This is a genomic window from Acidisoma sp. (assembly GCF_965199065.1).
GTDB lineage: Bacteria > Pseudomonadota > Alphaproteobacteria > Acetobacterales > Acetobacteraceae > Acidisoma.
In genome coordinates this window covers 1,143,088-1,594,923 of record NZ_CBDAQN010000003.1, presented here as the reverse complement: position 1 = coordinate 1,594,923, position 451,836 = coordinate 1,143,088, and the positions used below count along the sequence as shown (strand labels likewise).

General features: G+C 66.4%; 425 protein-coding genes, 2 tRNA genes, 1 other RNA gene, 2 pseudogenes and 1 other annotated feature (2 of these 431 cut by a window edge). Of the genes and pseudogenes, 206 read left to right on the top strand and 224 right to left on the bottom strand.

The genetic code is table 11. The features are described from left to right. The 7 genes from ACOEQ1_RS15565 to ACOEQ1_RS15535 form a co-directional block, all read right to left on the bottom strand. Positions 1–180: the 5' portion of a type II toxin-antitoxin system HigB family toxin gene (locus ACOEQ1_RS15565; protein ID WP_419760151.1), read on the bottom strand. The gene continues 114 nt to the left of window position 1, outside the view; the window shows 180 of its 294 coding nt (coding positions 1–180); its start codon is at positions 178–180; the stop codon falls past the left edge of the window. A gap of 119 nt (positions 181–299) precedes the next feature. Then, positions 300–1,193: a sugar phosphate isomerase/epimerase family protein gene (locus tag ACOEQ1_RS15560; RefSeq protein ID WP_419760150.1), complete on the bottom strand. Its 894-nt coding sequence runs from the start codon at positions 1,191–1,193 to the stop codon at positions 300–302. Positions 1,194–1,210: 17 nt separating this feature from the next. Further along, positions 1,211–1,945 (bottom strand): ATP-binding cassette domain-containing protein, encoded by a 735-nt coding sequence (locus tag ACOEQ1_RS15555; protein ID WP_419760149.1) that lies wholly within the window; start codon positions 1,943–1,945, stop codon positions 1,211–1,213. After that, on the bottom strand, positions 1,942–2,922 hold the full coding sequence (locus ACOEQ1_RS15550) for an ABC transporter permease (RefSeq protein ID WP_419760148.1): 981 nt from the start codon (positions 2,920–2,922) through the stop codon (positions 1,942–1,944). The genes ACOEQ1_RS15555 and ACOEQ1_RS15550 overlap by 4 nt, the downstream gene beginning before the upstream one ends. A gap of 40 nt (positions 2,923–2,962) precedes the next feature. After that, complete coding sequence (locus tag ACOEQ1_RS15545; protein ID WP_419760147.1) at positions 2,963–3,937, bottom strand: substrate-binding domain-containing protein; 975 nt, start codon at positions 3,935–3,937, stop codon at positions 2,963–2,965. A gap of 25 nt (positions 3,938–3,962) precedes the next feature. Beyond that, positions 3,963–5,018 carry a LacI family DNA-binding transcriptional regulator gene (locus ACOEQ1_RS15540; RefSeq protein WP_419760146.1) on the bottom strand — a complete coding sequence of 352 codons (1,056 nt, stop codon included), beginning with the start codon at positions 5,016–5,018 and terminating at the stop codon, positions 3,963–3,965. Positions 5,019–5,041: 23 nt separating this feature from the next. Continuing rightward, the gene (locus tag ACOEQ1_RS15535) at positions 5,042–6,070 is read right to left on the bottom strand and encodes an NAD(P)-dependent oxidoreductase (protein ID WP_419760145.1); all 1,029 of its coding nucleotides are present in this window, start codon (positions 6,068–6,070) and stop codon (positions 5,042–5,044) included. 143 nt (positions 6,071–6,213) lie between these two features. Here ACOEQ1_RS15535 and ACOEQ1_RS15530 point away from each other — a divergent pair, with 143 nt between their 5' ends. From ACOEQ1_RS15530 to ACOEQ1_RS15515, 4 genes are read left to right on the top strand one after another with little or no spacing between them, the layout of a single operon-like run. Further along, entirely contained in the window at positions 6,214–6,501 is a 288-nt protein-coding gene (locus ACOEQ1_RS15530; protein WP_419760144.1) for a hypothetical protein, read from the top strand. Positions 6,502–6,539: 38 nt separating this feature from the next. After that, complete coding sequence (locus ACOEQ1_RS15525) at positions 6,540–6,920, top strand: CidA/LrgA family protein (protein ID WP_419760143.1); 381 nt, start codon at positions 6,540–6,542, stop codon at positions 6,918–6,920. Further along, on the top strand, positions 6,917–7,645 hold the full coding sequence (locus ACOEQ1_RS15520; RefSeq protein ID WP_419760142.1) for an LrgB family protein: 729 nt from the start codon (positions 6,917–6,919) through the stop codon (positions 7,643–7,645). Before ACOEQ1_RS15525 ends, ACOEQ1_RS15520 begins: the two co-directional genes overlap by 4 nt. A gap of 46 nt (positions 7,646–7,691) precedes the next feature. After that, positions 7,692–9,257 (top strand): ArnT family glycosyltransferase, encoded by a 1,566-nt coding sequence (locus ACOEQ1_RS15515; protein WP_419760141.1) that lies wholly within the window; start codon positions 7,692–7,694, stop codon positions 9,255–9,257. Here ACOEQ1_RS15515 and ACOEQ1_RS15510 read toward each other — a convergent pair. The 6 genes from ACOEQ1_RS15510 to ACOEQ1_RS15485 all read right to left on the bottom strand — a co-directional run bounded on the left by ACOEQ1_RS15510 (position 9,239) and on the right by ACOEQ1_RS15485 (position 16,833). Beyond that, positions 9,239–9,790, bottom strand: a complete 552-nt coding sequence (locus ACOEQ1_RS15510) for a DUF1003 domain-containing protein (RefSeq protein WP_419760140.1) — start codon at positions 9,788–9,790, stop codon at positions 9,239–9,241. The two genes, ACOEQ1_RS15515 and ACOEQ1_RS15510, sit on opposite strands and share 19 nt — an antisense overlap. A gap of 62 nt (positions 9,791–9,852) precedes the next feature. Next, positions 9,853–12,015 carry a glucans biosynthesis glucosyltransferase MdoH gene (gene mdoH / locus ACOEQ1_RS15505; RefSeq protein ID WP_419760139.1) on the bottom strand — a complete coding sequence of 721 codons (2,163 nt, stop codon included), beginning with the start codon at positions 12,013–12,015 and terminating at the stop codon, positions 9,853–9,855. Further along, positions 12,003–13,598 (bottom strand): glucan biosynthesis protein, encoded by a 1,596-nt coding sequence (locus tag ACOEQ1_RS15500; RefSeq protein WP_419760713.1) that lies wholly within the window; start codon positions 13,596–13,598, stop codon positions 12,003–12,005. Before ACOEQ1_RS15500 ends, mdoH begins: the two co-directional genes overlap by 13 nt. A gap of 70 nt (positions 13,599–13,668) precedes the next feature. Continuing rightward, entirely contained in the window at positions 13,669–15,249 is a 1,581-nt protein-coding gene (locus tag ACOEQ1_RS15495) for an amidase (RefSeq protein ID WP_419760138.1), read from the bottom strand. Next, positions 15,246–16,331, bottom strand: coding sequence for a pyrimidine utilization protein A (rutA, locus tag ACOEQ1_RS15490; RefSeq protein WP_419760137.1), 1,086 nt, complete (start codon positions 16,329–16,331; stop codon positions 15,246–15,248). Before rutA ends, ACOEQ1_RS15495 begins: the two co-directional genes overlap by 4 nt. Before the next feature lie 82 nt (positions 16,332–16,413). After that, positions 16,414–16,833 (bottom strand): MerR family transcriptional regulator, encoded by a 420-nt coding sequence (locus tag ACOEQ1_RS15485; protein WP_419760712.1) that lies wholly within the window; start codon positions 16,831–16,833, stop codon positions 16,414–16,416. 290 nt (positions 16,834–17,123) lie between these two features. On the opposite strand from ACOEQ1_RS15485, the gene ACOEQ1_RS15480 reads away from it, so the two are divergent. Next, complete coding sequence (locus ACOEQ1_RS15480) at positions 17,124–17,975, top strand: sulfotransferase (protein WP_419760136.1); 852 nt, start codon at positions 17,124–17,126, stop codon at positions 17,973–17,975. A 234-nt stretch (positions 17,976–18,209) separates the two neighbouring features. On the opposite strand, the gene ACOEQ1_RS15475 is transcribed toward ACOEQ1_RS15480, so the two are convergent. Continuing rightward, complete coding sequence (locus ACOEQ1_RS15475) at positions 18,210–18,557, bottom strand: hypothetical protein (protein ID WP_419760135.1); 348 nt, start codon at positions 18,555–18,557, stop codon at positions 18,210–18,212. 382 nt (positions 18,558–18,939) lie between these two features. Between ACOEQ1_RS15475 and ACOEQ1_RS15470 the strand changes: the two genes are divergently transcribed. The 5 genes from ACOEQ1_RS15470 (at position 18,940) to prpB (ending at position 24,308) form a co-directional block, all read left to right on the top strand. Then, positions 18,940–19,698 carry a 2-keto-4-pentenoate hydratase gene (locus tag ACOEQ1_RS15470; protein ID WP_419760134.1) on the top strand — a complete coding sequence of 253 codons (759 nt, stop codon included), beginning with the start codon at positions 18,940–18,942 and terminating at the stop codon, positions 19,696–19,698. 70 nt (positions 19,699–19,768) lie between these two features. Continuing rightward, positions 19,769–20,653, top strand: a complete 885-nt coding sequence (locus tag ACOEQ1_RS15465; RefSeq protein ID WP_419760133.1) for an aldo/keto reductase — start codon at positions 19,769–19,771, stop codon at positions 20,651–20,653. A 43-nt stretch (positions 20,654–20,696) separates the two neighbouring features. Beyond that, positions 20,697–22,214 carry an MmgE/PrpD family protein gene (locus ACOEQ1_RS15460; RefSeq protein ID WP_419760132.1) on the top strand — a complete coding sequence of 506 codons (1,518 nt, stop codon included), beginning with the start codon at positions 20,697–20,699 and terminating at the stop codon, positions 22,212–22,214. A gap of 13 nt (positions 22,215–22,227) precedes the next feature. Beyond that, positions 22,228–23,388: a bifunctional 2-methylcitrate synthase/citrate synthase gene (gene prpC, locus ACOEQ1_RS15455; protein ID WP_419760131.1), complete on the top strand. Its 1,161-nt coding sequence runs from the start codon at positions 22,228–22,230 to the stop codon at positions 23,386–23,388. After that, positions 23,385–24,308: a methylisocitrate lyase gene (gene prpB / locus ACOEQ1_RS15450; RefSeq protein ID WP_419760130.1), complete on the top strand. Its 924-nt coding sequence runs from the start codon at positions 23,385–23,387 to the stop codon at positions 24,306–24,308. Before prpC ends, prpB begins: the two co-directional genes overlap by 4 nt. A gap of 179 nt (positions 24,309–24,487) precedes the next feature. On the opposite strand, the gene ACOEQ1_RS15445 is transcribed toward prpB, so the two are convergent. The 4 genes from ACOEQ1_RS15445 to ltnD all read right to left on the bottom strand — a co-directional run bounded on the left by ACOEQ1_RS15445 (position 24,488) and on the right by ltnD (position 28,915). Next, positions 24,488–25,525, bottom strand: coding sequence for an aldo/keto reductase (locus ACOEQ1_RS15445; protein ID WP_419760129.1), 1,038 nt, complete (start codon positions 25,523–25,525; stop codon positions 24,488–24,490). An 87-nt stretch (positions 25,526–25,612) separates the two neighbouring features. Then, a complete protein-coding gene (locus ACOEQ1_RS15440) occupies positions 25,613–26,686 on the bottom strand; it encodes a tartrate dehydrogenase (RefSeq protein WP_419760128.1) in 1,074 nt (357 codons plus the stop codon). A gap of 31 nt (positions 26,687–26,717) precedes the next feature. Next, complete coding sequence (gene otnK / locus ACOEQ1_RS15435; protein WP_419760127.1) at positions 26,718–27,983, bottom strand: 3-oxo-tetronate kinase; 1,266 nt, start codon at positions 27,981–27,983, stop codon at positions 26,718–26,720. Next, complete coding sequence (ltnD, locus tag ACOEQ1_RS15430) at positions 27,980–28,915, bottom strand: L-threonate dehydrogenase (RefSeq protein ID WP_419760126.1); 936 nt, start codon at positions 28,913–28,915, stop codon at positions 27,980–27,982. The genes otnK and ltnD overlap by 4 nt, the downstream gene beginning before the upstream one ends. Positions 28,916–29,007: 92 nt before the next feature. Between ltnD and ACOEQ1_RS15425 the strand changes: the two genes are divergently transcribed. After that, entirely contained in the window at positions 29,008–29,688 is a 681-nt protein-coding gene (locus ACOEQ1_RS15425; RefSeq protein ID WP_419760125.1) for an aldolase, read from the top strand. Positions 29,689–29,754: 66 nt separating this feature from the next. Here ACOEQ1_RS15425 and ACOEQ1_RS15420 read toward each other — a convergent pair whose 3' ends face one another. From ACOEQ1_RS15420 to ACOEQ1_RS15400, 5 genes are read right to left on the bottom strand one after another with little or no spacing between them, the layout of a single operon-like run. After that, on the bottom strand, positions 29,755–30,651 hold the full coding sequence (locus ACOEQ1_RS15420) for an NAD-dependent epimerase/dehydratase family protein (RefSeq protein ID WP_419760124.1): 897 nt from the start codon (positions 30,649–30,651) through the stop codon (positions 29,755–29,757). 56 nt (positions 30,652–30,707) lie between these two features. Further along, positions 30,708–31,700 (bottom strand): substrate-binding domain-containing protein, encoded by a 993-nt coding sequence (locus tag ACOEQ1_RS15415; RefSeq protein ID WP_419760123.1) that lies wholly within the window; start codon positions 31,698–31,700, stop codon positions 30,708–30,710. Positions 31,701–31,752: 52 nt separating this feature from the next. Next, complete coding sequence (locus tag ACOEQ1_RS15410; protein ID WP_419760122.1) at positions 31,753–32,805, bottom strand: ABC transporter permease; 1,053 nt, start codon at positions 32,803–32,805, stop codon at positions 31,753–31,755. Beyond that, complete coding sequence (locus ACOEQ1_RS15405; protein ID WP_419760121.1) at positions 32,802–33,827, bottom strand: ABC transporter permease; 1,026 nt, start codon at positions 33,825–33,827, stop codon at positions 32,802–32,804. Before ACOEQ1_RS15405 ends, ACOEQ1_RS15410 begins: the two co-directional genes overlap by 4 nt. An 8-nt stretch (positions 33,828–33,835) precedes the next feature. After that, a complete protein-coding gene (locus ACOEQ1_RS15400) occupies positions 33,836–35,386 on the bottom strand; it encodes a sugar ABC transporter ATP-binding protein (RefSeq protein WP_419760120.1) in 1,551 nt (516 codons plus the stop codon). 135 nt (positions 35,387–35,521) lie between these two features. Between ACOEQ1_RS15400 and ACOEQ1_RS15395 the strand changes: the two genes are divergently transcribed. Together ACOEQ1_RS15395 and ACOEQ1_RS15390 are read left to right on the top strand one after the other, a co-directional pair. After that, positions 35,522–36,562 (top strand): LacI family DNA-binding transcriptional regulator, encoded by a 1,041-nt coding sequence (locus tag ACOEQ1_RS15395; protein ID WP_419760119.1) that lies wholly within the window; start codon positions 35,522–35,524, stop codon positions 36,560–36,562. A gap of 26 nt (positions 36,563–36,588) precedes the next feature. Further along, positions 36,589–37,104, top strand: a complete 516-nt coding sequence (locus ACOEQ1_RS15390) for a 2'-5' RNA ligase family protein (RefSeq protein ID WP_419760118.1) — start codon at positions 36,589–36,591, stop codon at positions 37,102–37,104. Between the two features lie 7 nt (positions 37,105–37,111). Here ACOEQ1_RS15390 and clpS read toward each other — a convergent pair whose 3' ends face one another. The 17 genes and pseudogenes from clpS to ACOEQ1_RS15305 all read right to left on the bottom strand — a co-directional run. Next, a complete protein-coding gene (gene clpS / locus ACOEQ1_RS15385) occupies positions 37,112–37,417 on the bottom strand; it encodes an ATP-dependent Clp protease adapter ClpS (RefSeq protein ID WP_419760117.1) in 306 nt (101 codons plus the stop codon). A 137-nt stretch (positions 37,418–37,554) separates the two neighbouring features. Beyond that, positions 37,555–37,923 carry a DUF4440 domain-containing protein gene (locus ACOEQ1_RS15380; RefSeq protein ID WP_419760116.1) on the bottom strand — a complete coding sequence of 123 codons (369 nt, stop codon included), beginning with the start codon at positions 37,921–37,923 and terminating at the stop codon, positions 37,555–37,557. A 92-nt stretch (positions 37,924–38,015) separates the two neighbouring features. Further along, a complete protein-coding gene (locus ACOEQ1_RS15375) occupies positions 38,016–39,209 on the bottom strand; it encodes an amidase (RefSeq protein ID WP_419760115.1) in 1,194 nt (397 codons plus the stop codon). Between the two features lie 7 nt (positions 39,210–39,216). Beyond that, positions 39,217–40,830, bottom strand: coding sequence for an ABC transporter substrate-binding protein (locus tag ACOEQ1_RS15370; protein ID WP_419760114.1), 1,614 nt, complete (start codon positions 40,828–40,830; stop codon positions 39,217–39,219). A 22-nt stretch (positions 40,831–40,852) separates the two neighbouring features. Further along, a complete protein-coding gene (locus tag ACOEQ1_RS15365; RefSeq protein ID WP_419760113.1) occupies positions 40,853–42,262 on the bottom strand; it encodes an allophanate hydrolase in 1,410 nt (469 codons plus the stop codon). Next, complete coding sequence (locus ACOEQ1_RS15360) at positions 42,259–43,722, bottom strand: amidase (protein WP_419760112.1); 1,464 nt, start codon at positions 43,720–43,722, stop codon at positions 42,259–42,261. The genes ACOEQ1_RS15365 and ACOEQ1_RS15360 overlap by 4 nt, the downstream gene beginning before the upstream one ends. Next, the gene (locus tag ACOEQ1_RS15355) at positions 43,719–44,684 is read right to left on the bottom strand and encodes an oligopeptide/dipeptide ABC transporter ATP-binding protein (protein ID WP_419760111.1); all 966 of its coding nucleotides are present in this window, start codon (positions 44,682–44,684) and stop codon (positions 43,719–43,721) included. The genes ACOEQ1_RS15360 and ACOEQ1_RS15355 overlap by 4 nt, the downstream gene beginning before the upstream one ends. Next, on the bottom strand, positions 44,681–45,673 hold the full coding sequence (locus tag ACOEQ1_RS15350) for an ABC transporter ATP-binding protein (protein WP_419760110.1): 993 nt from the start codon (positions 45,671–45,673) through the stop codon (positions 44,681–44,683). The genes ACOEQ1_RS15355 and ACOEQ1_RS15350 overlap by 4 nt, the downstream gene beginning before the upstream one ends. Next, a complete protein-coding gene (locus ACOEQ1_RS15345) occupies positions 45,670–46,521 on the bottom strand; it encodes an ABC transporter permease (RefSeq protein ID WP_419760109.1) in 852 nt (283 codons plus the stop codon). The genes ACOEQ1_RS15350 and ACOEQ1_RS15345 overlap by 4 nt, the downstream gene beginning before the upstream one ends. A 3-nt stretch (positions 46,522–46,524) precedes the next feature. Then, entirely contained in the window at positions 46,525–47,565 is a 1,041-nt protein-coding gene (locus ACOEQ1_RS15340; RefSeq protein ID WP_419760108.1) for an ABC transporter permease, read from the bottom strand. Between the two features lie 317 nt (positions 47,566–47,882). Beyond that, positions 47,883–48,464 (bottom strand): nitrile hydratase subunit alpha, encoded by a 582-nt coding sequence (locus ACOEQ1_RS15335; RefSeq protein WP_419760107.1) that lies wholly within the window; start codon positions 48,462–48,464, stop codon positions 47,883–47,885. Continuing rightward, entirely contained in the window at positions 48,461–48,742 is a 282-nt protein-coding gene (locus tag ACOEQ1_RS15330) for an SH3-like domain-containing protein (protein WP_419760106.1), read from the bottom strand. The genes ACOEQ1_RS15335 and ACOEQ1_RS15330 overlap by 4 nt, the downstream gene beginning before the upstream one ends. After that, positions 48,739–49,080 (bottom strand): nitrile hydratase, encoded by a 342-nt coding sequence (locus tag ACOEQ1_RS15325; RefSeq protein WP_419760105.1) that lies wholly within the window; start codon positions 49,078–49,080, stop codon positions 48,739–48,741. The genes ACOEQ1_RS15330 and ACOEQ1_RS15325 overlap by 4 nt, the downstream gene beginning before the upstream one ends. After that, on the bottom strand, positions 49,077–50,135 hold the full coding sequence (locus ACOEQ1_RS15320; protein ID WP_419760104.1) for an alanine racemase: 1,059 nt from the start codon (positions 50,133–50,135) through the stop codon (positions 49,077–49,079). The genes ACOEQ1_RS15325 and ACOEQ1_RS15320 overlap by 4 nt, the downstream gene beginning before the upstream one ends. Then, positions 50,128–50,505, bottom strand: coding sequence for a RidA family protein (locus ACOEQ1_RS15315; protein ID WP_419760103.1), 378 nt, complete (start codon positions 50,503–50,505; stop codon positions 50,128–50,130). Before ACOEQ1_RS15315 ends, ACOEQ1_RS15320 begins: the two co-directional genes overlap by 8 nt. Positions 50,506–50,517: 12 nt before the next feature. Then, positions 50,518–50,880, bottom strand: coding sequence for an amidohydrolase family protein (locus tag ACOEQ1_RS15310; RefSeq protein WP_419760102.1), 363 nt, complete (start codon positions 50,878–50,880; stop codon positions 50,518–50,520). Between the two features lie 629 nt (positions 50,881–51,509). Beyond that, positions 51,510–52,115, bottom strand: a pseudogene (locus ACOEQ1_RS15305) (amidohydrolase family protein); the annotation flags it as partial. A gap of 96 nt (positions 52,116–52,211) precedes the next feature. On the opposite strand from ACOEQ1_RS15305, the gene ACOEQ1_RS15300 reads away from it, so the two are divergent. The 6 genes from ACOEQ1_RS15300 (at position 52,212) to ACOEQ1_RS15275 (ending at position 57,818) form a co-directional block, all read left to right on the top strand. After that, positions 52,212–52,997, top strand: a complete 786-nt coding sequence (locus ACOEQ1_RS15300) for an SDR family oxidoreductase (RefSeq protein WP_419760101.1) — start codon at positions 52,212–52,214, stop codon at positions 52,995–52,997. Positions 52,998–53,134: 137 nt separating this feature from the next. Further along, positions 53,135–54,379 (top strand): extracellular solute-binding protein, encoded by a 1,245-nt coding sequence (locus tag ACOEQ1_RS15295; protein ID WP_419760100.1) that lies wholly within the window; start codon positions 53,135–53,137, stop codon positions 54,377–54,379. Positions 54,380–54,385: 6 nt separating this feature from the next. Beyond that, positions 54,386–55,324 carry a carbohydrate ABC transporter permease gene (locus ACOEQ1_RS15290; protein WP_419760099.1) on the top strand — a complete coding sequence of 313 codons (939 nt, stop codon included), beginning with the start codon at positions 54,386–54,388 and terminating at the stop codon, positions 55,322–55,324. After that, a complete protein-coding gene (locus ACOEQ1_RS15285; protein ID WP_419760098.1) occupies positions 55,325–56,173 on the top strand; it encodes a carbohydrate ABC transporter permease in 849 nt (282 codons plus the stop codon). Then, the gene (locus ACOEQ1_RS15280) at positions 56,170–56,880 is read left to right on the top strand and encodes a copper homeostasis protein CutC (RefSeq protein WP_419760097.1); all 711 of its coding nucleotides are present in this window, start codon (positions 56,170–56,172) and stop codon (positions 56,878–56,880) included. Before ACOEQ1_RS15285 ends, ACOEQ1_RS15280 begins: the two co-directional genes overlap by 4 nt. Continuing rightward, the gene (locus ACOEQ1_RS15275) at positions 56,877–57,818 is read left to right on the top strand and encodes an ROK family protein (RefSeq protein ID WP_419760096.1); all 942 of its coding nucleotides are present in this window, start codon (positions 56,877–56,879) and stop codon (positions 57,816–57,818) included. Before ACOEQ1_RS15280 ends, ACOEQ1_RS15275 begins: the two co-directional genes overlap by 4 nt. A gap of 13 nt (positions 57,819–57,831) precedes the next feature. Here the strand turns inward: ACOEQ1_RS15275 and ACOEQ1_RS15270 are convergent, their stop codons facing one another. From ACOEQ1_RS15270 to ACOEQ1_RS15245, 6 genes are all read right to left on the bottom strand, one after another. After that, complete coding sequence (locus ACOEQ1_RS15270) at positions 57,832–58,152, bottom strand: MmcQ/YjbR family DNA-binding protein (protein WP_419760095.1); 321 nt, start codon at positions 58,150–58,152, stop codon at positions 57,832–57,834. A gap of 16 nt (positions 58,153–58,168) precedes the next feature. Continuing rightward, positions 58,169–59,485, bottom strand: coding sequence for an MFS transporter (locus ACOEQ1_RS15265; protein ID WP_419760094.1), 1,317 nt, complete (start codon positions 59,483–59,485; stop codon positions 58,169–58,171). 106 nt (positions 59,486–59,591) lie between these two features. Continuing rightward, a complete protein-coding gene (locus ACOEQ1_RS15260; protein ID WP_419760093.1) occupies positions 59,592–61,070 on the bottom strand; it encodes an NAD-dependent succinate-semialdehyde dehydrogenase in 1,479 nt (492 codons plus the stop codon). A gap of 42 nt (positions 61,071–61,112) precedes the next feature. Then, entirely contained in the window at positions 61,113–61,742 is a 630-nt protein-coding gene (locus tag ACOEQ1_RS15255) for a hypothetical protein (protein ID WP_419760092.1), read from the bottom strand. Between the two features lies 1 nt (position 61,743). Continuing rightward, the gene (locus ACOEQ1_RS15250; protein WP_419760091.1) at positions 61,744–63,024 is read right to left on the bottom strand and encodes a hypothetical protein; all 1,281 of its coding nucleotides are present in this window, start codon (positions 63,022–63,024) and stop codon (positions 61,744–61,746) included. A gap of 83 nt (positions 63,025–63,107) precedes the next feature. Continuing rightward, positions 63,108–64,553, bottom strand: coding sequence for a DHA2 family efflux MFS transporter permease subunit (locus ACOEQ1_RS15245; protein WP_419760090.1), 1,446 nt, complete (start codon positions 64,551–64,553; stop codon positions 63,108–63,110). 502 nt (positions 64,554–65,055) lie between these two features. Here ACOEQ1_RS15245 and lptC point away from each other — a divergent pair. From lptC to ACOEQ1_RS15215, 6 genes are all read left to right on the top strand, one after another. Further along, entirely contained in the window at positions 65,056–65,748 is a 693-nt protein-coding gene (gene lptC / locus ACOEQ1_RS15240) for an LPS export ABC transporter periplasmic protein LptC (RefSeq protein ID WP_419760089.1), read from the top strand. Next, complete coding sequence (locus tag ACOEQ1_RS15235; protein WP_419760088.1) at positions 65,745–66,827, top strand: LptA/OstA family protein; 1,083 nt, start codon at positions 65,745–65,747, stop codon at positions 66,825–66,827. Before lptC ends, ACOEQ1_RS15235 begins: the two co-directional genes overlap by 4 nt. Before the next feature lie 23 nt (positions 66,828–66,850). Then, a complete protein-coding gene (gene lptB, locus ACOEQ1_RS15230) occupies positions 66,851–67,609 on the top strand; it encodes an LPS export ABC transporter ATP-binding protein (protein ID WP_419760087.1) in 759 nt (252 codons plus the stop codon). Positions 67,610–67,661: 52 nt separating this feature from the next. After that, positions 67,662–69,176: an RNA polymerase factor sigma-54 gene (gene rpoN, locus ACOEQ1_RS15225; protein ID WP_419760086.1), complete on the top strand. Its 1,515-nt coding sequence runs from the start codon at positions 67,662–67,664 to the stop codon at positions 69,174–69,176. 148 nt (positions 69,177–69,324) lie between these two features. Then, complete coding sequence (hpf, locus tag ACOEQ1_RS15220; RefSeq protein WP_419760085.1) at positions 69,325–69,933, top strand: ribosome hibernation-promoting factor, HPF/YfiA family; 609 nt, start codon at positions 69,325–69,327, stop codon at positions 69,931–69,933. A 214-nt stretch (positions 69,934–70,147) separates the two neighbouring features. Next, on the top strand, positions 70,148–70,882 hold the full coding sequence (locus tag ACOEQ1_RS15215; RefSeq protein WP_419760084.1) for a phosphoadenylyl-sulfate reductase: 735 nt from the start codon (positions 70,148–70,150) through the stop codon (positions 70,880–70,882). A gap of 145 nt (positions 70,883–71,027) precedes the next feature. On the opposite strand, the gene ACOEQ1_RS15210 is transcribed toward ACOEQ1_RS15215, so the two are convergent. Both ACOEQ1_RS15210 and ACOEQ1_RS15205 read right to left on the bottom strand, forming a co-directional pair. Then, on the bottom strand, positions 71,028–72,260 hold the full coding sequence (locus ACOEQ1_RS15210; protein ID WP_419760083.1) for a hypothetical protein: 1,233 nt from the start codon (positions 72,258–72,260) through the stop codon (positions 71,028–71,030). 316 nt (positions 72,261–72,576) lie between these two features. Then, positions 72,577–73,812 carry a porin gene (locus tag ACOEQ1_RS15205; RefSeq protein ID WP_419760082.1) on the bottom strand — a complete coding sequence of 412 codons (1,236 nt, stop codon included), beginning with the start codon at positions 73,810–73,812 and terminating at the stop codon, positions 72,577–72,579. A 337-nt stretch (positions 73,813–74,149) separates the two neighbouring features. On the opposite strand from ACOEQ1_RS15205, the gene ACOEQ1_RS15200 reads away from it, so the two are divergent. The 9 genes from ACOEQ1_RS15200 (at position 74,150) to ACOEQ1_RS15160 (ending at position 81,451) form a co-directional block, all read left to right on the top strand. After that, on the top strand, positions 74,150–74,881 hold the full coding sequence (locus tag ACOEQ1_RS15200; RefSeq protein ID WP_419760081.1) for a YggS family pyridoxal phosphate-dependent enzyme: 732 nt from the start codon (positions 74,150–74,152) through the stop codon (positions 74,879–74,881). Next, the gene (locus ACOEQ1_RS15195; protein WP_419760080.1) at positions 74,859–75,479 is read left to right on the top strand and encodes a Smr/MutS family protein; all 621 of its coding nucleotides are present in this window, start codon (positions 74,859–74,861) and stop codon (positions 75,477–75,479) included. Before ACOEQ1_RS15200 ends, ACOEQ1_RS15195 begins: the two co-directional genes overlap by 23 nt. After that, positions 75,476–75,877, top strand: coding sequence for a helix-turn-helix domain-containing protein (locus tag ACOEQ1_RS15190; protein WP_419760079.1), 402 nt, complete (start codon positions 75,476–75,478; stop codon positions 75,875–75,877). The genes ACOEQ1_RS15195 and ACOEQ1_RS15190 overlap by 4 nt, the downstream gene beginning before the upstream one ends. Before the next feature lie 153 nt (positions 75,878–76,030). Continuing rightward, entirely contained in the window at positions 76,031–76,801 is a 771-nt protein-coding gene (gene rfbF / locus ACOEQ1_RS15185; protein WP_419760078.1) for a glucose-1-phosphate cytidylyltransferase, read from the top strand. A 91-nt stretch (positions 76,802–76,892) separates the two neighbouring features. Further along, the gene (locus ACOEQ1_RS15180) at positions 76,893–77,960 is read left to right on the top strand and encodes an NAD-dependent epimerase/dehydratase family protein (protein WP_419760077.1); all 1,068 of its coding nucleotides are present in this window, start codon (positions 76,893–76,895) and stop codon (positions 77,958–77,960) included. Then, on the top strand, positions 77,957–78,523 hold the full coding sequence (gene rfbC / locus ACOEQ1_RS15175; RefSeq protein ID WP_419760076.1) for a dTDP-4-dehydrorhamnose 3,5-epimerase: 567 nt from the start codon (positions 77,957–77,959) through the stop codon (positions 78,521–78,523). Before ACOEQ1_RS15180 ends, rfbC begins: the two co-directional genes overlap by 4 nt. Beyond that, positions 78,520–79,458: an NAD-dependent epimerase/dehydratase family protein gene (locus ACOEQ1_RS15170; protein WP_419760075.1), complete on the top strand. Its 939-nt coding sequence runs from the start codon at positions 78,520–78,522 to the stop codon at positions 79,456–79,458. Before rfbC ends, ACOEQ1_RS15170 begins: the two co-directional genes overlap by 4 nt. Beyond that, positions 79,458–80,738: a protoporphyrinogen/coproporphyrinogen oxidase gene (locus ACOEQ1_RS15165; protein ID WP_419760074.1), complete on the top strand. Its 1,281-nt coding sequence runs from the start codon at positions 79,458–79,460 to the stop codon at positions 80,736–80,738. The genes ACOEQ1_RS15170 and ACOEQ1_RS15165 overlap by 1 nt, the downstream gene beginning before the upstream one ends. Before the next feature lie 50 nt (positions 80,739–80,788). After that, entirely contained in the window at positions 80,789–81,451 is a 663-nt protein-coding gene (locus ACOEQ1_RS15160; RefSeq protein WP_419760073.1) for an RraA family protein, read from the top strand. On the opposite strand, the gene yghU is transcribed toward ACOEQ1_RS15160, so the two are convergent. Further along, entirely contained in the window at positions 81,448–82,338 is an 891-nt protein-coding gene (gene yghU / locus ACOEQ1_RS15155; RefSeq protein ID WP_419760072.1) for a glutathione-dependent disulfide-bond oxidoreductase, read from the bottom strand. The two genes, ACOEQ1_RS15160 and yghU, sit on opposite strands and share 4 nt — an antisense overlap. A 137-nt stretch (positions 82,339–82,475) precedes the next feature. On the opposite strand from yghU, the gene ACOEQ1_RS15150 reads away from it, so the two are divergent. From ACOEQ1_RS15150 to ACOEQ1_RS15140, 3 genes are read left to right on the top strand one after another with little or no spacing between them, the layout of a single operon-like run. After that, entirely contained in the window at positions 82,476–83,207 is a 732-nt protein-coding gene (locus tag ACOEQ1_RS15150; RefSeq protein WP_419760071.1) for a glucosamine-6-phosphate deaminase, read from the top strand. A gap of 37 nt (positions 83,208–83,244) precedes the next feature. Beyond that, positions 83,245–83,823 (top strand): hypothetical protein, encoded by a 579-nt coding sequence (locus ACOEQ1_RS15145; RefSeq protein ID WP_419760070.1) that lies wholly within the window; start codon positions 83,245–83,247, stop codon positions 83,821–83,823. Next, complete coding sequence (locus ACOEQ1_RS15140; protein ID WP_419760069.1) at positions 83,816–84,601, top strand: segregation and condensation protein A; 786 nt, start codon at positions 83,816–83,818, stop codon at positions 84,599–84,601. The genes ACOEQ1_RS15145 and ACOEQ1_RS15140 overlap by 8 nt, the downstream gene beginning before the upstream one ends. 21 nt (positions 84,602–84,622) lie before the next feature. Here the strand turns inward: ACOEQ1_RS15140 and ACOEQ1_RS15135 are convergent, their stop codons facing one another. From ACOEQ1_RS15135 to cysK, 6 genes are all read right to left on the bottom strand, one after another. Then, positions 84,623–85,906 (bottom strand): leucine-rich repeat-containing protein kinase family protein, encoded by a 1,284-nt coding sequence (locus ACOEQ1_RS15135; RefSeq protein ID WP_419760068.1) that lies wholly within the window; start codon positions 85,904–85,906, stop codon positions 84,623–84,625. Positions 85,907–85,913: 7 nt separating this feature from the next. Then, a complete protein-coding gene (gene cysQ / locus ACOEQ1_RS15130; protein WP_419760067.1) occupies positions 85,914–86,699 on the bottom strand; it encodes a 3'(2'),5'-bisphosphate nucleotidase CysQ in 786 nt (261 codons plus the stop codon). Next, positions 86,696–88,618 carry a sulfate adenylyltransferase subunit CysN gene (cysN, locus tag ACOEQ1_RS15125; RefSeq protein ID WP_419760066.1) on the bottom strand — a complete coding sequence of 641 codons (1,923 nt, stop codon included), beginning with the start codon at positions 88,616–88,618 and terminating at the stop codon, positions 86,696–86,698. The genes cysQ and cysN overlap by 4 nt, the downstream gene beginning before the upstream one ends. Further along, entirely contained in the window at positions 88,618–89,544 is a 927-nt protein-coding gene (cysD, locus tag ACOEQ1_RS15120) for a sulfate adenylyltransferase subunit CysD (protein WP_419760065.1), read from the bottom strand. Before cysD ends, cysN begins: the two co-directional genes overlap by 1 nt. A gap of 316 nt (positions 89,545–89,860) precedes the next feature. Next, entirely contained in the window at positions 89,861–90,079 is a 219-nt protein-coding gene (locus ACOEQ1_RS15115; RefSeq protein WP_419760064.1) for a hypothetical protein, read from the bottom strand. A 146-nt stretch (positions 90,080–90,225) separates the two neighbouring features. Then, positions 90,226–91,176 carry a cysteine synthase A gene (gene cysK, locus ACOEQ1_RS15110; RefSeq protein WP_419760063.1) on the bottom strand — a complete coding sequence of 317 codons (951 nt, stop codon included), beginning with the start codon at positions 91,174–91,176 and terminating at the stop codon, positions 90,226–90,228. A gap of 170 nt (positions 91,177–91,346) precedes the next feature. On the opposite strand from cysK, the gene ACOEQ1_RS15105 reads away from it, so the two are divergent. The 4 genes from ACOEQ1_RS15105 (at position 91,347) to ACOEQ1_RS15090 (ending at position 92,539) form a co-directional block, all read left to right on the top strand. Next, a complete protein-coding gene (locus tag ACOEQ1_RS15105) occupies positions 91,347–91,796 on the top strand; it encodes an RrF2 family transcriptional regulator (protein WP_419760062.1) in 450 nt (149 codons plus the stop codon). Positions 91,797–91,868: 72 nt separating this feature from the next. Continuing rightward, the gene (locus ACOEQ1_RS15100) at positions 91,869–92,102 is read left to right on the top strand and encodes a hypothetical protein (protein WP_419760061.1); all 234 of its coding nucleotides are present in this window, start codon (positions 91,869–91,871) and stop codon (positions 92,100–92,102) included. Next, complete coding sequence (locus ACOEQ1_RS15095) at positions 92,099–92,254, top strand: hypothetical protein (RefSeq protein WP_419760060.1); 156 nt, start codon at positions 92,099–92,101, stop codon at positions 92,252–92,254. Before ACOEQ1_RS15100 ends, ACOEQ1_RS15095 begins: the two co-directional genes overlap by 4 nt. Positions 92,255–92,260: 6 nt before the next feature. Further along, a complete protein-coding gene (locus ACOEQ1_RS15090; RefSeq protein WP_419760059.1) occupies positions 92,261–92,539 on the top strand; it encodes a hypothetical protein in 279 nt (92 codons plus the stop codon). Here ACOEQ1_RS15090 and ACOEQ1_RS15085 read toward each other — a convergent pair. The 11 genes from ACOEQ1_RS15085 to ACOEQ1_RS15035 form a co-directional block, all read right to left on the bottom strand. Then, complete coding sequence (locus ACOEQ1_RS15085; protein ID WP_419760058.1) at positions 92,536–94,080, bottom strand: UxaA family hydrolase; 1,545 nt, start codon at positions 94,078–94,080, stop codon at positions 92,536–92,538. The two genes, ACOEQ1_RS15090 and ACOEQ1_RS15085, sit on opposite strands and share 4 nt — an antisense overlap. Positions 94,081–94,233: 153 nt before the next feature. Next, entirely contained in the window at positions 94,234–94,716 is a 483-nt protein-coding gene (locus ACOEQ1_RS15080; protein ID WP_419760057.1) for a BLUF domain-containing protein, read from the bottom strand. 101 nt (positions 94,717–94,817) lie between these two features. Then, positions 94,818–95,588, bottom strand: coding sequence for an SDR family oxidoreductase (locus ACOEQ1_RS15075; protein ID WP_419760056.1), 771 nt, complete (start codon positions 95,586–95,588; stop codon positions 94,818–94,820). 12 nt (positions 95,589–95,600) lie between these two features. Further along, positions 95,601–96,092, bottom strand: coding sequence for a hypothetical protein (locus ACOEQ1_RS15070; RefSeq protein WP_419760055.1), 492 nt, complete (start codon positions 96,090–96,092; stop codon positions 95,601–95,603). 153 nt (positions 96,093–96,245) lie between these two features. After that, positions 96,246–97,589, bottom strand: a complete 1,344-nt coding sequence (accC, locus tag ACOEQ1_RS15065) for an acetyl-CoA carboxylase biotin carboxylase subunit (RefSeq protein WP_419760054.1) — start codon at positions 97,587–97,589, stop codon at positions 96,246–96,248. Positions 97,590–97,597: 8 nt separating this feature from the next. Further along, a complete protein-coding gene (gene accB / locus ACOEQ1_RS15060) occupies positions 97,598–98,080 on the bottom strand; it encodes an acetyl-CoA carboxylase biotin carboxyl carrier protein (protein ID WP_419760053.1) in 483 nt (160 codons plus the stop codon). Then, on the bottom strand, positions 98,077–98,526 hold the full coding sequence (aroQ, locus tag ACOEQ1_RS15055; RefSeq protein WP_419760052.1) for a type II 3-dehydroquinate dehydratase: 450 nt from the start codon (positions 98,524–98,526) through the stop codon (positions 98,077–98,079). Before aroQ ends, accB begins: the two co-directional genes overlap by 4 nt. 78 nt (positions 98,527–98,604) lie before the next feature. Further along, positions 98,605–99,180: a malonic semialdehyde reductase gene (locus tag ACOEQ1_RS15050; RefSeq protein WP_419760711.1), complete on the bottom strand. Its 576-nt coding sequence runs from the start codon at positions 99,178–99,180 to the stop codon at positions 98,605–98,607. 341 nt (positions 99,181–99,521) lie between these two features. After that, the gene (smc, locus tag ACOEQ1_RS15045) at positions 99,522–102,992 is read right to left on the bottom strand and encodes a chromosome segregation protein SMC (RefSeq protein ID WP_419760051.1); all 3,471 of its coding nucleotides are present in this window, start codon (positions 102,990–102,992) and stop codon (positions 99,522–99,524) included. Then, a complete protein-coding gene (locus ACOEQ1_RS15040; protein ID WP_419760050.1) occupies positions 102,992–103,609 on the bottom strand; it encodes a DsbA family protein in 618 nt (205 codons plus the stop codon). The genes smc and ACOEQ1_RS15040 overlap by 1 nt, the downstream gene beginning before the upstream one ends. 82 nt (positions 103,610–103,691) lie before the next feature. Continuing rightward, a complete protein-coding gene (locus ACOEQ1_RS15035; protein ID WP_419760049.1) occupies positions 103,692–104,174 on the bottom strand; it encodes a DciA family protein in 483 nt (160 codons plus the stop codon). 37 nt (positions 104,175–104,211) lie between these two features. On the opposite strand from ACOEQ1_RS15035, the gene ACOEQ1_RS15030 reads away from it, so the two are divergent. Continuing rightward, complete coding sequence (locus ACOEQ1_RS15030) at positions 104,212–105,312, top strand: A/G-specific adenine glycosylase (RefSeq protein ID WP_419760710.1); 1,101 nt, start codon at positions 104,212–104,214, stop codon at positions 105,310–105,312. A gap of 11 nt (positions 105,313–105,323) precedes the next feature. After that, complete coding sequence (locus tag ACOEQ1_RS15025; RefSeq protein WP_419760048.1) at positions 105,324–106,433, top strand: S-(hydroxymethyl)glutathione dehydrogenase/class III alcohol dehydrogenase; 1,110 nt, start codon at positions 105,324–105,326, stop codon at positions 106,431–106,433. Here ACOEQ1_RS15025 and ACOEQ1_RS15020 read toward each other — a convergent pair. Then, entirely contained in the window at positions 106,430–107,551 is a 1,122-nt protein-coding gene (locus tag ACOEQ1_RS15020) for an AI-2E family transporter (RefSeq protein WP_419760047.1), read from the bottom strand. The genes ACOEQ1_RS15025 and ACOEQ1_RS15020 overlap by 4 nt on opposite strands. 145 nt (positions 107,552–107,696) lie before the next feature. Here ACOEQ1_RS15020 and sseA point away from each other — a divergent pair, with 145 nt between their 5' ends. Genes sseA through ACOEQ1_RS15000 form a run of 4 tightly spaced genes read left to right on the top strand, consistent with a single transcriptional unit; the run spans position 107,697 to position 111,095 of the window. Then, positions 107,697–108,536, top strand: coding sequence for a 3-mercaptopyruvate sulfurtransferase (gene sseA, locus ACOEQ1_RS15015; RefSeq protein ID WP_419760046.1), 840 nt, complete (start codon positions 107,697–107,699; stop codon positions 108,534–108,536). 2 nt (positions 108,537–108,538) lie between these two features. Continuing rightward, a complete protein-coding gene (gene metC, locus ACOEQ1_RS15010) occupies positions 108,539–109,747 on the top strand; it encodes a cystathionine beta-lyase (protein WP_419760045.1) in 1,209 nt (402 codons plus the stop codon). After that, entirely contained in the window at positions 109,740–110,138 is a 399-nt protein-coding gene (hisI, locus tag ACOEQ1_RS15005) for a phosphoribosyl-AMP cyclohydrolase (RefSeq protein ID WP_419760044.1), read from the top strand. The genes metC and hisI overlap by 8 nt, the downstream gene beginning before the upstream one ends. Positions 110,139–110,171: 33 nt before the next feature. Next, positions 110,172–111,095, top strand: coding sequence for a DMT family transporter (locus ACOEQ1_RS15000; protein ID WP_419760043.1), 924 nt, complete (start codon positions 110,172–110,174; stop codon positions 111,093–111,095). Positions 111,096–111,104: 9 nt separating this feature from the next. Here ACOEQ1_RS15000 and ACOEQ1_RS14995 read toward each other — a convergent pair whose 3' ends face one another. From ACOEQ1_RS14995 to ACOEQ1_RS14980, 4 genes are all read right to left on the bottom strand, one after another. After that, positions 111,105–112,739 carry an ABC-F family ATP-binding cassette domain-containing protein gene (locus tag ACOEQ1_RS14995; RefSeq protein ID WP_419760042.1) on the bottom strand — a complete coding sequence of 545 codons (1,635 nt, stop codon included), beginning with the start codon at positions 112,737–112,739 and terminating at the stop codon, positions 111,105–111,107. 84 nt (positions 112,740–112,823) lie between these two features. Beyond that, positions 112,824–113,465 carry a LolA family protein gene (locus ACOEQ1_RS14990; protein WP_419760041.1) on the bottom strand — a complete coding sequence of 214 codons (642 nt, stop codon included), beginning with the start codon at positions 113,463–113,465 and terminating at the stop codon, positions 112,824–112,826. Between the two features lie 78 nt (positions 113,466–113,543). After that, positions 113,544–114,527 carry a UDP-3-O-acyl-N-acetylglucosamine deacetylase gene (gene lpxC, locus ACOEQ1_RS14985; protein WP_419760709.1) on the bottom strand — a complete coding sequence of 328 codons (984 nt, stop codon included), beginning with the start codon at positions 114,525–114,527 and terminating at the stop codon, positions 113,544–113,546. Between the two features lie 152 nt (positions 114,528–114,679). Next, positions 114,680–115,534, bottom strand: coding sequence for a DUF4743 domain-containing protein (locus tag ACOEQ1_RS14980; RefSeq protein ID WP_419760040.1), 855 nt, complete (start codon positions 115,532–115,534; stop codon positions 114,680–114,682). Positions 115,535–115,666: 132 nt separating this feature from the next. Between ACOEQ1_RS14980 and ACOEQ1_RS14975 the strand changes: the two genes are divergently transcribed. The 3 genes from ACOEQ1_RS14975 (at position 115,667) to rpmB (ending at position 118,214) form a co-directional block, all read left to right on the top strand. Continuing rightward, on the top strand, positions 115,667–117,478 hold the full coding sequence (locus ACOEQ1_RS14975) for an ABCB family ABC transporter ATP-binding protein/permease (RefSeq protein WP_419760708.1): 1,812 nt from the start codon (positions 115,667–115,669) through the stop codon (positions 117,476–117,478). Positions 117,479–117,500: 22 nt separating this feature from the next. Beyond that, positions 117,501–117,779 (top strand): hypothetical protein, encoded by a 279-nt coding sequence (locus ACOEQ1_RS14970; RefSeq protein WP_419760039.1) that lies wholly within the window; start codon positions 117,501–117,503, stop codon positions 117,777–117,779. Between the two features lie 129 nt (positions 117,780–117,908). Further along, positions 117,909–118,214, top strand: a complete 306-nt coding sequence (gene rpmB / locus ACOEQ1_RS14965) for a 50S ribosomal protein L28 (RefSeq protein WP_419760038.1) — start codon at positions 117,909–117,911, stop codon at positions 118,212–118,214. Positions 118,215–118,255: 41 nt separating this feature from the next. Here rpmB and moaA read toward each other — a convergent pair whose 3' ends face one another. Both moaA and ACOEQ1_RS14955 read right to left on the bottom strand, forming a co-directional pair. Then, the gene (gene moaA, locus ACOEQ1_RS14960; protein WP_419760037.1) at positions 118,256–119,281 is read right to left on the bottom strand and encodes a GTP 3',8-cyclase MoaA; all 1,026 of its coding nucleotides are present in this window, start codon (positions 119,279–119,281) and stop codon (positions 118,256–118,258) included. Next, entirely contained in the window at positions 119,281–119,463 is a 183-nt protein-coding gene (locus ACOEQ1_RS14955; protein WP_419760036.1) for a DUF3553 domain-containing protein, read from the bottom strand. The genes moaA and ACOEQ1_RS14955 overlap by 1 nt, the downstream gene beginning before the upstream one ends. A 235-nt stretch (positions 119,464–119,698) precedes the next feature. Here ACOEQ1_RS14955 and ACOEQ1_RS14950 point away from each other — a divergent pair, with 235 nt between their 5' ends. Further along, positions 119,699–120,601: a UDP-2,3-diacylglucosamine diphosphatase gene (locus ACOEQ1_RS14950; RefSeq protein WP_419760035.1), complete on the top strand. Its 903-nt coding sequence runs from the start codon at positions 119,699–119,701 to the stop codon at positions 120,599–120,601. Further along, positions 120,598–121,698, top strand: a complete 1,101-nt coding sequence (locus tag ACOEQ1_RS14945; RefSeq protein WP_419760034.1) for a glycosyltransferase family 4 protein — start codon at positions 120,598–120,600, stop codon at positions 121,696–121,698. The genes ACOEQ1_RS14950 and ACOEQ1_RS14945 overlap by 4 nt, the downstream gene beginning before the upstream one ends. 16 nt (positions 121,699–121,714) lie before the next feature. On the opposite strand, the gene zapE is transcribed toward ACOEQ1_RS14945, so the two are convergent. Then, positions 121,715–122,887: a cell division protein ZapE gene (zapE, locus tag ACOEQ1_RS14940; protein WP_419760033.1), complete on the bottom strand. Its 1,173-nt coding sequence runs from the start codon at positions 122,885–122,887 to the stop codon at positions 121,715–121,717. A gap of 172 nt (positions 122,888–123,059) precedes the next feature. On the opposite strand from zapE, the gene ACOEQ1_RS14935 reads away from it, so the two are divergent. From ACOEQ1_RS14935 to ACOEQ1_RS14915, 5 genes are all read left to right on the top strand, one after another. Then, positions 123,060–123,644: a cob(I)yrinic acid a,c-diamide adenosyltransferase gene (locus tag ACOEQ1_RS14935; RefSeq protein WP_419760032.1), complete on the top strand. Its 585-nt coding sequence runs from the start codon at positions 123,060–123,062 to the stop codon at positions 123,642–123,644. A gap of 54 nt (positions 123,645–123,698) precedes the next feature. Then, on the top strand, positions 123,699–124,628 hold the full coding sequence (locus ACOEQ1_RS14930; protein ID WP_419760031.1) for an outer membrane protein assembly factor BamD: 930 nt from the start codon (positions 123,699–123,701) through the stop codon (positions 124,626–124,628). A 28-nt stretch (positions 124,629–124,656) separates the two neighbouring features. Next, positions 124,657–126,357 (top strand): DNA repair protein RecN, encoded by a 1,701-nt coding sequence (gene recN, locus ACOEQ1_RS14925; protein WP_419760030.1) that lies wholly within the window; start codon positions 124,657–124,659, stop codon positions 126,355–126,357. Continuing rightward, positions 126,354–128,441: an NAD-dependent DNA ligase LigA gene (gene ligA, locus ACOEQ1_RS14920; protein ID WP_419760029.1), complete on the top strand. Its 2,088-nt coding sequence runs from the start codon at positions 126,354–126,356 to the stop codon at positions 128,439–128,441. The genes recN and ligA overlap by 4 nt, the downstream gene beginning before the upstream one ends. Before the next feature lie 159 nt (positions 128,442–128,600). Beyond that, positions 128,601–129,569 carry a 2-hydroxyacid dehydrogenase gene (locus ACOEQ1_RS14915; RefSeq protein ID WP_419760028.1) on the top strand — a complete coding sequence of 323 codons (969 nt, stop codon included), beginning with the start codon at positions 128,601–128,603 and terminating at the stop codon, positions 129,567–129,569. A gap of 1 nt (position 129,570) precedes the next feature. Here ACOEQ1_RS14915 and ACOEQ1_RS14910 read toward each other — a convergent pair whose 3' ends face one another. The 3 genes from ACOEQ1_RS14910 to ACOEQ1_RS14900 are packed head-to-tail and all read right to left on the bottom strand — an operon-like array spanning position 129,571 to position 132,481. After that, complete coding sequence (locus tag ACOEQ1_RS14910) at positions 129,571–130,365, bottom strand: methyltransferase domain-containing protein (RefSeq protein WP_419760707.1); 795 nt, start codon at positions 130,363–130,365, stop codon at positions 129,571–129,573. Next, positions 130,362–131,723, bottom strand: a complete 1,362-nt coding sequence (locus tag ACOEQ1_RS14905) for a glutamate--cysteine ligase (protein ID WP_419760027.1) — start codon at positions 131,721–131,723, stop codon at positions 130,362–130,364. The genes ACOEQ1_RS14910 and ACOEQ1_RS14905 overlap by 4 nt, the downstream gene beginning before the upstream one ends. A 26-nt stretch (positions 131,724–131,749) precedes the next feature. Next, positions 131,750–132,481 carry a 16S rRNA (uracil(1498)-N(3))-methyltransferase gene (locus tag ACOEQ1_RS14900; protein WP_419760026.1) on the bottom strand — a complete coding sequence of 244 codons (732 nt, stop codon included), beginning with the start codon at positions 132,479–132,481 and terminating at the stop codon, positions 131,750–131,752. Here ACOEQ1_RS14900 and ubiA point away from each other — a divergent pair. Together ubiA and ACOEQ1_RS14890 are read left to right on the top strand one after the other, a co-directional pair. Next, a complete protein-coding gene (gene ubiA, locus ACOEQ1_RS14895) occupies positions 132,480–133,379 on the top strand; it encodes a 4-hydroxybenzoate octaprenyltransferase (RefSeq protein ID WP_419760025.1) in 900 nt (299 codons plus the stop codon). The two genes, ACOEQ1_RS14900 and ubiA, sit on opposite strands and share 2 nt — an antisense overlap. Next, complete coding sequence (locus ACOEQ1_RS14890) at positions 133,376–134,014, top strand: class I SAM-dependent methyltransferase (RefSeq protein WP_419760024.1); 639 nt, start codon at positions 133,376–133,378, stop codon at positions 134,012–134,014. The genes ubiA and ACOEQ1_RS14890 overlap by 4 nt, the downstream gene beginning before the upstream one ends. A 54-nt stretch (positions 134,015–134,068) precedes the next feature. Here the strand turns inward: ACOEQ1_RS14890 and ACOEQ1_RS14885 are convergent, their stop codons facing one another. Then, a complete protein-coding gene (locus ACOEQ1_RS14885) occupies positions 134,069–134,932 on the bottom strand; it encodes a universal stress protein (protein WP_419760023.1) in 864 nt (287 codons plus the stop codon). Positions 134,933–134,993: 61 nt separating this feature from the next. Beyond that, complete coding sequence (gene pdxH / locus ACOEQ1_RS14880; RefSeq protein ID WP_419760022.1) at positions 134,994–135,596, bottom strand: pyridoxamine 5'-phosphate oxidase; 603 nt, start codon at positions 135,594–135,596, stop codon at positions 134,994–134,996. A 229-nt stretch (positions 135,597–135,825) separates the two neighbouring features. Here pdxH and fabI point away from each other — a divergent pair, with 229 nt between their 5' ends. From fabI to ACOEQ1_RS14860, 4 genes are all read left to right on the top strand, one after another. Continuing rightward, entirely contained in the window at positions 135,826–136,680 is an 855-nt protein-coding gene (gene fabI / locus ACOEQ1_RS14875) for an enoyl-ACP reductase FabI (protein ID WP_419760021.1), read from the top strand. 20 nt (positions 136,681–136,700) lie between these two features. After that, positions 136,701–137,783 carry a chorismate synthase gene (gene aroC / locus ACOEQ1_RS14870; protein WP_419760020.1) on the top strand — a complete coding sequence of 361 codons (1,083 nt, stop codon included), beginning with the start codon at positions 136,701–136,703 and terminating at the stop codon, positions 137,781–137,783. Positions 137,784–137,867: 84 nt separating this feature from the next. Next, entirely contained in the window at positions 137,868–139,106 is a 1,239-nt protein-coding gene (locus ACOEQ1_RS14865) for a hypothetical protein (RefSeq protein WP_419760019.1), read from the top strand. 103 nt (positions 139,107–139,209) lie between these two features. Next, positions 139,210–139,386, top strand: coding sequence for a hypothetical protein (locus ACOEQ1_RS14860; protein WP_419760018.1), 177 nt, complete (start codon positions 139,210–139,212; stop codon positions 139,384–139,386). A gap of 4 nt (positions 139,387–139,390) precedes the next feature. On the opposite strand, the gene ACOEQ1_RS14855 is transcribed toward ACOEQ1_RS14860, so the two are convergent. The 3 genes from ACOEQ1_RS14855 to ACOEQ1_RS14845 all read right to left on the bottom strand — a co-directional run bounded on the left by ACOEQ1_RS14855 (position 139,391) and on the right by ACOEQ1_RS14845 (position 141,875). Further along, complete coding sequence (locus ACOEQ1_RS14855) at positions 139,391–140,146, bottom strand: TlyA family RNA methyltransferase (RefSeq protein ID WP_419760017.1); 756 nt, start codon at positions 140,144–140,146, stop codon at positions 139,391–139,393. Between the two features lie 29 nt (positions 140,147–140,175). Then, positions 140,176–141,225, bottom strand: coding sequence for a D-alanine--D-alanine ligase (locus ACOEQ1_RS14850; protein WP_419760706.1), 1,050 nt, complete (start codon positions 141,223–141,225; stop codon positions 140,176–140,178). Between the two features lie 71 nt (positions 141,226–141,296). Then, entirely contained in the window at positions 141,297–141,875 is a 579-nt protein-coding gene (locus ACOEQ1_RS14845; RefSeq protein WP_419760016.1) for a DedA family protein, read from the bottom strand. Between the two features lie 151 nt (positions 141,876–142,026). On the opposite strand from ACOEQ1_RS14845, the gene ACOEQ1_RS14840 reads away from it, so the two are divergent. The 4 genes from ACOEQ1_RS14840 to ACOEQ1_RS14825 all read left to right on the top strand — a co-directional run bounded on the left by ACOEQ1_RS14840 (position 142,027) and on the right by ACOEQ1_RS14825 (position 145,164). After that, complete coding sequence (locus ACOEQ1_RS14840) at positions 142,027–142,518, top strand: disulfide bond formation protein B (protein WP_419760015.1); 492 nt, start codon at positions 142,027–142,029, stop codon at positions 142,516–142,518. 7 nt (positions 142,519–142,525) lie between these two features. Next, a complete protein-coding gene (locus ACOEQ1_RS14835) occupies positions 142,526–143,101 on the top strand; it encodes a demethoxyubiquinone hydroxylase family protein (protein ID WP_419760014.1) in 576 nt (191 codons plus the stop codon). A gap of 84 nt (positions 143,102–143,185) precedes the next feature. Further along, the gene (locus ACOEQ1_RS14830; protein WP_419760013.1) at positions 143,186–144,196 is read left to right on the top strand and encodes a YncE family protein; all 1,011 of its coding nucleotides are present in this window, start codon (positions 143,186–143,188) and stop codon (positions 144,194–144,196) included. Next, entirely contained in the window at positions 144,193–145,164 is a 972-nt protein-coding gene (locus tag ACOEQ1_RS14825) for a sterol desaturase family protein (protein WP_419760012.1), read from the top strand. Before ACOEQ1_RS14830 ends, ACOEQ1_RS14825 begins: the two co-directional genes overlap by 4 nt. A gap of 19 nt (positions 145,165–145,183) precedes the next feature. Here the strand turns inward: ACOEQ1_RS14825 and ACOEQ1_RS14820 are convergent, their stop codons facing one another. Both ACOEQ1_RS14820 and ACOEQ1_RS14815 read right to left on the bottom strand, forming a co-directional pair. After that, entirely contained in the window at positions 145,184–145,930 is a 747-nt protein-coding gene (locus tag ACOEQ1_RS14820; RefSeq protein ID WP_419760011.1) for an EAL domain-containing protein, read from the bottom strand. Between the two features lie 146 nt (positions 145,931–146,076). After that, entirely contained in the window at positions 146,077–147,474 is a 1,398-nt protein-coding gene (locus tag ACOEQ1_RS14815) for a helix-turn-helix domain-containing protein (RefSeq protein ID WP_419760010.1), read from the bottom strand. A gap of 136 nt (positions 147,475–147,610) precedes the next feature. Between ACOEQ1_RS14815 and aceA the strand changes: the two genes are divergently transcribed. The 5 genes from aceA (at position 147,611) to ACOEQ1_RS14790 (ending at position 152,847) form a co-directional block, all read left to right on the top strand. Beyond that, on the top strand, positions 147,611–148,999 hold the full coding sequence (gene aceA, locus ACOEQ1_RS14810; protein ID WP_419760009.1) for an isocitrate lyase: 1,389 nt from the start codon (positions 147,611–147,613) through the stop codon (positions 148,997–148,999). A gap of 165 nt (positions 149,000–149,164) precedes the next feature. Next, positions 149,165–149,491, top strand: coding sequence for a DUF3253 domain-containing protein (locus ACOEQ1_RS14805; protein ID WP_419760008.1), 327 nt, complete (start codon positions 149,165–149,167; stop codon positions 149,489–149,491). Positions 149,492–149,546: 55 nt separating this feature from the next. Next, positions 149,547–151,319 carry an ABC transporter ATP-binding protein/permease gene (locus tag ACOEQ1_RS14800; RefSeq protein ID WP_419760007.1) on the top strand — a complete coding sequence of 591 codons (1,773 nt, stop codon included), beginning with the start codon at positions 149,547–149,549 and terminating at the stop codon, positions 151,317–151,319. A 13-nt stretch (positions 151,320–151,332) separates the two neighbouring features. After that, complete coding sequence (locus tag ACOEQ1_RS14795) at positions 151,333–151,974, top strand: glutathione S-transferase N-terminal domain-containing protein (protein ID WP_419760006.1); 642 nt, start codon at positions 151,333–151,335, stop codon at positions 151,972–151,974. A 63-nt stretch (positions 151,975–152,037) separates the two neighbouring features. After that, positions 152,038–152,847, top strand: coding sequence for an SDR family oxidoreductase (locus ACOEQ1_RS14790; RefSeq protein WP_419760005.1), 810 nt, complete (start codon positions 152,038–152,040; stop codon positions 152,845–152,847). On the opposite strand, the gene ACOEQ1_RS14785 is transcribed toward ACOEQ1_RS14790, so the two are convergent. Both ACOEQ1_RS14785 and ACOEQ1_RS14780 read right to left on the bottom strand, forming a co-directional pair. Beyond that, the gene (locus ACOEQ1_RS14785) at positions 152,811–154,031 is read right to left on the bottom strand and encodes an alpha-hydroxy acid oxidase (protein WP_419760004.1); all 1,221 of its coding nucleotides are present in this window, start codon (positions 154,029–154,031) and stop codon (positions 152,811–152,813) included. The genes ACOEQ1_RS14790 and ACOEQ1_RS14785 overlap by 37 nt on opposite strands. 17 nt (positions 154,032–154,048) lie before the next feature. Then, positions 154,049–154,819 (bottom strand): SDR family NAD(P)-dependent oxidoreductase, encoded by a 771-nt coding sequence (locus ACOEQ1_RS14780; protein ID WP_419760003.1) that lies wholly within the window; start codon positions 154,817–154,819, stop codon positions 154,049–154,051. Between the two features lie 144 nt (positions 154,820–154,963). Between ACOEQ1_RS14780 and ACOEQ1_RS14775 the strand changes: the two genes are divergently transcribed. Together ACOEQ1_RS14775 and ACOEQ1_RS14770 are read left to right on the top strand one after the other, a co-directional pair. Continuing rightward, positions 154,964–155,662, top strand: coding sequence for a gamma-glutamylcyclotransferase (locus tag ACOEQ1_RS14775; RefSeq protein ID WP_419760002.1), 699 nt, complete (start codon positions 154,964–154,966; stop codon positions 155,660–155,662). Continuing rightward, positions 155,662–157,299 carry a GMC family oxidoreductase gene (locus tag ACOEQ1_RS14770; protein ID WP_419760001.1) on the top strand — a complete coding sequence of 546 codons (1,638 nt, stop codon included), beginning with the start codon at positions 155,662–155,664 and terminating at the stop codon, positions 157,297–157,299. Before ACOEQ1_RS14775 ends, ACOEQ1_RS14770 begins: the two co-directional genes overlap by 1 nt. 13 nt (positions 157,300–157,312) lie before the next feature. Here the strand turns inward: ACOEQ1_RS14770 and ACOEQ1_RS14765 are convergent, their stop codons facing one another. Next, positions 157,313–158,299 carry an aldo/keto reductase gene (locus ACOEQ1_RS14765; protein ID WP_419760000.1) on the bottom strand — a complete coding sequence of 329 codons (987 nt, stop codon included), beginning with the start codon at positions 158,297–158,299 and terminating at the stop codon, positions 157,313–157,315. Positions 158,300–158,419: 120 nt separating this feature from the next. Here ACOEQ1_RS14765 and ACOEQ1_RS14760 point away from each other — a divergent pair, with 120 nt between their 5' ends. Beyond that, on the top strand, positions 158,420–159,160 hold the full coding sequence (locus ACOEQ1_RS14760; protein WP_419759999.1) for an acid phosphatase: 741 nt from the start codon (positions 158,420–158,422) through the stop codon (positions 159,158–159,160). An 8-nt stretch (positions 159,161–159,168) separates the two neighbouring features. Here the strand turns inward: ACOEQ1_RS14760 and ACOEQ1_RS14755 are convergent, their stop codons facing one another. Further along, positions 159,169–159,744, bottom strand: a complete 576-nt coding sequence (locus ACOEQ1_RS14755; RefSeq protein WP_419759998.1) for a DUF1349 domain-containing protein — start codon at positions 159,742–159,744, stop codon at positions 159,169–159,171. Positions 159,745–159,981: 237 nt separating this feature from the next. On the opposite strand from ACOEQ1_RS14755, the gene ACOEQ1_RS14750 reads away from it, so the two are divergent. Beyond that, a complete protein-coding gene (locus ACOEQ1_RS14750) occupies positions 159,982–160,758 on the top strand; it encodes a glutamine amidotransferase (RefSeq protein ID WP_419759997.1) in 777 nt (258 codons plus the stop codon). Positions 160,759–160,787: 29 nt separating this feature from the next. On the opposite strand, the gene ACOEQ1_RS14745 is transcribed toward ACOEQ1_RS14750, so the two are convergent. The 6 genes from ACOEQ1_RS14745 to ACOEQ1_RS14720 form a co-directional block, all read right to left on the bottom strand. Further along, positions 160,788–161,543: an SDR family NAD(P)-dependent oxidoreductase gene (locus ACOEQ1_RS14745; protein WP_419759996.1), complete on the bottom strand. Its 756-nt coding sequence runs from the start codon at positions 161,541–161,543 to the stop codon at positions 160,788–160,790. 2 nt (positions 161,544–161,545) lie between these two features. Then, positions 161,546–162,790, bottom strand: coding sequence for a glycerate kinase type-2 family protein (locus tag ACOEQ1_RS14740; RefSeq protein WP_419760705.1), 1,245 nt, complete (start codon positions 162,788–162,790; stop codon positions 161,546–161,548). Positions 162,791–162,809: 19 nt separating this feature from the next. Beyond that, entirely contained in the window at positions 162,810–163,217 is a 408-nt protein-coding gene (locus ACOEQ1_RS14735) for a response regulator (RefSeq protein WP_419759995.1), read from the bottom strand. Beyond that, positions 163,214–166,372: a CheR family methyltransferase gene (locus ACOEQ1_RS14730; RefSeq protein WP_419759994.1), complete on the bottom strand. Its 3,159-nt coding sequence runs from the start codon at positions 166,370–166,372 to the stop codon at positions 163,214–163,216. The genes ACOEQ1_RS14735 and ACOEQ1_RS14730 overlap by 4 nt, the downstream gene beginning before the upstream one ends. Before the next feature lie 604 nt (positions 166,373–166,976). After that, the gene (fumC, locus tag ACOEQ1_RS14725; protein ID WP_419759993.1) at positions 166,977–168,398 is read right to left on the bottom strand and encodes a class II fumarate hydratase; all 1,422 of its coding nucleotides are present in this window, start codon (positions 168,396–168,398) and stop codon (positions 166,977–166,979) included. Between the two features lie 30 nt (positions 168,399–168,428). Then, positions 168,429–169,337 carry an N-acetylmuramic acid 6-phosphate etherase gene (locus ACOEQ1_RS14720; RefSeq protein WP_419759992.1) on the bottom strand — a complete coding sequence of 303 codons (909 nt, stop codon included), beginning with the start codon at positions 169,335–169,337 and terminating at the stop codon, positions 168,429–168,431. A gap of 131 nt (positions 169,338–169,468) precedes the next feature. Here ACOEQ1_RS14720 and zwf point away from each other — a divergent pair, with 131 nt between their 5' ends. Further along, a complete protein-coding gene (gene zwf / locus ACOEQ1_RS14715; protein WP_419759991.1) occupies positions 169,469–170,941 on the top strand; it encodes a glucose-6-phosphate dehydrogenase in 1,473 nt (490 codons plus the stop codon). Positions 170,942–171,281: 340 nt separating this feature from the next. Further along, positions 171,282–171,887: a hypothetical protein gene (locus ACOEQ1_RS14710; protein WP_419759990.1), complete on the top strand. Its 606-nt coding sequence runs from the start codon at positions 171,282–171,284 to the stop codon at positions 171,885–171,887. Between the two features lie 63 nt (positions 171,888–171,950). On the opposite strand, the gene ACOEQ1_RS14705 is transcribed toward ACOEQ1_RS14710, so the two are convergent. From ACOEQ1_RS14705 to ACOEQ1_RS14695, 3 genes are all read right to left on the bottom strand, one after another. After that, the gene (locus ACOEQ1_RS14705; protein ID WP_419759989.1) at positions 171,951–173,321 is read right to left on the bottom strand and encodes a metallophosphoesterase family protein; all 1,371 of its coding nucleotides are present in this window, start codon (positions 173,319–173,321) and stop codon (positions 171,951–171,953) included. An 80-nt stretch (positions 173,322–173,401) separates the two neighbouring features. Further along, positions 173,402–173,686 (bottom strand): hypothetical protein, encoded by a 285-nt coding sequence (locus ACOEQ1_RS14700; protein WP_419759988.1) that lies wholly within the window; start codon positions 173,684–173,686, stop codon positions 173,402–173,404. A 70-nt stretch (positions 173,687–173,756) separates the two neighbouring features. After that, the gene (locus ACOEQ1_RS14695; protein WP_419759987.1) at positions 173,757–174,977 is read right to left on the bottom strand and encodes an NADP-dependent isocitrate dehydrogenase; all 1,221 of its coding nucleotides are present in this window, start codon (positions 174,975–174,977) and stop codon (positions 173,757–173,759) included. A 176-nt stretch (positions 174,978–175,153) separates the two neighbouring features. On the opposite strand from ACOEQ1_RS14695, the gene fdhA reads away from it, so the two are divergent. Continuing rightward, entirely contained in the window at positions 175,154–176,344 is a 1,191-nt protein-coding gene (gene fdhA, locus ACOEQ1_RS14690; protein WP_419759986.1) for a formaldehyde dehydrogenase, glutathione-independent, read from the top strand. Here the strand turns inward: fdhA and ACOEQ1_RS14685 are convergent. The 10 genes from ACOEQ1_RS14685 to ACOEQ1_RS14640 form a co-directional block, all read right to left on the bottom strand. Continuing rightward, on the bottom strand, positions 176,341–177,240 hold the full coding sequence (locus tag ACOEQ1_RS14685; RefSeq protein WP_419759985.1) for an ROK family protein: 900 nt from the start codon (positions 177,238–177,240) through the stop codon (positions 176,341–176,343). The genes fdhA and ACOEQ1_RS14685 overlap by 4 nt on opposite strands. Then, entirely contained in the window at positions 177,237–177,938 is a 702-nt protein-coding gene (locus ACOEQ1_RS14680; protein ID WP_419759984.1) for a ribulose-phosphate 3-epimerase, read from the bottom strand. The genes ACOEQ1_RS14685 and ACOEQ1_RS14680 overlap by 4 nt, the downstream gene beginning before the upstream one ends. 34 nt (positions 177,939–177,972) lie before the next feature. After that, positions 177,973–178,740 carry an alpha/beta fold hydrolase gene (locus ACOEQ1_RS14675; RefSeq protein ID WP_419759983.1) on the bottom strand — a complete coding sequence of 256 codons (768 nt, stop codon included), beginning with the start codon at positions 178,738–178,740 and terminating at the stop codon, positions 177,973–177,975. Further along, entirely contained in the window at positions 178,737–179,561 is an 825-nt protein-coding gene (locus tag ACOEQ1_RS14670; protein ID WP_419759982.1) for a sugar phosphate isomerase/epimerase family protein, read from the bottom strand. Before ACOEQ1_RS14670 ends, ACOEQ1_RS14675 begins: the two co-directional genes overlap by 4 nt. Further along, entirely contained in the window at positions 179,558–180,634 is a 1,077-nt protein-coding gene (locus ACOEQ1_RS14665; RefSeq protein ID WP_419759981.1) for a Gfo/Idh/MocA family protein, read from the bottom strand. Before ACOEQ1_RS14665 ends, ACOEQ1_RS14670 begins: the two co-directional genes overlap by 4 nt. A gap of 4 nt (positions 180,635–180,638) precedes the next feature. Next, positions 180,639–181,409, bottom strand: a complete 771-nt coding sequence (locus ACOEQ1_RS14660; protein WP_419759980.1) for an ATP-binding cassette domain-containing protein — start codon at positions 181,407–181,409, stop codon at positions 180,639–180,641. Next, positions 181,402–182,439, bottom strand: coding sequence for an ABC transporter permease subunit (locus ACOEQ1_RS14655; protein ID WP_419759979.1), 1,038 nt, complete (start codon positions 182,437–182,439; stop codon positions 181,402–181,404). The genes ACOEQ1_RS14660 and ACOEQ1_RS14655 overlap by 8 nt, the downstream gene beginning before the upstream one ends. Beyond that, positions 182,436–183,428, bottom strand: coding sequence for an ABC transporter substrate-binding protein (locus ACOEQ1_RS14650; protein ID WP_419759978.1), 993 nt, complete (start codon positions 183,426–183,428; stop codon positions 182,436–182,438). The genes ACOEQ1_RS14655 and ACOEQ1_RS14650 overlap by 4 nt, the downstream gene beginning before the upstream one ends. Positions 183,429–183,596: 168 nt before the next feature. Further along, on the bottom strand, positions 183,597–184,853 hold the full coding sequence (locus ACOEQ1_RS14645; RefSeq protein WP_419759977.1) for an NRAMP family divalent metal transporter: 1,257 nt from the start codon (positions 184,851–184,853) through the stop codon (positions 183,597–183,599). A gap of 65 nt (positions 184,854–184,918) precedes the next feature. Beyond that, positions 184,919–185,878, bottom strand: a complete 960-nt coding sequence (locus tag ACOEQ1_RS14640; RefSeq protein WP_419759976.1) for an SDR family oxidoreductase — start codon at positions 185,876–185,878, stop codon at positions 184,919–184,921. Between the two features lie 84 nt (positions 185,879–185,962). On the opposite strand from ACOEQ1_RS14640, the gene ACOEQ1_RS14635 reads away from it, so the two are divergent. Then, positions 185,963–187,990, top strand: coding sequence for a M3 family metallopeptidase (locus ACOEQ1_RS14635; protein ID WP_419759975.1), 2,028 nt, complete (start codon positions 185,963–185,965; stop codon positions 187,988–187,990). On the opposite strand, the gene ACOEQ1_RS14630 is transcribed toward ACOEQ1_RS14635, so the two are convergent. Continuing rightward, the gene (locus tag ACOEQ1_RS14630) at positions 187,987–189,039 is read right to left on the bottom strand and encodes a sugar phosphate isomerase/epimerase family protein (protein WP_419759974.1); all 1,053 of its coding nucleotides are present in this window, start codon (positions 189,037–189,039) and stop codon (positions 187,987–187,989) included. The genes ACOEQ1_RS14635 and ACOEQ1_RS14630 overlap by 4 nt on opposite strands. A 208-nt stretch (positions 189,040–189,247) precedes the next feature. Between ACOEQ1_RS14630 and ACOEQ1_RS14625 the strand changes: the two genes are divergently transcribed. Next, on the top strand, positions 189,248–190,663 hold the full coding sequence (locus ACOEQ1_RS14625) for a porin (RefSeq protein WP_419759973.1): 1,416 nt from the start codon (positions 189,248–189,250) through the stop codon (positions 190,661–190,663). Positions 190,664–190,834: 171 nt separating this feature from the next. Here the strand turns inward: ACOEQ1_RS14625 and ACOEQ1_RS14620 are convergent, their stop codons facing one another. Further along, positions 190,835–191,149, bottom strand: coding sequence for a metal-sensitive transcriptional regulator (locus ACOEQ1_RS14620; RefSeq protein ID WP_419759972.1), 315 nt, complete (start codon positions 191,147–191,149; stop codon positions 190,835–190,837). Positions 191,150–191,292: 143 nt separating this feature from the next. Between ACOEQ1_RS14620 and ACOEQ1_RS14615 the strand changes: the two genes are divergently transcribed. Further along, complete coding sequence (locus ACOEQ1_RS14615; RefSeq protein ID WP_419759971.1) at positions 191,293–192,165, top strand: manganese catalase family protein; 873 nt, start codon at positions 191,293–191,295, stop codon at positions 192,163–192,165. Positions 192,166–192,179: 14 nt separating this feature from the next. Here the strand turns inward: ACOEQ1_RS14615 and ACOEQ1_RS14610 are convergent, their stop codons facing one another. The 4 genes from ACOEQ1_RS14610 to ACOEQ1_RS14595 all read right to left on the bottom strand — a co-directional run bounded on the left by ACOEQ1_RS14610 (position 192,180) and on the right by ACOEQ1_RS14595 (position 195,655). Then, on the bottom strand, positions 192,180–192,386 hold the full coding sequence (locus ACOEQ1_RS14610; RefSeq protein ID WP_419759970.1) for a TOBE domain-containing protein: 207 nt from the start codon (positions 192,384–192,386) through the stop codon (positions 192,180–192,182). A 30-nt stretch (positions 192,387–192,416) separates the two neighbouring features. Further along, complete coding sequence (locus ACOEQ1_RS14605; RefSeq protein ID WP_419759969.1) at positions 192,417–194,294, bottom strand: ATP-binding cassette domain-containing protein; 1,878 nt, start codon at positions 194,292–194,294, stop codon at positions 192,417–192,419. A 7-nt stretch (positions 194,295–194,301) separates the two neighbouring features. Next, complete coding sequence (locus tag ACOEQ1_RS14600; RefSeq protein WP_419759968.1) at positions 194,302–195,183, bottom strand: extracellular solute-binding protein; 882 nt, start codon at positions 195,181–195,183, stop codon at positions 194,302–194,304. Positions 195,184–195,262: 79 nt separating this feature from the next. Next, the gene (locus ACOEQ1_RS14595) at positions 195,263–195,655 is read right to left on the bottom strand and encodes a winged helix-turn-helix domain-containing protein (protein WP_419759967.1); all 393 of its coding nucleotides are present in this window, start codon (positions 195,653–195,655) and stop codon (positions 195,263–195,265) included. Between the two features lie 118 nt (positions 195,656–195,773). On the opposite strand from ACOEQ1_RS14595, the gene ACOEQ1_RS14590 reads away from it, so the two are divergent. The 4 genes from ACOEQ1_RS14590 (at position 195,774) to ACOEQ1_RS14575 (ending at position 201,411) form a co-directional block, all read left to right on the top strand. After that, entirely contained in the window at positions 195,774–197,015 is a 1,242-nt protein-coding gene (locus ACOEQ1_RS14590) for an MFS transporter (protein WP_419759966.1), read from the top strand. Between the two features lie 75 nt (positions 197,016–197,090). Next, the gene (locus tag ACOEQ1_RS14585; protein WP_419759965.1) at positions 197,091–198,818 is read left to right on the top strand and encodes an IlvD/Edd family dehydratase; all 1,728 of its coding nucleotides are present in this window, start codon (positions 197,091–197,093) and stop codon (positions 198,816–198,818) included. 60 nt (positions 198,819–198,878) lie between these two features. Next, positions 198,879–199,805, top strand: coding sequence for a dihydrodipicolinate synthase family protein (locus ACOEQ1_RS14580; RefSeq protein WP_419759964.1), 927 nt, complete (start codon positions 198,879–198,881; stop codon positions 199,803–199,805). Positions 199,806–199,830: 25 nt separating this feature from the next. Next, on the top strand, positions 199,831–201,411 hold the full coding sequence (locus ACOEQ1_RS14575; protein ID WP_419759963.1) for an aldehyde dehydrogenase (NADP(+)): 1,581 nt from the start codon (positions 199,831–199,833) through the stop codon (positions 201,409–201,411). Positions 201,412–201,962: 551 nt separating this feature from the next. Here ACOEQ1_RS14575 and ACOEQ1_RS14570 read toward each other — a convergent pair. Beyond that, positions 201,963–202,328 carry a hypothetical protein gene (locus ACOEQ1_RS14570; RefSeq protein WP_419759962.1) on the bottom strand — a complete coding sequence of 122 codons (366 nt, stop codon included), beginning with the start codon at positions 202,326–202,328 and terminating at the stop codon, positions 201,963–201,965. Between the two features lie 57 nt (positions 202,329–202,385). On the opposite strand from ACOEQ1_RS14570, the gene ACOEQ1_RS14565 reads away from it, so the two are divergent. The 7 genes from ACOEQ1_RS14565 to ACOEQ1_RS14535 all read left to right on the top strand — a co-directional run bounded on the left by ACOEQ1_RS14565 (position 202,386) and on the right by ACOEQ1_RS14535 (position 207,874). Beyond that, the gene (locus tag ACOEQ1_RS14565; RefSeq protein ID WP_419759961.1) at positions 202,386–202,709 is read left to right on the top strand and encodes a hypothetical protein; all 324 of its coding nucleotides are present in this window, start codon (positions 202,386–202,388) and stop codon (positions 202,707–202,709) included. 325 nt (positions 202,710–203,034) lie between these two features. Next, the gene (locus tag ACOEQ1_RS14560; RefSeq protein ID WP_419759960.1) at positions 203,035–203,772 is read left to right on the top strand and encodes an XRE family transcriptional regulator; all 738 of its coding nucleotides are present in this window, start codon (positions 203,035–203,037) and stop codon (positions 203,770–203,772) included. A gap of 46 nt (positions 203,773–203,818) precedes the next feature. Beyond that, positions 203,819–204,739: an isocitrate lyase/PEP mutase family protein gene (locus ACOEQ1_RS14555; protein ID WP_419759959.1), complete on the top strand. Its 921-nt coding sequence runs from the start codon at positions 203,819–203,821 to the stop codon at positions 204,737–204,739. Positions 204,740–204,930: 191 nt separating this feature from the next. Next, complete coding sequence (locus tag ACOEQ1_RS14550; RefSeq protein WP_419760704.1) at positions 204,931–205,710, top strand: amino acid ABC transporter ATP-binding protein; 780 nt, start codon at positions 204,931–204,933, stop codon at positions 205,708–205,710. Further along, on the top strand, positions 205,707–206,351 hold the full coding sequence (locus ACOEQ1_RS14545; RefSeq protein ID WP_419759958.1) for an amino acid ABC transporter permease: 645 nt from the start codon (positions 205,707–205,709) through the stop codon (positions 206,349–206,351). Before ACOEQ1_RS14550 ends, ACOEQ1_RS14545 begins: the two co-directional genes overlap by 4 nt. Next, positions 206,348–207,007, top strand: a complete 660-nt coding sequence (locus tag ACOEQ1_RS14540) for an amino acid ABC transporter permease (protein ID WP_419759957.1) — start codon at positions 206,348–206,350, stop codon at positions 207,005–207,007. Before ACOEQ1_RS14545 ends, ACOEQ1_RS14540 begins: the two co-directional genes overlap by 4 nt. A 36-nt stretch (positions 207,008–207,043) precedes the next feature. Beyond that, positions 207,044–207,874, top strand: coding sequence for a substrate-binding periplasmic protein (locus ACOEQ1_RS14535; RefSeq protein WP_419759956.1), 831 nt, complete (start codon positions 207,044–207,046; stop codon positions 207,872–207,874). Positions 207,875–207,892: 18 nt separating this feature from the next. Here the strand turns inward: ACOEQ1_RS14535 and ACOEQ1_RS14530 are convergent, their stop codons facing one another. Then, positions 207,893–208,669 carry an SDR family NAD(P)-dependent oxidoreductase gene (locus ACOEQ1_RS14530; RefSeq protein WP_419759955.1) on the bottom strand — a complete coding sequence of 259 codons (777 nt, stop codon included), beginning with the start codon at positions 208,667–208,669 and terminating at the stop codon, positions 207,893–207,895. 101 nt (positions 208,670–208,770) lie between these two features. Here ACOEQ1_RS14530 and ACOEQ1_RS14525 point away from each other — a divergent pair, with 101 nt between their 5' ends. From ACOEQ1_RS14525 to solA, 7 genes are all read left to right on the top strand, one after another. Next, a complete protein-coding gene (locus tag ACOEQ1_RS14525) occupies positions 208,771–210,021 on the top strand; it encodes a hydantoinase/carbamoylase family amidase (RefSeq protein WP_419759954.1) in 1,251 nt (416 codons plus the stop codon). A 21-nt stretch (positions 210,022–210,042) separates the two neighbouring features. Then, entirely contained in the window at positions 210,043–210,963 is a 921-nt protein-coding gene (locus ACOEQ1_RS14520) for a polysaccharide deacetylase family protein (RefSeq protein WP_419759953.1), read from the top strand. A 161-nt stretch (positions 210,964–211,124) separates the two neighbouring features. Continuing rightward, positions 211,125–212,387 (top strand): aromatic ring-hydroxylating oxygenase subunit alpha, encoded by a 1,263-nt coding sequence (locus tag ACOEQ1_RS14515; protein ID WP_419759952.1) that lies wholly within the window; start codon positions 211,125–211,127, stop codon positions 212,385–212,387. Continuing rightward, entirely contained in the window at positions 212,324–213,415 is a 1,092-nt protein-coding gene (locus ACOEQ1_RS14510; RefSeq protein WP_419759951.1) for a GlxA family transcriptional regulator, read from the top strand. The genes ACOEQ1_RS14515 and ACOEQ1_RS14510 overlap by 64 nt, the downstream gene beginning before the upstream one ends. Beyond that, on the top strand, positions 213,399–215,015 hold the full coding sequence (locus tag ACOEQ1_RS14505) for an NAD(P)/FAD-dependent oxidoreductase (RefSeq protein WP_419759950.1): 1,617 nt from the start codon (positions 213,399–213,401) through the stop codon (positions 215,013–215,015). Before ACOEQ1_RS14510 ends, ACOEQ1_RS14505 begins: the two co-directional genes overlap by 17 nt. Next, positions 215,012–216,169, top strand: a complete 1,158-nt coding sequence (locus tag ACOEQ1_RS14500; RefSeq protein WP_419759949.1) for an NAD(P)/FAD-dependent oxidoreductase — start codon at positions 215,012–215,014, stop codon at positions 216,167–216,169. The genes ACOEQ1_RS14505 and ACOEQ1_RS14500 overlap by 4 nt, the downstream gene beginning before the upstream one ends. Next, positions 216,166–217,356 (top strand): N-methyl-L-tryptophan oxidase, encoded by a 1,191-nt coding sequence (gene solA, locus ACOEQ1_RS14495; protein WP_419759948.1) that lies wholly within the window; start codon positions 216,166–216,168, stop codon positions 217,354–217,356. Before ACOEQ1_RS14500 ends, solA begins: the two co-directional genes overlap by 4 nt. Positions 217,357–217,498: 142 nt before the next feature. Here solA and ACOEQ1_RS14490 read toward each other — a convergent pair whose 3' ends face one another. Further along, complete coding sequence (locus ACOEQ1_RS14490) at positions 217,499–219,160, bottom strand: asparaginase domain-containing protein (protein WP_419759947.1); 1,662 nt, start codon at positions 219,158–219,160, stop codon at positions 217,499–217,501. A gap of 434 nt (positions 219,161–219,594) precedes the next feature. Between ACOEQ1_RS14490 and ACOEQ1_RS14485 the strand changes: the two genes are divergently transcribed. After that, entirely contained in the window at positions 219,595–220,602 is a 1,008-nt protein-coding gene (locus ACOEQ1_RS14485) for a crotonase/enoyl-CoA hydratase family protein (RefSeq protein WP_419759946.1), read from the top strand. A 64-nt stretch (positions 220,603–220,666) separates the two neighbouring features. Here ACOEQ1_RS14485 and ACOEQ1_RS14480 read toward each other — a convergent pair whose 3' ends face one another. The 10 genes from ACOEQ1_RS14480 to ACOEQ1_RS14435 form a co-directional block, all read right to left on the bottom strand. Next, positions 220,667–223,219, bottom strand: a complete 2,553-nt coding sequence (locus ACOEQ1_RS14480) for an ATP-binding protein (protein WP_419759945.1) — start codon at positions 223,217–223,219, stop codon at positions 220,667–220,669. A gap of 597 nt (positions 223,220–223,816) precedes the next feature. Next, positions 223,817–225,412 (bottom strand): gamma-glutamyltransferase family protein, encoded by a 1,596-nt coding sequence (locus tag ACOEQ1_RS14475; RefSeq protein ID WP_419759944.1) that lies wholly within the window; start codon positions 225,410–225,412, stop codon positions 223,817–223,819. Positions 225,413–225,495: 83 nt separating this feature from the next. Continuing rightward, positions 225,496–226,176, bottom strand: a complete 681-nt coding sequence (locus ACOEQ1_RS14470; protein ID WP_419759943.1) for an esterase family protein — start codon at positions 226,174–226,176, stop codon at positions 225,496–225,498. A gap of 44 nt (positions 226,177–226,220) precedes the next feature. Further along, positions 226,221–227,186, bottom strand: coding sequence for an acetylxylan esterase (locus tag ACOEQ1_RS14465; RefSeq protein WP_419759942.1), 966 nt, complete (start codon positions 227,184–227,186; stop codon positions 226,221–226,223). Between the two features lie 164 nt (positions 227,187–227,350). Then, the gene (locus tag ACOEQ1_RS14460; protein ID WP_419759941.1) at positions 227,351–229,564 is read right to left on the bottom strand and encodes a N,N-dimethylformamidase beta subunit family domain-containing protein; all 2,214 of its coding nucleotides are present in this window, start codon (positions 229,562–229,564) and stop codon (positions 227,351–227,353) included. Continuing rightward, positions 229,564–229,890 carry a hypothetical protein gene (locus tag ACOEQ1_RS14455; protein ID WP_419759940.1) on the bottom strand — a complete coding sequence of 109 codons (327 nt, stop codon included), beginning with the start codon at positions 229,888–229,890 and terminating at the stop codon, positions 229,564–229,566. The genes ACOEQ1_RS14460 and ACOEQ1_RS14455 overlap by 1 nt, the downstream gene beginning before the upstream one ends. Continuing rightward, on the bottom strand, positions 229,887–230,915 hold the full coding sequence (locus tag ACOEQ1_RS14450; RefSeq protein ID WP_419759939.1) for a Gfo/Idh/MocA family protein: 1,029 nt from the start codon (positions 230,913–230,915) through the stop codon (positions 229,887–229,889). Before ACOEQ1_RS14450 ends, ACOEQ1_RS14455 begins: the two co-directional genes overlap by 4 nt. A gap of 12 nt (positions 230,916–230,927) precedes the next feature. Next, positions 230,928–231,740, bottom strand: coding sequence for a carbohydrate ABC transporter permease (locus tag ACOEQ1_RS14445; RefSeq protein ID WP_419759938.1), 813 nt, complete (start codon positions 231,738–231,740; stop codon positions 230,928–230,930). After that, positions 231,740–232,600 (bottom strand): carbohydrate ABC transporter permease, encoded by an 861-nt coding sequence (locus ACOEQ1_RS14440; protein ID WP_419759937.1) that lies wholly within the window; start codon positions 232,598–232,600, stop codon positions 231,740–231,742. Before ACOEQ1_RS14440 ends, ACOEQ1_RS14445 begins: the two co-directional genes overlap by 1 nt. A gap of 50 nt (positions 232,601–232,650) precedes the next feature. Then, positions 232,651–234,090, bottom strand: coding sequence for an extracellular solute-binding protein (locus ACOEQ1_RS14435; RefSeq protein WP_419759936.1), 1,440 nt, complete (start codon positions 234,088–234,090; stop codon positions 232,651–232,653). A gap of 141 nt (positions 234,091–234,231) precedes the next feature. On the opposite strand from ACOEQ1_RS14435, the gene ACOEQ1_RS14430 reads away from it, so the two are divergent. Together ACOEQ1_RS14430 and ACOEQ1_RS14425 are read left to right on the top strand one after the other, a co-directional pair. Continuing rightward, positions 234,232–235,041, top strand: a complete 810-nt coding sequence (locus ACOEQ1_RS14430) for a MurR/RpiR family transcriptional regulator (RefSeq protein WP_419759935.1) — start codon at positions 234,232–234,234, stop codon at positions 235,039–235,041. Between the two features lie 79 nt (positions 235,042–235,120). Further along, on the top strand, positions 235,121–237,580 hold the full coding sequence (locus ACOEQ1_RS14425) for a putative bifunctional diguanylate cyclase/phosphodiesterase (protein WP_419759934.1): 2,460 nt from the start codon (positions 235,121–235,123) through the stop codon (positions 237,578–237,580). A gap of 16 nt (positions 237,581–237,596) precedes the next feature. Here the strand turns inward: ACOEQ1_RS14425 and ACOEQ1_RS14420 are convergent, their stop codons facing one another. The 7 genes from ACOEQ1_RS14420 to ACOEQ1_RS14390 all read right to left on the bottom strand — a co-directional run bounded on the left by ACOEQ1_RS14420 (position 237,597) and on the right by ACOEQ1_RS14390 (position 248,836). Next, complete coding sequence (locus ACOEQ1_RS14420; protein ID WP_419759933.1) at positions 237,597–241,049, bottom strand: AAA family ATPase; 3,453 nt, start codon at positions 241,047–241,049, stop codon at positions 237,597–237,599. After that, a complete protein-coding gene (locus tag ACOEQ1_RS14415; protein ID WP_419759932.1) occupies positions 241,049–242,296 on the bottom strand; it encodes a metallophosphoesterase family protein in 1,248 nt (415 codons plus the stop codon). Before ACOEQ1_RS14415 ends, ACOEQ1_RS14420 begins: the two co-directional genes overlap by 1 nt. 37 nt (positions 242,297–242,333) lie before the next feature. Further along, the gene (locus ACOEQ1_RS14410; RefSeq protein ID WP_419759931.1) at positions 242,334–243,470 is read right to left on the bottom strand and encodes a helix-turn-helix transcriptional regulator; all 1,137 of its coding nucleotides are present in this window, start codon (positions 243,468–243,470) and stop codon (positions 242,334–242,336) included. 242 nt (positions 243,471–243,712) lie between these two features. After that, positions 243,713–245,059 carry a UDP-glucose dehydrogenase family protein gene (locus ACOEQ1_RS14405; protein WP_419759930.1) on the bottom strand — a complete coding sequence of 449 codons (1,347 nt, stop codon included), beginning with the start codon at positions 245,057–245,059 and terminating at the stop codon, positions 243,713–243,715. Positions 245,060–245,171: 112 nt separating this feature from the next. Next, complete coding sequence (gene rfaD, locus ACOEQ1_RS14400) at positions 245,172–246,155, bottom strand: ADP-glyceromanno-heptose 6-epimerase (protein WP_419759929.1); 984 nt, start codon at positions 246,153–246,155, stop codon at positions 245,172–245,174. Continuing rightward, positions 246,152–247,345: an AGE family epimerase/isomerase gene (locus tag ACOEQ1_RS14395; RefSeq protein WP_419759928.1), complete on the bottom strand. Its 1,194-nt coding sequence runs from the start codon at positions 247,343–247,345 to the stop codon at positions 246,152–246,154. The genes rfaD and ACOEQ1_RS14395 overlap by 4 nt, the downstream gene beginning before the upstream one ends. Before the next feature lie 9 nt (positions 247,346–247,354). Further along, positions 247,355–248,836, bottom strand: a complete 1,482-nt coding sequence (locus ACOEQ1_RS14390; protein WP_419759927.1) for a PfkB family carbohydrate kinase — start codon at positions 248,834–248,836, stop codon at positions 247,355–247,357. Between the two features lie 202 nt (positions 248,837–249,038). Between ACOEQ1_RS14390 and ACOEQ1_RS14385 the strand changes: the two genes are divergently transcribed. The 4 genes from ACOEQ1_RS14385 (at position 249,039) to ACOEQ1_RS14370 (ending at position 252,032) form a co-directional block, all read left to right on the top strand. Next, positions 249,039–249,707 (top strand): methyltransferase domain-containing protein, encoded by a 669-nt coding sequence (locus ACOEQ1_RS14385; RefSeq protein ID WP_419759926.1) that lies wholly within the window; start codon positions 249,039–249,041, stop codon positions 249,705–249,707. 2 nt (positions 249,708–249,709) lie between these two features. Continuing rightward, positions 249,710–251,287, top strand: coding sequence for a flavin monoamine oxidase family protein (locus ACOEQ1_RS14380; RefSeq protein WP_419759925.1), 1,578 nt, complete (start codon positions 249,710–249,712; stop codon positions 251,285–251,287). 62 nt (positions 251,288–251,349) lie between these two features. Beyond that, a complete protein-coding gene (locus ACOEQ1_RS14375; RefSeq protein ID WP_419759924.1) occupies positions 251,350–251,685 on the top strand; it encodes a c-type cytochrome in 336 nt (111 codons plus the stop codon). A 74-nt stretch (positions 251,686–251,759) separates the two neighbouring features. Beyond that, positions 251,760–252,032: a hypothetical protein gene (locus ACOEQ1_RS14370; RefSeq protein ID WP_419759923.1), complete on the top strand. Its 273-nt coding sequence runs from the start codon at positions 251,760–251,762 to the stop codon at positions 252,030–252,032. Between the two features lie 43 nt (positions 252,033–252,075). Here ACOEQ1_RS14370 and ACOEQ1_RS14365 read toward each other — a convergent pair whose 3' ends face one another. The 4 genes from ACOEQ1_RS14365 to ACOEQ1_RS14350 all read right to left on the bottom strand — a co-directional run bounded on the left by ACOEQ1_RS14365 (position 252,076) and on the right by ACOEQ1_RS14350 (position 254,943). Then, positions 252,076–252,294 carry a hypothetical protein gene (locus tag ACOEQ1_RS14365; RefSeq protein WP_419759922.1) on the bottom strand — a complete coding sequence of 73 codons (219 nt, stop codon included), beginning with the start codon at positions 252,292–252,294 and terminating at the stop codon, positions 252,076–252,078. 160 nt (positions 252,295–252,454) lie between these two features. Then, the gene (locus tag ACOEQ1_RS14360; protein WP_419759921.1) at positions 252,455–252,679 is read right to left on the bottom strand and encodes an ABC transporter substrate-binding protein; all 225 of its coding nucleotides are present in this window, start codon (positions 252,677–252,679) and stop codon (positions 252,455–252,457) included. 313 nt (positions 252,680–252,992) lie between these two features. Next, complete coding sequence (locus tag ACOEQ1_RS14355; RefSeq protein WP_419759920.1) at positions 252,993–254,321, bottom strand: NAD(P)/FAD-dependent oxidoreductase; 1,329 nt, start codon at positions 254,319–254,321, stop codon at positions 252,993–252,995. A gap of 1 nt (position 254,322) precedes the next feature. Then, positions 254,323–254,943, bottom strand: coding sequence for an SDR family NAD(P)-dependent oxidoreductase (locus tag ACOEQ1_RS14350; RefSeq protein WP_419759919.1), 621 nt, complete (start codon positions 254,941–254,943; stop codon positions 254,323–254,325). A 243-nt stretch (positions 254,944–255,186) separates the two neighbouring features. On the opposite strand from ACOEQ1_RS14350, the gene ACOEQ1_RS14345 reads away from it, so the two are divergent. Next, positions 255,187–255,609: a MarR family winged helix-turn-helix transcriptional regulator gene (locus ACOEQ1_RS14345; protein WP_419759918.1), complete on the top strand. Its 423-nt coding sequence runs from the start codon at positions 255,187–255,189 to the stop codon at positions 255,607–255,609. Positions 255,610–255,738: 129 nt separating this feature from the next. Here the strand turns inward: ACOEQ1_RS14345 and ACOEQ1_RS14340 are convergent, their stop codons facing one another. The 5 genes from ACOEQ1_RS14340 to ACOEQ1_RS14320 all read right to left on the bottom strand — a co-directional run bounded on the left by ACOEQ1_RS14340 (position 255,739) and on the right by ACOEQ1_RS14320 (position 260,965). Further along, on the bottom strand, positions 255,739–256,719 hold the full coding sequence (locus tag ACOEQ1_RS14340; protein ID WP_419759917.1) for an ABC transporter permease: 981 nt from the start codon (positions 256,717–256,719) through the stop codon (positions 255,739–255,741). Continuing rightward, the gene (locus ACOEQ1_RS14335) at positions 256,716–258,305 is read right to left on the bottom strand and encodes a sugar ABC transporter ATP-binding protein (protein ID WP_419759916.1); all 1,590 of its coding nucleotides are present in this window, start codon (positions 258,303–258,305) and stop codon (positions 256,716–256,718) included. Before ACOEQ1_RS14335 ends, ACOEQ1_RS14340 begins: the two co-directional genes overlap by 4 nt. Before the next feature lie 61 nt (positions 258,306–258,366). Further along, a complete protein-coding gene (locus ACOEQ1_RS14330) occupies positions 258,367–259,323 on the bottom strand; it encodes a sugar-binding protein (RefSeq protein ID WP_419759915.1) in 957 nt (318 codons plus the stop codon). A 337-nt stretch (positions 259,324–259,660) separates the two neighbouring features. After that, on the bottom strand, positions 259,661–260,503 hold the full coding sequence (locus ACOEQ1_RS14325; RefSeq protein ID WP_419759914.1) for a slipin family protein: 843 nt from the start codon (positions 260,501–260,503) through the stop codon (positions 259,661–259,663). Positions 260,504–260,599: 96 nt separating this feature from the next. Beyond that, entirely contained in the window at positions 260,600–260,965 is a 366-nt protein-coding gene (locus tag ACOEQ1_RS14320; RefSeq protein ID WP_419759913.1) for a response regulator, read from the bottom strand. A 263-nt stretch (positions 260,966–261,228) separates the two neighbouring features. Between ACOEQ1_RS14320 and ACOEQ1_RS14315 the strand changes: the two genes are divergently transcribed. The 4 genes from ACOEQ1_RS14315 (at position 261,229) to ACOEQ1_RS14300 (ending at position 270,201) form a co-directional block, all read left to right on the top strand. Next, the gene (locus ACOEQ1_RS14315) at positions 261,229–265,701 is read left to right on the top strand and encodes a chemotaxis protein CheB (RefSeq protein WP_419759912.1); all 4,473 of its coding nucleotides are present in this window, start codon (positions 261,229–261,231) and stop codon (positions 265,699–265,701) included. A gap of 152 nt (positions 265,702–265,853) precedes the next feature. Next, complete coding sequence (locus tag ACOEQ1_RS14310; RefSeq protein WP_419759911.1) at positions 265,854–268,100, top strand: methyl-accepting chemotaxis protein; 2,247 nt, start codon at positions 265,854–265,856, stop codon at positions 268,098–268,100. Between the two features lie 10 nt (positions 268,101–268,110). Beyond that, positions 268,111–268,761 (top strand): tetratricopeptide repeat protein, encoded by a 651-nt coding sequence (locus ACOEQ1_RS14305; protein WP_419759910.1) that lies wholly within the window; start codon positions 268,111–268,113, stop codon positions 268,759–268,761. 48 nt (positions 268,762–268,809) lie between these two features. Further along, the gene (locus ACOEQ1_RS14300; protein ID WP_419759909.1) at positions 268,810–270,201 is read left to right on the top strand and encodes a cytochrome-c peroxidase; all 1,392 of its coding nucleotides are present in this window, start codon (positions 268,810–268,812) and stop codon (positions 270,199–270,201) included. A gap of 1 nt (position 270,202) precedes the next feature. Here ACOEQ1_RS14300 and ACOEQ1_RS14295 read toward each other — a convergent pair whose 3' ends face one another. Then, entirely contained in the window at positions 270,203–271,399 is a 1,197-nt protein-coding gene (locus ACOEQ1_RS14295; protein WP_419759908.1) for a trypsin-like serine peptidase, read from the bottom strand. 169 nt (positions 271,400–271,568) lie between these two features. Between ACOEQ1_RS14295 and ACOEQ1_RS14290 the strand changes: the two genes are divergently transcribed. After that, complete coding sequence (locus tag ACOEQ1_RS14290) at positions 271,569–272,741, top strand: zinc-dependent alcohol dehydrogenase (protein ID WP_419759907.1); 1,173 nt, start codon at positions 271,569–271,571, stop codon at positions 272,739–272,741. An 18-nt stretch (positions 272,742–272,759) separates the two neighbouring features. Here ACOEQ1_RS14290 and ACOEQ1_RS14285 read toward each other — a convergent pair whose 3' ends face one another. Then, positions 272,760–273,821, bottom strand: a complete 1,062-nt coding sequence (locus ACOEQ1_RS14285) for an AI-2E family transporter (protein WP_419759906.1) — start codon at positions 273,819–273,821, stop codon at positions 272,760–272,762. A 99-nt stretch (positions 273,822–273,920) separates the two neighbouring features. Between ACOEQ1_RS14285 and hemW the strand changes: the two genes are divergently transcribed. Next, positions 273,921–275,069 (top strand): radical SAM family heme chaperone HemW, encoded by a 1,149-nt coding sequence (hemW, locus tag ACOEQ1_RS14280; RefSeq protein WP_419760703.1) that lies wholly within the window; start codon positions 273,921–273,923, stop codon positions 275,067–275,069. Positions 275,070–275,074: 5 nt separating this feature from the next. On the opposite strand, the gene ACOEQ1_RS14275 is transcribed toward hemW, so the two are convergent. The 3 genes from ACOEQ1_RS14275 to ACOEQ1_RS14265 all read right to left on the bottom strand — a co-directional run bounded on the left by ACOEQ1_RS14275 (position 275,075) and on the right by ACOEQ1_RS14265 (position 277,878). Then, complete coding sequence (locus ACOEQ1_RS14275) at positions 275,075–276,142, bottom strand: calcium:proton antiporter (protein ID WP_419759905.1); 1,068 nt, start codon at positions 276,140–276,142, stop codon at positions 275,075–275,077. A gap of 82 nt (positions 276,143–276,224) precedes the next feature. After that, positions 276,225–276,860 carry a TetR/AcrR family transcriptional regulator gene (locus ACOEQ1_RS14270; RefSeq protein WP_419759904.1) on the bottom strand — a complete coding sequence of 212 codons (636 nt, stop codon included), beginning with the start codon at positions 276,858–276,860 and terminating at the stop codon, positions 276,225–276,227. Between the two features lie 82 nt (positions 276,861–276,942). Continuing rightward, positions 276,943–277,878 carry a DMT family transporter gene (locus ACOEQ1_RS14265; protein WP_419759903.1) on the bottom strand — a complete coding sequence of 312 codons (936 nt, stop codon included), beginning with the start codon at positions 277,876–277,878 and terminating at the stop codon, positions 276,943–276,945. A gap of 162 nt (positions 277,879–278,040) precedes the next feature. Between ACOEQ1_RS14265 and hrcA the strand changes: the two genes are divergently transcribed. Continuing rightward, the gene (gene hrcA / locus ACOEQ1_RS14260) at positions 278,041–279,120 is read left to right on the top strand and encodes a heat-inducible transcriptional repressor HrcA (protein ID WP_419759902.1); all 1,080 of its coding nucleotides are present in this window, start codon (positions 278,041–278,043) and stop codon (positions 279,118–279,120) included. Between the two features lie 84 nt (positions 279,121–279,204). Here hrcA and ACOEQ1_RS14255 read toward each other — a convergent pair whose 3' ends face one another. Then, on the bottom strand, positions 279,205–279,861 hold the full coding sequence (locus ACOEQ1_RS14255; RefSeq protein WP_419759901.1) for a glutathione S-transferase family protein: 657 nt from the start codon (positions 279,859–279,861) through the stop codon (positions 279,205–279,207). A 127-nt stretch (positions 279,862–279,988) separates the two neighbouring features. On the opposite strand from ACOEQ1_RS14255, the gene ACOEQ1_RS14250 reads away from it, so the two are divergent. Next, positions 279,989–281,254, top strand: a complete 1,266-nt coding sequence (locus tag ACOEQ1_RS14250) for a polyhydroxyalkanoate depolymerase (protein ID WP_419759900.1) — start codon at positions 279,989–279,991, stop codon at positions 281,252–281,254. A gap of 7 nt (positions 281,255–281,261) precedes the next feature. Here the strand turns inward: ACOEQ1_RS14250 and rsmI are convergent, their stop codons facing one another. Next, the gene (gene rsmI, locus ACOEQ1_RS14245; RefSeq protein ID WP_419759899.1) at positions 281,262–282,257 is read right to left on the bottom strand and encodes a 16S rRNA (cytidine(1402)-2'-O)-methyltransferase; all 996 of its coding nucleotides are present in this window, start codon (positions 282,255–282,257) and stop codon (positions 281,262–281,264) included. Between rsmI and ACOEQ1_RS14240 the strand changes: the two genes are divergently transcribed. The 5 genes from ACOEQ1_RS14240 (at position 282,224) to dnaJ (ending at position 288,965) form a co-directional block, all read left to right on the top strand. Continuing rightward, positions 282,224–283,495 carry a penicillin-binding protein activator gene (locus ACOEQ1_RS14240; RefSeq protein WP_419759898.1) on the top strand — a complete coding sequence of 424 codons (1,272 nt, stop codon included), beginning with the start codon at positions 282,224–282,226 and terminating at the stop codon, positions 283,493–283,495. The two genes, rsmI and ACOEQ1_RS14240, sit on opposite strands and share 34 nt — an antisense overlap. Beyond that, complete coding sequence (locus ACOEQ1_RS14235) at positions 283,440–284,870, top strand: sensor histidine kinase (RefSeq protein WP_419759897.1); 1,431 nt, start codon at positions 283,440–283,442, stop codon at positions 284,868–284,870. The genes ACOEQ1_RS14240 and ACOEQ1_RS14235 overlap by 56 nt, the downstream gene beginning before the upstream one ends. Before the next feature lie 113 nt (positions 284,871–284,983). Next, positions 284,984–285,571, top strand: coding sequence for a nucleotide exchange factor GrpE (locus ACOEQ1_RS14230; protein ID WP_419759896.1), 588 nt, complete (start codon positions 284,984–284,986; stop codon positions 285,569–285,571). 164 nt (positions 285,572–285,735) lie between these two features. Continuing rightward, positions 285,736–287,661: a molecular chaperone DnaK gene (gene dnaK / locus ACOEQ1_RS14225; protein WP_419759895.1), complete on the top strand. Its 1,926-nt coding sequence runs from the start codon at positions 285,736–285,738 to the stop codon at positions 287,659–287,661. A gap of 152 nt (positions 287,662–287,813) precedes the next feature. Next, entirely contained in the window at positions 287,814–288,965 is a 1,152-nt protein-coding gene (gene dnaJ / locus ACOEQ1_RS14220; RefSeq protein ID WP_419759894.1) for a molecular chaperone DnaJ, read from the top strand. Between the two features lie 8 nt (positions 288,966–288,973). On the opposite strand, the gene ACOEQ1_RS14215 is transcribed toward dnaJ, so the two are convergent. Continuing rightward, on the bottom strand, positions 288,974–289,351 hold the full coding sequence (locus tag ACOEQ1_RS14215; RefSeq protein ID WP_419759893.1) for a cupin domain-containing protein: 378 nt from the start codon (positions 289,349–289,351) through the stop codon (positions 288,974–288,976). An 11-nt stretch (positions 289,352–289,362) separates the two neighbouring features. Continuing rightward, positions 289,363–290,793 (bottom strand): aldehyde dehydrogenase family protein, encoded by a 1,431-nt coding sequence (locus ACOEQ1_RS14210; RefSeq protein ID WP_419759892.1) that lies wholly within the window; start codon positions 290,791–290,793, stop codon positions 289,363–289,365. A gap of 159 nt (positions 290,794–290,952) precedes the next feature. Here ACOEQ1_RS14210 and ACOEQ1_RS14205 point away from each other — a divergent pair, with 159 nt between their 5' ends. After that, entirely contained in the window at positions 290,953–292,287 is a 1,335-nt protein-coding gene (locus ACOEQ1_RS14205; RefSeq protein ID WP_419760702.1) for an FAD-binding oxidoreductase, read from the top strand. A gap of 39 nt (positions 292,288–292,326) precedes the next feature. Here the strand turns inward: ACOEQ1_RS14205 and ACOEQ1_RS14200 are convergent, their stop codons facing one another. The 7 genes from ACOEQ1_RS14200 to ACOEQ1_RS14170 form a co-directional block, all read right to left on the bottom strand. Further along, on the bottom strand, positions 292,327–292,797 hold the full coding sequence (locus ACOEQ1_RS14200) for a cupin domain-containing protein (protein WP_419759891.1): 471 nt from the start codon (positions 292,795–292,797) through the stop codon (positions 292,327–292,329). Between the two features lie 45 nt (positions 292,798–292,842). Next, positions 292,843–293,457, bottom strand: coding sequence for a phosphoribosyltransferase family protein (locus ACOEQ1_RS14195; protein WP_419759890.1), 615 nt, complete (start codon positions 293,455–293,457; stop codon positions 292,843–292,845). Continuing rightward, on the bottom strand, positions 293,454–294,389 hold the full coding sequence (locus ACOEQ1_RS14190; RefSeq protein WP_419759889.1) for a sugar kinase: 936 nt from the start codon (positions 294,387–294,389) through the stop codon (positions 293,454–293,456). Before ACOEQ1_RS14190 ends, ACOEQ1_RS14195 begins: the two co-directional genes overlap by 4 nt. Positions 294,390–294,409: 20 nt before the next feature. Continuing rightward, entirely contained in the window at positions 294,410–295,033 is a 624-nt protein-coding gene (locus tag ACOEQ1_RS14185) for a bifunctional 4-hydroxy-2-oxoglutarate aldolase/2-dehydro-3-deoxy-phosphogluconate aldolase (RefSeq protein WP_419759888.1), read from the bottom strand. Between the two features lie 34 nt (positions 295,034–295,067). Continuing rightward, the gene (locus ACOEQ1_RS14180) at positions 295,068–296,447 is read right to left on the bottom strand and encodes a pyridoxal phosphate-dependent decarboxylase family protein (RefSeq protein WP_419760701.1); all 1,380 of its coding nucleotides are present in this window, start codon (positions 296,445–296,447) and stop codon (positions 295,068–295,070) included. A 170-nt stretch (positions 296,448–296,617) separates the two neighbouring features. Next, the gene (locus ACOEQ1_RS14175; protein ID WP_419759887.1) at positions 296,618–296,854 is read right to left on the bottom strand and encodes a hypothetical protein; all 237 of its coding nucleotides are present in this window, start codon (positions 296,852–296,854) and stop codon (positions 296,618–296,620) included. Between the two features lie 143 nt (positions 296,855–296,997). Further along, a complete protein-coding gene (locus ACOEQ1_RS14170; RefSeq protein ID WP_419759886.1) occupies positions 296,998–297,510 on the bottom strand; it encodes a DUF3429 domain-containing protein in 513 nt (170 codons plus the stop codon). Between the two features lie 148 nt (positions 297,511–297,658). On the opposite strand from ACOEQ1_RS14170, the gene ACOEQ1_RS14165 reads away from it, so the two are divergent. The 3 genes from ACOEQ1_RS14165 to ACOEQ1_RS14155 all read left to right on the top strand — a co-directional run bounded on the left by ACOEQ1_RS14165 (position 297,659) and on the right by ACOEQ1_RS14155 (position 300,544). Beyond that, complete coding sequence (locus ACOEQ1_RS14165; RefSeq protein WP_419759885.1) at positions 297,659–298,972, top strand: hemolysin family protein; 1,314 nt, start codon at positions 297,659–297,661, stop codon at positions 298,970–298,972. Positions 298,973–298,977: 5 nt separating this feature from the next. Beyond that, positions 298,978–299,745, top strand: a complete 768-nt coding sequence (locus tag ACOEQ1_RS14160; RefSeq protein WP_419760700.1) for an alpha/beta hydrolase — start codon at positions 298,978–298,980, stop codon at positions 299,743–299,745. Positions 299,746–299,836: 91 nt separating this feature from the next. Further along, complete coding sequence (locus ACOEQ1_RS14155) at positions 299,837–300,544, top strand: acid phosphatase (protein ID WP_419759884.1); 708 nt, start codon at positions 299,837–299,839, stop codon at positions 300,542–300,544. Here ACOEQ1_RS14155 and ACOEQ1_RS14150 read toward each other — a convergent pair. Together ACOEQ1_RS14150 and ACOEQ1_RS14145 are read right to left on the bottom strand one after the other, a co-directional pair. Next, a complete protein-coding gene (locus ACOEQ1_RS14150) occupies positions 300,541–300,882 on the bottom strand; it encodes a hypothetical protein (RefSeq protein ID WP_419759883.1) in 342 nt (113 codons plus the stop codon). The genes ACOEQ1_RS14155 and ACOEQ1_RS14150 overlap by 4 nt on opposite strands. A 132-nt stretch (positions 300,883–301,014) precedes the next feature. Continuing rightward, the gene (locus ACOEQ1_RS14145) at positions 301,015–301,281 is read right to left on the bottom strand and encodes a hypothetical protein (RefSeq protein ID WP_419759882.1); all 267 of its coding nucleotides are present in this window, start codon (positions 301,279–301,281) and stop codon (positions 301,015–301,017) included. A 216-nt stretch (positions 301,282–301,497) separates the two neighbouring features. Between ACOEQ1_RS14145 and ACOEQ1_RS14140 the strand changes: the two genes are divergently transcribed. Beyond that, positions 301,498–303,450 (top strand): AI-2E family transporter, encoded by a 1,953-nt coding sequence (locus ACOEQ1_RS14140; protein ID WP_419759881.1) that lies wholly within the window; start codon positions 301,498–301,500, stop codon positions 303,448–303,450. Here the strand turns inward: ACOEQ1_RS14140 and ACOEQ1_RS14135 are convergent. Continuing rightward, positions 303,447–303,812, bottom strand: coding sequence for a DUF423 domain-containing protein (locus ACOEQ1_RS14135; protein ID WP_419759880.1), 366 nt, complete (start codon positions 303,810–303,812; stop codon positions 303,447–303,449). The genes ACOEQ1_RS14140 and ACOEQ1_RS14135 overlap by 4 nt on opposite strands. Positions 303,813–303,908: 96 nt before the next feature. Between ACOEQ1_RS14135 and ACOEQ1_RS14130 the strand changes: the two genes are divergently transcribed. Next, positions 303,909–303,985: transfer RNA gene (locus tag ACOEQ1_RS14130), tRNA-Pro, on the top strand. An 83-nt stretch (positions 303,986–304,068) separates the two neighbouring features. Then, on the top strand, positions 304,069–305,889 hold the full coding sequence (gene edd, locus ACOEQ1_RS14125) for a phosphogluconate dehydratase (RefSeq protein ID WP_419759879.1): 1,821 nt from the start codon (positions 304,069–304,071) through the stop codon (positions 305,887–305,889). Positions 305,890–305,891: 2 nt separating this feature from the next. Here the strand turns inward: edd and ACOEQ1_RS14120 are convergent, their stop codons facing one another. The 6 genes from ACOEQ1_RS14120 to ACOEQ1_RS14095 all read right to left on the bottom strand — a co-directional run bounded on the left by ACOEQ1_RS14120 (position 305,892) and on the right by ACOEQ1_RS14095 (position 310,203). Then, entirely contained in the window at positions 305,892–306,980 is a 1,089-nt protein-coding gene (locus ACOEQ1_RS14120) for a hypothetical protein (protein WP_419759878.1), read from the bottom strand. Between the two features lie 55 nt (positions 306,981–307,035). Next, positions 307,036–307,830 carry an alpha/beta fold hydrolase gene (locus ACOEQ1_RS14115; RefSeq protein WP_419759877.1) on the bottom strand — a complete coding sequence of 265 codons (795 nt, stop codon included), beginning with the start codon at positions 307,828–307,830 and terminating at the stop codon, positions 307,036–307,038. Then, a complete protein-coding gene (locus ACOEQ1_RS14110) occupies positions 307,817–308,080 on the bottom strand; it encodes a biotin/lipoyl-containing protein (protein ID WP_419759876.1) in 264 nt (87 codons plus the stop codon). The genes ACOEQ1_RS14115 and ACOEQ1_RS14110 overlap by 14 nt, the downstream gene beginning before the upstream one ends. Positions 308,081–308,164: 84 nt before the next feature. Continuing rightward, positions 308,165–308,755, bottom strand: coding sequence for an NADPH-dependent FMN reductase (locus ACOEQ1_RS14105; RefSeq protein ID WP_419759875.1), 591 nt, complete (start codon positions 308,753–308,755; stop codon positions 308,165–308,167). Positions 308,756–308,773: 18 nt separating this feature from the next. Beyond that, positions 308,774–309,343: a DNA-3-methyladenine glycosylase I gene (locus tag ACOEQ1_RS14100; protein WP_419759874.1), complete on the bottom strand. Its 570-nt coding sequence runs from the start codon at positions 309,341–309,343 to the stop codon at positions 308,774–308,776. A 47-nt stretch (positions 309,344–309,390) separates the two neighbouring features. Continuing rightward, on the bottom strand, positions 309,391–310,203 hold the full coding sequence (locus tag ACOEQ1_RS14095) for an ABC transporter ATP-binding protein (protein WP_419760699.1): 813 nt from the start codon (positions 310,201–310,203) through the stop codon (positions 309,391–309,393). 152 nt (positions 310,204–310,355) lie between these two features. On the opposite strand from ACOEQ1_RS14095, the gene ACOEQ1_RS14090 reads away from it, so the two are divergent. From ACOEQ1_RS14090 to hisM, 3 genes are all read left to right on the top strand, one after another. Next, positions 310,356–311,162, top strand: a complete 807-nt coding sequence (locus tag ACOEQ1_RS14090; protein ID WP_419759873.1) for a transporter substrate-binding domain-containing protein — start codon at positions 310,356–310,358, stop codon at positions 311,160–311,162. Positions 311,163–311,244: 82 nt separating this feature from the next. Next, a complete protein-coding gene (locus tag ACOEQ1_RS14085) occupies positions 311,245–311,937 on the top strand; it encodes an ABC transporter permease (protein WP_419759872.1) in 693 nt (230 codons plus the stop codon). Beyond that, the gene (gene hisM, locus ACOEQ1_RS14080) at positions 311,934–312,638 is read left to right on the top strand and encodes a histidine ABC transporter permease HisM (protein ID WP_419759871.1); all 705 of its coding nucleotides are present in this window, start codon (positions 311,934–311,936) and stop codon (positions 312,636–312,638) included. The genes ACOEQ1_RS14085 and hisM overlap by 4 nt, the downstream gene beginning before the upstream one ends. A gap of 4 nt (positions 312,639–312,642) precedes the next feature. Here hisM and ACOEQ1_RS14075 read toward each other — a convergent pair whose 3' ends face one another. Then, the gene (locus tag ACOEQ1_RS14075) at positions 312,643–313,818 is read right to left on the bottom strand and encodes a M20 aminoacylase family protein (RefSeq protein ID WP_419759870.1); all 1,176 of its coding nucleotides are present in this window, start codon (positions 313,816–313,818) and stop codon (positions 312,643–312,645) included. A 219-nt stretch (positions 313,819–314,037) separates the two neighbouring features. Between ACOEQ1_RS14075 and bla the strand changes: the two genes are divergently transcribed. The 8 genes from bla to ACOEQ1_RS14035 all read left to right on the top strand — a co-directional run bounded on the left by bla (position 314,038) and on the right by ACOEQ1_RS14035 (position 327,016). Next, positions 314,038–314,955, top strand: coding sequence for a class A beta-lactamase (gene bla, locus ACOEQ1_RS14070; protein ID WP_419760698.1), 918 nt, complete (start codon positions 314,038–314,040; stop codon positions 314,953–314,955). Positions 314,956–315,060: 105 nt separating this feature from the next. After that, a complete protein-coding gene (locus ACOEQ1_RS14065) occupies positions 315,061–318,318 on the top strand; it encodes a maltotransferase domain-containing protein (protein ID WP_419759869.1) in 3,258 nt (1,085 codons plus the stop codon). An 8-nt stretch (positions 318,319–318,326) separates the two neighbouring features. Continuing rightward, positions 318,327–321,629: a maltose alpha-D-glucosyltransferase gene (gene treS, locus ACOEQ1_RS14060; RefSeq protein ID WP_419759868.1), complete on the top strand. Its 3,303-nt coding sequence runs from the start codon at positions 318,327–318,329 to the stop codon at positions 321,627–321,629. Further along, a complete protein-coding gene (gene glgB, locus ACOEQ1_RS14055; protein WP_419759867.1) occupies positions 321,626–323,824 on the top strand; it encodes a 1,4-alpha-glucan branching protein GlgB in 2,199 nt (732 codons plus the stop codon). The genes treS and glgB overlap by 4 nt, the downstream gene beginning before the upstream one ends. A 1-nt stretch (position 323,825) precedes the next feature. After that, on the top strand, positions 323,826–324,314 hold the full coding sequence (locus ACOEQ1_RS14050) for a nucleoside deaminase (protein ID WP_419759866.1): 489 nt from the start codon (positions 323,826–323,828) through the stop codon (positions 324,312–324,314). A 2-nt stretch (positions 324,315–324,316) separates the two neighbouring features. Continuing rightward, positions 324,317–324,739 carry a VOC family protein gene (locus ACOEQ1_RS14045; RefSeq protein ID WP_419759865.1) on the top strand — a complete coding sequence of 141 codons (423 nt, stop codon included), beginning with the start codon at positions 324,317–324,319 and terminating at the stop codon, positions 324,737–324,739. 444 nt (positions 324,740–325,183) lie between these two features. Beyond that, positions 325,184–325,453 (top strand): HU family DNA-binding protein, encoded by a 270-nt coding sequence (locus ACOEQ1_RS14040; RefSeq protein WP_419759864.1) that lies wholly within the window; start codon positions 325,184–325,186, stop codon positions 325,451–325,453. A 126-nt stretch (positions 325,454–325,579) separates the two neighbouring features. Continuing rightward, a complete protein-coding gene (locus tag ACOEQ1_RS14035) occupies positions 325,580–327,016 on the top strand; it encodes an FAD-binding oxidoreductase (RefSeq protein WP_419759863.1) in 1,437 nt (478 codons plus the stop codon). A gap of 5 nt (positions 327,017–327,021) precedes the next feature. Here ACOEQ1_RS14035 and ACOEQ1_RS14030 read toward each other — a convergent pair whose 3' ends face one another. Beyond that, a complete protein-coding gene (locus ACOEQ1_RS14030) occupies positions 327,022–327,672 on the bottom strand; it encodes a DsbA family oxidoreductase (protein ID WP_419759862.1) in 651 nt (216 codons plus the stop codon). Positions 327,673–327,855: 183 nt separating this feature from the next. On the opposite strand from ACOEQ1_RS14030, the gene ACOEQ1_RS14025 reads away from it, so the two are divergent. The 12 genes from ACOEQ1_RS14025 (at position 327,856) to ACOEQ1_RS13970 (ending at position 338,986) form a co-directional block, all read left to right on the top strand. Then, positions 327,856–328,590, top strand: coding sequence for a hypothetical protein (locus ACOEQ1_RS14025; protein WP_419759861.1), 735 nt, complete (start codon positions 327,856–327,858; stop codon positions 328,588–328,590). 101 nt (positions 328,591–328,691) lie between these two features. Beyond that, positions 328,692–329,387, top strand: coding sequence for an NADPH-dependent F420 reductase (locus tag ACOEQ1_RS14020; RefSeq protein ID WP_419759860.1), 696 nt, complete (start codon positions 328,692–328,694; stop codon positions 329,385–329,387). A 41-nt stretch (positions 329,388–329,428) separates the two neighbouring features. After that, a complete protein-coding gene (locus tag ACOEQ1_RS14015) occupies positions 329,429–330,655 on the top strand; it encodes a potassium channel family protein (RefSeq protein WP_419759859.1) in 1,227 nt (408 codons plus the stop codon). 310 nt (positions 330,656–330,965) lie between these two features. Next, complete coding sequence (gene oiaX / locus ACOEQ1_RS14010) at positions 330,966–332,228, top strand: 3-oxo-isoapionate-4-phosphate decarboxylase OiaX (RefSeq protein ID WP_419759858.1); 1,263 nt, start codon at positions 330,966–330,968, stop codon at positions 332,226–332,228. Beyond that, positions 332,225–333,604 (top strand): four-carbon acid sugar kinase family protein, encoded by a 1,380-nt coding sequence (locus ACOEQ1_RS14005; protein WP_419759857.1) that lies wholly within the window; start codon positions 332,225–332,227, stop codon positions 333,602–333,604. Before oiaX ends, ACOEQ1_RS14005 begins: the two co-directional genes overlap by 4 nt. A 15-nt stretch (positions 333,605–333,619) precedes the next feature. Further along, a complete protein-coding gene (locus tag ACOEQ1_RS14000; protein ID WP_419759856.1) occupies positions 333,620–334,459 on the top strand; it encodes a phosphogluconate dehydrogenase C-terminal domain-containing protein in 840 nt (279 codons plus the stop codon). Positions 334,460–334,492: 33 nt separating this feature from the next. Next, on the top strand, positions 334,493–335,527 hold the full coding sequence (locus ACOEQ1_RS13995) for a Gfo/Idh/MocA family protein (protein ID WP_419759855.1): 1,035 nt from the start codon (positions 334,493–334,495) through the stop codon (positions 335,525–335,527). Beyond that, positions 335,527–336,303: a transcriptional regulator NanR gene (nanR, locus tag ACOEQ1_RS13990; protein WP_419759854.1), complete on the top strand. Its 777-nt coding sequence runs from the start codon at positions 335,527–335,529 to the stop codon at positions 336,301–336,303. Before ACOEQ1_RS13995 ends, nanR begins: the two co-directional genes overlap by 1 nt. Positions 336,304–336,414: 111 nt before the next feature. Continuing rightward, complete coding sequence (locus ACOEQ1_RS13985; protein ID WP_419759853.1) at positions 336,415–336,564, top strand: hypothetical protein; 150 nt, start codon at positions 336,415–336,417, stop codon at positions 336,562–336,564. Then, on the top strand, positions 336,557–337,501 hold the full coding sequence (locus ACOEQ1_RS13980; RefSeq protein WP_419759852.1) for a 3-hydroxyacyl-CoA dehydrogenase: 945 nt from the start codon (positions 336,557–336,559) through the stop codon (positions 337,499–337,501). Before ACOEQ1_RS13985 ends, ACOEQ1_RS13980 begins: the two co-directional genes overlap by 8 nt. A 13-nt stretch (positions 337,502–337,514) precedes the next feature. Then, positions 337,515–338,447: a 3-keto-5-aminohexanoate cleavage protein gene (locus tag ACOEQ1_RS13975; protein ID WP_419759851.1), complete on the top strand. Its 933-nt coding sequence runs from the start codon at positions 337,515–337,517 to the stop codon at positions 338,445–338,447. A gap of 5 nt (positions 338,448–338,452) precedes the next feature. Further along, positions 338,453–338,986, top strand: coding sequence for a gamma carbonic anhydrase family protein (locus tag ACOEQ1_RS13970; RefSeq protein WP_419759850.1), 534 nt, complete (start codon positions 338,453–338,455; stop codon positions 338,984–338,986). Here ACOEQ1_RS13970 and ACOEQ1_RS13965 read toward each other — a convergent pair. Both ACOEQ1_RS13965 and ACOEQ1_RS13960 read right to left on the bottom strand, forming a co-directional pair. Beyond that, positions 338,983–340,629: an amylo-alpha-1,6-glucosidase gene (locus ACOEQ1_RS13965; RefSeq protein ID WP_419759849.1), complete on the bottom strand. Its 1,647-nt coding sequence runs from the start codon at positions 340,627–340,629 to the stop codon at positions 338,983–338,985. The genes ACOEQ1_RS13970 and ACOEQ1_RS13965 overlap by 4 nt on opposite strands. Then, entirely contained in the window at positions 340,622–342,130 is a 1,509-nt protein-coding gene (locus ACOEQ1_RS13960; RefSeq protein WP_419759848.1) for a glycoside hydrolase family 28 protein, read from the bottom strand. Before ACOEQ1_RS13960 ends, ACOEQ1_RS13965 begins: the two co-directional genes overlap by 8 nt. 123 nt (positions 342,131–342,253) lie before the next feature. On the opposite strand from ACOEQ1_RS13960, the gene ACOEQ1_RS13955 reads away from it, so the two are divergent. Continuing rightward, on the top strand, positions 342,254–343,489 hold the full coding sequence (locus ACOEQ1_RS13955; RefSeq protein ID WP_419759847.1) for an MFS transporter: 1,236 nt from the start codon (positions 342,254–342,256) through the stop codon (positions 343,487–343,489). 26 nt (positions 343,490–343,515) lie between these two features. Here ACOEQ1_RS13955 and ACOEQ1_RS13950 read toward each other — a convergent pair whose 3' ends face one another. From ACOEQ1_RS13950 to ACOEQ1_RS13925, 6 genes are read right to left on the bottom strand one after another with little or no spacing between them, the layout of a single operon-like run. Continuing rightward, positions 343,516–344,634 (bottom strand): NAD(P)/FAD-dependent oxidoreductase, encoded by a 1,119-nt coding sequence (locus ACOEQ1_RS13950; RefSeq protein WP_419759846.1) that lies wholly within the window; start codon positions 344,632–344,634, stop codon positions 343,516–343,518. Then, a complete protein-coding gene (locus tag ACOEQ1_RS13945) occupies positions 344,631–345,614 on the bottom strand; it encodes an ABC transporter ATP-binding protein (RefSeq protein WP_419759845.1) in 984 nt (327 codons plus the stop codon). The genes ACOEQ1_RS13950 and ACOEQ1_RS13945 overlap by 4 nt, the downstream gene beginning before the upstream one ends. Then, positions 345,607–346,599 carry an ABC transporter ATP-binding protein gene (locus tag ACOEQ1_RS13940; RefSeq protein WP_419759844.1) on the bottom strand — a complete coding sequence of 331 codons (993 nt, stop codon included), beginning with the start codon at positions 346,597–346,599 and terminating at the stop codon, positions 345,607–345,609. The genes ACOEQ1_RS13945 and ACOEQ1_RS13940 overlap by 8 nt, the downstream gene beginning before the upstream one ends. Further along, complete coding sequence (locus ACOEQ1_RS13935; RefSeq protein ID WP_419759843.1) at positions 346,596–347,513, bottom strand: ABC transporter permease; 918 nt, start codon at positions 347,511–347,513, stop codon at positions 346,596–346,598. Before ACOEQ1_RS13935 ends, ACOEQ1_RS13940 begins: the two co-directional genes overlap by 4 nt. A gap of 2 nt (positions 347,514–347,515) precedes the next feature. Then, on the bottom strand, positions 347,516–348,469 hold the full coding sequence (locus tag ACOEQ1_RS13930) for an ABC transporter permease (protein WP_419759842.1): 954 nt from the start codon (positions 348,467–348,469) through the stop codon (positions 347,516–347,518). Positions 348,470–348,471: 2 nt separating this feature from the next. Continuing rightward, the gene (locus ACOEQ1_RS13925; RefSeq protein WP_419759841.1) at positions 348,472–350,058 is read right to left on the bottom strand and encodes an ABC transporter substrate-binding protein; all 1,587 of its coding nucleotides are present in this window, start codon (positions 350,056–350,058) and stop codon (positions 348,472–348,474) included. Between the two features lie 288 nt (positions 350,059–350,346). Between ACOEQ1_RS13925 and ACOEQ1_RS13920 the strand changes: the two genes are divergently transcribed. After that, complete coding sequence (locus tag ACOEQ1_RS13920) at positions 350,347–352,038, top strand: hypothetical protein (protein ID WP_419759840.1); 1,692 nt, start codon at positions 350,347–350,349, stop codon at positions 352,036–352,038. Here ACOEQ1_RS13920 and ACOEQ1_RS13915 read toward each other — a convergent pair. Both ACOEQ1_RS13915 and ACOEQ1_RS13910 read right to left on the bottom strand, forming a co-directional pair. Continuing rightward, complete coding sequence (locus ACOEQ1_RS13915; protein ID WP_419759839.1) at positions 352,031–353,140, bottom strand: M24 family metallopeptidase; 1,110 nt, start codon at positions 353,138–353,140, stop codon at positions 352,031–352,033. The genes ACOEQ1_RS13920 and ACOEQ1_RS13915 overlap by 8 nt on opposite strands. Before the next feature lie 16 nt (positions 353,141–353,156). Next, positions 353,157–354,371, bottom strand: coding sequence for an NAD(P)/FAD-dependent oxidoreductase (locus ACOEQ1_RS13910; RefSeq protein ID WP_419759838.1), 1,215 nt, complete (start codon positions 354,369–354,371; stop codon positions 353,157–353,159). An 86-nt stretch (positions 354,372–354,457) separates the two neighbouring features. Between ACOEQ1_RS13910 and ACOEQ1_RS13905 the strand changes: the two genes are divergently transcribed. From ACOEQ1_RS13905 to ACOEQ1_RS13885, 5 genes are read left to right on the top strand one after another with little or no spacing between them, the layout of a single operon-like run. Then, positions 354,458–355,255: an SDR family NAD(P)-dependent oxidoreductase gene (locus ACOEQ1_RS13905; RefSeq protein WP_419759837.1), complete on the top strand. Its 798-nt coding sequence runs from the start codon at positions 354,458–354,460 to the stop codon at positions 355,253–355,255. Beyond that, positions 355,242–356,045, top strand: coding sequence for a FadR/GntR family transcriptional regulator (locus tag ACOEQ1_RS13900; RefSeq protein WP_419759836.1), 804 nt, complete (start codon positions 355,242–355,244; stop codon positions 356,043–356,045). The genes ACOEQ1_RS13905 and ACOEQ1_RS13900 overlap by 14 nt, the downstream gene beginning before the upstream one ends. Before the next feature lie 10 nt (positions 356,046–356,055). Further along, positions 356,056–357,441 (top strand): ABC transporter substrate-binding protein, encoded by a 1,386-nt coding sequence (locus ACOEQ1_RS13895; protein ID WP_419759835.1) that lies wholly within the window; start codon positions 356,056–356,058, stop codon positions 357,439–357,441. Continuing rightward, positions 357,434–358,384 carry a carbohydrate ABC transporter permease gene (locus tag ACOEQ1_RS13890; RefSeq protein WP_419759834.1) on the top strand — a complete coding sequence of 317 codons (951 nt, stop codon included), beginning with the start codon at positions 357,434–357,436 and terminating at the stop codon, positions 358,382–358,384. Before ACOEQ1_RS13895 ends, ACOEQ1_RS13890 begins: the two co-directional genes overlap by 8 nt. Beyond that, on the top strand, positions 358,381–359,202 hold the full coding sequence (locus tag ACOEQ1_RS13885; RefSeq protein WP_419759833.1) for a carbohydrate ABC transporter permease: 822 nt from the start codon (positions 358,381–358,383) through the stop codon (positions 359,200–359,202). Before ACOEQ1_RS13890 ends, ACOEQ1_RS13885 begins: the two co-directional genes overlap by 4 nt. Before the next feature lie 3 nt (positions 359,203–359,205). Here the strand turns inward: ACOEQ1_RS13885 and ACOEQ1_RS13880 are convergent, their stop codons facing one another. From ACOEQ1_RS13880 to ACOEQ1_RS13855, 6 genes are read right to left on the bottom strand one after another with little or no spacing between them, the layout of a single operon-like run. Then, positions 359,206–359,889: an XdhC family protein gene (locus ACOEQ1_RS13880; RefSeq protein ID WP_419759832.1), complete on the bottom strand. Its 684-nt coding sequence runs from the start codon at positions 359,887–359,889 to the stop codon at positions 359,206–359,208. Further along, entirely contained in the window at positions 359,886–360,218 is a 333-nt protein-coding gene (locus tag ACOEQ1_RS13875; RefSeq protein ID WP_419759831.1) for an XdhC family protein, read from the bottom strand. Before ACOEQ1_RS13875 ends, ACOEQ1_RS13880 begins: the two co-directional genes overlap by 4 nt. Beyond that, positions 360,211–360,675, bottom strand: a complete 465-nt coding sequence (gene sufU, locus ACOEQ1_RS13870) for a Fe-S cluster assembly sulfur transfer protein SufU (protein ID WP_419759830.1) — start codon at positions 360,673–360,675, stop codon at positions 360,211–360,213. The genes ACOEQ1_RS13875 and sufU overlap by 8 nt, the downstream gene beginning before the upstream one ends. Further along, positions 360,672–360,794 (bottom strand): hypothetical protein, encoded by a 123-nt coding sequence (locus tag ACOEQ1_RS13865; protein ID WP_419759829.1) that lies wholly within the window; start codon positions 360,792–360,794, stop codon positions 360,672–360,674. The genes sufU and ACOEQ1_RS13865 overlap by 4 nt, the downstream gene beginning before the upstream one ends. Beyond that, entirely contained in the window at positions 360,791–361,402 is a 612-nt protein-coding gene (locus ACOEQ1_RS13860) for a nucleotidyltransferase family protein (RefSeq protein ID WP_419759828.1), read from the bottom strand. The genes ACOEQ1_RS13865 and ACOEQ1_RS13860 overlap by 4 nt, the downstream gene beginning before the upstream one ends. Then, complete coding sequence (locus ACOEQ1_RS13855; RefSeq protein WP_419759827.1) at positions 361,399–362,844, bottom strand: mannitol dehydrogenase family protein; 1,446 nt, start codon at positions 362,842–362,844, stop codon at positions 361,399–361,401. Before ACOEQ1_RS13855 ends, ACOEQ1_RS13860 begins: the two co-directional genes overlap by 4 nt. 105 nt (positions 362,845–362,949) lie before the next feature. Here ACOEQ1_RS13855 and ACOEQ1_RS13850 point away from each other — a divergent pair, with 105 nt between their 5' ends. After that, positions 362,950–363,279 (top strand): antibiotic biosynthesis monooxygenase family protein, encoded by a 330-nt coding sequence (locus ACOEQ1_RS13850; RefSeq protein WP_419760697.1) that lies wholly within the window; start codon positions 362,950–362,952, stop codon positions 363,277–363,279. Between the two features lie 22 nt (positions 363,280–363,301). On the opposite strand, the gene ACOEQ1_RS13845 is transcribed toward ACOEQ1_RS13850, so the two are convergent. Further along, entirely contained in the window at positions 363,302–363,970 is a 669-nt protein-coding gene (locus ACOEQ1_RS13845) for a TMEM175 family protein (RefSeq protein ID WP_419759826.1), read from the bottom strand. A gap of 138 nt (positions 363,971–364,108) precedes the next feature. On the opposite strand from ACOEQ1_RS13845, the gene ACOEQ1_RS13840 reads away from it, so the two are divergent. Further along, entirely contained in the window at positions 364,109–364,960 is an 852-nt protein-coding gene (locus ACOEQ1_RS13840; RefSeq protein ID WP_419759825.1) for an MBL fold metallo-hydrolase, read from the top strand. A 14-nt stretch (positions 364,961–364,974) separates the two neighbouring features. On the opposite strand, the gene ACOEQ1_RS13835 is transcribed toward ACOEQ1_RS13840, so the two are convergent. The 3 genes from ACOEQ1_RS13835 to ACOEQ1_RS13825 all read right to left on the bottom strand — a co-directional run bounded on the left by ACOEQ1_RS13835 (position 364,975) and on the right by ACOEQ1_RS13825 (position 366,838). Then, positions 364,975–365,271, bottom strand: coding sequence for a hypothetical protein (locus tag ACOEQ1_RS13835; protein ID WP_419759824.1), 297 nt, complete (start codon positions 365,269–365,271; stop codon positions 364,975–364,977). Between the two features lie 117 nt (positions 365,272–365,388). Next, entirely contained in the window at positions 365,389–365,892 is a 504-nt protein-coding gene (locus ACOEQ1_RS13830) for an N-acetyltransferase family protein (protein ID WP_419759823.1), read from the bottom strand. Then, on the bottom strand, positions 365,834–366,838 hold the full coding sequence (locus tag ACOEQ1_RS13825) for a LysR family transcriptional regulator (protein WP_419759822.1): 1,005 nt from the start codon (positions 366,836–366,838) through the stop codon (positions 365,834–365,836). Before ACOEQ1_RS13825 ends, ACOEQ1_RS13830 begins: the two co-directional genes overlap by 59 nt. A gap of 107 nt (positions 366,839–366,945) precedes the next feature. Between ACOEQ1_RS13825 and ACOEQ1_RS13820 the strand changes: the two genes are divergently transcribed. From ACOEQ1_RS13820 to ACOEQ1_RS13800, 5 genes are all read left to right on the top strand, one after another. After that, positions 366,946–367,557 carry an FMN-dependent NADH-azoreductase gene (locus tag ACOEQ1_RS13820; RefSeq protein ID WP_419759821.1) on the top strand — a complete coding sequence of 204 codons (612 nt, stop codon included), beginning with the start codon at positions 366,946–366,948 and terminating at the stop codon, positions 367,555–367,557. A gap of 43 nt (positions 367,558–367,600) precedes the next feature. Then, a complete protein-coding gene (locus ACOEQ1_RS13815) occupies positions 367,601–368,221 on the top strand; it encodes a YceI family protein (protein WP_419759820.1) in 621 nt (206 codons plus the stop codon). Between the two features lie 28 nt (positions 368,222–368,249). Then, positions 368,250–368,840, top strand: coding sequence for a cytochrome b (locus tag ACOEQ1_RS13810; protein ID WP_419759819.1), 591 nt, complete (start codon positions 368,250–368,252; stop codon positions 368,838–368,840). Between the two features lie 77 nt (positions 368,841–368,917). After that, positions 368,918–369,484, top strand: a complete 567-nt coding sequence (locus tag ACOEQ1_RS13805; protein WP_419759818.1) for a YceI family protein — start codon at positions 368,918–368,920, stop codon at positions 369,482–369,484. Further along, a complete protein-coding gene (locus ACOEQ1_RS13800) occupies positions 369,481–370,290 on the top strand; it encodes a DODA-type extradiol aromatic ring-opening family dioxygenase (RefSeq protein WP_419759817.1) in 810 nt (269 codons plus the stop codon). The genes ACOEQ1_RS13805 and ACOEQ1_RS13800 overlap by 4 nt, the downstream gene beginning before the upstream one ends. Here the strand turns inward: ACOEQ1_RS13800 and ACOEQ1_RS13795 are convergent. From ACOEQ1_RS13795 to mutL, 11 genes are all read right to left on the bottom strand, one after another. After that, entirely contained in the window at positions 370,287–372,266 is a 1,980-nt protein-coding gene (locus ACOEQ1_RS13795; RefSeq protein WP_419759816.1) for a transglycosylase domain-containing protein, read from the bottom strand. The genes ACOEQ1_RS13800 and ACOEQ1_RS13795 overlap by 4 nt on opposite strands. Next, a complete protein-coding gene (locus tag ACOEQ1_RS13790; RefSeq protein ID WP_419759815.1) occupies positions 372,263–377,422 on the bottom strand; it encodes an alpha-2-macroglobulin family protein in 5,160 nt (1,719 codons plus the stop codon). The genes ACOEQ1_RS13795 and ACOEQ1_RS13790 overlap by 4 nt, the downstream gene beginning before the upstream one ends. Positions 377,423–377,434: 12 nt before the next feature. Then, entirely contained in the window at positions 377,435–378,001 is a 567-nt protein-coding gene (locus ACOEQ1_RS13785; RefSeq protein ID WP_419759814.1) for a nucleoside 2-deoxyribosyltransferase, read from the bottom strand. 35 nt (positions 378,002–378,036) lie between these two features. Next, positions 378,037–379,974: an acetate--CoA ligase gene (gene acs / locus ACOEQ1_RS13780; RefSeq protein WP_419759813.1), complete on the bottom strand. Its 1,938-nt coding sequence runs from the start codon at positions 379,972–379,974 to the stop codon at positions 378,037–378,039. A 238-nt stretch (positions 379,975–380,212) separates the two neighbouring features. Next, on the bottom strand, positions 380,213–381,154 hold the full coding sequence (locus tag ACOEQ1_RS13775; RefSeq protein WP_419759812.1) for an alpha/beta hydrolase: 942 nt from the start codon (positions 381,152–381,154) through the stop codon (positions 380,213–380,215). 43 nt (positions 381,155–381,197) lie between these two features. Further along, positions 381,198–381,464, bottom strand: a complete 267-nt coding sequence (locus ACOEQ1_RS13770) for a hypothetical protein (RefSeq protein ID WP_419759811.1) — start codon at positions 381,462–381,464, stop codon at positions 381,198–381,200. Continuing rightward, positions 381,461–381,688 (bottom strand): hypothetical protein, encoded by a 228-nt coding sequence (locus ACOEQ1_RS13765; protein WP_419759810.1) that lies wholly within the window; start codon positions 381,686–381,688, stop codon positions 381,461–381,463. Before ACOEQ1_RS13765 ends, ACOEQ1_RS13770 begins: the two co-directional genes overlap by 4 nt. A 71-nt stretch (positions 381,689–381,759) precedes the next feature. After that, a complete protein-coding gene (locus ACOEQ1_RS13760; protein WP_419759809.1) occupies positions 381,760–382,212 on the bottom strand; it encodes a SufE family protein in 453 nt (150 codons plus the stop codon). A gap of 13 nt (positions 382,213–382,225) precedes the next feature. Further along, on the bottom strand, positions 382,226–383,533 hold the full coding sequence (gene hslU, locus ACOEQ1_RS13755) for an ATP-dependent protease ATPase subunit HslU (protein WP_419759808.1): 1,308 nt from the start codon (positions 383,531–383,533) through the stop codon (positions 382,226–382,228). Between the two features lie 98 nt (positions 383,534–383,631). Next, positions 383,632–384,195 carry an ATP-dependent protease subunit HslV gene (hslV, locus tag ACOEQ1_RS13750; protein WP_419760696.1) on the bottom strand — a complete coding sequence of 188 codons (564 nt, stop codon included), beginning with the start codon at positions 384,193–384,195 and terminating at the stop codon, positions 383,632–383,634. Between the two features lie 89 nt (positions 384,196–384,284). After that, on the bottom strand, positions 384,285–386,153 hold the full coding sequence (mutL, locus tag ACOEQ1_RS13745) for a DNA mismatch repair endonuclease MutL (RefSeq protein WP_419760695.1): 1,869 nt from the start codon (positions 386,151–386,153) through the stop codon (positions 384,285–384,287). A 342-nt stretch (positions 386,154–386,495) separates the two neighbouring features. Between mutL and ACOEQ1_RS13740 the strand changes: the two genes are divergently transcribed. After that, entirely contained in the window at positions 386,496–387,725 is a 1,230-nt protein-coding gene (locus tag ACOEQ1_RS13740) for an EAL and HDOD domain-containing protein (protein ID WP_419759807.1), read from the top strand. A 53-nt stretch (positions 387,726–387,778) separates the two neighbouring features. Here the strand turns inward: ACOEQ1_RS13740 and ACOEQ1_RS13735 are convergent, their stop codons facing one another. The 5 genes from ACOEQ1_RS13735 to ACOEQ1_RS13715 form a co-directional block, all read right to left on the bottom strand. After that, complete coding sequence (locus tag ACOEQ1_RS13735; protein WP_419759806.1) at positions 387,779–388,429, bottom strand: NAD(P)-dependent oxidoreductase; 651 nt, start codon at positions 388,427–388,429, stop codon at positions 387,779–387,781. 62 nt (positions 388,430–388,491) lie between these two features. Beyond that, positions 388,492–390,171 (bottom strand): glucose-6-phosphate isomerase, encoded by a 1,680-nt coding sequence (gene pgi / locus ACOEQ1_RS13730; RefSeq protein WP_419759805.1) that lies wholly within the window; start codon positions 390,169–390,171, stop codon positions 388,492–388,494. Between the two features lie 20 nt (positions 390,172–390,191). Continuing rightward, complete coding sequence (locus ACOEQ1_RS13725; RefSeq protein ID WP_419759804.1) at positions 390,192–391,133, bottom strand: histone deacetylase family protein; 942 nt, start codon at positions 391,131–391,133, stop codon at positions 390,192–390,194. Between the two features lie 3 nt (positions 391,134–391,136). Further along, positions 391,137–391,928: an SDR family NAD(P)-dependent oxidoreductase gene (locus tag ACOEQ1_RS13720; protein WP_419759803.1), complete on the bottom strand. Its 792-nt coding sequence runs from the start codon at positions 391,926–391,928 to the stop codon at positions 391,137–391,139. 36 nt (positions 391,929–391,964) lie between these two features. Beyond that, the gene (locus ACOEQ1_RS13715; protein ID WP_419759802.1) at positions 391,965–392,198 is read right to left on the bottom strand and encodes a sulfurtransferase TusA family protein; all 234 of its coding nucleotides are present in this window, start codon (positions 392,196–392,198) and stop codon (positions 391,965–391,967) included. A 137-nt stretch (positions 392,199–392,335) separates the two neighbouring features. Between ACOEQ1_RS13715 and ACOEQ1_RS13710 the strand changes: the two genes are divergently transcribed. Further along, positions 392,336–392,596, top strand: coding sequence for a DUF3126 family protein (locus ACOEQ1_RS13710; RefSeq protein WP_419759801.1), 261 nt, complete (start codon positions 392,336–392,338; stop codon positions 392,594–392,596). Between the two features lie 21 nt (positions 392,597–392,617). Here the strand turns inward: ACOEQ1_RS13710 and cax are convergent, their stop codons facing one another. After that, positions 392,618–393,682, bottom strand: coding sequence for a calcium/proton exchanger (gene cax / locus ACOEQ1_RS13705; RefSeq protein ID WP_419759800.1), 1,065 nt, complete (start codon positions 393,680–393,682; stop codon positions 392,618–392,620). Between the two features lie 186 nt (positions 393,683–393,868). Here cax and ACOEQ1_RS13700 point away from each other — a divergent pair, with 186 nt between their 5' ends. The 5 genes from ACOEQ1_RS13700 to ACOEQ1_RS13680 all read left to right on the top strand — a co-directional run bounded on the left by ACOEQ1_RS13700 (position 393,869) and on the right by ACOEQ1_RS13680 (position 399,319). Then, positions 393,869–395,188, top strand: coding sequence for a DUF2254 domain-containing protein (locus ACOEQ1_RS13700; protein ID WP_419759799.1), 1,320 nt, complete (start codon positions 393,869–393,871; stop codon positions 395,186–395,188). Positions 395,189–395,272: 84 nt separating this feature from the next. Beyond that, positions 395,273–396,214, top strand: coding sequence for a hypothetical protein (locus ACOEQ1_RS13695; RefSeq protein ID WP_419759798.1), 942 nt, complete (start codon positions 395,273–395,275; stop codon positions 396,212–396,214). Between the two features lie 27 nt (positions 396,215–396,241). After that, complete coding sequence (locus ACOEQ1_RS13690) at positions 396,242–398,257, top strand: phospholipase C (protein WP_419759797.1); 2,016 nt, start codon at positions 396,242–396,244, stop codon at positions 398,255–398,257. Between the two features lies 1 nt (position 398,258). Next, a complete protein-coding gene (locus ACOEQ1_RS13685) occupies positions 398,259–398,924 on the top strand; it encodes a chloramphenicol acetyltransferase (RefSeq protein ID WP_419759796.1) in 666 nt (221 codons plus the stop codon). A gap of 68 nt (positions 398,925–398,992) precedes the next feature. Further along, entirely contained in the window at positions 398,993–399,319 is a 327-nt protein-coding gene (locus tag ACOEQ1_RS13680) for an MFS transporter (protein ID WP_419759795.1), read from the top strand. Positions 399,320–399,506: 187 nt separating this feature from the next. Here ACOEQ1_RS13680 and ACOEQ1_RS13675 read toward each other — a convergent pair whose 3' ends face one another. Beyond that, positions 399,507–401,006 carry a mannosyltransferase gene (locus tag ACOEQ1_RS13675; protein WP_419759794.1) on the bottom strand — a complete coding sequence of 500 codons (1,500 nt, stop codon included), beginning with the start codon at positions 401,004–401,006 and terminating at the stop codon, positions 399,507–399,509. After that, positions 400,999–402,024, bottom strand: coding sequence for a LacI family DNA-binding transcriptional regulator (locus ACOEQ1_RS13670; RefSeq protein ID WP_419759793.1), 1,026 nt, complete (start codon positions 402,022–402,024; stop codon positions 400,999–401,001). Before ACOEQ1_RS13670 ends, ACOEQ1_RS13675 begins: the two co-directional genes overlap by 8 nt. A gap of 130 nt (positions 402,025–402,154) precedes the next feature. Between ACOEQ1_RS13670 and ACOEQ1_RS13665 the strand changes: the two genes are divergently transcribed. The 6 genes from ACOEQ1_RS13665 (at position 402,155) to ACOEQ1_RS13640 (ending at position 408,429) form a co-directional block, all read left to right on the top strand. Continuing rightward, positions 402,155–403,237: a fatty acid desaturase gene (locus tag ACOEQ1_RS13665; RefSeq protein WP_419759792.1), complete on the top strand. Its 1,083-nt coding sequence runs from the start codon at positions 402,155–402,157 to the stop codon at positions 403,235–403,237. Positions 403,238–403,573: 336 nt separating this feature from the next. Beyond that, on the top strand, positions 403,574–404,536 hold the full coding sequence (locus ACOEQ1_RS13660; protein WP_419759791.1) for a substrate-binding domain-containing protein: 963 nt from the start codon (positions 403,574–403,576) through the stop codon (positions 404,534–404,536). Positions 404,537–404,625: 89 nt separating this feature from the next. Then, the gene (locus tag ACOEQ1_RS13655) at positions 404,626–405,645 is read left to right on the top strand and encodes an ABC transporter permease (protein WP_419759790.1); all 1,020 of its coding nucleotides are present in this window, start codon (positions 404,626–404,628) and stop codon (positions 405,643–405,645) included. Positions 405,646–405,652: 7 nt separating this feature from the next. Continuing rightward, the gene (locus ACOEQ1_RS13650; protein WP_419759789.1) at positions 405,653–406,450 is read left to right on the top strand and encodes an ATP-binding cassette domain-containing protein; all 798 of its coding nucleotides are present in this window, start codon (positions 405,653–405,655) and stop codon (positions 406,448–406,450) included. A 12-nt stretch (positions 406,451–406,462) separates the two neighbouring features. Beyond that, positions 406,463–407,470 (top strand): inositol 2-dehydrogenase, encoded by a 1,008-nt coding sequence (gene iolG, locus ACOEQ1_RS13645; protein WP_419759788.1) that lies wholly within the window; start codon positions 406,463–406,465, stop codon positions 407,468–407,470. Continuing rightward, complete coding sequence (locus tag ACOEQ1_RS13640; protein WP_419759787.1) at positions 407,467–408,429, top strand: sugar phosphate isomerase/epimerase family protein; 963 nt, start codon at positions 407,467–407,469, stop codon at positions 408,427–408,429. Before iolG ends, ACOEQ1_RS13640 begins: the two co-directional genes overlap by 4 nt. Before the next feature lie 2 nt (positions 408,430–408,431). Here the strand turns inward: ACOEQ1_RS13640 and ACOEQ1_RS13635 are convergent, their stop codons facing one another. After that, on the bottom strand, positions 408,432–409,733 hold the full coding sequence (locus tag ACOEQ1_RS13635) for a Gfo/Idh/MocA family protein (RefSeq protein WP_419759786.1): 1,302 nt from the start codon (positions 409,731–409,733) through the stop codon (positions 408,432–408,434). 105 nt (positions 409,734–409,838) lie between these two features. Beyond that, on the bottom strand, positions 409,839–410,774 hold the full coding sequence (locus tag ACOEQ1_RS13630; protein WP_419759785.1) for an acetamidase/formamidase family protein: 936 nt from the start codon (positions 410,772–410,774) through the stop codon (positions 409,839–409,841). 142 nt (positions 410,775–410,916) lie between these two features. Here ACOEQ1_RS13630 and ACOEQ1_RS13625 point away from each other — a divergent pair, with 142 nt between their 5' ends. The 3 genes from ACOEQ1_RS13625 to ACOEQ1_RS13615 all read left to right on the top strand — a co-directional run bounded on the left by ACOEQ1_RS13625 (position 410,917) and on the right by ACOEQ1_RS13615 (position 413,925). Then, entirely contained in the window at positions 410,917–412,038 is a 1,122-nt protein-coding gene (locus tag ACOEQ1_RS13625) for a hypothetical protein (protein WP_419759784.1), read from the top strand. Then, positions 412,035–413,330 (top strand): Dyp-type peroxidase, encoded by a 1,296-nt coding sequence (locus ACOEQ1_RS13620; protein ID WP_419759783.1) that lies wholly within the window; start codon positions 412,035–412,037, stop codon positions 413,328–413,330. Before ACOEQ1_RS13625 ends, ACOEQ1_RS13620 begins: the two co-directional genes overlap by 4 nt. A 163-nt stretch (positions 413,331–413,493) precedes the next feature. Continuing rightward, a complete protein-coding gene (locus ACOEQ1_RS13615) occupies positions 413,494–413,925 on the top strand; it encodes a CBS domain-containing protein (protein ID WP_419759782.1) in 432 nt (143 codons plus the stop codon). A gap of 177 nt (positions 413,926–414,102) precedes the next feature. Here the strand turns inward: ACOEQ1_RS13615 and ACOEQ1_RS13610 are convergent, their stop codons facing one another. Then, positions 414,103–415,314 (bottom strand): acyl-CoA dehydrogenase, encoded by a 1,212-nt coding sequence (locus ACOEQ1_RS13610; protein WP_419759781.1) that lies wholly within the window; start codon positions 415,312–415,314, stop codon positions 414,103–414,105. 124 nt (positions 415,315–415,438) lie between these two features. Between ACOEQ1_RS13610 and sthA the strand changes: the two genes are divergently transcribed. The 6 genes from sthA (at position 415,439) to ACOEQ1_RS13580 (ending at position 422,124) form a co-directional block, all read left to right on the top strand. Next, a complete protein-coding gene (gene sthA / locus ACOEQ1_RS13605) occupies positions 415,439–416,878 on the top strand; it encodes a Si-specific NAD(P)(+) transhydrogenase (protein ID WP_419759780.1) in 1,440 nt (479 codons plus the stop codon). An 88-nt stretch (positions 416,879–416,966) separates the two neighbouring features. Next, positions 416,967–418,268: a LarC family nickel insertion protein gene (locus tag ACOEQ1_RS13600; RefSeq protein ID WP_419759779.1), complete on the top strand. Its 1,302-nt coding sequence runs from the start codon at positions 416,967–416,969 to the stop codon at positions 418,266–418,268. Then, positions 418,258–419,115: a hypothetical protein gene (locus tag ACOEQ1_RS13595; protein ID WP_419759778.1), complete on the top strand. Its 858-nt coding sequence runs from the start codon at positions 418,258–418,260 to the stop codon at positions 419,113–419,115. Before ACOEQ1_RS13600 ends, ACOEQ1_RS13595 begins: the two co-directional genes overlap by 11 nt. After that, the gene (gene larB / locus ACOEQ1_RS13590) at positions 419,112–419,798 is read left to right on the top strand and encodes a nickel pincer cofactor biosynthesis protein LarB (RefSeq protein ID WP_419759777.1); all 687 of its coding nucleotides are present in this window, start codon (positions 419,112–419,114) and stop codon (positions 419,796–419,798) included. The genes ACOEQ1_RS13595 and larB overlap by 4 nt, the downstream gene beginning before the upstream one ends. Then, complete coding sequence (locus ACOEQ1_RS13585; protein WP_419759776.1) at positions 419,785–420,846, top strand: aldo/keto reductase; 1,062 nt, start codon at positions 419,785–419,787, stop codon at positions 420,844–420,846. The genes larB and ACOEQ1_RS13585 overlap by 14 nt, the downstream gene beginning before the upstream one ends. A 21-nt stretch (positions 420,847–420,867) precedes the next feature. Next, positions 420,868–422,124, top strand: coding sequence for an MFS transporter (locus ACOEQ1_RS13580; protein ID WP_419759775.1), 1,257 nt, complete (start codon positions 420,868–420,870; stop codon positions 422,122–422,124). 3 nt (positions 422,125–422,127) lie between these two features. On the opposite strand, the gene ACOEQ1_RS13575 is transcribed toward ACOEQ1_RS13580, so the two are convergent. The 7 genes from ACOEQ1_RS13575 to ACOEQ1_RS13545 all read right to left on the bottom strand — a co-directional run bounded on the left by ACOEQ1_RS13575 (position 422,128) and on the right by ACOEQ1_RS13545 (position 427,184). After that, complete coding sequence (locus tag ACOEQ1_RS13575) at positions 422,128–423,606, bottom strand: SulP family inorganic anion transporter (protein WP_419759774.1); 1,479 nt, start codon at positions 423,604–423,606, stop codon at positions 422,128–422,130. A gap of 65 nt (positions 423,607–423,671) precedes the next feature. After that, positions 423,672–423,727: a sequence feature (sul1 is cis-regulatory element that is thought to sense ions involved in sulfur or methionine metabolism; They are found in Alphaproteobacteria), on the bottom strand. Positions 423,728–423,797: 70 nt separating this feature from the next. Beyond that, positions 423,798–424,976 carry an aminotransferase class I/II-fold pyridoxal phosphate-dependent enzyme gene (locus tag ACOEQ1_RS13570; protein ID WP_419759773.1) on the bottom strand — a complete coding sequence of 393 codons (1,179 nt, stop codon included), beginning with the start codon at positions 424,974–424,976 and terminating at the stop codon, positions 423,798–423,800. Positions 424,977–425,006: 30 nt separating this feature from the next. Beyond that, on the bottom strand, positions 425,007–425,837 hold the full coding sequence (locus ACOEQ1_RS13565) for a TIGR00282 family metallophosphoesterase (RefSeq protein WP_419759772.1): 831 nt from the start codon (positions 425,835–425,837) through the stop codon (positions 425,007–425,009). A 10-nt stretch (positions 425,838–425,847) separates the two neighbouring features. Beyond that, a complete protein-coding gene (locus tag ACOEQ1_RS13560) occupies positions 425,848–426,420 on the bottom strand; it encodes a 5-formyltetrahydrofolate cyclo-ligase (RefSeq protein ID WP_419759771.1) in 573 nt (190 codons plus the stop codon). Then, a non-coding RNA gene (gene ssrS / locus ACOEQ1_RS13555) (6S RNA) lies at positions 426,407–426,564 on the bottom strand. The genes ACOEQ1_RS13560 and ssrS overlap by 14 nt, the downstream gene beginning before the upstream one ends. An 8-nt stretch (positions 426,565–426,572) precedes the next feature. Beyond that, positions 426,573–426,884 (bottom strand): cell division protein ZapA, encoded by a 312-nt coding sequence (gene zapA, locus ACOEQ1_RS13550; protein ID WP_419759770.1) that lies wholly within the window; start codon positions 426,882–426,884, stop codon positions 426,573–426,575. Between the two features lie 69 nt (positions 426,885–426,953). Then, positions 426,954–427,184 (bottom strand): hypothetical protein, encoded by a 231-nt coding sequence (locus ACOEQ1_RS13545; RefSeq protein WP_419759769.1) that lies wholly within the window; start codon positions 427,182–427,184, stop codon positions 426,954–426,956. Between the two features lie 77 nt (positions 427,185–427,261). Here ACOEQ1_RS13545 and ACOEQ1_RS13540 point away from each other — a divergent pair, with 77 nt between their 5' ends. From ACOEQ1_RS13540 to ACOEQ1_RS13500, 9 genes are all read left to right on the top strand, one after another. Next, complete coding sequence (locus ACOEQ1_RS13540) at positions 427,262–427,681, top strand: hypothetical protein (RefSeq protein ID WP_419759768.1); 420 nt, start codon at positions 427,262–427,264, stop codon at positions 427,679–427,681. A gap of 12 nt (positions 427,682–427,693) precedes the next feature. Beyond that, on the top strand, positions 427,694–428,332 hold the full coding sequence (gene thiE, locus ACOEQ1_RS13535; RefSeq protein ID WP_419759767.1) for a thiamine phosphate synthase: 639 nt from the start codon (positions 427,694–427,696) through the stop codon (positions 428,330–428,332). A gap of 27 nt (positions 428,333–428,359) precedes the next feature. Continuing rightward, positions 428,360–429,421, top strand: coding sequence for a quinone-dependent dihydroorotate dehydrogenase (locus ACOEQ1_RS13530; RefSeq protein WP_419759766.1), 1,062 nt, complete (start codon positions 428,360–428,362; stop codon positions 429,419–429,421). Between the two features lie 2 nt (positions 429,422–429,423). Further along, a complete protein-coding gene (locus ACOEQ1_RS13525) occupies positions 429,424–430,269 on the top strand; it encodes a TIGR01459 family HAD-type hydrolase (protein ID WP_419759765.1) in 846 nt (281 codons plus the stop codon). Beyond that, complete coding sequence (treF, locus tag ACOEQ1_RS13520; protein ID WP_419759764.1) at positions 430,269–431,870, top strand: alpha,alpha-trehalase TreF; 1,602 nt, start codon at positions 430,269–430,271, stop codon at positions 431,868–431,870. The genes ACOEQ1_RS13525 and treF overlap by 1 nt, the downstream gene beginning before the upstream one ends. A gap of 23 nt (positions 431,871–431,893) precedes the next feature. Beyond that, positions 431,894–432,751 carry an EamA family transporter gene (locus ACOEQ1_RS13515; protein WP_419759763.1) on the top strand — a complete coding sequence of 286 codons (858 nt, stop codon included), beginning with the start codon at positions 431,894–431,896 and terminating at the stop codon, positions 432,749–432,751. Between the two features lie 31 nt (positions 432,752–432,782). After that, positions 432,783–433,163 (top strand): HIT domain-containing protein, encoded by a 381-nt coding sequence (locus ACOEQ1_RS13510; RefSeq protein ID WP_419759762.1) that lies wholly within the window; start codon positions 432,783–432,785, stop codon positions 433,161–433,163. Positions 433,164–433,304: 141 nt separating this feature from the next. Beyond that, complete coding sequence (locus tag ACOEQ1_RS13505; RefSeq protein ID WP_419759761.1) at positions 433,305–435,044, top strand: PAS domain-containing methyl-accepting chemotaxis protein; 1,740 nt, start codon at positions 433,305–433,307, stop codon at positions 435,042–435,044. 78 nt (positions 435,045–435,122) lie between these two features. Further along, positions 435,123–435,635, top strand: a complete 513-nt coding sequence (locus ACOEQ1_RS13500; protein ID WP_419759760.1) for a GAF domain-containing protein — start codon at positions 435,123–435,125, stop codon at positions 435,633–435,635. On the opposite strand, the gene ACOEQ1_RS13495 is transcribed toward ACOEQ1_RS13500, so the two are convergent. Next, positions 435,632–436,636, bottom strand: coding sequence for a Gfo/Idh/MocA family protein (locus tag ACOEQ1_RS13495; protein ID WP_419759759.1), 1,005 nt, complete (start codon positions 436,634–436,636; stop codon positions 435,632–435,634). The two genes, ACOEQ1_RS13500 and ACOEQ1_RS13495, sit on opposite strands and share 4 nt — an antisense overlap. Before the next feature lie 312 nt (positions 436,637–436,948). Here ACOEQ1_RS13495 and ACOEQ1_RS13490 point away from each other — a divergent pair, with 312 nt between their 5' ends. The 7 genes and pseudogenes from ACOEQ1_RS13490 (at position 436,949) to ACOEQ1_RS13460 (ending at position 443,784) form a co-directional block, all read left to right on the top strand. Next, positions 436,949–437,788, top strand: a complete 840-nt coding sequence (locus tag ACOEQ1_RS13490) for a MetQ/NlpA family ABC transporter substrate-binding protein (RefSeq protein ID WP_419759758.1) — start codon at positions 436,949–436,951, stop codon at positions 437,786–437,788. A gap of 31 nt (positions 437,789–437,819) precedes the next feature. Next, positions 437,820–438,554, top strand: a pseudogene (locus tag ACOEQ1_RS13485) (methionine ABC transporter ATP-binding protein); the annotation flags it as partial. A 77-nt stretch (positions 438,555–438,631) separates the two neighbouring features. Continuing rightward, a complete protein-coding gene (locus tag ACOEQ1_RS13480; protein ID WP_419759757.1) occupies positions 438,632–439,282 on the top strand; it encodes a methionine ABC transporter permease in 651 nt (216 codons plus the stop codon). Between the two features lie 12 nt (positions 439,283–439,294). Beyond that, entirely contained in the window at positions 439,295–440,524 is a 1,230-nt protein-coding gene (locus tag ACOEQ1_RS13475) for an SfnB family sulfur acquisition oxidoreductase (protein WP_419759756.1), read from the top strand. A 12-nt stretch (positions 440,525–440,536) separates the two neighbouring features. Then, positions 440,537–441,910 carry an LLM class flavin-dependent oxidoreductase gene (locus ACOEQ1_RS13470; RefSeq protein ID WP_419759755.1) on the top strand — a complete coding sequence of 458 codons (1,374 nt, stop codon included), beginning with the start codon at positions 440,537–440,539 and terminating at the stop codon, positions 441,908–441,910. Positions 441,911–442,052: 142 nt separating this feature from the next. After that, positions 442,053–442,802, top strand: a complete 750-nt coding sequence (locus ACOEQ1_RS13465; RefSeq protein ID WP_419759754.1) for an electron transfer flavoprotein subunit beta/FixA family protein — start codon at positions 442,053–442,055, stop codon at positions 442,800–442,802. Positions 442,803–442,854: 52 nt separating this feature from the next. After that, on the top strand, positions 442,855–443,784 hold the full coding sequence (locus tag ACOEQ1_RS13460; protein WP_419759753.1) for an electron transfer flavoprotein subunit alpha/FixB family protein: 930 nt from the start codon (positions 442,855–442,857) through the stop codon (positions 443,782–443,784). Positions 443,785–443,792: 8 nt separating this feature from the next. On the opposite strand, the gene bluB is transcribed toward ACOEQ1_RS13460, so the two are convergent. Further along, positions 443,793–444,455, bottom strand: a complete 663-nt coding sequence (bluB, locus tag ACOEQ1_RS13455; RefSeq protein WP_419759752.1) for a 5,6-dimethylbenzimidazole synthase — start codon at positions 444,453–444,455, stop codon at positions 443,793–443,795. A 196-nt stretch (positions 444,456–444,651) separates the two neighbouring features. Between bluB and ACOEQ1_RS13450 the strand changes: the two genes are divergently transcribed. Continuing rightward, positions 444,652–447,411 (top strand): EAL and GGDEF domain-containing protein, encoded by a 2,760-nt coding sequence (locus ACOEQ1_RS13450; RefSeq protein WP_419759751.1) that lies wholly within the window; start codon positions 444,652–444,654, stop codon positions 447,409–447,411. A 36-nt stretch (positions 447,412–447,447) separates the two neighbouring features. On the opposite strand, the gene otnI is transcribed toward ACOEQ1_RS13450, so the two are convergent. From otnI to ACOEQ1_RS13430, 4 genes are all read right to left on the bottom strand, one after another. Continuing rightward, positions 447,448–448,224 (bottom strand): 2-oxo-tetronate isomerase, encoded by a 777-nt coding sequence (otnI, locus tag ACOEQ1_RS13445; RefSeq protein ID WP_419759750.1) that lies wholly within the window; start codon positions 448,222–448,224, stop codon positions 447,448–447,450. Positions 448,225–448,251: 27 nt separating this feature from the next. After that, entirely contained in the window at positions 448,252–448,782 is a 531-nt protein-coding gene (gene nusG, locus ACOEQ1_RS13440; protein ID WP_419759749.1) for a transcription termination/antitermination protein NusG, read from the bottom strand. 12 nt (positions 448,783–448,794) lie between these two features. Next, positions 448,795–448,989: a preprotein translocase subunit SecE gene (gene secE / locus ACOEQ1_RS13435; RefSeq protein ID WP_419759748.1), complete on the bottom strand. Its 195-nt coding sequence runs from the start codon at positions 448,987–448,989 to the stop codon at positions 448,795–448,797. A gap of 101 nt (positions 448,990–449,090) precedes the next feature. Beyond that, positions 449,091–449,167: transfer RNA gene (locus ACOEQ1_RS13430), tRNA-Trp, on the bottom strand. A 277-nt stretch (positions 449,168–449,444) separates the two neighbouring features. On the opposite strand from ACOEQ1_RS13430, the gene ACOEQ1_RS13425 reads away from it, so the two are divergent. Both ACOEQ1_RS13425 and ACOEQ1_RS13420 read left to right on the top strand, forming a co-directional pair. Continuing rightward, complete coding sequence (locus ACOEQ1_RS13425; protein WP_419759747.1) at positions 449,445–451,043, top strand: Do family serine endopeptidase; 1,599 nt, start codon at positions 449,445–449,447, stop codon at positions 451,041–451,043. A 116-nt stretch (positions 451,044–451,159) separates the two neighbouring features. After that, positions 451,160–451,836 carry the 5' portion of an NAD(P)-dependent alcohol dehydrogenase gene (locus ACOEQ1_RS13420; RefSeq protein ID WP_419759746.1) on the top strand. Its footprint extends 355 nt past the window's final position, so the window shows 677 of its 1,032 coding nt (coding positions 1–677); the start codon lies at positions 451,160–451,162; its stop codon lies off the right edge, out of view.

Here is a 451,836-nt window from a genome sequence, read left to right as displayed (position 1 = left end):
GATGTTGAAGATCACGCGGTTGTCCTCAACAAAATCGGCGGTTCGGAACATGGCTTTGATGTCAGCCGGGCCCGCCCATGCCGCGCCACCAACCAGAGCATACCAGGCGCGGAGTGGGCTCTCTGCCTGAGGATGAGCCTCCCAGAAGAGCTTGAGCGTCCGCTTGGCGATGATCTGCACAAGCGGACCTTCTACACTGTTCCCAATACGGGAACAAGGCCTGATTTCGAGGGTCGGGAACTTACCGCTCCCGCTTCAGCGGACGAGCGTGCGGCTTCTCCTATGAGGAGAAGCGCGTTCTAAAGCAGCTTGCTGCGCTCCGCCTGCTTCTGAGCCTCCTGCGCCGACTTCAGCTGCGCCTTTGTGTACATCAAAGCGTGCGTTGCGAGGTCCACACTGTCCTCCCACAGGTTGCGCCAGATGCCGAGAATGCCCTCCAACGGCTGACCCACCACGCGAGACGAGAAAGACTCGAAGGTGATCGGCCCCTGATAGCCAGACTTCACCACCGCGCGGAACGCACCCGCGAGATCGATCGAGCCCGAACCCATGTAGCCGCGATGCGAATCACCGGTGTGGAAGTAACCGAGATACTCGCCGGTATCGACGATGGCCTGCGCCATGTCAGACTCCTCGATGTTCATGTGATAGACATCGAGATGCGCCCGCACGTTGGACAGCCCGATCCGCTTGCACATCTCGACCGCCTGCGAGGCAGTGTTGAGCACGTTGGACTCGTAGCGATTGACGACCTCCAACCCGAGGATGATGTTGCTGCGAGCCGCGATCTCACCGACGTGGTGCAGCGTCTCAACCGCGCGCGCGACGCCGTCCTTGGTTGTTGGAACAGCATATTTCTGAAACGCCGAGTGCAGGATGCCGCACAGATGCGTGGCGCCGATGTCCCGGCAGAGATAGATGAAATCTTCTAGCCGCTGCTGGCCGCGCTGCGTCTTCCCGGAGTCGTTGCTCGAAATATCCGTCGAGTCATCCAGACCGAACGACATGGTCGCGCCAAGCTTATGCTGCTCCAACTGCTTGCGCGTGAAATCGATGTCGACGAGCTTCGGGTCGAGCACCGAAATCTCGATCAGGTCATAACCGACCTCCGCCGTGCGCGAGATGGCGCGAGTACATTCCTCATGGCTCCAGCCCTTCTCCCAGACGAAGGCATGCACACCAAGCTTGTTCATTGGACCTCTCCTTTATCTCAGGCCGCGCCGACGATATGGGCGACAACCTCGTTCATGCTTGTTTCGGCAATCGCCTCGTCGGCGACCACCTGACCCTGCCGCAAAGCGACGACTCGGTCGCACACCGCAAACACATCCGTCAGCCTATGGCTAATGAGGATGACGGCAATCCCCTGGCGCTTCAACTCCCGCACCAGCTCGAGCACATGCTCCACCTCCCGCACCGCGAGCGCCGCCGTCGGCTCGTCCATGATGACGAGCTTGGGCGAAAACGTCAGCGCGCGGGCGATGGCGACCGACTGCTGCTGCCCGCCCGAGAGGTTGCCGACGAGATACCGCACCGACGGCACCCGCGCGCCGAGACGCTTGATCATCGCCTCGGCCTCACGCTCGATACGCGGCTTGTCGATGACCGGAAAGCCGAACACGCGCCGCATTGGCTCGCGGCCCAGGAAGATGTTCGAGGCGACGTTCTGCTGCTTCGCGAGCGCCAGATCCTGATAGATCATCTCGATCCCTCGCGACCTGATCTCGCCCGGATCCTGGCCCGATAGATCTTCGCCGGCGAAGCGGATGGTGCCGCTGGTCAGCCGGTGAATGCCGGTGATGGTCTTCATGAGCGTCGACTTGCCCGCGCCGTTGTCGCCGAGAAGCGCCACGGCCTCGCCGGCATTGACGGAGAAGGTGACGCCGCGCAGCGCCTCCACCGGGCCGAAGCTCTTGCGGACGTCGACAAGATCGAGAAGGCTCATGACCGCCCCCTGCCGCGATTGATCTGGTCGAGCCAGACGGCGAGCACGAGAACCGCGCCGATCGCCATCTGCTGATAGAACGACGAGACCGCAAGCAGGTTCAGGCCGTTCTGCAGCACGCCCATGATGAGCGCGCCGATGAGCGTGCCGATGACGCTGGCGCGCCCGCCGAAAAGATTGGTGCCGCCGAGGATCGCGGCGGTGATGGCGGTGAGCTCGTAGCTGGTGCCCGCGGTCGGGTCGCCCGAGTTCACCCGCGCGGCGAACAGCAGGCCGGCGAGCCCCGCCAATGTGCCCGACAGCGTATAGAGCATGATCCGCTGGCGATCGACGCGGATGCCGGTGGCGCGCGCCGCCGCCTCGTTGTCGCCGATGACGAGGGCGTATTTGCCGAACCGCGTGCTCGACAGCACGTAATGCGTCACCGCGGCGACGGCGAGGAAGATGATCGCCGGCACCGGCACGCCGAGCGGCCGTCCCTGACCGAGCCAGACGATCGGCGCGGGCAGGCCATAAACTGGCTGACCGTTGGTCAGCACCAGCGCGGCACCTCGGGCGACGCCGAGCATGCCGAGCGTCACGATGAAGGCGGGGATGCGCGCGCGGGCCACGAGCAACCCGTTGATGACGCCGCAGAGCCCGCCCGCGAGCAGGGCGAAGACGATGGCGAAGGGCCACGGGAGCCCGATGGCGTTGACCGACAGCGCCGAGACGACGGCGGCGAAGCCGAGCACCGAGCCGATCGAGAGGTCGATGCCGGCGGCCGCGATCACGAAGGTGGAGGCGAAGCCGAGGATGCCGATGACCGACGTCGCCAGCAGGATGTTGAAGGCGTTCGACAGGCTGAGGAAATAGGGCGAGGCGATCGACAGCCCGACGATCAGCACGATCAGCACGATCAGGCTTTCCAGCCGGATCGCGCCGCCGAGGCCGCGCAGTGTGAGGGGGCGGCGGATCGCCGCTACGCTGGTGTCCATGTCCGTCTCCAGGGCGGAGGGCGGCGAACCGCCCGCCCGCTCACTTCATGTATTGGAGGTTCGGGTCGGTGCCGGCCGTCAGCACCGCCTCGGTCACCACCAGCGTCGGCACGTGGATGACCGAAGGCACAGTCTGGCCCGCCAGCACCTTCTTCACGTTGGCGACGGCCTCGATGCCCTCGAGATAGGGCAGCTGCGCCACCGTCGCCGTCAGCCGTCCGGCCTTGATCGACTTCACGCCATCGACGGTGCCGTCCACGCCGACGACGGTGATCTTGCCGCCTTTGCCATCCGCGAAAACGGATTCCACCGCGCCCAAAGCCATGGTGTCGTTGCAGGCGAAAATCCCGACGAGGTTGGGGTTCCGCTGGAGGGTGTCGTTGGTGACGTTGGCCGCCTTGTTGGCGTCCCAGTCGCCGGGCAGCGAAGCGACGACCTTGAGGCCGGGCGCGACCTTCGCCAGTTCATCCTTGAAGCCGCTGGCGCGCATCTCGCCGGTCACGTTGCCGGGCAGGCCCTCGATCACGAGAACGGGGCCGGTAGCGGACTTGCCGAGATGCTCGGCGAAGAAGTCGGCGGCCTGAGCCCCGGCATGCGTGTTGTCCGAGCCAATGCGGAACGCGATCTTCACCCCGGCCTTGGCAGTGATGGCGGGGTCGAGGTTGGCGTCGAGATCGACCACCGGGATGTTCGACTGGTTGGCGCTGCTCATGCACGGCAGCAGGTTCGACGAGTTGATGGCGGCGGCGATCAGCGCCTTGGGGTTGCGCTCCAGCATCGTGTTGCAGAGGTTGAGCTGGGTCTCGGCGTCCTGGTCGGATTGCGCCGCCTGCTGGAAGATTGTCACACCCGATTGCTTGCCGCCCTCGGCAATACCCTTGGACATCGCGCCCCAGAACGGGTTCGCGAGGGTCTTGAGCAAGACGCCGTAGGTGGGCTCATCGGCGCGCGCGCCGGCGCTCATCCCCAACACGAGCGCAAGGGCTGTGGTGATGGCCAGATTTTTGTTTCTCATTTTGGACTTCCCTCCGTTTGTTATTTTAAGACGAGAGACCGATCGGGACCTTCGCCCGATCATGGACGGCCACGCGGGCGCGCTGCGTGGACTCGCGCACGGCGAGCGCGCAGGGCAGGCGCAGGTGCCGGCGAACGCCCTTCGGGTCCGCCAGCCGCTCGCGCAGCAGCGACCAGACCGCGTCCGCCATCGCAGCCACTGGCTGGGCAACGACGCTGAGGTACGGCCGCAGCACCGTCATCCAGTCGGTATCGTCGAAACCGAGCAAGGACACCTCCGCCGGGAAATCGAGGTCGAGCGCCCGGATCGCCTTCACCGCCCCCAGCGTCGCCACGTAGTTGGCGGCGAAGATCGCCGACGGTGGCTCGGCGCGCAGCAGTTCCTGCTCGATGACGCCACGACAGCCCTCGATCGTGAATCCGCCAGCCAGGATGCGGGCGCGACCGGCCAATCCTGCCTCTGCGAGGGCCGCGCCGTAGCCGGCAATCCGCTCGCGCATGTTGTCGAGGTCGGGCGAGGTGACGACGAAGGCGATGTCGCGATGGCCGAGGCCGATGAGGTGGGCCGAGCCTCGGACGGCGGCGTCGAGGTTGTCGGCGGTGACGGTATCGAAATCGGCGTGGCCGAAGCCGCGATCCATGAGCACGGTCGGCGGTAGGCGGGACCGGTTGGCGACGAGCGCCGCCGTCTCGTCGCGCGCCGGGGCCATGATGAGCCCGTCGATCTGGCGGGAGAGCAGGGTCTGGAGCCGGTCGCTCTCACGGGCTTCGTCCTCGTTCGAGCCAACGAGCAGGATCTGGTAGCCGCCCTCGGCTGCGAGATCCTCCAGACGGTGGACGAGAGCGGCGAAGAAGGGATTGGTGAGATCCGGCACGACGATGCCCACGGTGTCGGTGCGCATCCGGCGGAGGCTGGAGGCGAGTTGGTTCGGCCGGTAGCCAGTGGCGGCAATGGCGGCGGTGACGCGGTCCCGTAATTCCGGCCGTACCTGCCGCCGCCCGCTGAGCACGTTGGAGACGGTGGCGGGGGCGACGCCGGCACGCCTCGCCACGTCCCGCATCGTCGGCACTCCAGCCGGCAAAAAACGATTTTCCTCGCCGATCGTCATGTGATGGCGATGGGTTTGGATCGCAGCCGTTCGGCGACGCCGGGGTCGGCGCGGCGGCAAAGCTGCGGCGGCAGGCCGCGCAGGATGAGTTCGGCATCGGCCACCGTCATCCGTCCGATGGCATGAAGGGCGTCGACCGTGCCGCCCGTGCGATGCGCCGAGAGCAGCAGACCCGGGATGCGGCGCACCGGATCATCGGCGGGCACCGGTTCCTCGGGGAAGACGTCGGTCGCCGCCCGGATATGGCCGCTCTCCACGGCGGCCAGAAACGCGGGGAAGTCGACGACGCCGGCGCGGCTCATCAGCAGCACGGCCGAGCCCGGCTGGATGAGCGCGAACTCCCGCGCGCCGAGAAAACCCTGGTTGTCGCTGGTGACGGTCGCAAAGATGAGGATGACGCGGGCGCGGCGCAGCAGATCATCGAGGCCCACCGGCTCTGCGTGGTGGCGGCGGATGAGGTCGTCCGGCAGCCATGGGTCGTGGACGAGCACCTCGTTGTCGAACGGCATGATGAGGCGCCGAAACTCGCGGCCGAGGTCGCCGAAGCCGATGAGGCCGACGGTGCTGCCGGCGAAGCGGAAGGTGCCGGTGTTGCCGGCGAGGCCGTAGGATTCGGAGCCGTCCCGCATCGCGCGGTCGGCCTGGGTGATGCCGCGGGCGAGGTCGATCGCCATGGCGAGGGCAGCCTCGGCGACCGGCGCCGCAAAGGCCGAGGCTGGCGTCAGCACCCAGATGCCGCGCGCCTGACAGGCAGCGTAATCGATGTTGGGCAGGAGATTGGTCTCGACGTTGAAGATCGCGCGGAGGTTGGGGGCGCGATCGAGCCGTGCCTTCGGCATCGCGGTCTGGCCGATAACGAGCACCGTGTCGGGCAGCAGGCGGTCGATCGTCTCGTCCGGCATCGGCCGGTCCTCGGAGATGACGAGTTCGCCCAGCCGTTCGAAACGGGCGCGTGTCGGCGCATCCATGATGAGGTCCAGGGTCCGCGGCAGCGGGTCCACGAGCACGACGTTGCCCAAAGCCAAGCCCTCCCCGGGGCGCGTTCTTTTTTGTTGAGCAATCATGACAATAAATCGATTTTCGGACAAGCCGGATTTAGCGGCAACCGCCAAAGGCTTGGATCTTTTCGGGTTCCATCTTAGCTAGGCTCGAAACCGGAAGGCGTGGAATGACCCCTGCGATCAATTTCGTCCTCACCCTGATCCTGCGCCTTGTCACGGCGGTGATGGCCGTGATCGGCGTCATCGAGGCGGGACTGCGCCGCTTGCTCGTCCAGGCGGGCGTCAACGGCGAGCTTCAGTCGGCGGTCCTCATCGTGGTGGCGATCCTGCTCATTATCGCGGCGATCCGCCTGTTGGGCGGCGTCTTCGGGTTGCTCATCACGGTTCTGCTGATACTTCTGATCGTGAACCTGCTCATGCCCGGTTTCCACATCCCGACGACCGCGCACGTCTGAGGCGCCACGTCCTCGGGCGACAACGCTGCGAGGACATCATGCTGCAAGGCTTCTTTATTCTGCTCGCCTGCCAACTGGTGGGCGAAAGCATGGCGCGTGGCCTGCATGTGCCGATCCCGGGGCCGGTGCTGGGCATCATGCTGTTGCTGATACTTCTCGCGGTCAGAGGCTGGCAGACCGGCGACGATCCCGCCCGGCCGGATACGGCGCTGGGCTTCGCCTCCGACGGGCTGTTGCGCAACCTCGGGCTGCTCTTCGTGCCCGCGGGCGTCGGTATCGTGCAGAGCTTTCACCTCGTGCTCGCGAACGGCGTGGCGGTGATCCTGGCCCTCCTCGGCTCGAGCCTCATCACGATGGTCGTCACCGTCTCCGTGTTTCGGCTCGTCTCCCGCGCGGTTGCCGGGAGGGCGGGGGCGTGACCGCGCCCGCCGATCTCTTCCACCTCTGGGTCTACCTCGCGGCGAGCCCGCTGCTGTGGCTGACGGTCACGATCGGCGTCTATCTGATGGCACAGCAGGCCTCGGCGCTGAGCGGCAACAACCCGCTGGTCAACCCGGTTCTGATCTCGATCGTCATCATCGTGCTGCTGCTCATCGTGACCAAAACCGACTACCGCGTCTATTTCGCAGGCGCGCAGTTCGTGCATTTCACACTCGGCCCGGCGACGGTGGCGCTCGGCGTGCCGCTCTACCGCAACCGCGCGCTGGTGCGGGGCGCGGCGTTGCCAATTATCGCCGCCCTTCTGGTGGGCGCGCCGACCGCCATGCTCTCCGCCGTCTGGATCGCGAGCGCTTTGGGCGCGCCGATGTCGCTGAAGCTGGCGCTCATCCCGAAATCGGTGACCGCCGGCATCGCGATGGGCATCGCCCGGCAGATCGGCGGCGACCCGACGCTGACGGCGGTGTTCGTCATCGCGACCGGGATCATCGGCGCCATCATGGTCACGCCGCTGATGAACCTGCTGGGCATCCGCGACTACGCGGCGCGTGGTTTCGCGGCGGGGCTCGCGGCGCATGGCATCGGCACCGCCCGCGCCTTTCAGGTGGATGACGTGGCGGGCGCCTTCGCGGGGCTCGCCATGGCGCTGAACGGGCTGATGACGGCGGTAGGCGCGCCCCTCATTCTCGCCCTGATCCGCCCGTAAACGATCCGCGAGACAGTAGCGGGGGCAGGGACGCATGAGTGGAGTGGTGGCGAGGCCGCTAGCCGTCGCGTCCCGGCCTGTCCGGTGGCTGCCCTGGACGATCGGGGGCGGGCTGGTTCTGCTGGCCGCGCTGACGCGGCTGCCGGCTTTCGCGCTGAGCGTCGTCGACTGGGACGAGAGCCTCTACTTCATCATGGCCGAGCAATGGCGGGCTGGGCATCTGCCGTACACCACCGTCTGGGACAACAAGCCGATCGGCATCTACGCGGTGTTCGCGGCCTTCCAGGCGTTGCTGGGTGATACGCCCGTCGCCATGCGGGTGGCGGGCGTGCTGGCGATCGGGGCGACGGCCGTGCTGGTCTATCGCCTCACCAGCCACCTGTTGAGGGAGGCGCCCGCGCTGACGGCGGAACTGTCGGGCGCTCTGGCGGGCGCGTTGTACATCGTCACCACGATTCCGGATGGCGGCGTCGCCTCCAACACCGAGATCTTCATGGAGGCGTTCACCTGCCTCGGCATGCTGCTGGCGCTGGCGCCTGTCGGCCCGTTGCGATGGGGGAGGGTTCTGGCGACCGGGCTGAGCCTGGGCGTCGCCTTCATGCTGAAATACGTGGCTGTCTTCGACATGTTCGCGGTGTTCCTGGCCATGACCATGCTGCCGGGGCGGACGCAGGCGCGCCTGATCCGACTGTGGGACGTGGTGAGGCTGGGGCTGGTGTTCAGCCTCGGCGCAGTGGTGCCCTTCGTTGCGGCGGTGCTGCTCTACGCGGCTCATGGCAGGCTCGGTGTCTTCCTGCAGGCGAGCCTGCTCTCCAACCTGCGGCGCGTTGCGATCCCGCTTTCGGGTCACAGTTTTCTCGGCAATTTCCACGGCCAGATGGTGCTGTACCCCACACTCTACGCGGCAGCGCTCTGGGTCGTCCTGCGGCTGTTCATGAGCCGAGGCGAGGGACGCATCGAGATGCTGGTGCTGCTGTTCTGGGCGGTGACGTCCAGTGTCGGCGTCGCTTCGGGCGGGCTCTACTTCAGCCACTACTTCCTGCAGCTTCTGCCGGTGCTGTGCATCGCGGCCGGGCTGATGGCCGGGCAGGCGGCTACATGGCGGCGACCGGTTCCCAAGGCGGTCCTCTTCGTGCTGCTGGCGGCGGGGCTGGTCCCGTCCATCCGTGAAGCCGCTGTCGATATCGGACGCATGGTCCCGATCCTGATGCGTCCGCCTGTCGGCTTCGGCCCGTTGCGGGATACGCCGGCCGAAGCGGCGAGCGCACTCCAGCCGGAACTGGCGAAGGCTCCGGGGCAGACGATCTATGTGTTCGACAGCGAGCCGGTGCTCTACAGCCTGCTCCACGCGAGGCTGCCGACGAAGTACGTGTTTCCGTCGTTCCTGCTCACCCGGCTGTTGTCGTACACCGTGAACATCGACCCGGTGGCGCAGTTGAACGCCATCATGGCGCAGCGGCCTCTATTCGTGATCCGCCGCCGCGTCTCGCAATACACGTCGCCGCAGGTCCGCAACGCGGCAGTCTACGCCACGATGGCCGCGGATCTCGCGGCCGACTACAGCGTCTGGCGCGCGTATGACACCATGATCGTCTACCGGCGAAGATCCTGATCCTCGTTGGATGCTTCGATGGCGTCCAGCACGGCCTCCGGGGCCACATCCCGGCTGATCTCGTCGATCTCGCGCCCCGGCACGGCATGCACCCCGAGCTTCTCCGAGATCGCGGCCACCATCTCGGTGAGCTTGGTCAACTCGTGCTCGGCCAGGAGATTGATGTGGAGGTCGAGATCGGCGCGCTTGTCGGCCGTCGCCGCCATGCGGTTCTGGCTGATGAGGACGAAGGTCGAGAGGAAGATGGCTTCGACCGAAGCCTCCATGGCCAGGATCACGAAGGACGGGTCGAAGCGCCGGACGCCAGGGACCCAGCCCAAGTTGATGACGATCCAGAGCGTGTAGATGACCAGATGCAGGCAGACGAACAGCATGCTGCCGGTGAAGCCAGTGATCCTGTCGGCCACCCGCTCCTGGAGGGATGACGCCGCCAAGTCGCGTTTCCGGCGCTCGGCAAGTTGCTCGATGTTCCGCTTGAGGGCACTGTGCAGGCTGTCGGCCGAGGGTGGCGGCACGGTCGGCGTCGTCGGCATGGTTCGATCCCGGGAAGTGTCTCTGCCCGCCATGTCGGGTGCCGGCGCCGGTTAAGCGAGGGCTACGGCGAAATTCCCGCATGAAGGGCACGCAGACGCGACAACCCCTCGGCTGAGCCCAGCACCGCCGCAGTTTCAGGCTTCGTGAGCGCGGAGAGGGCACCTTGCAGCGTCTCGGCCTCGGCGAGCTTGGTGAGGCCGACCAGCAACGGCACGTCGATCGGGTCGCGCCCGGGCCTGCGAGCCGGCGGCAGCATGGCCTCATGGGCGCTCAACAGAATGGGGTCATGTAGCAGGCGGCCGACAGCGCCATCGGTCTCGCCCGCGAAGCCCGCGTGCCACGCGGCAGCGCGAACCATGACACCCGAGGCCGCACGCTCCTCGGTGATGCTGAGGAGCCCCAGCCGCTTAAGCCCGAGGCCGAGGCCCTGGCTGCCGGTCAGCATCACGAGCGGCACCGCGAGCACGAGCCCCGCCAGCACCGGCGTCATCCACAGGAACAGTGCCGGCGAGACGGCATAGGCGGCGAGAGCAAGCACCACGCCGAAGACCATGAAGCGCCAGTACTGCCGCCAGATGATCCTCAGCGGCACCGCCGCCCCATCGCGCTGCTGAGCGTTCCAGCCGGAATCCCGGCCGCCGAGGATCTGCATCACCCCCTCGGTCTGGATCAGCATCGCGACCGGGGCAATGAGCCCGCCGAGCAGCGTCTCCAGCAGCAGGCTGAGCAGCGCACGGACGGCGCCGCCGCAGCCGCGTCGCAACGGGCCGTCGAACAATAGCAGGATATAGGCCAGCAGCTTCGGCGCCAGCAGGACCGCCATGGTGGCGATGAACACCCACTTCGCGAGGATGGGATCGACGTGCGGCCAGCGCGGGAACAGAGATTTGGAGGTTCCGAAATACTGCGGCAGCACGAAGCGCGATTGGAGCGAGATGAGAACACCCGCCAGCAGGAAGCACAGCCACAGCGGCGAGGTCACGTAGCTGCCGATGCCCATCAGCAGATGCAGCCGGCTGATCCAGTTCAGACCTCGCGCCGGCAACACGCCGATGTGCTGGAGGTTGCCCTGGCACCAGCGCCGATCGCGGATCGCGACATCGGTCAGCGACGGCGGGCTTTCCTCGAAGCTGCCGGCAAGGCCGGGCACCATATGAATCGCCCAGCCGCCCCGGCGCATCAAGGCTGCCTCGACGAAATCATGGCTGAGGATGGCGCCCCCGAAGGGCTTGCGGCCCGGCAGATGCGGCAGCCCGGCCTGCTCGGCGAAGGCCTGCGTGCGGATGATGGCGTTGTGACCCCAGTAGTTGCCTTCGGAGCCGTGCCACCAGGTTATCCCCTGGGCGATCAGCGGCCCGTAGACCCGCCCGGCGAACTGCTGCATCCGGGCAAAGAGCGTGGTGCCGTTGACGATCACCGGCAGCGTCTGGATCAGGCCGACGCCAGGGTGCCGCTCCATGGCCGCCGCCATCCGCACGATGGTGGCGCCCTCCATCAGGCTGTCGGCGTCGAGTGTCAGCATCTGCGGATAGGCGCCGCCGAAGCGCCGCACCCACTCCGCCAGATTGCCCGATTTGCGCTCGGTATTCTTGGGCCGGCGGCGATAGAAGATCTGCCGCGCCCCAGCGCCGGCGCGAGCCCGCAGCGCCAGGAATGCGGCTTCCTCGGCGATCCATACATCCGGGTCGGTCGTGTCGCTGAGGATGAAGATGTCGAACATGGCGCCGAGGCCGGTCGCGGCCAACGATTCATGAATCGCGAGAACGGCGGCCATGACACGGCCGGGGCTCTCGTTATAGGTCGGCATCAGCAGCGCCGTACGGCTGGCGAGTTCGGGCAGCGGACCGTCCCGCGTGATGCCGAGGCCCAGACCGCCGCCGGAGATCGCCGCGATGAACCCGCCGACGGCACTCATGAAGGCCAGCGCCACCCAGGCGAACAAGGCCAGGAACAGCACGAGCACGACGATCCCGAGGATGCTCGGCCCGTTGCCGTTGAGCACGCGATACATCTGCCAGCCGCCAGCCGCGGTCATCGCCACCGCGCCGCCGATGACGAACAGCCGTCGGAGTGCGATGCCGCGCGGGCTGGTCACCGGGCGCCGTGCATGTGGCGGGGAGACGCCGAGCGACTGCACCGGCATCGCCAGCGGCACCTCCGGCGGCAGCGCCGTGAAGCCGCCGGCGGCGGCCGGCAGGTCCAGCGCCTCGCTCACGGTGTCCATCGATAGAGCCAGGTTTCCGAAACCGGCGTCTGGCCGTTCATGAGCACGCCGTTGAGTTCGACGAGCGGCGCGCTGCCCGGCGTCAGCGTGAACAAGACGCGCCAGCCGCCGAGGGCCGGGTTGGGCTCCACCACCACGCCGGTGATCTTGCCCGTGTTGGCGCCGAGTTGGGCATGCAGCGACGCATCGGCGGGTAGCGCCTTCAGATCGTCACCGACGAAATCGAGCGCGAACTCCAGCCCGGGGTGATCGTCCGAGTTGCCGATCCGTGTGTCGACGACGCGGCCGAGCTTCGTCGGCCACGGGCAGTCCCAGCCCCAATGCATGCGGTAGGTGAAAGTGTATTCGCCCTTCGCCGCGAGCTTGTCCTTCGGGCGCCAGAAGGCAACGATGTTGTCGTTGACCTCGTTGGGCGAAGGGATCTCGACAAGGTCGACAGCACCCTGCCCCCAGTCGCCGATCGGCTCGATCCAGAGGCTTGGGCGCTTCTCGTATTGCAGCGCGATGTCCTGATAGTCGGAGAAGCTGCGCTTGCGCTGCATGAGCCCGAAACCGTGCGGATTGGTGTCGCCGAAAGCGCTGAATTGCAGCGTGACGGGGTCGTTGAGCGGCCGCCAGATCTGGGCGCCGCCACCCGACCATATCGAAAGACCCTCGGAGTCATGGGCCGCGGGTCGCCAGTCATTCACCTTGTTGCGGTTGTTGGCATCGAAATAAAACATGCCGGTCAGCGTCCCGAGGCCGGGCTCGGTGATGTCGACGCGCGGATAGAGCGCGCTTTCCACGTCGAAAAGCGTCTCCGAACCGGGCGTGATGGTGAAGGTGAAGGCGCCCGTCACGCTCTGGCTGTCGAGCAACGCATGCAGAACGATCGAGGTCTGCCCGGGCAGTGGCCGCTCCAGCCAGAAGGCGCTGAAGCGGGCGAACTCCTCACCCTTCGGGTTGCCTGTCCCGATCGCGAGGCCGCGCGCGGAGAGGCCGTAGATCTGGCCCTTCGCCACCGCGCGGAAGTAGCTGGCGCCGAGGAAGACGCAGAATTCCTCGAATACATCCGGGTTGTTGAGAGGGTTGAGGATGCGCAGGCCCGAGAAACCGATGTCGCCCGGCACCTTCAGCTTGGGATCGGCGAAGTCGAACAGGTCGGAGCTGTAGGGCACGGCAGTCGCCTGACCGTCGGCGACCTCGAACATGTCCACCCGCGCCTCATACAGGAAACCGCGCGGGAAGAACTGCACCTGGAACCGAAGCTTCTGGTTGTGCCACAGCGCCTGTTCGGGCCGATAGACGATGCCCCGGTAGTCGTCATAGGTGAGATGTGCGAGCGGGCCGGGGAGGCGGGTGTCAGGTCCGCGATATGGCTGCACCGCCATCTGCTGCGCGAGGCGCCGCACCGTCGACTGGTCGAACGGTCCCGGCGCCGGGCCCACGGGTGACGCGGTCGCGGCGCGAGCAGGAGAGAGGCCGGAGGTGGAGAATGCAGCCAGGGCAGAGAAGCCGATGCCGCCGTGAATGAAATCGCGTCGCTGCAAAGACAGTCCTTCCGTCCGGATTAGTCGCTGTTGCAATCCGCAAGGTGGTCCCATGTTGTGGCTTAACAACGGCAGCCAATCCGGTTCTTTTCTGAGAAAAGAACCGGAAAACTTTCATCGTTAGTTACGCTTCCAACGGTGACTGGAGATGGAAATCGGTCGCGCGCTGGAAGGCGCTGCCAAGGCTGAGACAGAGCGCATCGTCATACGGCTTGCCGACAACCTGAATGGCCACCGGCAGACCGGACACACCTTGCCCCGCCGGCAGCATCAGGGCGGGCAAGCCGGTGTAGTCGAAGATCATCGTGTTGTGCGGCAATACCAGTTGGAGCGGATGCCGGGCGCCGTTCACCATGACGGTCATGTCCGCGAGCGACGCGGCCTCGCTCCCGATGCCCGGCGTCACGAGCACATCGACAGAGGCCATCTCGCGCGCAACCCGCTCCATCACCAGAGGCCGGCGGCGGAGCGCCCGCAGGTAGTCCGTTGCCGAGAAGCGCAGCCCTTGCTCGATGCGGGCGCGGGTGCCGGGATCGTATGCGTCGATCCGATCGAGATCCGGCTCCTGCAAACTCGCCAGTTCGCACATCATGATGCAGTAGCCGTCGGTATGCGCGGGCCCGAGGTCGCCCAGGTCGACCGGAACCAGCTCGGCCCCGAGGCCCTCAAAAACCGCCAGCGCCGACCGCCATGCCGCCAGCACCGCCTCGTCCTGCAGCTCCAGGAACCAGCCGCCGGGCACGCCGATGCGGAGCCCCCGGAGATCCGTGCGCCAGCGGTCGCCCGCGTAGCGGCCGGCGGCCATCGGGTCCTGCCCGTCCGGCCCGGCGATGACCGGCATGACCAAGGCGAGGTCGTCGGCAGAGCGCGCCATCGGCCCCACGTGGTCGAGCGTCCAGGAGAGCGGCGCCACGCCTGTGCGGGGCACCAGCCCGCGCGTCGGCTTGAGGCCGGTGATGCCGCACCAGGCCGCCGGAATGCGGATCGACCCGCCGGTATCGGAGCCGAGCGCCAGCGGCAGCATCCGGGCAGCGAGCGTCGCGCCCGAGCCGGTGGAGGAACCGCCCGTCCAGCGCGTCCGGTCCCAGGGGTTGCGAACCGCGCCGTAGCGGGGGTTATGCGCCGAGCCGCAGGCGAACTCCGTCGTTGCCAGCATCGCCACCGGGATCGCGCCCGCCTCCCGCAAACGGGCGACGATGGTGGCGTCCGTGGCCGCCACGCGGTCGCCGGTCTGGAAAGACCCGCAGGTGACGGGCTGACCAGCGGCGTCGATGATGTCCTTCACGCCGAAGGGCACGCCCTCCAGCGGCCGCGCTTGGCCCGTCCGGATCCGTGCGGCGCTGTTGGCCGCCATTGCCTCTGCCTCCGCGATCTGGGCGAGCACGGCGTCGCGTCCCGTCGGGTGCGTTGCCATCCGCGACCGGAGTGCGGCGAGAACGGCCACGGGATCGGTCCGGCCGGCCGCATAGGCCGCGAGCAGATCGCCGACGCCCAGATGGTGAAGCGGAGCATCAGCAGCAGCAGCGGCGGCAGGCGAGGCCGGTGCGGTGCTGGCGGTCGGTGCGACGGCGCGAAGATCACGTTCCGCCCAGCCGGGTTCCGGCGTGCCGAACGCCGCCGGGGGCAGGTCGCTGGCCGAGGGCGCCGCCACCGTGCCCGCCAGGATCGTCGTGCGCAGAACCTCTGGCGAGACCACGGCGCTCACGCCGCGAGCCGCCCGGCGATGTCCGCGCGGGACGCCATGAGCGGCTGGATGCGCTGGCCGAAGGCGTCGATGCCGGCGATGAAGTCGTCGAACACCAGCATGATCCCCTTCATGCCCGGGACGGTCGCCGCCTCATCCAGCATCGCCGCGACCGAGGCGTAGGAGCCGACGATGGTGCCCATGTTGAAGTTGACCGCGCCCTCCGGCAGGTTGATGTAGCTGGCGGTGCCGTGCGCGTCGGCGGTCTTGTCCTGGCCGCCCTGGTCGGCCATCCAGGACAGCGCCCCCATATCGGCGCCCGCGCGGTAGCTCTGCCACTTCGCCATCGCGCCCGCGTCCGTCTCGTCGGCGATGACCATGAACAGGATGTAGGCGCCGACATCGCGCCCGGTCTTTGCGGCAGCCTCCATCAGCTTCCGCGACGTGCCGGCGCAGGCCTTCGGCGTGTTGACCCCGGCGCCCATGACGAAGCTGAAGTCGGCATATTCGGCGGCGAATTCCATGCCGCGCCCGCTCTGCCCCGCGGCGACGATCTTGATGTCGGAGGAGGGCGTCGGCTTCATTTGGCAGTCCTCCATGCGGAAGAACTCGCCCTTGTGGCTCGATGAGCCGGTCGCCCACAGCTCCTTCATGATCTTTATGTACTCGCTCGAGTATTCATAGCGCTTTGCGAAGTATTCGTCGCCGGGCCACAAGCCCATCTGCTCGTATTCGGCCTTCTGCCAACCGGATACGATGTTCACCCCGAACCGTCCGGGCGCGATCGACTCTATCGTCGTGGCCATGCGGGCGACGAGCGCCGGCGGCAGGGTAAGGACGGCGGTGGAGGCGTAGAGGCGAATACGCTCCGTCACCGCCGCCAGCCCGGCCATGAGGGTGAACGACTCCAGATTGTAGTCCCAGAATTCGGTCTTGCCGCCGAACCCGTGAAGCTTGATCATGGAGAGCGCAAACTCGAAGCCGTAATCTTCGGCTTTCTGAACGATCGTCTTATTCAGGGCAAAGCTCGGCTTGTACTGCGGCGAGGCTTCCGAGATCAGCCACCCGTTGTTCCCGATGGGAATAAAAACGCCCATATCCATCTTGCTCTCCTGCCCATAGACGCGTGGATCGTCGGGCGAAGATGTGCAAGTCCGGTGCCAGAAGTCCGGTTCGTGGCCGGCTCTAGGGCTGTAGCGGCCCGAGTACCGGATGTGGAATATCCGCAAGCTCGTCGATGATGATGCAGCCGGGTTCATCGTTGATTTGGCAACGACGAGCGAGATCCCTTAGCGCCGTTGTAATTTCGTTGATTTCGCGCGCCTTCGCCTCGAGTGCTTCCGCGTGCGACAGCGCGAGTTCCATGACCTCGGCCTTCGAACGCCCTTCGTCTCGCCACAGCGCCAGCAGGTCCCGCATCTGTTCGACCGAAAATCCCAGTCCGCGAGCGCGTTTGAGAAAGCGAAGCGTTCGGATGTCAGACTCGTCATAGCGGCGATAGCCGGCAGCCGTCCGTCCGGCAGGGCGTATCAGTGACACGCTCTCGTAGTAGCGGATCATCTTCGCAGAAACGCCGGACGCCGCAGACGCCTGGCCAATATTCATTACATGAGATGCCATCAACATGTCCGTGTGTACGTCGTAACCGCGCTATCGGATGCAGCCGCTCGGCACGAACCTGAATCACTAATCCGATGCTGGAATAATGCACCTTTGGCCAGACAGTCAACTTCATCATGAAATATGTGCCAGAAAGGCGTATCAGCACATTGAGGGATGCGACGTTAATGTCCGGCGAAAATGGATAGGGGCGCTACTGTTCTGCCTCTACACTGGGCGCCCGAGGCCGATACAGGATCTTGATATTGACGAGTTGGGACGAGGTTGACAGACGGTTGCGCAAGGTCTGCGACGAGCAGCTCTTTTTTATCGGCGGCGCGCCGCGATCCGGCACCACCTGGCTGCAACAGATCCTCGATTGCCACCCGAATGCGTCCTGCAAAGGCGAAGGACTGTTCGCCAAGGATCTTTACCCGCCGTTAGAGACGGCTTTGGCTCAGCGACGCCAGGCTCTGCAGACGAAGAACCAGGGTTTGTTTCAGCACACAGGCGGCTATCCGCTACCGACCCCGGAGGACACCGAGCATCTGGCCGGAACCGCCATGCTGCTCGCGTTCAGCCAGCAGGCCGGGGACAAAGACTGCCGGGCGTTCGGCGAAAAGACGCCCGAGAACGTGTTCTTCTTCGAGCGTTTCAGGGTGATGTTTCCGCGTGCGAGGTTCATCGCCATCGCGCGTGACCCCAGGGACGTGCTGACCTCAGCCTGGCATTTCTTTCGGAAGCCTGCGCCCGGCGAGGATGACCGGGCGGCGAAGCTCGCCTTCATCCGCGGCGCCCTCCCGTCTTTGGCCGAAGGCGCGCGTGCGATGCTGGCGTTCGGCGAACGCCACCCAAACTCCTATCGGATGGTGACCTACGAAAGGTTGCGGGCAGAGCCGGAGCCGGCCGTGGCTGAGCTACTCCGCTTCCTCGGCCTCTCCGACAGCGCCGGGACGGTGCGCGCCTGCCTGGACCGGACATCCTTCACGGTCGCAACAGGGGGCCGCCCGGCCGGAGTTGCCCAGAACGGTGCGTTCCTGAGAAAGGGAATAGTGGGGGATTGGCGATCCACCCTGACGCCTGAGATGAACGATGTGGTCTTGCGCGAACTGGGCTGGATGTTTCCCTATTTCGGCTGGACGCCCTGAAGCCAAGGACCCGAAACAAAAGAAGGCCCCGGCCGGAGCCGGAGCCTTCTTCATTGCTGACGGCCGAACGGGCCGAAGCGACGTCTCAGCCCCGCCGAGTATCTCCGGCAGTGGTCATCCAGGTCGCGACAGCCTTCGGCATCACACAATGAGACACTGGATCACCTCCTTTCTGTTGTTTCGAGAAGGTCAGTCTGGCACTGCCAGCGGCATCCCTGCAAGCAGAAACGGTTCTCAGAACACGAGCGACATCCCGAGCAGTAGGTTGTTGCCGCTCACCGGGCCGTTCAGGCTGTAGCCGACGCCTTGGTCGGAGGCGCTGGCGAAGACCTGCAGGTGCTTCAGCCGCAGCAGCCGGTAGCGCACGGTCACATCGAGGTTGTAGTCGCCCGTTCGGCTCGTGGGCGGCGGTTGCAGCGCCGGATCCTGAAGCACCACGACGGGCAGCCCGCCGGTATTCGTGGGACAGCCTATCAGGCCGTGCTCCACCGTCATCTGTGGCCCCGCCATCATGGGCACGCTCAGCCCCAGCCCGGCGCGCACGCAGAGCCGCGCTTCGGAGGCGTCGGCGTCGTCAGTCACAGAGACCACTTCCGGCTTGGGTGCCGGCACATAGGGAATACCGGCCTCGGCTGATACCTCCGCCAGAAGACTGGCGGTAGGCGCCGCAGTTCGCGCCGGCGCAGAAGTTCGTGTGGCAAAGCTAACTTCAAAGTGAGCCGAAGTCTGTGCCCACGCGCCCGCGCTGCATGCCAGCATCAGGCTCGCGACCGTTGCCGGAAGAACGAATTGGGGCCAAAACATGATGTCTCCTGACATGATTTCGCCTTAATCCGGTCGTTGTGGCGATAATTGTTAGGGAACGCAATTCCAAAATTACGTCAGTTGTTGTCTTGTTACGCATCATCTCATAAGCCATTGGAAACCTTAAGTTAATGATTATGAACTTTTGTTGCATCGCACAATGACCGAGTTACTTAAGCCGGATGGTCTGACGGAAAGGCTGCTGCACGCCCGGCGCAACGGCCTGGCGATTTCGGTGACACCGGAGGATGTGCCGGCGACCGAGCAGGAGGCCTACGCTGTGCAGCGTGCGGTGGCAGAGACGCTGGGGCCGGTCGGCGGCTGGAAAGTCGGAGCGGGCGGCCCAGGAGCCGCACCGAGTGCGGCGCCTCTGCCGGCCTCGGTGATAATGACAGCGCCCGCCACGTTGCCGCCTCAGTATTCTAACCGGCTGATCGAAGCCGAAATCGCCTTCCGCATCGCGCGTGATCTGCCGCCGCGAGATGCCGCGTACACACGTGACGAGGTTCTGGAGGCCATTGGCAGCTGCCACCCCGTGATTGAAGTGGTGCAGTGGCGCATCCGCGATCATCGGGCGGCTCCCCCGAACCTGAAGCTCGCCGACCACTCGGGCCATGGCGCCCTGGTGGTGGGTGAGCCGGTGCCTGGCTGGCGGGCGATCGACTTCGCGGGCCTCCGGGTTACTCAGGAGATCGCAGGTCAGGCGACGAAACACGGCATCGGCAATCCGGCGGGCGACATGATCCGGCTCATCGCCTGGCTCGCCGACGAGGGTGCGGTATGGGCTGGTGGCCTTAAAGCCGGGCAGATCGTGACCTGCGGCTCGTGGACGGGTATGACCGAGGCGGCGGCGGATGCGCCGGTGGTGGTCAGCTTCGCCGGGTTCACTCCGTTGACGCTGAGCTTCCAGTCCTCTTAGGTCCAGCGCCCTTCAAGCGGTGGCCGGCGTCACCACCTGCTGTAGGTTTTCAGGACAGGAGAGAGCGGCAATGGCGACGGTTAACGCTGCGGCTTCAGGCGACTTCATGATCGGCGGCGACCTTCGGGTCACCCGCCTTGGTTTCGGCGCCATGCGGATCACAGGCAAAGGCATCTGGAACCAGCCGGCCGATCCGGCAGAGGCCAAGCGGACCCTGGCGGCGCTGCCGGACCTCGGGATCGACCTCATCGACACCGCCGACAGCTACGGCCCCTACGTCAGTGAGGATCTCATCGCCGAGGTGCTGTCGCCATACAAGAACATAACGATTGCCACCAAAGGCGGCCTGACACGCCAGGGGCCCGACATCTGGAAGCCGGTCGGCCGCCCCGAATATCTTCGCCAATGCGTGATGATGAGCCTGCGGCGCCTGAAGCTGGAGCGCATCGATCTCTGGCAGCTTCACCGGATCGACGCGAAGGTGCCGGCCGAGGAGCAGTTCGGCGAAATCGCGGCAATGCAGAAAGAGGGCCTCATCCGCCATGTCGGGCTCAGCGAGGTTTCCGTCGCCGAGATCGAGGCGGCGAGCAAGCACTTCCCGGTGACGACGGTGCAGAACCGTTACAACCTCGTCGACCGCAAAAGCGAGGACGTTCTCGACTACTGCGAGAAGCACGGCATCGGGTTTATCCCATGGGCCCCCTTGTCGGGTGGGTCACTGGCGCGGACGGGCTCGGCGCTGACCGAGATCGCGGGCAAGCTCAACACCGGGCCGAGCCAGGTGGCGCTCGCCTGGGTGCTGAAGCGCTCGCCGGTGATGATCCCCATCCCGGGCACGGGCAGCGCCGATCACCTGCGTGAGAATGTGGCCGGCGCGTCGATCGAGCTCACCGATCGGGAATTCGGCGCGTTGGACGCGCAGGGGCGGGAGGCTTGGCGCGCCCAGGCTCACTGACGGGCAAACTCAACATCAACGGCCATAAGCGGGAGGAACAACCGTGATCGACCATGAGGTTCGGGTTCATCCCGAGGCGGATCGGCTGGAGCGGAAAAACCAGCTGGCCTGGAAGATCGCGGAGGTCGCCACCGACCCTGTCGAGGTGGAGACTGCCGTTGCCGAGATGATCGTCAACCGGGTGATCGACAACGCATCGGTGGCGATCGCGGCGATCCACCGCCATCCGGTGACGACGGCGCGGGATCAGGCATTGGCCCATCCTCGCCCGGGTGGTGCGACTGTTTTCGGTCTCGGGCCGGATGTGCGGGTGCATGCGGAATGGGCCGCCTGGGCCAACGGCACAGCGGTGCGTGAACTCGACTACCACGACACCTTCCTCGCGGCCGAATACAGCCATCCGGGCGACAACATCCCGCCGATCCTCGCGGTCGCTCAGCAGTGCGGCGCCGACGGCGCGGCGCTCGTGCGGGGGCTCGCCACCGGCTACGAGATCCAGGTGGATCTCGTCCGCGCCATCTGCCTCCACAAGCACAAGATCGACCACGTGGCGCATCTGGGGCCGTCGGCGGCAGCGGGCATCGGCACGCTGCTCGGTCTCCCTACCGGCATCATCTACCAGTCCGTGCAGCAGGCGCTGCATGTGACGACTGCGACCCGCCAGAGCCGCAAGGGCGAGATCAGCTCATGGAAGGCGTTTGCGCCGAGCCATGCCGGGAAGCTCGCGGTCGAGGCCGTCGACCGGGCCATGCGTGGCGAAGGTGCGCCAAGCCCGATTTACGAAGGCGAGGACAGTGTCGTCTCCTGGATGCTCGACGGCCCTAACGCCCGCTACGTCGTGCCGTTGCCGGCGCCGGGCGAGCCCAAGCGCGCTATCCTCGATACATACACCAAGGAGCATTCGGCGGAATACCAGAGCCAGGCGCTGATCGACCTCGCCTTCCGCATGGGGCGCCGGATCGCCGCTTGGGAGGATGTGGCGAGCATCCTCATCCGCACCAGCCATCACACGCACTACGTCATCGGCACCGGATCGAACGACCCGCAGAAGTTCGACCCCACAGCGAGCCGGGAGACGCTCGACCACTCCATCATGTATATCGTGGCGGTCGCGTTGCAGGACGGCGCCTGGCACCATGTCCGATCCTACGCCCCCGAGCGCGCGCAGCGGCCGGACACGATCGCGTTGTGGCGCAAGATCACCACCGTCGAGGACCCCGATTGGACGCGCCGCTACCACGCCGACGATCCGGCGGTGAAAGCATTTGGCGGCCGGATCGAGATTACGATGACGGATGGGCGCGTCATCGCCGACGAGATGGCGGTCGCCAATGCGCATAGCCTCGGCGCGACGCCCTGGGCGAGGCCTGATTATGTCCGGAAGTTCCGCACGCTGACCGAAGGCGTTCTGGATGCAGCCGAGGCCGCCCGCTTCCTGCAGGTGGCCGAGAGCCTCCCACGGCTCCGTGCGCATGAACTTGCCGAACTGACGATTGCGCTGCCAGCGGACGCTCTGGCGCACGGCGGGATGGCCGGAATTTTCGGTTTCAAAGCCACCTAGCGGGAGAAGAAGAATGAGCGAAACGCTCGCGGCGCCGCCCAAGGCGAAAAAGTCGGTGGCGCTGTCGGGCGTCGTCGCCGGGAACACGGCCCTCTGCACGGTCGGGCGGACCGGCAACGATCTGACCTACCGCGGCTACGATATCCTCGACATCGCGCCGCGCTGCGAGTTCGAGGAGATCGCGCATCTGCTCATCCACGGCGCCCTGCCGAACGAGGCCGAGCTGCGCGGCTACAAGGCAAAGCTCCGTATGATGCGCGGCATTCCGGCGGCGGTGCGGACTGTGCTCGAGGCCATTCCTGCCGCCGCGCACCCGATGGACGTGATGCGAACCGGCGTCTCCATGCTCGGCTGCGTGCTGCCTGAACCACCCGGCCATGAGGCGGAGGGCGCCCGCACGATCGCCGACCGGCTCATCGCGTCGCTGGGTTCGATGCTGCTCTACTGGCACCACTTCGCGCTGCACGGGCGGCGGATCGATGTCGAGACCGACGACGACGGCATCGGCGGCCACTTCCTCCACCTTCTGCATGGGCATCCGCCGCGCGAAAGCTGGGTGCGGGCCATGGACACCTCGCTCAACCTCTATGCCGAGCATGAATTCAACGCCTCCACCTTTACCGCGCGCATGGTGGCGGGCACCGGCTCCGACCTCTACAGCGCGGTCGCGGCGGCTATCGGCGCGCTGCGCGGTCCCAAGCATGGCGGCGCCAATGAATTCGCGTTCGAGGTCCAGAAACGCTACGCCGACCCCGATCAGGCGGAGGCCGACATCCGCAGGCGAGTGGCCGCGCGCGAAGTCATCATCGGCTTCGGCCATCCGGTGTACACGATCGCCGATCCGCGCAACGTCGTCATCAAGGCGCTGGCGAAGGAACTCACCGGGGAGGTGCACTCAACCAAGATGTACGACATCGCCGAGCGCATCGAGACGGTGATGATGGATGCCAAGCGCATGTTCCCCAACCTCGATTGGTATAGCGCGGTGAGTTATCACCTCATGGGCGTGCCGACGGCGATGTTCACGCCCCTGTTCGTGATCGCCCGCAGCGCCGGGTGGTCCGCGCATGTGATCGAGCAACGCGAGGATGGCCGCATCATCCGGCCCTCGGCCAACTATACGGGGCCCGAGGACGTGCCATTCGTGCCACTGGCCGAGCGGGGTGCCGCATGACCTACCTCGTTGGCGCCGATCTGCCGGTCGAGCCCGCCGGGACCCGGTTCCGTACGCTGCTGGCGCGCACAGGCATATTGCAGCTTCCCGGCGCCCATAACGGAATGGCCGCGCTGCAGGCGAAAGCCGCGGGCTTCGAGGCGCTCTACCTCTCGGGCGCCGCCATGACCGCCTCGATGGGGCTGCCGGATCTCGGCATGATCACCGTCGACGAGGTTGCCTTCTTCGTGCGCCAGATTGTGCGGGCAAGCGACCTGCCGCTGCTGGTGGACGGCGATACCGGCTATGGCGAAGCGCTCAACGTCATGCACATGGTGCGCGTGTTCGAGGAGGCAGGCGCTGCCGCCGTGCATCTCGAAGACCAGCTGCTGCCGAAGAAATGCGGGCATCTGAACGACAAACGGCTGGCCGATCCGCAGGACATGGCGGCGAAAGTCGCGGCGGCGGCGCGGGCGCGACGGCATCTGTTCGTGATCGCGCGGACGGATGCGGCGGCAAGCGAGGGCATGGACGGCGCTGTGGCGCGGGCGAAGCTGTATGTCGAGGCGGGTGCGGACGCGATCTTTCCCGAGGCGCTGACGACTCGCGCGATGTTCGAGGAGTTCGCGGCGCGGATGGCAGGCGTGCCTCTGCTTGCCAACATGACGGAGTTCGGGCGGACGCCGTTCTTCACGGCGGAGGAGTTCGCGGCCATGGGCTACCGGATGGTGATCTGGCCTGTGAGCAGTCTCCGCGTGGCCAACAAGGCACAGGCGGAGCTGTATGCCGCAATCGCACGCGACGGCGGCACACACCGGATGATCGATCGCATGCAGACACGAGCCGAACTTTATGAAACGATCGGGCTGCACCGGTACGAGGCGCTGGACGCCGCCATTGTGCAGACGATCATTCCGGCGGGCATGCCACAGCGCAACTGACCGCGTGGCCGGCCAATTTCTCGTATGTCCGCATGCGCCAGAAGGCTTCCAGCGGCCCGTTCAAGCCCTTTGTCCAATTTCCAGCACAGCAGGTGTTCTGGTCGAAACCGCCGCCAGCGGCTTCGTCGACCTCCAGCACCCCGATGCGCTGGAGGAAGACGCCGCCGGCAGGTGACGATCTACTCCATGATCGGCGCGAGTTCCTGCGCGCTCTCGACATCCTCGCCGAGCCACTCAGCGTTCTTGGCGGTGCCGTCGAAGATGGAACTGGTCTTGAACAGCTCGAACTTGCCCTCCACCGCATAGGGCTTGCTGCGCTCCAACAATTCCGTGAGCGTTGTCTTGTCCATTGGCTTGAAGTCGCGCACTGCTTCGAACGCCTGGTCCAGATCGCGCTGGCTCTCGATGCCGGTGATGACGGTCGCGGTCGGCAAGCTCAACGAGTAGCGCAGGTATTCCAGCGGCTGGATCGGCGCCTTGCTCTTGAACAGGACGCTGTCGGCGAAGGTCTTCATTCCGAGCGGCGCGATGCCTTGTTCCACCAGATACGGCAGCACCAGATGGGCGAAGCTGCGGAAATGGGCGTCCATCACGTTCAGCGGCATCTGCACGGCGTCGATATGGAAGCCGCGCTCGGCAGCGACGGCCAGCATCTGCAGGTGGATGCGCGGGTCCTTGTGGCCGGTAAAGCCGATGTAGCGCAGCTTTCCGGCCTGCTTCGCCTCGACGAAGGCCTCCATGGCGCCGCCCTCGGCGAAGATCCGGTCCGGGTCGTCGAAGCGCAGGATCTCGTGATGCTGGATCAGGTCGATCCGGTCGGTGCGGAGCCGCTTGAGCGATGTGTCGATCTGGTCGGCCGCCTCCTTCTTGGAGCGGCCGTCCATCTTCGTCATCAGGAACACCCGGTCGCGGTAGCCGCCCTGGTCCAGCGCCTCGCCCATCCGCAACTCGGAGCGGCCTTTGTTGTAGTCCCAGCAATTGTCCATGAAGGTGATGCCGCGATCGATCGCCTCGTGCATCAGCCTGGTTGCCTCCGCATCGCTAAGCGCGCTCTTGCCGAGATGAAACCCGCCCATGCCGATGGCGGAGATCTTTTCGCCCGACTTGCCGAATGGGCGGTAGAGCATCTCGCCCCGCCGCTCGCCCGCCTCGCTCGCGAGGGGGACACTGGCCGGGTCGGCTATGCGGGTCACTGGGAGGTGCGAGGTGGCGTTCATGCGAAGCTCCTTGGGGGTTGAAGATTATCTGGGGCCTGGCTCCGAGAGCCACCAGGGCGCTGTCATCCGCAGTCCCGGATTAATCGCCTAATCGTTCCGGCCTGAAATCGCACGGCAGACCGCCGCCGTCACCTCGGAAGTCGTCGCCGTGCCGCCGAGGTCGCGGGTCAGCACGCCCGACGCCGTGACCGTCTCGATCGCGCTCATGAGCCGGGTGGCGGCGGCGGTTTCGCCCAGGTGATCGAGCATCTGCACCGCCGTCCAGAAGGTGCCCACCGGGTTCGCGATGCCCTTGCCGACAATATCGAAGGCGGAGCCGTGGATCGGCTCGAACATCGAGGGGAAGCGCCGCTCCGGGTTGATGTTCGCCGTCGGCGCGATGCCGATCGAACCCGCCAGTGCCGCCGCGAGATCGGACAGAATGTCGGCATGCAGATTTGTCGCGACAATCGTGTCGAGACTTGCGGGCGACAGCACCATCCGCACCGTCATGGCGTCCACCAGCATCTTGTCCCAGCGCACTTCGGGGAAATCACGCGAGACCGACGCCGCGACCTCGTCCCACAGCACCATCCCGTGCCGCTGCGCGTTCGACTTCGTCACCACCGTGAGCAGCTTGCGCGGCCGGCTGGCCGCAAGCGCAAAGGCGTAGCGCATGATCCGCTCGACGCCGGCGCGGGTGAAGATGGAAACCTCGGTTGCGACCTCCTCAGGGTGACCGCGATGAGAGCGGCCACCTTGGCCCGCGTATTCGCCCTCGCTGTTTTCCCGCACGATCACCCAGTCGAGCGCGGCGGGTTCGCAGTCCCGCAGCGGCGAATGCAGGCCGGACAGCACGCGCGTGGGCCGCACGTTGGCGTATTGGTCGAAGCCCTGGCAGATCGCGAGGCGCAAGCCCCACAGCGTGATGTGGTCCGGCACTGCCGGATCGCCTACCGCGCCGAAGAAGATCGCATCCACATCCCGGATCTGGTCGAGCCCATCCGCCGGCATCATCAGCCCGGTGCGGCGGTAGTAGTCCGAACCCCAATCCAGGGTCGTGACATCGAGGCGGAAGCTGCCTTCCCGTTGCTCGAGCGCCTGCAGCACTTTGAGGCCTGCGCCGATGACCTCGGGGCCGATGCCGTCGCCGGGTATGGCCGCGATACGGTACGTGTTCATCGGTTTTTTCTCCTGGGGGAGAGGTGGCGCTTCAGCCGAGCATGTCGAGGGCGCGCGCGAAGAAGTCCGGACCGCCGAAGTTGCCCGATTTCAGCGCGATACCCAGGCCTGCATGCGCGCGGCCGATGACGCGCAGCGCCGGCACGCCCGGCGCAATTTCAGCGCCGATCCGGAAGCCCTGCAGTCCGAGGCGGTTCACCACCGCGCCTGATGTCTCGCCACCCGCCACCACCATCCGCCCGACGCCCGCATCGACGAGGCCCGCAGCGATCTCGGCAAGCGCCGCCTCGATCTGTTCGCCGACAGCAGCGCCGCCGTGCCTCTTCTGAAGAGCCGCGACCTCGGCGGGCGTGCCGCTGCTCGCAATGAGCACCGGACCGTCCTCGAGCTTGTCGCGCGCCCAGGATAGTGCGGCCTGGGCCTCTTCACCGCCGGCCAGCAGCTTCTCCACATCCAGCCGCAGAACCGGCATTTGCTGCTCGGCCACGCCGATCTGCTCGAGCGTCGCCTTGGAGCAACTCCCCGCGAGGATCGCCGAGAAACGGCCGGCCGGCGTGTCGTTGGTGTCCGCCACGTGCTCGGTCACGATGTCCAGCCGCCGGAGCGCGCGAGCGAGACCGATGCCGAGGCCCGAGGCGCCGGTGGAGACAGGGCGATCCAGCGCCACCTGGCCAAGAACCTCGAAGTGCTGGTCGTTGACGGCGTCGACGATGGCCGCTCCTCCGGGGAGCTTGGCGAGGGCGGCGCGCACCGCATCGGCCCCCTGTTCCACCACCTGCAACGGCACCAGTCCGACCGGCGAGCGGCTCTGGCGGGTGAGGACGCGCACGAGGTTCGCGTCATGCATCGGGTTTAGCGGATGATCCTTCAGCGGGCTCTCGTTCAGGGGCTGGTCGTGGACGAAGAGGTGCCCCTGGAACACCCGCCGCCCGGCGCCGGGAAAGCCCGGATTGACCAGCGTGATCCCGCCGCTCGCCGCGTCGCGGAGTGCATCGCTGACCGGCCCGATATTGCCGGCATCGGTGGAATCGAATGTCGAGCAGATTTTGAACAGCACATGCGCGGCGCCTCGCGCCCGCAGCCACCGGTCGGCCTCCAGCGACTGGCGTACGGCCTCGGCCGCCGCAATCGAGCGGCTTTTAAGCGCCACGACCACAGCATCGACATCGGGCAAAGCGAGGCTTTCGGGCGGCACGCCGATCGTCTGCACAACACGGAGCCCGTTCGTCGCGAGCGCATTCGCAAGGTCCGAGGCGCCGGTATAGTCGTCGGCGATTACGCCAAGAGCGAGCGTCACACGACATCTCCTGGAAGTTTGAGCCGAGCGAGTTGCGCGTAAACCCGCGCCACAGAGCTGTCATCATCACCCGCCATGCCGGCGGCGGCGGTCATCAGAAACATCTGGAGCGCGCTGCTGGCAAGGGGCACCGGGAAGTTGGCGCTGCGCGCCATGTCGAGCACGATCCCGAGATCCTTGGTGAAGATGCTGACAGAACTCTTCGGGCTGTAGTCGCCCGCCAGCACATGCGGCATCCGGTTCTCGAACATCCAGGAATTGCCGGCGGAAGCCGTGATGACGTCGTAAACCTTCTGCAGATCGAGATTCTGCCGCGCGGCGAAGGCCATCGCCTCGGAGGCCGCCGCGATATGCACCCCGGCGAGCAGCTGGTTCACCATCTTGAACGCCGCGCCTTGCCCGGGCTCGTCGCCCAGTTCGTAGAGCGTCGCCGTCATCGCTGCGAGGGCAGGACGCGCGGCCTCGAAGGCCGCGGCGGAGCCAGAGGCGAGCATGGTCAGCTTGCCTTCCTCGGCGCGAGCGGCCCCGCCACTCATTGGCGCGTCGAGGTAGTGCGGGCCCATCGCCTCCAGCCGCGCGGCGAGCCGTCGTGCCACATCCGGCGCCATCGTCGCGGAGGAGACGAAGACCGACCCCGGCTGCATGGTGGCTGCACACCCATTCTCGCCAAACAGCACGGCTTCCGTCTGCGCCGCGTTGACAACAACCGCGATGACGGTGCCGGCGCCCTCGGCGGCGTCCGCAGGCGTTGTCGCCGCGCGTCCGCCGCTGGCCACGAAACGTGCAACGGCATCGGCGGAGACATCGACACCCGCCACGGAGAAGCCCGCGCGCAGCAGCGAGCGCGCCATGCCAAAACCCATCGACCCCAAGCCGATGACAGCGGCCTTCATCGCCGGGCTCGCGTCCGAATTGCTATTGTCCGCAGTCATGCGATCCCACTCCTGAACGAGACGGTATTTGGCACTCGACAATCGGCCTGCGAAATGGCAGCGCTACCGACAGTACAACCGGAGAGACGATCATGAGCGATGCCAAACTCCGTGAGCAAATTTGCACCTTCTCGCGCTCGCTGTTCGAGCGCGGTCTGACGCCCGGTTCCTCGGGCAATGTCAGTGTGCGTCTTGAAGACGGTGGCTATCTGATGACGCCGACCGATAGCTCGCTCGGCTTTCTCGATCCGGCACGGCTGTCGCGCCTCGATCGTGACGGCAGGCTCATATCCGGTGACAAGCCGACGAAAGAAGTCCCGCTGCATACAGCCCTGTACGACACGCGGGATGGATCGGGGGCCGTGGTTCATCTTCATTCGATCCATTCCGTTGCCATCTCGATGTTGCCGGAAATCGACCCGGCCTCCGTGCTGCCGCCGATGACCGCGTACTACGTCATGAAACTCGGCCATACCGCGTTGGTGCCCTACTACCGGCCGGGCGACGAAGCGGTCGCGGGCGCCATTCGTGGGCTCGCCGGTCGCTATTCCTCCGTGCTGCTCGCCAACCACGGGCCTGTGGTTGCAGGCACAACGCTCAGTGCCGCCGTCTACGCCATGGAGGAGCTGGAGGAAACCGCGCGGCTGTACCTCATGCTGCGCGGCCTCAACCCCCGTATGCTCACACAGGCGCAGGTCGATGATCTTGTGCGGCACTTCGATCTTCAGATGCCCGATGATGCGGAAGGTCACGATCACAACAGTCTCGTTTGAGGCATGGTGAACATTCCTCACGAAAAGCGGTCCTTTTTTGGAAAAGGACCCAAAAAACCGTTTTCCTCAGCGGGCCGCTGGGACGTATTTGCGCCAGTTGTGCGCCTCGCTGAAGCCGAGCATCGCCTTCGTCTTCTTGTTGGATAGAAGGCCTTCGAATTCGGCCAGTTCACCCTTCACGGGCACGTTCGGGTAGTAGCGGCGCAGCAGCTCCGCCGTCGGCAGATCGGACGACGTATCATCGTTGACGGCGTTGAAGACCTGGAAGCCGAGACCGTCCTTCTCGATGCCGAGCTTCACGATCTGCCCGAGGTCGCGCGCATCGATGTAGCTCCAGGCGATCCGGCGGCGAAACTCGGGCTTCGCGAACCAGCTGGGGAACAGCTCGTATTCATGCGGCTCGATGACGTTGCCGATGCGGATGGCGTAGATGTCCGTGCCCGAACGGCGCGCGAAGGCCTGCGCCGTCTTCTCGTTCACGATCTTGGAGAGCGCGTAGCTATCCATCGGATCGACCGGATATTCCTCGTCGAGCGGGAAGTATTCTGGATCGCGGTGGCCATTGGCAAAGACGATGCCGTAGGTCGTTTCGGACGATGCAATGATGACCTTCGGGATGCCGAGCTTCACCGCCGCTTCGATGACGTTGTACGTGCCCATCACGTTGATGCGGTAGACCTCGTTGTCGGGCGTGATCATGATCCGCGGGATGGCCGCGAAATGAACGACGGCGTCGATCTTCTCGGGCCGCAGGTCGGGGTCGAACTCGTGCAGACCCGTGTAGCTCGACAGCGCGTTGAACACCTGGCCGGAGTCGGTGATGTCGGTGATGAGCGTGCGGACGGCGGGGTTGTTCAGCGGCTTGGTGTCGAGGTTCAGAACGCGATAGCCGGCATCGACCAGATATTGCACCACATGACGTCCGGCCTTGCCGCTGCCGCCGGTAAAGATGACACGCTTCATGCTCATTCCTTTTGGATTGGCCCCGTCCTGCGAGCAGGACGGGGATGGAGGGGTTGTTAGAAGTGATACTTGTCGATGTTCGACGCGTTGAAGATCAACGGCGTGCTGAAGATGATGACGCCATCCTTGGCGGTGAACGTGCCAAGATCGCCAGCGGTGAAGGTGCTGTTCTTCTGGATGGCGTTGTTATAGGCGAGACGTGCGACATACATCACCAACTCGCCTTCCTTCACCTCATCCCACAGCGGACTCTCCTTGATCACGCCCGCCTTGACGTATTGGCGGATGGAATCCGGGTCGGAGCAGCCGCCGACGATCACCTTGCCGGTGAGGCCGAGCTTCTGCACAGCGGCGGCGGCACCCACTTCGGCCGCGCCGTCTGGTGCGATGATGCCGGTGACGCCCGGGTTCGCCTGCAGGATGTTCAGCCCCGCCGTCAGCGACTGAGACGGGCTCGACTGCCCATACTGCGTCGTGACGATGGTCATCTTCGGATAGGTCGCGGCCATGTAGGTCTTCAGCGCGTCGATCCAGGCGTTCTGGATGGTGGCGTCGGGCGTCGAGGACAGGATGGCGATCTTCGCGTCGGGCTTGATGTACTTAGCCACGCTGTCGACCAGCGCCTTGCCGAACGCCGGATAGGCGGTGTTCTGGATGAAGAAGTCACGCGCGTCGGGCGCCACGTCGCTGTCATAGGATACAACCTTGATGCCCATCTTCATCGCGCGCCGCAGGGCGGGAGCGAGTTCGGTCGGGTTGTTGGAGGTGGTCGTGATGACGTTGAAGCGGCGGGCGATGAGGCTGTTGAAGACATCGACCTGACCTTGCGCCGAGGCCGTGACCGGACCCGTGTAGAGGAAGTTGATGTTGAGCTTCTTGGCGGCCTCGATGGCGCCCTTCTCGTTGGCCTTGAAGACCGAAAGCCCGATCAGCTTCGGCACCATGGCAACATGGATGCGCTTCGAGGTGTCGATATCTGCGGCATGCGCGCCGACCGAGAAGCCGAGCATCGCGGCAACCAGAAGAGCGGCCTTTTTGGAGTTTCTCATCGATTTCCCTTGGATCTTGTTTTTCGACATGTGCGGTCGTCCGGTCGCCGTCTTATTCGGCGGCCTTGGGCACTTTGCCGCCGCCAAGCCTGCGGAGGCGAAGGAGGAGAAGGGCGACGCCGGTGCCGCGTCCCGACAGCAGGTTGCGGATGGCGATGGCGGCCAGCAGGATCGCGCCGGTGACCATGGTCGTCACCATGTCGGAGAAGCCCGCGATCAGCATGCCCTGGCGGAGAACGCCGAGCAGGAGCACGGCCATGACCACGCCGGTGATGGTGCCCTCGCCGCCGAAGATGCTGACGCCGCCGAGCACGACCATGGTGATGGTGGTGAGCAGCAGGATGTCGCCCATGTCGGGCCGGACGGCGCTGTAGTAGGAGGCGAGCACGATGCCGGCGAGAGCGGCCGTGGCACCGCTGATGACATAGGCGCTGCACACCACGCGAGCGACGCGCATGCCGGAATAGCGCGCGGCCTCCACGTTGTAACCCACCATGACGATCTTGCGGCCATAGGCGCTGCGCGACATGAGCAGGCTGAAGAAAATCGCCAGAATCACGAACAGGATGAGCTGGTAGGGCAGGAGGCCCGCCACCTCGCCCTGGCCCAGTGCGTTGAAGCTGTTGGGGAAGCCTGAGGGCGGATTCTCTCCCGCCAGGGCCGTGCCGACACTGCCGTAGATGAAGCTCGTCGCCAGCGTGGCGATCAACGGCTCGGTGCGGAGGCGGGTGATGATCATGCCGTTGATCCAGCCGAGGATCGCGCCGCTGCCGACGCCAATCGCGGCCGAGAGCCAGATCGACAGGTGCAGGCCCTGCCAGAGCTCGGCCATGACCATCGCGCCGAGGCCCGCTACGGAGCCGACCGAGAGGTCGATGCCGCCGGTGAGGATGACGACACTCAGCCCCAGTGCCACGAGGCCAAAGGGCAGGAAATTCTGGGTAAGGCCGAGGAGCGAGCCGATGCCGTCGTAGAAACCGGGAATGCCGATGCAGAAGCCGATGATCTCGATCAGCAGCAGCGCGAGCAGGGACCTCTCCCATCCGTCGAGCGGGAAGCGCGAACCGGTGCGGCGGGCGGTGACGGCGTTGTCGACCGTTTTCATGCGGAGCCTCTCCCGGCGCCGCTTTGGCGCATGCCGAGCGTCACAGTGAGCAGGATCATGGCGCCCTCTCCGGCCGAGTACCAGATTGGCGGGACGTGCAGAAAGACGAGCGCGGTGAGGATGACGCTGAGGAAGAGGCCGCCGAGAACGGTGCCGATCATGTTGCCGCGTCCGCCGACGATGGCGGTGCCGCCGATCAAGGCGACCGCGATGGATTGCAGCTCGACATGGTCCCCGGTGCCGGTCGTCACCGTGGCGGAGCCCGTGTAGCAGACGAAGACGAGGCCCGCGAGCGCTGCCAGGACGCCCGAGATCATGTAGACGCGGATCTGCGTCGAGATGACCGAGACGCCGGCATTGTAGGCTGCAACGGCATTGTTGCCGATCGCCAGCACGGCGCGGCCGAACAAGGTATGACCGAGCGTGAACCAGCAGAGGAACAACACGGCCGCGAGCACCAGCACTGGAATGGGGATCGGTAGCCAGTTGGCGATGATGCCGTTGCCGAAGGTGGCGTAGCCGGGCGGCACCTGGTCCACCTGCGTGCCGTTCGAGTAGATGAAGATGAGGCCGCTATAGATGCTGTAGGTGCCAAGCGTCACGATGATCGGCGGGATGGTGAGCCGGGCCACCAGCAGCCCGTTGACGGTGCCGAGCACCAGGCCGATGACGAGCGCGATGCCGGCGGCGCCGATCAAAGGCAAACCATTGCTCTGCGCCAAAAGGCCGGTGACGACGGCGGTGAGGCCCATGATGGGGGCGACCGACAGGTCGATGCCCTTGGTCGCGATCACCCAGGTCTGCCCGAGCGCCAGGAGCGACAGCACCACCGAGTTCAGCACCATGAAACGGATGTTCTCGAGCGAGATGAACCGATGGTTGATTGCGCCCACTGCCAGCAACACGACCATCGCTGCGACGATCAGAGTGATCTCGCGCGTTTCCCCGCGGATCCGGCGCCGTGGCTGCGCGGTCTCCGCGCTGGAAGCGGCGGTCTGGAACGGCGGGGAGGCTTCGGTCATGCTCGCCTTCATCGGCCGGATGCCTCGGCGCTGGTAAGGTATGAGGAGGACACGCGATCCGGCGTGATCGCGTCGCCGCTGATCTCGGCGACGATCCGACCCTCATAGACCGAGAGGATGCGGTCGCAAAGACGCACGAGTTCCTCGAGTTCCGAGGAGATGACGAGGATCCCCATGCCCTCCTGGGCGAGGCCGTCGATGAGTTCGTAGATCTCGTCTTTGGCGCCGACATCGACGCCGCGTGTCGGTTCGTCGAGGATGGCGACCTCGGGTCCGATGCCCATCCATTTGCCGAAGACGACCTTCTGCTGATTGCCGCCCGAGAGTTGCCGCATCTTCTGGTTGGTGCCGGCGCAGCGCACGCGATAGCGCGCCACGGTCTCGGCGCCGATGCGGTCCTCGTCGTTCTGGCTGAGCAGGCCCATGCGGGTCTTCACGCGTTCCAGAAGACCGGAGGTGAGGTTTTCGGTGATCGTCATCGGCAGGATGGCGCCGTGCTTCGCCCGATCCTCCGGCGCGTACACAAGCCCTTTGCGGATGATGTCATGGCTGCTGGACGTCGAGATGTCCGCGTCGCCCAGATGAACCGTGCCGGCGTCACGCCGCCGCAGGCCGAAGATCGTCTCGGCGATCTCTGTGCGCCCGGCGCCGACGAGCCCGGCCAAGCCGAGAATTTCACCTTTATGGAGGGTGAAGCTCACATCGCGGAAGCGCGGCTCATGCGCGAGACCTTGCACGCGCAGAATGGGCGTGCCGGTGGAGTGGCTGATCTGCCGGCGTGGGATGACGCGCATCTCGCGGCCTACCATTTTCGACAGAAGCCGAACGCGATCAAAATCCTCGCGCTCGACGTTGTCGACCAGCGCGCCATCGCGCAGCACGCTGATGTCGTCGGAGATGTCGAGCACCTCGTCCATGCGGTGGCTGATGAAGCCGAGCGTGTAGCCCTCTCGGCGCAACCGGCGCATGGTGGTGAACAACCGCTCCACCTCATGGGTCGTGAGCGGCGATGTGGGTTCATCGAACAGAATGACGCGGCAGCCGCGCAACAATGCCTTGGCGCATTCCAACTGCTGCTGCTGGGCAATGCTGAGATGCCCCGCCCGCTGATCCGGGTCGATATCGAGTTTAAGCGTGGCGAGCGCCTGAACGGCACGGCTGCGCGCGACTTTCCAATCGACGCGGCGCGGAAAAACGCCTCTCGTCGGCAGCTGCCCGACGAACATCGTTTCGGTGACCGTCAGCTCCCGCATGAGCGCAGGTTCCTGAGGCACCAGATAGATGCCCGCATGGTGCGCTGCAGCAGGAGAGGCGAGCGACAGCGGCTGGTGGTCGAGATGGAGCGTGCCGCTTGTCGGCCTTACAAGACCCGAGAGAATCTTGAATGCCGTCGATTTTCCGGCGCCGTTTTCGCCCATAATGGTGTGGACGCGGCCGGGGCGCATAGTCAGGCTGACGCCGCGCAGCACAGCGACATTGCCGTATTGCTTGGTGAGATTTACTGCCTCGTAGACCCCGGTATCCGGATCGCGCGGGGTATCAAGAGCTGCCGACGCCACTCCGTTTCCTCCAATGACGGTTTCTGTCCCCTTCGGGTGACCGTTCGTGGCAGCTGCTCTACTCCCTCAATCATGGTAGCGCAACCAAAAAATCTTCACATGGCGGAGATGGGAACGAAGAGTTAATCTGGGCGCATGAGCGAGACCACCGTCCAGCCCACCCGGAAAATGACCCGCCCGGCGACAGTCACGTTGAAACATGTGGCCGAGCGCGCGGGCGTCTCGCCGATCACGGTGTCCCGCGTCATCAACACACCCGATGCGGTATCGGAGCCGCTGCGGCTCAAGGTGGGCCGTGCAGTCGAGGAACTCGGATATTTGCCAAACCGGGTTGCGGGCGCGCTCGCCTCGGCTGAAAGCCGGGTGGTTCCGGTCATCGTGCCTTCGCTGTCGAACGCCGTGTTCATCGAGGTCATCCAGGGCGTGCAGGACGTGCTGGAGGTTGAAGGCTATCAGCTGCTGCTCGGCAATACGCAGTATGATCTGCAGCGGGAGCAGGACTTGGCGGCGACCCTGCTCGGTTGGTCGCCAGCCGGCGTGATCATCGCCGGGCTGCGTCACTCCGAGCGCACGCGCGCGATGCTGGAGGCGTGGCGGCGGCCAGTGGTCGAGATCATGGAGTACGGCGGCCATCCGATCGATATGAACGTCGGCCTGTCCCACTACAAAGCCGGGGACAGCATGGCCCAGCATCTCATTGCCAGGGGCTACCGAGAGATAGGTTTCATCGGCGGCGGACTGACGACAGATTACCGGGCAATGCAACGCTTCAAGGGGCTGGACCGCTCCCTGGCCCGCCACGGTTTGCCGAGGCGGCCGCCCTTCACGCATGAGGGACCATCGAGCGCACAGGTAGGAGGCGACGCTTTCGTGCGCGCGCTCGAAACCGACCCAGAGCTCGACGCGATTTTCTTCGCCAACGATGACCTGGCGGTCGGAGCCTTGTTGCGGGCGCAGCGCGAGGGAATAGCGGTGCCGGAACGTGTGGCGATTGCTGGTTTCAATGGCTTCGGCATCGGGGAGCTCATGCAGCCGCCGTTGACGACGATCGTGTCTCCGCGGAAGCAGATTGGGCAACTTGCCGCGACAAAGCTGATTGCGCGCGTTCAGGGGCGGGACGACGGAACTGCGTGCGTGGATGTGGGATTTTCACTGCGGATAGGCGGAAGCACGTAGCGTGCTCGATCAAGCGCCGGGTTGGCATGAGCTTGCATGAGGCGCCGCTTATCCTGACGCTTGTGCTGGACGACACGTCACAAGCGTTTTTCGATCGCGCCCGGGAACTGTGGTTCCCGCCTCGGCTCAACTTCATTCGCGCCCATGTCACGATGTTTCATCACCTGCCTGGCGCGCAGCTGGCGTCCATCAGGAATGATCTGGCGTCGGTTTGCGCGGGACAATTTCCCGTCAAGGTGGCTGTCACCGGGTTGCGGTCGCTAGGGCGCGGGGTCGCCTACACTCTACGCACGCCGGAGATCGAGGGGCTGCGGTCGCGGCTTGCGGGGCAGTGGCGGGATGATCTGACGGCGCAGGACCGTCAAGGCTGGCGGCCGCATGTGACGGTGCAGAACAAGGTGTCGCCGACGGAAGCAAAAGCGACGCTGGAGCGGCTGTCTGGCGAATTCGTCCCCTTCATGGCGACGGCGACGGGGGTGGCGCTGTGGCGCTACCTCGGCGGTCCTTGGGAAGAGGTAGCCGTCCTGGCGTTCGCGGGGTGAGGCCGGGCTACTCCTCCGGCTCGGTCGTGAAGAGCAGGGGGTAGCCCTGCTTGCGCGCCGCGTCGATCGCATTCGCCGTCTTGGCTTCCGCGATCTCCTTCGTGAAGACGGCGACGACGCAGACACCGCGACGGTGGGCGGTGATCATGACTTTGCGGGCCTGCTCCTCCGTCAGCCGGAACTCGGACCGGAGCACGGTGACAACGAAGTCGCGCGGCGTGTAGTCGTCGTTGACCAGCACGACCTTGAACAATTTGGGCCGCTCGACCTTGAGGTCCGTCTGGGGCCGCTTAACGATGATTGTCTCGGCCATTCCGGCTTTTTCCTCCTGTCCCCAAGCGGTCGATGACCGGAGCCATAGCACGGCTCAGGGACCGCTGCATCCCGGTCCTGTTACCGTGAGGCTTGCTCCAACGTCATCGTGTTACCCCTCTTGCGAGCGGACCACGGTTATTCCCGGTTGAGCGGGGCCAGGGCAGGCGTCTGCTGATGCTGGACGACGTGCCACTTGTCGTGTTCAAGGCGGCGATAGACCGTTGTGCAGTGCGCCTCGTAGGCCTGTTCGCCCTCCCGCTCCGCCCGTGCGGCGTAGGCGATGACGATAAGACCCTCCTGCGGCCGCGCGACCTGCCGCTCCGTCAGTGTCACGGAGGTCCAGCGAGGCGTGTTCGCAACCGCCTCCGCCGCCTGCCGTCCGGTCACGATGAAGGGCTTTGCCGGCAACACCATGAGGCATTCCTCATCGATGGTCGCGCGATAGTTCTCTGCCCCACCGGTCCACAGACCTTCCTCCGAGCCCCAGATCCGTTGGTCGTCCATTCGCGCCTCCATCTCTCGCCCGAGCCCTATCAGACCCCGCGATCAGCCGCCAATCACCACCTGGTGCGAAGGCGCTGAGCTATCGGCGAGGTTCAGACAGCGCCAAGACGCGCCGCGAGCCGCAGCAGAGCCGCGTCGCCCGATCGCCAGCCGATGAGAGAGAGCCCCACCGGGATGCCGTCCGGCGTCTCGCCCAGGGGCAGGTTTACCTGCGGCAGGCCAGTGAGACCGGCGATGCAGGTCAACGTGACGATCCGGCTCCCCGCCTCCGCCATCGCCGAGAGCGAGATGTCCCTTCGCGGCGGCAGGATCGGCACGGTCGGCAGGCAGAGCACGAAACGATCGTCCAGAAGGGTGTCGATGCGCTGCCGCACCTCCTCGCGGAAGACGCGATCACCCACGACATCGGCCTCGGCGAGCAGGGACGCCAAAGCAAGGGACCGCCCGACCTCGAAGGAAAAGCGAGGATTAACGCGGTCGATCCAGTCACGGAACGTCGAGGCATATTCGAACTGCTGGAGGCGGCGCTGATGATCTTTCCAAACCGGCAGCCCCTCGGACGCAAGCACGATGTCCTCGCTCGCCGAGAAGGCACCGCGCAGTCGCGCGATGGCGGGGCCGAGCGTCTTCGCCACCGCGGGATTGGCGGTTGCCAACGCATCGATCGCGATGAGCAGCTTCTCCGGCATCACCGGGTCGTCGTGCTCCGCGAGCAGCACGCGCCCCACAGCCTCGAAAACATCGGCCGAACGCGCGAAGAACCCGATAGTGTCGAAGCTCGGAGATTGGGTCATCAACCCCTCAACCGGAATGCGCCCGTGGGTCGGCCGTAACCCGTAGAGCCCGGTGAAGCTCGCCGGCACGCGCACCGAGCCGCCGCTATCCGTGCCGAGTGCCAAGGTGACGACACTACCGGCCACTGCCGCCGCCGAACCGCTGGACGAACCGCCTGGCAGCCGGTCTGGCGCGCGGGGGTTGACCGGCGTGCCCTGGAACTGGTTGTGCCCCAGCAGCCCGAGCGAGATCTCGTCGGTGATCGTCCGGCCGCGCAGCGAAGCGCCCGCATCGAGCAGGCGTTGAACCGCCCAGGCGTTGCGCGTTGCAGGCTCATGAGTACGAGCCCAGTCGGGATTGCCGCAGCCCGTCACCAGACCCGCGACATCGAACAGGTCCTTGGCGGCGAACGTCATTCCCGTCAGCGGCCCCGACGCGCTGCCGTCGCAGGTCACCGGATCGCCCGGCACAAATGCTCCAAACGAATTCTTGAATTCGGGCGACGGCGTCATCCTGCGATCAGACCTTGTACATCGTGCGATAATCGAGGTGGGTGTGGAACCAATAGACGTAGCCTTTGACGTTTTTCTGCATCGCCACGTCGAAGAACAGCCTGGCCAGCGGAATGCGCGGCATGTCGGTCATGACGATGTCGTTCATCGCGACGAGGTCCTGATCGTATTTGGCCGGGTCCGTCTCGAAGCGCGCAGCCTCGATGAGCGCATCGAGTTTCGGGTTCTGATAGTTGGCCGTGTTGAAGACGGCGTCGTTCTTGCCGTAGAAGTTCCAGTAGAAAAAGTACTCCTCCGGCACCAGCCAGCCGTAGAACTCGGTGATGACGAACGGCATCGTCTTGGACGCCATCTGCGCGAACCAGTTGGCGCCCGGCACCTTGTTCAGCGTTACCTGCACCCCGATCTTCGCGAGCGATTCCTGCATGAACAGCGCAATCGGCTCACGCGTCGTCGCCTCGCTAAGATCGTAGGAGAGCGTGGTCTGGAAGCCGTTCGGGTAGCCCGCCTCGGTCAGCAGCTGCTTCGCCTTTTCGAGGTCGGTTTTGTAGGGAGAAACCACGGGCCAAGCCGGCGGGTAGGGCTTTGACGGGTCACCGCCCCACATCGGGACATCGCGGTTGTAGAGGGCGGAATCCATGATCGACTGATAGGGAACGGCCCAGGCCATGGCCTGCCGCACCTTGAGATTGTCGAACGGCTTCATCTTCACGTTCATGTCGACGAACAGCAGATCGTTCTGCACCGGCGTGCCGATGACCTGCAGCTTGCCGGCCGCCGCCAACTCGGCGTAGTCGCGCGGCGGGAGACCGACGGATATGTCGACGTCACCGCGTTCGAGCAGCGCGCGCCGGGTTCCGGGCGACGCGATCTGCCGGTAGATTACGCGCCTCAACTTGGGCTTGGGCCCCGACGTCCAGCCGTCGAAGCGAGTGAAGACGATCTCCGTGCCGGGCTGCCAGCTCGCGACCTTGAAGGCGCCGCCGCCGGCATCGTTGTGCTGCACCCAGTCGAGCGCCCAGGGATCGGCGGCCGTCGCATGCTGCTTCGCGAGCTTGGAGTTCACGATGACCGGGATCGGCACGACGAGATCCGGCATCGTCAGCTTGTTGTGCTCGTCGAACGTCATCTTGAAGGTGTGCGCGTCGACGACCGAGAACTGGCCGGGATGCACCATTGATCCCGCACCCATCTGGACGGTAGCAAAGCCGCCTACCGATACCGCGCGATCGAATGACCATTTCACGTCGTCCGCGGTCACCGGGCTGCCGTCGTGGAAGGTGGCGTCCTTGCGGAGGTGGAAGACGTAGGTCTTGCCGTCGGCGCTGATGTCCCAGCTTTCGGCGAGTTCAGGCACCATCACCGTCACGTCGTAGCCGGTCGCGCCATTCGCCATCGTCTTTGTGCCGTGGCTGACGAGACGGTCATAGACGTTCCAGGCGACGAGCCGGCTGTAGTCGTTGGCGACAGGCACCATCGTATCGAGCGAGTTGGGACCCTGCTCGCCGACCACCACCAGCACCTCCTTGGGGGTTGCGGCCTCGGCGATGCCATCGAGAGCCAAGGCAACCGGTGCGAGGATAGAGCCCGCGAGAAGTGTTCGGCGGTTGACGGACGTCATGAGCGAATTTCCTTTTCGAGGGTCACGGAGGAAGTGGCTGGCCGGTTGCGCCGAGCGTCAGGCCGCGCTGGCGCTCCCAGGCCGCGGCGAAGCTCGTTATGCGCGCGTCCTGCATCGGCAGCCCGACGAAGCTGATGCCTTGCGGCTTGCCGTCGGGCCGCATCCCGTTCGGAACAGCGATCGCGCATAGATCGAGCAGGTTGACGAAGTTCGTGTAGGTGCCGAGCTCCGCGTTGCGGGCGATGTTGTCGTCGTTCATCGCGGCGACGGTGAAGGTCGTCGGGGTCGTAGGCGTTACCAGCACATCGACATCCGCCAGCATGCCGAAGATCATCCGCCGGTAACGCGCCAGACGATGCTGTGCCGCGAACACATCCGCGCCCGAATAGCCTCGGCCCCAGCCAACGATCGTGCGTGTCGCCGGATGCAGCGCCGCTTCGTGCTCGTCGTAGAAGCTCTGCAGATTGGCGTAGCGGCGGGCGATGAAGGCGTCCTCGTACAGCATCTTCGCGACGGCATGAAACGGGCTGTAGTCGAGAGGCACCGCCGCACCACCCATAGCCTCGAGTTGCGGAATCGCGGCATCGAACAGCCGCTCGGCCTCGATGTCGCCGAAGAACATCCGGGTCGCGGTCGATGGCACGGCGAAGCGGAAGGCGCGCGGCAGCGGCTCCGCCTCCAGGGCGAAGGCATCCGCCTCGGGGCGCGACTGCGGATCCTCGGGGTCGTAGCCAATCAGGATGCGCGTCGCGGCAATTGCATCCGCAACCGTCAGCGTCAGCACGGTGTGGCTGGCGCTCATCCCCGCGCGGGAGCGGCCGCCAAGCGAGACCAGCCCCGGCGTCGGCTTCAACCCGACGATGTTGTTGAGCGCCGCGGGCACCCGGCCGGAGCCCGCAGCGTCCCCGCCGAGCGCGAGGCTGACCAGACCCGCCGCAACCGTCACGCCGCCGCCCGAGGTCGATCCGCCGGAGATGTAGTCATGGTCGAACACGCAACGCGGGATGCCGTAGTCGGTCCGGGTGCCGTTAATGCCGACGCCGAACTGGTCCATGTTCGTCTTGCCGATGACGATGGCGCCGGCATCCAGCAGCTTTGTCACCGTCGGGTCGGTGCTGTCGGCGCGATGGGCGAAGGCGCGGCAGCCCTCGGTCGTCATCATGCCCGCGATGTCGAAGCTGTCCTTCACCGACAGCGGCAAACCGAACAGCGGCAGGCGGTCGCGGTCTGCGTGGCTTTCCAGCGAGCGTGCCGCAGCCACAGCCTCCGTGCGGGGCACGAGACTGATCCAGGCCGGGTCGTCGCCGCGCGCCGCGATCCGGTCGTAGACGGCATCGACCACCCGGCTCGGCGTCAGGCCACCACTCGCATACGCCCGGTGCAGGGTAATGAAGTCGAGGCTGCCGGTGCCGGGCGACCAGGGTTCCGTCACAAGCCCAGCTCATCCAGCAACGCCGGCCAGCGGTTCGCCCAGGGCCGTGCCGCCTCGAACGCCGCGGCGGCGGATAGCACCGAGGCGTCGGCGAGGTGGCGGCCGATGATCTGCAGGCCGACGGGCAGGCCGTCCTTCGTGAAACCTGCGGGGACGGAGGCCGCCGGTTGTCCGGTCATGTTCAGCGGAAAGGTGAAGCAGAGCCACTGGGTCGAGCCGACCATGCGGCCTTCGATGACTTCCGGCCCCTGCATGTGGACGGGGAAGGGCGGCACCGCGAGCGTCGGTGTCAGCAGCAGGTCGTAGCGTTCCATAAATCGCCACATGCGGTTGCAGACGGATTTGCGGACGACGTTGGCGTCTGTGAATTCAGTCGCCTTCCAGTCGCGCTCGAGGAAGGCCAGCAGATGCGGAGACATCGACGCGCCATGCTTCTCGGCCATGCGGCGCATCCCCGTCAGGTCGCTCTCCTGCGCGACCAGCGCCCAGAAGGCGCCGTAGGGATCTTCCCAGCCCGGATGTGCCTCCTCAACGATGCAGCCGAGATCGCGCTCGAACACCCGGACCGCTTCACCGACCACGCGGCGCACCTCGGGGTCGACGGCGGCGTAGCCCCAGTCTGCACTGTAGGCGATGCGCTTGCCCCGGAGATCGCTCGCGCGCGCCGCACCGATCCAGTCGACGTCGCCCGCCGGAATGGAGAGCCGGTCGCGCGGGTCGGGGCCGGTGATGACGCTGAGCATGAGCGCCGCGTCGGCGACCGTTCGGCTCATCGGGCCGATATGCTCCAGGCTCTCCCAGGAGGAGACGCCCGGATAGCGTTCATCGCGGCAGCCGGGATAGAGCGCGACCCGGCCCATGGACGCCTTCACGCCGACGAGGCCGGAATGTGCCGCGGGAATGCGGACGGAACCGCCGCCATCGCTGCCGATGGCGAACGGCGCGACACCGGCGGCCACCGAAGCGCCCGAGCCGGCGCTCGACCCGCCGGGGGTGAGGGCGAGGTTCCAGGGGTTGCGCGTGGTCGGGAAGATCGGGTTGTGGCCGACGCCGCTGTAGCCGAATTCCGGCACGTTGGTCTTGCCGATGATGACGGCGCCCGCCGCCCGCAGACGCTCGACGCTGATGTCGTCCTCGTCGGGGATGAAGTCCCGATAAGCGGGCGAGCCCATCGCCGTGAGAATGCCGCGGGTTGCGACGAGGTCCTTGATGCCGATGGGCACCCCGGCCAGCGGCCCCACGGTCTCGCCCGCGCTTATCCGCCGGTCGATCGCCGCTGCCGCCTCCCGCGCCAGTTCCGGCGTCGGCGTGCAGAAGGCATGAATATGCGGTTCCAGCACCTCCATGCGCCGCAGGACAGCCTCCGTCACTTCTACGGCGGAGAGCGAGCGGTCCCGGATGCGCGCCGCGAGCGTCACCGCATCGGTCCGGCAGATTGCGTTGTCATCTTGTGTCGTCATTGGACGGTCTCCTCCGCGAAATGGCAGGCGGCCCGGTGGTCGTGGCCGAGCGCGCGCAGCAGCGGCATCTCCCGCGCACACCGGTCCTCCTGGCGCGGGCAGCGGCCATAGAAACGGCAGGCGTTCGGATCGGGATCGATCGGGCTGCCTGCGGAACCCTCCAATCGCGGCGGGCGTTGTCCGCGCCGTGCCGGATCGGGGATCGAGGCGAGCAGCGCCCGCGTGTAGGGGTGGCGCGGCTCGCGGAACAATTCCTTTGCGGGCGCCTGTTCGACGACGCGGCCCAGATACATCACGACGATCCGGTCGCAGAGCAGGCGCACGACGTTGAGGTCGTGCGACACGAACAGGTAGCTCATGCCGAGTTTGGCGCGCAGATCGGCGAGCAGGCGCAGGATCACCGCCTGCACGGAGACGTCGAGCGCCGATGTGGGCTCATCCAGGATCAGCAGAGGCGGGCGCAACACGATGGCGCGGGCAATCCCGACGCGCGCCTTCTGGCCGCCGGACAGCTGGTGCGGGTAGCGCCCCTCCATCTCCGGCGGCAGCCCGACGAGGCCGATCGCCTCACGCGTGAGGCGCGCCAATTCCGCCGCGCTCTCGGGAGGCCGCAGCCGGCGCAGCGGGTCGGCGACGGCATCGAAGACCGTGAGCGTCGGGTTAAGGCTCTCGGTCGGGTCCTGGAAGACGACCTGGATGCGCCCTCGCGCCGGGTCATGCACGAAGCGCCGCAGTGGAATCGGCGCGATGTCGTGGCCGTCGAAAACGATGGCCCCCTCGGTCGGGTCGATGAGGCGCGCGAGCAGCCGCACCATCGTCGATTTGCCGCAGCCGGATTCGCCGACGAGGCCGACGCTCTCGCCGCGGCGGATGGTGAGGTCGACGCCGTCGACTGCATGCAGCAGACCATGCGACGTCGGGTAGCGCTTGGAGAGCGCAACCGCTTCCACGAGCGCCGTCACAGCGGGTTCCAGCAGCGGAGGCTGTGGCCGGGCCGGATTTCGGTCAGCGGCAAAGGCTGCGTACGGCAGCGCACATCGCTCCGGTCGCATCGATGCAGGAACCGGCACGGCGGTAGATCGCCGCGCAGATCCGGCAATGTGCCGGGAATGGCCGCGAGATCTGCGATCTCGGTTTCGGCGCCGGGCGTCGCGCCGATCAGCCGCGCGGTATAGGGATGCGCGGGATGCCGCAGCAACTCCGCGATCGGCGCCGCCTCGACGATGTGCCCGGCATGCATCACCAGCACGCGGTCGCAGTATTCGCCCGCCAGTGCGAGATCATGTGTGATGAGGATCACCGAGGTGCCTGCATCCCGCACCTGATCGCGGATGAGGTCCATCACCACGGCTTGCGTCGTCACGTCCAGGCCGGTCGTCGGCTCATCGGCGATGAGCAGCTTGGGCGTACAGGCCAGCGCCATCGCGATCATCACGCGCTGGCAGAGGCCGCCGGAAAGCTCGAATGGGTAGGCATGGTAGCGCCGCTCCGGATCCGGAATACGGGTACGGCGCAAGGCCTCCACCGCGCGGTGCTTCATCTCGCGAGCGGGCAGGCGCGCATGCCGTCGCAGCACGTCCTCGATCTGCAGACCGACCTTCCGGATCGGGTTGAGCGCGGTGCGCGGACTCTGGAAGATCATGGAGATGTCGCGGCCGCGCGTGTCGGCAAGCGCCGCGTCACTTTGGTCCAGCATGTCGCGGCCGATGAAGTGCAGCGCCCCTCCGCGCACGTTGGCAGCGGGGTCCATGAGGCCCATGATCGCATAGGCGAGCACGGACTTGCCGGAGCCGCTTTCGCCGACGATGCCGATGATCTCGCCGGGCTCGACGGAGAAGGAAACCTGATCGAGCGCCTGCACGCGCCCTGTGCGGGTGCGGAAATCCAGCGTCAGGCCCGCAACCTCCAGCAGAGGCTGCGGCTTGGGCTCGAGTTTGATCGCGGCGCTCATGTGCGCTTGCGGGGGTCGGCCATGTCGCGCAGCCCGTCGCCCAGCATGTTGAAGCAGAAGACGGCGATCACCAGCGCGGCGCCGGGAAAGACGAAGGTCCACCACTCACCTGAAATCATGTAGCTGGCGCCTTCCGACACCATGATCCCCCATTCCGGCGTCGGCGGCCGGACGCCGAGTCCGATGAACGAGAGTCCAGCCGCATTGAGGATGGCCCAGCCCATGTTCAGGGAAGCTTGCACCATCATCGTCGGCAGGATGTTGCGAAGGATGTGGCCCCAGATGATCCGGAAACCGCCGTTGCCCCCCATGCGCGCCGCCTCGACGAAGGCGAGGTCCCGGCGCACGTTCACCTCCGACCGCGCGAAGCGGCCATAGAACGGCAGATTGATGACCGCCGTCGCAATTATGATGTTGACGACGCTGTTGCCGAGCGCGGCGACGATGCCCATCGCGAGGACAAACAGGGGAAACGCCATGATCGTGTCCATGATCCGGCCGAAGATGGCGTCGAACCAGCCGCCCCAATAGCCTGCGATCGCGCCGCATGCCGTGCCGATGACGAAGGACACCACCACCGCCGAAACCGCCATGCCGAGATCGAGCCTTGTCGCGACGACGACGCGGCTGAAGATATCGCGCCCGAGCGCATCCGTGCCGAACCAGTGCGCGCCGCTCGGCGGTTGCAGATGCCTCGCGCTGTCCGTCGCCAGCGGGCTGTATGGCACGACGTCCGGTCCGATGACCGCGCAGACGAGCATGACGACGAAGATGCCGACGGCTACGAGCGTAAGGCGGTTCTCCGAGAGAATATAGCCGGTGTTGCGCAGCATCGTCGTGGCGGACATTTCTCAGCCCTCGAAGCGCACGCGGGGGTCGATCGCCATGCTGGCGAGATCGACCGCGAGGTTGAGCAGGATGTAGAGCGTGGCCATCATCAGGATGAAGCCCTGCACGGCGGCATAGTCGGACTGGATCACCGCCTTGACGGCATAGGCGCCGACGCCGGGCCATCCGTAGACGTCCTCGATCAGCACGTTGGACCCCAGCACGAACGAGAACACCATGCCGAGCACATTGACGACCGGGAGCAGCGCGTTCCTGAAGGCGTAGGTGATCAGGATCTTGGCCGGCGACAGGCCACAGGCCCGCGCGGTGCGGACGAAATCGCTGCCGAGGGATGCGAGCATCGCCGCCCGGGTGATGCGCGCGATCGGTGCGAGCGCGAAGAGGCCGAGCGAGATCGCCGGCAGGATGATCTGCGCCAAGGCACCGCCGAAGGTTGCCCAGTCGCCCGCGATGACGGAGTCGATCAGGTAGAAGCCTGTGATCGTCGGTGGCGTGTCGTAGTAGACGTCGTTGAGCCGTCCGAGCGGTTCAGGCGCGAGATGCAGCAGGAAGTAAAAGACGTAGACCAGCAGCAGGGCGACGAAGAACGTCGGGAAGGCGGCGGCGATCGTGACCGTGCCCCGGCAGAGGTGGTCGATCCACGAGTTGGGGCGCGTGGCCGCCAGCATGCCGAGTGGCACCGCGACGGCGATAGCGAAGATCAACGCGGCCAAAGTGAGTTCGAGCGATGCCGGCAGCCGCTGCACGAGGTCGGTGAGCACGGGCTGACCGGTGCTCAGGGATTGTCCGAGGTTGCCGTGCGCCAGTGCATCGACATAGCTCAGAAACTGAACCGGCAGGCTGCGGTCGAGCCCCAGATGTGCCCGAACCTGGGCGACCGAGGCCGCATCCGCCGCAGGCCCAGCAAACAGCACTGCGGGATCGCCGGGAAGTGCGTGCGACAGCAGGAAAGTCACGACGATAACGCCGATCAGGCTCGGGACTGCACCGGCAATCCGGCGCAGCACAATCCGCAGCGTGGACGCAAGCGTTCCAGTCGCCATCAGGCGCTTCCACCACCTGGGCAGCAGGCGGCTTGCCGATGAAGGCGTCTGTGGGCTGGCAGATGTCGATGTCAATAATCACGGTCCATGCCGGAGGCGCCAGAAGATCGTCGCCGGGTATCTTTCAAGACTTGTGCCAGGGCCGTGGAGGCGGGTTTCGCCCGAACAGCCGCGCCGCCCGATCAATGCAGGCTTAGTCGTGCCTAATTTCTAGGCACAAGGCAGGCATCATTCCGCGGTTCGATCATGTTCCGGTGCGTCTGCCGAAAAAGCTGGCAACGACCAATGGCAGATATCAAGGCAAGATCGATGACTTGTCAACCAACTGGCGGCACCGTCACCCCGATCATGTCGCCCTCACGCACGAGGCTGGCGAGCCTGTCCTCGGGCCAGCCTTCGGTGCCTTCGGGGCGCATCGGCAGCACCATCCAGCGATAATCGGCGGTGCTGTCCACTACGCGCAGCGTCACCGTCTCGGGCAGCGTGAGGCCGAACTCGGCAAGCACACCGCGCGGGTCCCGCACGGCACGCGCGCGGAAGCTCGTCGATTTGAACCAGAAGGGCGGATAGCCCAGCACCGCCCGCGGATAGCAGCTGCACAGCGTGCAGACGACCAGATGATGCAGATCGGGCGTGTTCTCCAGCACACCGAGCGGCGGCATGCCTCGCATCGGAATGCCGAGGCTTTCGGCGGCTCTCGCCCCATCGGCCAGCATCAACGACCGGAACTCCGCATCCACCCAGGCCTTCGCGACCATGGCCGCACCCTGCGCCGGGGTCGCTGCGTCCGTCAACGCGATGCGTTCCGCGATCTCCTCGGGCGCGGCGATGCCCTTGGCCGCCAGCAAGGCGCGCAGCGCACCCAGCAGCCGGCCGCTTTCAGTGTCGGCGAGGTTCATGGCGCCGTCTCCAGCCAGGGCTCGAAGATCTCGACGAGGATGTCCTCGTTCGTGCGGCGTTCGGGCCAGAGCGCCGACATGTCGAAGCGCACGTGGTAGAGTGGCAGCGTCTTCCCCGGACGCCCGAAGGCCAAGTCCTCGGGGTTTGGGAAATCGCCCAGATGACGCGTGACGACGCCTGCCTCCCCGCGCAGGTAATGGGGCGTGCGGATATGGCAGGGGCCGCGCGTCTCCGGCCAGTCGTCCCGCACCCGGACCCGCGTGCCCGGTGCGATCATGGCGCAGACGCCACGGCGGCCTGCAATTCAGCCTCGCCGATGACGCCTTTCAGCAGCAGCGTCGCAGTCATCGCGCGCAACCACCGCTCGTAGTAGGAGAGGCGAAGATACTCGGCTTCGGGTAGCGCCTCGATGCCGCGACGCAGTTCATCGACCGACATGACCTCCTTCATCCCGAGGATCTGGCGGATCGCATCCACCTCCCGGTCGAAATCCGTCAGCGCGTGCGGTTCGGTATCGATCGCTTCGCACATGTAGCGGGAGACGCCGCCCAGATCGTGCATCGCGCGCGGCACGTCTTTGCCGGGGAGGCCAGGGCGATCGGCGAGGTCCGTCACCGCGTCATTCCCCGCGCCGCCACCGGCCAGATGCCCTCGACGATGCCGTTGCGACTCACCACCACCTCGTCGTGCAGGTTCGTCACGACGCATACGTGATTGGGAAGAATCCGAACCCGCTCGCCCAGAGCGGGCTTCGCCCCGCTGCGGCTGAGATCGACCATGCCATGCTCTTCGCTGAGCCTGTCGATCACCGCATCCGGGTAGTCGACGAGCAGGCCGTAGCCGGCCGATGCGCCGCGCGGGATGAGGTCGCTCGATAGCGTCTTGGAGCCGCAGTCGAGGATCGCGCGATCCCCGGCCGGGCGGCTGATGACCGTTGCATGCACAAGCAGCGCGCAATCCTCGAGCGTCGCCGCGCCCACTTCCACCAGCGTGCGGTCGTTATAGATATAGGTGCCGACACGCATTTCAGTCACGCCACCGATTTCGTGTGCATGCGCCGCACGCGGCGTGCCGCCCCCCGAAACGATCGGCAGATCGACGCCGGCGTCCTTTATTGCGCGAACGAATTCGACGGTGGCCGCACTGCTCGGATAGGTCATCAGTCCGTCGAAGCGCAGCCCGTCCGCCGCGCGCACCTGAGCGATGAGCGTGAGAGCTTCGTCGACGGAACCGACACCGGTACGGTGCATTCCGCTGTCGAACTCCACCAGCACGCCGATCTGGCGGCCGGCTTCCTGGCCCGCCAGCGCCACCGTCTCAAGCGCCAGGGGGTTGTCGATCGCCGCCCGCATCGTCACCCGCCGGGCAAGCGCCGCCAGCCGCCGTGCCTTGTGCGGGCCGATCAGCGGATAGGAGATGAGGATGTCGTCGAGCCCGGCATCGGCCATGACCTCGGCCTCGCCGAGTTTCTGGCAGGTGATGCCGACGGCCCCCAGCGCCACCTGTGCCTGCGCGAAGCGCGGCAGCTTGTGCGTCTTGATGTGCGGGCGAAGGGCGAGGCCATGGGCGTCGGCATAGCCCTGCATCCGGGACAGGTTGCGCTCGACCACATCGAGGTCGACGACCGGAACCGGCGTCTCTAGTCCAGTGACGGCCAGCGTATCACTCATCGGCGAGAACCGCGATGCAGTCGACTTCGACCAGGATACCGTTGAGCTGGCAACCAACAGTGGTGCGTGCCGGGGGGCTGACGGGGAAGAACTCGGCGTAGATCGTGTTCCATTCCTGGAAGCGCGTCACGTCGCTGAGGTAGCAGTTGATCTTGACCACATCGTCGAGGCTGCTGCCGGAGCCTTCGAGAATCGTCTTGAGGTTGGTCAGTGTCTGCCGCACCTGGCCCTCGAAGCTGTCGGGCGTCTGGCCGGTATCGGGCTCCTTGGGTCCTTGGCCGGAGACGAAGACGAAGCCGTTCGCCACCACCGCGTGCGAATACTGGCCGCCGGGCTTGGCCGCGCCCTCGATCATCAAAGCCTGCCGCATCGTTCGGTCTCCTTACGCTTTCGCGAGCACTTTACCGGGCCGAGCGCCCGTCGACTTGCCCTGCGCCACCACGGGCTGACCCGCAACCCATACGTCGGTAATGCCGGTGGGCGTCTGGGCAGGCTCCTCGAATGTTGCGCGATCCGTGACTGTATCCTCGAACAGGACGAGGTCCGCGACCATGCCGGGCCGGATCAGCCCACGGGTGGCGAGGCCGAAACGCTGGGCGGACACGGATGTCATGCGCCGCACGGCATCTTCCAGGGTGAACCAGTGGCGGTCCCGCCGCAGCGGGCCGAGGATGCGGGGGAAGCTGCCGAAGGCGCGGGGATGCGGGCGCGTGCCGGGACGCGGGAGCCCGTCCGACCCGACCATGTGCAGCCGGTGGCAGCAGGCGGCCTGCAGGTCGCCGTCGTCCAGCTGGAACATGACGATGGCGGTCTGGCCGTCATCCTCCGCGACCAGTTTTGCGAGCAGGTCGAAGGGCTCGATCCCGAGGCCCGCCGCCGCCGCATCCATCCGCTGGCCCTCAAGCGGCTTGAGCGCCGGGTGCCGACGCCCGAGATCAGCACATTGCCCCAGCCGATGAGCGCGATCTTCGACTGCGCATGGCCGTCGGTGCTGCCTTGCTCCACCCAGCGCCGCAGATCGGCGCGCGCTGCCGGGTCGGCAAGGCGGGCGCGCAACGCGCCGAGGCCGCCTTCCTGTGCCGCGGGCGGCAGGAGTTGGAGCACGTAGCTACTGCCGGCGGGGTAGGGGTACATGTCGAAGCTGATGTCGATCCCGGCGGCGCGCGCCGCTTCAAGCCGCGCGAGGGCCGCTGGAATGGCGCCCCAGTTGGGCCGGCCGGCAGATTGCAGATGCGACAGCAAGCCGGGAACCTTCGCGGCCGTCAGGATGTCGATGAACTCCTCGATCGACGACAGCAGTCCGCCCTCGTAGCTCCGCACATGGGCCGCGAGCAGTCCGCCCTCCGCGCGCACCGTCTCGGCCAGCGCCACCAGCTCGGCACGTTCGGCGAAGGCGCTTGGGGGATAAACGAGGCCGAGCGACAGGCCCACCGCGCCGGCCTTCAACTGCGCGGCCAGAAGCGCCTGCATGGCCGCAATCTCGGCCTCCGTCGCGGGACGCCGCTCATAGCCCATGACGGCGAGCCGCAGCGCCGCGTGACCGACGAGGGAGACGAGGTTGAGCGCGATTCCCGGCGCTTCCAGGGCCGCGCGGTACCCTGAGAAATCGGCGAACACCTCGGATTGCGCGGTCTCTCCCAGCAGGCCGCCGAAGTGGCCGCGCAACAGGTCGGTGGCATGGGGCGGCGCGGGATAGAGCGAGAAGCTGCAGTTGCCGACGACGATGGAGGTGACGCCCTGCAGCGCCTTCTCGGGCCGGTCCGGCTCGCGCAGGAAGGCGAGGTCGTCATGGCAATGGGCGTCGATAAAGCCGGGGGCGAGGTAGCGGTCCTCTGCCTCGACGACCGCCGCATCCGCCGCCGATAGGTCGGGTCCGATGCCGGTGATGAAGCCTCCCGACAGCCGGACATCGGCGCGGAACCAGGGGGCGCCGGTACCATCCAGCACGCGGGCGCCCTTGATCAGAGTGTCTCTAGTCATGCCCCCAGCCTATACGCCGCGCGCGGCTTCCGCCATGCTCTGCCCACTCGATCGCCCCGCCTCTACTCGCCCCGCCTTGACCACTGGAGACCGCCGATGTCCGCTCATCAACCGACCCGCTGGGCCTTTGTAACCGGGGCGGGCGGCGATATCGGCGGTGCCATTGCGGACCTTCTGGCGGCGCGCGGCTGGGGCGTCGTTTGCGCCGACATCGATCTTGCGCGAGCCGAGGCGCGGGCCGAGGCGGTGCGTGCCGCCGGGGGCCGCGCCGCCGCGCTCCATGTCGACGTAACCGACGAGGCGTCGGTCAATGCGGCAGCGGAGGCCGCGCTGGCGCTCGGCGATGTCCGGGCTTTGGTGAACAACGCCGGGCGGGCTTTCGCGCCCAGCATGCGGACCACGGATTACGCGAGTTGGCGACGCGACATGTCGGTCAACCTCGACGGCGCATTTCTATGCATCCATGCCTTTCAGGATCATCTGCTGGCCGGCGGCGGCTCGATCGTGAACATGGGATCGGTCAACGGCATCGGCATGTACGGCAATCCCGCCTACAGCGCCGCCAAGGCGGGGCTCATGCACCTGACGCGGTGCCTGGCGGTGGAGTTTGGGGGTGCGGGCCTTCGCGTAAACGCGGTCGCGCCCGGCACGGTTCGCACGCGGGCGTGGGTCGAGCGGCTGGCGGTGAACCCTCAGGTGTTCGATGAGTTGAACGCGTATTATCCGTTGGGGAAAGTGGCCGTACCCGCCGACGTGGCCGCCGCGGTTGCATTCCTCGTGTCGGATGACGCGTCGCACATCACGGGTGTCGTTCTGGCGGTCGATGGCGGGATCAGTGCGGGCATTCCGCAACTCGCCGCGGCCGTCACGCAGGATCGCTGAGAGACAAAAGCTTGCTTCTTTCCCCGCATAGAAGCGCCTTCCATGCTGCTCGTCATCGTGATCATGGCAGCTATACAAGCTTGCGTTACCGCGCTTAGAGTTCGGCCCGCTGCACCACACGGAAGAAAAGGCCCCTCATGCGCATCGCTCCCCGTCCTCTTGCCCTCGCCGGGGCCTCCGCGGCTCTCGCGCTCACGTTAGCGGTTTTCGGGGCGGCGCCTGCGCGCGCGGCGACCGTGCTCAATCTCGTGGCTGCGGACTACGGCACGGGTCCGGCCGACACCAGCCAGACCTACTGGCAGACGATCGCAGACGCGTTCCATGCCGCCAATCCGACGATCACGGTGAAGGTGCAGACCATCAACTGGAACGATTTCGACACCAAGGTCCAGACGATGGTGCAGAACCGGCAGTATCCGGACATCACCGAGGGTGACTACTTCTCGAACTACGCCCAGGAAGGCCTGCTGTACAAGGCCAGCGATGTGATGACCGATCCGTCCAACCTGATGCCCGCCTTCAAGACGCTCGGCAGCTATGGCGGCGCCCAGTACGGCATGCCCTTCACCACCAGTTCCCGCACCCTGTTCTACAACAAGAAGCTGTTCTCGCAGGCAGGCATTGCCGCTCCGCCGAAGACCTGGGACGAGCTTTACGCCGACGCCGGCAAGATCGAGGCGCTCGGCAAGATCGGCTACGGCATGCCGCTCGGGCCGGAGGAGGCTCAGGCCGAGACCCTGCTGTGGTTCCTCGGCAATGGCGGCGGCTATCAGGATGCCGGCGGCAAATGGGTCATCAATAGCCCGCAGAACGTCGAGACCCTCGAGTACATGACCAAGCTGGTGAAGGCCGGCTATACCGAGCCGAACCCCGGCACCAAGAACCGCGCCGCGATCCTGGAGCAGTTCGCGCAGGGGCAGATCGGCCTCATCAACGGCATCACGACGCTGCTGCCGATCATTAAGCAAGCGGGCGTCCTCACCGACAGCGACTGGGGCACCTCGGCCATCACCGGCAAGACCGGTCCGCTGGATAGCACTCTCGGCGTCTGCGACTTCATGGCCGCCTTCAAGACGAACGGCAGCAAGCAGGCGGCGATCAAGAAGTTCATCGATTTCGCGCTGCAGGACCAGTACCAGATCGCCTTCTCGAAGGAATATAACCTGTTGCCGGGCACCACCTCCGGTGCGGCGGCCTTCTCGAAGATCGATCCGCAGCTGGCGCCCTTCATGGCGGCGCTGCCCAAGGCCGTTCAGTATCCGAGCGACACGGTCTGGGCTCAGGTGAAGGTGCAGATCCAGCAGACTATCGGCACAGCCATCGGCCCCGATCCGAAGCCGGTTCTGGATGCCATCCAGGAAACCGCACTCAAGGGCAGCTGACGCCGCATGAGCATTTCGGCTGCGGGCGACCGGGTGGCGGCGCGCCCGCGTCGCCTTCCCCTGAAGCTCGCCGCCAAGCTGGCGCCGCTGGTCTGGGTCGGCCCGGCGATGGCCCTCATCGTCGTCGTCGTGCTGTGGCCGGTGGTCATCATGATCGAGACCGCCTTCCAGCACATCAGCCCGGACGGCTTCATCCTCGGCTGGGCCGGCTGGCGGAACTTCGTCTACCTGCGTGAGGAGCCGGATCTCGTCGACATCCTGGTCCGCACCGGCATCTGGGTCGGCACGGTGGTGGTCGGCACCATGCTCATCTCGCTGGCGCTCTGCCAACTCTTCAACCAGAAGTTTCCCGGCCGGCGCATCGCGCGCTGGGCGCTCATCGCACCCTGGGCCGCCTCCGTCGTGATGACGGCGATCGTCTTTCGGTGGGGCCTCGACGCCAACAACGGCATCATCAACGTCCTCCTCTACGATCTGGGCCTGCTGCACCGCTTCAACAGCGACGCCGCCGACTGGCTCGGCACGCCGGGCTCCGCTCTCGTCTGGATGATCGTCGTCGCGATCTACGTCTCGGTGCCGTTCTCGACGTACGCGCTGCTGGCGGGCCTGCAGGCGATCCCGTCGGATGTCTACGAGGCCGCGCGCGTCGACGGCGCCGGCGTCTGGCGCACCTATTTCACCATCACGCTGCCCCTGCTGCGCCCGGCCTTCATCGTGGCGCTGCTCATCAACGTCATGAACGTGTTCAACTCGTTCCCGATCATCTGGGAGATGACACGCGGTGGCCCGGGCCATCAGACCAGCACGACCACGACCTTCATGTATCAGCTCAAGGAGAGCTACATCGGCGAGTCCGCCGCCATGTCGGTGGTGAACTTCGGCCTCGTCGTGGTGATCGTGGCGATCTACCTGCGCGTCACCGTCTGGAAAAGGGAGCCCGCGTAGATGTCGGCGGTCAGTTCCGCGCCGCCGAGGCGTGCCCGGTGGCCGCTGCATAGCCTCATCTATGCCGGCATCGCCTACATCGTCGCCACCATCTTCCTGCTGCCCTACATCGAGATGATGATCTCGGCGGTGCGGCCCGCCGACCAGATGCTCGACCGCGACTTTCTGCCGACGCGCTTCGATGTCCGGAGTTTCTTCGACATCTGGAGCACCGGTTTCGGCAACAACCTGCGCATCAGCCTGGAGGTCGCGGGCGGCTCCACGGTCCTCGTGCTGCTGGTGGCGATCCCTGCCGCCTACTACACCGCCCGCCAGCGCTTCCGCGGCCGCGGCCTCTTCATGCTGCTGGTGCTGGTGACGCAGATGTTCCAGCCGACGGCCATGCTGGTCGGCATCTACCGCGAGTTCCTGAGCTTCGGCATGATCGACACGGTCTCGTCGCTCATCCTCGTCAACGCCGGCTTCAACATGGCCTTCGCCGTCTGGATTCTGAACGCGTATGTCTCCGCCATCCCGCAGGAGCTGGAGGAGGCTGCCTTCATCGATGGCTCGACGCGCCTGGGCGCGCTGTTCCGCGTGACGTTGCCGCTCGCCTTGCCGGGCATCGTCACCGCCCTCATCTTCACCTTCATCGCCGCCTGGAACGAGTTCATCGTGGCGCTGACGCTGACGACCTCCTCGACGACGGAACCGCTGACGGTGACGTTGAACAGCTACATCGGCCAGTATTCTGTGGATTGGCGCCATCTCTTTGCGGGTTCGGTGATCGCGACCATCCCGGTCATCATCCTCTTCGCCCTGATCGAGGGGAAAGTCGTCGGCGGTCTCACCGCCGGCTCTATTAAATGACGCCGCCGCTGGTCGAGATCTGCGTCGACGACGTGGCGGGCGCTTTGGCCGCCGAGGCCGAGGGCGCCGACCGGATCGAGCTTTGCAGTGCGCTGTCCGAGGGCGGGCTGACGCCGAGCATCGGGCTGGTGCAGGCGGTTCTCGGACGTGTTCGACGACTCGGTGTGAGGATCATGATCCGGCCGCGTGGCGGCAACTATGTCTTCTCCTCGGAGGAGGTGGACGTCATGCTGGCCGACATCGCCGCCTTCCGCGCCCTGCCAAAGGCTCCGGGCGTCGTTGTTGGTTTCGTCTGCGGGGCACTGACAACCTCCGGCGTCATCGACGCGCGGGCGATCGCACGGCTGAAGGTCGCGTGCGGCGGCCTGCCGATGACCTTCCACAAGGCGTTTGACGTGACGCGCGACCTCGGTGCCGCACTCGACACGCTGCTCGGCCTCGGCATCCGGTCGGTGCTGACCTCCGGCGGCAGCCCAACCGCGGAGGGCGGCGTCGAGACCCTGAGGATTTTGGTCGAGCGGTCTGCCGGGCGGGTGACGATCATCGCCGGCGGCGGAGTGCGGGCCGGGAACGTGCGCGCGCTGCTCGAGCGGACGCATGTGCCCGAGGTGCATCTCCGGGCGATGCGTCCCGACGCCTTCGGCCGGCAGGTGACCTCGACCGAGGAGATCGCGGCTTTCATCCAGGCGGCACGGCACGCGGCATGACGCCGCCCGTGGTGCTGGCGGTCGATGTCGGTGGCACGAGTTTCAAGGCGGCGCTGATCGATGCCGAGGGGCGCCGCCTCTTGACCGATGCCACGTCGACCCTCGGTGCATTGGGCGAGGCGGCATTTGCGCGGCTCGACGCCTTCGTCGGTCGTTGCATTGAGGCCGCCGCCGCGTCGGGAGTGACGCCGGTTGCAATCGGGCTCATCGCGCCGGGGATGGATGAGAGCACAGGCCACGTCCTGTTCGCCGCCAATCTCGGCTGGCGCGACTTCCCGCTGGGGCCGCGTCTCGCGGAACGGCATGCGCTCCCGGTCGCGAGCGGCCATGACGTGCGGACGGCCGGCCTTGCCGAGGCGCTTCTCGGCGCCGCGCGTGGGTTCCCGGACTCGGTCATGGTTATGATCGGCACGGGGATCGCTGCGTCCGTGGTAACCCACGGGCAGGCGGTCGCAGGTGCAAAGGGCATGGCGGGCGAGTTGGGGCATGCGCCGGTCTTTCCGGGTGGCGAGCTGTGCGCCTGTGGGCAGATCGGCTGCCTCGAGACCTACGCCTCTGCTGCCGCCATCGCCCGCCGCTACCGTGCTTTGGGCGGCGAGGGCAGCCTTGTCGCCGGCGACATCGCAGACCGCCTAGGGTCTGACCCGATCGCTGCTCGCGCCTGGGACGACGCGGTGCAAGCCTTGTCGATCGCACTGACGACAGTGACGATGCTGCTCGACCCGGCGGTGATTGTCATCGGCGGTGGCCTCGCGGAGGCCGGTGAGATTTTGCTGGACCCGTTGCGGCTGGCGTTGTCCCAGCGCCTCGCCTGGCGTCCGCCGCCGCCGATCCTGCGCTCGACGCTGGGTGGGGGCGGCGCTTTACTGGGCGCTGCCATTCTGGCGTTCAGGCGGCTCGGATTGAGCGATCTTGCCCCCGGTTGGAACGCCGCGTGAAGACCAGCACAGGCTATCGTCGGCGCTTCGACACCAGCTCATAGGAACGCCGCACATAGTCGCGCAGTTCGTCGTCGGCCAGCGCGTCATGCCGCAGCAGTTCGACCCACCGCGCGCGGCCTAGATAGGGCATCGGCCGCGCGATGCCCTGTTCGATGAGCGGCTCGAAGGCGACGCCGGCCTTGAAGCCGTAGAGCGGGGCTTCTTGCCCTACCAACCCGGCGCGCGCGAACATATGGCCGCCAACGCAGAACGTCCGCTTGTTTCCGAACTTCACCTCGAGCGAGGCGCCGGGCAGGCTACCGACGACCTCGCGGAACGCGTCGAACAGCATGACGGGCGATGACGCCCTACTCCGCCGCGCGAGGCAGGTTCGGTGAGCCGGTCGTCACCCTGTCGTGCGGCCTCTCCCGCAGCCGGATCGTCATCATCAGGATGCCAGCGAGCGCCAGCGATCCCGCGAACAGCATGGCCGTCGCGAAGAAGCTGCCCGTCCGGTCCTGCAGGTACCCTCCGAGAAACGGCCCGAAATAGCCGCCGAGATTGCCGAGCGCGTTGATCAGGCCCATCGCGCCGCCGGCCATCGCCACCGGCAGCACGCGGGAGGACGCCGCCCAGAACGGCCCGTCATAGGCGAGCGCCCCGCCGATCGCGAGACAGATGAAGACGACGGAGAGCGCGATGCTCGTCGAGGCGACGTAGACGGACAGCACCAGGGCGATCGCCCCCATCACCGTCGCCAGGCAGACATGGAACGCGTAGCGCCGGGTCTTGTCCGCCAGCCAGCCGTTGCCGAACAGCAGGACGATGGCGGTGAGATACGGCAGGGCCGCGATCAGCCCGACGGTGCCGAACCCCTGCTTGGTGAGCGTCTTCAGCAGCGTCGGCAGCCACATGTTGAGGCCGTAGAAGCCGACCTGGATGAGGAAGTATACGCCCACCAGCCGCCAGATGGTGCTGTTGGTGAAGATGTCGCGGAACGGTCCGGGCGTCGGCTCATGCGCGCGATCCTGGGCGATCGACCGCTCGATGTACTCCCGTTCGGAGGCCGACACCCAGGTAGCCTCGCTCGGCCGGTCCTTCACGAAAAGCAGCCACAGCGGCAGCGCGATGATGAACGGCAGCGCGCCCTCGACGAAGAACAGCGTGCGCCAGTCGGAGTGCGAGATGATCCAGCCCGACAGAGGCTGCGTGATGATGGAGGAGATCGCGAGGTTCGCCATCCAGAAGGCATAGGCGCGGGCCCGTTCCTGCACGGGAAACCAGTGGCTGAGCAGCACGAGGATAGCGGGCCAGATGCCGCCCTCAGCTACGCCGAGAAAGAACCGGGCGATGACCAGTTCGGTAAAGCTATGGACGAGGCCGCAGGCCAGAGCCGCAAGGCCCCAGAAGACGATCATCACGGCAACGAACTTCCGGGCCGACCAGTGCTCCGCCAGCCAGCCGCCGGGGATTTGGAGCATGATGTAGCCGACGAAGAAAATGCCGCCCGCCGCACCCTGTGCCGCCTTGTTCACATGGAACTCGTGCCCGATGCCCGCGAAGGCGTAGGAGATGTTCGTCCGGTCCATGAAGGAGATGACGTAGACGATCATGGCGATCGGGATCAGCCGGAGCCATCGCCGGTTGCCTACGTCCTCTGGTTTTATGGTCGCGTTCGCAGACATGACGTGTTCTCCCCAGCCCCATCTTCGACGGGTTCGCCGGAAGGTTAGCTCCTACCTGAGGAGAAGCGAAAGTCGTCGGCCGGTCACCGCTTCGTCAGTACACGGCTCAACTTCCGAGGCCGCCTAACGCGACGTATTTGATCTCGAGGTAATCTTCGATCCCGTACTTGCTGCCCTCGCGCCCGAGACCGGATGACTTGACACCGCCGAAGGGCGCGACCTCGGTGCTGATCATCCCCTCGTTCACCCCGACCATGCCGTATTCGAGCGCCGACGAGACGCGGAAGATGCGGCCCACGTCGCGCGCGTAGAAATACGAGGCGAGGCCGAACTCGGTGTCGTTGGCGAGCTGGATCGCCTCCTCCTCGGTTTTGAAGCGGAACAGCGGCGCCACCGGACCGAAGGTTTCCTCGGAAAAGATCTTCGCGCCGCGCGGCACATCGGCCAGCACGGTCGGCTCGTAGAAGTTGCCGCCAAGCTTGTGCGGCTTGCCGCCGGTGACGATGCGCGCGCCGTGGCTCACCGCATCCTCGATATGCTCGCGCACCTTCTCGACGGCGGCCTTGTTGATGAGCGGCCCCTGGGTCGCCCCCGCCTCCATGCCGTCCGACACCTGCAAAGCCTCGACAGCCGTGCGCAGCTTCTCGGCAAACGCGTCGAAGACGCCGTCCTGCACCAGGATGCGGTTGGCGCAGACGCAGGTCTGGCCGGTGTTGCGGAACTTCGAGATCATCGCGCCCTGGACCGCGGCATCGAGATCGGCGTCGTCGAAGACAATGAAGGGCGCGTTGCCGCCAAGCTCCATGCTCGTCTTCTTGATGGTCGGCGCACATTGCGCGAGCAACATCGCACCCACCTCGGTGCTGCCGGTGAAGGAGAGCTTGCGCACGAGCGGGTTCGCGGTGAGTTCGGCGCCCATCACGCGGCCGGGGCCGGTCAGCACGTTGCAGACGCCGGGCGGCATGCCAGCCCGCTCCGCCAGTACGCCGAGGGCCAGCGCCGAGAACGGCGTCTCGGTCGCCGGGCGGATCACGCCGGTGCAGCCGGCGGCCCAGCCGGGACCCGCCTTGCGCGTGATCATGGCGGCTGGAAAGTTCCAGGGCGTGATGGCGGCGAACACGCCGATCGGCTCCTTCGTCACGAGAATGCGCCGGCCGTGCAGGTTCTCGGGGATCACGTCTCCGTAGATGCGTTTGGCCTCCTCGGCGAACCACTCGATGAAGCTCGCGGCATACGTGATCTCGCCGCGGCTCTCCGCCAGAGGCTTGCCCTGCTCGGCCGTCATGATGATGGCGAGGTCTTCCTGGTTCTCCATCATGAGGTTGAAGAGCCGGCGCAGGATGGCGCTGCGCTCCTTGGCGAGCAGCCCCCGCCACGCCGGCTGGGCGCGATGGGCGGCCTCGATCGCGCGGCGGGTTTCGGCCGTGCCCATGGACGGCACCGTGCCGATGACGGCGCCGTTGGCGGGGTTCGTGACGGGCACCGTGTCGCCGCTGTCGGCACCGATCCAGCGGCCGTCCAGCAGGTTCGCCTGCCGGAGCAGCGAACTGTCCTTCAGAGGCAGATCGGTCACCGTATCGAGCATTGGCGTCACTCCCATATCCGCCGAGTTTACGCCGCGGAGGCGCTAGCGCCTATCGATCCGCCGCAACACGACCCCGAGATACTGTGGGTCGTCGCTGTCGTTGAGCGCCTGGAGCCAGTGCGGCTGAGGAATGACCAGCGTGACGCGGACGATGCGGGCCATCGGGGCCGGAGGCAGGCCGATCCTCAACTCAATCGTCTGCCCGACCATGAGCGACGCCGGCATCTGCGGCGTGCCATCGACGATGGGCCTGATCTCGATCTCGGTTCCCGCGGCGCGGCGGGCGATGCGGGGTGGCGCGTAGCCCTCCACGATCAGCGTGGCGCTGGTTTGTCCCGGCCGGACCGGCAGCATGATCTCGACGTGCTCTCTCTGGCTGAAGACGCCGCCGTCGGCGGTGCGATGTGGCGCGGGGGGCCAATCCGGCAGCAGCATGCAGAGGGTGCGGTGGTCGAGACGCGCGACATCCGCCTCGTCGGGCAGCCCGGCGAGGTAAGGGTCCGCCGCCGCCTCCGCCTGCTCGGCCGGCGACAGCCAGCACAGTTGCCGGTGCGCGAGATAGACCGCGCGATACTGCTGCGAGACGGCCGGCCTCAGCAGACTGATGACGATGGTCGATGCCTCGAAGCCCAACAGGCCGAGGCCAAGCAGAAGGGCCCCGATCCGCAGCATCCTAGGAGAGAACCGGTGCGCCGACGCACCAGGCGAGAACGAGCAGCAGCTGCGCCAGCCCTAGCGCCAGCGCGATCAGGGTAAGGCGGAGTGGGCTCGCCCCCGTCGCACCCAGGCGGAACAGGGCCAGAATGACGATCGGGTTCGTCAGCACGAAGCGCGGCATCGACTGCAGTCCCGAACTGCTCGCGACCAGGATGCTGGCGCCGATCAGCCAGGCTTCCGCGAAGCGCCGCCGGAGCAGCTGGTGCAGCGCGAGCGCCAGCCCCGCGATCCCGAAGCTCGCCTCCACGGACAGGCTTTCCCGGGCCGGATGGGCAAGAACTCTGCTCCAGTCGTTGGCCGTCAGCCCGTCCCACAGGAAGAGCCAGGGCGGCAGATCGTGCCGGTTCCAGGTCGCCTGCACGTGGATGAAGGCGAGGCCGTCACCCATATGCCAGCGCAGATACGCCATGAAAGCGAAGAGCCCGAGCGGCGCCAGCGCCACAGGCAGCAGGACGTGGCTCAGGGCGGTGACGGGCATCTTTCGCAGCGTGCCCGCGCGGTGATGCTGCCACAGATAGCGCAGCCGGTCGGCGACGATCACGGGCACCATCATCACCCCGGGCGGGCGGGTCGCCGTCAGGGCCGCGCTTGCGAGCGCCGACCGCAGAACTCGCCGCTGGGTCAGGGCCAGCAGCGACGCCATCATCAGCAGGGCATAGAGTGCCTCGGAATACGGGAAGGCGAAGTAGAGATCGCCCGGCCATAGGCTGACGAGGCCGAGCCATGCCATTGGCATGGGGACCCGCCACGTCGTGTGCCCGGCGCCGCTCCCCTGGAGGTACAGCCCGCCTAAAGTTCCGAAGCCCGCGAAGCAGACCGTCGACAGCAGGATGCCGGCCCAGCTCATGCCGACCGATGCGGGCATGATCGCAGTCACCGTCGCGAGGAGCAGCGGGTAAAGCGGGAAAAATGCCCAGTTCGCCGTGTTGGAGTAGATGTCGCCATGAGGGGCGAGATCGTATCCCGCCCGCGCCGTCATCTCATACCAGGCGCAATCGTAGTTGCAGAGCACATGGGTGGCTCCGCCGAAGCTGCGCGCGATCACGCAATAGACCAGCAGGCGGAACCCGGAGAGGGCCATGAGGATGAGGAAGGTGCTCGTCGCCGGATGGACGCGCCACATACGGGCCCCAGAACCGCGTTTGGTTTCCCACAGCGCGGGCGGCACTCCTACACGCTCCGTTTCGACCGTGGGCACGGCGACACTGGACAGGTGCGGGAGCGGCTGCTGCGGCACGTTCGCTCCTTGAGCGTCAACACCTGGACGGACCGAACGCTACTACAGCCGCCACGCAGGGCAGCATAGAGCATTCGTGGGCGCTAACCCTTTGTCGGTGCTGCGGTCGGGGCCCGGCCGCCATGGCCGCTCATCTCTGCGCCGGCCGCGGCGGGAAGTTGAGCGCAAAGCGGGCCGCAGAGCAGCGAGGCGACGCTGACCACGAGGAATGCGATGCGGAAATCGCCGAGTTCCGGGTTCGGGTGGCCGGCGATCGCGGAGGAGATGGCGAGCGCCCCGGCTGCGACACAGATGCCCATCGACAGCATGAGCTGCTGGAAGACGGTGTAGAAGCTGGTGGCCGCGCTCATCCGGTCCGGCCGCAACTCGGCATAGGCGATGGTGTTGTAGGCCGTGAACTGCAGCGACTGGAAGAAGCCGCCGGCGAGCAGGATCGCGAAGATCGCCGGCGTCGGCCAGCCTCGGGTGAAGGTGGCGCAGGCGGCGATGCAAAGCGTCGCCAGCAGCTGGTTCCAGATGAGCACGCGGCGAAAGCCGAAACGCCTGAGCAGGGGGGCTGCGAACGCCTTCATCAGCATCGCCCCGGCGGCGCTCATGAAGGTGACGGCGCCACTGCCCGCGGCGCTCATGCCGAAGCCGAGCTGCATCATCATCGGCAGCAGAAACGGCACCGCGCCCCAGGTGATGCGCGAGAGCGACCCGGCGATGGTCGAGACGCGGAAGGTCTGCACCCGCATCAACCGCAGGTCGAGAATCGCGTTCGGGCGGCGCCGCGCATAGATCACGTAGGCGGCGCCGCTGACGACGCCGACCGCGAGCAGCAGAATGGCGTCCACCGCTTCCGAGCCGCGGCTCGCCAGGGTGAACCCGAAGGTCAGGCAGGCGAGGGCGATGCCCGAGAGCACGAACCCCGGCGCGTCGAAGGGCGTGCGGTGCGTCTCGCGGATGTCGGGGATGAGCAGGGTCGCCAGCGTGCCGCCGAGCACGCCGATCGGGATATTGATAAAGAATATCCATCGCCAGTTGAGGTACGTGGTGATGAAACCGCCGAGGGGCGGACCCAGCACGGGACCGACGAGAGCGGGCACGAGAAACCAGGCCATGGCCGAAACCAGCTCGGACTTCGGCACGCTGCGGAGCAGGATGATCCGTCCGACCGGCACCATCATCGCGCCCCCCATGCCCTGAACGAGGCGCGCCGCCACCAGGAGGGGCAAACTGCTCGCTTCGGAGCATAGGATGGAGCCGATGGTGAACAGGATGATGGCGCCGTTGAACACGCGGCGGGTGCCGAACCGGTCGGCGATCGTGCCGCTGGCGGGGATGAACACCGCCAGGCTGAGCAGATACGAGGTGAGCGCGATGCTCATATTGAGCGGCTGAACGCCGAAGCTGCGGGCCATGCTTGGCAGCGCGGTCGAGAGCACCGTGGCGTCGAGTTGCTCCATGAACAGCGCGGTCGCGACGATCAGAGCGATCGTCCGGAGCCGGCTGCGGGAGGCGTCAGCTGCTTCAGGCACGTCTGTCATCGACCTTCGATCGTCATGGCCGGAGGAGGATCGGGAACTCCATGACCTGACCATGCTCTGGCTCTCCCACCTAGGCTAGTGTCGTATTTTGAATGCTGCTCCCGCAGCGGAGCCGAGCAAGACCATGGTTCCCGGCCATAGATGAGCCCCTGACGCGACAACCTCCCGCAGGATCACGAAGTCGTGTCGGCCATCACGTTGATGCATTGCAGCAATTACCGTTGCCTCTAAACGCGTAAGTCGACGTAGAGTATTGGAAGCGAGCCGCCGCCGGCGATTGCGGCAGCCACCCGCTGATGCGCGGGTTACGTTTTGCCATGTGACTGCCGCTTTTCCCTGTTTATAAGTCTCGCGAAGTGAAACACACTGCCACCAAACGTGATGAGGCTCCGGTAGCGACGCGACATCTTCGTTCGCGAGCCATCCGCTTGCGACTCGGCCTAGGAGCTTGCGGTGTGAGGCGGACTGCCGCGTTGGACGGTGTGCCGGCTATGGGGGTTGAATGAGCGCTGTTCCGGACCGTCTGCATCTGCTGCGTCAGGGCCAGATCGAGGATCAACTCGGCTCGGCGCGTCCATCCTGGCGTGGCCGCAAGATGCCCTCGGCTTCCGCACTGTCGCGGCGGAGGTTCTATGTCGCCTGTGTGAAGCGTCTGCTCCCGCTGGGCGCGCTGATGCTGCTCAGCCTCGTCATCCTGTGGCCCGAGATCAGCCGCCACAACCCCGCTCGTGTCACGTACCACGTCGCGACCGGCAGCATGGGCGGCACGGATCAGGGCAGCATGACGAAGGCGCATTACGAGGGCGTGGACCAGTCCGGGCTGCCCTACACCATGACCGCCGACCAGGCGGTGCAGACGGACGCGGACACGGTGCAGCTCACCGGCCCCGCTGGCGACATGACGATGAAGAGCGGCTCCTGGCTGATGGTGCAGTCGCGCAACGGCATCTACCACGCTCACGCCCAGCATCTCGATCTCAGCAACCATGTCGTCCTCTATCGTGACGACGGCACCACCGTTCGCACGTCGAAGGCTAATATCGACCTGAAGGCGGGCACGGCCTCCGGCCATGAGGTAGTGAATGCAGATGGTCCGTTTGGAACGCTCGATGCACATGGCTTCACCATCATCGACCGTGGCGCCCGGCTGCATTTCACCGGTCCGGCAAAGCTCGTGTTAGACGGGAGTCCATGACCGCACCCACCGCTGATCGCGCCCGAGCCCGGATTTACGCCGCCTACGGGGGTTTAGCCCGGGCACTGACTTTGGGCGTTCTGGCACTGGCGGTGACGGCCTCTCTGCGGCCAGCGTTCTCCCAGGCAATCGACATGACGAAGGGCGGCCCAATCACCGTCACGTCCCAAGGTGGCATCGAGTGGCGGCAGCAGAGCCAGGAAGTGATCGCGGATCAGGACGCGAAAGCCGTTAGAGGCACCGTCACCGTGACCGCGAACCAGTTGATCGCCCACTACCGAAAGAAGGCAGCGACGCCGGGCCAGCCCGCGGCCCCCGCCGCCGCGTCCAACGCCACGGATACTGGCTCATCCGAGGGGCTCCAGGGCGACAACGAGATCTACCTGCTCGAGGCCCAGGGCAACGTCAACATCTTCACGCCCACTGACCGGGCAACCGGCGATCACGGCGCTTACGACATGGACCAGGGTGTCCTCGTGCTGACCGGCCACGACCTGAAGCTGACGACCCCGACCTATGTCGTGACCGCCACCAATTCCCTCGAATACTGGTCGAACCAGCACATGGCGGTCGCCCGTGGCAACGCCGTTCTGGTCACGAATACCGGCCGGAGGATCGCCGCGGATGTGCTCGTGGCCTACACGTCGCCCACGTCCGGGCCGGCGACCACTGGCGCGGCGGCCGCCAAGACGACGGTCGTCGCCAAAACCGGCCAGACCGCCGCGCAACCCGACGCCACCGACCCTACCGACCCCTCCGGCAGCCTCAAGCTCGTCGACGGCATCGGCCATGTCGTCATCATGACCGCGACCGACATCGTGCAGGGCGACCGCGCCGTCTACGATCCGACCTTGGGCATCGCCCGTATCGCCGGGCACGTCCACATCACCCGCGGGCAGAACGAGCTTGTGGGGTCAGAGGCTCTGGTCAACATGAAGACCGGCATCTCCCGCTTGCTGTCGCACAGCCGGGATCAGGTGAAGGGCCTCATCATGCCCAATCAGGCTGGCGAGACGGCTCAAACCGGGCAGATCCACCAGGCGCCGGGAGCGCGGGCGCCCGCGGCGTTGGCCCCCTGAGCACGACTGAGGAACCTCCCAAGATGGCGGAAGCGGCGCGTGGCTATGCAGCACGGCCCGGCGCTGGGCTCGTGGCCAGAGGTCTTGGCAAGAGCTTCAAGCAACGCCCCGTGGTGCGTGGGGTGTCGATCACGGTCAAGCGCGGGGAGGCGGTCGGCCTGCTCGGTCCCAACGGGGCGGGAAAGACCACCACCTTCTACATGATCATGGGCCTTGTTCGCCCGGACAGCGGCGAGATCACGCTCGACGGCAACCCCATCACCTCGCTGCCCATGTATCGCCGCGCGCGGCTCGGCATCGGCTACCTGCCCCAGGAAGCCAGCGTTTTCCGCGGGCTCAACGTCGAGCAGAACATCAAGGCCGTCATCGAGATCAGCGAGACCGATCCCGACCGCCAGCGGATCATGCTGGACGGGCTGCTGCAGGAGTTCGGCATCGCCCATCTGCGCCGCACTCCGGCGCTGGCGCTTTCGGGCGGGGAGCGCCGCCGCGTCGAGATCGCGCGGGCGCTGGCCAGCAGGCCCGGCTACATCCTGCTCGACGAGCCGCTCGCTGGCATCGACCCCATAGCGGTGGGCGAAATCCGCGATCTCGTCTCCCACCTCAAGCATCGCGGCATCGGCGTGCTCATCACCGACCACAACGTGCGGGAAACGCTCGAGATCATTGACCGGGCCTACATCCTGCACGACGGCCAGGTGTTGATGGAGGGTCGGCCCTCGGAAGTGGTGAGCCACGAGGGCGTCAGGCGGGTTTACCTGGGCGACCGATTCAGCATGTAGCTGGCCAGTTAGACACTTCTGCGGCGGCCGTATGCTGCTATAGCTTGGGCCGATGTCCATCGGAGCAAAAATCGGGCCAAGGCTGGTGATGCGCCAGTCTCAGTCCTTGGTGATGACCCCCCAGCTGCGGCAGGCGATCAAACTGCTGCACTACTCCAACCTCGAACTCGCCGGTTTTGTCCAGGACGAGCTCGACCGGAACCCATTGCTCGAACGTGACGAGCGGCCGGAGTTGCCGGTCGCAGAGGCTTCGGCGCCCGACCAAGCGGTGGCGCCTGTCGCCGGTAGCGACAGCCTCTCCTTCGCTACTTCGGAGACCATCCCGAGTGCCGCGAGCGCTCCGCTGGACGGCGACTTTTCCAATGCATATGACGCCGGGGGCGTCGCCGACGGCGCCGGGCTGAACGGCACGCTCTATTCCGGCATCGGGCGCGGTGGCAGCCATTCGTTCGACGCCGATGGGCGCGGGATCGATGATCTTGCGGAGAGCCCCGGCACCTTGCGCGACCATTTGGCGCAGCAGCTGCGCCTCGGCTTTCCTGATCCCTCAGACCGGCTGATCGGCGCCCATCTCATCGCGTTGCTGGACGGCGCCGGCCGTATCACCGCGAGCCCGGCCGACATCGCCGCCGGTCTCGGAACGGCGCTCGAGCGGGTCGAGGCGGTGCGCGCGCGCATGATGCGCTTCGATCCGCCCGGGGTGTTCGCATGCGACCTGCGGGAGTGCCTCGCCGCCCAGCTCGCCGAGCAGAACCGCCTCGATCCGGCGATGGCAACGCTGCTCGACAACCTCGACCTCCTGGCGAAGCGTGACCTGCGCCGGCTCATGACGCTCTGCGGCGTCGATGCCGAGGATATGACGGACATGGTGGCCGAACTGCGCCGTCTCGATCCGAAGCCCGGCGCCAGCTTTGACAGCACGCCGCTGCGGCCTCTGGTGCCTGATGTCCTGTTGCGGCGAGCCGCTGACGGGGGCTGGCATCTCGAACTCAACACCGAGACCCTCCCGCGGCTGCTCGTTAACCAGAGTTTTCATGCGCGGATCGTGTCGCAGGCAGGCAAGGAGGATCGCGTTTTCCTTTCCGAGCAGCTGCAGACAGCGAACTGGCTGGTGAAGTCGCTGCGGCAGCGGGCGCAGACGATCCTCAAGGTGACGACCGAGGTGGTTCGCCAGCAGGACGGCTTCCTGCGTCATGGCGTCGCGCATCTGCGGCCGCTCACGCTGCGGGATGTAGCGGACGCTGTCGAAATGCATGAGAGCACGATCAGCCGGGTTACCGCCAACAAATCGATCGCGACCCCGCGCGGCGTGTTTGAACTTAAGTTTTTCTTTACGACGGCGATTGCCGGAACGACCGGCGAAACCTTCAGCGCCGAAGCGATCCGCCATCGCATCCGGGCGCTGATCGGCGCGGAGCAGCCGAGCGACATTCTGTCAGACGATGCGATTGTAGCCGCCCTGCGTAAGGAGGGCGTGGACATCGCCCGCAGAACCGTGGCCAAATACCGCGAGACGTTGCACATCCCAAGTTCCATGCAACGCAAGAAGGAGAAGACCGCGGCCTGAACAGTCGGGCTTGAAAGTCGGGCGGGAATTAGCCGGACGTTGAATGCCGCCGTGCAGGCCCAAAGTCCTAAAGGGTCACCCCGCACCCGGGGCGATGCCCAATGACAGTTGCCCGGGCGTTAACCCCGGGTGAACATCTGGAGGTAGGATGCACATTACGGTTTCCGGCAAGCAGCTCGATCTTTCGGACGCGCTGCGTCATCGGGTGTCGACCATGCTCGATACCATTTCCCGCAAGTATTTCGGCGATGCCCTTGAGGCACACGTAACGTTCAGCCGGGCACGGAGTTTCTTCACTTGCGACATCAACATGCACGCTGGCCGCGGACTGACGCTGCGCGGGGAGGGCGAGGCGGCCGACGCTAACGCCGCTTTCGACGACGCTGCCGAACATATCGCCAAGCGTCTCCGGCGTTATCGTCGCCGGGTTAATGAACATGCGCGCGATCTTGCGAACCGTCAGGACACCGAACCATCCGAGCCCGCTCAGCACTATATCCTTCGTCAGCAGGATGAGGCTGACACGGACGCCGCCGACAGTGCTGCGGATCATCCCGCGCCGCCAAGTCATTTCGCCACCGTTGTCGCCGAAAATCCGGCCGTGATCTTGCGGTTGACCGTCAGCGAGGCGGTCATGCGGATGGACCTCGCCGATCAGCCGGTGGTTATGTTCCGAAACTCGGTCACGGGGCAGTTCAACGTCGTCTATCGGCGTCAAGACGGTCACGTGGGCTGGATCGACCCTGCCGCTGACTGAGTGAGGGTCCTCTTCGTCTGCCATCGCCGGGCGGTTCCCTGCCCGGCTGATCGCTTGTCCCGAACTCCCAAGCTTCCTTCCGCCTGCAATCGGCTGGTAGAACCAAGTTTATAAGAAAATTCTTCTTTTCTTGCCCACGCGTCTTGCAAACCGGAGAAAAATCGTCTTCTAGAGTTCCAACACGGCCCGAGTTGTACCTGAGATGATTTCCGCCTTGGCCTCACTCTCTCACTCTGCGGACCAGTATCAGGCGAACCTCTGCGACGCCTTGGAACGCCGGATCGCGGACAAGCGGGATGCCTTGGCGGTGCTGCGTTTAGCCATTGCAGGCGAGTTGCCGGGGCCGGTGGCGCTGGTCTCCTCCTTCGGAACCGAGTCCGCCCTGCTGCTGAGCCTGGCCGCGCAGATCGATCCTGCAGTTCCGGTCATTTTTCTGGATACGGGCAAGCTGTTCCCCGAGACGCTGGAATATCGGGGAACTGTGGTTGCCCGGCTCGGCCTTACCGATGTTCGTCTGGTCAGGCCGGAGGCGCGGGTCGTTGCCGCCGAGGATCCCGATGGGAGCCTTTGGCGTCGGCACGCCGATCGTTGCTGCACCATGCGTAAGACGGAGCCTCTGCAGGCCGCCTTGCAAGGCTTCAACGCCTGGATCACAGGACGAAAGCGCTTCCAGTCGGCAACCAGGCGCGACGTCGGCCTGTTCGAAGCCGACTATGGCGGGCGGATCAAGGTCAACCCGTTGGCCTACTGGTCGGCGACGGAGATTTCGGCTGAGTTCGAGCGGCGCGATCTGCCGCGTCATCCGCTCGAGGCGTTTGGATTTCTCTCGGTCGGTTGCACGACGTGCACCGTACCCGTGACCGAAGGCGAGGATCGCAGAGCCGGTCGCTGGCCCGGGCAAGCGAAGACCGAATGCGGCATCCATGTTCCGGCGCCCGCGTTCGCCTGAGGTTTCATCCGCCGGTTGCGTATGCGGCGGCATGGCGCGCGTGGACATCCCACACATCATAAAAAACCCCTGGCCTTGGCCAGGGGTTCGATAGTCCGGCGGCGGGATGACCCGCCGCCCTCAAGCACGATACGAGTAGGCTAGCTTACCACTGGATCTGGGTGCCGACGCCGAACAGCTGCGACTGAACGTAGTTGTTTTCGGTGCCTGCCGTGTCGGACGCGAAGTCCAACCCACCCTGCTTGCGCCAGCCGTAGTCGTAGTCGACGAAGAGGCTCACGCCAGGCACGAGGGTGTAGGTGCCACCAACGGCGACGCCGTTGTTGACCTGCTGGCCCGAAGTCAGCTGGTAACCGCCAACGCCGTTCGAAACCAGATCACCCGTCGTCTGGAAGCGGAACACGCTGCCGCCGACGACAACCGGTCCGAGTGTGTACTGGGCGCCGAACAGGGTGCCGATGGCCGCATGACCGCCATCGGGCTCAAGCTGGAAGTTGTAGCCGGAAACCTGGTTGAACGCGCCGTAGACGACGTTGCCACCGACGGTCACGCCCGCGATCGTCGCGGTGGCGCCACCGGAGAAGATGTTCAGGTCTTTGTAGCCGACGCTCGACGCTCCGGTGTAATGAACCTGCCCGGCGCTGACGTAGTCGGCGCCAAGCTGCACTCCGATGGGCCCGAAGGTCTGGGTGAACTGGCCGCCCACGTCGATGAGGTTGCGCGGCTGGCCGCCAGAAATCGCATTCGGGGTCGACGTGACGGCGTCCGTGTAGTTTTCGGCGGTATGGTTCGGCTCGAAGCCGACGGCAAACTGGAAGCCGGCAATGGTCGGCGACAGGTAGACGATCTTGTTCGTCTCCTGGCTGAAACCACCGTTATCCACGAACGGATAAACGGGCTCAGCGTTCCCCGGGACAATGGCGGGAAGATCGCCCCACCAGCCGCCGTCGTTGAAGCCTTCGAAGGTGCCGGTTTCAAACAGGACGACAGGGCCGTTTTCCTGGCCAAAGCTGATCTGGCCAAGCTTGGGCAGGCCGAAATAGCCGTAGGCCTGGTGGACGAACAGCGTCTCGGCGCCGGCGCTCTGGCCGCCGTTGATGCGAATTTCGGCCGCGGCACCGTAGTGCAGGCCGTTCGCGGCCACACCGTCGAAACCGGGAAAGAGGCGGAGATAGCCTAGGAAGTTGTCGGTGGAGGTCTTCACGCCGGTGCTGGAGTTGTTGTCCAGCGAGGAGCCTTCGATGCCGGCGTACCAGTTGACACGGCCGTTCAGGCGAACAGTGACAGAGCCGGGGGCGGCAGTTTGAGCTTGGGCGGCGGCCATCAGACCCATGGACGCGCCAACAGTGGCGACGGTCGCCAGTAGGAGCTTACGCATTAATTCCTCCTCGTTCGTGCCGGAAGTCCGGCGCATCATCAAAACGTCGCCCCTACCTTCATCCGTTGCTCACGCCTGACGGCGAAGATCGGCTCGGAAGTAGCGCGCCGGATAATGGGCACCCGGTTAACAAATCCGCAACGGTAGTGCAGGTGCAGCATGACATTTACGGAACACTGTGACCCAAAAGACACGAAATTGGCTTAGCAGACCGGTTAGTTCGTTACGAAAAAAGGGCGACCGGTGCTTTGCACCGATCGCCCCTTGAAGGCGTGTCGAAGGGTGGAGTTGGCGCGCCGTCAGGCCGGCGCGAGGATTACCAGTAGAGCCAGGCGCCCAGCGCGATGACCTGCGCCTGAGTGTTGTTGTAGGCACTGCCTGCGGCTGAAGTGAGGTAGTCGAAGCCGCCTTGATGGCGTGTGCCGTAGAGGTAGGAGACAAAGAGCTTGGCGCCGGGCACGAGGATGTAGGTGGCGCCGGCGGCGACACCGATATTCTGTTCCTGGCCTTCGGTCGCGGGCTTCGAGTAGTTGCCCTGGTCGTCATAGAGGAAGTAGCTGCCGCCGACGCTCAGATGGCCGATGGTGTAGACGCCGCCGGCCAGGAAGCCGACCGCGCTCTTCGCGCCATCGGGAGCCGGCTCATAGACCCCGTTCATGTTGCCGAACTTGGCGTTCCCGCCGACGGTCAGGCCGCCAAAGGTCACGGTTGCAGCGGCGCTGCCGACGCTCACGTCCTGATACTTGTTCGGGCCGCTGGTGTTCGAGACCGGTGCGGCGGTCTGGTAACCGCCGGACAGGTTGATACCGAAGCCGTCGATCTTCGTCTTGTAGCGCGCCCCGATCTCGAGGGTGTTGCGGCGAAGGTCGGCGGCGCCTGGCTCGGCCACGGCCGGGTCGCTGTCGTTGGCGGCGTCCTGGTTCGGCTCGAAGCTCACGCCCGCGCTGAAGCCGCTGAACGTCGGCGTGATGTAGGCGATTTTATCGGTCGTGCGCTCGTTGTTCGACCAGGTGAAGGGGTAGACCGGGCGGGCGCTGGAATTGACGAAGAAGTTCTGGGTGTCACCGTTCCAGCCGCCGTCGTTGAACGCTTCGGTGCCGCTTTCGAAGCGACCGGTATCGAACAGGTAGAGCGCGCCTTCCTGCTGGCCGAAGCGAACGAGGCCTACCTTCGGCAGGCCGAGATAGCCGAACTCACGCAGAACATAGAGCGTCTCGGTGCCGGCGCCGGAGTTGGAGCTCGTCTCCGTGTTCTCGCGGATTTCAGCCTGCGCACCATACTGCAGGCCGTTCGAGGCGACGCCGTCGAAGCCCGGGTAAAGGCGGAGATATCCGCCCATGCTGAAGCCCGCGTCCTTCGTGCCGTTGTAGCTCTGCCCGGTGAAGCCGCTGACGCCGGCGAACCAGGAGATGCGACCGTCGAGGCGGACAACGATCGCACCTGGAGAGATCGTCTTCGTAAAGTCAGGGGATGAAACCTGAGCCTGAGCGGCCCCTGCGAGACCAAGAGCGGCCGTCAGCGTGGCGGCGCCGGCCAGAAGAAGTTGTCGCATCGAGAAGATACCCTTCGGTTGTAACCGCATCCGCGAGATCGGCTGCGAGACGGACACGCAGAAAAAGCCGCCCTGAGACTGTGCGGCAAACAAAATCACCAAACAAGGTCGTGATAATCAGATAGGACGGAGTTTTAACGTATATCTATTAGCGTTCAGTTAACTGCTGCCAGCTCGCCACACTTTCTTGGAAAGTCGTGCAAAATTGTCACAGCCGCATGTGGGTTCGGTACCACAACAGGCGTGTCGCTTAGTGTTAAGCTTCGGAGACAACGTGCAATCATCGATTGTGGTGAAGCCTTGACCCGAAGGGCACGATGAGTGGACTCTGCCCCTTATGATGCCATCCAGCAGCCAGACATCCGGTAGCGCGCACGATGTCGCGGCGGCTCTACGGGCCGTCCGCGCCAGTATCTCGGCGGCGGCGGCCGATGCGGGCCGTGATCCGGCCACGGTCGCGCTGGTTGCGGTTTCGAAGTTCCATCCGGTTGAGGCAGTCGCCGCCGCCATGGGCGAGGGCCAGACGATCTTCGGTGAAAACCGAGTTCAGGAAGCCGCAGGGAAGTTCGGCCCTCTGCGAGCCTCTGCGCCCCCATTCGCCCTGCACATCATCGGCGCGCTCCAGACCAATAAAGCCCGGGATGCGGTACGCATCGCTGATGTCATCGAGACGCTGGACCGCCCACGCCTGGCCGATGCCCTGGCCCTGGCCGCCGAGCAGGAGGGGCGGCTGCCCAGGCTTCTGGTTCAGGTCAACGTAGGCGACGAACCTCAAAAGGGCGGGGTGCCGACGGCGACGGCGGATGCCTTCATCGAGACCATGCAGCGCCGGTTCGGCGGGCAACTCAGCGGACTGATGTGCATACCGCCCGCCGAGGGCGACCCTGTGCCGCATTTCCTGTGGCTGAAGGCTTGCGCCGCGCGCCATGGCCTTGGTCAGCTCTCCATGGGCATGTCCGGAGACTTCTCCGCCGCCATTGCCTGCGGAGCCACTCATGTGCGGATCGGCACCGCGATCTTCGGCCACCGCCCGGCAGGACCCAGCGGTGACGCCCCCTCATCGCCCTAAACCTCCCCATCGGTCCGGACCTCAGCGTCGCCCCGCTCCTCGCCGCCTGTCGGACAACGAGCGCGCGGAGTGGCTAAGCTTCACCCATGCGATGGGGGCGAAGCCGCTGCGCTCGTCCGAGCCTGAGGCCAACCCAGCCCCCGCTCCGGCGCCTGTTTCAGCGCCCGTATCGGCGCGGGTGGCGTCGCCGGACCCTGTGATCGAACCACAACCATTGCCGTCCCTGCCGCGCAAGCCCGGGGCCCGGCCGCAATTCGTGGAGTTGACCGTGGGCGGCGCGGCTGCCGGCCTCGATAGCGCCTCATGGGAGAGGTTGCGCCGAGGACGGATGCGGCCTCAGCGTGTGCTCGATCTGCATGGCCGGACCGTACAGGCTGCTTTCATCGCGTTCGAGCACTTCATCGCGGCGGCCCGCGCCGACGGCATTCGCTGCGTGGAGATCGTGACCGGGCGCGGCGCAGGGGAAGGCGGCGCTTTGCGGCGGGAACTGCCGCTCTGGCTCAACCTGCCGCAGATGCGCGGGTGCATCCTGGCGGCGACGCATCCGCACCGGGCCAACGTCGGCGCCGTCGTGCTGCTGTTGCGCCGCATCCGGTGACGCCCTTCGGTGCGCGGCTGCGGGCGCTCCGCGCCGCGCGGCAGGTGACGCTGGCGCAGCTGGCGGCGCAGATCCAGGTTTCGGCCGCTTATCTTTCGGCCCTGGAGCACGGCAGGCGAGGGCGGCCGAGCGCCGGGCTCGTCCATCAGGTCTGCGAGTTTTTCGGCCTCATCTGGGACGATGCCGAGGAGCTGGCGCGCCTCGCGAAGCTCTCGCACCCGCGTGTGACGGTGAACACGGCCGGCCTGGAGCCGGAACAGACGGCGCTCGCCAACCGGCTGGCGCAGTCGATCCACCGTCTGCCGCCGGAAACGATCGCGGCGATGCACGCGCTCCTCGACGCGACGAAGCCCGTGCCGAAGCCGCGGCTGCGCCGGCGAGCCAACTACCGGACGTAAATAAAGACGGTTGGCTTCCGGTTCGCGCCGCAGCTTCACAACCCGCCGTTAACTGATGATCCCGTAACGTTCATCTGAGGCGACGACGTGACAGGAGCGCGGATTGCCGGCCATGAATGACAGAGCGAAAACGATCCACGGGCGGGGGCACCCATGAAGGTGGTGTTGCTTGCGGGTGGTTTGGGAACCCGTCTCGCCGAGGAAACCGGCAACCGTCCAAAACCGCTGGTCGAGATCGGCGGCATGCCAATCATCTGGCACATCATGAAGATCTACGCAGCCTACGGGCTGAACGAGTTCATCATCTGTGCCGGCTACAAGGGTCATATGATCAAGGAGTATTTCGCGAACTACGCGTTACGGACCTCCAACATCACGGTCAATCTCCGGTCGGGTCATATCGAGCTCGAATGCGTGAAGCCGGAGCCCTGGACGGTGAAGATCATCGACACGGGTGAGAACACGCTGACCGGTGGCCGCATCAAGCGCATCCTCCCCTATCTGGGCGACGATCGCGAGTTTCTCATGACCTACGGAGACGGCGTCGCCAATGTCGACATCAACCAGCTGTTGCAGCATCACCGGAGGGAGGGGCGCGCCGCGACAGTCACGGGCGCGCAGCCTCCGGGGCGGTTCGGTCAGCTGAGCATCAACGGCAACAGCGTGACCGACTTTCTGGAAAAGCCCTATGGCGAGGGTGGGTGGATCAACGCCGGCTTCTTCGTCCTGCCGCGCGATATCGGAGACTATATAGACGGTGACGAAACGACGTTCGAACGCGAGCCGCTCGAGCGACTGAGCCGCGAAGGGCAGCTGTCCCTCTACCGGCACGAGGGTTTCTGGCTGCCGATGGACTCATTGCGTGACAAGACAATGCTGGAAGGCCTCTGGCAGACCGGGAAGGCGTCTTGGATGATCTGGTAACTTTGCCGGTTCATGAAGCGCGCCGGATGACGGTTCGAATGGACCGAAGCCGCCACCAAAACAGATGTCACGGCCAAGCTTGAAAAGAACCATGAAAAAGATCCTTGTGACCGGCAACATGGGGTATGTCGGCTCCGCGGCGGTTGCCGGTCTGCGAGCGGCTAATCCGGATGCGGAGATCATCGGCTATGACTGCGGCTTGTTCGCCGCGAGCCTGACCAGCCGCGCGCCGTTGCCCGAGACAGCCTTATCGTCGCAGCACTTCGGCGATGTCCGCGACTTCCCCGCGAGCCTGCTCGAGGGCGTCGACGCCGTGGTTCATCTCGCGGCTGTGTCGAACGATCCGATCGGTCTCAAGTTCGAAGCGGTGACGGATGCGATCAACCATCGCGCAAGCCTGCGCCTCGCGGCGCTCGCCCACGCCGCCGGCGTCAGGCACTTCGTTTTTGCATCGAGTTGCAGCGTTTACGGGGTCTCTGAAGGCGATGGCGCGCGCAAGGAAGCCGACGCGGTCAATCCCCAGACCGCCTACGCGCGGTCGAAAATCGCCACCGAGGACGGGCTGCGGCAGGAGCGCCTCGACGGGATGACGGTCTCGTGCCTGCGCTTCGCGACGGCGTGCGGAATGTCTCCGCGGTTGCGTCTCGACTTGGTGCTGAACGACTTCGTCGCCTCCGCCATGGCGACAGGCCGGATCGAGGTGCTGAGCGACGGGAGTCCGTGGCGCCCGCTGATCGATGTCCGCGACATGGCGCGCGCGATCAGCTGGGGCATCATGCGGCCGGAGGCGGATGGCGGCGCCTTCCTGGTGGTCAATGTTGGATCGAACGCCTGGAACTACCGCGTCCGCGAACTCGCCGCGGTGGTTGCTGAGCAACTCCCGGGAACGAGTGTCGGCATCAACCGGGATGCGGCGCCTGACCGACGTTCCTACCGGGTGGACTTTTCCCTGTTCCAGTCTCTGGCGCCGGAGCACACGCCATGCGTCGACCTCGCCGATAGCGTGCGCCGGCTGAAGGAAGGCCTCACCACGATAGGATTTGCGGATCCCACATTCCGTTCATCACGTCTGATGCGGCTTCGAATGGTCGAGGACCTCATGACCGAGGGAAGGTTGACGTCCGACCTCCGCTGGACGCGTTTCGGAGCCGCCGCGTGATCTTCGAACCAACGCCTCTGTCAGGCGCCTTCACGATAGGGCTCGAGAGGCGAGGCGATGATCGCGGCTTCTTCGGCCGCGTGTTCTGCACCGAGGAATTCGCAGCGCAGGGCGTCGAGACACGGTTTGTCCAGATCAACAACTCTCTGACGCAGGTGCGGGGGACGGTTCGCGGCATGCACTACCAGTTGCCGCCGGCGGCGGAGGTCAAGGTGGTCCGCTGCATCCGTGGCAGCCTGTACGATGTCATCCTCGACCTAAGACCGGACAGCCCGACGTACCTGCGCTCCTTCGGCGCCGAGCTGACCGCCGAAAACCGCGTGATGATGTATGTGCCGCGTGGCTTCGCTCACGGCTTCATGACCCTCGAAGACGATACCGAGGCGCTCTATCTGGTCAGCCATGCCTATGCGCCGCAGGCCGAGCGCGGTCTACGCTTCGATGATCCGGCGCTCTCCATCTTCTGGCCGCTGCCGGCGACGGAGCTGTCGCCCAAGGATCGAGCTTGGCCGGACTTCGACCCCGCCTTCCACGGCGCCGAACAGTTCGTAGGCCAGTCATGAGGATTCTGTTGACGGGCGCCAGCTCGTTCACCGGCTACTGGTTCGCCCGCGCGCTCCGCAAGGCGGGGCACGAGGTGGTGGCGCCGCTGCTGCGTCGGCGTCGCGACTACGACACCGGCATGCGTTCGCTCCGCGTTCGCCTGCTGGAAGAGCAGGCCACGATTGTCGAGGACTGTTCCTTCGGCAGCGACCGGTTTCTCGATCTGGTGCGCCACGAGGATTTCGCAGTTCTCTGCCACCATGCGGCACAGGTCGGGGATTACCGCGCGAGTGACTACGACGTGGGCGCCGCATTCTCTGCGAACACCCATCGGATGCCCGAGGTGCTGGCGCGTCTGTCGGAGCGTGGTTCGATGGGTGTCGTGCTCACGGGAACATTCTCCGAGCAGGGAGAGGCGGCGGGCACGGAGCCGCGGCTTGCCTTTAACGCCTACAGTCTTGCCAAAGGCGTCACCGCCGCCGCCGTCGCTTTTTGGTGCGAAGCCTCCGGGCTCTCCTACGGCAAGTTCACCCTGCCCAATCCCTTCGGACCGCTCGAGGAGGCTCGCTTCTGCGCCTACCTCGCGGGGTGCTGGAAGGCCGGGCAGGTCGCCGAGGTGCGGACGCCCGCCTATGTCAGAGACAACATGCACGTCGATCTGCTCGCCATGAGCTATGTCGATTTCGTCACCGCTGTCGGGCAGCGGCGGGGCGCCCTCCTGCGCCGCAACCCGAGCGGCTATATCGAGAGCCAGGGAAGTTTCACTCTGCGCGTTGCCGCCGCGATGCGGGAGCGCAGCAATCTGGCTTGCGGCGTCAACCTCGCCGTGCAGACGAGTTTCTCCGAGCCGATGGTACGCGTGAATATGGAACCCGCGGCGCTGTGCTTTCCCGAGTGGGATGAGCGGGTCGCCTGGGATGAGATGGCCGCTTTCTACGGCATCGGTTCGCGATGATGAGCGACGTGTTGATATTGGGGGGCGGCATCGCTGGGCTCGGTGCCGCCCATGCCGCGCGTCGGCACGGTATCACCTCTCTGGTGCTGGAGGCCGGCTCGCGTCCCGGCGGCTTGTTGGACAGCTTCAGCGTCGAGGGGTTCCGTTTCGACAACGCCGTGCATCTGTCGTTCGCGAACGAACCCGAGGTGCGGGAGATATTCGATCGCACACCTTATCTCGAGCACGAGGCAGCGTCGCTCTGCTGGGACGATGGCTATTGGCTGCGCCACCCGGTGCAGAACAACCTGTTCCCGCTTCCGGTCGAGGAGAAGGTGGCGCTCATCGAGGGCCTGGCCCGGCAGGAGCAGGGCGAGATCCGCAACTATCGGGACTGGCTGGTTCAGCAATACGGAACGCCGATCGCTGCCCGCTGGCCTCTCATCTATACTCGGAAGTACTGGACCATTCCGGCTGAGGAGATGGGCACGGGCTGGATCGGGCCGCGGATGCGCCAGGCTGCGCTCAATGAGGTGCTGCTGGGCGCGATGGCCGAGCGCGCACCCAACACCTACTATGTCAGCGTGATGCGTTACCCGAAGAAGGGCGGCTACCGCGCCTTCATCGAACCGCTGATCGAGGCGGCGGAGATCCGGTGCGGCGCGCACGTCGTCTCGGTGGATCAGCTTGGGCGCCGGGTGAGGCTCGCCGACGGCGAGGAACTGCCGTTCCGGCTTCTCGTGAGCACGATGCCGCTGCCCAGCCTCGTCGCAATGATGCGGGACGTGCCGGAGGAGATCCGCGCCGACGCTGCCAGCCTGTTCGCCACCCGCGTCGACCTCATCTCCATTGCACTGCGGCGACCGGAGGTTTCGCCAAGTCTGTGGTTCTATATCTACGATCAGGACGTTCTGGCTGCCCGTGTATACTCTCCAAGCTGGAAGTCGCCGGACAACGCGCCTCCTGGATGCTGTTCCCTGCAGTGGGAGATCTATTCTTCCTGCCGCCGCCCTCTCCAGGCGAGTGTGGCGGAGATGACCGAAAATTGTCTCGCAGCCATGGAGCGTATGGGACTTGCCGCGCGCTCTGACGTCATTTTCACGCATCATAAGCAGCTGCCATTCGGCAATGTGGTGTTCGACCTCGGCATGGAGGAAAGGCGCGATCGTGTTCGCGCTTGGGTTGAGGCGCAGGGCATCGGCGTGGCCGGGCGCTTCGGCGAGTGGGCCTATCTCTGGAGCAACCAGAGTTTCATGTCGGGCTGCGCGGCGGTGGATCGTCTGCACGCTGCAAGCGGATGAGGGTTTACAAACACCGTTGACAGCCGGACCGCCGCCTTCAACGATGACGCATGACCATCCCCAGAACGATTGAGACGATCCGCGGGACGATGTTCACCGCGCTGCTGTCGGATTGCCTGGATGCGGTCGGTCTGCGCCGTCAGGCAATGCCGTCGCGGATGAGGCCGCTCGACGATGCCCGTTTGCTGGTCGGGCGTGCCCGCACGGCGGCCTTCATGGAGGTCTTTCATGTCGAGCCGGGGGTCAATCCTTACGAGCTGGAGATGGACCTGATCGACAGCCTGCTGCCCGACGAGGTGCCTGTCTTCGCTTGCGGCAACCCGTCTCGCGTGGCGCCTTGGGGCGAACTGCTATCGACGGCGGCGCAGATGCGCGGTGCGGCGGGCGCGGTGATGGACGGCTGCGTGCGTGACGTGAGGGCCATCCGCGCCATGGGGTTCCCGGTCTTTCATGGCGGCATCGCGCCGCTCGACACCCGCGGCCGGGCGCGGGTGATGGCGATCGACGTTCCGGTCGAGTGCGCCGGCGTGGCTGTGGTCTCGGGCGACCTCATCTTCGGCGACGCCGACGGGCTTGTGGTTGTGCCCAAGGCGGCCGAGGACGAGGTGCTCCGCCTGGCTGCGGAAAAGCTGGCGGGGGAACGCGACACTCTTGCCGAGCTGCGGCAGGGCAAGAGCCTTCGCGAGGTGTTCGACCGCTTCGGGATCCTCTAAGCCGGGGGCGCGCCTTCGGGTGTCGCCACCTTGTCCTGCGTCTTGGTGTCGAAATCCGCGGCATCGTGGCGTTCATGCAGCTGGCTCGAGAGGTCGCCGGTGACGCGGTTGACCATGCGTCCGCGCTTGGCTGCCGGCCTTTCGCCGATCGCGTCCGCCCAGCGGTTGACGTTCTTGTACGTCTCGACCTCGAGAAACTCGGCCGCTCCATACTGCCAGCCTTTGACCAGCCCGCCGTACCACGGCCAAACGGCGATATCGGCGATCGTGTAGTCCTCGCCCGCCAGGTAGGGCTGCTCGCCCAAGCGGCGGTCGAGCACGTCGAGCTGGCGCTTGGCCTCCATGGCGAAGCGGTCGATGGCGTATTCGATCTTCGTCGGAGCGTAGGCGTAGAAGTGGCCGAATCCGCCACCGAGATAGGGTGCGCTGCCCATTTGCCAGAACAGCCAGGACAGGCATTCGGTGCGGGCGGCATGCTCAGTCGGCAGGAAGGCGCCGAACTTTTCCGCGAGGTAGAGCAGGATCGAGCCGGATTCGAACACGCGGACCGGTGTTGGGCCGCTACGGTCCAACAGCGCCGGTATCTTGGAGTTGGGATTGATGGCGACAAAGCCGCTGCCGAACTGGTCGCCTTCATTAATTTTGATCAGCCAGGCGTCGTATTCCGCGCCGTTGTGGCCGAGCGCCAGCAGTTCCTCCAGCATGACGGTGACTTTAACGCCGTTCGGCGTTCCCAGCGAGTAAAGCTGCAGCGGATGCCGTCCGACCGGCAGCTCCTTCTCATGGGTAGCGCCCGCGATGGGCCGGTTGATGTTCGCGAACCGGCCGCCGGTGCCCTGCCTCCAGGTCCAGACTTTCGGGGGCACGTATTCGGCTTCATCGGTCATCGTCGACACTCCCTATGGCGCATTAGGAATAGGATTGCCTTCAGGGCTCAGCAATGGGCAGGGCGCGGCTTGACAGGAGGTGCAAGCTTCCCGAAGGCCAGCGTCGAGACGGCTATGACGTTCGGGGAGGCACTCATATGCGGATGATACTGGCGGCGGATCAGCACGCGCTGGGGCGGGAGGCCGCCGCCTTGGGCGGCATCGCGATCCGGGAAGCGATTGCCGCGCGCGGGCATGCCGCCATCGTCCTCGCGACCGGCGCCAGCCAGTTCGAGATGCTGGAGGCGCTGTGTCAGCGCACGGACATCGATTGGTCGCGCGTCACCGCTTTTCATCTCGACGAATACATCGATCTGCCGGAGACGCATCCGGCCAGCTTCCGCCGCTATCTGGCGGAGCGCTTTCTCGCGCATGTGCCAAACATCGGTGCGTTTCACCTCATCGACGGCAACGCCGATCTCGCCGGCGAGCTAGCCCGCCTCAACGGTCTGATCGCACCTCTCGCGATGGACGTGGTCTTTGCCGGCATCGGCGAGAACGGCCACCTGGCGTTCAACGATCCTCCGGCCGATTTCGATGCGGAGGATGGGTTCAAGGTCGTGACGCTCGACGAGGCCTGCCGCCGCCAGCAGCTGGGGGAGGGCTGGTTCCCGACGCTCGACGCCGTGCCGCATCAGGCAATCTCGATGACTATTCGCCAGATCATGCGCGGGCAGCTCGTGGTTCTGTCGGTCTCGGGGGAGCGCAAGGCAGCCGCCGTCCGCGATGCGGTCCTGGGAGCGGTCACGCCTCTCTGCCCAGCCTCGATCCTGCAGCAGCACCCGAACTGCCACGTCTTCCTCGATCCGCCCGCGGCGCGGCACCTGTAGATCTCGCGGGTTGTCGGAGCCTGACGCGGACGACCCGATGGCACTGCCGAACACGGACTGGCTGCGGCACAGCCTGACCGTGAGCGGCCCCGCCGAAGATGTCGGTGCGTTGCAGGCGGCGGCGGCGGGTGCCGGGATCATTCCGTGGCAATTCCCTGACCTCGACGCGATCGAGGAGGATCATCGGCTCGCCTTGCTGCGGCCGCCGGATGGATCGCCCGGTCTGCCGCCCGCGGATGCGAAAGTGCTTGCCAGCCAGTTGCGCGAGGCGATGGAGAACCATCAGCTGCGGGTTCTGGCGGTCGCCGCGACCAGCCGCGTTTGCCCGTTCGATCTGCACGCGCTGCTGCCGCTGCCCGCCGACATCCTGCGGCGCGGCCCCGCCGACGCCGTGGGCCTTGCGTGGCTGCGGGCGCATTGGGGCGTTGTCCAGCCGCTCCGCCGAGTGGAGTGCCTGACGGGAAAGACGGATGGTCGCCTGCGCCGGTCGGCCCGGCTCGACTATACGTTCTGGTCCGCCGACTGGACCCCGTGGCCGGCGTTCCGCACGCTGCGGCAAAACTGGCCGCGCCTCATCTTCGGCATCCAGCCGCAGTACGAAGACAGCCGTGGCTGAGCCGGACGATTGGGGGGAGCCGCCGACCGTCTTCGGCAGCCCGACCCTCCATCTATCGGGCTTCGATGGACCGATGGATGTGCTGCTCGATCTCGCCGAGCGGCAGCGTATCGACCTTGGCCGGATGTCGGTGCTGGCGCTGGCGGAGCAGTTCGTGGCCGCCATGGAGCGTCTCGCCGCGCACGTCCCGCTGGAGCGGCGGGCCGACTGGCTGGTGATGGCGACGCGGCTGGTGCTGCTGCGCTCTCGTCTCCTGTTTCCGGCAAGTCCTGAAGCCGCGGCCGAAGCGGCCCGGGATGCGGCGGCCGCTCTTCATCAAATCGAGAGCTTGTCCGAGGCCCGTGCGGCTGCCAGTTGGCTGCAGCGGCGGCCCCAGCTCGGGCTGGAGGTGTTCTCGCACCCGCAGCCTCAGAGACCTCGCGAAAGCGGCTACGTGGCGCTGATGGAGGCGTGTCTCGTGCTCCTGGAGGGTCGCGATGCGCAGCCCTGGGAAGCCCCGCTCTATGAGCCGATGCCGGATCTATGGCGGGCGACGGACGCCCTTGCCCGGATCCGGAGCCTGCTGCTCGTCCACTCCGAGGGCGGAGCGCTGGATCTCTTCCTGCCGGCGTTGTCTCCGGACGACATAGACCGCGAGATGAAGGCGAGGGGTGCCGTCTCCAGCACCTTCCTTGCCGGGTTGGAACTGGCGAAGGAGGGCGAAATCGATCTTCAGCAGGATGAGCCTTGCGGTCGCGTCTTCCTCCGCCCGTTTGACGTGGAAAAGATCGTTTCCTGAGGGTTCTGTGAGTTGGCTGCTTCAACCGGGCAGCCCAGCGCCGACCTCCGCCATCAGTGGTCGCGCCGCGGGGTTCGGCTCCGTGCACTGCCGGTGGAGCGCGCGAAGGACGGATGGCGCTTCGGGACACCGGTCCAGCAGTTCGCCGAGCAGGATCCCCCAGGCGAGAACCTCGATCCGCTGAAGGCCGGCGCCATCTTCGCCGCGCGGAAGGCAGGCAGCCGCGCCGAAGTCGCTCAGCACACCCTCGCCAGCCATCCCGTCCCAGATCGTGTTGTGCGCGTAGAGGTCGCCATGCAGCAGGCCACGCGCGTGAAGATGCGCGGTCGCGCGCGCGATGCCGGCCGCCAGCCGCAACGCCGCCTCGGGCTCGAAGCGCAGGTGCGGGTCGTAAACATCGCGCGTGCAGCTTTCCAGGCTCGGAGGACCGGCCAAGGGGCGCCAGGCGGCGGGCAGCAGCGGCATGACCAGACCCGCCAGGTCCTCCGGGTGGCTCGCCAGGCGGCCCACGGCGTAAGTGAGGTTGGGATGCGCCCCAGCTGCCAGGCAAGCGGACATCTCGCGCTCCGGCAGGCCGTCGCTCGTCATGCGGCCCTTGAACAGCTTCAAGGCGACTGCCTGGGGCGGACCCGCGCCGGCCGGCTGCCAAAGGGCGCGATGAACAAGGCCGGAGGCGCCTTCGCCCAGCACCGCCTCAAGCTGAAGGTGGCGCCAGTCGATGACGGCAGCGGCCGCGGCTTCGGGCGGCGGATCGAAGGCGTTGCCGGCATAGGCAAGCCAGGCGAGCCGCGGCAGGCGCATCAGCCAGGGCGGCAGGCTTGTGAAGGCATTCGCCGAGATCCGCAGCAGCTCCAATCGTTCCGCACCCGCGAGTGTCGCGGGCAGCGTGTTGAGGCGGTTGCCGGACAGCATGAGCTTCTGGAGGGCCGGACGCTCTCCCAGCGCCGCCGGCAATGTCGTCAGCTCGTTATCCGTCACCGTCAGCCAGCGCAGCCGGCGGGGCAGCGCCTCGCCCGGGATCTCGCGCAGGCCGGTCCTGCGAAAGCCGATCTGGCTCAGCGCCGGGCAGTCTCCGAGGGAGGGCGGCAGGCGCTCGAAGCGGTTGCCCGAACAGAAGATCACCCGCAACCGCTTGAAATGCGCCATGTCGCCCGGCAGATCGGTCAGGGCGTTGCCGGCGAGGTCCAGCACCTCGAGCGTGTCGGCGAGGCCGAAAATCTCGGGCGGGAACTCCGTCAGTCCCGCATGGAGATGCAGCGCGCGTGCGCCGGCCAGATCACCCCGGCGCAGCGCTTCGAGCGTCATGCCGGTGCTAGCTCCCGCCACCGGAGGCGATGAAGGGCTCGTTGCGATATCTAGGCTTGCCGTAGAGGAAAGCTCCACCTTCGGCCGTCAAGACTTGGCCGCCCGCGGCCAGGAGGACGGCGTGGCCGGCGGCAACGTCCCACTCCATTGTCGGGCCGAAACGGGGATAGAGATCGGCCTCGCCGCGGGCGATGAGGCAGAGCTTCAGAGAACTGCCGGCGGCTCGGAACGCCGCAACTTTCCGGTGCCCCAGAAATCGTTCCATCGCTTCGGCGTCGCCATGCGACCGCGAACCCACCACCGTCTCCCCCTCTGCGGGGACGGCGCGCACCTGGATCGGCCGCTCGCCGTCGGCATCGGCGATCGTGGCGGTGCCCGGACCATGGCCGCCATAGCTCTGGCCGAGCGCCGGCGCCACGACAACGCCCAGGATCGGCTGCCCATCCTCGATCAGGGCGATGTTGACGGTGAACTCGCCGTTGCCGCTGAGGAACTCGCGGGTGCCGTCCAGCGGGTCCACCAGCCAGAACCGATGACCGACAACGTCCGGCGCCTGGCCCTTGGCCATCGCCTCCTCGGCGATCACGGGGATCTCGGGCGTGAGGTCGGCGAGCGCAGCCAGGATGATGTCCTCAGCGGCCTGATCGGCCGCAGTCACCGGGCTGCCATCTGATTTCAGCTTCGCTTCTGCGGTTCCATAGTAGCGAAGCGCGGCTGCGCCGGCCTCTTCCGCAACCTGACGGATCGCCGCCATCAGATAGGCGAGGTCGAAGTGGGAACCAGCCAGGCTCATGCCTCCGCCGAGCGCAGGATGCCCCGATCCTCGAGCGCCTGCACGACGCGGTCGGCTGCCTCCTCCGACGCCACGAGAGCGGTGTCGATGTGGATCTCGGGGTTCTCGGGCACTTCGTAAGGGCTGGAGATGCCGGTAAAATGCTTGATTTCGCCGCGCCGCGCCTTCTTGTAGAGGCCCTTGGGATCGCGCGCTTCGGCCACGTCCAGGGGCGTGTCGATAAAGACCTCCAGAAACGCGCCCGGCGGCACCAGGGCTCGCGCCATCTGCCGCTCGGACCGGAACGGCGAGATGAAGGACACCAGAACGATCAAACCGGCGTTGGTCATCAGCTTCGCGACCTCGCCGACGCGGCGGATGTTCTCCACCCGGTCCGTATCGGTGAAGCCGAGGTCCCGGTTGAGGCCGTGCCGCACGTTGTCGCCATCCAGCAGCGTGCTGTGCTTGCCGAGCGCGAACAGGCGTTGTTCCACCAGATTGGCGATCGTCGACTTCCCGGAGCCCGAGAGCCCCGTGAACCATAGCACGCAGGCCTGCTGAGACTTCTGGTTCGCCCGCGCCGCCGGCGTGATGTTGACCGCCTGCCAGTGGATGTTCTGCGCGCGACGCAGCGCGAAGTGGATCATGCCCGCCGCCACCGTCTCGTTCGTGAAACGGTCGATCAGGATGAAGCCGCCGAGGTCGCGGCTGTTCGCATAGGCGTCGAAAGCCACCGGTTCGCTAAGGCTGATGTTGCAGAGGCCGATCTCGTTGAGGCTCAGCTGCCGCGCCGCCACCTGCTCCAGCGTATTGACGTTGACCTTGTGCTTCAGCGCAGTGACCGAGGCAGACACGGTCTTCGTGCCGAGCTTGAGGAGGTAGCTGCGCCCCGGCAGCATCGGCGTGTCGTTCATCCATACGACGGTCGTCTCGAACTGGTCGGAAACCTCCGCCGGAGCCTCGACACTGGAGATGACGTCGCCGCGGCTGCAGTCGATTTCATCGGCCAAAGTGAGCGTCACCGACTGGCCCGCCGTCGCATACGGAAGATCACCGTCCAGGATCACGCGGGCGACGTGGCTCTGCCGGCCTGAGGGCATGATGCGGACGGCGTCGCCAGGCTGCACCGTGCCGGCGGCGATGAAGCCGGAGAAGCCGCGAAAGTCCGGGTTGGGGCGATTGACCCACTGCACCGGCATGCGGAAAGGCGCCTCTACCGGCCGGGTGCTGACCTCCACCTGTTCGAGGTAGGAAAGCAGGTCGGGCCCATCGTACCAGGGCATGGCGCTGCTGCGCCGGGTGACGTTCTCGCCCAACAGGGCCGACATCGGGATCGGCTCGATATGCGCGATGTCGAGACCGCCCGCGAACGCCCGGTAGTCGCTGAGGATGCTGTCATAGACATCGCGGCTGTAGTCAACGAGGTCCATCTTGTTGATGGCAAGGATGACGCTGCGGATGCCGATAAGGGAGGCGAGGTAGGAGTGCCGCCGCGTCTGCGTCAGAACCCCGCGGCGCGCATCGATCAGCAGGATCGCGACATCCGCCGTCGACGCGCCGGTCACCATATTACGCGTGTACTGCTCGTGGCCGGGCGTGTCGGCGACGATGAACTTGCGCCGGTCGGTAGAGAAGAACCGGTAGGCGACATCGATGGTGATGCCCTGTTCGCGCTCCGCCGAAAGCCCGTCGACCAGCAAGGAAAAGTCGAGGTCCTTTCCCTGTGTTCCGAGGCGGATCGAGTCTGCCTCCAGCGCCGCCAGCTGGTCTTCGAAGACCATCTTGCTGTCGTAGAGAAGGCGGCCGATCAGCGTCGACTTGCCGTCATCCACTGAACCGCAGGTGATGAAGCGCAGCAGGCTCTTATTCTCGTGCTGCCTCAGATAGGCGCCGATGTCCGTGGCGATGAGGTCGCTCGCGTCGTCGCTCACGCGCCCCATCAGAAATATCCCTCCTGCTTCTTCTTCTCCATGCTGGCCGTGGCGTCCCGGTCGATCGCGCGGCCCTGCCGCTCGCTGGTCTTCGTCAGCAGCATTTCCTGGATGACTTCCGGCAGCGTCGTCGCGTGGCTCTCCACGGCGCCCGTCAGCGGGTAGCAGCCCAGGGTCCGGAAGCGGATCATCCGCAGCTCGGGGGTCTCGCCAGCGGGGATCCGCATGCGCTCGTCATCGACCATCAGGGTGAGGCCGTTGACGCGGATGGTCGGGCGCTCGGCGGCGAAATACAGCGGCACCAGGGCGATCCCCTCGCGGGCGATGTACTGCCAGATGTCGAGTTCGGTCCAGTTGGACAGGGGGAAGACGCGGATGCTCTCGCCCTTGTTCTTCCGCGTGTTGTAGAGGCTCCAGAGTTCCGGGCGCTGCCGTTTCGGGTCCCACCGATGATCGGCCGAGCGAAACGAAAAAATGCGTTCCTTGGCGCGGCTTTTCTCCTCGTCGCGCCGCGCTCCGCCGAAGGCGACATCGAAGCCGTGATGATCGAGCGCCGCCTTCAGCGCCTCGGTCTTCATGATGTCGGTGTAGGCGTCGTGATCGAACGGGTTGATGCCGCGTGCCACGGCTTCATGATTTATCCATTCGATGAGCTCCAGTCCGAGCGCTGCCGTCTGAGCGTCCCGGAACGTGATCATTTCGCGAAATTTCCAGGTGGTATTCACGTGCAGCAGCGGGAATGGGGGCTTGCCCGGGGCGAACGCCTTCATCGCCAAGTGCAGCATGACGGCGCTGTCCTTGCCGATGGAGTAGAGCATCACCGGCTTCTCGGCCTCGGCGGCCACTTCGCGGATGATGTGGATGCTCTCCGCCTCGAGCCTTTGCAGATGCGTAAGAGTGGCCTGCGCGAAACCACTGGAGCCGGCGTCAGGCATGCGTGTCTCCCACTGCTCGGGTCGTGGCTCGGGCCGCCCGAGTCATGTGCGCGTTAGCCCGCGGCTGAGACAAAGCCAGGGTTCTTCGGCAACGGAGAGCTTTAGCGGAGCCAATCTCGCATACGCAATATGGGCCGCGCCGTTCGGCAGCCTGCGGGCCGCCGGCCGGCGCATGGGAGGGGAACATTAGCTGCATCGACCAAACCTTCGTCGCCGGATCATGGCGGACCATGAACGGCCGATGGTTGGTGTCGCGTTAATTAGCGGGGGCGCGACGGCAGATCTTTACCGTCGCTCATGTCGCCTGCGGGGCCGCTCAGCGGCGGTAGTTGCCCGCCGCCACGGCCGGAATATCGAGGCGGCTCAGGCCGAGTTCGCCAAGCTCATCGTCCGAGTAGGTCGAAAGCTCGCGCATGATCTGGTTCCGCTTCCTGGCGGCTTCCCTGGAGGCCTGGAACCGGAGGCTCAGATTGCGGAGGCGGTCGCCGAACGTGCGGCCGGTGGTGCGGGTATTAGAACGAGCGATCGTCGCCATGTCCAGGCTCCTAAGCTTTTGTGCTGAGCGAGAACATAGGTTCGCCTAAGGCTCAGGTCTATTGCGCAGTGCAGCATACTGACATGCAGCAACGTCACGTATTCGCTATAACGTTTCTCCTGACCCGGATGCCGGTTGGGGCCCCGCTACAAACCGTTGAAGAGATTGGTCGAGAGGTAGCGCTCTGCAGAGGATGCGGCGATTGCGACGATACGCTTGCCCTCGTTCGCAGGATCGCGCGCGAGAACGAGCGCCGCATGCAGGGTGGCGCCGGAGGAAATGCCAATGGGAATGCCCTCCAGCCGAGCGCATTGCCGCGCCGTCTGCATCGCGTCTCGCTCCGATACCGGCATCACGCGGTCGATGAGGCTCATGTCGAGGATGGCGGGGCAAAAGCCCGGCCCGATGCCCTGAATTTCGTGCGGCCCGGGGTCATCGCCGGAAAGTACCGCACTTTCCGCTGGTTCAACGGCTATCACCTGCATCGTCGGCCGCCGCGGCTTGAGGGCGCGGGCGATACCGGTGAGCGTGCCACCGGTGCCGGCGCCGGCCACGATCATGTCGATCTCGCCGGCGCAATCGGCCCAGATCTCCTCGGCTGTTGTCGCCTCGTGGATGGCGGGATTGGCCGGGTTGTCGAACTGGCGAGGCATCCAGGCATCGGGAGACTGCTTCAGGATCGCGTCCGCGCGGGCGATCGCGCCCGCCATACCCAGGCGCGCCGGGGTCAGTTCGACCTGTGCGCCCATGATACGCAGCATCTTCTGGCGCTCGATCGAAGCCGAGTCCGGCATGACAACCGTCAGCGGATAGCCCTTGGCGGCGGCGACGAACGCCAGCGCGATTCCGGTATTGCCGGAGGTGGGCTCGACGATGTGGCTGCGGCCGGGCGTGATGAGGCCCGCCTGTTCGGCCGCCTCGACCATGGCCAGCCCGATGCGGTCCTTCACGGAGCCCAGCGGGTTGAGGTACTCCAGCTTCAGCAGCAGGTCCGCGACGAGACTGTCCCGCTCCGTGAAGCGGCTGAGCCGGATCAGAGGGGTGCCCCCGATCGCGTCGATAATGCTGCCGAAGATGCGGCCGCGCGGCTCCGCCATGGGATGATGCCGGGCGACGGCGACTGCCGGCTCCGCCCGTTTTCTTGCCGCAGAAATGTGGGAGCGCGGCGACGAAACCTCTACTTTGGTTGCCCTCATCAGCCTATATAACCCTCAGCAGAAGTGAATATTATTCGGCCTGCGAGTCGGAACGGGGAACGCCCATGCTCATGCGTCGCGAACGTGCCTATACCGCCGTCGCGGTCATGCTGGATATAGGGTGGTACGCGGGCCGGCAGCGCCTGGAAAGTGCCGGGGATATCGCCGATCGTCTTTCGATGGCGCGTCGTGGCATCGAGCCCGTGCTGCAAGGGCTGGCGCGCGCAGGTTTGCTCGATAGCACACGCGGCCCTAAGGGCGGCTACCGCCTCGGTAAAAGCGCGCGTCAGATTACCCTGGCCGAAGTCGTGGAAGCCGTGACAACCGGCGAGACAGCGGACGTTCCGGAGATGGAAGCAGGGGGCGAGCTGCAGACCGCGGCGGTCGAGCCCTTGTGGCTGGAACTCGAGGAGCACGTGCAGAGCCATCTGCGCAGCATCACGTTGGAGGCGTTGATCCAGCGAGCCCAGGCGCAGGGCTTGAAGCGGCCCGCTCATGCGCCGATTGTATTCGCTATATGACGGGCACAACGCGGTAGTAGTTGCGCGTTTGGCTCCAAAATCCGCTATAACGCCCGCTATGGGGATGAGATCATGATAGCGAAGAAAGCCGCTGCGTCGCCCTCCGGCCGCGCGACTTCGGTGACGAAGACGCGGGCCGTGGCAAGAGCGCTGGTTTCGGGTGCGGTGGCGAAGGACAAAGCCGTTCAGCCAGCACCGGAGCAGGCCGACAACTTCTCAGATGTCATGAAGACGTTGGATCAGGTCCGCGTGAAGAACGACGAACTCACCGTCCGCATCAACAGGCTGGTGACCAGCCTGCAATGACGGCGGCTGGCGAGGCGATCAGAGAGGCGGCGAAAGCCATCGCGGATCTTCAGGAGAGAGTGGACGGGCTGACGCTCTCCTTCGAATTACTGAAGAAGAAGGTCGACGCCATCGATGCGCGGATGCCTCCGCCCTCGACGCCACAAGACTGATCCTGCATGGTGGACGATAAGCCGCATCCGATCTCGGTCGACGACCTGGACCGGCTGGGCATCAACAGCCGGCAAGAGCTGTTCTGGGATGGCAAGCGTGTCGAGGTCCGGAGCCGCATCAACCTCACCTGGGCGCAGACCGCAGCCGCTATCCTGGTGGGGGCAGCGGCCATCTGCGGCGGGTTTTCCTCGGCCGCGAACGACGGGACCGAGTTCACCTGCCGGCAGTGGCATCTGTTTTGTGGTCATGAAGCCCCTGTCGGGGTAGCGGCGAAGGCTCCCTAGACCGTGGCGCCCAGTTGCCAGGGTGCGAATTCATCATCGCCGAAGCCCAACGCCTCGCTTTTCGTCTGCTCGCCCGAGGCGACGGCCAGGATCATGTCGAAGATGCGCTGTCCGCACTCCTCGACCGTCTCCACCCCATCGGCGATACCACCGCAGTTGATGTCCATGTCGTCGGGCATCCGCTCGTAAAGCGGCGTGTTGGTCGCGAGCTTCAGCGACGGCGTCGGCTTGCAGCCGAAGACCGAGCCGCGTCCGGTCGTGAAGCACAACACGTTCGCGCCACCCGCGATCTGGCCGGTGGCCGAGACCGGATCGAAGCCTGGCCCGTCCATCACCACGAGGCCCTTCTCGCGCACCTGCTCCGCATAGCCCACGACATCGACCATGTTGGTCGTCCCGGCCTTCACCACCGCGCCGAGCGACTTCTCGACGATGTTGGTCAGGCCGCCGGCCTTGTTGCCGGGCGAGGGGTTGTTGTCGATCTCGCCGCCGTTGCGGCGGGTGTAGTCCTCCCACCAGCTCAGCCGGTCGAGCAGCTTCTGCGCGACCTCGGCGCTCACGGCGCGCCGGGTCAGCAGATGCTCGGCGCCGTAGATTTCCGTGGTTTCGGTCAGCACGACAGTCCCGCCGTGGCGGACGATGAGGTCGGAGGCGTAGCCGAGCGCAGGATTGGCGGTGAGGCCCGAGAAACTGTCCGAGCCGCCGCATTGCAGCGCGACGAGCAGGTTCGACGCCGGCACCGTGACCCGCTCCACGGCGTTGGCGGCTGGCAGCAGTTCCTTTACCCGGGCGATGCCGGCCTCGACGGTCTTGCGGGCGCCGCCGCTCTCCTGGATGACGAGCGAGGAGAGCGTGAGGCCGGGCTGAAGCTTCTGGGTCGCGAGCAGCGGGCCGATCTGATTGGCTTCGCAGCCGAGGCCGATAATGAGCACGGCGGCGAAGTTAACATGCTGGGCATAGCCCGCGATGGTCCGGCGCAGCGTGTCCATGCCGTCGCCGATGATGCCCATGCCGCAGCCGGTCTTGTGGGTCAGCGCCACCACCCCGTCGACGTTCGGGTAGTCGGCGAGGAGCCCGTTATCGCCCGTGATCGGGTTGCGGCGGAACGCCTCGGCGACGTAGCGCGCGGTGCCGGCCGAGCAGTTCACCGTGGTCAGCACGCCGATGTAGTTGCGCGTGGCGACGCGGCCATCCGGGCGGACGATCCCCTGGAACGTCGCCTGCGGCTGGATGTATTCCGTCGGCCGCGCGTCGACGCCGAAGGCATGGTCACGGGCGAAATCGTGGATCTCGCAGTTGTGGACGTGGACATGGTCGCCGGGCGCGATGTCCTCGCTGGCGAAGCCGATGACCTGACCGTAGCGGAGGATGGGGCTGCCCTTCGCGAGAGCGGCGATCGCCATCTTGTGGCCGCGCGGGATGCGCCGGACGGCGGTGACGCCGCGATCCGGCAGCAACGTGCCCTCGGAGATTTCGCTGCGGGCGACGACGACGTTGTCGATCGCGTTGAGATGCATGGTGGAGGAGAGCGTGTTCAGCATTATGTCCGACCCTTCGGTCCGGGACGAGCGGACCGTTCTTCTCTTTCGCCCGCCTCGTTGGCCGAAGCAGGCTGACAAGATCGGATTTTGCGCCTTAAGGCGGCCTAGCGCCACCCCGGATAGCTCCGGGGTTTCCCGCGTCCAGCGAAGGGCTTAGGAGCCGCGGCCGTAGCCGCGGGTGAGGTCGCGCAGCTTGACCAGAACCTCTTCCTGCTCGGGGGTGGACGTTTTCCACGCCCCGCCGTCGACGACGCCGGTGGCGGTCGCGATCAGCGGAACATCAGGCTCGCCGTGCTCGCTCACGTCGGCCATCGACCATCGTCCGAAGACCGGTGCGTCGACCTCGCCTTCCTCGTAGACCACGACGGCATCATGCCGGGGATCAACGCTGATGCGGTCGAAGAGTTCGCGGACCTGCGTCCGCGATCCTTCCAGCACCTGAGCGAACCACCCCTCATACATGAGGAGTGCGCCGGTCACGCCACGGTGGATGTTGTTGGCGCGCGAGGTGCGGAGGATGTTGCCGAGCTCCACCCGGTCGCTGTCGGTCGGTATCCGGCTGTGACTTCGGTAGATCAGCCGGTAGGAGCGTTCCGCCGTCGCAGCCACAGGACGCACGTCCGTTGCTTCACTCATGCGACTTCCCGCCTGTGTTGAAACATCGCTTCTATTGGCGATGATGTCGGCGAAGCTAAGAGTTTTTCATTCCCGAGTTCAACCAAAATCGCGGCGCGGTCTCAGTCTCTGACGCTCAGGACGTATTGCTCCAGGTCGACCAGCGAGCCGGTCATCGGGAAGGACGCATCGCCGAGCAGGAAGAGAGCAAGCCGCGCCACATCCTCGGGCACGAGAAGCCGGCCGATCGGCTGGCTGGCGCTCGCCTCGGCGAGCCAGCCGTCACCTTGCCCGAGTGTGACGCTTTGCATGTGCCGCTCGGCCGGCGTGTCGATCCAGCCCGGGTTGATGCCGTTGATGCGGATGCGGTCGAAGCGGTGGGCGTGGGCGGCGTTGCGCGTCAGCAGCGACAGGGCCGCCTTGCTCGCGGCGTAGATCGCGAGGTCTGGCGTGCCGCCATGGGCGTTTATCGAGAGGATGTTGAGGATGGTGCCCGGCGCCTTCCGCTCCTTCAGGTGGCGTATCACCGCCTGCATGAGGAAGGCCGGCGCACGGGCATTGATGGCGAATACCCGGTCCCACGTCGCGACGGACACGTCGGCCACCCCGGCGCGGTCGGTCACGCCCGCCGCGTTGACGAGGCTGTCGACGCGCCCGAAGCGCCCGATCGCCTCGCCGACCACCCGCGCAGGAGCATCCTGTTCGGCGAGATCGGCGTGGATGAAGCCGCTTTCCGCGCCGAGGCCCTGGACTTCGGCGGCGACGGCCTCGCCCCGGTCCTGCTGGCGGTCGCAGAGGATCAGGGTGGCGGCTCCCGCCTGCGCCAAGTCCAGCGCGATCTGTCTCCCGATGCCCTGGGCGGCCCCGGTGACCAGGATTGCCTTGCCCTGCATGCGTCTCACCTTTCAGGGCGGAGGGCCCAGGATTTCCGCGGTGTATTTCTCGGTAACCTGAGAGATCGGCAAGCCGCCCGGGATCGTGAGCAGCCCCTCGTTGCGGAGCAGATGGTCGGGGATCGTCATCATCCCGCCGGTCGTGGTCGGAGCGCCCGGAACCCAGAGCACTTCGCTGCTCAAGGTCCTGCGCTTGAAGTGCAGGCTCCGCACGGCGAGGCCGAAGGGCATGTCGGTCTCGTCCAGGCGCTGGTTCATCGCGCCAGTCAGCCGGTCGGGGACGTACCAGTTGTCCGCGTCGGAGAGGATGCGGTCGCCGCAGAGAAGCTGCACGCGCCGGTAGCCGACCGCCTCGCCGGGCTTGAGCCTGAGGTTGAGCCGCACGCGCTCCGGCAGCGGCCTGGGCGGACCGAGGACGCGCCGGGCGACGATCTGCGGCTCCGGCACGAGATGATGGGCAGCGCACCAGTGGGCGAGCACAACGGTGGCGCTGGGGTTGCTCATCAACTGCTGCTGCAGCTGCTCGACGCGGGATTTTGCCGCTTCCCTTGCGGCGGACGTATCTGGCCATTCCACAGGACCGGCTGCCATGGCTATCGGTGCACCCAGGATCAGAACCAGAAGCCCAGCCCTCCAGAGTCCGCCTCTCACGGCGATTTAAGCCTCCTGGGCGACGAACCGCTCGAGCCAGTGGATCGTGTAGTCGCCGGCCTGGAATGTCGGGTCGTCGAGGATGCGGCGATGCAGCGGCAGCGTCGTCTTGACGCCGATGATGGCGAACTCCTCGATCGCCCGGCGCATCCTGGCGATCGCCTGCGGGCGGTCCGGCGCATGGACGATGAGTTTGGCGATCATGGAGTCGTAATACGACGGCACGCGGTAGCCGGCGTAGAGCGCGCTATCCACCCGAACACCCAGCCCACCGGGCGGATGGTAGTGGCTGATCAGGCCGGGGTTCGGAATGAAGGTATCCGGGTCCTCGGCGGTCACCCGGATCTCGATGGCATGGCCTTCGAACTTGACCGACGACTGGTCGTAGCCCAGCGGCTCGCCGTAGGCGATGCGGATCTGCTCGCGCACCAGATCGACGTTGCAGACCATCTCCGTCACCGGATGTTCCACCTGCAACCGGGTGTTCATCTCGATGAAGGCGAACTGGCCGTCCTGATAGAGAAACTCGAGCGTCCCTGCGTTGCGGTAGCCGAGGCCGCGGAGCGCCTGCGTGACCGTCTCGCCGAGCGCATCGCGCTGCGCCGCGGAAAGGGCGGGCGAGCCGGCCTCCTCCAGCAGCTTCTGGTGGCGGCGCTGCAGCGAGCAGTCACGCTCCCCGAAATGGACGACATCGCCGTAGCCGTCGGCAAGGACCTGCATCTCGATGTGGCGCGGCCGGTCGAGATACTTCTCCATATAGACGGCGTCATTGCCGAAAGCCGCCTTGGCCTCGGTGCGCGCCACCTGCCAGGCCTCGGCAAGCTCGTCCGCGGTATGGGCGACCTTCATGCCGCGCCCGCCGCCGCCGGCTGCCGCCTTGATCAGCACCGGGTAGCCGATGGTCTCCGCCACTTCCGCCGCCGCGGCGAGGCTCGGCAGGGCGCCCTCGGAACCGGGCACCAGAGGTACGCCGAGGCGCCTCATCGCGTCCTTGGCCGCGATCTTGTCGCCCATCATGGTTATGTGCGCGGGCGACGGCCCGATGAAGGCGATGCCGTGCGCCTCGGTGATTTCGGCGAAGCTCGCATTCTCGCTGAGGAAGCCGTAGCCGGGATGGATGGCGTCGGCGCCGGTGATGTGGGCGGCCGAGAGGATCGCCGGCATGTTGAGGTAGCTGTCCCGCGCCGCCGGCGGCCCGATGCAGACGCTCTCATCCGCCAGACGGACGTGCATCGCATCCGCATCCGCCGTGGAATGAACGGCCACCGAAGCAATGCCCATCTCGCGGCAGGCGCGCTGGACGCGCAGCGCGATCTCGCCACGGTTCGCGATCAGGATTTTGCGGAACATGACCGGGGTCAGTCCAGAATCATCAGGACTTCGCCGAACTCGACCGGGGTGGCGTTGCCGACGATGATGCGGGACACGATGCCGGCACGCGGAGCTTTGATCTGATTGAAGGTCTTCATCGCCTCGATGAGCATCAGCGTCTGCCCGACCTCGACCCGCTGGCCGACGGACACGAAATTCGGGCTCTCGGGGTCCGGCGAAAGATAGGCGACGCCCACCATGGGGCTCGGAACGGCGCCCGGATGAGAGGCGTCGGGCTCGGCGCGCACCGGCGCGATGACGGCAACGGGGGCGGCAGCCGGGCTCGGAGCGGCTGCAAGGGCATGTCCCGCCGCCTCCTGGTATGGCATCGCAAAGCCCACGGGCGCCGGCGAGCGGACGATGCGGATCCGCCGGTCCTTCTCGGCGATCTCGATCTCGCTGAGCCCGGTCTCATCCAGGATGGCCGCGAGTTCGCGAATGTCTTCCGGGTCGAACGACAGCCGGCTCATAGGCCGCCCTCCAGTATCCGCGCCATCGCGATCAAAGCCAGGGCGTAACCATGTGTTCCGAATCCGCACAGCACACCCGTTGCGATTCTCGAGATGTAGGAGTGATGCCGGAATTCCTCCCGGCGGTGAATGTTGGAGATATGAACTTCCACCACCGGAAGCTCGGCGGCCAGCAGGGCGTCCATCAAAGACACGGATGTGTGACTGAGTCCGGCTGGATTGATCACAATGCCGCTGGCGCGCCCGCGGCATTCATGGATCCAGGAGATGAGTTCGCCTTCGCTATTCGTCTGGCGGAAATCGATGGCGAGCGCCAGGCCTTCCGCGGTTTCGGCACAGAGCTGCTCGACGTCGTCCAGCGTCGCCGCCCCATAAACCTCGGGTTGACGGAGACCGAGCATGTTGAGGTTGGGGCCGTTCAGCACGGCGATAAGGGGAAGGCTCATGGTTGGGGGCTAGCATAGGCCGGTGAGCGGGCCAATGGGCGAGCCGCTATGCATCTTAACCCTTGGAGTGGCGTCACCTCAGATGACCTCGCAGATTTCCTCGAAGGCGAGACGCGGATTGCGCGGGGCCTCCACCGGCTCGGCATAGCCGAGGCTGACCAGGAAGTTCGACCGCCATCCCCGCCCATCCAGAAAGACCTGATCGACCCGCGCGTTGTCGAAGCCCGACATGGGCCAGCAGTCGAGCCCGAGCAGGCGCGCGGCCAGGAGAAGATAGCCACCCTGCAGGCTGCTGTTGCGGATCGCGGTCTCCTGCGAGAACTCGTCGTTCCACGCGAACCAGGACCGCGCATCCGCCTGCGGATAGAGGCGCGGCAGATAGTCATAGAAGGACGGGTCGTAGGCGACGATCACGGTTGCCGGCGCCGCCATGATCGGCGCGACGTTGCCGGGGTTCAGCGCCGGGCGCAGGCGGTCCTTTGCCTCCTGGCTGCGGATGAAGACATAGCGCGCCGGGGAGGAATTGGCCGAGGTCGGCCCGAGCTTCACCAGATCGTAGAGGTGGCGGAACGTTTCCTCGTCGACCGGCCGGTCCGTCCAGGCGCGCGGGGTCCGGGCATGGAGGAAGGCGCGCGCGAGTTCGGGACTTTCCAGGTCGTAGGGGAAGACCTTCGGCGGCGGCTCCGCGAGATCGGCGGCGATCAGGGCTTCGCCGACCGTCGGCTCCTCGGTGGCCGGGGCGTGTTCCTCGACCAGGGACTGATGCACCGTCTCGGCGGGCTGGAGGATCACGGCTTCGGGCAGAGGGCCGGGAAGGTGGTGCGTCTCGGCGTTCTGCGTCGCCTCCGCGCCGTGGGTGGCGCCGACGTTGTCCGGGGCGGTGCCGATCGTGTTGGTGTCCGTGGTGTCAGTCATTGGCCCGTTCCCTAAGTCTGGCGGCGGGCACTGATAGCACGGGCCTCCGAGGGATCAACGGGCCGGGCCGCACCATGCGGCTACTCGGCCGCCATGCGCGGCGCATTCTCCGTCATGGCGACCGCACGATGGAGATCGACCGAGAGCAGGCGCGAAACGCCGCGCTCCATCATGGTGACGCCATAGAGCCGGTCCATGCGCGCCATCGTGTGGTGATGGTGGGTGACGACGAGGAAGCGCGTGCCGGTTTCCCGCACCACGTCGTTCAGCAGGGTGCAGAGCCGCTCGACGTTGGCATCGTCCAGCGGCGCGTCGACCTCGTCGAGCACCGCCAGCGGCGCCGGGTTGCAGCGGAACACCGCGAAGATCAGCGAGAGCGCCGTCAGCGCCTGCTCGCCGCCCGACAGGAGCGAGAGCGTCGCGAGCTTCTTACCCGGCGGCTGGGCGTAGATCTCGAGCCCGGCCTCGAGAGGGTCATCCGACCCGACCAGGGCCAGATGCGCCCGGCCGCCACCGAACATCCGCGTGTAAAGCGCCTGGAAATGCTTGTCGATCTCCGTGAAGACGGTCGCCAGCCGCTCCCGGCCCTCGCGGTTGAGGTGGCCGACGGAGCCCCGCAGCTTCGCGATGGCCGCGACCAGATCGCCCTTTTCGCCGTCGATGAGCGCGATCTGGCGTGACAGTTCCTCGGCCTCGATCTCGGCCCGGAGGTTGACCGGCCCCATCTCGTCCCGCTCCTTCGTCAGGCGGTCGAAGCGGCGGCGGGCCTTCTCCTCGGCCTCTACTGTCGGCTCGTCGGCGATCTCCGGAAACTCCGGATTGGCGCCGAGCCGTTCAAGCACCCGTTCGGCGACGGTGCCCCAGGCGTGATCGGCCTGGGCGACGGCGCCCTCGGCGCGGAGCATCGCCTCCCGTGCCAGGACCTGCGCGGTCTCTGCGGCCCGAGAGGCCCTTTCGGCAGCGCGGGCCTCCGTCTCGGCCTGCGAAAGGCGGGCGGCGGCGTTTCTGTGGGCCGTCTCCGCCTCGGCGAGCAGTGCCGCCTGCGCGGCGCGCTCGCCTGCGAGCCGCTCCGGGATGGCGACAACCGCCGCGTGTTCGGCTGCGGCCTCCGTCTGGCGCTGTTCCAGGTCGGCGATGTGAGCGGAAGCCGACTCCGCCCGCTCGGCCCAGCTCTCCCGTTCGCGCGCCAAGGCCTGCCGGCGCTGCGTGCGTGCGGCGATGTCGCGCACCAGCCCGTCATGCCGGGTGCGGCTCTCGCTCTCCTCGCGCCGGGCCAGTCCCAGCGCCGCCCTCGTCGCCTCGACCTCGGCGCGCATGGCGGTGAGGTCGGGCAGAGCGATGGCCTCGGCACGGACCGCTGTGAGCGCCGCCTCCGCCTCCGTCCGCTCCGGTTCGGCCGTGGCTAGCTGCGCGGCGACACCCGATAGTCGCGCCTCGGCCGCGGCGGCACGGGCGGCGAGCGCGGTCGCCGTTTGCCGGAGCCGCTCGGCGGCCTGCTCGGCGTCACGCCGGGCGTTACGGGCGGCCTGTTCCTCGGCAAGGCCGGCGCGATCGGCAGCTTGCGCCGCCTCCTGAACTGCCCGCGCGGCGGCGGCGGCGGCATCGGCTCTGGCGCCCTCGTCCCGCAGCTTTCGCAGGCGGTTGCGCTGGGTGAGCCGCACGGTCGCGGGCGTTGGCGTGCCGGCGCGGATCGTATAGCCGTCCCAGCGCCAGACACCGCCGGCCTCCGAGACGATCGTCTGACCGGGCCGAAGCTGCGCCTGCAGGTCGGGCGCGGCTTCGGCGGGGGCTACGGCGATTTGCGACAGGGTGCGCGCCAGTGCGGGCGGCCCCTGGACGAGGCTGTTCAGCGGCGTGCAGCCCCCGGGAAGTGTGGTCCCACCCTCTAGCGACGGAAGTTCGCGCCAATGCCGCGCCGCATCCGCATCGGTCGAGGCGCTGAGTTCTTCGCCCAGTGCGGCTCCGAGAGCAGCCTCCAGCCCGGCAGGCACGGTCAGCACGTCCACCATTTCCGGGCCGGTCTGGCTGCCGCCGACACTCAGCACCTCGCTGAGGGCACGAATTTCAGCCCGTAGTTTCGTGGCGGACGCCTCGGTCGTGTTGGCACGGTCGCGGGCCGCGGCGAGGGCGGCCTGCGCCGCGACCCGGCCACGCTCCGCCGTCTCCATCCGCGTCGCCGCATCCTGCCGGGCAGCCTCGGCGGCGGCGACGGCCGCGCGGGCCTCCTCCATCTTTTCGGGCGAAACGAGATCGGCGGCCAGACGGTCCCGGTCGGCGATGAGCCGCGTCACCTGCTCGGCGAGCCGCCTGGTGCGCTGTTCGGCCTGCGTGAGGCGCTGGGTGAGCGCCTGGCTCTGCGCGGCAAGGCCGGCGTTGCGCTCCACCGCCTGTTGCGAGGCGGCCTCGGCGGCGCGGGCGGCCTCAGCGGCCTGGTTCATGGCGGCCAAGGCGGCGGTCAGGCGGCCTGCGGATTCTGTTTCCGCCGCTGCGAGAGTGGCGTCTTCCGCGCCCAGCCGCTGCTCGGCCTCGGCCGCGTCCCGCATCATCGCCCGCGCCCGGTCGAGGTCGCGTTTGGCCTGCTCCAGCCGCTGGGTGGCGGCGCCAATGGCGGCGCGGGCACGGGCCTCCTCGCCGGCAAGCTGCTCGGCGGCGACGCGCTGACGCTCCAGCGCCGTGCGGGCATCCGCCTCGGCCGCGCGCAGCGGGGGCACGATCCCGTCGCTGCCGCCATGCGACTGTTCGGCTGCACGCACAGCTTGGGCAGCCTCGGCGACAGCGGACCGCGCGGCTGCCAGCGCCGCATGGGCCCCGGCACGGTTCCGCTCCGTGCGGGCATATTGGATGGCGAGGAATTCGGCCTCGGCGGCACGGATGAGCCCGGAGATGTTCCGGTAGCGTGCCGCCTGCCGCGCCTGCCGCTGCAGGCCCTGAAGCTGGGCCTCCACCTGTCCGCGCAGGTCCTCCGCGCGCTGCAGGTTGGCCTCGGTTGCCCGGAGCTTGAGCTCGGCCTCATGCCGCCGGGCGGAGAGACCGGAAATGCCGGCGGCCTCCTCCAGTATCTGTCGGCGTTCCTCGGGCTTCGCGCCGACGATGGCGGCGACGCGGCCCTGGCCGACCATCGCGCAGCTGCGGGCACCGCTGGCGAGATCGGCGAACAGCGTCTGCACGTCCCGCGCCCGCACCTCGCGGCCATTGACGCGGTAGTTGCTGCCGGCCCCGCGCTCGATCTTGCGGGTGATTTCAAGCTCTGACTGTTCGTGATGGGGCGGCGGCACGATGCCCGCCGCCTCCTCCAGCGTCACCGTCACCTCGGCGATGTTGCGCGAGGGGCGGCCTGTCGTGCCGGCGAAGATGATGTCGTCCATCTCGCCGCCGCGAAGGGAGCGGGCGCTGCCCTCACCCATTGCCCAGCGCAGCGCCTCGACGATGTTGGATTTGCCGCAGCCGTTCGGCCCGATGATGCCGGTGAGGCCCGGCAGGATGTCCAGGCTGGTCGTATCGGCGAAGCTCTTGAAGCCCGCGATGCGGAGCCGGGCGAGCCGGGCCGCCATTATCCAGTCAGACCGATCGCGGAGACGAACGAATTGTAGTCCATGTCGCCCGCCTGGATCTTGCCGTTGATGAGGAAGCTGGGCGTGGCGTCGATATTGTACTTCTTCTCGTCGGCGACCTGCTGCGTCTGGATCCAGGTCTTGAGGCCGTTGTCGGCGATGGCGCGGTCGAAGGTCGGGCGGCTCATGCCGGCAAGTGCGGCCATCTTCCAGAGCTGGTCCGTATAGTTGATGCCGGGCGCGAAGGCCCAGCTGTCCTGGCTGGCGAACAGGGCGCTGCAAAACGGGAAATACTGCGCCGGCGGCAGGTACCGGGCGATCATCGCCGCCTCCAGCGCCACGGCATCCAGCGGGAAGTCGTGGTAGACGATCCGCAGCTTCCCGGTGTTGATGAGCTTCGTCATCACGTCCGGCATCGTCGTGTTCGAGAAATGCGCGCAATGGGTGCAGGTGAGGGAGAAGAACTCCTCTACCGTTGCGGGCGCCGTCGGCGAGCCGATGAAGCGGGGCCCTTCGGTCGCCGGTGGGGCGGCATCGGCGGCGAAGCCGAGGACCGGGACGGTCGCGACACCAAGGGCGGCGGCACCCGTTGTCATAAAGAATCGGCGAGAGATCATCTACGCTACCTTCAATATCTGGTGGTCGTTAGCAGATGGGGCAACTAGCTGTCGATATTTGTATTGCGGCGAGGAGCGCGCGTTACTCTCTGCGGGTCTGAAGAGCCTGGGCGAGACGGATCAAGGCATCCCGGACAGGGCCGGGTTCGAGATCGATCGCGGGTGGTGGTTTTGGAGCCGCGCGAGGCCGTTCCGGCGCGACGGCGGCTTTTGGCAGCGTGTTCTGCTGCACGAATCGGAGGCGCTGGATCGGCGCCTTGTCCCCATGCCCCCCGACATGGCCATTGATGCGAGCGATGAGCTGGGGGGCGAAGTGCTGCAGCTCCATGGCCGCCGGTCCGGCGCAGGCGATGGTGAGGGTGCCCGCGGACAGCTTCTGCGGCACGGTGCGGCCGCCGAGGTCGGGCCCCATGATCTCGATCCAGTCGGTCATGATCTGGCTGGTCGCCGGGGACCGCCGCTTGAAGCCGGGCTTCGTCACCCGCGTGATTAGCCCGCCGATTGCCCGCGGCCCGTAGGCCCGAGGTGCATCCGGTGGGTTGTCGCGGGAGGGCCCCGGCGGCATCCTGGGTGTCGTGCCCTCTCTCATCTCGTCTTCCGCCATGCCGTCCCGGCCCTCCATCGCGCGCCTGCTCGCCTGGTATGCGCGCCATCGCCGCAGCCTGCCGTGGCGGGCCAAGCCGGGCGAGGACGCCGATCCCTACCGGGTGTGGCTCTCCGAAATCATGCTACAGCAGACGACGGTCACTGCCGTCATCCCCTATTATGAACGTTTTCTCAGCCTGTTTCCAACGGTGGCGGCCTTGGCGGCGGCCGAGGACGGGGCTGTCATGGCGGCCTGGGCGGGCCTCGGCTACTACGCCCGCGCTCGCAACCTTCTCGCCTGCGCTCGCGCCGTCGTGGCTCTGGGTGGCTTTCCGTCGAGCGTGGAGGGGCTGCGCGCCCTGCCCGGCATCGGCGACTATACCGCCGCCGCCGTGGGCGCCATCGCCTTCGGCCTGCCGGTAATCCCCGTCGACGGCAATGTCGAGCGTGTCGTCAGCCGGCTTTTCGCGATCGAGACGCCGCTGCCGGCCGCCAAGCCCGCGATCCGCGCCGGCGCGGCGCTGCTCGCCGAGGATGCGTCAGCGCAGGCCGCACCGTCCGACACGGCGCAGGCGCTGTTCGACCTCGGCGCCACGCTCTGCACGCCGACCGCACCCGCCTGTGCGCTCTGCCCGTGGGAGACAGTATGCGCAGCGAAGCGGCTGGGAATCGCCGCGACCCTGCCGCGAAAGGCGCCCAAGCCCGAGCGGCCTCGCCGCCATGGCGCCCACTTCCGGCTGAGCGATGCCGCCGGGCAGGTTCTGCTGCGGCGCCGGCCGCCGCGTGGCCTGCTCGGCGGGATGATCGAAATACCCGGCACCGCATGGCGGGCGGAACCCTGGGCACGGCCGGATGCGCTGGCGGAGGCCCCGGCACAAGCGGAGTGGGTCAAGTGGGGCGTCGTCCGCCACGTCTTCACGCATTTCGAGCTTTGGCTGGATGTCTATGCGGCGCAGCTGCCGGTCATCCCCAGGGAGGCGATGGGCGACGGCTTTCTTTGTCCCACGGAAGATTTGCTGGCTCAGGCCTTGCCGAGCCTCATGGCCAAATGCCTCGCCTTGAGCGAAAACACGGCGAGCCCGGCGCATCCCGTGCCGTCGTCTGACCTTCTCGTTTAGGGAGCATTGCATTGAAAACCCGTGCCGCCGTGGCTCGCGCGAAGGCGCAGCCCCTGAGCCTGGAGACCATCGACCTGGAAGGCCCCCGCGCGGGCGAGGTGTTGGTGGAGATCAAGGCGACCGGCATCTGCCACACCGACGAGTTCACCCTGTCGGGCGCGGACCCCGAGGGGATTTTCCCCTCCATCCTCGGGCATGAGGGCGCGGGCGTCGTGGTCGATGTCGGCGCGGGCGTCACCAGCCTGAAGAAGGGCGACCACGTCATTCCGCTCTACACGCCGGAATGCCGGCAGTGCGAATACTGCCTCAGCCGCAAGACGAACCTCTGCGTCGCGATCCGCTCGACCCAGGGTCAGGGGCTGATGCCGGACGGCACCTCCCGCTTCTCGAGCGGCGGCGAGCCGATCCACCACTACATGGGGACCTCGACCTTCTCGAATTTCACCGTTTTGCCCGAGATCGCGCTGGCGAAAATCCGCGAGGACGCGCCGTTCGACAAGGTCTGCTACATCGGCTGCGGCGTCACCACGGGCATCGGCGCCGTCATCAACACGGCCAAGGTCGAGCCTGGAGCCCGCGTCGTGGTGTTCGGGCTGGGCGGCATCGGGCTGAACGTCGTGCAGGGCGCGCGGCTGGCGGGCGCCGAGATGATCGTGGGGGTCGACCTCAACCCCGGGCGCGTCGAGATGGCGACCAAGTTCGGCATGACCCACTACGTCAATCCGAGCGAGGTCGAGGGCGATCTGGTGCCTTACCTCGTGAGCCTGACCAAGGGCGGCGCCGATTACAGCTTCGAGTGCATCGGCAATGTGAAGGTCATGCGGCAGGCTCTGGAGTGCGCGCATCGCGGCTGGGGCAAGTCGATCATCATCGGCGTGGCGCCCGCGGGCGCCGAGATCAGCACGCGCCCCTTCCAGCTCGTCACCGGGCGGCAGTGGCTCGGCACGGCCTTCGGCGGCGCGAGGGGCCGGACCGACGTGCCGCGTATCGTCGACTGGTACATGGACGGCAAGATCAACATCGACGACCTCATCACCCATGTTCTGCCCTTCGAGCAGATCAACGAGGGTTTCGGCCTGATGAAGCGCGGCGAGTCGATCCGGACGGTGGTAACCTACTAGACTTCCCGGCTGCGGCGGAGAGCGGCGATCGTCTCCGCCGCCTGACGCTGCTCCTCCAGCCGGACCGCATGGATCTCCGCGGCCGGCGCCAGCGGTGCGCCGCGCGAAAACTCCTCGGCCAGGATGAAGCCCACGCCGAGGAGCACCGGGCCGAGGAACACGCCGAGGATGCCGAAGGCCAGCGCGCCGCCCAGCACGCCGAGCAACGTCAGGATGAAGGGCAGGTGCGCGCCGCGGGCGATGAACCAGGGCCGCACGAAGCTGTCGGCGATGGAGATGCCGATGCCGCACCACGCCGCGAGTCCAAGACCGGCGACATCGTCCCCCGAACTCAGCAGCCAGATCGCGGCGGGAACCCAGATCAGCGCGCCGCCGCCCGGCACCAGGGAGAAGAACGTTCCAGCCAAGGCCAGCGCCGCAGCATTGGGAACGCCGCTGAGCCAGAGCCCTAGGCTCAGCATGATCCCCTGCACCAGCGCCGTGCCGAGAATCCCATAGACCGCCCCGCGCACCGTCGCGCCGACGATCTTCAGCAGGCGCTCCGCCTGGCCGCCGATGATGCGATAGAGAAAGCCGCTGATGTGCCGCGCCAACGCCTCTCCGTAGATGAACAGGAAGAAGGCGATGAACAGGGCCAGCCCCATCCGCACCACGCCGTCGGTCACGGCGATGAGGAGCTGCAACCCCTCCTTGGCGACGGTGCCGAGATACGGATGGATGGCCGCGAGCAGACTTTCGAGATCGGCCGACCAATGGTTCCAGAGGTCGCTGATCGTCGAGCCAAAGAGGGGGATGCCGGCGACCCAGGGCGGCGACTGTGGCAGGCCGAAGATGAGCACCTCGTTGATCATGCGGCGAATGTTGGCGGCATTCTGCAGGGCGCTCTCGGCCAGCAGCGTCAGCGGCAGCAGGATCAGCAGCGCCGCGACGAGGATCATCAGCAGCGCGGCGCCGGCACGGGGCAGGCGCAGCCGGACCCTCAGCCAGAGGTAGATCGGCCAGGTGGTGAAGGTCAGGATCGCCGCCCAGGCGATGGCCGCGATGAAGTGCTGCAGCACGGCCAGGCAGCCGGCAATGAGCGTTCCCAATAGCACCCAGATCAGAAAGCGTTCGGTCACGGGTGCGCAATCCTTGTCGTCGCCAATGCTCGCATTGCGCTTCGTTACCGCATCTCCAGGCTCAGGGGCAGACACCCCGCGCCGGCACCTTGTGACAGTCGCCTCCGAAGGCGAGATTAAGGCCAGCAACCGCCGAGGATCGATCATGACGCCCCTGGTCAGCACCGAATGGCTCGCCGCCAATCTCGAGAACCCAGACCTCGTGGTCTGCGACTGCTCTTTCTACCTGCCGACCGACCCTCGAAACGCTCAGGCGCTGTTCGCCGAGGCCCGCATTCCCGGGGCCCGGTTCTTCGACATCGACGCGATCAAGGATACCCGTAGCGACCTGCCGCACATGCTGCCCTCGCCGGACGTCTTCGCCGAGATGGCGGGCGCCCTCGGCATCTCGAACCGCTCCACCGTCGTCTTCTACGACCAACTGGGCCTGTTCTCGGCTGCGCGCGGCTGGTGGATGATGCGCGTCTTCGGCCATGACGAGGCGGCGGTGCTCGATGGCGGGCTGCCTAAGTGGCGGGCCGAGAACCGGCCGCTCGAGACATCGTCGGCGGTTCTGCCGAGCCCGGTCGCCTTCAAGCCGGCGCTTCGGCCCGAACTGGTGCGCGACCTCGGCGCCATGCAGGCTACCGTGGCGGATGAATCGGCGCTGGTCCTGGACGCACGCCCGGCGGGCCGCTTCGCCGGCACGGCGCCCGAGCCGCGGCCGGGCCTGCGCGGCGGGCACATGCCCGGCGCTCACAACATCCCGTTCGGCGAACTGCTGGCGGCGGATGGCACCATGCTGCCGCCGGACGCGCTGCGAGCGCGCTTCGCGGCCGAGGGCGCCGACGGTAGCCGCGCGGTCGTCACCAGCTGCGGCACCGGCGTCACGGCGGCGGTGCTGAGCCTGGGGCTCGCGGTCGCGGGCTTGCCGATGGGCGCTCTTTATGATGGGTCTTGGTCCGAATGGGGCGCTCGCCCCGATACAGCAGTGGAAACCTCCTAGCGATGCCTGATGACCAGAAAGACGCGCCTGCGAAGAGCCAGGGTTTCGGCACGCGGCTGACACAGGTCGGCCGGCCGGGGTCTCGCGCGCACGGCTTCGTCAACGCGCCGCTCGTTCGTGGCTCGACGGTGCTGCACCCGAACCTCGCCCATCAACGGAGCCAGGGCGCGCTTCGGCACGAGCAGGCGCTGGTCTACGGCACCCATGGAACGCCGACGCATTTCGCGCTGGAAAACGCGATCGCCGAGATCGAGGGCGGCACGCGCTGCCAGATCGTCTCTTCGGGGCTGTCCGCCATCACCACGCCGCTGCTGGCGTTCCTCAAGACCGGCCAGCATGTCCTCGTGCCGGACAACGTCTACGGCCCGACGCGGCGTTTCTGCGACGGGATGCTCGCCGGCCTCGGCATCGCCACGACCTACTATGATCCGATGGCCACGGCCGAGGCTCTGGAGGCGTCGATCCGCCCCGAGACCGCCGTGCTGTTCCTGGAAAGCCCCGGCAGCCATACCTTCGAGGTGCAGGATGTGCCGGCGCTTGCGGCGGTGGCCCATTCCCACGGTATCAAGGTCATGATCGACAACACCTGGGGCATCCACTTCTTCCAGCCGTTCCGCCACGGCGTCGACATCTCGATCCAGGCGGCGACCAAGTATATCGGCGGCCACTCCGACATCATCCTCGGCGCGGTCACGGTCGCGACGGACGCGGACTGGGCGCGGCTGCGGGATGCCTCGATGGCGCTTGGGCAATATGCGAGCCCGGACGATTGCTGGCTGGCGTTGCGCGGCATCCGCAGCCTCGGTGTGCGGTTGAAGACGCAGATGCAGAACGGGATGGAGGTCGCCCGGTGGCTCGCCGAGCGCCCCGAGGTGCTGCGCGTCCTGCATCCGGCGCTGCCGGGCTCGCCAGGGCACGAGATCTGGCAGCGCGACTTCACCGGCGCGTCCAGCCTGTTCGGGGTCGTCTTCAAACCCGAATACTCGGTCGAGGCGGTGGCCGCGATGATCGACGGCATGACCCTGATCGGGATCGGGGCGTCCTGGGGCGGCTTCGAAAGCCTCGTCCTGCCGTCGACGGGCTCGATCCACCGCACGGCGGGTTCCGGCCGCTTCGGCGGCGAGATCATGCGGCTGCATGTCGGGCTGGAAGACCCCGCCGATATCATGGACGATCTGGAGCGCGGCTTCGCTTGCCTCGGGCATGTCTGAGCCGCCGGACGAGGTGCTGGCGGCGATCGCCTTCAACGCCGACGGCTTGGTGCCTGCCATTGCCCAGCAGCATGACACCGGTGCGGTCCTGATGATGGCCTGGATGAACCGCGCGGCGGTGGCCGAGACGCTGGAAACCGGCCGCGTCTGCTACTTCAGCCGCAGCCGTGACCGCCTTTGGCGCAAGGGCGAAAGCTCCGGGCAGGTGCAGCGTCTGGTGGAGCTTCGGGTGGATTGCGACGGGGACACGCTGTTGCTGCTCGTCGATCAGACGGGCGTTGCCTGCCATACGGGGCGGCTGAGCTGCTTCTACCGCGCCGCTCGTCCCGAGGGGCTGGTGGAGATCGCGGCGCCGGAGGTTGCGCCCGAGGTGCTTTACGGCGGCGGCTGACCGTCTCCCTACGTAGCTCTAGGTAAAATTGCGATGCAGCCAGCGGCCGTCGACGACACCCGGCGGAGAACGGTTCAGGGCGTTGCCGTCTCGTTCCTGGGCTATGCCGTCTATGCCTTGAGCGATGCTTCGGTGCGGGCGCTCCATGGCGCGGTGCCGCCGTTCGAACTCGTCTTCTTTGGCTCCCTGCTCGGTTTGCTCGCAGTGCCGTTCGTGCGCGGGAAGGACGACCGCTGGCTCGATCTGGTGCGTTGCCGTGACCGCAGGATGTGGACCATTCGCGCCGGAGCGGCCGTCGTCGGGGCGGTCTGCTCCGTCGTCGCCTTCACGCAGCTGCCGATGGCGGAAGCCTTCGCCCTGCTGTTCCTGCTGCCGGGCTTCGTCACCATCCTGTCCGTGATATTTCTTAAGGAGCCGGTCGGCTGGCGGCGCTGGTCGGCCGTCGTGGTAGGTTTCATAGGCGTGCTGGTCGTGCTGCGGCCGGGGTTCGAGACGCTGAAGCTGGGCCACATCGCGGCGCTTTGCGGTGGCTTCGCCGGCGCGGTGACGGTCGTGCTGCTGCGGCACCTAGGCAATTCGGAGAAGCGGACCTCGCTCTACGGCGCCGGTCTCATCGGGCCACTGTTGGCGGGGCTCGTCCTGAGTCTGCCTCATTTCGTGGTGCCGACAGCCCACGACCTCATCTTCATTGTGTCCTACGGGCTGATGGGCGCCGCCGGGAACATCCTCATGATGGTGTGCGGCCGCATGGCCCCGGCAAGCATCGTGGCGCCGACGCAGTACAGCCAGATGCTGTGGGGCATCGGCCTGGGCTACGGGGTGTTCGGCGACGGGTTGGACGGGGTGATGATCCTCGGCGCCATCATCATCATCGGCGCCGGCCTGTTCACCTTTGCGCGGGAGAAGGTGAAGCAGCCGCGCGTCACCGCCCAGCATCCGCCGGTTCACCCTCAGTGACGGCGCGGCTCAGGCAGCCGCCTTCTTTTTCTTCTTCTTGCCCTCGCGCGCGATCTGGGTCGGTGCCGGCGCGCCACCCTTGGCCCGCTCCAGCACGAACTTCGCGTAGTCGTCCATGTCGCCATCGAAGGGCACGACCGTGCCGTCGGCCGCCAGCCACAGCCGGTCCGCCACCAGCTCCATGAGCGAACGGTCATGGGTGATGAGGATGACCGCACCCTCGTAATCGTTCAGCGCGTCGAGCAGCGCGCGCCGGCTGTCGATGTCGAGATGGTTCGTCGGCTCGTCGAGGATCAGCAGATGCGGGGCCGCCTGCGCCACGAGGTTCAGCAGCAGACGCGCGCGCTCGCCGCCGGAAAGGTCGAAGACCGTCGTCTCCTGCTTGCTGAAGCCCAGGCCCCATTGGGCGAGCCTTGACCGCCGGGTGGATTCGCTGATCTCCGGCATCGACCGCCGCACGATCTCCAGGGGGGTGTCGTCGGGGTCCAACGCCTCGATCTGATGCTGGTGGAACCAGCCGACCTTGATCCGCCCCTCGCGCTGCATCCGCCCGGAACGTATTTTCAAAGCGCCCGCCGCCATCTTGGCGAAGGTCGACTTGCCGGCGCCGTTGACGCCGAGCAGCCCGATGCGGTCGTCGATGTCGAGCCGCAGGTCGAGCCCGCGCAGAATAGGAGGATCGTCGCCGTAGCCGACATCCACATTCTCGAGCCGCATCAGCGGCGGGGCCAGAGGCCGCGCGGGCGAGGGCAGCAGGAACGGCGCCACCCGCTCCTCGATCGTCTCGCCGATCGGCTCCAGCTTCGCCAGGCGCTTCATGCGGGACTGCGCCTGCGCCGCCTTGCTGGCGGTCGCCCGGAAGCGGTCGACGAAGCTCTGCAGATGCGCCCGCTCGGCCTCCTGCTTCGCCCGCGAGGCCGATAGCAGCCGCAGCTTCTCGGCCCGCCGCCGCTCGAAGTCGTCATAGCCGCCGGTATAGAGGTCTAGCTTGCCCTCGCTCACATGCAGGATGTGCTGCACCGAGTTGTTCAGCAGCTCGCGGTCGTGGCTGATGATGAGCGCCGAATGCGGATATTTCTGCAGCCGCGCCTCCAGCCACAGCGCGCCCTCGAGATCGAGATAGTTGGTCGGTTCGTCGAGCAGCAGCAGGTCGGGCTCCGCGAACAGCGCCGAGGCAAGCGCCACGCGCATGCGCCAGCCGCCCGAGAACTCAGCCATCGGGCGCTCGAGGTCCTCGGTGGAGAAGCCGAGGCCGCTGAGGATTTCGGCGGCCCGCGCCGGCGCGCGGTCGGCGTCGATCTCGTTCAGCCGCATGTAGATGTCGCCCATCCGCTCGGGTTCTGCCGTCTCCAGCTCGGTGTAGAGGGCGTCGCGCTCAGAGTCGGCGGCGAGGATCGTCTCGATCAGCGAGATGGGCGTCGCCGCGTGTTCCTGGTCGACCGCCGCGATCCGGGCGGCGCGCGGCACGAGGATCTCGCCGCTATCGGGCTGCAGCGATCCGAGGATGAGCTTGAACAGCGTCGACTTGCCGACGCCGTTGCGGCCGACGAGGCCGACCTTCGAGTTGACCGGCAGCGTGACGCTGGCGCGGTCGAAGAAGCGGCGTCCCCAGGCGTTGAAGACGAGGCCGTCGATCTGGATCATGGGAACAGGTGCCGCGGGTCAGTGTAAGCGGGCTTCCCTACAGGCTTTTGCCGCACTGCACCATGACCGCCGTCGGTAATCGAACTAGTGTTCGAACTGCGGCCCTACGAACGTGAACATGCTTTGAGGAAAGGTGCCCCCGAACTTCATGTCATAGAGGCTGATCTGGGTCGAGCGCCCCTGCGCGTCGCGGATGACCCAGCTTCGCAAGGTGAGCGGATCGGTCGCGAAGATCAGGGTGATGGTCCCGCCCGAGGGGTTGCTCGTCCGCACCAGGGTGATCTGGATCTGCCCGGTCGCCCGCGCGATGCCGGTGACGGTCACCGGGCCGGCGAGCTTCAGATTGTCCTGCAGCAGCAGTCCGAGGGGCGTGCTCGACAGGAACAGGTTCGTCGTCTGCCGGACTGCCGGATCGTAATAGACGAGCAGCCCGTGCCCGGCGACGAGCAGCATCCGATCGGGCGGATCGTATTCGAAGCGCATGCGCCCGGGCCGTTGCATCCAGACATTGCCGCCGATGGTGTTGCCGTTGTTGTCGACCTGCAGGAAGCGCGCCTGCATCGTGTGGATGCTGTTGAGGTGTTGCTCGATCGCTGCGATATCGGCCTGATCCTGCGGCGTCCTCGGAGGGGCGGTCGCCAGCTGTGCCTGCGCCCCGGTCATCGGTGCGGCGGCGAGCGGGAGTGCGACCAGAGGGGCCAGCATGAGGAAGGTGCGACGGTTCATAGCGCCGCATTTGGCACTCCCGCGACCGCTTGAGAAGGGCGCCCGCGTGAAGCCGGGATTACCGAATGGTGTGCCGCGTCACGCGGCGGCGGCGGCCAGACCCATCGGCATCTGCCCCGCGCTGATGAAGCCGCGGCTGAGCAGACCGCCCGCCGTCACGTAGCGGAAGGCGCTGGGATCGGAGAGCAGGGCGCGCAGAAGAAGATTGTTGGTCCGGTGGCCAGAGCGGTTGCCCCGGAAGCGCCCGATGATGCATGCGCCGGCCAGCGCCAGGTCGCCGACCGCGTCGAGCACCTTGTGGCGGACGCACTCGTTCCCGAAGCGAAGACCCGCCGGGTTCAGAACCGCATCGCCATCGACGACGACAGCGTTGTCGAGGCTGCCGCCGAGCGCCAGACCGGCGGCGCGCAACCGCTCGACCTCCTGTGCCTCCACGAACGTCCGAGCGCCGGCAACCTCGGCACGGAAACTCGGTTCGGAAACCCGAAGTTCAAAAGATTGCCGGCCGATCGCGGCGGCGGTGAAGTCGATCGCCATCGAGATGTCGAGCCCGACCCAGCTGCCGCCGGCCGGCAGCGGCTCGAAGCTGGCGGAAGCGGCGCCGTCGCTGACGAGCACTGGCCGCATGATCTCGATCATCTCGCGCGCGGCCGGAAGGTCGACCACGCCTGCACAATCGATCAGGAAGACGAAAGGCGCCGCCGAACCATCGAAGATCGGGATTTCAGGCCCATCGACCTCAACCAGCACGTTGTCGACGCCAGCGGCCGCGAGCGCCGCCATGATGTGCTCAACCGTTCCGATGGAGGCCTCGGGATGATCAGGCGATGCCAGCCGCGTGCAGAGCCGCGTATCCGAGACGCAATCGTGCCGCGCCGGGATGTCGATGCCGAGATCGACGCGGCGGAACACGATGCCGTGGCCGGGTCCGGCGGGAATGAGGGCCAGCCGCGTTTCCAGCCCGCTGTGCAGCCCGGTGCCGCGGCAGTCGATCGCGTTGCGCAGGGTTCGCGAAGCCGCCGGGATCGCCGTCTCCGTGTAGTATCCCGGCAGACCATCCATCACCGTGCGCCCCTCCATTACAACCGAGATAAGCGGCCGTTTGCCGCTTGTTAATGCAAGCGGAAGAAAGCATTCCCGGGGTGCGACCGCCAGTCAATGATTGTTGCCCAGTGTTACCGCATAACAAACTGTTTTTATAAGATTTGCATATTTCAATCTGATACATTGTGATCAAGTTCGCGCCGGAGCGCGGCGGCACCGTCGCCGGGACCGATCAGCCCCTGCCGCAGGAACAGGTCGATCAGCACCAGACTGACATTGAATTTGAAGCTGTCGCCGTCGCGGACCGCTTCTACCGCCCTGCCGATCGGCCAGAGCTCGAACGCTTCCACCTCGCCGTCACTGGGTTGAGGGATGAAATCCTCCGGTAGGTCGAGGTCGTAGCAATAGAGCAGGTCGCGGCGCAGGCCCTCCGCCCGCTCCATGTCGTAGCGGATACGGCCCACTGCCCGCGCCTGGCTGATGAGAGCCAGGGGCACGGCGGCCTCCTCCCCGGCTTCCTTGAGCAGCGTGTCGAGCGGACCCATCCCGGCCGAGATGCCGCCGGCCACGATATGGTCGAGCTTGCCGGGGTCGAGCAGCTTGTTCGCCGCCCGCCGGGCGACCCAGAGATGAAGTCCGTCGGCGCGCTCGACGAGGCCGTTGCAGTGGACGCCGCGCGAGGTGATGCCGAAGGAAGGCACGGCGCCTCGGTCGACGATGGTGATCGGTGGCGTGTCCTCGTTCACTCGCACGTCGAAGGCTTCCCCCCGCAGCCGGTATTGCCCTTGCTGGCCCAGATGCTCGGCGATGGCTGGCAGTTCCGCCGCGCGCCCGGCAGGCAGGGTGATGCCGCCGTCGGCATCGTGGGCGAGGCTCGTCTTCCGGCTCAGCTCGCCCGCGAAGGCCGGGCGCAGCCAGCCCACGGCGTCGGCGCCGATGCGGAACGGCAGCCGCTCGCCGGGCAGGACGGCGTTCCGGCACAGGCGTAGATGCCGCATGAACATTCCAGTGGCATCGTCAGCCATGCGAGAGGGACCTTTGCAGAGTGAAGGAGGCCGTGCGACATGCGGAGAATGGCGACAGCCTCCCCAACGAACCCCCTGGATAGCACGGCGGCCGCCGCCACGAAGAAGGATACGGCAGCGCATACCGTGCGGATGCTGTTGCCCTATCTCTGGCCGCCCGGCGACCCGGTGGCGAAGCTGCGCGTCAGTGCCGCTGTCGCCTGTCTGATCCTGGCCAAGGTGGCGACGGTCTACATCCCCATCCTCTACAGCCGCGCGGTGGATCATCTGGCGCCCAAAGGCGCGCATGCTCTCGGCGGCGGCCCAGCCTCGGCCGCCATCACCGTCCCCGTGGCGCTCATCATCGGCTACTGCCTGCTGCGCATCGCCTCGGGGGCCTTCGCGGAGCTGCGGGACGCGGTTTTCGCCGCCGTGCAGCAGCGCGCGGTGCGGCGGATCGCGCTGCAGACCTTCGAGCATCTGCACCGGCTGTCGCTGCGCTTCCACCTCGACCGGCACACCGGCGGCCTCTCCCGTGCCATCGACCGCGGCACCAACGGCATCGAGCAGGTGCTGAGGTTCGCGATCTTCAACATCATCCCGACGCTGTTCGAGTTGGCGATGGTCACCATCATCCTGTGGCGCCTGTTCGACTGGCGCTACGCGGCCACGACCCTGATCGCGGTCGGCCTCTATGTCGGCTTCACCCTCACCTTCACCAACTACCGGGTGCGGTTCCGGCGGCTGATGAACGACAGCGACGCCGACGCGCAGACCAAGGCGGTCGACAGCCTGCTGAACTACGAGACCGTGAAATACTTCGGCAACGAGCGGCACGAGGCGGCGCGGTTCGATACGGCGCTGGCGAAATACGAGCGCGCGGCCGTGCGGTCGCAGGTGACGCTCAACATGCTCAATATCGGGCAGTCGGTCATCATCGCGCTCGGCCTCGCGGCCATCATGATGCTCTCGGCGACCGGGGTCGCCTCCGGCCACATGACGGTCGGGCGCTTCGTGCTGGCCAACACCTACCTCATGCAGCTCTACACGCCGCTGACCTTTCTCGGCTTCGTCTACCGCGAGCTGAAGCAGGGGCTCGTCGACACCGAGCACATGTTCCGCCTCATGCAGGTGGGCGCCGAGGTCACCGACAGCCCCGATGCGCATGAGCTGGCGCCGGGCAGCGCGGCGCCGACGCTCGCCTTCGAGGACATCCATTTCGGCTACGGCCCTGACCGGGCGATCCTGAAGGGCGTGAGCTTCGCGATCCCGCCGGGCGGAAACCTCGCCATCGTCGGGCCGACGGGCGCCGGCAAATCGACGCTCACCCGCCTGCTGTTCCGCTTCTATGACGTGGGCGAGGGCAGCATCCGCATCGGTGGCGAGGACATCCGGGACCTCACTCAGGACAGCCTGCGGGCGGCGATCGGGGTCGTGCCCCAGGATACGGTGCTGTTCAACGACACCATCCGCTACAACATCGCCTATGGCCGCCCAACCGCATCGCCGGAGGAAATCGAGGAAGCGGCGCGGCACGCCCAGCTGCATGATTTCATCCTGACGCTGCCCCTCGGCTACGAGACGAAGGTCGGCGAGCGGGGCCTGAAGCTCTCAGGCGGCGAGAAGCAGCGGGTGGCGATTGCGCGGACGCTGCTCAAGGACCCGCGCATCCTGGTGCTGGATGAGGCGACCAGCGCGCTCGACACCAATACCGAGCAAGAAATCCAGGCGGCGCTCCGGGCGGTCGCGCGGAACAGGACGACGCTGACGATCGCTCATCGCCTCTCCACGGTCGTGGATGCCGACGAAATCCTTGTGCTGGAGGGTGGCCGCGTGGTCGAGCGGGGCAGCCACTGGAATTTGCTTGCCCGAGGCGGCATCTATGCTGGGATGTGGGCGGCTCAATCCGAGCAGGAAGAGGGCGCCCGGGCCGAACGGGCCATTGCCGCGAACGCGGCGGAGTAGCCCCCGACAAAGGATAGCGCGCATGACCCCCGAGGACCCGTCCGACCTTCCCGGCATTGAAAACGCCTCCCCCGATCTGCGGCACGCGGGCGCGGTGGTCGATCAGGCGATCGATTACATGACGAAGCAAAGCCTCGATCCGGTGGCGATCGCTTCGGCGCTGCTAGGCGGGGCAATGGGCATGCTCACGATGCACCTGGGTCCTGACGCCGTCCTCGCGGTGCTCGATCAGGCGCGGGCGAGCGTCGAGTCCGGCGAGATGGCCTCTCTCGCCGAGCCTCCGGCGCAGGGCCACGCCTGACCACACCCCTGCGACCCGGTTGCCGAGCTTGACGCGCGGGGCGGCATTGGCCATAAGCCCGCCTCCGTCGGGACGCCGCACCCCTTTTCTTCGCGCGGCATGACCCGTTTGACGTTTTCGAGGTTTCCTATGTCCCGTCGCTGCGAGATCACCGGCAAGGGCGTGCAGTCTGGCAACAATGTCAGCCACGCCAATAACAAGACCCGCCGCCGCTTCCTGCCGAACATGCAGGACGCCTCGGTGATGTCCGAAATTCTCGGGGCGCCGATCACGCTCCGCGTGACGACGCGCGGTCTCCGCACGATCGAGCACAATGGCGGCATCGACAGCTTTCTGCTGAACACGGCGGCGAGCCAGCTACCGCCCGAGGCGAAGGCCATGAAGCGTCGCATCCTGCGCGCCCAGGCCCGCAAGAGCACCTCAACCTCCGCCTAGCTGCTGGTGCCTCTCCTTGAGGCGCGCCGGACAATCGACCGTCAGCCGCCCGTCATGCTCATGTGACGGGCGATTTTCGTTGTCGGCTGCTCGCGGTCGATGATGAAGTCATGCGCCTTGGGCTTCCGTGCGACGGCCGCCCGGATGATCGCCTCCATCTCCACGTCCGTGGCACCGTCCCGCAGCGGGGTCCGTAGGTCCGCCTGATCGTCCTGGCCCAGGCAGAGGAACAGCGTGCCCGTGCAGGTCAGCCGCACCCGGTTGCAGCTGTCGCAGAAATGCTCCGTTAGCGGCGTGATGAACCCGATCCGCTGACCGGTTTCCGCCACCCGCCAGTAGCGCGCGGGACCGGGGGCGACGCCCTCCAGGCCGGGCGTGTCATCGCGCGCCAGTGTCCAGCGGTGCTGCAACCTTGCCCGCACGAGCGACAGCGGCAGATACTGGTTGACCCGATCCTCGCCGGTTTCGCCTAGCGGCATCGTCTCGATCAGGCAGAGGTCGAAGCCCTGGCGGCCGCACCACGCGATGAGATCGTCGAACTCATCCTCGTTCACGTCCCTCAGCGCCACCGTGTTGATCTTGACGCGCAGGCCCGCGGCGCGGGCGGCCTCCAGCCCGTCCAGCGTCTGCTGGAGCCGCCCGCCGCGCGTCACGGCCCGGAACCTGTCGGCATCCAGCGTGTCGAGGCTCACATTGATCCGGCGCACCCCGGCCGCGGCCAAGCCGGCAGCGTGGCGGGTCAGTTGGCTGCCGTTGGTGGTGAGCGTCAGTTCCGCGAGACCGTTCGCCCCGAGTTCCTGTCCGAGCGTGTCGATCAGCCGCATGACATCGCGGCGCACCAGCGGTTCCCCGCCGGTGATGCGGAGCTTCTTCGTGCCCAGCCGGATGAAGATGCGGCCCAGCCGCTCCAGCTCCTCGAAGGTCAGGAGTTCATCGCGCGGCAGGAAGACCATGTTCTCCTGCATGCAATAGACGCAGCGTAGGTCACAGCGATCGGTGACTGAGACGCGCAGATAGGAGATTGCGCGCCCGAAAGGATCGATCAGCGGTTTGTGTTCGGAAGGCATCAATCGTCCACCAGTTCGAGGGCGACGACGTGGGCATTGATCAGCACCTTGCCCGCATCCTCGAAGTTCACGGTAATGCGGTCGCCGATGACGGACTGCACCTGACCCACGCCCCAGTCGGGAGAGGCGGGGTTGCGGACCCGCGCGCCGGGCTCGATGAACAGGAAAGTCTGGTGCGCCATGAGCGGCGATTATCCTTGAGACCTAGGGCACAGGCGCTATGGTTGGCTACGGCCGACGACCTACCACGTAGGGTGGCTGATGGTGAACGGCCAGAGTGAGAATGCACGGATGCGCTTCCGATGCAGGTCTGGCACGCAACATGACACGCGATTCATCCAAGTGTCACTGGGATGTGCGCCCAGCACGGCATAGTCGGATGCATGATTGTGCTCACCCCTATGCGAGTCGCGCATCATGAACAACATGCCGTACAACCTCGCCGGTTTGGCAGCCGGCCTGGCAGCCGGTCACAGCCCCCAAGGGTTTGAGCCGGCCAGATATCGCGCTGTCTTCATCTCCGACGTGCATCTTGGCACCAAAGGCAGCAAGGCGGAAATGCTTGCGGCCTTCCTCGCGGACGCAAGTTGCGAAACGATGTATCTCGTCGGCGACATCATCGACGGCTGGCGATTGAAACGTTCCTGGTTCTGGGACCGGCATCATGACGCGGTGCTCCGCACCATCCTCCGCCACGCCCGCCACGGCACGGAGGTCATCTATATCCCCGGAAACCACGACGAGATGCTGCGCGACTGGCTACCCATCGGGCTTGAGATCGCGGGTGTCCGCCTGGCCGAGGAGGCCGTCCACGTCACCGCCGACGGCCAGAAGCTGCTGGTCATCCACGGCGACGCCTTTGACAGCGTCGTTCGCTACGCTGCGTTCCTCGCCCATCTCGGCGACCACGCCTATACCGCCGCGCTGGTGCTGAACCGCTGGTTCAACTGGGGGCGCCGGCACCTCGGCTACCCCTACTGGTCGCTCTCGGCCTGGCTGAAGCGCCAGGTCAAGGAGGCGGTGAAGTTCATCGACAGCTTCGAGGTGGCACTCGCCCAGGAAGCGAAGAGCCGCGAGATGGACGGTGTGGTCTGCGGCCATATCCATCATGCCGAGATGCGGATGATCGGGACGACGCGCTATTTCAATACCGGCGACTGGGTGGAGACATGCTCGGCGCTGGTGGAGCATCATGATGGCCGGTTCGAACTCATCGACTGGCCGACGGCGATCCGGGCGCGGGTGCCGGTGGTTCCGCCGGGGCGCGAGGCGGCTCCGGCCGACGCCCCTGTGGCAGACGAGGCGGCGGTTCCCGCATGACCGGCTGGCCCGAACGCGTCGCGATCGTCTCGGATGCCTGGCATCCTCAGATCAACGGAGTTGTCCGCAGCCTCGGCCAGCTGGTCCGGGAAATGCGCGCCCAGGGGATCGAGGTCGAGATTTTCGGCCCCGACCGCTTCAGCACGCTGCCCTGCCCCTTCTACCCCGAGATCCGGCTGGCGCTGTGGCCGAAGCGCGGCCTTCACCGCATGCTGCGGGACTTCAAGCCGGACGCGCTGCATATCGCGACCGAGGGCCCGCTCGGCCTGTCGGCCCGGCGCTGGGCCATGCGGCAGCGGCTGGCCTTCACGACCAGCTTCCATACCCGCTTCCCGGAGTATGTCGCGGCACGGCTGCCTTTCCCGCGCGCCCTGACCGAACGCCTCGTCTACCGCTGGATGCGGTCCTTCCATCGTTCGGCCTCTGCCGTCATGGCGCCGACGCCGAGCCTTATCGGGGAACTCACCGCGCGCGGTTTTGCCAATGTTTGTCTTTGGACGCGGGGCGTCGACACGGCCGGGTTTCACCCGGGCCTGCGGGACGAGCCGAGCGGGCAACCCCGGCCGGTCTTCCTTTATGCGGGCCGGCTCGCGGTCGAGAAGAACATCGAGGCGTTCCTCAACCTCGACTTGCCCGGCTCCAAACTGGTTGTGGGTGATGGCCCCGACCGCGCGCACCTTGAACGCAACTACCCCGATGTCAGCTTCACCGGGATGCTGTCCGGGGAGGCGCTGACGCGCGCCTACGCCTCTGCCGACGTGCTCGTTTTCCCAAGCCGCACCGACACCTTCGGGCTCGTCATGCTGGAGGCCTTGGCGTGCGGCACGCCGGTCGCGGCCTATCCGGTCACGGGTCCGCGCGACGTTCTGGGCGCGGCGTCACCGCCTGTCGGTGGATTGGATGAAGACCTGCGGACGGCGGCCCTGGCGGCGCTGACGGTCGATCGCGCGCTGTGCCGGCGCTTCGCCGAGGGGTTCTCGTGGTCGGCGGCGACCAAGATGTTTTTGGGCAACCTCGTGCCGACGGCGGGGCTGCGTAACCGGGGCGCGGTTCGGAAATACAAGAACGCGCGCGTTTTAACCGGGGTTCAGGCCTGATCCGGAACCTTGCCTTCTACGTCAGATGCGGCAGCTCGAAGTAGCCCTCGGTCCGCATCTCCATGAGGCGTGACGCCGTCCGCTCGAAGGCTTTCGCGCCGTCGCCCTCCGCGTAGAGCTGGTCCGGCATCGCGGCGGCCGAGGCCACCAGCTTCACCCGGTGATCGTACAGGTTGTCGATCAGGTTGATGAACCGGCGGGCTTCATTGTGGTTGTCGGGCGTCAGGCGCGGCACATCGTCCAGCACGACCGCATGGAAGTGCGTGGCGATGGCGAGGTAATCGCCCGCGCCCAGATTTCGGGCGCAAAGATCGTTGAAGCTGAAGCGCGCCACGCCGTGCGACGCCTGCACCACGGGCAGCGTGCGCCCCATGACCTGCAGGGAGACCGGCGCCACCGCCTCGCCTTCAGTCATCTGCGCGAAGGCCTCGTCGAGCGCTGTCCGCGCCTCGGCGCCCAGCGGCACATGCCAGGTATCCTCGGTGTCCGGGCGAGAGCGGCGGTAGTCCTGCGCCGCCTCCAGCACCAGCACGTCCAGGTTCTGCTTGAGGATGGCGATGAAGGGCAGGAAGGCATCACGGCCGGGCTGCCCGCGAAAGAGGTCATCGGGCGCCGTGTTGGAGGTGGCGACAACGATGACACCGCGTTCGAACAGCGCCTCGAACAGCCGCCCGAGGATCATGGCGTCGGCGATGTCGTTGATCTGGAACTCGTCGAAGCAGAGGAGGATGGCTTCCTCGGCGATCTGGTCGGCGAGCGGCGGGATAGGGTCGTGGCCGTCGTGATTCGACTCTCTCCACGCGAATATCCGCCGGTGCGTCTCCTGCATGAAGGCATGGAAGTGGATGCGGCGCCGGCGAGGGACCTCGGCGGTCTCGAAGAACATGTCCATCAGCATGGACTTGCCACGTCCGACCTCGCCGACGAGGTAGAGCCCGTGCAGATGCGAGGCGGGGGCCTCATCCACCGGCTTGCGGCGCAGGAAGCGCCCGACAAGCGTCTTGCGCGCCAGCCGCGCCGGCGGATCGTAATGCCGTAGTTTCTGCCATAGCGATTGCAGGCGCTCGGCGGCGACCGCCTGAGCCGGATCGGAGAGCAGCCGCTGGCTGGCAACGGCATGGCGATAGACGGCCAGCGGCCCAGACCCCTTAGGGGCACCGCTCAGCACCGACTCAACGGGAACTGCCATATCCATGTTGCAGTGCACATAATGCCGAGGGAGTTACCAGGCAATGGACCTTTTGGCTGAACTTGCTTGCATGGATAGAGGGGCGCCGAGGCTCTGCCCGTGACTTCGGGGCAGGTGCGGGCTATCGAAGCCGACGCGCGCCAGAACCGGCGCAAGTGCAGGGTGAGAGATCATGACAGTGCGGATCGACCGGGTGGTGACGCGCGGCGGCGATGGCGGCATGACCTCGCTCGGCACCGGCGAGCGGGTGCGCAAGGACGCCCTGCGGGTGGAAACTTTCGGCACGGTCGACGAGGCCAACGCGGTCATCGGCATGCTGCGGCTGCACACGCGCGATCGGCCGGTTGAGGATGCGATGCTCGCCCGCATCCAGAACGATCTGTTCGACCTCGGAGCCGACCTGTGCGCTCCACCTGCCCCGGAGGAGGACGAGCCGGGCGCCCGGCCCCGCCTGCGGGTCGGGGAGGCCGCTATAGTGCGGCTCGACGCCGAGATCGTGCTGATGAACGAGAGCCTGCCGCCGTTGACGAGCTTCATCCTGCCGGGCGGCACGCCGGGCGCGGCCTATGCTCACCTGGCGCGCACGATCGTTCGCAGAGCCGAACGGCTTGCGGTGGCCCTGGCGGCCTCGGAGGCGGTCAATCCGCGCGCTCTGCTCCTGCTCAACCGCCTTTCGGACCATCTTTTCGTCCTCAGCCGCGTGTTGAACGTCGGCTCGGGTCAGGAGGTGTTGTGGGTTCCCGGCGGTTCACGGTAACAGCGCGGCTCTCGGGACTTCGCGCGCGGCTCGTTTTGGTATAAGCCGCGGACAATGTCCAAGCATCGCCCGCTTCTCAAAGTCCGGCTTCTGCCCGTGGCCCTCATTCTCGCGCCGACGCTGACCGGCTGCGGGTTCTTTAACTCCGGTCCGACCGCTGCCCAGATTCAGCAGCGGAACGCCACGCTGCCGCCTGAAGTCGTCTACAACAACGGCATCAATGCGGTTCAAAAGCAGGACTATCAGGGCGCGGTCAACGACTTCAACGACATCGAGCAGAACACGCCGTATTCGCCGTGGGCCACGAACGCCCAGCTGATGCATGGCTACACGGAGTATCTGCGCAGCCATTACACGGACGCGATCAGCGCGCTCAACCGCTACATCGACCTGCATCCGGCGGATCGCGACATCGCCTACGCCTACTACCTGCGGTCGCTTTGCTACTACGAGCAGATCTCAGACGTGCAGCGTGACCAGGCGACGACGCATGACGCGATCGGCGCCTTGCAGGAGGTGGTGAACCGCTTCCCAGACAGCGCCTATGCCCGCGATGCTCAGCTGAAGATCGACCTCTGCCAGGATCAGCTGGCCGGGCACGAGATGGTCATCGGCCGGTTCTATGAGAAGCAGCACCTCTACGCGGCCGCCATCGGGCGCTACCAGACGGTGATCAACGATTACCAGACCACCAACCACGTCGCCGAGGCGCTGGAGCGCCTGACCGAGATCTACCTGAAGCTGGGCCTGACGGATGAGGCGCGGCGGACCGCTGCGGTGCTCGCCTATAACTATCCGGGCAATGTCTGGTATCGGGACGCCTATTCCAAGCTGTCGAGCCAGGGCATCATCGACCGGCAGACCGGCGGCGCCAACGCGCTTGCGTCGGACGCCGACACGACGCCGGATACCGGCACCGTGCCGGCCGGTCCGGCGACCCCGCCGCCCAAGTCATCCGGCGGCTTCTTCGGCTGGCTGTTCTAAATCTGAACCGGACGCTGGGAGGGGCGCCATGCTCAGCGCGCTTTCCATCCGGGACGTGGTTCTCATCGACCGGCTGGACCTCAGCTTCGGCGAGGGGCTGACGGTCCTCACCGGCGAAACCGGCGCCGGCAAATCCATTCTGCTCGACAGCCTGGGGCTGGCGCTGGGGGACCGCGCCGACAGCGGCCTCGTCCGCGCGGGCCAGGAACAGGCCGCCGTCAGCGCGTTCTTCACGCCGCCGCTGACCCACCCCGCTTTCGCGCTTCTTGCCGAGCAGGGGTTGGAGGCCGAGGGCGAAATCGTCATCCGCCGTCTGGTCAACCGGGACGGGCGGTCGCGCGCCTTCGTCAACGACCAGCCGGTGAGCGCCGGGCTTCTGCGGCGTCTCGCCGGTTTGCTGGTCGAGGTGCAGGGGCAGCACGACCAGATCGGGCTGGCCGACCCCGCCGCTCATGGTCCCCTGCTGGATGGTTTCGGCGTGGCGTCTGCCATCACAGGCGCGGTGTCGACCGCATGGGCCGCGTGGCGCGAGCGGCTGGCAGCCCTCGATGCCGCCCGCCGCGCCATGGCCGAGGCGCAGCGCGACGAGGAATGGCTGCGCCATGCAGTCGGCGAACTGTCGGATCTGAAGCCGCAGCCGGGCGAGGAGGAGCAACTCGCCCAGGCCCGGCATGCCATGCAACAGGGCGTGCGGCGCGCCGAGGGCATCGCCGCGGCGCTTTCCGAAATCGCCCCGCGCGAGCGCCGTAACCCCGGACCTGGGGCGGCGCTCCGCTCGGCCGCGCGGAGCCTGCAGAGGCTCATCCCGAGCGGGACCGCCGCCGAGGACGAGTCCGACAGCCCGCTCGCGCCCGCGATGGCAGCGATCGAGCGCGCCGAGGAGGCTCTGGCCGAGGCGGAGACGCTGCTTTCCCGTCTGGCGCAGGAGGCCGAGGCCGATCCACGCGATCTCGAGCGGGCGGAGGAGCGGCTGTTCGCCCTCCGGGCGGCGGCGCGCAAGCACGGCGTGCCGGTGGCCGAACTGCCGGCGCTGCGCGATAGCCTGGCGGCCCGGCTGGCGGCGCTCGACACCGGGACGGCGGGGCTGGCGGAACTGGAGGCCGCGGTGGTGGCCGCGCGAACGGCCTTCATCGCTGCGGCGCAGACACTGACCGAGGCACGGACGCAGGCGGCGGGGCGGCTGGAGAAAGCCATCATGGCCGAGCTGCCGCCGCTGCGGCTCGAGAAGACGCGCTTCGTGGTCGAGACGGTGCCGCTGGCCGAAGTCGGCTGGGGGGCGCGCGGGGTGGAGGCGGTGCGTTTCCTCATCGCCACCAATCCAGGCCAGACGCCGGGGCCGATCGAGAAGATCGCCTCGGGCGGCGAGTTGTCGCGCCTCATGCTGGCCCTGAAGCTGGTGCTGAGCCGGGGCTCCTCGGTCGGCACGCTCATCTTCGACGAGGTCGATTCCGGGATTGGCGGCGCGACGGCCGCGGCTGTGGGCGAGAGGCTGGCGCGGCTGGCGCAGGACATCCAGCTGTTGACGGTGACGCACAGCCCGCAGGTCGCGGCGCGCGGACAGGCGCATTTCCGGGTCGCCAAGGGTTTGCACGATGGGCGCGGGGTGACGCGCGTGGAGCCGCTCACGGGTCAGGCGCGGCGGGAGGAGGTGGCGCGGATGCTGGCGGGCGAACAGGTGACGGAGGCCGCCCGAAAGGCTGCGGACAGCCTTCTGGGCGATGCGGCATGAGCCGGAAGCCGAAGGGGTTCGAGGCGGCGCGTGCCGAGCTCGCGACCCTCACCGAAAAGATCGCGGCGGCCGATGTCGCCTATCATGGGAATGACGCGCCGGAAGTCACCGACGCCGAGTATGACGGCTGGCGGCGGCGCGCAGCGGAAATCCTCGCGTCGTTCCCGGATCTCGCGGATCCGGGGTCGGCGGTGGCCGGTGTCGGCGCCGCCCCGGCCACCGGTTTCGCCAAATGGCGGCACGGCATCCCCATGCTCTCGCTGGAGAACGCCTTCGAAACCGCCGACTTCACCGAGTTCGAGGCGCGGATCCGGCGGTTCCTCGGCCTCAAGACCGACAACGCGCTTTCCTTCGTGGCGGAGCCGAAGCTCGATGGGCTGTCGATCTCGATCACCTACGAGAGCGGGTCGCTGATCGCGGCGGCGACGCGCGGCGACGGCTTTGAAGGCGAGGAGGTCACGGCCAACATCCGCACGCTCGCAAGCGTGCCGGACAAGCTGAAGGGTGAGGCGCCGGCGCGGATCGAGGTCCGGGGCGAGGTGCTGATGACCAAGGCGGACTTCCTTGCGCTGAACGAGGCGCAGGCGGCGGCGGGGGACCGGCTGTTCGCCAATCCCCGCAATGCGGCGGCTGGCAGCCTGCGGCAGCTCGACGCGCGGATCACCGCCGGGCGTAAGTTGCAGTTCTTCGCCTATGCCATGGGCGAGGCAAGCGAAGAGGTGGCTGGCACCCACTCGGAATTTCTGGCGCGCCTCGAAGGCTGGGGCTTCACCGTCAATCCGCTGCGCCGCCGGGTCTCGGGCGGCCCGGAAGCCGAGGCCTTCCAGCGCGAAATCGGCGAGGGCCGCGCGGCGTTGCCCTATGACATCGACGGCGTCGTCTACAAGCTGGACGACATCGGGCTGCAGCGGCGGCTCGGCTTCGCGGGGCGCGCGCCGCGCTGGGCGATCGCCTGGAAGTTTCCTGCCGAACAGGCGGTGACGATCCTGCGGGACATCCGCATCCAGGTCGGGCGGACTGGCGCGCTGACGCCGGTCGCGGAGCTGGAGCCGGTGAATGTCGGCGGCGTGCTGGTCACGCGGGCGACGCTCCACAACGAGGACGAGATCGCCCGCCGCGATGTGCGGGTCGGCGACACCGTCATGCTCCAGCGGGCGGGCGACGTGATCCCGCAGATCCTGGGCATCCTGCCCGACAAGCGGCCGGAGGGTGCCGTGCCCTGGGTGCCGCCGGAGACCTGCCCGGTCTGCGGCTCGCTGGCCCTGCGGCCCCCCGGCGAGGTCGTGCGCCGTTGCACCGGCGGCCTGATCTGCCCCGCGCAGACGGTCGAGCGTCTCATCCATTTCGTCTCGCGCGGCGCGTTCGACATCGAGGGGCTGGGCGACCGCACCGTCGCCGAATTCTACACCGACGGCCTGCTGAAGACGCCCGAGGACATCTTCGCGTTGCCGCAGCATGAGCCGGAGATCGCCAAGCGCGAAGGCTGGGGTGCGACCTCCGCGCGAAACCTCAGCCGCTCGATCGAGGCGCGGCGGGTCATTTCCCTGGCGCGTTTCATCTACGCGCTGGGCATCCGGCGGATCGGCGAGACGAACGCCAAGCTGCTCGCCCGCCACTACGGCAGTTTCGCCCATTGGCGCGAGCAGATGCTGGCGGCGCGGGTGGTGGGGTCGGACGAGCGGCTGGCTTTGGGCAGCATCATCGGCGTCGGGCCTGCGGTCGCCGAGGAGCTGATGGAGTTCTTTGCCGAGGACCGCAACATCGCGGCGCTCGATGCGCTGGCGGCGGTGCTCACCGTCGAGGATGCGGCGGGCGCCGGGGCGGATAGTCCGCTGGCGGGCAAGACGATCGTCTTCACCGGCGGAATGGCGACGATGACGCGGCCCGAGGCCAAGGCGCGGGCAGAGACTCTGGGTGCCCGCGTCACGGACAGCGTGTCCAAGAACACCGACTACGTCGTGGCGGGCGCCGATGCGGGCTCCAAGGCGAAGAAGGCGGCGGCTCTGGGTTTGACGGTGCTGGACGAGCCGGCGTGGCGTGAGCTTGCCGGGCTGCCGCCGATGGACACGCCCGCCGAGGCGTAGGCCCGACAAGGGTCTGCAGGATGGAGCAGAAGGTTACGTTCGCGGATCCCCTGGCGGATACTGCTGTCTCTGTGCCAAGTAGCAATTTCGATTACTTGGAGCGGCCCGCACCATGCGTCTCACGTTTTCCCGCCGCGCCGCCAGACGTTGCCTTGCCGGATGACGAGCAGCCGGCCGCGCGTCTTCATTGCTTGCGTTCTGCCACCGGCCGCCGCCAAGCCCTTTCGTGATCGATACGACGCAGTCTTCAATGCAACGGACCGCGTGCTGACCGCCGACGAACTCGTGGCGGGAAGCATCGGCGCCGCGATCCTGGTCGTTACCGCCACCGACCGGCTCGACGCAGCGATGATTACGCAACTGCCGCCGAGCCTCCGCATCGTCTGCACCTACTCGGTAGGCACGGACCATATCGACCTTCCGGCGCTGGCGGCTCGCGGCCTCACCCTCCTCAGCACGCCGGATGTGCTCAGCGAATCCTGCGCCGACATCGCCCTGCTGCTCATGCTGGGCGCGGCGCGGCGCGCGGTGGAGGGGCTGGCGCTCGTACGCGGCGGCGCATGGGGCGGCTGGATGCCGGGTCAGCTTCTCGGCAGCGATGTACACGGCCGGCGGCTCGGCATCCTCGGCATGGGACGGATCGGCCGTGCCGTCGCCCGCCGCGCGCAGGGTTTTGGCATGCGCGTGCATTACCACAACCGCCGCCGGCTCGACCGGGCGCTGGAGGATGGCGCGCAATACCAGCCCGTCCTCCAGGATCTCGCCATCGTCAGCGACATCCTCTGCATCGCCTGTCCGGGCGGGGCCGCGAACCGCCACCTCATTGACGGCACATTCCTCGACCAGATGCCCGCGGGCGCGATCGTCACCAACATCTCCCGCGGCGACGTGATCGACGATGCGGCGCTGGTCGAGCGCCTGCAGGATGGCCGCATAGCGGCGGCCGGGCTCGATGTGTTCGACGGCGAGCCGACGATCCACCCGGCCTATCGGACCTTGTCCAATGTTTTCGCGCTTCCCCATAGCGGCAGCGCCACGGTCGAGACGCGGCGCGAGATGAGCCGCCTGCTCTGCGACGGCATCGATGTCGTTCTGGCCGGGGGGCAGCCCGCCAACCTCGTACGCTGACTCAGGCGGCAGAAGGCGCCCAGCCGGTCATGATGCCGAGCCGCAGCCGTGCGGTGATGCGGCCATCCTCATTCACCGGCAGCTTCATCAGCGCCGCCGGAAACAGCGCGCGCGGCGGCACCGACCGGCTACGCTCGCCAATCGCGTTCCTCTCGCCTGCTGCCTGCAGGTCCCGCAGCAGGGCCAGCGGGTTGGCGTAGAGCAGGTCGATATCCTCGGCATCCGCCACAGGCAGGGTGAACCCCGCCCGTTGCAGCAGCCCGGCGCAGTCCCGCAGGTCGGGGAAGGGCGAGATGCGGGGGCTGACCCCGCCACGCAACTCGGCCTCGGTTCCGGTGAGCGCGCGGCGCACCTCATCCAGCGTGCCGAGCAGCGGCAGGCTGGCCAGCAGCAGCCCCTCGGGCCTGAGCGCGCGGCGGATCTGGATCAGCGCCCCCGGCAGGTCGTTCACCCAATGCAGCGAGAGGTTGGCGACCACGAGGTCGAAGCTGTTCGTGCCGAACGGCAGCACTTCCTCGTCGCCGACGAGCGCGGGCGCACCGCTCAACGCGGCCATGCGTGCCGAAAGATCCATGGCGACGGTGGGGATGCCGGCGGCGCGCAGCCGGGGCGCGATGATCCCCCGTCCGCCGAGGTCGAGCGCCGCCATGAAGCGGCGGGTCGTGTCGGCCAGCCGGTCGAGCAGCCTGTCGGCCACGTCCTCCAGGATTGGCGCGACTTCCGAGACCGTGGCCGCGGCGCGGTCGCGGTGGCGGCGGACGGCGCCGCGGTCGAAGATGTCCGCCTGATCGGTCAGATCGCGGCTTCCGCGAAGATGCGGCGCGTGTCGCCGGCCCAGTCGCCGTGCCAGCGGGCCAGCCAGTGCTCGGCCTGGGTCGGAGCCCCGGCGGCTATTTCCCGCAGTGGCTCCAGGTAGATGCGTTCATCCGCGCCTTCGGCATTCCGGTGCGCCCGCGCCGCGAGCCCGCCTTCGGCGATCGCCACCAGAGGCTGGACGAGGTCGCGCAGGGTGCCCCGGCGCCAAGGCGCGTCGAGGCCCGCGCCCGGCACCGCCGCCCGCACCGCCATCAGCGCCTCGGGGCCGAGGTCTGCCACGAGCGCCTCGGCGGCGGTCAAGGCGGCGCCGTCGTACAGGATGCCGACCCAGAAGGCGGACAACGCCGTCATCATCGCCGGAGTGCCGGCATCGGCGCCGCGCATCTCCAGGAAGCGCTTGAGCCGGACATCGGTGAAGATCGTGGTGATATGGTCGGCGAAGTCGCCCATGGTCGGCACCTGGCCTTCGAACCCCGGCAACCTCCCGGCCATGAAGTCCCGGAACGAGGCCCCGGCGACATCGATGTAGCGGTCATCGCGGTAGACGAAATACATCGGCACATCGAGGGCGAATTCCGCGAACCGCTCGAAGCCGAAGCCTCGCTCGAAGACGGCGGCGGGAATGCCGGCGCGCACATTGTCGGTGTCGGTCCAGACCTGGGCCCGATTGGACAGCAGCCCGTTGGGGCGGCCCTCGTAGAAGGGCGAACTGGCGAACAGCGCGGTGGCGAAGGGCTGCAGCGCCAGACTGACCCGGAGCTTGGCGACCATGTCCGCCTCGGAGGCAAAGTCGAGATTTACCTGGACCGTACAGGTGCGCGTCATCATGTCCAGGCCGCGCGTGCCGACCTTCGGCATGTAGCTCTTCATGATGCCGTAGCGGCCCTTGGGCATCCACGGCATCTCGTCCCGCCTGGCGAGAGGGTGAAAGCCGAGCGGCGCGAAGCCGAGGCCGAGATCCGCCGCCACCGGACGCACCTCGGCCAGATGCGCGGCGAGCTCCGCCTGGGTCTCGTGCAGCGTGCGGCACAGGCCGCCGGAGAGTTCGAACTGCCCGGCCGGTTCCAGCGAGATCGAGGCGCCGTCGCGGCTCAACCCGATCGGCTGGCCGTTGTCGAGAATCGGCGCCCAGCCATCGGCCGCGATGCCTTCCAGCATGCCGCGGATGCCCCGTGGCTCGTAGGGCGGCGGAGCGAGGTCACCGAGGCGGAAGCCGAATTTCTCGTGCTCCGTGCCGATGCGGAAACGGTCCGGCGTTTTGCAGCCGCTCGCCAGATACTCGGCAAGCTGGCTGGTCGTGGCAATCGGGGTGAGGTCGCCCTCGCCGGGGTTGGACATCGGCTGTTCCGCTCAAGCGTCTATGGTCAGGAAGTCGATGGGCGCTGCAGCAAGGCGAGACCCACGATGGCTGCGGTCTCTGCCCGGAGAATACGGGGCCCGAGCGACGCCGGCACAAGAAAGGGAAGCCGACGCATTGCGTCAAGCTCCATGCGGTCGAACCCGCCCTCCGGCCCGATCAGCAGCGCGGCGGAACCGGCCTGCGGGCCAGGCGGCGCAGCCTCGCCGCGTTCGATGGCGGCGATCAGCGGGCGCCCGGCCGGCCAGTCCCGCAACGCGGCCTCCAGCGGCCGGGGCGGGTGGATCGCCGGCACGGTCAGGCGCTCGCATTGCTCGGCCGCCTCGATCGCGATCGCGCGAAGCCGCTCGGGGTTCGGCCGCGCCGGCTGGCTGCGGACCGTGATGACGGGGTGGATTTCCGCCACGCCCAGCTCCGTCGCCTTCTCGACCGCCCATTCCAGCGCCTCGCGCTTGATGATGGAGAGCAGCAGCCAGTGGTCGGGCCCGGCTGCCTGCGGGCGGAGCAGCGCCTCCGCCTCGGCCAGCGCGCCGCGCTTGCCCAGCGTCACGATGCGCGCCTGCCACTCCCCGTCGCGGCCATTGAACAGGCGCAGACGGTCGCCCACCGTCCGGCGCATGACGGTGCCGAGGTAGCGCGATTGTGCTTCCTCCAATAGGACGGAGGCGCCTTCGGCCAGGGCCGCCTGCACATGGAGACGGATTGACCCATGATCGGCTGAGGGGGATGGAGAGGTCATGGCGACGCACACAGATATCGAGGGTGGCGGCTGGGTCGGCAAGCTCCCTCGCGTCATGGCGCCCTATGCCATCCTGGCCCGGCTCGACCGCCCCATCGGCGCCTGGCTGCTATTCCTGCCCGGCCTCTGGAGCATCCTGCTGTCCCGCGCGCCCTGGCCGGAGACGCTGCGGCTGATCGTGCTCTTCGGCATCGGCTCCGTGGTCATGCGCAGCGCCGGCTGCGTCGTGAACGACGTCTGGGACCGCAAGATCGACCGGCTGGTGGCGCGCACCGCCGGGCGGCCCCTGGCCTCGGGCGCACTCTCCGTGCGGCAGGCGGCGGTTTTCCTCGCCGGATTGCTTTGCATCGGCCTCGCCATCCTGCTGAGCCTCAACGGGCGGGCGCAGATCCTCGGCGCCTCGTCGCTGATCCTGGTGGCGCTCTATCCGGCGGCCAAGCGCGTCACCTGGTGGCCGCAGGCGATGCTCGGCATCACCTTCGGCTTCGGCGCCCCGCTCGGCTATGTCGCCGCGACGCGGCATTTCGATCTCGCCGCTCTGCTGCTCTACCTCGCGGTGTTTTTCTGGATTCTCGGCTACGACACGATCTACGCGCATCAGGACCGGGAGGACGACGCGCTGGTCGGCGTCCGCTCGACCGCCCGCCTCTTTGCCGAAACCTCCCAGCCGTTCCTGGCGGTGTGCTTCGCGCTGACGGTCGGCTTGCTGGTCGCCTCCGGTGTGCTGGCGGGGCTGTCCGGTTGGTTCCTGGTGGTGCTGGTTCTGCCGGCGGGCCTGCTCGCGCGGGAGGTCTTGGCGCTGGACGTGAACGATCCCGGCCTTTGTCTCGCTTTGTTCAAGAGCAACAAGTGGGTGGGGTTGGCGGTCGGGCTGGCCCTGGTCGCCGGACGGCTGTGAGCCCAGAGGACTTCCTGCGCCGCCATACGCGTCTCACCCGCTCGGCGCTCGTCCCCGAAATCCGGCTGCACCTGGCCACCGAGATCACGCCCATTTGGCAGGCGACGGAGGCCTGGCTCGTGGAACAGGGCATCGAGCCGCCCTTCTGGGCCTTTGCCTGGCCGGGCAGCCAGGCCCTGGCGCGGATGGTGCTCGACCGCCCGGCGCTGGTCGCCGGCAAGCGGGTGCTGGATTTCGCCGCGGGCTGCGGGCTCGCGGCAATCGCCTGCGCGATGGCCGGCGCGGCCGTGGTGGAAGCGGCCGAGATCGACCCGCTGGCGATCGCGGCGACGCGCCTCAACGCGGCGGAGAACGGCGTGGCCGTGCTGGCCGAGACCCGCGATGTTGTCGGCGACGCCTGCCGCTGGGACCTCATCCTGTGCGGCGACGTCTGCTACGAGGCGCCGATGACAGGCCACATCCTGCCCTGGCTGCGGGAGATGGCGGCGGCCGGAGCGGAAGTCTGGATCGCCGATCCCGGGCGTGCCTACCTGCCGCGCGACGGCATGGAGGTCGTCGCCCGCATGATGGTGCCGACGACCCTGGAGCTGGAAGACACGCTCGAGCGCCCGGTCACGATCTACCGGCTACAATAAGCCTCCGCCAGCGGGCGCCGGTCTCAGCCGAGGTTGCCGATGGCTTAAGCCGCGCTACCGGCTCATCAGAACCGGCAGATCGGCGTTTTCCAGGATATGCCGCGTCACGCCGCCGAGGATGAGCTGGCGCAGGCGCGAATGCGAGTAGGCTCCCATCGACAAAAGGTCGGAGCCGAACTCCCGCGCGGCCCCGAGCAGGCCGGCGCCCACGGACTTGTCGATCGGGCGGAAGGTCGCGATCTCGGCGTGGATGTCGTGCAGGGCGAGGTAGGCTTCGAGATCGGCCGCGCCCGGCCCGCGCCGCTGATAATCCTCCGAGGTCAGGATGCGGACGGCCTCGGCCCGCTTCATCCACGGGATCGCCGCCTGGACCGCCGCGGACGACTCCGCGGTTCCATTCCAGCCGACGCAAATCCGGCGCCCTATGCTTTTCGGCGCGACGGGGGGCGCGACCAGAACGGGCCTGCCGCTGTCGAAGAGCACCGCATGCAGGGCATCCGAGGACGACACGTCCTGGCCCGCCTCGGGATGCGGGATGACGGCCACATCCGTCAGCCGCGCCTGCTGGGCAAGAATCTCCTCCTCGCGTCCCGCCACCGACACGAAGTTCGCCGTCGCGCCGCCGCCAGCGCGCGCCTCGCCCACCGCCACGCCATGCAAGGCGACTGCATGCTCGAACAGCACCCGCACGTCGTGGGCGCGGGTCGCGCTCTCCTTCTCGGTCGCGACCATCATGTCCTCGATCATGGCGCCGGAGAGCCCTTCGCCCGCCAGAGGCGCCACATCCCGCGCATCGACACGGACATGCAGCACCGTCAGGTGAGCGTTCCAGATGCGCGCGGCGTCCAGCCCCGTATCCAGCGCCGCCTTGCCGGCTGAGGTCTCGTTTAGAAGCAGGATCAGCTTGCGGATCGCCATGCTCGTTGGTCCATCCCCGTCGTTGGGCGTCAATTGTTCCTCTACTGTAGCATGTCGGAGCTCAGGGAAAGAGGCGGCCCGTCGACCAGGGCGCCCCGGGCGCTCCACGGCTGAAAATCAGCCGGTCGTGCAGCCGGTACGGCATCTCCCGCCAGAACTCGAACCGGTGCGGCATGACGCGAAACCCCGACCAGTGCGGCGGCCGCGCCACGTCGTCGGTCGGGAAGCGCGCCTCGGCCTCGGCCAGCCGCCGCTCCAGCTCCACACGCTCGGCAAGCGGGCGCGACTGGTCCGAGGCCCAGGCGCCGATCTTCGACAGGCGAGGGCGCGATACGAAGTAGGCATCCGCCTCCTCGGGCGTCACCCGCTCCACCTGACCCTCGATGCGGATCTGCCGCTGGAGCGACTTCCAGTGAAAAACCAGCGTCGCCCTCGGGTCGGCCGCAAGTTCTTCCCCCTTCCGGCTCTCGTAATTCGTGTAGAAGACAAAGCCGCGCGCATCCTGGCCTTTCAGCAGAACGATCCGGGCATCCGGCGCGCCATCCGGCCCTATGGTCGCCAGCGTCATCGCAGTGGGGTCGTTGATTTCCGTGCGGCGGGCGTCGGCCAGCCACTCGGAGAAGAGGGTGAAGGGGTCGGCGCTCGGCAGGGACGATTGGGACATCGGTGCGGTGGTCCTTAATGCTGACGAACGTGAACGGGCGCTGGGTGCCGGGCCGCAATGTGGCGTGGCGGCGCCGGGCGGCCAAGGTGCCTTCATGCAGCGCCGACCGGCTTTCCAGGAGGCGCCTCTTGTGGGTGAGGGGCTGCCTGTGCCAGGACGCGCTTCGCCCGGACCCGGCTTCGCCACCGTGCCCATTGCCGTCAACCAACCAGCCCAGAAGAGGTCCAGCATGTCCGCAGACGCCCCAGCCGCCATGACTGCCGCCTCGCCCGCCCGCGGAACGCTCATGGCGGGAAAGCGCGGCGTGGTGATGGGCGTCGCCAACGACCGGTCGATTGCCTGGGGCATCGCCGCCGCTTGCGCCGCCCAGGGCGCCGAAATCGCCTTTACCTATCAGGGCGAGGCGCTGGAGAAGCGTGTGCGGCCGCTGGCGGAGAGCGTCGGCTCCAGCCTCGTGCTGCCCTGCGACGTGGGCACCGAGGAGAGCATCGACAGCGCCTTCGCGGCGGTCGAACAGGCCTGGGGCAAGATCGACTTCCTCGTCCACGCCATCGGCTGGGCGGACAAGGCCTACCTGCGCGGCCGGTATGTGGACACGCCGCGCGCCGCCTTCCTGCAGGCGCTCGACATCTCCTGCTACAGTTTCGTGGCTGTCGCCCAGCGCGCCGAGCGAATGATGAACGACGGCGGCTCGATGCTCACGCTCACTTATCTAGGGGCCGAGCGTGTCATGCCTCACTATAACGTGATGGGCGTGGCCAAGGCGGCGCTCGAAGCCTCCGTGCGCTACCTCGCCGCCGACCTCGGCGAGCGCAACATCCGCGTCAACGCCATCAGCGCTGGCCCGATCAAGACGCTCGCCGCCAGCGGCATCGGGGACTTCCGCTACATCCTCAAATGGAACGAGTTGAACGCGCCGCTTACGCGAAACGTAACGACCGAGGAGGTCGGCGGCTCCGGCCTCTACCTTCTGTCGCATCTCGCGGCGGGCGTGACCGGCGAGGTCCATCACGTCGACTGCGGCTACCACATCGTCGGCATGAAGAACCCGGCGGCGCCAGACATCGCCAGCGTCATCGGCTAGGCCGACGGGGGGCTGACGCCTTGTCCCACAACACCTTCGGCCATCTGTTCCGTGTCACGACCTGGGGCGAGAGCCACGGGCCCGCGATCGGCTGCGTGGTGGATGGATGCCCGCCGCTCATTCCGCTGAGCGAGGCCGATATCCAGCCGTTCCTGGACCGCCGGCGTCCGGGGCAGTCGCGCTTCACCACCCAGCGGCAGGAGCCGGACCAGGTGCGTATCCTGTCCGGCGTCTTCGAGGGGCGGACGACGGGCACGCCCATCGCGCTGCAGATCGAGAACGTCGATCAGCGGTCGAAGGATTACAGCAACATCGCCCGCAGCTTCCGGCCCGGCCATGCCGACCTCACCTACGACCTGAAATACGGCATCCGCGACTACCGCGGCGGCGGCCGGTCCTCGGCGCGGGAAACCGCAATGCGGGTCGCGGCCGGCGCCATCGCCCGCAAGGTGCTGGGGGAGCGGGTCATTGTCCGTGGAGCCATGGTGAGCCTGGGCGCCGACGCCGTCGACCGCACTCGCTGGGACTGGGCGGCGGTCGAAGCCAACGACTTCTTCTGCCCCGATCCCGTGGCGGCGCTGGCCTGGGAGACGACACTCACCCAAATCCGCAAGGAAGGCTCCTCCATCGGCGCCGTGGTCGAGATTGTCGCCGAGGGCGTGCCGCCCGGCCTGGGCGCTCCCATCTACGGCAAGCTCGACGCCGACCTCGCGGGCGCGCTCATGAGCATCAACGCGGTCAAGGGCGTCGAGATCGGGGACGGTTTCGCGGCTGCCGCATTGCGCGGCGAGGACAATGCGGACGAAATCCGCATCGGGGCTGACGGCCGGCCTGTATTCCTCTCCAACCACGCCGGCGGCGTGTTGGGCGGCATCTCCTCGGGGCAGCCGCTGGTCGCCCGGTTCGCCGTCAAGCCGACCAGCTCGATCCTGACGCCGCGCCGCTCGATCGACGATCAAGGAGCGGAGACGGATGTCGCGACGAAAGGCCGGCACGATCCGTGCGTCGGAATACGCGCCGTGCCCGTCGGCGAGGCGATGATGGCCATTGTTCTTGCCGACCATCTGCTGCGGCACCGTGCCCAAAATGCTACGGAGAAATAAAGAGTTTGCAATCACATGTCTGTGTTGCCTAACTTCATTGAGAGCTAGGTCCACATCTCGTATTTGTGATTCATGACCAGAACCTTGTCTGCCGAGAACCTGAAGCAGTCCAGCCGAGACTTTCCCGTCACGGCGCTCTCTCCCATCGAGCAGTTCGTCATGTTCGTGGGCCCGGATATCTGGGCCGCCCGCCTTTCGGACATCGCCGCGCGATCCGCCGCCGCGAACCGGGCGAGCGGCGTCATCAAGCAGACCCATGCGCTGGAGCTGGCGCTGGAGCGGATGCGCAGCCGCGCCGTCGGAGGTGGTGCGGGCGCAATACCGTCGATCGCCGAGCAGAAGCTGCATGAGATCCTCGCCGAAGCCGTTTCGGCGATAGAACGTCTTTCCCCGGCGGGCGTGGAGCGGCTGCGCGAGCGTCTGCGGACTGCGCTGAGCGGCGACCGCAGCCTGGTTGCGAGCTTTCACCTGTTCCGAACCGCCGCGCTGCATCAGGCGCGTGGCTTCGCCGTCTTCTTCACGGGCCTCGAGCAAGGCACGCCGTATGACTTCCTTCTCAGCCGGGACGGCGTCGAGATGGAATGCGTTTGCGAAACGATCTCGGCCGAGGCCGGGCGCGATGTGCATCGCCGTGCCTGGGCCCATTTCTGCGACCGGGTCGAGGGCCGGATGAAGCCGTGGCTCGGCACGCGGCCGGGCCGCTACCTGCTCAAGATGACCCTGGCGCGCGGCCTGCGGGACGGGCGTCCCGAACTCGTCGAGAGTCTGCATGCGCGCGTGCTCGCCATGTTGGCGGCCGGCACGCGCCTGGACCAGGACGAGACGGCGGTGCTGCGCGTGGAGCCGCTGGCCATGTCCGGCACCAGCCCGACGGTCGAGAGCCTGATGACCCGGCTGCGGCGCGAGTTCGGGCCCGAAGCCCATCTGTCGGTGTCGGCATCTGCCGATGGCGTGTGGGCGATGGCGGCGCGGGCCGGCCGGCGCAATGAGGTGGCGGCGGTCATCCGGGCCCACCTCGACACTCTTGCGCCAGGGCGCGTTTCCGGCGAACGGCCGGCGCTTCTGTCCCTGTTCGTCGAGGATCTTGATCGCGCCGAGTGGCGTGGCCTTCGCGAAAGCCTCGAGCTTGAAGGCGCAGCCCGCCACTTCATGACGTGCAACGGCGCGGCGGCCGTCGTCGCGGTGACCTGCTACAGCCGCATGGAGATGTTCGGGCTCACCGGGCCCGATGCCGTGGCGGAGGGCGAGTTGCGTTTCCGTAATCCCGCTCATCCGGCCGCGAAGAATCCTGCTCTGGCGCCGGCGATCCTGTCCTCGGTTTAACGCTTTTGGGCAGTGCCTCTGGAAGATGCTGCCCTAAAACCCAATATCGCTGTTGTTCCGCGGGATTGTATCGAGGCCCGCGGCTGAATAGAGGCGGTAGAGGATGATGCAGCGCACGATCGGGTGGAAATTGGAAGAACTGGACCGGATCCTGAACGATCCGACCGCGCCAATGGAAGCGGATCGCGTTTGGTCTCTCCTGGACGATGTTTCGGCCAGCTTTGGGATCGACGAACAGATTGGCTCCGCGGGCTCGAAATGCGTATCCGGCGGGCCGTGATAGCCTAGTCCGACTTGACGGCGCCGATCAGGAATTCGTGGTTGCCCTCCGGCCCGGTGATGGGGCTTTCACTTATTCCCGCGACCCGCCAGCCGGGGAGCCTGGACCACCACGTCCCGATGCGCTCGCAGACTTCCTCCCTTACCGATGGTTCTGTCACTACGCCGCGTGGGCCGATTTCATGCGGTGCCGCCTCGAACTGGGGCTTGATCAGGGCAATGGCCCAGGCTCCTGGCTCGCACAGCCCCAGGGCAGCAGGCAGCACGGCGGTCAGGCCAATGAAGCTGGCATCGCAGACGAGCGCCCGAACGGGTTCCGGCACTTCTCTGGCGGTAAGCAGGCGGGCGTTGGTCTTCTCCCGGACAACTACCCTCGGGTCGCTACGAAGCTTCCATGCCAGCTGTCCGTGACCGACGTCGACTGCGTAAACCTTCGCCGCACCTGCGGACAGCAAGACGTCGGTGAAGCCGCCGGTTGAGGCGCCGATGTCGAGGCACACGCGCCCCTCTGCCGCGAAGCCGAAATGGGTGAGGCCGTGCGCGAGCTTCACGCCTCCGCGCGAGACCCAGGGGTGATCCTGGCCCTTCAGGGTGATGCTCGCATCCTCAGGCAGCAGATCGCCCGCCTTGGCGATGCGGCGCGTCTCGATGAAAGCCTGTCCAGCCATGATGACGGCCTGAGCGCGGGCTAGGCTTTCGACGAGCCCTCGATCCGTCAGAAGCTTATCGGCGCGCACCCGGCGCGGCTTGGCGGCGGCCACGGCTGTCGCGTCGGTCGGTAAACGGATGGTCAGTCGTTCACGGGATAGGCGGCGAGCAGCCGTTTCTGCTGCCGCCACATCCGGAGCAGCGTGAAGAACGGCGTCGACCGATGCCCCAGTGCGCGGTTGGCAGCGGCGATCTCGAACGCAGAGCGGTAGTGGAAGAACTGCGCCGCATAGGCTTCACGCAGCGTCGTCTGCGGATCCCAGATGTGGGTGGCTTCAGAGCCTACGCCATTGATCTCGATGATGCGGAAGGCGTCGCCGGCGCGCAGCTCGCCGGTCGAGGCGTAGCGGATGTCGAAGCGGCCGAAATGGAAGTTGGGGATCGAGCGCGCGATCTCGTCGATCCGGGCTGTCAGTTCCCGCGTCACGAGCTTGGCGCCGTTCCGGAAGGTAGAGCCCTTGCAGTGGTTGCCGACGAAGACGAGCTTCACGCGCTCGCCGGCGGCCGGCACCTCGTGCAGCCGGGCGGCGAGCCGCGGCAGATAGAGATGCGGCACCTGGGCACAACGAGGCTCGGCCATGATGAGCTGACGCAGGTTGGAGCGGCCGTCGCCGACGACAACGGGCGATGACTTCAGCGTCACGGATGTGATGGCGCCGGTCTTCTCGCCCGGGCGGCGAATGTAGAAGATGCCAGCTTCGGCCTCGTGCGGAATGAGCGCCTGGAGCATGACGCGAGCCAGGCGGGGGAAGGCGGCGAGGTAGCGGGCGAGATCCGCCCGGTTGTCGACAAGACAGACGCCGGTGCCGTTGCAGCCGATGTCCGGTTTCACGACAACGGGGAAGTCGAGGCTGGCGGCGCGCATTGCGGCTTCGGCGACGCCCAGGTCATCCGACTCCGGGAAGGCGCCGGTCGTACACACGGTGTAAGGCGCAATCCAGTCGCGCGCCGCGCCGCCGATCTGGTCGAGGATCGACTGCTTAGACTCGCCGCATAGGCCGCCGGCCTCGATACCGGGGTTGGCGGCTGTTGCCAGGATCGGGTTGCCGTAGCGGATGCCGAGGCCGATCCATTGCAGCACAATCGGTGTGTATGCGATCCAGCCGGGCCAGAACTCGAAGAAAGAGGTCAGACGCTCCGGACGTGGCGCGGACGGAGAACGACGGAGACGGGAAAGAGCCGTCGAAGACGCCTGGAGCTCGCTCACGTCGTCTCTTTTCCTCTCAACTGCTGGGCGAAGAAACGGCTGGCGCCCAGGAGCACGATGCAAAAAACGGCAATGCCGGCCCAGCGCCACGCGCCGAGATAGCTCATTATGTAGTGCCCGAGCTTCATCGATATGGTGAAGAGCAGGCTTGTCCATATCAACGTGGCGAAGATCGCCGTCAGGGCGAAGACCACGAACGAGGTCCGCAGGAAGCCACACGTCGTATAAGTGGGTAGGCGGAGGCCAGGCAAGAAGCGGCTGACCAAAATTACGCGGGCGAGGCGGCTGTTGAGCCAGTCGCGCCCTATATCACGCCGTCTTGCAGGGATGAAACGCTCGAGCCAAGGCACCGAGGCCGCCAGCCGGCCGGCTCCGTAAAGCCCGAGGTCGCCGAGGATTATCCCCGCATAGAGCGAGAAGAGCCCTATCTGCAGCGACATCGCGCCGTCCTGCACCTGCATGGCGGTGACGACCGTTGCGGCGTCTTCCAGGATGAAGGTCGCGCCGATCACCGACAGCACCTGCACGATCGGGTGCCGCAGAACCGCCGAAACGAAGATAAGAAGAGAGGACATCAATCGGGCGTCTGGGCAGAGCGTTCGGGCGGCCGCGCGAGGATCATGAAAGCGTATCACCCGAACGGCCGCCAAAACCAAGCGGATTATCGGCGTCTCCCTCCGGCTCGCCGTTCTTGGCGGCCTCGCTTCGCGCGGCGATAACAGCATCATGCGAGCTTCCGATTTCCGCGCGGGTGTCCTGGTCCTCGTTCTGGGCGTGGTGGCGCTGGCGACGGCTTTCGGCGCCCAGGGCTTGCTGGGCATGGCCCCGTGCGAGCTCTGCCTGTGGGAACGGTGGCCGTATCGCGTTCTGATCGTGCTCGGGGTGGTGGCGCTCTGCGTCCCGCCGCGCCCGCGCCGGGTCCTCCTTTGGCTTGCAGGCCTCACGCTTCTTTGCGGTGCGGGGATCGGCTTTCTGCATGTCGGCGTGGAGCGACATTGGTGGCCAAGCCCTCTGCCGGAATGCAATGCCTCGAATATCGTGGCGCGGAGCGTCGGCGGCCTCATCGCGAACCTGCCCGCGGCGCCCGCGAAACCATGCGACGCGCCCAACTTCCTGATCCCGGGCCTGCCGATATCCTTCGCGGCGATGGATTTTATTCTGGCCGCAGTGTGCGCGGTCGCTCTCCTGGCCTATCTTAGTCGAAGCAGAGCGGGATGAACGGGTTATGAGCAGCGCTGAGATGGGGGAGGACATGGGTTCGCAATCCGGACGCCTGCCAGGGGATGCGACGCCGCGAGCGGTGATCGAGCGCATCATCCGCGTCGATCATGCGGGCGAGTTCGGCGCCGGGCAGATCTATGCCGGCCAGATCGCCGTGCTCGGGCGTGGCGACAAGGGCGATCTCCTGCGCCACATGGCGGCCCAGGAGAAGGTCCATCTGGAGAGCTTCAGCAAGCTCATCGTCGAGCGGCGGGTGCGCCCGACCGCGTTGCTGCCGTTATGGCGGCTGGCGGGGTTCGCCCTCGGTGCGGCGACGGCCGCCATGGGCACGCGGGCGGCCATGGCCTGCACCGTCGCGGTGGAGGAGGCGATCGACGAACACTATGCCGCGCAAGCCGCGGATCTCACCGAGGAAGAGGCGCCGCTGCGGGAGATGATCGAGACCTTCCGGGCGGAAGAACTCGAGCACCGCGACATCGGGCTGGAGAACGAGGCGGAACTGGCTCCTGCCTATCGTGTCCTCTCGGCCGTCATCAAGCTCGGCTGCCGCGCCGCCATTCGTGTCAGCGAAACAATCTGACGGCCTGAGAACGAAAGTTCATTTGACTTTCAGACCCCTGCTGCGGCTTCTTCACGCAGTTTTCGATCTGGCGGAGAGTGTCTGATGCGGGCGTGGCGAGGCTGTCTCTCGGTCCTGGGCGCGGGCGTGCTTGCTCTCTGCGCTCTTGCGCGCCCGGCGGCTGCCGACGACCTCAAGGCTGGGCACCTCAAGATCGCCTTCGTCATCAACTCCAACAGCGCCTCGATCGACGAGATCAACGTCGATACACACAACCTTATCCGCACGGTGCCTGTCTACCGCGAGCCGCACCACATGGCGCTGACGCCCGACGGGCGGTCCCTCGTTGTGGGGGACACGACGGGCAACGCGCTTTTCTTCCTCGATCCGCGCACCGGCGTCCTCCAGCGCAACATCACCATGAGCGATCCGTATCAGATCGTGTTCAGCCCCGACGGGCGCTACCTGACTGTCGCCGGCCTCGCGCGCGACCAGATCGACATCTACGACGCGCAGACGATGCAGCTGCTGCACCGCATCCCCGCCCACACGATGCCGAGCCACATCAACTACGCGCCGGACTCGCGCACGGTCTTCGTCAGCTTGCAGGTCTCCGGCCAACTCATCGCGATCGATACCGCCAGCGGCCGGGTCGAATGGCAGAAGCCGGTCGGCAACACACCGGCCGGCGTGCTGTGGCACAACGGCATGCTGATGGTCGGCATCATGGGCGAGGCCCATGTCGCGGAGGTTGATCCGGCCACCGGCAGCGTCATCGGCACGATCCCGACGAAGCCGGGCGCGCATGTCATGTTCATCCCGCCCGGCGGCCGGATCATCTACGTCACCGACCGCGAGAGCGGATACATCTCGATCCTCGACGCGAAAACGCTGGCGGTGCTGAAAACCTTCCACATGCCCGGCGGCCCCGACGACATGGACTTCGCGCCCGACGGCACCATCTGGGCGACGCTCCGCTGGGCGCATAGCGTGGCGCTGATCGACCCCAAGACGTTCACCTTCACGACGATCCGCGTTGGCCGGTCGCCGCATGGCATCTGGCTGAACACGCACGACCCGAAGATCTGGCAGACGACCGTCGCGAGCGCTCAATGAGCTTCCAGGATTTCCTGCTCGATCCGTTCGACACCCTGGCCGGCTGGCTGCAGGGTAATCTGCTCCTGCCATTGCTTTGGCATCTCGGTCTCAGCGCCTGGGAGGATATCTCCTACGGCTGGGCGCTGGTGGCGCTGTACGGGATCGCGCAGGTCGGCATCACACTCGCTCTGTCGATGCCGGCGGAACGCTTCGCCCCGCTGGAGCGCTGGGTCCGGCGCGAGAGCGTCGGCACCGACATATTCTATACGTTGCTCCAGCGCATCGGCGTGCTGCCGCTCGTCACCTTCGTGCTGTTCTACATCGTGCAGACCTGGCTCAACGGGTTCCTGACCGACGAGGGCATCGTCCCGCCGACGATCGAGCGCGCGCTGCCGTTCCTGCTCGGCCACCCGATCCTCACGCTGATCACTTACCTGATCATCCTGGATTTCGCCGAGTATTGGCGGCACCGGCTCTCGCATCGCTTCTACTGGTGGTATGCGCTGCATTCGCTCCATCATGCCCAGCGGCAGATGACCTTCTGGTCCGACGACCGCAATCATCTGCTGGACGACCTGATGTCGGGCGTCTGGTTTGGCGTTGTCGCACTGGCCATCGGCGTGCCGCCGCTCCAGTTCCCCATGTTGGTGCTGACCGTGCGGGTGCTGGAAAGTTTCAGCCACGCCAACACCCGCGTCTATTTCGGCTGGCTCGGCGAACGGCTGCTCATCTCGCCGCGCTTTCACCGCGCGCATCATAGCGTGAAGGCGGCCGGGCAGCGCAGCTGCAACTACGGCGCGACGCTCCCCTGGTGGGACATGATGTTCGGCACCGCGGATTTCGGGCGCGAATATATCCGCACCGGCGATCCTTCCGCCGAGGAAGCGCTGCACACCGGCAATTACATCGAACAGCAGGCGGCGGGCCTGCGCCGCTTCATCCGTGCGCTCCGTGGCCGTCGGGGCCGTCGGGCTGCCCAAGCCTGATCGCCCGGAGTTTCCGGGACTACCGCTGCAGGTAGCTGCCTAAGTCGCCGGCCGACATCGGCGCGCTGAAGACGCTGCCCTGGCCGTCGTCCACGCCCAGCTTCTGCAGCGTCGCCCGCTGCGCCTCGGTATCGACGCCGTCGGCGCAGACCCTCAACCCCAGCATGTGCGAGCTATCGATCACGGCCCGGACGATGGTGAGGCTGTCCTCGTCCACGGGCAGGCCGCGCAGCATCACCCGGTCCACCTTCAACGCCGTCAGAGGGATCGCCCGAAGCGCCGTCAGGCTGGCGAAGATATGGCCGAACTCGTCCAGCAGAAGGTGCACCCCGATATCGCGTAGGCTCGCAAAGGCGATGTCCGCGTCATCCTCCAGGCTGAAGACGAGATTTTCGGGAATGGACAGTTCCAGGCGCTCAGGGGCAAGGCCTGTGGCGTCCAGCGCCGCGGCGATCTGGAGGCAGAGTTCCTCGGCGCGCAGCTGGGTCGCCACCAGCTTGACCGAGAGGCGCAGGTCGTGGCGCTCCCATCCCGCGGCCTCCGCACAGGCCGTGCGAAAAATCCACGCGCTCAGCAGGCTCGACAATCCGCGCTCGATCGTGGGGATGGCCGGCATCGGAAGGTGGCTCGGCGCGCCAAGGCGGCGAAAAGGCCATCCAAGGGTTGCCTCCACCGCGCACAGGCTTCCCGTTTTCATGTCGTGGCGCGGCTGGAAGTCGAGCACCAGCGCCTCGCGCGCGACGGCTCTCCGTAGCTCCGCTTGCATCCGCCGCTCGACGGCGCCTGCTGGCGCCGTAGGGGCCGCCGGGGGGTGAGGAGAGTGCAGCCGAACCTCCTCGATGGTTGCGTTGAAAGATCACAGGCTAGATTACAGCGCTGCTGTCACCGTTCGGTTAAGGCCGGGCGCTTCGATCAGCGTCCGGAGATCTTTTCGAAGCGATAGGGGCTGTCGCCGCGTGTCAGCGGGTCGAGCGCCAGGCGATGCTCCAGCGGCGGAAAGGCGCGGCTGCGGCAATGCGTGCGGTCGCAGAGCCGGCAGGAGAGGCCGATGCCGACGGCCGCGTGCCCGACATCGATGCCGTCGGCATAGACGACTTCGCCGGCGTGGGCGATGTCGCAGCCCATGGCAATGACATGGACAGGCTTCGGCTCCGCCCAGGAGGAGGCCATGCGCGAGACGCTGCGCGCGAAGCACAGGAAGGTGCCGCCGTCCGGCAGCTGCGCCACCTGCACGCGCACGACGCTGGGCGTGGCAAATGCCGAATGCACCACCCAACGCGGGCAGGAGCCGCCATAGCGGGCAAAGGGAAAGCCGGCGGCGGAAAACCGCTTCGACACGTTGCCCGCGGGGTCGAGACGCAGGAAGAAGAAGGGCACCCCGCGCTCGCCCGGCCGCTGCAGGGTGGAGAGCCGGTGGCACGCCTGCTCGAAGGAGACGCAGAAGCGCGCCGCGAGCGCCTCCACGTCATGGCGGAGCGTGCGCGCCGAGGCGAGGTAGGCGCTGTAGGGCATCAGCAGGCAGCCCGCGGCGTAGTTGAGCAGGCCGATGCGGATCAGCGATCCGGCCTCGGCCGAGGATGGGCTGAGCGCCATGACGACCTGTTCGACGACATCGCGCGCCTCCAGCAGCATGAGCTGGAAGGCGAGCTGGAAGCCGCGGCTTTCTCGCGGCAGTTGCTCCGAGAGCGTCAGGCTGCGCACCACCGGGTCATAGAGCCGCAGCGCATTCTGCAGCGGCGCCACGCGGACGGAAACGCCATGCCGCCGCCGCAACGACTCCGCGACGGCGTGGTTCATCTCCGCGGGCGCGGCGGCGAGTTCCTTGCCTACGCGTTCGGCGGCGGCCTCAAGCTCGGGGAAGTGGTTCGTGCGCTCATGGAAGGCGTCCCGTGCCTCCTCCGTCGGCAGCAGGATGCGCCGGCCCGACGGAAGCGCGATGCCGCTGGCATCCTCCGAGGCCACACGCCAGGCACGGTAGAGCGCGAGCACCGCCCGTGCAGCACCCGGCAAAGCGGCGAGCGCCTCGATCTCGGTCTCCGGCACCGGCTCGCTGCCCAGCAGGGCGTCCGCGAACGTCTCCCGCAGGCCGGTTTCGATTTGCCGTTCCTGCGCGCCCGAGAGAGTGGCGAGATCGACCCGCAGGATCTCGGCGAGCTTGATGAGGAGGGTCGCGGTGACCTTCCGCTGATCGTGCTCGATGAGGTTGAGATAGCTCGCGGAGATGCCGAGGCGGCTGGCCAGCGCCTGCTGCGACAGCGTCATCTCCAGCCGCAGCCGGCGAACGGTCCGGCCGATGGGCGCCCGCGACATCCTTTACAGCCTTTACAAAACAGCGGTGATTTGCGTCGAGACAGCAACGGCTTTCGCCGTTCTGGCTCAGAATGACGATCCACATACAGGCGCGCAATGTTAAGTTTTGACGACGCTGAAGCCTGAGGAGGACATCATGATCGACCGCCCCGCCATCTGCCGCGCACCGGAGGGACTTTCCGCTGAGCCCGGCCCGCAGGATGACCGTTTCGCCGGCATCGTCCGCGACTACACGCCCGCCGATGTCGAGAAGCTGTCGGGTTCGTTTCGCGTCCGCCACACTCTCGCCGAGCGCGGCGCCGCCCGTCTTTGGCAATTGCTGAAGACCGAGCCCTACGTGCCGACGCTTGGCGCGCTCACCGGCAACCAGGCGGTGCAGCAGGTCAAGGCGGGGCTCAAGGCGATCTACCTCTCCGGCTGGCAGGTCGCGGCCGACGCCAACCAGGCGGGCGAGATGTATCCCGACCAGTCGCTCTACCCCGCCAACTCGGTGCCGCTGGTGGTGCGCCGCATCAACAACGCGCTCCGCCGCTGCGACCAGATCGCGCAGCTCGAGGGCGATCATTCGACCCATTGGATGGCGCCGATCATCGCCGACGCCGAGGCGGGCTTCGGCGGCCCGCTCAACGCCTTCGAACTCATGCGGGCGATGATCGAGGCCGGCGCCGCCGGCGTCCATTTCGAGGATCAGCTGGCGTCAGAGAAGAAATGCGGCCATCTCGGCGGCAAGGTTCTGGTGCCGACGAGCCAGCACATCCGCACGTTGAACGCCGCGCGGCTGGCCGCCGACGTGGAGGGCGTGCCGACGGTGCTGCTCTGCCGCACCGACGCCCATTCCGCGCAGCTGCTGACGGCCGATGTCGATCCGCGCGACCGCCCGTTCCTGAGCGGCGAGCGCACCTCCGAGGGCTTCTACCGGATCAAGGCGGGTGTCGGCGTGGACTATGCGATCGCCCGCAGCCTGGCCTACGCGCCCTATGCCGATCTTCTGTGGTGGGAGACGAGCGAGCCGAACCTCGAGGAGGCGGAACGCTTCGCCGATGCGATCCACCGGCAGTTCCCGGGCAAGATGCTGGCCTACAACTGCTCGCCGAGCTTCAACTGGGCCCGCAAGCTGCCGCCGGAGAAGATCGCCTACTTCCAGAAGGCGATCGGGTCGATGGGCTACAAGTACCAGTTCGTGACGCTTGCGGGCTTCCACAGCCTGAACCATTCGATGTTCTCGCTGGCGCGTGGCTATGCCGAGCGCGGGATGGCCGCCTACTCGGAGCTGCAGCAGGCCGAGTTCGCGTCGGAAGCCGACGGCTACACGGCGACGCGCCATCAGCGGGAGGTCGGCACCGGCTGGTTCGATGCGGTCGCGGTGGCGGCCTCGGGGGGTAAATCCTCGACGACCGCGATGGCCGGCAGCACAGAGACCGCGCAGTTCGAGCACGCTGCCCACGCGGCGACGGTGGTGCATCCGATGAATGATTTCTATGATGACGGGCTGGTGCATTCCCACGCCTGGGCAGCGGTCGACTGAGCTTCTGCCCGCTCCACGCAGTTTCGCCGGTGATGCGCCCGTGCGGGCGCATCACTCGCCGAAAACCAGCTGCTCCCTAACATAAAAGACATCTCGCGGATCGTGACGCCATCAATGCGGCGTGGTTACGTCGCTCCCATTTCGAAATGTGAGCGTGTCGAGCCAATGAACAGCCTGCACCCTCCGGCCGATGAGGCTGGAGTAGAGACGCCGGAGACGGGCCCGAACCCGGCATCGCTTCCAGTCGGGCCTGTCAGCCGCTACGAGGCGACTATCCTGCGGATCGCGGCTGAACGGGGCGAGGACAAGTCCTTCTGCCCGTCCGAGGTCGCACGCGCGCTGTCGGAGGACTGGCGTCCCCTGCTCAATCATGTCCGCGCTGCCGCCCGCCGCTTGGCCGAAGCCGGGCGCATCGATATCCTTCGCCACGGCAAGCCGATCGACCCGGCGGTCATCAAGGGCGTCATACGGTTGCGGCTGAAGAAGCCCTGACCGCCATGCGCGAACACAGAGTGCGAACCCACACCGTAAGCCGATAGGATCGATGATGCGCCGTGCGATGCGCCGAGTGGGGCCGGTCCTGCGGGATGCCTGGATGCTCTCCGTCCCCTATTTCCGGTCCGAGGAAAAATGGAGCGCGATCACGCTTCTGGTCGCGACGATCGCCCTGAACCTGTCGCTCGTCGGAATGACGGTGGTGCTGAACTTCTGGAACGGCGCCTTCTTCGACTCTATCCAGACGCATGACTGGCACTCCTTCATCCAGCTCATCTTTCTCTACAAGCGGACGCCGCATGGCTTCCTGCCGGGCTTCTGCAGCATTGCGGTCGTCTACATTTTCGTCGCCGTCTACGCGACCTTCCTCAGCCAATGGCTGCAGATCCGCTGGCGCCGCTGGCTGACCCGCCAATATCTCGACGACTGGATGGGCGACCGGACCTACTACCGCATGAGCCTGACCTCGCGGCCTGGCGGCGAGGGTACCGACAACCCGGATCAGCGCATCAGCGAGGACATCAACAGCTTCGTCTCGAGCACGCTGAGCCTCGGGCTCGACCTCATGTCGAACATCGTCACCCTGTTCAGCTTCCTCGGCATCCTCTGGGCGCTGTCGGGTTCCATCACCATCCTCGGCGTGACCATTCCCGGCTACATGGTCTGGGTGGCTCTCATCTACGCCGTCTGCGGCACCTGGCTGACCCACCTCATCGGCCGCCCGCTGGTGCGCCTCACCTTCAACCAGCAGCGTGTCGAAGCCGACTTCCGCTTCGCCCTCATGCGCCTGCGCGAGAATACCGAGGGCGTGGCGCTCTACAGCGGCGAGACCGAGGAGCGGGGCGAGTTGCGCACGCGGTTCACCGGCGTGGTCGAGAACTGGTGGCAGATCATGCGGCGGACCAAGAGCCTCAACATGCTGACCACCGGCTACGGCCAGGTGGCGAACATCTTCCCCATCGTCGTCGCGGCGCCGCGCTACTTCTCGGGCGCGATCGCACTCGGCGTGCTGACCCGGATCAGCGACGGCTTCGGGCAGGTGCAGTCGGCGTTGTCCTGGTTCGTCAACAGCTACGCAAGTCTGGCCTCATGGAGCGCGACCGTCGAACGTCTCGGCACCTTCAAGCGGTCGATCGACGAAGCGCGCGCCCATGCGCATGACGGGCCGCACACCCTCACCGGCGGCCAGGATGTGGTGCTCGACGATGTCACTCTGCTCCTGCCAAGTGGCAAGCCGCTGATGGAGCACGCCCAGCTGCGGCTGCGGCCGGGCGAGTCGATCGTCATCACGGGGGCCTCGGGCGCCGGCAAGTCGACGCTGTTCCGGGCTATGGCCGGCATCTGGCCCTATGGTACCGGCACCATCACGCTGCCCGCGGGCGAAAGCCTGTTCCTGCCCCAGCGGCCTTACCTTCCGCTAGGCACGCTGCGCCGTGCGGCGACCTACCCGGGGGATGCGACCACCATCTCCGAGGCCGAGCTGACGGCCACCATGACCGATTGCGGCCTTGGCCACCTCCTGCCGCAGATGGAGGAGCGCCGGAACTGGACGCAGGCCCTGTCGGGCGGGGAGCAGCAGCGGCTCGCCATCGTCCGCGCCCTGCTGCTCAAGCCCGACTGGCTGTTCCTGGACGAGGCGACAGCCAATCTCGACCCCGAGGCGGAGGCGGCGCTCTATGCCCTGCTGCGGACGCGGTTGCCCAAGACGACCCTGATCTCGATCGCCCACCGGGAATCGGTGGCGCGGCTGCACGACCGCCGTGTCGAGCTGGCCCACGGCCACATCGCAATGCCGGCAGGGCCCATACCCACGCCGGCGGAATAACAGGAGAAGCGGCTTGATCGACCTCTATTACTGGACGACGCCGAACGGGCACAAAATCACGATCTTCCTGGAGGAAGCGGGCCTGCCCTATCGCATCCATCCCATCAACATCGGGAAGGACGAGCAGTTCCAGCCGCAATTCCTCGAAATCGCGCCGAACAACAAAATCCCGGCCATCGTCGACGACGAGCCCGCCGGCGGCGGCGAGCCGATCTCGGTTTTCGAGTCCGGCGCCATATTGCTCTACCTCGCCGAGAAGACCGGCCGGTTCATACCGGCGGATCTGCGGCAGCGCGTGGTGACGCTGGAATGGCTGTTCTGGCAGGTCGGCGGTCTCGGGCCGATGGCCGGGCAGACGCACCACTTCAACAACGTTGCGCCCGAGAAAATCCCCTATGCGATGAAGCGCTTCGTCGGTGAAACGGCGCGGCTCTACGGCGTGCTCGACCGCCATCTGGCGGATCGCGAATATTTGGCGGTCGAATACACGATCGCGGATATGGCGAGCTATCCCTGGATCGTGCCGTATGAGCGCCAGGGGCAGAACCTCGACGACTTCCCCAACCTCAAGCGCTGGTTCGGCACGATGAAGGCCCGGCCTGCGGTCGCACGCGCCTACGCCAAAGCCGATGAGGTCAATCCGCCCTCTCGCTAAATCTTCGGGTCCGCGATAGTCCTGGAACGGGAACGCGCATTCGAGAAAGAGGGGAGGAACGGAATGTTTGATATGTCTGGAAAGGTCGCCATCGTGACCGGGGCGACGCAGGGGCTTGGCGCTGCCATTGCCCGTGAACTGGCGGCGCGTCATGCGGCCGGCGTCGTCATCACCGGCCGCAGCACGGAACGCGGCGAGGCGGTGGCGGCGCGGATTTTGTCCGAGACGGGCGTGCGTACGGTTTTCGTGCAGGCGGATGTGCAGGATGTGGAGTCTTGCCGGCACGTCGTGGGCGAGGCGGACCGGACGTTCGGCCGCGTCGACACCCTCGTCAATTCCGCCGGCAACACCGATCGCGGCACCATCCTCGACACTTCGCCGGAGCTTTTCGACCGCATCTTCGCGATCAACGTCCGCGGGCCTTTCTTCCTGATGCAGGAGGCCATCAAGCTGATGCGGCGGGACGGCATCGAGGGCACCATCGTCAACATCGGCTCGATGTCGGCGCTCGCCGGGCAGCCGTTCATCGCTGCGTACTCGGCCTCCAAGGGCGCCTTGGCGACGCTCACCCGCAACACCGCCTATGCTCTGTTGCGGAACCGGATCCGGGTGAATGCGCTGAACATCGGCTGGATGGCGTCCGACGGCGAGGACCGCATACAGCGCGAGTTCCACGGCGCAGACCCCGATTGGCTGGATGCCGCCGCGAGCCGGCAGCCGGCGGGACGCCTGATCGATCCCGCCGAGGTTGCGCGTGCGGTGGCCTTCCTTGCCTCGCCGGAGTCCGGGCTGATGACCGGCTCCGTCATCGAATACGACCAGTCGGTCTGGGGCGGCTACGACTCAGGCCCCTCGCCCGACGCTCCCTTGTAGAGCCGCCCCTGGCTGCGCCATCTGACGCAGCCAGGATCGAGGCCCGCAATGGTGTCGGTGCCGAGCAACCCGACCACGCGGTCGATCTCGTTCGCCAGGATATCGATTGCGCGCGCCGCCCCCGCGCCGCCGCCGGCGCCTAGTCCGTAGAGGCCGGCGCGGCCGATCAGCACCGCGTCGGCGCCCAGAAGCAGCGCCTTCACGATGTCCGACCCGCGGCGGAAGCCTCCGTCGAGCATGATGGTGAGCTGGCCCTTGAGCGCCGCCACCACCTCGGGCAGCACCTCCATGGGCGAGACGGCACCGTCGAGCTGCCGCCCGCCGTGGTTCGACAACACCACGCCGTCGACGCCGTATTGCGCCGCCCGCGTCGCGTCGGCGACGCTGTTGACGCCCTTGATGATGAGCTTGCGCGGCCAGAGGTCCCGCAGCCACGCCACATCGTCCCAGTTGAGGGAGGGGTTGTGCTGCCGCCCGAGCGGCGCGGATGCGCCACGCGCAGAGGTCATTCCCGGCGGCAGGAGTTCGGTGACGTTGGCGAGGCGTGGCGTCCCGTGAGGGATCATCACATCGAAAAGCCATCGCGGATGCATCAGCGTCTCGATCTTGTTCCGGAGATCGAGCTGCCCCGGCTTGGCAAAGTTCCGCGCGTCCCACTCCCGGTTGCCGTAAACGGAGATATCCACCGTCAGCATGAGGGCCTCGTAGCCCGCCCGCTCGGCCCGCTCGATCAGCCCGCGCGCCCAGTCACGGTCGCGGAACAGGTAGAGCTGCATCCAGAGCCGGCCGCCGGCCCGACGCGCGACCTCGTCCAGGGCCACGGTCGACACCGTGCTGAGGGTGAAGGGGATGCCCGCGCGGGCGGCAGCCGTCGCCAGCTGCACGTCGCCCTCATGCGTCATGAAGCCGTTGAACCCGGTCGGCCCGATCAGGAACGGGAAGGCGCTGTCGCGGCCGAACAACTGGATGCCGAGGCGCCGGTTCGAGACATCGACCAGCGTTCGCGGCACGAGCGCGATGTCGTCGAAGACCTCGCGGTTGCGCCTGAGCGTGACCTCCTCCTCGGCGCCGCCTTCGACATATTCCCAGGCGAAATTGGGTGCCCTGCGGCGAGCCATCTGCCGCAGGTCCTCGATCGTAAGGGCTCGCGCGACATCGCGTCCCTGGTAGCGCCGGCGTTTCATCTAAAGTCTCTCACTCGTTATTGGGCCAGAAAGCCGCCATCGACGGGCAGGATGGCGCCGGTGATGAAGGATGCCTCGTCCGAGGCCAGGAACAGGATCGCATTGGCCACCTCCGACGGTTCGCCGATGCGTCCCATCGGATGGCGGGCTATCCCCGCCTTGATGCCCTCCGGGTCCATGCGGGCGACCGGCCCGGTATTGATCGTGCCCGGAGCCACTGCATTGACGCGAATGCCGTGCCCGGCCAGTTCGACGGCGAGGTGCCTGGTGAGGCCGGAGGCCGCGAACTTGGACGGACCGTAGATGACCTGGGCCTTCTGGCCAACAACGCCCGACACCGAGGAGAGGCAGACGATCGCGCCGCCCCCCGCCTTCAGCATTTCGGCAGCGGCATACTTGCAGCTCAGGAACATGCCACGGGCGTTGACCGCCATCGTCCGGTCCCACAACTCGCCGGTGGCGCCCGGCAGGTCGGCCTCGGGGATGATCCCGGCATTGGCGACCATGATGTCCACCTGCCCATAGGCGGCCACGGCCTCGGCGATGAGGCCCCGTACGTCTTCCGGGCTGGAGACATCCCCGGCAACGCCCAGAGCGAAACCGCCGGCGACTTCAATCGTCTCCACCAGATTGTCGAGCGCCGCCTGATCCACGTCGTTGAGCGTCAACCGTGCGCCTTCCGAGGCGAAGCGGATGGCGGTTGCACGTCCGATGCCGTTCGCGGCGCCTGTGATGATCGCGGACTTGCCCTGCAGTCGGCCGCCTCCGGCCGCGGATGCCTGGCTCATGTCGCCTCCCTCCGTTATGCGGTTCTAAACTGTCTCGCTCTACCATAGGGTGGCAGGAGCCCCGCACCCAGCCCGCTTGACGCCGCTTTGCCAGGCGGGGATGGAGAAGGGGTAGCGCTACCACGTCAAGCGGATGCGGAACGGATGGCCGACGACTTCCTGTTGACCCGCGCCTTCATAGAAGCCGGCGGCATCGACGCACTGGTTGCTCAGGAAGCGCCCGATCTCCAGTGCTGGTCCGAGGCCGAGCGCGCGGCATCCCTTCATTGCTTCATGCAGAACCGGCCGCCCGGCGACGTCTGGCTCTTTGGTTACGGCTCCCTGATCTGGAACCCGACGATCCACAACACCGAGCGGCGTGTCGCCCGCATCGAGGGGTGGCACCGCGCCTTTTGCCTATCCACGCGCGCGGGCAGAGGCTCTGCCGACAACCCCGGTCTTGTCCTCGGCCTCGAACCCGGCGGTGACTGCGTCGGCGTCGCCTTGCGGATCGAGGAAGCCTCGGCGGTGGCGGAGCTGACCCTGCTCTGGCGGCGCGAGATGTTGACCGGCGCCTATGTGCCTCATTGGGTCGATCTGCTGGATGAGCACGGCGTGCGCTTCGGCATCGGTATCGCCTTCACCGTCAACCCGGAAGGTGACCACTACGCCGGCGACCTGCCCGAGGCCGAGATCGTCCGCAGGCTCGCGACCGCCGCGGGTTCTCTCGGCAGTTCCGCCGACTACCTGTTCCGCACCTGCGACGGGTTGCGCCTCCATGGCGTGGAGGATGCCGAACTCGAGCGTCTGGCCAGGGATGTCCGCGCGGAGCAGGCGAAACTCTCCGGCGGCGCGTCCGGCTGATGGACGCGGCAGCCAACCCGGCCTCCTTGGGTACGTACGACACCATCATCATCGGTGCCGGGTCGGCGGGGTGCGTGCTGGCCAACCGGCTCTCCGCCGATCCCAGCCACCGCGTGCTGCTGCTGGAGGCCGGTGGCCAGGACAACTGGATCTGGTTCCACGTGCCGGTCGGCTACCTCTTCGCCATCAACAACCCGCGCGCCGACTGGATGTTCCGGACCGAGGCGGTGCCGGGGCTCGGCGGCCGCATCCTCGCCTATCCGCGCGGCCGGGTCATCGGCGGCAGCTCCGCCATCAACGCCATGATCTACATGCGCGGGCAGGCGGCCGACTACGACGGCTGGCGGCAGCTCGGCCTCACCGGCTGGGGGTGGGACGACGTGCTGCCCTATTTCCTCAAGCACGAGGATCACATCGCGCCGCCCGGTCCGCTGCATCGTGCGGGCGGCGAGTGGCGCGTCGAGCATCCGCGCATTCATTGGCCTGTTCTGGACGTCGTCCGGGCAGCGATGGCGAGCGCCGGGATACCGCCGGTCGACGACTTCAACGGCGGCGACAACTCAGGCTCCTCCTATTTTCAGGTGAATCAGCGCCGGGGCCGCCGCTGGAGCACCGCGCGTGGCTTTTTGCGGCCGGCGCTCCACCGGCCCAATCTGAGGCTGGAAACCGGCATCCAGGCCGAACGCATCCTGTTCGAGGAGCGCCGGGCCTCCGGCGTCGTGTTGAGCCGTGGCGGCGAGCGCTTCACCGCCGACGCCCGGGCGGAGGTCATCCTGGCGGCAGGCACCGTCGGCTCGCCCGTGCTGCTGGAGCTTTCCGGCATCGGCCAGGCCGAGCGGCTGCAAGCCCTGGGCATCCCGGTGATCGCCGACCTGCCGGGCGTCGGCGAGAACCTGCAGGACCACCTGCAACTGCGGCCGGTCTTCGGCGTCTCCGGCATCCGCACCCTGAACGACGATTACGCGAAGCTTTGGAAGCGCGGGCTGATGGGGTTGCAGTACGTGCTGCAGCGGCGGGGGCCGCTGACGATGGCGCCGTCGCAACTCGGCGCCTTCGCCCGGTCATCCAGCGACTACGCCACCCCCAACCTACAGTTCCACATCCAACCGCTTTCGCTCGACAGCTTCGGCGACGCGCTGCACCGCTTTCCGGCCTTCACCGCGAGCGTCTGCAACCTGCGCCCGAGCAGCCGTGGTTCGGTCCATGCCGGAGAGATCGGACGCGACGGCGTCACCCGTCCGCGCATCCAGCCCAACTACCTGGAGACGCTGGAGGACCGGCGGGTCGCGGTCGATGCCCTGCGGCTGGTGCGCCGCATCGTGTCGCAGCCGGCGCTCGCGCCCTATAAGCCGGTGGAGGTCAAGCCGGGACCGGGGCTCGCAACCGATGCCGAACTCGAGGAGGCGGCGAGGGCGGTCGCCACCACGATCTTCCACCCGGTCGGCACGGCCAAGATGGGCCTCGACCACGATCCGATGGCCGTGGTGGATGGGCGTCTGCGGGTGCGCGGGGTGACGGGCTTACGGGTGGTCGACGCTTCCGTGATGCCGCGCATCACCTCCGGCAACACCAACTCGCCGACTATCATGATCGCCGAGAAGGCGAGCGCGATGATCCTCGCCGACCGTCACGCGTGAGGTGTGGGCGCGCCTACCAGCGCGCGTGCACATGGGGCCGGATGTCCTCGTCGTAGATCGCGCGCAGTTGCGCCATTACAGGGTCCGGCAGCGGCGGCAGATCGGCGGCGGCGGCGTTGGACTGCGCCTGCTCAGCATTGCGCGCGCCGGGTATGGCGACCGTCACCGCGTCGAACATCAGGATCCAGCGGAGCGCGAACCGCGCCATCGTGGTGTCGCCCCCCACCAGCGGACGCAGCCGCTCCACGGCGCGGAGGCCCACATCGTATGGCACGCCGGAGAAGGTCTCGCCCACATCGAAGGCCTCGCCGTTGCGGTTGAACTGCCGGTGATCGCTCTCCTCGAACTTGGAGTCCGCGCGGAACTTGCCCGAGAGCAGCCCGCTGGCGAGCGGCACGCGCGCGATGATGGCGACCTGCCGCTTCCGGGCCTCCGCGAAAAAGAGTTCAGCCGGGCGCTGGCGGAAGATGTTGAAGATGATCTGGACGCTGATGACGCCGGGAAACTCGATCGCCTTGAGCGCTTCCTCGACCCGCTCCACGCTGACGCCGTAGTCCCGGATCTTGCCCTGGGTTTTCAGCGTGTCGAGCGCCTCGAACACCTCGGGCCGGTAATAGACGTCCGTCGGCGGGCAGTGCAGCTGGACGAGATCAAGGGTGTCGACCTCGAGGTTGCGAAGGCTGCGCTCGATCCAGCCCGAGAGGTTGTCGAAGGTATAGCCCTCGACGACCTGTTTCGGCAGGCGCCGGCCAGCCTTGGTCGCGACATAGGGCCGCGTGCCGCCACGCTCCTTCAGCACGCCGGCGATCAGCCGTTCGGAATGGCCGTCGCCATAGACGTCCGCGGTGTCGATGAATGTCACCCCGGCATCGAGTGCGGCATGCAAAGCCTGCCTGGCGGCGGTGTCATCGACCTGACCCCAGCTTGCGCCGATGGCCCAGGCCCCAAACCCGATCTCGCTCACGGAGCGCCCCTCGCGCCCGAACGTGCGGTTCTGCATCTGCGCTCTCCTATCGGCGGTTGCCACGAAACCTAGTCAGGGGGCTGTTGTGAGACAACCCTGGATGACCGGCCCATCCGGCTGCGGTATGACGCACGTGACATAGCCTCAAGGATCAGCATGTTGCGCCTCTTGCCCTGCCTGCTTGCTGCCGGAACGCTGGCGTTTGCTCAGGATGCGCGAGCCCATACGGCGCTGGTCCATACGAACAGCAGCGGGACCTTCTACATCGAGGCCTCGCAGGTCGATCTGGATCATCTGCTGGCCCCGCCGCCGGCGCTGGGCTCGGCAGCGGAGACCACTGACCTGACGGCGGTCATGAACGCCGAGCGCGACCGGAACGCCGACGCGGCAGTGGCGGCGGAAGAGGACCATGAGAGAACGGTATTCCGCTTCGCGGATGTCCTGGGAGCGGGCTTCACCCCGCAGAACCTGCCCTTCGCGACGAAGTTCTTCAAGCGTGTCTATGCGGACGAGAACAAGATCGTGGAGCAGGCAAAAACGCATTTCGCGCGTCCGCGGCCGTATCAGGTGAACGCCGACCTCACGCCGATGCTCTATCCGAAAGCCACGCCCTCCTACCCCAGCGGGCACACGGCCTTCGCCTATGTCATGGCGATACTTCTGGCGAACATGGTGCCGGAGAAATCTGTACCCATCTTCGATCGGGCAGCCGAATACGGCTACAACCGCGTGGTTGCCGGCGCCCATTTTCCGACGGATGTCGAAGCCGGGCGGATCGCCGGCACGGTCATCGACAGCGTGTTCTTCCACGAACCGCGTTTCATGACCGACTTCATCCGTGCGCGCGCCGAGGTTCGCCAGGCCCTCAAGCTACCGCCGGTGCCTGGCAAGCTCTGAGACCATCCTCACGACAGGTCGTGCAGATCCTTCGCGACTGATGCCGTGACGCTGAAATCGGAAAAGGCGACCGCGAGCCCCGCGCGTTCCGGCGTGCAGCACATCGGCCCGACCATGTAGGGACCGCCCTCCGGAAACGGGCAGAGCCGGAGCAGGGGCCACCTCAAGCCATCTGCCGACGCCTGCAGGCGGAGCACGCCACGATCGATTGTTGCCCGGATCCAGAAGTCGGCGGCGTCGCCCTGGAACAGCCCGGTCGCCCAGTCGGAGCGCCCGAGCGTCAGCACGCTGCTGAGTTGCGCGGCGCCGTCCGAAAGTTCGATGCCGGCTTTGACCCAGCGCGTCTCGTCGATGAGGATCATCATCCCCGCCTGATCGTAAAGGCTCTTGTAGCCGGCGCGGATGCGCAAGGTGGCGGTAAACCCGCCGGAAACCGCAGTTCCAAAGACGTGCCCGCTGTGGCGGATGAAACCGTATTGGGTTTCGCGCCAGAAGTCGGTCGCCTCATCCGTCACCACATGAAGTGCGCCGCCGCTAACGCTCCACGTCGCCGGTTCGTTAAGCCAATGACATCGGTCGAACATGCCGCCACTCCGTTGCCTCGGGGGGCTCATAGCGAGGACGACGCGCGAATGCCATTGCGGCCCTTCTCCTAATTGCACCGTCAACGTAACGCTCACGCTCAGGCTCCCGCGCAGAGGAGCGACACCGGTTCACGCAGCAGGTCGTTCGGCACCCTGTGACGATCTGCTGAAGCTTCGGTTGACGCCGCGTTCATCGTCACGGCTTGATGCGAGCGTAACGATCAAGGATTGCGCGCGATGGCAAGGCGGAAAGTGCTTTTGGCGGGCGAGAGCTGGGTCACGTCCGCCACCCACTACAAGGGCTTCGACCAGTTCGGCAGCGTCAGCTTCCATCTGGGCGCGGAGCCTCTGGTCAAAGTCCTCAAGGACACGCCGTTCGAACTGGTCTACATGCCCTCGCATGAGGCGGCGACGAACTTCCCGTTCACCGCCGCCGGGCTCGCCGATTACGAGGCCATCATCCTGTCGGACATCGGCTCCAACACCTTCCTGCTGCCGCCGGCGGTCTGGATGCAGGGGAAGCCTATGCCGAACCGCCTCAAGGTCATTCGCGACTGGACCCGCGCCGGGGGCGGGCTGATGATGATCGGCGGCTACCTCAGCTTCCAGGGCATCGACGGTCGCGCGCGCTGGCGCGGAACCCCGGTGGAGGATGCGCTGCCGGTAACCTGCCATCCCTATGACGACCGGATCGAGGTGCCGGAAGGGTTTGTGCCGGAGATCGTGGGCGAGCCCGACAATCCGATTTTGCGTGGCCTCGGGCGGGATTGGCCGCTCCTGCTTGGCGCGAACGAGGTCATGGTGCGGAGCCGCGCCGATATCGAGGTGCTCGCCCAGTTGCCGGCGGCGGAGGGCGGCCATCCGTTGCTCGTCAGCGGGCATTACGGCCGTGGCCGAACCCTCGTCTGGACCTCCGACATCGGTCCTCACTGGGTCCCGGACAGCTTCTCGCAGTGGGAGGGCTTCGGAAAGCTCTGGATCAACGCACTGACCTGGCTGACCGGCGGCGGTTGAACGCTGCTTCCCGAGCCGCCGGCGCCTGCTCAGTAGGTGGCGCGGCCGCCCGAAACGTCGAAGACGGCACCGGTGGTGAACGAGGCTTCGGTGCTCGCCAGCCAGCAGACGAGCGATGCCACCTCATCGATCTCGCCAAAACGGCCGATTGGAATCTTCGACAGCATGAAGTCGATGTGCTGTTGCGTCATCTGGTCGAAGATGGCGGTGCGGACCGCCGCCGGCGTGACGCAGTTAACCCGGATCTCTGTCTTCGCCAGTTCCTTGCCGAGCGACTTCGTGAGCCCGATGACGCCGGCCTTGGACGCACTGTAGGCTGAGGCGTTCGGGTTGCCCTCCTTGCCGGCAACGGACGCGATGTTCACGATGCGGCCGTAACCGTTCCGGTCCATGAACGGCACGACGTATTTGTTGCAGTAAAAGATGCCGTTGAGGTTCACGTCGATCACCCGGCGCCACTCCGCCACCGGGTATTCGGCGACGGTCGTGTTCGGCCCGGTGATGCCGGCGCTGCAGACAAGCACGTCGATCTTGCCGAGCGCGGCTGCGGTCGCCGAAGCCGCCTGCGCGACCGCCTCCGCATCGCCGATGTCGAGCATGTGCGCGTGAGCGGCGCCGGATGTCGCCTGTGCCGCGTCCAGGCGGGCAGCGTCGCGGTCCCACAGGCTCACCTGTCCGCCCTCGCGAGTGATGCGCGCGGCGATCTCGAGCCCGATGCCCGCGGCGCCGCCGGTGATGACGGCCACCTGCCCCGCAAAACGATTTGGGATGGTGTGCTCGGTCATCGTCACCCTCTGATCAGGATCGCGCGGAAATCGTTGACGTTGGTCAAGGTCGGGCCGGTGACGACAAGGTCGCCCAAGGCCGTGAACACGCCGTAGCCGTCGTTATCGGCCAGCCGGTCCCGCACATCAATGCCCAAGGCGCGGGCGCGCGCGAGGGTATCGGGCGAAAGCGACGCTCCGGCGTTGTCCTCCGTGCCGTCGATGCCGTCCGTGTCGCAGGCGACCGCCCAGATGCCCGTATGGCCGTCGAGGGCGACGGCGAGGGCAAGCAAGAACTCCGCGTTGCGTCCGCCGCGCCCTTGCCCGCGCACGGTGACCGTTGTCTCGCCGCCGGAAATGAGCACGCAAGGCGGCGCCGCCGGTTGACCATGCAGCGCGCAGTGCTTCGCGATGCCCGCCATGACACGCGCGACCTCCGCCGCTTCACCCTCGATGGCGTCGCCGAGAATGACCGGCAGGATGCCCGCAGCCCGGGCCACGGCGGCCGCTGCCTCCAGCGACGCCTGCGGGCTCGCGATGACGTGCGTCTCACTGCGGTGGAAGCTCGGAGCTTGCGGCTTCGGCGTTTCCGCCCCCGGGTCCCACAGATGCGCCTCGACGGCGGCGGGCGGCGTGATGCCGTAGCGCGCCAGCACGGCGCGGGCGTCGGCGAGCGTCGTCGCATCGGGCACGGTCGGGCCGGACGCAATCACCGATGGATCGTCCCCCGGCACATCGGAGATCACGAGGGTAACGACGCGGGCCGGCGCCGCCGCTGCTGCCAGCCTGCCGCCCTTGATGGCCGAGAGATGCTTCCGCACGCAATTCATCTCGTGAATGCCGGCTCCCGAGCGCAGCAGGGCGCGGTTCACCGCTTGCTTGTCGGCGAGCGTGAGGCCGGGCGCGGGCAGCGCCAGAAGGGACGATCCGCCGCCCGAGATAAGGCAGAGCACGAGGTCCTCAGGGGTCAGTCCCCGCACCATGCCGAGGATGCGTGATGCGGCCTCTGCGCCGGCGGCGTCGGGCACCGGATGGCTGGCCTCGACCACCTCGATGCGTGGCAAGACGCCGACGCCGTGGCCGTAACGGGTAATGACGAGCCCCGAGAGCGGCGCCGATTGCGGCCAATGCGCCTCGACCGAAGCGGCCATGGTTGCCGCAGCCTTGCCCGCGCCCACGACCACGGTGCGGCCGTGGCGCGGCGGCTCCGGCAGATAGGGCGGCACGCAGGAGGCCGGGGCCGCCGCTTCGACCGCCGCCGCGAACATAGCGTGCAGCAGGTCCCGCTCAGACGTCAGCGCCACCGCCTGCCTGGGCTGGGGCGTCGGCCAGTTGCTGGGACATCATCTCGATCAGATCGCCTTCGCGAAACGGCTTCGAGCAAACCCGCCATTCCGGCCGGTCCTTGGGAACGGCGCTCTCACCGTAGCCCGAGAGGAAGAGAAACGGAATGCGGCGAGCCATCAGCGCGTTGGCCACGGGATAGACCTTGAGCCCGCCGATGTTCACGTCGAGAAGGGCCACGTCGATCTCCTCGGTCATCGCGGCCTCCACCGCGGCGGGCACGGACGCGAACGGCCCGATGATGGCGCAAGCGTGGTCGATCAGCATCTCCTCGATCAGCAGCGAGACCAGCATCTCGTCTTCCACGACCAGAACGCGAAGCCCAGTCAGCATGGGTCCCTCGGTGCTCATGCGGAAGCAGTCTCCGGGGCCATTATCCCCTGCGGGTAGAGCGGGGCTCGTAAGCGGGCACAGACGCCTGTCGGCGGGAATTCCACCTTGATTTCCGCCGACATATCTTGTTTCAGCCCACGCTCGATGAGCAGCATGCCGAAGCCATTCCCGTTCGGGCGCCCGACCGTGGGGCCACCGGTCTCGACCCAGTCGAGCACAAGGGTCTCGCCCTTGGGGTCCGTTTCGACCGACCAGTCCACGCGAACCTTGCCTTCCGGCACGGACAGGGCGCCGTATTTGATGGCATTTGTCGTGAGTTCGTGAACCGCCATGCCCAGAGCGAGAGCCGCGCGCGGCTCCAGAAGCACACGCGGGCCGGTGGCGACGATGTTGCTACCGTCGCCCACCAGGAAGGGGCGAAACTCCTCCATGAGGATGTCGCGTAGCGCCACCGTCTGCCAGGACTCGCTGCTGAGCAGGGAATAGGCAGCCGTGAGGGCGTGGATGCGGCCGAGAAAGGTTTCCGAGAACGCCTCCAGTGTCGGCGACCGCCGCAAGGTCTGTGTCGCCAGCGAGATCACCACGGTCAGCATGTTCTTGACGCGGTGGTTGAGTTCATCGACGAGCAGACGCTGATGCTCTTCCGCCTTGACGATGCTTGTGACGTCCACAAACGTCATCACCGCGCCATCCACCGTGCTGTCCGGTGTGCGGTAGGGTTGCGCACGCATCAGATAGTGCATGGAGCCGTCATCGCGCGTCACGCGGCGTTCCAGCGGTTCCAGCGTGTTGAGCACGCTCTGCACATCCTCCCGCACGCCCGTATAGCGCAGCCGGCTGACGATGTCGGTCAGCGGGCGGCCCTGGTCGCTCGGGATCAGGTTGTAGATATTGGCGACCGCCGGGGTGAAGCCACGCACGATGAGGAAGCGGTCCAGGAAAATCGTCGCGACCTCGGTGCTCTCGAACAGGTTCTTGAGATCCATGTTCTTCCGGTCAAGCTCGTCGAGCTTGACCGAGAGCTGGGTATTGACCGTCTGCAGCTCTTCATTGATCGACTGGATTTCTTCCTTCGAGGTTTCCAGTTCCTCATTGGTCGACTGCAGCTCTTCATTGACCGAATGCAGCTCTTCGTTGGAGCTGCGCAATTCTTCGAGCGCGGTCTCGTGCTCCTCGGTGATCGCCTGCAGCTGCTCCCGCACGTCGCGGAGTTCCGACTCAAGCCGCTGGTCGATGGTGCCAGGTGGCTCGGCGCGTCCATCGGCGTCCGTGCGATCGGATGGCTGGGCGGCCTCCAGGAAGACGACGAGGTAGAGCGTGCTGGCGCCTTGCTCGAACAGGGGATCCACCGCGAGCGTGATGTGCCGGTGGCCTTCGCCCGGGATTGACACGGGTACGTGCGGCAGCTCGACGCTGCGCCCGCTCTCCACCGCCTGCTTCAGTGCGCCGCGGAGATGCAGCCTGAGGCCGCCCCGCGCCATGTCGAAGGCGTTCTGGCTGGGCACGCCCGGCGGTGGCTCGAGGAAGCGTCCGATGCGGCTCGAATACTGGGCGATGAGGCCGTCGGCGCCGACCACGACGAAGGCTGGCCCGAAGCGCTCGAGCACCCGCGCATTGGCGCGGTTCGCCGATCTCAGGTTGCCACGGCGGACCGGCGACGAACCCGCCGGCGCATCCGAGGAGATTTGCAGTTCGCGTGGAAGGGTGCGGCTATGCATCTGGAGCGGTGGGCTCGGCGTGTTGCGGCGCCGAAAGATCCGGTGCGGTCTGTCCAGAGCCTCGAACAGGGTCTCGTGCCGGGAGACGGTCTCGGCACTCCCGAGCAGCAGGATCCCGTCGGGCACAAGGGCGTAGTGAAACGCGGGAATGATGGCCGACTGCAGATCGCTGTCGAGGTAGATGAGCAGGTTGCGGCAGGAGATGAGGTCGATGCGCGAGAACGGCGGGTCGCGCGTCAGGCTGTGGGCGGAGAAGGTGCAGAGTTCCCGCACCTGCTTTTTCACGGTGTAGGCGCCGTCGCCGCTCATCACGAAGAACCGCTCCAGGTGAGCGGGCGAGATCGCGCTCATCAGGGCCGAGGGATAGCGGCCGGCCCGCGCGGTGGTGATGGCGGCTTCGTCGATATCGGTCGCGAACACCTGGATGCGCGGCGCTGGAGCGGGCAACTGTCCGGCATACTCCGCGAGCAGGATCGCGATGGAGTACGCTTCCTCGCCGGTCGCGCAGCCTGGCACCCACACACGGACATTGCTATCCGCGCTTTTGCCCTGGAACAGCCGGGGCACGACGATCTGGCGCAAGGTTTCGAATGTCTCGGCATCCCGGAAAAAGCTGGTGACGCCGATGAGCAGGTCGCGGAACAGCATCAGCACTTCTGAGCGGTCGCGTTCCAGGCGCTGGATGTAGGCGTCGGTTTCCCCCAGCCCGACGACCTGCTTGCGACGCTGCACCCGGCGCATGAAGGTCTTGTCCTTGTAGCCGGCGAAGTCGTGGCCGAGATCCCGGGTCAGGATGGCGCAGATGGCGAGCCGTTCGGCATCATTGATCAGTCCCGACGATCCGGCCAGCTCCGCTTCCTGCCGCCTTACCTTCTGTGCCGCGATGATATGCCGGGGCATGTCCTCGGCGGAGGCGACGATGTCCACCGCCCCGGTGGCGATGGCGCTATCGGGCATGCCGCCATGCAGAGGCGAACTGCCGTCGGTGCCTTGCGCGAGGGTCAGGCCGCCGCAGGTCTTGATCGCCTTGAGCCCGAGGGCGCCGTCGCTTCCGGTGCCCGAGAGAATGACGCCGATCGCGTCCTCGTGCAGCGCCTGCGCGAGGCTGTCGAAAAAGACGCTGATGGGGATGGGTTCGGGCGGTTCGTCCTTGGCCGGTTGATGCAGGTGAAGTTTGCCGTCGCGAAAGGTCACGATCGACCCTGCCTGAGGCACGTAGACGGTATCGGCTTCCAGTGCGCATCCGTCGGCGGCTTCGACGATCGGCATACTCGTCCACCGGCTGAGGATCTCCGGCAGCAGGCTTTTGCGGTTGGCGGGCAGGTGCAGGACAACGACGAATGCCAACCCGCTATGCGCCGGCATCATCTCGAAGAACTTACGGAATGCTTCGATGCCTCCTGCCGAAGCGCCGATGCCGACGATCGGTACGGGTCTGATCCGATTATCGGTCACATGTCCGTCCAAAGGTTGCTCTACTTCTAGATGGCATTAAGCCAAAGACATCAAGTGGAAGCGTCACGATTGTGAGCGGTGACCTTGCCACTTCGTCCGGTGACCCGGTCCTGACGGCCTACACCGCTGCAAGTCGGATCTCGTTAAGGCGCCTGAAGGGCATCCCATCCCATGATCGTGATGCGAGCGCAGCACAAGGAACTAGCCGCCCGATCCAGTTTTCCTTCCTGAGCCAGAACCTCGAGAACAAAGTTATAGTTTTGCACCAAGATAATTTTGACGTTACCCTTATCAACTTTGATAGATACACGAGCGTAGATGGCCGCATGGTGAGTGGAGGGAATGAGCGAGAGTAGCATCTGGGATTATTTCGTTACGGGAAATTTGGTCACGTCGGCGCTCCACTCGCTGGCCTTGTCGCGTCCCGTCTTTGTCCGAGGCGACATCCCCATCTGTCCGTCGAAAGACTCCCTCGAGAACTACTCGCGTCACGGATGGAATGCGGGAGCCGACATTTCAGATGCAGATGAGCACTCCGGACGGCGCCATCCGGGGCTGGGTTAACTACAACAACCTGGTGAACTGAGCCCCGGACCCGCTCAGGCTAGCCGGCGCTCGGCGCCAGCATATCCTCCGGCCGCACCCAGGCGTCGAACTGCTCTTCCGTCACGAAACCCAGCGCAAGCGCCGCCTGCTTGAGGCTGCTGTCCTCACGATGCGCCTTCAGCGCGATCTGGGCTGACTTCTCGTAGCCGATGTGCCGGTTCAACGCCGTCACCAGCATCAGCGAACTTTCCAGATTGTGCTTCAGGCGCGGATAGTTGGGCTCGATCCCTTGCGCGCAATGGGTGTCGAAGGCCCGGATCGACTGGCTCATCAACGTGATCGACTCCAGCACGTTGTGCAGCATCACGGGCTTGTACACGTTGAGCTGGAAGTTGCCCTGGCTGGCCGCGAAGCCGACCGCGGCGTCGTTGCCATACACCTGCACTGCGACCATCGTCATGGACTCGCACTGGGTCGGGTTGATCTTGCCCGGCATGATGGAGGAGCCGGGCTCGTTTTCGGGGATGTGGATTTCCCCCAAGCCCGCGCGCGGGCCGCTCGCATGCCAGCGCACGTCGTTCGCGATTTTGAGCAGCGCACCCGCCAGCGTGCGAAGCGTGGCGCTCGCATGCGCCAGCGCGTCATGAGCCGACAAAGCTGCAAACTTGTTCGGTGCTGAAACAAACGCGTGGCCGGTCGCCACGGCGATATAGCGCGCCGCAGTGTCGCCGAACCTGGGATGGGCGTTGAGCCCGGTGCCCACCGCGGTGCCCCCGATCGCGAGCTCGAGCAGCCATGGGATCGCGGCCTCGATGGCGCGGGCGCATTCGGCGAGTTGCGCGACCCAGCCCGAGATCGCCTGCCCGAGCGACACCGGCGTTGCATCCTGCAGATGGGTGCGCCCGATCATGATGACGTCGGCGAAGGCCTTCGCCTTGGCGTCGAGCGTCGCGCGCAGCACCTCGATCGACGGGAGCAGCGTGTTCGACAACTCCTCGACCGCGGCGATGTACATCGCCGTCGGGAAGGTGTCGTTGGAGGACTGGCCGCGATTCACATCGTCGTTGGGGTTGATCGGCTTCTTCGAGCCGAGCACGCCGCCGGCGATCTGGATTGCCCGGTTGGCGATGACCTCGTTGGCGTTCATATTGCTTTGGGTCCCGGAGCCGGTCTGGAAGACGACGAGCGGGAACTCGTGGTCCCATTTGCCCTCGATGACCTCCTCCGCCGCCTGGACGATGAGCGCCACCTTCTCGGGCGGCAACTCGCCCAGCTCGCCATTCGCCTGAGCAGCGGCCTTCTTCAGGATGCCGAGCGCCCGGATCACGGGACGGGTCCAGATGAAGCGGCCGCTGCCGATGGGGAAGTTATGGATGGAGCGTTCCGTCTGGGCGCCCCACAACCGGTCGCTGGGGACCGGCACGTCCCCCAGCGCGTCGTGTTCTATCCGGAATCCGGTCGCCGGCATCGTCTCTGTCATCGTCCGTTCCTTTGGATCGAGGGCTCGTTTCTACAGGGAAGGGCCGCCTGTGTCCCCCAGCGCCTGCCGGAGGATGCCGCCATTGCGGAAGAGAAGAGCTTCGGCGGCGGCGCGATCAAGCTCCCTCAGGATCATGAGGCTGGCGAGTTTCGTGCTGCCGCCTGCATGGTCGAGCGCGGCGGCCGCGGCCGCGGGATCGCATCCGGTCAGCTCGGCCACCATCCGCCGCGCCCGTGCCAGCAGCTTGGCGTTGGTCGGCCGCATCTCGATCATCCGGCCGGCATGGATCCGGCCCAGGCGGATCATGATGAGGGTCGAGAGCAAGGTCAGCGCAGCCTTCTGCGCCGTTCCCGCCTTCATGCGGGTGGAACCGGCGATAGCCTCGGCGCCGGTGTCGATCAGGATCGCGTGTTCGGCGGCGGCCACCAATGGGGCGCCCGGGCTGTTTAGGATGGCGATCGTCAGCACGCCGAGCGCGCGGGCGCTTTCCACCGCGGTGACGGTGAAGGGCGTGCCGCCGCTCGCCGCGAGCGCGACCAGCACATCCCCCGAACCCGCCTGCAACTCCGCCAAGGCGACGTCGGCGGCGCCAGTGTCGTCCTCGGCCCCCTCGGCGGCACGAAGCAGGCTTGCCGTGCCCCCGGCGATAAGCAACGCGGTTCGCTCATGCGGCCAATCGAAGGTCGGCGGCAATTCGGCGGCGTCGAGTGCCGCGAGCCTGCCGGAGGTGCCCGCGCCGGCGTAGATCAGCCGTCCGGCCTCGCTCGCGAGCCGGGCGGCGGCGGCATCGGCGGCGGCGGCGAGCGCCGGCAGCGCCGGGCGCAAGGCGGCGACGGCGGCCATCTGCCCCTCCCACAGAGCCTCCGCCGCCTCGGCGCTGTCCCACAGGTCGAGGTCCCGGTAGCGGGCGCTCACCTCTTCGGTACGGGGCAAGGGCATGGAACGGGTCATGTGCCCCCATGACGACAGCAAGGCTTCTGCGTCAAGGCAGTACAGCGCTTAACCGGCCTCCTAGCCAATTTGCTGCAGGTGCGTATGCTAGCGTCTCGCCTGAAGAGGAACCTCAGCGCATGGTAGCCCGCATTATCACCGTGGATCCTTTCGACATCATCGTCTTCGGCGGCTCCGGCGATCTCTCTCGCCGGAAGCTCCTGCCCGCGCTGTACCAGCGCGACCGCAGCGGCCAGCTGCCTGCCGAGGCGCGGATCATCGGAACCTCCCGCCGCCACATGTCCGATGAAGAATTCAGGGATATGGCGCGCGACGCCATCCAGAGTTTCGTTTCGACCAGCGACATCGACGAGGAGGTTCTGGAGCAATTCATCGCCCGCGTCGGCTACGTGCCGATGGATGCCACGGGCTCCGACGGCTGGAGCGACCTCGCCGCCAAGCTGAGTGACGCCCCCGACCGGATCCGGGTGTTCTATCTGGCCACGGCGCCCGACATCTTCGGGCCCATCTGCGCCCAGATCAGCGCCCATGGGCTCGCATCGCCCAAGAGCCGGGTGGTGATCGAGAAGCCGGTCGGCAAGGATCTGGAATCGGCCCAGGCCCTCAACGACGCCGTCGGCAAGATTTTCCCGGAGAGCAGCATCTATCGCATCGACCACTACCTGGGGAAGGAGACGGTGCAGAACCTGATGGCGCTGCGCTTCGCCAATTCCCTGTTCGAGCCGATCTGGAACTCCAAATACGTGGATCACGTGCAGATCACCGTGGCGGAGGATCTGGGGCTCGAAACGCGCGCCGGCTACTACGACACGGCTGGCGCCATGCGGGACATGATGCAGAACCATATCCTGCAGCTCCTGTGCCTGACCGCCATGGAAGTGCCGACCTCCCTCGATGCCGACCGCGTGCGCGACGAAAAGCTGAAGGTGCTGAAGTCGCTGAAGCCGATGTCGACGGCGCAGGTCGCGGCGATGACGGTGCGCGGCCAGTATACGGCCGGCGCCTCCACCAAGGGGCCGGTGCGCGGCTACCTCGAGGAGTTGGAGCGCCCCACCAGCATGACCGAGACCTTCGTCGCCCTGAAGGCCGAGGTGAGCAACTGGCGCTGGGCGGGCGTGCCCTTCTACCTGCGGACGGGCAAGCGGCTGCCGAGCCGGGTGTCGGAGATCGTGGTGCAGTTCCGCGGCATTCCGCATTCGGTATTCGAAGAAGCGGCGGGCACGCTGCAGGCAAACCGGCTGGTCGTTCGCGTGCAGCCGGATGAGGGCGTTCGCCTGTGGCTGATGATCAAGGATCCCGGGCCGGGAGGCATGCGCCTGCAGTACGTGCCGCTGGATATGAGCTTCGCCAAGGCCTTCTCGGTTCGAAATCCGGATGCGTATGAGCGGCTCATCATGGATGTGGTACGGGGCAACCAGACCTTGTTCATGCGCCGCGACGAGGTCGAGGCGGCCTGGAGCTGGATCGACCCCATTCAGGATGCCTGGGCGGCCACGAACGAGCCGCCAAAACCCTACCGGGCGGGAACCTGGGGTCCATCCTCGGCGATTGCTCTGCTGGAGCGCGACGGCCGCACCTGGCACGAGGAATAGCCGCACGCAATGGCTGCGCCGGGTATCGCTACGCCCGGCGCGCCTTTCCTGACGGCCCCAAGCTTCATGGCATGGTCATGCGCCGCGTCGCCCGATGACGGCTGCCGGGGCGCGTTGTGTTGTCACTGGACGCTTCCGGCGTTCCCGCAGACATCTCTCGCGGCAATCGGGTATGCCGGGGAGCCGCTTGGAGGCGCTAACGACGCTGCCTCTATGAATTAATCCAAAAGCTGAAAAAGTTGAGCCAGCTGCTTCACTTGACTCACTTTCGCCTTCCTTTTGAGCGTATAGCATCATTGGGCTAGCCCATCTACGCTTTACGATCTCGGGAGGAACTCAGATGCTGAGAAATTTGGGCCGGGCGCTTTGCCTGCCCATGCTGCTAAGTCTCGCCACGTGCAAACCGCCGCCGCCTCCTGTGCATGTGGTTCAGTTCGCCCCGCCGCCCCCGACGAAGCCGACGGATCGGCCGCCGATCTGCGCGCGCCCCGAGGAGGTCGATGCGTCTCACACGATCGGCCTGCAGACGCAGCTTATGCAGATCGCTCTGTCCTGCGGTGACGACGACAAATACGATACCTTCGTCCGAAAGTTCCAGCCGGAACTCAGGCAGCAGCGGGACGTTCTAGGTTCATTCTTCACGCGCGCCTACGGCCGCACCAGGTCGCAAAGCGCCTACGACGAATACATCACCCAGCTTGCGGATGCGGAGTCGACCTACAATCTGGCTTCGGGCGTCCAATTCTGCAGCCTGAGCAAGCCGACGTTGGACCAGGCGATCTCGCTTTCATCGCCCGATGACCTCAACAAGTTCATCGCCAAGGTGCCTGTGCAGCAATCGACGGACTTCGAGACCTGCGGAACACCCGGAGCGCCCCCCGCGGCGGTTGAAGCAAAGCCGCTCAAGTACCACCGGTTCCGGCATCATTACAAAAAACACGACTGAGATCCGAGGACGGCATGCGCGTGTTTTTGGCAAGCGCATGCCGTTCCGCTTCGTTCCACGATCTCAGTTTCCGCCCGGGCGGCTCATCGGCACGATCAGTCTGGTTGCAATATCAACAATGACCATGTCGTCCGGCGTCTTTGAAGCGTCGCCGTCATCTGCGGGGTGATACTCGATCCGCAGCTGCTGGGCATTCACGACCAACCGCATGTAGCCGTACTTCTGGTCGTCATAGCTTTCGAGCGTCACGGTGTCGCCATCGCCGGAGTCTAGAACCGAGGGTGTGCGCAAGGGAGGCTGGCCTTTGCGCACGAGCTTGGCGATGCCGTGCCCACCATTCCCTGAAATGATGTAGGGGATCTGCATCTGGCCATGGGCGCGGGTGAAACGCTGATAGTTGTGAGCGTGACCTGAAAGCACCGCATGCGGCCACAAACCCACCTGATCGCAGATGGCGTCGACCTCCTCGCGAAGTTTGATGCTCCAGCCATGTTTGCTGCCCGCGGTATAGGCCGGGTGGTGATGCGCCAATATCAAGGCACCGGCGAAGTTCTCGTCCTTCGCCCGCTGCAGCGCCGCTTTCAGGTAGGTCAATTGGCTGTCGCCGAGGTCGGGCCAGGTGCCGCCCTCGGAGGAGATCACCCCCGGATCTTCGAGCGTGTTGCTGTAGAGCACGAAGAAGCGGACGAATGGCGCCTCGAAGGTATAGAACACGCCAGGCTGGATCTGGGCCGTGCGGTTGAGGCCACCCGCTTCCGCCGTGGTGTGGAAATCACCGTCGGCGCAAAAATTTTCGAGGAATGCGGTCAGGGTTGTGGCGGTGCTTTCGGGCTCGACCATGCCATCATGATTGCCGGCCAGCGCCACGATCGGCGCCGGATAGTCCCTGTACGGGTCATAGAACTGGTCGTAGTAGTATTTCGCTTCGCCGAAGTTGTAGATCACGTCGCCGAGGTGCAAGAAGAAGACCGGCACGTCGCTCGCGTTCTGCTCCACGAAATCGCTCAGCATTTTGTCGGCGACTTCGTTCTGAGAGTCCGGACCGCGCGTATTGCCGGTATCTCCGACCGAGTGGAACACCATCTGCCCGGCGCTCGTTATCTTCTGCTCCGCGGCGGCGCCGTTCGGCCCAAGAACCTCCGCGAGCGTCAGACGCGGCTCCGGCAAGCCTCGCGGCGCCGGGAAAGGAATGGGCGCCAGCTTGTGCTCGCGGTTGAGTTCGTCGATCTGCTTGTAGGCGGCGGCGTCGGTCGGATGATAGACGACGAACTTCGTGGGGTCGGGCGTGGCTTCAGGCTGTCCGAAGCTGGGGCCGGGCTGCTCGGGGCCGGGCCGACCGGAGCCCGGAACACCCTGCGCCGTTCCGTTGGTATCGCCCGTTCCCGTCGAGCCCTTGTGCGTGTGGCCCTTATGACGCTTGGGTCGCTGTGCCATGTTTACCTCCGTTATCGTAGCAAGCGGAAAACATGGGGCTGGCGGCAGAGCCTGTTCGTGAAGCTTGGATGACCTTGAGGCTAGTCTTTACCGAGGCGGCGCTTGTTGGCGGCGACCTTGCGGCTGTACATGCGGGTCACAGCCGCCGCGCCCTTTTCAGGCGAGCCTGAGATCATGGCGCGCGCCATGATGCTTTGAGCCTCGACTGCGGCCTTCAGTTTCTCGGTCACCATGAGGCTGGACTCGGCCTGACCGCGTTTGCCGCCACGTCCGATTTTCGCGAGCCGCAGCGCCATCACCTGGGGGACGTTCCAGGCGAGGCTCATTGCGGCGAAGCCACCGGCAAAGCTCTTTCGACGCGCCATCGTCACATCCTTTTCGGGCACAGGCCCGTAACGAACATGATGCGGCGCGTCGCTCGTAACAGGGGATGGCTCAGGACTTCGCCATCGCAAGCTTCAGATTGTCGTCGATCTTGGCCAGGAAGTCCTGGGTGGTGAGGAAGGGCTGATCCTTCGCGATGAGCACCGCCAAGTCCTTCGTCATGAACCCGCTTTCGACCGTCTCCACGCAGACGCGCTCGAGCGTCTCGCCGAACGTGGTCACATCGGGCGTGTTGTCGAACCGGCCGCGATAGATGAGCCCGCGCGTCCAGGCGAAGATGCTGGCGATCGGGTTCGTGCTGGTCGGGCGGCCCTTCTGATGCTCGCGGTAGTGGCGCGTCACCGTGCCGTGCGCGGCCTCGCTCTCGATCACGGTGCCGTCCGGGTTGGCGAGCACGCTGGTCATCAGCCCCAGCGAGCCGAAGCCCTGGGCGACGATGTCGCTCTCCACGTCGCCGTCATAGTTCTTGCAGGCCCAGACATAGCCGCCGTTCCACTTGAGCGCGCTGGCCACCATGTCGTCGATCAGGCGATGCTCGTAGGTGATGCCGAGCTTCTCGAACTCCGCCTTGAACTCGGTCTCGTAGATCTCCTGGAAGGTATCCTTGAACATGCCGTCATAGGCCTTCAGGATCGTGTTCTTCGTGGAGAGATAGACCGGATACTTGCGGGCGATGCCGTAGTTGAGGCTGGCGCGGGCAAAGCCCTGGATCGAGGCGAGGGTGTTGTGGATGCCCAAGGCTACGCCGGGACCCTTGAAGTCATGGACCTCGAGTTCCATCGGCGCGCTGCCGTCGGCGGGCACGTAGTTCAGCGTGACGCGACCGGGACCGGGAATTTTCGTCTCGGCGGCGCGGTAGATATCGCCGTAGGCGTGACGGCCGATGACGATCGGCTCATTCCAATGCGGCACGAGCCGGGGCACGTTGCTGCAGATGATCGGCTCGCGGAAGATGGTGCCGTCGAGGATGTTGCGGATGGTGCCGTTCGGGCTGCGCCACATCTTCTTGAGCTTGAATTCCTCGACGCGGGCCTCGTCCGGGGTGATCGTCGCGCACTTCACACCGACGCCGTATTGCTTGATGGCGTTGGCGGCATCGACCGTTACCTGATCGTTCGTCTCGTCGCGATACTCGATGCCGAGATCGTAGTATTTGAGATCGATATCGAGGTAGGGGACGATGAGCTTCTCCTTGATGAAGCCCCAGATGATGCGCGTCATCTCGTCGCCGTCCAATTCGACAACGGGGGTCTTCACCGGGATTTTCGCCATGTCGGTCCTCGTGAGGTCGTGGATGTCCTGACGCGCAAACTCGCACCAAGGCCGGTTTGCGGCAACCCCGCGTCACAGGCGCCTGTCTGGCACCCATTGAAGCGACGTCGCGGAAGGGGCAGGGTAAGCGTGAACGACCGGCAAGAAAACCGGCTTGCACTGAGGGAGAGCCATCCATGAGCGGCAATCGCGGCGTCGTCTATCTCGGCCCGAAAAAGGTCGAGGTGCAGGACATTCCAGATCCGAAGCTGGAGGCGCCGGACGGTCGCCGCATCGAGCACGCGGCCATCCTCAAGATCGTCGCCACCAACATTTGCGGCTCGGATCAACACATGGTGCGCGGGCGGACCACGGCGCCGGCGGGGCTGGTGCTAGGGCATGAGATCACCGGCGAGATCATCGAGACGGGCCGCGACGTCGAGATGGTGGGCGTCGGCGATCTGGTGTCCGTGCCGTTCAACGTGGCGTGTGGCCGCTGCCGTACCTGCCGTGCGGGCGACACCGGCGTCTGCCTCACGGTGAACGAGGGCCGGGCGGGCGGCGCCTACGGCTATGTCGACATGGGCGGCTGGATTGGCGGGCAGGCGCGCTACGTCATGGTGCCTTACGCGGACTTCAACCTCATCCGGTTCCCCGACAAGGCGCGGGCGATGGCCAAGATCCGCGATCTCACGATGCTGACCGACATCTTCCCGACCGGCTTTCACGGCGCGATCGGGGCGAAGGTGGGCGTCGGGTCGACCGTGTATGTCGCAGGTGCCGGGCCGGTCGGGATGGCCGCGGCGGCCTCCGCCCGGCTGCTGGGGGCGGCAGTCACGATGGTGGGCGACTTCAACCCCGAGCGTCTGGCGCATGCCAAGAAGATGGGGTTCGAGCCGATCGACCTCTCGAAGCACGACCGGCTGGGCGAGATGATCGCGCAGGTCGTCGGCGTGCCGGAGGTCGATTCCGCGATCGACGCGGTGGGCTTCGAGGCGCGCGGCCATTCCGGCGGTGAGCAGCCGGCGGTGGTGCTCAATCAGATGATGGAGATCACGCGGGCGGCCGGCGACATCGGCATACCGGGCCTCTATGTGACGGCCGATCCCGGTGCCACCGATGCGGCGGCAAAGGAGGGCAGCCTCAGCCTCGCATTCGGCAAGGGCTGGTCGAAGTCCCACACGCTGCACACGGGGCAGACGCCGGTGCTGAAGTACAACCGCATGCTGATGCAGGCGATCCTCTACGACCGGGTGAACATCGCCGAGATCGTCAACGCGACAGTGATCGGCCTCGAGGATGCGCCGCAGGGCTACGAGGCGTTCGATGCGGGTGCGGCGCGCAAATACGTCATCGACCCGCACGGCATGGTTGCCGCGGCGGCCTAGGGCTCCGGCAGGACGAGGAGGGCGGCGCCGATGACGCCGGCCCTCTGACCAAGGGCCGCCGCCACGATCGGCACGTCCCGATGGGTGGGCATCGCCTGGCGCCGGATCACCGCTTCGATGTCCGCTTGCATGGCCGGCAGGCTGTCCGAGACACCGCCGCCGACCACGATCATCTCCGGCGCGTAGAGATGAAGCAGATTGGCAAAGCCGAGGCCGAGGTAGCGGGCCTCCTCGGCCAACAGGCCAAGTGCGGTGGCATCGCCGGCCTTCGCGAGGCGCGCGACATCGCGGGCGGTGACGCGGCCGAGCGTGCCCAACTCGGTCGCCCGCTGCCCGAGCGCCGGGCCGGAAGCCAGTGCCTCCCAGCAGCCGAAAGCGCCGCAGGTGCAGAGGACGGGCGCCTCGGTGATCGTCATGTGACCGAACTCTCCCGCCATGCTGCGGCGTCCATGCATCAGCTTTCCATCAAGGATCACTCCGCCGCCGATGCCGGTGCTGACCGTGACATAGACCATGTGTCGCAGGCCGCGCCCGGCTCCGAACCGCCACTCGGCGAGGGCGGCGACGTTGGCGTCATTGTCGATGCGGACGGGCAGGCCAAGCCGCGCTTCGGCAAGGGCGGCGAGCGGGACATCGTTCCAGCCAAGCAGCGTCGAGGCATGGACGACCACGCCCGCCTCGGCATCCAACGGCCCTGGCGAGCCTATGCCGACGCCGCGCACATCATGGCCGGCGGCGATCCGCCCGACGAGCTCGGCCATTTGGGACACGACTGCCGCCGGGCCGTCCCGGGCAGCGGTTTCAGTCCGGACATGGGCCAGCACCTCGCCATCGGCGGAGACGACGGCCGCGCGAAGTTCCGTGCCGCCAAGGTCGATGCCGATCGCGACCGTCATGCAGGCAAGGAGTGCAGCCACTTGGTGCGGGCGGCGAGATCGGGCGCGCCGAAGGCGAGCGACCCCAGCACCACGGTCTGCGCCCCCGCCGCGCGTAGACGCGGCACGGTGTTCTCGCGAATGCCGCCGTCTGCCGCGAGAGTGATGGCCCGGCTTCGTCCCGCCGATGCGATGAGCAGGGAGGCTTCGAGCAGGCGCGGACAGGCTTCCTCCGACAGACTCTGGCCCTTCACGCCGATGGCGGTGCCGAGCAGGGTCACGAACCGCACCTCCTCGAGCCAGGGCGCCAGCATGGCCACCGGCGTCTCGATCCGCAGCACGATCCCCGCCTGCTTGTCGTGCTCGTGGATGCGCGCGAAGGCTTCGTGCAGCACCTCCTCGTTCTCGCCATGGACCGAGATGAGATCGGCGCCGGCCTCGGCGAACTGGTCGATCTGGCTGAGCAGAACATCATCCGCCACCATGAGATGCACATGGAAGGGCCGCTCCGTCAGGCGGCGCAGCCGGGCGACGAGATCCGGGAACAACAGGAACGAGGGGGCGAAATGACCGTCCGCCACGTCGATATGGTAGATGTCGGCGTGTGGCTCGGTGCGGCGGATGTCGTCCTCGAAGCGCGCGAGGTCCGCCGACCACAGCGAATACTCGGCGATCAAACGATCGCGCGGCAGGTCATCGATCCAGTTGGAGCCGGGCATGAGACGCATCCTCTTGAGGTGTTCTTGATGGGTTTCAGAGGGATGTGAGAAATCGGCGCAGGGCCGAGCGGAACTCGTCCGCATGGCGCTCGGGGTCCGTCGCCTTGGGTGTGATCTCGACCAGTTGCGCGCCGGGGATCGTCGCGGCGAGCGTCTCGGCATAGGCAAGCGGATGAACCAGATCCCGGCCATGGCCAATGACAAGCGTGGGCACATCGAGGGCGGCGGCCTGATCCCGGGTGACACCGGGACCGTCGACCGCGATGGCGCCGAGCAGCGCCGCCGTGGCTTCGGAGTTCGGCCGGGCAAAGAAACCACACAACGAGGCCAGATTGCCGGGCGCCTCGACCGCGAGCCTCAACGCGGTGTTGCTGGCGTTGAAGGTGGTGAGGCCATCGATCGTGCCGAGCAGGCCCGCTACTTCGGCGTAGGGCGCCATGGTTTCGGGCGCGGCCTCGAAAAGCCAGGCGGGCCGGGCGAGGATCAATGCCGTCACGCGTCCCGGATGATGCACGGCGAGATGCAGCGCTATCGCGGCACCCATCGAGATGCCGCCGGCAACGAACCGCTCGACCCGCCGCTCGTCCGCGAGCCTCAGAACATCCTCCGCAAACGTCCGGATGGCGTAGCGGTTCTGAGGGTCCGGGAGCGTCCTGCCCTGGCCGCGACAATCGAGCGTCAGGCGGCGCCAGAGACCATCCTCATCGGGAAAGACCTCGGCGACCTGCGCCTCGTCCCCGCCGAGCCCATGCTGGAACACGACGGCCGGACCGTTGCCACGATCGACAAAGAAGCCGTTCATGAACCGACCGTCTGACGCAGGAAGCGCGCCACGGGAGCAGCCTCCGTGGCGGCGAGGCCATGCGTGACAACCGGGCCGACGAAGCCGACGCGCGCGAGCTGGGCGAAGAAGGCGCCGAAATCGATCATGCCGCGCCCGGCGGGGACAACGGCGCCCGTGGCGTCGCGGTCCTTCGCGTGGGCCATGACGATGCGGTCACCGAGCAGGTCGCAAGCCTCGGCATACAGGCGAGGCTGATCGGTGTCGGCGGCCTCGACCATGTTCGCCGGGTCGAGGACGATTTTCAGCCGCGGGGAGGGAACCTCCCTCAGCAGCCGTGCCGCGTGGGCCGCCGAACTCACAACATTGGCGTGCTCCGGCTCGATGCCGAGATCAATGCCGTAGCGCTCCGCCAAAGCGGCGGCCTTCTCCGTCTCCGTCAGCAGATCGGCCCAGGCGGCGGGCATGTCGTTGTCGGGATGATGCCGCCATTGATCCTCGGGATCGCGCGTGCCGGTGCAGAGCGTCACCAATGAGGTGCCCATCGCTCGCGCTTCACTCAACAACACCTCAAGCCGCCGCAACCCCTGAGCGCGCACCGCCGGATCGGGGTGGATCATGTTGTAGGTGCCGGAGAGGCCCGCAATCGCCACACCCGTCCGCGCACTGGCCGCAACGATGGCCGCCGCCGTTCCGGTTGGCACGTCGTCCGGCATCGAGGGCAATCCGCAACAGGCGAGGTTGAACTGCACGCAGCCGTAGCCGGCATCACGAGCGGCCGTCAGCACGGCCTCGGCCGTGGTGCCGGGGAAGGTCTTCGCGAAGATGCCGAGGCGGCTCACAACGCACCCGAAACTTCATCCAGTCGCACGGCCCGCCCCTTTTCGACCGAACGGGCTATGGCGACCATGGCGCGGATGCTGGCGACGCCATCCTCGGCATCCGCGCCACGCATGGGCGCGCCATGCAGGATGGTGTCGGCGAAGCCCTCGATCTGGCGGCGATAGAAATGCCCATCGGCGCCGAGCGGGCGATGCGTGGTTGCATCGGCCTCATGGAAGATCTCGACATCGCTGGCACGGTAATACCAGGGGTTGAAGGTCTTCGCGACGACGCTGCCGTTCTGGCCGTAGAGTTGCAGCCCCTCGTGCCAATCCATCCGCACGGCGACGGTGAGATCGAGATGCCCGAGCGTCCCGTTGGCAAAGCTCGTTTCCACGAACCAGCAATAGGCCCCGAAGCGCTCCGAAAGCCGCGCATGAACCTCGGTGACTGGTCCACACAGCCAGCGTGCGGTGTCAACCAGGTGGCTGCCATGGGCGAGCATGTAGTAGCGCTGCAGATCGGCTTTCGGATTGCCCGAGGGCTTGCGCGCGCTCTTGCTGGTGACGGGCAAGGGCTGCACGGCATCCGTCATCGTGTAGCGATGGGTGCTGTCGCAATACCAGGCCTTCAGCGCGAGCAATTCGCCCATTTCCGTGTCGACGAAAATCTTGGCTGCCTCCAGCCCCGGATCGAAGCGCTTCATGTGCCCGATCTGCAGCGTGAGCCCCGAACGCGCCACCGCATCGCGGAGCTGCTCGACCTCTTCGACGGAGACCCCAACCGGCTTCTCGCAGAACACATGCTTGCCGGCTTCGAGCGCGCGCAAGCTCGCGGGCACGTGGAAGGCGTCCGAGGTCGCGACAATGACGGCCTCCACCTGGGGATCTGCCAGCATGGAGTCGTAGTCGGCGAAAGCCTTCTCCGGCATGTGCGTCGCGGCCATGCGGGTCCGGAGATCCTCGGCGACGTCGCAGATGGCATAGAGGTCGGCATTGCGGGCCTTGGTGCATGCCTCGAAATGTGCGAACTGCGCGATCGGGCCGCAGCCCAGCACGCCAATCCTCAGGCGGCGATCGTCCTTGCGCGGCATGACATCAGTGCCCCACCATGAGACGCACGATTTCCTCCGGGTCGGCCTCGCCCACCATACGCTCACCCGACACCACGCCCCGCCGCAGCACCACGATCCTGTCACTGACGGCGAACATGTCGGCGAGGTTGTGCGAAATGAAGATCACGCCGATGCCCTTGGTCTTAAGCGAACGGATGAGGTCCATCACCTTGCGCTGCTCGGGCACCCCGAGGGCCGCCGTCGGCTCGTCCATGATGAGCACGCGCGCATCCCAATGGATCGCCCGCCCGATGGCGACCGCCTGCCGCTGGCCGCCGGAAAGGGCGCGAACGGGACGGTCGAGCCGGTCGAGATGCACGTCCAGCACCTTGATGGCTTTCGCCGCTTCCTCCCGCATGCGCTTCCGGTCGATGCGCGGAAGGAACAGGAACTTGGTCTTGAGTTCGCGGCCGAGAAAGACGTTGCCGCCGATGTCGAGGTTATCGGCCAGCGCCAGATCCTGGTAGATCGTCTCGATCCCTTGCGTGCGCGCTGCCTGCGGCCCGTCGAAGGTCACGGTCCTGCCGCAGTAGCGGATCTCGCCTTCGCTGGGTTGGAAAACCCCCGATACGATCTTGGTGAAGGTCGACTTTCCCGCGCCGTTGTCGCCGGCCAGCGCCACGACCTCGCCCGCGCGCAGCGTGAAATCCACCCGCTCCAGCGCATGCACGCCGCCGAAGCGCTTGGAGAGGCCGATGGTCTGCAGCACCGGATCACCGGCGAGGATGTCACTCCCCATCTTGCTTTCACTCATCGACCCGTCCTCCCCCGAAGCGCCTTTGGCTCTGGTCGACGAGCACGGAGACGATGATGACGAGGCCCACCGCGATGAACTGCCAGAAGGGCTCCACGTCGAGGAAGACGAGGCCATATTGGATGACGGCGATGATGAGCGCGCCGATGATGGTGCCGATGATCGTGCCTGAGCCGCCAAAGAGGCTGGCGCCGCCGATCACGACGGCGGCGATGCTGTCGAGCAGCAGCGGCTCGCCCGCCTGGGGCGCGCCGGCAGCGAACCGGCCCGTGTAGAGGATGCCGTCGATGGCGGCCGTCACCGCGGAGAGGATGTAGAGCAGGATCGTGACCTGGCGGACGTTGACGCCGGCGCGCAGCGTCGCCTGCCGGTTGCCGCCGATCGCGTAGGTGTATTGCCCGAACAACGTCTCCGACAGCAGGTAATGCACGAGCGCCACGAAGATGACGGTGACGATGACGATGACGGGAAAGCCCGCGATGCGTCCGTTGCCGAGATAGGTCAGCCAGCTGTTGGACACCGGCACGGTGGTGCCGTTGGAGAACAGGTAGGCGGCTCCACGGGCGACGCCATACATGCCGAGCGTGCCGATGAACGGCGGCACGCGGAGGCGCGCGATCAGCAGCCCGTTGATGTATCCAGGAATGATGGCCGCGATCAGTGCGACCGCGACGCCCGCCAGCAGGCCGATGCCGGGACCGGCGGACGCGCCGACCACATTCGCGATGTTCGCGGCGATGACGGCGGCGAGGCCCATGGTGAAGCCGACCGAGAGATCGATGCCGCCCGAGATGATGACGAGCGTCTGGCCGAGCCCGAGGAGTACGGGTGCGACCGCAAAGACAGCGACCGATCGGATGTTGAAGATGCTGAAAACGAAGGTCGAGCCATAGGCGATCTGCGACCAGATCTCGAAGACGACGAGCAGGAGAAAGAGGAATATCCAGGCCCGGGCGGAGGCGAGTACTGCCAGGGTGCGGCGCCCCCGGGAAACTCCGGGGGCCGCGCGCGTGGACGTTAGGGCGCTCACGAGGTGTAGATGAATTTCTGGATGTCGGCGTCATCCACGTTGGATTTGTCGATGACGGTGAAGCCGGTTGCGATGGCGGGCGGAATGGATTGCCCGGTCAAATGCGCGTAGGCTGCCGCCACGCCGAACCAGCCGATCTCCGCCGGGTGCTGCGCGATCGCGATGTCGATCAAACCGCTTTTGATGTTGCCGATGATGGTCTGCGGCGCGTCGAAGGCGACAACCTTGACCTTGCCCGCCGATCCGCCCTGTTGGATGCCATTGGCGGCACCCATGGCCGAGAACAGGTTGGCGCCGAAGATGCCGGCGAGATCGGAGTTGCGGGCCAGCACGGACTGCGCCTGAGACGCCGCCTTGTTGGCGTCGTCATCGTTGAACTGCGTGTTCAGGACGGTGATGCCGGGATAGTCCTTCTTCATCTCGGAGATGAAGCCCTCCTGGCGCTCATCGGTCGTGGAGACGCCGGGCTGCACGTTGGAGACGTAGACCTTGCCCTTGCCGCCGATGGCCTTGGCGAGCGCCCGCGCCGCCATCTGCCCGCCCAGCGTGTTGTTCGACGCGATGTAGGAGAGCGGGAAATCGGCGTTGCCGCTGCCGGTCTGGTAGACGCCGGTGCCGATATAGGTGTCGACGGTGATGACGGGAATGCCGGCGTTGAAGGCGCCCCGCAGAGGCTCGATCAACTGCACCTTGTCGGTGGGCGCGATGAGCAGCGCATCCGGCCTGCGGGCGATGACGGCATCCAGCACCGGCACCTGCTCCACAGGGTTGAAAGCAGGTGCGCCCTGGAACACGAGCTTGACGCCCAGGGCCTTGGCGGCGGCCTGCGCTCCACGATGCATGGTGATGTAGAAAGCGTCGGTGGTGAGACCCGGCACCAGCGCCACGGTGAAGGATTTGTCCTGCGCCTGAGCGCGGCTGGTGGCCAGCAGCGACGCAGCCCCTACCAGGCCAAAGCCGACGCCGCCTAAGACAGAACGCCGTTCCATATCTTGACTCCCGATATCGTTATTATTGTCGTTTTCTTGGTGTCGTTCCGGCCGCGCCGGTAGCGCTTAGCCGACCGCATCAGGCCACGCTATCGCCCGCCAGCCTAGCCTCATCAACCGAGAAATTAATGCGGGAAATTAATTTCTGTCAACCGGAAGCGTTGACGATCAGAGGACGCTGCTCAGGCCGCCATAGACGCCGAGGGCGCAGGTAATCGTGCAGACGACAAGGACCACCCAGAAGTACCAGCCTCGCAACCGGTAGGCGGGCGGCAGGGTCACCATCGCCAGGCGGATAAGGAAGCCGAGCACCAGCGGCAGCAGCAGGGCGTTCATGACCTGCACGCCGACATTGAGCGAGATGAGGTTCGGGGCGAAGCCGACCACGGCCGCGCCGCCGATGACTGCGATCGCATAGACGCCGTAGAACCAGCGCGCCTTGAACGGGTGGTATTCGAGAGAGCGCCTGTAACCGGCGACCTCGCCCAATCCCCAGGCGAGGGCGAGCGAGGACACGATGGCGGCGACGAAGGCCGCGCCGAGCACCCCGAGGCCGAAGACCAGCCGCCCGACCTGCTGGCCGAGCAGTGGCGTGAGCGCCTGGCTCATGTCGCCGACGGTGTTGAGGGTGGCACGGGGATCGTGCCGCCCGATGGTGGCGGCGGCGGCGACCAGCACCGCGGCCATGACGAGTTGCGTCAGGATGGAGCCGATCGCCGTGTCCCAGCGCGCGGCGTGATAATGCTCCGCCGTCAGCTTCTTATCGGCGATGGCCGACTGCTGGTAGAAGATCATCCAGGGCATGATGACCGCCCCGATATTGGCGGCCACGAGGTAGAGATAGCTCGTGTTCGTGATGGGCACCGACAGGCTGTCATGCACAAGCGAGCCGAGGTGGGGCCGCGCCGCCCAGGCGACGCCGAAGAAGGCGAACTCGAAGAGCCCGATGATGATGGCGGCCCGCTCCACCCGGCGGTAGGAGCCGGTGATGACGATCGCGAGGAGCGCGATGACGGCGAGCGGCAGGGTGACGGCGCGCGAGACCCCATACAACTCGCCCACGCCGGCGACGCCCGAGAACTCGGTGAGGAGAGCGCCGACGGTGGCGACGGCGAGGCCGGCGGCGGAGAGCCAGGCCCAGCCGGATCCGAAGGCCGTCCGGATCAGTTCGCCATGGCCGCGCCCGGTGAAGATGCCGAGCCGGACGGTCAACTCCTGCACGATGTAGAGAATGGGCATGAGCACGATTTGGAGCAGGAGCAGCTTGTAGCCCCATTGCACACCGCTCTGGCCGGCGGTGATGATGCTGCCGACATCGGTGTCCGCGAGCATGACGACGAGGCCGGGTCCGAAGACCGCGAAGAACGGCAGCCTCGGGCGCAGTCCGCTGCGCACGGATTTGGTCTTCAAACTCGGCTCAGTCATCGCCGCTCATCCTGCTCGTCGGGTAACACTGCAAATGCGAGCGACTTGCAAAGGTGGTTCCGGAGCTAGCTTGGCGTTGCCGCGCTTGTCAACGGGACGGCAGCTTCGGCGCCGAACGTCACGCCGGTGAGCGCCTCCGAAACCTGCCACAGCCGAGCGGCCGTCTCCGTATCCCAAGCCTGGGGCATGATGCGCGCGGGTCCGACCGCGCCCTTCATCTCCCGCAGGCCGCTTGGTCCATAGTAGGCACCCGCGATCGCGCCAGGCGCCGTGGCGGCGAAAAGGAGCGGCAGCGCACCGGCCGCGGCGGACTGGCTGACGAATGGCATCACGAGCCCGATCATCAGCTTCTGGATCCTGGCGCTACCGGGGCCGTTGGTGAACAACTCCGTGCGCGCGATACCGGGGTGGGCGGCGAGGCTCATCAGGCCCCAGCCTCCAGCATCGCTCCGGCGCTGCAACTCGATCGCGAACATCAGCATGGCGAGCTTGGACTGGCCGTAGGAACGCCAGGGGCTGTAGCTGCGTTCGCCCTGCAAATCCTTCAACCCGATCGTGGCGCGGCGATGGGCGATGCTGCTCACCTCGACGACACGCGGCGCACGCGCGGCTCTCAGCAGCGGCAGCAGATGGGCGGTCAGGGCAAAGTGGCCGAGGTAGTTGGTGCCGAACTGCAACTCGAACCCGTCCGTCGTGGCTTGGCGGTGCGGCGGCGCCATCACGCCGGCATTGTTCACGAGCAGATCGAGGGTGCCGTGCTGCGCCGCCATCCTGTTGGCGAAGGCCGCGACCGATGCGAGGCTGGCGAGATCCAGGTCCTCGAAGCGGATATTGGCCTGCGGCACCTGCGCCTTGATGCGGTCAACGGAGGCCGCGCCCTTTTCCGCGCTGCGCCCGGCGAGGATGACCTCGGCGTTAGCACGCGCCAGGGCCAGCGCCGTCTCATAACCCAACCCGCCCGCGCCGGTGACGACTGCCGAGCGGCCGGTCTGATCGGGAATATCGGCCGTGGTCCACTGTGCCATGCGGATGCATCCTGTGCTGCGCCCGGGATATGGGGACGATGAGGCTGGCTTGACCCCCGCGCCGGGTTCTGACGGGATAGCTCCATGACCCAGGACAACCCGTTGCTCGCCACATGGACCACGCCTTTCGGGGTGCCGCCCTTCGACCTCATCCGGCCCGGGCATTTCGTGCCGGCGTTCGAGCAGGCCATGGCGGAACACCTCGCCGAAATCACGGCCATCGGCGCGAACCCCGAGGCGCCGAGCTTTGTCAACACGGTGGAGGCGCTGGAGCGCAGCGGGCGGAGCCTGGAGCGGGTCGGCGCCGTGTTCCATAACCTCGTGAGCAGCCTCGGCGGGCCGGCGCTGGAGGCGGTCGATACCGAGATGTCGCCGAAGCTCGCGCAGCATGGGATGCGGGTGTCGCTCGACCCGGCGCTGTTCCGGCGCATCGACGCCCTGCATGATCGCCGCAAGGAGTTGGAGCTTGCCGAGGACCAGCGTCGGTTGCTCGAGCGGATGCACCTCAACCTGGTGCGTAGCGGGGCGGCGCTGGGCGAGGCCGAGAAGGCGCGGATGACGGAAATCTCCGAGCGTCTGGCGGTGCTGCATACGGCCTTCGGGCAGAACGTGCTGCACGACGAGAAGGACTGGGCGCTGCCGCTGGGCGAGGGCGATCTGGACGGGCTGCCCGGTTTCGTCCTCGCGGGGGCGGCGCAGGCGGCGGCGGAGCGAGGGCTGGATGGCCACGTCATCACCCTGTCGCGGTCGCTCATCGAGCCGTTCCTGACCTTCTCGGCTCGGCGGGATCTGCGGCAGGCGGCGTATCAGGCCTGGATCGCGCGGGGCACGCATGACGGGCCGCACGACAACCGGGCGCTGATCCCCGAAATACTGGCGCTGCGGGCGGAGCGGGCGAAGCTGCTCGGCTACCCGAGTTTCGCCGCCTTCCGGCTGGCGGATTCCATGGCCGGAACGCCGGACGCCGCCGAGGCGCTGCTGGCCGAGGTCTGGGAGCCTGCGAAGCAGAAGGCGGCGGTGGAGCGGGACCGTCTGCTGGCCATCGCGAAAACCGAGGGCTTCAACGGCGAACTCGCCGCCTGGGACTGGCGCTACTACGCCGAGCGGGTGCGGCGGGCGGATTACGACCTCGATGAGACCGAACTCAAGCCGTATTTCTTGCTGGAGAACCTGCAGCGCGCGGTGTTCGACACGGCGACGCGGCTGTTCGGGCTGACCTTCACCGCGCAGCCGGACGTGCCGGTCTATCACCCGGATGTCCGGGTCTATGAGGTGCGGGACGCCGAGGGCCATGTCGGCGTCTTCATCGCCGACCACTATGGACGGCCGGACAAGCGGTCGGGCGCGTGGATGAGCAGCTTCCGCGATCAGGAGGCGATGGACGCGCCGGTATCGCCCATCATTGTCAACAACAACAACTTCGCGAAGGCTGAGCCGACGCTGCTGAGCTTCGACGACGCCGAGACGCTGTTCCATGAGTTCGGCCACGCGCTGCACGGGCTGCTCAGCCGGGTGCGGTATCCGGGGCAATCGGGCACGTCGGTCCGGCGCGACTTCGTGGAGTTGCCGTCGCAGATTTACGAGCACTGGATCGCGCTGCCGGAGACGCTGCGCGCCTATGCCCGTCATGTCGAGACCGACGCCCCGCTGCCGGATGCGCTGATCGAGCGGCTACTGGCGGCTCAGGGGTTCAACCAAGGCTTCGGCACCGTGGAATACACGGCGGCGGCGCTCATCGACATGGCGCTGCACAGCCACCCGGCGCCGCAGACGATTGCGGTGGAGGCGTTCGAGCGATCGTTTCTGGAGGGCATCGGAATGCCGGCGGAGATCGGCATCCGGCATCGTCCGGCGCACTTCCAGCACCTGTTTGCGGGCGGTGGATACGCGGCCGGATACTACTCGTACATGTGGTCCGAGGTGCTCGACGCCGATGGCTTCGAGGCCTTCAAGGAGGCCGGCAACCCGTTCGACGCGACGACGGCGGCACGGCTGCGCGTGCTCCTGAGCGCGGGCGATACCCGCGACCCGATGGCGTTGTATGTGGCGTTCCGTGGCCGTCCGCCGAGCACGGCCGCGCTGCTGCGCAGCCGCGATCTGGTGCCGGCCTAGATCCCCAGCAGCTTGCGGTTGGTGGCAAGGTCAACGCCGCTCGACGCGAAATCGTCGAAGGCACGGGACGCGACCTGAATGATGTGGTTGGCGATGAACGGTGCGCCCTCGGCGGCGCCCTGTTCGCTGTCCTTGATGCAGCACTCCCACTCCAGAACCGCCCAGCCATCGAAACCGTATTGCGAGAGTTTGGAGAAGACCGCCGCAAAGTCCACTTGACCATCGCCCAGCGAGCGGAAGCGGCCCGCGCGCTGCGCCCAGGGTTGGAAGCCGGAATAGACGCCCTGCCGCCCCGTCGGGTTGAACTCCGCGTCCTTGGCGTGGAACATGCGGATGCGCTGGTGATAGATATCGATGTAGTCGAGATAATCGAGCTGCTGCAGCACGAAGTGGCTGGGATCATAGAGCAGGTTGGCGCGAGCGTGGTTGCCGACACGCTCCAGGAACATCTCGTATGTCACGCCGTCATGAAGATCCTCGCCGGGGTGGATTTCGTAGCAGAGATCGACGCCGGCATCGTCGAAGGCATCGAGGATCGGGCGCCAGCGGCGCGCCAACTCGTCGAAGGCCGTTTCGATCAGCCCCGCCGGGCGCTGCGGCCAGGGGTATAGGAACGGCCAGGCGAGCGCCCCCGAGAAGGTCGCGTGGGCAGTGAGGCCGAGGTTGCGTGAGGCTTTCGCCGCGAGCATGAGCTGCTCGACCGCCCAGCTCTGCCGCGCCGCCGGGTTGCCCCGCACGGAGGCGGGCGCAAAGCCGTCAAATGCGAGATCATAGGCGGGGTGTACGGCCACGAGCTGGCCCTGCAGGTGGGTCGAAAGCTCCGTGAGCGTGACGCCCGCGTCGCGGAGCGTGCCGAGCACCTCGTCGCAATAGGTCTGGCTTTCGGCGGCACGGGCGAGGTCGAACAGGCGAGCATCCCATGACGGGATTTGCACGCCCTCGTAGCCGTGGCCGGCGGCCCATCGGGCGATTTCGGACAGATTATTGTACGGAGCCGTGTCGGCCGCGAACTGGGCGAGAAAGATCGCAGGGCCTCGGATGGTGCGCATGATCGGTCCTCTTCTTCTTGGTTCCTCGACTGACTATAGCCATGCCACCAACGCCGTGCAGATGAAAGTCTTTGCGTGTTGAAAGCGGATGCGTGGCCTGTCTTGAAGGATGCCGCCCGGTTGAAAGAAAAAGCCAGGCGCTTCGTTCCTGTTACCAATCCTCTAATAGAATCGTTAATACAACAAACGTCAGGTAATCGCTTAGTGTATGGCACTCGATGTTCTTCACGTTGACGTCATGCCGGATGCGCGTACAAGACGACGGTTCAACGGTCCCGGAATTTCATACGACAAGATGGCGGCAACGGTATCAAACCAAAAAGTTGCCGGCAGGGAGACTAGAATGCGAAATTGGCTTTTGGGCGGTGTCGCTCTCCTGGCGGGCGCGGGATGCATTGGCATCGGCAAGCCCGCGATGGCGCAGACGGCACCCTCAGCATCCCCAGGTTCAGTCACTGTGCGCTTGAATGGCCGCGTGAACTGGTATGCGGGAGTTGAGGCATCCTCGCTCGACGACGACAGCGCGACAGGCGAGAAGACCAGCACGACGAACTTCCTTGGCTATCTGCGCCTCTATCCGGGGTTCGATGGCGTTGCCGCCAATGGTCTCCATTATGGCGCTGCGTCAGAAATCCGCATCAATGGCGGTGAAAACGCAAGTAACGAGAGCCTCTACGTTTTCCAGGCATACGGCTATTTCGGTCTGCCGAAGTTCGGCCAGATCAGTTTCGGCCAACAAAATGGCCCGACAACCGTCTTCGAGACCGGCACGTTCGAAGGCTTCAACGACGGCGGCTGGAACGGCGACATCGAAGGCATGATCCCGACCGCCGCCAATCCACTGTATCCCTTTCCGGACACCGGGGGAAATGACCAGGCGACGGACAAGATCGTTTATCTCTCTCCGAAATTATTGGGGCTACAGGTTGCCGCGGCTTTCACCCCAAACCAGACGGCCGAAAACTATAGCGATGCGCCGACCTCCGTCACGACCCCGATCATCGGCGGGCAGCCCCGCAACATCGTCGATATCGGCGGCCAGTACACGAAAGCCTTCGGCCCGTTCGGTCTGCAAGTGGAGGTCGACGACAGAACTGGCGGTCAGGTTGCCTACAATGGTCCTGAAACCACGACGACACCCGACCACTACCGTAACCTGAACATTCTGAGCGGTGGCGTCACGGTCACCATCGCGGGCCTCACCTTCGGCGGCAGTTCCTACTACGGCGCCTATAACCTAGGTGATGGCGACACACTTGGACTTGCACCCGACGGCGGCTCGAACGCGATCGCCTGGATGGCGGGCGCGCAATACACGATCGGGCCGTTGGTCGTCGGTGGCAGCTTCTTCCGGACGACCGAAACCGGCGATCTGCCGGGTGGCATCGACACCGGCAGCGGCGCCGTCATCACGCCCGCCGGGCTCACGACGGGACAACAGCAGAACGACGGCGTGGCCGCGGGCGCAACCTATACGCTGGTTCCCGGCGTCAGCATGTTCGTCGACTATCTGTATGGTCTTCGACAGCAGGGCGGCTACGACTTTGAAACCGGCAATGCCGGCACCGCCAACAACTACGTGCAGTCCCAGCTATTCGGCGTCGGCACGCAGATCCAGTGGTAGTCGCCTAAGCACGCGGCATCAGTCAACGTCGATGGCGCGGTCGATCCAGACCGCGCCGTTTGTTGCTTCCACAACGTAGCCTTCGAAGTCCGGGCGGCCGCCCTCCGCCATCGCAGGCGTGGCCCTGCTGCCGCCGAGCCGCCGCAACCACTCGCTGGTCCAAGCGCCACGTCAAGGTTGCTGCCGCAGAGCGGCGCGCAGGACCTGCATCATGTCCCGGATCGCCGCCCCGCTGTCACCGTCCTTCACCACGAAGTCGACGCCTGCCGCGAGGTGATCCGCGATGACCAGCAAGGTCACTTCCCGGATTGCCGAAGCAACCGCGTTCGCCTGCTGAACCTCGTCCATGCAGTAGCGGTCATCCTCGATCATCTGCCGGAGGCCCCGGACCTGACCCTCGATCCGGTTCAGGCGGTTGAGCAGCGGCGCCTTCTGCTCGGCAGTGCGATGCAGATAAAGCCTGTCATCGCGGAACTCGTACTCCATCTCGTGACCCTTAATCCTGTTCTCGTGATTATACTCCCAGGGAGTATTCTTCTTTAACGGCGGCGCGCACATGCGCCTTTGTCGCTCTCTCTACGACGGACGGAGGCAAGGCGATGGGCGCTTCACCCGCATAGGAGTTCGCGATGTATTATCATGACAAAAAGATGCAGTGGCCGGTCACCGTCGAGACCCCTGACCCGCTGTTCGCGCGCCAGCTGCAGCAGGCGATCGGCGGCATCGAAGGCGAAATCCGCGTCTGCATGCAGTATTTCTTCCAGGCCTGGGGTGCGCGTGGGCCCAGCACCAAGTACCGGGACATGCTGCTCCACACGGCGACGGAGGAACTCGGCCATATCGAGATGCTGGCAACCGCGGTCGCGCTGAACCTCGAGGCGGCACCCGCCGGGGCGCAGGCGGCAGGAGCCGTGGGCGTCGTCGGCGCCATCATGGGCGGCGAGCGGCCACGCCACGCGGTGGAAGGGATGCTGCAGCGGCACATTCTATCGACCGGCATGGCAGCCTACCCGGCCAATGCCGACGGTGTGCCCTTCGACATGTCGCATATCTACGCGAGCGGCAATCTTGCGGCCGACATGTATTGCAACGTCGCCGCTGAATCGACCGGCCGCGTTCTTGCGGTGCGGCTTTTCAACGCGACGACGGATGCGGGCATGAAGAAGATGCTTTCGTTCCTCATCGCCCGCGACACGATGCATCAGCAACAGTGGCTCGCGGTGGTCGAGGAACTCGGCGGCTCGACGGCCCTGCCTATCCCGAACAGCTTCCCGCAGAGCGAGGAGACGCAGGACTACAGCTACGCCTTCTTCGCGACCGCGGCGGATGGCGAAACCCCGCTGCCGGCGGCATGGAACAGCGGACCTTCGCTCGATGGCCATGGCCAGTTCAGCATCTTCCCGAACCGGCCGATGGGCGAGGAGCCCGTGCTCGGCCCGGCACGCCCGGACAGCGCGGCGCAGACCGAGCAGATGGCCTCCGGCGCCAAGACGCCTGGCTGAGGCGTTGAGGGTGGCTACTTCGCCACCATCACGTCGGACGCCTTGATGACGGCCATGGCTTCGTCACCCACCTTGAGGTCGAGATCGTCGATCGCCTCGTTGGTGATCGACGAGGTGATGACGATGCCGTGGCCGATGTCGATCCGCACGTGGCCGGTCGTCTGCCCCTTCTGGACCGCGATGACCCGGCCTTTGATCTGGTTGCGGGCGCTGAGTTTCATGACAGGACCTTCTTTGTTCGGCGCGTCAGCCTAGAGCCTGATGGGAGGCTCGCCCAGGTCAGAGCATGCCGCGGCCCAGACCTGGATTGCCGATGGCGGAACGGCGAGCAGCGCCGGCCCCGGCCGCGGCATTGCCTCCGCATCCTGCATCAGCCGGAGCGGCACATCGGCCAGCCTCACCCGCACCTCCTGCCGTCCTGCGATGGCCGGATGAACGGTCGTAATCGTGCAGGGATAGCCGCCGGCGCCGACGATCCGCAGCCGGTCCGGCCTCACGGACCAGCCGATGCGCGATCCTGGCAGCAGCGGCGGCCCTGAGACGGCGAGGCGGAGGCCGCCGGGGATCTCGATCTCGTCCTCAGCGATCGCGATGCCGGCGGCGACGGTTTCGGCGCCCAGCAGCCGCGCCACCGTCGCATTCGCCGGGCGGGCGAAGACGGCATTCATCGGCCCCGCCTGCAGCACCGAGCCCGCTCCCAGCAGGATAAGCTCGTCGGCGAGGAGGAAAGCCTCCTCGGGATCATGGGTGACGAGGATCGTCGTCGTCGTCACCTCGTCCTGCAACGCCCGGAGCTCCTGCCGCAGTTGCGCGCGGAGCGGCGTGTCCAGCGCGCCGAACGGTTCGTCGAGCAGCAGCAGGCCAGCCGGCCGGCTGAACGCGCGGGCGATGGCGACGCGCTGCTGCTGGCCCAGCGAGAGTTCGCCGGGCATACGCGCCTCAAGCCCGCCAAGGCCGAGGCGCCGGAACCAGAACGCCGCCTGCGCCGGGTCGTGGTCGATCCCGAAGCGTAGCTGGCGCTCGACCGTCAGGTGCGGAAAGAGGCCATAGCTCTGCGGCACATAGGCGATGCCGCGCCCTTCGGGCGGTACGGCGGAGAGGTCCCGCCCGTCGAGATGCAGCCGGTCGCCGGCCGCTCGATCCAGCCCGGCGATCGCACGTAGCGTCAGGGACTTGCCGGAGCCCGAGGCGCCCAGCAGCGCGATCCGCCGTGCGGCGACGCGGCTCTCCACGTCGAGCGTGAAGCCGTCGAGGTCGCGGCGGAAGGCAAAGCCAAACGTGGGCGTCATGGCGGCCGGCGCGGCGGGCAGGTGGGGCGCGGCTTCCAGCGCAACCGTTTCCGCTTCCAGCGCCGTCGCGACGGCGGGGCGCGTCTGGCGGCCGGAGGCGAGACGCCATGCCAGCAGCATGACCGCGAGGGCGGCGGCGAGCGTCGGCGCCAGCACCGGGATCATCGCCGGCAGCCCTTCGCTTCCGAAGGCGACGTAGGTGTAAACGGGCAGGGAATAGGGGTGATAGGCGACGAGCACCGTCGCGCCGAACTCGCCGAAGGCCCGCAGCCAGCACAGCAGCATCCCGGCGAGGATGGCGCGTCCGCCAATGGGCAGGCTCGCCCTCAGAAAGACACTGGCCGGACTGTGACCGAGCGTCGCCGCGACATCCTCCAGCACCGGATCGACCGACGCGAAGGCCGAACGCGCGGCGATGATGAGGAAGGGGGCGGCGACGAAGGCTTCGGCCAGCACGATGCCGGGGAAGCTGTCGGTCAGCGCGCCATGGGTCAGGGCGCCGAGTGGACTGGCGTAGCCGAGCAGGAAGAGCAGCAGGATGCCGCTCGCCAGGGGCGGCAGCGCCAACGGAAGTTGCACGATGAAGCCGAGCAGCGCCATCCCGCGGCCTGGCCGCCGGGCGAGGAGGTAGCCGAGCGGAATGCCGCCGATCGCGACCAGGAGCGTAGCGGCGGAGGCGCTTGCCAGCGAGACGAGGGTGGCGCTGGCGAGACCCGGCCAGTCGGCGCCCCGCCAATCCGCGGTGCCTGTCATGGCGATGCCCGCCGCGAACGGAGCGATGAGGTAAAGGGCGAGAAGGCCGCCGAGCCAGGGCAGCAGGCCCCAGGAAGGCCGCCGCATGATGAGCCTAATCCGCCGGTTTCGTCAGCGCGAGGATGGCGGGCGGAACTTTTGACGTGTCGCCGCTGAGCTTGGGCGCCACGATTCCGAGGCCATGCGCGCGCATCATCGCGGTGCCGTCCGGGCCAAGGAGGAAGCTCAGTAAGCTGGACGCAGCCGCCGCATGCGGTGCGCCGCTCAGGATCGTGGCGGTGTAGTGCGCGCTGAGGGCGGTTTCGGGCGGCAGGGTGAGGGCGGGGATTTTCAGGTCGGTCGTCTCCGTGGAGTAGAAAAAGCCCACGTCGATCTGGCCCGACTGCAGACGGCCAACGAGGTCTTCCTCCGGCAGAACCTGGGCGGAGTTCTCCGGCGCGCCCAGAACCTTCTCCGAAAGGCCGGGGATTTTATAGAAGGCAGAAGCCTTCTTCAGGAGTTCGAGGGTCAGCTTGCCCTTGGGGTCGAGCTTGGGATCTGTGCGGCCGATGCGGATACCGGGTTCCTGCAGCACCTCATACCATGGCTTGCTCTTGAGGTCGGCGGCGTATCGGCTCGACGGATTGTAGCCGATGACGAGGGGAGACTGCGCGAAGGTCACATACCAGTCCACCCAGCCGCCGTTTGTGGCGCCCATCAGGCCAAAATTCACCTTGGGGTTGGCGCTGATGAAGATGTCGCCTTGCAAGAGTTTGCCCTTGATCTCGTTGGCGAGCTTGTTGGACCCGCCGGCGTAGCCGCGGAAACTGCCGCCGTCGGCGCGGTCGAAGGCAGGCCCGACGCCATGCTCCATCAGGTTCACGAGCGACCCGGCGTAAAGGACGTTCACCGTTCCGGCTCCTGTCGTTTGAGCGGAGGCCAGGGCAGGCATCAGAGACAGCGACAGGCTCGCCACCAGAACATCACGTCGCAGCATCGCAATCTCCCCGCTGAACATTACCCGTCGGTAATGTTCGTTATTCCCAATCCAATATAGCGACGTGGACCCACCATCACTAGGGGGTGGGCGATGACGATGTCCCCCCCGCCGTGCCTTCGGCTGGGCTTTCCGGCCGATCCACCTCCTGCTGGAGCGCGGCGAGGTCCTCACGCGTTACCTGCGCGATGGCGGCCTCTATGGCGCGGAAGCGGGCAACGAGGGTGAGGCCGAGCGGCGTGAGCGTCGCCCCGCCACCATGCCTGCCGCCGATCTGGCGGGCTGCGACGGGCTTGCCGAAGATGCGGTTGGTTTCCTCGACCAGTTCCCAGGCGCGACGGTAGGACATGCCCATGTCGCGCCCGGCCGCCGCAATGGAGCCGAGGCTCGCGATCTTTTCGAGCAGTTCGATCTTGCCCGGGCCGATCCGGCCCTCTGGATCAAGATAGATGCGCAGGCTCAGATACGGCATAAGGAGTAGCCCCCAGGCGTCGGGGGTGGCCCCGGCCGACAGACCTCTTCATACTAACCGCCGCGGCTCCATCTTTAAGCGAGTCTGCCGCGCCGCCTGAGGAAGTGCAAATTACCTCATGTCCCCTGCAGCCCATCTTGCGCTGATCAACTTCTTCACCGGCGACATTCAAGGAGGCCTCGGGCCTTTCCTGGGAACTTGGCTTGCCGCCAACGGGCACTGGAGCGCCGCCCGCGTCGGATCGGTCACAACCGTGATCGGACTTTTCGCCCTCATGCTGAACGGGCCGGCCGGTGCGCTCGTCGACCACACGAGCTATCCCCGGCTTCAGCTGAGCCTCGCCTGCGGCGCCATCCTGGCGGGCACGCTGCTCATCCTGCCCGCCCACACGATGGTCTGGGTGCTCGTGTCGCAGTTCATGACGGGCGCCGGCGGAGCGTTGCTGCTGCCGGCCCTGACGCTGCTCACGCTCGGGATCGTCGGCAAACGGCGGTTTCCGCATCAGCAAGGCCGCAACCAGGCGTTCAACCATGCCGGCATCGTTTTCGCCGCCTCTCTCATCGGGCTCGGCGGCCCGCTGCTGGGGCTGGGCGCGCCGTTCCTGGTCTTCGGCTCGATGGCCTTCGCCGCCATCGTCGCGGTCATCATCACGCCGCTGCGCGCCTTCAATGGACGGCGCGCCCATGGCTGGGCGGAAAGCGAGCCCGACCACATCGAGCACCGCTCGACGATGCGCGAGGTGCTGAGCAATCCCCGGTTGCTCCTGCTCGCGGCGGCGCTCGCGCTGTTCAACCTCGCCAACGGCTACATGCTGTCTCTGGTCGGGCAAAGGCTGGTCGCGACCGGCCACAACGCCACCGGCTGGATCGCCGTCTACGTGATCGTGGCTCAGCTCACGATGATTCCGGTCGCGCTGTGGGCCGGGTCGCGCGCTGATCAGGCCGGGCGGCGCCGCCTGCTACTCATCGCCTGCCTCGCATTGCCGCTGCGGGCGCTGTTCTGCGCCATGGTGACCGATCCGTGGGGGCTGATCGCGGCGGAGGTGCTGGACGGCGTCTCCTCCGGGCTGATCGGCGTGGCTGTGCCGCTGGTGGTCGCGGATCTCACCTGGGGCAGCGGCCGCACCCAGACGGCGCTCGGGGCGCTCAACTCGTTGCAGGGGCTTGGCGGCGCACTGTCCGGCCTGGTCGGCGGCACGCTGGTCAGCCTGCTCAACTGGAACGAGGCATTTCTGGCGCTGGCTGTGCCGGCCGTCGCCGCCGCCGGGCTGGCCCTGTGGCTGGAGGAAACCCGCGACGTTGGCATGCCGTTCCCGCCCGCGCCCGCAGAGGACGCGGCACTCTCGGCTTCAAAACGCTGAACCCCCGGTAGCTAAGGGCAAGGCGAGGCCTTATGGTCTGACCATTCTACACCAAGAAGACGGAAACGAACGCCCATGACGACCAAAAAGCCCCTGCGTAGCCAGGCCTGGTTTGGCCGGCAGGACAAGATGGGGTTCTACTACCGCTCCTTCCTCAAGAACCGCGGCTTCCCGCAGGACCAGTTCGAGGGCAGGCCCGTCATCGGCATCTGCAACACCTGGTCCGAACTCAACCCCTGCAACTCCCACTTCCGCACCATCGCCGAGCATGTCCGTTACGGCGTGCTCGATGCGGGCGGATTCCCGCTTGAGTTCCCGGTCTCCTCGCTCGGCGAGGTGACGATGCGGCCGACCGCCATGCTCTATCGAAACCTCGCGTCGATGGATGTCGAGGAAGCGGTGCGGGCGCATCCGCTGGACGGCGTCGTGCTGCTCATGGGCTGCGACAAGACGACGCCCGCGCTGCTGATGGGCGCGGCGAGCGCCGACCTGCCGACCATCGGCGTCTCGGGCGGTCCGCAGCTGCGCGGCGTCTATCAGGGGCGGATGATCGGCTCGGGCACCAACATCATCTCCATGAGCGAGCAGCTGCGCGCGGGCGAGATCACGCTCGAGGAGTTCCACGAGGCCGAGGCGGGCATGAACCGCTCCCACGGGCACTGCATGACGATGGGCACGGCCTCGACGATGGCGTCGATGGTGGAGGCGCTGGGCGTGTCGCTCCCCGGCAACGCCGCAATCCCCGCCGTCGATGCGCGGCGCAACGAGCTGGCCCGCTTCTCGGGGCGGCGGATCGTCGAGATGGTGAATGAGGACCTGATCCTCTCCAAAATCCTTACCCGCGAGGCGTTCGAGAACGCCATCCGCACGCTGGCGGCCATCGGCGGCTCGACCAACGCCGTCGTTCATCTGCTGGCGATCGCGCGGCGGGTCGGCGTCGATCTGACCCTCGACGACTTCGACCGCCTCGGGCGCGGCGTGCATTGCCTGGTCGACCTGATGCCCTCGGGCCGCTTCCTGATGGAGGACTTCTACTATGCGGGCGGGTTGCCCGTGGTGCTGCGCACGCTCGTCGAGCAGGGGCTGCTCCACGAGGACGCGCTGACCGCGAACGGCCGCAGCATGGGCGAGAACGTGAAGACGGCGCCCTGCTGGAACAAGGAGGTCATCACCTCCTTCGAGGCGCCGTTCAAGCCCGACGCCGGCATCGCCATCCTGCGCGGCAACCTCGCCCCCGACGGCGCGGTGATAAAGCCCTCCGCCGCCTCGCCGGAACTCATGAACCATACCGGGCGCGCGGTGGTCTTCGAATCTGTCGAGGACTTGCACCACGCGGTCGACGACGACAGCCTGGACATCGACGCGAGCTGCGTGATGGTGCTGAAGTATTGCGGGCCGAAGGGCTATCCCGGAATGGCCGAGGTCGGGAACATGCCGCTGCCGCAGAAGCTGCTGCGCGAGGGCGTGCGCGATATGATCCGCATCTCGGACGCCCGCATGTCCGGCACCGCCTATGGCACCGTGGTGCTGCATGTGGCGCCCGAAGCCGCCGCCGGCGGGCCGCTCGCGCTGGTGCGGAACGGCGATCTCATCACGCTGGATGTGGCGGCCGGCAGGCTGCACCTGCATGTCTCGGACGAGGAGCTGGAGGTGCGTCGCGGCGAATGGGTGCCACCCTCGCCCGCCGCCACCCGCGGCTACACGAAGCTCTATATCGAGCACGTGCTGCAGGCCAACGAGGGCGCCGATCTGGATTTCCTCGTCGGCCGCAGCGGAGCCGCCGTGCCGCGAGATAACCATTGATAGGGCGCGCGGGGTCGGCGGGGCGGCCGCGCGCGGAAACAACACCAAGGAGCGACAGGGATGACTGACGTCAATCGCCGCTACAAAGGCATCTTTCCGGTCGTGCCGACGACCTTCGACGAACAGGGCGCGCTGGATCTGCCGAGCCAGTTGCGGGCGGTCGACTTCATGATCGATGCGGGCTCCGACGGGCTCTGCATCCTCGCCAACTTCTCCGAGCAGTTCGTGCTCTCGGACGAGGAGCGCGAGACGCTGACGACCGCCATCCTCAGGCACGTCGCCGGCCGGGTGCCGGTGATCGTGACGACGACCCACTACAGTTCGCATGTCTGCGCCGAGCGCAGCCGCCGGGCGCAGGACCAGGGGGCGGCGATGGTGATGATCATGCCGCCCTACCACGGGGCGACGTTCCGGGTGCCGGAACTCGGCATTCACGGCTTCTTCCAGCGGGTGTCGGACGCCATCGACATCCCGATCATGATCCAGGACGCGCCGGCCGCCGGGACGCCGCTGTCGGCGCCCTTCCTGGCCCGCATGGCGACCGAGATCGAGCAGGTCGCCTACTTCAAGATCGAGACGGCGGGCGCCGCGCAGAAGCTGCGCGACCTCATCCGGCTGGCGGGCGACGCTGTCGAAGGCCCGTGGGACGGTGAGGAGGCAATCACCCTGCTGGCGGATCTCGATGCAGGGGCGACCGGCTCCATGACCGGGGGCGGCTACGCGGATGGGATCAAGCCGATCGTCCACGATTATCTCGCCGGCAACCGTGAAGCGGCGGTGGAGCGCTACAACCAGTGGCTGCCGCTCATCAACTACGAGAACCGCCAGTGCGGGCTGCTCGCCTGCAAGGCGCTGATGCAGGAGGGTGGCGTGATCGCTTGCGAAGCCCCACGTCATCCCATCATGCCGCTCTCACCCGAGACGCGGGCCGGGCTGATGGATGTCGCCCGCCGGTTGGACCCCCTCGTCCTGCGCTGGGGCAAATGACCGCTGCCAATAACGGAGAAAGACGATGGACCTGACCGGTGAACTGCTGATCGGCGCGACCGCCAAGCGCGGCGACGACCAGGCCTTCACGGGCTATGACGCCGCCACCGGAGCGGCGTTGGAGCCGCGCTACGGCGGCGCCACCGAGGCCGATGTCGATCGCGCCTGCGCGCTCGCCGAGGCCGCCTTCGACCCCTACCGCGCCACGACGCCTGAGGTCCGGGCACGGTTCCTGGAGCTTGCCGCCGATAAAATCAACGCGCTCGGCGATGCTCTGACCGATCGCGCCTGCGCCGAAACCGGCCTGCCTCGCGCCAGGATCGAGGGCGAGCGCGGGCGGACCGTGGGTCAGCTCAAGCTGTTCGCGTCCGAAGTGCGGGAAGGCGGCTGGCAGGAGGCGCGGATCGATCCGGCGCTGCCCGACCGCAAGCCGCTGCCGCGCCCCGACCTGCGTCTGCGCATGATCCCGCTCGGCCCGGTCGCCGTGTTCGGTGCGAGCAACTTCCCGCTGGCCTTCTCGGTCGCGGGTGGCGACACCGCCTCGGCACTCGCGGCGGGCTGTCCGGTGGTGGTCAAAGGCCATCCGGCGCATCCCGGCACGTCCGAGATGGTCGGTCGCGCCGTTCAGGCGGCGGTCGCCGAAAGCGGCCTGCCCGAGGGCGTGTTCTCGCTCCTGTTCGGCGTCGGCGACAAGCTTGGCGGCGCGCTGGTCGCCGATCCGCGGATCAAGGCCGTGGGGTTCACCGGGTCGCGCGGCGGTGGGCTGGCGCTGTCGAAGATCGCGGCTGCCCGGCCGGAACCTGTCCCCGTCTATGCCGAGATGAGCAGCATCAACCCCGTCCTCCTGATGCCGGGTGCTTTGGCCGAGCGTGGAGCGGAACTCGGGCGCGCCTTCGTCGGCTCGCTCACTATGGGCGCCGGCCAGTTCTGCACCAATCCGGGGCTGCTTCTGGCGGTGCCGGGCCCCGGCCTCGATGCCTTCGTCGAAGCCGCCGGTGCGGCGATGGGCGACGCCGCGGCCGGCGTCATGCTCCATAAGGGAATTCTGGCCGCCTACCAGAAGGGCGTCGCGCGCCTTGAGAAAACTCAGGGCATCGAACGGCTGGGTGCTGGCCTGACAGCGGATGGCAAGGCGGGCGCTGTCCTGTTCGCAACCGATGCGGAGACGTTCGAACACACTCCGCATCTGGCCGAGGAGGTTTTCGGCGCCGCGGGCTTGCTCGTGCGCCACTCCGGGTGGGAGGCGCTGGAGCCGCTGCTGCGTACGCTCGAGGGCCAGCTCACCATCACGATCCACATGACCGCGGCCGATGAGGCTCTCGTCGCCCGCCTGCTCCCCGTGCTCGAAACGAAGGCAGGGCGCATTCTGGTCAACGGGTGGCCGACCGGCGTGGAGGTCAGCCATGCGATGGTTCATGGCGGGCCGTTCCCGGCAACCTCGGATGCACGCACGACCTCCGTCGGCACGCTCGCCATCCGGCGGTTCCTGCGACCGGTCTGTTACCAGAACCTCGCGGCCGCGCTGCTGCCCGAGGCGGTTTCGGATGCCAACCCGTGGCGGCTGTGGCGCCGTATCGACGGCACGACGACACCGCCCTCTGCGTAGGGCTGCGACACCGTCCGATCGGGTGCCGCCACCCGGTCGGACGGTCCTCTCGGGTTCGCCCGCCGCCCGCCGCCCCCCAGCCAAGCATTAATGACCGGGCTAGCCCTCACAAAAACGTGATCTTTGGAAACGGTGGTGCTATAGTGCCTTCGCAGTGCAGCGCACAGCGAAGAACGTTCCCGATAAGACACTTTTAAGCGCTCTTCCCAGCAGGGACGACAGTCGCGCTTCTCAAAAGTTTCTCGTGTTACCAGTCAAAGCTCTTTCCAAACCCCGGCTGCGAAGCACGACGGAAGCTTGAACCGGACATCCCCAAATGGGGCTAGCGACGCGAAAGGTTTAGCGGATAGCAAGTCTCATCAACGCCGTCGCGGAAAGGCCTGATGATGCCTGCCTGGGTGCCAAAGGCATATGAGCCTCAAGCTCGCCAGACCACAGTTCTCGTGGTGGACGATGACGAACTCGTCCGCTCCGTCGTGGCGGAGTTTCTCGAGGATTGAGTGACTTCAGGGATACAGACTGCGCCGGGCCGCGAGGCGGTCGGTTCGATCTTAGATCGAACCGAGCCAGACCTTGCGATCAGTGGCGTCAACAAGCCCGAAGTGGATGGCCTGCACTTGGCCCAGGAGTTCAAGTCGATGTATCCCCCTATGCCGATCATACTCATGGGTGGGCGACCTTCGCGAAACGGTGCGCACGCGTTCCTTCTCGACATTTACACGGCAGTCTCTGCTTGCCTGCATCGCCAACGGTTCGATCGGACTGCTCAGCTTGCAAATAAACGGTGCATATAAGCAATGAGCTGCCGGCAGGGTTTCAGGCAGGCAAAGCGGCCGGGACGTGCGGCCCCAGATCCAATCAACATCGACCGCATCAACAGGCAGCGCGACAAAACGAAGCTGCGCGACGCCGCGCACTTGATGATAGTTGCTTACTCGACATTTCCGCACCCCTCTCGCCCTAGCCCGCAAATCATGTCGCAGCCGCTGGAAACGCCGCCGATGGCGGGAAGCTTCGTCGCCTGCGTGCTGGAAGAACAATCGGGGACTTCGATCCCCCGCGCCGCGATCATCTTCAAGGCGGATGTCGATTTTGACTGCCCTCAGATGCCTGCGTTCATCCTCAAGCTCATCGATACCGTCGATGTGATCCGCGCATTGTCTCGCCGGTCGAATGCGCGGGTGGTGGCGTCCCGGTTCGTGCTGAAGAACCCGCTTGCGGAACTGGATCGTGAGAAATGTCAGGAGATCTTCGACTGGCAGTATCTCGGCTATAGCCAGACGAACGTCTCGAACTGATGTGACCGCCGATGGGCGCCGGCCCTCTATCAGCAAGCGTGAAGCCGCCTCTGCCTTGGCCTCTAGCGCGCCTGAAGCGCTTTAGGGCCTTCGACATCCGTGGCGTTTTAGCCAATCATCCTTCAAAGTGACGAAAAGACTTGCCCCGCTTCTTCAAGCCAGCCAACACATCAATGGGAAGGCGGCTTTAGTGGGTAACGGGTTGAGCGGAAGTCGTGGGAGCAGAAAGACGTGTTCAAGATAAATCTTAGAGTGCGTTCTTCGACTGCGGGAATGTGCATCGAAACGTTCGAAAAGTGTTCGGCATCAGTCGGAGTGTGCTCCGGTGCATACGCCAGTGCCGGTTAAGAAGAGGCCGAGCCCGACACTTGCCGGTGCCGAACAGGCCGGATTTGTCGCGCGCCTCCGGCTTGTCGTCGCACAATGGCCAAGTGCGGATCGGCTGGCGCGGGCGACCGGCGTTTCCCCCTCGGCCTTTCGCAAGTGGCTGAAGGGCGAGGCGGAGCCCAGCCGCGACCGTCTCGTGGCGCTGGCCGGCACCGCCGGCGTAAGTGTGGCCTGGCTGGCTCAGGGTGAGGGGCCTGAGCCCGATCTGGTCGGGTTGGACGCCCGTGCGCGCAGCCCCGGTGGCGCCGGCCCGGACCGTGCAAGCTTTCACCTGCTGCCGAAGGTCGCGGAAGCCGCGGCGGCAGGGAGCGGACAGCACAGCGCCAGCAGCGCTACGGAGTTCATCGGGTTTCGGCACGACTGGCTGCGTTCGACCTTCAACCGCGACCCTGAGGACATCATCCTCGAGACCGCCGTCGGCGACTCCATGGAGCCTCAGATCGGCAACGGCGATCTCCTGCTGGTCGATACGACCGACCAAACCGTCCGCAACTTCGGTATCTATGTCATCGAGGTCAGGGACGAGCGCCTCGTCAAACGGGTGCAGCGGAAGTTCGATGGCAGCCTCATCCTGATAAGCGACAACATCCGCTACCAGCCTGAAACGATCGGGCCGGACATCGCCGCGGAAGTGCGGTTCGTGGGGCGCGTCGTCTGGCGGGGCAGCAGCCTTTAGCCCATCGAATGGCTGGTGCTCGAACCCCAGGTGAAGGAGCCTTGTGATGGCAAAGCGCAGTCTTCGCGCCGCACTCGATGCCGGCGAGTTCATCATGGCGCCCGGCATCCACGACATGATCGCGGCCGTCATCAGCAACGAGGTCGGGTTCGACTTCGTCTACGGCACCGGATATTGGATGACGGCCTCTGCCTATGGCCTGCCCGACGCGGGGATTGCCACGTACAGCCAGATGCTCGACCGCGTCGCGACGCTGGTGCGCACGGTCAACGCCAGCGTCATCGCCGACGCCGATACCGGCTACGGTGGCCTCCTCAACGTGCATCACACCGTGCGCGGCTATGAGGACGCGGGCGTGAAGGCAATCCAGATCGAGGACCAGGAATTCCCGAAGAAGTGCGGCCACACGCCCTTCAAGCGCATCGTGCCGATGATCGACATGATCGAGAAGGTCAAGGTCGCCTGCCAGGCGCGGCGCGATCCCGTGGAGACGCTGATCATCGCGCGCACTGATGCGCGCCAGAGCGAGGGTTTCGAAGGGGCGGTAAGGCGCGCCGTCGCCTATGGCGAGGCAGGCGCGGACATCGTTTTTCTCGAGGCGCTGGAAAGTGAGGACGAGATGCGGGCGGCTGGCGCCCGGATCGGCAAGCCGCTGATGGCGAACATGGCGGATGGCGGCAAGACGCCCATTCGCTCGGGCGAGGCGCTGGCGGCGCTCGGCTACCGGCTTGCGATCTATCCGTCGATGACGGGCCTGGCGGCGGCGCACGCCGTGCAGACCGCGCTCATCGAGTTCAAGCGGCTTGGCACGAGCGACGCCCCATCCATTCCGCTTTTCTCATTCAAGGCCTTCAACTCGTTGATCGGCTTCGAGGAGGTCTGGGCCTTCGAACGGCTGTGGGCCCGGGATGTGCAGAAGCCGGTATCGGATGACGAGGCATCGGCCGCGGACGGACGGCCACGTTGACTTGCCGGAGTTGCCCGAAATCTAGCCAGTCGTCCACAACTTGGTCACTGAAGCCAACCTGCGCGCCGGTTTCCGCATTGTTCCGGCATCAACCTTGTTGATCGTCGGCGGCTTCCGATGGAGACTGCCTGACGAATGTGAGGAACTTCTGGGTGGCGGTCACTGAACTGCAAGAGGGCGGCGACTTCGAGATGGTCGCCACCGGAGCAAGGGTCCGGCTCGGCGGCCCGCTTCTGCAACTCGATGCGGTGCATAAACGGTTCGGCACACACGACGTTCTGTTGGACATCGACCTCACTCTGCATAGCGGCGAGGTGATGGCGATCATCGGACCGAGCGGATCCGGCAAAAGCACTCTGCTCCGCTGCATCAACCAGCTTGAACCACCGACGAGCGGGCGGGTGACGCTTGCCGGCGTGACGATCGAGGCTGGGCGACCGCCGTCGCGCAGGGATCTGCTGCAATTGCGCCGGGCCGTCGGCATGGTGTTCCAGTCCTTCAACCTGTTCCCGCATCTGACGGTGCTGCGGAATGTCTGCCTCGCGCAGGAGCGCACGATGGGGCGCAGCCGGCAGGAGGCCGAGGCGGTCGCCATGAAGCTGCTGCGCCGCGTGGGGCTCGAGGACAAGGCGCAGCAATATCCGTCCCGATGCTCCGGCGGTCAGCAGCAACGCATCGCGATCGCGCGCGCGCTCGCTCTCGAGCCGCAGCTGATGCTGTTCGACGAGCCGACCTCCGCGCTCGATCCCGAGCTTGGCCTCGAAGTTCTGGCCGTGATGCGCGAGCTGGCGGAAGGCGGCATGACCATGATCGTCGTCACCCACGAGATGCATTTCGCCGAGAGCGTCTCGAACCGCGTGGTGGTCATGGCCGACGGACGGATCATCGAGGAGGGGCCGAGCGAAACCGTGATGCGCAACCCGCAGAACGCCCGCGCCCTGCGCTTCCTGAACGCGGTCAAGGACCGATGATCGGCCACGACGTGGCGGCCATCCTCGTCGGCGTTCCGCTGACGATCGCGCTGACGCTGGCGGCCTTCGCCATCGGGGCTCTGCTCGGGCTGCCGCTCTGCGCCCTCCGGCTTTCGAGGTTCGGCGTCATCCGTTTCATGGCGACCGCCGTCATCCTGATCTTTCGCGCGATCCCGCCGATCGTCTGGCTGTTCATCATCTTTTTCGGCATCGGCTTCGGGTATCTCCAGCTCGACCCCTTCTCCTCGGCGGCGATTGGCCTCGGGCTCATCACCGCCGCCAACATGGCGGAGATCTACCGGGGCGCGCTCTCCGCGATCCATATTGGGCAGTGGGAGGCCGCGGCCGCCCTCAGCCTCTCGGCGCGACATCGCTTCATCGACGTGGTGGCGCCGCAGTTGATGCGCATCGCCCTGCCGTCCGCCACGACCTACGGCATCGGCCTGCTCAAGGACACGGCCGTCGCCTCGGCCATCGGCGTGCACGAGATCGCCTTCCACGCCTATCATGTGTCGCAGGAGACGTTTCGCGGCCTCGATGTGTATGCTGCCGCCGGGCTGCTCTATGTCCTCATCAGCCTGCCGATCGCCTGGACGGCACGCTGGACCGACCGGCGTCTGCGCGCCCGGGTGGCGGTGTGAGCACGCTTCTGGCCTTCTGGGGGACCTGGTTCCCGACACTGCTGACGGGCTTCGTGCTCAGTCTCAAGGTGACGGCGGTCTGCCTCGCGCTCGGCTTGCCTCTCGGCCTCCTGCTGGCGCTCGGCGTCAGGTCGGCGGGAGCCGTCGTGCATTGGATTTCACTGGCCGTGGTCGAGATCGGGCGGGGAGCGCCGGCGCTCATCCTGCTTCAGTTCGCCTATTTCGGGTTGCCGAGCGCAGGCCTGACCCTGTCCTCCTTCACCGCGGCGAGCCTGGCGCTCGCCTGGACCACCGGCGCCTACACCAGCGAGATCATTCGCGCGGGGATCGAGGCGGTGCCGCATGGGCAACGCGAGGCGGCCCTCGCCGCCGGTCTCAATCAGGCCGATACGCTCTGGTACGTCATCCTGCCGCAGGGCCTGCGCGTCGCGTTTCCCGCGCTGCTCGGCTTTTCGATCCTGATGCTGCAGGCCACGTCTCTCTGTTTCACGATAGCGCTGCCCGAGGTCGTCAGCCAGGCCTACATGGTCGGATCGAACACGTTCCATTACATGCCGATCTTCCTGCTTGCCGCGCTCATGTTCGCCGTCGTCTGCATTCCGGCCACGATCTGCGTCTCGTGGCTCGAGCGGCGGCTCGGCAGGCATGCGGCCTGAGTCTCTGTCTCACCTTCAACCGATCAAGGACCGCAGATGCAACGTCGTCTCCGCCTGACCATCCTCGCCGGCACAGCCATCGCGTCTCTGCTCGGCAGCGCCGCCGCAGAGGCCTGCACCCCGGCCCACACGATCGCATCGACCGTCAGTCCCGGTAAGCTGACCGTCGCCATCTACGAGTATCCGCCCTTCGCGGTGACCGGCGGTGCACAGATCAGCGGCGTCGACGGCGACATCCTGCAAGGCGTCGCCACAGCGGAATGCCTGACGCTGACGCCGGTCGTCGTCGATCCGGCGGCCACGATCCAGTATGTGCTGGCAGGCAAGGCCGACGTGGCCGCGGGCGACTGGTATCGCACTGCCGCCCGAGCGCAGGTGCTGGGCCTGTCGGCGCCGACCTATCTCGACCAGATGGGCATCTATTCGAAGGATGGCGTGTCGACTGTCGCGTCGATGATGGGCAAGCAGGTCGGCACGGTCTCCGGCTTCCTCTGGGTGGCCGAACTTCAGAAACTGCTGGGCTCCAACCTAAGGCTTTACCCCAATCCGGTCGCGCTCGCGCAGGATCTCGAGGCCGGACGCATTGAGATCGGCGTCGATAGCTACGGCACGGGAGCATACGCGCAGAAGCGCGGCGGCTACCGGGGGATCATCATCAAGGTGGCCGAGCCGGATCCGCGAGTCCAGGCATCCATCCAGGCCGCGCAATCGGGCTTTCCCTATACGAAGGCCAATGCCTCGCTCGGGGCTGCGATGGATGCCGATATCATGACGATGCACACGGACGGCAGGATCGCAGGCTTCCTGAAATCTTATGGGCTCGATCCGTCCGGGGCCGATGTTGGAGCGCCGAGGCTCGTGAAGTAGTCAAACACGGCCGCCGCGTCAGCCGGCGAGCCAGCCGCCGTCGACGACCAGATTGCTGCCCGTGATGAAGGTGGCGCGGTCGCTGGCCAGGAATACGGCGGCGTTCGCGATATCCTGCGGCCGGCCGAGACGCGGCCACGGGGTGCGGCGCCGGGCATTCTCCATCAGGGCCGGGTCCATCGGCAGGCCGGGTTTGCCTGTGACCACTTTGCCCGGAGAGATGGAATTGCAGATGATCAGGTCCTTTGCGTAGTCAACCGCGATCTGCCGGGTGATATAAATGGCGCCCGCCTTGCTGACACCATAGGCGGTATCGCGCGGCGAGGTGACGATCCCCTGCTGCGAACCGAGGTTGATGATCCGCCCGCGCGACTCTGCCACCGGTTCTTGCGTGAGCATCTGCTGCACCGCGCGTTTGCAGCCGTTGAACATGCCCGTCATATTGACACCCATCACCTCCTCCCACTGGGCCGAGGTCGTCTCGACAAGCGCCGTGCCCGAGTATGTCGCCGCATTGTTGACGATGACGTCGAGACGGCCGAACTCTCGGACGATATCGCCGATCCAGGCATCGACGTCCGCCCAAAGCGACACATCGACCCGCGTATACATCCCGTCGCCGCCCGCCTGACGAACGAGATCGAGCGTCTGCTCGCCGCCCTCCTTCGGTTCGGTCGTGATGTCCGACAAGGCGACACGGGCGCCTTCCGCCGCAAAGCTGAGCGCGATGGCGCGGCCGATGCCGGAGCTGGCGCCGGTCACGGCGGCGACCTTGCCTTCGAGTAATCTGGACATTCGTGCGGCTTCCCTGTTCTGTGTTACGGTCATTGAGTCCGCAGCATCTTTCGGCACGTCTCAATCGGCTGGCAGAGGAATTTCTTATTTCCAACGGAAGTATGCCAACGAGCGACCTCGCAGCAAAACTGTTCCTCGCGCTTGATCAGGCGACGCGACAGGGGCGCGGCATCCAGCGCGATACCTACGGGGCTGGAGAGCAGGCGGCGCACGACATCATTCGTCAGTCGGCGGAAACGCTGGGTCTTGAATGCGCCGTCGACGCGATCGGCAACCTGACGATGACGATGCCGGGCCATGATCGCACGCAGCCGCGCATCGTGATCGGCTCACATCTCGATAGCGTGCCGCAGGGCGGGAATTTCGACGGTGCTGCAGGCGTTGTCGCCGGGCTTTGTGCCATCGCCCGCTTGCGTGCGGACAACGTCGTGCCGCCTTGGGATATTGCGGTGATGGGCATCCGGGGGGAGGAATCGGCGTGGTTCGATGTGCCTTATCTTGGTAGTGCCGGCGCTTTCGGGCTGCTTGATCCCAAATGTCTTGAGGTTCGGCGATTTGATACGCAGCGCAGCCTCGCCGATACGATGACGGCAGGCGGCTTCGATGCCGGCGCCATCCGGGAGCGCCGCCGCTTGCTCGATCCCGTCAGCGTTCGGGCTTATCTGGAGGTGCATATCGAGCAGGGGCCGGAGCTTATCGGCGAGGGTCTTCCGGTCGCCGTTGTCACCGGTATCCGCGGTTGTCTGCGCTTCCGCAACGCGCGTTGCGTGGGCGCGTACGCGCATTCGGGCGCCGTGCCGCGCCGGCATCGCCAGGATGCCGTGGCCGCCACCGTCGCCCTGTTGCACCACATGAACGAGTACTGGGCGCGCATCGAGGCGCGAGGTGACGATCTGGTGCTGACGAGCGGCGAGTTCTTCACCGACGCTGCGATGCATGGGCCGAGCAAGGTCGCGGGTGAAACGCGCTTTGTGCTGGACATCCGCAGCACCGCCGATGCCGTCATGGAAGCGGCGGCGAGCGAGGCGCGCGTTGCCGCGGAGCGGTTCGAAGAGCAGTTCCGTGTCCGCTTTGATCTCGGGGCGACCAGCTATTCTCCTCCCGCCATGATGGACGCGCGGCTGCGCCAAACGCTTCTGAACCTCTCCGACCATCCGTATGAAATGGCCAGTGGCGCCGGGCATGATGCGGCGATCTTCGCCCAGATGAAAATTCCAAGCGCGATGATCTTCATCCGCAATGCCAATGGCAGCCACAATCCGGATGAGGCGATGGCGCTCGATGACTTCGATGCCGCGGTCATGCTGCTCACGCGGCTCCTGAAATCATCTTGCAGCGCAGCCGTCGCTTAGCTGACTGGCGAGGATCGAATAATGGCGCCCGGCGAAGCGAGCTATCCGCGTGACCTGATCGGCTATGGCGGCCAGCCACCGGACCCAGCTTGGCCAAACGACGCCAGGATCGCGGTGTCCATCGTTCTGAATGTGGAGGAAGGTGGCGAATACAGCCTGCTGCACGGCGATCGCCACGCGGAGTATGCGCTGACGGATGCCGGCGTCACCACGCCGCTGCAGGGTGGGCGCGACCTCAATGTCGAGTCGACCTTCGAATATGGCAGCCGCGCTGGCTTCTGGACGATCATGCAGCTGCTGCGCGACAGAGGCTGTCAGGCGACGATCTATGCGGTCGGCATGGCGTTGGAGCGCAACCCGGCCGCCGCGGCCGAAATCAAAGCGAGTGGCTTCGATGTCGTCTGTCACGGCTATCGCTGGATCGACTATCATGGCGTGCCGGAGGAGGTGGAACGGGCGGAGATCGCCCGCAATGCCGAGGCAATCACAACGATTATCGGGCGCGCCCCGATCGGCTGGTATACCGGGCGTCCGAGCGCCAATACGCGCCGGCTGGTGGTCGAGCATGGCGGCTTCCTGTTTGATTGCGACGCCTATAACGATGACCTTCCCTATTGGACCGAGGTCAGCGGCAAACCGCATCTGATTGTGCCGTACTCGCTCGACAATAACGATGCGCGCATGACGCGGGGCGGGGACTTCGCAACGAGCAACGACTTCTTCACCTATTGCAGGGACGCGTTCGATTGGCTCTACCGGCAGGGGAGGGAAGGGCGACCGCGCATGATGTCTGTGGGGCTGCACAGCCGCATCATCGGACGCCCCGGCCGCATCGCGGGGCTGGCCCGGCTTCTCGACCATATCCAACGGCATGAGGGCGTCTGGCTCACAGGGCGAGACGCGATCGCCCGGCACTGGATAGAGCACCATCCGCCAGGTTGAGCCCCGCTCGCCTTACAAGCGGTGCCGTCATTTGAGGCAGACATGTCGACTTTCGGACATATGATGTCGCCTTGACGACAGCACGCCTCTATCCTGTGCGGCAGATTGCGTCGGTAGCCGGCGCATGCACCGCATGTGAGGAAGCCCAAGGATTAGACGGCATGAACGCGTTTTCTTCGGAAACCTCCCTCATCCCCGCACGGATGACCTCCGAGCACGTGCGCAGCCTCCTGGCGCAGCGGCGGCCCGGCTATGGCCTGCCAGGCAATTTCTACACGGACCCCGACATCTACGCGATGGATCTGGCGGTCATCTTCGAGCGCGAGTGGATCTTCATCGGCGCCAGCTGCGAGATCCCCAAGCCGGGCAATTTCATGACGGCGATGATCGGTCCCACCCCGATCATTGTCCTGCGCGATCGGCAGGGAGAGTTGCGTGCCTTCCACAACACCTGCCGGCATCGCGGCTTCAAGCTGTGCGAAGCGTCACACGGACATACCCCCGCTCTCATCTGCCCGTATCATCGCTGGACCTATCGGCTCGACGGCACTCTTGCCCATGCCAAATACATGCCCGAGGATTTCAAGCCGGAGGAATTTCCGCTTCTTCCCGTTCATCTGAGAACTGCTGGCGGCACGATCTACGTCTGCCTCGCCGAGGAGCCGCCCGACTTCGCGCCCTTCCAGGAAGCAATGACGACGCAACTGGCGCCGCATGGGCTTGAGAATGCCAAGCTTGCCTATGAGGACAACCTCATCGAACACGGCAACTGGAAGATGGTCATGGAAAACTCGCGCGAATGCTACCACTGCGCGACAGGCCATAGCGAGTTGATGATTACGTTCCTCGACATTTATGATTTTGCAAATCCGGAACAGAACGCGCTGATCCGGGGTTATTGGGATAAATGGGACAGGGCGGGCTTCACTGCCAGCGTCGCGGAGGGGCCGGATTACCGCGCGGCGCGCCTTCCCTTCACCGGAAGCGCGCAGTCGATCACCATGGATGGCAGCCCGGCGGTCTCGCGGCCCTTAGGGCAGTCGCCCGCGGATGCCTACGGCTCCCTGCGCTGGGTTCATTATCCCTCTACCTTCAATCACTGTCTGAATGACTACACGGTGCTGGTTCGCATGCTGCCGATCGGCCCCGAGGAGACAATGGTCACCACGAAATGGCTGGTCGACGCGGATGCGGTCGAGGGGGTCGACTATACGATCGAGAAGCTGACCAAGGTCTGGAGGGTCACCAATGATCAGGACAAGGCCCTGGTCGAGCGTAACCAGGCGGGCGTGCGGTCCTCCGGCTACCGGGCCGGCCCCTATTCCCCGAGCCTGGAGGCGGGCGTTCTGAAGTTTGTCGATTGGTATTGCGGCAAACTGTCGCCCAGGCAGCTGGGCGTGGGACGCGAAAGGGTAGCGTCATAAGCGCCATCTTCCCACCCTCGGAGCGGCCGACGCGCATCGGCTTCCTGCTGATGCCGGGCTTCCCGTTGCTGCCCTATGCTTCGGCGATCGAACCGTTGCGGGCGGCCAATGTCCTGGCCGACCGCGCGCTCTACAGCTGGCATCATCTGACGCCTTTCGGCCTGCCGGCGCAGGCGTCCAACGGCATCAGCATCGCACCCGATCTCGACTGGCAGATGGCGGCTTCGCTCGACCTTCTGATCGTCTGCGCAGGTGCCTCGGTGACGGGACTTCACGATGCCGACACGGAGAGGCGGCTCGCCATGCTCGCACGGCAAGGTACGCGCATGGGCAGCGTATCGGCAGGCACCTATCTGCTCGCGCGGGCCGGCCTGCTGAACGGGTATCGTTTTACCTTGCACTGGGAGCTGGCGCCGGGCTTCCAGGAAGAGTTCCCAGCTCTGGACCTGCGGCGCAGCCTCTTTGAGATCGATCGCAACCGGCTGACCTGCTCCGGCGGCGCGGCGCCGCTCGATATGATGCATGCGGTTCTCGCGCAGGATCACGGCAGTGTCCTTGCGCTTGCCGTCAATGACTGGTTTCTCCAGACCGAGGTTCGTGGCGGGGAACATCCGCAGCGCATGGCGCCGGTTGTGCGCTTCGGCGTTCGGAACGCCGCCGTTCTTCGTGCGCTCGCGCATATGGAGGCGCATCTGGACCAGCCTGCGAGCGGATCGGAACTGGCCGCCGTTGCCGGGGTGTCGCTGCGCCAGTTGGAGCGCTTGTTCCAGGCGTATCTGGGCGCGACCCCGAACGCCTTTCAACTGAAGCTAAGATTGGAGCATGCCCGCACGCTCCTCCACCAGACCGAGATGTCGATGGTCGAGATCGCGGTAGCAACCGGCTTCGCCAATGCCAGTCATTTCGCCCATGCGTATCGTAGCCGTTTCGGCCGCACGCCGCGGTCCGATGCGCTGCGGACTCTCCGCCTGATCGGCAAGCGGAACTCAACGATGGAGGCCGCCCCGCGCCATGCCATTCGAGCCTGATCCCAAATCCATCGCCGGCAACGAGCTGCCTTTGGCCGAGCGAACCGATGTCCTCGTCATCGGCGCCGGGCCGGCGGGTCTTGCCGCGGCGCTGCAGGCGGCATCCGACGGGCGATCCGTCATTCTAGTCGACGAAAATCCCATCAGCGCCGCGACGATGGGTGAGAGCCTTCCCCTGCATTTCGGCGGCGGCATGACGGGGGCAGTCCGCAACCGCAATGCCATGCTGGAAGCGGTGGTCTCGGCCATGCCAGGGCTTGCGGAGGCCTTCGAGGCCGGTGTGGATGTGCGTCTCGGCACGGCGTGCTGGGGTCTCTATGCACCTGGCGCCGATGTCGGCTGGCTGCCGGGTCCGGTGGCGGGGCTCATGGATGAGACGCGGTCCTGGATGGTCGGCGCCGAGCGGATCGTGGTGGCGGCCGGTCGCCGCGACATGGGTCTCGCCTTCCAGGGGTGGGAGAAGGAGGGCGTGATGGGGATCGGCGCCGCGTTGCGCCTTGCTACCCTCTATGACGCGCTGCGGCCGCGACGGGTCGTCGTGCTCGGTACCAGCGCCGAGACGTTGCAGGCGGCGCTCATGCTGCAGGCAAAAGGGGTGGTGATCGCGGCCATCGTCGATCCCGGCGCCGTGCCGCTCGGACCGGCAAGCCTCGTGGCTGAGTTGGAGGCAGGAGGCGCGCAGTGTCTGTTCGGCCATGCGCCGCGCCGGGCAGAGGGCGCTGAAACGGTCGACGCGCTGACACTCGCGCCGGTCGACGCGGAGGGCCGCAGCGTCGGTGGCCTGGAGACGCGGATTGCCTGCGACGGTGTGCTGCTGGGCGTGGGTCACGTGCCGGTCGTGGAACTGCTCGATGCTGCCGGTTGCCGGGTGGTCTTTGACGCGGCGCGTGGCGGGATCGTGCCGGTGCTGGACGCGGCGCAGGCGACGAGTAAACCCGGCATCTATGCGGCGGGGGACTGTGCCGGCATCTGGCCGGGCAAGACGCTTGATCCCGCGATCGCTGCCGCGGAAGGACGACGGGCAATCTCGGCTTTGGTGGCTCCTGTGGCCGTGATACCGGACGGAAATCTGGGGGAGGATCGGCTAGCCTGGGTCCGTGCCGCAGTCTTGGATGCCGGCGACACCACCTATGTCTGCCAGTGCGAGGAGGTGACCGCGCGCGAAATCCTCGAGTTGCGACCGCCCCGCTACCTGAATCAGGATATGGCGGCGAGCGGTGACGGCGCGGTGGCGGCACGCCGCAACGCGCGGGATTTGCGTAGTCTGCTGGGCGACAGGCCGCACCCCGATCAGGTCAAGCGCCTGACGCGTGCGGGCATGGGCACCTGCCAGGGGAGGCGCTGCCGGGAACAGGTCGCGGCGCTGCTGGCCCTCGCGTCGGGGCTGCCCTATGGCGGTGTGGCGCCGGCTTCGCACCGGGCGCCCGTGCGGCCGATGCCGATGAGCCTGGCCGCCACGACCAGTGTGGAGTCAGCGGCCATGGCGCGGCACTGGGACACCTGGTTCGGCATGCCTGCCCAATACGTTCCCTTCTGGGAGGTGCCGGCGCAATACACGGCGGCCGGCCGGCCGCGCGATGACGAAGTGGCAAGCGAATGAGCGATATCGACAGCCCCAAGGGCGCTTCCGTCGTCATCATCGGCGCCGGCGCCACAGGCCTCAGCACCGGCTGGTGGTTGGCGCGAAGCGGCGTGGATGTGCTGGTGATCGACCAAGGATTGGTCGGCTGGGGCGCTTCCGGTCGCAACGGCGGTGGCTGCTCCCACCATTTCAGCCCGCTTTTTGTCGAGGAGCAGCGGCTGTGGCCGCAGATGGACGCGCTACTGGGCTATCCGACCGAGTTTCAGCCCAAGCGCATCCGTATCGCCTTCGATGAGCGGCAGCTGGAACTCTACGGACGCGCGGTGCGCAATGCGGCGCATCAGGGCTTCGGCTCCACGCTGCTCGATGCAAAACAGCTGCGCGAGATGGTGCCGCTGGTCGGCGAGGAAGCCGTCGGCGGCTACTTCTATGACTTCGGCGGCCACGCCAATCCGCATCGAACCGTGCAGGCCTATGCCTGGGCGATGCAGGATCATGGCGGTCGTGTGCTGCAGGAGACGCGGGTGGCCGGTTTTCGCCGTGCGGGCGGCCGTATCATCGCGGTGCTGACGGATCGCGGCGAGATCGGGTGCGATCAGGTCGTGCTGGCCGCCGGTCCGGCGACGCAGCGGCTCGCTGCCATGGTCGATGTCTCCGTGCCGATGGTGCCGGCACGGGCTGAGATGCTGGTGACGGAGCCGCTGCCCCTGATGCCTCTGGGCGGTGTCGACGGCAACGGCCTCTATGGCCGGCAGACGCTGCGCGGCAATCTCGCCTATGGCGGCGGCCCGCATGAATGGATCGATGAAGACGCAGTAGCCGGCACGCCGGCAAGCACGCCGCTGATGTGCAATATCGCCGGCCGGCTGGCCCGGCTTTTTCCCCATGCCGCTCACGCGAAGATCATCCGCAGCTGGGCCGGCGTGATCGAGAATACTCCCGACGGGCGGCCGGTGATCGACCGTCCGGAGACGCCCGGGAATATGATTGTGGCCAGTTTGTCCAGCATTGGCTTCGGACTGTCGCCCGCAACCGGCCACGCCATCGCCGAGATGATAACCCAAGGCCATTGCCGCTTTGCCGATCTGTCCAGTTTCTCTCTGTCCCGTTTCCGTGGGCTGGAACCGGATTGGGCGAGCCTGCAGGGCTGGCGGGAGCCTGTATCCGTTTGAGCGGCATCGGATCTGAATCCGCCACGGTGGTTGTCATCGGCCTCGGCGCGATTGGCAGCGCAACACTGTATCAGCTTGCAAGGCTGGGCATCCGGGCGATCGGTATCGACCGCTTCACGCCTCCCCACGATCGTGGATCGAGTCACGGGGAAAGCCGCATCACGCGTCTGGCGGTGGGGGAAGGGGACAGCTACGCGCCGCTCGTCCGGCGTTCGCACGCGATATGGCGTGAACTGGAACGCGAAACGGGCAGCGCGCTGCTGAACCAGGTCGGAGGGCTCATCATCGGAGATAAGGATGACACGCCGCACCACGGCAAGGCCGCGTTCCTGGAACGGACGATCGCTGTGGCCGAGCGGCATGGAATTGCTCATGAGGTTTTGGGAGCCGAGGAGATCGGATATCGCTTTCCGCAGCTCGGACTGAGCGGCCAGGAACGCGCCTACTACGAACCCGAGGCGGGGATGGTTTTCCCTGAACTTTGCGTCGCCGCTCAGCTGGACGGCGCCCGGCGTCTCGGCGCGACACTCCGCTTTGGAGAGGCCGTCCTGTCGGTGCAGCGGTCAGGCACCGGCATCGAGGTGACAACAACGCAGGGCCGGTTTATGGCGGATCGCGTCGTCATGGCTGCGGGACCGTGGCTGCCGGCTCTGCTCGGATCAGCCTATACGCCGTTGCTCCGCGTGTTCCGGCAGGTCTTGCACTGGTTTCCGACCGATAGCGAGGCCTATGCGCCCGAACGCTGTCCGGTTTACCTTTGGATGCATGGCACGTCCGAGGAAGACTACTTCTACGGATTTCCGAAACTGGCCGGAAGCGCCGGCATCAAGGTCGCAAGCGAACGCTACGCGCTGACGACAACACCCGATGCCGTCGACCGGCACGTCGCGCCGATTGAATCCACGGCGATGTTCGACCGCCATGTCCGTGGACGGCTTCGTGACGTTGAAGCACAGGCGGCGAAAGCCTCCGCTTGCCTCTACACGGTCACGCCGGATTCCGGGTTCCTGATCGATGCGTTGCCAGAGATACCCGGAGTGGTTCTCGCCTCCGCCTGTTCGGGTCACGGCTTCAAGCATTCAGCGGCGCTGGGCGAGTGCATAGCGCAAGGAATTGCCGGCAACACCGGTCTCGACACATCGCTCTCTGCATTTGGGTTGGGGCGCTTTCGACAAGAAGCTGCCTGATGCGAGGCTGCTGACGCCTCAGCTTGCAAACCCGAGGGCGAGCACTCACTGGCCAGGCGCTGGCATGTCCCTCGGCCAAGTCCTTCACTTGGCGCGAGCGCCGGCCGGCAACGATCGCCGCGTAGACGCTATCCCTCGCGGTCTAGTGGGTGTCGAACACCTGCTGATACCGCGCAACGGCCGCCTCATGAGCATCGATCTCGGCGGAGGTCGGTGCCTTGGGATCGGCAGCAATCGGCAGGCTGCCGAACTTCATGAGGCAGGCCATCAGCAGCATGCGCGCCTTGGTCGCTGTCAGATTGCTGCCGGCAATGGTGCGTGGGTCACGATCGGCAAAACCTTCCGGCGAGCCCCGGCCCACGCGGACCACCGGCGCACCGCAGAAGCTCGCGCTCCGCAGCATGGCGGCGCGTAGCTCCGAGGTCGCCGAGCCGTAGGGCACGAGACCTTCGACCACGAACCCCGCGAGCCGCCCGCTGCCCATCCTGTGACGGATGAGAAAGTCGAGATCGGCTTCAGGGGCAGGGTCGTCGCCAAATGTCTCGGCGGCGAAGCCACCATCCTTCACGATGGAAACCGAAGGTATCGCGTCCGGCAGGATCGCTCCGTCCGCTCCCTTGATCCGGACGGTGACCGTCTCGACGCCGCTGCTTGTCATCCTGGCCGCGAGAACGCTCTCGGGGAGCTTGGTGACGTTGACGTCGGAGGCGGCGGTGTGGCGATAGGCGGGGACGTACATCAAATAGGGCACGCCAGCATGCGTGACCTGGCCGAGAATGCCGCCATGGCCTCCGGTCGCCACATAGCCGCCCGGACGTGCGTCCACCTTGGCAACTTCACGTGCTGCGAAGAATTGCTGTTCCTGGATCACGACGGTGCCGGCGCGGTTGCGTCCGTCGGCGTCGGCCCAGATGCGAGACTCGATGTAAGTCACCGCGTCCACGATGTTGGCGGGTCCGTCGTTGCTGATCTGGCCCTGCGGGCGTTGCGCCGCGTTGCAGGCGATCGGCAGATGCGTGTCGATCAGCAGGTTGAACCAATACGCGATCTCCTCCACCTGCGGACTTCCCTGCGTCCAGATGGCTCCGTCGTAACGGCCTGAGGAGAGGATCGCCTGGACGTCGTTGGTGATCTTGGCGAGCATGGGCCGCGGCGGCGCCTTGGCCAGATGGAACGGCTTGTAGGTAAAGAAATCCCATCCCAGCCGCTCAGGAGACCTGTCATCCTCCAGGCCCTTGGTGTAGCCGCCCGGAGGCGCCACACGGTAGAAATCAACATCGGCGCGACCTCGTATCAGATTGACCTTGCCGTCAGCGCCGACCGAGAGCCGATCGATCTCCTCAAAGCTGCGGGAGCCGTCGGGGAAGAAGCCTTGCCGGTAGTTCTTGCTGCCGGGGGCGGTGCATTCCTCCTCCCAAGGCGTGCCATCCTTCTGCATGGCGACATAGGGCAGCGGATAAAGGCCGTCCGCGGGCGAGAGCTCGATCTCGTACACGGGGCGGTCCGCCGGGTCGCGGCGCTCCGGGCTGAAGACGCTGTCCGCTCCGATATAGCCGTCCGGTGGTCCATAAAGCTCGGCGGCATCCGCCTCGAGCGGGTGGGCGGAAAACTGCTCGACATAGACCTTCACCGGGGCCGCGAGACGCTGAGGACGCAACGCGTCGAAGGATGATTGGCCATCGCCCGTGCCATCCATGGGCTCGAGACCGTGGCGACGCCGGGCCTTGTCGGAGGTTACGAGGGGCGGCGTGTTTTGAATGGTGGCCGTCGGGCCTGCCAAGTGCGCGATGCGGATCTTGCTCATGTGGGTCCTTCCCCTTGGCCGCCGTTTTCAGACAGTGCCGTCACGCTAAAGCATCGGAGGCCATCTCGGAGCCGATCTACCAGTCCTGCCTGGCGCAGAGCGACAAGATCGGCGTCTTCGGCCATGGCTTCACCTGTTCAGGGCACCCGGTCGCGAGCGCCGTCAATGCCCGCATCCTGACGAGACCGACGGCGCCTCCCCAATTGTAACAAAACGCGAAACCATTCGAGTTGTCGAATGACAACTCATGGGCTGAGCGCCGGGCGAAAGGCGTCATCAGGATATCAACACCCTTTGGTCAATAACCCTATGGCAGCTTGGGCATCACCGCTTACACTGAGGATGTGCCCAATGCGTCAATGGGGCGCTATGATGACCGAAGTCAGACTTCATTCGGTATGACGGGCTATTCATCAACGAGATTGGAGAGTTACATGACCTACACCATTCGTATCTCCGCTGACAGCTCCGAGCTTGGCGCGCAGAACGATGCCGCCAAGGCCGAGGCTTATGGCCTCCGCAGCGTTGCAACAACCCAGAAGGTGCTCAACGAAAACAAGTTTGATGCGGCCGAGATCGTCCGCCAGAACCAGTTCGAGGAGCTGGAAACCTATATTACGAACGAGGACCGTGCCTACTGGGTGTTCATGCAGCAGTCTGAGCGCCCGAGCTTCACGCCGAAGCTCCTCAGAAGCCTCGTCGGGGTGCAGGCGCAGATTTCTCAGCTGTTCGCGTCTCAGACGGAGAGACCGCTCGACTATCTCGTTGTCGGCTCAAGAACCTCGGGGACGTTTAGCCTCGGCGGAGATCTAGACCTTTTCCGCAAGAAGATCGAGGAAGGTGACGCCGACGCCCTCCGTGCCTACGGGTATCAGTGCAACGAATCGTGCTACGTCAACTACATGGGGTATGGGCAGCGCTTGATCACGATTGCTCTGATCCAGGGTGACGCCCTCGGGGGTGGTTTCGAGTTGGCTTTGACCTGCGATCTGATCGTTGCCGAGCGGCAAGCCAAGTTTGGGTTTCCGGAAGTGCTGTTCAACTTGTTCCCGGGGATGGGCGCCTACAGCTTTCTGGCACGACGGATCGGCGTCGCGAAGACCGAAGAAATGATCCATAGCGGCAATATCTATACTGCCGAAGAACTGCATAGGCTGGGCGTGGTGGACATCCTTGTGGATCAGGATGCCGGTGTTGAAGCAGTTAAAGGCTACATCGCCAAGAACCGTCTCCGCCACAGCGCGCACTCGGCAATGTATCAGGTGCGCCGCCGCGTGAACCCCGTTACCTTGCAGGAGCTTAAGGACGTCGTCGACATCTGGGTTGAGACGGCGCTTCGGCTTTCCGAGCAGGATCTTCGGAGGATGGCTAAGATCTCCTCCGCGCAGGATCGTTCTCGTCAGCGCCGGCTTGCCGCGGCAATGGCCATTGCGGCCGAATAAAGCAGTGCGCAGCACGTTCGCGATCGCCCGCCGAGCGCAGGCAAAGTCATGGGAGCTACTGCTCTCATGGCTTGGCCATGCCCTCAGATTCCCAGTGCATCAACGCTTCCTCGACGACGGCCAGCTCCGTGGACAGACGCCTCAGATGCGCGAGGCCGGCTCCCCGCAGGTCGTGGCCGGAGATCAACTCCAGCTCGCGGCAAATGTCAGACAACCTGATGATGCCGAGGTTGGCGGCGCCGCTCCGCAGCGCGTGCGCCGAAAACCTGAAGCCTTCTACATCGGCCGCCTCATAGGCCTGCTGCAGGGCCTCGAGGCTTTCGCGCGCTTCGATCAGGTAGTTGTCGATCACCTCTTGGACAAACTCGGGCCCGGCGAGGTCGTTTAGGTGGTTGATCATCTTCCGGTCAAAGGAGGGGCTGGCGACCTCGGTGAACCGGGGATGCGAGCTGATCGCCGTAACCCGGGAGGGCAGGCTGACGGGCTTCGGGCGCCTCGGACGTATCCGCGATACGACCTCGTCAATCTCGGAGAGAAGAGCCGCTGGCTCTATGGGCTTGGTGATGCTCGCATCCATCCCGGCGTCCAGGCACCGTTTGCGCGTCTCCGGGCTGGCATCCGCCGTCAGACCAAGAATGGGCAGCCTCTCATCCGCTATCGCACCGAAACGGAAGTTCTGGACGACGGCCACTCCATCCATGACCGGCATGTTCACGTCCATGATTGCCACGTCGAACTCCTCGTCGGTCATCGCGTCGAGGGCGGCCCCGCCATCGCCCACGACGCTAACCTTATGACCGGCCTTCTGGAGGATCTTGGTCATGACGAGCTGGTTCATCCGGTTGTCGTCGGCAACCAGGATTCTCAGACCCGGATTTTGCAGGGATGCTTTTATGACCTCCGGAGCGACAGGCGCCGGAACCGGAGTAGTTGCCAGCGCGATCGAGAGCACGGTCATCAAATCCTCGTCCGAAAAAGGTGGCGACAGCTCCGACATGAAGCGCCGGTTGCCGCGGCTTCGCGGTAAGCCGAGGCTCGGTGTCGCCACCAACTCCACGAGCATCGAATCCAGGTTCGCCGGGCGCGCAGACGCCTTTGGTTGCAGGCATAAGACCCCGAGTGCCTGCTCAGCGTCGTAAATCGTGTCGAGAGCCGTGGCTTCGGCTTTTGTCGCGGCCCGGATCGCCAGGCGCCAGTCGGATAGCCGAGCGACGAGGGCCGATACGGCTCTCGGGTTGCGCGACACGAGGATTGCTTGCAACCCTGCAAAGCGTTCGATCTGCGCGACGGGCATCCGCCCGGAAGGGAAGTCGAGTTCAAACCAGAAAGTGCTTCCCTTTCCCACGACGCTGTCAACGCCGATTTCGCCGTTCAGCAAAAGAACAAGCCTTCTGGTAATGGCAAGCCCCAAGCCTGTGCCGCCGTAGTTGTCGAGGATCTTCGGATTTGCCTGCTCAAAAGTTTCAAAGATCCTGCCCAACGCCTCTCGTTCAATACCGATGCCGGTGTCGGCCACCTCAAAACGCAAGCGACTTGTTGAGTCGCTCGCGTTTGTTTTGTCGACCGAAATCGTGACGCCGCCATCCTGGGTGAACTTGAGCGCGTTGGAGCAAAGGTTGAGCAGTATCTCGCGCAGCCTTCTATCGTCCCCGTTGAGCCGCAACGGCGTCCGGGATGACACGTGCAACGTTAGGAAGAGGTCCTTCGCCTGCGCCTGGGTGGCCATCATCCGCTGCGTCTGCCCAAGCAGGTCAGCCAGGTCAAAATCGTTGGCGACCACCGGCATCTTGCCGGCCTCGATGCGCGAGAGGTCCAGAATGCCGTCGATCAGCGACAGCAAGGCGCGGGCGGCGCCCATGACGGTCCTGGTCATCTCCTGCTGTTCGTTGTCCTCAACGGCCGCTTCAAGCAGGGCTGCCGTGCCGACGATCGCATTGAGCGGGGTCCGCAGCTCGTGGCTGACGCTTGCCAGGAACAGAGACTTGGCTTGGCTGGCGACCTCCGCCCGGCGCCGCGCGTCCGATAGCTTGCGTATGAGTGTGATGGAGTACAGCGGCACGATGATCATGCCGACCAGCAAGCCTACGGAAAGCGGCAGCTGAGCGCGCCAAAATGGCGTTACGAGAACAGCGAGCGAGAATGAGACGGCACTGATGCCCGTCGCCATGATAAGAAACGTCTCGCCAAAGCGGAAGCCGTTGCCGAAAATCACCCAAAGGTAGATTGGATAGAGCCAGGCAGTATTTGCTCCACCAATGTGGAGTTCATAAAACGCAGCCGCGAAATCGAGCGCCATCGCAGCAACGCGCCGCATGAGGAAGCGGCGGGGCGCAGCGATGCAATGAGCTAAAACGACAAATCCTAAAAGAAGATTTATTGCTTGCGCGATGAGCAGGCCATGCGGATCCTGGATATGCCGGCTCAGCCAGAGAACGTTGAACAAGCCGACCGCGATGGCTGCTGCGAAACGGTTCAGAGCCATTTCCCAGTCGCCAGGCGCATCTTTCCGCGAACGCCGCGCCAGCGCGTACAACTTTCTTGCCAACCTGGAGATGCCGCCAATACCCCGCCACATCAGGTGCGTCGTCTCGTAGGAGTTTGTTTCCTTTTCAGCCATGCCGTTAATCAGACGTGAGGCAGGTTGTAAGGCTGTGGCGCAACACGTCCAGAACAAGGGCGTCTATCGGCGAGAGGTGCCCGACCTCATCGTAACGTTGCACGCTTGCGCCCTCACTCATGATCCTGCTCCTGCCGCGCCACGGCAACACCTTCACTGCTATCGATCAAACGTGCAATCGACCACTGCTCCACTAGGCTTTTGGGACAATCGAAAACATTTAGCCGATAACCCCGCTTCTTTCTAGAGTGCGAAGACCGATCACCCGCCGATAATGGTTGCCGCGCTTGAACGGCCAGTTTGGGTCATCCATCATGACAATCCGCCAGTCCGAGCGCGAGCACGTAATCAAGCACATAGCGTATCGTTTCGAGCGCACGATATGGTGACGCCTATCAAAACAATTCGTGGAACAAGACATGCTTCGTTAAAAGGACTGCATATATAAAAGTTCCGCTTTCCTATCACGACAGACGGGACCGTATCGAACAGATAGCAGAACACTTATTCAAAGGGAACGGTGCGAAACCGGATGGATATGGATTAGTGATGAGCGAGCATTTGCGCGGCTGCGGGCGCCGCGCCGCGACAGCTATCTTACCACCCGAGCGCTTGTCCGTCCTTACGGGGGTCGGACCCTGCCACATATCCACCGTCCGGCTGGCGCAGGATGATCTGCGCGCCCCCGAATGCAAAATGGGCTTCGGGCTTTTCCACGACGACCTCATGACCACGCAGCCGTAGCGCCGCGACGAGCGCCGCATCCATCTCTGGTTCTACGGCGATCCGCCGGCCCGAGAGTATCCGCCAACGCGGCGCGTCCGCGGCTGCCTGCGGGTTCTGCCCATGGGCCAGGATGCGCAGCGCCAGTTGCAGATGTCCCTGGGCCTGCATCGGGCCGCCCATGAGCCCGAAGGCCATGAGCGGCCGTCGGTCCGGCGTCATGGCAAAGCCGGGAATGATCGTGTGGAACGGACGTTTTTGAGGGCCGACAGCGTTCGGATGCCCCGGACTCAGCGTGAAGCCCGCACCGCGGTTCTGCAGGCTGATGCCGGTGCCCGGCACGACCACGCCCGACCCGAAGCCCATGTAGTTGGACTGGATGAAGGAAATCATCCGGCCGGCGCGGTCGGCCGCGGCCAGGCAGACGGTGCCGCCAGGGCCCGGAGCGCCATGACCCGGATCGCCCGCCCGCGCCGGATCGACAAGCGCCGTCCGCCGGGCGAGGTAGGCGCTGCCCAGCAGGCTCCCAGCGGAGACATCCATGGTCGCCGGATCACCGACATGCTCGAGATCGGCCATTCCCAGCTTCGTCGCCTCGATGGCCCGATGCACGGTCTCCACATCATCGACGGGATGATGATCGGGCCCCAGTCGCTCCAGGATGCCGAGCCCGATGAGCGTCGCGATGCCTTGCCCGTTCGGCGGCAACTCGTGGACGACGCATCCCGCGTAAGGCACCGACAGGGTGCCGACCCAGTCGGCCTGATGCGCGCCGAGATCCTCTGTCGTCATCGCCCCGTTGTGGCGTGCGGCATGCTCGGCGATCCGCGCCGCGAGGTCTCCGTGGTAGAAGGAGGCCCCGTCCGAAAGCACAATGCTCTCGAGCGTGTCCGCCATCGCGGGGCACGAGAAGGTCTCGCCGGCTCGAGGCGCCCGGCCGTCCGGCATGAAGCATTCGGCAAAGCCCGGCTGGTCGCGCAGAAGTCCGGCGGCACGCGCCCAAAGGGCGGCGACTATAGGCGTGACGGCGAAGCCCTCGCGCGCAAAGCGGATCGCCGGGGCCGCAACCTCGGCCAGGGGCAATTGCCCGAAGCGACGGTTGAGAGCGACCCAGCCCGCGACCGCGCCTGGCACCGTGACGGAATCCCAGCCGCGTTCCGGCATCACAGACCGACCGGCGAAGCGCTCAGGCGTCCAGGCGGCCGGCGAGCGCCCGGACGAGTTCAGCCCATGCAGGTCGTGGCCGTCCCAGAGGATGGCGAAGGCGTCGCTGCCGATGCCGCAGCCGCTCGGTTCGACGACCGTCAGCGCGATGGCGGCCGCGACCGCGGCATCCACGGCGTTGCCTCCGCGCAGCAGCATGGCCATGCCCGCCTGCGAGGCCAGCGGATGTGAAGTGGCGATCGCATCGCGCCCGAAGACCGGAGACCGAGCCGATCGATAGGGGGTGGAATAGTCAATCGTAAGCATGCCAAGCCTTTGGTTGTGACCGCAAACTGCGACCATATTCCCCGAGGCCGGCGGGGTTCGAGCCGCCGGCAGTCTACCTTGGCTCAGACATACAAGGCCGCCATTTCACGCCAAGCGCGGGCGCGATGGGCGCGTCCGTCCCAGACGTGCAGTTGGTGGCGCACACTCTTCTCGGCAAGGAGGCGGCTGAGGTGGCGGTTATTGTCCAGGAACGGATCTGCATCGCCGACTGCGAGCACGATGTCGAGCTCACGCAGCTTGTCGAGCCGCCAGCCGCCGGCGAGGCCCGGCAGGAAATGCGTCGGCGTATGGAAGTAGATGTCGTCGCCGTAGTAGCCGTGGAAGAGGTCGTCGAAGCACTCCACCTTCATCGTGAGATCGAAGCGACCGGAAAAAGCAACAAGCTTACGGAACAGGTGGGGATGGCGGAGCACGAGGCTGGCAGCCTGGAACGCACCGAGGCTGCAGCCCATCGCCATTGTGCAGTCATGCGAGTTGTTCCAGGCCATCAGAGGCAGCACTTCGTGGAGAATGTAGTCCTCGAAAGCCGCGTGCCGGCGGATGCGGTCGGCCGGATGACGCCCGAGGTCGTAGAAGGTTTCGCGCGCCAGCCCCTCGACGCAATAAAGCTGCAGTTGGCCGGCGTCGACCTTCTCTGCAAGCCTGCCGACGATGCTGAGCGTTTCGTATTCCCAGAAGCGTCCGTCCCGCGTGGGGAACATGAGCACCTTGGCCCCCGCATGGCCGAAGATCAGAAGCTCCATGTCACGATTGAGCCGTGGACTGTACCAGCGCCGGTATTCTCGCCTCATGTCGCCCTGAAAAACCGCCTGACCTCTTCCGAGAGCAACGCATGCTGCTCCCCCATTCCAGGATAGTCGAAATGCCCCGCGTCAAGAACGAAAGTTCTATGATGATTCGACGCGACGCGCGCATTCGCGACCGAAAATTGGCAGGGCGGCGCCACCGCCGGGTCGAAGCGGGCAACCGCCATGAGCATGGGCACCTCGATCCGCGTTGCCGCCGTCGCCGCATCGAAGAGGCTGAGGGTCTTGAGCACGTCCCTGTGCGTTCTCTGGTAGTTCTGAACCGAGTCGCCGCTGCCGACCGTGGGCAGGGTCAGCCAGACCGGCATGTTGCTGAACGTAGGCACGACCAGATGGCCCCGGTCGATGCGCTTGTCGAAGGCGATTGCCAGCGCGCCGATGCCGCCGCCGAAGCTGGTGCCGGCATAGCCGATGCGGTGCGCCAGCCAAGGGTATAGTTGCGTCAGCACAGAGACGGCGAGCCAGGCATCCTCGACGCAGCCACCCAGGATGTAGCGCTCGGGAGTGTCGATATCGTGGAGCACGTGCCATGCGGGGTCGCTCGAAATCGGCGGGCGGCTGCTGCGCGACATCCCGCGAAAACATAGAAAGAGCACCGCCGTGTCCTTGACCGGGATATCGAAGTCCGGCTGGTCCCGCCCGCCATAGCCGTGGCCGACGACGAGCCCGCGGGTGACCGGGCCCCCTCGCGGCAGCAACAGCCAACCGCCGATCCGGAAGCCGCCGGTCGAGGTATAGGTGATGTCATGGACGTGCCAGTTCGCGTCGCTGGACCGGCTGGTGCTGACCTGCGGCTGCGGATCGACGGTCAGGGCCCGGGTATGGCGGAGGCGCCAGAACTCGTCGAAGTGGGGCGGGCCCGGCGGCGGTCGCATCGCGAGCAGCGCATCTAGCCCATACCCGTAGGTCGGATCGAAATCAAAGGGATGGTTGGTCGGAATGCTCATGGCGCCATTGTATCACGGCGCTCGGAGCGCCTTCAGCAGGGCAAGCCGCGCCCCGCGTTTCCTGTTAAACGAGGGGCAGCACCATGATGGCACGGCGAACACCATGAGCGTTTCCGTTACAAGCGAAAGCCTGCTCGGCTGTCACGCGAGCCCGGGGGGTCGGCTCAGACGAAGGGCTCAGGGTCGAGGAAGCGCCGCAAGGTGTTGAGCGTGATCGTGGAGACGTTGTTCTCGTAACCGTTCCAGGGCAGCGACCCGATCCAGGCGATGGAGCCGGTCGCGAACACCGCGCCGCCGGATGGCGTTTCGAAAAAGCTTAGATCGGCCCGTACACGCTCGTTCTGGTCGCCGCCGAGGTTCGGCAGCGTGGCGGTGAACTCCTCGTTGACCAGCAGCATGAGCGGGCTGTGGTCCTCCGAGGATGCGAGGCGCAGGATGTTCGGCGGCGATCCGAGCAGCCGGTTGATGCAGTCGAGTTCGATCCCCGCCGCACCACCGCCGATGAGCCCGAAATCACCGATGACCTCATCCGCAACACCGTTGAAGATAAAGCTGACGCGCGGGTTGTCCGCGTCTGGGGCGCGGCGGTAGTAGGTTGAGACATCAAAGCCCTGGGCGACGAAGCCGATCCCCGCCATGACGTTCGGCGGGCGGCCGCAGCGCCGCCACAACCCGCCATACTCGCCGGAAAACGAATGGTAGTATTCGCCGGGTTCGGCTTCCCAGGAGCGGATTCCGTCTTCCGCGCGACGAACCTCGATGACGCCGGGCAACTCATCGTGAAAGGCGACGCGCCAATACCAGCCGTTGCCGCCCATATACATGAGCCGCCCGCCGCGATCGAGCCACGCCTTCATCGCATCCCACATCGCGGTCGAATGATACTCCGGATGCGAGCCGGTCATGATGACCTGGTAATCCTCGATCAGCGCATAGCCGTCCCGGTGCAGGTCCTCGTCCGTGATGATGTCGTAATCAAACCTGTGATGCGCCAGCCAGCCGAAAAGATGAGTGTCGGCATTATACTGGTAGAGGCTTGAGCCGTCACCGCCGAGCCAGGAGTGGTAGCGCGGCGCGCAGTTGATGTTGGGCCGCAGGCGGCTCGAATAACAGACGCCCGAACCGTCGGCGTGCTTGTCGTACAGCGAGTGGCAGAGTTCGGGATGGTCGTAGAGATAGACGTCCTGGTGGCCGAAATGCAGCAACCGTCCCATCAGCCGCTCCACGCCGCGCACCGTGATGTGCTCGCCGTGATTGGCGTAGGCCATGTAGGAGCAGGTGGGCGCCAGGAAGGCGAGCTTCGGCCGGCTGCCTTTCGCGGCACGCCGGGGAGGGCGGATGAAGAAGGGAATGTAGGTTTCCCGCATCGCCTGCGCGCCGGTCTCGCCGCAGGTCAGATGCAGGGCATAGGCGCCACTTTTCGCGTCCTCGGGCACCGTCCAGACGATGTCGGCGGGCCAGCCGGCGTCATACAGGTCGTCCTCGTGGAAATGCACGGCGGCGTATTCGTGCGGCGCCGCCTGCCAGCTGTGGTGTTCGCCGGTCCAGCGCTGGCCCTTCATCCCCCTTGCGGGCAAGTTGACCAGTCTCCCGTGACGGCGAAACGGGCCTTTGTCGGTGGCCCGCGTCGTGCGGATGCCGTCCGAGAAATCCCAGTAGGCGATGACCCGGCTACCTTGGCTTTGGGTGTCCTCGAAGAAGCCCGGCGCCTCGATCTTACCGTTGAAATGGCCGCCGATGGTGCCGTCCGCCTGAGGTGCGCCGGCCAGATAGAATGGCACTGCAACAGGGCGGGGCGTGAGAGGCAGCGCGTCATCGCGATCGCCGCTGTCACTTACTCCGAAATCGGTCTGCGTTGCGGTCTGACCCAGGTGGAAACGGCCGGCAACGGGATCGACCGTAAGCGTCACGTAGTACCATTTGCGGTCGAGCATCCGGGCACTCAGCGTTTCCCCTCTGACGGAGCCCAATCCATCGCCGACCACCAGCGTCAGCTGTCCATCGTCGATCGCCAGCATGAAGCCGCTTTGGGTTGCAGCGTCCCATTGCGCTGCCAATACCTGACCGGAGCGGGCGAGCAGTGTCGGCCAGATCATGGCACGGAAGGTGAACGCGCTGTCGCCCCCGAGCGCCGGGAAATCCTGCACCACGAGATATGACCCCGCATCGGCGCGGCGCACTCTTCCTTGATACTGGCCGTCGACTGCGCTCGGCAGGTGCGGGAGATCGAGGCCGGGACCGGCCGGATTGATGTCGCCGTTGACGACGCGAACGATCCGGGCGGCGTAGCTGTCGCCTTCCTCGAGCGAGATCTGGAAGGCGATCGGCTCGCCTGGTGCGACGCTGTAGCGGTCGGGGTAGCCGACGATCTTCAGCATTACGCGGGGTCCCTGAGGGGCTGGTTGATATGCTGACCGGTGGCCGCGTGCCAGCGTCGGCGAAAAACCTCCCACTCCGCTTCATCCCGATCCGTGAAGATGGGACTGTCCTCAAACACCAGAGGGTCGCGCCGGTCGGCGGGCATTTCGGCGATCTGCCATTCGGCGAAGGGTTTGCGGCAGAACAGCACGATCTGCCGCCCGGTCGGATCGTAGCGGAGCGTGTTCAACACCCGCATCAGGCCGGGGCTGTGACGCCCGACGGGCTGGCGCCTGAACTCCTCGACGTAGATCCAGTCGGCCTGGGGATCGATGCGGTATGTCATGTCAACAACTCAACCGTGGCCCCGGTGGCGGCCGCCTGCTCGATGGCGGCCAGAATGCGCGTTGCTGCCAGCCCGTCCTCGGCGGTGGCGAGGAGCGGGCCGCCCGACACGACCGCATCGATAAAGCGGGCGATCGCCTCGTAGACAAAGCCGCCGATGCGTCCCGGCCCCGCAGGCACCGAGCCGAACAGGTCCGTCGTGCGGAGGCCGCCGCCGCTGAATTTACGAAAGGCGCCGTTGTCCGCCGTGCTGACCTGGGCGGCGCCCTTCTCGCCCACCAACTCCATGCGGAAGTCGAAGACCATCGGGCTGTCGGGCGGGAGGACCCAGCTGTTCTCGAGTGTCACGACCGCGCCGCTACGCAATTGCAGGATGGCGAGATGAACGTCGGCCGTATCGACGCCAAGGCCTTTGAGGTAGCCGTCCCGCCGCACGGCCTGGACGCGCACGACCTCGTCGCCGGTCACGAAACGCAGGGCATCGACGGCGTGGCTGCCGAGGAACCACAGCGCTGAAGACCGTGATGCCCAGCTCAGCATTTCACGCGGAACGAAGGTGGTGTTGCTGAGGCGCAGGCTGCCGTGGATCACGCGCCCGAGTTCTCCTGACGCGATAGCCTCCCGCAGGGCGGCCACGGGCGGACTGACCCGGTTGTGGAAGTCCAGCATCAGCACGCGGCCACTTTGCTTTGACGCCGCCACGACGCGCTCTGTCTCGGCAAGATCGGTCGCGAGGGGTTTCTCGCTCATCACGTGCTTGCCCGCCGCCAGCGCCGCCAGGATGATCGCGCTATGGGCGAAATCCGGCGTCGCGACGGTCACCGCTTCGATCTCGGGGTTGGCGAGAAGCTCCGTCAGATCTGTATAGGCGTGGCGGGCGCCGAACCGAGCGCGCATGGCCTCCGCCCGGCTTGCGTCGACATCGCAGACGGCAACGAGATCCGCCTCCGGCAGCGTCGACAGCACGCGCGCATGCTGAGCGCCCCACAATCCCGCACCCACCACTGCAAACCCATGCTGTGTCATCGGAGAGGGCTCCTATCCCTTGAGTGAGCCGAAGGTCAGGCCGCGCACGACGTAGCGGCCCATGATCAGAAAGATGAGCATCGGGGGCAACATGGCGGCGACCGCCGCCGCACCGATATCGTTCCAGGTGATACCGGTATTGCCGAAGTAGCCGAGCGTGCCGATCGGCAGCGTGGCCGTGTCCTGGTCGCTGAGCACGAGCGGGAAGGCTGCGTTGTTCCAGGCGAAGACGAAAGCGAACATCGCCGTCACCACCAGCCCAGGTGCTGCCAACGGCAGGGTGATGTGCCAAAGGATCGCGGGCAGCCGCGCGCCATCGAGCGCCGCCGACTGCTCCAGATCGACGGGGATGTCGTCGAAGAAGCTCTTGAGCAGCCAAACCGAGAAGGGCACGACGACGGTCTGCAACACGAGGATCATGGCGAGATAGGTGCCGGTGAGCCCGACGGCGGTGGCGACGATGAAATAGGGGATGAGGAAGGCAACGGGCGGCGCCATCAGCAGGCCGAGATACCAGAGCATGAGGTTCCGGCGCCCACGGAACGTGAAGCGCGAGATGGCATACGCGGCGGGGATCGAAAACGGGAGGTTGAGGGCCACCGCGCCGCCGGCGACGATGACGCTGTTCAGCAACTGCCGCGCATTGGTGCCGGGGTTGATGAAGGTCTCGTAGAAGGCGGTCCACTGCGGCTTGAAGACGAGCGCGGGCGGCTGCGCGAAGGCGGCGTCGGGCGGCTTGATCGCGAGCAGGAAGAACCACAGGATCGGACCGATGAAGATCACCATCAGCAGCAGCAAGGCGAGATAGAGCCAGACCCGGCGCATCAGACGATGTCCCGGAACGCGAAGACCGCGAAGAGGGCGATGAGGATGTTGACGAGGATCACGATCATCCAGGTGCTGGCGCTCGACAACCCGATGTTGAAGTCGACAAGTCCCTGTTGATAGAGGTTGTAGGAGAGCGTGCGTGATGCCGAGCCCGGGCCGCCGCGTGTCAGGACAAGCACCAGATCGAAGAGGTTGAAGATCTGCATCATCCGCAGCGCCGCGACAAAGGCCATCGGCTTGCGGATGAGGGGCAGCGTCATGCGCCACAGGATCGTCCAGCCGCCGGCGCCGTCGATCCGCGCCGCCTCGACGATCTCGTCGGGAACCGAGAGCAGGCCAGCATAAAGCACGATGGCGCAGAAGGGCGTCCATTGCCAGATGTCGGCGAAGAGGATCGCCCACAGCGCCGTCGTCTCGCTGCCGAGCAAGCCTTGCGGTGGGATGGGCAGATGCGCGGTGCGAATGAGCCAGGGGATCAGGCCGCCCTGCGCGTCGTACATGTAGCGGAACAGGAAACCGGTGACGATTGGCGCGATGGTCGTCGGCATGATGAGCAGCGCGCGGCAGACATCGATGCCGACGAGCCGGACCGCAAGCAGATGCGCGATCGCCAAGCCTGCCGCCACCTCGATCGCGGTGCCGATCAACGCGATTTCCAGCGTGTGACGCAGTGCCTCGAAGAAGTCCGACTGCTCGATGGCGGCGCGGTAGTTGCCGAGCCCGATGAAGCCCATGGGCTGCGGGCTCATCTGGAGGTTCCAGAAGTAGAAACTGTTGCGGAGCGAGAAGACGAGCGGGAAGGCGACGAGCACCGTCAGCAAAAGCACCGAAGGCGCAATGAGAAGAAGCGGCAGCATCTGCCGCTTCTTCTTGTACGCCCCGCCAGTGGAGACGGCAGCGGACATCCTCAGGCCAGTGAAGCGATCAGCGCCTTGGTATTGGCGAGTGTGTCGTCATAGGACGGCAGCGCGTAGGGGATCATGTAGTTCCCCGTGAGCACGTTCTGGAACAGGCTGGAGGTCTGCGAGAGCGCGTCGCTGGGGCTCGAGTTGCCAGCGAGAACCCGGTTCAAGTTGAGGCCGTAGATGCCCTCCAGCGTCGTATAAACCGGCGCAGGCGGCCGTACCGCCTTCCCGTTGGCGTCTTTCAGCAGCGCGAGTTGCAGCGATAGATAGGGGTAGAGCTTGGCGAGCGCCGGATCGTTGTAGAGCGAGGTCCGCGAGAAATCCGAGAACTGATGCCCGTATTTGTCGACCTTCGCCATCGCGGTCTGGCCTTTGGCCGACGTCGCCCATTTGATGAACTGCCACGCATTGTCCTGATTTTTGGCAAAGGATGGAATACCGAGGCTCCAGCCGCCGGCGCTGATGACCTGGGGGTGCGCGGGGTCGTGCGGAAGCGTCGCAAAACCGATCTGGTCGCCGACCGGCGAAGGCTTGCCCGTCATGTAGCCGTCGCGCTGGGTGAGGTAAAAGTAGGGGGTCCACCAATAGAACATGCCGATGTCGCCGTGAGCAAACCGCATACCGGCGTCGAACCAGTTGAAGTTGATCGCCTCGGGCGGCGAGAGCTTGTAGAGTTGCTCATACATCGCAAGCGCCGCGACGTTCTCCGGCGTGTCGATGGTGGGCGTGAAATCCCATTTGCCTTCAGGGAACTCCTTGAACCACCGTACCCCCATGCTGGCCGCAAGCTGCGTATACATATGCACGATGGGCTGCGGCTGCGACCCGGCGACGACGGTGCCGAAAAGCTTCTTGCCGCCGACGGTGCTGCCGTTCAGTTTCTTGATCAGCCCGAGGTAGCTGTCCCAGGTGAAGGCGCCTGCATCCGGCATCGTCAGGCCGAGCGAGCTGAATGCATCTTTGCGATACATCACGCCCTGGCCGTAGGCCGCGATCGGCAGCGTCGCGAAATGTCCTCGCCACGTATTGAGCGAGTAAAGAACTTCGGGGATGAAGTCGTTGAGGTCGACGTCCTTGTCGCCCTTGATCATCGCGTCGAGCGGCATGATCCAGTGATTGTCGAGATACTGGCCGGTCCACATCTGATCGACCGTCACCACGTCGGCATCCGGCTTGCGGGCGATCGAGGATGAGACAAGCCGCGCCTGCAATGCATCGTAAGCGAGATTCTCGAGTTCGACCGTGATGCCGGTCTCGGATTCGAATTGCCCGGTCACCTCCCGCAATGAGTAGTAGAAGGGGTCGGCGACGACCAGCACCCGAACCGTCTTCTTGGGGGCCGCAATAGCCGGCCGCGCCAGGGGCGCCGCCGCCAAAGCCGCTCCCAAACCCGCCTTCATGGCCGAACGCCGGGTGATGCCCGCGGAAAATTCTGCCGACATGATGCTTCCTCACCGATTTGAAACGATTGGAGTAGCCGCCGCTCCAGAAAACTCTATGCTGATGGAGTAATGCTCCATGTACGGAGCAGGGTTGTCAACACGACATTCGCGGCATGGGCTAAAAATTGGGAGGAGGGCAAGGTGACGCCGTCGAAAGCCACCCCGCCGATCATTGTGCGCCTGCAGTCCCGGTTTGCGGAACTGCCGCCGGCGCTCGCGCGCGTGGCCAAGCACGTCATCAACTATCCCAGCGAAACGACCATGCTTTCGATCGAGGCGCTCAGCCGGGTGACCGAAAGCGGCCAGGCGAGCATCGTGCGGCTGGTCCACATACTGGGGTTCGAGAGTTTCAGAGCCTTCAAACTGGCGTTGGCCGCGCAATGCGGTGCTTCGGGCGGTAGGGGCGCAGAGGATACAACTGTCGACGAGGTCGACCGGCTCCGGCGCGAGATGTCCGAGAGCCTCGACGGCACCGGAACTCTCCTCGACAGAGCAGCGCTGCAACAGGCAGCCCAGGCGATCGTCCTGTCGCGGCACGTCAACATCTATGGCGGCGGCGTCTCGGCGATGGTGGGCGACATACTTGCCGCGAAGCTGCTTCGGGCAGGGATCTGGGCGCTCTCCTACGGCGACAACAATATTGGGTTGGAGGTTGTGGGGCCGGTCTCGCGGGATGCCGTGGCCATCGCCATTTCAGACACAGGAACGACCGTGGAGACGGTGCGGCTCCTGCGGGCGGCACGGGCTGCCGGCGCGATCACCATCGCGGTCACCAGCGGGCGGTCGAGCCCCGTCGCGGGCCAAGCCGACCTAGTTCTGCTGACGGCGCCGATTGCGCAGCCGCCCTCGCCGGGTTTTGTGACGACGCTCGTGGCCCAGATTTTCGTGGCGCAGGCGCTCGTGGAGGCGGTGGCATCATGGACCGTGCCGGGGATGGCGCCGGGACAGTGATCATCGTGCCGCCTGCTAGGATCACCTTCAGCTCAAACCCGTTAAATAATGGGTAAGATCGGTCGGTTAGCATGGCGGCATGGATCAGTCCCTGGACCCCGACGATGTTGGCCGAGGCGCTCCGCCCGCCGATGTCGCCGACCTGCTCCAGACAGAGGCTTTGATCCGGACCCTGTGCCGCCTGCCGATCGCGTTGGTTGCTGCTCTCGGCGTCGCGTTATCCGTCGGCGCGTTTCTGCTTTGCGCCTCGTGGGAGCACAGGATCGCCGAACTCAATTTCGCCAACAGCGCCCAAGCGCAGGTTTCGCTCATCAACACCGACCTGCAGGACGCCGCAAGCGTGCTGGACATCATCCGCGGCTATTACGAGACGGGCGAGGGTCAGGTCAGCCGCGGTGACTTCCTCCGGATTTCCGGGATCCTGCATGGTCGCTCGGTCGGGCTTCGCGACACTGGATGGGCCCCCCGCATCACCATGGCCCAACGACCGGAGTTCGAGCGCTCGGTCGCCGCATCTGGGTATCCCGGCTTTCAGATCCTCCAACGGGATAAATCGGGTCGCCTCGTTCACGTAGGCCAGCACGCCGTCTATTATCCCATTCTTTACGTAGATCCGACCTTCCGCGAGCCGAAGGTCATGGGGTTCGACCTGATGACCGAACCTACACGGGCGGTTGTCATCGGGCACGCGTTCCAAACGTCTAAGGCCGCTGCGACGCCCGCCATGGCTTTGCTCACCGCGCCGCGGCCTCGAAGCGGCTTCATGAGCTTCGTTCCCGTTTACATCCCAAGTGGCGGCAGCGAAGCCGGACGCATGCCGGCGGGAATGATTTTCGGCGTGTTCGAGATCTCCCCGATGATCGAGGACATCATCGCCGTCAAACTGCGCCTCGCGAACATAGACATCTATGTTTTCGACCCGGCCGGACCGGTGGGCGACCGCCTTATCTACTGGCGATCGGGAAGGTCGCACCAGGGGTCCGCACCAGCGGAGCAGGCTTTGCGCGCCCTGCCGCATTGGGAGGGCAAAGTCTCCATGTTCGATCAGAAATGGGGCGTGCTGGTGCTGCCGGCAGACGGCATGGCGAGCAGCCGAATGACCTGGACCGGAGTTCTGCCGCTTGCTGCCGGCCTGCTCCTCACCGCCATGATCGTCACTTACCTGGTGGTCTCGAGCCGACGCACCACCCAGCTGGAAATTCTGACCACGAGCCTGCGGCGTCAGACCGAGAAAATCGTCTATTTCGCGCGCCATGACAGCCTGACCGAGTTGCCGAACCGCCGCATGTTCTCCGAGGTCTTGCAGCATGATCTCGATCAGGCGGCCGAAACAAAGACAAGCGGCGCTCTGTTCCTGATTGACCTTGATCGTTTCAAGCCAGTGAACGACACGCACGGTCATCTCGCAGGCGACGTTGTACTGCGCGAGGTCGCCAACCGGCTCCGCGCCACCACCCTCAGAAGCGCGACGGTGGCCAGGCTGGGCGGCGACGAATTCGCAGCCATCGTGCGAGGTCATGAAAGCAGCGGCGACCTCGCAAAGCTCGCCCGGCGTATCATCTTCGCTCTCAGCGAGCCTATCCTCGTCGAGGCCGTCGTCGTGCAGATTTCGGCCAGCATCGGCGTCGCGATGTATCCGGCGGATGCGTCGGAGCTCGACGCGCTCGTCCATGCGGCGGATCTCGCGATGTATTCGGCGAAGCGCAAACACGGCGGCGGCTTTGCCTTCTTCGACCTGACGATGGGGATGGAGCTGCGAAGCCGGATGTCGCTCGAAGCCGATCTCCGGCAGGCGATCGCCAATGACGACATAGTGCCTTACTTTCAGCCGCTGGTCCGGCTTGACGATGGATCGGTTGTCGGTGCCGAGATTCTGGCGCGCTGGAATCATCCAGAGCAGGGCGTCATCATGCCGGAAAATTTTATTCCGGTTGCGGAAAGCGCAGGCCTGATGCCGGCGATCACTTACAACCTGCTACGCCGGGCTTGCGTCACGGCCGCCGAGTGGCCGCGGCACATGTTCATTGCGTTGAATATCGCACCCAGCCATCTCAAGGACCGGGCGCTCCCAAGTCAGCTCATTGAGATTCTGAACGAAACGAACTTTCCACCGCATCGGTTGGAGGTCGAGCTGACCGAAGCCGCGTTGATCGCCGAACCTGAGCTGACCAGAAGCAGCCTCGTGGCTTTGCAGAATGCGGGTGTCCGTGTCGCGCTGGATGATTTTGGAACCGGCTATTCCAGCCTCATGCATCTGAACCGGCTGTCTTTCGACGCCATTAAAATCGACGGGGCGATCGTGCGATCGATGCAGGAGGATCCGGCAAGCGCGAAAATCGTCGAAGCGGTCATCGGCTTGAGCAAACATTTCTCGGCGGTGACCACGGCAGAAGCCATCGAGACCGAGGGCGTGGCGCGGCTGCTGAAAATCCTCGGATGCGAGTTCGGCCAGGGGAACCTCTATGGTCCGGCGATGTCTTCGGAAGATATCGTGCAATTCCTGACGAACGACGTCCTTAGGATGGCGCTTCGTGATTAGAACGCGCGCGGGTTCCTTAGAGATCGCGGACAGACAGCGTGTGCGGATGCAGCGCGCGCTCGGCGATGTCACGCAGATGATCGTGGTGAGTGAAAAACAGAACCTGCGTGCGGCGGGCGATTTCGCCCAGGACCTTGAAGCCCGCATGGGCACGCCGGTCGTCGAAGTTGATGAACAGGTCGTCCGCCAGGAATGGCAACGCAATTCCCGCGTCGAGCGACTGTTCCAGCGCCGCCAGCCGCAGCGCGAGGTAAAGCTGGTCCGCCGTGCCGTCGCTCATGCCATCGATGGTGACGACGCTCGCGCCATCCGCCGACAGTCCCACCAGACGCGCGGGCTCGGTCTCCACGTCGATCTGGAGCGCGGAATAGCGGCCTAGCGTGAGGGCGACGAAAATCTCGCTGGCCCGGGCGAGGAGGGGGTTCTGCCGGCGCTCGCGGTAACGCTCGATCGCCCAGCGCAGCATCACCGCCTGGCTGCGTTTGATAAGGTAGGTCTCGGCCTCGGCCGCCATGGCTGCGCGCGCCTGTTCCGCATCGGCGGCGGCGAGTGCCGCATCGGGACCATGGTCGAGAGCCTGAAACCCGCGCCGCGCATCACCGACCCCTTGTGCAGCCGCCGCGATCTCGGCATCCAATCCGGCCAGAAGCCGTTCGAGCCGGTCGGTGTCGGCGGCGAGCCCGTCGGGGTCTACACCCATTGTCTCGGCGAGCAGTTGGTCCAGCGGATGCCCGTCGCCCTCGGCCAGGATCGTCTGTTCGATCCCCGCGATCTCGGCTCGTGCGGCGCGGACCATCTCGGCCTGCGCGATTGCCGCCGCGAGCGCCGTGGCGTCGGTCGTGCCGGCAATCGCCATCAGTGGCGCCAGCTGGGCCTCCGCGACGGTGATGAGAGCGGTGGCCTCCGTCTGCTCATCCAGCCGGCGCCGGAGCATCGCCTGAAGGCCCGTCACCACTTGCGCATCGGCGACGGCCTTCTGAAGCTGGCGGCGCAGCAGGTCGGCCAACTCCTGCGGCGAGGAATCGTCGGCCTCGATCCCACAGGCCTCGGCGAGGCGGCGCGCGTTGACCGCGAAAATCCGCTGGTTCTCGGCAATGCCCTCGATACGGCCGGCCATCTGCCGCGCCTGATCCATGAGACCCCGGAGTTGCTCGAACAAGGGCAGCCGTGTCGCGAGCGTCGTCCAGCCGGTGCCTGGAAGCCCGGCCTCGGCGGTGGCCCGCGTCCAGTCCGTCTGCCAGACCTCCGCACCGGCAAGGAGGTCGTCGATGGTCGCCTGCGCATTCCGCACGGCGGTTTCGGCGGCCTCTGCTTGGGTGCGCAACGTCTCCCGGCGCTTCCCGGCCGTCTCGGCGGCATCGGCCAGGCGCTGCACCGCATCCAGCAGCCGCTCGAGAGACTGGTCATCCCGCGCCTCGCTGGCGTCGGCGAGCACCGAGCGCAGACCACGACGAGCCGCCGCCACCACCACCTCGTCGGCCGAGAGCGCTTGCGCGGCTTCCTCGGCCGCTTCCCCCGCCCGGATTGCTTCCGCGTGATCCGCGCACCATTGGCGGGCGGCGAGCGCCGGGATGGCTGGCAGCCCGCTGCGTGCAAGGCGCGCATGCCAAGCGTCCGCGTCGCTCCGCCGCATGTCCTCCGCCGCCTTCAGCCGCGCCTCCGATTGGGCGATGTTCAGGCTCGCGAGAGCGATCTGGTCGTCGAACGCCATCAGACGCGCCGAGGCCTCGACGGTCGCAAAGCGTGTATCGGCGATGCCGTCCGCCGCCGCCATCGACCGCTCGAAGCTCTCCGCGGTGACGGCTGGTGCCGCGAGGGCCTCGCCGCCCAGCAGGTGAGCCCGCAGCGCCTGCCACAGCGCATCGCGATCGGACCGCGCCGCCTGCACCTGCTCGGCGGAGACGGCACGGCGTTCGGCGGCGAAGCGCGCCCGCTCCAACTCCAGCCGCGCCCGCGTTTCCCTATGCGTCTGGAGGGTGCGCGCCTCCTCGGCCAAACTTTCCGTCGAGCGCCGGCTGGCGAGTTCCGCCGCCTGGATTTCGGTCTCCGAAGGCAGCGCGAGCCCCGCCAGCGCCGCCACGTCACCTGTCCACGGGGCGAGGCGCGCCATGGCGGCGGAGACCGCAGCCGTGGCCCGGCGCAGATCCCGCTGTCGTTCGTCGAGCCGCGCCTCCACCGCGACGGCGCGCTGGCCCTCCCGCAAGGCGGCAGTCGCCTCGGGCGGCCATGTGATCGCGGGCGCCTCGGCCAAGGCAGCGCGAGCCCGGGCCGCTTGCCGTTTCTCCTGCTCCCATGTGCTGCGAATGGCGGCGAGCGTCGTCTCCGTCCGGCTACGGTCGGCGGCAAGGCGCTGCAACTCGCCGAGGGCAATGCGAGACGGGAGATGGTCCGCCGTCGCGAGTCCCACCTCACCCAGCAGACGGGCGATGTCCTCTTCCAGAGCCCGCAATTCGCGCTCGCGGAGCGGCCGATGGTCCGCGCCTTGCGCCGCAGCCCCGGCTTCGGCCACCAGCGCAATGATCGCGTCCTGCCGGTCCATGAGGCCTGCATCCACCGCGAGCCCCGCAAGCTGTTCGCGTAGCCTTGCAGCCTCCGCCGCTGCCGCTTCAAGCCGGGGGGTGGCGGCGGCGATCGCCTGCCGCGCCTGATCATGGATGCGGGCGTGTTCGGCGTCGAAGGCTGGAGGGGCGTGATCCTGGATGGCGGCGAGCAGCGCCGCGCGCCGCTGCACGGGCGCCGCCAGCCGCCGCAACCGCTGGATGCGACGAAGGTCGCCCTGCTGTGCGATGCGCCGTTCCTCGAGTGCCGTCTGCGCCGCCTCGAGCCGGGCAAGCTCATCCCGCGCCGATTTCCATTCCGTTGGGCGAAGCTGGGCGAGCTTGAGCGCCGCCTGTGCCGTTGCGAGGGCGTCCGCCGCCGGGGTGTAGCTGCGCGCCCCCTTGCGCACTGGTCCCCAGATCGCGTCGGCTTCCTTCTCCAATGCGACGAGTAGGCCTTGTACGCCTACAAGGCCCGATCCGGCGGCAAACAGGGCCTCCCCGACATCGTCCCGTGCTGCAAGGATCGCGCGACCCCCGTCGCGGAGGCGGTGATGGTCTAGGCTGTGCGAGGTGCGGAAGGCCGCCGCGGAAAAGCCCTGCAGCATCGTTGTCAGCGGGGACTCGCTAATGGGGGCCTCGGCCTCGTCCAGCAACGTGTCCTTGTTGCCTTTGCGCCGCCGCAGGGTGAGCGTCTGGCCGTCATGCTCCAGGGTAGCGCCAACCCTCAGTAACTGCGCGGCGAAGCGGAAGTCGTACGAGGTCGATCTAGGAAAACCGAACAACAGGTCGTTGGCCGCCGAAAGCGTGGTGGATTTGCCGGCCTCATTGCTGCCGAAGATGAGGTGGAAGTCCTTCTCGCCGCGTGGAAAGTCCAAGTCCGTGTCTGCGAAATGACCGTATCGGTGGAGGCTCAGCCGGCTGAAGCGCATCAGCTTGCGCGGCCCAGCCGGTCGGCAAGGGCCGATCTGGCAACGCCGAGGATGTCTGCCCAATCCCCTTGGGCTGCCGCCTCCAGAAGGCTGCCGCGCTCTGATCCAGGTATCCTGCCGAGAAAGATCGCAAAGTCCTTTTTCAGCGCCGCGATCAGCTCGTCGTCCACGTCGCCGAGCAGGCTGGCGATGTCATCCATGGCGGCGGTCACGGCTGCCGGTTGTGGCGCTTCGATGGCGCTCGTCCGCACCTCGACCTTCTCGATCCAGAGGTCGCCCGCGACTTCGGCGGCGATGCCACGGACATCGTCTCGCAAGCCGGCCGCCACATCCTGCAGCGCGCCATGCAGCGCCGTGCCGCCAGAGACGGTGACGCGCAGCAGCAGCGGACGCTCGTCGGCAAGGGTGTCCCGTGCCTCCCGGATGGCCGCCCGGATGCGGCCATGAAGCTCGGCCACGTCGGCGGTGCCCGTCGCATCGACCGTCACGCGCGCCCATCGCACCACGTCGAGCGGGATGGGCGTCAGCCGGGCGACCTCGCCATCCTCCACGGTGACGTGCACGACGCCCTTCGGCCCCTGCTCGCGGATGTTGCGGCCCTGGATATTGCCGGGAAACACGATGTAGGGCGCGGTTCCGATCACCGCATGGTCATGGACATGGCCGAGCGCCCAGTAGTCGTAGCCCTTGGCCGCCAGTTCCTGCGGCGTGCAGGGCGCGTAGGCGGCATGGGCCGCGTGGCCGCCGAGCGCCGTATGCAGCAGCCCGATGTTGAAGGCGCCGGGGATGGCGGCGGGGTAGCCTGCGGCGAGGTTCTCGAAGACTTCGCGCTCGGCGAAGCTGCGGCCGTGCAGGGCCACGCCGAGGTGCTCGATCCGATGGGTCTGGGCTGAGCGCGTGGCGAAGGTATGGACGTTGGCGATCTTCGGCAGGGCCTTGGTGATGACCGAGGCGGCGTCATGGTTGCCGGCGAGCAGATAGACAGGAATGCCGGCGCGGCCGAGCCTGCCCATGCCAGCGGCGAAGTAGAGTCCCGTGCCCATGTCGCGCCAGTCGCCGTCATAGAGGTCGCCTGAGATCACGAGGAAATCGATGCGGCGGTCGATTGCCGTTTCGATCAGCCGGTCGAAGGCGGCGCGGGTGGCGCCGCGCACCTCGTCCACTGGCACGCCGTCATAGCGGGCAAGGCCGTGCAGCGGCGAATCGAGATGCACGTCGGCGGCGTGGATGAAGGAGAAGCTGCCCAAGGCCCGTGCCGTCCGATCACGATGACATGGGCGGACCCTAGCCTATGCGGCGTGGCGTGTCAGGGCCGGGCAAAGCGGAAACCTCGGCGATGAGCCTGACGATGTCCACCTGCCGGCGCACGCCCAGCCGGCCCGAGATCGACTGCACCTGGGAGCGGACGGTGGCGAGAGCGACGCCGTGCCGGTCCGCGATCTCGGCGGTGGTGAGGCCTGTCGCCATGGCGGCGGCGACGCGCTGTTCCGCGGGGGTAAGGGCGAAGATCGCCTGCAACCGCCGCTGCAGGTCCGGGCGCTCGGCATCCGGGTCGGAAACCCAGGCCCAGGCGCGGCCGCGGCCGGCGCTGCCGAACAGGGTAGCGGCAGCGGATAGTGGGCAGGCGCTGAGTAACCAGTGACCGCGGGCACGGGGAACGCGCATCTCCCCCGCCAGCCCTCGCTCGGTCGTGCAGGCCCGCAGGATGGCGTCCAGCCGGTCGGCGGCGGTGCGGTCGACGGCAGCGAGGCGGCCATGGCTGAGGAGCAGCCCATCCCGGCCAGCAAGTATTGCATGCCCTGATGCGTTGGCATTCAGGATGCGGCCTTGGCCGTCCAGAAGAAACAGACCGGCCGCGATCTGGTCGAGCATGGCGACCGGCCACCCGGGCGCCGGCACAGAGCCGAGATGTTTCGCAAGCCGCACTGCTCGCTGGAGATGCGGGAGGATGCGCTGATAAGATTGCACGACTGTATCTTCAAAGAGGGCGGCGCCAGGGGCACGGAAGAAGGCCAGGAAAGGTCCCGCGCCCGCGGCCGCACCTTCGGGTCGCGAAGATGCAAGACTGGCGGAAAGGATTTGCGCGACGCCGTTGGGAAGGCCCAGGTCGTTGTAGACCTCCGAACCGAGCCATGCCTCTTCGCCGACGAGATCGCGCTCCCGCACGGCGCGGCCCAAAATGGCCGCCGGATTCCGCAGGGCTGCCTGGAGGGTCGGGTCCAATTTGTGGTAGTGAGATGCGTAATCGTTGCAAACCTGCGTCGAAATGCCGTCGAGCGCAAGGAACTCCTGCCCAGCCGGTGAAGGCCGGAACATCCAGAGGGCTTGGGCACCGAACGCGACCTTGAGCCGCGCCGCGACCTCGCCCCAAAGACCGGGTTCGACGACGGTTTCGTAGATCAATCCGACGAGGTCGTCCATGCAACTCCCTGTTGCCGCAGGACATGGCCGCACATTGAACGGGCCGCTTACGTACTAATAACCATTTTTAAACGACTTCATCAATCCCGATGATGCAGTCGTGCCCAGCCCGTATGGGAATCGAGACCTATGCCGCCCGGCCTTCATCGGGCTCTGGTGCCGCAACGCCGCCCGCTCTTTACGGAGAGCGGCGGTTCGGAGCCTGCATCGACACGCTCATCAGCTTCATCTGATGCGGCGGCCTAGGCGGCGCCGCGCTTTTCCTGGGTCTCGGCCGGCGGCAGCGCGCGCCCGATCGAGCCGTAGCTGAAGCCCGCCGCCCGCATCGCCGCGGGGTCGAAGATGTTGCGGAGGTCGACGATCACGCGGCCCCGCATCAGCCCCTTCAGGCGGGCAGGCGCCATGGCGCGAAATATGTTCCACTCGGTGACGACGACCAGCGCGTCGGCGTCCGTTACCGCCTCGATCGCGTCGCCGGCATAGACCACGCCGGGCGGGAGGTGCGGCTTCGCCTGCTCCATGCCCTCGGGGTCGAAGACGCAAACCTCGGCGCCGTCCTCCACCAGCCGGCTGACGATGGGGATGGAAGGCGCGTCCCGCATGTCGTCTGTCTCGGGCTTGAAGGTGAGCCCCCAGATGGCGATGCGCTTGCCGCGTACGGAGCCGCCGCAGGCGAGGACGACCCGCCGCGCCATGATCGACTTGCGGCTGTCGTTCACCGCGACAACCGTCTCCACGAGGCGCTGCGGCGCGCCCGCATCCTGCCCGATACGGGCCATGGCGAGCGTATCCTTGGGGAAGCAGGAGCCGCCGAACCCCGGACCCGCATGCAGGAACTTGCGGCCGATGCGACCGTCGAGCCCCATGCCGCGGGCGAGATCGTGCACGTCCGCGCCCACCCGCTCGCAAAGGTCGGCAACCTCGTTGATGAATGTCACCTTCATCGCCAGGAAGGAGTTGGCGGCGTATTTGGTGAGTTCGGCGGTCTCGATAGAAGTCACGACCATCGGCGTCTCGATGAGGAACAGCGGGCGGTAGAGCGTGCGCAAGACCTCCTCGGCGCGCTCGTTCTCGACGCCGATCACCACGCGGTCGGGCCGCATGAAATCGCTGATGGCGTTGCCCTCGCGCAGGAACTCGGGGTTTGAGGCGATGTCGAAGTCCAGGTCCGGGCGGACCTCGCGCATGATCTCGGCGACACGGCGGCCGGTGCCGACCGGCACGGTCGACTTGGTGACGATGACGGCGTAGCCCTTCAGCCGGCGCGCGATCTGCTCCGCCGCCTGATAGACATAGGTGAGATCGGCATGGCCGTCGCCGCGACGGCTCGGCGTGCCGACCGCGATGAAGACGACCTCGGCGCCGTCCAGTCCCTCGTCCAGGCTGCCTGTGAAGGAGAGGCGGCGGGCAGCGACGTTATCGGTGACGAGCCGGTCGAGGCCGGGTTCGAAAATCGGGATGCGTCCCGCCTGCAGGGCTTCGAGCTTGCGGACATCCACCTCGACCACCACAACCTCCATGCCGAATTCGGCAAAGCAGGCTCCGGACACAAGGCCGACATAGCCGCCGCCGATCATTGTCACTCGCATGGACAGGCTCCTTCAACGCATGAGCGATTCAGCGCCATAACAAAGCGGGCGGGCGAAAAAAAGGCGGCGCACACCCGCGCCCGCGAACGTGACGTGGCGCGACGTGGCGCGGTCACCGATACTGATCGGCGGCGTCGAGATGTTTGCCGACGAAGTGACCGACGGCCGCTTCCAGTTCCATCGCCGGCCTGTTGTAGCCGGCAGCGCGGAGCCGGCTCACGTCGGCCTCCGTGAAGTATTGGTAGCGCGCCCGCATCGCGTCCGGCATCTCGACGAAGCGGATCCGCCGCTCCAGCCCGAGAGTGTCGAAGACTGCTCCGACGAGGTCGAGGAAGCTGCGCGCCTTCCCGGAACCAAGGTTGAGCAGTCCCACGTATGCCGTCTTGTCCAGTAGCCAGAGGACGACGTGGTTGATGTCCGCCACGTAAATGAAGTCGCGCAGCTGCTCGCCATCAGCGAACTCCGGGCGATAGCTTCGGAACAGATCGACGGTCTCGCCGCGCCTGATCGCCCCGAAGTACTTCGAGACGAGGCTCATCATCGAACCCTTGTGATATTCGTTCGGTCCGAAGACGTTGAAGAATTTCAGGCCGACGCATAGCGGCGGCAGCGCCTGGCCGTTCTCCCGCCGCGTCGCCACCACCTGGTCGAAAAGGTGCTTGCTCCAGCCATAGAGGTTGAGCGGCCGCAATGTCTGCAGATGGTTCAGGGTGAGATCGTCGTCGAAACCCTGCTCGCCGCCGCCGTAGGTCGCGGCAGACGAGGCATAGATGAGCTTGACGCCGCGCGCGGTGCACCAGTCCAGCAGCTGCAACGACGCGCGGAAGTTGCTTTCGATGACCTCATCGCCGTCGACGGCGAGGGTCGATGAATTGGCGCCCATATGGACGACCGCCTCGATATCGCGATGTTGATCGAGCCACGCGAGAAGTTCCCGCGGCGGCACGATGTCCTGCAGCGTCCGTTTGCGCAGGTTCTGCCATTTACCCTCGAGGCCGAGCGTGTCGCACACCACGACATCGGTCCTGCCGGCGTCATTGAGCGCGGCCACGATATTGGAGCCGATGAAACCGGCTCCGCCCGTCACGACGATCATCCTCTTGATCCCAGCTCGCTGTTGGCCGTCAGCAATTGATTTGTGAAAGTAATGGATTGGGTCAGGTGATAGAGGCTGCTCGCAGGGGCCGCGTCGCGCGTGAAATCTCCGGCAGCTGTCCGCCGCTCCAGCCACAACCCGGGCGGCGCCGGCAGGATGTAGCTGTCGAGCACCGCGAAGGCGTGCAGAACGCGGTCGGAATTCGCATCGGGGCGCAGAAGCTCCGACTTGAGTCGCTCGGTCTGCGGCCACAGCCTTTGGCCCAAGGCGCGCGGGGTGCCGTCGCTCCACACCTCGTCGCTGAGCGCGCCGGTCTGCGGGTGGACGCCGTGCCGGTCCACGAACCGCGCGAGCTGAAGGCTGGCCGCATCGGCATTCGGCACGCGAGGACGCCCCGCTTCCGCTCGCCGGCGCGCGTGCCAGTCCAGCAGCCAGACCCACTCGCAATGATGCCCAGGCTCGACGACGAAACGTCCCGCCTCCCGGTGCGGCACCAGCGCCTCGTCGAAGTATTCGGGCAGGGCGCCCTCCGCCGGCTGGAACATCCGCGTCAGGAAAAGATCGACCAGCCCATCGGCGCGATCAAGGAAAGGGTCGTCGCCGAACACCTCGGAGGCCGCGAGGCACGCCTCCAGCAGATGCATATGCGGGTTCTGACGGCGCGGCAGGCTGGGCGGCAGGCTCTCGCCGTAACCCCCGGCCTGGTGGGGGAACACGTCGTGCAGGTAGGCGTCCAACGCCCGCGCCTCCGCGGCCAAATCCGGGCTCGGCAGCACCCGCATGGCCGAGGCGAGCGCCAGCAGCACGAAGGCATGGTCATACAGGTCACGCCGGGCGTCGACGACACAGCCGGAAAGGTCGAACCGCCAGCGATAGCCGCCGCCGGGATCGAAGGCATGGCGCCGCAGGTAGTCGAGGCCGAGCATGACCGCCTCGGCGGCGCCCGGCAGCCCGGCGGAGGCAGCCTCGCTGAAGACATAGGTCTGGCGCGTCACGACGCGAAGCCGGCGGAACTCCGCCGCGCAGTCATGCCGGTCGAGCGTCAGGTGCTCGTGGAAGCCGACGGCGCGCCCGGACAGGTCCCGGTCGATGCCGCGCGCGAGCCAGAACGGCCAGGCAACTTCCCGGAGCCACGCGACCGCCCGCGACGACGCCGCGGCGACCTCGGGTGAAAAGACGCTGGGTGCCATGATTTCGATCTAGATCGTCTCCGCCGCCGCCATACGCTTGATCATCAGCGTCGTGCTGGTGTTGGGAAGGTAGTCGATGAGTTCGACCCGCCCGCCATAGGCCTCGACCTCGTCACGGCCCACCACCGTCTCCGGGCGGTAGTCTCCGCCCTTGAACAGCACGTTGGGCCGCAACGCGCGGATGAGTTCGAGCGGCGTGTCCTCGTCGAACAGGATCACCGCATCCACCGCTTCCAGCGCCGCCGCCACGGTCATGCGCGCGACCTCGTTCTGCACCGGGCGGCCTGGACCCTTCAGCCGCTGCACGGAGGCATCCGTGTTCAGCGCCAGCACCAGCCGGTCGACGCGGTTGCGCGCTCCGGTCAGGGTGAAGATGTGGCCGGGATGGAGAAGATCGAAGCAGCCGTTCGTGAAACCGACCGAGAAGCCCTCGCTCTGCCAGGCGCCGACTTGGCGTTGCAGCGCCTCCGTCGCCGAGAACAGCTTGGGCGAGAGCCGGTGTTCCCGCCGGTGCAGCAGCATCTCGGCGAGTTCCTCGGGGTTCGCCGCCGCCGTGCCCTTCTTGGCGACGGCGACGCCCGCGGCCGCGTTGGCGATGCGCGCCGCATCCCTTAGTCCGGCGCCCGCCGCGAGCGCCATGCCGAGGGCCGCCACAAGGGTGTCGCCCGCGCCCGAAACATCGGTGACGCGGCGCGCGACCGTCGGGAAGCAGGCGACGGTGTGTCCGGCCTCCACAAGCTGCACGCCGAACTGGCTGCGCTTGACGACGATGGCCTCGCAGCCGGACAGGGCAGTGAGTTCCGCCGCCGCCTGTTCGATGGCCGCCTCATCCTGCGGCACCGTGCGGCCGAGCGCCGCCGACACCTCATGCAGATTTGGCGCGATGACCGAGACGCCGCGATATCGCCCGAAGTCGCGGCCCTTGGGATCGACCACCACGGGAATGCCGAGAGCCGCCGCCTCCGCCGCGACTGCCGCAATGAGCGGCCGCTGGAGAACACCCTTCATGTAGTCGGACAGGATCACGACATCCGCGTCGGCGACGCTTGCCACGGCTCGCTTCACCAGCTGGCCGAGCACGTCGGCGCCCGCCGGGGTCGTGACCTCCCAGTCCAGCCGCAACAGGTGCGTGTTGAACTGAGGGTTGACGAGGCGGACCTTCAGCGTCGTGGTCCGCTGCGGATCGGACACGAGGTCCGCCGTGATGGCGGGGTAGCGGGCGATCTCCTCGGCGAGTTCGCGCGCGATCGCATCCGTGCCGCAGAGCCCGATGAGCCGGCACCGCGCACCGAGCGCCACGACGTTCACGGCCACGTTGCCGGCGCCGCCCAGCATCTGCTCCTGCCGGTCCGCGGCCAGAACCAGAGACGGCGCCTCGGGCGAGACGCGCTCCGTCCGCCCATAGATGAAGCGATCGAGCATCACGTCGCCGACGACGAGCACGCGCTTCCCGGACATGGCCCGCAGAATGTCGGCAATGGGCGTCGTCATGGGAAAACTGCTCCTCCGTTGGCACCCTGATATGCCGAACGGGTCCAGAATCAAGCGCGATCGAGGCCGCGGACGAAGGCGTGGCGAGGGCTTCGCCTTGACCGCCCTGCCGAGGCTTGCCAGAAGGCCAGTAACCGGAGGGCATGCGCAGGCGTGGCAGCAGACCTCGAAAGTAGTAGGGTTCAAGAGGTGGATGCCGACTATGCAGATAGCTGAGCTGCCGGTATCCGGCCCGGACCTTCTCGATCGCGCTTTTCGCGCTTTGCCGCCCGGCGCCCGCGTCATCGACTACGGCTGCTACAACTGGACGGCCGCCGCCAATGCCGCGAAAGCCGGCCGCGACGACCTCGAGCATATCGGCATCGATCTGCACGCCGAGCCGCCCGGCCGTCCGCGCGGCGCCCGGTTCAGCCTGCTCGCCGCCACCGGAGCGTCCCTGCCCGAGGGCAACGCGGACCTGGTGGTCGCCGCCAACGTGCTGGAGCACTGCATCGACGCGATCGGTGTGTTCGGCACTCTGATCGCCGCGGCAAAACCCGGCGGCCTCGTCTATCTGGAGGCGCCGAGCGAGTTCACCCTGTTCGAGAAAAGCGATCCGGATGTGGAGGGGCAAGGCTATAGCAGCTTCTGGGACGACCCGACCCATGTGCGACCCTGGCCGCCCGCAGCGCTCTACCGGCTCGGGCTTTCCTACGGCGCCCGGCCCGAAGCCTGCCACTACGCCTTCCGGGCCGGGCTTCACAGCGGCATCGCCCTGATCCGCCGTATCGATCCGGGTCCGCCGCGCTACCGCTACGTGTCGTTGACCGACTGCCCGCGCGGCGTGGATGCGGCGCTCGCCCACGTCGGCCGGGCTGCCACCGCGGACTGAGCATGCCTCAGCCAAGACGCCGCGACCTCCTTTCCATGATTGGCGCGGCCGGCGGCGGCTCAGCGCTCTACCTGGCGATGACGGCCATGGGACATGCCCAGGCGTCCGATTATGGCGGCCCGGTCCAGCTCGATGGCCGGCCGTCGAAAGCCTCCGTCCTTATCCTGGGTGCGGGGATCGCGGGCCTCGTCGCCGCTTACGAGCTACGTCGGGCGGGCTATCAAGTGCAGGTCCTGGAGTATAACGACCGCGTCGGCGGCCGGACCTGGACCATCCGCGGCGGCGACACCTACACCGAACTGGGCGGCGCGCGTCAGCAATGTGACTTCGCGGAGGGGCTCTACCTCAACCCGGGTCCCTGGCGCATCCCCTACCATCACCGCGCCTTGCTCGACTACTGCCAGCGGCTTGGCGTGCCGCTGGAGCCCTTCATTCAGGTCAACAACAACGCCTATCTGCACGCGCGCGGCGCATTCGGGGGCCAGCCTCAGCGCTACCGGGCGGTGCAGGCCGATTATAACGGCATGATCTCGGAGCTTCTGGCGAAGGCGGTCAACGCGGACAAGCTCGACCAGCTCGTATCTAAGGACGATGCCGGGGTCCTGCTCGACGCTCTGCAGGATTGGGGCGCGCTCGACGACGACTTCATCTACCGGGCGGGGTATGACGCCAGCGAGCGCCGCGGCTGGACGAAGCCGCCGGGTGGGGGGCTCTCGGCTGAGCCGATCGCCTCGACGCCGCTCAACCGCCAGGACCTGCTGACCTCGCGGCTATGGCGAAGCCTGGGCGTGTCGCTCGACTACGACTACCAGACGACCCTGTTTCAGCCGGTCGGCGGCATGGACCGGATCGCGCAGGCCTTCAATCGTGAGGTGGGCGACCTCGTGCAACTGCGCGCCAAGGTCACCGCCATCCGGCAGGACGACGCGGGCGTCAGCGTCGTGTGGCAGGACACGGCGACGCAGGCGATGCGCCAGACGCGCGCCGACTGGTGCCTGTGCACGATCCCGCTCTCCATCCTGAGCCAGATCGAAATGAACGTCGGTGCCCCGATGGCTGCGGCGATCGGAGCGGTGCCCTATGCGGCGGCCGTCAAGATCGGCCTGCAGTTCCGCCGCCGCTTCTGGGAGAGCGATGAGAGCATCTATGGCGGCATCAGCTTCACCGACTTGCCCATCTCCATGATCGGCTACCCAGCCGCCGGCTACTTTTCGAACGGACCCGGCGTTCTGCTGGGTGCCTACAGTTTCGGCCCCTTCGCCTACGAGTTCACCTCGATGAGCCCGGCAGACCGCATCCGGAAGGCCCTCGAATGTGGCGCGGAGATCCATCCGCAGTACAGGCAGGAGTTTCAATCTGGAATGGCCGTGGCCTGGCACCGGGTGCCGTCCAACCTCGGTTGCTATGGGCAATGGACGGAGGCCGCTCGTGCCGAGCACTACAAGAACCTTTGCGCGATCGACGGCCGGATCGTGCTGGCGGGCGAACATGCCTCCTATATTCCAGCCTGGCAGGAGGGTGCCGTGCTGTCATCGCTCGACGCTATCAAACGTCTGCACGAGCGGGTCATGAAGGCGTGAATCGCCTCGTTTTTCTTTTGGCGCTCGCGATCGGAAGCCCAGCCGCGAGGGCTCAGACCCCGATGACGCCCACGTTTGGGAGCCGTGCGCACTTCACCGAGGAGGGGGGCGCTGCCGTCTACGCCGCTGTATGCGCCGCCTGTCACATGCCGGACGGCCGTGGTGCCAGCGGCGCGGGCAGCTATCCCGCTCTGGCGCGGAACCCGGACCTCGCAACTGCCGCCTATCCCATTGCCGTGGTGCTGCTGGGGCAGAAGGCGATGCCAAGCTTCGCCGAAACTTTGTCCAACCAGCAAATCGCCGAAGTAATCGGCTATTTGAGAACCCATCTCGGAAACAATTATACTGGAGATGTCACCGCCGCCGAGATAGCCGCCGCCCGGGTTTCGAAAAATTGACCGGTGCTGAAGCTTGGTTAATTCGTGCTTCATCGCCACATCTTGGATCGGCTCAAACACGGTGGAACTACTAAATGAAATTGCGCACGATTATCGCTGCTGGCGTGCTGTTACTGGCGCCGTCGGCATTCACGTCGAGCTTTGCCCAGAGTTCGGGTGGTGGCTCGGACGTACCACCGGCAACAACTCGGTCTGCGTTCCCGGGGCCGGCGATCAAGGGCGGCAAGGTCGTCAGCAGCACCACATCGCCCACGAGCGGGACCGGCGGTGGCGGCATGTCCAGCAAAGGCGGCGTGAAGCCTGGCGGACAAGACCGCAAGTCGGCAATTCCGCAAAGCGCCCCGTAAGTTAAGGCTCGGCCGCCGAACCCGAGTGGTTCGGCGGCATCCGTTACACCCAATACCGGTCTTTGATGTTGCAGCGGTTGGAACGGATGTTGACGTTTTGGAAAATTGGCAGCACCGGCAGATCGTGCCGGATGATGGCCTGGATTTTCTGGTAGATCGGCCTACGCTGCGACTGCTCAAGCGTCGCCGCCCCTTGCGTTGGCAGCATGTCGACCTCCGGGTTGCTGTAGACGAAAGTATTCTGGCCCGAGCCACCCCTCATCGGCGTTGATGTGCTGGCGAAATAGCCCGTTGACGATAGGTTGACCATTCATGAAGTCGTTGGTGGAAATCGCAGTATCGTAGTGCGACTATATCAGTGATCACCCCACATCACCGCGGGCGGAAGATTGTCGATCTTCATCTCGATACCGACATCTGCATTAGCTGCTGCGCCTGTTCCCGCAGATGACAATTGTGAGGTGCTGGACCAGCTCATGTCCCGCCTTGCTGAAGGCAGGAAAGTTCTTGTCGCTGATGAGGTCGATGGTGAACTTCACGTCGTCTGCAGTGAACGGTGTGCCGTCGTGCCGGGTCACATCCGGCCGCAGCTTGAGCCGCCAATGCGGCCCGTCCGTGGAAACGCCGCCGTTTTCGGTGCTCGGCACTCGGCCACCAATCCGGGCACGAAATTGCCTTTTGGGTCGACCGACCGAAGCGGGCTGAAGAGGTTCATGTAAACTCCCTCATCCACCTCGATGTGCAGCAGCAGCGGGTTGTATACCGTCGGCTCCTGCGAGATCCCGGCAATGATCGTCCCGCGGGGCTTGTTCGGCGGCGTAGTCTGCGCATGCGCCTGGGGATGAGGCAGGAGTGGCATGGCGCCGGCCCGCGAGCGCGGTGCGTATCAGCCAGCGGCGGGAGAGGCGAAAGTCCGTCATCCTGTGCTCCTGTGGTGAGTTCCGCGTGTAGTCAACTCAGTTAAAGGCCGGCTTCGACGGTGATAGGCGAGCCATCGCTGAACCGGGAGAACCGAAAGGCCGTCGGATCGACAATGGGCGGCGAACCGGTGGCAAGGTCGGCCGCAAGCCGTCCTGCGGCGGGTCCTATGCCGAAGCCATGACCGGAAAAGCCGGTGGCTACGATGAAGCCCGGTAGCGCATCGACACCGCTGATGACCGGGACCGCGTCCGGTGTCACGTCAATCAGCCCGGCCCAATGTTGTTCTATTTTCATTGCCGCGAAGGCGGGGAAGACTTCCGCGATCCGCTTCCGAACCTTCAGGTTGGTGGCGACATCCGGGGTCGGGTCGAGAACACGCGTCTGCTCGAAGGGTGACGTCTCATCAAGCTTCCAACGCTTCGGCATGCGCGCCTCCGTCATGAACCGATCGTCGAGCCGAGGCCGCACCGCTTTCCATTCCGCCCTCAGCGCCGGGATGAACTGGCGCGCAAAACGAAAGGTATCCGGCGTCAGCGGCACGACGTTGCCGTGCCCATTGGCGATGTTGTATCCGCCGTCCAGCCGTCGGCGAAACGCGAACTCCGAGCTCCAGCTTGAGGTTTCGGGCAGCCCGTTGATCGGTGCTGTGCGCATGACCGATGCCAGAACCTTGAGCTGCGGCAACGTCATGCCGAGGCTGCCGCAGAACAGCCGCGACCACGCCCCGCCTGCAAGCACGACAGCGTCGCAATCGATACGCCCGCGCTCCGTCACGACGCCCGAGACGCGCCCGGAGGTCTGCTCCACGCCCCGCACAGCGCAACCCGTCAGAATGACCGCCCCCAATTGCCGCGCAGCAGTGGCGATGGCGGGTGCCGCCTTCTGCGGTTCCGCCCGGCCATCGGTCGGGTTGTACATCGCCCCGCGATAGCGCTTGGTAGAGCCTGGCAGCAGCTCCGCGACTTCGTCCGAGTTCAGCCGCCGTGTGCCGAGTTGATAAGGCTGCGCGCGCCGCAGCCAATCCTCGTGATACGCGTCATCCGCCTCCGTCTGGCTGGTATAGAGAATGCCGCAGGCGCGGAAGCCGGTCTCGGCGCCTATCGTCTTGTTCATCCCTTCCCACATGCGCAAGGCCTCGGCGATGAGCGGGATCTCCCGTTCGTCGCGGCCGGTCTTGCGCACCCAACCCCAGTTGCGGCTGGACTGTTCGCCCGCGATATGGCCCTTCTCGCAGAGGACGACGCTCACCCCTTTCTGGGCAAGCGCGAAGGCTGTGCTGACGCCGACGATGCCGCCGCCGATGACGACCACATCGGCGCGCTTCGGCTGGACGGCATCGGCTTCGACCGGATCGACGACGGGACCCATCCTACAAACTCCCTTCGATGCGGGCGTTGACGCCGATTTCCGGCACACTCGCGGTATTCGGCAGGTCAAGCGCTAGTTGCACGAGGCGCGCCACGTCCTCCGGTTGCGTCATCGCCGCCGGGTCCATGTCGGTGATGGCTCTCGCCTTGTCGGTCGCGACGAAGCCGGGGCAGATCGCGGTGGCGCGGATACCTTGTTCCCAGCCTGCATGGCGCAACGCATGGGTCAGACCGAGGGCCGCGAACTTCGACATGGCGTAGGCGCCGGAGTTGGCCGAGGCGACGCGCTTGCCCGACAACGAGGCAATGACCACGATGCGTCCACGACCGGAGGCTGCAAGACCCTTCCAGGCCGCCTGCGCGAGACGCTGCGGTGCGAAGACATTGACGTTGAACATCGCCGCCATCTCGGCCTCTGTCGCGGTGATAGCCGATTTCGGGAACATAACGCCAGCGTTGCAGATGGAGTTCAGGAGCGCATCGGGCGCTGACGCCAGCGCTGAGGGACGACGCATGCCAAGCGACAGATCCCAGCCCGCCGCCCCGAGATGAGAGGCGATGGCGGCGCCTATGCCCCGGCTGGCGCCGGAAATCGTGCCTACGCGCTTGGGTTGTCCGGTCATGCGTCAAGCGGCTTTCAGTGGGGCGGTGAGGCGCCGAAGCCCGGCGTCGCGGCGGGGTTGCTGTCCGCAGCAAGGTCGTGCAGCGCCGGTTCGGCATCTTGGCCTCCAAGGGCAGGGTTACGTCTGTGGAGTGTAAACAACTGTTGCGTCGCACAACAGTTGGTTGTTAGCTGATGACGGATCACGCGAGACCATCGCGCCGAGACCTTCCCCAGGATGAAAGATCTTCCCATATCGGAGGCTTTGAGCACCATCCGAGCCGACGCGCCGCCGGATACGCGGCCGGTCCCGGTCGACCTCAGCGTGCTTACCGACCTGCTCAGCTTTCACGTCCGGATGTTGTCGCTCGAGGTCAACCGCGCCTACGACAGGGCGTTTGTGGAGACACCGCTGGCGGGCGGCACCGGGAAGCTCACCACCCTCATGCTGATCGCGACCAACCCCGGCATCAGCCAGGGCCAGATCGGCACCGTGTTGAGCAAGGACCGGCCGGCGATGGTCCGGATCATCGACCATCTGGAGAGGGAAGGCCTCGTTGTGAGGACACGCGCGGCGCAGGAGCGGCGGCGTTACGGCCTGTTCCTCACCGCCCCCGGGGCGCGTCAGCATCGCGCGTTACATGCGCATCGCGGTGCGCTACGGACGAAGCGTTCTTCAGCGTGCTGAGCGCAAGCGAGCGCAACAGCCGTGGACGCCTACTGCGTAAGATGCGCGCAGCCTATCAGGCAGAGACGTTGGCGGCCGGGAGCATGGCGATGCAACGCCCGACGCCGCCGGAGTAGGCTGGCACTTCGTTTATGGGGTAACCGCACGCGCCGTCTCAGCCTCCCGCCGGCGCGTGCGGATGCGGCCCCACTGCTGGTCTACCGTCACCCCAACCAGGATAACGCCGCCCATGACAGCGAAATTGAGCGAGGACGGGATCCCAAGCAGGTTGACGAGGTTTTGCAGCTCCTGCAGGAGGACGACGCCGAGCACAACGCCAACAATGGAACCTTCGCCGCCGCGCAACGAGAAACCGCCCAGAACGGCTGCGGCAATGGCGTAGAGTTCATAGAAATTTCCTTGCGACGCGGGTGATATGGACCCGGTGTACATGGCGAAATAGATGGCGGAGGCAACCGTCAGGACCTGACAGATGACGTAGGCCGCGATGACAACGCGATCCGTGCGGATGCCGGAGAAGCGCGCGGCCTCCTCGTTCTTGCCGACCGCGTAGAGGTGCCGTCCGAAGACAGTCCGGTGCAACACCACCCACATGATGACGGCCACAATCATCAGAGCGATAAAGGAGTGCGGCACACCGAACGTCTGCCCAACCGTCAACCAGTTCAGCGCGGGGAAGTTCTGTCCGAAGCCGAAACCCGCCGTGGCGTCCTGCATGTAGAAGCGGGCGATGCCGCGATAGACGAGCAATCCACAGAGCGTCACGATAAACGGCTGCAGTTTGAGTTTTGTGATCAGCAGCCCGTGCGCGAGCCCGATGAGCAGGCCGATGACGACCATCAGCGCTGCGGCCGCCGGCCAGGGAACTCCTTCGTTGGAGATGAGGTCAATGAAAAGCACACCGACGAGCGCGATCACCGAGCCGACCGACAGCTCAATGCCGCCGGTGATGATGGCGAAAGCCTGCCCGATCGCCGAGAGGCCGAACAGCCCGACGAGGTTGGACGTATTGGCGAGATTGACCGGCAGCAGAAAGCGCGGGTTGAGGAAGGCGACGACGGCGCCGACGGCCAGTATCAGAATGAGAAGGCCGAGGTCTTTCTTGTTCATGCTGTTCCTGCCTCGTGAATGGTGCTCTCTGCGCCCGGCCGTTCCGCGCGCTCGACACGCCGGCCCACGGCGAGCTGCAGGATGTTTTCCTCGCTGAACAGGTCTTTCGTCAGAAAGCCGGATATCGCGCCTTCATGCATCACCGCGATACGATCGGAGACGCCGATCACTTCCTCCATGTCGCTGGAAATCATCAGGACTGCGACACCCGACTTGGCGAGCGCGCGCATGAGCCGGTAGATTTCAGCCTTGGCGCCGATGTCGATGCCGCGGGTCGGCTCATCGAGGATCATGACCTTCGGTGTCATCGCAAGCCACTTCGCCAACACGACCTTCTGCTGGTTGCCGCCCGAAAGTAAGCCTGTCAGGGTCATCAGGCTGGCTGCCTTGATGTTGAGATTCTTCTGCTGTGCGCTGGCCGTTTGAGCCTCCAGATCCCGCGACACCATAAAGCCATTCGAATGAGCACCGAGGTTAGGCAGCGATATGTTCTGCTGTATCGGCATGCCAAGCAAAATCCCGGTGCCTTTGCGGTCCTCGGGCACGAGGAAGATGCCCCGCGCCACCGCATCGGCCGTGTCGCGGATCTTCAGGGGCGCGCCGTTGAGCTCGACCTCGCCGCCCAAGGCCGGATCGACCCCGAAGATTACCCGCGCCAGCTCCGTCCGTCCGGCGCCGACGAGCCCCGCGAGGCCCAGTATCTCGCCTGCATGAAGATCGAGATCCACTGCCTGACGGGGGTAGGTGGCCGTCCGCACGGCCTTCAGGCGCAGCACCACAGGTCCGGGAACTGCGGCCTCGGTCGCCTGGACCAGAAGATCGCGCCCGATCATGAGCTTGACCATCCGATCATGGGTGATCTCGCCGCGCGCGAGCGTGCCCGCTAGGGCGCCGTCCCGCAGGGCGATGACACGGTCCGCCGCGCGCTCTACCTCATGCAGGCGATGCGAGATGAAAATCACGCTGATGCCTTGCGCTTTCAACGCCGCGATGACCTCGAGGAGCTTTTCGGTTTCGGCCACGGGCAAGCTCGATGTCGGCTCATCGAGGATCACCAGCCGCGCATCGACCGAAAGCGCCTTCGCGATCTCGACAAGCTGACGCTGTGCGAGGGACAGGTCGGCGACAAGAGTTTCGGCGGGAAAGCTGGCGCCCACGCGCTTGAGAAGGGGCGCTGTCATCGCCCGCTGCCGCTGCCGGTCGACAAGCTGCAGCCAGCCGCCTTTCCGCGGTTCACGCCCGATGTAGACGTTGGCCGCGACGTCGAGGTTCTCGAAGAGATTGAGTTCCTGATGAACGAACGCGATGCCGGCGGCGTTGCTCTCGGCCACCGAGAGCGCCCCGTGGCTCACTCCATCCACGATGATGTCGCCACTATCGGGGGCGATGACGCCACCGAGGAGTTTCATGAGCGTCGACTTCCCGGCGCCGTTTTCGCCGACGATGCCAATCACCTCACCACGCGCAACCGTCATCGAGAAGCCACGCAGGGCGCGAACGCCCACGTAGCTTTTCGAAAGGTCCTTGAGAACGAGGACGGGTTCCGTATCTATGCCGACCGCCGCTGTCGCATTCGAACTAGTCATAGATGTTCCATCATGGGCCGGCCGCCGGCAGCCGCTTGGCGCTGCTGCCGGCTTGGAAGGTCTACTCGCCCGCCATCGCCTTCTGGTCGGCAACGTAGGCGTCGACCGTGTCCTTGTTGACGATTTTGGTCGGGATGATGATGAGGTGGTTCGCCGGGATGCCGGACTTGTCACCCTGCTCGTAGGCGGCCATCAACTTCATTCCTTGATAGGCCCAGAGGAACGGTTGTTGCACCACCGTCGCGGCAATCGTGCCTTCCTTCACGCCACCCAAAGTGACCGGATCGCCGTCAAATCCAACCACGGTGATCTTGCCAAGCTCTCCGGCTTCCTTGAGCGCAGCGTAGATTTGCGGCGTGTTATACGAATAGAACCCCACCATGCAGGTCACGTTCGGATCGGCGACGAGAACGTCGGACACGTTCTCCTTCGCGCGTGTCTGGTCGAGGTCGTCTCCGCGCACATCGACGAGCGTGATCTTCGTCCCGGCGATGCCCTGCTTAAAGCCTTGGATGCGCTCGCGGGCATTGTCAGCGCCCAGAAGGCCAACGAAGCCCATGCATTTGCCGCCGTTCGGCAAAGCGGCTTTCGCGATCTGCGCCGCCTGCAGTCCGGCGGCGACATTGGACGATCCGATATAGGCAATCCGGTTCGTCTGCGGAGCATCGCTGTCGGTCGTGAAAAGCCCGGTCTCGGACGCGATCTTGTTCAGGCCCGTGGTCGATGTCTTGGGATCGACCGCCGAAACCATGATGCCCTTTGCACCGGCGGTCACCAGGTCATCCATCAACTGTTGTTGCGCCGCGACAGTCGCCGCCTGCGGATACTCCAATTCCAGCTTGAAGCCGGGAAGCTCGGCCTGGGCTTTTTTTACCCCCGCAGCCGCAGCCCTCCAGAAGTCTGAGGCGCCGTTCGGGACGAAGACGAGGAGCGGCTTGTCGGCGGCCATCGCCGGCGACAACGCACCCAAAGCCACACCGGCAGCCACCATCAAAGCCAGCTTTGTTCCGGACTTCATGCACGTTCCCCTGTGGCACAATTTAGATTGGCCAATGTTTTTGTAACGAAAGCTACTTGTTCCCGCGAAGGCGACGGGGCCGTCCGCACTTGCAATGGTCGGATTGCGAGCACGTAAAGTTCACAATAATTAAGCCGCCGCAAGTTTGTCAATAATGTCGCGGATGACAAAGCGCCGTAGCGTTTGTGCGAGACGACCAAAAATGTGCTGTTATTGTGCCGGCCTTGGCGACCTCAGCCGGCGCGATCAGGCTGCAATACCCACAGGCTCACCGGGCGCGGGACGCCCGATTTGATCCTGCTGCCGGCCGCGCCTTGGAGCGCTACCCCGTAAAGCGTCAGGCGGGCGGCGGGACCAAGGTTGATGCGTCGTGCAGCCTCGCATCGCCGTTCATGCCCCGCGGCTTGGTCGCCTTGTCCATCAGGTCGAGGAAAGGCTTGACGAGGTCGATCGGCATCGGGAAGACGATCGTCGAATTCTGTTCGGCGCCAATCTCGGACAGTGTCTGCAGATAGCGCAGTTGCATGGCGGCGGGAATGCTGCCGAGGATCTTGGCAGCATTCACAAGCGTCTGCGACGCCTGGAACTCGGCCTCGGCATGGATGATCTTCGCCCGCCGGTCGCGCTCGGCCTCCGCCTGCTTCGCTATCGCCTTCACCATGTTCTCGGACAGCTCGACGGTTCTGATCTCGACGTTGCTGACCTTGATCCCCCAAGCCTGAGTCTGCGTGTCGAGGATGGATTGCACATCCTCGCTGAGCTTCTTACGTTCCGCGAGCATTTCGTCCAGCTCGTGTTGACCGAGCACAGCCCGCAGAGTCGTCTGCGCCAGCATGTTCGTCGCCGGGAAATAGTTCTGCACGCGGATGATGGCGCGTTCCGGGTCCACGACGTTGAAGTAAAGAACCGCGTCTACCTTCATGGAGACGTTGTCGTGCGAGATCACGTCCTGTGTCGGGATTTCGACGACTTGGATGCGCAGGTCAACGCGCACCATCTGTTGAATGAATGGTATCAGGAGGACCAGTCCCGGTCCCTTCACGCCATGGAACCGCCCAAGGGTAAAGACCACCGCGCGTTCATATTCACGCAGCACCTTGACAGTCTTGCCGGCGCAAAAAAGCGCGATGAGCACAATCACATAGGGAATAACGTAGAAAAACAGGTCAGCGGGCAACATGATGTATCCCTTCATGCGCCGGGTGCCATAGCAACCGGAGCGTTGGAAAGGATGTTCTAGGCGCTCCCGCAATGCGGCGGCAGGTTCGGAAAACACTCAGTCGACCGCGTTGCTCCATGGCGCCGCGGAACTGAGCGCCGGCGGGCCGAAAACCTCTGCCAGAGCACGCAGCAGGTCCGGCTCGCAGAACGGCTTTTGCAGAATGACGGCGCCCTCGGGAAATTGGTGGCGTCCCGAACCGGTCATGAAAACATGCCTGGCATCACTGGTCTGGCCTATCGTCCGCATGGCGGACAGGCCATTCCCCTGTCTTAAAGTTATATCCACCATGATGAGATCAGGTCCATGCCGCGCGGCCGCCGCCACGGCGTCGGCTTCCGTCTGCGCCAATCCGCAGACATCATGACCCAGTTCGCCCAGCAACTCGGCAAGAAGTTCGCCGACGAGCAGATCATCTTCCACCAGAAGAACCCTGAGCCTGTTCACAACCCGTGCACGACCCGGCTCGGACAACTCATGTGCAGAAACCTCGGCTGAGCAGACAAGTTACATGTCCTGGAAAAATTAAAATGCGAATGGCGTCCGACACAAGCTTCGGAAAATACGTATATGGCCAGGTCGATGAAGTTTATGTTGTCGCCACGATAACGCTCCGCTCATTACAAAAGCGTGCTAGCTACGCCGCGTAGCGCTTCGTGATCAGGCGCTCGTTGTGGTGGAGAGCTATGCCGAGCCGGAAGAAACAAGTGCGCTCGGCGCAGGACCCGTCGCCGCGCCTCGCCGTGGTCGGCATTGGAGCGTCATCCGGTGGACTGGACGCCGCGGCGAGGCTCCTCGATGCCTTGCCCGCCAAGACAGGGTTTGCCTTGATCCTCGTCCAGCACCTCGATGCTGGCCATGCCAGCATGATGGTGCCGCTGCTCGCGCGCCATACCAGCCTCAGCGTCCTCGAAGCGGCAGAGGGCATGCACATCGCGCCCGAGCACCTCTACATCATCCCGCCCGGCTCCTACCTGTCGGTCGAGGATGGCAGGCTTCGCCTCTCCAAGCCGCCGCCGCGTCATGGCGCGCGCCTGCCTTTCGACTTCCTGCTCAACTCGCTCGCTGCCTGCTATGGCCGGCTGGCCGGTGGCGTTGTCCTATCCGGCACCGGCGCGGACGGCAGCGCCGGGCTGCTCGCCATCAGCGAACAGGGGGGGCTCGTTCTCGCGCAGGAGCCGACGGAGGCCGCGTATGACGGCATGCCGCGCGCCGCCATCGAAACCGGTAGGGTCGATCGCGTCCTGCCGGTCGCCGACATCCCCCAGGCGCTCGTCGCCTTCCGGCCGGGCGCCAAGCCGGCTGCGAAGGCCAAGGCGCCCGCCCGCCCCGCCGCCCCGCCGCCCCCCGCGAGAGCGCCGCCGGACGCCGATGCGAGGGCACCTGTCCTGACGGCCGAGCCGCCGGTCGATATCTGGCTGCCGAAGATCGTCGAGTTCATGCGCACGCAGGCGGCGCAGGACTTCTCGCACTACAAGCCAGGCACTCTACAGCGCCGGGTCGAGCGACGGATCGCGCTGCTCGACATCGCGCCGACCGACGTGGAACGCTACATCGACCTGTTGCGCCGCGACCCGCGGGAGCTCGAGCTGCTCACCAAAGACCTGCTCATCCATGTCACCAGTTTCTTCCGGGATGCGGATGTCTTCGCGGAGCTGGAGCAGACCATCATCCCGGCGCTGGTCGATGACCGCGATCCCGAGGCGCCGATCCGCATCTGGGTGGTCGGCTGCAGCACGGGCGAGGAGGTCTACTCGATCGCGATGCTGTGTCTGGAGCGCCTCGGCACCATCCCGCGCCCGGCCAAGCTGCAAATCTTCGCGTCCGACATCGATGCGGAGGCGGTCGCCGCGGCGCGGGAGGGCCTCTACCCCACCACCATCTCCAGCACAGTTTCCGCGGAACGGCTGCGCCGGTTCTTCGCGCTCGAGGATGGCGGCTACAGAGCACTGGCGGATATTCGCTCCGTCATCGTCTTCGCGGTCCAGGATGTGCTGGCCGACCCGCCGTTCTCGCGGCTGGACCTTCTGTCCTGCCGCAACCTGTTGATCTACCTGCGTCCCGAAGCGCAGGAGAAGGTCATCAATCTCTTCCATTTCGCCCTTTGCCCCGACGGCCTGCTCCTGCTCGGGAGCGCCGAGACGGTAGCCGATGCCGAAGGCCGGTTCGATCTGGTCGCCAAGGACCACCGCATCTACCGGCGCATCGGGCGCGCGGCGTCGCGCGCGGCCCCCGCACCCCGTGCTGAGGCGGCCGGTCTGTCCGGCAGCCGCCGGTTGCCGCCGGGCCGGCTTGCCCGCGAGGGGAACGCCGGCCGGTCGATCAGTCCTGCCGCGCTCGGCGAACTTGGGCGGCAGCTGGTTCTGGACGCCTACGCGCCAGCGTCCGTCCTCATCAACGCCGCCAATGAAATCCTCTTCTCCCTGGGGCCGATCGATCGCTACCTGCGTCTGGCGCCCGGGCACGCGACCCATGACCTTCTGGCAGCCGCCCGCCCGGGCCTCCGGCCAAAACTCGCGACGGCCATCGAGGCGGCGCGGAAGGCCAGCGTGCACACGGAGGCGGCCGGCCGCTTGACCAACGGCCATCACGGCGTCGCTGGCTTCCACCTGGATGTGACGCCCGTGGTGGAAGGGGGCGAGGAACTGCTCCTGGTCTGCATAACCGAGGCGGCGGCGGCGGCCGTCATCCCCGCGCCCGCCAGCCAGCTATCGCAACTCGCCGAACTCGAACGGGAGCTGGAGACGTCGCGGAACGAGCAGCAGGCGACCATGAAGGAGCTGGAGCTGTCCCGGCAGGAGCAGCGGATCGCGACCGAGGAGGCGTTGTCGGTCAACGAGGAATACCAGTCGACGAACGAGGAGCTGCTGACCTCCAAGGAGGAGCTGCAGTCGCTCAACGAGGAACTGACGGCGCTGAACAGTCAGCTGCAGGAGACGCTGGAGCGGCAGCGCACGCTTGGCGACGACCTCCAGAACATCCTCTACAGCACGGATGTCGCCACCTTGTTTCTCGATCTCGACCTTCGCATCCGCTTCTTTACTCCGGCGACGAAGTCGGTCTTCGCGATCATTTCCACCGACATCGGCCGCCCGCTCGCCGATCTCTCGTCCCTCACCCTCAAAGATGGACTGGACGATGACGCACGCGCGGTGCTGGCGGGGCTGCAGCCGCTGGAGCCGCTGGAGCGCGATATCGAGGCCAAAGGCGGCAAATGGTTCCGCCGCCGCATCCTGCCCTATCGTGCCCGCGGCGATCACGTGGAAGGCGTCGTCATCACCTTCACCGATATCACCAGCCGCCGCCACGCGGCCGCGGCTCTGGAGGCCGCGAAGAAGCAGGCCGAGAGCGCGAATGCGGCCAAGTCGCGCTTCCTGGCCTCGGCGAGCCATGATCTCCGCCAGCCGTTGCAGACGCTCGCCCTGTTGCAGGCTTTGCTCGGCAAGGTCGTCGACACCGACAAGGCGCGGAGCCTGGTCACGCGGCTGGACAATACGCTGGGCGCGATCACGTCCATGCTGGACACGCTGCTCGACATCAACGAGATCGAGGCGGGAGTAACGAGCGCGCACATCTCGGACTTTCCCATCAACGGGCTGATCGGCCGCCTGCGGGACGAGTTCGGCTACCATTCCGAGGTCAAGGGGCTGAGGCTGACCATCCTGCCCTGCAGCCTCACGGTGCGCAGCGACCCGCGCCTGCTCGAGCAGATCCTACGCAACCTGCTCTCCAACGCGATCAAGTATACCGAGACCGGCCGCATCCTCATTGGCTGCCGCCGCCGCGGGTCCGTGCTGAGCGTCGAGGTCTGGGATACCGGCATCGGAATCCCTGCCAGTGAGATCAACGGGATCTTCGAAGAATACGGCCAGGTCGGCAATCCGGCGCGGGAGCGCAGATTGGGGTTGGGTCTCGGCCTTGCCATCGTCAAGCGCGTCAGTGAACTGCTCGATCATCCCATCGTCGTCCGGTCCGAGTTCGGCCGCGGATCGCGCTTTGCAATCGAAGTGCCGATCGTCGCGGTGCAGACGGGTGTCGAGACGGGCGTCAAGACTGGTGTCAAGACTGGCGTGGGGACCGATGACGGGGCGGATGCCGAAGCCATGGGCCCGGCGATCCTGGCGCCTGTTTCCAGGACCGCGCGCCGGTCGGCTATTCTGGTGGTGGAGGACGATCCGGATCTCCTCGCCGTGCTGGAGCAGTCGCTCCGGGACGAAGGCCACATCGTCAGCACCGCGGTGGATGGCCCTGCGGCACTCCGCCAAATTGCGCAGTCCACCCCGGAGCTGCTGCTGGCGGATTACAATCTGCCGAATGGGTTGAGCGGGCTTGATCTCGCGGTCGGCTTGAGGGAGGCGGTTGGGCGGCAGGTTCCGGCGATCATCCTGACCGGCGATATTTCGGCCGAGACCAAATCCCTGTTGGCCGCCCAGCATGTGCCTCTGCTCACGAAGCCGGTGCGGCAGCACGATCTCCTTCTGGCCATCGACGAGTTGCTGGCGGCCGAGCCATGGCCGCGAACCCTGGCGCCGGTCGGGGAGCATGGAACCAGCGGACGCCCAACCGTCTTCGTGGTGGACGATGACGCTGACGTTCGCTCGTCGCTGATGGCCGTCCTGGCGGAGGATGGCCTGCAGGCCGAGGCGTATTCGAGTGGCGAGGCCTTCCTGACGGCCTACCACAACGGGGAGGGTTGTCTGCTCGTCGACGCCTACATGCCCGGCATGAGCGGGATCGATCTCCTGGAGCGGCTCCGGAAGGACGGCCACAGCTTGCCCGCCCTCATGATCACCGGGCAGAGCGACGTGCACATGGCGGTCACGGCGATGAAGGCCGGCGCCTTGGATTTCATCGAAAAGCCGGTCGGCCGGGTGGAGCTGCTCGCGAGCGTCACGCGCGCGCTCGCTCAGTCGCATGACACGCAGCAGGTTGTCGCGTGGCGGGCCGAGGCCGCGCGCCGGGTCGGTGAGCTGACGCCACGGCAACACCAGATCATGACCTGTGTGCTGGCCGGGCAGCCGAGCAAGAACATTGCGGCCGACCTCGGTCTCAGCCAGCGGACGGTGGAGAGCCATCGCGCCGCGGTGATGCGGAAGACGGGTGCGACCTCGATGCCGGATCTCGCGCGGCTGGCTCTGGCTGCCACCGCCGAGAACTGAGGAGACCCGCGGGCGCAAATCCTGAAGGATTCAAGGGGCACGTTCATCCGCCGTTACCGGTTTGCGCGGTAGGGCTTCATCCAGCGGATCCGTCACTGGCGTCGGCGATCATGGCCGATCGGGGTGACGCGAACGATGGAAGCATCCGAGACGTGAGACGCATCTATTTCATTTATGGGTTCATCGCGCTCTTCGCAGCTTTCGCCGCCACGGCCATCGAGCTGAACTTCGCCTTGGCCACCAGATCGGCTCAGGATCGTTTCCGCGCCGAGGAACACGCGGCAACTCTCGCCACCGCCGACGCCGCGCAGAGCCAGTTCAGCGCTATCTTCCAGAATCTCCGCACCATCAGCCGTCTGCCGAGCGTCATCAAAATCGATGGCCACGCGACGAACATCAACCAGGACGGCATCACCACCATCCAGGAGATCTACAATAACCTCGCCAGCAACGTCTCCGTGTCCGAGGTCTACGTCATCGGCAAGGATCTGGACGCCGACCATATCGATCCTGTGACGATGGCGCCGCAGACGCCGATCCTGATGCTGGACGACCTTATCTCCAACGATGCCGGCGGCGGCGGCGTCGTCAGGCGGTTCGAGGCCGAGATCTACGAATACCATCTGATGCGCCACCAGATCGAATGGTTCGAGCAGCATACGCCCACGGTCAAGCAGACCAACGGCCTCGACATCCCAATGATTTCCGGTCACCCGGTCATCACCTGCGACAACACGGTCTACAACGTCACCTTGAACAATGCCGATCGCACGGGGATGGTTTTCTCGGTGCCGTTCTTTGGGCCGGATGGCAATTTCAAGGGCATGATCGCCGCGATTGTTCGCCTGAAGGCGCTGCGCGAGGTGCTGCCGGGGAAAAATGTCGCGATGTTCAACCGGCAGTCCGGCACTCTGCTGGTCGCCAAACACGGTGGGCTCGATGCCGAGGCGCTGCACTACGCGACCCAGGCCGAGCCCGACCCGAGGCTGATCTACTCCGAGGCGCTGACACTTTCCGCGCATGATCCGCGTTCGGCCTGGACTCTCTGGACCGGCGCGCCGAACGCCTTGTTCTATGCGCGGCCCGACGTGCACGCCGCCCGCGGTTTCGCGACCGCCGCCTGTGTGGTTCTCGCCGTGCTGGTAGCCATCGCCACCGGCGCTGTCTGGTTCGTCGACCGCAACGCGCGCCTGATTGCCCGGGCGACCAATGCGCTCAACGCACTTGCGCATGGCGACGAGGACACTGTCCTTGCCGGGGCCGACCGGGCTGGCGCCATTGGCGATCTTGGCCGGGCCTTTGACAAGTTCCGTGTATCGCTGAGGGAGAAACGGGAAATCGAGCAATCGGCCGAGGCCGACCGGCGCGCGAGCGACGTGGAGCTCCGCCGTCGTGACGAGGAACGCCGCCAGGCGATGGCCAATCAGAAGGAGGTGGTCGACGCCCTGGCAACGGCATTGATCAATTTTGCCAACGGCGACCTGACCTGGAAGATCACCAAGTGGTTTTCAATAGAATACAAGTCGTTGCGGATGGACTTCAATCAGGCGTCTTCCACGATGGAAGCAACGATGCGCCGCGTGATGACAAGCACACGCAACGTCGATTCGGGAGCGAGCGACATCCAACTCGCCACGTCCGATCTCGCACGCCGCATCGAGCACCAGGCGGCCCAGGTGGAGCAAGCCGCACGGACGCTGGACGGGATTACCGGCACCGTGCGTCAGACCTCGCAAAGCGCCGCCGAGGCCGCGGTGCTCGCGGGCGCCGTACGCGCCGAGGCCACGGCCTCCGGCACCGTTGTCACGGATACGGTGAGCGCCATGCAGGCGCTTGAGGGCTCATCGCGTCAGATCGCCAACATCATCGGCGTGATCGACGAGATCGCGTTTCAGACCAACCTTCTGGCGTTGAACGCGGGGATCGAGGCCGCACGCGCAGGAGATGCCGGGCGGGGGTTTGCAGTTGTCGCGACCGAGGTCCGCGCACTGGCGCAGCGCTCAGCGGACGCGGCGAAGGAAATCAAGGTCATCATCTTGGCCTCCAGCAGTCAGGTCGGCACCGGCGTCAAGCTGGTGCACGAAACCGGGGGCGTGCTGCTGCGCATCACCGAGCAGGTCAGCCGGCTAACCGAGCGGGTGGCGGAGATCGCCGCCTCAGCCAACACGCAGGCCGTGGCGCTAAATCAGGTGAACGGAACGATCAGCGAGATGGAAAAGGTGACGCAGGAGAACGCGCAGATGATCGAGCGTGCCGCTTCGGCGAGCATCATCCTCAGCGACGAGGCGTCGGCTCTCAGCCGGCTGGTCGATGAGTTCAAGATCACCGAGGTCCCGGACGAGCCGTCGCCGGACGCCGCCGCGCCCCCGCGGGCCGGGCGTGCGATGCAGACGGCATAGGAGGAAAAGAATGACGTCGCCATCATCCGTGCTTTGCCCGAGCCGATGTGCAGCTCCGGCCCATCGGGCGACGAGGCGCCGTGGCTGGATAGTTCCGGGGCTTGTCCTGCTGGCCACGCTGTCTCCGGCCTGGGCCGACGGAGCGCCGCCATCGGCCTTCAACCCCGCCACGCTGGAGGCGCAGGCCCAGTCAGGTGACGCGGTCGCCGCCTTCGATCTGGGGACGCTGGAGTATACCGGTCTCGGTGTGGTGCAGGATTATATCGGCGCCGCAGCCTGGCTGAAAAAATCCGCGCTTGCCGGCAATGGGGAAGCGCAATGCGAGCTTGGCTTTCTCTATCAGACGGGCAGCTACGGCCAAGGCCCCCCACCGTCCGACCCGAAGGATGCCGCGCCCTGGTATGTGCAGGCCTCCTCGCAGGGGAATGTTTGCGGCGAATTCGCGCTCGGCGCCCTCTACGCGAGCGGTCAGGGCGTGCCGAAAGACCCGGTGAAGGCCGCTGCCTTGTTCGGCCGCGCGGCGGCGCAGGGCCTCGTGGCGGACCCGTCGGTCATTCCGCTTCAACAACTCCAGCTACGCTTTTACGCCGTTGGTTACCGGCTGACGGGTCAAACGGTTTGGTCCGATACGGTCTCTTTGCCGGCCGGAGGCGGTCAATGAGGCAATGCCCATGCGGGGCCGGCCACAGATCAGCGCTCAGGGCGTGAGTTGTCCTGGCGAGGGTCGGCCGCGCCCACGATCGCGCTGCTGGCGCTGCTGACCGGCGTCACGTCCGTCGCTGCTCTCCTTTGCGGTCCGGTTCCGCTATCGGATTGGCTATCCGACCCGCACGGCAGTCTGGAACTGACGCTCGGCAAAAACCCGGCGCCGGTTGAACTGGTTCGCCCCGATGCGGGTCCGATGTCGCTCTACGCGCAACTCGGCAAGCAGATATTCTTCGACCCCAGCTTCTCCTCGTCGGGGCAGCTGGACTGCTCGTCCTGTCACAGTCCGGACCACTTCTACGCACCGTCCGGCGCGGGCTCGGCGATGAGTGGCGGACCTGCGCTCGCTCGTCAGGGTGCGCGTGCCGTGCCCTCTCTGATGTATTTGCCAGACCCGTCGGTGTTCAGCATCGGTCCCGATCCGGCGGGCGAAGAAGCAGCACCTGTCGCGCTACCGCAACTCGCCGTCGCCGCGCAGGCAGTCCCGCGTGCCACGAAAACCGCGCAGAGCACAGCGCAGAGCGCCGCCAACATCGTGCCCGAGGGCGGGTTGTTCTGGGATGGGCGGGTCAACACGCTGCAGGCGCAGGCGCTCGGTCCGCTTTTCAGCCCGTTCGAGATGGATGGCGGCACGGTTCGCCGCGTTGCCGCCCGTTTGCGGACAGCACCCTATGCGGGCCTGTTCATCAGGATCAACGGGCCGGAGGTTTTCGATAATCCCAGCCTGACGGTCTCGGAAGCCGCCTTCGCTTTGGCGCGCTATCAGGTCGAGGACCCGAGTTTCCATCCCTACACGAGCAAGTACGATGCATGGCTCGAGGGCCACGCCCGGTTGAGCTGGGCCGAGACGCGCGGCTACATGCTGTTCAACGACCCGGCCAAAGGCGATTGCGCGGCATGTCATCTCGACCAGCCATCGCCGGAGGGGCAGCCGCCGCTCTTCACCGACCAGCAGTTCGAGGCCCTGGGTGTGCCGCGCAACCCGGACCTCATCCGCAACCGGGAGCCCGGCTACTTCGATCTCGGCCTGTGCGGGCCGTACCGGACCGATCTTGCGGCGCAGACGCAATATTGCGGCATGTTTCTCACGCCCACTCTGCGCAACACCGCGGCGCGCCGGGCGTTCTTCCATAACGGCGTCTATCACGACCTGCAGCGTGTGCTCGATTTCTATAACTTCCGGGACACCGCGCCGGGCCGCATCTACCCGGTCGGCGATGACGGACAGGTCGCGAAATACGATGATCTTCCCGTCGGCGACCGGGCGAATGTGGACACTGCCGATCCGCCGTTCGACCGCTCGCCGGGCCAGGCGCCTGCACTGACATCCAGTGAGGAGGCGGACATCATCGCCTTCCTGAAAACCCTGACGGATGGCTTCGCGCTCGCACGCTGATCTAGCCGGTCCCCGCGATGTACATGTATGGCCCGAGCGCGGCGTTCGTGCCGTAGGCGATGGCGAGCCGGCCGTCGGACAGGTCGGTCTGGCTGTAGTCGTCCAGCGTGAGGGAAGCGCTCGTGCCCCCGGCCGTCTCGGCATGCAGCGTGAGCCCGGTATAGCCGGAGGCGCCCTGGTCGCTCGCCCAACTCAAGGTCGCGGTCTCGGGGCTGACGCCCCAGAGCGTGACGGCGTCGCCCTTGTGGAAATTGACGACCGTGCTCCAGATGTCCTGATCGGGCGCTGTGGCATCGACGTAGAAGGTGTCGGTGCCATTGCCGCCGGTGAGGAAGTTCGACCCGGCGCCGCCGTTGACCACGTTGGTGCCGCTGGTGACGGTGATGGCGTCGTTGCCGGAGCCGGTGGTGATGAACCAGTCGGGCGTGGTGGCGACGATGTTCAGGCTCTGCGGCGTGATGTTCGCGTAGGTGTTCTCGAGCCCGGCGACGGGGCCGCCATAGGCCGAGCCCGCGGCGGTCACCGCCTCGTTCGTGGAGGTGTTGAAGACGGTGAGCGGCGGGGTCGGCGCCTCATCCTGCGCGACCCACCCCTCGATTTCGCTGACCGCGCTCGTCGTCAGCTGGGCGTTGTATCCGATGCCGTCGTTGGAGGTTGAGACGAGCCCATCGATGACGGGTGCGCCGCCGCTGCCGGGCGTCCAGACCGGGCCGCCGCTGGAGCCGGGGCCGAGGGCCAGACCCTGCAGGATGCTGTAGCCGGCCAACAGGCCGATGTTCTGGGCGGGAGATTCCAGCGCGCCATCTGCGCTCGCGGGGTAGCCGCTGACATAGGCGACGCCGCCGGCGTAGTTCGCGCCGAGGCCGAAGATCGTGGGTCCGGAGAAGGACGTGCCAAGCTTGATGAGTGCAAAGTCGTCCTGCGAGGCCGAGAGGGTTTCCTCGTCGCCGTAATCCGCTACCGAGTTGTAGCTGAAGGTGAGGGCGTAGGCGCTGCCGAAAGGGGCGACGCCCGCGTCGTAGCCGGGCGTCACCTCGACGTTGGTCGCGGTTCCGAGGCCAGCCTCATAGACGACATGCGCGGCCGTCAGCACGAGGTTGGGCGCGATCAGAACGCCGGAGCCCTGAAAGTTCTCACCGCCGATCGTATCGGTAACGTAAACGACGCCATTATAGGGCGCGCTGGATGAGAACGACATCGAGGACGCCTCCATCGAGCAGAACGTCTGTATCCGGCGCTCTCGCTAACATCCCCGCGTTCCATTCACAATCCATGCGGAGCGCCATCACTTTCGGCGGCAGGACCGTTGCCGGCGCCGCTCTGCGCCCCCTAGTGCCAGCCTTCGGTTCATTAAAAGGCGAAAATCAATGAAGGCGCTTGTTTGGCACGGCAAGAACGACATCCGATGTGACACCGTCGACGACCCCAAGATCGAGGACGCGCGCGATGTCATCCTCAAGGTAACGGCCTGCGCGATTTGCGGCTCGGACCTCCATCTGTTCGACGGGCAGATGCCGACCATGAAGAACGGCGACGTGCTCGGTCACGAGTTCATGGGCGAAGTCGTCGAGGCTGGCTCGCCCAGCCACAAGCTGAAGGTCGGCGACAAGGTGGTCGTGCCGTTCAACATCAACTGCGGCGCGTGCGCCCAGTGCCTCAAGGGGAATTGGGCCTGCTGCAGCCGGTCCAACCGCAACGGCGAGATGGCGGCGAAGATGTTCGGCTATCCAACCGCCGGCCTTTTCGGATACTCGCATCTCACCGGCGGCTACTGGGGCGGTCAGGCAGAGTATGTGCGCGTGCCGATGGCGGATGTCGGGCCGATGAAGGTGCCGGAGGGCATGGACGACGAACACGCTCTGTTCCTCTCCGACATCCTTCCCACCGGCTGGCAGGCAGCCGTGCATTGCGATCTCAAGGGCGGCGAGACGGTGGCCATCTGGGGCGCCGGGCCGGTCGGCTTGTTCACGATCAAATCCGCCCAGGTTCTTGGGGCGGAGAAGATCATCGTGATCGAGACGGTGCCGGAGCGCATTGCGCTCGCCCGCCAGGCCGGTGCGACGCACATCATCGACCTCAAGGAGGAGGAGGTGCTCGACCGGATCCGCGAGATCACCAACGGTCTGGGCCCGGATGCCTGCATCGACTGCGTCGGCATGGAGGCATCAGCGGGTCACGGCATGCTCGGCGTTCTTGGCGCGGTCCAGGAGGCGCTCACGTCGACCCAGCGGCCTTATGCGCTTGAGCAGGCGGTGCAGGCCGTGGCTCCCGGCGGCATTGTCTCCGTGCCCGGCGTCTATGGCGGTCCTGTTCCGGTGAACATGGGCGCCATCGTGCAGAAGGGCGTCACGATCCGCTCTGGCCAGACCCATGTGAAACGCTTCCTGGAGCCGCTGACCAAGCTGATCCAGGAAAGCAAGATCGACCCGACCTTCCTTATCACCCACCGCAGCAAGTCGCTGGAGGACGGTCCGGGTCTCTACGAGACCTTCCGCGACAAGGCCGATGGCTGCGTCAAGGTGGTCTTCAACCTGAGCTGAAGCGTAGTGGACGAGTGACTACTTGCGGGCGGTCACATCCCGCCCGCTCTCGTCCTTGAGGACATCGACGACGTAGAACTCGGACACCAGCACCAGCCCCGCCGCTGCCATGGGCGTCGCCATGATGACGCCCATGGGTCCGAACAGCGAGCCGATGAAGGTCATGGACAGGATCAGCAGGGCGGGCGGCAGGCGAACCATGCGGTCCTGCACCAGGGGCGAGACGACGTAACCCTCGACCACATGGCAGATCGCGAAGACGACGGCCGTCAGGATCGTCATATGCAGCCCTTGGCCGAGGGCGATGGCGAGCGCCGGGATGGCAGCCAGGATCGCGCCGAAATAGGGAACGAACGTGAGTATGGCCGCGAGCATGCCGAGGGCCAGCGGCATGGGCATGCCGATCAGAGCCAATCCCACGACGGTCAGCACGCCGACGACGGCCATGTCGATCAATTGGCCGACGAACCACCAGCGCAGCACATGACCGACCTTGTCGAAGACGTCGTGGGTCCGCGCCCGTCTTTCCTTTGGCAATAGCGTGACCAGTCCCTTCAGATAGAGGCCGGGGTTCCCGGCGAAGTAGATCATCGTCACGATCAGCACGAACAGGCCCGCGATGGCTCCGATCGCGGAACTGGCAACCGTCATCGCCGGCGCCGCCAGGCTGCGCGCCGCCACGCTCTCCGATCCCTTGATCTTCTGTATCAGCGTCTGGCCCCACTGCGTCTGGCCATAGCGTGACGCAAGCTGGCCGACTTCATTGGTCAGCGCATTGACCAGATCCTGGCCCTGCCGAACGAGCTCGGGGCCGACCCACATCCAGAAGCCGATGGTGGCCACCAGCACCAGGATCATGATCATCGCCATGGCCCAGCGCGGCGACAGGGGAGAGTGCTTGGCCACCACGTCGGAAGCGCCCCGCAGCGACACGGCGAGAAGCACCGCCAGGAACACCAGCAGAAGCTCGTCATGGAGCAGCCAGATGACCAAACCGGCGACTGCAAGACCGCCGATCCAGACGATGGCGCTCCGGGTCGACGTGCCGGAGCCAGTGACCCGGTCTGCTGTCCCGAACATTCTTTTCATCCTTGTCTTCGGCTAAGATGGCTAGAGATGGGGACGATCCTACGCTTGTCGATTGTGACAGCGGACCGACCTGTTGAACGGACTGTCTCTCTGGAACCGCTCGCCCTCTACATCCACTGGCCGTTCTGCCTCGCGAAGTGCCCGTACTGCGACTTCAACAGCCATGTGCGAGAGGTCGTGCCGCAGGCGCGTTTCCGGGCGGCGCTCCTCCGCGAACTGGAATGGGAGGCGGCGCGGCTTGGGCGCCGGCCGTTGCGTTCGATCTTCTTCGGCGGCGGCACTCCGAGCCTCATGGAACCGGAGACCGTCGGCGCCCTGATATCGCGCGCGCGCGTCCTCTTTGCGCCAGAGGACGACCTCGAAATCACGTTGGAGGCCAATCCGACCAGTATCGAGGCGGGGCGCTTCGCAGGCTATCGCGACGCCGGGGTGAACCGCGTGTCGATCGGTGTGCAGAGCCTCAACGAGCCGGATCTGGCGAGGCTGGGACGGCAGCATTCGGCGGCTCAGGCGGTGGCGGCGCTGGAGATCGGCCGGCGCCTCTTCCCGCGCCTGTCCTTCGACCTCATCTACGCCCGCCCCGGCCAGACGATGGCCGCTTGGCGTGAAGAGCTCGCACGCGCCCTCGACCTCGCGGCCGATCACCTCTCGCTCTACCAGCTCACGATCGAGCCCGGCACGGCTTTCGAGGCGCTGCACCGGCGCGGTGAGCTCGTCCTGCCGGATGAGGATACGGCCGCCGCGCTTTATGAGGCGACGGCGGAGGAAGCCGGGCGTTTCGGGTTGTTGCCTTACGAGGTTTCGAACTATGCCAAGCCGGGTTCGGAGAGCCGTCACAACCTCGCCTACTGGCGCTACGGCGACTATGCCGGCATCGGCCCGGGCGCACACGGACGGTTGAGTTTGGGCGACGGGCTTCTCGCCACCCGGCGGCATCGCGCGCCGGAAATCTGGGCGCAGCGGGTGGAGGCGGCAGGCCACGGCGCCGGCGAGGATGTCGAGGTCACGCGGGAGGAGCGTGCGCGCGAGATGTTGCTGATGGGCCTGCGGCTCTCGGAAGGGATTTCGGCGACGCGTTTCGAACAGCGCACCGGGATGGCGCTCGCCGATGCCATCGAGCCCGACATCCTCGTCCGGGCGATCGAGGCGGGGTATCTGGTCCAGGATACGGACCGCCTGATGGCGACGCGCGAGGGCCGCCTGCGGCTCGATGCGCTGCTCGGAGCGCTCGTCCTCTAACGATCCTACGGCACCACGGCGAAGAACAGGAACACCGCGAAGACGGTCAGGTGAATGGCGCCCTGCAGGATGGAGGTCCGGCCGGTCGCGACCGTCAGCGTACTCAACAGCAGGGTCAGCGACAGCAACACCGTCTCCTTGGAGTCGAGCCCGAGCGTCAGCGGATGCCCGAGCACGACCGACACCCCTGCCACCACCGGGATCGTGAGCCCGATGCTCGCAATCGCCGAGCCGAAGGCGAGGTTGAGGCTCGTCTGCAGCCGGTCGAGGCGTGCCGCCTTCACCGCCGCGAGGCTTTCGGGCAGCAGGACCACGCCGGCTATGATGACGCCGACCACTGCCTTGGGCGCGCCCGATGCGGCGACGCCGGCCTCCACCGCAGGCGACAGCGCCTTCGCGAGACCCACCACCGCGACCAGCGACACGACGAGAAGTGCGGCGGCGACGAGCGCCATTCCTGCCGAGGGCGGCGGCAGGTGATGGTCGTCCTGTTCCACCTCGGCCAGGAAGTAGTCGCGATGCCGGACCGTCTGGACGAACACGAAGACGCCGTAGAGCACCAGCGACACCACGCCGACGAACTCGAGCTGCGATGTGGTGAAGGTCGGTCCGGGCGTCTGCGTATAGTTCGGCAGCACCATCGTCAGCACCGAGAGGGCCGCCAGTACAGCCAGCGCCCCGTTGGCGCCCTGCACCCGGAACTCCTGCTCATGGTGGCGGCTCGCCCCCACCAACACACAGAGGCCGACGACGCCCGTGCACACGATCATCACCGCGGAGAAGACCGTGTCCCGTGCCAGAGCGGCTTTATCCGGGCCGCCGGTGAGCATCACCGAGACGATCAGCGCGACCTCGATCACCGTCACCGCGATCGCCAGCACCAGGGTGCCGAAGGGTTCGCCGACCCGATGGGCTACGACCTCGGCATGGTGGACGGCGGCGAATACGGCTCCTCCGAGGACCAGGGCGAAGACCACGAGCACAGGCCCGCCGATGGGCGTCAGCGCCTTCGCCACAAGCAGCAGCCAGGCCAGCAGCGGGAAGATCCAGCTCCACCAGGGTATTGTCTTCACGCCGTTCCGCTCCCGCACATTCCGTCTTGGAAGCCGGAACCCGCGCCGCGGTCAATGCCGTGCCCGGCAGCCGCATGAGGCCCTAGAGAGGCTGGCGCGCGAACTCCCGCATGAAGACCGCGACCGACCGCTCGATCCGCGCCTGCACCATGGCCTCGGTCGGGGCTTGCCCCAGCTGGAGCAGCAGATGCCAGTGGAAATCGCCGAAGGCGCTGCCGAACAGCATCGCCGCCGCGCCCGGGATGTCGGCGATGTCGAAGACGCCGCGGGAGACCTGCAGGGCCAGCCAGTTCTGCATCGTCCGCTCCACCTGCACGCAGCGGACCTTCATCACGTCGCCGACCTCGGGCGTGCTGGCGATCTCCGCGAGAATGAGGCGGGTCAGCGCAATCTGCTTCGGGGACAGCACGAAGCGAGCCATGTCGAGCAACACGTTGCCGAGCACGACGGCCGGCGGCCGGCCGGTATCCTCCGGCTGTATCCTCAGCACCGCCAGCCGGTTCATCATGAGCGCGTCGAACAGCTCCTTCTTGGAATCGAAGACCTGGTAGATCGTCTTTTTCGACATGCCGGCAGCCTGGGCGATGTCCGCCATCGTCGTCGAAACATACCCCTTTGCGAGAAACACCTGTTCGGCCGCCGACAGTATCGTCTCGCGCCGCTCTGCATCCGAGGCCGCCCCAGCTCGCTCAGGGGGCCGGTCGTGATCGATCCTCATCGCAACCCTGCACCGCCCTCATGTTCTGGCCACCCGCCGGGATAGAAGCGCTTCTTCCCAGAAAAAGAAGTAACAACCTGTGTCAGGGTCCGATCCGCCGGCTGCGCCGCAACTCGCTCGTCACCACCATGGCGCCGCTGGTCAGGATGAGCCCGGCGCCCATGAAGACGCCGGCCGGCGGCACGTCGCCGAAGATGAGGTAGCCGAACACGAAGCTCCAGAGCAGCCCGCTGAACTCCATCGGCGCGACGACGCTGGCCTGGGCCAGCTTGACCCCTTCGATCAGAAGCAGCTGCGCGATCGTGGAGAGGACGCCGAGCCCCAGCATCATGAGCAGGCTGGGGAGGCTCGGCGTTTTCCAGACGAACGGCAGGCTCGCCCCGCAGCCGACCAGGAACAGCACCGCGATGACGAAAACCTGGTCCCAGCCACGCAGTTCTGCCGAGATCTGGCGCATGAGGATCATTGCATAGGCCCAGATGACTGCGGCGGTGCCGACGCAGATCACGGGCAGGAGCGGGCTGCCCCCATGCGGCCGCGCGGCAAGCACCACGCCGACGAAGCCGAGGGCCAGCGCCACCCAGCGGATGGGCGGCACCCGCTCGCCCAGCAGCGGGCCGGCCATGACCGCGATCAGCAAGGGGCTCGCGAAGTAGATTGTGATCATCTGCGCAAGACCGAGGTAACGGCCTGAGGAGTAGTAGAGCAACCAGGCGACGAAGGTCAGCACGGCGCGGCCGAGCAGCTTGCCCCGCATCGGCGAGAATAGCCCACGGGTAACGGTGCTGCGCCCGCCGATGACGAGGCAGAGCGCCAGTGCGGTCAGGCTGCGCATGAAAAGAATTTCTGAGGCCGCGAAGTGCGTGACGAGCAGCTTCACGAGGGCGTCGTGCAGAGCGAAGGTGAAGTAGGCGAGGAGGACCACGAGAAAGCCCGTCGCTGTCGGGCCGAGACCGCTGCGAGCCTGCCACCGCGACACGGTGAAGGACTGGCTTGTCAGACGGCCCACCCGCAGCATCGCGATGTCTCCCTGGCCCCTGCTTTGCACAAAGGTGTGCGGGAGAGGACTATGTCTGTCGCATGGCTGGAAGGTCATTGCAAAGCAGGTGACTTCGGGCTGGGAGCCGCCGCCTACATTTGAGCCGCCGGGCTAGCCCGCCTATGTGATAATGGAGTATCGATGGACGCCACCAGCCGACCGAACTTGCCTTACCAGCCAGCCATTCTGCCCCAGGGGCTGGACAGCCGGTCAGCTGCTGTCCTCCGCGAAATCGTCGAGCAGTATGTGGAGACCGGCGAGCCGGTCGGCAGCCGCACGCTCTCCCGCCGCCTCCCTCTGGCGCTGTCCCCGGCAACGATCCGCAACGTCATGGCCGATCTGACCGAAGCCGGGTTGCTCTACGCGCCGCATACCTCGGCAGGCCGGCTGCCGACGGATCGCGGGCTGCGGCTCTTCGTCGACGGCCTTCTGCAGTTCGGAGATCTGGGCGACGAGGACCGCGAGGCGATCGACGCGGCGCTACTCAGCCACGGCCGCAGCCTGCAGGACACGCTGGCCGAGGCATCGACGATGCTATCGGGCCTCTCTTCGGCCGCAGGTCTGGTTCTGGCGCCCAAGGCGGAGGGCGCGCTCAAGCATATCGAGTTCGTGCCGCTCGCCTCGGGGCGGGCGCTGGTGGTCCTGGTGTCTTCCGAGGGTCAGGTCGAGAACCGCGTCATCGACATTCCGATCGGCGTGCCACCCTCGGCCTTGCAGGAGGCGAGCAACTTCCTGAACGCCCGGCTGCTGGGGCGGACGCTCGCCGAGTTCAGACGCGACATGGTCGAGGAGATCACCCGCGACCGCGACACCCTGGATGAGCTGGCGGCCGGCATCATCGAGGCCGGGCTCGCGACCTGGGGCGGCGAGGGCCGCGGCGGCAACCTCATCGTGCGGGGGCAGGGCCGGCTGCTGGCCGATGTGACGCAGATCGAGAAGCTGGCGTCGATCCAGATGCTCTTCGAGCGGCTGGAGGCGCAGGAAACGATGCTGCGCCTGCTGGAGCTTGCCGAGACCTCCGACGGCGTCCGCATCTTCATCGGGTCCGAGAGCGGCCTTTTCGGGTCGGCGGGCGTTTCGATGATCGTGGCTCCGGCTCGAAACGCCAAGAACCGCATCGTCGGCGCGATTGGCGTCATCGGGCCTACGCGCATCAATTATGGAAGGGTAATCCCGGTCGTCGACTACACGGCGCGGGTTGTAGGCCGTCTTTTAGGGTAGGCTGCCGGCTTCCGACGTATCTGCCGGTTCTTCCGGATGTCTACCGCACTGCATCATTCGATGTTAGAACCGGGTTCCAGTCGATTAGAATTCGACCTCGAGCTCGGTGATCTCTTGCGGCTCTTCCTTTGCAGCTGCGACCCAATCGGCCATGTCGGGCCAAGCCATGATGTCACGGCAATAGCGAGCGGCGCGCTCGTCCAGTTTCACGTCGTACGTTAGGAAGCGTGTCACGACCGGGGCATACATCGCATCAGCGACCGACAACCTTTCTCCGAATAGATACGGCCCTTTCCAAGTCGTTAAGCAGTCGTCCCAGATACTGAGGATGCGGTCAATATCAGCACGCGCGGCCGACCAGATGACGAAGCCCGGCCGGTGCGCGTGCAGGTTCATCGGCAGAGAGGAGCGTAAGGCGGAGAAGCCGGAGTGCATCTCGCCGCAGATGGCGCGGCAGCGGGCCCGGGCTTGGCGGTCCGCGGGGATCATCTGTGCTTCTGGCCTAAGCTCGTTGAGGTATTCGGAAATTGCCAAAGTGTCCCATATGGTAACGCCATCATGGACCAGCGTTGGCACCAGGATCGAAGAGGAACGCAGCAGGAGTTCGGCACGGACTGCCGCATTATCGACCGCCACGAACTCCTCGCGGAACGGCAAGCCTGACAGTCGGGTGATCAACCATCCCCTGAGACACCAGGAGGAATAGTTCTTGCTACTTATGAGAAGCGTGGCCTCGGCCATGAACGGCGTCCTGTATCCGAAAAGCGACGGTGACCCACTGTATCAGAGCCTTGGGCTTGAGCGTAATGGATGGCCCAGTCCAGACGAAAAAAACCGCCAGTCCTTGTTCTACGAGATGGCGCGCCCTGTGGCGGGTCTCCCGTTCTCGGACGTGATGGCGTCGCTCGGCACGCCCATGCTCTACCAGCTCTACCAGGCCCAGGCGGAGATGATGGCCCCGGCCCGCCGCATGGCGCATTTCTTCGACAACGTCCTCGGCCAGCTACAGCCGAATGCGCCGCAGAACAGGCTGTTGCGCGAAGCGTCGGCTGCCATGGAGATGATCTGGCGCACCGCCGTCACGCATGAGCGGCCCGCTTTCGCCATCAAGCCGGTGGTGGTGGGCAACAAGCCGGTGGAGATCGTGGAGGAGGTCGTGCTCGACACACCCTTCTGCTCTTTGGTCCACTTCCGCAAGGAAACCGGTGTTCGGCAGCCGCGGCTTCTGGTGGTGGCGCCGATGTCGGGCCACTTCTCGACGTTGCTCCGGAACACCGTGCAGACGCTGCTTGCCGACCACGATGTCTTCCTGACCGATTGGAAGAACGCGCGTGATGTTCCGCTCGAGGCCGGAGTTTTCGGTTTCGACGACTATACCGATCATGTCATCCACCAGCTGGAAGCCATCGGGCCCGGAAGCCATGTTCTCGCCGTATGCCAGCCAGCGGTCCCGGTCTTGGCGGCTGTTTCCGTCATGGCCCGCGAGGGCAACATCGCGACGCCGCGCAGCATGACGCTGATGGCGGGCCCAATCGACACGCGCATCGCGGCGACCAAGGTGAACCTTCTGGCGCAGCAACGCCCGATCGACTGGTTCGAAAACAACCTGATCGGCGTCGTGCCCTGGCGCTTCAAGGGCGCCAATCGCCGTGTCTATCCCGGATTCATGCAGCTGAGCGCCTTCATCGCGATGAATTTCGAGCGTCACCTCCGGGCTGAGGTTGCCCAGCGCCGCAACATCGTCGCCGGCGATGTTGCCCGGGCCGATCTTCATCGCCGCTTCTACGACGAGTATCTGGCGGTGATGGATTTGCCGGCGGAGTTCTTTCTCGAGACGGTGAAGCGCATCTTCCAGGATCACGATCTCCCGCTCGGCCGCCTGACCCATCGTGGAGAGCGCGTCGACCCCGGTGCCATCACGCGCACGACGATCCTGACGGTCGAGGGCGAGCGGGACGACATCTGCGGCATCGGCCAGACGATGTCGGCGCTCGATCTCTGCACGGGCCTGCCCACGACGATGAAGAACCACCATCTGCAGACGGGCGTCGGCCATTACGGCGTCTTCAGCGGCAGCCAGTGGGCGCGCGAGATCTATCCGAAGGTGCGTGCCGTGATCGAAATGAGCAACTGACCGACGGTCAGTCTTGGTTCTTTGCTTCGCCGGTCAGGATGAGCGCGCGGGCATAAACCTGCCGGCGCGGCAGTCCGGTCTCGGCGGCCACGATCGCGACTGCCTCGCGCAACCGGCTGCGCTCCAGTTCGACCCGTAGCCGGGCGTCGAGGCTCTCGGCATGGTCCTCGCCGACCTGAGGCTGTGCGGCGTCCGGCGGCCCCAGCACCACGGTGATTTCGCCGCGGGGCGGATCGGCGGCGGTGCCTGCGATCAGCGTTGAGAGCGAACCCCGCCGCACCTCCTCGAAGTGCTTCGTAAGTTCCCGGGCGAGGGCGGCCGGACGGTCGCCGAACACCGTCAGCAAATCGCCAAGCATCTCCGCGATCCGATGCGGCGACTCGTACCACACCATCGACGCCGATAGCCCTGCGGCTTCCGCTGCGCGAAGTGACGCGAAGGCGGTCCGCCGCGCCGCGCCGCGTGCCGGCGGGAAACCCAGGAACAGGTATGGGTGGGGCGGCAGGCCGGAGAGGGCCAGCGCGGTCACGGCGGCATTGGGGCCGGGAATGGCGGTGACGACGAGCCCCGCGGCCACGACGGCGCGCACCAGGCGGTAGCCGGGGTCGGACATGAGCGGCGTGCCCGCGTCGCTGACCAAAGCCAGCTTCTGCCCGGATTTGGCCCCCTCCAGCAGCCGGGGGATGCGTTGGTCCTCGTTGTGGTCGTGGAAAGGCTCCAGCCGCGCCTTTATCCCGAGAGCGGAAAGCAGCCGCGCGGTGACCCGGCTATCTTCACAAAGAACGATGTCCGCCAACTTCAGCACGGTGACGGCGCGCGCTGTCATGTCGCCCAGGTTGCCGATCGGCGTGGAAACCAGCACAAGACAGGCTGGCTCACCGCCGAGACGCGGCCAGGTATCGCCGGCCGGGGACGGATTACCCGGCTGATCGAGTTCAGACGGATCGGATTCAGACGGATCACGGTCAGATGGGGGGTCACTACGTGCATCTTGCTCGGGCATCTGCTCTCCTCGCCGCTCTTCTCGGCCTTGCGAGTTGCGCCGAACCTGTCGGTGTCCCAGGCACTCTGCCGTCGGGCAGCGGCGGGCCGCAAGTCTTGGGCGCGCCGGGTGCGCCCTCCGTGCCGCCGCCTGCCGGCAACCGTGTCGCATTGCTCGCGCCCCTGACCGGGGCCTATGCGGCGGCGGCTCCCTCGATCGTCAATGCGGTCAAGCTCGGGTTGGGCGCGGGCGCCACCTCGCTCGACGTGATCGACACCGGCAGCACGGCGCCCGGCGCGGCGGCGGCGGCGAAGCAGGCGGTGGCGGATGGCGCCGGAATCATCATCGGTCCGCTGACCGACACCGAGGCAGCGGCCGTCGCACCGGTCACCATGCCTGCTCATGTCGAGGTGCTGTCCCTGACCTCGGATTCCAGCGAGGCACGTCCGGGGCTGTGGACGCTCGGTATCACGCCCGCGGCACAGGTGCAGGCTCTGGTGCAGGCGGCCAGTACGCAGGGCCACGGGACGATCGCCGCGCTGCTGCCCCAGACGCCGCTCGGCGACGCCATTGGCCGCGCGTTGCAGACCGACGCGGCCTCGGCGACGGTCCAGACCTATGCCGCTGGCAGCTTCTCGTCGATGAACAATGCGTTGCGATCGCTTTCCGATTACGCCGGCCGGCGCGGTCCGATCGACGCCCAGATCAAGCAACTGCGCGGCTCGCACACAGTAGGCGGACGGCAGGAAGCGGCCCGTCTGGAGCGCACGCCGATTCCGCCGCCGCCCTTCACCGCGCTCTTCGTGGGTGAGACGGGCAGCGGCCTTGGGGAACTGGCCAGCCTGATGCCGTATTACGACGTGAACCCAGGCCCCGTTCTCGTGCTTGGGCCGGGCCTGTGGGCCGCCGATCCGGGCGCGGTCAGCGCCGCCGGCTTCAACGGCGCGCTCTATGCGGCACCCGATCCCGCCGCCGCCGCGGGCTTCGTGGCGAGCTACAGCAGCGCCTACGGGGCGCCGCCTTCACCCCTCGCGGCGATCGCCTACGACGCCGGGGCGATCGCCAGAGTCGCGACCGGAACCGGCGTGATCAATCAGGCAGCCCTCACAAACCCATCAGGGTTCGCCGGCGCCGATGGTGTTCTGGTGCTCGATCCGGACGGGAACGTACGCCGCGGACTGGCTGTGTTCCAGGTCGGCGCCGGTGGCGCGCAGATCGTCCAGCCCGCGCCGGCCTCGCTTTCGTCGCCGGGAAGCTGAGGGCAAGCTGAGCGCCTCTCCAGCCAGCCAGCAAAGCGGCGGCCCTGGGGATCCAATTCATGGTCCCGGCATCGGGCGATGGCTGCTGCTTGTCCTGACCGTGCCGGTCGTCGGCGCGTTGGTGCTCGTGGCGGTCGGTGCGGCCCGCGCCGACGCCGTGCTTTGCCTGCTGACGGTCGAGATCCTGGCCGGGCTTGGGCTCGCGCTGATCTGGCGGCAGGACCTCGAACGGCTGCAGCGCTTCGTCGCCGGGTTGCCGACCCTGCCGCCGCTGCTGCCGGAGATCGACCGTGTCGCGGGCAGCCTGGCCCAGACCGCCGAACGAGGGCGCGTCGAGCAGGCCCGTCTCTCTGGCCTGCTGAGGATGGAGGAGGCCATCACCGAGCGCCTGCCCGAGCCGCTCATCCTGGTCAGCGCTGACGGCACCGTGCAGCGTGCGAACGAAGCCGCCCGGCATAGTCTGGGGGAGGATTCCGCCGCTGTGCTGCGCCACCCGCTGTTGCGCGGCGCGATCGACAAGGCCTTGTCGACAGGCGAGGCTCAGGCCGCCGACCTGTTTTTCGCGGCACCCGTCCCGCGCGAGATCCACGCGACCGTGACGCCCATGGATGCCGGGCTTTTCCACGGTCGCCAGGCCTCTGTGCTGCTGGTCGATCACACGCGGGAGCGCGCGGTCGAACGGATGCGCGCCGACTTCGTGGCCAATGCCAGCCATGAGTTGCGCACCCCGCTCGCGAGCCTGATCGGCTTCGTCGAGACGCTGCAGGGTCCTGCCCGCGACGACGGGCCGGCGCGTGAGCGGTTCCTCGAGATCATGGCGCGCGAGGCGTCGCGGATGAACCGCCTCATCGATGACCTCCTCAGCCTGTCCCGCATCGAGATGACGGAACACCAGCCGCCGCAGGGGCGGATCGATTTCTCCCAGCTCGTGCCGCGGACGCTTGCAGGCCTCGAGCAGCGGATCGCCGACCGCCAGGTGCGGCTTGATCTCACCATTTCGGAGCTGCCGCTCATCCCGGGCGATGCCGATCAGATGGCCCAGGTTCTCACGAACCTTCTCGACAACGCGCTGAAGTATGGCCGCGAGCGCGGTTGCATCACGGTGGCCGTCACCGAGGCTGCGGGCGCGCCCTGGCCCAGCCGCCCGGGCGTCGTTCTCACCGTGGGCGATGACGGAGCCGGCATCTCGCGCGCGCACATCCCGCGCCTGACCGAGCGCTTCTATCGCGTCGACAAGGGCCGCTCGCGCGCCATCGGCGGCACCGGGCTCGGCCTCGCGATCGTGAAGCACATCGTCAACCGCCACCGTGGCCAGCTGGTCATCACGAGCGAGGAGGGACAAGGCTCGCGGTTCTGCGTCTGGCTGCCGCGATGACGCCAGCCGGCGACAGGCCGGTCGACCTTCGTCCGCTTATGCGTATCTGGCACCTCGCAATTTCGTGTGTCCGCGACTTGCGCGCGGCTCTCCACAAACCTAATTCTGGGGCCATGAGCGAGACTGAAAACACCATGCCCCACCCCCTCGATCCCCATCCAGGCCAGCCCGATGTATCCGAGGCCGCGGCGGAGCCTGGCTCCGAGGCCGCCTTTGTCGAGCGGCTGGCTCAGCTCGAGGCCGAGCGCGACGAGATGCGCGAGCGCTGGATGCGGTCCGAGGCCGAAATGGCGAACCTCCGCAGCCGCACGAAGCGTGAAGTCGAGGATGCGCGGCTTTATGCCGTGCAGAAGTTTGCCCGGGACGTGGTCGAGGTGGCCGAGAACCTGAAGCGTGGGCTCGACAGCCTTCCGGCTCCCGCCGAAGGCGAGGCCGAGATCATCGGCAAGCTGCGCGAAGGTTTCGAGGGGATCGGTCGCAGCTTTGTCGCGACGCTCGAACGCAACGGCGTTTCCACCGAGGACCCGACCGGGAAGCTCTTCGACCCCAACCTGCATCAGGCGATGGCGGAACAGGACAGCGCCGAACATCCGCCCGGAACGATCCTCCAGGCTTGGACAAATGGCTGGACCCTCAACGGACGGCTTCTTCGTCCGGCGATGGTCGTGGTCGCCAAGGCCCCGCCGGGCACCGGTCACTAACTCGGCGGCGCCTTGTCAGGAACCTTCCGAACGGCAGGCTTGCCCAAAAAATGGGCATGAAACGCTTGTCTTGGACAGGGTCCAAAGCTATCTAGATATAAGTTGTTCCCAAGGGGAGCGCCGGTGCTTCGGGTCGGCAACTCCCGCTTAACAGGAGACTGCGAATGAGCAAGGTCATCGGAATCGACCTCGGCACCACCAATTCCTGCGTTGCGGTCATGGAGGGCAAGGATGTCCACGTGATCGACAACAGCGAAGGTGCTCGGACAACGCCAAGCATGGTGGCGATTACGGAGGGCGGAGAGCGTCTTGTCGGACAGGCTGCAAAGCGGCAGGCCGTCACCAACCCATCGAACACCCTCTACGCCGTGAAGCGGCTTATCGGCCGCCGCTACGACGATCCCCTGGTGGCCAAGGATAAGGGGCTGGTTCCCTACGGCATCGTCCGTGGCGACAATGGCGATGCCTGGGTCGAGGCGCGCGGCGAGAAGTACGCGCCGAGCCAGGTTTCGGCCTTCGTGCTGACCAAGATGAAGGAAACCGCCGAGGCCTATCTCGGCGAGCCGGTGACGCAGGCGGTCATCACGGTGCCCGCATACTTCAATGATGCGCAGCGTCAGGCGACCAAGGATGCGGGCCGCATCGCAGGGCTCGACGTGCTCCGGATCATCAACGAGCCTACGGCGGCGGCGCTCGCCTATGGCCTCGACAAGAAGTCCGCGGGCACCATCGTCGTGTATGACCTTGGCGGCGGCACCTTCGACGTCTCCGTGCTCGAGATCGGCGACGGCGTGTTCGAGGTGAAGAGCACCAACGGCGACACCTTCCTCGGCGGCGAGGACTTCGACATCCGCGTCATCGATTACCTCGCGGAAGAGTTCCGCAAGGATAACGGCATCGACCTGCGGAAGGACAAACTCGCCCTGCAGCGGCTGAAGGAAGCTGCTGAGAAGGCCAAGATCGAACTCTCCTCCGCGAAGGAGACGGAGATCAACCTTCCGTTCATCACCGCCGACGCTTCGGGCCCCAAGCATCTCGTGCTGAAGCTTTCGCGCGCGAAGCTCGAGAACCTCGTCGACGACCTGATCGAGCGGACGCTGGCGCCGTGCCGGGCGGCCATGAAGGATGCCGGCGTCACCGCCGGTGAAGTGGACGAAGTGATCCTGGTCGGCGGCATGACCCGGATGCCGAAGGTCATCGAGATCGTGAAGCAGTTCTTCGGCAAGGAGCCCGCGCGCAACGTCAACCCCGACGAAGTTGTGGCGATCGGCGCCGCGGTTCAGGGCGCGGTGCTGCGTGGCGATGTGAAGGACGTGCTGCTGCTGGACGTGACGCCCCTTTCGCTCGGCATCGAGACGCTGGGCGGCGTGTTCACGCGCCTGATCGATCGCAACACGACGATCCCGACCAAGAAGAGCCAGGTCTTCTCGACCGCCGACGACAACCAGACCGCGGTGACCATCAAGGTCTACCAGGGCGAGCGCGAGATGGCGGCCGACAACAAGATGCTCGGCAACTTCGATCTTGTCGGCATTCCGGCGGCGCCGCGTGGCGTGCCTCAGGTCGAGGTCACGTTCGACATCGACGCCAACGGCATCGTGTCGGTTTCGGCCAAGGACAAGGCGACGAACAAGGAGCAGCAGATCCGCATCCAGGCTTCGGGCGGTCTGTCCGATGCCGACATCAAGCGGATGGTGCAGGAGGCCGAGGCGAATGCGGCGGTCGACAAGGAGCGCCGGGCGTTTGTCGAGGCCCGCAACCAGGCCGAGAGCATGATCCACCAGACGGAGAAGACCATCTCCGAGGGCGGCGACAAGATCTCCGCGCAGGACAAAGGCGAGGCCGAAGCGGCGATCGCCGCTGCGCGCTCCGCCATGGAGGGCAAGGATCTCGCGACCTTGACCAGTGCAACCGAGCGTCTGAGCACGGTCGCCATGCGGATCGGCGAGGCGATGTACAAGGCGCAGGCAGCGGCCGGCGCCGCTCCTGCCGGCGAGGCGCCGACCGGTGGTGCAAGCACCGGTCCCGGTGGCGAGCACGTGGTCGATGCCGAGTTCGAGGAAATCGACGACAAGAAGAAGTCGGCCTGATCCTGATGATTTAGGCTAAGGGCCGGCACGACGGGACGCCTGCGCTTCATTGGAAGGCAGGCGTCTTACTTGCATGGCGTCCGTCTGTGAAAAGCGGCGCCTTTGCAAGGTGAGGGTGCTGCTGGCGCCGAATGAGGGGCTAAGGGCATTCCATGGCGAAGAACGACTATTACGCGACTTTGAGCTGTGCGCGCGACGCCAGCGCCGACGACCTCAAGAAGGCATACCGGAAGCTCGCTATGCAGTTCCATCCGGACCGTAATCCGGGGGACAAGCAGGCCGAGGCGCGCTTCAAGGAGGTCAACGAGGCGTATGAGGTCCTCAAGGACGACCAGAAGCGTGCCGCCTATGACCGCTTCGGCCACGCGGCCTTCGAAGGCGGGGGCGGTGGTCCTGGCGCGGGGGGCTTCGACTTCTCGCAGGCCGGCGGGCTCGGCGACATCTTCGACCAGATGTTCGGTGACTTCATGGGCCGGCGAGGCGGGCCGGGCCAGGGTGGCCGGGCGGCGCGCGTCGGCGGCGACATCCGCGCCAATATCGAGATCGATCTCGGCGAGGCCTTCTTTGGCTCCAAGGTCCAGATCAAGGCTCAGACCCGCGTAAACTGCGAGGCGTGCGAGGGCACCGGCTCGGAGGGCAAGGAGCGCCAGAGCGACACCTGCACGACCTGCGGCGGCATGGGGAAAGTACGGGCGCAGCAAGGCTTCTTCCTCGTCGAGCGGAGCTGCCCGACCTGCGGCGGCACCGGCCGCGTCATTCGCAACCCCTGCCGGGTCTGCCACGGCGCCGCGACGGTCGCTCGCGAGCGCAGCCTGCAGGTTCAGATCCCGGCGGGCGTCGAGGACGGCACACGGATCCGCCTGTCGGGCGAGGGAGAGGCCGCCGGCGCCGGCGGCAGCAACGGCGATCTCTACGTCCACATTACGGTCCGCCCGCACGCGATCTTCCAGCGCGAAGGCGCGAACATACTCTGCCGGGTTCCGCTCCGCATCTCGCAAGCGGCGCTGGGCGGGGAGATCGAGGTGCCGGTCATCGATGGTTCGCGCGCCAAGGTGAAAATCCCCGCGGGGACGCAGAGCGGCGAGCAGTTCCGTCTGCGCGCCAAGGGCTTCTCGGTGCTGCGTAGTGCGGCGAGAGGCGACATGTACATCCAGGTTGCGGTCGAGACGCCGCAATCACTCACACGCCGTCAGCGCGAGTTGATGGAGGAGTTCGAGGAAGAGGCGACCAAGCACTCCAAGGGCAGCCCGGAGGCCGAAGGCTTCTTCGCGCGGGTCAAGGAGTTCTTCGACGGGAAGAGCTGAGCGCTAGCTCAGTTCTCGCTCCGCTCCAGCTTGATCCCTGTCGGTGACGTAAATCGCTCGTCGACCACGTTGCCGGTGTTCCGCACTGCCGCCGGCTCGAAGAGGATGATCTCGGCCTCTTCGTCGGCTGCCGTTCGATGCTCCACCCCACGCGGAACGACGAGGAACTCGCCAGGGCCAAGCTCCACGATCCGGTCCCGGAACTCGATCCGGAACCGTCCGCGCCAGACAAGGAAAAGCTCGTCCTCAACGTCGTGATGGTGCCAGGGGAAAACCCCCTGGACCTTGACCAGCTTGACCTCCTGGCCGTTCAGCTCGGCCACGATTTTGGGGCGCCAGTGCTCGGCGAAGCGGGCGAAGGCCGTCCCGAGGTTGACGGGCTCCACGCTCGGCGCCCCTAGGCCGCCGCGTAGCCGACGATGCCCTTGATCTCGAGGAACTCGTCGAGGCCCCAGACGGACCACTCGCGTCCGTTGCCCGACTGCTTGTAGCCGCCGAATGGCGCCGCGAGGTCGGTCGGCGGCGTATTGATGTAGACCGTGCCCGCCCGCATCTGCGCCGCCACCTGCTGCGCCTTCGCGCGATCACCCGACTGGATGTAGGCGGCGAGCCCGTAGACCGTGTTGTTCGCCTCGGCGATGGCGTCTTGCTCGGTCTCGTAGGGCATGATCGCGACGACGGGCCCGAAGATCTCCTCCTTCGCGATACGCATTTCCGGCGTCACGTTCGCGAAGACCGTCGGGCGCACGTAGTAGCCGCGCGACAGGCCCTCCGGCAGGCCTGGGCCGCCGGTCACCAGATCGGCGCCCTCATCGATGCCCGACTGAATGAGGTTCTGGATCTTGTCGAACTGCAGCTTGCTCACGACCGGGCCGAGGTTCGAGTTCTCGCTGCGCGGGTCGCCCACGATGAAGCCGCCCGCCGCCGTGCGGGCCAGTTCCACCGCCTCGGCATGGCGCGTGCGGGGCACCAGCATGCGGGTCGGCGCGTTGCAGCTCTGGCCGCTGTTGCTGAAGACGTGCGAGATGCCCGCCGGCACCGCCTTCGCGAAATCCGCATCCGGCAGCAGGATGTTCGGAGACTTGCCGCCGAGTTCCTGATGCACGCGCTTGACCGTGTCGGCCGCCGCCTTGGCGACCAGGATGCCGGCGCGGGTCGAGCCGGTGAAGGACATCATGTCCACCTCGGGATGCGCCGACAGCGCCGCGCCGACCGTCGCCCCCTCGCCGTTGACGAGGTTGAAGACGCCCTTCGGCACGCCCGCGGCATGCATGACCTCGGCGAAGATGAGCCCGCTGACGGGCGCGATCTCTGAGGGCTTGAGGACCATGGTGCAGCCGGCGGCCAGCGCCGGACCGACCTTGTTGGTGATCTGGTTGAGCGGCCAGTTCCAGGGCGTGATCATCCCGACGACGCCGATGGGCTCCTTCACGATTTGCGTCGTGCCCTCCATCCACGCGAAGCGGTAGGATTTCAGCACTCTGACCATCTCCTTGAGATGGGCGAGGCCGATCCAGGCCTGGGCGCTGCGAGCGAAGCTCAACGGCGCACCCATCTCCTGGCTGACGGCGGCGGCAATGTCCTTGTAGCGCTTGTCGTATTCGGCAACGACGGCCTCCAGCAGTTCCACGCGCTCGGCGACCGAGGTGCGGGAGAAGCTGTCGAAGGCGGCCCGGGCGGCGCGCACCGCGCGGTCCACATCGGCCGCCGTGCCACCGGAAATCCGGGTGAAAACCTCCTCGGTCGAGGGGTCGATCACGTCGATGGCGTGCGGCACCAGCGGGTCGACCCAGGCGCCGTCGATATAGAACTTCAGATCTTGGCTCATTCGTTTTCTCCTTGGACCGGTGTGGCGATCATCGGCCTCCTCGCTGTCCTCGGCAACTCGAACCTGCGCCATCGGCGCTGGGCAGCGACGCCCGTCTGCGCGACACTCGCCGTCATGCAAGACACCGTCGAGAGCCTCCTGCGCGAGGCCGCATCCTTCATGGGTTCCCGCATCACCGCGAATGGCAGCGTGCGGGAGCAGCACAGCCACGGCGAGGGCTCCTCGCCGCCCGGCCTGCCCGATGCCGTGGCCTTTCCGGAGACCACGGAAGAGGTGTCGCGGCTGGTGGCCCTTTGCCATGAGCGGCGGCTGCCGGTGATCGCCTTCGGTACCGGCACCTCGCTGGAGGGGCATGTCAACGCCATCGCCGGCGGCCTCACGATTGATCTGTCCCGCATGGTGCGGATCATCGAGGTCAACGCCGCCGACATGGACTGCCGCATCGAGGCCGGGGTGACGCGGAGCGTGCTCAACGCCTACCTCCGCGACGAGGGTCTGTTCATGCCGATCGATCCGGGCGCGGACGCGTCCATCGGCGGCATGGCTGCCACCCGAGCCTCGGGGACCAACGCGGTGCGCTACGGCACCATCCGCGACAATGTGCTCGGGCTGACCGTGGTTCTGGCCGATGGTCAGATCATCCAGACGGGCGGGCGCGTGCGGAAGTCCTCCACCGGCTATGACCTGACAAGGCTGTTCATCGGCTCTGAGGGCACGCTCGGCATCATCACCGAAATCCAGTTGCGTCTGCATGGCATCCCGGAGGCGATCTCCGCCGCCACCTGCCAGTTCGCCGACATGGCGAGCGCCGTGCAGACGGTCATCGAGGTTTTGCAGGCGGGCGTGCCGATGGCGCGGATCGAATTGCTCGACGAGGTGCAGGTCGAGGCTTGCGTCGCCTACTCAAAGCTGCCGCATCTGGCGCCGCTGCCGACGTTGTTCTTCGAGTTCCACGGCACGCCGGCGGGCGTCGCGGAGCAGGCCTCCCTGGTGGAGGCGGTGGCGCGCGACAATGGCGCGCAGGGCTTTGCCTGGGCGACCGACCCGGAGGAGCGCGGGCGTCTATGGAAGGCGCGGCATGACGCCTACTGGGCATGCCGGGCCATGCGACCGACCTATGGCGCGCTCATCACCGACACGATCGTGCCGATCTCCCGTCTGGCGGAGGCTGTGTTGGGGGTGAAGGAAGACATCGCCGCGTCGGGCCTGCTGGCGCCGATGGTGGGGCATGTCGGCGACGGCAATTTCCATACGGTCATTCTGGTGCCGCCGGAGCCCGACGGCATGGCGCGCGCCTGGGCGCTGGATCGCGCGATCGTGGCGCGGGGGCTGGCACTGGGCGGGTCGTGCAGCGGCGAGCACGGCGTCGGCGCAGGCAAGCGTGGGTTCATGGAGGCGGAGCACGGCGCGGGGGCTCTGGCGGTGATGCGGTCGTTGAAGACGGCGCTCGATCCGCGCGGGATCCTCAACCCGGGCAAGCTGCTGCCGGAGTAGAATAACCGCGATGCCAGCCTCAGGTTCGTGTCGCGCACTCTACTCGCTGTTGGCGTAGGGCGTCCCGTCCCGCCTTGTATGGCCATCCGGGCTGTCGTCGATGATCATCATGTCGATGTCGGAGTAGTAGCAACCGTCTCCAGGAAGTCGCGTTCCCACCTCCAGGACCAGCGCTTCCGACGTGCTCCGGTTCTGTAGGTGATGCCCGTCGGGCACGCCTGCCTTGAAGCCCGCGGCGTCGCCCGCGCGCAGCGTCTCCTCGCCGGCATCCGTTACCAAAACGACCTCTCCGCTGACGACGTAGAGGAACTCGTCGCTGGCGATCTGCCAGTGTCGCTGACTGGACCAGGTTCCCGGCGGGAGTCGGAGGAGGTTGACGCCGAACTGGCTCAGATCCGCGGCGTCTCCGAGGCGCTTCCGCTCGATGTCGCGGCACGGGGCATTGAAGGGCGGCGGGTAATCGCTGCCGCGCTGCACCTCGATGACGCCGGGGTCGAGTTTTCGGTTCATACGATCAGCTCACCATCTGCTCGAACAGCACGCTAATGCGCCAGGTCATAAAGTCCCCGCAATCGCCACTGCGCGGCCGTTCTCGATCCGGAACACCGGAATGTGCCCAAGCGCTCGAACCAGGCCCGCATCGGGACCAAGCACCGGCTTCCAATCGTGCCCTTCGGTGAGGATCACGCCGACGCCCACCACCTGCGCCCCGGCGCGGCGCACCAGCCGCAGCATCGCGGCGAGACTCGAACCGGTCGATACCACATCATCGACGACGAACACACGGCGTCCCGCCAGCAGCGGCACCGCCCGGCGATCCAGCATCAGCGTCTGTGCGCCGCGCGAGGTTACCGAGGTCACGCTCTCGCGCAAGGCGTCCGTCAGATGGATCTTCGGCGATTTCTGCAACACGACGTAGTCGTCGAGCCCGAGTGCGCGCGACACCTCGATCGCCACCGGGATCCCCAAGGTCGCTGCACCCACCACGATGTCGGGCGACAGAGGCCGCGCCTCCTCGGCCAAGGCCGCGCCCACGCGCTCGCCGAAGCCCACGCCCATGTCGATCACCATGAGCAGCGCGATTGCGATGTCATCGTCGAGCGGCACGATGGGCAGGCGGGTTCCCACCCCACCGATGTCTACCGCATGATGTGTGGGCGCCAAGTTCATCGGTTGCGCATGGCCAGCGCGGCCCAGACCTCGGGCGCACGGGGGATCGGCGCGATCGCGCCATAGCCCGTCGTCGAGATCGCCGCCGCCGCCGCTGCGTAATGAGCGGCATCCTCCGGTGCGTCGCCCGCCAGCAGGCGCGCGATGACCGCGCCGCAGAAGGTGTCGCCGGCGCCGGTCGCATCCACCGGCATCGCCGGGTAGGGCGGGATTTTCTTCCGCCCCTCGGGCGTGCCGAAATAGACGCCCTCGCTGCCCATCTTGAGCAGAACCAGCCCAGGACCCAGGGCGAGGTAGAAATCCAGCACCGCGTCGGGGTCCGTCAGCCCCGTCAGCGCCCGCGCATCGTCCATCCCCGGCATCGCGATATCGGCCTCGCCGATCGCCGCATGGATGATCGCCGCCGCCCGCCGCGGAGACCATAGGGCAGGCCGGTAGTTCGTGTCGTAGGCGGTGGCGACCCCGGCGGCGCGGGCAACGGCGAAGGCATGGAAAACGGCATCCGTCGCGGTGTCGGAAATCGCCTGGCTGATGCCGCTCGCAAACAGCAGCCGCGCGCCGGCAATCGCCGCCTCGGGGATATCCGCGGGCGTCAGCGCGGAGGCCGCCGAGCCGCGCCGGTGATAGTTGAACCGGTGCCCGTCCGCCTCGTGCGTCACGAAGTAGACGCCGGTCGGGTGCTTGTCCGAACGCAGCACATGCGTCGTGTCGACGCCCTCGGCCGCCCACATGGCGAGCAGCGCCTCGCCCGCCGGGTCCTGCCCGATCGCGGAAACGTAGCCGGACTTCGCACCCTGACGGGCAGCGGCCACGGCGACGTTAGAGGTGTCTCCGCCAAAACCCTGTTGGTAGAGCACGCGCCCGTCCGGCAGCGGGGCCTGCTCGTTGAATTCCAGCATCGGCTCTCCGATGCAGAGCAGGTCGGCGGCCATCCCCGCGCTCTCCGGAGCCGTCAGGCGGCCAGGATCTGGCGGGCGACATCCATCACCGCCGCCTGCTCGTTCGCGGCCACCAGAGACTCGTCCACGAGCCTGCCGCCCATGCCGACGAAGGACGCGCCCGCCGCCAGATAGGCCGCGAGGTTGCCGGGATCGACGCCGCCCGTCGGGCAGAAGACCACGTCGGGGAAGACGCTGCGGAGTGCCTTGATATGGGCTGGGCCGCCGGCCGAACTCGCCGGAAACACCTTCACCACCTGAGCCCCGGCACGATGGGCGGCCCGCACCTCGGTGGGGGTGGTCGCGCCCGACATGAGCACCGCGCCGGCCCGCTTGCAGGGGGCCACGAGGTCGGGATCGACCCAGGGCGAGACCAGGAAACGCGCGCCGGCGCGGAGGCAGGTCTCCGCGGTTTCCACATCGGGCACGGTGCCGGCGCCGACCAGCAGCGCGGGATCCGACGACAGATCCCGGATCAGCGCCGGCGCGTCCGGAATGGTCATGGTGATTTCGAAGATGCGGAGGCCCGCGTCATAGAGCCAGCTGATGGCGGTCGCGGCATGGGCGGCGCTCTTCATCCGCACGACAGGCACCACGCGCGCCGCGCGCAACTGGTTGATCAGGGGGTGTTCACGCATGGAGGTCTTCCTCTCGCTCGACGCCGCTCGGCCACTATAGCGGTTTTGGCACGGCAGTGCGTCCCGCCGCCAGAACTGCCGCAATCAGAGCCTCCGCATCCTCCTCGCGGCTGCGGTGGTTGACGAATGCGGCGCGGATGGCGAGGGCACCGCCGATGGTCGTGGTCGAGGGTGCGGCGAGTCCCGCCTCCTGGATGTCGGCGACGATGGCGAGGTTGAGGGCATCGACGGTCTCGGGCGCGTTTCGGTAGCGGAAGCAGACGATGTTGAGCGGCACGGGCGCCAGCAGTTCCAGCTCGGGCTCGGCCTCGATCAGGCCCGCGAGGTAGCGGGCGAGGGCGCAGCTGCGTTCCGCGACCGCGCCCAGCGCCGTCGCCCCGACGCATTGAACGGTGAACCAGACTTTCAACGCGCGGAAGCCTCGGGAGAGATCCGGGCCGAGATCGCACGGCCAGGGCGCGTTGGCGGCCAGGCCCCTGGTGCCGGGGGTGAGGTAGGCGGCCGAGCCGGCGAAGGTCGCCATCTGGTCCGCCTGATCTCGTACCAGGATGCAGCCGGCATCGTAGGGAACCTGCGCCCATTTGTGGAAATCGAAGGCGATGGAGCGGGCGCGCTCCATGCCGGCCACCTTCGGGCGCAGCAGGGGCGAGAGGGCGGCGAGCGCGCCGAAGGCGCCATCGACGTGGAACCAGATGTCCTCGCGCGCCGCGATGTCGGCGATGGCCGTGAGATCGTCGAAGGCGCCGACATCGACCGAACCCGCGGTGCCGACGACGAGGAAGGGCGTGATGCCGGCGGCGCGGTCCGCGGCGATGGCTTGGCTCAGCACCTGCAGGTCCATGCGGTAATCGGCGTCGACCGTGATGCGGCGGAGGGCGGCGCTGCCGATCCCGGCCATGTCCAGCGCATCCGGCACGCAGCGATGCACACCGGTCGATGCGTAGGCCGCGAGCCGCGCCGGGCCGAGGCCATCTGTCCGCACACCGGCGCCGAGAGCCGCGGTGCGCGCCATCAGGACGGCGATGAAATTAGCCATCGAGCTGCCGGTGACAAGCAACCCGCCAGCGGTCGAGGGGAGGCCGAAAGCCTCGGCGGCCCAGCGGATGACCTGCCGCTCGACCTCGATCGGGGCATGGTCTCGGCCACCGAGATTGGCGTTGAGACCGGCTGCCAGCATCTCCGCCAGCATGCCGAGCGGCGTGCCGCCACCATGCACCCAGCCCATGAAGCGCGGATGAGCATTGCCTGTCGAATAAGGCAGGACGGTCTCGCGGAACCGGCCGTAGACCGTGGCAGGGTCGGCGCCCTCGGCGGCCAGAGGCCCGCGCAGGATCGCGCGCGTCGCGTCCGGCAAAGGGCGCCAGACAGGGCCTGACCGCAGATCGCGCAGATGGTCGACCATGTCGTCGAGCATCCGATGCCCAAGGGTGCGGAACGCCTCCCAGTCGCCTGGATCGAGGTCGTCCCGCACAGGGCTCTGCCGCGGATTGTCTGGAGGAAGATCGTTCAACGCGCCGCCCTCGGGTTCAGCGCGTTCAGAAGCCGATGGCCAGCCGCTCCGTCAAGCGGCAGCATCAAGCCTCATCAGCAGCGGCCACCCCAGGCGCCAACCCACTGCTGGTCCCGGTGAAGGCCGCCAAGCTGCAGGCCGCAACGGCCGAAAGCCTCGAACCCGGCGGAGATGGCGTCGGCCGTGAAACTGGTATCGTCAGCGGGAGCGGGCGCCGCGTCTGTCGAAGCCGACGTCCGCCGCCGGAAACCCCAGAAGGACGCCTTCGGCTGGCCCGGTGTCAGGGTCTCGGTTGATGACTTCTGGAACATAATCTCGCTCCCTTCTCGTCGTGATAGCGACTGAATATGGACATATTTGCGCCATAATCGCCATCACCAAAAGGAACTAAGGTGCGAGTTCCCGATCACGAATTGCGACAGAACGAAGTCAGCACCGGGCGCCAGCCGCAGCGTCAGAGGACGATGCGGGCGCCCGAGACCCGCAGAACCACCGTCGTCACGAGCAGCGCGACCACCACGATGGTGAGGAACCAGCGCAGCCACAGGTAGCGCGATGGCATCCAGCCCCGCCGGTGAGCGGTATGCTCGCCGATATTGGTGGCAAGGAAGCCCGCGATCAGAACGCAGAGGGCGATGACCGGCGCCGGCGCGAGGATGGCGATCAACAGCGCCAGCCAGCCGATGAGGGCGGGCAGCACTCCGAGCGCGATACGCGGACGGTGAGCCGGATCGGCGCGCGTCGGCACCGGAGCCAGCCCGGCAAGCGAAGGCGGCGGTTCGTCCAGGGCAAAGCCCCAGTGCACGCCGCCAAGGAAGGACAGAATGACCGCACCATAGGCGATGAGCGCGATGAGAGCGCGCGCATCCGCCGGGTCGCGCCACGCGCAGGCAAGATAAGCGCAGACGATGAATGGTATGAGGCCGAGCAGCCCCAGCAGCAGAACCAGGGGGTCGTTGGCGCGCATTGTGGCGATCCTTCTCGTTATCGTCATCCCGCGCCCGCCTGGACCGCAGGAGAATGTTATAGGAAGCCTGTTGCCCCGAGGCGGGAGCATTCCGCCGGGGCAGGGTAACCAATGCGAGACGAAGCCGCTCTCGCACAAGCGGAGGCATATGACAGGCGTGGGGATCTGGCTGGAGTTCATCGGCATTCTAGTGCTGATCCTGATCAATGGCCTCTTTGCCTGTAGCGAACTGGCCATGATTTCGGCGCGGAGGGCCCGGCTGGCCGTGTTGGAACGCAAAGGCGTGGCCGGCGCAGGGGTCGCGCGCCGTCTGGCTGAAAGCCCCCAGATCTTCCTGCCGACGGTTCAGGTCGGCATCACCATCGTCGGCGTCATCACCGGCATGTTCAGCGGCGAGCGCATCACCGGACAGGTCAGCGAGGCCTTTGCACGCGTGTCGTTCCTGCGTCCCTTCGCGCACAGCCTCGCCTTCGTGGTCACCGTGGTCGTCATCACCTTCCTGACGATGGTGCTGGGCGAGCTGGTGCCCAAGCAGCTGGCGCTTCGCAGGCCGGAAATGGTGGCGGCGCGCGCCGCGCCGATGCTGATCGTGATTGCGCGGATCACGACGCCGGTCATCTGGGTCCTCAGCAAGACCTCAGCGGGAATACTGACGCTGTTCGGGCTGAGCGGCACCCGCCCGAACCACCCGAGCGAAGAGGAGCTGCGGGCGCTGCTCGCGGAAAGCACGCAGACCGGCGTGCTCGACAGTGAAGAAAAGCTCATGATCGAACGGGTTTTGCGTCTGGCCGACAAGCCGGTGCGCGCCATCATGACGCCACGCACCGAGATCGCCTGGCTGGACCGCGCGGCGCCGTCCGAGGATCTCATCGCCAAGATCAAGGACACCCAGCATTCGCGCTTCGTGGTGGGCGACGGCTCCGTCGACAACGTCGTCGGCATCGTCCAGGCCAAGGCGCTGCTCGACCAGCTGCTGGTCACGGGGCGGCTGGCGCTCGACGACGTCGTGCTCCAGCCGATGATCGTGCCGGACGCCATCAGCGCGCTCGACGCCTTCGAGCGGCTGAAGGCCGACGCCAACGGAATGGCGTTCGTCATCGACGAATACGGCAGTTTCGAGGGCCTGATCACGGCGGCGGACATGCTGGAGGCCATCGTCGGCGACACCGACGATACCGTGGCCGAGCACGGCGCAGGCTCACTGGGCGTGCCGCAGGAAAGCAGCTTCGTGGTGGACGGGCTGATGCCCCTCGACGAGCTGATGGAGAAGCTGTCGATCACCAGCGTGCCGGCGCAGGGAACCTACCACACGGCGGCTGGCCTGATCCTGGCGCTGCTGCGGCGGGTGCCGCAAACCGGCGACCGGATCGCCTTCGGCGGCTGGCGATTTGAGGTGTTGGCGATGGATGGGCGACGTGTCGATCGCCTCAGCGCCGAGCGGGAGACGGAGGTGGTGGCGTGAGCGACATGACTGAAGAGCGCGACGTATTCGAAGAGACTGGGTTCCTGGTGCGCGGCGATGGGGTCGGACTGGCCTGGAAGCGGCTGCCAGGGCGCGGCCCGACGCTCGTTTTCCTGCCCGGCTTCCGCAGCGACATGGAGGGCAGCAAAGCGCTGCACTTGGCGCGATTTGCAGCCCTCAGGGGACAGGCGATGCTGCGCCTCGACTACTCCGGCCACGGTTCGAGCGGCGGCCGCTTCGAGGACGGGACGATCGGCCTCTGGTCGGCCGATGCGCTGCAGCTGATCGACGGCCTCACCGAGGGGCCGCTGGTGCTGGTGGGCTCCTCCATGGGCGGGTGGATCGGCCTCAAGCTGGCGCTGGCCCTGCCCGACCGGGTGATGGGCTTCGTCGGTGTCGCAGCCGCGCCCGACTTCACCGAAACCCTTATCTGGCAGACGATGCCCCCATCCGCTCAAGCGGCACTGATGGACAAGGGCGTCATCCAGACCCCGAGCGAGTATGGCGAGCCCCTGCCTGTCACGCGCGCGCTGATCGAGGACGGCCGCCACCATCTGCTTCTAGGCGGACCCATTCCCCTACGCTGCCCGGTCCGGCTTCTGCAGGGCCAGAACGATCCTGACGTGCCGTGGCGAACGGCGCTCACCATCTCCGAACGCATCGAGAGCGACGACGTGCAGGTGATCCTGATCAAGGACGGGGATCACCGGCTGTCGCGCGACAGCGACCTCGCGCTGCTGGAGGATGTGGTCCTGGGTCTACTGCCGGTGTAGGACCACCGTTGGCGAGGCGGCGTTGGCTCCATGGAGCGCGCCTGACGGAGGGCTGGGCATGCGGATAGGTTTCAGAGCAAGGCGCTCCGGTTTGAGGCGGGGCCTCGGGGCCGCGTTCCTGGCGGCGGTTGTGCTGTGTCCGGCGGGAGGCGCCGCCTGGGCGAAGGGCAACTACTACGTCTCGCCCTCCGAGGTAGACCTCGACGATGTCCTGCCGCCGCCGCCGCTGCCGGGCTCGCCCGCGCAGGTCGCCGACATGCAGGCGGTGATGGACGCGCAGAACGCCCGCACCACCCAGGACATCCAGCAGGCGATGGGGGACTTCAAGAAGTCCATCTTCCGCTTCCAGGATGTGCTCGGGCCGAACTTCACGCCCGCGAACCTGCCCTACACCAACGCCTTCTTCCGTCGCATCCTCGGCGACGACGAGAAGATCGTCTCCGACGCCAAGGACTTTTTCGCCCGGCCGCGGCCCTTCATCACCAACGTCGACGTGAACCCCATCCTGCTGCGACCGGGCGGCGGCGGCTATCCGAGCGGGCACGCGACCTTTGCCTACGCCGCAGCCGTCATCATAAGCATGATGGTGCCGGAGAAGCGGATTGCCATCTTCGCCCGCGCCGACGAGTTCGAGCAAATGCGGGTGGTGTCCGGCGAGCACTATCCGACGGACGTGGCAGCCGGGCGTTTGGCGGGCGCCGTGATCGCGAACGCGATGATCCATTCGCCCAAGTTCATGGCGGACTTCGCCATCTCGAAGGCCGAGGTGCGCAAGGCGCTGGGGCTGTCGAATTCTTAGCGGTCGCCGCCGACGTATCCCGTGTCCGTCACCATCGGGCGCTTCATGAGTTCAAAGCCTGAAAGATGCAGATAATCGACGAGGCGCTCGGCGGTGATGCGGGCGAGGGCGTCATCCGTCCGGCGGCGGCCTCTCGTTCCCGGCCAGCTCCGGAGGACATAGGTCATCTGCCGCACGACTTCCTGGTCATCGGCCGGACATAGCGCGCGATCGACCAGCGTGCCGTCCGGGTGGCTCGGCGCGGTCAGCGCGAAATCATCAATGGGCCGGTCGTGCTGACGTCGGTCATGCTCAGCGTAGTCCGACGACAGAAAATCGGGCCGAATACTATCAAGCATGACAGAACCCTCGTTTTGAGAACGAGACCAAACTAGCGAATGGATAGTGAACAAGTCAAGAACAGAACGCGAGGACCTCTCGCCTCTGTGACGTGCGGCTGCGGAAACTACGAGTCTGCGCCTGCGACAACCTCAGCCAGGACGCCGCAGGTGAGGACCGGATGCTTCCGCCGGGAACCAGTGCCGCGCGCAGGTCGCCCCGATCCTCATGCCGGGCGCGGCGCACTTGCTGAGCGACCGCACGTAGACGACATGGCCGTGCGGGTCCGACTGCGCCAGCGGTGGAGGCGGGTCGCCTTCCAGGCTGAAGTCGCGGGCCCAGTCGTCCTCGATCATGAAGGCGCCGGCGCGGGCGACGACCTCCAGCACGGCCATGCGCCGGTCCGCGCCCGCCGACATCGGCGTCTCACGGGGGGAGGCGCTTGTGGAAGCCCGCCGCCGGCCATGGGATTTGGAGACGCCGCCCGATCCTACCCGGCGGCCGCGCGGCTGCTGAACACGTCGCCTTAACGTCGCGATCCATATTGTTGCGGAAGCGGGCACTCCCCGTGTGCTACCTCGCCCCTATATGCGCTGCGGCGATAGCACTTCGGCTTTCGTCACGAGGGACACCCGATGCCGGAAGCGGCCGAGCCGATTACGCTGCCCAGCGGCGCTGGAGTTCCGGCCAGCGAAACCCCCCGGCCCCAGGGACTGCTCATTCTGCTCGTGGCGGTCGTGGTCGTCGCGGCGCTCTACCTCGCCAAGACCGTCCTCATCCCGATCACGCTCGCGGTGCTGCTGAGCTTCGTGCTCGGACCCGTCGTCGCCCTGTTCCGCCGCATCCATCTGCCCAAGGTGCTGGCGGTCCTCCTCGCGGTGCTGCTCGCCCTGACCGTCATCCTGCTCATCGCGACGCTGATCGGCACCCAGATCGCCGACCTCGCCAGCAACCTGCCGCAATACCAGGCGACCGTCATGCAGAAGGTCGACACGGTGCGGAGCTTCGCCACGAGCCGGATGTCGGCGCTGACGGACCAGTTCAGCCATATCCCGACTGTCCAGAGCCATCACCCCGGCGGTCTGGCGACGGCGGCACCTGCCCCCGCGTCCGGACACGTCGCGGGACAGCCGATGCCCGTCACCGTCGAGCAGCCGGCGCCCTCGACGCTGTCGGTCGCCAAAAGTCTCCTCATGCCGGTTCTGGAACCGATCGAGACCATCGGCATCGTGATCGTCTTCGCGATCTTCTTTCTGTTGCAGAAGGAGGACATGCGCGACCGGCTGATCCGGTTGTTCGGCTCAAGCGACCTGCACCGCACGACCCTCGCAATCGACGACGCGGGCAAGCGTCTCTCGCGCTACTTCCTGAGCCAGCTTGCGGTCAACGCCTGTTTCGGCGTCATCATCGGCTCCGGCCTCGCCTTCATCGGCGTGCCAAGCCCCCTGCTCTGGGGCGTGCTCGCGATGCTGCTGCGCTTCGTCCCCTATATCGGTTCGGCAATTTCCTGCCTGCTGCCGGTCGCCCTTGCGGCGGCGGTCGATCCGCATTGGGGCAAGGCGATCCAGGCGCTCGCGCTGTTCGTCGTCGTGGAAGGCATCACCGGACAGGTGGTGGAGCCGATGACCTACGGCAGCACCACCGGATTGTCTCCGGTGGCCGTCCTGGTCGTCGCCGTCTTCTGGAGCTGGCTGTGGGGGCCGATCGGCCTGATCCTCTCGACGCCGCTGACGCTCTGCCTCGTCGTCGTCGGCCGGCACGTCAAGCGCCTCGAGTTCTTCGATGTTCTGCTGGGCGACCGCCCGGCGCTCACCCCGGTGGAGACGTTCTATCAGCGCCTTCTGGCGCATGACCCGGACGAGGTGCAGGAACAGGCCGAGCAGCTTCTGCAGACGCGCTCCTTATCCGCCTACTACGATGGCGTCGCGCGGCGCGCGCTGGAGTTGGCGGCGCAGGACATCCTGCGCGGCGCCTTCTCCTCATCCCAGGTGGCGCGGCTGCGAACCGATCTGGCGACCCTCATCGAGGAACTCGAGGGCTATGACGACATCGACCCGCCGGAGCGGCTGAAGAACCGCGATGTTGTGGTGTCGGGCGTGGAGCGGCCGGGCCGGACGGTGCATAAGCAGCCGGCGCCGGATGTGGCGATCGAGGCCGCCGATACGGAAACCGGCGATGCGACCCCCGAGGTCAGGCCGCTGGTGCTCTGCGTATCGGGCCGCGGGCCTCTCGACGAGGTGCCGTCCGCTATGACCGGGCAACTTCTCCGCAAGCACGGCTTCGATACGCGGATGGCCAAGCACGACGAGACTTCGCGCACCAACATCGCAGCTTTCGACACCGGCGACGCAGCGCTGATCTGCGTGTCCTGCCTCGAGATCCTCGGCCAGCCGCCCTACCTCCGGTATCTCATCCGCCGGCTGCGCCAAAGGCTGCCCGGCGTGCCGATCATCGTCGGGCTGTGGCCCGCTGGCGACCCTGTGCTGCTGGACGAGGATCTGCGCCAGATGATGGGGGCCGACGGCTATGCCGGCTCACTGCGGGACATGGTGATCCAGGCCGTGGAACTGGTGCGGACGGACAACTAGCCGAAGGCGAGGCTGCCGAGGCTGACCCAACCGGCCATGACGAGGAAGCCGCCGGTGGGTGCGACCGCCGGCACCTCGACGCCCGCAAGCGCCAGGCTGTAGACCGCGCCGCAGAACAGCACGGTGCCCAGGGCGAAGGCAGCGCCGGCGATCATGACCCGCCGCGGGCCTGCGCCGATCCGGGCGAGGATGCCGCAGCCGAGCAGGGCCAGCGCGTGCCACATCTGCATCTCGATCGCCGTATGGACGAGGCCGAGCGCCTCGGGCGTGATGCGGCCGGGCAGCGCGTGGGCAGCGAGGGCCGCCATGATGACGCCGACGAGCCCCAGCAGGCTGCCTATTCCAAGCCAAAGACGATCCACGCGCAGTGCTCCTGTTGAACGGGAGTGGCTTGCCGCCATGCCCGCCGCCCGCTATATGCCCGGCCTCGGTCGGAAGCGACCGTGACCCAGGTCAGACGGGACGTAGCACAGCCTGGTAGTGCGCCTGCTTCGGGAGCAGGAGGCCGGAGGTTCGAATCCTCTCGTCCCGACCAAAGCACCTCTTCAGCCACGTGCTTACGGTTCCGTGAGTTTGCGGCTACAATGGATAATGAGCCCTGCCAGCAGGAGGTTATCCATGCCCGCTCTCCACACGCAGATCGCGGACGTGACCGATCGGGTCCGCGACCGCAGCCGTGCCACCCGCGACGCCTACATGACCCGTACGCGGGATGCAGCTGCCGCGTTCCCTGCGCGTTCCGGGCTATCGTGCGCCAACCTCGCCCATGCCTACGCGCCTATGCCGAGCGGCGACAAGCATCGGCTGGCGAGCGGCGCCGCGCCGAATATCGGCATCATCACCTCGTACAACGACATGTTGTCGGCGCATCAGCCCTACGAGCAATTCCCCGAAATCATCCGGCGCGCCGCCCGGCTGGCGGGCGGCCTCGCCCAGGTCGCGGGCGGCGTGCCCGCCATGTGCGACGGCGTCACCCAGGGCAATCCCGGCATGGAGATGTCGCTGTTCTCGCGCGACGTCATCGCCATGAGCACGGCCATCGGTCTTTCGCACAACGTCTATGACGCAGCGCTGATGCTGGGGATCTGCGACAAGATCGTGCCCGGGCTGGTCATCGGGGCGCTGCAGTTCGGCCACCTGCCGACGATCTTCGTGCCGGCGGGGCCGATGACCTCGGGCATCTCGAACTCGGAGAAGGCGAAGGCCCGCCAGCAGTTCGCGCTCGGCGAGGTCGGGCGGGAGGCGCTGCTGGAGGCGGAGATGAAGGCCTACCATGGGCCCGGCACCTGCACCTTCTACGGCACCGCCAACTCCAACCAGATGCTGATGGAGGTCATGGGCCTGCACCTGCCGGGCGCGGCCTTCGTGCACCCCAATACGCCGCTGCGGGAAGCGCTGACCGCGGCCGCCGCCCGCCGCGCGCTGGAGATCACCGCCCGCGGCAACCAGTACACGCCGATCGCCGAGGTGGTCGACGAGCGCGCCATCATCAACGGCATCGTGGCGCTGATGGCGACCGGCGGATCGACCAACCACACGATCCATCTCGTCGCGATGGCGCGGGCCGCCGGCATTCAGATCACCTGGGACGATTTCGACGCCATCTCCGCGGTGACGCCGCTGCTCGCCCGCATCTACCCCAACGGGAAGGCCGACGTGAACCACTTCCATGCCGCCGGCGGCATGGCCTTCCTCATCGGCGAGTTGCTCGATGCGGGCCTGCTGCATGAGGACGTGACAACCGTCGCCGGCCGCGGCCTCAGCGCCTACCGGCAGGAGCCGGCGCTGGAGCATGGCGCGCTCGTCTGGAAGGATGGCGCGTCACGCAGCGGCGACCCGGCCGTGCTGGCGCCGGCGTCGAAGCCCTTCTCGGCCGATGGGGGGCTGCGGCTCATGCGGGGCAACCTCGGGCGAGGCGTCATCAAGATCTCGGCGGTCGCCCCCGAGCACCGGCATGTGCGGGCGCCTGCGATCGTGTTCGACACGCAGGAGGAGTTGGTCGCGGCGCACAAGCGGGGCGAGTTGCAGCGCGACTTCATCGCCGTCGTGCGGCACCAGGGGCCGCGCGCCAACGGGATGCCGGAGTTGCACCGGCTGACGCCCGTGCTGGGCGTGTTGCAGGACCAGGGGTTCCATGTCGGGCTGGTGACGGATGGCCGCATGTCCGGCGCGTCGGGCAAGGTGCCGATGGTGATCCACCTGTCGCCCGAGGTCATGATGGGTGGCCCGGTGGGCCGTGTCCGGGATGGCGATGTCATCACCCTCGACGCCGAGGCCGGCACGCTGGTCGCCGAGGTGGCCGAGGCCGAGTGGGAAGCGCGGGACGTGGCGGTCGATGGCCACGATCCGCTGGCGGATACGCTTGGGCGCGGGTTGTTCGAGGGTCTGCGCGCGAGGGCGTTGACGGCCGAGGAAGGCGCCTGGAGTTTCGCCGCCTAGCGCTACCACCAGGTCGTTGTCTGGAGGCCGTAGTACATGGCCGTCTGGACTATGAGTATCCCGACGTAGAGGCCGGCGACCGAGGCGGCGGCTCGCCACGCGCGCGTGCCCTGGGGCCGCACCAGAAGTTGCAGGCGCGACGTGCCGTGGATGATGACGACGAGGAAAATGGCGACGATCGGCAGATGTCCGACGGCATCGAGAATGCCGAAGCTCGGGATCGCCAGAATGAATATCGACATGAAAATGAAGGCGCCCGGCCTGAGCAGGCTGTGACCGACGAGAAGGTAGAAGGCGAGCGTGAACTCCACGAAGCCCGCTGTCAGGGTCACGAACGGCGCCGGGAACCCCATTGCGACGGACGGGTAGAGTGCGAGCACAATGTCGGTCCAGCCGGGGTAGAGAAACTTCTCGATGGCCGTCCACATCAGGCTGAAGGCTAGGCTGGCCACCAGGATTGGCACGCGCCAGCCGTGCCACGAGGGCCGCTGGCGAAGGTTCGGCAAACTCAGGATCAGATAGGCCGCAAGGCCGAGGAAGAAGACATAGTCGGTCATGTAGAAGAGGCCGTAGCGCACGAGCCCGAAAGCATAGAGTCCGGCGATGCCGAAGCCTGCCAGCGGGCAGGTGCGCCGTAGCACGAGGCAAGCAGCGATCAGGAACTGCACCACGCGGATGACCTGGGTGCCGACGAGAAGATCCGGTGTGATGATCGCGCCGTCTGTCGCCGGACCCCAGGGCACCACGGCCAGGTTCGCGCAGAGGCTGAGCATATAGGCGCCAAGGCCCAGCCGAACCACGATCTCTTCGAGAAAGTCCAGACGGGAACTGCCGGAATCGAGACGGGGCCAGCGCCGGGACAACACGGCATCGATGGCGGTTCCCAACGTCACAAGCGCGAGGAAAGCTACTGCGCGCGTCAGAAACATCGGTGACAATACGGTCGCGAGACTTTTTGGCGGCGCGCGCAGATCGATGACGCCGCAAAACCATTTGACGTGCGCGTGGGCTCCGGTCGGCTCCACGAGTGTTGCGATGGCGACAAGGAGCACGACGAGGACAAGCTGCGGGCGAGCCCGTGTCGCATACATCCGCCAGTCCTTGTTCGTTCCGCAACATACGGCCGGAACGCCCGCGCGGATGCGGCTATGCCAGAGCGTCGAACTCCAGGATGAGCCGGTTGACCGTCTTTGCTGCCTCCATATGCGCCGCATGCCCTGCATCGGGGATGCGGTGCAGGCGGACATTGGGCGGCAGCATGTCGAGACCCTCGGGCGGCAGAACCGCGTCCCGCTCGCCCCATAGGATCTGCACGGGGATGCTCAACGCCGCCAAGGCAGCCCGCGCCGCCGCAGGCCGCGCCCAGACCTCGCCGCCTACAAGGCGCATCGCCTGCCAAGCGGCGTAGATGTGCGGCTCTCTCCGAGACGCAAGCACGCCCTCGATGGTCTGCCGGTTGATCAGGGCCGGATGGTTGAACAGCATCCGGAGCGCATGTTCGGCGCTCGGCTCGTCCTCCATGGCCATATACGCCGGCATGAACCCGATGTTCCGGCCGGAGCCCACGCCCGCCGGCGCGATCAGCGTGAGCGCCCGCACCGCCGCGGGCGTCAGCTCCGCCACCCGCAGCGAGATCGCTCCGCCCATGGAATGGCCGACGAGGTGCACGGGCTCCGGCGTCAGCGCCGCGATCGCCTCGGCGACGATGCCGGCCATACGGTCGAGCCCGCCGATGTCGCGCGCGGGGGAGGCGCCGTGCCCTGGCAGATCGAGCGCATACACCGTAGCGGCCGCGGCGAGCGCGGGCTGGTTCATGGTCCAGGACCGCGCATCGGCGCCGAACCCATGGACGAGCACGATGACCTTCGCGCCGCTGCCGGCGCGTTGGTAGTGGATGGTTTCCCCACCCGCGTCTCCGCCGGGCACCTCAAGCTGGGGCATCGTCGTCCTCATCGGTCTCGATGATCGCGAGGGTCTCGCCCACCGCCGCCATCTCGTCCTCATCGACCAGTATGGTCTTCAGCACCCCCGTTGCCGGGCACTCCAGCTCCATGTCGAGCTTCGGAGTGCTGATGATGGCGATGACCTCGCCCATCGTCACCGCATCGCCCTCCGACTTGACCCAGGTGCGCATCTGGCCTTCGTCGATCTCCACGCCCAGCACCGGCATCACCAGTTCCACGTCGTCCATCCTGCGCCTCCCATAGCCCTACGCGGGCCAGTTCGAGACTACCTCACCCGCGACTGCCCGTCGCCGGTCGCCGGTCGCCGCCGGTCAGTATGGCGGCGCTCTCCGGGCGCGTTGCGACTTGGCGGCCTCCGCCCACCATGCCAAATCCTCCGCGAGATTGTGGAAGGATTTGTCGAGGGCCTCTCCCGCGCTTCCCGTGGGCATGCCCTCGGCATCCAGCGTGGCGGCGATGGGCCCGACGGTCAGCGTCGACGAGATGACCACCATCCCCATCTCGGAGAGCATGCCGTGCCAGACGGCATTGGCCCGCGCGCCCCCCGCGCGCCCTGCGGAATAGCTGGCGATGGCGGCCGGGCGCCAGAACCACTCCTCCAGGAAATGATCGGTGAGGTTCTTGAGGCCGGGCTGCGGACCCCAGTTGTATTCGCCGGTGACGAAGACGAAGGCGTCGGCCATGCGGATTTTCTCCGCCAGGGTCTCCAAAGCGGATGGCGCCTCGCCCTTTGGATATTCCTTGTACATGCGGTCGAGCATCGGCAGGCCGACGGCGCGCGCGTCGATCAGCTCGACATCATTCCCGCGTGCCGCGAGGCCCCGTACGAGATAATCCGCGAGGCGGATCCCCATGCGGTCAAAACGGTAGGAGCCGTAGAGGACGAGGATGCGGTCGCTCATGTTCGTTTCCCTTGAGGACTAGCTTGCCTGGCGGCAGAAGCAGTAGGCCGCATGATCGTCGACGATGCCGACCGCCTGCATCCAGGCATAGACGATGACCGGCCCGACGAACTTGAAGCCGCGCGCCTTGAGCGCCTTCGAGATTTCGTGGGAGAGCGGGCTTTGCGCGGCGAGGGTGACGCCGTCGCCGCGGATGGGCTTGCCGCCGGCCATGCCCCAGACGAAGCCCGAGAACTCTTCGCCCTTGTCCTGCATGGCGAGATAGGCGCGGGCGCCGCCGATCGTCGCCTCGATCTTGGCGCGGGCCCGGATGATGCGCGCGTCGGCCATCAGCCTCGTCACGTCGTCGGGACCATAGGCTGCGACGGCGACGGGATCGAAGTTGCTGAAGGCGGCGCGAAAGCCCTCGCGGCGGAGCAGGATGGTGCGCCAGGAGAGGCCGGCCTGAAAGCCTTCGAGCATCAGCATCTCCCAAAGCGCGCGGCTGTCGCGCTGGGGGCGGCCCCATTCGGCGTCGTGATAGGCGGCCATGATCGGGTCGCCCTCGGCCCAGGAGCAGCGTGGCATCGGTGGCGAGGCGCTGGACATGACCGACGTTAGCCCGAACGCCTTCGCGGCGTCATCCTCGCTGCGCGTTAGCTCCGCATACGCGACAGGAACTGGCACAGCCGGTCGGATTGGGGGCGCTCGAAGACGTCGTCCGGCGTGCCTTCTTCCTCGACTTTGCCTTGATGCAGAAAGACAACCCGGCTTGCCACCTGCCGCGCGAAACTCATCTCATGCGTCACCACCAGCATGGTGCGCCCTTCGCGGGCGAGGTCGCGCATCACGCCCAGAACCTCGCCCACCAGTTCGGGGTCGAGCGCTGAGGTCGGTTCGTCGAAGAGCATGACGCTCGGCTCCATGCAGAGGGCGCGGGCGATGCCGACACGCTGTTGCTGGCCGCCGGAGAGCTGCACCGGATAAACATCCCGTTTCTCGACCAGCCCGACCTTGGCCAGCATGGCCTCGGCACGCTCCGCCGCCTCGCGCCGGGTCAGCCCGAGCACGTGCACCGGGGCCTCCATGAGGTTCTGGATGACCGTCATATGGGCCCAGAGATTGAACTGCTGGAACACCATGCCGAGCTGGCGGCGGACGCGCTCCACCTGCCGGCGATCGGCAGGCTCCTGCGTGCCGTCCCGGCGCTTCCGCATGCGGATGAGTTCTCCCTGAACGCGCACCTCACCGGAGTTCGGCATCTCGAGCAGGTTGATGCAGCGCAGGAAAGTACTTTTCCCCGAGCCGCTGCTGCCGAGGATGGCGATCACGTCGTGCTCGTCCGCCTTAAGGGAGATGCCCTTGAGAACCTCGTGCGGACCGAAGCTTTTGTGCATGTCGTCGACGCGCAGGGCTTCCGTGGTCGTGTTCCGCAACGCGGGTGCCGCTTCGGCCTGGGTCACGCTCATCCAGATGGGTCTCTCATCGAGGTAGCCGGGGATGCTCAAGTGATCGACGGTGGCTACAAGGTCTGTCAAGCTTGGCCTTGGCTGGCAAGGGCCTTGCATCAACCGTGCCGGGCTCGCGCGGGCTCGAGAACAACTCTTAGGGAGACTCCTGCATGAAGAAGCTTTTTGCCGCTGGCGCGCTGGCGGCAACGGTTCTTGGCCTCACCGGCCAAGTGCCCGCACAGGCCAAGGCCTTCACCCAGATCACCTACGGCGTCGACGCCACGTATCCGCCCTTCGAGAGCCTGTCCCCGAGCGGCCAGTTCCAGGGCTTCGACATCGACCTCGGGAAGGCCATCTGTGCCTATCTGAAGGTCAGATGCGTGTTTGTCTCCCAGACCTTCGACAGCATCATTCCGGCGCTGCAGGCGCGGAAGTTCGATGCCATCCTCTCCTCGTTGTCCAAGACCGCCGCGCGGGCCAAGGTCATCGACTTTTCGACCCAGATGTATGACGAGCCGACGAGCCTGATCGCGAAGAAAGGGGCCGGTCTGAAGCCCACGGCCGACAGCCTCAAGGGCAAGACCATCGGCGTCGAGTCTGGCACGGTCCAGGAGTCTTACGCCAACACCTACTGGAAGCCCAACGGCGTCAACATCGTCTCCTATGCCGGACAGGATCAGGTCTATTCCGATCTTCTCGCCGGCCGGCTGGACGCCTCGCTGCAGGATAGCGTCGAGGCCGACTTCGGGTTCCTCAAGACGCCGAAGGGCGCGGGCTACGCCCTCGTCGCCGACATCACCTACGATCCAAAGGATGTCCTGGGATCATACGCCGCCATCGGTGTCCGGAAGGACGAGCCCGAACTGCTCAAGAACATCGACGAGGCGATCGCCGCGATCCACGCGAACGGCACCTACGACAAGCTGCAGAGCAAGTATTTCAACTTCAGCATCTACGAGCCCTCCGCTAATCCGTAAGACCGAGGCCGGCTCCTTTGCATTGGCAATCGCCCGTCAAGCGCCGCGCCGCGCGTGACGGGCGACAGGAAAAGACAGGCTGATGTTCAATCTGCAAGGCTACGGCCCCACGATCCTTGCCGGCACGCTCGCCACCATCGAGCTTTCGATCCTGACCCTGGTGTTATCCTTCGTGCTGGGGCTGATCGGCGCCTCCGCCAAGCTGTCGAGGAATCGCATCGCGCAGGGCATCGCGACGATCTACACCACCATCATCCGCGGCGTGCCAGACCTCGTGCTGATGCTGCTCATCTTCTACAGCCTGCAGATCTGGCTGAACGACCTCACCGACGCCCTCAATCTGCAGCAGTTCAACCTCGACCCGTTCACCAGCGGCGTCATCACGCTCGGCTTCATCTACGGCGCCTACTTCACCGAGACGTTCCGTGGCGCCTTCCTCGCCGTGCCTCGCGGCCAGCTCGAGGCGGCGCGGTCCTTCGGGATGAGGCCGTTCCTCGTTTTCCGCCGCATCCTGTTTCCCCAGATGATGCGCTACGCTCTGCCGGCGCTCGCCAACAACTGGCAGGTCATCCTGAAGGCGACGGCGCTGGTGTCGCTCATCGGGCTCTCCGACATCATCAAGGCGACGCAGGATGCCGGGAAAGGCACCTTCCGCACCTTCTATTTCTCCGTGATCGCCGGCGTCGTCTACCTTGTGCTGACAACGGCATCGAACGGGGTGCTGGTGATGCTGGAGAGGCGCTACGCCATCGGCGTGCGGAGAGCGGCGCTGTGATCGGCATCATCCAGACCTACTGGCGCGCCTACCTCTATTCCGACGGCTACACCATGACCGGCGTCGCGATGACGCTGTGGCTGCTGGTGGCGTCACTCGCCATCGGCTTCTGCATCGCGCTGCCGCTCGCCATCGCCCGCAACTCGCGCAATCCCTTTATCCGCGTCCCAGTCTGGGTTTTTGTCTTCGTCTTCACCGGGACGCCGCTCTTCGTGCAGCTGCTCATCATCTACACCGGCGTCTATAGCCTCAGCATCGTCCAGCACACGTCGTTCCTCAACGAGTTCTTCCGGAAGGGAATCGACTGCACCATCCTGGCGTTCGGCCTGAACACGGCCGCCTACGAAACCGCCATATTCGCGGGTGCAATCCGGGACACCGCATTCGGCGAGGTTGAGGCGGCGCGTTCGCTCGGCATGTCGACCGTCACGCTCTACCGGCGGATCATCATCCCGAGCGCGCTGCGGCGCGCTTTGCCGGCCTACAGCAACGAGGTCATCCTCATGCTGCATTCGACGACGCTCGCCTTCACGGCAACGGTTCCGGATATCCTGAAGATCGCCAACGACGCGAACTCCGCAACGTACGAGTCGTTCTCCGCGTTCGGCTTCGCGGCGATCCTCTACCTGTGCATATCGTTCACGCTGATTTTCATGTTCCGGCGCGCGGAACGCCACTTCCTGGCGTTCCTCAAACCGTGAGGCGCTACGCCCGCAGCAGTTGCTCGGTCAGCGTCGCCCAGTAGGAGGCGCCGACAGGCAGAACATCGTCGTTGAAGTCGTAGCGCGGGTGATGAACGCCGGCATCGTCCGGTCCCCGCCCGCCGCCGAGCAGGATGTAGCTGCCCTGCTTCGCGTTCAACATGTAGGAGAAATCCTCGGCGCCCATCGTAGGCCGCTCCATCGGCACCACGCGGGCCTCGCCTGCGACAGTGGCTGCCGCCTTGTGCGAAAGCTCGGTCGCCTCGGCATCGTTTATGGTCGCCGGATAGGCGCGTTTGAATTCCACCTCCACGGTCGCACCGAAGGCCGCCGCCACACCATTCGCGATGCGGTGCACGCCGGCGTCCAGCAGGTCTCCCACCTCGGGTGAGAACCAGCGCGCGGTGCCCTTCATGATGGCCCGCTCGGGGATCACGTTCTCGGCATTGCCGGCGGAGATGTGGCCGATGGTGACGACGCCGGCCTCCGTCGGCTCCATGCCGCGCGCGACGATCGATTGCAGGGCGGTGACGATATGGGAGGCGACGAGGATCGGGTCGATCCCCTCGTTGGGCTTGGCGCCATGCGCGCCGCGCCCGGTGACGGTGATGGTGATGCGCCCGGTCGCCGCCATGATCGGGCCCGGACGGAAGGTGAAGACGCCGGCGGGGATGTTCGGCCAGTTGTGCATCCCGTAGACCTGCTGCATCGGGAAACGCTCGAACAGGCCTTCCTGCACCATGACCTGCCCGCCGCCGCCACCCTCTTCCGCAGGCTGGAAGATCACATAGACGGTGCCGTCGAAGTTCCGGGTTTCCGCGAGGTAGCGCGCCGCCCCCAGCAGCATGGTGGTGTGGCCGTCATGTCCGCAGGCATGCATGAGGCCGGGTGTCGCCGAGGCGTAGGGCAACCCGGTTTCCTCCAGGATCGGCAGCGCGTCCATGTCGGCGCGCAGGCCGATGGCGCGGCCCGTTTCGCTGTGGCGGCCACGGATGACGCCGACAACGCCGGTCTTGGCAATGCCGGTCACCACCTCGTCGACGCCGAACTCACGCAGCTTGTCGGCAACGAGGGCGCTGGTGCGCGGCAGATCGAACCCGAGTTCCGGATGCGTGTGCAGGTCACGCCGCCACGCGGTCATGTCCTCATGGAAATCGGCGATGCGGTTGATGATCGGCATGAGGATAGCTCCGTCGGTGATGGCCCATCGTGCCGCGCATGGCGCGCTGACGACAACCCCCTACCGGACTGCCGGATGCGTTCCTCCTCTGGTCGCGGGCCGGGGAGGGTAGGCAGCTTCAACGCGGCGGCCTACAGGGCGCTGCCAGTCGCGGTGGTGATGCCTGATTACCCGCCCGGCGAGGTTCGTCCACAGGAAAGCCAAGTCGAGAGGGAACCCATGACCCTGGCGCTTACCCGCCGCTCCTTTGCAGCCGCCGCATCCGGCGCGGCATTCTGCGGCGCCCTTCCGGCCCGTGCCCAAAACGGCGCCACGCCGCAAGCCGCTCAGTCGGATCCTGGGCTGGCGCGGGCGCACGCCGCGATCGGGAACCTCGAAGCCCGACATGGCGGAAGGCTGGGCGTGGTCGCTGTCGATACCGGTTCGGGACGCCGCATCGGCTATCGCGGAGATGAACGTTTCGCCATGTGCAGCACGCACAAGTTCCTGACTGCCGCGGCTGTTCTCGCCACCGTGGATGAGGGGAAGATGACGTTGGACCAGCGCGTTCCCTACACCCGCGCCGATCTTCTGGATTATGCGCCTGTCGCCCGGCAAAACGCCGGCGCCGGCTTCATGACCGTCGCCGCTTTATGTGCCGCGGCCATGGAATGGAGCGATAACACGGCCGAGAACCTTCTGCTCAAGCTGATCGGCGGACCGCCCGGCTGGACCCGATACGCGCGCGCGATCGGCGACACGACTTCCCGCCTCGACCGCTTTGAGCCTGCGCTCAACACCGCAGTTCCGGGCGATCCCCGGGACACCACGACGCCGGAGGCGATGGTCCGCGATCTTCACGTCGTGCTACTGGGCAACGCCTTGACTAAAAGCTCGCGCGGGCGGCTGGAGACCTGGATGCTCGACGGCCGGATAACCGCCAGCCTTCTGCGCGCCGGAGTACCGCCGCACTGGCGCGTTGCCGACAAGTCCGGATCGGGCGAGAACGGCACCCGGAACGACATCGGGATCATTCTGCCGCCCAAGGCGGCCCCGGTGCTCGCCGCCATCTACTACACCCGGTCGACGGAAACCCTGGCTTCACGCGAGAACGTCCTGGCGGATACCGGACGGATCATCGCCCGAACCTTCTCCTGAAGGCAGCGCTCGGCTCGCCACCCAGAGAAGAGCGCCGTCTGGCAATTCGCCGCCTGCGCCCCACCTTCCGGCTGACGATGACCCATCAGAAAGAAAAGGCCGCTGATGACATCCCAAAGAGGCGTCACCGCCGTTAAATCCGCCCAGGTCAGCATGGGAGAAGGAGCCGCCCCCGGAGGGTCCACCCCGGAGGGGACGCGCCCGCGCATCTACATGCTCAACCCCTTGCTCGCCGGGCCGCTCTCCGGCTGGGGCAAGTGGCTGGACCGGGCCGCCGCGCTCGGCTTCACGCATGTGCTCACGGCGCCGCTGTTCGCCGGGCCGTCGCTGCTCCTCCCGGAGGACTTCGACCGCGTGCATCCGGCGCTCGGCTGGTCGGGCTCCGCGGAGAACGCCGTCCGCCAGTTTGCGGCAGACTGCCGCGCCCGGGGGCTGACGCCGCTGCTGGATGTCCACCTTTCGCAGGTCGCGGGAATGGGCAAGCTTGGGCAGGACCATCCGGACCTGTTTCATGCGGGCGAGGCGGGGCGGTCGCTCGACCCACGCCGGTACGGCGCCTCGGCGGACGCCGCTCAGGCGCGCTGGGGCGGGGCCGCCGAGGCGCTTGGCGCCTTCTGGTCGCAATGGCTCGCGGGTTGGCAGAACGCGGGCATCGCCGGGTTCCGGCTGGACCTCCGGGGCATCCCCGTCAAGGCTCTGCCGGGGTTCGTCGGCAACCTTCGCGCCAACATCCAGGCGGCCCTGCTGGGCTGGACGCCTGGACTGACGCATGAGGCGATGGTCTCGCTGGCCGGGCGCGGGCTCGATTACGTCTTCTCCTCGCTGCCCTGGTGGGACTTCCGGAGCGAGTGGCTCTGGGATGAGGCGACGCTGCTGCGGCGCGTGGCGCCGGCCATCGCCGCGGTGGAGGCGCCCTTCGGAGCCCGGCTCGGGGCGACTGTGGGCGATCTCGTCCTGCTGCCCGCGGCCCAGCGCCGTATGCTGGGCTTCGCCGCCGCCTTCGGGGACGGGCTGCTTATGCCGATGGGCTTCGAGGCGAGCGAAACCCGGTCCTGGGATCCGCGCCGGGACAGCCCGGCCGAGTATGACCTCGACCCCTCGCTTGCGGCTCAGATCGAGGCCGCAAACCGCCTGAACAGCGCCGGTCTGCCGCGCATCCTCAGCAGCCCGGATGCGACGGCGCTGGCGTTCGTCCGCAGTGACGCCGATCTTCGCTACGCTGACAAGGCGACGCTCACCGTCGTGAACACGGCCCTGCGGCGTCGGACGACGGTGCCCGTCGGCCCCCTCGTCATTGCCCTCGGCGGACGGTTCGAAGCCGAGAGCCTGGCGCCCGGCGCCGTGCTGACGCTCGAACCCGCGGAACTGCGGCTGGTGGCGTTGCATGGCCACCCGATGCAGGCCCAGGAGCGGCCGCCTCTCGCAAGTTCCGCCAAGCGCGCAGCGGAGGAAGGGCGGCGCATCGGCATCGAGCGGATCACGCCGAGCATCGACGGCGGGCGGTTTCCGGCCAAGCGCGTTGCCGGCGAGGAGGTCACGGTCGAGGCCGATATCCTCTGCGACGGGCATGACCAGCTCGGTGTGGCGCTGCGGTGGCGCCGGGTGGGCGACCACAACTGGCGCGAGACGCGCATGCGTCTGCTCGTCAACGACCGCTGGCATGCGAGCTTTCCGCTGGAGCAGGTCGGCCTCCATGAGTTTGTGGTCGAAGCCTGGCGTGATGCATTTGCAACGTTCCGGGATGAGCTTGGGAAGAAGCACAATGCGGGGGTGGACGTTTCCGTCGAGCTTATCGAAGGCCGCCACCTGATCGACGAGGCCGGGGCGCCGCTCGCGAAGATCGCGCAACAACTGCATGCCGCCGATTTGAGCACGCAGATCGCGCTGCTGCTGTCGGTCGATGTGGCGAACCTCATGATGGCCGCCGATCCTCGCCCCTTCGCGGTGCGCTCCGACGTGATACCCGTCGATGCCGACCGCATCGAGGGCCGTTTCGCCAGCTGGTATGAGATCTTCCCGCGGTCCATGAGCGACGATCCCGACCGGCATGGGACGTTCCGTGACGTGGAAAAGCACCTGCCGCGCATTCGCGACATGGGATTCGACGTGCTGTATTTCCCGCCGATCCACCCGATCGGCCGCAGCAACCGCAAAGGCCGCAACAACGTGCTGAATGCGGCGGAGGGCGATGTCGGCAGCCCCTATGCCATCGGCAGCGATGACGGCGGGCATGACGCCATCCACCCGGAACTGGGGACGCTCGCCGACTTCAAGCACCTGCGGGACGCCGCGGCTGAGCACGGGCTCGAACTGGCGCTCGACTTCGCGATCCAATGCTCGCCCGATCATCCCTGGCTGCGCGAGCATCGTGGCTGGTTCGCCTGGCGGCCGGACGGCTCGATCAAATACGCTGAGAACCCGCCTAAGAAGTATCAGGACATTGTCAATGTCGACTTCTACGCGAAGGGGGCGGTGCCGGATCTTTGGGTGGCGCTCGCCGAGGTCGTGCTGTTCTGGTGCGAGCAGGGCGTGCGCATCTTCCGCGTCGACAATCCGCACACCAAGCCGTTCCCGTTCTGGGAGTGGCTGATCGCAGAGGTGCGGGCGCACTATCCCGGCACGCAGTTCCTGGCCGAGGCCTTCACCCGGCCGAAGATCATGAACCGGCTCGGCAAGGTCGGCTTCACCCAGTCCTACACCTACTTCACCTGGCGCAACACGCGCGCGGAGATGGAAGAGTATCTTACGACGCTGACGCAAGGCCCGGAGGCGGAATTCTTCAGGCCCAACTTCTTCGTCAATACGCCGGACATCAACCCTGTCTTCCTGCAGACGACGGGCCGCGCCGGTCACCTTATCCGCGCGGCGCTGGCGGCAACGCTCTCCGGCCTTTGGGGCGTCTATTCCGGGTTCGAACTCGTCGAGGCGACGCCGCTGCCGGGCCGCGAGGAGTATCTCGATTCGGAAAAATACCAAATCCGCGCCTGGGATTGGGACCGGCCGGGCAACATCGTCAGCGAGATTACCGGCCTCAACCGCATCCGCCGTCAGAACCCTGCGCTGCAGAGCCATCTCGGACTGACCATCCTGCCGTCCGACAACGACCAGGTGATGATCTACGAGAAGGCGACGGCGGACCGCTCGAACGTCGTCATCGTCGCGGTCAATCTCGATCCGCAAGGCGTGCAGGCCGCCAATACGGAGATACCGTTCTATAAGTGGGGCGTGCCCGATAACGGCACTTTGCCTATGGCGGACCTTATCGCAAGGCGTACGCTGGCCTGGACAGGCAAGTGGCAAAGGATCACCCTCGACCCTGTCTTTCCCTATGCGCTGTGGCGCGTTCAGCCGGAGACCAATTGACCGTGGATATGAGCAGCCAGCCTCCTCCCCTGGGAGACGATCCGCTATGGTATAAAGACGCCGTCATCTACCAGCTGCACATCAAGTCGTTCTTCGACGCGGACAATGATGGCGTCGGCGACTTCAAGGGATTGTTGCAGAAGCTCGACTACGTTGCCGAGCTTGGGGTCACTGCCATCTGGCTGTTGCCTTTCTACCCCTCGCCGCGCCGTGACGATGGCTACGACATCGCCGACTACCGCGGCGTACACGCCGATTACGGCACGCTCGAGGATGTGCAGCGCTTCATCGCGGCTGCCCATGACCGCGGTCTTCGCGTCATCACCGAGCTCGTCATCAATCACACGAGCGATCAGCATCCCTGGTTTCAGCGCGCACGTCTCGCACCGAAAGGTTCGCCGGAGCGCGACTTCTACGTCTGGTCCGACGACGACACGAAGTACTCCGGCACGCGCATCATCTTCGTCGATACCGAGAAGAGCAACTGGACCTGGGACGACGTGGCGGGCGCATATTACTGGCACCGCTTCTACTCGCATCAGCCGGATCTGAACTTCGACAATCCGGCGGTCATGGAGGAAGTGCTGGCCGTCATGCGCTTCTGGCTCGACCTCGGCATCGACGGGTTGCGGCTGGACGCGGTGCCTTATCTCGTCGAACGGGAAGGCACCAACAACGAAAACCTCGCCGAGACGCATGCGATCCTGAAGGTCATCCGGGCGGAAATGGATGCGTACGCGCCCGGCAAGATGCTCCTCGCGGAGGCCAATCAGTGGCCGGAGGATGCGCAGGTCTATTTCGGCGACGGCGATGAATGCCACATGTCGTTCCATTTTCCGCTGATGCCGCGGATGTATATGGCAATTGCCCGCGAGGACCGTTTCCCGATCACGGACATCATGCGGCAGACGCCGGATATTCCCGAGAACTGCCAATGGGCGATTTTCCTGCGCAACCATGACGAGCTTACGCTTGAAATGGTCACCGATAGCGAGCGGGATTACCTGTGGGAGACCTACGCGCGTGACCGCCGGGCGCGCATCAACCTCGGCATCCGCCGGCGATTGGCGCCGCTGCTGGAGCGCGACCGCCGCCGGATCGAGCTCATGAACGGCCTGTTGCTGTCGATGCCCGGCACGCCGGTCATCTATTACGGCGACGAAATCGGCATGGGTGACAACATCCATCTCGGCGACCGTGATGGTGTGCGGACGCCGATGCAGTGGTCGTATGACCGCAATGGCGGCTTCTCCCGCGCCGACCCCGCCTCGCTGGTGCTGCCGGTCGTCATGGACCCGCTCTATGGGTTCCAGGCGCTGAACGTGGAGGCGCAGGAGAGCGATCGGTATTCGCTGCTCAACTGGATGCGGCGCATGCTGGCCGTGCGGAAGAGCCACCCGGCTTTCGGCCGTGGCTCGCTGCGGTTCCTCTACCCCGGTAACCGCAAGGTGTTCGCGTATCTTCGCGAGTTGACCGGCGAGAAGGCGGAAACCGTGCTTTGCGTGTGCAATCTATCCCGCACGGCGCAGGCGGTGGAACTCGATCTCTCCGCTTACATCGGCCGCGTGCCCGTGGACATAGTCGGCGGGTCCGTGTTCCCGCCGGTTGGACAGTTGACCTATCTCCTGACCCTGCCGCCTTACGGGTCATTCTGGTTTTTGCTCGCACAGGAGGCTGAGTTGCCGACATGGCATACGCCGGCGCCGGAAGCGCTGCCCGAGTTCTCGACGATTGTCGTCCGTAACGGCGCTCTGGAAGCGGTGACGGGACCCTCCGGACGCCGCATCCTCGAAGGTGAGGCGCTCCCGGCCTACATCCCGAAGAGGCGCTGGTTCGGCTCCAAGGGGCAGGCGATCGACGGCGTCTCCGTCGCCTATGCGGTGCCGTTGCCGGGTGCGCCGGACGTGCTGATCGCCGAGGTCGAGACCCGCCAGGGAGGTCAGACGGACCGCTACGCGCTCCCTCTCGCGATCGCCTGGGACAGCGACAATCCTCTGCCGTTGGCGCAACAACTGGCGCTCGCGCGCGTTCGCCTCATCCGTCGCGTCGGCCTCATCACCGACGCGTTCGCGGTGGACGAGTTCGCCCATGCGGTATTGGCGAACCTCCTCGCCAGCCGTACAATTCCCTTGCCGCAGGGCGAGCTGCGCTTCCAGCCGACGTCGATTGCCGCCACGATGGAGATGCCGGAGCAACCTGAGATCCGGCGCTTCTCGGCCGAGCAGTCGAACAGCTCGCTGGTCATGGGCGATCTCGCGGTCATCAAGATCGTGCGTCATGTCACGCCGGGCATCCATCCCGAAGGAGAGATGACCCGGTTCCTCACCGAGAAGGGCTTCGGCAACACGGCCGCGCTCTTGGGCGAGGTGGTGCGGGTCGACCCCGACGGCACGCCCAACACGCTCATGCTGGTGCAGCATTTCGTCCGCAACCAGGGCGATGCCTGGACCTGGACGCTCGACTTCCTCGCCCGCGCGGTGGAGGAGCTGGCGGTCACCGGCCAGCAGGAGCGCGCGGAACACGATCAGTTCGCGACCTATACGGAGTTCGCGACCGCGCTCGGCCGCCGTCTTGGCGAGCTCCACGCGGTGCTGGCGCAGCCGACGGACAATCCGGACTTTTCGCCGGAGGTTGTCGAACCGGCGACCGCGGAGGAATGGGCGGAATCCGCAATCGAACAGATCCGGCTGGCCTTCGGCTTGCTCGAGGATCGCCGCGAATGGCCGGATGCAGAATCCGAGACGCTGGCGAAATCGCTGCTGCGGCAGGGCGACGCGCTGGAGCGCGCAGTGCGCGAGCTGGCGCAAGAGGGCATCGGGAGCCTCCGCACACGCATTCACGGCGACTTCCACCTCGGCCAGGTGCTGGTGGTGCAGAACGATGCCTACATCATCGATTTCGAGGGCGAGCCCGCGCGTCCGCTGCATCAGCGGCGGATGAAGTCGTCGGGCCTCAGGGATGTGGCGGGCGTGCTCCGCAGCTTCGACTACGCAACCGCGGCGGCGGCGGCGGCGCCTGGAACCAGCGCGCTTTCCCCGCAAGCGGCGGAGCGGCATGGCGTGCTGCTCGAACAGTTCCGCGAGCAGGCCGGACGGGTTTTCCTCGGGGCATACCGCGAAACGCTCGAGAGCGCGGTGAACCCCTGGGTGCAGGCAGCGGCCGAGACGCCGCTGCTGGATCTCTTCCTGATCGAGAAGGCGGCGTACGAGGTTCGCTATGAGGTCGCCAACCGTCCGGCCTGGCTGAGGATCCCGCTGCGTGGATTGGCGGACATCGCGACGCGTGTTCTGGCGACAGGGGAAGTAGTATGAGCGACGTTCTGTCCCGGACCGGACTGCCTGATTTCGGCGCTGTCGACGCCATCATCCATGCGCGGCACGGCGACCCCTTCGCGATCCTGGGGCCGCACGAGGGTCCGGGCGGGTGCATGGTTCGCACCTTCCAGCCCGGGGCCACTGCCGTGGAGGTCATCGCGGCCGACACGGACCGCGTGCTCGGCACGCTCGACAGCATCGACCCGGCGGGCTTCTGGAGCGGCACGATGCCCGCGTTGGTGCCCTACCGGCTGCGTATCAGCGCCCGCGACGAGGTCCGCATCACCGAGGACCCGTATGCATTCGGGCCGTCGCTCGGCGAAGTCGACATCTATCTGCTCGCCGAGGGCCGTCACCGTGAAATCGGGCGGACGCTGGGCGCGCACCTCACCACGCAGAACGGCGTCGCCGGCACCCGCTTCGCAGTCTGGGCGCCGAACGCGCGGCGCGTCTCCGTCGTGGGCAGTTTCAACCGCTGGGACGGGCGCTGCCACCCCATGCGGCACCATCCGGCCTCCGGCATCTGGGAGATGTTCGTTCCGCGCCTCGGCGCCGGCACGCTCTACAAGTATGAGATCCTGGGGCCCGACGGCTATGTTCTGCCGCTGAAGGCCGATCCGGTTGCGTCCGCGGCGCAGAAGCCGCCCGAAACCGCCTCCATCGTCGTCGACGACCGCTTCCGCTGGACCGATCACGCCTGGGTCGAGGGACGCCGCATCCCCTCCGGCAAGACGAACGCGCCGATCTCGATCTACGAGGTCCATGCCGGCTCGTGGTTGCCGGAAAGCGGCGATACCGGCGACGTCTGGACGCAGCTTGCCGAAAAGCTGGTGCCCTACGTGAAGGGCATGGGGTTCACTCATGTCGAGTTCATGCCGATCATGGAGCATCCGTTCGGCGGCAGCTGGGGTTACCAGCCCCTCGGCCAGTACGCGCCGAGTGCGCGGCTCGGCTCGCCAGAGAACTTCGCCCGTCTCGTCGACCGCTGCCATCAGGCGGGCCTCGGCGTCATCCTCGACTGGGTGCCGGCGCATTTCCCGGGCGACGCGCACGGATTGTTCCAGTTCGACGGCACGCCCCTGTACGAACATGCGGATCCGCGTGAAGGGTTCCACCAGGACTGGAACACCTACATCTATAACCTCGGACGCAACGAGGTGCGTGGCTTCCTCATCGGCAGCGCGCTGCACTGGCTCGAGCACTACCACGTCGATGCCTTGCGGGTGGATGCCGTCGCCTCGATGCTCTACCGCGATTACAGCCGCAAGCAGGGCGAGTGGGTGCCGAACGTCTACGGCGGCCGCGAGAACCTTGAATCCGTGTCGTTTCTCCGCGAACTCGCCGAGGTCGTCGGCCAGCGCTGCCCAGGTGCGCTGCTGATCGCGGAGGAGAGCACGGCCTGGCCCGGCGTCAGCCGCCCTGTCAGCGAGGGTGGTCTGGGGTTCGACTACAAGTGGAATATGGGCTGGATGCACGACACCCTGCATTACATGCAGGAGGAGACCATCAACCGCCGCTGGCATCATGACAGCATGACCTTCGGGCTGGTCTATGCCTTCTCCGAGAAGTTCGTCCTACCGCTCTCCCACGACGAGGTGGTGTATGGGAAAGGCTCGTTGATCGGGAAGATGCCAGGCGATCACTGGCAGAAGTTCGCCAACCTGCGCGCCTATTACGGCTTCATGTGGACCCATCCCGGCAAGAAGCTGATCTTCATGGGCGGCGACATAGCGCAGGACCGCGAGTGGAACCATGATCGTCCGCTCGACTGGTGGCTGCTGGACCGGCCGGAGAATGTCGGGGTGCAGGCCGTGCTGCGCGACCTCAACCGCGTCTATCAGGATCATCCCGCGCTGCACCGGCATGATTGCGACGATAGCGGTTTCCGCTGGATCGTCGGCGGCGATCGGGAGCAGAGCGTCTTCGCCTACCTGCGCTTCGGCGATCCGGGTGACAAGCCGGTCCTCGTGGTCTGCAATTTCACGCCGGTGCCTCGTGTCGGCTACCGGCTCGGTGTGCCGCAGGCGGGTGCGTGGCGCGAGATCATGAACACCGACGCCGGCATCTATGGCGGCTCGAACCTCGGCAACGGCGGCGGGGTTACAGCCGAGGATGAGCCCTGGGGCGAGTTTCCGGCCAGCGTCTCGCTGACCTTGCCGCCGCTGGCGACCGTCATCTTCGAAGCGCCCTGACATGGCGGAAGAGGACGAGCGGTTCATGCGCCGCGCGATTGCCATTGCGCGCGAGGCGGGGCAGGGGGACGGCGCAGTGCCGATCGGCTGCGTCATCGTGCGGGACGGCGAAATCATCGGCGAAGGCGCCAATGAGGTCGCCATCGACAACGACCCGACGGCGCATGCGGAGATCGTCGCCATCCGCCGGGCGACCAAGCGCGTTGGACCCGACCTGCGCGGGGCGACGCTCTACTCCACGCTCCAGCCCTGCGGAATGTGCAGCATGGCCTCGATCTGGTCCCACGTCTCGCGGGTCGTCTACAGCGCCGAGCGCGGGCAGGTGAACAGCATGTATTTCGAGGACCGGCACTTCGACACGATGGACTTCATCCGCGACGCCTTCCGCGACGACATGAGCTTCACCGGCGGCGTGCTGTCGGAGGAGAGCGTCGGGCTATACTACAAGCCCGGTGAAGAGGTACCGGCGGAGGAGCAAGGCAACAAGTGACCATGCCCAAGGTTAACCGCGTTCTGGAGACGTCGCTCTACGTCGCCGACCTCGATCTTTCCCAGGCGTTCTATGAGCGCGTTTTCGGCTTCGGGGTGATGCTCCGCGACCATCGGATGTGCGCGCTCGACGTGCCGGGGCGGCAGGCGTTGCTGCTGTTCAAGCTTGGCGCGTCGGTGACGCCCAGCGAAACGCCCTATGGCCTCATTCCGCCGCATGACGGCCACGGACGGCAGCACCTTTGCTTCTCTATCGACAGCGCGGATCTCGACGAGTGGCAGGCCCATCTCGAGGCCGTGGGCGTCGCGATCGAAAGCCGGCTGGAATGGGCGACAGGCGGTTCGAGCCTGTATTTTCGCGATCCCGACGACCATTCGATCGAGGTCGGCACCGCGGGACTTTGGCCGAACGATCCCGGACGCTGAGCTTTACCGCCGCCCGACCGATTATGATCGGGTTGAGTTTATCGTTTCGATAGCATTTTGAATGGCGAGATGGTCGCCGGGTCCAGCGCCGGGAATCTTCCTTCCTGCCTAGGCTCGCACTTCCCAGCCTTGGACATCCCAACCGACAGGCGTTGCATATTTGATGCGGCAAAAGTCTGGAGTTGGGCCGCTCTATGCGCTTGCTCGACAAAATGACATGCGTTGTCAAAAATTTTAATGCTGCGGATGCGAAGGCAGAATTGGAGCGGTCCGACGCTACCGGGCGCGAGTCGGACCCGAGCCCCAACGAAAGCCTCGCGAACAGCTAAATTATCGTAACGATACAAAATAGTTCTGTATCCGCAGTAAAGCCCTACTTGGGGCTTGCAATCACTGGCCTCCACATATTAGAGCGAAGAAACAACATGTTTGGGAAAGCGTGCGATGAGTAAGGCTTTTCTTGCCTCGGTTCTTCAGGATTCTCTTGATTGCACTGGCGTCGGTGCGAATCGCGCCGCCGCGGCGGTGATCGACGCAATTGTCCATGAGCTAAAGACGACCGGCGGTTTTACACTCTCGTCTTTCGGCACGTTCACCGTGAAAAAGACCAAGGCCCGCAAAGCGCTCAATCCCCGCACGGGCGAGCCCGTCAAGGTCAAGGCGGGCAAGACAGTCCGCTTCAAGGCCAGCCCGTCGCTCAAGAAAGAGGTCTGACGGCGACGCCTGCCTCTCGCGGGGCTTCCCGCGGTCGCTTGCCGGGCGTCGCGCGCCTCTGATACCGTTGCCGATCGTCGGCGCTCGTCGCCATGCGATAGAGCGTTAGAGGAGGGTGGCATCGGAATGGCTAAGCCGCTTGGAGCTTGGGGCGAGGCGGAATCGTCCTCGCCGCTGAACGAACTGGCGGCGGTCCTGCCGCCCGACATCCTCCTGACCGAGCCCGCCGACATGGAGCGGTTCGGGCGCGACTGGATGGGCGACTACCATACGCGCCCCTTCGCGGTCGCACGTCCACGCAATGCGGCGGGCGTGTCGCTCGTCGTCCGAGAGTGTCATCGCCTGCATATTCCGCTCGTGCCGCAGGGCGGGTTGACCGGCCTTGTCGGCGGTGGGGTGCCTACCGACGGCCGCGAACTCGTGCTGAGCCTCGAGCGCATGAACAAGGTGCGCAGCATCGACGTGATCGACTTCGCCATGGTGGTCGAGGCAGGTTGCGTGCTCGAGGAGGCGAAGCGTGCGGCCGACGCGGCAGGCTGCCTGTTGCCGATCTCTTTCGGGGCACAGGGAAGCTGCCGGATCGGCGGCAACGTCGCGACCAACGCCGGCGGCTTCAACGTTCTGCGCTACGGCATGACGCGCGATCTCGTTCTCGGGCTGGAGGTCGTTCTGGCGGACGGCCGCATCTGGAACGGGCTCAAGGTTTTGCGGAAGGATAACCGCGGCTACGACCTCAAGCAGATGTTCATCGGCAGCGAGGGCACGCTTGGCGTCATCACCGCCGCGGCGCTGAAACTCTTTCCGAAGCCCGTGCAGGTGGAGACGGCGTTCATCGGCCTTCGCACGGTCGAAGACGCAATGGCGCTCTACGCCCATATGCGGCATGCCTGCAGCGATCTCGCCACCGCCTTCGAATTGCTGATGCGCGCGCCGGTCGAGGTGTCGCTCGCGGCCGATCCAACGCTCGTCGATCCGCTGTCCGAACCTTACCCGGTCTATGTGCTGTGCGAACTGTCCTGCGGCGGCGGGATCGATCTGCGCGGCGTGCTGGAAGCGGCGCTCACGACCACCGAGGACCTTGTCGCGGATGCGGTCGTTGCGACGAGCGGCGAGCAGGCCAGCCGGCTTTGGCGGCTGCGGGAAACGATGGTGGAGCGACAGGGTAGGGGCGAGCGTTACTTCCGCACCGACATCTCGCTCCCGATTTCGCAGATCCCCGCCTTCGTCGGGCAGGTGACACCGCTCCTGGCCGCGCGCGTGCCCTCAGGCGACGTCATGCTGTATGGGCACGTCGGCGACGGCAATCTGCACCTCAACGTCATCCCGCCAACCGGCATCGGCGCCGAAGCGCGGGAAGCGTTGTTTCATGAGGCCGAGGCGACGATCTTCGGCGTCCTCGACCAGTTCGGCGGCAGCATCAGCGCCGAGCACGGCATCGGGCGGCTCAAACGCAGTGCGTTTCTTGACCGGATCGATGCGGTGTCGCTCGATCTTGCGACGCGGATGAAGCAGGCTCTCGACCCTGACGGTATCCTGAGCATGGGACGCATCCTGGACCTGTAGGACGATCAAGCCTCCTGCAGAGCAACCTGCCGGAGCGCCTGCTCGAAGACCTCGATCGGCTGCCCGCCGGAGATGAGATAGCGCCCGTCGATCACGACGGCCGGCACCGCGTTGATGCCTCGGGACCGCCAGAGGTCCTCGGCGTCCCGCACCTCCTCGGCATAACGGCCGGAGGCCAGTACCTCGCGCGCGGCGGTGCCATCGAGGCCCGATATCTCCGCGGCGGCAACCAGCACCTCGTGGTCGGCAACGTTCTGCCCCGCGGTGAAATAGGCGTCGAACAGGGCGTGCTTCAGCTTGGACTGCCGCCCTTCAAGCTCCGCCCAATGCAGCAACCGGTGCGCATCGAAGGTATTGTAGATGCGGCTCTGGTCGGACATCGCCATGGTGAAGCCGAGGCCCGCCGCGCGCTCCCGGATGATCTGGCGGTTGGCAGCCGACTGCGCCGGGGTGGAGCCGTATTTGTGCGTGATATGCTCGACGAGGTTCTGCCCTTCGGGCGGCATGTCGGGGTTCAGTTCGAACGGCTGAAAGCTGATGTCGGCGTTCACCGTATCGGCTGTCCGCGCGAGCGCTTCCTCCAAGGCACGCAGGCCGATGATGCACCAGGGGCAGGAGACATCCGACACGAAGTCGATCGTCAGTGTGCGAGCCATCGTCATATCCTTTGTGTAGCCGTGAACTTCATGTGGGAGAGGCGGGGCGCAGATGCCAGCCGAGCCGGTCCGAATGCTCGCGCGTGCGTAGTTTCCGAAGCTGTCTCGGGCGCGGGCCGCGGCTCATCATGATGGCGCACGATCGACATGTGCGTTCATGATCACTGGCCGAGGATACACGCTGTGACAACGACTGCGACGACCGCCGAAGGCACAGGACTTGCCGATGGCCGGGCGGGACTTTCAAAATCGGGCCGTCGGACGCTCGACAGCCTGTATGCGCATCCGCTGGCGCGCAATCTGGAATGGACCGACGTCATGGCGCTGTTCCGCGAGGCCGGGAGCGTCGAGCGCAAGGCGAATGACGAGACGGTCCTGCAGCTTGGCGGCGAGCAGCAGATGCTCCGGCGGCCGCACAGCAAAGATCTCACGCTGGACGAGGTGATGGAGATCCGCCACTTCCTGACCAGAGTGGGGATGTCGCCGCAGCGGGCTGCCACCGCCGACAACTTCCTGGTGACGATCGATCACCACGAGGCTCATGTCTATCACCTCGACCTGAGTGCGTCCGACCCGGCGAACAACGTCATAAAGCCCGCCGATCCGCATCATTTCCTGCACCATCTGACCCACAAGGATCAGACGCGGGAGCGCGGCCAGCGGGCGGCGGAGGACGCCACCTACTACGAACGAATCGCGCAGGCGGTGGCTGGAGCGGTGCCGCACGGCAAGATCGTCGTGATCGGGCACGGCGAGGGGCATAGCGATGCAGGCCACCACCTTATCGCCTGGATCAAGCTTCATCATGCCGAGGTCGCCCGGCATGTGATCGGCGAGGTGACTGCCGATCTCTCCAGCGCGACGCCACCCCAGCTTCTGAATATCGCGCGGGAGGCAATTGCGGCCAAGCCGGAATGAGGCGGTCCGCGCGAGCGACGCGGCTCGCGTCGGGGCGTTCAGGGCTTTTATAACGTGCCGTACGGCCGATATGAGCTGTCTCATGACCACGGAGCACTAACATGAAAATCGGCATTATTGGCGCCGGCCAGATCGGTGGAGCGCTCGCTCACCGTCTCACGGCCCTGCACCACGAGGTTCTCATATCGAACTCGCGAGGGCCTGACACGCTTCGAGACCTCGCGGCGGAGACGGGCGCAAAAGCGGTTCAACCCGCCGACGCGGTTCGCGGCGTGGATCTCATCGTGCTGACGATCCCCATGAATAAGGTTGCGTCTCTCCCCAAGAGCCTGTTCGCGGACGTTCCGGCCTCCGTGCCCGTCATCGACACCAACAACTACTATCCGCGCGAGCGCGACGGGCGCATCGAGGAGATCGAGTCTGGTCAGGTCGAGAGCCGCTGGGTTGAAAAGCAGATCGGCCACCCGGTCATCAAGGCGTTCAACAACATCTACGCCAAGCACCTGCTCGAAAACGGCAAGCCGAAAGGCACCTCCGGCCGCATCGCGCTTCCGGTGTCCGGGGACGACGCCGCGGCCAAGGCGAAGGTCATGGCGCTGATCGATGAGCTGGGCTTCGATCCGGTCGACAATGGGGGCCTGGATCACTCGTGGCGTCAGCAGCCCGGGTCGCCGGTCTACGTCAAGGACCACGACCTTGCGGGTGTGCGCGAAGCATTGGCCGCGGCGAAGCAGGAGCGGACGCCGCAGTGGAGCGGAACGGCCGCAAGCCCGGGCACGTTCGAGAAGCCGGCGTAACGCTGGCGTAAGGAGCCGCCAGACGCTTCCGGTGCAGCGAATTGCACGGTAACCCCGTCGAGCGGCTCCAGTCGGTCGCTGTCGTGGTGGCGGCCGCTGCGGTGGCATTCCTCGTGCTGCAGGATGCATTCGAGGTAATGCTGCTACCGCGCCGGGTACAGCGGCGCGCCCGCTTCGCGGTCGTCTATTTCCGCACGATGTGGCGCGGCTTCTCCACTCTCGCGACGAGCCTCAAGCCGCGCCGGGGACGTGAAGCGGTGCTGAGCCACTTCGGGGCTTTGGCGATGCTGGGTCTGTTCGCCTCCTGGGCCGCTGGACTGATCCTGAGTTTCGGGGTTCTCGATTGGGCGCTCGAGCCGGCGGCCAAGGCGTCCGCGCACGAGCGCTCCCTGCTCGACCAGATCTACATGAGCGGCGCCACTTTCTTCACATTGGGCTACGGCGATGTCGTCCCCCATACCGGCGTCACCCGGCTGCTGGCGGTGTTGGAGGCCGGCGTCGGCCTCGGGTTCATCGCCCTGGTCATCGGCTATCTGCCGCTCATCCACCAGTTGTTCTCGGCGAGGGAGGTGCTCGTCATCCAGCTCGACAGCCGGGCCGGGTCTCCCCCGACGGCGGCCGGACTGCTGGGCAGGCACGCCAACAATCTGGATGAGCTGGATGACTTTCTAAGGTCGTGGGAGGTGTGGGGCGCTCAGCTTCTTGAAGGACACCTCTCGTATCCAATGCTCGCTTATTATAGGTCGCAGCACGACAACCAGTCATGGCTGGCGGCGCTCACCGCCGTCACCGACTGCTGCGCCTTGATTATCGTGGGCGTCGATGGCGCCAAGGTGTTTCAGGCCCGGATGACGTTCGAGGTGATGCGTCAGGTGGCTGTGGAAATGGCCCGGTCCTTCCGGATCGCTCCCTCCCGCTACACCGGCGGAGACCGGTTGCCGGTGGAAGCCTCTGTGCGCCTGCAGGCAGCCCTGACGGAGGACGGTATCGAACTCGCCGCGGGAGGGCAGGCGTTTGAAGCACTTCGTGCTTTGAGGTCGACCTACGAGCCTCTTCTCGACGGGCTCGCGCAATACCTCATGCTGACGCTCCCGGACTGGATACCTGATGACGAGGCGGCCGACCATTGGACGCGCGGCCACCGCGGCCTGATGGCGGCGCGAGTGCTCGAACAACTAACGAAGATGCCGAACGGCTACCTCGCGGGAAGCGCAGCCGGGCAGGTGAAGCCATGGCGCCGCCTCCGCGCGTGGCTTCGTCAGGAATAAGGCGAAGGCGCTCGGCGGCCGCGAGTATCAAGCGCGGTCGGCCCAAGTCGTAACCAGCCATTGTTCGAGAGCCGCTCCGCGCAGAGCCCCGAGATCATGCGGCAGACCTCCTTTCAAACCCCCCGGACGGCCACCGTGCAGCGGGCCTGGATCGCGCGCCTGAGACAGACTGAGCCTCAAACGACCCCAATCGGGCCAGGGCATTGCCGCTAATTTCAAACTGGTATAATGACATCATCAGTCCGCGGACCGGGGGCTTGTGCGGTCAAGCGGTCCGAGGCGCGCGGCTGCCCGAGGAGACGTGATTACGATGGCGGCGATACGGCTGACCTATCGCATCGAGACCGGCGGCGACATCAGCCGGTTGGCCGAAAAGATCGCGAGTGACCAGTCAACAGGCACCTTTGTCGCCGTGCCTGGAGAGACAGCCGATCTGAAGGCCCGTTGTGCCGCGCGCGTCGCCGACATCCGGATGCTGGAGCCGCATGATGGCCCGGCCTTTCCACAGAACCGAGTTGAGGGCGGCGTCTATGCCCGGGCGGATGTCGACATCGACTTCCCCATGGAGGTGATCGGCACCGACATCGCGGCGCTGGTGACGATTGCCTTCGGCGGCGTGTTTTCGGTGCGCGGCCTGTCCGGCGTGCGCATCGTCGGCTTGAGCCTGCCGCCGGAGTTTATCCGGGCGCATCCGGGGCCGGCATTCGGCATCGCGGGCAGTCGCCGGCTAACCGGCGTCTACGGTCGTCCACTCATCGGCAGCATCATCAAGCCTAATCTGGGTCTCGCGCCATCCGAGGTTGCGGACGTCACCCGGGAGCTGGTGGAGGCAGGGGTCGACTTCATCAAGGACGACGAGAAGATGATGAACCCCCGCTATGCCCCATTGGCCGACCGGGTGCGCGCGGTGATGCCGGTGATCCTCGATCACGAGCAGAAGACGGGCCGGAAAGTCATGTACGCCTTCGGCATCGGGAGTGCTGACCTCGACACGATGCTGCGCCATCACGACATCGTCGCCGATGCGGGCGGCAACGCCGCCGTGATCCCGATCAACTCCATCGGCTACGGCGGGATGTCCTATCTCCGCAAACGGTCGCGCCTGGTGCTGCATGCACATCGCACGGGCTGGGACATGTTGACGCGCCATCCGGATCTTGGGCTCGACTTCAGCGTCTATCAGACGCTCTGGCGGCTGCTCGGCGTCGACCAGTTCCAGGTCAACGGCATCGGCGCCAAGTATTGGGAGCCCGACGACAGCTTCGTCCGCTCCTTCCATGACTGCATGACGCCGCTGCTCGACGAAAGCGACCGCGCCTTGCCGGTGATCGGCTCCGGGCAATGGGGCGGGCAGGCACCCGAGACGTTTGCCCGCAACGGCGGGTCGGTTGATCTGCTCTATCTTGGTGGTGGCGGCATCATGGGGCATCCGGGCGGCCCAGGCGCCGGCGTCCGCGCCATCACCCAGGCCTGGGAAGCGGCCGTGGCTGGCATCGCGCTCGAGGAACACGCGCGTGACCATCGTGAGCTTGCACAATCTATCGAGGCTTTTGGGAGATCGGGCTCGCCATGACCGGGCTGCCGGCCGGACCGCTCATCGCCTGGTATGGCGACGACTTCACGGGGTCGGCTGCCACGATGGAGGCGCTGACCTTCGCCGGCCTGCCGGCGGTGCTGTTCTTCGACATCCCTCGCCCGGAGCAACTGGCCCGTTTCCCGGGCATGCGCGGGATCGGGATTGCCGGGGTTGCACGGTCGAAATCGCCGGCGTGGATGCGGGATCATCTGCCGCCGATCTTCGCTGAGCTTCGCGCCAGCGGCGCCCCGCTCATCCACTACAAAATCTGCTCAACCTTCGATTCCTCACCGGCCGTGGGCTCCATTGGCGCGGCGATCGACATCGGCATGGAGGCGTTCGGCAACGGCTGGGTCCCTCTTGTCACGGCGGCGCCTGCCATTCATCGCTACCAGGCCTTTGGGAACCTCTTCGCCACTGTCGCCGGGACCGGCCATCGTCTCGATCGCCATCCGACGATGAGCCGGCATCCGGTGACGCCGATGCATGAGGCCGATCTCGGCCGCCACTTGGCGACGCAAACCACGCTGCCGTCCGGCGTCGTCGATTTTGTCGCCATGAAGGGTGGACGGGCTGACGACGTGATCGCGCAGCTGCGAGACAGCGGCGCGCGCATTCTTTCGCTCGATATCGTGGATCAGGAGACGCTGGCCGAAGCAGGCCGGCTGGTCTGGCAGCATCGCGATCCGGTGCAGTTCGTTGTCGGCTCACAGGGGGTCGACTACGCGTTGATCGCGTATTGGCAGTCATGTGGGCTCATTCCGGCGGGCGAGAAACTGACGACGGCCAGCCGCGCCCCTCATGTCGTGGCCGTATCCGGATCCTGCTCTCCGGTGACGGCGGAGCAGATCGCCTGGGCGGAAGCTCATGGCTTCGAGGGCATCCGGCTCGATCCCGCGGCCGCGGTCGACGAGCGGCGATGGGCGGCGGAGTTGGAGGCAGGAACCGCGCGCGCGTTGCGGGTGCTGTCGGATGGCCAGGATCCGGTGATCTACACTGCCCGGGGGCCGGATGACCCGTCGGTGCCGGCATTGCGTCAAGCGGTGGAGACGGCGGGCGTTTCGGCGGATGACGTGAACGACCGCATCGGGGACGGCCTCGGCCGCCTGCTCGACGGCGTCATGCGCAGCGCGGGCCTTGACCGCGGCATCATCGCCGGCGGTGACACGTCAAGCCATGCGGCACTCGCCCTGGGTGTCTATGCGCTCACGGCGCTGGCGGCGACGGTGCCGGGGGCGGCACTTTGCAAGGCGCACTCGGACGATCCGGCGCATCGCAATCTCGAACTGGCCCTCAAGGGTGGGCAGATGGGGACGCCGGACTACTTCGGGCGGATCAAGGCCGGCGGCCACCCGATTTCAGCAACCGCTTGAACGAAGGATGATGAGATGACCAAAATTGCTCTGCTCGGCGCAGGTGGAAAGATGGGCGTTCGCCTCTCCACTAATCTGCAAGGTTCGCGTTTCAGCGTCGATCATGTCGAGGTGTCGGAGGCCGGGCGCGAGCGGCTGCGGAACGCAACCGGCGCAGAATGCGTCGGGTTGGACAAGGCTTTGGGCCAGGCGGATGTCGTGCTCATGGCAGTGCCCGACCGGCTGATCGGAAAGATCGCGCATGAGATCATCGGGAAGGTCCGCCCCAACACGGCGCTGATCGTGCTTGACGCAGCCGCGCCATTCGCGGGCGAGATGCCGGACCGGAAGGATGTGACGTTCTTCGTCACCCATCCCTGCCATCCGCCGATCTTCAATGACGAGACCGACCCCGTGGCGAAGAACGACTTCTTCGGCGGCATTCACGCCAAGCAGCACATCGTTTGCGCCCTCATGCAGGGTCCGGAGGAGCACTATGCCCTCTGCGAGGAAATCGCCCGCGAGATCTACAAGCCGGTGATGCGCGCGCATCGCTGCACGGTTGAGGACATAGCGATCTTGGAGCCCGCCCTGTCCGAGACGGTCGGCATCACCCTCTGTCTCGCGATGCGGGAGGCAGTGGATGACGTGGTGCGCCGTGGGGTGCCGCGGCAGGCGGCGATGGATTTCATGCTGGGCCACATCAACATCGGCCTCTCGATTGCCTTTGAGGCTTTCCCGGAAGGAAAGTTCTCCGATGGCGCGCTCTATGCGATCGCACAGGCGAAGCCGCAGATTTTCCGCGAGGGCTGGCTCGACCGCGTCTTCAACAAGGATGCGGTGCTGAAGTCGGTTCAGGAAATCTGCAACGCCTGAAACCGAACCAGTGACGTCCCGGGGGGCATGATGATGGCGCAAACCAAGTTGCGTATGGCGGTGATCGGGTGCGGCTTCTTTGCCCAGAACCATCTCAACGCATGGGGCATGATCCCCGAGGTCGAGCTTGTCGCCGTCTGCGACCGCGACCCGGAGAAGGCGGAGGCCGCTCGTGCGCGGTTCCATGCTGGCCGCGCCTACACCGGCGCCGAAGCCATGTTTCAGGCCGAGAGACTGGACTTCGTCGATATCGTGACGACCATGGAAACCCATCGACCGCTCGTCGCTCTCGCGGCTCAACACGGCGTGCACGTCATCGTCCAGAAACCATTGGCGCCAAGCTGGGAAGATTGTGTTGCCATCGTCGAGACCTGTCGCGTGGCAGGGCTTCGTCTGATGGTGCACGAAAACTTTCGTTTTCAGACGCCGATCCTGGCAGTACGCAAGGCAGTGGCAGAGGGGCGGATCGGCACGCCGCACTTCGCGCAGCTCTCCTTTCGGAGCGGTTACGACGTCTACGCTGGCCAGCCTTATCTTGCCACGGAAAAGCGGTTCATCCTGATCGATCTCGGCATCCACATCCTCGATGTGTGCCGCGCGATCATGGGCGAGGCGCGGACGCTCTACTCCGTCACACAGCGGATCAATCCCGCGATTGTCGGAGAGGATGTGGCAACCACCGTCATCCGCCATGAGAACGGAGGCACCAGCATCGTCGATTGCAGCTACTCGAGCCAGCGGCTGCCGGAGCTGTTTCCCCAAACCATCCTGCGTATCGAGGGCGAGCGCGGCACCATCGAACTTCTCGAGGACTACTGCCTGCGCATCACCTCCAATGGAGCAGTGGAGGAACGGTCAGCCGAACCGGATGCGCCAAGCTGGACGGCCAAGCCTTGGCATGTCGTGCAGGAGAGCGTGCTCAACCTGCAGCGCCAGTGGGTGAGTGCCTGGCTCGACGGCACGGAGCCGGAGACATCGGGCGCCGACAACCTGCTCACCTATTCCCTCGTCATGGCCGCGTATGAATCCGCGGAGCGGAATGCCGTGGTCGTGCCCTGGAGAGGCTGATGCCGCGACCCGACAAGGCTGGAGCTTCCGGGCCGGAGCGCCGGCGCGAGGTCATCCCAATACGCAAGATCGTTCGTCGCAAACTCTCCGACGAGGTCTTCGATCGCCTGCTGCGCGAGATCGAGACAGGCGGGTATGCGCCGGACTCGCATCTACCTTCGGAGCGGGAGTTGATGGCCGCCTATGGCGTCGGGCGCCCAGCGATCCGCGAGGCCATGCAGCGGCTCGAAAAGCTTGGCCTTATCGTCATCGCGCATGGGGAGCGGGCGCGGGTCACGCAACCGACTGTCGCCGATGTGATCGGCCAGATCGAGCATGCCGCTCGGCACATTCTGGCGACGCAGCCGCAATCCCTGGCGCAATTGCAGGACGCCCGGATCTTCTTTGAAATCGGCATGGTGCGTGAAGCCGCACGCGTGGCGGCGCCAGCGGACATCGATCGGCTCGAGCGCGCATTGAGCCGCCAGACCTCCTATCTGAATGAAGATTCGGCACGTTTTGTTGCCGCGGATATGGAGTTTCACACGATGATCGCATCGATCACCGGCAACGCCGTGTTGGAGGCCGTGAGCCGTGCGATGCTGCACTGGCTGAGCATGTTTCATGCGAGCCTGCTGCTCTGGAAAGGCCATGAGACCGTCACGCTCGAGGAGCACAGGATCATCCTCGACGCGATCATCGCGCATGACGAAGACAGTGCCGCTGACGCGATGCGGATGCACCTGCAGCGCAGCCGCCGGCTGTTCCTGTCGGGGAATGCCCTGAAGAGGGCGTAGATTGCGTTGACCGTCTCAGACGCGTCATGGCATCGTCGAGTGTAAGCGCGAACCAAATCGCGCAAATCTGGTGTTGCGCTGCAATACGGACGCGCACGAGGAAACGAAGCCATGGATCTTGGATTATCAGGCAAGCAGATCGTCATCAGCGCGGGTGCCGGCGATACAGGCCGGGTCAAGGCCGAACGCTTGCCAGGCGAGGGGGCGCCCGATGTAATCCTGACGCAGAGGAATGACCTGACGGGAGAGGCGAATGGTTGAGAAGATTGCGGTCATCGGTAGCGGCCTCATCGGCCGGGCGTGGAGCATCAGCTTTGCGCGGGCGGGCTACGATGTCGCGCTCTATGATGCGAAGCCGGATGCGGCGGAGGCCGCGCTTGCGTTCGTTGATACTGTACTTGCCGATCTGCAAGGCAACGGCCTTCTCGCGGGTCACACGCCGGAGCAGGTCAGGCGGCGTATCACCCCGGCCGATGATCTTCGCTCGGCGCTAGACGGCGCGTCGCATGTACAGGAGAATACACCCGAGCGGATCGACATGAAGATCGCCGTGTTCCGGGAACTCGATGCGCTGGCGGGGCCGGATACGGTGCTCGCCAGCTCAACCTCGGCCCTGCTCCCGTCGGCCTTCACCGAGACGCTGGCAGGCCGGCATCGGTGTCTTGTCATTCACCCGATCAACCCGCCCTATCTCGTGCCGGCGGTCGAGGTCGTGCCTTCGCCCTGGACGGCGCCCGAGGTCGTGGAACGCGCGGCACAGATCATGCGCGGGGCAGGACAGACGCCGATCGTCATGAAGCGCGAACTCGATGGCTTCGTGATGAATCGCCTGCAGGGGGCGCTGTTGCAGGAGGCGTTTCGCCTCGTGGCGGATGGTTATGCCAGTGTGGAAGATGTGGACATCGGTATTCGCGACGGTCTCGGGTTGCGTTGGGCCTTTATGGGTCCTTTCGAAACCATAGAGCTGAATGCGCCTGGTGGCGTCGCGGACTACATCGCGCGTTTCGATGGGATGTACAAAAACCTCTGGAAGAGCCAGCAGCGCGCCGTGGATTGGATGGAGGCAAGTGACGCCATCGAGGCGGAGCGTCGGGTCGCGCTTCCAGCAGAGGGTCTTCATGAGCGCGCCACGTGGCGGGACCGCCGGTTGATGGCGCTGCTGGCTCACAAGCGCGCCGCCGCCAACGATATCGATTGAAAGGACAAGTTCCATGGCGACACCCAGAAAAGTCATCGTGACATGTGCGGTCACCGGCGCCATCCACACGCCGTCGATGTCGCCTCATCTTCCGGTGACGGCTGACGAAATTGCCGAGGCGGCGATCGGCGCCGCGGAGGCGGGTGCCGCCGTGTTGCATCTTCATGCCCGCGACCCTGAAACCGGCCGCCCGGATCAGCGGCCCGAGGCCTTCGCGCCTTTCCTGTCGCGCATCAAGCAATCGACGAACGCCGTGTTGAACCTGACCAGTGGCGGCAGTCCGTTCATGGGCATCGAGGAGCGCATCCGTCCCTCCACGACGTTCAAGCCCGAGGTCGCCTCGCTCAACATGGGATCGATGAACTTTGGATTGTTCCCGATGCTCGACCGCTTCAAGGACTTCAAGCATCCATGGGAGCGGGAGTTTCTCGAGAACAGCCGCGACCTGATCTTCCGGAACACGTTCAAGGACATCGAGTTCGCGCTCAACGCCATGAGCGGCAACGGCACGAAATTCGAGTTCGAATGTTACGATGTCGGCCACCTCTACAACCTTGCCCATATGCTCGACCGCAAGCTGGTGACGCCGCCGCTATTCGTGCAGACGGTCTTCGGGATTCTGGGCGGCATTGGCCCGCACCCGGAGGATGTGCTGCACATGCGCCGCACGGCGGACCGGCTACTTGGGGACGCCTATCAGTGGTCGGTGCTGGGTGCCGGGCGCAACCAGATGCCCATCGCGGCGATGGCGGCGGCAATGGGATCGCATGTGCGCGTGGGGCTGGAGGACAGCCTCTGGATTGGGCCAGGCAAATTCGCGGAGAGCAACGCGGCGCAGGTACGCAAGGTGCGCCAGATTCTCGAAGGCCTGGGGCTTGAATTGGCAAGCCCGGATGAGGCGAGGGCTCTGCTTGCGCTCAAGGGCGGGGATCAGGTGGGGTTCTGACCGGAATGCGGGTCATCCTGGAAGATGTCGGGCTGGAAACGGAGAACACGGAGTTCTGGATCGCGCCGACCGCCACGGTCATCGGGCGCGTGAGGCTGGGTGCGGACGCATCGGTATGGTGGGGCGCGGTGCTGCGCGGCGACAACGAGTGGATCACCATCGGCCGGGGCAGCAATGTGCAGGACAATGCCGTCCTGCATACGGACCCCGGGTTTCCGCTTGAGGTGGGCGACAACGTGACTGTCGGCCATCAGGCGATGCTGCACGGATGCACGATCGGCGAGGGCTCTCTGATCGGTATCGGCGCGGTTGTGTTGAACGGCGCGCGGATCGGACGGAATTGTCTTGTCGGCGCGATGGCGTTCATCGGCGAGGGGAAGGAGATTCCGGATAATTCGCTGGTCAAGGGCATTCCGGGAAAGGTCGTCGGCGACCTAGCCGCGGAACAGGCGGCCCGCATGCATGCCGGCACGGCGCATTATGTCCGCAACTGGCGCCGCTACCGCGACCACAGCCGTATCGAACCGGAAAATCTCTAGCGGCAGACGAGATCCACGTAGAGCGTCGTTGTCCAGCCGTAATCGTGGATGACCTGTCGAAACGGATTGCTCGGGTTGCAGCTGCCTTTGCGGAGCAGTCGTGGCGGCTCCACCATGCGCCGGTCGTCGAAATACTCGAAGAATGTGCCGTAAATCCCGCAGTTCCGCTCGATTTCCCGGCGGGTGGCGTCGTCCAGCATCCGCGCCAACGCTGAGAAATGATCGCCGTGCGCGGCGTAGCGTTCCAGGCCGCGGGCGATCAGCCAGTTGACGTTCACCCAGGTCGGGCCTCGCCACATATCCTTCGCGTAGTGCGCCGTATCGCGCGCGGCGATGGAGGGCACCGGAAACGCGGTGCCGAACGTTTCTGGGTCGCGCAGATGACGCACGAGCGCCGCCGCACGCTCTGGTGTCGCAGCCCCACAGATGAGGGGGAGGAACCCGGCGCTGGAGAGCACCGGCGACAATACACCGGCCGCCGCATCAAGGTCGCAGTAGAACTGGTGTTCCTCGGACCACAGATGCTGGTTGATCAGGCGGCAAAGGCGTTCGTGCCTCTGCCGCCATAGCGCGACATCCTCGATGTAGCCGAGTGCGCCGGCAAAGCTCGCCAGGGTCTCGCACTCCAACGCGAGGTAGGCGTTGAAGTCGACGGCCGCCAACTGTGTCGGATAATGAAAATCGAACCTCGGCGAGTTGTCCATGCCACTCTCGCCGCTGCGCGAGGCCGGGTCGCCCTCGATGAGCCAGTCGACAAGACCATCGCCATCCCGATCGCGATTGACCAGGTCCCACTCGACGTAAGCGCGAAGCTTCGCGTAGTGGCGCCGCAGCAAGCCGTTGTCTGGCGCAGCATCGTTCACGAGCCTGATGCCGTAGGCGAGAAGCGGCGGCTGCGTAATGATGGACGGTCCTTGGGTAGGGGATAGCTGGTGCGAAACGAAGCCGTCGGCCCTCTGCCCATCGAAAACCGCGTCGATCATTTCGGCGGCCAGAGCCGGGTCGACATGACGCCAGCCGATCGCATGAAATACAGTGTCCCAGAGCCACATATCCCTGTGGGGCCAGCGGTCGGGCGTGCTCCACCGGTGCCGGATTGCGCCTTCGGGCGAACAGACCTGCCCCTTCATCACGGAGAGCGCCCGGAACATCGTGCGCTGCGTCTCGCCATCGGACCGGCCGAGCTGCGGCTGGCCCAGGACCCAACCGCTGCGTGCAGCGAAGGCTGCACCGAAATCGGCATCCAGAAGTGACGGATCGAAATGGGAGGCGGATCCGATAAGACAGCGTCCTTCCCGCGAGACGCATCGCACCGTCTCGCTCCCGCCGAAGAGCAACGGGGACCCCACGATCAGAAGATGATGCGCGTCCAGCAGGCAGCCGCTCGTGCGACCGCTTGCCGAGCGGAACGAAAAGAAGTCGCTGGCGACGATGATGTCCGTCTCCGGCGGCTCGCCGAAGGTGATGGGGGCGGTATCGGGCCGGACCACTTCAAGCCCCGCGGGATGCTCCGTTGTCCGGATGACCAGTCCAGCCACGTAATCCGTCGGCCCGTCCACGGCCGAGAACGCGATCAGCTGTCCGCGGTGCCAGTTCGAAACGGCGAAAGCGGAAAGCTGCCGGATGACGTCACACTCATCCATCCGAACGGCTCCCCAATGCGCGGACATCGCCGAAACGCCTGACGAGCGGCCTGGCCCGCACGCCCGCCGGGCGCTCGATGAAAACACGTCCTCCCGCGATATCCTGCAGCCAGGCGGCCGGCCGTAGATCGGGGCGCATGCACTCGACGCGGAACCGCCTCACATCAAGCCCTTTCACATGCCGGGCGAACAGCCCGCAGGCTGGCAGATCGACGCCGAAGCTTTCAGGATCGGGGTAGGACGCGACCGCCTCGGGCGGCACAATCGCCGCCATCTTCGCGCCGCAGCCGCCCTTCAACCTCAAACGGATATCGCGCATCTCGACATCCTCGATCCGGTGGCCGGGAATGCCGCTCACGATGATCGGCATCGAAGAGTATCGTTGCTCGCAATCGACATCGCGGATGCTGACGCCGCGGAGCTTGCCCGGAACGGCGCCGGACGGACCGTTCAGCCTCGCGCCCAGCCGGATGTAGATCGGCGCGTGACGAACGTCGCGCATGGTCAGGCCCTGGATCCGGACATCCTCCAGAATGCCGCCGTCGACCGTCTCCAGCGCCAGGCCGCGACAGCTTTGCAACACGTTGTTCGTCATGACGATCTTGCGGAAACCGCCGTTCGACTCCGTGCCGAGTTTGATGCGGCCGGTGCGGTGGGTGACGTTCGCATGCGCCGGATTTCCCAACGGCCGGTAACTACCGTCCAGCGTCGAACCGAGTTCGTAATCGCCGGTCACCCAGCAATCGGCGATCAGGACATCTTCGGTGACCACTGGGCGGCCAAGCGCATAGGTGCTCTTGAGGCAGATGCCGTCATCGTTCGGGGAGTTGATCCGGCAGCGGACAACCCGCACGTCACGGCAACAATCGAAGTTCAGGCCGTCCCGGTTGGTGTCGATCCTCAGGCCTTCAGCTGTAATTCCGATGGTGCCGGTCGCCAAGACAGCGAAGTGTCCCGCCTGCAGGATCGAGAAATCCTTGAGGACGACGTTTCGGCACCCGAGAAGCGCGATCGCCTTGTTGCCGATGCCAGGCTGCATGGCAGGCGGACGCCCAGGCTCGAAATCGCCATTGACCAGTCCTCTGCCCCAGATCAGGCCCTGGCCCTCGATGGCGATGTCGTGCAGGTCGATCCCCGAGATCAGGCTGTTGCGCCAATGGCTGTGGCCGAAGTCCTGATAGGGAAACTGTGCCGCGATGCTGTCCTCCGGCAGGTCGTAGCCGCCCCTGTCACTGGCGTCCGCCGCGAGGATGACGGCATCGCGGTCGAGATGGAGCCTGACGCGGCTCCGCAGCCGGATCGAATAGCTGGCGTATCGCCCCGCCGGAAACAGCACCGTTCCGCCGCCGGCACGGCTGGCCGCCTCGATGGCGCGGTTGATCGCCCCGCTGTCGATCGTGCGGCCGTCGCCCACGGCGCCGAAGGCGCGGACATCGAACGGGCGGTCGCGCGAAACAGGGCCGTGCCGCCGCGTCGTATCTGCATCGTCAAGGCAGGTCATTTCGGCCTTTATCTCAGAGACTGGCGCCTCCGCCTCGTATAGAAGGTGGAGACCGGGGCAGACAGTGCCATTGCCTCGCCTCACGGCTGAGGGTTCCAGTGTGCTGAAGATCGCTGACCGAGATTGAGCGCCGCCTCTCCCTCCCGTTCCGCTGCCATCGGCCTCAGCGCCCTCAACTTCTTCGTGGCGGCCGTTCAGACAGGATTTGGACCCTTCCTGCCGGTCTACCTGACACGGTCGGGTTGGACACAGGGCGAGGTGGGTCTCGCGCTCAGCCTGGGCGCGATAGCGAGCGTGGCGAGCCAGGTGCCGGGCGGATTTCTCGTCGATCGTGTGCATCAGAAACGGCTCGTCTGCGCCGCCAGCCTGGGCGCGCTCGGGATGAGCGCTCTGGTTATGGCTCTATGGCCAAGCCGCGGCTCCGTCTGGAGCGCAGAGGTTCTGTATGGCTTCGGAGCCGCGGTCCTCAGCATGAGCGTGGTGGCGCTCACTCTCAATCTCTGGGGCCATGCGGCCTTCGGTGAACGGGTCGGCACCAATCATCGCTACGCCTCGCTGGGCAACGCGGCCGCCGCGGGCCTCTTCGGCGTTGTTGTCTACATGATGTCCCATCAGGCGGTGTTCTTCCTCGGCGCCGCGATGACCGTGCCGGCGCTCGCCTCCCTGTTGCTCCTGAAGCCCCACCCGGAGGACGCTCCGGTCGACCATCCCGCTCGCCTGCCGCCAGCAGATCGCTCAGTGCCTCTATGGGTTGTGTTCTTCGATCTGCACTTGCACACGTTCGCGTTGTGCGTTGCCCTGTTCACGCTCGCCAATGCGGCGATGCTGCCGGTCGCCCTGAATGCGCTGGCGGCTCGTCACAGGGATGCCGGGTTCGCGACAACAGGGTCGATCGTTTCGCTCCAGGTCGTGGTCGTGCTGTTCGCGCCCTGGCTAGGGCGGGCTGCCGAGCGTTGGGGGCGGCGGCCCGTGCTTCTGGTGGGCTTTGCCGCGTTGCCGCTGCGCGGCCTGCTGCTGGCCGTCCTGCCGGGCGTGTTTCCCTTGATCGGGATCGAACTGCTGGATGGCGTCAGCGCGGCCGTCATCGGGGTGATGATCCCGCTGACGGCGGCTGACCTCACGCGGAAGACCGGATACCTCAACCTTGCCATCGGCTCCTTCGGCCTCTCGGCGAGCCTCGGCGCCACCTTCAGCACGGCGCTCGCCGGCTGGATCGCCGACCGCTTCGGCCTGCAAACGGCCTTCCTCGCGCTGAGCGCCGCCGGGGTCGCGGCACTCCTCGTCGTGCTTCTCGCAATGCCGGAAACCCGGCCAACGACGGTCAATCCGGAACTGAAACCGCACGCTCGCCCGGCGTAACCCCCGCCTCAGCGAAACCAGCCCCCTCAGCGAAATCTATTCGGCCGGAAGCCCTCCAGCAACGGATGCGGTTCGCCTGTCATTACCTCCATCGCCAGCAACTCGCCTGCGATGAGCCCGAGCGTGGCGCCGCTATGGCTGAACGCCACATGGTAGCCCGCGATGCCGTCGATCTGCCCCAGAACCGGCTCGCCGCCGCCGGGGATCGGCTTCGGACCCATCCCGTAGCCGTCCAGTTCAAGCGCCGGATGACCGGCGAGCACCGCCGAAGCCTCGCGCAGCAGGCCCTGTATTGTGCTGTCCCTGACCTCGAAGTCGCCGTCGCCGTGGATGACCACCTCCCGCTCGGACCAGCCGGAATCGAGCACGAGGGCGCCGTCGGGCGTCGGGCGCACCGCCACGCGCGGCGTGTTCAGCACGGCGCGCAGCCCGGTCGCGACCGGCTTCGTCTTGACCAGCACCGAGATCGGGGTCTCATCGGGAACATGGTGTCCGGCCTCCGCCAACATGCGCGGCACGGCGGGGCCGGTCGCCAGCACGACCGCATCGGCCGCGAGGCGGGTCCCGTCCGCCAGCACGACCCCGCGCACCCGTGACGCCGCGAGATCGACCGAGGCGCGTCCGGCCTCGCTCATCAACCGGCCGCCGAGCAACGCCAATTCACGCAGCAGAACCGCGATCAGCGACGGCAGATCGACCCAGCCTTCGCCCGGATTGAAGATCGCGCCCTGCGGCGTGACGGCGCGCGAGGCGATGCCAGGGGTCACGTCCGCGACCTCGTCCGCCGCCAGCAGGCGCGCGTCGTAGCCGATGGCGCGTTCATGGGCGAAGGTGGCGGCGATCCCGTTCGCGGCCTCGTCCGCGTCCCAGGTCAGGCCGCCGTCGAAGCGCAGCCAGGTGGCTCCGGGATAGGCCGCCGACAACGTCCGGTAGCGGTCGATGCCGATCATCCTCAGGCGATGATAGGCCTCCGAGCGAGCGCCCGCCGAGTTGAGCCAGGAGAGCGAGCGGCCGGAGGCGCCGTTCGCGGGCGACCCATCGGTGATGAGCGTCACCGAAGCGCCTTCCCGGGCGAGATGGACGGCGGTGGAGACGCCGAAGATGCCGCCGCCGATGACGACGGCTTCCGGCTGACGGGATGTCACGCGTGCTTCTCCTCAAGCTGGACGGGCGAATGGAGAAAGCAGGCCACCGCCGACTTCTCCCTGACCTCCACCAACGCGGGCGGCGCTTCGTCGCAGATGGCCATGCGGTGTGGGCAGCGGCCTCGGAACGGACAAAGATCGTTCGCATCCAGAGGGCTCGCCGCCTCGCCCTCGACCGCACCCAGCGCCGAGACGCGCATGCGGCGCGGGTCGGGCACCGGGATCGCGCTCAGCAGCGCCTGCGTGTAAGGGTGCAGAGGCGCGCGGTAGAGAGCGTCTGAAGGCCCGATCTCGACGATGCGGCCGAGATACATGACGGCGATGCGGTCCGCGATCCGCTTCACCACGCTGAGGTCGTGCGAGATGAACAGGTAGCCGAGGCCGAAGCGTTGCTGCAGGTCGAGGATGAGCCGCAGGATCTGAGCGCGGATGGAGACATCGAGCGCTGAGACCGCCTCGTCGAATACGATCGCGGCAGGCCGCAGAATAAGCGCGCGGGCGATGGCGATGCGCTGGCACTGGCCGCCCGAGAACTCATGCGGATAGCGTTGGGCGTGCTCGCGCCGCAGCCCGACCAGTTCGATCAACTCATGGGCGGCGTCGCGCCGCTCCCGCTCGGTGCCGATCCCCTGCAGCCGCATCGGCTCGCTGATGTTGGTGCCAACCGTCATGCGCGGATTGAGCGAGGACAACGCATCCTGGAAGACGATCTGCACCTGCTGGCGCATGCGCCGCACCTTGTCGGGGGCAGCGCCTGTAAAGGAGCGCCCGGCGAAATGCACCGTCCCCTCGTCGGGTTCGATGAGCCGCAGCACGAGCCGTGCCAGGGTCGACTTGCCGCAGCCGCTCTCGCCCACCAGGCCGAGCGTCTCTCCCGGCGCAATCGAGAAGCTGACATCGCTGACAGCCCGCAAGACCTTGCCGCCACGGCCCGCGAAGGTCTTGCGCAGCCCCTGTGCCTCGAGCACCGCCTCAGCCATCGGTGTCTCCCTGGGCGACGAAGCACGCCACGTCCTGCAGCGGCGACATCGGCAGCAGCGGCGGGTCCAGCCGCCGGCATTTGTCGATCACCGCCGGGCAGCGCGGCGCGAACTGGCAGCCCGTCGGCCGGTGGCGCAGATCGGGCGGCGCGCCGGCAATGGGCTCCAGCGGCGAGGCGCGATCGTCGTCGAGGCTGATGGCGCAAGCGAGCAAAGCGCGCGTGTAGGGGTGCAACGGATTGTGGAACAGGCTGTCGACATCGGCGCGCTCGACCACGCGGCCTGCATACATGACGACGACCTCGTCCGCGAGGGCCGCGACCACGCCGAGGTCATGGGTGATCATGAGCAGGGACAGGCCCATCGCGGTTTGCAAGTCGTGCAGCAGGCGCAGGATCTTGGCCTGCACGGTCACATCCAGCGCCGTTGTCGGCTCATCGGCAATGATGATGTCCGGGCCACAGGCGATCGCCATGGCAATCAGCACGCGCTGACGCATGCCGCCGCTGAAATGGTGCGGGTAGTCGCGCGCCCGGGCCGCCGCATCGGGCACGCCGACGCGGGCGAGAAGTTCCACCGCGCGGCGGTTCGCCTCCGCCACCGGCAGGCTTTCATGCGCCAGCAGCGTCTCGGCGATCTGCGTGCCGATGCGGAGGCTGGGGTTGAGCGAACTCAGCGGGTCCTGGAACACCATGCCGATGCGCGCGCCCCGGACTTTCTGCATCGCCCGCTCGTCCAGCTGGCGGAGGTCCTGGGTGCCGTAGCGTATCGCCCCGCCGGTGATGCGGCCCGGCGGCTCGATGAGCTGCAGCAGGGAGAGCGCCGTCACCGTCTTGCCCGAGCCGGATTCGCCGACGATCGCGGTCGTGCGCCCGCGCCGCAGTTTGAAGCTGACGCGGTCAACGACGCGGATCGCCTGACGGCCGACGGCGAAGTCGGTGCAGAGGTCCTCGACCTCCAGCACGGTATCGAGCGATGGCGTCATCGCCGCGCCGACCGCGGATCGAGCGCATCGCGCAGCCCGTCGCCGATGAAGTTGAAGGCCAGCGAGACGACGACGATGACAATGCCCGGGATCAACGTGACCATCGGCGCGGTCGCCAGCACCTCGCGGCCCTCGGAGACCATCGAGCCCCAATCCGCTGTCGGCGGCTGCACGCCGAGCCCGAGGAAGCTGAGGCCGGAACCGACGACGATCATCAGTCCGATCAGCGTGGTGGCGTAGACGAGCAGGGGCGGCAGCACGTTCGGCGTGATGTAGCGGGCGAGCAGCGCGGTGCGCGAGGCGCCGGCGGCACGCGCTGCCTCGATGAACGGCATGGCGACCACGGAGAGCGTCGCCGTCCGGGCGAGGCGTCCGACATAGGGGATCAGCACCACGGCGATGGCGATGATCTCGGTCGAGAGGCCGGGCGTCAACACGCCGGCGATGGCGATGGCGAGCAGCACCATCGGGAAGGCGAACAGCACGTCGAGCGTCCGCATGATGAGCGCGTCGACGATCCCGCCGGCATAGCCCGCGATGAGGCCGAGCAGCAGCCCGATCGCACTCGCGATGACCACAGGCACGAGACCGACGAGCAGCGAAATCCGGCCGCCCCAGAGCAGGCGGGACAGCATGTCTCGCCCCTGTTCATCGGTGCCGAGGATATGGCCGGCGGTGAAGGGTGGGGCGAACCGCAACTGGTCGCTGGCGACGTTCGGGTTGTAGGGGCTGATCCAGGGCGCGAGCAGCGTCGCCGCAAAGACGAGCAGCAGGAAAATCGCGGCCACGAGCGCCGCCCGGTCCCGCGCGAAGGCCGCCAGCCGCCATCGGCGTGTCTGCACAACGGGTGTATCGACGGTGCCCAGTTCGGCGGCGATGGCGGCGGCCGGTGGCTCGGAAAGGTCAGCGGCCACGATCAGGATTCCTGCAGCCGCGGGTCGATGAGCACGTTGACCAGATCGACCAGGATGTTCACCAGCACGAAGGTCAGCGCGATGAGCATCGTCGCCGCCTGCACGACCGGCATGTCCCGCGCCGTGATCGAGCTGTAGAGAAGCGAGCCGAGGCCCGGCCACGCGAAGACGACCTCGGAGAACAGCGCGCCGCCGAGCAGATAGCCGAGCTGGAGCCCGGTGATGGTCATGATCGGCGGCAGCGCGTTGAGCACGACGTGACGGCGCATGAGGTCGCGCCGCCGCAGCCCCTTGGCGCGCGCCACCAGAACATGCGGGCGCCCGAGACTTTCGAGGATGCTCGACCGCACCATGCGCGCGATGATCGCGGCGGGGGCGAGGGCGGTGGTGACTGCCGGCAATACCAGATGATGCAATGTGTCGATGACGCCGCCGTCACCGGCCATGTCGATCATGCCGGAGACCGGCAGCCAGTTGAGCTTCAGCGCGAACAGCAGCACGAGCAGCAGGCCAAGCCAGAACGGAGGTGTGCTGCCGAAGATCAGGGTCACCGTCATCATGCCGCGATCGAACCAACTTCGCGCGTGAAGGGCGGCGAACAGCCCGGCGCTGTAGCCGATGAGGATCGCCAGGAACAGGCTCGCGACCGTCAGGATGATGGTGTTGACGAAGCGCGGCAGGATGAGATCGGTCACCGGCAGCGAGGTGGCGATCGACGTGCCGAGATCCCCCTCCGCGGTCCGTTCCAGCCAGCGGCCGTATTGAACCGGCAATGGCTGGTCGAGGCCCAGCGTATGGCGCAACGCGACGCGGTCCTGCTCCGTTGCCTGCGGCCCGAGCAGCACCGTCGTCACATCGCCCGGTGCGAGATGCATGAGCAGGAAAATGACGACGGAGACGCCGAACAGCACCGGCACGATGGCGGCGAGCCGCCTGCCGAGATAGCCGCGAAGCACGTTCAGTTGTCGACTGAGACGGTGGAGAGGTCGAACCAATCCTCCGGCGGGTTGACGAAGCCATGCACCTTCGGCGAGAGGATGACCGGGTCCAGATCGTCGACGGTCGGCACGTAATCGGCGTCGTTCATGATCATGCGGTTGGCCTGCTGGTAGAGCGACTTCGCAGCGCCTTCGTCCTTTGTCACCAGCGCCTTGTTGAGCAGGGCATCGACCTTCGGGTTGCAGTAGTAGCCGGAATTCTCGCCATTCGGCGCGACGCTGCCGCACTCGACGACGATGTCGACCCAGGCCGGGGTCGACATGCCCCAGCCGATCTCGTCCATGCCGACGTCGTTGGTCATGCCTTTCGCCCACAGACCGAGATACGTCACCCACTCGTACTTCCGGAGCTGCACGTTGATGCCGATCTTCTGGAGGTCGCGCTGGATCCAGGTTTCGACCAGTTCGCCGGTGCCATACTGGGGAAGTTCGAACACGGTGGTGAATCCGTTCGGGTAGCCAGCCTCGGCCAGCAGCTTCTTGGCGCCTGCGGGATCGTAAGCGTAGCTCTTGAAGCTGGGGTCGTAGGCGTAGGTTCCCGGCGAGAGCATGCCGTATTCCGGGCGGCCGGTCTTGCGGTAGATGTCCTGCGCGATACCGGCGCGATCGATCGCCATGTTGACCGCCTGCCGCACCCGCGCATCCTGGAACGGCTTCGAATGCATGTTGAGGTAGAGAAAGTTGATGTACGGCGCGTTGGCGTTGGTCGTGAGGGTGAAGCCGGCCTTCACGAGGCTCTGGATGTCGTCCCAGGGCGGTGTCGAGATCATCTGAACTTCGCCGCTCTGAAGGGCGTTCACGCGGGTTGCGGGGTCCTCGAGCGGCAGGAAGACGACGCGGTCGAGCTTCGCTGGCGTGCCCCAATAGTTCGGGTTGCGCTTCAGCACGGTACGCACGCCCTGGGTGCGCGAGACGAACATGAACGGCCCCGTGCCGACAGGGTGCAAGGCGACGCCCGCGTTGCCGTACTTCTTGACCGAGGCAGGGCTGATCATCAGCGGCTGGCCGTAGCTCTGCAGCCCTTGCCGCAGCCACTCGTAATCAGGCGCGGTCAGGGTGATGCGCACCGTCATCGGGTCGAGAACGTCGACTGCCTTGATCCACTTGGTGTAGGCGGCGACGAAGGAGGCGGTCTTCGGGTAGTAGTCCGGAGATGTCTTGTCCCAGAAACGATCGAAATTGAATTTCACCGCGGCTGCGTCGAATGGCGTGCCGTCCTGGAACTTGACGCCGGGTCTCAGCTTGAAGGTGTATTGCAGGCCGTCGGGCGACACGGTCCAGGATTCCGCAAGCGCGGGCACGATCGGCGGCGTCGGCACATTGGCCTTCGTGAGGTCTTCCTTCACCAGACCTTCGAAGATCTGGTAGGTGACCTGATAGGTGCCCCATCCGCCTGTCGCCTGCGGGTCGAGGATGTCGGTATCCGCCGGCATGCCCCAGATGAGCGTGCCCGCCGCCTGCGCAGAGGCGGCCGATGCCGCGAGCCCGATTATGGCCGCGCCCGACGTGGCCAGCAGGCTTGCCCAGAACGATGTGTCGCGCGCCATTCTTGCCGTCTCCATTAGGTGTGGTTTCTCGCCGCCGGTCAGCGCGCTGTGATTGCGCTAACAGATGCGACAACGGACTGCAAATCCCGCGCCGGGCGCAGGGCGTTCACCAGAACGTGAGAATCCGCGCGAGTTCGGCGCTATGGCGGATGCGCCGATCGTTGACAGGGCTACGCCGCTGCGACGAGTTTGGCTGCCATTGCACCCGATGGCGGGTCGCCCTGCCGGACATGCCTGTTTCGGCGGCAGGCCGATGCGCCGCGGCACGACGAAGAGAACGGACAAGCCATGACGATCCTGATCGACACAGCCATCCCCCGCACGCTCGACGCGCTGGTGGCGGAGCTTTCTGCCGCCGGACCCGGTCGGCCGGTCGAGGCCTGGGTGTTCGAGGATGCCGCGGCACGCCGAGAGGCCGAGGCGCGTCTGGCGGCGGCGTCCGTCACCGCCACGATCAGAAGCGCCTACAAGCCTCTGCTCTGCTTTTTTCTGGAGGAGGTGGATCGCGCCGCGTTGCGGCAGGTGACGATCCGCTACCCGCGTCACCCCGAGGCCCAGGCCGGGCGATTTCTGGCGGAGGCCTACCCGCTGGCCGCGCTTCTCGGCGATGCGGACGTCTCCTTCGAGCCGGGCGACGCCTCGCTGACCTATGAGGTCGCGCTGACCACCCATGACGGGACAATTGCCTATCATTCCGTATTTGCACCTAACGCGGTGCGTGACGGCGTGCTCACAAGTTGCGGCTGGCGGCGCGGTCTGGGTGAGCCGGGAGCCGCGATCCCGACGGAGTTCGAGACGCTGTTCATCACCGCGATCGACACCGTGCGGGCGCAAGGCTGGTCCGGGCGTATCGGCGCCTTCGACCGGCTGACGGTCGCCGTGGAGATGCCGGGCGCCGATCAGGAGATCGGCTGGGGCGACGAGGTCATCAGCTTCCGCGAGGCCATGCACGAAGATCTCTTCTTCACTCTGCGCGAGATGCTGATGCCTGACGCGGCGACGCACCGCATCGCGCGGCCAGGCCAGATCGTTCCCGACATCCGCACGAGCCAGGGGCCGGCGCGGTTGCGGATCGCCGGCACCATGTTCGGCGAGGCGGACGAGACGGCCAGCGCCACGCTCGAGTTGGAGAGCGCCGATCGCCCTCTCGGCATGGCGCAGATCCGCGCGGAGTTGGCGGCGTTGGGTGGCCAGCCCTTTTCAATACGCTCGCATGAAGGGCGGGAGGTTGCCGGCCTCTACAAGCCGGGTCCGGGACCTGCCGTCCTCATCACGGCCGGTCAGCATGCGAACGAAACCTCAGGCGTCGTCGGTGGCCTCAGGGCCGTGCAGGTGCTGATGCGAGATCCTGACTCGCACTTCGCCTATGTCCCGGTCGAGAATGTCGACGGCTACGAGCTGCATCAGCGCCTGATCGCCCGGAACCCGCGCCACATGCACCATGCGGCCCGGTTCACCGCGCTCGGTGACGACGTATCTCCCGGGCTGGCCGATCCGGATGACGAGCGGCGGGCGCGTTACGAGGGCATCGCGCGCTCAGGGGCGAAGTTGCATGTCAACCTGCACGGCTATCCCGCGCATGAGTGGACAAGGCCTCTCTCCGGCTATCTGCCTCGCGGTTTCGAGGCCTGGTCCATGCCCAAGGGCTTCTTTCTGATCTTCATCTATCAGCAGGGATGGAGTGACCTTGCACATGCCATGCTCACGGATGTCTCGTCGCGTCTGGCCGAGGATCGCGAACTCATCGCCTTCAACGCGCGGCAGATGGATGCGGTGCGGGCGCATTCGACCGATCCCGACTTCGGTGTGATGCACGGCATTCCCTACTACCTGTCGGAAGCGGCGACCTATGCGACGCCGCTGACTGTGATCACCGAGGCGCCGGACGAGACCATCTACGGACCCGCCTTCGTCCTGCAGCAGGAGACGCAGATGCGCGCGGCGCTCGCCTGCGTCGAGGCCTATCGTCGCCTCAGCTGACTGACGCCAGCAACGGAAACGGCGCCAGAGGCACGCAGCCGTTCTCGGTCAGATGCAGCATCCACTCGGTTCTCGCGCCGCCGATCGCCGGATCATAGGCGCCCGGTTCCACCATCAGAACCATGCCGGCGCGCAGCACCGTGGTCTCCCCGTCGCAGAGGCGCGGATGCTCGTGCACAGCGGTGCCGATGCTGTGCCCGGTGTGATGCGGATAATCGAAGCCCGACGCCTGCACCGTGCCGCGGATCATGCGATGCGCGGCCTCCGCCGTCATCCCCGGCCGAAGCTCGGCGATTGCGTGCTCAAGGGCATGATGCGCCACCTCGAACAGCCGCGCCTGCGCCTCCGAGGGCGGCCCGAGCACGACTGTCGCGCAGCTATCTCCCCAATAGCCTTCGACCCGTGGGCCGAGGTCGGAGATGACGGCGTCGCCGCTCTGGATGACGCGCGAATTGGGCCAGCCGCCGATGGCCGCCGTGCGCTCGCGGCCCGAGATGAGATCGCCGCCGACAGCAATCCGGGCGCCGGCGGCGTCCTCCATGGCGCTGCGGATTTCGGAGAACAGCCGGAGTTCGGTGATGCCAGGATGCAGCGCCTCCATCATGCGCCTTTGGCCGATCCCGGCGACTTCCGCGCAACGATGCAGGGCGGCCACCTCGGCCTCCGTCTTGGTCATGCGCTGGCGGCGAAGGGCCGCTGTCAGGTCGGCCGGCGCGGCCTGCATCCGGCTGTCGGCAAGGGCGGGATGCGTCGCCCGCTCGATCGCGATGCGGCCGCCGACGCCCAACTGCCGCAGGAGATCGCCAAGCGCCGCATCGTAGGCCGCGCGCGCCGGCAGCGCCTGGCTCGGCCCATAGCCGTCGTAGCGGAGGACGATGCCCTCGCGGGGTTGGCTGGCCTCGTAGGCCGGTGCGAGCAGCCCTGCCGCGCCATCCCGGCCGATGACGGCGAGCGCGAGCCCCGCCGCGAAAGGCGAGACGCCGATCTCGGCCGATGGCGCGTAGCCGAGCGCATAGGCGATGCTGTCGGCGCCGCTGAGGATGGCCCAGTCGGCATCGCATTCGTGCATCGCGGCGATCGTCCGCTGCAGGCGCTCGTCCATGTCGTTTCCCTCAGTGTCAGCCGGTCGCGCGGGCCGCCGTCGACCAGTAGTGCTGGCCGTAATGCATGCGGCATGCCTGATGCAACGCCTCCTCGCTCACGTCCCCGCCCGCGAAGCGCGCCGGGAGCAGCGGCGCGATAGCCTCCGCCGCAGCGGGGTCGGCGATGACATCGCAAAGCGCCTCGGCGAAGGACAGGGCGGTCGAGAGCCCGCCGACATTGCAGCCGCCGATGACGAAGAAACCCTCGGCGCCGGGCACAGGGCCGATGAGATGCTCGTCATCCAGCGTCATCGTCGGCATGCCGCCGCGCGCCCGTGCGCCCTCAAGATCGCCGAATACGGGGAACTCCAGCCGCACCGCCGCCGCGAGGTCTTCGAGCACGCCCCTGTCGAGCGGCATGTCGGCGACATCCGCGGGCACATCCGGCAGCAGCAGCGGCTCGCTCTCGTAGCCGCCGAGCATGAGGCCGCCGTCGCAGGGCCGGACATAGACGTTGGCGTCGAGCACCCGCGTGATCGGAGAACCGGGACGGACCTCGGGCAGGGGCCGTGTCACGAGCAGCTGGTGCCGGACCGCGATCATCGGCAGCTTCACCATCCGGGCGAGCCCGCGTGCCCAGGCACCGGCCGCGTCGACGACGATGGCAGCGGCGATCATGCCGCGCGTGGTCCGCACGCCGGTGACGCGGCCGCCCTCCAGCACGATCTCCCCGACCGTCGTATCGGGCATAAGTTCGGCGCCGAGACCGGCCGCCGCCTGCGCCACGCCGCTCGTGAACAAGGCGGGGTCGAGATACACGTCATCCGGATAGTAGCCGATGGCGGCGGCATGCTCGGCATGAAGCTGCGGCATCAGCGCCGTCGCCTCCTGCGCGTCGATCATCCGCGCCGTCACGCCATAGGCCGTGGCCTTCTCCATCTCCGCCCCGATCTGAGCTGCGAGAGCGGCGCTGCGAGCCACCTTCAGGCTGCCGCTGTGATGGAGGCCGATGGGGATGCCCGTCTCGGCCTCGAACGCCGTCAGCAACTCGACGCCGCGCACCGCAAGGCGGGTCATGAGAGCGCTTGGCCGCAGGACGGCGGAGAGGCCGGCGGCGCGCGGCGAGGTCTGGCTGGCGATCGCGTGGCGGTCGATGAGGAGCGTCCGGTAGCCCATCCGGCAGAGTTGGTAGGCAACGCTGCCGCCGAGAGCGCCCGAACCGATCACCACAGCATCCGGTGCTTTTGTCATCGCATCGTTCTTTCTTCTGGCGCAAATCGCCGCTTGACTAATCGTCCTATGATAGGATCACTAGCGTCAACGGTCGAGGGGGTGCGATGTCGGGGTTACTGTCGGACAAGATCGTTGTGGTCACGGGCGGTGGCTCGGGCATTGGCGCGGCTGGCGCCAGGCTTGCCGCCAAGGACGGCGCGCGGGTGGTGGTCGCGGACCTCGCGGCGGATGCCGCCGAACGTGTCGCACAATCCTGTGGCGGCGAGGCTTTGACCGTCGACGTGCGGGACAGTGCGTCCGTGCAGGCTCTGGTCGCCGCCGTCGTGGCGCGGCACGGTCGCATTGACGGCCTGTTCCACACCGCGATGTCGGTGCCGCTGGTCAACAAGCATGACCGCCGTGTCACCGAACTCCCCGAGGAGATCTGGGAGTCTATCATTTCGCTCGTGCTGACCGGCACTTTCCATGTCTGCAAGTATTTCGGGCAGCAGATGCTGAAGCAGAAGAGCGGCAGCATCGTTCTGACCGCGACCTCGGACGCGCTGCTTGGGCAAGCTGGCTTGGATGCGTACACGGCGGCCAAGGGCGGGGTCGTCTCGATGACGCGCTCGATGGCGGCGGGCCTCTCGCCCGAGGGCGTGCGGGTCAATTCCATCTGCCCCGGCTTCGTCGACACGCCGCATCAGCGCGAATTCCTCGAGAAGCCGGAGATGCGGCACCGCATCGAGCAGATGCACCTCATGCCGATCATGGAAGCGGATGACGTAGCTGAGTTCGCGATCTTTCTGATGTCGGATCGCGCACGCTACCAGACCGGCGGCATCTACGCCTGCGACGGCGGCTACAGTGCGTTCAAGGGACGGCTCGACGTGGTCGAGGTGTTCGATCGTGCTGAAGGCTGAAGCACCGCGCACGATCTTTCGTCAGGTGGTCGACACGCTGGGGGCCGCCGTGCTGCGCGGCGATTACGGCGACGGGCCGCTGCCGGTCGAGGCGGAACTTGCCGGCTCTCTCGGCGTCGGACGCAATCTGCTGCGTGAGGCGATCAAGGTGCTGGCGAGCAAAGGTTTAGTGGCGGTCGGTCCCAAGATCGGCACGCGGGCGCTGCCGCGATCGCAATGGAACATGCTCGACCCGGATGTGCTGCTCTGGCTCAGCGAAACCGATGGTGCGATGGAGCATTCCTTCGACCTCGTGGAGTTCCGTCTGATCGTGGAGCCTCGGGCGGCCCATCTTGCGGCGCTGCGTGCGACGGAGGCTGAACGCCAGCACATCACGGCGTCCTATCAGGCCTATGAGGAGTGTCTGACGCGGCCGGAGTTGGTCGTCGATCGCGATCTCGTCTTCCATCAGGCGATCCACACGGCTTCGCACAACGCGCTGCTGGCCAGCATCGGCTGGCGTCTGGGCACGATGATGCGTCGGCAGGTGCTGACGACCACGGATTATCCCGGCGCCTTCGAACGTGGACTTCCGCTGCACAAGGAACTCGCGGACGCGATTGCGGCTCGCGACGCCCCCTGGGCGGAGGATGTGGCTTTCCGGCTTGTCGTGATGCCCTATGAGGATCTCGCAGGTCGTCTGGACGTGCCGATGTCTGAGCGCCTCGGCGGGGAGGATGGACGGATGCGCCGCTCCGCACCGAGGCGAGCCGATGCCAAGGCAAGACTCTCTCATGCCCACTCAACCTGAAGGAGCCAAGATGCACAGGATCTCGACGAAGGCTACCCACGCGCCGTACCGGCGACTGCGCGGCATGCTGCTGGGAGCGGCGATAGGCGCGGCGGCTTTCCTCGGCGGCGCCGGTCACAGCGCGTGGGCGCAAACCGCCTCGGCCACCAGCGGCAAGATCACCTACTGGTTCTGGGGCGAGAGCGACATTCCCGGCATCGACAACTGGCTGACAGGCCGTGTCGCCGCCTATGAGAAGCTGCATTCCGATGTGAAGATCAACATCGTTCCGCAATCCTCGGACACGTTGATAGGCGCGTTCCGCCTGGCCGCCCAGAGCAAGTCGGGGCCGGATTTGGACACGCAGTGGGCAACCTTGCCGACGCTGACGCCGTACTGGAACGGTTCAGCCGTGGCGATCTCGGATTACGTGCCGTCCAGCGAGACTTCGAATTGGGTCGACACCAGCGAGAACACCGTCGGCGGCAAGATCGTGGCAGCGCCCATCTACCTCATCGGCGTTCCCCTCGTCTGGAACAAGACGCTGTTCAAGCAGGCGGGCCTCGACCCGGACAAGGCTCCGGCGACGTGGAGCGACTTCCTCGCCGATTGCGCGGCGTTGAAGGCGCATGGCATCACGCCGTTGGGCATGGGCAACAGCGACGGTTACTTCGGCGCCTGGATGTTCGCGATCTATGCGAGGCAGGAGCTGAACTCGCTCGACGACCTCAAGTCCGACATCGCCGGAACCAACGGCCACAGCCTGGCGGATCTCGATACCCTGCTCGGCAAGATGTACGGCATGATGCAGGACCTGATGGCCAAGGGCTATCTCAACACCGATGTCGCCTCGCTCAATCTCAACCAGGGCTGGCAGCTGTTTCCGCAGAAGAAGGCCGCCATGTCCTTCACCACGGACGGCAACGTGCTGACCTGGGAGAAGGCGATCGGCGTCGACAACATCGGCGTCGCCATGCCGCCGGTCTGGGGCTCGGGCAAGCTCAACAACACCTATGACGTGACCCAATCCTCCGACGAGTTCATCACCGGCTGGTCGAAGAACAAGGCAGCCGATGCGGCCTTCCTGACCTGGCTGCACACGCCGGAGAACCTGACCTCGCTCTTCACCGTGACCGGCGCCTTTCCGGCGGACAAGCGCTTCGACACGTCGGCGATCAAGGACCCCTTGGCGCGCGAGATGTTCCACCTCGACACCTCGAACCCGTCGATCTGGCTGGAGAACTATCTGCCGCCGGAAGTGGACAACAATGCCGACATCCCTGCCGGGCAGGTCATCACCTCCAAATCCGGCGGCCCGGACAAGGCGGTCGCGATCTGGAACCGGGTGATCAAGCAATGGCGTCTGCAGCAGATCCCCGAGTTCATGCAGTTCAAGAAGTGGGCGTCGAATGGCTGAGGTTGCGGGCCCGCCTCTAGGGTCCTCGGTTCTAGGGTCCCCGGCTCCACGGCCGGGGACGCCGCGCCTGTCGCAAGGCATCCGGCGCCTCTGGCCATACGGCTTCGTGGCGCCGGCGGTCGTGGCGCTCGCCGCCGCGTTCCTCTACCCGCTGGTCGCGGTGATCCGGTTCAGCTTCTACTCCGGGTCGCTCGGCAACCTCGTCTATGTCGGCACCGCGAATTACGAGGGGATTTGGCAGGACCCGGTCTTCATCGGGTCGCTGCTCAACAACATCAAGCTTCTCGGCACCGTGCCGGTCATGACGGTGCTGGCGCTCGTCATCGCCCTCATCCTCAACGCGCAGTTGCGCGGCTGGCGGCAATACCGCGCCATCGTCTTCCTGCCGTACATCCTGCCGGCGACCGCCATCGGCCTCACCTTCAGCTTCCTGCTGCAGGAAAACGGGGTTCTGAACACCCAGCTGCGGAGTTGGCATCTCGGCGCGCTCGCGCAGGACTGGCTGGGATCGGCGACCCATGTCGTGCCCACCATCGGCAGCGTCATCATCTGGCAGCAGCTGGGCTTCGGCGTGGTCGTCTTTGCCGCCGCGCTGCTCGCCGTGCCGCAGGAACTCATCGAGGCGGCGCGCATCGACGGCGCCACCGGCTGGCAGATCCAGTGGTCGATCCTGCTGCCGCAGATCCGCCGCGTCATCGAGTTCTTCGTCATCGTCGAGGCGATCACGGTCCTCTCCGCGATATTCACATATGTTTATGTCTTGACGAAGGGTGGCCCCGCCGACTCATCGAGCGTCATGGAATACTACATCTTCGACAATGGTTTCGATAACGGTGCGATTGGGGTGGCGTCGGCGGCGGTCGTGGTGCTGCTGTTGCTCGCCAGCATTCTGATCGTGATCTATCTGCGGCTGCGAGCGCGGGCCGCGGAGCCGGGACGATGAAGAGGCTTTCCCGCGCCACGGGCCAGCAGATCCTGTTGATCGCGCTGAGCCTGGTATCGCTCTACCCGCTCTGGTTCATCGTCCAGACGGCTTTGAAGACGCCGCAGGCCTATACGCTCGACCCGACCGGGCTGCCCGGCGCGCCGACGCTGCAGAATTTCCTGGATGTCTTCCGGGTCATGCCATTCGGCCGCTGGACGCTGAACAGCGCCCTGGTCGCGGTCGTGTCGGTGGCCCTGGCGACGCTCATTGCCCTGTTCGCGGCCTATGCGGTGGCCTTCGGCCGTTTCGTCGGGCAACGCGCCTTCTTCAACATCAACATCGCGCTGATGGCCCTGCCGCCGGTGGCGCTGGTGGTGCCGCTGTTCACGCTCATGGTGCAGGCGGGCCTCATCAATACGCTGCCCTCGGTGATGCTCGTCTACACCGGGCTCATGGTGCCCTTCTCGGTGTTCTTCCTGGTCAACTTCTTCCGCGAATTGCCGCAGGAACTCATCGAGGCGGCGACCATCGACGGCGCTTCGCACACGCGCATACTGCTCCGCATCGTCATGCCGCTATCGGTGGCGACCACGTTCACCCTCGTCATCGTCAACACCATCTGGGTCTGGAATGAACTGCTTTTCGCGCTCGTGTTCCTGCAGGACAATGACCAGCGCACGGTGATGTCGGGGCTCACCTTGTTCCAGGGCCGTTTCGCCACCAACGAGCCGCTGATGATGGCGGGTGCGTTCCTCTCCATTCTGCCGCTTCTGGTGCTGTATCTCGCGAGCCAGAAGTTCTTCATCCGCGGCATGACCGCCGGGATCGGCAAGTAGGCGTTAGCGTGCGCGGCCGCCTCGCCGGACGGACACCAGTTCGGCCAGAATGGAGAGCGCGATCTCGGGCGCGGTGACGGCGGCGATGGGCAGCCCCACCGGCCCACGGATGCGGGCCATGCTGTCAGGCGTATGGCCAAGCTCGGTAAGGCGCTCCAGCCGCGCCGCGTGGGACCGCCGCGAGCCGAGTGCCCCGATATAGAAAGCGGGCGACCGCAACGCACGGTCGAGCGCCGGGTCGTCCAGCTTCGGGTCGTGAGTGAGCGCCACGACGGCGCTGCGGGCGTCGAGCTGCGCCATGTCGAGCGCCTCGTCGGGCCACTCCGCCATGAGTTCGATACCCGGGAAGCGCTCCTCTGTCGCCAAAGCGGGACGCGGATCGATCACGATCGTGCCCATTCCGAGAGGTGCGGCGAGCCTCACCAGGGCCTGCGAGATATGCACGGCGCCGATGAGAAACAGCCGCAGGGGCAGGTTGTGGACGTGGAGGAACCAGCGTTCGCCCTCGATCTCGGCGGCCGTGCTGGTATCGGCGGCGAGCGCCCGCGCAGCCGCCTCATTGAGTGCGGCGGGGGCCGCATCGCTTGGCAGGATCATCTGCACGCCGCCGGTGAGGCGGGTCGCCAGCACCACGGGGTGCTTGTCGTTCCGAGCGCGAATGAGCGCCGTCCTGATGTCCGGAGTCACTCGACCTCTTCCACGAAGACCTGCAACTGTCCGCCGCAGGCAAGACCCACCTCCCAGGCGCGCTCGGAGGAGATGCCGTAGTCGAGCAGTTGGGTCCGCTGGTCGGCCAGCGTCTCCATCGCGGCGGCGGTCACCGCGCTTTCCACGCAGCCGCCGCTGACCGAGCCGACGATGCGGCCCGAGCGCGTCACCGCCATCTGGCTGCCAACGGGGCGCGGCGAGCTGCCCCAGGTGGCGACGACGGTCGCCAGCGCCACCTGCTCCCCGGCCTCGCGCCACGCCTGCACCTGGCCGAGAATATCCTCGGCATCCTGCGTCATGTCATCCATTGCCATTGCCCTCTGCCGGCAGCGCCTGCTTCAGCGCCTGCCCCAATGCCTTCCATGGCAGCGTCGCGCACCCGATACGCGACGGCGTGTCATGCAGAGGTGCAAATAGGGAGAGCGGCGCCATTCGGCTATCCCACGACGCGGGCTCGCCCGACCGCAACGCCCGTTCGAAGTCGTCGGCGACGGTCAGCGCCTCGGCCGTCGTCATACCGGGCGCCAACTCGGCCATGAAATCCGAGGACGCCATGCAGATCGTGCAGGCCCGCGCCTCGTAGCCGATCGCGGCGATCGTGCCGGTTGTGTCACAGGTCAGGCGCACGGTGACGCGGTCGCCGCAAAGCGGATTGACCTCCCGCACCTCGGTGTCGAAAGGCTCCAGCCTGTGCTGGTGCCGCGGATGCCGCGCGCGATCCAGGATCGTCCGGTTGTAGATGTCTTCCAGCTCGTGCGCGCTCATTCAGCCAACCGTCTCCGCGTCGCCAAGATGCCTACGGCTTCCCGGGTGGCGACCACGGCATCATCGCCCGCCACCGGCGCCATGTCGACATCGTCGCAGATGCGGGCTGAGGCGATCATGATGCGATCCCGAGGCGCGCCTGCATCATCGCGTAGTCGGCGGGGGTGTCGCAGTCCTGCGTGAAGGCGTCGTCCGCCATCTCGATCAGGGCGACCTGCTCCGGGTAGGCCTCGATGAGGCGCCGGTCGCCGACCTTCATCGTGCCCGTCCCGATTGCCGCGATGTGGCGCGCGGCGAAAAGCACAGGGTTGCCGCGCTCGCCGCCGCTGGTCGGCACCAGGATGGAGCGCCCGTCAGGTGCATTCCGGTAGGCCTCGATCAACCGCCCGAGCGCGCCGGGCGTCAGCAAGGGCTGGTCGCCGAGCACGATCATGACGGCGTCGCAAGAAACAGTCAGCGCCCTCATCCCGGCGACGACGGAGCCCGGCTGACCGTCGGCGAAGGCCGGGTTATGGACGCAGCGCACGGGCAGCCCGTCGAGCGCCGCCACGACGGCCTCCGCATTGAAGCCGGTAACGACGACCACCTCGGCGGGATCGACCCCCAGCACCGAGCGCACCACGCGCCGCAGCATCGGCTCGCCCCCGACATCGAGAAGCAGCTTATGTGGGCCACCCATCCGCGAGGAGAGACCCGCTGCCAGCACGACGGCGGAGACAGCCGTCACGGCGCCTCCGGTGCGGTGCGGCCTGTCATGGAGACAGCCGCCCGCGCGCCATGGGTCCGGAGGTCCCCATAGGCCGCCGTCACGGCCGCGACGAACCGCCCGTCCGCCGGCAGGTCCGCTCCGAAAATCTGCTCGAGCGCCAGCACCGCGCGAACCCGAGCCTCCGGGTCCTCCGGCCAGTCCGCCTGCACGGCGCGCAACCTGTCGGCCAGGGGGTCGCGGACGTCGATCGGTTCACCCTGTTCATCGACGCCGCTCGTGTAGCTCACCCAGCCGGCGATCACGAGCGCCAGGCAGGGCAGGGGCGCGTCCCTCGCCAGCCGTTCGCGTATGGTGCCGAGCAGCCGCTGCGGCAGCTTCTGCGAGCCGTCCATGGCGATCTGCCAGGTGCGATGGCGGATCGCGGGGTTCCTGAACCGCGCCTCCAACGCCGCGACATAGTCCAGCAGGGTCGTTCCGGGCGGCGGCGGCACGACGGGCACGATCTCGTCCCGCCACAGGCGCTCGACGAAGCCCGCATAGCCGGGATCGGCCATCGTCTCGGCGATCGTCTCATAGCCGCCGAGATAGCCGAGATAGGCGAGCGCCGAATGTGCCCCGTTGAGCAGCCGCAACTTCATATGTTCGAACGGCTCGACCTCGGCGACGAACTGCGCGCCGCCAGCCTCCCAGCGCGGGCGGGCGTCATCGACGAAGCGGTCCTCGATCACCCATTGGCGGAAGGGCTCGTGGATGACCGGCGCCGCATCCGCGTATCCGGTCAGCGCCTCCACCTCCGCCACGTCGGCGGGCGTCGTGGCGGGAACGATGCGGTCCACCATCGAACACGGGAAACGCGCCTCGGTGGCAATCCAGGCGGCGAGTTCAGGGTCGCGTTGCGCGGCGAAGGCCTCCACCAGCCGGGCGACGAGGCGGCCGTTCGCCGGCAGGTTGTCGCAGCAGAGCACGGTGAAGGGCCGCAACCCCGCCGCCCGCCGGCGCCGAAGCGCCTCCACCAGGAAGCCGATGGCGCCGCGCGGCGTCTGCGGGTGGGCGAGGTCGTGTTCGATGGTCGGGTGGGCGAGGTTGAGACGCCCTGTCGCCGGATCGTGGCAGTAGCCTTTCTCCGTGATGGTCAGCGTGACGATGCGCGTGCCCTCGGCGCTCATGGCGGCCAGCACCGCCTCCGGGTCCTCGGGCGCCACCAGAACGCCGGTGAGGCAGGTGACGATGCGGGTTGTCGCACCCTCCGGCCCCCGCTCGACCGCCGTGTAGAGGCAATCCTGGGGAACCAGCAGATCCCGCTGGTCCGGCCGCTGCAGGCTGACGCCGAGGATGCCCCAACCGGCATCGGACGTGTCCTCGGTGTAGAGCGCGAGATGCGCGCGCGCGAAGGCGCCGAGGCCGAGATGCACTAGTCCCGTCCGCCAGGCCGGCATCTCGTCTGTCCGTGATAGCTGCATGCTGCCGCGCTCCGCTTTTGTCACAGCGTTTGGCCTGGGCGTGGATCGGCATCAAGCCGTGCTGTAGGATCGGCGCTGGAAAAAGCAGGGAGACCCAAGATGGCGATGTTCGTGGCGATGAACCGCTTTCGCGTGATCAAGACCGAGGCCGACGCGTTCGAGGAACGCTGGATCGGGCGCGACAGCCAGCTGCACAAGGTGCCGGGCTTCGTGAGCTTCAACCTCCTGCGCGGGCCGGAACGCGAGGACCACGTTCTCTACGCGTCCCACACCATCTGGCAGTCGCCCGCCGAGTTCGAGGCGTGGACGCGCTCGGAGGCGTTTCGCACCGCCCATGCGGGAGCCGGCGGTTCCAAGCCGCTGACGCTCGGGCATCCGGAGTTCGAGGGGTTCGAGGCGGTTGGCGGCGCGGAACGAGGCGAGCAGTCTGCCTGACCTCGGCAGCGCCCTTCTGACGTTAATCCGCGGCGCCGATCCGACGGATGCGCAGGAAGGCACGATGCAGCGGTCCCGTGACCAGCGGGATCGCCAGCGCACCATACCAGACGTATTGCGCGACCCAAGGCCGGAACAGGCCGATCACGAACCCGGTCCCGAGCATGATCACCGCGACGAGGGAGGGCACGATCGCTTGCCATACCGCGAACCGCCGGTGGACGTCGATCCATAGGGCCAGATTGACGGCGGCAAGCAGCGTCACATGCGCACCGTAAATGGCCACGGGTGCAGCGGCCACCTGATGCCTCGCGAAAATCCCGGTCGAGATCGGCAGCAACATGATCAGGAAGAGAAAGCCGAGGTGCATCGCCGTCTGCCGTGGCGACAGCCCGTCGATCATGGACAGCCGGCGTTGTTGTGACAGCCAGTAGATCGAAGCGACGGCAAAGCTCAGCACGACCGCGCTCATGGGCTCCGCCAGCGCACTCAACAATACGCGGGTGGAGCCGGCAAGCTGCTCCGCCTGCGGGACAAGAGTTGTCGCGAGCAGCGTCATCGCAACGCCGAACATCGTGTCGCTGAGGCCGGAAAGCCGGTCGGACGAGAGCGCGGGTAGGCCGCGGCTGTCTTTCGCCCGAGGAGCGCGGTGTGGGTCACGCGGCGCCAGGACGTGAGGCGGCTCGGCCATGACGTATCTCATCCTCGTTCAGGCGGCGCATCGGCCCCGTCGGGCTCTCTGCTTCCCATGGCGCTGCTACCTTGCGCAAACTTGACCGGCTGCCCGGAACATGTGGAGGGTGATCCCAGCGTGTGCGCGTGAGGACCCATGGCCTTCCTGAAGGAAACCGAACCGGCGCGCGGCGTCCCGCTGCCGGTCGTGCCGAAGGTCAGCCGTGTCGTCGCCGGCAATCCCAGTCAGATGACCTATCATGGCACCAACACCTGGCTGGTCGATGACGATGACGAGGGCGGCATCACCGTCATCGATCCTGGCCCCGATGACGCGCGCCATGTCGCGGCAGTCGTAGCGGCGGGACAGGGACGCATCCGGCGTATTCTCGTGAGCCATAGCCATGCCGATCACGTCGGCGCCGCCGCCGCGCTGCAGGCGGCGACCGGCGCGCCCACGTACGGCTGGACGCCGGGCGCCTCCGGCACCTTTGCGCCCGATCATCGGCTTGGTGACGGGGACGAGGTCGCCGGGTTCAGCGCCCTGTTCACGCCGGGCCACGCCGCCGACCATCTTTGTTTCGAGTGGCGTGACGGCATCGTCTTCACCGCGGATCACGTCATGGGCTGGGCGAGCAGCATCGTGAGCCCGCCCAAAGGCGACATGCGGGCTTACATGACGAGCCTGCGCCTCATGCTCATGCGCCCGCACCGGCTCTATCTCTGCGGTCATGGCCCGGCCGTGCCGGATCCGCACGGCCACGTCCGCGCTCTCCTCGCGAACCGGATCCGGCGCGAGCGGGCGGTCGCCGCTGCGGTTGCGAAGGCGCCGACCGACACCTTCACGCTCATGGACAGGCTGTATGCAAAACTCGACCCGGTCCTGCGCCGTGCCGCCGAGCGCAACGTTCTGGCCCACCTCGTCAAGATGAAGGCCGACGGCCTTGTTGTTCAGGACGGCGACCTCTGGCGCTGGGCGCAGCGCGACGGCTCCGCCTCAAACACCTAGCCTGAGCGGCGGACCTACCAGACCTTGGACTTGCGGCAATTGGTGTCGAGCCATTTGCCGAGATCGGTGCCTCCGACGGGGTGTCCCGGAGTGATCGCATGGCCGGGCGATACCGATACGGTGCCGGAAGACGAGGTGATCTGAAGCTCATCCTTCGGAAACCACGTGTCGTTCGAACGATGATGGTGAAAGTCTCCGCAGGTCGCCGCATGCGGGTATGGAAGCTGCGCCATCACCTGAGCGCGCGCAGGCGCGGCAAAGGCCGCGAGCGAGAGCACAGCAGCGGCCGACCAGCTCAAAACGGATGACATGGTATCACCTCTTGTCGTTGATATTGGGCGATCATTCCAGCTTTAGCCGAGGCACGCAACGATATTCAAACTCGTTGCGTGCCGGTCGCTAGTCTCGGCGCAAGCCCCAACGAGCGTTCAATCGGCCAGTTGCGCCAGCATTTTCTGCATCAGAACGAGATCGAGCCAACGGTCGAACTTGCGCCCGACCTCGGCGAGGCGGCCGGCGACGGTGAAGCCGAACTGTTCGTGGAGCGCGATCGAAATCTCGTTGTCGGCGGAGATCACACCCATCATGACGTGCATGCCCGCCTCCGTGGCGTGCTCGATCAGGCCCGCGAGCAGCAAGCGCCCGACGCCCCGTCTCCTGAACGCCGCATCCACGTAGATCGAGTGCTCGACGGTCAGCCGGTACCCGTCCCACGCGCGGAAACTGCCGTAGCTGCCGAAGCCCGCGACATCGCCGCCGATCACGCCGACCAGCACCGGCAACCCTGCCGCCTGCCGCTCGGCCAGCCACTGACGCCGCGCCTCCAGCGTCGTCGGGTGGACGTTCCAGCTCGACGTCGTATTCAGGATCGCATCATTGGTGATGGCGAGGATCGCGGGCAGATCCGCTTCGGTCGCGTTCCGGATGTCCATGTCTCGCCTCTCTTTCCTGATCCAAACCTGAATACGGCGGTGCCTGACTGCCGGAGATCAGCCATTCCGACAACCAGCGCGCAGCCGGCCCCAGAAGATGATCGCGGAGGTGGATCAGGCACATCGACAATTCGACGCCGTCCGGGGATCGGCCCCATTCCTCGGGTTCGATCCGGCGGAGACGCCCGGCATCGAGATCCGCCTGCACCATGTGCAGTGGCATGCCGCCCCAGCCGAGGCCCCCCAGCAGCATGGCATGTTTGGCCCCGAGATCGCCCAGCCGCCAGTTGCGGCGGGAGAGCACGCCGTTGTCCCGCTTGTCGGTGCGGCCGGAGTGATCCGTCAGAACGAGTTGCACATGTTGCTGCAACTCGTCGGTCGAGATGGGGCGATGGAGCGCCGACAGCGGATGGCAGGGGGCCGCAACCGCCACCATCCTGACCGTTTCGATCGGGTGCGATCTCAGGTCGAGGCCCTGGATGGCGAAGGTCAACGCGATCCCGAAGGTGCAGGTGCCGTCCAGCACGAGGTTCACGGTCGACCCCAGGGATGCGCCGTAGATCCGCGTCGGCACCGTGGGATACCGCTCCCGGAACACGCGCAACGCATCGACGATGCGCGGCATCGGGAACATGGCGTCGACGACGAGCGTGAGTTCCGGCTCCAGCCCCTGGGTGATGCCGTGGGCCTGATCCGCGAAGTCCTCGACCTCGCCGATGATACGGATGGCGCGCGGCAGCAGAGCGGCGCCGGCCTCGGTGAGCACTGGCCGGTAGCCGGACCGGTCGAACAGGAGGACGCCAAGCTGGTCCTCGAGCCTCTGAATGGCATAGGTCACCGCCGATTGCGCGCGGTTCATGCGCCGGGCGGCGCCGGAAAAGCTGCCCTCGTCCGCGACGGAGGTGAAGACCAGGAACTGGTCGAGCGTGAGGCCGTTCGGGTTCATCGCGAGAAACTCTATCTGATCTCACGATGGTGTTCGACGTTTTTTAACGGGTTTCTTCGTTCGCTTTACCGTTCTACTTCACGGCATCCACGAACCAGGGACGGTCCATGACCCATATCCTTCTGATCCAGAGCAGCTCGAACCTTGCCAGCTCCGTCAGCCGCGATCTTTCGGAAACCTATGTGAACGACTACAAGGCGACCCACCCGGACACGACCGTCACGGAGCGCGACCTGGTCTCGTCCCCCATTCCGCACCTCGGCGTCGATCTTCTCGGCGGCTTTTTCGGCAAGCCCGAGGCTCTGACCGAAGCGCAGAAGGCGGCGCTCGCCCTGTCGAACACGCTGGTGGACGAGATGATGGCGGCCTCGCTCATCGTGATCGGCGTGCCGATGTATAACTTCAGCATCCCGTCGGCGCTGAAGGCGTGGATCGACCACGTTGTCCGCGCCGGCCGGACATTCCATTACACGGCGGAAGGTCCCAGCGGCCTGGTCACCGGCAAGAAGGCTGTGCTGTTCCTCGCCGCCGGCGGCGTCTACTCGAACGGTCCCTACAAGCCGTACGACTTCCAGGAGACTTACCTCCGCGCGATCCTGGGCTTCATCGGCATCACCGACGTGACCGTCATTCGCGCCGAAGGCCTGGCACTGGGCGAAGAGTCTGCCGCCAAGGCAAAGGCCGATGCCCATGCCCGGACAGCGGCGCTCGCCGTTTAACTGAACGCCCCTCTACCGACGCTCACACAACAGGATGCTTTTCATGATCCGTTCAATATACTTGGGCGCGACTGTCGCCGCCGGACTGCTCGCCGCCGCGTTGGCGCCGGCTTCCGCCCAGGTTTCCACCACACTGGCATCGAAGGTGCCGGGCGGCACCTACAACGTCGAGCCCACCCACACGCGCATCGTGTTCGACGTATCTCACATGGGTTTCACCACGTGGTATGGCAACTTCACCGGCGCCAGCGGCACGCTCACCTTCGACCCGAAGGCGCTCACGACGAGCGCGCTCTCCATCAGCTTCCCGACCGACAGCATCTCGACCACGAACGCAAAGCTCGATGGCGAGCTGAAGGGCGCCATGTGGTTCAACGCCGCGACCTACCCGACGATCACCTTCAAATCGACCAAAATCGTGTTGCTTGGGCACAACAGGGGCGAGATCATGGGTGATCTCACTTTCCACGGCGTCACGCATCCGGTGACCCTGGTCGCGCATTTCAACGGCGGCGGCGTGAACCCGCTCGACAAGAAATACACGATCGGCTTCGATGCCACGGGCTCGCTGTCCCGCGCCGACTGGGGCGTGAAGACCTATGAGCCGCTGATCGGCGACAAGGTGGGTCTGATGCTGAGCGGCGCCTTCGAGCAGGCGAACTAGGCCGGCCGGACCAGCAGGGGGTAAGGCGATGTCCGCTTACGGGTATGCCGAGAGGCCGGCGCGTTACACGGCCATCGCCATCCTGCTGCATTGGCTGATCGCGGCGGGCATCGCGGCGCTCATCGTGATCGGGTTGGTCATGACGCAGCTCAGCGCCCGGCTGCCGCAGATGGAAGTGTTCAAGCTCTACCAGCTGCACAAGTCGATCGGCATCACGGTGCTGCTGCTCGCCGTGCTGCGCCTGGCGTGGCGCCTGAGCCATCGTCCGCCGCCGTTGCCGCGCGAGCTGCCGGCGGCGGAGAAGGGCGCCGCTCATGGGCTGCACTGGCTGCTTTATGTGTTCATGATCGGCATGCCGCTCGTCGGCTGGGCGGTTGTCTCGTCATCGCCGTTCAACCTGCCGACGGTTCTCTATGGGCTTGTGCCCTGGCCCGACCTGCCGATCCTGCCGACGCTCGCCGACAAGGCCGCGGTGAGCCATGTGCTGGCGTGGGTTCATGCCTACGGCGCCTGGATCTTGATCGCACTCCTGGCCGTTCATATCGGTGCCGGGCTGCGTCATCATTTCATCAAGCGCGATGGCATCCTGGGGCGCATGATCCCGGGCCTTCGCCTTTAAGCGGCAAAAGTTTTTTGGTTCTTTTTTTCAAAAAAGAACGAGCGCTTCTTTTTTATGACTGCGCCTGGGAGCCTATCATGACGCTTCGTTATTTCATTGTTGGCGCGGCCATGCTTGCGGGTATGTCCGCATCCGCTGAGGCCGCGACCTGGACCATCGACACGGCCAGAAGCCATCTGGGATTTACCGGAAGCGAGAACGGCTCGGCCTTCAGCGGCCGCTTCGGCAAGTTCTCCGGCGCCATCGTATTCGACCCGGCCGCGCCGGCTGCGGGCCATGCGGATGTGACGATCGGGATGGGCAGTGCGACGACCGGCGATCAGCAGAAGGATGGCGCGTTGCCGGACTCCGACTGGTTCGCGACCGGCAAGTATCCGCAGGCGCACTTTGTCGCGACCACCTTCAAGGCGACCGGCGGCGGGGCGTATGAGGCGGTGGGGACGCTGACCATTCGCGGGGTCACCAAGCCGGTCAGGCTGCCATTCACGCTCGCGATCACGGGCGACACGGCGAAGGCGAACGGCACGGTGCAGCTCATCCGCACCGATTACGGCGTCGGCCAAGGCGCCTGGAGCACGGCGCAGTATGTGGCGCTTCAGGTTTCGGTGTCCTTCGACATCATCGCGAAGAAGACGGGGCCATGAGCACGCTCCCCACCTATTTCGCGCCGCATGGCGGCGGCCCGTGCTTCTTCATGGACCCGCCGATGGGGCCGCCCGGCACCTGGGACCGGATGGCGGCGTTCCTTCGCAGTCTGCCCGCCGATGTGGGGGAGACGCCTCGCGCCATCCTGGCGGTGACCGGCCATTGGGAGACGGATGACCTGCGGGTCACGGCAGGCTCCAACCCGCCGCTCCTCTACGACTATCACGGCTTCCCGGAGAGCACCTATCACCTGAAGTATCCCGCGCCCGGCTCTCCGGCGCTGGCCGCAGAGGTGGCGGCGCTGCTGCGGGCCGCAGGGTTTCCGACCACCGAGGACGCCGAGCGCGGCTTCGACCACGGGGTCTTCATCCCCTTCATGGTGGCCTTCCCCGATGCGAAGATTCCGGTCGTGGAGCTTTCGGTGCGGCGCGATCTCGACCCGGCGGCGCATATCGCGATCGGGCGCGCCCTGGCCCCGTTGCGGGAGGATGGCGTGCTCATCCTCGCCACCGGCATGAGCTACCACAACCTCCGCGGCTTTTTCTCGGACGACCCGCGCGCGACCGCGGCCTCCGAGGCATTCGACGGCTGGCTCACGGAGGCGGTTTGCGAACCTGACCCTGCCGAGCGCGACCAGGCTCTGATCGCCTGGGAGAGTGCGCCCGCCGCTCGTCTGTGCCACCCGCAGGAGGAGCACCTCATTCCGCTGATGGTGGCGGCGGGCGCGGCGGGCGCGGATCCGGCCCGCCACGTCTACGCCGACCGCGTGCTTGGCAAGGCGCTCTCCGGTTTCCGCTTCGGCTAGGGTTGGTTCTCCACCCGGATGGCTGCATGAACGGCGGCGCCCCCGGCATCGAGCACCGTCACCCGATAGAAGCCCGGCCCCGGCGGGGTCCACTCCGTGTCGCGCAGCGGCGGCAGCGACGGGACCGGCGCGCCATCGACCAGGAAGCTCAGCGGGCGCGCGCCGCCCATCGCGCGGAGGTCGAGCGACCCCATGCCCGCGATCACCGCGCCCTGAGGCGGAAACAGCAGCCGCAAGGGATCGGCATCCGGCGCGACGCGCAGCGAGAGTGGTTGTAGCGTCGCGGTCGTGGTCTCGCGGCTGGCCACTGGCGCCGGGGGCAGCAGCCCGAAGACCCCGGCGAGCACCGGCAAGGCGTGATCCGAGGCCGAGCCGCCATCCATCGCCGTGCCGTCCGGCCGCCCCACCCAGACGCCGACGACATGCGCGCGGTCGAACCCCATCGCCCAGTTGTCACGGTCGCCCCAACTGGTGCCGGTCTTCCACGCGATGCCCTCGGCGGGTCCGCCACCCGGCAGCGGCCGGGTCAGGATCGCGGCGATGGTCTGCGCCGCTTCCGGGGTCAGCATGGGCAAGCCCGAGTTGGAAGGCCCCGGCTGCAGCGTGACCGGCACGACGCGGCCGTCGGTCGCCAATCCCGCATAGAGCGCCATCAGGCCGCGCAGCGTCTGCCCGCCACCGCCGAGGATGATGGGAAGCGACGGCTCCGCCCCCGGTGGCAGGCGCAACGGTTCCCCCGCCGCCGCCAGCGCCGCCGCGAAACGCAGCGCCCCGTAGCGGGCCAGCAACCCCACCGCCGGCAGGTTGAGCGATCGCTGCAACGCCTCCGTGGCGGTGACGCGGCCGGCAAAGCGGTTGGTGAAGTCCTCCGGCGTGTAGCCGCCGAAGTTCTCCGGCCCGTCCGCGAGCAGGGTGTCGGGACCCGCCAGACCATCCGAGAAGGCGAGGCCGTAGAGGAAGGGTTTCAGCGCGGAACCGGGGCTCCGCAAGGCGCGGGTGAGGTCGACGGAACCGGCACGCGCGCCGTCACCCCAGTCGCCCGCCCAGACCGCACGCACATGGCGGCTCGGCAGGTCGGCGATCATGACCGCCAGCGCCACATGCGGCGGCAACCTGCCAAGCGTCCCGCGGGCGAGCGCCGTCAAAGCCGACTGCGTTCCGGCGTCGAGCGTGGTGGCGAAGACCGGCGGATGATGGATGCCGGCGAGAAGCTGCGGCACGACGCGCGGCATTGGCAGGCGTGCGGTTGGCACCGGCTCGGCCAGCGCCGCCTCGGTTTCGGCGGGCGTCAGCAGCCCGCGCTGCTCGGCGAGGCGCAGGATGCGGTCGCGCACCCGGCGAGCGGCGGCCGGGTGGCGGTCGGGGCGCAGCGCCTCCGGGCGGCGCGGGAGGGCGACGAGCAACGCTGACGCGGCCGCGTCCAGCTCACCGGGCGGCTTGCCGAAATAGGCCCATGAGGCGGCCTCGACGCCGACGAGGTTGCCGCCGAAGGGCGCCAGCGACAGCCACAGCCCCAGGATGCGATCCGGTGGCAGACGGCTCCAGAGGTCGACCGCGCGCGCGGCCTCCAGCGCCTTGGCCGGAAGGCTGCGTGGTCGCGGATCGAGCAGCTTGGCGACCTGCATCGTGAGCGTCGAGCCGCCCGAGACGACATGACCTGACCGCGCCCATTGCGCCGCCGCGCGCAGGATGGCGGGCGGGTCGATGCCGGGGTCGCGCCCGAAACGCTGGTCCTCGACCGCCACCAGCAGCTGTGTGAGCAGGTGCGACACCTCGGCCGGGTTGGTCTGGAACCGCCAGACGCCGCCCGGCGCGGGGGCGAGACCCAGCAGAGCGCCCGAACGATCCCGGATCTCGGTGCCCCAGGCATCGGCACGCGGCATGGGCGCCGGATCAAGGCGGCCCACCAGCCATAATGCGGCGGCCAATCCCGCCCCCGCGCCACCAAGCAGGGCAATGGCGTGCAGCAGCCTCACGGAGCGGCGGGCGGCAGTACCGTGATCCGCACGGTGTTCTGCCGGGCGAAGATGGCCGGGCGATACATGTCGGCGAGCAGCATCCCGGGATATTCGAAGGTTCCCGGGGTCACGGCCCGCAGCATCACAGCCAGCCGGAACGGCTGGCCCGCGGCGAGGGTCATCGCCGCGGCGTAGCGGTCATCGGCCGCCGCCTGTGAGTCGGGCGTCGAGAGCGTGCCGAGCCAGTCCATCCCCGGCACCGCGCCGCCGGGGAACCGGCCCGCGACCTCCCATCCGGCGGGCAGACCCGCGATGAGCATCGCCTGATGATCCTGCCCGTCGGTTGCCTGACCATCGATCACCAGGAGGAACACGGTGTTCTGCGCCAGCTTGTCGGGATTGATCGCGGTCCCGTCGAGCCCGAAGAACTGCCGCTTCACCAGCATGCCGGCTTTGGCGGCCGCGGGAGGCGTCAGCGGCACGCCCTGCACCGTGAGGCTGCCCGGCAGCGGGCTCGTCCCGGGATTGGCGAAGGTCGTCATGCCGGTGATGGGTAGCGAAACAATCTGCGCTGGGCCGAGCGTCCGGCCATTCGCCACCACGGAAACCGGCTGCGCGCTGGCGCCGAGTGCGGCGGCGGCGGCTCCGCCCCAGGCCTGCTCCTGGGTGTTCAGCGAATCGGGGTTGAGGTTGGCGCCCGGCAGCGCCGCCCGGATGGCCGGCAACCGGTTCGGCAGAAGCCCGCTCTCCTGCACCAGCACGGCTGTCGCGAACTGGTCCCGCAAGGCTGAGCCGTAGTCGGGATACCAGTCCTGCCGCCCGGGGTTGCGCAGCACATCGGTGAAGGCCACGCGCGCGCGGTCGGCCTCCCCCAGCCGCGCCAGAGCGCCAGCGATCTGCGCCCGGGCGAGAGGGGTCGGCTCGCTCCCGAGAGCCGCCACCCGGATGGCGCCCGCCGGGGCCTCGCCCGCCAGCGCCAGCACATAAAGAGCATAGGCCTGCGCCGCGCGATCGCTCGGGCTCTGCGGCGGCGTCGCAACCTCGGTGCCGAGCCAGCCCAGAGCACTCGAGATCGCACTCGGCGGGATCGCCGCGCCGGCATCGCGTGCACGCAGCAGGAAGTCGGTGGCATAGGCGGTCAGCCAGGGCTGCGCGTCATCGGTCGCGGACCACAACCCGAAGGCGCCGTCGTAGCGCTGCCGGTCCAGCACCGCCTCGGTCACCGTCTCCAGCTGACCGGCGCGATCGGCGCCCGCCCCCTGGCGCAGCATCGCGAGCGGCAGGCCGCGACTGGTCAACTGCTCGAGGCAGTCGAGAGGGTAGGCCGCCAGGGCTCGCACCAGCGCCGCCGCATCGTAACGGACGCCGAGGCCGAAGCTGGCGCTGGCCGTCCAGGTGCCGGGAACGAAGGCGCTGGTGTCCGGCCCGACCGATTGGCTGCCGCCCGCCGCGATCGTCAGCGGCGTCACCTGGGCGACGGGAGGCCGTGCCGGATGCACCGAAATCACCGCCGTGTGCATGGCCTGGAAGCCGCCGGGTCCGTCGACCGTGAAGCTCAGCCGGCCCAGCCCCGCACTGTTCGCCGCCAGCTGGACCGGCACGACGAGCCGCGCCTGAGGCGCCAGCGTCACTGTGCCGGGAGCGCCACCGTCGAGAGCGATCGCGCCGGAAGCCGTCAGATGGAGCGAGACGACACCCGCCGGGAGTTCGAGGTTCTGCAGCAGGATGCCGACCTGCGCCTGATCGCCCGGCGCCAGGAAGCGCGGCAGCAGCGGCTCGGCGATCAGCGGATCGCGCACCGTGATGTCCTTCGCGGCGGAGCCCGTCTTTGCTCCATCCCAGCCGACCGCCATCAGCCGCAACTCGCCGTCGAAATCGGGGAGCGGCACGGGCACGCGCGCGATGCCGTCCGGCCCGGCCTGAACGGGACCCGCGAAGAGCGAGACGATGGTCTGCGGAATAGGACCGGTCGCGCCTTGAGAGCCGGCGCCCGCCCCCTGGCGCAGGACGGTATTGGCGGCGCCCGCCGGGGTCAGCAGCCGCGCCCAGTCGTCATGGATGCCGACGCCGAGCACCCGCTGCCCGAAGTAGTGGCCGAGCGGATCGGGCGTCTGGAACTGCGTCAGCCCGAGAATGCCCTCATCGACGGTCGCCAGCGTCACCCAGGCGCCGGGCGCCGTATGCACCTGCACTGTGGCGGTGGTTCGCGGCCGGTCGAGCGGTGCGGCGTCGATGCTGAGCGGCAGGGTCCGCGGAGCGGGATCGAGCGCCACCCAGGTCAGCCCGATGGCACGCTCCGGCGCTGTCTTGCCGTCGGCGCCTCCTGGGCGGAAGACATGCACGCCGATGTAGGCGCCCGGACCCCAGTCAGCGCCGACCGGCACCGTCACGTCGAAGGCCGGCGTCGTCGGCGTGAGATCGATGAGGCGCTTCACCCGGTCGGTCATGACGAGCACGGTCGCCGGGCCGGCATAGGGCGCCTCGACATGGATCGTGGCGGTGTCGCCCGGCTGGTAGGTCTTGTGGTCGGCGCGGACGGAGACGCGCGCGGGCACATCCGGATTATCGCCGACCGCCCAGCCCGAATAGAAGATCACCGAACTGGCGGCGAGCCCGCCGCTGGCCTGCAGCACCTGCAGCCGGTAGCGCCCGAACGGCAGGGCGCGGCCAAAGGTGAAGGGCGCATCGGCGGCTGGCAGCGTCACGTCCCGGCTATCCACCGGCTCGTCGTGCCACACGGTCTCGTAGCTCGCCTGCCCGTTGTTCACCACCAGCCGCCAATCCGGCTCTTGCCTCACCAGCCGGATCTGCACCGGCATGGCGACCCGCTGCCCGCCCGGACTGACGGCGACGATGCGGAAGCCAGCCTGCGCGCCCTCGTTCACGGTATCGTCCGAGAAGTCCTCGCCGATGCCGATGAGAGGTGCTGCGGGCCGCACCGGAATGGTCGTGTCCGCCTCCACGCCGCGTCCCGCCGGATCGTTCACGGTCGCAGACAGCTGCACCTGCAGCGCGCCGCTGGTGTCGGGCAGCGCCGAGAGATCGACCGGCAGCACGGTCTGCCCCTGGTCATCGGTATCGGCGAGATCGACCTGGCTCTGCTTGGCGGAGAAGTTCTCCTCGGCCAGCCCGAAGCGGTAGCTGGCGAAGTTGGCGAAGGGTGTGGGGTTGAGCGCGAACGTCACGCTCCCGGTGCCGGAGAGGCCGGAGCCTGGAGCGCCGTAGAGGAAGCGCGCGGCGACCGGCAGGTTCGTCACCGCTCCGGGTTCGAGGATGCGCGGCGCGTTGGGGAAGGTGACCGCGAGGCGCGGCGGCACGAAGGCGTCGACGGTGAAGGTCTGGCTGGTGATCGCCGGGCTGTTCGGGTCGGTCTGCAGCGCGATGGTCCAGGTGCCGAGCGGCGCGCCGCTGGAGAGGGTCACGTCGGCATGAACGGAATCGTCCGCGGCTCGCGGCGGCACGGTGTCCTGGTAGACGCGGCCGTCGGCGCGCGTGACGACGAGGTGCAGCGGCAGATCGACGGGCGCCCCGGAGGCGTCCCGGATCAAGGCCATGACGTGCACGGTCTCGCCCGGACGGTAGATGCCGCGGTCCGTCCAGATGAAGGGGTCGACCGGTCCGGGTTGCGGCGCGCCCGCCACGCCGCGGTCGGAGAGGTCGAAATCCGGCGAGGTGAGGCCGAGCCGGGTGAAGTCGCCATCCTTGCCACGAATATGCAGGGCCACCGGCGCCAGCCCGTTCTGCCCGGCGAGCAGAGGCTGCGCGAAGTGCGCCACGCCGTCGGCATTGGTGGTGTCGGTGCCGAGGATCTCGTTATCCGTAGCAATGAGGTCGATGGTGGCCCCGGTGACGGGCAGGCCGCTCGCGTAGCTCCGCACCTGGATCGTGTCGCCATCAGTCCCGTGCCAGACGGTGGGGGCGAGGTCGGTGCGCAGGATCATCTGCACGGCGCCGGGCGCGCTGCCGTCGGCGAAGGGCGTGCCGTCGCCCGGTGCCACGACGAGCGCGTAGAGCCCCGCCTGCGTCATCACCGGCGGCAGCGGCAGGACCACATGCTCCAGCGCATTGCGGGTGAAGCCCGGCACGGCGGCACTGCCGGTCCAGATCACCTTGCCCTGGTTCTGGGCGAGGTTGGTCCCGGCATCGCTGTCGAGGAGCTGCCCGGGCGGGTAGTTCTGCATGACGGCGACGAGGTTGCGCTCGGCGATGCGGACCAGCGTGAGCTTCACCGCCGACAGGTTTACGGTTTCCAGCGCGACGGTGGCGTCGGCTCCGCGCGGCTGGATGTAGCGTCCGTTATCGAAGACGAGGCGCGGCTGGCGGTCCGGCATCGCCACCGGCACCACCAGATCCTGGTGGAGCGAAATCCCGCTGTCTCCCGGCATGCCGTGCGCCAGCGTCACCGTCGTCGTCGCACCGGCGGGCAGGCCGCTGATGCAAATCTGATGGGATTCCAAGGTGACCGCCGCATCTTTTAGTGGCGGCGCCAGCTTGACCCAATCGCCGGGGTGGAAATCCGGCGCGCTGCTGGGGTTGCCGAGGAAGCCGATGCAGGCGCGCGCCGGAAAGGCTTCGGCATCGGTCGAGAGGCGACGGAAGGCGAGGCCGACCTGCTGCTGCGCCCGAACCGCCGCCTGTTGCGCGGTGGCGTTCCCCGGCTCCCGGCGAGCGATGGCCTGCAGGACCTCAAGCTCCGGCACCGGCTGCTTGAGGGCCAGCAGCGCCTGATCCATGACCGTCAGCGCCGAGACCTGATCCTGGGCGGCGGTGCCGCTGCTCTGGTCGATCATGGTGAAAGCCATCCAGCCGGCCTGGAGAGCCCGTTGCGGACGCGGCGGAGACACGCCCATTTCGGCCTGGGCAAGCGCGAGCCAGTTCTGCCAGGTCGCCTGATCGCCTTCGGCGCCGACCAGCTTTTCCAGCGCGGGCAGGGCTTCCGCCATGTTGCCGCTCTGCATCGCGGTGCTGGCGGCGTCGCTTGCCTGTTGCTTCTGGTCGTCCGTGGCGCCGGCTGGGAAAGCCTTGCCGAGCATGGCCGCGAAGGCACTGGCGTCGTTTTGCAGGCCGGGGAGCGAAATCTCGCTTGCCGCATCGCCCTGCGCCAGGGCCGGCGCAATGCCGAGCATGGCGCAAGTACAGAGCGCGTAGGTCAGCCGCCGCACGAGCCGTCTCATCGGTCTCTTCCCCTAGTCGGGTTCGGGCAGACCCATGCGGCGCGCCGCGACTGCCACACAGCGCTCGAAGATTTCGAGTGAATTGAAGGGACGGTCGATGCCGTCCTCGGGCAGCACCATCGGGTGGCCGCCGCCCGCGAGCACAGCCCCCGGGATCATCAGATTATCGGGCAGCCCGAAATGCTCGACCGTAAGGTCCGGCAGCGGATCGGGAATGGCAGCGACATGCGCCTGGCTGCGCTCCCGAAACGGCGTGGCGCTATTGGAGTAGCCGAAGATCGGGCGGCCCCGGCCGAGGAACCAGCCGAGTTCCACCAGCGTCCCAGAATCCGCCGAAGCGCTGCGGAACGGCGTGAGGTTGGCGATGATGATGTCCGCCGCCTCCATCATCGCCACGTCCTTCTGGAAGATGGCGAGGCCGGCTTCGCTCTCGTGCATCTGGGCGAGGGCCGCGATGTCCTCGTTGAGCGGCGGCTGTCCGGTCAGGCCATAGCGGGCGCAGATCGCCACCTTGCGGCGTGCGTGTTCCCGCGCATCGGGGAGGAAGACATCGGGGCCGGCGAGATAGACTGTGACCATGCCCCGACGATGCCCTTACAGTCCCTGGCGGGCAATCAGCCCTTCCGGTTGGCGACGAGGTCTTCCACCACCGCAGGGTCGGCGAGCGTCGAGGTATCGCCCAGGCTGTCGATCTCGTTCGCGGCGATCTTCCGCAGAATCCGCCGCATGATCTTGCCGCTGCGCGTCTTCGGCAACCCCGGCGCCCACTGGATCACGTCCGGCACCGCGATCGGCCCGATATCCTTACGCACCCACGCCGACAGCTCCTTGAGAAGCGCGTCGCTCGGCTCGATGCCGCGCTTGAGCGTCACGTAGGCGTAGATGCCCTGGCCCTTCACGTCGTGCGGGAAGCCGACCACCGCGGATTCCGCGACATGTTGGTGCCCGTCCAGCGCGCTCTCGACCTCGGCGGTGCCCATGCGATGGCCGGAGACGTTGATCACGTCGTCGACGCGCCCGGTGATCCAGTAGTAGCCGTCGGCATCGCGGCGGGCTCCGTCGCCGGTGAAATAGAGGCCTGGATAGGTGCTGAAATAGGTCTTGATGAAACGATCGTGGTCGCCGAACACGGTCCGCATCTGCCCCGGCCAGCTGTCGGCGATGCAGAGGTAGCCATCCGCCGCACCCTCCAGCGGCGCACCCTGGGCGTCCACCAGCAGCGGCTTCACCCCAGGCATCGGCAGCGTGGCCGATCCCGGCTTCAGCGGGCTCATGCCCGGCACCGGGCTGATCAGGATGCCGCCGGTCTCGGTCTGCCACCAGCTGTCGACGATCGGGCAGCGGCTGTCGCCGACGACGGCATGGTACCAGTGCCACGCCTCGGGGTTGATCGGCTCGCCGACGCTGCCGAGCACCCGCAGGCTCGTGCGCGCGCTCCGCCTCACCGGCTCGTCGCCGTCCCGCATGAGGGCGCGAATGGCGGTCGGCGCCGTGTAGAAGATTTCGACCTTGTGCTTGTCCACGACCTCCCAGAGCCGTCCGCTGTCCGGGTAGGTCGGCACGCCCTCGAACATCACCGTCGTCGCGCCGTTCGCGAGCGGGCCATAGACGATGTAGGTGTGCCCGGTGACCCAGCCGACATCGGCGGTGCACCAGAAGATTTCGCCCGGCCGGTAGTCGAAGACCAGCTCGTGGGTCAGGCTCGCCCAGACCATGTAGCCGCCGGTCGTGTGCAGCACGCCCTTGGGGCTGCCCGTGCTGCCGGAGGTGTAAAGGATGAACAGCGGGTCCTCGGCGCCCATCTCCTCGGGCGGGCAGTCCTCGGAGGCCGCCGCCATCAGCGCGGCATAGTCATGGTCTCGGCCCTCAACCATCGGCACTTTGGCGCCCGTCACCGGCACCACCACGACCGACTTCACGTCCGGGCACTTGGTCAGCGCCTCATCCGTGTTCGCCTTCAGCGGCACGCGCCGGCCACCACGGCGGCCCTCGTCCGCAGTGATGACGACGCTCGACTTGCAGTCGATGATGCGGCCGGACAGGCTCTGCGGCGAGAAGCCGCCGAACACCACCGAGTGGATCGCGCCGATGCGGGCGCAGGCCAGCATGGCGACCGCCGCCTCGATCACCATCGGCAGGTAGATCGTGACCCGGTCGCCCTTCTTGACCCCGAGGCCCTTCAGCACGTTGGCGAGGCGGCAGACCCGGGCGTGCAGGGCGCGGTATGTGATGGATTCCGAGGTATCGGGCTCGTCGCCCTCCCAGATGATGGCGACCTGGTCGGGGCGCGTGGCGAGGTGGCGGTCCAGACAGGAGACGCTGGCGTTCAGCGTGCCGTCCTCGAACCACTTGATCGAGACATCGCCCTCGAAGCTGGTGTTCTTGATCTTGGTGGGCTCGCGGACCCAGGCGACCCGCGCCAGCGCCTGGTCTTTCCAGAACCCGTCCGGATCGGTCGCCGCGGCCTCGCGCATCAGGGCGATGCGTTCGGCGCTCTCGGCCAGACGGGGCGAGGAGGGATGAGCGGAAAAGCCAGCATGATCGTCGGGCATCGGGGTTTCCTCCGTCATTCAGGGGCGTCTGCCGCGCCCGTGGGTGTCCGGTTTCTGGCGGCCGGTTGGACAGGAAAATCCGAGGCTCCAGCCCGCCTGTCAAATCCTTTTCCGGACCCCGCTGCCCCGCCTAAGTCGCAAACGCCAATTGATCGAAACGATTGACAGCAGCCAAAATCGCGAGGCGCTGTGCGACCTCCCGAGGTTCGCAACAAAAAGGTCTGAGCAGCCCGGCTGCTTAGATGTGCCCGCTATGGGCGAAGCCGCGCACGGCCGAGACAAGCGCCGAAAAGGCTTCCGCGATCCGCTCGCTCGTCGCTCGGCCGCGCAGATAGCCGTGAACGAGGCCGTGGCCGGGGTGGAGGATGACAGCGACGCCCGAAGCCTCCAGCGCCGCCGCATAGTCATGGGCATCCTGTGCGAGAGGGTCGATGTCGGCGGCGAACACCGCCGCTGGCGGCAGGCCCGTGAAATCATCGAGGGCGAGCGGCGCCAGCTCGGGGTCCGTCGTCGGTTCCGGCTCATCTCCGGTGTAGGCTCGCCAATAGCCGGCGAGGCTCGCCGCCGGCAGGAGCGGGGCATCGGCTTTCGGACCGCCGACGGCGCGTTCCACATCCGGATGCAGCATCGGATAGATCAGCACCTGCGCCCACGGCATCGGCTTGCCGAGCCGCCGGAGACGCAGACAGAGAGCGACCGCCAGCGTCGCTCCCGCGCTGTCGCCAGCGAGGATCACCGCCTGATGGCTGTCCAGCAGGTCGTCGTAGGCGGCCTCGGCATCGTCGAGCGCGTCCGGGTAGCGATGCTCGGGCGAGAGGCGATAGTCGAGCGCGACGACCGCGACCTCGGCGCCTGCCGCGAGATCGGCGCAGATGCTGTCATGGCTATCGAGCCCGCCGACGATGAAGCCGCCGCCGTGGAAATAGAGCACGACGCGGCCCGGGATCGCGTCGGGCGTCGCGAAGCTGCGGACGCGGAGCGTGCGCTCGGGGTTCCGGGCATGCAGCACGCCGTCCCGCGCGCGAAGGCCCGGCGGGTGCGCCAGTGCGAAGCCCGCGCACATGCGGTCGTAGGCCGCGCGCACCTCCGGCAGTGGTGCGTCCGGCCCCAGCCCCTCGTTGAAGTTTTCGGTCCGGCGAACAAAGTCGCGGACCTGGCTGTCGAGATCGAACCCGCTCATCGCTTCATCCTTGTCGATCTGGGTCGATCTGGGTCGATCTGGGTCAGTCCGGGGTCGCGCCGCTCCCGGTCTGGATCTTGTAGGCCATTCCGGCTTCGACCTCGTCGATCGCCTGCTGCGTGTATTTCAGAGCGGCGGCGATATGGCCCGACTTGTCCGGTGTCGCCTGCCCAAGGTCCGAAGCGGCGATGTTCAGCGAGGCGAGGGCAGAGTTCATGTGCCCCTGGTGATGCAGCGCGCAGCCCGCCAGCGCACCACCGCCGAGGAAGGCGGCGATCACCGCCGCACGCTTGCGGTTCAGCAGGCTCATGGCGCGACTGCCCGGATCTCGGCTTCCGCCTGAGCGATCAGCGCCATCGCCTTCTGCGGATGGCCGCCCTTGTTGCCGGTGGTCTGAGAGAGGTAGCCATTGGCATCGCTCAGCGCCGCGAGCGCCCCGGCGAGATGCGGTTCTTCGGCGACCGCCGTCATGGCAAGGCCGCCGGCCGCGAATGCGACCACCATCGTCAACCCAAACCGCCTGATGCCGGCCATCGTCCACCCCGCTTGAAATCGCCCGGCGAGGATAGCCGCAACACGGCCCGATGTCATAGCAAACCAATAGGTTAGGCGAGCGCCCGTGCTGCCGTCGCACGCTCCCGGATGGCGCGCGCCATCGACGCGATCCCGTTGCCGCGATTGGTCGACAACGCTTCGATCAGCCCGAGGTCTTTCAGAAAAACCGGATCGGTCGCGAGGATTTCCTCTGCCGTGCGGCCCGAGTAGACGCGGAGAAGCAGGGCCACGAGGCCCGAGACGATCGCCGCATCCGAGGCGCCCGCGAAGAACAGGGCGCCGTCGCGCGGCTCGGCTTCCATCCAGACCCGGCTCTGGCAGCCCGGAATGCGATGCGCGTCGTTGGCCCAGCCGTCGGGGAAGGGCGGCAGCTTCCGGCCCAGCTCGATGATGTAGCCATAGCGATCCATCCAGTCGTCGAACACGGCCAGCTCGTCCGCGATGGCGGCGACGGCTTCGGCAGCCGTCGCCTCCTCGGGTGTCACGAACGGCGAACCGGCCATTACAACACCGCCTTCACAAGATGAACCGGCTGAGGTCGCCCTTGGCAGCCAGCGGGGCGACCCGCTCGCGCACATCCGAAGCGTCGACGGTCACCGTCTCGCCCGGGCGGTCGGAGGCCGAGAAGCTGATATCCTCCAGCAGCTTCTCCAGCACGGTCGCCAGGCGGCGGGCGCCGATATTCTCCACCCGCTCGTTGATGTCGGCGGCCAGCTGCGCCACCGCGTCGATCGCCGCCTCGGTGAACTCGAGCGACAGCTTCTCGGTGTCCATCAGCGCCACATACTGCTTGAGCAGGCTGTGCTCGGGCTCGGTGAGGATGCGGCGCAGATCGTCGCGCGACAGCGGCGCGAGTTCCACCCGGATCGGCAGGCGGCCCTGCAGCTCCGGCAACAGGTCCGAGGGCTTCGAGACATGGAAGGCGCCGGAGGCGATGAACAGGATGTGGTCGGTCTTCACCGAGCCGTGCTTGGTCGTGACCGTCGTGCCTTCGATGAGCGGCAGCAGGTCGCGCTGCACGCCTTCGCGGCTGACATCGGCGCCGCGGAAACCGCCCTCCGACCGCGCGCAAATCTTGTCGATCTCGTCGAGGAAGACGATGCCGTTGTTCTCGGCGTGACGCACCGCGTCCTTGGTGAGTTGGTCGCTGTCGAGCAGCTTGTCGGCCTCCTCGCGCTCGAGGGCGCGGCGGGCGACGGCGACCGTCATCTTCTTCGCCTGCGCCTGGCGGCCGAACATGCCCTTCATCATGTCGCCGAGGTTGATCGCCTGGCCCGGCTGGATGTCCATCTGCCCGATCGCCTGCGCCGGCGCCTCGGAAATGGCAAGCTCGACCTCCTTCTCCTCGAACTCGCCGTTCCGCAACATGCGGCGGAACTTCGAGCGGGTGTCGGCGGCCGCGCCTTCACCGACGAGCGCGGTGATGATCCGCTCCTCGGCGTTGAGTTCGGCCTTCGCCTGCACATCCTTGCGGCTGGTCTCGCGCAGCATGGTGATGCTGACCTCGACGAGGTCGCGCACGATGCTCTCCACGTCGCGGCCGACATAGCCGACCTCGGTGAACTTCGTCGCCTCGACCTTGAGAAAAGGCGCCTGGGCGAGACGGGCGAGGCGGCGTGCGATCTCGGTCTTGCCGCAGCCGGTCGGTCCGATCATGAGGATGTTCTTCGGCACCACCTCCTCGCGCATGCCTTCCGGCACCTGCTGGCGCCGCCAGCGGTTGCGCATCGCGATGGCGACGGCGCGCTTCGCATCGGCCTGTCCGACGATGAAGCGATCGAGTTCGGAGACGATCTCCCGGGGGGAGTAGGTAGGGGCTTCCATTGCAGTGTTCCTAGCGCCGAGACCGGCCCCGCTGGGCAGCGACCGGTGGCGGCCTGATAAAGAGGTGTCAGTCCTGTGACGCCCTTAAAAGATAGGGGTCAGATGACCTCGACCACAAGGCTGTGGTTCGTATAGACGCATATGTCGCCGGCGATCTTCATCGAGCGGCGGGCGATCTCCTCGGCGGAGAGGTCGGGCACGCTCATCAGGGCGCGCGCGGCCGCCAGAGCGTAGTTGCCGCCGGAGCCGATGGCGATGATGCCGTCCTCGGGCTCCAGCACGTCGCCGTTGCCGGTGAGGGTGAAGGAGTGGTCGCGGTCGGCGACCGTCATCATGGCTTCGAGGCGGCGGAGGTAGCGGTCGGTGCGCCAGTCCTTCGCCAATTCGACGCAGGCGCGTTCGAGCTGGTTCGGGAAGCGTTCGAGCTTGGCCTCGAGCCGTTCGAGCAACGTGAACGCGTCGGCCGTGGCGCCGGCAAAGCCCGCGATGACCTCGCCGTTGCCGATGCGGCGGACCTTCCGCGCATTGCCCTTGATGACGGTCTGGCCAAGCGTGACCTGACCGTCGCCGGCCATGGCGACGTGTTCGCCGCGCCGGACGCAGAGAATGGTTGTGCCGTGCCAACCGATGGGATCGTGCGGCGATGGGGATGTGTTGAACATGCCCCCGGAGATGGTCGCCCACACGTTTTCGTGCAAGACGGAGATGAAGAACCCGCCATGCCCGCGGTGCATGAGCGTGGTCGCCCGGGTTAACTCCGCCGCCCGAACAGGGTTTCGATTTCGGCGCGGCTGAGCTTGAGGAAGGTCGGCCGCCCGTGGCTGCAGGTCGCCGCGCGCGGCACCTGCTCCATCTGGCGCAACAGCGCGTTCATCTCTGCCGGGTTCAGCCGCCGCCCGGCGCGGATGCTGCCGTGACAGGCCATGCGCGCGATCACGGCGTCGAGCCGCACGGCCAGGGCCGTGGTCTCTTCGGTATCGGCAAGTTCATCGGCGATGTCCGCCAGCAGCGGGCGCGGATCGGCCGCTCCGAGCACCGCCGGCAGAGCGCGGACCATGATCGCGCCCGATCCGAACGGCTCGATCTCCAGCCCCATCCGCGCCAGGGAGGGTGCGGCATCCGCCAGCCGGGCGGCGTCGGCCGGCGCCAGATCGACCACCACCGGCAGCAGCAGGGGTTGCGTCGCCGTGCCGGTGGCGCCGAGAAGCTGTGCGCGGAGCGCCTCGTGCGTCAGCCGCTCATGCGCCGCATGCTGATCGACCAGGATGAGCGTGCCGTCGCCCGCGACCGCGATGATGTAGGTGTCGAGCACCTGCGCCACCGCCGCCCCCAACGGGTGACCCGCTGCCGCCGGCTCGGCGTTCGCCGCCGGGGACCGCGCCAGGGGTGCAGCGGCCAGCGCCAGCTGCCCCTCGGCGAGCAGGCTCGGCAGTGCGCCAGCACCATATGGCGGTTCGGCCGGCAACTGCCCATCATACGCCGGAGCCTGGTGGGCAGGACCATGATAGGCGGGAGCGGGCGGCCCGTCGGTTCGCGCATAGGCGCTGGGGACGCCTGCCCGGCCACGCAGGGCGGCGCGCGGCTGAAACTGAAGCACCGCCGGCCGCGCCAGCGCATGTCGCAGTGCCGATATCATCAGTCCGCGGATGCGCTCGGGGTCGCGGAAGCGCAGCTCGGTCTTGGCCGGGTGCACGTTCACATCCACCGCCCGGTGCGGCAGGTCGAGCCAGAGCCCGGCGACCGGAAAGCGCCCGCGCGGAATGACCTCCTGGTAGGCGACGCGCAGCGCCGTCCTCAGCAGCGGGTCTGTCACCGGGCGGCCGTTCACCACCAGGAACTGCGCCGCCCCGGTCGCCCGATGGGTCGCCGCGGCTCCGGCGAAACCCGAAAGCCTGACCTCCTCCCGCTCGGCCGCAACCTCGACCAGGGCGGACGCGTCCTCAGCGCCGAGGAGGGCCGCCAGCCGGCCGCGCGGGTCGGTAGCGGGAAGGTCGAGGATCAGCTTCTCCTCATGCTCCAGCCGGAACGCCACCTCGGGCGCCGCGAGCGCCAGCCGGCGGATGACCGCCTCGGCGTGATCGGCCTCCACCCGCGGGCTGCGCAGGAAGGCCCGGCGCGCGGGCGTGGCGAAGAACAGGTCCGTCACCACGACGCGGGTGCCGGGCATGCCGGCCGCCGGCGTCACCTCCGCCACGACGCCACCCTCGACGCGGATGGTGAACGCAGTGTCCGCGCCGGCGGGCCGGCTCGTGACGGCAAGGCGGGCAGCGGCGCCGATCGAGGGCAGCGCCTCGCCCCGGAAGCCCAGCGTGGTGATGTGGACGAGATCGCCGGCCTCGGTGAGCTTGCTCGTCGCGTGGCGCTGGATGGCGAGCGGCAGCGCGTCAGGGGCCATGCCGCAGCCGTCGTCCGAAACCTCGATCCGGCGGATGCCGCCCTCCAGGAGCGAGACGGCGATGCGGCGCGCGCCCGCGTCCAGAGCGTTTTCCACCAGCTCCTTCACGGCCGCGGCTGGCCGCTCCACCACCTCGCCTGCGGCGATGCGGTCCACGACATGACCCGGGAGGAGGCGAATCGTCGGCATCTCGCCAAGGTGGCACAGGCGCACGGCGGACTCCATGAGCGTTGCCCGGATGCTGCACGCGCGGAGCGGCGGCGCGCTCATCAAGCGCCCGCTTCCTCAAGCGCCCGCTTCCTCAAGCGCCCGCTTCCTCAACCATCGGTGACCGGGACGGCGGGATCGGGTCTCTGTCCTCCCCGCGCAGGTGACGGGCCTTGCCCCTTAAGCTCCGCGCTGCCGTTCCGGTCATCTCGCTTTAACTTTTTGGTGCCAAATTGCGGCCATGCCTCTTGCGGACGTCTTCACTGCAACCGGTCATGACAGGCAGGGGCGCCCAGGTGTGTCGATAACGCAACCATTTCGGCGGGATGACCATCGCAATGCGAGAAGCGTGACGCCTGCGTGACGGGCGGCACCCAAAACGAGTTCTTCCTTGGGCAGCAGCCGATTGTTGGTCGCAAGCGCGAGCTTGTGGCTTACGAACTCCTGTTCCGTTCAAGCCGCGTCGACCGGACTTTGGTCATCGACGATGTCTACGCGACCGCCAGCGTGATCAAGAACGCCTTCAGCGGCCTCGGCATCGACACGGCGCTCGGCAAACGAATGGGCTTCATCAACTTCGACGAACGCCTGCTGATGAGCGACGTGATCGAGGCGATGCCGAAGAACCGCGTCGTGCTGGAGATTCTCGAGCACGTGCCGATGACGCCGCGGGTTGTCGACCGGTGCCAGCTGCTGCGGACAGCCGGCTATACCCTCGCTCTCGACGACGTCGTGCGGCTCACCGACGGGCTGAAGGCCGTGATGCCTTACATCAGCTTCGTCAAGGTGGACGTTTCGGTTCTGAAGGAGCCGCAGATCACCAGCCTCGTGCACGAACTAAAAGGCTACGGCGTCAAATTGCTGGCCGAGAAGGTCGAGACGGCCGAGCAGTTCGAGTTTTGCCACGCAATGGCGTTCGATCTTTTCCAGGGGTATTTCCTGGCGCGGCCGACGATCATCACCGGTAAGTCGGTGCAGCCGTCCACGCTGCAACTGCTCAAGATTTTCCGGCTCATCGACACGAATGCCGAAACGGGCGAGTTGGAGAAGGCTCTACGACAAGCCCCCGACCTCACGGTCCGGCTCCTCAGGGTCGCCAATTCCGTCGCGATGCAGCGACCCCACAAGATCTACAGCCTCCAGAACGCGATCCTTGTTCTCGGGCAGAAACAGATCGCGCGGATTGTGCAGATCATGCTGTTCGCGCAGCAGTGGGACGCCGATCTCAACACGGATCCCCTGGTGCAGACTGCCGCCGTTCGGGGACGGCTCATGGAAGAGATTGCGGATTCGCTGGGCCTGTCGAAGGTGCGGGATCGCGCTTTCCTGGTGGGTGTTCTCAGCCTCGCAGACTCCCTCTTCGGGCAGTCGCTGTTCGATATTCTGGATATCCTCAATCTGGACACTGCGCTGCATGAAGCGCTGCTGCATCGTCGCGGGCATCTGGGCGCGCTGCTCAACTTGGTCGAGGCGAGCGAGAACGCCGACAGCCGCACTTTCATCTCGGTCGCCAGGGAGCTTGGCCTCAGCGACATGGACGACTTCAACCGGTGGCAGGTGGACGCGTTGCGCTGGGCGGGCAGCCTTTAGGGCCTGTTTAATAATGCTACTGCTCTGGCTATCCAACGCGAACTCAGTGTTTGCTAGCCCCGTGCGTAGTGGCTTAGGTCAGCGGTATGCACGGCTAATGCGTCCCTGATCATTCGATGATTGTAGTTCGAACAATCTAGATGCGTCGCGATGCTGAATTTGGTTGGCGATCGTTGCAGCACACCTTTGGATGGCCCGTCGGAACCGATGCCTGCACGGTGAACGATCCACTCGATATCGTTCGCCTCGTTCGCAAGATAGTCCATCACAGCCTCATTGTCCTGATGCTGACCATTGAAGCCGCGCGCGAGGGTGTTCCGGATGACCCAGAAGAAGGGCGAAAGCCGCCCGCCGTATGGACGGCTCAACCCTCCGGCCTGATAGAGAAAACGCGTCACGCCTTGCCTTCGCATCGACGGTACGAGCCGCTTCACGAAGGCCGTGTTGATCTTCGAGTCTTTCTGGAGGCTCTTGTCTCCAAGCATCGAAACGACGAAATCCACGCCCGCCACCAGTTCATCGGTGTCGATCATGTCCGTGATCGAGCCTTGCCTTACGTCGAGGTTTTCGGTTCCGGGCGGCAGCCTCCCCGGCGATCGAACCAGCGCTCTCACCCTATGTCCGTCTGCAAGGGCTTGAGCAACGAAATGCTTGCCCGTTCCCCCCGTCGCGCCGAGCACAAGGAACGTCGATCGCCGAGCCATCCTGATAACCCTTAACCGCCGAGACGGCGGGCTCCAGGTGGCTCCCAGGCCCGCCGCGCGTTTCAGCCCTCGCCGCGCAGCATCTTGAACCGCGCCATCAGCTGCGTGGTCGAGACGTCATGCTGACCTGCGGGCGCGCCCGGCTCCAGCGACGGGATGATCGCCTGCGCCAGCTTCTTGCCGAGCTCGACGCCCCACTGGTCGAAGCTGTTGATGCCCCAGATCGCGCCCTGCACGGCCACCTTGTGCTCATACAGAACGATCAGCCGGCCCAGCCCGTAGGCATCCAGCTTCTTGCAGAGGATGGTCGTGCTCGGCCGCTGCCCGGTGAAGACCCGGTGCGGGCCGACGCGCGCGATCGTCTCGGCATCCGCGCCCGCCTTCTGCATCTCCTCCGTCACCTCTTCGAGGCTCTTGCCGGCCAGCAGGGCCTCCGCCTGGGCGAAGACGTTGGCGGCGAGAATGCGATGCGCCTCCGGCCGGTCATGATCCGGCTCGGCGGGGAGGATGAAATCGACCGGCACCAAAGCCGGCCCCTGATGCACCAGCTGCATGAAGCTGTGCTGCGCATCCGTGCCGGGTTCGCCGAACACCACCGGACAGGTCTGATGCGTCACCCGGTCCCCGGCGAGCCGGGTCGACTTGCCGTTGCTCTCCATCTCGAGCTGCTGGAGATAGGCCGGGAAGCGCGCCAGCCGCGCGTCGTAGGCCAGGATGCAGAGCGTCGCCGCGCCCAGAATGTCGATGTTCCAGATGCCCGTCAGCGCCAGCAGAGCCGGCAGGTTGCGCTCGAGCGGCGTGTGGCGGAAATGATCGTCCATAGCCCGGCCGCCGGCGAGAAACTGCTCGAACTGCTCCCAGCCGGCAGCGAGTGCCACCGACAGTCCGATCGAAGACCACACCGAGTAGCGGCCGCCAACCCAGTCTCTGAAGCCGAAAACGCGATCCTCGCGGATGCCGAACTTCGCTGTCTCCTTGAGGTTGGTGGAGAGGGCGGCGAAATGGTGATGCACCGCATCCTCGCCCAACGCCGCCGAGAGCCAGTCGCGGGCCGCGTGGCCGTTGGTCATGGTCTCCAGCGTTGTGAAGGTCTTGCTGGCGACCAGCACCAGGGTCCGTGCCGGGTCCAGCTCGCGCGCGAACTGCGCGAAGGCGTGGCCGTCCACATTCGAGAGGAAATGCGGCTCGATCTTCGCGCCATGGACCCAGGTCAGCGCCATCGAGACCATGCGGGGACCGAGATCGGAGCCGCCGATGCCGATGTTGAGCACGTCGGTGAAGGGCTTGCCGTCGGCGGCCACGATCGAGCCGTCATGCACACCGCGGACGAAAGCCTCCATCCGCTGCCGCTCATGCGCGGCGACCTTAGAGGCGTCCTCGAACCCGCCCTCGGGCAGCACGGCGCGGTAGCCGGCATCGGGCAGGCTCCGCAGCGCCATGTGCATGGCCGACCGGTGCTCGGTCATGTTCACCGGCTCGCCGGCGAACAGCCGTTCGATGAAGTCCTCGACCTTCGCGGCACGGGCGAGTTCAAACAGCCCCTCCAGCGCGGCCGGGCTGATCGAGGTCTTGGAGAAGTCCAGGAACAGATCGTCGAAGCTCGCGGAGAACTTCTCCGCCCGCTGCGGGTCGGCCTCGAACAGCGGGGTGATCAGCCGGCCTTCGGGGGCGGCGGCGAGGGCCGCGAGCTTGTCCCAGGCCGGCTGGGTGGCGGAGGCGGGAAGCGGTGCGGCGTCGGGCATGGCGGTCTCTCCTTCGGGCTTTACGATCTCGATGGGGCGAGCAGCGTGCGGACATGGGCCGCGGCGGAGGCCGCGAGCGCGTCGAGATCATACCCGCCTTCGAGCAGGGAGACGATTCTGCCCTGCGTGTGCCGGTCGGCGGCGTCCATGATCGCGCCGGTGATCCAGGCGAAATCGGCGGCATTCAGCTCCAGCTGGGCGAGGGGGTCGTCGCGATGGGCGTCGAAGCCGGCGGAGACGATGATGCAGTCGGGGTCGAAGGCATCGAGCGCGGGCAGGATGCGGCCCGTCCAGGCGGCTTCGAACGCGGCCCGCCCGCTATAGGCGGCCAGCGGCGCGTTGACGATCTGCCCGGCGACGCCGGTTTCGCTCAAGCCGCCGGTGCCCGGGTAGAAGGGGTATTGGTGGCTGGAGCCGAAGAAGAAGTCGGCATCGTCCCAGGCGACCGCCTGCGTGCCGTTGCCGTGGTGGACATCGAAGTCCAGCACGGCCACGCGCTGCCGTCCCCAGGCGGCCCGCGCATGATGCGCGGCGATCGCCGCATTGGAGAAGAGGCAGAAGCCCATCGACCGGTCGGGCTCGGCGTGGTGCCCGGGCGGACGGGTGGCGACGAAGGCCGCCCGCACCCGGCCCGACTGCACCGCATCAACGCCCGCGATGGCGCCGCCCGCGCCGCGCAACGCGGCCTCGGCACTGCCGGTGCTCATCACCGTATCGGGGTCGAGCCGCACGAGCTGTCCCGGCGCCGGGCGCGTGTTCAGCACGCTGTCGATATAGCGCTTTGGATGCACCCGCCCGAGCTGCTCCCGCGTCGCGACTGGGGCCTCCTCGCGGATGAGGCCGTCGAACTCCGCGGCGGCCAGCGCCGCCGTCACGGCGCGGAGACGGCCGATGCGCTCGGGGTGGCCAGGGCCGGTCTCATGCTCAAGGCCAGCCGGATGGGTGAGGAGAAGAACCGACATACCCTAGATCGTCTTCAGCATGCCGCCATCGGCGAAGAAGGCGGAGCCGACGCAATAGCTCGCCCGGTCCGAGCATAGGAACACGAAGAGGTTGGCGATTTCGGCCGCCGAGGCGAAGCGGCGGATCGGCGCGAGTTCGTCGGCCACGGATTGCAGATGCGCCTCCCAATCGCCGCCGGTATCGGCGGTCAGTTCCTTCGCGGTCTTCACCCAGTCCGGCGTGAGCACCAGCCCGGGGTTGACCGTGTTGACGCGGATATTGTCGCGCACGACCTCATTGGCGAGATTTTTCGAGAACATGACCAGGGCCGCTTTGGTGACATTGTATATCGGTTCGTAGCCGAGCGGCTGGCTGGCGCAGATGGACGCGTTGTGGAGGATGACGCCGCCACCCCGGCGCTTCATGCCCGGCACCAGCCCGCGCGCGAGCCGCACCGCCGCCATAACGTGCAGCTCCCAGTAGAAGTCCCACTTGCTGTCGGGCGCTTCCATGATGGTCTCGTTGCTGCCGGTGCCGGCGTTGTTGATCAGGATATCGGCGCCGCCGAACTTGGCCTCCGCCGCGTCGATGATGGCCTGGGCCGCCTCGGGCGTCGCGACATCGCCCGCCACCGTCTCCACACGCACGCCGAAGGCTGAGGCGACGCGCGCCGCCTCGCGGGTGAGGCGCGCGCCATCCCGGGCGGACAGCAGCAGGTCGACGCCCTCGGCCGCGAGCCCTTCGGCGATGGCGAGTCCAATGCCGACACTGCCGCCGGTGATGACGGCGACCTTGCCCTTCAACCCGAGTTCCATCTTGTCCCGTTTCCTTATTCTGATTGGACGGAGGGTTCAGTCCCCTGGGCGGCGCCGGATCGTAAAGCTGTAGACGCCGGCCTCCTCGCTCCAGGAGACGAGGACGTGTCCGGTCTCCCGGCAATAGATTTTGAAATCCCCGACCGATGCCGCGTCCGTCGCCAGCACGCGCAGCCGCTCGCCCGCTTCCATGCCGCGCAGGGCCCTGTTGGCGCGGAGCACGGGCAGGGGGCAGGCCAGATGCTTGAGGTCGAGCACGGTTTCGCTCATCGGCTCATCCTGGCCCCGGCCTCCATCAGGATCAAGCCACCCGTTCCGGAAGACTGCGGTGCTGCGTAGACGGTGTGGCATTGGGCTTCGCGATCCGGTATCTGGCCCGTCCAAGACATTCAGGAGAGGACCCGGACATGACCGGAGCCGAGATCGAGCGCGTACAGACCTACCTTCGCCGCCTCCTGGGCAATGACCGGCTCACGGTCGTGCCCCCGGTGAAGCCGGGCTTCCCGATCGAGGTCGCGGTGGGCGAGGAAACCATCGGCACCTTGGACAAGGACACCGACGAGGGCGAGATTTCCTACGCGGTGACGCTCACAATTCTGGACGAGGATCTGCCGCCTCTGCCCAAGGCAGCGGCCAAGCCTGCCAAGGCCGCCACTCGCCGCGCTTGAGGCACGGGATCGACCGGGGCATCAGGCAAAGAAGAACGCGGTGCCCAGCAGGCAATAGACCCCCACCAGAAGCACACCCTCGAACCACGTCGTCTCGCCATCTCCGGTGATGGCGTTGACGATGAAGGCGGTTCCGGCGATCGCAAAGAGGTCGAGCGGATTTTTGAAGACGAGCGTCATGGGCGCGCCGATCAGCCATGAGATGATCACGAGCAGAGGCGCGACCACCAGGGCGACCTGGATGGCCGAGCCGATGCAGATGCTCATCACCAGCCCCAGCCGCCCCTGGCGGGCAAACCAGATGGCAGAGACGAGGTCGGCGACGTTGCCGACAAGCGCCAGCACGATCACGCCGAGGAAGGTCGCGGACAGGTGCAGCGTGCGGGCCGCGTCTGTGAGCGCGTCCGAGATCAGGTCGCTCTCCCAGGCGGCGACCGCCGTTGTGGCGGCCAGCACCGCCAGGCACCGCCACAGCGGCCAGGCCTGCGCCGTCTCCGCGCTCTCCGGCTCGCCGGCCGCGAAGACATCGCGGTGCGTGACCAGCGTGTAGACGAGGTTGCCGAGGTAGAGCAGCAGAAGCACGGCCGAGACGATGAGGCTGAGCGTCTCCTCGCTGGCGGCGACATGCCCGGCGCGGACCACCTGTCGTGCCGTGAGGTCGAACACGGCGGGCAGCAGCAGGGCGATGACCACCAGGATCAGCAGGCTGGAGAGCAGGCCGGCGCGTTCGCGCTTGAAGGTCTGGTGCTCGCGGCCGGCGCCGCCGGCGATGACGGCCAGCCCGAGGCCGAGCAGGCTGGTGCCGATGATCGATCCGGTGATCTGCGCATGCACCACGTCCACCGCGCCACGCGCCAGAACGAAAAGCGCGAGCAGCAACTCGGCGAGGCTGCCGAGGCTCACCGAGAGGAGCCCGCCGAGTGCCGCGCCGGTGTGGCGGGCGAGTTGCTCGGTGGCGCGCCTGATCCAGTCCGCCAGAACGCCGACGCCGAGAATGCCGGTCAGGAAGACCCAGATGGGCGGCAGGCCGAGCGCGTGCAGGATGGGCCCCACGGGGATGATCGCCAGCAGGGACCAGCGAAGCATGGGCGAAATAACTCCTCGGTGTTTGAAAGACGGCCACGGCGCAACCCGGCCGTTCCGAGATGAGCTTGCCCTCCAAGAGGGCAAGATCACGCTGTCGCTCGCTCCGCGCACGCCAATGGCACTGGCCGCACGGGCTCAAATTGCCTAACACCCGAGATTCACAGCGGATACCGGATCGGATCGGCCTTGAACGCCCGCCTCAAAAAACTTCTGGCCGCCTTCAGCGACACCTTCTGGGTCGTTCCGGGTCTGTTGGTTCTCGGCGGCATCGCCTTGGCCCTGATCCTGGTTCAGCTCGACCGCAGCGGCGTCATCTCGAAGGCGATGATCCAAAGCGCGTGGCTCTACAGCGGCGGGGCGACCGGCGCCCGCACCCTTCTGGGCTCGGTCGCCTCCTCCACCATCAGCACCGCCGGCACGATCTTCTCCATCACCATCGCCGCACTCTCTCTGGCGGCGGGGCAGATGGGGCCGCGCCTGCTGCGGAACTTCACCCGGGACCGCGGCAACCAGGTCACGCTCGGCATCTTCCTCGGCACCTTCACCTATACCCTGATGGTGCTGCGCACGGTGCGGACCCGCAGCGAGGGGGAGTTCGTCCCGCACCTCTCCCTCACCGTCGACATCGTGCTGGCCTTCTGTTGCGTCGCCACCCTGGTCTACTTCGTCGGCCACATGGCCGGCCGCATCAATGTCGATACGGTCGTCGACCTGGTGAGTGACGATGTGCGCCGCGCCATTGCGAGGCTGACCTTCGATGAGCCGCAGCCCGAGCCGCCGCCGCTCCAGGTTTGGCGCGACGGCATCACCGTCACCGATCCCCGGCGAGGCTACCTCCAGCAGCTTGATACCGCGGGGCTCGCCGACTGGGCGGCGGAGCAGAACACGCGGCTGCGGCTTCTGGTGCGTCCGGGCGATTACGTTTTTCCGGGCGCGCCCATCGCCGTGATGCTGTCGGAGGTGGAGGGCGCGGCGGCAGCCATCAGCAAGGCAACCGCGGTCAGCGAACACCGCGCAAGCTCAGCCGATCTCGAATTCTCGGTGCGTCAGCTCGTCGAGGTCGCGGTCCGGGCCCTGTCGCCCGGCATCAACGATCCGCACACCGCCATGAGCGTGCTCGACCGTCTCGGTGCCGCGCTCTGCGATCTTGCCGCGCGTCACCTGTCGCTGGGGGTCACGCTGAGCGGCGGTCAGCCGGCTCTGGTGGTGCCGGCCATCGACTACGGCGGCCTCACGGACGCCATGTTCCACATGATCCGGCAGAATGCGGCGGGCTCGGCCGCGGTTCTGATCCGCCAGATCGAGGTGCTGACTGCCGCCGTCGCCTGCGAACGCACACCCGCCCGGCAGGCTGAACTGCAGCGCCATGCGGACCTCGTGCTGGGCGACGCCGAGCGGGATGTCTCGACCCCCGACGATCTCGAGGATATCCGCAAGCGTCACGCGCGCTTCGATACCGTTCGCCTGCATGGTCCGGTCGTGGGGCTTTGCGACATTGACGGATGACCCGGCGCAGGCCGTCATCAGACCGTCATTGGTGCCGACGGACAGCGCCCGGTAACGCTCTAGCGGTTGCGCCTGGAGAATTCGATGCGGTTTTGGCTGGCCTTGACGGCGCTGCTGCTCCTGAGCGTCCAGGCTGTCCCGGCATCGGCCGGCGTGCTGGACCGCATCCGGGCCGAGGGCGTCCTGCATTGCGGCGGCACGGTCCGTCCCGGCCTCGCCTTTCCGGGTCCGGATGGCAGGCTCGCAGGGCTCGAGGTCGATCTCTGCCGGGCGGTTGCGACCGCCGTGCTCGGCCCGTCGGCCCGCGTCGACTTCCACGCCTATCTTCTGCCCGCAAGCTACGCCCCCCTGCGCCAGGGCCGGGACGAGCTGTCCTTCCTCACGCAGTCCGAGATCGTCGACGCTGACCTCATAGGGGCCGTGCTGCCGGGGCCGCCCGTCTTCTTCGAATCTGACGCTGTCCTGGTGCCGGCGGCCTCGCCAGCCCAGCGCGTCGCCGACCTCGCGGGCCAGAACGTTTGCGCGGAGCCCGGAACCGGCGCCGAGCGCAGCATCGCTCCCTGGTTCGCCGCGCGGCATCTGGCGCTGCGCTATTTCCCGTTCCAGGAGTCGGACGAGGAACTCGACGCCTATTACGCCGGGCATTGCAGCGCGATGGTGAACGAGATCACCAGCGTCGCGGCCATCCGGGTCGAAGCGGCAGACGATGGCCATCCGAGCCGCCTGCTGCCCGACCCGCTCGCGGCCTACCCCATCGTGGCGGTCACGGGCCTCGGGGACCCGCGCTGGTCGGCGCTCGTTGGCTGGATCGTGCCGGCGGTGATGCGCCCGCAACCGGCCGCGGATTCGGTCGCGACCACCTTCGGGCTCGCGCCCGATTGGCAGGCGGCCCTGAGCCACGGCGTGGGCGACTACGACGCGATCTTCCGCCGCAACCTCGGCAGCGACAGCAGGCTCGACCTGCCGCCGGGGCTCAATACACTCTGGAGCGAGGGCGGCTTGTTCTGCCCGCCGTATTCCGAGTGAATGCTGAACCGCACAGCGAGGACCACGATGAAAGCCATCCTGAGAACTTGCTCGGCCTTGCTTGCGGCAGCGGCGCTGCTGCAGCCTCCCGTCGCCTTCGCGCAGATGGCGTCCGGGCCCATTCTCAACCCGCAGCCCGACGCCGCCGGTGATGTGGCGAAGGTTTTCGTCGCACCCTCCGGCGACCCGGAACTGCCCGAGGCGCAGATGGTCCAGCTGCTGCGCGCCCATGTGAAATACGTCTTCGTGCTGTTCCAGGAGAACCGCTCGTTCGACAGCTACTTCGGCAGCTTCCGCGGCGCCAACGGGCTGTTCTCGGATGGCGCCAAGCCGCGCCCTCCCGCCGCCACGCTCGGCTTCAACCAGCCGATCCTCGACACCGACGGCACATCGAGTAGTGTCCAGCCGTTCCGCATCGGCCCCGATCAGCACGCCGCCGATACGGATGACGTGGATCACAGCCACGTCCGCATGGCCGCGAAAATGGATCTCGTCGGCCTCGACTCCAAGATGGACAGGTTCGCCCTCATCGAGGAGAAAAAATACACGCCCGCCGGCTCCAACCATCCACCACTCAAGGCCAGGCAGATGGGCGAGCTGACCATGGCCTACGAGGACTGCGACACCGTCCCCTTCCTCTGGGACTATGCCAACCGCTTCGTGCTGTTCGACAACATCTTCCAGACGACCATCGGGCCGTCGACGCCGAACGCCATCGCCATGATCTCGGGTCAGGTCGGTGAGACGCAATGGGTGAAGCATCCGGCGGCCTCGCAGGCCGGGCCGACCAAGGTGCCGCTGCTGACCGACAACATCGCCTTCTGGGGCTCCAAGCTCGACAAAACCACAGGCCCGCAGCGGCAGCCCGCCAACCTTGTCGGCGAGAAGTCCGGCAAGAACGGCAGCAACGTCGCCAAGAACCTCACCTTCGCGAGCCTGCCGCTGACGTTGGCGGGCCAATCCGTCAGCGATGTCACCGCAAAGGATCTCGCGGCCAAAACCGATCTTGCCGACGTGCAGAAGGACATTCCCTTCATCGCGCATGACGGGCAGGTGGCGATGAACTGGGGCTGGTATCAGGAAGGCTACGACCGCGAGCCGAACGAGCCCGCCACCGCGCCCGCTGACGGCTCGCATGACAGCTATATCGGCCACCACAACGGCCCGCAGTATTTCGGCTATATCAGCAACAATCCGCTGATGACCGATCATGAGCACGGGCTCGGCGATTTCTTTGCCGACATGGCCGCGCAACGCCTGCCATCGTCCGGCGTCTTCTACGTGCGCGGCGGGTATGATGCCATCAACGGCATGAAGCCCGCCTTCAACGACGGCACCCCCGACGCGAAGGCGGTGCAGGCGTTGTTCCAGGGCGACGACGACCACCCCGGCTACTCGGATGCCGGGATCAGCGAGGCGCTCGTCGCGCGTGAGGTCGACGCCATCGCGCGCAGCCCATACTGGAAGAATAGCGCCATCATCATCACCTATGACGAGTCCGAAGGCGATTACGATCATGTGCCGCCGCGCATTCTGTCCTTCGACCCGAACGGCCTGCCGCTCAGCCGCGGACCGCGCATTCCGCTGATCCTCATCTCGCCTTACGCGCGCGCCCATGTGGTTTCGCACGAGGAGGGCGACCACAACTCGGTCATCAAGCTCCTCGACGCGATCTACAACATTCCGCCGCTCGCCGATCTTCCGGACGAGTTGCAGGCGCGGCTGGATGGCGAGGACCCGAATTTCAACGGGCCGCAGGGCTTCAAGCAGACCAACCTCGGTCCACATGATGACCGCACAGCAGGGACGGGCAATTTATTCTCGGCGTTCGACCCGGAGCGGCTGGAAGGCAAGGCCGCTCCCTTGCCGGCGAGCTATGCCGAAATTCCCGATGCCGTGGTCAACGCTCTGCCGCCTTATGGGGGCCAGGGATGCCACGCCATCGGAGTGACCACGGAGGACCGCGTGCAGAACCTCGTCAACCACATCCCGGCGGACTTCAACCCGCGCCCGCTGAGCAACCCGAGCCCGGCGGAGCCGTAGGATGGTGCTGATCAACCAGGGCGAGTATCAGGACCCCTGGCGGGGCGATGGCGAGATGAGCGAGACGCCGTGGATTCACCCCGCGGCGATCCTGCGCAACACCGAGGTCGGCGCCTGGACGGCGATCGGCCCGCGGTGCGAAATCTTCGACAGTGTGATCGGCGACTGGACCTATCTTGTCAAAGACTCTCAGGTGTTCAACACGGAATTCGGGAAGTTCGGCAACGTCGCTTCCAATGTGCGGATCAACCCGACCAATCACCCGTTCTGGCGCGCGACGCTGCACCATTTCACCTATCGCAGCCGCTCGCACCGGATGGGCGTGGAGGATGACGCCGAGGTCTTCGAATGGCGCCGCCAGGCCCGGGTGAAGATCGGGCACGATGTCTGGATCGGCCATGGCGCGATCCTGCTGCCGGGTGTGTCCGTGGGGTTGGGTGGCGCAATTGGCGCGGGTGCCGTGGTGACGAAGGATGTCGCGCCTTATACGATTGTGGCAGGCAATCCGGCACGGCCCATCCGGCGGCGTGTGACGGAGGAGGTGGAGGCCGCAATGCGCCGCATCGCCTGGTGGGACTGGACGCATGAGCAGCTGACGGCGGCGCTGATGGATTTTCGCCATCTGGATGCGGCGGCCTTCGCGGCAAAGTACGATCCCGGAAGCTGATCGGGCCAAACCGCCGGAGGTCCTCGCAAAAGGCTGGGCTAAGGTCGGACGGCTGCAAAACATCGGTCATGGGCATCGCCTTCGAGTTCATGACGGTGGGCGCGAAGTCGGGATCAACAGTCGTTGCCGGGATCGTCACGCTGCTGGCGCTGGTCGTGTTCATCGGATGCTTCGCGTTCTCGTTGGGACCTGTCGTCTGGACGGTCATCAACGAGATTTTCCCCGGCCATATTCGCGGGCTTGCTGTTGCGGTGGCGACCGCGGTCAATTGGGCGGCGGCATTTCTGGTCAGCCAGGTGTTCCTCTCCCTCATCAACATGATCGGGAACGTGCCGGAGACGAAAGGACGGTCGCTTGAGCAGATCCAGCAACTTTGGAAAGTTAAGGACGCGTGACGTCTTTGTGGGTAGCGCCGCGAAGGTCTCCTACGACCCACATCATTGACCTCATGGCGGTGTTCTCCCGCATGGCGATCCGGGTCTGTTTCAGGCCATAGCCAGCGTGTTCCCCGCCGGTCGCGAAGATGCTGGAGCACCGCGGCCTCGATCAGCACGGGCAAAGCGGCGACGACGTCGAGGACCTTCACGGGGCATCTGTCAGCCGGTCCCGAATACCATACGGTCTGGCGGCAGGGGGATAAACGAGGACGAAAGGCGCGACCGGCCCCGGCTGGCATGACAGAACCGGGCGGGTCCAGAAACAGACATCGGGTGCCCGGTGCTTGAAAGGGATCCAACTCTGCTCGGCGCAGGATCGCAGACTGAAGCCGGGAGGAATAGCCGCGCTGTTCTTTGCGGCGACGATGGCATCGGGCTCAACATGTCCAGATTGGCCGGCGGCTATCGTCTCACCGGTGAACCGTGTCTTTCCGCCGAACACCGGCAGGATAGGAAGGAAGCCTCGATCCCAGGTCTGAATGCTGACGACGCAAGGATGCCCGGCTGCCAAGCTGGAGTAGAGTCTCGAAGCATTATCCTGCCATGGCACCATCATATAGAGCAGGGGGCTCATGTAGGGGCCGCTCAGACTCCCACCGAGGAGGAGAGCGATCCGCAATTCTGATTTGTTCGCGCAAACGCGGGCCAGCCCGACGCCGGCCAGAGGGATGACTAAGGCTGTCGCGGGAAATATGAAGCGCAGTTCTTTATGGGCAACGAGAGAATGCACGGCGATGGTTGCCAGCGCAGCCAGCCCTGCAACAGGCAATTTTCGGACGCCAAGCCACGCGAAGTAGCCGATAAAAATTCCACCCCAGAGCCAGTCGTAGAGCAAGTTCAACAGATAGTAGGTCGGTGGTGCGGAATCGAAGTAGTGGCTGGCGACGCCGAGGACGATGTTCAGGTAGATATTCATCCAGAAGCTGCGGAACATCGCGCCCCAGGTGAACCAATCGAGCACGCCAGCGCACAGTACCGGAACGGCCGCGACCGGCAGTGCAAGCAACCATCGTTTGATGTTTCGGCCACAGAGGAAAACGCCGGCGACAGCAATCGCCGGTGCCAATTGTTCTCGCAAGGTGAATGTCATCCCCAGCAAGAACGCGGCCTGCATGACATGTCGCAGGTTGGGTTGTCCGCGACTTGCCTCCACCAGGTAGATCGCAGGCACCAGCAGGTCTGCTGACAGCGCCTCTTCCAGGGGATGCGGTGCCATAAGCCACAAATCCGGCCAGACGGCGGTGAGCAAGCCGGCGGTCCAGGCGCCTCTGGTGCCATAGAAGCGTTCGCCCCACTTCGTCGCACACCAGACGATCGGCAGTGAGGCGATGCAGAGCATGAGCCTGATCAGCATCAGGCCGGCAGCAGGCGCTTGGACAAACAGGTGCGCCAGTGCCATCGGTGCCGCGAGCAGTAACGGTATCAGCCAGGACCGTAAGCCGACCTGATATTCCCAAGGCACAACGCCTTGTCCGAAAACCAGTCGATGCGCCTGCTCGATGTACTGAAATATTTCGTCGGGCGCGTAGTAGTTCGGAAAGGCGAAAGCGATGAACAGCCTTATGGCGAGCGCCGTGCCGAGGCTTATCGTCAGTGGGGTCGCCAGGGATTTCGATGTGGCCTCGGGAGACGCGGCGCTAAACATTCTCGGCCGTCCATAGCTCGAACGGCAGCAACACCTGCTGGAACGGCGGGGGCGCTTCGTCTGTCGCCGTCACCATCGCGCCCACGGCCGCCGCCGCCATGGCACGCCTTGGATGCGATAACACCAGCCTGATCGTGCCATCGATCAAAGCCGCGCGCGTATCGTCCGTCAGGTCGCGCCCGATCGTCACCAGGCGGTCGGCAGCGCCCGCATCGGCTATCGCCTGCACCACGCCCTCGATGCCGCCGCCCGCCACCCACAGCGCCGCCAGATCGGGCGTGCGCCGGATGAGGTCGAGCGTGTGCTCGTAGGCATAGCCGGGATCCTCGAACGTGGTGACAGCCTCCATCACCCCGAACCCGGGTGCATGTTCGCGCATGTAGGAGCGAAAGCTCATCTCGGCGACGTCCTGGCAAAGGTAGCGGTGACTGCCGACGAGGATGGCGACGCGACCGTCCGGGCGGGCCATGTTCGCGACGGCCCAGGCGGCCGTCCGCCCCACCTTCCAGTTGTCGAGTCCAACGTAACCCGCGCGCGTCGGGGCCGTGAGATCCGAGATGAGTGTGATCGCCGGCACGCCCCGCTCGTGCGCCTGCCCGATCGCCTGCGAGATGCGTGGGTGGTCCGCCGCCACCACGCCGATCGCATCCACTACCTTGGCCATCGCCGCGATGCGGTCGGCGACGAAGGCGGGCGTGAGGTCCGCCAGGAACTCGACGCGGAACCGCCCGCGGATCGTGGGTGCGGCCTCCACCTCGAGTTTGAGAGCCTCAGCCACCCCGCGGTAGAAGGCGCCCTTTTCGCGCTGCAGGATGAAGCCGAAGGTCCGTGAGGGTTTCTCTTCGGTCAGGCGCTGGCGAATGGCCTGCTCGGCACGGAAACCGATCGCCCGCGCGGTCGCCAGCACCTTCTCGGCGCGGTCCGGACGTACCGGGTCGCGCCCGTTGAGGACGCGATCCACAGTGGAGACGCTGACACCCGCCGCGCGGGCCAGATCGGCAATGGTCGGTCGCTTCATGCTCTGCCGGATGAGAGAATCTTTCAGTCATCCTAGCGCTCATGCTGAGGGTTTGAGAGATAATTCTCTCATTTATTGAAGCTGCCGGCCGCGCCGCCGTAAGTTGCGCCAACAGCAAAGGGAAAAACCGATGGCCTGGAAGACCTATGGGCTGGGCGGAGGTGGGGCCGACGGCGCCGCCCATCTGGACAGCGACACCTTGGAGAGCCAGGTCGAGCAGGAGTGGTTCTCCTGCACGATCGACCGCAAGACGCTGAAGCAACTCACCCGCCGCTCGGATGGCCCGCCGTTGCGGCATTTCGGGTTGTGGCTCGGCCTCCTGCTTCTCTCAGGGGTGGCAGGCTTTCTGTCCTGGGGCACCTGGTGGTGCGTGCTCCCTTTCGGCGTCTATGGCGTGCTCTACTCCGCCGCCGACCATCGAGCGCACGAGCTTTCCCACGGCACGCCGTTCAAGACGCGCTGGATCAACGAGGCGCTTTATCAACTCGCGGCCTTCATGACGTTGCACGAAGGCACCTACTGGCGCTGGAGCCATTCCCGCCACCACACTCACACGATCATCGTCGGCCGCGATCCGGAGATTGCCGTGCAGAGGCCGCCCGGAATCGCGGCGCTCATGCTCGATCTTTTCTTCATCAAGTCCGGCGTGAAGATGATCGGCCTGATCCTGCGCAATGCGACCGGCAATCTGAATGCCGATGGCCGCCACTTCATCCCTGAGATGGAGAAGTCCAAGGTCGTGTGGTCGTCGCGGATCTACGTCGCCATCTTCGCGGCCACCATCGCCGCCTGCATCCTCACCCGCAGCATACTGCCGGCGATGTTCATCGTACTGCCGCGCTTCTACGGCGGCCCGCTGTCCCAGGTGTTCAATATCACCCAGCACACGGGTCTCGACGAGGACGTGTACGACCATCGTCTCAACACGCGCACCGTGCTGATGAACCCCGTCTTCGACTTCCTCTACATGAACATGAACTACCACATCGAGCACCACATGTTCCCGATGGTGCCATTCTACGCGCTGCCCAAGCTTCATGAGCTCATCCGCGATCAATGCCCGGAGCCTTACCCGGATCTGCGCGCGGCCTATGCCGAGATCATTCCGGCTTTGCTGCATCAAAGGCGGGACCCGTCCTGGTTCGTCGTGCGGCAACTGCCCGGCACCGCGACCACCGACACCGTGCTCGTCCACCCGATCGCCGCCGAATAACGCTGACGCAACTGCGAGCAATTTCCATTATCTCGAGCCGGAAGCGGCTCGAAGATGGAAAAACTCAACCGATCCGGATAAAAAAATGGAATTCCCGGTCGATTAAGGCCAGAATCCGATTTACACCGCCTGACCGCTATGGCCTTATCCAACCGCTATCGCGGCAATAAGAAAGAAGCGCCAGGGGGGGCACCGACAGCGAAGATGCGCGCCGGCAGGGCAGGTTTTTTCGCCGCTGTTCGCGCAGTCAACAATAACGATCGTCGGCTACAAGCAATCGTCCAAATGAAAATGCATTGCGATCTGCGCCGTCTGGCGCGAGGGAAAGAAAAAGACATGAAATCGATGACCAAGACGTCCTTCTTCACCATGGCAGCGGGCGCGGCACTTGCCTGCGCGACGTTCCTGACGCCAGTCCGCAGCTTTGCCCAATCGAACGAGCATTATACCTTCGCGATGATCACGCACGGCCAGCCGGGCGACACCTTCTGGGACATCATCCGCAAAGGCGCCAACGAAGCCGCAAAGAAGGACAATGTGAAGCTGCTCTATCTTGCCAACCCGACGGCTTCGGGTGAGGCGCAGCTCATCACCAACGTCACCGCCCAGCATGTCGACGGCATTGCGCTCACGCTCGCCTTCCCGGATGCCGAAGAGACGACGCTCAAGAACGCGCTGGCCGCCAACATTCCGGTGGTCGGCTTCAATGCCGGTGGTGACGCGTGGAAGCAGGCGGGGCTGATGGCCTACGTCGGGCAGGCCGAGACCATTGCCGGTGCGGCCGTCGGTGATCTCCTCAACAAGGATGGCGCCAAGAGCGTTGTCTGCGTCGATCAGCAGCAGGGCGCGGTGCAGCTCGAAGCTCGTTGCGACGGCATCAAGAGCACCTTCAAGGGCGCCTACACCATTCTTTATGTGCCGGGCTACGATATGGCGAGCGCCCAGTCCCGCATCGAGGCGAAGCTTCAGCAGGACAAGAATGTCGATTACGTGGTCACGCTCGGCGCGCCCTTCGCGCCCACGGCGATCATGGCCGCCAGCATGGCCAGCAGCCAGGCAAAGGTCGGCACCTTCGATCTCACGCCGCGCGCTGTCACGTTGATCCAGCAGGGCAAGCTGCAATGGGCCGTCGATCAGCAGCCTTATGTCGAGGGCTACGAAGCCGTCGATCTACTGTGGCTCTACAAGCACAATGGCGATGTTGTCGGCGGCGGCCAGCCGGTGCTGACGGGGCCGGCTTTCGTCAACAGCTCGAACATCGCGGTTGTCGCCAAGTTCGCAAAGATGGGAACGCGATAAGCGCGAAGCAGCACTTCAGCTGATCCGGCCGGCAGCGGCCGAAGGGGGGTAACGTGACCGTCGTCACAGAAAGAGTCGAACCGCGTGTCATGCGCCGTCAACTGGTGCATCAGCCGCTTTGGAAGAAAGTGCTCAAGCGTCCCGAGGTGGGCGCGCTTGGCGGCGTGATTCTCGTCTTCGCCTTCTTCTATGTCATGGCGCCACCCTTCCGGCAGCTGTCGGCGCTGACGACGGTGCTCTATCAGGCGTCCACGCTCGGCATTCCGGCCGTGGCGGTCGCCATGCTCATGATCGGCGGCGAGTTCGACCTCAGCGCGGGCGTCGCCGTCGTCTCGTCCTCGCTCGCGGCCTCGATGGCGGCGACCGAGATCTTCGGCAACATCTGGCTCGGCATCATCTTCGCGTTGTTCTTCTCCCTGGGCATCGGCGCGCTGAACGGCTACCTGCTCGTGAAGACCAAGCTGCACAGCTTCCTGGTGACGCTGTCGACCTTCCTCATGCTGCAGGGGCTGAACATCGCCGTCACCAAACTCGTCACCGGCAATGTGGCGACGGAGGACATCAGCGGAATGCCGGGGTTCAATCTGGCGCAGAGCATCTTCGCGTCGAGCTTCAAGGTCGGCCAGGTCAACTTCAGCATCGCCATCGTCTACTGGATCATCTTTGCGCTGATCGCGACCTGGGTTCTGTTGCGGACGCGCGTCGGCAACTGGATCTTCGCGGTCGGCGGCCAGGGTGACAGCGCACGCGCCGTCGGTATCCCGGTGAAGAAGGTCAAGATCGGCCTGTTCATGACGGTCGGCTTCTCGTGCTGGTTCCTCGGAATGCACATGCTGTTCGCCTACGACACGGTGCAATCCGGCGCGGGCATCGGCAACGAGCTGCTCTACATCGCCTCCGCCGTGGTCGGTGGTTGCCTGCTCACCGGCGGCTACGGTTCGGCGGCAGGGTCGGCGCTCGGGGCGTTCATCTTCGGCATGACGACCGAGGGCGTCATCTACGCCGACTGGGATCCTGACTGGTTCATGTTCTTCGTGGGCGCCATGCTGCTGCTCGCGACTGTCTTCAACGGCTGGATCCGGGTCCGCGCCAGCAGCGGAAGGAAGTGATATGGACATGTCCGCGAATCCCATCATCCAGCTCACCAATGTCGGCAAAAGCTATGGCAACATCAGCGCTCTCCGTGATGTCAGCCTGACCGTCCGTCAGGGCGAGGTCACCTGCATCCTGGGCGACAACGGCGCCGGCAAGTCGACGCTCATCAGCATCATCGCCGGGCTCATCACCCATGACACCGGCACCTACGCGGTGGACGGAAAGGCGATGCACTTCAATTCGCCCCGTCAGGCGCTCGATCTCGGCATCTCGGCCGTCTACCAGACGCTCGCGCTGGTCCCGTTGCTCTCGGTCTGGCGCAACTTCTATCTCGGCTCCGAGTTGATGACCGGCATCCCACCGTTCAGGCGCCTCGACGTGAAGAAGATGCAGGCGACGGCCGCCGACGAACTCTCACGCATGGGGATCAACATCCCCGACCTGGAGCAGCCGATCGGTACGCTCTCGGGTGGTCAGCGGCAGGTGGTGGCGATCGCGCGCGCCGTGCATTTCGGAGCCCGCGTGCTCATCCTCGATGAGCCGACGGCGGCGCTGGGCGTCACCCAATCCGGCATCGTGCTGCGCTTCATTGCGACGGCGGCACGCGACCAGGGCGTCGGCGTCATCTTCATCACCCACAACCCGCACCACGCTTACATGGTCGGCGACCACTTCATGGTGCTGTCGCGTGGGGAAGTCGAAACCGATACGGCCCGGGCCAATCTCAGCCTTGAAGATCTCATGTTCCACATGGCGGGAGGCGCCGGGCTGAATGCTTTGCAGCATGAGCTGAACCGGAACGAAGTACGCGTTTCCTGAAGGAACAATCGGATGCCAGAGCAACCGCAATACGGGATCGCGCTGTTCGGCGCGGGCCGCATCGGCCACGTCCATGCGCGCAGCATTGCCGCTCATCCAGCCACACGGCTCGTCTATGTGGTCGACCCGGTGCCCGGTCCGGCGCGGGCGCTCGCCGAGAGCTACAGCGCGGCGCATGTCGATGAGGCGACGGCGCTGGCCGATCCCGCGATCGCGGCGATCGTCATCGGGTCCGCCACCAGCACCCACGCGGACCTCGTCGAGAAGGGGCTGAAGGCCGGCAAGGCCGTGTTCTGTGAAAAGCCGATCGATCTGTCCATCGAGCGGGTCAACGCATGTCTCGCGGCTGTGCTCGATTGCAAGTCGCCTCTGTTCGTCGCCTTCAACCGGCGCTTCGACCCTGCCATCGCCGAGATGAAGCGGCGGATCGTGGCGGGTGACATCGGCGCGCTGGAACTGGTGACTGTTATCTCGAAGGACCCCGGTGCGCTCCCGCTTGAATATCTTTCGGTCTCGGGCGGCATGTTTCGCGATATGACGATCCACGACTTCGACATGGCACGCTTCATTCTCGGCGAGGAGCCGGTAACGGTGACGGCGACCGCCTCGGCGCTCACTGATCCAGACATCGCCTCCATCGGCGACATCGATACGGCATCTGTGACGCTGCAATGCGCGAGCGGCCGGATCGCGGTCATCACCAACAGTCGTCGCGCGAGCTATGGCTATGACCAGCGGGTCGAGGCGCACGGGGCGCTCGGAACACTCCGCACCGAGAATATACCGATCAACAATCTCGTGCAGGAGCGAGAGGACGGCGTGCGGCGCGAGAAGCCGCTGTTCTTCTTCCTCGAGCGCTATGCGCAATCCTACCGCAACGAGTGGGACCATTTCGTGCGTGTTCTGCAGGGCGAGGAAGCGCCCAACCCAACTGGCGAGGATGGACGCCGCGCCCTGCTGCTGGCGGAGGCCGCCTATCGCTCGATCGAGACCGGACAGCGCGTGAGCGTCGCGCCATGAAGATCGGCATCGTGTCAGACTCGCTCGGCCATCTCGGCTTCGAGGAGATGCTGGATACGGCCGCCGGCCTCGGCATCCAGGGTATCGAGGTCAACGCCTGCAACTGGACGACGGCGCCGCATCTCGATCTGCCGAAGCTCCGCTCCGATGAGGGCGCCCGTCGCGCCTACCGAAGAGCCTTCGAGACGCGCGGGCTCGAACTCATCGCGCTCAACGCCAACGGCAACCAGCTGCACCCGACCGAGGGCGAGCGCCAATCGGCAGACCTGCACGAGACGATCGTGCTCGCGGGCGAGCTTGGCATCGACAAGGTCGTGCTCATGTCGGGCCTGCCCGCAGGCGGTCCCGAGGATCGGACGCCGAATTGGGTTGTGTCTTCATGGCCGCCTGAGACCCAACGCATCCTTGAATGGCAGTGGGAGGAGAAGCTGCTGCCCTATTGGCACGAACTCGCGGGTTTCGCGCGGGAGAACGGCGTGACCAAGCTCTGTGTCGAGATCCACGGCAATCAGCTCGTCTACAACGTGCCCGCTCTGCTGCGCCTCCGGGCTGAGATCGGCCCCGTTGTCGGCGCCAATCTCGATCCCAGCCACCTGCTCTGGATGGGCGCGGACCCCATCGCCGCGGTCGATGCGTTGGGCAACGCCATCCTGCATTGCCACGCGAAGGACACCTTCCTGAACAAGCCGCAACAGGCGTTGACCAGTCTGTTGGAGAACGGCTCGCTCACCGATATTGCTGGCCGGGCCTGGAGCTACATCACACTCGGCTATGGGCATGACGAGGCCTGGTGGCGGGCGTTCTGCTACCGGCTGCGTATGGTCGGCTACGACGGTTGGCTCTCGATCGAGCATGAGGACATCATGCTTTCTCGCATCGAGGGGGCGCGCCGCTCGGTGGAACTGCTGCGAGCGGTGGCTCCGGTCGAGGCGAGCGACTACGTGCTGCAGGACTTCTAGGCTCAGGCCCCGGCCATACCGTCGATCTGCGGGATCGGCCCGCGGGTCACGTCCAGCCTGCCCGCCGGTTGCGCGGGCATCGTTACAGCCTGTCCGCTCGCTGCCGACTGATAGATGGCGTCGATGATCCGCAGATCCTGAATGCCTTCCTCGCCCGGGGTCAGAGGCGTCACGTTGTTGCGGATCGACCAGGCAAAGGCGTCCATCTCGCGCGCGAACTGATCGACCGGCGCCATGTCAACGGAGTTCGTACTGTTCGCCTGACCCATCTTGCGCCCGATCTGCATCTGCAGGCCGGTGTAGGCGAAGGCGGGGCTCATGTGGAACCAGGCGGCCTCGTTCTGCACTCGGATGTGGTTGCTCTGGTGGAAGGAGTAGCCTGACGCGCAGTTTGCCACGGTGCCTGACGGGAAGCGCAGGGTGAACATCGCGATGTCCTCGACCTCTTTAAAGCGCGGATCGCCCTTCGGCTGCGTCGTGCGCGCCGTGATCTCGATCGGCTCTTCGCCGGTGATGTAGCGGGTGGCGTTGAGGCAATAGACGCCCACATCCACCAGGCTGCCGCCGCCCGACCAGGCCTTCTTCTGCCGCCACTGACCGTTGCCAAGATCGTTCTGCCCGTTGACCGCATCGATCAGACGGATGCCGCCATTCGCCTGGGTGCGCGCCAGCTTGATGAGCATCCGCTGATGCGGCTCATACTGCATGCGATAGGCGATCATGAGTTTGCGCTTGGCCTGATTGCAGGCGTCGATCATCCGCTGTGCATCGGCGACGCTGGTCGCCATCGGCTTTTCGCAAAGCACATGCTTGCCCGCCGCCGCGGCGCGCACCGTGTATTCCATGTGCATGGAGTTCGGCAGCACGATGTAGATGATGTCGACGTCCGGATTATCTTTCAGCTTGTCGAAGTTCGCGTAGTCGTAGAGGTGGGTGTCGGGGATGCCGTACTGCGCGCCGACAGCGCGGGCCTTGTCGCTCTCGCCGCTCACCAGCGCCGTCACCTTCACCGATTTTGCGCGGCCGAAACCCGGCAGAATCTGGTTGAGCGCGAGATGCCCGAGGCCGACCACCGCGACGCCCAGCCGCTTGTTCAGCGGATCGGAATTCATTGTCGGCGGGTCGAGATCGGTCGCGGTATCGTGCAGCGGGGGCAGAGACACGCGATCGCCGGAGACGGTCCCGAACAGCGCCGCGGGTTCATCCGGCGGAAGAGTATCGGCGTGCGCGTTGCCGCCGGTCAGTGCGGCGATGCCTGCAACGGCCGAGCCGAGAAGTGTGTTGCGCCGCGATACATCGGCCATCCGACCATCCTTTCCTGAACGGCGAGGGGTCTCGCCGCGCAGGAAGTTGGGAGGCGCTCCAGTCGGTTCAATGCAACTCGCAGATGAGGAGTCCGCGAGAGCCGGTCAGATCTTGTCCTTCGCCAGCATCATGTGAACGCCCTTGTTGCCGTCCACCGTCTGCGTCACGCGCAGATCCCCTGCCAGCGAGCACAGCATATAGGCTTGGTTGCGGGAGAGGTTCGTGCGGCTGCAGACGTGATCGACCATCTCCCGCACCGCCTGCTTGGCGGCGTCATCGAGATCCTCGTCGATGCCGATCGAGATGAGGTGGGTCGGGCTCTCCGCGAATGGCCGGAGCAGATGCAGGTCGTGGCGGACGGTCAGGCGGAAAGTGCCGGTGAGGCCGGTCTCCAGCGCCGTGATGCAGACCTCGCCGTCGCCCTGCACGCCGTGTCCGTCGCCGGCCATGAACAGCGCGCCTTCGTTGAACACCGGCAGGTAGAGCGTCGTCCCCGGCTTCAGTTCCTTGTTGTCCATGTTGCCGCCGAAGGCGCGCGGCTGAATGGAACTGCACGGCCCCCAGGCGGCAGGGGGCGCCACCGCCATGATGCCGAAGAACGGGTCGAGGGGCAGTTCCAGGCCCCAGGGCAGCATCGTCACGCCGCGCGCCGCATCGATCGGCGGGTGGATCGTCTCGTAGTCGGTGAACTCCTCGGGCAGGGTGCCGAGCAGCGGCAGGATGCTGACGAAGCCGAAATCCATCCACGGCTTCGCCTCAAGGATGTCGACCTGCAGCGTGTCGCCGACCTTCGCGCCGGTCACGAAGACCGGGCCGCACATGAAGTGCCCGCCCTCGCGCGGGTGGGCGGCGAGACCCTCCCGCCAGATCTTGGGCACGCGCGCGGCGTCGGGCGGCAGGGAGCCGAGGCCGCCTGCGGGCAGCGAGGAGAGCGTCACCGTATCGCCCGAGGCGACGGTCAGCACCGGCGGCAGGGTCGCATCCAGAATGCCGCGGACCATAGTGTCCGGCGTGAAGGGGATTTCGTGGTGCTGCGCCATACGGGCCTCTTTCGCTGTTGTGTCTGCGTCTCATCGAAGCCCGCGCGGGCTGTCAGCGCAACTGCCTTGACGCTGCCACCCAGGCGTCTTATCTCCTGCAAATGCGAGGCGTTCGCAACATCTGGCTCTAGGAACTTCGTTCATGGTTTGTCGCTTCCGTCATCTGCTCGGCCTTGCTGTGGGCGGGATGGTCATGCTGCCGCTCGCCGAGGTTCAGGCGGCCGAGGGGTTTCTGCCGGCGCTTCATCATCATGTGACGCTCGGCTCCATGGTGCCCGACAACGGCGACCAGAACCCCTATGCCATCGTCGTAGCGCCGGTCTCGATCGGCTCCATCCAGAAGAACGACGTGCTCGTCGACAACTTCAACAACGCGGGCAACCTGCAGGGCACCGGCACGACGATCGTCGACTACCATCCCGCGACCAAGGCCCTGTCCGTGTTCGCGACGATCCCGAAGACTCTGGCCGGTTGCCCGGGCGGCGTCGGGCTGAGCACGGCCATGACGATGCTGAAGAGCGGCTGGGTCATCGTCGGCAGCGCGCCGAGCACGGACGGCACGATGAATACGCGGGGGAACGGCTGCCTCGTCGTGCTCAACAACCAGGGCCACATCGCAGGCACGATCGCGGGGCAAAACATCAACATGCCGTGGGGCAACATGGCGACCGAGGACGATGGCGGCACCGCCACGCTCTTCGTGAGCAACGCCGGTTTCGGGGTGGGTTCGCCCGATGGCCAGCCGCCGGTCGTGAAGCAGGCGACGGTCCTCCGCATTGATCTCACAATTCCGGACGGTAGGCCGCCGCATGTCGCGAGCGAGACCATCGTCGCACAGGGCTTCGGCGCCCAGGCCGACAAGGGCGCGTTCCTGATCGGCCCGACCGGGCTGGCCCTCGGCGCGAATGGCACGCTCTACGTGTCCGACGCGATCGGCAACCGTATCGTGGCGATCGACAACGCAACCAAGCGCGCCGATAGCGCCGGCACCGGCCGGACTGTCACGGCGGATGGGTCGCTGCAGCACCCCCTCGCGATGGCGGTTGCGCCCGGCGGCGATCTGCTGGTCACCAACGGGCTCAACGGGCAGGTGATCGAGGTCGATCCGAAGACTGGCAAGCAAGTCGCCGTGCAGTGGGCCGATCCCGACAAGGCCCAGAGCCCGCCGGGCAGCGGCGACCTCTTCGGCATCGCCATGACGCCTCAGGGTGACGGCTTCTATTACGTCGAGGACGAGAACAACACGCTGGTGATCGCACGATGAGTTGTCCCTTCTCCGGCTCCCGGCGCGGCATGTTGGCCGCGGCAGGCGGCTTGCTCGCCGCGACGACGATGCGCGCCTCGGCGCAGACCCCTCCCGCCATCGGCCAGTCCGCCGGCTCGTCCGGCAGCCGTGCCGTGGAGCCCTTCTACGGGCCCAACCAGGCCGGGATCGCGACCGCGCAGCAGACGCATTGCTACGTGATGGCGCTCGATCTGGTGACCGCCAGGCGGGCGGATGTGGTGGCGCTGCTGAAGTCCTGGACAGCAGCCGCGGCACGCATGACGGCGGGACAGACGGCGGAACCGCTCGGCCGAGACCTCTCGGTACCGGCAACCGACGGCGGCTCGGCGCTCGACCTGCCGGCGTCGCGCCTGACCCTGACCTTCGGCTTCGGGCCCGGCCTTTTTGTGCAGAACGGCGCCGACCGCTACGGGCTGGCGGCGCGGCGGCCTGCGGCGCTCGTCGACATGCCGCGCTTCAACGGCGACCAGCTCGACCCCAGGCGGACCGGCGGCGACCTCGTGGTGCAGGCCTGCGCGGATGATCCGCAGGTCGCCTTTCACGCCGTCCGCGAGTTGGTGCGGCTTTCATACGGCAACGCTCAGCCACGCTGGGCCCAGAGCGGGTTCCTGGCCGATGCACCCTCGGGCGAGACTCCGCGCAACCTCATGGGGTTCAAGGACGGCACCCAGAACCCCGGCCTCAACGGCAGCGGCACGCCGGACATGCCCGCTCGTTTCGGCGATGTCGTCTGGGCCGGAGCCGAAGGCCCGGACTGGATGCGCGGCGGCAGCTATATGGTGGCACGCCGCATCCGCATTTCCCTCGAGCATTGGGACCGGACAGAGGTCGATTTTCAGGAGCAGGTGATCGGGCGTCACAAGATGTCCGGCGCGCCGCTGGGCAAGTCCGGCGAGTTCGAGCCGCTCGGACTGGACCGCGTCGACAGCGACGGCAACCCGGTGATTCCCCAGAACGCGCATGTGCGTCTGGGCGCGGCGGCGGCCAATGGAGGCGCCGAGATGTTGCGGCGCGCCTACTCCTATAACGACGGTCTGAGTTTCACCGCCGAGCGCTGGCCGCCGTGGCGGCAGGGTATGATGTATGATGCGGGGCTCATGTTCCTGGCCTACCAGAGCGATCCCCGCACCGGGTTCATCCGGGTCTTCGAGCCTATGTCGAAGCTCGATGCGCTCAACCAGTTCGTGACCCACACCGGCAGCGGCCTGTTCGCGTGCCCGCCGGGTGTTCTGAGCGGCCAGTACATCGGTCAACGTCTGTTCGAAGCGTAGATCGTCACCCACTGACGTTATAACGCCAGTGCAAAGATCGCGGCTCCGTGATTGAAAGAAGATCGCATTTTGTGAAACGACCCTGTTAAGCTTATCGTTTAGCGAGCGGGACTGCGGCATAGAACCAAAGCTCGGACGCCAGCCTTATCAGGGAGTTCAAGAGATGACTGTCGAGAAGATCCTCAAGGGAAAGAATAGCGTCGTCGCGACGGTCGCGGCCGATCTGCCACTCTCGGATGTGTGCGCACTTTTGACGGAGCGTCGCATTGGTGCGGTTCCCGTAATGGACGGTTCCACCCTCGTCGGGATCATCAGCGAGCGTGACGTGGTCCATGTTCTGGCCTCGCACGGTGCCGCCGCGCTTGAACTCAAGGTTGGCGATGCGATGACCCGCAACGTAAAAACGACGACGCTGCACACCACGGTCGTGCAGGCGATGGCCGCGATGACGGCAGGCCGGTTCCGGCATCTGCCCGTGGTGGAAGCCGGGCGGCTGATCGGCATCATCAGCATCGGTGACGTGGTCAAGGCGCGGCTCGACGAGCAGCAGTATGAGGTGGAGAACTTGCGCTCCTACGTCGTCGGCGCCGCCTGACTTGTCGAGAATGCCACTGCTCCGGTCATCCAACGCGGCTTTCTGCGCTTCCGGTGCTCGTTGGCCAAGCTGGACCGCGCCTTAAGCGCTCTGACCCGGCGCAGCGCATTCCTGAACAGTCGTTTGAGGCCGCAAAAGTTTTCGGTTCTTTTTCCCAAAAGAACCGCCTGCTTCCGTTTAAAACGCAGCGATGCCCGTGATCGCGCGGCCAAGTATCAGCGCATGAATGTCGTGCGTGCCCTCGTATGTGTTGACGCTTTCGAGGTTCGCCGCGTGGCGCATGACGTGGAACTCGGCGGATATACCGTTCCCGCCGTGCATGTCGCGGCTGGCGCGGGCGATCTCCAGGGCCTTGCCGCAGTTGTTTCGCTTAATAATTGAGATTGCCTCGGGTGCGAGGCGCCCGTCCTCGAACATGCGCCCGATACGCAGCGCCGCCTGAAGTCCGAGCGCGATTTCGGTTTCCATATCGGCAAGTTTCTTCTGCACCAGCTGCGTGGCCGCCAGCGGCCGGCCGAACTGCTTTCGGTCGAGCGCGTATTGGCGGGCGGCGGCGAAGCAGAACTCGGCGGCTCCCATCACGCCCCAGGAGATGCCGTACCGGGCGCGGTTGAGGCAGCCGAACGGGCCTTTGATGCCGGAGACGCCGGGCAGCAGGTTTTCCTCCGGCACGATGACGCCGTCCATGACGATCTCGCCGGTCACGGAGGCGCGCAGGCTGAGCTTGTTGCCGATCTTGGGCGTGGAGAGCCCGGCCATGCCGCGTTCGAGGATGAAGCCGCGCACGGCGCCGTCTTGGGCGTCGGATTTGGCCCACACCACCATCACGTCGGCGATCGGGCTGTTGCTGATCCACATTTTGGCGCCCGAAAGTCGATACCCGTCGCTGATCTTCTCGGCGCGCGTCCGCATGCCGCCGGGATCGGAGCCCGCATCGGGTTCCGTCAGCCCAAAGCAGCCGATCAGTTCGCCGGTCGCGAGGCGCGGCAGGTATTTCGCCCTCTGCTCCGGCGAGCCATAGGCGTGGATGGGATACATGACGAGCGAGGACTGCACGCTCATGGCGGAGCGGTAGCCGCTGTCGACCCGTTCCACTTCGCGCGCCACGAGGCCATAGGCGACGTAGCCGAGGCCGGCGCCGCCGTATTCCACCGGGATCGTCGGGCCGAGCAGCCCGAGCGCGCCCATCTCCTCCATTAAGCCGCGGTTGAAGGTCTCGGTCATATAGGCGTCCGTGATGCCTGGCTGCAGCCGCGCCTGGGCGAAGTCACGTGCCGTGTCGCGGACCATGCGCTCCTCCTCGGAGAGCTGGTCGTCGAGCAGGAATGGGTCCGCCCAATCGAACGAGGGCTTGGCGATTGAGGGCTTGGGCAGGCGCACGTCGTCCATGGCCAGGATCTCCTTGGTCATCAGATCGTAGTGATGACGACCCTCGGCGGCAACGATCGAAGCCTTTCCGCTGGCACGGCCCGTGCTAGGTTGTTTTTTGCAAGTGCGAAGGGATCAGGCGAGCGTGACCGCTTACGACTTCCTCGTCATCGGCAGCGGGCCCTCGGGGCGCCGCGCCGCCGTCCAGGCTGCAAAGCTCGGCAACTCCGTTCTCGTCATCGAGAAGGGCCGGCGGGTCGGCGGCGTCTCCGTCCATACGGGCACCATCCCGTCCAAGACGATGCGCGAAACCGTGCTGAACCTCACCGGCTACCGGGAACGCGGCTTCTATGGCCGCGCCTACCGGGTGAAGAAGGATATCGGCGCCAGCGACATCATGTCCCGGCTGCACAAGACGCTCGACCACGAGGTCGATATCCTCGAGCACCAGTTCGCCCGCAACTCGGTCCGCACGATATCCGGCACGGCGCGGTTCCTCGGTCCGCACCTCGTGGAGGTCACCTCGGAGTCCGGCGAGGTCACACGGGTCGAGGGCGACAAGATCCTCATCGCCGTCGGCACGCGGCCCTACCGCCCGCCCGAGATCCCGTTCGACGGCGTGCGTGTGCTCGACAGCGACGAGATCGTCGATCTCAAGGAGCTGCCGCGCAGCCTGACGGTGATCGGCGCCGGTGTGATCGGCGTCGAATACGCCACCATCTTCAGCGCGCTGGATGTCGCGGTGTCGCTGGTCGAGCCGCGGGACAGCTTCCTCGACTTCATCGACCAGGAGATCATCGAGGACTTCACCCACCAGCTGCGGGATCGCGGCATGACGATCCGGCTCGGCTCGAAGGTCGCCTCCATCGAGATGGAGGGCGGCTGGCCGACGACGGTCCTGGAGAGCGGCCGGCGCGTCCGCAGCCAGATGCTGCTTTATTGCGCGGGCCGGGTCGGTGCGACGGAATCGCTCAACCTCGAAGCCTGCGGTCTGGCCGTCGATCATCGCGGCCGTCTTAAGGTCAACCCGCAGACCCTGCAGACCGAGGTGCCGCATATCTACGCGGCGGGCGACGCGATCGGTTTCCCGAGCCTCGCCTCGACCTCGATGGAGCAGGGGCGCATTGCCGCCTGCCACGCCTTCCACATGCCGATGCCGCCGGCGCCCGAGTTCTTCCCCTATGGCATCTACGCCGTGCCGGAAATCTCGACGGTCGGCATGAGCGAGGAGGAGGTGCGGCGTCGCGGCATTCCGTATGAATGCGGCGTCGCCCGCTTCCGGGAAACCTCGCGCGGCCACATCATGGGGCTGGAGACGGGGATGATGAAGATGATCTTCTCCATCCGCACGCACCGGCTGCTCGGCGTCCATATCGTGGGCGAGGGCGCGACCGAACTCATCCACATCGGGCAGGCCGTGCTGAACCTGAAAGGCAAGCTCGAATATTTCATCGAGAACACCTTCAACTACCCGACCCTGGCGGAGGCCTACAAGATCGCCGCGCTCGACGCCTACAACCGTCTACCTCGCGGCGCCGCTCCGCCAGTGGCTCCAGTCGCACAGGCTGAGACCGCGGCGGATTAAATGGCGCAAAAGCATCGTGTTCGCGTGAGAGACATTTGAAAATCTCACTGGCGAACCCTCATAGGTTCAGCGCAACGCGAGGATCTGCATGCCGCCCGGCCACCGACACTTCCACCTCGACCCGCTGGGCGGCGCCGCGGGCGACATGTTCGTGGCCTGTCTGCTCGACGCCTACCCGACATTGCGCGCGGGCGCGCTCGCTGCCGCCCGCGCCGCTGCAGACGCCGAGTGCGAGCTTGCGGCCCATCGTGACCATGTTCTGACCGGCAGCCGCTTCCGTGTGAGCGAGGACCACCACCATCCTCATGAGCCGCACGGTCACGCTCACGATCCTGGGCATGGGCATGGGCATCACCACGACCACGGTCACTCGGACCATGGGCATGGGCACGGGCATGGGCATGGGCACGAGCATGGCCACCTGAGCTGGGCCGGCATCCGGGCCAATCTAGAGGGCTCGTCCCTCACCCCCGGCGTCCGCGAGCATGCCGTCGGCATCTTCTCGATCCTCGCGCAGGCTGAGGCGCGCGTTCATGGCGTGCCCATCGGCGACGTGACCTTTCACGAGGTCGGCGCAAAGGACTCCATTGCCGACATCGTCGCGGCGGCCTGGCTCATCGATGCGCTTTCGCCCGCAACATGGAGCGTCGGCCCGTTGCCGCTCGGCGGCGGTTCGGTTCGGACCGCTCACGGCGTCATGCCCGTGCCGGCTCCCGCGACGACGCTGCTGATGGAGGGGTTCGCCACCCTGGATGACGGCATCGGCGGCGAGCGCGTCACGCCGACCGGTGCGGCGATCCTGCGTTACCTGAAGCCGGTCGCCCGGCCACGCGAACCCGGAGTGCTGTGGCGGACCGGCATCGGTTTCGGCACCCGCGCTCTGCCCGGCACGAGCAACGTCCTGCGGCTGCTGGCCTTCGCGCCGCAGGAAGAGGCGTCGGTCGCCATTCCCCACCGCGAACTGGCGGTGATCACCTTCGAGGTCGACGACCAGACGCCCGAGGACATGGCGATCGCGCTCGAGCGTCTGCGCGCGCTGCCCGGCGTCCATGACGTGTTGCAGATGGCGGCCTGGGGCAAGAAGGGCCGCATGGCCACCCATCTCCAGCTGCTGGCTCAGCCCGAGGCGCTGGAGGATGCGGTCGAGGCCTGTTTTCGCGAGACTACCACCATCGGCCTGCGCACCCACTTGGTGCAAGCACGTGCACTGACCCGCCGGATGCATTCCGTGCTGGTCGACGGCCAGCCCTTGCGGGTGAAGAGCGTTGCCCGTCCCGGCGGCCGCAGCGGCAAGACCGAAGCCGACGATCTGGTTTCGGCCGAAAGTCAGGCGGCGCGGATGGCTCTCCGCGTGCGGGCGCAGAGGATGGTGGAGGAAGATGATGCTTGACGCTATGAACGGCGGGCTGGCCGCCGGAAAGGAAGCGCTCGTCCAGGCGGCGCGTGACCGCCTGCGCTGCATCCTGGCCAAGCTCGACCGTGCCGCGGTCGCAGTCAGCGGTGGCGTCGACAGTCTCACGCTCGCCGCCACAGCTTCCGACGTGATGGGCATGCGCGTGATCATGCACCACGCAACATCGCCGGCCGTTCCGGGCGAGGCGACCGAACGGGTCCGCCAACTCGCCCGCGCGCGGGGCTGGGCGCTCGACATCTTCGACGCAGGCGAGTTCCTCGACGAGCGCTACCGGGCAAACCCGGTCAACCGGTGCTTCTTCTGCAAGACGAACCTCTATGGGGCGATCGCCGGCCGCACCGGGTCCGTGATCCTGTCGGGCACCAACATGGACGACCTCGGCGATTACCGTCCCGGCCTGGAGGCCGCGAAGGCTCACGGCGTTCGCCATCCCTTCGTGGAGGCCGGCATCGACAAGTCGATGGTGCGGGCTCTCGCGGCTGACCTTGGACTGGGCGATGTCGCGGAACTTCCCTCCGCTCCCTGCCTGTCGAGCCGCGTCGAGACCGGCATCGCCATCGAGGCCCCCGTGCTCAGGATGATCGAGGAAGCCGAGATCCTCCTGCGCGACACCCTGGCGCCCCACACGGTCCGTTGCCGTGTCCGCAGGGCGGGGATCGTGGCGGAACTCGATCCGGCTACCCTCGAAGCGCTCACCGATCCGCTTCAGGAAAGTCTGACCCGATCGCTCGTGGCGCTCGCCGAGAAGCATGGCGTCGGGCCGCGCCCGGTCGCCTTCGCGCCGTACCGGACCGGCAGCGCCTTCCTGCGGACCGGGGCATGACGCCCCCGGATTTCCTGCTCGACACCCGGCGGGACGAGCGTCTCCGGCTCAGCGAGGCGATCTTCTGCGCCGGCAAGTCCCCCGCCCAGATCGGGGCCATCGTCGCCCATGCCGAGGAGCGCGGCCTCAGCTTGCTGCTCACCCGGCTCGACGAAGCGCGGTTCGCTGGCCTGCCACCGCATCAGCGGGAGGTGCTCGACTACGATTCGTTATCCGCCACCGCCATCTGGGGGCAACCGCATCCCATCGACGCGAAGACGCGCGTCGCGATCGTCACCGCCGGCACCTCGGACGTGCCGGTGGCGCGCGAAGCGGCGCGGACGCTGCTTTTCGAGGGCTTCGGCAGCGAGGAGATCGTCGATGTCGGCGTCGCCGGGCTATGGCGGCTGCTGCGGCGGGTCGACGAGTTGCGGACGTTCCCGGTGGTGATCGTGGCCGCAGGCATGGATGCCGCCTTGCCGAGCGTGATCGGCGGGCTGATCGGCGGGCTGATCATCGCGGTGCCGACCTCGGTCGGCTACGGCGTCGCCGCCGGAGGGCAGACGGCCCTCAACGCAATCCTGGCCAGCTGCGCCCCGGGGATCGTCACGGTCAACATCGACAACGGCTATGGGGCGGCCTGCGCGGCGATGCGTGCGCTCGGCGGCCGGACCACCAAGGGAGAAGATCATGGAACGTCGTGACCTGCTGAAGGCGACTGCCCTCGGCGCCGCCTCCGCCTCGGTCCCTGCGCTGGCGGCGGCGCAGACGGTGATCTCGCCCGCGGAACCCTCGCCGGGCAACTGGCCGCCGCCCGCCACCATCGACGAAGGCGGAATGAAATACCGCATCCTCGGCGCCACCGGGCAACGTGTCTCCATCGTCGGGATGGGCGGATTTCATCTCGCCAAGCCCGAGCCCAACGGCCCGACGACCGAGGACGCCATCCGCATCGTCCGCACCGGCATCGACAACGGCATCAACTTCTGCGACTGCGCCTGGGACTACAACGGCGGCGAGAGCGAGATCCGCCTCGGCAAGGCGTTGCGGGACGGCTATCGCCAGAAGGCCTTCCTGATGACGAAGATCGACGGCCGCACGGCGGCGTCGGCGACGGCCCAGCTCGAGACGTCGCTCAGGCGGCTGCAGACCGATCATCTCGACCTGCTGCAGTTCCACGAGATCATCCGCTGGGACGATCCCGACCGCATCTTCGCGGACGGCGGCGCACTGGAGGCGATGCTGAAGGCGCAGCAGCAGGGCAAGTTCAAATACATCGGCTTCACCGGCCACAAGAGCCCGAAGATCCACCTTAAGATGTTCCAGATGGCCGCGCAGCACCATTTCCACTTCGACACGGTGCAGATGCCGGTCAATGTCATGGACAGTCACTTCGACAGCTTCCAGCAGATGATTTTCCCCATCGCGCAGGCTCAGAGGACCGCCGTTCTGGCGATGAAGACCTTCGGCGACACCTTCATCTATGACGCCCATGTGGCCCCGCCGGCCGAGCTTCTGCATTACGGCATGAGCCAGCCGGTGGCGGTCGTCATCACCGGTTGCGACAAGATGCCGATCCTCCAGCAGGCGCTGGAGGCCGCGCGCACCTATCAGCCTATGTCGGCCGCCGACCAGCAGGCGCTGCTCGCCAAGACCGCCGAGATCGGCAAATCCGGCAGCACCGAGAAGTACAAGGTCAGCCACCACTTCGACTCGACGATGCAGCATCCCGGCTACCTGACCCAGACCTGATCCAAGCGCCGCCTGATCGGCATGGGACACTCGAAACCTCGGGCCTCCATCGGGCGGCGCGTCCTCGTGCCGCTCGAAGCGCTGAACTTCTTCATGTCGGACATGCAGGCCGGCATCGGTCCGTTTCTCGGCGTCTTCCTGCTGGCGCATCATTGGCAGAGCGGTCCCATCGGCACCGTGATGACGCTCGGCGGGGTCGCGGGGATGCTCATGACCGCGCCCTTCGGGGCTCTAGTCGACGCGACGAAGCGAAAGCGCTCCTACGTCGCCATCCCGGGCGCCTGCGCGGTCCTCGCCTCGCTGCTCATCCTGGTGTCCCAGAACTTCTGGGTCATCGCGCTCTCTCAGGTCGCCACCGCCATCGCGGGCGCCGCCATCGGGCCGGCCGTGGCAGGCATGACGCTCGGCATCGTCCGGCAAACCGGGTTTCCGCGTCAGAACGGGCGTAACCAGGCGTTCAACCATGCCGGGAACATGGCCGGCGCCGCTTTGTCCGGCTATCTCGGCTGGCGTTTCGGCTTCGCGTGGGTGTTCTGGCTCGCCGTGGCATTCGCGGTGCTGTCGATCATCTCCGTGTTCCTGATCCCACGCGCGGCGATCGACGACGATGCGGCGCGCGGCATGAAGGAGGGCGGCGACGGCACGGAGAAGGCGAGCGGCTTCCGTGTCCTGCTCCGGAACCGTCCGCTTCTGATCCTCGCTGCCGCGCTCGCCTGTTTCCACCTCGGCAACGGCGCGCTCCTGCCGCTCTATGGCCTCGCGGTCGTGTCGGCTCATCCCGGCAACCCGACCATCTTCGTCGCCGAGACGATCGCGGTGGCCCAGGCGGTGATGGTTCTCGCCTCCATCGTCGCCACGCGGATGGCGTCGAGCCAGGGCTACTGGTGGATCATGCTCATCACCTTCATCGCGCTGCCGATCCGTGGGCTGCTGGCGTCTTTCCTGATCGTCGACTGGGGCGTCTTTCCGGTCCAGGCGCTCGATGGCGTCGGCGCGGGGCTTCAGAGCGTGGCCGTGCCCGGCCTCGTGGCGCGTCTGTTGAACGGGACCGGCCGCGTGAACGTCGGCCAGGGCGCGGTCATGACCGTGCAGGGACTGGGCGCGTCGCTCAGCCCGGCCCTTGGCGGCTGGATCGCCGAGGACCTCGGCTACCGCGTGACCTTCATCATCCTGGGCTCATTCGCGCTCGTCTCGCTCACCATCTGGCTCGTCACCGCGAACTGGCTGAAGCCCGCCTGTGCCGAAACCCGGTCCGAGCAACGGGCGGCTGTCGCATGACGTTCACACGACGCCCTGCACCAGCGGGGCGTGGCGGTCCACCAGGACGGCGCTCGCCTCGTTGAGGCCGATGACCTCCACCGCCATGCCGTGCCGGCGCATCTTGGTCACCACCGCCTCCAGCGCGCCGACCGCCGTGATGTCCCACAGATGGGCGCCCCCGAGGTCGATCCGCACGTGCGCCGCCCTGTCCCGCAGGTCGAAGCGATCGGCGAATTCATCGGCGCTGGCGAAGAAGATCTGGCCGCTCACCGTATAGATCCGCGTGTCGGAGGGTGCGTCGTAGCCGACCCGCACGTCCATCAGCCGCATGACCTTGAAGGCGAAGAACACGCCGCTGAGGAGCACGCCGACGGCGACCCCGACAGCCAGATCGGAAGTCACGACCGTCACCGCGACGGTCGCCAGCATCACGACGCTCGACACCTTTGGATGGCGCACGATGTCGCGGATCGAGCCCCAGGAGAAGGTGCTGATCGAGACCATGATCATGATGGCGACCAGCGCCGCGACCGGCACGCGCGCCACCCAGGGCCGCAGGACGACGATGAGGACGAGCAGAAACAATCCGGCGACGAAGGTGGAGAGCCGCCCGCGCCCGCCATAGCGGACATTGCCCACCGTCTGGCCGATCATGCCGCAGCCGGCGATGCCGCCGAACAGCCCGGCGGCGACGTTGGCGATGCCGAGCCCCCAGCATTCCCGCGCCTTGGCGCTGGTGGTCTCGGTCAGCTCGTCCACCACGCTCGCCGTCATCATGGATTCGAGCAGTCCGACGACCGCCATGGCCAGCGCATAGGGCGCCACGATCCCGAGCGTCGCCAGCGTCATCGGCACGTGCGGGATGACCAGCGCCGGCAGGGAGTGCGGCAGCCGCCCGAGGTCGACGACCGTACGCAGCGGCATGGGCAGCGCGACGCTGATCGCCGTCAGCACGAGGATGCAAATGAGGGGCGAGGGGATCGCCGTCGTCAGCCGGGGCACGAGGTAGATCACGGCAAGACCGAGCGCGATCATCGGGTATGTCTGCCACGGCACGTGCAGCATCTGCGGCAGCTGGGCGGAGAAGATGAGGATGGCGAGCGCGTTGACAAAGCCGGTGCGGACGGAGCGGGAGACGAAGCGCATCAGCACGTCGAGCCGCAGCAGCCCGAAGGCGATCTGGAACAGCCCGGCGAGCAGCGTCGCCAGCAGGAGGTATTGCAGTCCGTGGCCATGCACGAGGGCGGCTGCCACGAGCGCCACCGAACCGGCGGCGCCGGAGATCATCGCCGGGCGTCCGCCGGTGAAGGCGATGACGATGCCGATGATGAAGGAGGCAAAGAGCCCCACCTCCGGGTCGACGCCCGCCACGAACGAGAAGGCGATGACTTCGGGGATGAGGGCGAAGGTCCCGACCATTCCGGCGAGGATGTCGCGCTTCACGTCGCCGAGGCTGGTGCCCCATTCGGCGCGGTAGCGCGAAAGCTGATGAGAGGTCATGGGTGCAAGTCCGCGATCGGCATGGCGCGGCAGCGCGGGAGGCGGCGGCTGCCGGTGTCTGCTTGCGTTGTCCGGCGGATTGGCGGCCGGAAGAGCCACCCGGGGTCGCACCGGGTCCAGGACGGATGACCGAGACCTAGCCTAGCCTCTGCCGCAGTGCAACATGCTCACGGCCGGCGACGGAGCAACGTTCAACCGCGTTGAGCCGCCACCATGAATGCCGGCGCCGCGCGGCTGACCATGTCATCGGACGCCGTGAGGGAAATGCGGAAATAGGCGGGCGCGTTCATGATGCTGCCCGGCATGACGAAAACGTCGTGATCCGCGAGCGTGTTCCACATGCGCTCCGGATCGCCCTCGGGCCACTTGATCCAGAGATAGAACGTGCCCTCCGGCGGCAGCACCGTGTAGCCGGCCTCCGACAGGTTGGCCGTCAACATGTCGCGGCGGCGGGCGAGGGCAAGCTGGTCGATGGAGAGCTTCTCGAGATCGGGCAGCGCGTGTTGCATCAGGGCGTTGGGGAAGCACCAGCCGAGAGCCATCTGCGCGGAGAACATAGCCTCGCGAAACGCGCGGCGGTCGGCCTCGGGCATCAGCGGCGAGGCGGCAAGGTAGCCGAGCCGCTGACCGGGCGCGAGGAGAACCTTGCCGTAGCTGTAGGCGATCATCGTCCAGGGGTAGAAGCTGGCCGGGCTGTCGAACTTTCTGTCATCAAAACGAAGTCGCCGGTAAGGCTCATCCGACAACAGATAGATGCGATGGCCGATGCGGGCGGATGCGCGGTCAAGCACCTCCGCGAGCGCGCGGAGCATGGCGGCCGGATAGATCCGTCCTGTCGGGTTGTGCGGCGTGTTGACGATGACGAGGCGCGTCCGCGGGCCGATCGCCGCATCGATGGCGGCAAGATCGAGATCGAAGGCGGGGGCCTTCAGTGCCACCTTGCGTGGCACGGTGTCGGCTGCGAGCAGGATGGGCTGGTAGCAGAACCATGCAGGTTCCGAGTAGATGGCCTCGTCGCCCGCGTCGAGAATGAGCCGGACGGCCAGCATGATCGCACCGAAGCCGCCCGTCGTGAGCGCGATATCGCCGGGTTCGAACGCAAGGCCCAGTTCCTCGCTCAGGCGTTCGGCCACCACGCGCTGTGGCGCTGCCTCGCTGGTTTTGTAGGCGAACCAATTCTTGTCTTGCGGCACGGCCTGCTCGCGGAGGACCGTGACGATGCCGTGCAACGGCATCTCCTGCGGGTTGCCGAAGGTGAAGTCGGAGATGCCCGGCGTCAGCCGCCGCTCCCCGTAGCGGGATGAGAAGTAGAAGTCCTTGACGCCAGCGAAGGCGTCGTCGGCGGCTTTCACTCGGTTCGAAACGGACATCTTTCGTATCCTTGATGAACAGGGCTGGCCTTAGTCCGTCATAGTAACAATTTCCGGAAAGGTTGGCGAGAGCCGGCCGCCCTGGCGCAGGGGCTCTATCCGGCGGGCGAGGCCCGTCGCATCGTCCGTCTCGACGAACACGCCCGAGATCGTGACGTCGCCCTCAGCCGGGGTCAGGCGCTCGCCCGGCATCTTGCGCCAGAAGCGCTCGGCGGCGGGGCCCTTCGTCATGCCGATGACGCTGTCATAGGCGCCGCACATGCCGGCATCCGTCATGTAGCCGGTGCCGTTTTCAAGGATTTGATGGTCGGCCGTCGGCACATGCGTATGCGTGCCGACGACCAGAGATAGCCGGCCATCGAAGACATGGGCGAAAGCCTCTTTTTCGCTGGTCGCCTCGGCGTGGAAGTCGGCCACCGCCGCGGCCAAGTTCTGGCCCAGCTTGTGACGCGTCAGCACATCCTCGGTGGCGCGGAAGGGGCAATCGAGCGCGTCCATGAACAGCCGGCCCATGGCGTTGATGACCATCGCCCGCCGCCCGTCCGCGAGCGTCAGGATCACGCTGCCGGCGCCCGGCGTGCCGGGGGGAAAGTTGATCGGGCGCAGCACGCGCTTCTCGGTCGCGATGAAGGGGATGATCTCGCGGCGATCCCAGGAATGGTTGCCCAGTGTGATGACATCGGTTCCGGCTTCGAAAAGAGCGCGGGCCATCTCCGGCGACAGCCCGAAGCCGTGCGAGGCGTTCTCGCCGTTGACGATGACGAGGTCGAGGCGCAGCCGGCGCCGGAAGTCGGGCAGGGCGGCGGCGACGGCATCGCGGCCGCCACGTCCGATGACGTCGCCGAGGAACAGAATGCGCATGGCGCTCCAATCAGGGGAAGTGTCTGAGCCCGGCCTCGGTCACGACCGCGTGCAGCCTTTGGTCGTACGATCCCACCGGAACGCTGTCGAGTTCCTGGTCGGCAAAGGCGCAGCCGACGCGGATCGCGTCCGGCAGAGCGGCCAGTGTCCGGTCGTAGAAGCCGCCGCCGTAGCCCAGGCGATGGCCCTGGCCGTCGAAGGCCAGCAGCGGGATGAGCAGCACGTCCGGTGTCAGTTCCTCGCCCGCGGGATGGCTGGTGCCGAAGCGGCCCGGCAGCAGGGGCTCGCCCGGCTTCCAGGCGCGGAACACGAGCGCCTCGCCACGCCGGCCGGTCACCGGCAGACCAAGCGGATGTCCCCGCTCATGCAGCGCCGCGAGCAGTGGCCGGATGTCGATTTCGTGCTGGATGGGCCAGAAGCCGGCGACGACCGCGCCACGCGGGAGGATGCCGCCTTCGAGCAGATGGCCGATCAGCCTGATACCAAGGCCGGGGTCCTGACCCGTTCGGCGAGCGACGGCGGCTTTGCGGGCCGTCGATTTCGCTTCGTCGATCGACACGGGAAGAGTAAGTGGAGCCGCCATGGCCGGTGGCGCTTTCATCCTCCCAAGGCCTGCTTGTGCAGGTGGGCACCAGATACATTGACCAAGATCAAAGCAGAGCCAGTTCCCTAGGGAGAACATTATTGGCCCTGGGGATGTTTTGCCTGTCGAACCGGGCAGCTCCACAGCAACGTCTACGCGCGTTCGAGGGCTTCCGCAATCTCTTCCGCCTTGACAGCGAGGCGCCTCACCGCTGCGTCGAAAGCGGGGTCGGGCGCCGCCGTCTGCCGCCCGGCATGCAGCGCGGCTTCCTTGTCATGCAGCTCGTCAGCAAGAAGCAGGGCCGCCAGCATGAGCAGGCGCGCCTCGCCGGTCTGGCCGAGCGTCTTGATGCTGTCGATACGGCTCTGCACCGCCTCGCCCATCGCTTTCAGATGGGGTTCCTGCCCATCCTCACAGCCGACAAGGTAGGAGTAGCCGTTAATCCTCAACGTGACCTGTGCCACGGCCATCTCCTTTCGGGCTGCTGATGGGGTGGGAGTGCTCTACCGCCGGCGCTGCCGTCCAGGCCAGCCTCACGGCTGCCGCTCTATCCCAAGAGCATTGCGCAACCCACCGATGAGATCATCGAGTTTTGTCACGATTTCGTGATGAGCGGGTTCGCCTTCGCCTTCTCGGGCAGGATCGTCCGTGGCCGGGTTCTGGAGAGAGAAGCTCGGGCGAGGTCTTGCGATCTGAGCGGCAATCCTGTTCAGAGCCGCCTCCAGACGGCGCAGAGCCGCGCTGGTGTCCTCGTGTTCCGCCATGAGCCTCTAGTGTACTGTGTCTTAACCTTATGTAAATCATCAGCACAGGTCGGCGGTGCAACGTCAAGGATTTCGCGATGATCCCGCCCGCCGTCGTTATCCACAGCATCGCCGACGCCCGTCGTGCTCTTGCGCCAGGGCTGCCGGTGACGCTGGTTTCGGCGCCTGGAGCCGCCCTCTATGCCGGAGCCGGCTGGTGGACCGCGATGATGTCCGCCGCCCGGGCGGAGCATCCTGCGCGGCCTTTTGAGGACATTCTCGATTGTGGCGATGCGCCGGGCCGCGCTGCCGAGGCGCTGCGTGCCGGCCAGCGCCACCTCGTGCTGCGCGGCGTATCCCCCGCCATCTACGAGCGCGTCCGTTTGATGGCCGAGGCGCTGGGCGCCGTGCTGCGGCCCGACATGCCCGAGGCGCTCGACCTCGCGCGCCCTGACGCCCGGCGGCGGCTGCCGGATTGGCTGGCGGCCCAAGGTGACAATGAATGCGGCTTTCGCTAGTGCTCGCCGGCGATGGACCCCTGTCGCCTCTACCTCGTCACGCCGCCGCGGCTCGACCCCACGGTCTTTCGGGACCAGCTGGCCGCCGCCCTCGATGCGGGCGATGTCGGGGCCGTGCAGCTGCGCCTCAAGGATGCCGACGAGGATGCGCTAAGACGCGCCATCGAGGTGTTGCGGCCGGTGGCGCAGTCCCGCGACGTGGCCTTCCTGCTGAACGACCGGCCCGATCTCGCTCGTGCCTTGGGTTGCGACGGCGCCCATGTCGGACAGGAGGATATGCCGGCGCGCGAGGCGCGGCGCATCCTGGGTCCGGATCTGACGCTCGGCGTCTCCTGCCATGGCAGCCGCGAACTCGCGATGAACGCCGGCGAGGATGGCGCCGATTATGTCGCTTTCGGCGCCTTCTTCCCCACGGGCACGAAAGCGGATGCTCCGGTCGAGGCGGAGCCCGAACTTCTCGGCTGGTGGTCCGAGATCATGGAACTGCCGGCGGTTGCGATCGGCGGCATCACGGCCATGAACTGTGCGCCGCTGGTGCAGGCGGGGGCGGATTTCCTGGCGGTCGTCAGCGCCGTCTGGAACCACCCGCAAGGCCCCGCCGAGGGCGTGCGAGCGATGAACGCGGCCATCGCCGCCGCACGCCAGACATAAGCATATCTTTATGAATAGTCCCTGCTGATGGCTCCGCTGACGGCGCTCGCCATGCCCGTACTTCGCCGCCTGGAGGCAGAGCGCGCGCACCGGCTCGCAATGATCGCCATGCGCCTCGGGCTGGCGGCGGAAAACCCGGCGGCCGACCCGCCCGTGCTCGCGACGACCGTGGCGGGCCTCGCCTTCACCAACCCCGTCGGGCTGGCGGCGGGCTTCGACAAGGACGCGGTCGCCTTGCGGGCGCTCATGCGGATGGGCTTCGGCTTCGTCGAGGCCGGTACCGTCACCCCGCGCCCCCAGGCCGGCAATCCGCGCCCGCGCCTGTTCCGCCTCGCCGAGGACGGCGCCGTCATCAACCGCATGGGCTTCAACAACGCCGGCGTCACGGCCTTCGCGGCAAGGCTCGCAATGTTGCGGCGGAACGTGCCCGTCGGCGCCAACATCGGCGTCAACAAGGAGGGTGCGGAGCCTGAGCGCGACTATCCGGACCTGCTCCGCATCGTGGCCCCGCTGGCGGATTACGTGACGGTCAACGTCTCCTCGCCGAACACGCCCGGCCTCCGGGATCTGCAGAGCGAAGCCCGCCTCGCGGCGATCCTCTCGGCCATGCGCGCCGCCGTGCCCGACGCGCCGCCGATCTTCGTGAAGGTGGCGCCGGACCTTTCGGTCGCGGGACTGGAGGCGGTGGTCGAAACCGCCGTCGCCCACGGCATCGCCGGGCTCATCCTCACCAATACGACGATCTCGCGCCCGCCCGGCCTGCGCGGCGCGGCGGCCACCGAAACCGGCGGCCTCTCGGGCAGGCCGCTGTTCGACCTCTCGACCGCCATGCTGGCCCGCGCCTTCCTGATGGCCAAAGGCCGGCTCGTGCTGATCGGCGTCGGCGGCGTCGGGACGGGCGCGGACGCCTTGGCCAAGATAAAAGCGGGTGCCGATCTCGTGCAGGTCTATACCGCCTTCACCTATGGCGGCCCGCAGGTGGTCGCCCGCATCAAGCGCGACCTCGCGGGCGCGTTGAAGGCGGCGGGGGTCGTGCGGCTCGCCGATCTGGTGGGCGCCGAGGCTGTATCGATGGCGAGAGGGGTGTGACCATGCGGCATCTGGATGGATTAGCCCCGCTCGCGGGTCATTATGACGGGTTTATTCTCGATCTTTGGGGCGTCGTGCATGACGGGGTGAAGCTCTACCCCAAGGCCCGGCAGACCATCGTCCGGCTGCGCGAGCGTGGCAAACGCATCGTCATGCTCTCCAACGCGCCGCGCCGGGCGGCGATGGCGGCGGCGGGGCTGACGCGGCTCGGCATCGAGCCCGAACTCTACGACGGCGTCATGACCAGCGGCGAGAGTGTCTGGCAGGCGCTGCTGACCCGGGACGATCCATGGTTCGCGGGACTTGGCCGGCGCGCCTTCTTCATGGGGCCGGGCCGCGACCTCCCCCTGCTGGAGGGGCTGGACATCGAAGTGGCGGTCACCCCGGCCGAGGCCGACTTCGTGCTGAACGTCGGCGCCGACGAGGCGATCACCGACCGCGAGGTGGGTCCGCACATCCCGGCGCTGGAGGCCTGCCTCGCCGCCCGCCTGCCGATGGTCTGCGCCAACCCCGACATCATCATCGTGCGCGACGGCCAGCAGATCCTGTGTGCCGGAGCGCTGGCTCAGACCTATGCCGAGATGGGCGGCGAGTTCCGCCAGCGCGGCAAGCCGGATGCGGCCGTCTATGGCCCGACGCTCGCCATGCTGGACCTGCCGCCCGGCCGCGTGCTGGCGGTGGGCGATGCGCTGCGCACGGATATCGCGGGCGCCTCCGGCGTCGGCATCGACGCCTGCTGGGTGCTGGATGGCATCCACGACCTTCTCGGCAAGCCGGCAGAGGCAGAGGCAGAAGCAGCGGCGGCGGGTCTTGCCCCCATCGCGACCATCCCTAACTTCGCGTGGTGATGAGACGCTATCTGATCCTCGCGGCACTATTCGGGGGCTTCGCGAGCCCTGCTCTGGCACGCGCGCCCTATCCGCAGCCGCCGAGCGTCGTCTTCGGCGACCTCTATCGCGCGGTCGAACTGGCGCAGATCTTCCCTGACCAGAAGACCTTCGCGGACGCGATCCCGACCGCGCCCCCCGCCACCATCCTGAAGGACTACGCGGCGCAGAAGGGGCAGCCCGGCTTCAGCCTGCGCAACTTCGTCACCGCCCATTTTCAGGAGCCGGTGCTCAAGACCGTCTCCTACGACCGCCGGCCCGGCGAAACGGTGAACGAATACATCGAGGATCTGTGGAAGGTCCTGCTGCGTCAGCCCGACGAAATCGAGGCCTACTCATCGCTGCTGCCCTTGCCCGCGCCCTACATCGTGCCGGGCGGACGCTTCAGCGAAATCTACTACTGGGACACCTACTTCACGATGCTCGGGTTGGAGCAGGACGGAAAGACCAAGCTCGCCGACGACATGGTGCGCAACATCGCCTCGTTGATCGACCGTTACGGCCACATGCCGAACGGCAACCGCAGCTACTACCTCAGCCGGTCGCAGCCGCCGTTCTTCTCCTGCATGGTCGATCTCATCGCGAAACGGGACGGCCCCGGCGTCTACAAGACCTACCTGCCGGCGATGCGCGCCGAATACGACTTCTGGATGCAGGGCGCGAGCAGCCTCAAGCCGGGTGAGGCGCATCGCCATGTGGTGAGGCTCGCCGACGGCACGTGGCTCAACCGCTTCTGGGACGACCGCGACACGCCGCGCGACGAGTCCTACCTTGAGGACGTGGACACGGCGAAGCTCGCGCACCGCCCGGCGCCGCAGCTCTATCGCGACCTCCGCGCCGGTGCGGAATCTGGCTGGGACTACAGCTCGCGCTGGCTTGCGGACGGCCACACCCTCACGACAATCGACACGACGTCGATCCTCCCCGTGGACCTCAACAGCGAGATGTTCCACATGGAGAGCGACCTCGCCTATGCCTATCGCCTCGCCGGGAACACGACGGAGGCAAAGCTGTTCGCGCAGCGTGCGGCGACCCGCGAGGCCGCCATCCGGCGCCTGATGTGGGATGCCAAGGCGGGCGACTTCACCGACTACAACTGGGAAACGCGGCAGCAGACGCACGTGGTTTCGGCGGCGATGGTCGTGCCGCTGTTCTTCCACGTTGCCACGGTTGCCGAAGCGCAGGCGGTGGCGGGTGCGGTGCAGGCGCACCTGCTCGAACCGGGCGGCATCCGCACCACCGAGACCGATACCGGTCAGCAATGGGATGCGCCGAACGGCTGGGCGCCGTTGCAGTGGATGGCGGTGGAGGGCTTCGCCCGTTACGGCGACACGCTCGCGAAGACCATCGCGGGGCGCTGGGAGGCGCGCGTCGATACGGCCTTCGCGCGCGACGGCGTTCTCGTCGAAAAATACAACGTCGAGACGCCGCCGGGCGGCGCCGCGACAGGCCACGGCGGTGAGTATGCGCTGCAGATCGGCTTCGGCTGGACAAACGGGGTGCAGGCGGCGATGACTGCGGCCTACCCTGAAACGAAGGGAGCGACCGCTCCCTCCCCCTGATAAAGGCTTTCATGCAGCGTGCGATGACCGCCTGGCAAACCGCCGCCGGACGGCTTCCCGTCACGCTCTGGCTCCTGGCCGCCGTGCTGCTGGCGCAGTTTGCCGCAGCGCTCTCCGTGCCGCTCATCCATCGGAACGGCAGCATGAGCATCACGGCGCTACGCATGGCGTGGGCTGCCGGCTTCCTCCTGGTCGTGGCGCGGCCACGCCTCTTGCCACTCGATGCCCGACGCCTGATGGCAGCCGGCATTCTCGGCCTGACCACCGCCGCAATGGCCTTTTTCTTCTTCGCGGCGGTTGCACGCATTCCCGTCGGGACCGCGGTCTCCATCGAGTTCCTCGGGCCGCTCACGCTGGCGCTCGCCGGCTCGCGCCGCGCGCGGGATGTCGTCTGGGCTCTGCTCGCGGCGCTCGGCGTCTGGCTCCTCACTCACGGAGTCGGCGGGGCGGTCGATTTAGTGGGTTGTGGCTTCGCTGGCGGCTCCGCCGTGTGCTGGGCTTGCTACATCCTGCTGACGCGACGTGTCGGCCGGGTCTTCACCGGCGTGCAGGGCCTGACCTTCTCGCTGTGCGTTGCCGCGCTTGTCGGGTTGCCGCTCGGCATCCTGCCGCACTGGCACAGCATCGGACTGGTGCCGGTCCTGCTCATGGCCCTCATCGCCCTGCTGTCGCCCGTCGGCGTCTATTCGCTTGAGATGGCTTGCCTGCGCCGGATGGAGCCGCGCCGCTTCGGCATCCTCATGAGCCTGGAACCCGCGGCGGCGGCCCTCATGGGATTCCTGGTTCTAGGCCAGCGGCTGAGCCTCACCCAGTTGCTCGGCATGGGCTGCGTGACGCTGGCGAGCCTCGGCACTGTGGCCGCCTCGCCGAAAAAGACGTAGACCGGCTCGCCCCTTTACGGAGACAACGCGCATGCCCGTGACCGGCCTCGACCCCTATGACGACCAGAACATCTTCGCCCGGATCCTGCGCGGGGAGATCCCCAACAGGACCGTGTACGAGGACGAGTTCGCGCTCGCTTTCCATGACATCGCACCACAAGCCCCGGTGCATGTGCTGGTTATCCCCAAAGGTCCGTATGTATCGGCGGTGGATTTCGCCGCACGTGCGCCCGATGGCGAGATCGCCGGGTTCTGGCGCGCGGTCGGCCGGGTCGCCGGCATTCTCGGCCTGGAGCAGGAGGGTTATCGGCTGCTCAGTAACCACGGCATCCATGCCGGACAGGAAGTGCCGCATTTCCACGTTCATGTCTTCGGCGGCGGCCCGCTCGGCCGGATGATCCAGGCGGCGTGACGCGTGCTCGCAGGCTGCGCTCGTCTAGCCGGCCCGGATTCCTGCGCGTTCATCCTGCGTTAACAGGCACGAGGTTACGTGACCCCTTGAGGTCACTCTCGGACGAGTGGTCACCGCCGACTATTCAGGAACGTGGTCGCCATGCTCAGCCTTCACCGCGCTTTGCTACCCAAGGCCAAGCGCGTTCTGAATGCGCTGGATCGGTCGCTCGCGATTATCGAGTTCAACCCCCAGGGTAGAATACTCGCGGCCAATCACGAGTTCTGCCAGTTGATGGGCTATGACGCCGCCGAACTTCTGGGCAAGCATCACAGCATCTTCGTCGATCCTGCCTACGCGGCGTCGGCAGCCTACAAGGCGTTCTGGGCCAAGCTCGGTCGCGGCGAGTTCGACCGCCAGGAGTATCCGCGCCTCACGAAAAGCGGGCGGCAGGTCTGGATCCAGGCGTCCTACAATCCGATCCTGAACGGGGCCGGCAAAGTCGTCAGCATCGTGAAGGTCGCCAGTGACACGACGGCGGCACGGCTGCGGAACATCACGTTCGAAGCGAAACTAGCGGCCATCTCCCGCGTTCAGGGCATGATCGAGTTCAAGCCCACGGGCGAGATCATCGATGCCAACGAAAACCTCCTCGCCTCGCTGGGTTATCGCCTCGATGAAGTTGCGGGCAAGCATCATCGCATGCTTGTGGAGCCCGCATACGCCGCAAGTGCCGAATACCAGGAGTTCTGGCGCAAGCTGAACGCGGGTCAGTTTATCGCCGGCGAGTTCAGGCGGCTCGGCAAGAACGGTCAGGCAGTTTGGATCCAGGCCTCCTACAACCCGATCTTCGACCTGAACAACAAGGTCACGTCGATCCTGAAGTTTGCCACCAACATCACGGGGCGCGTGCAGGCCGTGGCGGAGGTCGCCGCCGGCATGGCCGAGCTTGCACAGAACAACCTGCAGTTCCGCTTGTCCCAGGCGTTCGAGCCCGCCTTCGAACCGGTGAGGGCGGACTACAACACCTCGCTTGCATGTCTGGAGATGACAATCGCACGGGTGGCTGCCAGTTCCGAGATGATACAGGCCAGGGTCGCCGAAATCGTGGCTTCGACAGATGACATGGCGCGATGCATCGAGGAACAGACCGAGGGCCTGCAGGAGACCGCGGCCGCGCTGGACGAAATCACGATGACCGTCAAGCAGGGCGTGGAGGGTGCGTTCGATGCCGCGCTCGCGGCCTCCGGCGCCCGCTCGGGCACCGCACGGTCGAGCCAAGTGATGAGCCTGGCTGCAACCGTGATGACGGAGATCAACGAGAGCTCCAAAAAGATTACGCAGATCATCGGCGTAATGGATGAAATCGCTTTCCAGACCAATCTGCTGGCGCTGAACGCCGGGGTCGAGGCTGCTCGTGCCGGCGACTCTGGGCGTGGTTTCGCCGTCGTGGCGCAGGAGGTGAGGGCGCTCGCGCAACGGTCGGCCGAGGCCGCCAAAGAAATCAAGTCTCTCATCTCCTCCAGCTCCGAAGAGGTGAAGCGTGGCGTCGAGCTGGTCAATGAAACCGCGGGGGCGCTGACGGGCGTGACCGAGCAGGTCGCGCGGATCGATGCCCTGCTCTCCCAGATGGCGAGTGCCGCGAAGCAGCAGGCGATTGGCCTGGTCGAGGTCAACAAAGCTGTGAACCGCATGGACCTGGAGCAGAACGCGGGAATGATCAAGGAAGCGAGCCGCGCAGCCGCCACGCTCAAGGTCGAGGCGGTCGAAATGGCCGGCCTGATCGGTCAATTCCGCATTGAGCGCGCAAGCCGGGCGCCGTCGTCCGGAGCGCGCCCAGCGGCGGTCGCGCACGGTGGCCAGCCCAGGTCCCGCCCGCGGGCGATGGCGCTGCCTGACTGACGTCCGGAACGTTGAGCAGACCCTGCGGACCGGCTGGGGCCTGATGGCAGTGGCTTTAGAACAGACAGGAATGCCGCGATGGATCCGCAGGAAGAAGCAAAAAGACTTCAGCGTCTTCATGCCATGGGGATGTTGAACACGCCGGAGGATCGATTGTTTCGGGGCTTCGCCGAAGACGCACTCGCCTTGCTGCCCGGCACCTCGATCGCGGCCGTGACGCTCGTCGATGCCGAGCGCCAGTGGTTCAAGGCAATCATCGGGCTGGATATGAAGGAGACGCCTCGCAGCGTCTCCTTCTGCTCGCACACCATCGAAACAAACGGCGTGCTTGTGGTGGAGGATGCGACGCGCGACAGCCGGTTTGTCGCCAACCCTCTTGTCACGTCAGCGCCCGCTATCCGCTTCTACGCGGGCATCAAGCTGACGAGCGGTGTCGGCGCCCTCTGTGTGATCGGCCGGCAGCCGCGCCGTGCGACGGAGGCGGAAATCGCCAAGCTGGTCAAGCTCGCGCAATACGTCGACATCCAGTTGCTCGCGCATGGCACGCAGTTCAACCTGCCCGACGCTTCCCCAAGGGCCCCGGCGGCTTAAGGCGTTTCCCACCCGCCGGTCTCGGCCGAGCGGAACACGGCGTCGATGACGCGCATGTTGGCGATGGCGTCCTCCAGCGGGAACTCCAGCGGCGCCTCGCCGAGGATGGCGCGCGACACCGCGTCCCCCTGCTCGGTGTATTGATCCGTCACCGCGAAATCCTCGGGCGTTGCACCCGAGCCGTCCAGCGCCTCGCCGTCGTCGATGAGGATGCGGCAGGGCGCGTCGGGCGGCGCGTTGAAGGGGATGATCACCTCGATCCGCGCCTTCGTGCCCATGATCGTCACGCGCTGATGCGGCGCCAACTGCGTCGAGCAGGTGAAGGTGAGGTGCCCGTCCGGGAATTGCAGCACGGCGCTGGTGAGGCGGTCGGTGCCCATGGTGGGGTCGCGCTCGATGAGGCTCGATACCCGCAGCGGCTCGGCTCCGAAGACGTAGCGCGCGGTGGCGATGGCGTAGCAGCCGATGTCCATCAGGCCGCCTCCGCCGATCGACGGGTCGTTGCGGATGTTGGTGGGATCGTCGAGGAAATACGTGAATGCGGTCTGAATGGCGCCGACACGGCCGAGCCGCCCTTCCTGCGCCAGTTGACGCACGCGATGCCACCAGGGGGTGTAGCGGACCATGAAGGCCTCGGCGACGATGAGGCCGCTGCGGTCGCGCGCCGCCAGCAGCGTGCGGGCCTCCTCGGCATTCAGCGCGACCGGCTTCTCGCACAGCACATGCTTGCCGGCTTCGAGCGCGCGGATGCTCCACGGCACATGCAGGTGGTTGGGCAACGGGTTGTAGATGGCGTGGATGTCGGGGTCTGCGAGCAGCGCCTCGTAGCTGCCATAGGCGCGGGGGATGCCGAGGCTCTGGGCGGCCGCCTCCGCCGTCGCCTGATCCCGGGACGCGATGCCGAGCACGCGGCTCACCTGGCCCTTCTGCATGCCGGGGATGACCTTCTCCCGGCCGATCTTCGCCGTGCTGAGCACGCCCCAGTTCACTGTCTGCGCCATGATGATCTCCCCTGTCCGCGGCAGTCTCCGCCTGGCACCTGACGTCGCCGCTCCCGAGCGTTGCGCAAGGGGTTCGCACCGCTAGACGCCAAGCGCTGCCGCACGCCGCCGAGGCAATCCTGTCGCTGGTGCCTCTCGACCCCGTCGTGTCGGCCCCGGTGTTTCGTACGAAGCGTCATCAGAGCCGACCTTCGAAAGTGCCAATCGATGAGGTCGTTTGACAAATTACGTCGCGAAAAATAGTATTTTGGAAGAATTGCACGTCTAATGATGGGTATATAGCCACACCGTGTGGCAGGAGTCTCCCCACCGATGTCGAGAATTGGCGAGCACGAGATCGACCCGCATCCCCATGGCGCATGGCGCGCGTTTGTGGCCGGGTGTGTAGCGGCCGGCCTGCTGCTGCTCAGCCTGGTCGTCGGCGCTCATGCCGAGACACCTCTGACCATCGCCGGCACGCCCGGCCCCATGGCCGAGGTGCTGCAACACGCGGCCAGCCTCGCGGCCAAGCAGGGACTGACGGTGAAGGTCATCATCTTCTCGGACTGGGTGACGCCCAACGTTGCGGTGAACGAGGGATCGGTCGAGGCCAACCTATACGAGCACAAGCCATTCCTGGCGGTTGCGATCAAGCAGCGCGGCTTCAACCTGGTGCCGGTCGCGCCTGCCGTCGTCATGCCGATGGGGCTGTTCTCCCACAAGATCACCAACCTCGACCAGCTTCGGAACGGCGATCAGGTGGCGGTGGCGAATGACCCGGTCAACCGCGCTCGTGGCCTGCAGCTTTACGCGAAGGCCGGGCTCATCACCCTGAAGCCGGGCGTGGGCGACGCCGCGACGATCACCGACATCACCTCCAACCCGAAGAATTTGAACTTCATCGAGCTGCCCGCCCCGCAGCTGGCGCGCGCGCTGGATGACGTGAGGGTCGCGCAGGTGAGCTACACCTTCCTCATCGCCTCGGGTGGCGATCCCAAGACGGTGCTCATCGAAGACGGCGCCAACAACCCGCACTACGCCCTCCAGTTCGTGAGCCGCCCGCAGGATGCGAACGACCCGAAGCTGCTGAAGTTCATCAAAATCTTCCAGTCGCCCGATGAGCGCGCCTTCATCCTGAAGCGCTACCAGGGCGCGATCGCGCCGGCCTGGTAAGCGGGCAAGGTGAGCGAGCCTGGTGAGCGAGATGGACCATAGCCTGTCCGAGCCGTCGGGCTTCGAATGGCCCGGCGCGCCGGCGGCCCCGTTGCTGCGCGTGACCGGCGTTACCCGCCGCTTCGGCGCCACCATCGCGCTCGACGACGTGTCCTTCACGCTCGACCGCGGGCAGGTGCTCGGCATCATTGGGCGATCGGGCGCAGGCAAGTCGACGCTCATCCGCTGCCTGAACGGGCTAGAGCGTCCTGATGGCGGAGGGGTTGAGATCGACGGGCGGGACATCACCGTCCTCTCCGAGCGCCAGCTCCAGCGCGAGCGCCAGCGGATCGGCATGATCTTTCAGCACTTCAACCTGCTGTCCTCGCGCACCGTCGCCGAGAACGTGGCGCTGCCGCTCAAGCTCGCTGGGGTGAAGCGCGCCGAGCGACGCCGGCGGGCGGCTGAGCTGCTCGATCTGGTCGGTCTTGCTGACAAGGCGGATGTCTATCCGGCGACGCTCTCCGGCGGGCAGAAGCAGCGCGTGGGGATAGCCCGGGCGCTCGCAAACGAACCCGCGCTGCTGCTCTGCGACGAGGCGACCTCGGCGCTCGACCCCGAAACGACGCTGTCGATCCTGGCGTTGTTGCAGCGGATCAACCGGACGCTCGGCCTCACCATCGTGCTCATCACCCACGAGATGAACGTGGCGCGGCGCATCGCCGACCGGGTGCTCGTCATGGCGCTTGGCCGCGTGGTGGAGGAAGGGCCGGTGCGGGACGTGCTGGTCGATCCGCAGGCCGAGGAGACGCGCATCCTGCTGCGCGCGGCGGCCCTCGGCTTCACAGACGGCGAGGGCATCTGATGCCGATATCCTGGAACGATCTGCGGACCGCGCTGGAGCAGACCCTGGTCATGGTCGGCGGTGCGGGAGCAATCGGCTTCGTCTGCGGCCTGCCGCTCGCGCTGTTGCTGGTCGCGACCGCCCGCGGCGGCATCCTGCCAAACGCCGGTGTCAACCGGCTGGTGGGCACGCTCGTCAACGGCGTCCGCTCGGTGCCGTTCATCATCCTGCTGGTGGCGCTTATCCCGATCACGCGCTTCATCGTCGGCACCTCCATCGGAACCGAGGCGGCCATCGTGCCGCTCGCCATCGGTGCGACACCCTATTTCGCGCGCATCGCCGAGGTCTCGCTCCGCGAGGTCGATGGTGGCTTGGTGGAAGCGGTGCGGGCGATGGGCGGCAGCCGGCTCGCCATCATGCGCGAGGTACTCATCCCCGAGGCGCTGCCGGGCATCGTCGCCGGTTTCGTGGTGACGCTGGTCACGCTCATCGGATCGTCGGCGATGGCGGGTGTCGTGGGCGCCGGGGGCTTGGGCGACCTCGCCATCCGCTACGGCTATGACGAGTTCGACACCTGGGTCATCGTCGTCGTCGTCGCGGTGCTCATCGTTCTGGTCTGTGGCGTGCAGTTCCTGGGTGATAGGCTGGCCGCGCGTTTCGACCACCGCTGAAGGATGCCCCCGATGAACGATGTGGAGCCCCGCCCCGCGCCGCCTTTGCCATTGCCGGAAAGCCGTCCGCCGCTGCTCGCCACCTCGGCGGAGGCGATAGCGGTTGCGCATGAATTCGCCCGATCCATTGCAGACGGCGCGGCCGAGCGGGACCGCGACCGCATCCTGCCGATCCCGGAGATCGAACGGTTCTCGGCGACGGGCCTGTGGGGCATCCTCGTTCCGCGCGAGTATGGCGGGCCGGGCCTGCCGATCACGACGCTGTCCGAGGTCATGCGCATCGTCTCGGCGGCGGACCCTTCGATCGGGCAGATACCGCAGAACCACTACGCCTTTCTCAACTTCCTGCGTGCCGAGCGGGACGAACCGAAGAAGCGTTACTTCTACGGGAAGGTTCTCGATGGCTACCGCCTCGGCAATGCGCTGGTGGAGATGGGCACCAAGACCGCGGCGGACTGGAAGACCGTGATCCGCGCGGAGGGCGACGAGTTCGTCATTCAGGGCGCGAAGTTCTACTGCACGGGCGCATTGTTCGCGCATTACATCCCGGTGGTCGCACGGACCGAGGCGGGCGAGGTGTTGCGCGCGATGGTGCCGCGCGACACTCCGGGCGTGACCGTCATCGATGACTGGTCGGGTTTCGGGCAGCGCACGACGGCGAGCGGGACCGTGCGGTTCGAGCATGTGCGGGTGCCGGCTTCGCACGTCATCGGTCTTGGCGGATTGCGGGAAAAACCCATCGTCTATGGCCCGATTTCGCAGATCATGCAGGCGGCGATCGACGCCGGCATCGCGGCGGGCGCCTTCGCGGACACGCTGGATTTCGTGCGGCGTCGCGCGCGGCCGTGGATCGACAGCGGACGCGACCGCGCCGCCGATGATCCGTTCACGGTCTCGCAGGTCGGCGACACGCGGATCAGGCTGCGCGCCGCGGAGCTGGTGCTGGAGTATGCCGGGCGCGTCATCGACGAAGTGCTTGAGGACGAAACCGCAGAGGGCATCGCGCGCGCCTCCATTGCGGTGGCCGAAGCCAAGGTGCTGACAACGGAGGTCGCTTTGCATGCCACGAGCAATCTGTTCGAGCTTGCCGGCACGAGTTCGACGTTGCGGAAGTACAACTACGACCGCCATTGGCGGAACGCGCGGGTTCATACGCTGCATGATCCGGTGCGCTGGAAGTATTTCTCCATCGGCGACTACGAGCTGAACGGCACTCTTCCGCCGGTTCATTCCTGGATCTGAGTTCGAGATTTCATGACACAGCCGATCCTGCTGAACGCTTTCGTGATGAACACGCTCGTGCATCAGTCGCCCGGGTTGTGGCGTCATCCCCGCGACCGCGTGACCGAGTTCAACCGGCTGCCGCTCTGGCTCGATCTGGCGCGGCTGCTGGAGCGCGGCTTGTTCGACGGCGTGTTCCTGGCCGATGTGCTCGGCCCGTATGATGTGTATGGCGGCAACGCGCGGGGCGCGATTGCAACCGGCGCGCAACTGCCGACCAACGATCCGCTGCTCCTCGTGCCTGCCATGGCGGCGGTGACGCGCAATCTCGGCTTCGGCGTTACCGTCTCGCTGAGCTACGAGCACCCCTACCTCATGGCGCGGCGGTTCTCGACGCTCGATCACCTGACCGACGGGCGGATCGGCTGGAACATCGTCACCAGCTATCTCGACAGCGCGGCGCGCGCGATGGGCCAGACACGGCAGCGCGGCCATGACGACCGCTACGCCGTGGCCGAGGACTACATGGCGGCGATCTACAAGTTGTGGGAGCAGAGCTGGGAGGATGGCGCGGTGCTCGCCGACCGCGCGCGCGGCCTCTACGCCGATCCCGACCGGGTGCACGTCATCCGCCACGAGAGCGAGCATATCTCGATGGAGGCGCTGCATCTTTCCTCGCCGTCGCCGCAGCGGACGCCGGTGCTGTATCAGGCGGGCAGTTCGCCGACGGGGCAGGCCTTTGCCGCGCGGCATGCCGAATGCGTGTTCGTGTCCGGGCCGTCGGCGGCGGTGATAGCACCTCGGGTCGCGCGGCTGCGTCAGGCGCTGGTGGCGGCTGGCCGGGGGCCGGACAGCGTCAAGGTGTTCGCCCTCGTCACCGCCATCGTCGCGCCGACGGCGGCCGAGGCCCGCGACAAGTTCGCCGAGTATCGCAGCTACGTCGATCACGAGGGTGCGCTGGTGCTCATGGGCGGCTGGCTGGGCGTGGATTTCGCGGGTTACGACCTCGACCAGAAGATCCGGTTCATCGAGAACGATGCCGGGCGTGCGGCGATGGAGAACTTCACGCGGGGCGATCCGGGGCGCGACTGGACGGTGCGCGAGGCGGCGGAGCACGTCGCGATCGGCGGCGCGGGACCCGTGTTCACCGGGTCGGCAGGTGAGGTCGCTGAGGCGATGGCGGCGTGGCGCGAGCAGACCGGCGTCGACGGCTTCAACCTCGCCTACGCCGTCATGCCCGAGAGCTTCGAGGATGCCGTCGATCTGCTGGTTCCGGAATGGCAGGCGCGCGGCCTCTACAAGACGGCCTATGCGCCGGGCACGCTGCGGGAGAAGCTGTTCGGCGAGGGACCGCGGCTTCGCGAGCCGCATCCGGCGGCGGGTTTCCGGATGTCGCAATCGGGCTGAGGGCCCGTCGCGTCCAGGCCAGTGTTTCATCGCTGGTCGCTTCACGTCATCGCTCGCCGGAAGGGGAGTTGCGCCGGGCTGTCCGCGGCCTATAGGACGTCCTCCGCGACGAGCCGTGCCCTTTTACGTGTCTGGAGGCCTGATGAAGATCCTGGTGCCTGTGAAGCGGGTGGTCGATTACAACGTCCGCGTGCGCGTGAAGGCCGATGGCTCCGGCGTCGAACTTGCGAACGTGAAGATGTCGATGAACCCGTTCGACGAGATCGCCATCGAGGAGGCGCTGCGTCTGCGTGAGGCCGGGAAGGCGACCGAGGTCGTCGCTGTCTCGATCGGGCCGGTGCAGGCGCAGGAGACGGTGCGGACGGCGCTCGCGATGGGCGCCGACCGGGGCATCGTCGTGGAAGTGGCCGAAGCGGTCGAGCCGCTGACCGTCGCCAAGATCCTCAAGGCGGTCGTGGCGGAGGAGCAGCCCGGGCTGGTGATCCTCGGCAAGCAGGCGATCGACGACGATTGCGGGCAGACGGGCCAGATGCTGGCGGCGTTGCTCGGCTGGGGCCAGGGCACCTACGCCTCCAAGGTCGAGATCGGCGACGGCACGGTGAACGTGACCCGCGAGGTCGATGGCGGGTCGCAGACGGTCGCGCTGAAGCTGCCGGCGATCGTGACGACCGACCTGCGGCTGAACGAGCCGCGCTACGCCAGCCTGCCGAACATCATGAAGGCGAAGAAGAAGCCGATCGCGATGAAGAAGATCGCCGAGTACGGCATCGATCCCGCGCCGCGCCTGAAGGTGCTCAAGACGGTCGAGCCTGCGGGGCGCAAGGCCGGGGTCCGCGTGGGCTCGGTCGCGGAGCTGGTCGCCAAGCTGCGCGACGAAGCCGGCGTGATCTGACGCGCGGGGCTGGCGGGCGGCCGCGCGAAAAAAGATAGCAAGGAATAGAGACATGAAGACGCTCGTTCTGGCCGATCACGAAAACGGCGCGCTCAAGGAAACCACGGGCCGCGCCGTCTCGGCGGCCATGGCGCTCGGCGGCGAGATCGACGTGCTGGTGGCCGGCGAGGGTTGCCGCGCGGTCGCGGAGGCCGCGGCGCAACTGGCCGGCGTGTCGAAGGTGCTGCTGGCCGAGGACGCCTCGCTGGGCCATCTGCTGGCCGAACCCGTGGCGGCGCTCATCCTGAGCCTCGCGCCCGGCTATGACGTGATGGCGGCGCCGGCGACGGCGGCAGGCAAGAACGTGATGCCCCGCGTGGCGGCGCTGCTCGACGTGATGCAGGTGTCGGACGTGATGCGCGTGCTGGGGCCGGACACCTTCGAGCGGCCGATCTATGCCGGCAATGCGATCCAGACGGTGCAGGCGACGGACGCCAAGAAGGTGTTGACGATCCGCACCTCGACCTTCCCGCCGGCAGCGCTGGGTGGCTCGGCGGCAATCGAGACAGTGGCGGCAGCGGGCAATCCGGCGCTGTCGGGTTTTGTCGGCGAGAGCCTGTCGCGATCCGAGCGGCCGGAGTTGCCGTCGGCGAAGATCATCGTCTCGGGCGGCCGGGCGCTAGGCTCTTCCGAGAAGTTCCAGGAGCTTATCCTGCCGGTGGCGGACAAGCTGGGCGCGGCGATCGGCGCCTCGCGCGCGGCGGTGGATGCGGGCTACGCGCCGAATGACCAGCAGGTCGGGCAGACGGGCAAGGTGGTGGCGCCGGATCTCTACATCGCCGTGGGGATTTCCGGCGCGATCCAGCATCTGGCGGGCATGAAGGACAGCAAGATCATCGTCGCCATCAACAAGGATGGCGAGGCGCCGATCTTCCAGGTGGCCGATTACGGGCTGGTGGGCGATCTGTTCACGCTGCTGCCGGAGCTCGAGAAGGCGCTCTAGCGTCAGCTTCAGCGCCTCAGCCGGGCGACGGCGGCGGGGCGGCGATACTCCCAGCCCTTGCGCTCCAGCTCCGGCGCGTCGTGACAGTCCTCCGGATAGCCGAGGCAGAAATAGCCGATAAACAGCCACCCGTCAGGCACATCCAACGCGGCCGTCACCGCCTCGGGGTCGAGGATGGACACCCAACCGAGCCCCAGCCCCTCGGCGCGCGCGGCAAGCCATAGGGTATGCACCGCCATGACCGCCGAGTAGGCCGTCGTCTGCGGCATCGTCTTCCGGCCCAGGCCGTGTCCCTGCTGCGGGTCGCTTTCCGCGAAGACCGCGAGATGGCATGGTGCCTGGTCCAGCCCCGCCAGCTTCAGCCGCGCATAGAGGCCGGCCTGGTTCCCCGGCTGGCTTGCGAGAGCCTCGGCATTGCAGCGCTCGAAGCTGGCCCTGACGGCGGCGCGCCGTGCCGCATCCTCCACGGTCACGAAGCGCCAGGGCTGGCTGAGACCCACGGAGGGAGCCAGACAGGCGATCTCCAGCAAGGCGTCGAGCAAGGCCATGGGCACCGGGTCGCGCCGGAAGTGGCGCACGTCCCGCCGCCACTGGAACAGCGCCAGCAGTTCGCCGCGGAACTCCTCGTCGAAGAGCGGTGCGGACCGGATGCAATTGTCTGCCCCTGCCATTCGTGGCGCCTGTCGCTTCCAAGGCTGCTTGCCCAAAAGGAGAAGCACGGGCGACAGCCGCTGTCACCACCCAGGATGGCGCATGGCAGTTCGGCAGTCACAAGAAGAGATGAATGTCTGCCTTACGTCGAAACCGAAAATTAAGTGAAACATACTAGTTTGGGAACTAGCCGACAGCGGCAGTTAGGACCCTCGTATGCTCACATTGCTGCCTTCCGAAACGAAGCTTGCACCGGAAACCGCTGGCGATGACGTGCTGGCGACTGCAATCTCTCGATCGGAGGCGACGGCCACGCATGCTCCGGACGGATCTATCGGTTCGGCAACCGAGAGTTTGCTGGCAGAGGTGACCGAGCGCCAGCGCGTGGAGGCCGCTCTCGCCGGGCAGATAGCGGCCATCGACACCACGCATGCAGTCATCGAGTTCGGCCTCGACGGCACCATCCTCAGCGCGAACGAGAGCTTTCTGGCGGCGCTCGGTTATGAGCTGGAGGAGCTGCAGGGCAAGCATCACAGGATTCTGGTGGACCCCTCGTACCGGAACAGCCCCGGCTACCAGCAGTTCTGGGAGAGCCTGGGCGAGGGCGACTACCAGGGCGGCGAGTACAGGCGCATCGGCAAGACCGGCGGCGAGGTCTGGCTGCAGGCGACATACATCCCGGTGTTCGGCAAGGACGGCCGCGCCTACAAGATCATCAAACTTGCAACCGACATCACGGCACAGAAACGCAAGCCCTCCGGATATTCCGGTGTCGCGCGGTCGCCGGCGGGGCCGGCAGCGGAGACGGCCGGCGCTGATCCGGCGCACTCGGGTCCCGGCGCGCATGCGGCGCACTGGGGTCCCGGCGCGCATCCGGCGCTTCTGGACGCGCCGCCCGACGCAAGGTTGCGGCTGTTCGAGGGCGTTGTCATCCAGTCGAGCGCGGGCGTCATGATCACGGATGCAGGGCATCTGGATCCGGCCGGTCCGAGGATCGTCTACACAAACCCGGCCTTCACCGCCATGACCGGCTATGGCGCCGAGGAAGTCGTCGGCAAGACGCCGCTTATTCTTCAAGGCCCGCGTACCGGACCGGAGGTGACGGACCGGATCCGGAGCGCTCTCTCCTCCTGGAAACCGGTGCTTGTGGACATCCTGCACTACCGCAAGGACGCCACGCCCTTCTGGGTGGAACTCAGCATATCGCCGATCTGCAACGAGAACGGCCGCTACACGCACTGGCTTTTCGCGCAGCGGGATATTGCCGAGCGCAAGCTGCTCTCCGAGGCGCTGATGGCGCAGAACGAACTGTTGGAAGTGACGCTCAAGTCCATCGGCGACGCCGTCATCTGCACCGACTTGCAGGGCAACGTCACCTTCTCGAACATCGTCGCGGAGAAACTGCTCGGCGCCGCGGCGGGACCGCCGACCGTCGAGATCCTGCGCATGATCGATGCCTGCAGGAACGGCCCGCAATCCCCTGCGGCCGCGGGCAGCGGGGACACGCCCATCCTGCCGCCGGATTACACGCTGACGCGCAGCGACGGTTGCAAGATCGCGGTGGAAGGCTGCGTGACGCCGATCTTTGGCCGGGCGAGCGACGAGGCCGGCAAGGTGATCGTGTTCCGGGATGTCACCGTCGCCCGGGCAGTCGCGCACCAGACCAAGCACGCGGCCTATCACGACGCGCTGACCGGGCTGCCGAACCGGCTGCTGCTGTCAGACCGGATCGAGCAGGCGGTCGCCCTCGCCAAGCGGCATCAGAAACCGATCGCGGTGCTGTTTCTGGATCTGGACGGTTTCAAACACATCAACGACACGCTGGGGCACGCGATCGGCGACAAGCTCTTGCAGTCCGTCGGCAACCGGCTGGTGAGTTGCGTGCGGCTGTCCGATACCGTGAGCCGGCAGGGCGGCGACGAGTTCGTCATCCTGGTGTCCGATATGAGCGAACCGCCCGACGCCGCGATCGCCGCGCGGCGATTCCTCCAGGTGCTCGGCGAACCTCATTCGCTGGACGGGCACGAACTGCAGATCACGGCGAGCATCGGCATCAGCGTGTTTCCGGATGATGGCCTCGATGCGCCGGCGCTGATCAAGGCCGCCGACACCGCGATGTACAAGGTGAAGGCGAGTGGCCGGCACGGCTACCAGTTCTTCGAGGCCGCCATGAGGGCCGGCGCGGTGGAGCGGGAATATCTGGAGGAAGGTCTTCACCACGCCATCGAGAACAGGGAGTTCGCCCTGCACTACCAGCCGAAGATCGACATCAGGACGGGCGCCTTGACCGGCGCCGAGGCGTTGATCCGCTGGACGCATCCGACGCGCGGAGCAATACCGCCGGGCGTGTTCATACCTGTCGCCGAGACCTGCGGCCTTATCTCCAAGCTCGGTGCCTGGGCGCTGCGCGAGGCGTGCGAGCAGGGGCGGCGATGGACCGAGGCGGGGCTGCCGGCGATCACGCTCGCCGTCAACGTCTCCCCCATCGAGTTCGAGAAGCGCGACTTTCTTCAGGGCGTGCTCAATGTGCTCGACGAGACCGGCTACGACCCCAAAAATCTCGAACTCGAAATGACGGAGGGCGTGCTGATGAAACGGGCGGCCTCGACGGATGCGATGCTGAAGGGACTGAAGGACACGGGCTTGCGGCTGGCGCTCGACGATTTCGGAACCGGCTACTCGAGCCTGAGCTACCTGACCAAGTTCCCGATCGACACGATCAAGATCGACCAGTCGTTCGTCCGCCAGATCAGCACCGACCCGACCGAGACGGCCATCGTGACCGCCGTCATCAGCATGGCGCACAGCCTCAATCTCATGGTTGTGGCCGAAGGCGTCGAGACGCGGGAGGAACTGGACTTTCTGTCGAACCTCGGTTGCGACGAGGCACAAGGCTATTATTTCAGCCGCCCCGTTCCGGCGGCGGCGTTCATGCCGCTCCTCCAAAAGGCCGCGAGCAATCACCGGCCAGTGTAGTCGATGGCCTGGACGGCGGGACCGTCCAGAGCCGGGTCAGGAGCGGGCGAAGCGTTTGAACCAGCCGAGCCCGTCGACCGTCTTCCCCGCCGGCCGATACTCGCATCCGACGTACCCACCGTAGCCGAGCCGGTCCAGCTCGGCGAAGATGAACTCGGCGTCGAGTTCGCCGCTGTCGGGCTCATGCCGGTCCGGCACTCCGGCGATCTGCACGTGGCCAATGAGCGGCATCATCTCCCGCAGACCCATCACCACGTCGCCGTGCAGGATCTGGCGATGGTAGATGTCGAACTGCAGCTGCAGGTTGGGCAGGCCGAGCGAGCGGATCAGCTCGGCCGAGAATTTGAAGTCGTTGAGGAAGTAGCCCGGCATGTCGCGCCCGTTGATGGGCTCCAGCACCAGGGTGATGCCCTCGCGCTCCAACCGCTCGGCAGTCGCCGCAACCGCCGAGCGGTAAGCGGTCTGCGCCGCGGCATCCCGACGGTCGGCATTACCGGCCATGAGGTGGAGCGTCGGGCAGCCGGTGGCGGCGGCATAGGGGAGGGCGGCCTCGACCGCCTGCGCGACGGCGGCGGCCCGATCGGGCAAGGCGGCCATGCCGCGCTCGCCTGCTGCCCAATCTCCCGGAGGGAGGTTGAACAGAGCCTGGGAGAGACCCGCGCCCCGCAGCGCGGCGCCGACGGCATCGGCCGCGTGATCGTACGGGAACAGATACTCGACCGCCTCGAAGCCGGCGTCGGACGCGGCGGCGAAGCGGTCCAGGAAGGGCCACTCGGTGAACATCATCGTGAGGTTGGCGGCGAAACGCGGCATCGGCGACGGCCTCGTAAGGTGAGTGCGTTAGACCTTCTCGACCTGGCTGTATTCCAGGTCGACCGGCGTGGAACGGCCGAAGATGGAGACGCTGACCTTCACGCGGCCCTTCTCCTCGTCGACTTCCTCCACCGTGCCGTTGAAGCTGGTGAAGGGGCCATCCGCCACGCGCACCTGCTCGCCGACCTCGTACAGGACGGAGGGACGCGGACGCTCCACCCCTTCCTGGGTCTGCTTCATGATGCGGTCGGCCTCGGCATCCGTGATCGGGCTCGGCTTGTTGCGGCTGCCCAGGAAGCCGGTGACCTTCGGCGTATCTTTGACGAGATGCCAGGCCTCGTCGGTCAGCTCCATCTTCACCAGCACGTAGCCCGGGAAGAACTTCCGCTCGGAGTTGACCTTCTGGCCGCGGCGGACTTCCACCACCTCCTCGGCCGGCACCAGGATCTCATCGAAGTGATCGGCAAGCCCCTTCTGGGCCGCCTGTTCCTTGATCTGCTGGCCGATCTTCTTCTCGAAGCCGGAGTAGACGTGAACGACATACCATCTCTTCGCCATGACCAGCCCTCCTCAGGTGCCGCTGCTGAACAGGGTGCGCACACCGAGGCCGATGAGCTGGTCGGCCGCAAAGAAGAAGAAGGACGCGATCACGGCCATGCCGATCACCATCGCTGTCGTCACCAGTGTCTCCCTGCGGGAAGGCCAGGTGACCTTCGAGACCTCGCTCCGCACGTCGCGCAGGAATCCTGCCGGATCGAAATTCACGATTGAAACGCCTGCCGGGAAATCGTCTTCAACGCACACCTAACCCTGAAACAACATCGCCGGCCGGACGAATGCCGTCCCGGCCGGAGCAAAAAGCCGATTGGCAGGGGCGGAGGGGGTCGAACCCACAGCCTCCGGTTTTGGAGACCGGCGCTCTAGCCAATTGAGCTACACCCCTGCAGCGTCAGCGAGAGACGCTAGACACATTTTGCGGCGCCGCCTGTCAAGTCCCCGGCGCCGTTCCGTTCCACAAAGACCGGGGACGCAGGCGCACAAAGAGCCGGAATGTTATGCGGGCATAGGCGCTGCAATGACGAAACGTCCAGATGACGCTCTCTTCATGAACTCGAATGCAGCGCAAGCAACCGTGCAATCTATGTAAAGCCCATCGGATGATCGTCAGGCGCTGATGGCAGCGTCAAATTCCGGAACCTCTAACATAGGAGCCCTTCGCCATGAACCGCCGCTTCCGCCTCACCTCGACGCTGGCCGTGGCCTTGCTTGCCGGCACCGCCCTCGGCGGATTTGCCGTGGCCAATCCCAGCTTCGCGGACGCTGCTCCCGCCGCCAACGATGTGAGCCAGCTGCCCGCCGGGGTCTCATCGCAGGTCCTCCCGGATTTCACCGAACTCGCGGCCCGGGTGAAGCCGGCGGTGGTCACGATCCTGTCCGACCTGGCGCCCGGCGCCGCGGTTGACGACGGCAGCGACAATGGTGGGCAGCAGCAGGGCGACAATGGGCCCGGTCCTCAGGGCGGCGGCGGCCAGGGTCCGCAGGCGCAGAACGGCATGCCGTTCCCGCTGCCGTTCCCCTTCAACATGATGCCCGGCGCGCCCGGCATGCAGATGGCCCCGCAGCATCCCGAGCAGGTCGAGGCCGCGGGTTCCGGCTTCATCATCAACAGCAACGGCACCATCGTCACCAACAACCACGTTGTGGAGGGGGCGAAGACCATCACCGTGACCCTGGCCGACGGCAGCCGCCTGCCGGCGACCGTGATCGGCCGCGACCCGAGCACCGACATCGCCGTGCTGCGCGTCCACGCCAAGCAGCCGCTGCCCTATCTCGACCTCGGCAACTCCGGGAAGGTGCAGACCGGCCAGTGGGTCGTCGCCATGGGCAACCCCTTCGGCCTCGGCGGCACGGTGACGGCGGGCATCGTCTCGGCCGAGGGCCGCGACATCGGCGACGGGCCCTACGACAGCTTCCTGCAGATCGACGCGCCCATCAACAAGGGCAACTCCGGCGGCCCACTGTTCGATCAGGCCGGGCAGGTCATCGGCATGAACACCGCCATCCTGTCGCCCTCGGGCGGCAGCATCGGCATCGGCTTCGCGATCCCGTCCAACACGATCAAGTCGATCGTCGGGCAGATCCTGAAGAACGGTCATGTGACGCGCGGCTTCCTCGGCGTCGAGGCGCAGACCGTCGACGCGCCGATGGCGCAGGCGCTGCACCTGCCCGGCAATGGCCAGGGCGCTCTGAACGGCGCGCTCATCGCCCAGGTGGAGCCGAACAGCCCCGCCGAGAAGGCCGGCCTCAAGGCGGGCGACGTGATCGAGAAGGTCAACAACGACGTGATCCACACGCCGCGCGACCTCGCGGTGACGATCGCCGGCATCTCCCCGGGCGACCAGGCGACGCTCGACATCGTACGCAACGGCAATGAACAGGCGGTGCCGGTTCAGATCGCCCAGCTCAAGGCGCAGGTGGCAAGCAACAGCCAGCAGAACCAGCCGAACGCCAACCAGGGTGGCGTGGGCCTCGCCCTGGCGCCGCTGACGCCCGACCTCCGCAGCCAGCTCGGCGTGCCCGACGGCACCGATGGCGCCGTCGTCGCCGATGTCCGGCCGAACTCGCCCGCCGATCAGGCGGGGATCGAGCAGGGCGATGTCGTGCTGGGCGTGAACAGCACCAGCATCGGCTCGCCGAACCAGGCGGCCTCGGCCATCCACAAGGCACTGCACGACAACAGCGGCGCCGTGGCGCTGCGCATCCTGCGCCAGGGCCAGCCGATCTTCGTGGCCATCACGCCGGATAAGACGTCTGGCTGAAGCGTCGCCTCGGCAAGACTACCGAACCCCCGCCCGGACCCTGTCCCGGCGGGGGTTCCTTTTTGCATCGGGCCGCGCCCCGGTTCATTATGGGCCGAAGCAGAGGGAGAAACGTTATGAAAGCCATGGTTCTCGAGGAAGTCCGCCGCGCCCAGCTGCGCGACATCGAGGTGCCGACGGAAGCCGGCCCCGGCGAGGTGAAGATCGCCATGAAGGCCGTCGGCATCTGCGGCAGCGACCTGCATTTCTACCTCCACGGCCATATCGGACCCTTCTGGGTGAAGGAGCCCATGATCCTCGGCCATGAGGGCGCCGGGGAGATCGCGGCGGTCGGCGAGGGCGTCACCAACCTCAAGGTCGGCGACCGCGTCTGCATGGAGCCGGGTATCCCGGACTGGACCTCCCGCGCCTCGCAGCTCGGCCTCTACAACCTCGACCCCGCCGTGCGCTTCTGGGCGACGCCGCCCGTGCACGGCTGTCTGGTACCGGAGATCGTCCACCCCGCCAACCTCACCTTCAAGCTGCCCGATGGCGTGAGCTTCCAGGAAGGCGCGTTTGTCGAGCCGCTCGCCGTCGGCATGCAGGCGGTGACCAAGGCGCGCGTGCTGCCCGGCCAGATCGCCGTGGTGCTGGGCGCGGGGACGATCGGCATGATGGTGGCGCTGGCCGCCCTCGCCGCCGGCGTCTCCAAGGTCATCATGACCGACGTGCAGCAGGAGAAGCTCAAGATCGCCGGCGGCTACGAGGGCATCATCCCGGTGAACGTCAGCGAGGAGAAGGCGGTCGATCGCGT

Coding starts and splice junctions, on each gene's coding strand:
- prpC (WP_419760131.1), top strand. CDS start 22,228: ATGAGCGAAACGCTCGCGGCGCCGCCCAAGGCGAAAAAGTCGGTGGCG.
- ACOEQ1_RS14465 (WP_419759942.1), bottom strand. CDS start 227,186: ATGAGCATTCCGACCAACCATCCCTTTGATTTCGATCCGACCTACGGG.
- ACOEQ1_RS15260 (WP_419760093.1), bottom strand. CDS start 61,070: ATGCTCGATACGGTGACCGATCTGCCTCTGAAGGACAGTTCGCTGCTC.
- ACOEQ1_RS14040 (WP_419759864.1), top strand. CDS start 325,184: ATGAGTAAGGCTTTTCTTGCCTCGGTTCTTCAGGATTCTCTTGATTGC.
- ACOEQ1_RS13505 (WP_419759761.1), top strand. CDS start 433,305: ATGCTCAGCCTTCACCGCGCTTTGCTACCCAAGGCCAAGCGCGTTCTG.
- ACOEQ1_RS13855 (WP_419759827.1), bottom strand. CDS start 362,844: ATGCAGCTATCACGGACAGACGAGATGCCGGCCTGGCGGACGGGACTA.
- cysD (WP_419760065.1), bottom strand. CDS start 89,544: ATGCCTGACGCCGGCTCCAGTGGTTTCGCGCAGGCCACTCTTACGCAT.
- ACOEQ1_RS14750 (WP_419759997.1), top strand. CDS start 159,982: ATGGCAAGGCGGAAAGTGCTTTTGGCGGGCGAGAGCTGGGTCACGTCC.
- aceA (WP_419760009.1), top strand. CDS start 147,611: ATGATCGACCGCCCCGCCATCTGCCGCGCACCGGAGGGACTTTCCGCT.
- hisI (WP_419760044.1), top strand. CDS start 109,740: ATGTCTGAGCCGCCGGACGAGGTGCTGGCGGCGATCGCCTTCAACGCC.
- ACOEQ1_RS14050 (WP_419759866.1), top strand. CDS start 323,826: ATGGCGGAAGAGGACGAGCGGTTCATGCGCCGCGCGATTGCCATTGCG.
- ACOEQ1_RS14295 (WP_419759908.1), bottom strand. CDS start 271,399: ATGTCGTTCTCATCCAGCGCGCCCTATAATGGCGTCGTTTACGTTACC.
- yghU (WP_419760072.1), bottom strand. CDS start 82,338: ATGACCGATGAAGCCGAATACGTGCCCCCGAAAGTCTGGACCTGGAGG.
- ACOEQ1_RS14950 (WP_419760035.1), top strand. CDS start 119,699: ATGAACAACATGCCGTACAACCTCGCCGGTTTGGCAGCCGGCCTGGCA.
- sufU (WP_419759830.1), bottom strand. CDS start 360,675: ATGAGCGCGCACGAGCTGGAAGACATCTACAACCGGACGATCCTGGAT.
- recN (WP_419760030.1), top strand. CDS start 124,657: ATGCTCAGCGCGCTTTCCATCCGGGACGTGGTTCTCATCGACCGGCTG.
- cax (WP_419759800.1), bottom strand. CDS start 393,682: ATGCTTCGCTGGTCCCTGCTGGCGATCATCCCCGTGGGGCCCATCCTG.
- ACOEQ1_RS14335 (WP_419759916.1), bottom strand. CDS start 258,305: ATGACTAGTTCGAATGCGACAGCGGCGGTCGGCATAGATACGGAACCC.
- ACOEQ1_RS13545 (WP_419759769.1), bottom strand. CDS start 427,184: ATGGCGGAACACGAGGACACCAGCGCGGCTCTGCGCCGTCTGGAGGCG.
- ACOEQ1_RS14265 (WP_419759903.1), bottom strand. CDS start 277,878: ATGCTGCGGGTGGGCCGTCTGACAAGCCAGTCCTTCACCGTGTCGCGG.
- ACOEQ1_RS13580 (WP_419759775.1), top strand. CDS start 420,868: ATGGGACACTCGAAACCTCGGGCCTCCATCGGGCGGCGCGTCCTCGTG.
- ACOEQ1_RS14790 (WP_419760005.1), top strand. CDS start 152,038: ATGTTTGATATGTCTGGAAAGGTCGCCATCGTGACCGGGGCGACGCAG.
- ACOEQ1_RS14600 (WP_419759968.1), bottom strand. CDS start 195,183: ATGCTGCGACGTGATGTTCTGGTGGCGAGCCTGTCGCTGTCTCTGATG.
- ACOEQ1_RS13575 (WP_419759774.1), bottom strand. CDS start 423,606: ATGACCTCTCATCAGCTTTCGCGCTACCGCGCCGAATGGGGCACCAGC.
- ACOEQ1_RS15035 (WP_419760049.1), bottom strand. CDS start 104,174: ATGCCGCCGGGGCCCTCCCGCGACAACCCACCGGATGCACCTCGGGCC.
- ACOEQ1_RS14145 (WP_419759882.1), bottom strand. CDS start 301,281: ATGTCGGCGGGCGCGGACCGGCGCATGGCCGTGCTGGAGGTCGTCGCC.
- ACOEQ1_RS14440 (WP_419759937.1), bottom strand. CDS start 232,600: ATGCTGCCGCTTCTTCTCATTGCGCCTTCGGTGCTTTTGCTGACGGTG.
- ACOEQ1_RS14565 (WP_419759961.1), top strand. CDS start 202,386: ATGTCGCAGCCGCTGGAAACGCCGCCGATGGCGGGAAGCTTCGTCGCC.
- ACOEQ1_RS14195 (WP_419759890.1), bottom strand. CDS start 293,457: ATGAACTTGGCGCCCACACATCATGCGGTAGACATCGGTGGGGTGGGA.
- ACOEQ1_RS14885 (WP_419760023.1), bottom strand. CDS start 134,932: ATGGCGATCCGCAAGCTGATCCTGCTTCTAAACGAGACCTCAGCCGGC.
- ACOEQ1_RS14470 (WP_419759943.1), bottom strand. CDS start 226,176: ATGGAGCTTCTGATCTTCGGCCATGCGGGGGCCAAGGTGCTCATGTTC.
- ACOEQ1_RS15265 (WP_419760094.1), bottom strand. CDS start 59,485: ATGTCTGCGAACGCGACCATAAAACCAGAGGACGTAGGCAACCGGCGA.
- ACOEQ1_RS14975 (WP_419760708.1), top strand. CDS start 115,667: ATGCTGTTGCCCTATCTCTGGCCGCCCGGCGACCCGGTGGCGAAGCTG.
- ACOEQ1_RS13775 (WP_419759812.1), bottom strand. CDS start 381,154: ATGAGCGGGTTCGATCTCGACAGCCAGGTCCGCGACTTTGTTCGCCGG.
- ACOEQ1_RS13815 (WP_419759820.1), top strand. CDS start 367,601: ATGATCCGTTCAATATACTTGGGCGCGACTGTCGCCGCCGGACTGCTC.
- ACOEQ1_RS15300 (WP_419760101.1), top strand. CDS start 52,212: ATGTCCGCTCATCAACCGACCCGCTGGGCCTTTGTAACCGGGGCGGGC.
- ACOEQ1_RS13970 (WP_419759850.1), top strand. CDS start 338,453: ATGCGGGTCATCCTGGAAGATGTCGGGCTGGAAACGGAGAACACGGAG.
- ACOEQ1_RS14515 (WP_419759952.1), top strand. CDS start 211,125: ATGAACGCGTTTTCTTCGGAAACCTCCCTCATCCCCGCACGGATGACC.
- ACOEQ1_RS13490 (WP_419759758.1), top strand. CDS start 436,949: ATGTCGAGAATTGGCGAGCACGAGATCGACCCGCATCCCCATGGCGCA.
- ACOEQ1_RS15395 (WP_419760119.1), top strand. CDS start 35,522: ATGAGCGAGACCACCGTCCAGCCCACCCGGAAAATGACCCGCCCGGCG.
- ACOEQ1_RS13875 (WP_419759831.1), bottom strand. CDS start 360,218: ATGGATGACATGACGCAGGATGCCGAGGATATTCTCGGCCAGGTGCAG.
- ACOEQ1_RS13980 (WP_419759852.1), top strand. CDS start 336,557: ATGGTTGAGAAGATTGCGGTCATCGGTAGCGGCCTCATCGGCCGGGCG.
- ACOEQ1_RS14915 (WP_419760028.1), top strand. CDS start 128,601: ATGACGAGCAGCCGGCCGCGCGTCTTCATTGCTTGCGTTCTGCCACCG.
- ACOEQ1_RS15525 (WP_419760143.1), top strand. CDS start 6,540: ATGCTGCAAGGCTTCTTTATTCTGCTCGCCTGCCAACTGGTGGGCGAA.
- ACOEQ1_RS15445 (WP_419760129.1), bottom strand. CDS start 25,525: ATGAACGCCACCTCGCACCTCCCAGTGACCCGCATAGCCGACCCGGCC.
- ACOEQ1_RS15165 (WP_419760074.1), top strand. CDS start 79,458: ATGAGCGACGTGTTGATATTGGGGGGCGGCATCGCTGGGCTCGGTGCC.
- ACOEQ1_RS14110 (WP_419759876.1), bottom strand. CDS start 308,080: ATGGACGACGTGGAACTGGTGATGCCGGTGCTGGGCGTGGAGATCGAC.
- ACOEQ1_RS14935 (WP_419760032.1), top strand. CDS start 123,060: ATGACAGTGCGGATCGACCGGGTGGTGACGCGCGGCGGCGATGGCGGC.
- ACOEQ1_RS14395 (WP_419759928.1), bottom strand. CDS start 247,345: ATGGCACCCAGCGTCTTTTCACCCGAGGTCGCCGCGGCGTCGTCGCGG.
- ACOEQ1_RS13890 (WP_419759834.1), top strand. CDS start 357,434: ATGGCTGAGGTTGCGGGCCCGCCTCTAGGGTCCTCGGTTCTAGGGTCC.
- ACOEQ1_RS13665 (WP_419759792.1), top strand. CDS start 402,155: ATGGCCTGGAAGACCTATGGGCTGGGCGGAGGTGGGGCCGACGGCGCC.
- ACOEQ1_RS15210 (WP_419760083.1), bottom strand. CDS start 72,260: ATGCGTAAGCTCCTACTGGCGACCGTCGCCACTGTTGGCGCGTCCATG.
- ACOEQ1_RS15145 (WP_419760070.1), top strand. CDS start 83,245: ATGGCACTGCCGAACACGGACTGGCTGCGGCACAGCCTGACCGTGAGC.
- ligA (WP_419760029.1), top strand. CDS start 126,354: ATGAGCCGGAAGCCGAAGGGGTTCGAGGCGGCGCGTGCCGAGCTCGCG.
- ACOEQ1_RS15150 (WP_419760071.1), top strand. CDS start 82,476: ATGCGGATGATACTGGCGGCGGATCAGCACGCGCTGGGGCGGGAGGCC.
- ACOEQ1_RS14835 (WP_419760014.1), top strand. CDS start 142,526: ATGAGCAGCGCTGAGATGGGGGAGGACATGGGTTCGCAATCCGGACGC.
- ACOEQ1_RS14290 (WP_419759907.1), top strand. CDS start 271,569: ATGAAGGCGCTTGTTTGGCACGGCAAGAACGACATCCGATGTGACACC.
- ACOEQ1_RS13840 (WP_419759825.1), top strand. CDS start 364,109: ATGGCCTTCCTGAAGGAAACCGAACCGGCGCGCGGCGTCCCGCTGCCG.
- ACOEQ1_RS15335 (WP_419760107.1), bottom strand. CDS start 48,464: ATGAACCTCGCCGACACTGAAAGCGGCCGGCTGCTGGGTGCGCTGCGC.
- ACOEQ1_RS13895 (WP_419759835.1), top strand. CDS start 356,056: ATGCACAGGATCTCGACGAAGGCTACCCACGCGCCGTACCGGCGACTG.
- smc (WP_419760051.1), bottom strand. CDS start 102,992: ATGGCGGCCCGGCTCGCCCGGCTCCGCATCGCGGGCTTCAAGAGCTTC.
- ACOEQ1_RS15350 (WP_419760110.1), bottom strand. CDS start 45,673: ATGAGCGCCGCGATCAAACTCGAGCCCAAGCCGCAGCCTCTGCTGGAG.
- ACOEQ1_RS14945 (WP_419760034.1), top strand. CDS start 120,598: ATGACCGGCTGGCCCGAACGCGTCGCGATCGTCTCGGATGCCTGGCAT.
- ACOEQ1_RS15550 (WP_419760148.1), bottom strand. CDS start 2,922: ATGGACACCAGCGTAGCGGCGATCCGCCGCCCCCTCACACTGCGCGGC.
- sseA (WP_419760046.1), top strand. CDS start 107,697: ATGACGCCCCTGGTCAGCACCGAATGGCTCGCCGCCAATCTCGAGAAC.
- ACOEQ1_RS14330 (WP_419759915.1), bottom strand. CDS start 259,323: ATGAAGTCCGGAACAAAGCTGGCTTTGATGGTGGCTGCCGGTGTGGCT.
- ACOEQ1_RS14680 (WP_419759984.1), bottom strand. CDS start 177,938: ATGCCCGGCTCCAACTGGATCGATGACCTGCCGCGCGATCGTTTGATC.
- ACOEQ1_RS14170 (WP_419759886.1), bottom strand. CDS start 297,510: ATGCGCGCCAACGACCCCCTGGTTCTGCTGCTGGGGCTGCTCGGCCTC.
- ACOEQ1_RS14650 (WP_419759978.1), bottom strand. CDS start 183,428: ATGGAACGGCGTTCTGTCTTAGGCGGCGTCGGCTTTGGCCTGGTAGGG.
- ACOEQ1_RS14705 (WP_419759989.1), bottom strand. CDS start 173,321: ATGGCACAGCGACCCAAGCGTCATAAGGGCCACACGCACAAGGGCTCG.
- ACOEQ1_RS13695 (WP_419759798.1), top strand. CDS start 395,273: ATGCGGTTTTGGCTGGCCTTGACGGCGCTGCTGCTCCTGAGCGTCCAG.
- ACOEQ1_RS15030 (WP_419760710.1), top strand. CDS start 104,212: ATGCCGTCCCGGCCCTCCATCGCGCGCCTGCTCGCCTGGTATGCGCGC.
- ACOEQ1_RS14475 (WP_419759944.1), bottom strand. CDS start 225,412: ATGCTTACGATTGACTATTCCACCCCCTATCGATCGGCTCGGTCTCCG.
- ACOEQ1_RS13690 (WP_419759797.1), top strand. CDS start 396,242: ATGAAAGCCATCCTGAGAACTTGCTCGGCCTTGCTTGCGGCAGCGGCG.
- ACOEQ1_RS14455 (WP_419759940.1), bottom strand. CDS start 229,890: ATGACATACCGCATCGATCCCCAGGCCGACTGGATCTACGTCGAGGAG.
- ACOEQ1_RS14710 (WP_419759990.1), top strand. CDS start 171,282: ATGCTGAGAAATTTGGGCCGGGCGCTTTGCCTGCCCATGCTGCTAAGT.
- ACOEQ1_RS13885 (WP_419759833.1), top strand. CDS start 358,381: ATGAAGAGGCTTTCCCGCGCCACGGGCCAGCAGATCCTGTTGATCGCG.
- ACOEQ1_RS15405 (WP_419760121.1), bottom strand. CDS start 33,827: ATGACCGAAGCCTCCCCGCCGTTCCAGACCGCCGCTTCCAGCGCGGAG.
- ACOEQ1_RS14095 (WP_419760699.1), bottom strand. CDS start 310,203: ATGAGCGTGACCCAGGCCGAAGCGGCACCCGCGTTGCGGAACACGACC.
- ACOEQ1_RS13495 (WP_419759759.1), bottom strand. CDS start 436,636: ATGGCGCAGACAGTGAACTGGGGCGTGCTCAGCACGGCGAAGATCGGC.
- ACOEQ1_RS14240 (WP_419759898.1), top strand. CDS start 282,224: ATGGGGGGTCACTACGTGCATCTTGCTCGGGCATCTGCTCTCCTCGCC.
- lpxC (WP_419760709.1), bottom strand. CDS start 114,527: ATGGATGGTCTGCCGGGATACTACACGGAGACGGCGATCCCGGCGGCT.
- ACOEQ1_RS13600 (WP_419759779.1), top strand. CDS start 416,967: ATGCCGCCCGGCCACCGACACTTCCACCTCGACCCGCTGGGCGGCGCC.
- ACOEQ1_RS13585 (WP_419759776.1), top strand. CDS start 419,785: ATGGAACGTCGTGACCTGCTGAAGGCGACTGCCCTCGGCGCCGCCTCC.
- ACOEQ1_RS14190 (WP_419759889.1), bottom strand. CDS start 294,389: ATGGCCGCCGACCTGCTCTGCATCGGAGAGCCGATGCTGGAATTCAAC.
- ACOEQ1_RS14580 (WP_419759964.1), top strand. CDS start 198,879: ATGACTGACGTCAATCGCCGCTACAAAGGCATCTTTCCGGTCGTGCCG.
- cysN (WP_419760066.1), bottom strand. CDS start 88,618: ATGGGGCGCGTGAGCGACGACGCGAGCGACCTCATCGCCACGGACATC.
- ACOEQ1_RS15255 (WP_419760092.1), bottom strand. CDS start 61,742: ATGCTGCGGATCGGGGCCCTTCTGCTTGGCCTCGGCCTGTTGGGCTTC.
- ACOEQ1_RS13995 (WP_419759855.1), top strand. CDS start 334,493: ATGGCGCAAACCAAGTTGCGTATGGCGGTGATCGGGTGCGGCTTCTTT.
- ACOEQ1_RS14255 (WP_419759901.1), bottom strand. CDS start 279,861: ATGGCCGAGGCCACGCTTCTCATAAGTAGCAAGAACTATTCCTCCTGG.
- nanR (WP_419759854.1), top strand. CDS start 335,527: ATGCCGCGACCCGACAAGGCTGGAGCTTCCGGGCCGGAGCGCCGGCGC.
- ACOEQ1_RS13660 (WP_419759791.1), top strand. CDS start 403,574: ATGAAATCGATGACCAAGACGTCCTTCTTCACCATGGCAGCGGGCGCG.
- ACOEQ1_RS14525 (WP_419759954.1), top strand. CDS start 208,771: ATGCCAACGAGCGACCTCGCAGCAAAACTGTTCCTCGCGCTTGATCAG.
- ACOEQ1_RS14735 (WP_419759995.1), bottom strand. CDS start 163,217: ATGAGCACCGAGGGACCCATGCTGACTGGGCTTCGCGTTCTGGTCGTG.
- rpmB (WP_419760038.1), top strand. CDS start 117,909: ATGTCCCGTCGCTGCGAGATCACCGGCAAGGGCGTGCAGTCTGGCAAC.
- ACOEQ1_RS15415 (WP_419760123.1), bottom strand. CDS start 31,700: ATGAGAAACTCCAAAAAGGCCGCTCTTCTGGTTGCCGCGATGCTCGGC.
- ACOEQ1_RS14420 (WP_419759933.1), bottom strand. CDS start 241,049: ATGCGCTTCAGCCGGCTGAGCCTCCACCGATACGGTCATTTCGCAGAC.
- ACOEQ1_RS15320 (WP_419760104.1), bottom strand. CDS start 50,135: ATGAGTGATACGCTGGCCGTCACTGGACTAGAGACGCCGGTTCCGGTC.
- ACOEQ1_RS15420 (WP_419760124.1), bottom strand. CDS start 30,651: ATGAAGCGTGTCATCTTTACCGGCGGCAGCGGCAAGGCCGGACGTCAT.
- ACOEQ1_RS14100 (WP_419759874.1), bottom strand. CDS start 309,343: ATGTCCAGCGCCTCGCCACCGATGCCACGCTGCTCCTGGGCCGAGGGC.
- ACOEQ1_RS14800 (WP_419760007.1), top strand. CDS start 149,547: ATGCGCCGTGCGATGCGCCGAGTGGGGCCGGTCCTGCGGGATGCCTGG.
- ACOEQ1_RS14575 (WP_419759963.1), top strand. CDS start 199,831: ATGGACCTGACCGGTGAACTGCTGATCGGCGCGACCGCCAAGCGCGGC.
- ACOEQ1_RS13540 (WP_419759768.1), top strand. CDS start 427,262: ATGATCCCGCCCGCCGTCGTTATCCACAGCATCGCCGACGCCCGTCGT.
- ACOEQ1_RS13610 (WP_419759781.1), bottom strand. CDS start 415,314: ATGGACGACGTGCGCCTGCCCAAGCCCTCAATCGCCAAGCCCTCGTTC.
- cysQ (WP_419760067.1), bottom strand. CDS start 86,699: ATGAGCCTGGCTGGTTCCCACTTCGACCTCGCCTATCTGATGGCGGCG.
- ACOEQ1_RS14860 (WP_419760018.1), top strand. CDS start 139,210: ATGATGCAGCGCACGATCGGGTGGAAATTGGAAGAACTGGACCGGATC.
- ACOEQ1_RS13570 (WP_419759773.1), bottom strand. CDS start 424,976: ATGTCCGTTTCGAACCGAGTGAAAGCCGCCGACGACGCCTTCGCTGGC.
- ACOEQ1_RS15075 (WP_419760056.1), bottom strand. CDS start 95,588: ATGCAGGGCAAGGCAATCCTGGTCACCGGGGCCGCCCAGGGCATCGGG.
- ACOEQ1_RS14350 (WP_419759919.1), bottom strand. CDS start 254,943: ATGACCGGACAACCCAAGCGCGTAGGCACGATTTCCGGCGCCAGCCGG.
- ACOEQ1_RS13615 (WP_419759782.1), top strand. CDS start 413,494: ATGACTGTCGAGAAGATCCTCAAGGGAAAGAATAGCGTCGTCGCGACG.
- ACOEQ1_RS14340 (WP_419759917.1), bottom strand. CDS start 256,719: ATGAACAAGAAAGACCTCGGCCTTCTCATTCTGATACTGGCCGTCGGC.
- ACOEQ1_RS14460 (WP_419759941.1), bottom strand. CDS start 229,564: ATGCTGAAGATCGTCGGCTACCCCGACCGCTACAGCGTCGCACCAGGC.
- ACOEQ1_RS13480 (WP_419759757.1), top strand. CDS start 438,632: ATGCCGATATCCTGGAACGATCTGCGGACCGCGCTGGAGCAGACCCTG.
- ACOEQ1_RS14970 (WP_419760039.1), top strand. CDS start 117,501: ATGACCCCCGAGGACCCGTCCGACCTTCCCGGCATTGAAAACGCCTCC.
- ACOEQ1_RS14020 (WP_419759860.1), top strand. CDS start 328,692: ATGAAAATCGGCATTATTGGCGCCGGCCAGATCGGTGGAGCGCTCGCT.
- ACOEQ1_RS15360 (WP_419760112.1), bottom strand. CDS start 43,722: ATGACGACACAAGATGACAACGCAATCTGCCGGACCGATGCGGTGACG.
- ACOEQ1_RS14045 (WP_419759865.1), top strand. CDS start 324,317: ATGCCCAAGGTTAACCGCGTTCTGGAGACGTCGCTCTACGTCGCCGAC.
- ACOEQ1_RS14480 (WP_419759945.1), bottom strand. CDS start 223,219: ATGGCTGAAAAGGAAACAAACTCCTACGAGACGACGCACCTGATGTGG.
- ACOEQ1_RS14625 (WP_419759973.1), top strand. CDS start 189,248: ATGGCACTCGATGTTCTTCACGTTGACGTCATGCCGGATGCGCGTACA.
- ACOEQ1_RS14695 (WP_419759987.1), bottom strand. CDS start 174,977: ATGGCGAAAATCCCGGTGAAGACCCCCGTTGTCGAATTGGACGGCGAC.
- ACOEQ1_RS14000 (WP_419759856.1), top strand. CDS start 333,620: ATGACCAAAATTGCTCTGCTCGGCGCAGGTGGAAAGATGGGCGTTCGC.
- ACOEQ1_RS14900 (WP_419760026.1), bottom strand. CDS start 132,481: ATGACCTCTCCATCCCCCTCAGCCGATCATGGGTCAATCCGTCTCCAT.
- ACOEQ1_RS13450 (WP_419759751.1), top strand. CDS start 444,652: ATGCTCACATTGCTGCCTTCCGAAACGAAGCTTGCACCGGAAACCGCT.
- ACOEQ1_RS13960 (WP_419759848.1), bottom strand. CDS start 342,130: ATGACCTGCCTTGACGATGCAGATACGACGCGGCGGCACGGCCCTGTT.
- ACOEQ1_RS14210 (WP_419759892.1), bottom strand. CDS start 290,793: ATGAGCCAAGATCTGAAGTTCTATATCGACGGCGCCTGGGTCGACCCG.
- ACOEQ1_RS13650 (WP_419759789.1), top strand. CDS start 405,653: ATGTCCGCGAATCCCATCATCCAGCTCACCAATGTCGGCAAAAGCTAT.
- ACOEQ1_RS14830 (WP_419760013.1), top strand. CDS start 143,186: ATGCGGGCGTGGCGAGGCTGTCTCTCGGTCCTGGGCGCGGGCGTGCTT.
- ACOEQ1_RS13635 (WP_419759786.1), bottom strand. CDS start 409,733: ATGGCCGATGTATCGCGGCGCAACACACTTCTCGGCTCGGCCGTTGCA.
- ACOEQ1_RS13675 (WP_419759794.1), bottom strand. CDS start 401,006: ATGTTTAGCGCCGCGTCTCCCGAGGCCACATCGAAATCCCTGGCGACC.
- ACOEQ1_RS14785 (WP_419760004.1), bottom strand. CDS start 154,031: ATGAAACGCCGGCGCTACCAGGGACGCGATGTCGCGCGAGCCCTTACG.
- ACOEQ1_RS15315 (WP_419760103.1), bottom strand. CDS start 50,505: ATGCGGCAGGCTTTGATGATCGAGGGCGCGGCCAAGCCCGGCGGCCAG.
- lptB (WP_419760087.1), top strand. CDS start 66,851: ATGGCGGAAGCGGCGCGTGGCTATGCAGCACGGCCCGGCGCTGGGCTC.
- ACOEQ1_RS14160 (WP_419760700.1), top strand. CDS start 298,978: ATGACTGAAGAGCGCGACGTATTCGAAGAGACTGGGTTCCTGGTGCGC.
- edd (WP_419759879.1), top strand. CDS start 304,069: ATGCCCGCTCTCCACACGCAGATCGCGGACGTGACCGATCGGGTCCGC.
- ACOEQ1_RS15270 (WP_419760095.1), bottom strand. CDS start 58,152: ATGCTGTTCGACGCGTTCCGCGAGGTCGTCGGTAGCCTGCCCGGCGCC.
- pdxH (WP_419760022.1), bottom strand. CDS start 135,596: ATGTCCCAATCGTCCCTGCCGAGCGCCGACCCCTTCACCCTCTTCTCC.
- ACOEQ1_RS13685 (WP_419759796.1), top strand. CDS start 398,259: ATGGTGCTGATCAACCAGGGCGAGTATCAGGACCCCTGGCGGGGCGAT.
- ACOEQ1_RS15470 (WP_419760134.1), top strand. CDS start 18,940: ATGACCGAGTTACTTAAGCCGGATGGTCTGACGGAAAGGCTGCTGCAC.
- ACOEQ1_RS15070 (WP_419760055.1), bottom strand. CDS start 96,092: ATGAGCAACCCCAGCGCCACCGTTGTGCTCGCCCACTGGTGCGCTGCC.
- rpoN (WP_419760086.1), top strand. CDS start 67,662: ATGTCCATCGGAGCAAAAATCGGGCCAAGGCTGGTGATGCGCCAGTCT.
- ACOEQ1_RS14955 (WP_419760036.1), bottom strand. CDS start 119,463: ATGGCGCACCAGACTTTCCTGTTCATCGAGCCCGGCGCGCGGGTCCGC.
- ACOEQ1_RS14030 (WP_419759862.1), bottom strand. CDS start 327,672: ATGGCTCGCACACTGACGATCGACTTCGTGTCGGATGTCTCCTGCCCC.
- ACOEQ1_RS13790 (WP_419759815.1), bottom strand. CDS start 377,422: ATGAGACGGCTCGTGCGGCGGCTGACCTACGCGCTCTGTACTTGCGCC.
- ACOEQ1_RS15340 (WP_419760108.1), bottom strand. CDS start 47,565: ATGGCGACTGGAACGCTTGCGTCCACGCTGCGGATTGTGCTGCGCCGG.
- ACOEQ1_RS14675 (WP_419759983.1), bottom strand. CDS start 178,740: ATGAACGGCTTCTTTGTCGATCGTGGCAACGGTCCGGCCGTCGTGTTC.
- ACOEQ1_RS15200 (WP_419760081.1), top strand. CDS start 74,150: ATGATGCCATCCAGCAGCCAGACATCCGGTAGCGCGCACGATGTCGCG.
- lptC (WP_419760089.1), top strand. CDS start 65,056: ATGAGCGCTGTTCCGGACCGTCTGCATCTGCTGCGTCAGGGCCAGATC.
- ACOEQ1_RS15380 (WP_419760116.1), bottom strand. CDS start 37,923: ATGGACGACCAACGGATCTGGGGCTCGGAGGAAGGTCTGTGGACCGGT.
- ACOEQ1_RS14445 (WP_419759938.1), bottom strand. CDS start 231,740: ATGCGCCGGGTCTGGCTCTATCTCGCCTTGCTGCTGCTGATGGTGATC.
- ACOEQ1_RS13565 (WP_419759772.1), bottom strand. CDS start 425,837: ATGCGCATTCTGTTCCTCGGCGACGTCATCGGACGTGGCGGCCGCGAT.
- ACOEQ1_RS14450 (WP_419759939.1), bottom strand. CDS start 230,915: ATGACACAGCATGGGTTTGCAGTGGTGGGTGCGGGATTGTGGGGCGCT.
- ACOEQ1_RS14825 (WP_419760012.1), top strand. CDS start 144,193: ATGAGCTTCCAGGATTTCCTGCTCGATCCGTTCGACACCCTGGCCGGC.
- ACOEQ1_RS15170 (WP_419760075.1), top strand. CDS start 78,520: ATGAGGATTCTGTTGACGGGCGCCAGCTCGTTCACCGGCTACTGGTTC.
- ACOEQ1_RS14990 (WP_419760041.1), bottom strand. CDS start 113,465: ATGAACCGTCGCACCTTCCTCATGCTGGCCCCTCTGGTCGCACTCCCG.
- fdhA (WP_419759986.1), top strand. CDS start 175,154: ATGAGCGGCAATCGCGGCGTCGTCTATCTCGGCCCGAAAAAGGTCGAG.
- ACOEQ1_RS13770 (WP_419759811.1), bottom strand. CDS start 381,464: ATGAGCCTGCTGAACCGCAAGCGTGCGGCGGTGATCGCCGCCTTCCTC.
- ACOEQ1_RS14285 (WP_419759906.1), bottom strand. CDS start 273,821: ATGTTCGGGACAGCAGACCGGGTCACTGGCTCCGGCACGTCGACCCGG.
- ACOEQ1_RS14325 (WP_419759914.1), bottom strand. CDS start 260,503: ATGTTGCCCGCTGACCTGTTTTTCTACGTTATTCCCTATGTGATTGTG.
- rsmI (WP_419759899.1), bottom strand. CDS start 282,257: ATGCCCGAGCAAGATGCACGTAGTGACCCCCCATCTGACCGTGATCCG.
- zapE (WP_419760033.1), bottom strand. CDS start 122,887: ATGGCAGTTCCCGTTGAGTCGGTGCTGAGCGGTGCCCCTAAGGGGTCT.
- ACOEQ1_RS13945 (WP_419759845.1), bottom strand. CDS start 345,614: ATGGCTGAGGCGGTGCTCGAGGCACAGGGGCTGCGCAAGACCTTCGCG.
- ACOEQ1_RS15410 (WP_419760122.1), bottom strand. CDS start 32,805: ATGAAAACGGTCGACAACGCCGTCACCGCCCGCCGCACCGGTTCGCGC.
- treS (WP_419759868.1), top strand. CDS start 318,327: ATGAGCAGCCAGCCTCCTCCCCTGGGAGACGATCCGCTATGGTATAAA.
- thiE (WP_419759767.1), top strand. CDS start 427,694: ATGGACCCCTGTCGCCTCTACCTCGTCACGCCGCCGCGGCTCGACCCC.
- ACOEQ1_RS15390 (WP_419760118.1), top strand. CDS start 36,589: ATGAGCTTGCATGAGGCGCCGCTTATCCTGACGCTTGTGCTGGACGAC.
- ACOEQ1_RS13715 (WP_419759802.1), bottom strand. CDS start 392,198: ATGAGCGAAACCGTGCTCGACCTCAAGCATCTGGCCTGCCCCCTGCCC.
- ACOEQ1_RS14090 (WP_419759873.1), top strand. CDS start 310,356: ATGAAGAAGCTTTTTGCCGCTGGCGCGCTGGCGGCAACGGTTCTTGGC.
- ACOEQ1_RS13975 (WP_419759851.1), top strand. CDS start 337,515: ATGGCGACACCCAGAAAAGTCATCGTGACATGTGCGGTCACCGGCGCC.
- ACOEQ1_RS13820 (WP_419759821.1), top strand. CDS start 366,946: ATGACCCATATCCTTCTGATCCAGAGCAGCTCGAACCTTGCCAGCTCC.
- ACOEQ1_RS15310 (WP_419760102.1), bottom strand. CDS start 50,880: ATGGTCGGGTCGGACGGGCTCCCGCGTCCCGGCACGCGCCCGCATCCC.
- ACOEQ1_RS15500 (WP_419760713.1), bottom strand. CDS start 13,598: ATGGGACCACCTTGCGGATTGCAACAGCGACTAATCCGGACGGAAGGA.
- ACOEQ1_RS13525 (WP_419759765.1), top strand. CDS start 429,424: ATGCGGCATCTGGATGGATTAGCCCCGCTCGCGGGTCATTATGACGGG.
- ubiA (WP_419760025.1), top strand. CDS start 132,480: ATGGCGACGCACACAGATATCGAGGGTGGCGGCTGGGTCGGCAAGCTC.
- ACOEQ1_RS14485 (WP_419759946.1), top strand. CDS start 219,595: ATGACCTACACCATTCGTATCTCCGCTGACAGCTCCGAGCTTGGCGCG.
- metC (WP_419760045.1), top strand. CDS start 108,539: ATGCCTGATGACCAGAAAGACGCGCCTGCGAAGAGCCAGGGTTTCGGC.
- ACOEQ1_RS14820 (WP_419760011.1), bottom strand. CDS start 145,930: ATGCAAGCGGAGCTACGGAGAGCCGTCGCGCGCGAGGCGCTGGTGCTC.
- ACOEQ1_RS14665 (WP_419759981.1), bottom strand. CDS start 180,634: ATGCCGCGCAAGGACGATCGCCGCCTGAGGATTGGCGTGCTGGGCTGC.
- ACOEQ1_RS14980 (WP_419760040.1), bottom strand. CDS start 115,534: ATGGCTGACGATGCCACTGGAATGTTCATGCGGCATCTACGCCTGTGC.
- ACOEQ1_RS14205 (WP_419760702.1), top strand. CDS start 290,953: ATGGGTTCCCGCATCACCGCGAATGGCAGCGTGCGGGAGCAGCACAGC.
- rutA (WP_419760137.1), bottom strand. CDS start 16,331: ATGGATATGGGCGTTTTTATTCCCATCGGGAACAACGGGTGGCTGATC.
- ACOEQ1_RS15290 (WP_419760099.1), top strand. CDS start 54,386: ATGAGCATTTCGGCTGCGGGCGACCGGGTGGCGGCGCGCCCGCGTCGC.
- ACOEQ1_RS14180 (WP_419760701.1), bottom strand. CDS start 296,447: ATGCTCGACGACATGGTCGACCATCTGCGCGATCTGCGGTCAGGCCCT.
- ACOEQ1_RS15235 (WP_419760088.1), top strand. CDS start 65,745: ATGACCGCACCCACCGCTGATCGCGCCCGAGCCCGGATTTACGCCGCC.
- ACOEQ1_RS15040 (WP_419760050.1), bottom strand. CDS start 103,609: ATGATCTCTCGCCGATTCTTTATGACAACGGGTGCCGCCGCCCTTGGT.
- ACOEQ1_RS15440 (WP_419760128.1), bottom strand. CDS start 26,686: ATGAACACGTACCGTATCGCGGCCATACCCGGCGACGGCATCGGCCCC.
- ACOEQ1_RS13510 (WP_419759762.1), top strand. CDS start 432,783: ATGCCCGTGACCGGCCTCGACCCCTATGACGACCAGAACATCTTCGCC.
- ACOEQ1_RS14305 (WP_419759910.1), top strand. CDS start 268,111: ATGACGTCGCCATCATCCGTGCTTTGCCCGAGCCGATGTGCAGCTCCG.
- ACOEQ1_RS13425 (WP_419759747.1), top strand. CDS start 449,445: ATGAACCGCCGCTTCCGCCTCACCTCGACGCTGGCCGTGGCCTTGCTT.
- ACOEQ1_RS14780 (WP_419760003.1), bottom strand. CDS start 154,819: ATGAGCCAGGCATCCGCGGCCGGAGGCGGCCGACTGCAGGGCAAGTCC.
- ACOEQ1_RS14115 (WP_419759877.1), bottom strand. CDS start 307,830: ATGCCCCAGCTTGAGGTGCCCGGCGGAGACGCGGGTGGGGAAACCATC.
- ACOEQ1_RS13640 (WP_419759787.1), top strand. CDS start 407,467: ATGAAGATCGGCATCGTGTCAGACTCGCTCGGCCATCTCGGCTTCGAG.
- ACOEQ1_RS13845 (WP_419759826.1), bottom strand. CDS start 363,970: ATGGCCGAGCCGCCTCACGTCCTGGCGCCGCGTGACCCACACCGCGCT.
- ACOEQ1_RS14500 (WP_419759949.1), top strand. CDS start 215,012: ATGAGCGATATCGACAGCCCCAAGGGCGCTTCCGTCGTCATCATCGGC.
- ACOEQ1_RS14490 (WP_419759947.1), bottom strand. CDS start 219,160: ATGAGCAAGATCCGCATCGCGCACTTGGCAGGCCCGACGGCCACCATT.
- ACOEQ1_RS14550 (WP_419760704.1), top strand. CDS start 204,931: ATGGTCGCCACCGGAGCAAGGGTCCGGCTCGGCGGCCCGCTTCTGCAA.
- ACOEQ1_RS14005 (WP_419759857.1), top strand. CDS start 332,225: ATGACCGGGCTGCCGGCCGGACCGCTCATCGCCTGGTATGGCGACGAC.
- ACOEQ1_RS14605 (WP_419759969.1), bottom strand. CDS start 194,294: ATGCGGCGGCCTTCCTGGGGCCTGCTGCCCTGGCTCGGCGGCCTTCTC.
- oiaX (WP_419759858.1), top strand. CDS start 330,966: ATGGCGGCGATACGGCTGACCTATCGCATCGAGACCGGCGGCGACATC.
- ACOEQ1_RS13915 (WP_419759839.1), bottom strand. CDS start 353,140: ATGGACGAGCGCCTGCAGCGGACGATCGCCGCGATGCACGAATGCGAT.
- ACOEQ1_RS13595 (WP_419759778.1), top strand. CDS start 418,258: ATGATGCTTGACGCTATGAACGGCGGGCTGGCCGCCGGAAAGGAAGCG.
- ACOEQ1_RS14755 (WP_419759998.1), bottom strand. CDS start 159,744: ATGTTCGACCGATGTCATTGGCTTAACGAACCGGCGACGTGGAGCGTT.
- fabI (WP_419760021.1), top strand. CDS start 135,826: ATGTCCGCAGACGCCCCAGCCGCCATGACTGCCGCCTCGCCCGCCCGC.
- ACOEQ1_RS14375 (WP_419759924.1), top strand. CDS start 251,350: ATGACGCCCACGTTTGGGAGCCGTGCGCACTTCACCGAGGAGGGGGGC.
- fumC (WP_419759993.1), bottom strand. CDS start 168,398: ATGACAGAGACGATGCCGGCGACCGGATTCCGGATAGAACACGACGCG.
- ACOEQ1_RS14410 (WP_419759931.1), bottom strand. CDS start 243,470: ATGGACGACCTCGTCGGATTGATCTACGAAACCGTCGTCGAACCCGGT.
- ACOEQ1_RS14845 (WP_419760016.1), bottom strand. CDS start 141,875: ATGTCCTCTCTTCTTATCTTCGTTTCGGCGGTTCTGCGGCACCCGATC.
- ACOEQ1_RS13720 (WP_419759803.1), bottom strand. CDS start 391,928: ATGGAACTCGGGTTGAAGGGCAAGGTCGCCGTCATCACCGGCGGCAGT.
- ACOEQ1_RS14365 (WP_419759922.1), bottom strand. CDS start 252,294: ATGAGGGGTGGCTCGGGCCAGAATACTTTCGTCTACAGCAACCCGGAG.
- nusG (WP_419759749.1), bottom strand. CDS start 448,782: ATGGCGAAGAGATGGTATGTCGTTCACGTCTACTCCGGCTTCGAGAAG.
- hslU (WP_419759808.1), bottom strand. CDS start 383,533: ATGGAAGCCCCTACCTACTCCCCCCGGGAGATCGTCTCCGAACTCGAT.
- accC (WP_419760054.1), bottom strand. CDS start 97,589: ATGTTCCGCAAAATCCTGATCGCGAACCGTGGCGAGATCGCGCTGCGC.
- bluB (WP_419759752.1), bottom strand. CDS start 444,455: ATGGCAGGGGCAGACAATTGCATCCGGTCCGCACCGCTCTTCGACGAG.
- ACOEQ1_RS14140 (WP_419759881.1), top strand. CDS start 301,498: ATGCCGGAAGCGGCCGAGCCGATTACGCTGCCCAGCGGCGCTGGAGTT.
- ACOEQ1_RS15560 (WP_419760150.1), bottom strand. CDS start 1,193: ATGAACAAGCTTGGTGTGCATGCCTTCGTCTGGGAGAAGGGCTGGAGC.
- hpf (WP_419760085.1), top strand. CDS start 69,325: ATGCACATTACGGTTTCCGGCAAGCAGCTCGATCTTTCGGACGCGCTG.
- ACOEQ1_RS13655 (WP_419759790.1), top strand. CDS start 404,626: ATGCGCCGTCAACTGGTGCATCAGCCGCTTTGGAAGAAAGTGCTCAAG.
- ACOEQ1_RS14905 (WP_419760027.1), bottom strand. CDS start 131,723: ATGTCCAACCCCGGCGAGGGCGACCTCACCCCGATTGCCACGACCAGC.
- ACOEQ1_RS13850 (WP_419760697.1), top strand. CDS start 362,950: ATGTTCGTGGCGATGAACCGCTTTCGCGTGATCAAGACCGAGGCCGAC.
- ACOEQ1_RS15180 (WP_419760077.1), top strand. CDS start 76,893: ATGAAAAAGATCCTTGTGACCGGCAACATGGGGTATGTCGGCTCCGCG.
- ACOEQ1_RS14610 (WP_419759970.1), bottom strand. CDS start 192,386: ATGAAACTCAGCGCCCGCAACCAGATCAAAGGCCGGGTCATCGCGGTC.
- ACOEQ1_RS14530 (WP_419759955.1), bottom strand. CDS start 208,669: ATGTCCAGATTACTCGAAGGCAAGGTCGCCGCCGTGACCGGCGCCAGC.
- ACOEQ1_RS13475 (WP_419759756.1), top strand. CDS start 439,295: ATGAACGATGTGGAGCCCCGCCCCGCGCCGCCTTTGCCATTGCCGGAA.
- ACOEQ1_RS13920 (WP_419759840.1), top strand. CDS start 350,347: ATGACGATCCTGATCGACACAGCCATCCCCCGCACGCTCGACGCGCTG.
- ACOEQ1_RS14545 (WP_419759958.1), top strand. CDS start 205,707: ATGATCGGCCACGACGTGGCGGCCATCCTCGTCGGCGTTCCGCTGACG.
- ACOEQ1_RS15425 (WP_419760125.1), top strand. CDS start 29,008: ATGAGCGATGCCAAACTCCGTGAGCAAATTTGCACCTTCTCGCGCTCG.
- ACOEQ1_RS14700 (WP_419759988.1), bottom strand. CDS start 173,686: ATGGCGCGTCGAAAGAGCTTTGCCGGTGGCTTCGCCGCAATGAGCCTC.
- ACOEQ1_RS14620 (WP_419759972.1), bottom strand. CDS start 191,149: ATGGAGTACGAGTTCCGCGATGACAGGCTTTATCTGCATCGCACTGCC.
- ACOEQ1_RS14380 (WP_419759925.1), top strand. CDS start 249,710: ATGCCTCAGCCAAGACGCCGCGACCTCCTTTCCATGATTGGCGCGGCC.
- ACOEQ1_RS14660 (WP_419759980.1), bottom strand. CDS start 181,409: ATGAGTGAAAGCAAGATGGGGAGTGACATCCTCGCCGGTGATCCGGTG.
- ACOEQ1_RS13760 (WP_419759809.1), bottom strand. CDS start 382,212: ATGGCCGGTTCGCCGTTCGTGACACCCGAGGAGGCGACGGCTGCCGAA.
- ACOEQ1_RS14435 (WP_419759936.1), bottom strand. CDS start 234,090: ATGTCGGCAGAATTTTCCGCGGGCATCACCCGGCGTTCGGCCATGAAG.
- cysK (WP_419760063.1), bottom strand. CDS start 91,176: ATGGCGGAGCCGCGCGGCCGCATCTTCGGCAGCATTATCGACGCGATC.
- glgB (WP_419759867.1), top strand. CDS start 321,626: ATGAGCGACGTTCTGTCCCGGACCGGACTGCCTGATTTCGGCGCTGTC.
- ACOEQ1_RS14745 (WP_419759996.1), bottom strand. CDS start 161,543: ATGACCGAGCACACCATCCCAAATCGTTTTGCGGGGCAGGTGGCCGTC.
- ACOEQ1_RS13470 (WP_419759755.1), top strand. CDS start 440,537: ATGACACAGCCGATCCTGCTGAACGCTTTCGTGATGAACACGCTCGTG.
- ACOEQ1_RS14165 (WP_419759885.1), top strand. CDS start 297,659: ATGACAGGCGTGGGGATCTGGCTGGAGTTCATCGGCATTCTAGTGCTG.
- ACOEQ1_RS15370 (WP_419760114.1), bottom strand. CDS start 40,830: ATGACGTCCGTCAACCGCCGAACACTTCTCGCGGGCTCTATCCTCGCA.
- ACOEQ1_RS13910 (WP_419759838.1), bottom strand. CDS start 354,371: ATGACAAAAGCACCGGATGCTGTGGTGATCGGTTCGGGCGCTCTCGGC.
- ACOEQ1_RS13560 (WP_419759771.1), bottom strand. CDS start 426,420: ATGGCGGCTCCACTTACTCTTCCCGTGTCGATCGACGAAGCGAAATCG.
- otnI (WP_419759750.1), bottom strand. CDS start 448,224: ATGCCGCGTTTCGCCGCCAACCTCACGATGATGTTCACCGAGTGGCCC.
- larB (WP_419759777.1), top strand. CDS start 419,112: ATGACGCCCCCGGATTTCCTGCTCGACACCCGGCGGGACGAGCGTCTC.
- hslV (WP_419760696.1), bottom strand. CDS start 384,195: ATGTTCAACACATCCCCATCGCCGCACGATCCCATCGGTTGGCACGGC.
- ACOEQ1_RS14740 (WP_419760705.1), bottom strand. CDS start 162,790: ATGTTCGCGGCGGCGGTCGAAGCGGCGGCCCCGGCCTCCTGCGTGCCG.
- ACOEQ1_RS14120 (WP_419759878.1), bottom strand. CDS start 306,980: ATGTATGCGACACGGGCTCGCCCGCAGCTTGTCCTCGTCGTGCTCCTT.
- ACOEQ1_RS15330 (WP_419760106.1), bottom strand. CDS start 48,742: ATGATCGCACCGGGCACGCGGGTCCGGGTGCGGGACGACTGGCCGGAG.
- ACOEQ1_RS13515 (WP_419759763.1), top strand. CDS start 431,894: ATGACCGCCTGGCAAACCGCCGCCGGACGGCTTCCCGTCACGCTCTGG.
- ACOEQ1_RS15080 (WP_419760057.1), bottom strand. CDS start 94,716: ATGAGTGAAGCAACGGACGTGCGTCCTGTGGCTGCGACGGCGGAACGC.
- ACOEQ1_RS13905 (WP_419759837.1), top strand. CDS start 354,458: ATGTCGGGGTTACTGTCGGACAAGATCGTTGTGGTCACGGGCGGTGGC.
- ACOEQ1_RS13825 (WP_419759822.1), bottom strand. CDS start 366,838: ATGAACCCGAACGGCCTCACGCTCGACCAGTTCCTGGTCTTCACCTCC.
- ACOEQ1_RS15510 (WP_419760140.1), bottom strand. CDS start 9,790: ATGCCGACGACGCCGACCGTGCCGCCACCCTCGGCCGACAGCCTGCAC.
- mdoH (WP_419760139.1), bottom strand. CDS start 12,015: ATGGACACCGTGAGCGAGGCGCTGGACCTGCCGGCCGCCGCCGGCGGC.
- ACOEQ1_RS14635 (WP_419759975.1), top strand. CDS start 185,963: ATGACCCAGGACAACCCGTTGCTCGCCACATGGACCACGCCTTTCGGG.
- ACOEQ1_RS15090 (WP_419760059.1), top strand. CDS start 92,261: ATGGTGGACGATAAGCCGCATCCGATCTCGGTCGACGACCTGGACCGG.
- ACOEQ1_RS14585 (WP_419759965.1), top strand. CDS start 197,091: ATGACGACCAAAAAGCCCCTGCGTAGCCAGGCCTGGTTTGGCCGGCAG.
- ACOEQ1_RS15285 (WP_419760098.1), top strand. CDS start 55,325: ATGTCGGCGGTCAGTTCCGCGCCGCCGAGGCGTGCCCGGTGGCCGCTG.
- ACOEQ1_RS13985 (WP_419759853.1), top strand. CDS start 336,415: ATGGATCTTGGATTATCAGGCAAGCAGATCGTCATCAGCGCGGGTGCC.
- pgi (WP_419759805.1), bottom strand. CDS start 390,171: ATGCCCGACGCCGCACCGCTTCCCGCCTCCGCCACCCAGCCGGCCTGG.
- ACOEQ1_RS14185 (WP_419759888.1), bottom strand. CDS start 295,033: ATGCGTGAACACCCCCTGATCAACCAGTTGCGCGCGGCGCGCGTGGTG.
- ACOEQ1_RS14425 (WP_419759934.1), top strand. CDS start 235,121: ATGGATCAGTCCCTGGACCCCGACGATGTTGGCCGAGGCGCTCCGCCC.
- ACOEQ1_RS13785 (WP_419759814.1), bottom strand. CDS start 378,001: ATGGTCACAGTCTATCTCGCCGGCCCCGATGTCTTCCTCCCCGATGCG.
- ACOEQ1_RS13925 (WP_419759841.1), bottom strand. CDS start 350,058: ATGGCGCGCGACACATCGTTCTGGGCAAGCCTGCTGGCCACGTCGGGC.
- ACOEQ1_RS14505 (WP_419759950.1), top strand. CDS start 213,399: ATGCCATTCGAGCCTGATCCCAAATCCATCGCCGGCAACGAGCTGCCT.
- ACOEQ1_RS13800 (WP_419759817.1), top strand. CDS start 369,481: ATGAGCACGCTCCCCACCTATTTCGCGCCGCATGGCGGCGGCCCGTGC.
- ACOEQ1_RS14615 (WP_419759971.1), top strand. CDS start 191,293: ATGTATTATCATGACAAAAAGATGCAGTGGCCGGTCACCGTCGAGACC.
- ACOEQ1_RS14760 (WP_419759999.1), top strand. CDS start 158,420: ATGTTGCGCCTCTTGCCCTGCCTGCTTGCTGCCGGAACGCTGGCGTTT.
- iolG (WP_419759788.1), top strand. CDS start 406,463: ATGCCAGAGCAACCGCAATACGGGATCGCGCTGTTCGGCGCGGGCCGC.
- ACOEQ1_RS13500 (WP_419759760.1), top strand. CDS start 435,123: ATGGATCCGCAGGAAGAAGCAAAAAGACTTCAGCGTCTTCATGCCATG.
- ACOEQ1_RS14230 (WP_419759896.1), top strand. CDS start 284,984: ATGAGCGAGACTGAAAACACCATGCCCCACCCCCTCGATCCCCATCCA.
- acs (WP_419759813.1), bottom strand. CDS start 379,974: ATGCCCGACGATCATGCTGGCTTTTCCGCTCATCCCTCCTCGCCCCGT.
- ACOEQ1_RS14355 (WP_419759920.1), bottom strand. CDS start 254,321: ATGGGTCCCGTCGTCGATCCGGTCGAAGCCGATGCCGTCCAGCCGAAG.
- ACOEQ1_RS15095 (WP_419760060.1), top strand. CDS start 92,099: ATGACGGCGGCTGGCGAGGCGATCAGAGAGGCGGCGAAAGCCATCGCG.
- ACOEQ1_RS15345 (WP_419760109.1), bottom strand. CDS start 46,521: ATGTCCGCCACGACGATGCTGCGCAACACCGGCTATATTCTCTCGGAG.
- ACOEQ1_RS13830 (WP_419759823.1), bottom strand. CDS start 365,892: ATGGACATCCGGAACGCGACCGAAGCGGATCTGCCCGCGATCCTCGCC.
- dnaJ (WP_419759894.1), top strand. CDS start 287,814: ATGGCGAAGAACGACTATTACGCGACTTTGAGCTGTGCGCGCGACGCC.
- moaA (WP_419760037.1), bottom strand. CDS start 119,281: ATGCCTTCCGAACACAAACCGCTGATCGATCCTTTCGGGCGCGCAATC.
- ACOEQ1_RS13735 (WP_419759806.1), bottom strand. CDS start 388,429: ATGGCTCGGCGATCGACGTTCCTTGTGCTCGGCGCGACGGGGGGAACG.
- ACOEQ1_RS14370 (WP_419759923.1), top strand. CDS start 251,760: ATGAAATTGCGCACGATTATCGCTGCTGGCGTGCTGTTACTGGCGCCG.
- ACOEQ1_RS14075 (WP_419759870.1), bottom strand. CDS start 313,818: ATGCCGATCATCAACCGCATCGCCGATTTCCATGAGGACATGACCGCG.
- clpS (WP_419760117.1), bottom strand. CDS start 37,417: ATGGCCGAGACAATCATCGTTAAGCGGCCCCAGACGGACCTCAAGGTC.
- ACOEQ1_RS15375 (WP_419760115.1), bottom strand. CDS start 39,209: ATGACGCCGTCGCCCGAATTCAAGAATTCGTTTGGAGCATTTGTGCCG.
- ACOEQ1_RS14640 (WP_419759976.1), bottom strand. CDS start 185,878: ATGGCACAGTGGACCACGGCCGATATTCCCGATCAGACCGGCCGCTCG.
- rfaD (WP_419759929.1), bottom strand. CDS start 246,155: ATGATCGTCGTGACGGGCGGAGCCGGTTTCATCGGCTCCAATATCGTG.
- rfbF (WP_419760078.1), top strand. CDS start 76,031: ATGAAGGTGGTGTTGCTTGCGGGTGGTTTGGGAACCCGTCTCGCCGAG.
- ACOEQ1_RS15295 (WP_419760100.1), top strand. CDS start 53,135: ATGCGCATCGCTCCCCGTCCTCTTGCCCTCGCCGGGGCCTCCGCGGCT.
- ACOEQ1_RS14555 (WP_419759959.1), top strand. CDS start 203,819: ATGGCAAAGCGCAGTCTTCGCGCCGCACTCGATGCCGGCGAGTTCATC.
- zwf (WP_419759991.1), top strand. CDS start 169,469: ATGGTAGCCCGCATTATCACCGTGGATCCTTTCGACATCATCGTCTTC.
- ACOEQ1_RS15530 (WP_419760144.1), top strand. CDS start 6,214: ATGACCCCTGCGATCAATTTCGTCCTCACCCTGATCCTGCGCCTTGTC.
- ltnD (WP_419760126.1), bottom strand. CDS start 28,915: ATGACTGCGGACAATAGCAATTCGGACGCGAGCCCGGCGATGAAGGCC.
- ACOEQ1_RS14765 (WP_419760000.1), bottom strand. CDS start 158,299: ATGCAGAACCGCACGTTCGGGCGCGAGGGGCGCTCCGTGAGCGAGATC.
- ACOEQ1_RS14590 (WP_419759966.1), top strand. CDS start 195,774: ATGTCCCCTGCAGCCCATCTTGCGCTGATCAACTTCTTCACCGGCGAC.
- hrcA (WP_419759902.1), top strand. CDS start 278,041: ATGGACGCCACCAGCCGACCGAACTTGCCTTACCAGCCAGCCATTCTG.
- ACOEQ1_RS13725 (WP_419759804.1), bottom strand. CDS start 391,133: ATGTCGGTTCTTCTCCTCACCCATCCGGCTGGCCTTGAGCATGAGACC.
- ACOEQ1_RS13865 (WP_419759829.1), bottom strand. CDS start 360,794: ATGATCGCCTCAGCCCGCATCTGCGACGATGTCGACATGGCGCCGGTG.
- ACOEQ1_RS14085 (WP_419759872.1), top strand. CDS start 311,245: ATGTTCAATCTGCAAGGCTACGGCCCCACGATCCTTGCCGGCACGCTC.
- ACOEQ1_RS14315 (WP_419759912.1), top strand. CDS start 261,229: ATGCCGAGCCGGAAGAAACAAGTGCGCTCGGCGCAGGACCCGTCGCCG.
- ACOEQ1_RS13620 (WP_419759783.1), top strand. CDS start 412,035: ATGAGTTGTCCCTTCTCCGGCTCCCGGCGCGGCATGTTGGCCGCGGCA.
- ACOEQ1_RS13965 (WP_419759849.1), bottom strand. CDS start 340,629: ATGGATGAGTGTGACGTCATCCGGCAGCTTTCCGCTTTCGCCGTTTCG.
- ACOEQ1_RS14815 (WP_419760010.1), bottom strand. CDS start 147,474: ATGTCGCGGGCGCCCATCGGCCGGACCGTTCGCCGGCTGCGGCTGGAG.
- ACOEQ1_RS15160 (WP_419760073.1), top strand. CDS start 80,789: ATGACCATCCCCAGAACGATTGAGACGATCCGCGGGACGATGTTCACC.
- ACOEQ1_RS14520 (WP_419759953.1), top strand. CDS start 210,043: ATGGCGCCCGGCGAAGCGAGCTATCCGCGTGACCTGATCGGCTATGGC.
- ACOEQ1_RS13680 (WP_419759795.1), top strand. CDS start 398,993: ATGGGCATCGCCTTCGAGTTCATGACGGTGGGCGCGAAGTCGGGATCA.
- ACOEQ1_RS14035 (WP_419759863.1), top strand. CDS start 325,580: ATGGCTAAGCCGCTTGGAGCTTGGGGCGAGGCGGAATCGTCCTCGCCG.
- ACOEQ1_RS13765 (WP_419759810.1), bottom strand. CDS start 381,688: ATGGCCGGCATCAGGCGGTTTGGGTTGACGATGGTGGTCGCATTCGCG.
- ACOEQ1_RS14930 (WP_419760031.1), top strand. CDS start 123,699: ATGTCCAAGCATCGCCCGCTTCTCAAAGTCCGGCTTCTGCCCGTGGCC.
- ACOEQ1_RS14720 (WP_419759992.1), bottom strand. CDS start 169,337: ATGCCCTTGCCCCGTACCGAAGAGGTGAGCGCCCGCTACCGGGACCTC.
- ACOEQ1_RS14685 (WP_419759985.1), bottom strand. CDS start 177,240: ATGACGGTCGCGATCGGCATCGACCTTGGCGGCACGGAACTTCGCGCG.
- ACOEQ1_RS14390 (WP_419759927.1), bottom strand. CDS start 248,836: ATGACGACGCCCATTGCCGACATTCTGCGGGCCATGTCCGGGAAGCGC.
- ACOEQ1_RS14535 (WP_419759956.1), top strand. CDS start 207,044: ATGCAACGTCGTCTCCGCCTGACCATCCTCGCCGGCACAGCCATCGCG.
- ACOEQ1_RS14805 (WP_419760008.1), top strand. CDS start 149,165: ATGAACAGCCTGCACCCTCCGGCCGATGAGGCTGGAGTAGAGACGCCG.
- ACOEQ1_RS14995 (WP_419760042.1), bottom strand. CDS start 112,739: ATGATCCAGATCGACGGCCTCGTCTTCAACGCCTGGGGACGCCGCTTC.
- ACOEQ1_RS13805 (WP_419759818.1), top strand. CDS start 368,918: ATGACGCTTCGTTATTTCATTGTTGGCGCGGCCATGCTTGCGGGTATG.
- dnaK (WP_419759895.1), top strand. CDS start 285,736: ATGAGCAAGGTCATCGGAATCGACCTCGGCACCACCAATTCCTGCGTT.
- treF (WP_419759764.1), top strand. CDS start 430,269: ATGAGACGCTATCTGATCCTCGCGGCACTATTCGGGGGCTTCGCGAGC.
- ACOEQ1_RS15000 (WP_419760043.1), top strand. CDS start 110,172: ATGCAGCCAGCGGCCGTCGACGACACCCGGCGGAGAACGGTTCAGGGC.
- ACOEQ1_RS15105 (WP_419760062.1), top strand. CDS start 91,347: ATGCGTCGCGAACGTGCCTATACCGCCGTCGCGGTCATGCTGGATATA.
- prpB (WP_419760130.1), top strand. CDS start 23,385: ATGACCTACCTCGTTGGCGCCGATCTGCCGGTCGAGCCCGCCGGGACC.
- ACOEQ1_RS15245 (WP_419760090.1), bottom strand. CDS start 64,553: ATGACAGACGTGCCTGAAGCAGCTGACGCCTCCCGCAGCCGGCTCCGG.
- ACOEQ1_RS15280 (WP_419760097.1), top strand. CDS start 56,170: ATGACGCCGCCGCTGGTCGAGATCTGCGTCGACGACGTGGCGGGCGCT.
- mutL (WP_419760695.1), bottom strand. CDS start 386,153: ATGGAGTCCGCCGTGCGCCTGTGCCACCTTGGCGAGATGCCGACGATT.
- aroQ (WP_419760052.1), bottom strand. CDS start 98,526: ATGAGCCTTCCCCTTATCGCCGTGCTGAACGGCCCCAACCTCAACATG.
- ACOEQ1_RS15465 (WP_419760133.1), top strand. CDS start 19,769: ATGGCGACGGTTAACGCTGCGGCTTCAGGCGACTTCATGATCGGCGGC.
- ACOEQ1_RS14405 (WP_419759930.1), bottom strand. CDS start 245,059: ATGCGAGTGACAATGATCGGCGGCGGCTATGTCGGCCTTGTGTCCGGA.
- bla (WP_419760698.1), top strand. CDS start 314,038: ATGACCCTGGCGCTTACCCGCCGCTCCTTTGCAGCCGCCGCATCCGGC.
- ACOEQ1_RS15275 (WP_419760096.1), top strand. CDS start 56,877: ATGACGCCGCCCGTGGTGCTGGCGGTCGATGTCGGTGGCACGAGTTTC.
- ACOEQ1_RS14840 (WP_419760015.1), top strand. CDS start 142,027: ATGCGAGCTTCCGATTTCCGCGCGGGTGTCCTGGTCCTCGTTCTGGGC.
- ACOEQ1_RS14175 (WP_419759887.1), bottom strand. CDS start 296,854: ATGTTCCAGAAGTCATCAACCGAGACCCTGACACCGGGCCAGCCGAAG.
- ACOEQ1_RS14645 (WP_419759977.1), bottom strand. CDS start 184,853: ATGACTGAGCCGAGTTTGAAGACCAAATCCGTGCGCAGCGGACTGCGC.
- ACOEQ1_RS14595 (WP_419759967.1), bottom strand. CDS start 195,655: ATGCCGTATCTGAGCCTGCGCATCTATCTTGATCCAGAGGGCCGGATC.
- ACOEQ1_RS13465 (WP_419759754.1), top strand. CDS start 442,053: ATGAAGATCCTGGTGCCTGTGAAGCGGGTGGTCGATTACAACGTCCGC.
- ACOEQ1_RS13530 (WP_419759766.1), top strand. CDS start 428,360: ATGGCTCCGCTGACGGCGCTCGCCATGCCCGTACTTCGCCGCCTGGAG.
- accB (WP_419760053.1), bottom strand. CDS start 98,080: ATGAGCCGGCTGTCGTTCGACCCGGAAGACATTCGCGAACTCGCGGCC.
- ACOEQ1_RS13630 (WP_419759785.1), bottom strand. CDS start 410,774: ATGGCGCAGCACCACGAAATCCCCTTCACGCCGGACACTATGGTCCGC.
- ACOEQ1_RS13625 (WP_419759784.1), top strand. CDS start 410,917: ATGGTTTGTCGCTTCCGTCATCTGCTCGGCCTTGCTGTGGGCGGGATG.
- ACOEQ1_RS14065 (WP_419759869.1), top strand. CDS start 315,061: ATGACATCCCAAAGAGGCGTCACCGCCGTTAAATCCGCCCAGGTCAGC.
- ACOEQ1_RS13710 (WP_419759801.1), top strand. CDS start 392,336: ATGACCGGAGCCGAGATCGAGCGCGTACAGACCTACCTTCGCCGCCTC.
- ACOEQ1_RS15485 (WP_419760712.1), bottom strand. CDS start 16,833: ATGAATATTGGCCAGGCGTCTGCGGCGTCCGGCGTTTCTGCGAAGATG.
- ACOEQ1_RS14150 (WP_419759883.1), bottom strand. CDS start 300,882: ATGCTTGATAGTATTCGGCCCGATTTTCTGTCGTCGGACTACGCTGAG.
- ACOEQ1_RS14630 (WP_419759974.1), bottom strand. CDS start 189,039: ATGCGCACCATCCGAGGCCCTGCGATCTTTCTCGCCCAGTTCGCGGCC.
- ACOEQ1_RS14200 (WP_419759891.1), bottom strand. CDS start 292,797: ATGAACCGAAAACTCGACCCCGGCGTCATCGAGGTGCAGCGCGGCAGC.
- ACOEQ1_RS14105 (WP_419759875.1), bottom strand. CDS start 308,755: ATGAGCGACCGCATCCTCGTCCTCTACGGCTCCTACCGTTTTGACCGC.
- ACOEQ1_RS13810 (WP_419759819.1), top strand. CDS start 368,250: ATGTCCGCTTACGGGTATGCCGAGAGGCCGGCGCGTTACACGGCCATC.
- ACOEQ1_RS15115 (WP_419760064.1), bottom strand. CDS start 90,079: ATGGCGACGATCGCTCGTTCTAATACCCGCACCACCGGCCGCACGTTC.
- ACOEQ1_RS14270 (WP_419759904.1), bottom strand. CDS start 276,860: ATGAGGATCGATCACGACCGGCCCCCTGAGCGAGCTGGGGCGGCCTCG.
- ACOEQ1_RS13460 (WP_419759753.1), top strand. CDS start 442,855: ATGAAGACGCTCGTTCTGGCCGATCACGAAAACGGCGCGCTCAAGGAA.
- ACOEQ1_RS13670 (WP_419759793.1), bottom strand. CDS start 402,024: ATGAAGCGACCGACCATTGCCGATCTGGCCCGCGCGGCGGGTGTCAGC.
- ACOEQ1_RS15085 (WP_419760058.1), bottom strand. CDS start 94,080: ATGCTGAACACGCTCTCCTCCACCATGCATCTCAACGCGATCGACAAC.
- ACOEQ1_RS15205 (WP_419760082.1), bottom strand. CDS start 73,812: ATGCGACAACTTCTTCTGGCCGGCGCCGCCACGCTGACGGCCGCTCTT.
- ACOEQ1_RS14770 (WP_419760001.1), top strand. CDS start 155,662: ATGGACGCGGCAGCCAACCCGGCCTCCTTGGGTACGTACGACACCATC.
- ACOEQ1_RS13940 (WP_419759844.1), bottom strand. CDS start 346,599: ATGACGCCATCGCTCGATACCGTGCTGGAGGTCGAGGACCTCTGCACC.
- ACOEQ1_RS13835 (WP_419759824.1), bottom strand. CDS start 365,271: ATGTCATCCGTTTTGAGCTGGTCGGCCGCTGCTGTGCTCTCGCTCGCG.
- ACOEQ1_RS15555 (WP_419760149.1), bottom strand. CDS start 1,945: ATGAGCCTTCTCGATCTTGTCGACGTCCGCAAGAGCTTCGGCCCGGTG.
- ACOEQ1_RS14775 (WP_419760002.1), top strand. CDS start 154,964: ATGGCCGACGACTTCCTGTTGACCCGCGCCTTCATAGAAGCCGGCGGC.
- ACOEQ1_RS15100 (WP_419760061.1), top strand. CDS start 91,869: ATGATAGCGAAGAAAGCCGCTGCGTCGCCCTCCGGCCGCGCGACTTCG.
- ACOEQ1_RS15545 (WP_419760147.1), bottom strand. CDS start 3,937: ATGAGAAACAAAAATCTGGCCATCACCACAGCCCTTGCGCTCGTGTTG.
- ACOEQ1_RS14385 (WP_419759926.1), top strand. CDS start 249,039: ATGCAGATAGCTGAGCTGCCGGTATCCGGCCCGGACCTTCTCGATCGC.
- ACOEQ1_RS15135 (WP_419760068.1), bottom strand. CDS start 85,906: ATGACGCTCGAAGCGCTGCGCCGGGGTGATCTGGCCGGCGCACGCGCG.